This window comes from Pseudonocardia sp. MH-G8 (assembly GCF_002262885.1).
Taxonomy (GTDB): domain Bacteria; phylum Actinomycetota; class Actinomycetes; order Mycobacteriales; family Pseudonocardiaceae; genus Pseudonocardia.
On the sequence record NZ_NKYF01000006.1, the window covers coordinates 1 to 385,365 of the forward strand.

General features: G+C 73.5%; 371 protein-coding genes, 1 tRNA gene, 6 pseudogenes and 2 riboswitches. Of the genes and pseudogenes, 157 read left to right on the forward strand and 221 right to left on the reverse strand.

Features of this window, described 5'->3' with window-relative positions:
- Positions 1-484 precede the first annotated feature (484 nt).
- The 3 genes from CFP66_RS47910 to CFP66_RS16120 all read left to right on the forward strand — a co-directional run bounded on the left by CFP66_RS47910 (position 485) and on the right by CFP66_RS16120 (position 2,258).
- Positions 485-898, forward strand: coding sequence for an STAS domain-containing protein (locus tag CFP66_RS47910; RefSeq protein WP_094924848.1), 414 nt, complete (start codon positions 485-487; stop codon positions 896-898).
- Positions 899-988: 90 nt separating this feature from the next.
- Entirely contained in the window at positions 989-2,011 is a 1,023-nt protein-coding gene (locus CFP66_RS16115) for a TIGR03617 family F420-dependent LLM class oxidoreductase (protein WP_094924850.1), read from the forward strand.
- Positions 2,012-2,078: 67 nt separating this feature from the next.
- Positions 2,079-2,258 carry a hypothetical protein gene (locus CFP66_RS16120; RefSeq protein ID WP_094924852.1) on the forward strand — a complete coding sequence of 60 codons (180 nt, stop codon included), beginning with the start codon at positions 2,079-2,081 and terminating at the stop codon, positions 2,256-2,258.
- Between the two features lie 19 nt (positions 2,259-2,277).
- Here CFP66_RS16120 and CFP66_RS16125 read toward each other — a convergent pair whose 3' ends face one another.
- Entirely contained in the window at positions 2,278-3,129 is an 852-nt protein-coding gene (locus CFP66_RS16125) for an NAD(P)-dependent oxidoreductase (protein WP_094924854.1), read from the reverse strand.
- A gap of 208 nt (positions 3,130-3,337) precedes the next feature.
- Between CFP66_RS16125 and CFP66_RS16130 the strand changes: the two genes are divergently transcribed.
- The gene (locus CFP66_RS16130) at positions 3,338-3,613 is read left to right on the forward strand and encodes a hypothetical protein (protein ID WP_094924856.1); all 276 of its coding nucleotides are present in this window, start codon (positions 3,338-3,340) and stop codon (positions 3,611-3,613) included.
- Between the two features lie 49 nt (positions 3,614-3,662).
- On the opposite strand, the gene CFP66_RS16135 is transcribed toward CFP66_RS16130, so the two are convergent.
- On the reverse strand, positions 3,663-5,033 hold the full coding sequence (locus CFP66_RS16135) for an FAD-dependent oxidoreductase (protein WP_094924858.1): 1,371 nt from the start codon (positions 5,031-5,033) through the stop codon (positions 3,663-3,665).
- 291 nt (positions 5,034-5,324) lie between these two features.
- On the reverse strand, positions 5,325-6,290 hold the full coding sequence (locus tag CFP66_RS16140) for a GlxA family transcriptional regulator (RefSeq protein ID WP_094924860.1): 966 nt from the start codon (positions 6,288-6,290) through the stop codon (positions 5,325-5,327).
- Positions 6,291-6,375: 85 nt separating this feature from the next.
- On the opposite strand from CFP66_RS16140, the gene CFP66_RS16145 reads away from it, so the two are divergent.
- Entirely contained in the window at positions 6,376-6,555 is a 180-nt protein-coding gene (locus CFP66_RS16145) for a hypothetical protein (RefSeq protein ID WP_094924862.1), read from the forward strand.
- A gap of 9 nt (positions 6,556-6,564) precedes the next feature.
- On the opposite strand, the gene CFP66_RS16150 is transcribed toward CFP66_RS16145, so the two are convergent.
- From CFP66_RS16150 to pcaB, 3 genes are read right to left on the reverse strand one after another with little or no spacing between them, the layout of a single operon-like run.
- Positions 6,565-7,611, reverse strand: coding sequence for a winged helix DNA-binding domain-containing protein (locus CFP66_RS16150; RefSeq protein WP_233159472.1), 1,047 nt, complete (start codon positions 7,609-7,611; stop codon positions 6,565-6,567).
- A gap of 56 nt (positions 7,612-7,667) precedes the next feature.
- Entirely contained in the window at positions 7,668-8,438 is a 771-nt protein-coding gene (locus CFP66_RS16155) for an IclR family transcriptional regulator C-terminal domain-containing protein (RefSeq protein ID WP_094924864.1), read from the reverse strand.
- A gap of 27 nt (positions 8,439-8,465) precedes the next feature.
- Positions 8,466-9,599, reverse strand: a complete 1,134-nt coding sequence (gene pcaB, locus CFP66_RS16160; protein WP_094924866.1) for a 3-carboxy-cis,cis-muconate cycloisomerase — start codon at positions 9,597-9,599, stop codon at positions 8,466-8,468.
- 117 nt (positions 9,600-9,716) lie between these two features.
- Here pcaB and CFP66_RS16165 point away from each other — a divergent pair, with 117 nt between their 5' ends.
- Both CFP66_RS16165 and CFP66_RS16170 read left to right on the forward strand, forming a co-directional pair.
- Positions 9,717-10,463: a CoA transferase subunit A gene (locus CFP66_RS16165; protein WP_094924868.1), complete on the forward strand. Its 747-nt coding sequence runs from the start codon at positions 9,717-9,719 to the stop codon at positions 10,461-10,463.
- The gene (locus tag CFP66_RS16170) at positions 10,460-11,116 is read left to right on the forward strand and encodes a CoA transferase subunit B (protein ID WP_094924870.1); all 657 of its coding nucleotides are present in this window, start codon (positions 10,460-10,462) and stop codon (positions 11,114-11,116) included. Before CFP66_RS16165 ends, CFP66_RS16170 begins: the two co-directional genes overlap by 4 nt.
- 1,732 nt (positions 11,117-12,848) lie before the next feature.
- Here CFP66_RS16170 and CFP66_RS16175 read toward each other — a convergent pair.
- Positions 12,849-14,036, reverse strand: a complete 1,188-nt coding sequence (locus tag CFP66_RS16175; protein ID WP_198961489.1) for a cytochrome P450 — start codon at positions 14,034-14,036, stop codon at positions 12,849-12,851.
- Between the two features lie 267 nt (positions 14,037-14,303).
- Between CFP66_RS16175 and CFP66_RS16180 the strand changes: the two genes are divergently transcribed.
- Positions 14,304-14,507 carry a hypothetical protein gene (locus CFP66_RS16180; RefSeq protein WP_094924885.1) on the forward strand — a complete coding sequence of 68 codons (204 nt, stop codon included), beginning with the start codon at positions 14,304-14,306 and terminating at the stop codon, positions 14,505-14,507.
- A gap of 52 nt (positions 14,508-14,559) precedes the next feature.
- On the opposite strand, the gene CFP66_RS16185 is transcribed toward CFP66_RS16180, so the two are convergent.
- Positions 14,560-15,396 (reverse strand): helix-turn-helix transcriptional regulator, encoded by an 837-nt coding sequence (locus CFP66_RS16185; RefSeq protein WP_094925493.1) that lies wholly within the window; start codon positions 15,394-15,396, stop codon positions 14,560-14,562.
- 131 nt (positions 15,397-15,527) lie between these two features.
- Here CFP66_RS16185 and CFP66_RS16190 point away from each other — a divergent pair, with 131 nt between their 5' ends.
- From CFP66_RS16190 to CFP66_RS16205, 5 genes and pseudogenes are all read left to right on the forward strand, one after another.
- The gene (locus CFP66_RS16190) at positions 15,528-15,971 is read left to right on the forward strand and encodes a nuclear transport factor 2 family protein (RefSeq protein ID WP_094924887.1); all 444 of its coding nucleotides are present in this window, start codon (positions 15,528-15,530) and stop codon (positions 15,969-15,971) included.
- Entirely contained in the window at positions 15,968-16,861 is an 894-nt protein-coding gene (locus tag CFP66_RS16195) for an NAD(P)H-binding protein (RefSeq protein ID WP_094924889.1), read from the forward strand. Before CFP66_RS16190 ends, CFP66_RS16195 begins: the two co-directional genes overlap by 4 nt.
- Before the next feature lie 118 nt (positions 16,862-16,979).
- Positions 16,980-17,390, forward strand: a pseudogene (locus CFP66_RS49940) (SMP-30/gluconolactonase/LRE family protein); the annotation flags it as partial.
- 73 nt (positions 17,391-17,463) lie between these two features.
- A complete protein-coding gene (locus tag CFP66_RS49945; RefSeq protein ID WP_255413869.1) occupies positions 17,464-17,904 on the forward strand; it encodes an SMP-30/gluconolactonase/LRE family protein in 441 nt (146 codons plus the stop codon).
- A 48-nt stretch (positions 17,905-17,952) separates the two neighbouring features.
- Positions 17,953-18,942: an LLM class flavin-dependent oxidoreductase gene (locus tag CFP66_RS16205; RefSeq protein ID WP_094924891.1), complete on the forward strand. Its 990-nt coding sequence runs from the start codon at positions 17,953-17,955 to the stop codon at positions 18,940-18,942.
- A 9-nt stretch (positions 18,943-18,951) separates the two neighbouring features.
- On the opposite strand, the gene CFP66_RS16210 is transcribed toward CFP66_RS16205, so the two are convergent.
- On the reverse strand, positions 18,952-19,875 hold the full coding sequence (locus CFP66_RS16210; protein ID WP_094924893.1) for a hypothetical protein: 924 nt from the start codon (positions 19,873-19,875) through the stop codon (positions 18,952-18,954).
- A gap of 126 nt (positions 19,876-20,001) precedes the next feature.
- Between CFP66_RS16210 and CFP66_RS16215 the strand changes: the two genes are divergently transcribed.
- Complete coding sequence (locus CFP66_RS16215) at positions 20,002-20,667, forward strand: 4'-phosphopantetheinyl transferase superfamily protein (protein ID WP_233159474.1); 666 nt, start codon at positions 20,002-20,004, stop codon at positions 20,665-20,667.
- On the opposite strand, the gene CFP66_RS16220 is transcribed toward CFP66_RS16215, so the two are convergent.
- Positions 20,655-21,323 carry a pyridoxamine 5'-phosphate oxidase family protein gene (locus CFP66_RS16220; RefSeq protein WP_233159476.1) on the reverse strand — a complete coding sequence of 223 codons (669 nt, stop codon included), beginning with the start codon at positions 21,321-21,323 and terminating at the stop codon, positions 20,655-20,657. The two genes, CFP66_RS16215 and CFP66_RS16220, sit on opposite strands and share 13 nt — an antisense overlap.
- A 32-nt stretch (positions 21,324-21,355) precedes the next feature.
- Here CFP66_RS16220 and CFP66_RS16225 point away from each other — a divergent pair, with 32 nt between their 5' ends.
- Entirely contained in the window at positions 21,356-22,699 is a 1,344-nt protein-coding gene (locus CFP66_RS16225; RefSeq protein WP_255413870.1) for a DNA polymerase IV, read from the forward strand.
- Positions 22,700-22,740: 41 nt separating this feature from the next.
- On the opposite strand, the gene nhaA is transcribed toward CFP66_RS16225, so the two are convergent.
- On the reverse strand, positions 22,741-24,081 hold the full coding sequence (nhaA, locus tag CFP66_RS16230; protein WP_094924897.1) for a Na+/H+ antiporter NhaA: 1,341 nt from the start codon (positions 24,079-24,081) through the stop codon (positions 22,741-22,743).
- A gap of 67 nt (positions 24,082-24,148) precedes the next feature.
- Here nhaA and CFP66_RS16235 point away from each other — a divergent pair, with 67 nt between their 5' ends.
- Together CFP66_RS16235 and CFP66_RS16240 are read left to right on the forward strand one after the other, a co-directional pair.
- The gene (locus CFP66_RS16235) at positions 24,149-24,691 is read left to right on the forward strand and encodes a thioredoxin domain-containing protein (protein ID WP_094924899.1); all 543 of its coding nucleotides are present in this window, start codon (positions 24,149-24,151) and stop codon (positions 24,689-24,691) included.
- A 78-nt stretch (positions 24,692-24,769) separates the two neighbouring features.
- Positions 24,770-25,477 carry a DUF998 domain-containing protein gene (locus tag CFP66_RS16240; protein ID WP_233159478.1) on the forward strand — a complete coding sequence of 236 codons (708 nt, stop codon included), beginning with the start codon at positions 24,770-24,772 and terminating at the stop codon, positions 25,475-25,477.
- A 25-nt stretch (positions 25,478-25,502) separates the two neighbouring features.
- On the opposite strand, the gene cobT is transcribed toward CFP66_RS16240, so the two are convergent.
- Genes cobT through cobN form a run of 3 tightly spaced genes read right to left on the reverse strand, consistent with a single transcriptional unit; the run spans position 25,503 to position 31,694 of the window.
- Complete coding sequence (cobT, locus tag CFP66_RS16245; RefSeq protein ID WP_233159479.1) at positions 25,503-27,260, reverse strand: nicotinate-nucleotide--dimethylbenzimidazole phosphoribosyltransferase; 1,758 nt, start codon at positions 27,258-27,260, stop codon at positions 25,503-25,505.
- 7 nt (positions 27,261-27,267) lie between these two features.
- Complete coding sequence (cobI, locus tag CFP66_RS16250; protein WP_094924903.1) at positions 27,268-28,005, reverse strand: precorrin-2 C(20)-methyltransferase; 738 nt, start codon at positions 28,003-28,005, stop codon at positions 27,268-27,270.
- Positions 28,002-31,694 carry a cobaltochelatase subunit CobN gene (cobN, locus tag CFP66_RS16255; protein ID WP_094924905.1) on the reverse strand — a complete coding sequence of 1,231 codons (3,693 nt, stop codon included), beginning with the start codon at positions 31,692-31,694 and terminating at the stop codon, positions 28,002-28,004. The genes cobI and cobN overlap by 4 nt, the downstream gene beginning before the upstream one ends.
- 32 nt (positions 31,695-31,726) lie before the next feature.
- Positions 31,727-31,856: riboswitch (cobalamin riboswitch) on the reverse strand.
- 94 nt (positions 31,857-31,950) lie between these two features.
- Between cobN and CFP66_RS16260 the strand changes: the two genes are divergently transcribed.
- Positions 31,951-33,531, forward strand: a complete 1,581-nt coding sequence (locus tag CFP66_RS16260) for an alkaline phosphatase (RefSeq protein ID WP_094924907.1) — start codon at positions 31,951-31,953, stop codon at positions 33,529-33,531.
- A gap of 84 nt (positions 33,532-33,615) precedes the next feature.
- On the opposite strand, the gene CFP66_RS16265 is transcribed toward CFP66_RS16260, so the two are convergent.
- On the reverse strand, positions 33,616-34,182 hold the full coding sequence (locus CFP66_RS16265; protein WP_094924909.1) for a cyclodeaminase/cyclohydrolase family protein: 567 nt from the start codon (positions 34,180-34,182) through the stop codon (positions 33,616-33,618).
- 4 nt (positions 34,183-34,186) lie between these two features.
- Positions 34,187-35,056, reverse strand: coding sequence for a helix-turn-helix domain-containing protein (locus CFP66_RS16270; RefSeq protein WP_094925505.1), 870 nt, complete (start codon positions 35,054-35,056; stop codon positions 34,187-34,189).
- Between the two features lie 86 nt (positions 35,057-35,142).
- On the opposite strand from CFP66_RS16270, the gene CFP66_RS16275 reads away from it, so the two are divergent.
- Positions 35,143-35,895: an SDR family NAD(P)-dependent oxidoreductase gene (locus tag CFP66_RS16275; protein ID WP_094924911.1), complete on the forward strand. Its 753-nt coding sequence runs from the start codon at positions 35,143-35,145 to the stop codon at positions 35,893-35,895.
- A gap of 1 nt (position 35,896) precedes the next feature.
- Here the strand turns inward: CFP66_RS16275 and cobA are convergent, their stop codons facing one another.
- From cobA to CFP66_RS16330, 11 genes and pseudogenes are all read right to left on the reverse strand, one after another.
- Complete coding sequence (cobA, locus tag CFP66_RS16280) at positions 35,897-37,120, reverse strand: uroporphyrinogen-III C-methyltransferase (RefSeq protein ID WP_369805094.1); 1,224 nt, start codon at positions 37,118-37,120, stop codon at positions 35,897-35,899.
- Positions 37,120-38,019, reverse strand: coding sequence for a sirohydrochlorin chelatase (locus CFP66_RS16285; protein ID WP_094924913.1), 900 nt, complete (start codon positions 38,017-38,019; stop codon positions 37,120-37,122). The genes cobA and CFP66_RS16285 overlap by 1 nt, the downstream gene beginning before the upstream one ends.
- The gene (locus CFP66_RS16290; RefSeq protein WP_094924915.1) at positions 38,016-38,612 is read right to left on the reverse strand and encodes a precorrin-8X methylmutase; all 597 of its coding nucleotides are present in this window, start codon (positions 38,610-38,612) and stop codon (positions 38,016-38,018) included. The genes CFP66_RS16285 and CFP66_RS16290 overlap by 4 nt, the downstream gene beginning before the upstream one ends.
- Positions 38,613-38,670: 58 nt before the next feature.
- A riboswitch (cobalamin riboswitch) is annotated at positions 38,671-38,740 on the reverse strand.
- Between the two features lie 65 nt (positions 38,741-38,805).
- Positions 38,806-39,996, reverse strand: a pseudogene (locus tag CFP66_RS16295) (RNA polymerase sigma factor); the annotation flags it as partial.
- 6 nt (positions 39,997-40,002) lie between these two features.
- Entirely contained in the window at positions 40,003-40,356 is a 354-nt protein-coding gene (locus CFP66_RS16300; protein WP_094925509.1) for a YciI family protein, read from the reverse strand.
- Positions 40,357-40,376: 20 nt separating this feature from the next.
- Positions 40,377-40,961 carry a dihydrofolate reductase family protein gene (locus CFP66_RS16305; RefSeq protein WP_094924918.1) on the reverse strand — a complete coding sequence of 195 codons (585 nt, stop codon included), beginning with the start codon at positions 40,959-40,961 and terminating at the stop codon, positions 40,377-40,379.
- A 35-nt stretch (positions 40,962-40,996) separates the two neighbouring features.
- Positions 40,997-41,413 (reverse strand): DUF6069 family protein, encoded by a 417-nt coding sequence (locus CFP66_RS16310; protein WP_094925511.1) that lies wholly within the window; start codon positions 41,411-41,413, stop codon positions 40,997-40,999.
- A gap of 119 nt (positions 41,414-41,532) precedes the next feature.
- The gene (gene cobJ / locus CFP66_RS16315) at positions 41,533-43,254 is read right to left on the reverse strand and encodes a precorrin-3B C(17)-methyltransferase (RefSeq protein ID WP_094925513.1); all 1,722 of its coding nucleotides are present in this window, start codon (positions 43,252-43,254) and stop codon (positions 41,533-41,535) included.
- Entirely contained in the window at positions 43,251-44,444 is a 1,194-nt protein-coding gene (gene cbiE / locus CFP66_RS16320) for a precorrin-6y C5,15-methyltransferase (decarboxylating) subunit CbiE (RefSeq protein ID WP_198961490.1), read from the reverse strand. The genes cobJ and cbiE overlap by 4 nt, the downstream gene beginning before the upstream one ends.
- Positions 44,445-44,506: 62 nt before the next feature.
- Positions 44,507-45,331 (reverse strand): precorrin-4 C(11)-methyltransferase, encoded by an 825-nt coding sequence (cobM, locus tag CFP66_RS16325; RefSeq protein ID WP_094924923.1) that lies wholly within the window; start codon positions 45,329-45,331, stop codon positions 44,507-44,509.
- 88 nt (positions 45,332-45,419) lie between these two features.
- Positions 45,420-45,956 (reverse strand): TetR/AcrR family transcriptional regulator, encoded by a 537-nt coding sequence (locus CFP66_RS16330; protein WP_094924925.1) that lies wholly within the window; start codon positions 45,954-45,956, stop codon positions 45,420-45,422.
- Between the two features lie 118 nt (positions 45,957-46,074).
- Here CFP66_RS16330 and CFP66_RS49195 point away from each other — a divergent pair, with 118 nt between their 5' ends.
- Positions 46,075-47,406: an FAD-dependent monooxygenase gene (locus CFP66_RS49195; protein ID WP_094924927.1), complete on the forward strand. Its 1,332-nt coding sequence runs from the start codon at positions 46,075-46,077 to the stop codon at positions 47,404-47,406.
- A gap of 202 nt (positions 47,407-47,608) precedes the next feature.
- Here the strand turns inward: CFP66_RS49195 and CFP66_RS49200 are convergent.
- The 6 genes and pseudogenes from CFP66_RS49200 to CFP66_RS16365 form a co-directional block, all read right to left on the reverse strand.
- Positions 47,609-48,313: pseudogene (locus CFP66_RS49200) on the reverse strand (patatin-like phospholipase family protein); the annotation flags it as partial.
- Between the two features lie 69 nt (positions 48,314-48,382).
- The gene (locus tag CFP66_RS16345; protein WP_198961491.1) at positions 48,383-49,738 is read right to left on the reverse strand and encodes a cobyrinate a,c-diamide synthase; all 1,356 of its coding nucleotides are present in this window, start codon (positions 49,736-49,738) and stop codon (positions 48,383-48,385) included.
- Between the two features lie 126 nt (positions 49,739-49,864).
- Positions 49,865-50,833 (reverse strand): aldo/keto reductase, encoded by a 969-nt coding sequence (locus CFP66_RS16350; protein WP_094924931.1) that lies wholly within the window; start codon positions 50,831-50,833, stop codon positions 49,865-49,867.
- A gap of 32 nt (positions 50,834-50,865) precedes the next feature.
- Positions 50,866-51,480: a cob(I)yrinic acid a,c-diamide adenosyltransferase gene (gene cobO / locus CFP66_RS16355; protein WP_094924933.1), complete on the reverse strand. Its 615-nt coding sequence runs from the start codon at positions 51,478-51,480 to the stop codon at positions 50,866-50,868.
- 11 nt (positions 51,481-51,491) lie between these two features.
- Entirely contained in the window at positions 51,492-53,531 is a 2,040-nt protein-coding gene (locus CFP66_RS16360; RefSeq protein ID WP_094924935.1) for a putative cobaltochelatase, read from the reverse strand.
- A complete protein-coding gene (locus CFP66_RS16365; RefSeq protein ID WP_094924937.1) occupies positions 53,528-55,045 on the reverse strand; it encodes a cobyric acid synthase in 1,518 nt (505 codons plus the stop codon). The genes CFP66_RS16360 and CFP66_RS16365 overlap by 4 nt, the downstream gene beginning before the upstream one ends.
- 20 nt (positions 55,046-55,065) lie before the next feature.
- Here CFP66_RS16365 and CFP66_RS16370 point away from each other — a divergent pair, with 20 nt between their 5' ends.
- Positions 55,066-55,878 (forward strand): SURF1 family protein, encoded by an 813-nt coding sequence (locus CFP66_RS16370; protein WP_094924939.1) that lies wholly within the window; start codon positions 55,066-55,068, stop codon positions 55,876-55,878.
- Between the two features lie 262 nt (positions 55,879-56,140).
- Here the strand turns inward: CFP66_RS16370 and CFP66_RS16375 are convergent, their stop codons facing one another.
- From CFP66_RS16375 to CFP66_RS16385, 3 genes are read right to left on the reverse strand one after another with little or no spacing between them, the layout of a single operon-like run.
- Complete coding sequence (locus CFP66_RS16375; RefSeq protein WP_094924941.1) at positions 56,141-57,112, reverse strand: cobalamin biosynthesis protein; 972 nt, start codon at positions 57,110-57,112, stop codon at positions 56,141-56,143.
- A gap of 37 nt (positions 57,113-57,149) precedes the next feature.
- A complete protein-coding gene (locus CFP66_RS16380; RefSeq protein WP_233159480.1) occupies positions 57,150-57,851 on the reverse strand; it encodes a response regulator transcription factor in 702 nt (233 codons plus the stop codon).
- The gene (locus tag CFP66_RS16385; protein WP_143517275.1) at positions 57,848-59,035 is read right to left on the reverse strand and encodes a sensor histidine kinase; all 1,188 of its coding nucleotides are present in this window, start codon (positions 59,033-59,035) and stop codon (positions 57,848-57,850) included. Before CFP66_RS16385 ends, CFP66_RS16380 begins: the two co-directional genes overlap by 4 nt.
- 250 nt (positions 59,036-59,285) lie before the next feature.
- Here CFP66_RS16385 and CFP66_RS16390 point away from each other — a divergent pair, with 250 nt between their 5' ends.
- The 4 genes from CFP66_RS16390 (at position 59,286) to CFP66_RS16405 (ending at position 61,610) form a co-directional block, all read left to right on the forward strand.
- A complete protein-coding gene (locus CFP66_RS16390; protein WP_094924947.1) occupies positions 59,286-59,675 on the forward strand; it encodes a DUF6223 family protein in 390 nt (129 codons plus the stop codon).
- 51 nt (positions 59,676-59,726) lie between these two features.
- On the forward strand, positions 59,727-60,500 hold the full coding sequence (locus CFP66_RS50160) for a metalloregulator ArsR/SmtB family transcription factor (protein ID WP_094924949.1): 774 nt from the start codon (positions 59,727-59,729) through the stop codon (positions 60,498-60,500).
- The gene (locus CFP66_RS16400) at positions 60,497-60,880 is read left to right on the forward strand and encodes a VOC family protein (RefSeq protein WP_094924951.1); all 384 of its coding nucleotides are present in this window, start codon (positions 60,497-60,499) and stop codon (positions 60,878-60,880) included. The genes CFP66_RS50160 and CFP66_RS16400 overlap by 4 nt, the downstream gene beginning before the upstream one ends.
- 73 nt (positions 60,881-60,953) lie before the next feature.
- Entirely contained in the window at positions 60,954-61,610 is a 657-nt protein-coding gene (locus CFP66_RS16405; protein ID WP_094924953.1) for a flavin reductase family protein, read from the forward strand.
- 3 nt (positions 61,611-61,613) lie between these two features.
- On the opposite strand, the gene CFP66_RS16410 is transcribed toward CFP66_RS16405, so the two are convergent.
- The 3 genes from CFP66_RS16410 to CFP66_RS16420 form a co-directional block, all read right to left on the reverse strand.
- Positions 61,614-62,333 carry an SDR family oxidoreductase gene (locus CFP66_RS16410; RefSeq protein WP_094924955.1) on the reverse strand — a complete coding sequence of 240 codons (720 nt, stop codon included), beginning with the start codon at positions 62,331-62,333 and terminating at the stop codon, positions 61,614-61,616.
- 21 nt (positions 62,334-62,354) lie between these two features.
- A complete protein-coding gene (locus tag CFP66_RS16415; protein ID WP_094924957.1) occupies positions 62,355-62,582 on the reverse strand; it encodes a hypothetical protein in 228 nt (75 codons plus the stop codon).
- Positions 62,583-62,737: 155 nt separating this feature from the next.
- Positions 62,738-64,477: an AMP-binding protein gene (locus CFP66_RS16420; RefSeq protein WP_094924959.1), complete on the reverse strand. Its 1,740-nt coding sequence runs from the start codon at positions 64,475-64,477 to the stop codon at positions 62,738-62,740.
- Positions 64,478-64,633: 156 nt separating this feature from the next.
- Here CFP66_RS16420 and CFP66_RS16425 point away from each other — a divergent pair, with 156 nt between their 5' ends.
- Positions 64,634-65,092: a hypothetical protein gene (locus tag CFP66_RS16425; protein WP_094924961.1), complete on the forward strand. Its 459-nt coding sequence runs from the start codon at positions 64,634-64,636 to the stop codon at positions 65,090-65,092.
- Between the two features lie 205 nt (positions 65,093-65,297).
- Positions 65,298-65,711: an SsgA family sporulation/cell division regulator gene (locus CFP66_RS16430; RefSeq protein WP_094924964.1), complete on the forward strand. Its 414-nt coding sequence runs from the start codon at positions 65,298-65,300 to the stop codon at positions 65,709-65,711.
- Between the two features lie 6 nt (positions 65,712-65,717).
- Here CFP66_RS16430 and CFP66_RS16435 read toward each other — a convergent pair whose 3' ends face one another.
- Positions 65,718-66,512, reverse strand: coding sequence for a DUF5709 domain-containing protein (locus tag CFP66_RS16435; protein WP_094924967.1), 795 nt, complete (start codon positions 66,510-66,512; stop codon positions 65,718-65,720).
- 172 nt (positions 66,513-66,684) lie between these two features.
- Between CFP66_RS16435 and CFP66_RS16440 the strand changes: the two genes are divergently transcribed.
- Positions 66,685-67,323, forward strand: coding sequence for a TetR/AcrR family transcriptional regulator (locus CFP66_RS16440; protein ID WP_158228116.1), 639 nt, complete (start codon positions 66,685-66,687; stop codon positions 67,321-67,323).
- Positions 67,324-67,380: 57 nt separating this feature from the next.
- On the opposite strand, the gene CFP66_RS16445 is transcribed toward CFP66_RS16440, so the two are convergent.
- Complete coding sequence (locus CFP66_RS16445) at positions 67,381-68,079, reverse strand: DUF1990 family protein (protein ID WP_094924972.1); 699 nt, start codon at positions 68,077-68,079, stop codon at positions 67,381-67,383.
- A 59-nt stretch (positions 68,080-68,138) separates the two neighbouring features.
- Here CFP66_RS16445 and CFP66_RS16450 point away from each other — a divergent pair, with 59 nt between their 5' ends.
- Positions 68,139-68,366 (forward strand): hypothetical protein, encoded by a 228-nt coding sequence (locus CFP66_RS16450; protein WP_094924974.1) that lies wholly within the window; start codon positions 68,139-68,141, stop codon positions 68,364-68,366.
- Positions 68,363-69,073 (forward strand): DUF1990 family protein, encoded by a 711-nt coding sequence (locus CFP66_RS16455; protein WP_094924976.1) that lies wholly within the window; start codon positions 68,363-68,365, stop codon positions 69,071-69,073. Before CFP66_RS16450 ends, CFP66_RS16455 begins: the two co-directional genes overlap by 4 nt.
- 4 nt (positions 69,074-69,077) lie before the next feature.
- On the opposite strand, the gene CFP66_RS16460 is transcribed toward CFP66_RS16455, so the two are convergent.
- Entirely contained in the window at positions 69,078-69,698 is a 621-nt protein-coding gene (locus tag CFP66_RS16460; protein WP_094924978.1) for a flavodoxin family protein, read from the reverse strand.
- An 89-nt stretch (positions 69,699-69,787) separates the two neighbouring features.
- Between CFP66_RS16460 and CFP66_RS16465 the strand changes: the two genes are divergently transcribed.
- Positions 69,788-70,375 (forward strand): Rieske (2Fe-2S) protein, encoded by a 588-nt coding sequence (locus tag CFP66_RS16465; protein WP_198961492.1) that lies wholly within the window; start codon positions 69,788-69,790, stop codon positions 70,373-70,375.
- 10 nt (positions 70,376-70,385) lie between these two features.
- Here CFP66_RS16465 and CFP66_RS16470 read toward each other — a convergent pair whose 3' ends face one another.
- A complete protein-coding gene (locus CFP66_RS16470) occupies positions 70,386-70,943 on the reverse strand; it encodes a bifunctional 2-polyprenyl-6-hydroxyphenol methylase/3-demethylubiquinol 3-O-methyltransferase UbiG (RefSeq protein WP_094924981.1) in 558 nt (185 codons plus the stop codon).
- 61 nt (positions 70,944-71,004) lie between these two features.
- Here CFP66_RS16470 and CFP66_RS16475 point away from each other — a divergent pair, with 61 nt between their 5' ends.
- The gene (locus tag CFP66_RS16475; protein ID WP_094924984.1) at positions 71,005-71,796 is read left to right on the forward strand and encodes a helix-turn-helix transcriptional regulator; all 792 of its coding nucleotides are present in this window, start codon (positions 71,005-71,007) and stop codon (positions 71,794-71,796) included.
- A 7-nt stretch (positions 71,797-71,803) separates the two neighbouring features.
- Here the strand turns inward: CFP66_RS16475 and CFP66_RS16480 are convergent, their stop codons facing one another.
- Positions 71,804-72,106, reverse strand: coding sequence for a hypothetical protein (locus CFP66_RS16480; protein ID WP_094924987.1), 303 nt, complete (start codon positions 72,104-72,106; stop codon positions 71,804-71,806).
- A 101-nt stretch (positions 72,107-72,207) separates the two neighbouring features.
- On the opposite strand from CFP66_RS16480, the gene CFP66_RS16485 reads away from it, so the two are divergent.
- A complete protein-coding gene (locus CFP66_RS16485; RefSeq protein ID WP_094925517.1) occupies positions 72,208-72,486 on the forward strand; it encodes a DUF6158 family protein in 279 nt (92 codons plus the stop codon).
- Positions 72,487-72,506: 20 nt separating this feature from the next.
- On the opposite strand, the gene CFP66_RS16490 is transcribed toward CFP66_RS16485, so the two are convergent.
- The 5 genes from CFP66_RS16490 to CFP66_RS16510 all read right to left on the reverse strand — a co-directional run bounded on the left by CFP66_RS16490 (position 72,507) and on the right by CFP66_RS16510 (position 77,507).
- A complete protein-coding gene (locus CFP66_RS16490; protein WP_094924990.1) occupies positions 72,507-73,355 on the reverse strand; it encodes a glycerophosphodiester phosphodiesterase family protein in 849 nt (282 codons plus the stop codon).
- Positions 73,339-74,688, reverse strand: a complete 1,350-nt coding sequence (locus CFP66_RS16495) for an ABC transporter substrate-binding protein (RefSeq protein WP_094924993.1) — start codon at positions 74,686-74,688, stop codon at positions 73,339-73,341. Before CFP66_RS16495 ends, CFP66_RS16490 begins: the two co-directional genes overlap by 17 nt.
- Before the next feature lie 18 nt (positions 74,689-74,706).
- Positions 74,707-75,561 carry a carbohydrate ABC transporter permease gene (locus CFP66_RS16500; RefSeq protein ID WP_198961494.1) on the reverse strand — a complete coding sequence of 285 codons (855 nt, stop codon included), beginning with the start codon at positions 75,559-75,561 and terminating at the stop codon, positions 74,707-74,709.
- The gene (locus tag CFP66_RS16505) at positions 75,558-76,526 is read right to left on the reverse strand and encodes a carbohydrate ABC transporter permease (RefSeq protein ID WP_094924996.1); all 969 of its coding nucleotides are present in this window, start codon (positions 76,524-76,526) and stop codon (positions 75,558-75,560) included. The genes CFP66_RS16500 and CFP66_RS16505 overlap by 4 nt, the downstream gene beginning before the upstream one ends.
- A 195-nt stretch (positions 76,527-76,721) precedes the next feature.
- Complete coding sequence (locus CFP66_RS16510; RefSeq protein ID WP_198961495.1) at positions 76,722-77,507, reverse strand: IclR family transcriptional regulator; 786 nt, start codon at positions 77,505-77,507, stop codon at positions 76,722-76,724.
- Positions 77,508-77,612: 105 nt separating this feature from the next.
- Between CFP66_RS16510 and CFP66_RS16515 the strand changes: the two genes are divergently transcribed.
- From CFP66_RS16515 to CFP66_RS16555, 9 genes are read left to right on the forward strand one after another with little or no spacing between them, the layout of a single operon-like run.
- Positions 77,613-78,470 (forward strand): CoA ester lyase, encoded by an 858-nt coding sequence (locus CFP66_RS16515; RefSeq protein ID WP_094925000.1) that lies wholly within the window; start codon positions 77,613-77,615, stop codon positions 78,468-78,470.
- Entirely contained in the window at positions 78,467-79,618 is a 1,152-nt protein-coding gene (locus CFP66_RS16520) for a CaiB/BaiF CoA-transferase family protein (protein WP_094925003.1), read from the forward strand. Before CFP66_RS16515 ends, CFP66_RS16520 begins: the two co-directional genes overlap by 4 nt.
- Positions 79,615-80,103 (forward strand): MaoC family dehydratase, encoded by a 489-nt coding sequence (locus CFP66_RS16525; RefSeq protein WP_094925006.1) that lies wholly within the window; start codon positions 79,615-79,617, stop codon positions 80,101-80,103. Before CFP66_RS16520 ends, CFP66_RS16525 begins: the two co-directional genes overlap by 4 nt.
- On the forward strand, positions 80,100-81,254 hold the full coding sequence (locus tag CFP66_RS16530; protein WP_094925008.1) for an acyl-CoA dehydrogenase family protein: 1,155 nt from the start codon (positions 80,100-80,102) through the stop codon (positions 81,252-81,254). The genes CFP66_RS16525 and CFP66_RS16530 overlap by 4 nt, the downstream gene beginning before the upstream one ends.
- A 20-nt stretch (positions 81,255-81,274) precedes the next feature.
- The gene (locus tag CFP66_RS16535) at positions 81,275-82,297 is read left to right on the forward strand and encodes an LLM class flavin-dependent oxidoreductase (protein ID WP_158228117.1); all 1,023 of its coding nucleotides are present in this window, start codon (positions 81,275-81,277) and stop codon (positions 82,295-82,297) included.
- A complete protein-coding gene (locus CFP66_RS16540; protein WP_094925012.1) occupies positions 82,294-83,313 on the forward strand; it encodes a TRAP transporter substrate-binding protein in 1,020 nt (339 codons plus the stop codon). Before CFP66_RS16535 ends, CFP66_RS16540 begins: the two co-directional genes overlap by 4 nt.
- A gap of 8 nt (positions 83,314-83,321) precedes the next feature.
- Positions 83,322-83,861 (forward strand): TRAP transporter small permease, encoded by a 540-nt coding sequence (locus tag CFP66_RS16545; RefSeq protein WP_094925014.1) that lies wholly within the window; start codon positions 83,322-83,324, stop codon positions 83,859-83,861.
- Positions 83,861-85,168 (forward strand): TRAP transporter large permease, encoded by a 1,308-nt coding sequence (locus CFP66_RS16550; protein WP_094925016.1) that lies wholly within the window; start codon positions 83,861-83,863, stop codon positions 85,166-85,168. The genes CFP66_RS16545 and CFP66_RS16550 overlap by 1 nt, the downstream gene beginning before the upstream one ends.
- The gene (locus CFP66_RS16555; RefSeq protein WP_094925018.1) at positions 85,165-86,352 is read left to right on the forward strand and encodes an MmgE/PrpD family protein; all 1,188 of its coding nucleotides are present in this window, start codon (positions 85,165-85,167) and stop codon (positions 86,350-86,352) included. The genes CFP66_RS16550 and CFP66_RS16555 overlap by 4 nt, the downstream gene beginning before the upstream one ends.
- An 18-nt stretch (positions 86,353-86,370) precedes the next feature.
- Here the strand turns inward: CFP66_RS16555 and CFP66_RS16560 are convergent, their stop codons facing one another.
- Positions 86,371-86,880, reverse strand: a complete 510-nt coding sequence (locus CFP66_RS16560) for a DUF664 domain-containing protein (protein WP_094925020.1) — start codon at positions 86,878-86,880, stop codon at positions 86,371-86,373.
- A 120-nt stretch (positions 86,881-87,000) separates the two neighbouring features.
- Between CFP66_RS16560 and CFP66_RS16565 the strand changes: the two genes are divergently transcribed.
- Positions 87,001-87,807, forward strand: coding sequence for an SAM-dependent methyltransferase (locus CFP66_RS16565; protein ID WP_233159481.1), 807 nt, complete (start codon positions 87,001-87,003; stop codon positions 87,805-87,807).
- Positions 87,808-87,895: 88 nt separating this feature from the next.
- On the opposite strand, the gene CFP66_RS16570 is transcribed toward CFP66_RS16565, so the two are convergent.
- From CFP66_RS16570 to CFP66_RS16580, 3 genes are all read right to left on the reverse strand, one after another.
- Positions 87,896-89,902 (reverse strand): HNH endonuclease signature motif containing protein, encoded by a 2,007-nt coding sequence (locus CFP66_RS16570; protein ID WP_094925022.1) that lies wholly within the window; start codon positions 89,900-89,902, stop codon positions 87,896-87,898.
- 121 nt (positions 89,903-90,023) lie between these two features.
- Complete coding sequence (locus CFP66_RS16575) at positions 90,024-90,305, reverse strand: hypothetical protein (protein WP_094925024.1); 282 nt, start codon at positions 90,303-90,305, stop codon at positions 90,024-90,026.
- A 45-nt stretch (positions 90,306-90,350) separates the two neighbouring features.
- Positions 90,351-90,590: a DUF397 domain-containing protein gene (locus CFP66_RS16580; RefSeq protein ID WP_094925026.1), complete on the reverse strand. Its 240-nt coding sequence runs from the start codon at positions 90,588-90,590 to the stop codon at positions 90,351-90,353.
- A 105-nt stretch (positions 90,591-90,695) separates the two neighbouring features.
- Here CFP66_RS16580 and CFP66_RS16585 point away from each other — a divergent pair, with 105 nt between their 5' ends.
- On the forward strand, positions 90,696-90,965 hold the full coding sequence (locus tag CFP66_RS16585; RefSeq protein WP_094925028.1) for a hypothetical protein: 270 nt from the start codon (positions 90,696-90,698) through the stop codon (positions 90,963-90,965).
- Positions 90,966-91,214: 249 nt separating this feature from the next.
- Positions 91,215-93,125, forward strand: coding sequence for a primary-amine oxidase (locus CFP66_RS16590; RefSeq protein WP_233159482.1), 1,911 nt, complete (start codon positions 91,215-91,217; stop codon positions 93,123-93,125).
- Between the two features lie 46 nt (positions 93,126-93,171).
- Here CFP66_RS16590 and CFP66_RS16595 read toward each other — a convergent pair whose 3' ends face one another.
- The 15 genes and pseudogenes from CFP66_RS16595 to CFP66_RS16660 all read right to left on the reverse strand — a co-directional run bounded on the left by CFP66_RS16595 (position 93,172) and on the right by CFP66_RS16660 (position 112,966).
- A complete protein-coding gene (locus CFP66_RS16595; protein ID WP_233159483.1) occupies positions 93,172-93,738 on the reverse strand; it encodes an SDR family oxidoreductase in 567 nt (188 codons plus the stop codon).
- A gap of 61 nt (positions 93,739-93,799) precedes the next feature.
- Positions 93,800-93,961, reverse strand: a pseudogene (locus CFP66_RS49215) (SDR family NAD(P)-dependent oxidoreductase); the annotation flags it as partial.
- A 99-nt stretch (positions 93,962-94,060) separates the two neighbouring features.
- On the reverse strand, positions 94,061-95,509 hold the full coding sequence (locus CFP66_RS16600) for a DHA2 family efflux MFS transporter permease subunit (RefSeq protein ID WP_094925032.1): 1,449 nt from the start codon (positions 95,507-95,509) through the stop codon (positions 94,061-94,063).
- The gene (locus tag CFP66_RS16605) at positions 95,506-103,170 is read right to left on the reverse strand and encodes a non-ribosomal peptide synthetase (RefSeq protein ID WP_233159484.1); all 7,665 of its coding nucleotides are present in this window, start codon (positions 103,168-103,170) and stop codon (positions 95,506-95,508) included. Before CFP66_RS16605 ends, CFP66_RS16600 begins: the two co-directional genes overlap by 4 nt.
- A gap of 34 nt (positions 103,171-103,204) precedes the next feature.
- Positions 103,205-104,218 carry an ABC transporter substrate-binding protein gene (locus CFP66_RS16610; RefSeq protein WP_233159485.1) on the reverse strand — a complete coding sequence of 338 codons (1,014 nt, stop codon included), beginning with the start codon at positions 104,216-104,218 and terminating at the stop codon, positions 103,205-103,207.
- Between the two features lie 32 nt (positions 104,219-104,250).
- Positions 104,251-105,198, reverse strand: coding sequence for a methionyl-tRNA formyltransferase (locus tag CFP66_RS16615; RefSeq protein ID WP_094925036.1), 948 nt, complete (start codon positions 105,196-105,198; stop codon positions 104,251-104,253).
- A 19-nt stretch (positions 105,199-105,217) separates the two neighbouring features.
- Positions 105,218-106,096, reverse strand: a complete 879-nt coding sequence (locus tag CFP66_RS16620) for a siderophore-interacting protein (RefSeq protein WP_094925038.1) — start codon at positions 106,094-106,096, stop codon at positions 105,218-105,220.
- Positions 106,097-106,106: 10 nt separating this feature from the next.
- Complete coding sequence (locus CFP66_RS16625) at positions 106,107-106,316, reverse strand: MbtH family protein (RefSeq protein WP_094925040.1); 210 nt, start codon at positions 106,314-106,316, stop codon at positions 106,107-106,109.
- A complete protein-coding gene (locus CFP66_RS16630; RefSeq protein ID WP_094925042.1) occupies positions 106,313-106,576 on the reverse strand; it encodes a phosphopantetheine-binding protein in 264 nt (87 codons plus the stop codon). The genes CFP66_RS16625 and CFP66_RS16630 overlap by 4 nt, the downstream gene beginning before the upstream one ends.
- Positions 106,573-107,247, reverse strand: a complete 675-nt coding sequence (locus CFP66_RS16635; RefSeq protein WP_094925525.1) for an isochorismatase family protein — start codon at positions 107,245-107,247, stop codon at positions 106,573-106,575. The genes CFP66_RS16630 and CFP66_RS16635 overlap by 4 nt, the downstream gene beginning before the upstream one ends.
- Before the next feature lie 5 nt (positions 107,248-107,252).
- On the reverse strand, positions 107,253-108,893 hold the full coding sequence (locus tag CFP66_RS16640) for a (2,3-dihydroxybenzoyl)adenylate synthase (RefSeq protein WP_094925044.1): 1,641 nt from the start codon (positions 108,891-108,893) through the stop codon (positions 107,253-107,255).
- Entirely contained in the window at positions 108,890-110,071 is a 1,182-nt protein-coding gene (locus CFP66_RS16645; protein WP_094925046.1) for an isochorismate synthase, read from the reverse strand. The genes CFP66_RS16640 and CFP66_RS16645 overlap by 4 nt, the downstream gene beginning before the upstream one ends.
- Before the next feature lie 29 nt (positions 110,072-110,100).
- Positions 110,101-110,844: an SDR family oxidoreductase gene (locus CFP66_RS16650; RefSeq protein ID WP_233159486.1), complete on the reverse strand. Its 744-nt coding sequence runs from the start codon at positions 110,842-110,844 to the stop codon at positions 110,101-110,103.
- Between the two features lie 143 nt (positions 110,845-110,987).
- Complete coding sequence (locus tag CFP66_RS16655; protein ID WP_198961496.1) at positions 110,988-111,710, reverse strand: hypothetical protein; 723 nt, start codon at positions 111,708-111,710, stop codon at positions 110,988-110,990.
- Between the two features lie 20 nt (positions 111,711-111,730).
- Positions 111,731-112,966: a Glu/Leu/Phe/Val dehydrogenase dimerization domain-containing protein gene (locus CFP66_RS16660; RefSeq protein WP_094925527.1), complete on the reverse strand. Its 1,236-nt coding sequence runs from the start codon at positions 112,964-112,966 to the stop codon at positions 111,731-111,733.
- 297 nt (positions 112,967-113,263) lie between these two features.
- Between CFP66_RS16660 and CFP66_RS16665 the strand changes: the two genes are divergently transcribed.
- Both CFP66_RS16665 and CFP66_RS16670 read left to right on the forward strand, forming a co-directional pair.
- A complete protein-coding gene (locus CFP66_RS16665) occupies positions 113,264-114,196 on the forward strand; it encodes a LysR family transcriptional regulator (protein WP_094925050.1) in 933 nt (310 codons plus the stop codon).
- A 37-nt stretch (positions 114,197-114,233) separates the two neighbouring features.
- Entirely contained in the window at positions 114,234-115,052 is an 819-nt protein-coding gene (locus CFP66_RS16670) for an MOSC N-terminal beta barrel domain-containing protein (protein ID WP_094925052.1), read from the forward strand.
- Between the two features lie 6 nt (positions 115,053-115,058).
- Here CFP66_RS16670 and hisD read toward each other — a convergent pair whose 3' ends face one another.
- Positions 115,059-116,414, reverse strand: a complete 1,356-nt coding sequence (gene hisD / locus CFP66_RS16675) for a histidinol dehydrogenase (protein WP_094925529.1) — start codon at positions 116,412-116,414, stop codon at positions 115,059-115,061.
- A gap of 84 nt (positions 116,415-116,498) precedes the next feature.
- Positions 116,499-117,449, reverse strand: coding sequence for a LysR family transcriptional regulator (locus tag CFP66_RS16680; RefSeq protein ID WP_094925054.1), 951 nt, complete (start codon positions 117,447-117,449; stop codon positions 116,499-116,501).
- 192 nt (positions 117,450-117,641) lie between these two features.
- Here CFP66_RS16680 and CFP66_RS16685 point away from each other — a divergent pair, with 192 nt between their 5' ends.
- From CFP66_RS16685 to CFP66_RS16695, 3 genes are read left to right on the forward strand one after another with little or no spacing between them, the layout of a single operon-like run.
- Positions 117,642-119,006, forward strand: a complete 1,365-nt coding sequence (locus tag CFP66_RS16685; protein WP_158228118.1) for an MFS transporter — start codon at positions 117,642-117,644, stop codon at positions 119,004-119,006.
- Positions 119,003-120,646 carry a N,N-dimethylformamidase beta subunit family domain-containing protein gene (locus CFP66_RS16690; RefSeq protein ID WP_094925058.1) on the forward strand — a complete coding sequence of 548 codons (1,644 nt, stop codon included), beginning with the start codon at positions 119,003-119,005 and terminating at the stop codon, positions 120,644-120,646. The genes CFP66_RS16685 and CFP66_RS16690 overlap by 4 nt, the downstream gene beginning before the upstream one ends.
- 35 nt (positions 120,647-120,681) lie before the next feature.
- Positions 120,682-120,987 (forward strand): YciI family protein, encoded by a 306-nt coding sequence (locus tag CFP66_RS16695; RefSeq protein WP_094925060.1) that lies wholly within the window; start codon positions 120,682-120,684, stop codon positions 120,985-120,987.
- 17 nt (positions 120,988-121,004) lie between these two features.
- Here CFP66_RS16695 and CFP66_RS16700 read toward each other — a convergent pair whose 3' ends face one another.
- Entirely contained in the window at positions 121,005-121,775 is a 771-nt protein-coding gene (locus CFP66_RS16700) for an SDR family NAD(P)-dependent oxidoreductase (RefSeq protein ID WP_094925531.1), read from the reverse strand.
- Between the two features lie 67 nt (positions 121,776-121,842).
- Here CFP66_RS16700 and CFP66_RS16705 point away from each other — a divergent pair, with 67 nt between their 5' ends.
- A complete protein-coding gene (locus CFP66_RS16705) occupies positions 121,843-123,168 on the forward strand; it encodes an alpha-hydroxy acid oxidase (RefSeq protein ID WP_094925062.1) in 1,326 nt (441 codons plus the stop codon).
- A 48-nt stretch (positions 123,169-123,216) separates the two neighbouring features.
- Here the strand turns inward: CFP66_RS16705 and CFP66_RS16710 are convergent, their stop codons facing one another.
- Together CFP66_RS16710 and CFP66_RS16715 are read right to left on the reverse strand one after the other, a co-directional pair.
- On the reverse strand, positions 123,217-124,182 hold the full coding sequence (locus CFP66_RS16710) for a CehA/McbA family metallohydrolase (RefSeq protein WP_198961497.1): 966 nt from the start codon (positions 124,180-124,182) through the stop codon (positions 123,217-123,219).
- A 66-nt stretch (positions 124,183-124,248) separates the two neighbouring features.
- Complete coding sequence (locus tag CFP66_RS16715; RefSeq protein ID WP_094925067.1) at positions 124,249-125,706, reverse strand: YdiU family protein; 1,458 nt, start codon at positions 125,704-125,706, stop codon at positions 124,249-124,251.
- Between the two features lie 368 nt (positions 125,707-126,074).
- Between CFP66_RS16715 and CFP66_RS16720 the strand changes: the two are divergent.
- Positions 126,075-126,377 (forward strand): annotated as a pseudogene (locus CFP66_RS16720) (MerR family transcriptional regulator); the annotation flags it as partial.
- Positions 126,378-126,379: 2 nt separating this feature from the next.
- On the opposite strand, the gene CFP66_RS16725 reads toward CFP66_RS16720, so the two are convergent.
- Positions 126,380-126,835 carry a carboxymuconolactone decarboxylase family protein gene (locus tag CFP66_RS16725; protein WP_094925533.1) on the reverse strand — a complete coding sequence of 152 codons (456 nt, stop codon included), beginning with the start codon at positions 126,833-126,835 and terminating at the stop codon, positions 126,380-126,382.
- Between the two features lie 78 nt (positions 126,836-126,913).
- Between CFP66_RS16725 and CFP66_RS16730 the strand changes: the two genes are divergently transcribed.
- From CFP66_RS16730 to pip, 3 genes are all read left to right on the forward strand, one after another.
- Positions 126,914-127,780 (forward strand): sigma-70 family RNA polymerase sigma factor, encoded by an 867-nt coding sequence (locus CFP66_RS16730; protein ID WP_094925069.1) that lies wholly within the window; start codon positions 126,914-126,916, stop codon positions 127,778-127,780.
- Positions 127,781-127,857: 77 nt separating this feature from the next.
- Positions 127,858-128,607 carry a MerR family transcriptional regulator gene (locus CFP66_RS16735; RefSeq protein WP_094925071.1) on the forward strand — a complete coding sequence of 250 codons (750 nt, stop codon included), beginning with the start codon at positions 127,858-127,860 and terminating at the stop codon, positions 128,605-128,607.
- Positions 128,608-128,681: 74 nt separating this feature from the next.
- Positions 128,682-129,659 carry a prolyl aminopeptidase gene (pip, locus tag CFP66_RS16740; protein ID WP_233159487.1) on the forward strand — a complete coding sequence of 326 codons (978 nt, stop codon included), beginning with the start codon at positions 128,682-128,684 and terminating at the stop codon, positions 129,657-129,659.
- 127 nt (positions 129,660-129,786) lie between these two features.
- On the opposite strand, the gene CFP66_RS16745 is transcribed toward pip, so the two are convergent.
- Positions 129,787-130,374: a TetR family transcriptional regulator gene (locus CFP66_RS16745; protein WP_094925073.1), complete on the reverse strand. Its 588-nt coding sequence runs from the start codon at positions 130,372-130,374 to the stop codon at positions 129,787-129,789.
- A gap of 77 nt (positions 130,375-130,451) precedes the next feature.
- Here CFP66_RS16745 and CFP66_RS16750 point away from each other — a divergent pair, with 77 nt between their 5' ends.
- The 4 genes from CFP66_RS16750 to CFP66_RS16765 all read left to right on the forward strand — a co-directional run bounded on the left by CFP66_RS16750 (position 130,452) and on the right by CFP66_RS16765 (position 134,514).
- Entirely contained in the window at positions 130,452-131,963 is a 1,512-nt protein-coding gene (locus CFP66_RS16750) for an FAD-dependent monooxygenase (protein ID WP_094925075.1), read from the forward strand.
- 66 nt (positions 131,964-132,029) lie between these two features.
- The gene (locus CFP66_RS16755) at positions 132,030-132,926 is read left to right on the forward strand and encodes an aminoglycoside phosphotransferase family protein (RefSeq protein WP_094925077.1); all 897 of its coding nucleotides are present in this window, start codon (positions 132,030-132,032) and stop codon (positions 132,924-132,926) included.
- A 48-nt stretch (positions 132,927-132,974) separates the two neighbouring features.
- The gene (locus CFP66_RS16760; RefSeq protein ID WP_233159488.1) at positions 132,975-133,553 is read left to right on the forward strand and encodes a TetR/AcrR family transcriptional regulator; all 579 of its coding nucleotides are present in this window, start codon (positions 132,975-132,977) and stop codon (positions 133,551-133,553) included.
- 97 nt (positions 133,554-133,650) lie between these two features.
- The gene (locus tag CFP66_RS16765) at positions 133,651-134,514 is read left to right on the forward strand and encodes an MBL fold metallo-hydrolase (protein ID WP_158228119.1); all 864 of its coding nucleotides are present in this window, start codon (positions 133,651-133,653) and stop codon (positions 134,512-134,514) included.
- 90 nt (positions 134,515-134,604) lie between these two features.
- Here the strand turns inward: CFP66_RS16765 and CFP66_RS16770 are convergent, their stop codons facing one another.
- Positions 134,605-135,006 carry a DUF5997 family protein gene (locus CFP66_RS16770; RefSeq protein WP_094925081.1) on the reverse strand — a complete coding sequence of 134 codons (402 nt, stop codon included), beginning with the start codon at positions 135,004-135,006 and terminating at the stop codon, positions 134,605-134,607.
- A gap of 43 nt (positions 135,007-135,049) precedes the next feature.
- Between CFP66_RS16770 and CFP66_RS16775 the strand changes: the two genes are divergently transcribed.
- The gene (locus tag CFP66_RS16775; protein WP_094925083.1) at positions 135,050-135,757 is read left to right on the forward strand and encodes a LysR family substrate-binding domain-containing protein; all 708 of its coding nucleotides are present in this window, start codon (positions 135,050-135,052) and stop codon (positions 135,755-135,757) included.
- Positions 135,758-135,812: 55 nt separating this feature from the next.
- Here CFP66_RS16775 and CFP66_RS16780 read toward each other — a convergent pair.
- Positions 135,813-135,887, reverse strand: a tRNA-Val gene (locus CFP66_RS16780).
- Between the two features lie 32 nt (positions 135,888-135,919).
- Positions 135,920-136,387 carry a peroxiredoxin gene (locus CFP66_RS16785; RefSeq protein WP_094925085.1) on the reverse strand — a complete coding sequence of 156 codons (468 nt, stop codon included), beginning with the start codon at positions 136,385-136,387 and terminating at the stop codon, positions 135,920-135,922.
- A gap of 67 nt (positions 136,388-136,454) precedes the next feature.
- Here CFP66_RS16785 and CFP66_RS16790 point away from each other — a divergent pair, with 67 nt between their 5' ends.
- The gene (locus tag CFP66_RS16790) at positions 136,455-137,984 is read left to right on the forward strand and encodes a phospholipase D family protein (protein WP_094925087.1); all 1,530 of its coding nucleotides are present in this window, start codon (positions 136,455-136,457) and stop codon (positions 137,982-137,984) included.
- A gap of 105 nt (positions 137,985-138,089) precedes the next feature.
- Here the strand turns inward: CFP66_RS16790 and CFP66_RS16795 are convergent, their stop codons facing one another.
- Positions 138,090-138,524, reverse strand: coding sequence for a DUF3052 domain-containing protein (locus CFP66_RS16795; protein WP_094925089.1), 435 nt, complete (start codon positions 138,522-138,524; stop codon positions 138,090-138,092).
- 177 nt (positions 138,525-138,701) lie between these two features.
- Between CFP66_RS16795 and aceE the strand changes: the two genes are divergently transcribed.
- The 7 genes from aceE to CFP66_RS16830 all read left to right on the forward strand — a co-directional run bounded on the left by aceE (position 138,702) and on the right by CFP66_RS16830 (position 146,914).
- Complete coding sequence (aceE, locus tag CFP66_RS16800; protein WP_369805075.1) at positions 138,702-141,530, forward strand: pyruvate dehydrogenase (acetyl-transferring), homodimeric type; 2,829 nt, start codon at positions 138,702-138,704, stop codon at positions 141,528-141,530.
- Between the two features lie 218 nt (positions 141,531-141,748).
- Positions 141,749-141,955 carry a cold-shock protein gene (locus CFP66_RS16805; protein WP_075941971.1) on the forward strand — a complete coding sequence of 69 codons (207 nt, stop codon included), beginning with the start codon at positions 141,749-141,751 and terminating at the stop codon, positions 141,953-141,955.
- Between the two features lie 122 nt (positions 141,956-142,077).
- Complete coding sequence (locus CFP66_RS16810; RefSeq protein ID WP_094925093.1) at positions 142,078-143,211, forward strand: CdaR family transcriptional regulator; 1,134 nt, start codon at positions 142,078-142,080, stop codon at positions 143,209-143,211.
- A 154-nt stretch (positions 143,212-143,365) separates the two neighbouring features.
- The gene (locus CFP66_RS16815; protein WP_094925095.1) at positions 143,366-144,295 is read left to right on the forward strand and encodes an ACP S-malonyltransferase; all 930 of its coding nucleotides are present in this window, start codon (positions 143,366-143,368) and stop codon (positions 144,293-144,295) included.
- Positions 144,292-145,278 (forward strand): beta-ketoacyl-ACP synthase III, encoded by a 987-nt coding sequence (locus CFP66_RS16820; protein ID WP_094925097.1) that lies wholly within the window; start codon positions 144,292-144,294, stop codon positions 145,276-145,278. The genes CFP66_RS16815 and CFP66_RS16820 overlap by 4 nt, the downstream gene beginning before the upstream one ends.
- 57 nt (positions 145,279-145,335) lie before the next feature.
- Positions 145,336-145,578 carry an acyl carrier protein gene (locus tag CFP66_RS16825; protein ID WP_094925099.1) on the forward strand — a complete coding sequence of 81 codons (243 nt, stop codon included), beginning with the start codon at positions 145,336-145,338 and terminating at the stop codon, positions 145,576-145,578.
- A 70-nt stretch (positions 145,579-145,648) separates the two neighbouring features.
- Positions 145,649-146,914: a beta-ketoacyl synthase gene (locus CFP66_RS16830; RefSeq protein ID WP_094925101.1), complete on the forward strand. Its 1,266-nt coding sequence runs from the start codon at positions 145,649-145,651 to the stop codon at positions 146,912-146,914.
- Positions 146,915-146,920: 6 nt separating this feature from the next.
- On the opposite strand, the gene CFP66_RS16835 is transcribed toward CFP66_RS16830, so the two are convergent.
- From CFP66_RS16835 to CFP66_RS16855, 5 genes are all read right to left on the reverse strand, one after another.
- Positions 146,921-147,463: a hypothetical protein gene (locus tag CFP66_RS16835; RefSeq protein ID WP_094925102.1), complete on the reverse strand. Its 543-nt coding sequence runs from the start codon at positions 147,461-147,463 to the stop codon at positions 146,921-146,923.
- Positions 147,464-147,476: 13 nt separating this feature from the next.
- The gene (locus tag CFP66_RS16840) at positions 147,477-148,940 is read right to left on the reverse strand and encodes a peptide MFS transporter (RefSeq protein ID WP_094925104.1); all 1,464 of its coding nucleotides are present in this window, start codon (positions 148,938-148,940) and stop codon (positions 147,477-147,479) included.
- A 68-nt stretch (positions 148,941-149,008) separates the two neighbouring features.
- Positions 149,009-149,497: a DUF3145 domain-containing protein gene (locus tag CFP66_RS16845; RefSeq protein ID WP_198961499.1), complete on the reverse strand. Its 489-nt coding sequence runs from the start codon at positions 149,495-149,497 to the stop codon at positions 149,009-149,011.
- Between the two features lie 158 nt (positions 149,498-149,655).
- The gene (locus tag CFP66_RS16850; protein WP_094925106.1) at positions 149,656-150,567 is read right to left on the reverse strand and encodes a hypothetical protein; all 912 of its coding nucleotides are present in this window, start codon (positions 150,565-150,567) and stop codon (positions 149,656-149,658) included.
- A gap of 66 nt (positions 150,568-150,633) precedes the next feature.
- Positions 150,634-151,680 carry an MBL fold metallo-hydrolase gene (locus CFP66_RS16855; protein WP_094925108.1) on the reverse strand — a complete coding sequence of 349 codons (1,047 nt, stop codon included), beginning with the start codon at positions 151,678-151,680 and terminating at the stop codon, positions 150,634-150,636.
- Positions 151,681-151,867: 187 nt separating this feature from the next.
- On the opposite strand from CFP66_RS16855, the gene CFP66_RS16860 reads away from it, so the two are divergent.
- Complete coding sequence (locus tag CFP66_RS16860; RefSeq protein WP_094925110.1) at positions 151,868-153,370, forward strand: sodium:alanine symporter family protein; 1,503 nt, start codon at positions 151,868-151,870, stop codon at positions 153,368-153,370.
- 84 nt (positions 153,371-153,454) lie between these two features.
- Here the strand turns inward: CFP66_RS16860 and CFP66_RS16865 are convergent, their stop codons facing one another.
- The 3 genes from CFP66_RS16865 to CFP66_RS16875 all read right to left on the reverse strand — a co-directional run bounded on the left by CFP66_RS16865 (position 153,455) and on the right by CFP66_RS16875 (position 157,619).
- Entirely contained in the window at positions 153,455-156,295 is a 2,841-nt protein-coding gene (locus tag CFP66_RS16865) for a vitamin B12-dependent ribonucleotide reductase (RefSeq protein ID WP_094925112.1), read from the reverse strand.
- A 242-nt stretch (positions 156,296-156,537) separates the two neighbouring features.
- Positions 156,538-157,002, reverse strand: coding sequence for a transcriptional regulator NrdR (gene nrdR, locus CFP66_RS16870; RefSeq protein ID WP_094925541.1), 465 nt, complete (start codon positions 157,000-157,002; stop codon positions 156,538-156,540).
- A 158-nt stretch (positions 157,003-157,160) separates the two neighbouring features.
- Entirely contained in the window at positions 157,161-157,619 is a 459-nt protein-coding gene (locus CFP66_RS16875) for a hypothetical protein (RefSeq protein WP_094925115.1), read from the reverse strand.
- Between the two features lie 242 nt (positions 157,620-157,861).
- Here CFP66_RS16875 and lexA point away from each other — a divergent pair, with 242 nt between their 5' ends.
- Entirely contained in the window at positions 157,862-158,644 is a 783-nt protein-coding gene (lexA, locus tag CFP66_RS16880; RefSeq protein ID WP_094925118.1) for a transcriptional repressor LexA, read from the forward strand.
- A gap of 88 nt (positions 158,645-158,732) precedes the next feature.
- Here lexA and CFP66_RS16885 read toward each other — a convergent pair whose 3' ends face one another.
- The 3 genes from CFP66_RS16885 to CFP66_RS16895 all read right to left on the reverse strand — a co-directional run bounded on the left by CFP66_RS16885 (position 158,733) and on the right by CFP66_RS16895 (position 162,194).
- Positions 158,733-159,737, reverse strand: a complete 1,005-nt coding sequence (locus CFP66_RS16885; protein ID WP_094925121.1) for a hypothetical protein — start codon at positions 159,735-159,737, stop codon at positions 158,733-158,735.
- Positions 159,738-159,748: 11 nt separating this feature from the next.
- Positions 159,749-161,218 carry a GTPase HflX gene (hflX, locus tag CFP66_RS16890; RefSeq protein WP_094925124.1) on the reverse strand — a complete coding sequence of 490 codons (1,470 nt, stop codon included), beginning with the start codon at positions 161,216-161,218 and terminating at the stop codon, positions 159,749-159,751.
- 460 nt (positions 161,219-161,678) lie between these two features.
- Positions 161,679-162,194: a transcriptional regulator gene (locus tag CFP66_RS16895; protein WP_094925126.1), complete on the reverse strand. Its 516-nt coding sequence runs from the start codon at positions 162,192-162,194 to the stop codon at positions 161,679-161,681.
- A gap of 51 nt (positions 162,195-162,245) precedes the next feature.
- Between CFP66_RS16895 and CFP66_RS16900 the strand changes: the two genes are divergently transcribed.
- Positions 162,246-163,475 carry an MFS transporter gene (locus tag CFP66_RS16900; RefSeq protein ID WP_094925128.1) on the forward strand — a complete coding sequence of 410 codons (1,230 nt, stop codon included), beginning with the start codon at positions 162,246-162,248 and terminating at the stop codon, positions 163,473-163,475.
- A gap of 6 nt (positions 163,476-163,481) precedes the next feature.
- Here the strand turns inward: CFP66_RS16900 and dapF are convergent, their stop codons facing one another.
- Together dapF and miaA are read right to left on the reverse strand one after the other, a co-directional pair.
- A complete protein-coding gene (gene dapF / locus CFP66_RS16905; protein WP_094925130.1) occupies positions 163,482-164,321 on the reverse strand; it encodes a diaminopimelate epimerase in 840 nt (279 codons plus the stop codon).
- Position 164,322: 1 nt separating this feature from the next.
- Positions 164,323-165,225, reverse strand: a complete 903-nt coding sequence (gene miaA, locus CFP66_RS16910; RefSeq protein ID WP_233159489.1) for a tRNA (adenosine(37)-N6)-dimethylallyltransferase MiaA — start codon at positions 165,223-165,225, stop codon at positions 164,323-164,325.
- A gap of 1,139 nt (positions 165,226-166,364) precedes the next feature.
- On the opposite strand from miaA, the gene CFP66_RS16915 reads away from it, so the two are divergent.
- A complete protein-coding gene (locus CFP66_RS16915) occupies positions 166,365-167,609 on the forward strand; it encodes a DUF349 domain-containing protein (RefSeq protein WP_369805095.1) in 1,245 nt (414 codons plus the stop codon).
- A gap of 287 nt (positions 167,610-167,896) precedes the next feature.
- Entirely contained in the window at positions 167,897-168,784 is an 888-nt protein-coding gene (locus CFP66_RS16920; RefSeq protein WP_143517276.1) for a DUF559 domain-containing protein, read from the forward strand.
- 163 nt (positions 168,785-168,947) lie between these two features.
- Here the strand turns inward: CFP66_RS16920 and CFP66_RS16925 are convergent, their stop codons facing one another.
- Positions 168,948-169,427, reverse strand: coding sequence for a hypothetical protein (locus tag CFP66_RS16925; RefSeq protein WP_094925136.1), 480 nt, complete (start codon positions 169,425-169,427; stop codon positions 168,948-168,950).
- Positions 169,424-170,887: a tRNA (N6-isopentenyl adenosine(37)-C2)-methylthiotransferase MiaB gene (gene miaB / locus CFP66_RS16930; protein WP_094925138.1), complete on the reverse strand. Its 1,464-nt coding sequence runs from the start codon at positions 170,885-170,887 to the stop codon at positions 169,424-169,426. The genes CFP66_RS16925 and miaB overlap by 4 nt, the downstream gene beginning before the upstream one ends.
- Before the next feature lie 137 nt (positions 170,888-171,024).
- On the opposite strand from miaB, the gene CFP66_RS16935 reads away from it, so the two are divergent.
- Positions 171,025-172,008 (forward strand): TAXI family TRAP transporter solute-binding subunit, encoded by a 984-nt coding sequence (locus tag CFP66_RS16935; protein WP_094925140.1) that lies wholly within the window; start codon positions 171,025-171,027, stop codon positions 172,006-172,008.
- Between the two features lie 6 nt (positions 172,009-172,014).
- On the opposite strand, the gene CFP66_RS16940 is transcribed toward CFP66_RS16935, so the two are convergent.
- On the reverse strand, positions 172,015-172,698 hold the full coding sequence (locus CFP66_RS16940) for a TetR/AcrR family transcriptional regulator (protein ID WP_143517277.1): 684 nt from the start codon (positions 172,696-172,698) through the stop codon (positions 172,015-172,017).
- A 102-nt stretch (positions 172,699-172,800) separates the two neighbouring features.
- Here CFP66_RS16940 and CFP66_RS16945 point away from each other — a divergent pair, with 102 nt between their 5' ends.
- Entirely contained in the window at positions 172,801-173,700 is a 900-nt protein-coding gene (locus CFP66_RS16945; RefSeq protein WP_143517278.1) for a hypothetical protein, read from the forward strand.
- A gap of 7 nt (positions 173,701-173,707) precedes the next feature.
- Positions 173,708-174,151, forward strand: coding sequence for an ABA4-like family protein (locus CFP66_RS16950; protein ID WP_094925144.1), 444 nt, complete (start codon positions 173,708-173,710; stop codon positions 174,149-174,151).
- A 10-nt stretch (positions 174,152-174,161) separates the two neighbouring features.
- On the opposite strand, the gene CFP66_RS16955 is transcribed toward CFP66_RS16950, so the two are convergent.
- Positions 174,162-175,604, reverse strand: coding sequence for a HAMP domain-containing sensor histidine kinase (locus CFP66_RS16955; RefSeq protein WP_094925146.1), 1,443 nt, complete (start codon positions 175,602-175,604; stop codon positions 174,162-174,164).
- Between the two features lie 5 nt (positions 175,605-175,609).
- On the reverse strand, positions 175,610-176,281 hold the full coding sequence (locus CFP66_RS16960; RefSeq protein ID WP_094925148.1) for a response regulator transcription factor: 672 nt from the start codon (positions 176,279-176,281) through the stop codon (positions 175,610-175,612).
- Between the two features lie 126 nt (positions 176,282-176,407).
- Between CFP66_RS16960 and CFP66_RS16965 the strand changes: the two genes are divergently transcribed.
- The 4 genes from CFP66_RS16965 (at position 176,408) to CFP66_RS16980 (ending at position 179,673) form a co-directional block, all read left to right on the forward strand.
- On the forward strand, positions 176,408-177,136 hold the full coding sequence (locus tag CFP66_RS16965) for an amino acid ABC transporter ATP-binding protein (RefSeq protein ID WP_094925548.1): 729 nt from the start codon (positions 176,408-176,410) through the stop codon (positions 177,134-177,136).
- Between the two features lie 39 nt (positions 177,137-177,175).
- Positions 177,176-178,078: a glutamate ABC transporter substrate-binding protein gene (locus tag CFP66_RS16970; protein ID WP_094925150.1), complete on the forward strand. Its 903-nt coding sequence runs from the start codon at positions 177,176-177,178 to the stop codon at positions 178,076-178,078.
- 75 nt (positions 178,079-178,153) lie between these two features.
- Positions 178,154-178,804 (forward strand): amino acid ABC transporter permease, encoded by a 651-nt coding sequence (locus CFP66_RS16975; protein WP_198961500.1) that lies wholly within the window; start codon positions 178,154-178,156, stop codon positions 178,802-178,804.
- Positions 178,801-179,673 carry an amino acid ABC transporter permease gene (locus CFP66_RS16980; RefSeq protein ID WP_094925154.1) on the forward strand — a complete coding sequence of 291 codons (873 nt, stop codon included), beginning with the start codon at positions 178,801-178,803 and terminating at the stop codon, positions 179,671-179,673. Before CFP66_RS16975 ends, CFP66_RS16980 begins: the two co-directional genes overlap by 4 nt.
- A 161-nt stretch (positions 179,674-179,834) precedes the next feature.
- On the opposite strand, the gene CFP66_RS16985 is transcribed toward CFP66_RS16980, so the two are convergent.
- The 7 genes from CFP66_RS16985 to CFP66_RS47920 are packed head-to-tail and all read right to left on the reverse strand — an operon-like array spanning position 179,835 to position 184,731.
- Positions 179,835-181,793 carry a S9 family peptidase gene (locus tag CFP66_RS16985; RefSeq protein ID WP_094925156.1) on the reverse strand — a complete coding sequence of 653 codons (1,959 nt, stop codon included), beginning with the start codon at positions 181,791-181,793 and terminating at the stop codon, positions 179,835-179,837.
- A 9-nt stretch (positions 181,794-181,802) separates the two neighbouring features.
- Positions 181,803-182,153 (reverse strand): hypothetical protein, encoded by a 351-nt coding sequence (locus CFP66_RS16990; RefSeq protein ID WP_094925158.1) that lies wholly within the window; start codon positions 182,151-182,153, stop codon positions 181,803-181,805.
- Positions 182,150-182,662, reverse strand: a complete 513-nt coding sequence (locus CFP66_RS16995) for a hypothetical protein (RefSeq protein WP_143517279.1) — start codon at positions 182,660-182,662, stop codon at positions 182,150-182,152. Before CFP66_RS16995 ends, CFP66_RS16990 begins: the two co-directional genes overlap by 4 nt.
- 54 nt (positions 182,663-182,716) lie before the next feature.
- Positions 182,717-182,893, reverse strand: coding sequence for a hypothetical protein (locus CFP66_RS47915; RefSeq protein WP_158228120.1), 177 nt, complete (start codon positions 182,891-182,893; stop codon positions 182,717-182,719).
- The gene (locus CFP66_RS17000; RefSeq protein ID WP_094925162.1) at positions 182,886-183,470 is read right to left on the reverse strand and encodes a hypothetical protein; all 585 of its coding nucleotides are present in this window, start codon (positions 183,468-183,470) and stop codon (positions 182,886-182,888) included. Before CFP66_RS17000 ends, CFP66_RS47915 begins: the two co-directional genes overlap by 8 nt.
- Positions 183,467-183,991: a hypothetical protein gene (locus CFP66_RS17005; protein ID WP_143517280.1), complete on the reverse strand. Its 525-nt coding sequence runs from the start codon at positions 183,989-183,991 to the stop codon at positions 183,467-183,469. The genes CFP66_RS17000 and CFP66_RS17005 overlap by 4 nt, the downstream gene beginning before the upstream one ends.
- Positions 183,979-184,731 carry a hypothetical protein gene (locus tag CFP66_RS47920; RefSeq protein WP_094925166.1) on the reverse strand — a complete coding sequence of 251 codons (753 nt, stop codon included), beginning with the start codon at positions 184,729-184,731 and terminating at the stop codon, positions 183,979-183,981. Before CFP66_RS47920 ends, CFP66_RS17005 begins: the two co-directional genes overlap by 13 nt.
- 165 nt (positions 184,732-184,896) lie before the next feature.
- Between CFP66_RS47920 and CFP66_RS17015 the strand changes: the two genes are divergently transcribed.
- A complete protein-coding gene (locus CFP66_RS17015; protein ID WP_094925168.1) occupies positions 184,897-185,172 on the forward strand; it encodes a hypothetical protein in 276 nt (91 codons plus the stop codon).
- Between the two features lie 74 nt (positions 185,173-185,246).
- Here the strand turns inward: CFP66_RS17015 and CFP66_RS17020 are convergent, their stop codons facing one another.
- The 6 genes from CFP66_RS17020 to CFP66_RS17045 all read right to left on the reverse strand — a co-directional run bounded on the left by CFP66_RS17020 (position 185,247) and on the right by CFP66_RS17045 (position 192,376).
- The gene (locus CFP66_RS17020) at positions 185,247-186,005 is read right to left on the reverse strand and encodes a succinate dehydrogenase/fumarate reductase iron-sulfur subunit (RefSeq protein ID WP_094925170.1); all 759 of its coding nucleotides are present in this window, start codon (positions 186,003-186,005) and stop codon (positions 185,247-185,249) included.
- Positions 186,002-187,918: a fumarate reductase/succinate dehydrogenase flavoprotein subunit gene (locus CFP66_RS17025; RefSeq protein ID WP_094925550.1), complete on the reverse strand. Its 1,917-nt coding sequence runs from the start codon at positions 187,916-187,918 to the stop codon at positions 186,002-186,004. Before CFP66_RS17025 ends, CFP66_RS17020 begins: the two co-directional genes overlap by 4 nt.
- Before the next feature lie 5 nt (positions 187,919-187,923).
- Entirely contained in the window at positions 187,924-188,724 is an 801-nt protein-coding gene (locus tag CFP66_RS17030) for a hypothetical protein (protein WP_094925172.1), read from the reverse strand.
- 239 nt (positions 188,725-188,963) lie between these two features.
- Complete coding sequence (locus CFP66_RS17035; protein WP_094925174.1) at positions 188,964-189,719, reverse strand: succinate dehydrogenase/fumarate reductase iron-sulfur subunit; 756 nt, start codon at positions 189,717-189,719, stop codon at positions 188,964-188,966.
- Between the two features lie 13 nt (positions 189,720-189,732).
- Positions 189,733-191,670: a fumarate reductase/succinate dehydrogenase flavoprotein subunit gene (locus CFP66_RS17040; RefSeq protein ID WP_094925176.1), complete on the reverse strand. Its 1,938-nt coding sequence runs from the start codon at positions 191,668-191,670 to the stop codon at positions 189,733-189,735.
- A 1-nt stretch (position 191,671) separates the two neighbouring features.
- The gene (locus CFP66_RS17045) at positions 191,672-192,376 is read right to left on the reverse strand and encodes a succinate dehydrogenase cytochrome b subunit (protein WP_094925178.1); all 705 of its coding nucleotides are present in this window, start codon (positions 192,374-192,376) and stop codon (positions 191,672-191,674) included.
- A gap of 78 nt (positions 192,377-192,454) precedes the next feature.
- Here CFP66_RS17045 and CFP66_RS17050 point away from each other — a divergent pair, with 78 nt between their 5' ends.
- The 3 genes from CFP66_RS17050 (at position 192,455) to CFP66_RS17060 (ending at position 195,085) form a co-directional block, all read left to right on the forward strand.
- Complete coding sequence (locus CFP66_RS17050) at positions 192,455-193,399, forward strand: LysR family transcriptional regulator (RefSeq protein WP_094925552.1); 945 nt, start codon at positions 192,455-192,457, stop codon at positions 193,397-193,399.
- A 68-nt stretch (positions 193,400-193,467) separates the two neighbouring features.
- A complete protein-coding gene (locus CFP66_RS17055; RefSeq protein ID WP_094925180.1) occupies positions 193,468-194,277 on the forward strand; it encodes an NAD(P)H-binding protein in 810 nt (269 codons plus the stop codon).
- 67 nt (positions 194,278-194,344) lie between these two features.
- Complete coding sequence (locus tag CFP66_RS17060) at positions 194,345-195,085, forward strand: DsbA family protein (RefSeq protein ID WP_198961501.1); 741 nt, start codon at positions 194,345-194,347, stop codon at positions 195,083-195,085.
- Positions 195,086-195,112: 27 nt separating this feature from the next.
- On the opposite strand, the gene CFP66_RS50305 is transcribed toward CFP66_RS17060, so the two are convergent.
- The 3 genes from CFP66_RS50305 to CFP66_RS17075 form a co-directional block, all read right to left on the reverse strand.
- Complete coding sequence (locus CFP66_RS50305; RefSeq protein ID WP_094925182.1) at positions 195,113-196,378, reverse strand: RecX family transcriptional regulator; 1,266 nt, start codon at positions 196,376-196,378, stop codon at positions 195,113-195,115.
- Between the two features lie 2 nt (positions 196,379-196,380).
- Positions 196,381-197,421 carry a recombinase RecA gene (gene recA, locus CFP66_RS17070; protein ID WP_094925184.1) on the reverse strand — a complete coding sequence of 347 codons (1,041 nt, stop codon included), beginning with the start codon at positions 197,419-197,421 and terminating at the stop codon, positions 196,381-196,383.
- A 228-nt stretch (positions 197,422-197,649) separates the two neighbouring features.
- Complete coding sequence (locus CFP66_RS17075) at positions 197,650-197,838, reverse strand: DUF3046 domain-containing protein (RefSeq protein WP_369805096.1); 189 nt, start codon at positions 197,836-197,838, stop codon at positions 197,650-197,652.
- 35 nt (positions 197,839-197,873) lie between these two features.
- Here CFP66_RS17075 and CFP66_RS17080 point away from each other — a divergent pair, with 35 nt between their 5' ends.
- Together CFP66_RS17080 and CFP66_RS49950 are read left to right on the forward strand one after the other, a co-directional pair.
- A complete protein-coding gene (locus CFP66_RS17080; protein WP_094925188.1) occupies positions 197,874-199,166 on the forward strand; it encodes a CoA transferase in 1,293 nt (430 codons plus the stop codon).
- Between the two features lie 112 nt (positions 199,167-199,278).
- Positions 199,279-199,413, forward strand: coding sequence for a hypothetical protein (locus CFP66_RS49950; protein ID WP_255413873.1), 135 nt, complete (start codon positions 199,279-199,281; stop codon positions 199,411-199,413).
- Positions 199,414-199,436: 23 nt separating this feature from the next.
- On the opposite strand, the gene CFP66_RS17085 is transcribed toward CFP66_RS49950, so the two are convergent.
- From CFP66_RS17085 to CFP66_RS17095, 3 genes are all read right to left on the reverse strand, one after another.
- Positions 199,437-200,672 (reverse strand): MFS transporter, encoded by a 1,236-nt coding sequence (locus CFP66_RS17085; RefSeq protein ID WP_198961502.1) that lies wholly within the window; start codon positions 200,670-200,672, stop codon positions 199,437-199,439.
- A 2,268-nt stretch (positions 200,673-202,940) separates the two neighbouring features.
- Positions 202,941-203,747: an SDR family NAD(P)-dependent oxidoreductase gene (locus CFP66_RS17090; RefSeq protein WP_094925556.1), complete on the reverse strand. Its 807-nt coding sequence runs from the start codon at positions 203,745-203,747 to the stop codon at positions 202,941-202,943.
- 75 nt (positions 203,748-203,822) lie between these two features.
- Entirely contained in the window at positions 203,823-204,326 is a 504-nt protein-coding gene (locus CFP66_RS17095) for a hemerythrin domain-containing protein (RefSeq protein ID WP_094925192.1), read from the reverse strand.
- A gap of 41 nt (positions 204,327-204,367) precedes the next feature.
- Here CFP66_RS17095 and CFP66_RS17100 point away from each other — a divergent pair, with 41 nt between their 5' ends.
- A complete protein-coding gene (locus CFP66_RS17100) occupies positions 204,368-205,114 on the forward strand; it encodes an arginase family protein (protein ID WP_094925194.1) in 747 nt (248 codons plus the stop codon).
- On the opposite strand, the gene CFP66_RS17105 is transcribed toward CFP66_RS17100, so the two are convergent.
- A complete protein-coding gene (locus tag CFP66_RS17105; RefSeq protein ID WP_094925196.1) occupies positions 205,100-205,675 on the reverse strand; it encodes a TetR/AcrR family transcriptional regulator in 576 nt (191 codons plus the stop codon). The two genes, CFP66_RS17100 and CFP66_RS17105, sit on opposite strands and share 15 nt — an antisense overlap.
- A gap of 40 nt (positions 205,676-205,715) precedes the next feature.
- Between CFP66_RS17105 and CFP66_RS17110 the strand changes: the two genes are divergently transcribed.
- Genes CFP66_RS17110 through CFP66_RS17120 form a run of 3 tightly spaced genes read left to right on the forward strand, consistent with a single transcriptional unit; the run spans position 205,716 to position 212,405 of the window.
- Complete coding sequence (locus CFP66_RS17110; protein WP_094925198.1) at positions 205,716-206,672, forward strand: DMT family transporter; 957 nt, start codon at positions 205,716-205,718, stop codon at positions 206,670-206,672.
- The gene (locus CFP66_RS17115) at positions 206,660-211,390 is read left to right on the forward strand and encodes an ATP-dependent helicase (RefSeq protein ID WP_094925200.1); all 4,731 of its coding nucleotides are present in this window, start codon (positions 206,660-206,662) and stop codon (positions 211,388-211,390) included. Before CFP66_RS17110 ends, CFP66_RS17115 begins: the two co-directional genes overlap by 13 nt.
- A gap of 31 nt (positions 211,391-211,421) precedes the next feature.
- Positions 211,422-212,405 (forward strand): alpha/beta hydrolase, encoded by a 984-nt coding sequence (locus tag CFP66_RS17120; protein WP_233159491.1) that lies wholly within the window; start codon positions 211,422-211,424, stop codon positions 212,403-212,405.
- A gap of 16 nt (positions 212,406-212,421) precedes the next feature.
- On the opposite strand, the gene CFP66_RS17125 is transcribed toward CFP66_RS17120, so the two are convergent.
- The 3 genes from CFP66_RS17125 to CFP66_RS17135 all read right to left on the reverse strand — a co-directional run bounded on the left by CFP66_RS17125 (position 212,422) and on the right by CFP66_RS17135 (position 214,588).
- A complete protein-coding gene (locus CFP66_RS17125) occupies positions 212,422-213,201 on the reverse strand; it encodes an alpha/beta fold hydrolase (RefSeq protein ID WP_094925202.1) in 780 nt (259 codons plus the stop codon).
- A 13-nt stretch (positions 213,202-213,214) separates the two neighbouring features.
- On the reverse strand, positions 213,215-214,129 hold the full coding sequence (gene yidC, locus CFP66_RS17130) for a membrane protein insertase YidC (RefSeq protein WP_094925204.1): 915 nt from the start codon (positions 214,127-214,129) through the stop codon (positions 213,215-213,217).
- A gap of 108 nt (positions 214,130-214,237) precedes the next feature.
- Positions 214,238-214,588, reverse strand: a complete 351-nt coding sequence (locus CFP66_RS17135) for a DUF6412 domain-containing protein (RefSeq protein WP_094925206.1) — start codon at positions 214,586-214,588, stop codon at positions 214,238-214,240.
- A 60-nt stretch (positions 214,589-214,648) separates the two neighbouring features.
- Between CFP66_RS17135 and CFP66_RS17140 the strand changes: the two genes are divergently transcribed.
- Positions 214,649-215,395: a GNAT family N-acetyltransferase gene (locus tag CFP66_RS17140; protein ID WP_198961503.1), complete on the forward strand. Its 747-nt coding sequence runs from the start codon at positions 214,649-214,651 to the stop codon at positions 215,393-215,395.
- A gap of 416 nt (positions 215,396-215,811) precedes the next feature.
- Here CFP66_RS17140 and CFP66_RS17145 read toward each other — a convergent pair whose 3' ends face one another.
- The 3 genes from CFP66_RS17145 to CFP66_RS17155 are packed head-to-tail and all read right to left on the reverse strand — an operon-like array spanning position 215,812 to position 219,217.
- Complete coding sequence (locus tag CFP66_RS17145; protein ID WP_094925208.1) at positions 215,812-216,864, reverse strand: NADP-dependent oxidoreductase; 1,053 nt, start codon at positions 216,862-216,864, stop codon at positions 215,812-215,814.
- Positions 216,861-218,345, reverse strand: a complete 1,485-nt coding sequence (locus CFP66_RS17150) for an MFS transporter (RefSeq protein WP_233159492.1) — start codon at positions 218,343-218,345, stop codon at positions 216,861-216,863. Before CFP66_RS17150 ends, CFP66_RS17145 begins: the two co-directional genes overlap by 4 nt.
- Positions 218,342-219,217 carry a polysaccharide deacetylase family protein gene (locus CFP66_RS17155; RefSeq protein WP_233159493.1) on the reverse strand — a complete coding sequence of 292 codons (876 nt, stop codon included), beginning with the start codon at positions 219,215-219,217 and terminating at the stop codon, positions 218,342-218,344. Before CFP66_RS17155 ends, CFP66_RS17150 begins: the two co-directional genes overlap by 4 nt.
- Before the next feature lie 111 nt (positions 219,218-219,328).
- On the opposite strand from CFP66_RS17155, the gene CFP66_RS17160 reads away from it, so the two are divergent.
- The gene (locus CFP66_RS17160; RefSeq protein WP_094925212.1) at positions 219,329-220,225 is read left to right on the forward strand and encodes a LysR family transcriptional regulator; all 897 of its coding nucleotides are present in this window, start codon (positions 219,329-219,331) and stop codon (positions 220,223-220,225) included.
- Positions 220,226-220,261: 36 nt separating this feature from the next.
- On the forward strand, positions 220,262-220,684 hold the full coding sequence (locus CFP66_RS50310) for a LysR family transcriptional regulator (RefSeq protein ID WP_369805080.1): 423 nt from the start codon (positions 220,262-220,264) through the stop codon (positions 220,682-220,684).
- A 690-nt stretch (positions 220,685-221,374) separates the two neighbouring features.
- Here CFP66_RS50310 and CFP66_RS17175 read toward each other — a convergent pair.
- The 4 genes from CFP66_RS17175 to CFP66_RS17190 are packed head-to-tail and all read right to left on the reverse strand — an operon-like array spanning position 221,375 to position 224,953.
- A complete protein-coding gene (locus CFP66_RS17175) occupies positions 221,375-222,004 on the reverse strand; it encodes a response regulator transcription factor (protein WP_094925216.1) in 630 nt (209 codons plus the stop codon).
- Positions 222,004-223,311, reverse strand: coding sequence for a sensor histidine kinase (locus CFP66_RS17180; RefSeq protein WP_094925218.1), 1,308 nt, complete (start codon positions 223,309-223,311; stop codon positions 222,004-222,006). The genes CFP66_RS17175 and CFP66_RS17180 overlap by 1 nt, the downstream gene beginning before the upstream one ends.
- The gene (locus CFP66_RS17185; protein WP_233159494.1) at positions 223,302-224,048 is read right to left on the reverse strand and encodes an ABC transporter permease; all 747 of its coding nucleotides are present in this window, start codon (positions 224,046-224,048) and stop codon (positions 223,302-223,304) included. Before CFP66_RS17185 ends, CFP66_RS17180 begins: the two co-directional genes overlap by 10 nt.
- Positions 224,045-224,953 carry an ABC transporter ATP-binding protein gene (locus CFP66_RS17190; RefSeq protein ID WP_094925220.1) on the reverse strand — a complete coding sequence of 303 codons (909 nt, stop codon included), beginning with the start codon at positions 224,951-224,953 and terminating at the stop codon, positions 224,045-224,047. Before CFP66_RS17190 ends, CFP66_RS17185 begins: the two co-directional genes overlap by 4 nt.
- A gap of 94 nt (positions 224,954-225,047) precedes the next feature.
- Between CFP66_RS17190 and CFP66_RS17195 the strand changes: the two genes are divergently transcribed.
- Together CFP66_RS17195 and CFP66_RS17200 are read left to right on the forward strand one after the other, a co-directional pair.
- A complete protein-coding gene (locus CFP66_RS17195) occupies positions 225,048-225,863 on the forward strand; it encodes an Fpg/Nei family DNA glycosylase (RefSeq protein ID WP_198961504.1) in 816 nt (271 codons plus the stop codon).
- Positions 225,860-227,149, forward strand: a complete 1,290-nt coding sequence (locus CFP66_RS17200; protein WP_094925224.1) for an aromatic acid/H+ symport family MFS transporter — start codon at positions 225,860-225,862, stop codon at positions 227,147-227,149. The genes CFP66_RS17195 and CFP66_RS17200 overlap by 4 nt, the downstream gene beginning before the upstream one ends.
- Positions 227,150-227,159: 10 nt before the next feature.
- On the opposite strand, the gene CFP66_RS17205 is transcribed toward CFP66_RS17200, so the two are convergent.
- Positions 227,160-227,882 carry a TetR/AcrR family transcriptional regulator gene (locus CFP66_RS17205; RefSeq protein WP_233159514.1) on the reverse strand — a complete coding sequence of 241 codons (723 nt, stop codon included), beginning with the start codon at positions 227,880-227,882 and terminating at the stop codon, positions 227,160-227,162.
- A 47-nt stretch (positions 227,883-227,929) separates the two neighbouring features.
- On the opposite strand from CFP66_RS17205, the gene CFP66_RS17210 reads away from it, so the two are divergent.
- A complete protein-coding gene (locus CFP66_RS17210; RefSeq protein WP_094925228.1) occupies positions 227,930-229,156 on the forward strand; it encodes an FAD-dependent monooxygenase in 1,227 nt (408 codons plus the stop codon).
- Positions 229,157-229,366: 210 nt separating this feature from the next.
- On the opposite strand, the gene CFP66_RS17215 is transcribed toward CFP66_RS17210, so the two are convergent.
- The 4 genes from CFP66_RS17215 to rimO all read right to left on the reverse strand — a co-directional run bounded on the left by CFP66_RS17215 (position 229,367) and on the right by rimO (position 233,110).
- Complete coding sequence (locus CFP66_RS17215; protein ID WP_094925230.1) at positions 229,367-230,173, reverse strand: PspA/IM30 family protein; 807 nt, start codon at positions 230,171-230,173, stop codon at positions 229,367-229,369.
- Between the two features lie 294 nt (positions 230,174-230,467).
- Positions 230,468-230,890, reverse strand: coding sequence for a helix-turn-helix domain-containing protein (locus CFP66_RS17220; protein ID WP_094925232.1), 423 nt, complete (start codon positions 230,888-230,890; stop codon positions 230,468-230,470).
- A 142-nt stretch (positions 230,891-231,032) separates the two neighbouring features.
- Positions 231,033-231,644 carry a CDP-diacylglycerol--glycerol-3-phosphate 3-phosphatidyltransferase gene (gene pgsA, locus CFP66_RS17225; protein ID WP_369805083.1) on the reverse strand — a complete coding sequence of 204 codons (612 nt, stop codon included), beginning with the start codon at positions 231,642-231,644 and terminating at the stop codon, positions 231,033-231,035.
- On the reverse strand, positions 231,641-233,110 hold the full coding sequence (gene rimO / locus CFP66_RS17230) for a 30S ribosomal protein S12 methylthiotransferase RimO (RefSeq protein WP_369805085.1): 1,470 nt from the start codon (positions 233,108-233,110) through the stop codon (positions 231,641-231,643). The genes pgsA and rimO overlap by 4 nt, the downstream gene beginning before the upstream one ends.
- A 43-nt stretch (positions 233,111-233,153) precedes the next feature.
- Here rimO and CFP66_RS17235 point away from each other — a divergent pair, with 43 nt between their 5' ends.
- On the forward strand, positions 233,154-233,651 hold the full coding sequence (locus tag CFP66_RS17235) for an amino-acid N-acetyltransferase (protein ID WP_094925236.1): 498 nt from the start codon (positions 233,154-233,156) through the stop codon (positions 233,649-233,651).
- 96 nt (positions 233,652-233,747) lie between these two features.
- The gene (locus CFP66_RS17240) at positions 233,748-234,620 is read left to right on the forward strand and encodes an AraC family transcriptional regulator (protein WP_094925238.1); all 873 of its coding nucleotides are present in this window, start codon (positions 233,748-233,750) and stop codon (positions 234,618-234,620) included.
- Between the two features lie 39 nt (positions 234,621-234,659).
- On the opposite strand, the gene CFP66_RS17245 is transcribed toward CFP66_RS17240, so the two are convergent.
- Positions 234,660-235,544 (reverse strand): SDR family NAD(P)-dependent oxidoreductase, encoded by an 885-nt coding sequence (locus CFP66_RS17245; RefSeq protein WP_094925240.1) that lies wholly within the window; start codon positions 235,542-235,544, stop codon positions 234,660-234,662.
- A gap of 85 nt (positions 235,545-235,629) precedes the next feature.
- Between CFP66_RS17245 and CFP66_RS17250 the strand changes: the two genes are divergently transcribed.
- Positions 235,630-236,259: a TetR family transcriptional regulator gene (locus tag CFP66_RS17250; RefSeq protein ID WP_233159495.1), complete on the forward strand. Its 630-nt coding sequence runs from the start codon at positions 235,630-235,632 to the stop codon at positions 236,257-236,259.
- A gap of 765 nt (positions 236,260-237,024) precedes the next feature.
- On the opposite strand, the gene CFP66_RS17255 is transcribed toward CFP66_RS17250, so the two are convergent.
- The 3 genes from CFP66_RS17255 to CFP66_RS17265 all read right to left on the reverse strand — a co-directional run bounded on the left by CFP66_RS17255 (position 237,025) and on the right by CFP66_RS17265 (position 240,686).
- Positions 237,025-237,486 (reverse strand): GNAT family N-acetyltransferase, encoded by a 462-nt coding sequence (locus CFP66_RS17255; protein ID WP_198961505.1) that lies wholly within the window; start codon positions 237,484-237,486, stop codon positions 237,025-237,027.
- Positions 237,487-237,524: 38 nt separating this feature from the next.
- Positions 237,525-240,050 (reverse strand): DNA translocase FtsK, encoded by a 2,526-nt coding sequence (locus CFP66_RS17260; RefSeq protein ID WP_094925244.1) that lies wholly within the window; start codon positions 240,048-240,050, stop codon positions 237,525-237,527.
- A gap of 195 nt (positions 240,051-240,245) precedes the next feature.
- A complete protein-coding gene (locus CFP66_RS17265; RefSeq protein ID WP_158228121.1) occupies positions 240,246-240,686 on the reverse strand; it encodes an Lrp/AsnC family transcriptional regulator in 441 nt (146 codons plus the stop codon).
- Positions 240,687-240,768: 82 nt separating this feature from the next.
- Between CFP66_RS17265 and lat the strand changes: the two genes are divergently transcribed.
- The gene (gene lat / locus CFP66_RS17270) at positions 240,769-242,082 is read left to right on the forward strand and encodes an L-lysine 6-transaminase (protein WP_094925250.1); all 1,314 of its coding nucleotides are present in this window, start codon (positions 240,769-240,771) and stop codon (positions 242,080-242,082) included.
- Positions 242,083-242,104: 22 nt separating this feature from the next.
- On the opposite strand, the gene CFP66_RS17275 is transcribed toward lat, so the two are convergent.
- The 6 genes from CFP66_RS17275 to CFP66_RS17300 form a co-directional block, all read right to left on the reverse strand.
- Entirely contained in the window at positions 242,105-242,887 is a 783-nt protein-coding gene (locus CFP66_RS17275; protein WP_094925252.1) for a phytanoyl-CoA dioxygenase family protein, read from the reverse strand.
- A gap of 131 nt (positions 242,888-243,018) precedes the next feature.
- Positions 243,019-244,692, reverse strand: a complete 1,674-nt coding sequence (locus CFP66_RS17280) for a ribonuclease J (protein ID WP_094925254.1) — start codon at positions 244,690-244,692, stop codon at positions 243,019-243,021.
- Positions 244,693-244,859: 167 nt separating this feature from the next.
- Entirely contained in the window at positions 244,860-245,858 is a 999-nt protein-coding gene (gene dapA / locus CFP66_RS17285) for a 4-hydroxy-tetrahydrodipicolinate synthase (RefSeq protein WP_094925255.1), read from the reverse strand.
- A 56-nt stretch (positions 245,859-245,914) separates the two neighbouring features.
- A complete protein-coding gene (locus tag CFP66_RS17290; protein ID WP_094925256.1) occupies positions 245,915-246,538 on the reverse strand; it encodes a TIGR03085 family metal-binding protein in 624 nt (207 codons plus the stop codon).
- Positions 246,539-246,548: 10 nt separating this feature from the next.
- Entirely contained in the window at positions 246,549-247,760 is a 1,212-nt protein-coding gene (locus tag CFP66_RS17295; RefSeq protein WP_233159496.1) for an aminotransferase class V-fold PLP-dependent enzyme, read from the reverse strand.
- Positions 247,741-249,003: an amidohydrolase family protein gene (locus tag CFP66_RS17300; protein WP_094925258.1), complete on the reverse strand. Its 1,263-nt coding sequence runs from the start codon at positions 249,001-249,003 to the stop codon at positions 247,741-247,743. Before CFP66_RS17300 ends, CFP66_RS17295 begins: the two co-directional genes overlap by 20 nt.
- Positions 249,004-249,134: 131 nt before the next feature.
- On the opposite strand from CFP66_RS17300, the gene CFP66_RS17305 reads away from it, so the two are divergent.
- The 4 genes from CFP66_RS17305 (at position 249,135) to CFP66_RS17320 (ending at position 252,776) form a co-directional block, all read left to right on the forward strand.
- The gene (locus CFP66_RS17305) at positions 249,135-249,374 is read left to right on the forward strand and encodes a DUF3311 domain-containing protein (protein ID WP_094925260.1); all 240 of its coding nucleotides are present in this window, start codon (positions 249,135-249,137) and stop codon (positions 249,372-249,374) included.
- Positions 249,374-250,870 (forward strand): sodium:solute symporter, encoded by a 1,497-nt coding sequence (locus CFP66_RS17310; protein ID WP_094925262.1) that lies wholly within the window; start codon positions 249,374-249,376, stop codon positions 250,868-250,870. Before CFP66_RS17305 ends, CFP66_RS17310 begins: the two co-directional genes overlap by 1 nt.
- Positions 250,871-250,977: 107 nt before the next feature.
- Complete coding sequence (locus CFP66_RS17315; RefSeq protein WP_094925574.1) at positions 250,978-251,946, forward strand: ATP-binding cassette domain-containing protein; 969 nt, start codon at positions 250,978-250,980, stop codon at positions 251,944-251,946.
- On the forward strand, positions 251,943-252,776 hold the full coding sequence (locus CFP66_RS17320) for an ABC transporter permease (RefSeq protein WP_094925264.1): 834 nt from the start codon (positions 251,943-251,945) through the stop codon (positions 252,774-252,776). The genes CFP66_RS17315 and CFP66_RS17320 overlap by 4 nt, the downstream gene beginning before the upstream one ends.
- Before the next feature lies 1 nt (position 252,777).
- On the opposite strand, the gene CFP66_RS17325 is transcribed toward CFP66_RS17320, so the two are convergent.
- On the reverse strand, positions 252,778-255,927 hold the full coding sequence (locus tag CFP66_RS17325) for a BTAD domain-containing putative transcriptional regulator (RefSeq protein WP_094925266.1): 3,150 nt from the start codon (positions 255,925-255,927) through the stop codon (positions 252,778-252,780).
- A gap of 344 nt (positions 255,928-256,271) precedes the next feature.
- Here CFP66_RS17325 and CFP66_RS47245 point away from each other — a divergent pair, with 344 nt between their 5' ends.
- Positions 256,272-256,454 carry a hypothetical protein gene (locus CFP66_RS47245; protein ID WP_143517282.1) on the forward strand — a complete coding sequence of 61 codons (183 nt, stop codon included), beginning with the start codon at positions 256,272-256,274 and terminating at the stop codon, positions 256,452-256,454.
- 180 nt (positions 256,455-256,634) lie between these two features.
- Here CFP66_RS47245 and CFP66_RS17330 read toward each other — a convergent pair whose 3' ends face one another.
- A complete protein-coding gene (locus CFP66_RS17330) occupies positions 256,635-256,835 on the reverse strand; it encodes a DUF397 domain-containing protein (protein ID WP_369805086.1) in 201 nt (66 codons plus the stop codon).
- A gap of 21 nt (positions 256,836-256,856) precedes the next feature.
- Positions 256,857-257,519: a DUF5753 domain-containing protein gene (locus CFP66_RS17335; RefSeq protein ID WP_233159515.1), complete on the reverse strand. Its 663-nt coding sequence runs from the start codon at positions 257,517-257,519 to the stop codon at positions 256,857-256,859.
- Positions 257,520-257,595: 76 nt separating this feature from the next.
- Between CFP66_RS17335 and CFP66_RS17340 the strand changes: the two genes are divergently transcribed.
- Genes CFP66_RS17340 through CFP66_RS17350 form a run of 3 tightly spaced genes read left to right on the forward strand, consistent with a single transcriptional unit; the run spans position 257,596 to position 258,333 of the window.
- Positions 257,596-257,865 carry a hypothetical protein gene (locus CFP66_RS17340; RefSeq protein ID WP_094925272.1) on the forward strand — a complete coding sequence of 90 codons (270 nt, stop codon included), beginning with the start codon at positions 257,596-257,598 and terminating at the stop codon, positions 257,863-257,865.
- On the forward strand, positions 257,862-258,086 hold the full coding sequence (locus tag CFP66_RS17345; protein WP_094925274.1) for a hypothetical protein: 225 nt from the start codon (positions 257,862-257,864) through the stop codon (positions 258,084-258,086). Before CFP66_RS17340 ends, CFP66_RS17345 begins: the two co-directional genes overlap by 4 nt.
- A gap of 1 nt (position 258,087) precedes the next feature.
- Positions 258,088-258,333 carry a hypothetical protein gene (locus CFP66_RS17350; RefSeq protein WP_094925276.1) on the forward strand — a complete coding sequence of 82 codons (246 nt, stop codon included), beginning with the start codon at positions 258,088-258,090 and terminating at the stop codon, positions 258,331-258,333.
- A 167-nt stretch (positions 258,334-258,500) separates the two neighbouring features.
- On the opposite strand, the gene CFP66_RS17355 is transcribed toward CFP66_RS17350, so the two are convergent.
- From CFP66_RS17355 to CFP66_RS17405, 13 genes are all read right to left on the reverse strand, one after another.
- A complete protein-coding gene (locus CFP66_RS17355; protein ID WP_094925278.1) occupies positions 258,501-258,887 on the reverse strand; it encodes a hypothetical protein in 387 nt (128 codons plus the stop codon).
- A 730-nt stretch (positions 258,888-259,617) separates the two neighbouring features.
- A complete protein-coding gene (locus tag CFP66_RS17360) occupies positions 259,618-260,469 on the reverse strand; it encodes a phage major capsid protein (RefSeq protein WP_094925280.1) in 852 nt (283 codons plus the stop codon).
- 145 nt (positions 260,470-260,614) lie between these two features.
- Positions 260,615-261,130, reverse strand: coding sequence for a hypothetical protein (locus CFP66_RS17365; protein WP_094925282.1), 516 nt, complete (start codon positions 261,128-261,130; stop codon positions 260,615-260,617).
- The gene (locus tag CFP66_RS17370; RefSeq protein WP_094925284.1) at positions 261,127-261,411 is read right to left on the reverse strand and encodes a hypothetical protein; all 285 of its coding nucleotides are present in this window, start codon (positions 261,409-261,411) and stop codon (positions 261,127-261,129) included. The genes CFP66_RS17365 and CFP66_RS17370 overlap by 4 nt, the downstream gene beginning before the upstream one ends.
- Complete coding sequence (locus CFP66_RS17375; RefSeq protein WP_158228122.1) at positions 261,408-261,911, reverse strand: sigma factor-like helix-turn-helix DNA-binding protein; 504 nt, start codon at positions 261,909-261,911, stop codon at positions 261,408-261,410. The genes CFP66_RS17370 and CFP66_RS17375 overlap by 4 nt, the downstream gene beginning before the upstream one ends.
- Before the next feature lie 83 nt (positions 261,912-261,994).
- Positions 261,995-262,291: a hypothetical protein gene (locus CFP66_RS17380; RefSeq protein WP_094925288.1), complete on the reverse strand. Its 297-nt coding sequence runs from the start codon at positions 262,289-262,291 to the stop codon at positions 261,995-261,997.
- Between the two features lie 196 nt (positions 262,292-262,487).
- Positions 262,488-264,611 carry an AAA family ATPase gene (locus CFP66_RS17385; protein WP_158228123.1) on the reverse strand — a complete coding sequence of 708 codons (2,124 nt, stop codon included), beginning with the start codon at positions 264,609-264,611 and terminating at the stop codon, positions 262,488-262,490.
- Positions 264,608-264,895, reverse strand: coding sequence for a hypothetical protein (locus tag CFP66_RS47925; protein WP_158228124.1), 288 nt, complete (start codon positions 264,893-264,895; stop codon positions 264,608-264,610). Before CFP66_RS47925 ends, CFP66_RS17385 begins: the two co-directional genes overlap by 4 nt.
- On the reverse strand, positions 264,892-265,266 hold the full coding sequence (locus tag CFP66_RS17390) for an NUMOD4 domain-containing protein (RefSeq protein ID WP_198961507.1): 375 nt from the start codon (positions 265,264-265,266) through the stop codon (positions 264,892-264,894). Before CFP66_RS17390 ends, CFP66_RS47925 begins: the two co-directional genes overlap by 4 nt.
- A gap of 115 nt (positions 265,267-265,381) precedes the next feature.
- Positions 265,382-265,534 carry a hypothetical protein gene (locus tag CFP66_RS47930; RefSeq protein WP_158228125.1) on the reverse strand — a complete coding sequence of 51 codons (153 nt, stop codon included), beginning with the start codon at positions 265,532-265,534 and terminating at the stop codon, positions 265,382-265,384.
- Positions 265,531-265,728 (reverse strand): MerR family DNA-binding transcriptional regulator, encoded by a 198-nt coding sequence (locus CFP66_RS17395; protein ID WP_094925296.1) that lies wholly within the window; start codon positions 265,726-265,728, stop codon positions 265,531-265,533. Before CFP66_RS17395 ends, CFP66_RS47930 begins: the two co-directional genes overlap by 4 nt.
- 320 nt (positions 265,729-266,048) lie before the next feature.
- Positions 266,049-267,521 carry a recombinase family protein gene (locus CFP66_RS17400; protein ID WP_158228126.1) on the reverse strand — a complete coding sequence of 491 codons (1,473 nt, stop codon included), beginning with the start codon at positions 267,519-267,521 and terminating at the stop codon, positions 266,049-266,051.
- Positions 267,518-267,718, reverse strand: a complete 201-nt coding sequence (locus CFP66_RS17405) for a helix-turn-helix transcriptional regulator (RefSeq protein ID WP_094925300.1) — start codon at positions 267,716-267,718, stop codon at positions 267,518-267,520. The genes CFP66_RS17400 and CFP66_RS17405 overlap by 4 nt, the downstream gene beginning before the upstream one ends.
- Positions 267,719-267,844: 126 nt before the next feature.
- Between CFP66_RS17405 and CFP66_RS17410 the strand changes: the two genes are divergently transcribed.
- On the forward strand, positions 267,845-268,060 hold the full coding sequence (locus tag CFP66_RS17410; RefSeq protein WP_094925302.1) for a hypothetical protein: 216 nt from the start codon (positions 267,845-267,847) through the stop codon (positions 268,058-268,060).
- On the opposite strand, the gene thyX is transcribed toward CFP66_RS17410, so the two are convergent.
- Positions 268,047-268,799, reverse strand: a complete 753-nt coding sequence (gene thyX, locus CFP66_RS17415; protein WP_094925304.1) for an FAD-dependent thymidylate synthase — start codon at positions 268,797-268,799, stop codon at positions 268,047-268,049. The two genes, CFP66_RS17410 and thyX, sit on opposite strands and share 14 nt — an antisense overlap.
- A 99-nt stretch (positions 268,800-268,898) precedes the next feature.
- On the opposite strand from thyX, the gene CFP66_RS17420 reads away from it, so the two are divergent.
- The 3 genes from CFP66_RS17420 (at position 268,899) to CFP66_RS17430 (ending at position 271,513) form a co-directional block, all read left to right on the forward strand.
- Positions 268,899-269,432 (forward strand): toxin-antitoxin system HicB family antitoxin, encoded by a 534-nt coding sequence (locus tag CFP66_RS17420; protein WP_094925306.1) that lies wholly within the window; start codon positions 268,899-268,901, stop codon positions 269,430-269,432.
- 5 nt (positions 269,433-269,437) lie between these two features.
- Positions 269,438-270,409: a DUF4097 family beta strand repeat-containing protein gene (locus CFP66_RS17425; protein ID WP_143517283.1), complete on the forward strand. Its 972-nt coding sequence runs from the start codon at positions 269,438-269,440 to the stop codon at positions 270,407-270,409.
- Positions 270,410-270,637: 228 nt separating this feature from the next.
- Positions 270,638-271,513 carry an oxidoreductase gene (locus CFP66_RS17430; RefSeq protein ID WP_094925576.1) on the forward strand — a complete coding sequence of 292 codons (876 nt, stop codon included), beginning with the start codon at positions 270,638-270,640 and terminating at the stop codon, positions 271,511-271,513.
- A gap of 6 nt (positions 271,514-271,519) precedes the next feature.
- On the opposite strand, the gene CFP66_RS17435 is transcribed toward CFP66_RS17430, so the two are convergent.
- Both CFP66_RS17435 and CFP66_RS17440 read right to left on the reverse strand, forming a co-directional pair.
- Positions 271,520-272,752, reverse strand: coding sequence for a winged helix-turn-helix domain-containing protein (locus tag CFP66_RS17435; RefSeq protein ID WP_094925311.1), 1,233 nt, complete (start codon positions 272,750-272,752; stop codon positions 271,520-271,522).
- On the reverse strand, positions 272,749-273,714 hold the full coding sequence (locus CFP66_RS17440; RefSeq protein WP_233159497.1) for an EamA family transporter: 966 nt from the start codon (positions 273,712-273,714) through the stop codon (positions 272,749-272,751). The genes CFP66_RS17435 and CFP66_RS17440 overlap by 4 nt, the downstream gene beginning before the upstream one ends.
- A 74-nt stretch (positions 273,715-273,788) precedes the next feature.
- On the opposite strand from CFP66_RS17440, the gene CFP66_RS17445 reads away from it, so the two are divergent.
- Complete coding sequence (locus tag CFP66_RS17445) at positions 273,789-274,349, forward strand: GNAT family N-acetyltransferase (protein WP_094925578.1); 561 nt, start codon at positions 273,789-273,791, stop codon at positions 274,347-274,349.
- Between the two features lie 317 nt (positions 274,350-274,666).
- Here the strand turns inward: CFP66_RS17445 and dapB are convergent, their stop codons facing one another.
- The 9 genes from dapB to truB form a co-directional block, all read right to left on the reverse strand.
- Positions 274,667-275,413 carry a 4-hydroxy-tetrahydrodipicolinate reductase gene (gene dapB / locus CFP66_RS17450; RefSeq protein WP_255413871.1) on the reverse strand — a complete coding sequence of 249 codons (747 nt, stop codon included), beginning with the start codon at positions 275,411-275,413 and terminating at the stop codon, positions 274,667-274,669.
- A gap of 27 nt (positions 275,414-275,440) precedes the next feature.
- The gene (locus tag CFP66_RS17455) at positions 275,441-275,920 is read right to left on the reverse strand and encodes a DUF456 domain-containing protein (RefSeq protein ID WP_233159498.1); all 480 of its coding nucleotides are present in this window, start codon (positions 275,918-275,920) and stop codon (positions 275,441-275,443) included.
- Between the two features lie 728 nt (positions 275,921-276,648).
- On the reverse strand, positions 276,649-277,686 hold the full coding sequence (locus tag CFP66_RS17460; RefSeq protein ID WP_094925316.1) for an ABC transporter substrate-binding protein: 1,038 nt from the start codon (positions 277,684-277,686) through the stop codon (positions 276,649-276,651).
- Positions 277,687-277,743: 57 nt separating this feature from the next.
- Positions 277,744-279,078 (reverse strand): pitrilysin family protein, encoded by a 1,335-nt coding sequence (locus CFP66_RS17465; protein ID WP_094925318.1) that lies wholly within the window; start codon positions 279,076-279,078, stop codon positions 277,744-277,746.
- Positions 279,075-281,330: a polyribonucleotide nucleotidyltransferase gene (locus tag CFP66_RS17470; protein ID WP_094925320.1), complete on the reverse strand. Its 2,256-nt coding sequence runs from the start codon at positions 281,328-281,330 to the stop codon at positions 279,075-279,077. Before CFP66_RS17470 ends, CFP66_RS17465 begins: the two co-directional genes overlap by 4 nt.
- 196 nt (positions 281,331-281,526) lie before the next feature.
- Positions 281,527-281,796: a 30S ribosomal protein S15 gene (gene rpsO / locus CFP66_RS17475; protein ID WP_094925322.1), complete on the reverse strand. Its 270-nt coding sequence runs from the start codon at positions 281,794-281,796 to the stop codon at positions 281,527-281,529.
- 130 nt (positions 281,797-281,926) lie between these two features.
- The gene (locus CFP66_RS17480) at positions 281,927-282,436 is read right to left on the reverse strand and encodes a helix-turn-helix transcriptional regulator (protein WP_094925324.1); all 510 of its coding nucleotides are present in this window, start codon (positions 282,434-282,436) and stop codon (positions 281,927-281,929) included.
- A 1,794-nt stretch (positions 282,437-284,230) separates the two neighbouring features.
- A complete protein-coding gene (locus tag CFP66_RS17485; RefSeq protein ID WP_198961509.1) occupies positions 284,231-285,157 on the reverse strand; it encodes a bifunctional riboflavin kinase/FAD synthetase in 927 nt (308 codons plus the stop codon).
- 177 nt (positions 285,158-285,334) lie between these two features.
- Positions 285,335-286,210: a tRNA pseudouridine(55) synthase TruB gene (truB, locus tag CFP66_RS17490; protein WP_233159499.1), complete on the reverse strand. Its 876-nt coding sequence runs from the start codon at positions 286,208-286,210 to the stop codon at positions 285,335-285,337.
- Positions 286,211-286,292: 82 nt separating this feature from the next.
- Between truB and CFP66_RS17495 the strand changes: the two genes are divergently transcribed.
- Entirely contained in the window at positions 286,293-287,933 is a 1,641-nt protein-coding gene (locus CFP66_RS17495) for an ABC transporter ATP-binding protein (RefSeq protein ID WP_094925328.1), read from the forward strand.
- Positions 287,930-289,669 (forward strand): ABC transporter ATP-binding protein, encoded by a 1,740-nt coding sequence (locus CFP66_RS17500; RefSeq protein WP_233159500.1) that lies wholly within the window; start codon positions 287,930-287,932, stop codon positions 289,667-289,669. Before CFP66_RS17495 ends, CFP66_RS17500 begins: the two co-directional genes overlap by 4 nt.
- Positions 289,670-289,779: 110 nt before the next feature.
- Here CFP66_RS17500 and CFP66_RS17505 read toward each other — a convergent pair whose 3' ends face one another.
- Positions 289,780-290,472 carry a DUF5995 family protein gene (locus CFP66_RS17505; RefSeq protein ID WP_094925330.1) on the reverse strand — a complete coding sequence of 231 codons (693 nt, stop codon included), beginning with the start codon at positions 290,470-290,472 and terminating at the stop codon, positions 289,780-289,782.
- Positions 290,473-290,675: 203 nt separating this feature from the next.
- Between CFP66_RS17505 and CFP66_RS17510 the strand changes: the two genes are divergently transcribed.
- Positions 290,676-291,302 carry a sigma-70 family RNA polymerase sigma factor gene (locus CFP66_RS17510; RefSeq protein WP_094925332.1) on the forward strand — a complete coding sequence of 209 codons (627 nt, stop codon included), beginning with the start codon at positions 290,676-290,678 and terminating at the stop codon, positions 291,300-291,302.
- Between the two features lie 14 nt (positions 291,303-291,316).
- Here CFP66_RS17510 and CFP66_RS17515 read toward each other — a convergent pair whose 3' ends face one another.
- Positions 291,317-294,295: a LuxR family transcriptional regulator gene (locus CFP66_RS17515; RefSeq protein WP_158228127.1), complete on the reverse strand. Its 2,979-nt coding sequence runs from the start codon at positions 294,293-294,295 to the stop codon at positions 291,317-291,319.
- 144 nt (positions 294,296-294,439) lie between these two features.
- Between CFP66_RS17515 and CFP66_RS47935 the strand changes: the two genes are divergently transcribed.
- The 3 genes from CFP66_RS47935 to CFP66_RS17530 all read left to right on the forward strand — a co-directional run bounded on the left by CFP66_RS47935 (position 294,440) and on the right by CFP66_RS17530 (position 298,722).
- Positions 294,440-295,240 (forward strand): DUF5995 family protein, encoded by an 801-nt coding sequence (locus CFP66_RS47935; RefSeq protein ID WP_158228128.1) that lies wholly within the window; start codon positions 294,440-294,442, stop codon positions 295,238-295,240.
- Between the two features lie 43 nt (positions 295,241-295,283).
- Positions 295,284-296,960 carry an ABC-F family ATP-binding cassette domain-containing protein gene (locus CFP66_RS17525; RefSeq protein ID WP_094925338.1) on the forward strand — a complete coding sequence of 559 codons (1,677 nt, stop codon included), beginning with the start codon at positions 295,284-295,286 and terminating at the stop codon, positions 296,958-296,960.
- 112 nt (positions 296,961-297,072) lie between these two features.
- A complete protein-coding gene (locus CFP66_RS17530) occupies positions 297,073-298,722 on the forward strand; it encodes a PstS family phosphate ABC transporter substrate-binding protein (RefSeq protein ID WP_143517284.1) in 1,650 nt (549 codons plus the stop codon).
- Positions 298,723-298,738: 16 nt separating this feature from the next.
- On the opposite strand, the gene CFP66_RS47940 is transcribed toward CFP66_RS17530, so the two are convergent.
- From CFP66_RS47940 to rimP, 10 genes are all read right to left on the reverse strand, one after another.
- Positions 298,739-298,891: a hypothetical protein gene (locus tag CFP66_RS47940; protein ID WP_158228129.1), complete on the reverse strand. Its 153-nt coding sequence runs from the start codon at positions 298,889-298,891 to the stop codon at positions 298,739-298,741.
- An 80-nt stretch (positions 298,892-298,971) separates the two neighbouring features.
- Complete coding sequence (locus CFP66_RS17540; RefSeq protein WP_094925588.1) at positions 298,972-300,315, reverse strand: MATE family efflux transporter; 1,344 nt, start codon at positions 300,313-300,315, stop codon at positions 298,972-298,974.
- Positions 300,312-300,944, reverse strand: coding sequence for a class I SAM-dependent methyltransferase (locus CFP66_RS17545; RefSeq protein WP_094925344.1), 633 nt, complete (start codon positions 300,942-300,944; stop codon positions 300,312-300,314). The genes CFP66_RS17540 and CFP66_RS17545 overlap by 4 nt, the downstream gene beginning before the upstream one ends.
- 98 nt (positions 300,945-301,042) lie before the next feature.
- Positions 301,043-302,026, reverse strand: coding sequence for a bifunctional oligoribonuclease/PAP phosphatase NrnA (locus tag CFP66_RS17550; protein WP_094925590.1), 984 nt, complete (start codon positions 302,024-302,026; stop codon positions 301,043-301,045).
- Between the two features lie 17 nt (positions 302,027-302,043).
- Positions 302,044-302,499: a 30S ribosome-binding factor RbfA gene (gene rbfA / locus CFP66_RS17555; RefSeq protein WP_094925346.1), complete on the reverse strand. Its 456-nt coding sequence runs from the start codon at positions 302,497-302,499 to the stop codon at positions 302,044-302,046.
- Positions 302,500-302,512: 13 nt separating this feature from the next.
- Positions 302,513-302,809 (reverse strand): DUF503 domain-containing protein, encoded by a 297-nt coding sequence (locus CFP66_RS17560; RefSeq protein WP_094925348.1) that lies wholly within the window; start codon positions 302,807-302,809, stop codon positions 302,513-302,515.
- A gap of 52 nt (positions 302,810-302,861) precedes the next feature.
- The gene (infB, locus tag CFP66_RS17565; protein ID WP_094925350.1) at positions 302,862-305,882 is read right to left on the reverse strand and encodes a translation initiation factor IF-2; all 3,021 of its coding nucleotides are present in this window, start codon (positions 305,880-305,882) and stop codon (positions 302,862-302,864) included.
- A gap of 92 nt (positions 305,883-305,974) precedes the next feature.
- Positions 305,975-306,244: a YlxR family protein gene (locus CFP66_RS17570; RefSeq protein WP_233159502.1), complete on the reverse strand. Its 270-nt coding sequence runs from the start codon at positions 306,242-306,244 to the stop codon at positions 305,975-305,977.
- A 161-nt stretch (positions 306,245-306,405) separates the two neighbouring features.
- Positions 306,406-307,425 carry a transcription termination factor NusA gene (gene nusA / locus CFP66_RS17575; RefSeq protein WP_094925354.1) on the reverse strand — a complete coding sequence of 340 codons (1,020 nt, stop codon included), beginning with the start codon at positions 307,423-307,425 and terminating at the stop codon, positions 306,406-306,408.
- Complete coding sequence (gene rimP, locus CFP66_RS17580) at positions 307,422-307,946, reverse strand: ribosome maturation factor RimP (protein WP_094925356.1); 525 nt, start codon at positions 307,944-307,946, stop codon at positions 307,422-307,424. Before rimP ends, nusA begins: the two co-directional genes overlap by 4 nt.
- Before the next feature lie 266 nt (positions 307,947-308,212).
- On the opposite strand from rimP, the gene CFP66_RS17585 reads away from it, so the two are divergent.
- Both CFP66_RS17585 and CFP66_RS17590 read left to right on the forward strand, forming a co-directional pair.
- The gene (locus CFP66_RS17585; protein WP_143517285.1) at positions 308,213-308,713 is read left to right on the forward strand and encodes a hypothetical protein; all 501 of its coding nucleotides are present in this window, start codon (positions 308,213-308,215) and stop codon (positions 308,711-308,713) included.
- Positions 308,710-309,186 (forward strand): ferritin-like domain-containing protein, encoded by a 477-nt coding sequence (locus CFP66_RS17590; RefSeq protein ID WP_233159504.1) that lies wholly within the window; start codon positions 308,710-308,712, stop codon positions 309,184-309,186. Before CFP66_RS17585 ends, CFP66_RS17590 begins: the two co-directional genes overlap by 4 nt.
- 672 nt (positions 309,187-309,858) lie before the next feature.
- On the opposite strand, the gene CFP66_RS17595 is transcribed toward CFP66_RS17590, so the two are convergent.
- Positions 309,859-310,878 carry an aminotransferase class V-fold PLP-dependent enzyme gene (locus CFP66_RS17595; RefSeq protein ID WP_094925360.1) on the reverse strand — a complete coding sequence of 340 codons (1,020 nt, stop codon included), beginning with the start codon at positions 310,876-310,878 and terminating at the stop codon, positions 309,859-309,861.
- A gap of 19 nt (positions 310,879-310,897) precedes the next feature.
- Here CFP66_RS17595 and CFP66_RS17600 point away from each other — a divergent pair, with 19 nt between their 5' ends.
- Positions 310,898-311,308, forward strand: coding sequence for a secondary thiamine-phosphate synthase enzyme YjbQ (locus CFP66_RS17600; protein WP_094925362.1), 411 nt, complete (start codon positions 310,898-310,900; stop codon positions 311,306-311,308).
- 25 nt (positions 311,309-311,333) lie between these two features.
- Here CFP66_RS17600 and CFP66_RS17605 read toward each other — a convergent pair whose 3' ends face one another.
- The 5 genes from CFP66_RS17605 to CFP66_RS50320 form a co-directional block, all read right to left on the reverse strand.
- Positions 311,334-312,167 (reverse strand): protein kinase, encoded by an 834-nt coding sequence (locus CFP66_RS17605; RefSeq protein WP_198961511.1) that lies wholly within the window; start codon positions 312,165-312,167, stop codon positions 311,334-311,336.
- Positions 312,168-312,208: 41 nt separating this feature from the next.
- Complete coding sequence (locus tag CFP66_RS17610; RefSeq protein WP_094925364.1) at positions 312,209-314,593, reverse strand: FHA domain-containing protein; 2,385 nt, start codon at positions 314,591-314,593, stop codon at positions 312,209-312,211.
- 259 nt (positions 314,594-314,852) lie between these two features.
- Entirely contained in the window at positions 314,853-316,601 is a 1,749-nt protein-coding gene (locus CFP66_RS17615; RefSeq protein WP_094925597.1) for a proline--tRNA ligase, read from the reverse strand.
- A 131-nt stretch (positions 316,602-316,732) separates the two neighbouring features.
- The gene (locus CFP66_RS50315; RefSeq protein WP_094925366.1) at positions 316,733-317,173 is read right to left on the reverse strand and encodes a dCMP deaminase; all 441 of its coding nucleotides are present in this window, start codon (positions 317,171-317,173) and stop codon (positions 316,733-316,735) included.
- The gene (locus CFP66_RS50320) at positions 317,170-317,850 is read right to left on the reverse strand and encodes a dihydrofolate reductase family protein (RefSeq protein ID WP_094925368.1); all 681 of its coding nucleotides are present in this window, start codon (positions 317,848-317,850) and stop codon (positions 317,170-317,172) included. Before CFP66_RS50320 ends, CFP66_RS50315 begins: the two co-directional genes overlap by 4 nt.
- A 741-nt stretch (positions 317,851-318,591) precedes the next feature.
- On the opposite strand from CFP66_RS50320, the gene CFP66_RS17630 reads away from it, so the two are divergent.
- From CFP66_RS17630 to CFP66_RS17690, 12 genes are all read left to right on the forward strand, one after another.
- On the forward strand, positions 318,592-318,939 hold the full coding sequence (locus CFP66_RS17630) for a VOC family protein (RefSeq protein ID WP_094925600.1): 348 nt from the start codon (positions 318,592-318,594) through the stop codon (positions 318,937-318,939).
- 42 nt (positions 318,940-318,981) lie between these two features.
- The gene (locus CFP66_RS17635; protein ID WP_094925370.1) at positions 318,982-320,430 is read left to right on the forward strand and encodes a recombinase family protein; all 1,449 of its coding nucleotides are present in this window, start codon (positions 318,982-318,984) and stop codon (positions 320,428-320,430) included.
- A 235-nt stretch (positions 320,431-320,665) separates the two neighbouring features.
- Positions 320,666-320,896 carry a hypothetical protein gene (locus CFP66_RS17640; protein ID WP_094925372.1) on the forward strand — a complete coding sequence of 77 codons (231 nt, stop codon included), beginning with the start codon at positions 320,666-320,668 and terminating at the stop codon, positions 320,894-320,896.
- Positions 320,893-321,135, forward strand: coding sequence for a hypothetical protein (locus tag CFP66_RS17645; protein WP_094925374.1), 243 nt, complete (start codon positions 320,893-320,895; stop codon positions 321,133-321,135). Before CFP66_RS17640 ends, CFP66_RS17645 begins: the two co-directional genes overlap by 4 nt.
- Positions 321,136-321,204: 69 nt before the next feature.
- Entirely contained in the window at positions 321,205-321,639 is a 435-nt protein-coding gene (locus CFP66_RS47250) for a hypothetical protein (RefSeq protein ID WP_143517286.1), read from the forward strand.
- A gap of 193 nt (positions 321,640-321,832) precedes the next feature.
- Positions 321,833-323,341 carry a hypothetical protein gene (locus CFP66_RS17655; protein WP_094925378.1) on the forward strand — a complete coding sequence of 503 codons (1,509 nt, stop codon included), beginning with the start codon at positions 321,833-321,835 and terminating at the stop codon, positions 323,339-323,341.
- A gap of 201 nt (positions 323,342-323,542) precedes the next feature.
- A complete protein-coding gene (locus tag CFP66_RS17660; protein ID WP_094925380.1) occupies positions 323,543-323,764 on the forward strand; it encodes a hypothetical protein in 222 nt (73 codons plus the stop codon).
- Positions 323,765-324,551: 787 nt separating this feature from the next.
- Positions 324,552-324,740 carry a hypothetical protein gene (locus tag CFP66_RS17670; protein ID WP_094925384.1) on the forward strand — a complete coding sequence of 63 codons (189 nt, stop codon included), beginning with the start codon at positions 324,552-324,554 and terminating at the stop codon, positions 324,738-324,740.
- A complete protein-coding gene (locus CFP66_RS47255; protein WP_143517287.1) occupies positions 324,737-325,090 on the forward strand; it encodes an HNH endonuclease in 354 nt (117 codons plus the stop codon). Before CFP66_RS17670 ends, CFP66_RS47255 begins: the two co-directional genes overlap by 4 nt.
- Positions 325,087-325,341: a hypothetical protein gene (locus CFP66_RS17680; protein ID WP_094925388.1), complete on the forward strand. Its 255-nt coding sequence runs from the start codon at positions 325,087-325,089 to the stop codon at positions 325,339-325,341. Before CFP66_RS47255 ends, CFP66_RS17680 begins: the two co-directional genes overlap by 4 nt.
- A gap of 129 nt (positions 325,342-325,470) precedes the next feature.
- The gene (locus CFP66_RS17685; protein ID WP_143517288.1) at positions 325,471-327,102 is read left to right on the forward strand and encodes a phage major capsid protein; all 1,632 of its coding nucleotides are present in this window, start codon (positions 325,471-325,473) and stop codon (positions 327,100-327,102) included.
- A 109-nt stretch (positions 327,103-327,211) separates the two neighbouring features.
- Complete coding sequence (locus CFP66_RS17690; protein ID WP_143517289.1) at positions 327,212-327,604, forward strand: hypothetical protein; 393 nt, start codon at positions 327,212-327,214, stop codon at positions 327,602-327,604.
- A 457-nt stretch (positions 327,605-328,061) separates the two neighbouring features.
- Here the strand turns inward: CFP66_RS17690 and CFP66_RS17695 are convergent, their stop codons facing one another.
- Positions 328,062-328,295, reverse strand: coding sequence for a hypothetical protein (locus tag CFP66_RS17695; RefSeq protein ID WP_094925394.1), 234 nt, complete (start codon positions 328,293-328,295; stop codon positions 328,062-328,064).
- A gap of 184 nt (positions 328,296-328,479) precedes the next feature.
- On the opposite strand from CFP66_RS17695, the gene CFP66_RS49230 reads away from it, so the two are divergent.
- Positions 328,480-328,674, forward strand: a complete 195-nt coding sequence (locus tag CFP66_RS49230; protein ID WP_233159505.1) for a helix-turn-helix domain-containing protein — start codon at positions 328,480-328,482, stop codon at positions 328,672-328,674.
- A 281-nt stretch (positions 328,675-328,955) separates the two neighbouring features.
- Here CFP66_RS49230 and CFP66_RS17705 read toward each other — a convergent pair whose 3' ends face one another.
- Together CFP66_RS17705 and CFP66_RS17710 are read right to left on the reverse strand one after the other, a co-directional pair.
- Complete coding sequence (locus CFP66_RS17705; protein ID WP_094925399.1) at positions 328,956-330,098, reverse strand: homoserine O-acetyltransferase; 1,143 nt, start codon at positions 330,096-330,098, stop codon at positions 328,956-328,958.
- Between the two features lie 8 nt (positions 330,099-330,106).
- On the reverse strand, positions 330,107-331,402 hold the full coding sequence (locus CFP66_RS17710; RefSeq protein WP_094925402.1) for a bifunctional o-acetylhomoserine/o-acetylserine sulfhydrylase: 1,296 nt from the start codon (positions 331,400-331,402) through the stop codon (positions 330,107-330,109).
- Positions 331,403-331,578: 176 nt separating this feature from the next.
- On the opposite strand from CFP66_RS17710, the gene yaaA reads away from it, so the two are divergent.
- The 4 genes from yaaA to CFP66_RS17730 all read left to right on the forward strand — a co-directional run bounded on the left by yaaA (position 331,579) and on the right by CFP66_RS17730 (position 336,625).
- The gene (gene yaaA / locus CFP66_RS17715; protein ID WP_094925603.1) at positions 331,579-332,325 is read left to right on the forward strand and encodes a peroxide stress protein YaaA; all 747 of its coding nucleotides are present in this window, start codon (positions 331,579-331,581) and stop codon (positions 332,323-332,325) included.
- Between the two features lie 231 nt (positions 332,326-332,556).
- Entirely contained in the window at positions 332,557-333,510 is a 954-nt protein-coding gene (locus CFP66_RS17720; protein ID WP_094925405.1) for a serine protein kinase RIO, read from the forward strand.
- Between the two features lie 390 nt (positions 333,511-333,900).
- A complete protein-coding gene (locus CFP66_RS17725; RefSeq protein WP_094925407.1) occupies positions 333,901-335,196 on the forward strand; it encodes a DEAD/DEAH box helicase in 1,296 nt (431 codons plus the stop codon).
- An 85-nt stretch (positions 335,197-335,281) separates the two neighbouring features.
- Complete coding sequence (locus tag CFP66_RS17730; RefSeq protein WP_094925410.1) at positions 335,282-336,625, forward strand: hypothetical protein; 1,344 nt, start codon at positions 335,282-335,284, stop codon at positions 336,623-336,625.
- A gap of 43 nt (positions 336,626-336,668) precedes the next feature.
- Here CFP66_RS17730 and CFP66_RS17735 read toward each other — a convergent pair whose 3' ends face one another.
- Positions 336,669-337,115 carry a lipopolysaccharide assembly protein LapA domain-containing protein gene (locus CFP66_RS17735; RefSeq protein ID WP_233159506.1) on the reverse strand — a complete coding sequence of 149 codons (447 nt, stop codon included), beginning with the start codon at positions 337,113-337,115 and terminating at the stop codon, positions 336,669-336,671.
- A 90-nt stretch (positions 337,116-337,205) separates the two neighbouring features.
- Positions 337,206-337,664, reverse strand: a complete 459-nt coding sequence (locus CFP66_RS17740; RefSeq protein ID WP_094925413.1) for a GNAT family N-acetyltransferase — start codon at positions 337,662-337,664, stop codon at positions 337,206-337,208.
- 174 nt (positions 337,665-337,838) lie between these two features.
- Here CFP66_RS17740 and CFP66_RS17745 point away from each other — a divergent pair, with 174 nt between their 5' ends.
- The 3 genes from CFP66_RS17745 (at position 337,839) to CFP66_RS17755 (ending at position 341,004) form a co-directional block, all read left to right on the forward strand.
- Positions 337,839-338,567: a M15 family metallopeptidase gene (locus tag CFP66_RS17745; protein ID WP_233159517.1), complete on the forward strand. Its 729-nt coding sequence runs from the start codon at positions 337,839-337,841 to the stop codon at positions 338,565-338,567.
- Positions 338,568-338,597: 30 nt separating this feature from the next.
- Positions 338,598-339,971, forward strand: coding sequence for a mycothione reductase (locus CFP66_RS17750; RefSeq protein WP_094925415.1), 1,374 nt, complete (start codon positions 338,598-338,600; stop codon positions 339,969-339,971).
- 85 nt (positions 339,972-340,056) lie between these two features.
- The gene (locus tag CFP66_RS17755; RefSeq protein WP_094925610.1) at positions 340,057-341,004 is read left to right on the forward strand and encodes an acyl-CoA desaturase; all 948 of its coding nucleotides are present in this window, start codon (positions 340,057-340,059) and stop codon (positions 341,002-341,004) included.
- 351 nt (positions 341,005-341,355) lie between these two features.
- Here the strand turns inward: CFP66_RS17755 and CFP66_RS17760 are convergent, their stop codons facing one another.
- A complete protein-coding gene (locus CFP66_RS17760; RefSeq protein ID WP_094925417.1) occupies positions 341,356-342,237 on the reverse strand; it encodes a type IV toxin-antitoxin system AbiEi family antitoxin domain-containing protein in 882 nt (293 codons plus the stop codon).
- Between the two features lie 394 nt (positions 342,238-342,631).
- Positions 342,632-343,444 (reverse strand): lysophospholipid acyltransferase family protein, encoded by an 813-nt coding sequence (locus CFP66_RS17765; protein ID WP_094925419.1) that lies wholly within the window; start codon positions 343,442-343,444, stop codon positions 342,632-342,634.
- A gap of 161 nt (positions 343,445-343,605) precedes the next feature.
- Between CFP66_RS17765 and CFP66_RS17770 the strand changes: the two genes are divergently transcribed.
- The 8 genes from CFP66_RS17770 to CFP66_RS17805 are packed head-to-tail and all read left to right on the forward strand — an operon-like array spanning position 343,606 to position 350,659.
- Positions 343,606-344,316 (forward strand): alpha/beta hydrolase, encoded by a 711-nt coding sequence (locus CFP66_RS17770; RefSeq protein WP_094925421.1) that lies wholly within the window; start codon positions 343,606-343,608, stop codon positions 344,314-344,316.
- Positions 344,313-345,578: an NAD(P)/FAD-dependent oxidoreductase gene (locus CFP66_RS17775; protein WP_094925423.1), complete on the forward strand. Its 1,266-nt coding sequence runs from the start codon at positions 344,313-344,315 to the stop codon at positions 345,576-345,578. Before CFP66_RS17770 ends, CFP66_RS17775 begins: the two co-directional genes overlap by 4 nt.
- Positions 345,572-346,312 carry a DUF1365 domain-containing protein gene (locus CFP66_RS17780; RefSeq protein WP_094925425.1) on the forward strand — a complete coding sequence of 247 codons (741 nt, stop codon included), beginning with the start codon at positions 345,572-345,574 and terminating at the stop codon, positions 346,310-346,312. Before CFP66_RS17775 ends, CFP66_RS17780 begins: the two co-directional genes overlap by 7 nt.
- A gap of 8 nt (positions 346,313-346,320) precedes the next feature.
- Complete coding sequence (locus CFP66_RS17785) at positions 346,321-347,571, forward strand: cyclopropane-fatty-acyl-phospholipid synthase family protein (RefSeq protein ID WP_094925612.1); 1,251 nt, start codon at positions 346,321-346,323, stop codon at positions 347,569-347,571.
- Positions 347,572-347,573: 2 nt separating this feature from the next.
- The gene (locus CFP66_RS17790) at positions 347,574-348,938 is read left to right on the forward strand and encodes a cyclopropane-fatty-acyl-phospholipid synthase family protein (RefSeq protein ID WP_233159507.1); all 1,365 of its coding nucleotides are present in this window, start codon (positions 347,574-347,576) and stop codon (positions 348,936-348,938) included.
- A 4-nt stretch (positions 348,939-348,942) separates the two neighbouring features.
- Positions 348,943-349,749 (forward strand): DUF1295 domain-containing protein, encoded by an 807-nt coding sequence (locus tag CFP66_RS17795; protein ID WP_094925427.1) that lies wholly within the window; start codon positions 348,943-348,945, stop codon positions 349,747-349,749.
- Positions 349,746-350,210, forward strand: coding sequence for a peroxiredoxin (locus CFP66_RS17800; RefSeq protein ID WP_094925429.1), 465 nt, complete (start codon positions 349,746-349,748; stop codon positions 350,208-350,210). Before CFP66_RS17795 ends, CFP66_RS17800 begins: the two co-directional genes overlap by 4 nt.
- Positions 350,207-350,659, forward strand: a complete 453-nt coding sequence (locus CFP66_RS17805; protein ID WP_233159508.1) for an SRPBCC family protein — start codon at positions 350,207-350,209, stop codon at positions 350,657-350,659. The genes CFP66_RS17800 and CFP66_RS17805 overlap by 4 nt, the downstream gene beginning before the upstream one ends.
- A gap of 12 nt (positions 350,660-350,671) precedes the next feature.
- Here the strand turns inward: CFP66_RS17805 and CFP66_RS17810 are convergent, their stop codons facing one another.
- The 5 genes from CFP66_RS17810 to CFP66_RS17830 are packed head-to-tail and all read right to left on the reverse strand — an operon-like array spanning position 350,672 to position 358,345.
- A complete protein-coding gene (locus CFP66_RS17810; RefSeq protein WP_094925431.1) occupies positions 350,672-351,490 on the reverse strand; it encodes a carbohydrate ABC transporter permease in 819 nt (272 codons plus the stop codon).
- 1 nt (position 351,491) lies between these two features.
- Positions 351,492-352,427: a carbohydrate ABC transporter permease gene (locus CFP66_RS17815; protein ID WP_094925433.1), complete on the reverse strand. Its 936-nt coding sequence runs from the start codon at positions 352,425-352,427 to the stop codon at positions 351,492-351,494.
- Positions 352,424-353,725 carry an ABC transporter substrate-binding protein gene (locus tag CFP66_RS17820; protein ID WP_094925435.1) on the reverse strand — a complete coding sequence of 434 codons (1,302 nt, stop codon included), beginning with the start codon at positions 353,723-353,725 and terminating at the stop codon, positions 352,424-352,426. Before CFP66_RS17820 ends, CFP66_RS17815 begins: the two co-directional genes overlap by 4 nt.
- Positions 353,726-353,762: 37 nt before the next feature.
- Positions 353,763-355,025: a cellulase-like family protein gene (locus tag CFP66_RS17825; RefSeq protein WP_094925437.1), complete on the reverse strand. Its 1,263-nt coding sequence runs from the start codon at positions 355,023-355,025 to the stop codon at positions 353,763-353,765.
- The gene (locus CFP66_RS17830) at positions 355,022-358,345 is read right to left on the reverse strand and encodes a DUF5107 domain-containing protein (protein ID WP_094925439.1); all 3,324 of its coding nucleotides are present in this window, start codon (positions 358,343-358,345) and stop codon (positions 355,022-355,024) included. Before CFP66_RS17830 ends, CFP66_RS17825 begins: the two co-directional genes overlap by 4 nt.
- An 87-nt stretch (positions 358,346-358,432) precedes the next feature.
- Between CFP66_RS17830 and CFP66_RS17835 the strand changes: the two genes are divergently transcribed.
- Positions 358,433-359,314, forward strand: a complete 882-nt coding sequence (locus CFP66_RS17835; protein ID WP_094925441.1) for an AraC family transcriptional regulator — start codon at positions 358,433-358,435, stop codon at positions 359,312-359,314.
- A gap of 319 nt (positions 359,315-359,633) precedes the next feature.
- Here CFP66_RS17835 and CFP66_RS17840 read toward each other — a convergent pair whose 3' ends face one another.
- The 6 genes from CFP66_RS17840 to CFP66_RS17865 form a co-directional block, all read right to left on the reverse strand.
- Positions 359,634-360,230, reverse strand: coding sequence for a pyridoxamine 5'-phosphate oxidase family protein (locus CFP66_RS17840; RefSeq protein ID WP_094925443.1), 597 nt, complete (start codon positions 360,228-360,230; stop codon positions 359,634-359,636).
- 19 nt (positions 360,231-360,249) lie between these two features.
- Positions 360,250-361,107: a type I methionyl aminopeptidase gene (gene map / locus CFP66_RS17845; RefSeq protein ID WP_094925445.1), complete on the reverse strand. Its 858-nt coding sequence runs from the start codon at positions 361,105-361,107 to the stop codon at positions 360,250-360,252.
- A gap of 99 nt (positions 361,108-361,206) precedes the next feature.
- Positions 361,207-362,283, reverse strand: a complete 1,077-nt coding sequence (locus CFP66_RS17850; RefSeq protein WP_094925447.1) for a YncE family protein — start codon at positions 362,281-362,283, stop codon at positions 361,207-361,209.
- A gap of 236 nt (positions 362,284-362,519) precedes the next feature.
- Complete coding sequence (locus tag CFP66_RS17855; RefSeq protein ID WP_094925449.1) at positions 362,520-362,900, reverse strand: DUF3054 domain-containing protein; 381 nt, start codon at positions 362,898-362,900, stop codon at positions 362,520-362,522.
- A 66-nt stretch (positions 362,901-362,966) separates the two neighbouring features.
- Positions 362,967-364,784 carry a penicillin-binding transpeptidase domain-containing protein gene (locus CFP66_RS17860; RefSeq protein ID WP_233159509.1) on the reverse strand — a complete coding sequence of 606 codons (1,818 nt, stop codon included), beginning with the start codon at positions 364,782-364,784 and terminating at the stop codon, positions 362,967-362,969.
- A gap of 64 nt (positions 364,785-364,848) precedes the next feature.
- A complete protein-coding gene (locus tag CFP66_RS17865) occupies positions 364,849-365,475 on the reverse strand; it encodes a class I SAM-dependent methyltransferase (RefSeq protein ID WP_094925620.1) in 627 nt (208 codons plus the stop codon).
- Positions 365,476-365,648: 173 nt separating this feature from the next.
- Here CFP66_RS17865 and rfbC point away from each other — a divergent pair, with 173 nt between their 5' ends.
- Positions 365,649-366,197 (forward strand): dTDP-4-dehydrorhamnose 3,5-epimerase, encoded by a 549-nt coding sequence (gene rfbC / locus CFP66_RS17870; RefSeq protein WP_094925451.1) that lies wholly within the window; start codon positions 365,649-365,651, stop codon positions 366,195-366,197.
- Positions 366,197-367,480, forward strand: a complete 1,284-nt coding sequence (locus tag CFP66_RS17875; RefSeq protein ID WP_094925453.1) for an NAD(P)H-dependent oxidoreductase — start codon at positions 366,197-366,199, stop codon at positions 367,478-367,480. Before rfbC ends, CFP66_RS17875 begins: the two co-directional genes overlap by 1 nt.
- Positions 367,481-367,535: 55 nt before the next feature.
- Here CFP66_RS17875 and CFP66_RS17880 read toward each other — a convergent pair whose 3' ends face one another.
- Positions 367,536-367,970, reverse strand: a complete 435-nt coding sequence (locus CFP66_RS17880) for a DoxX family protein (RefSeq protein WP_094925455.1) — start codon at positions 367,968-367,970, stop codon at positions 367,536-367,538.
- Between the two features lie 84 nt (positions 367,971-368,054).
- Positions 368,055-368,834: a TetR/AcrR family transcriptional regulator gene (locus CFP66_RS17885; RefSeq protein WP_094925621.1), complete on the reverse strand. Its 780-nt coding sequence runs from the start codon at positions 368,832-368,834 to the stop codon at positions 368,055-368,057.
- Between the two features lie 70 nt (positions 368,835-368,904).
- On the opposite strand from CFP66_RS17885, the gene CFP66_RS17890 reads away from it, so the two are divergent.
- Together CFP66_RS17890 and CFP66_RS17895 are read left to right on the forward strand one after the other, a co-directional pair.
- A complete protein-coding gene (locus tag CFP66_RS17890; protein WP_198961512.1) occupies positions 368,905-369,891 on the forward strand; it encodes an ATP-binding cassette domain-containing protein in 987 nt (328 codons plus the stop codon).
- Positions 369,888-370,706 (forward strand): ABC transporter permease, encoded by an 819-nt coding sequence (locus tag CFP66_RS17895; RefSeq protein WP_094925457.1) that lies wholly within the window; start codon positions 369,888-369,890, stop codon positions 370,704-370,706. The genes CFP66_RS17890 and CFP66_RS17895 overlap by 4 nt, the downstream gene beginning before the upstream one ends.
- Here CFP66_RS17895 and CFP66_RS17900 read toward each other — a convergent pair.
- Positions 370,685-371,719, reverse strand: a complete 1,035-nt coding sequence (locus tag CFP66_RS17900) for a helix-turn-helix domain-containing protein (RefSeq protein WP_198961513.1) — start codon at positions 371,717-371,719, stop codon at positions 370,685-370,687. The two genes, CFP66_RS17895 and CFP66_RS17900, sit on opposite strands and share 22 nt — an antisense overlap.
- 96 nt (positions 371,720-371,815) lie before the next feature.
- On the opposite strand from CFP66_RS17900, the gene CFP66_RS17905 reads away from it, so the two are divergent.
- Complete coding sequence (locus CFP66_RS17905; protein ID WP_198961514.1) at positions 371,816-372,238, forward strand: nuclear transport factor 2 family protein; 423 nt, start codon at positions 371,816-371,818, stop codon at positions 372,236-372,238.
- A gap of 21 nt (positions 372,239-372,259) precedes the next feature.
- On the opposite strand, the gene CFP66_RS17910 is transcribed toward CFP66_RS17905, so the two are convergent.
- The 12 genes from CFP66_RS17910 to CFP66_RS17965 all read right to left on the reverse strand — a co-directional run bounded on the left by CFP66_RS17910 (position 372,260) and on the right by CFP66_RS17965 (position 384,879).
- Positions 372,260-373,054, reverse strand: coding sequence for an SAM-dependent methyltransferase (locus tag CFP66_RS17910; protein WP_094925461.1), 795 nt, complete (start codon positions 373,052-373,054; stop codon positions 372,260-372,262).
- A 36-nt stretch (positions 373,055-373,090) separates the two neighbouring features.
- Entirely contained in the window at positions 373,091-373,924 is an 834-nt protein-coding gene (locus CFP66_RS17915; RefSeq protein ID WP_094925463.1) for a GNAT family N-acetyltransferase, read from the reverse strand.
- 62 nt (positions 373,925-373,986) lie between these two features.
- Complete coding sequence (ispG, locus tag CFP66_RS17920; RefSeq protein WP_198961515.1) at positions 373,987-375,129, reverse strand: flavodoxin-dependent (E)-4-hydroxy-3-methylbut-2-enyl-diphosphate synthase; 1,143 nt, start codon at positions 375,127-375,129, stop codon at positions 373,987-373,989.
- A 203-nt stretch (positions 375,130-375,332) separates the two neighbouring features.
- Positions 375,333-376,217 (reverse strand): DUF559 domain-containing protein, encoded by an 885-nt coding sequence (locus CFP66_RS17925; RefSeq protein ID WP_143517290.1) that lies wholly within the window; start codon positions 376,215-376,217, stop codon positions 375,333-375,335.
- Positions 376,218-376,277: 60 nt separating this feature from the next.
- The gene (locus CFP66_RS17930) at positions 376,278-377,105 is read right to left on the reverse strand and encodes an alpha/beta fold hydrolase (RefSeq protein ID WP_094925467.1); all 828 of its coding nucleotides are present in this window, start codon (positions 377,103-377,105) and stop codon (positions 376,278-376,280) included.
- On the reverse strand, positions 377,102-377,740 hold the full coding sequence (locus tag CFP66_RS17935) for an isochorismatase family protein (RefSeq protein ID WP_094925469.1): 639 nt from the start codon (positions 377,738-377,740) through the stop codon (positions 377,102-377,104). The genes CFP66_RS17930 and CFP66_RS17935 overlap by 4 nt, the downstream gene beginning before the upstream one ends.
- Entirely contained in the window at positions 377,737-378,249 is a 513-nt protein-coding gene (locus CFP66_RS17940; RefSeq protein WP_094925472.1) for a (2Fe-2S)-binding protein, read from the reverse strand. Before CFP66_RS17940 ends, CFP66_RS17935 begins: the two co-directional genes overlap by 4 nt.
- Positions 378,242-380,605: a xanthine dehydrogenase family protein molybdopterin-binding subunit gene (locus CFP66_RS17945; protein WP_094925475.1), complete on the reverse strand. Its 2,364-nt coding sequence runs from the start codon at positions 380,603-380,605 to the stop codon at positions 378,242-378,244. The genes CFP66_RS17940 and CFP66_RS17945 overlap by 8 nt, the downstream gene beginning before the upstream one ends.
- On the reverse strand, positions 380,602-381,468 hold the full coding sequence (locus tag CFP66_RS17950) for a xanthine dehydrogenase family protein subunit M (RefSeq protein WP_094925478.1): 867 nt from the start codon (positions 381,466-381,468) through the stop codon (positions 380,602-380,604). Before CFP66_RS17950 ends, CFP66_RS17945 begins: the two co-directional genes overlap by 4 nt.
- A 4-nt stretch (positions 381,469-381,472) precedes the next feature.
- Complete coding sequence (locus tag CFP66_RS17955; RefSeq protein ID WP_094925481.1) at positions 381,473-382,885, reverse strand: MFS transporter; 1,413 nt, start codon at positions 382,883-382,885, stop codon at positions 381,473-381,475.
- Positions 382,886-382,910: 25 nt separating this feature from the next.
- Positions 382,911-384,179, reverse strand: coding sequence for an FAD-dependent monooxygenase (locus CFP66_RS17960; protein WP_094925484.1), 1,269 nt, complete (start codon positions 384,177-384,179; stop codon positions 382,911-382,913).
- 196 nt (positions 384,180-384,375) lie between these two features.
- Positions 384,376-384,879 carry a MarR family winged helix-turn-helix transcriptional regulator gene (locus tag CFP66_RS17965; protein ID WP_094925487.1) on the reverse strand — a complete coding sequence of 168 codons (504 nt, stop codon included), beginning with the start codon at positions 384,877-384,879 and terminating at the stop codon, positions 384,376-384,378.
- A 136-nt stretch (positions 384,880-385,015) separates the two neighbouring features.
- On the opposite strand from CFP66_RS17965, the pseudogene CFP66_RS17970 reads away from it, so the two are divergent.
- Positions 385,016-385,365: pseudogene (locus CFP66_RS17970) on the forward strand (leucyl aminopeptidase); the annotation flags it as partial.

The following is a 385,365-nucleotide window of genomic DNA, read 5'->3' on the forward strand; positions in this document are numbered from 1 at the left end:
CGACCAGCGCGGCGAGCTCGTCGTAGGACGGACGCTCACCCTCGACCGGCACACCAAGATCATCTCACATGTCGATCAAGCGGCCCCGCCGACCTGACTAGTTACCCCGAATTCATCCCGCCGAAATGGATCGACCCCGAACAGAAACCCCGCCGGAATCCATAGCACACGCTCCTCGACGTGGACGGATGAAGCGGGATCGCCACTCACGCTCGGCATGGTGGCGCGTCGACCCGTCCCACCGCACCCGGGTCACCGCGGCGACGGTCACGACCGCAGTGGTCACGGCGGCGCCATGGGACGAGTGCGCGCGCCGACGGCATCGCCCTGCACCGCCCGCCGGGCGAGAACGGCGATGACCGCTGCTCAGGCGCCCGTCACGACCGGGTGCATCAGGGATAGTGATCACGGTCAGGGGATTGACCTGTGGTGTGTGCCGGGTCACTCTGGGTCCCCCACGGTGTCGAGGAGAGGGACGGTCCAGGTGTTCCGAGCCGAGGTCAACTGCCATCCGGGCGACGGGTACGTCGCCGTCCGGGTGGCCGGCGACGTCGACACGGGCACCCGCGCCGAGCTGGCCGCCGCCCTCGACCGCGCTGTGGGCGCCGACGCGCTGACCATGGTGGTCGACCTCAGCGGCGTGCGGTTCTTCGCCGCGGCCGGCGTGCATTGCGTGGAGCTCGCCGTCGGCGCGGTCGAGGCGCGCGGTGGCGCGGCCCACCTCGTGTGCCCCCGCCCCGGAGCGGCCTGGCGGGTGGTCTCGCTGCTCGGGCTGCACCAGCAGTGGCAGGTGCACCAGGACGTGGCCGGCGCCGTCTCCGGCGTCGTTGCCGGGCACCTCGCCCACCAGCTCATCCCCCGGCAGCGGCCCGCACTGCAGCAGCCGCGCACCGGCTGAAGCCACCGGGCCTGCCCTCCGGCCGTACCGTTCCCGCGGGCAGCCGCGGTCGCGGCGAGCCGAAGAGGCGGCGATGGCGACGGAGGGCCGATGAAGGTCGATGCGATGCTGCGGGGCACCGGGCTTGCCGAGCTGGCCGCCGAAGCGCGCGAGCGGGAAGCCGCGGGTCTCGACGGGCTGTGGAGCTACGAAGGCCCCCACGACCCGTTCCTGCCGCTGATGCCGGTGGCCGAGCACACCTCCCGGGTGGCGCTGGGCACCGCGATCGCCGTCGCCTTCGCGCGCAACCCGATGAGCACCGCCTACGTCGCGCACGACCTGCAGGTGCACTCGGGAGGGCGCTTCCTGCTCGGGCTGGGCAGCCAGGTCAAACCGCATGTCGAGCGCCGCTTCGCGATGCCGTGGAGCCACCCGGCACGGCGGATGCGCGAGTACGTGCAGGCGCTGCGCGCGATCTGGTCGGCCTGGAACGACGGCGAGCGGCTCGCGTTCCGTGGCGAGTTCTACTCCCACACCCTGATGACCCCGTTCTTCACGCCCGCACCCAGCCCGTACGGGCCGCCCGCCGTGTACCTCGCAGCCGTCGGCGACCAGATGACGCGCGTGGCGGGTGAGGTGTGCGACGGGCTGCTGCCGCACGCCTTCACCACCGATCGCTACCTGCGCGAGCACACGCTGCCGGTGCTGGAGGAGGGGCTCGCCGCAGGCGGGCGCTCCCGTGCCGACTTCTCGATCGCCCTCTCCGGTTTCGTCGTCTCCGGCACGAGCGAGGAGGAGATGGCCGTCGCGGCGCGCGGCGTGCGCGAGCAGATCGCCTTCTACGGCAGCACCCCGGCCTACCGCCCCGTGCTGGAGCTGCACGGGTGGGGTGAGCTGGGCGTCGAGCTCAACCGGCTCTCCCGCGGCACCGACCCCGAGCGGTGGCGGCGGATGGGCGAGCTGGTCGACGACGAGGTGCTGGGCACCTTCGCCGTGGTGGCGGAGCCGGACCGGCTCGGCAATGCCCTGCTCGCCCGGTTCGACGGGATCGCCGACCGCTTCACCCCCTACGCCCCCTACCCCCACGACGACACGCTGTTCGGCCCGGCGACGGAGGTGCTGCGGCGGGGGTGACACGCCGCCGGTTGGGATCACTCCACAGGGGGAACAGAGCCCTGTCCGGACCTGCGGAAGGATCCCCATGCTCGCCGTCGTCGCTGCCGTCCTGTTCGGCCTCGCCCTCCTCTTCGAGCTCGCCGGGATCTCCGTCCAGGTGATCACGAGTTCGCTGCTCGTCACCGCAGGCCTGCTGTGCCTCGCGCTGTACTTCGCCGGCGTCGGCTCGCGGCAGGTGACCTACCGGCGCCGCACCCGCCGCTGACCCGAATCCGCTGTGGGCCCTACCCCCGCCAGCTGAACCGCGGCTCGTAACCCAGCACGCGGCGGGCCTTGTCGATCGACAGCATCGTCTCGTGCTCGCCGAGCTCCCGGGTGACCGGCACGCCGGGGTAGACCTCGGCGGCGAGGTCGGCGCTGCGACGCGACATGACGCTGTCGGCGTTCGCGATCACGAACACGTCGACGCCCGTGGCCTCGTGCTCCAAAGCCCGGCGGACGGCCTGGGCGCCGTCTCGGCCGTCGATGTAGGCCCACAGGTTCCAGCGCCGCAGCTGCGGGTCGGCGTCGAACGCCGGGAAGCGCGCGTAGTCCTCGGGGTCCATGACGTTGGAGAACCGCAGCCCGATCATCTTCAGCTCCGGCACCCACCGGCAGAAGTGCCGCGCCATCTCCTCCTCGAGGCTCTTCACCAGCGAGTACGTGCTCTCCGGGCGGACCGGGTACCCCTCGTCCACCGGGATGTAGGGCGGGGCGGTGTCGAACGGGAGCCCCAGCACGGTCTCGCTGGAGGCCCAGACGATGTTGCGGATGCCGGCGGTGCGCGCGGCCGCGAACACGTTGTAGGTGGCCGTGATGTTGTTCGAGAACGTGGCCGCGTTGGTGGTGAGACCCGGCGCGGGGATGGCCGCGAGGTGCACGACCGCATCCAGGCCGTCGTGCCGGTCGTCGACCGCGGTGAGGGCTTCGACGACCTGCCCGTGGTCGGTGAGGTCGACGCGCACCGACACCGCCGCCGCGGAACCCGGGTCCGGGACGCGATCGAGCGCGACCACCCGGTAGCCGTGTTCCTGCAGGTGGTGCACCACGTGGCGCCCGAGCTTCCCGCTGCTGCCGGTCACGGCGACTGTCGTCATCTCACGTGCATATCACCCGACAGGGGCGGGTCGGCGCACCCGCTGGATGTGATGCGCGTTATTCTCGTGTCATGCGTAACGCCCTCGCCCTCGCCCTCGCCGCGGCCGTAGTGCCGCGCGTCGGCTGAACCAGGCCGCCGGCGCGCCGCGCCCCCACGCACCCGAGGCCTGGCTCGGCCCCCACCCTCCGTGGAACTGGAGCCGAACAATGTCTGTTCTCGATCACTCCCCCCGCACCACGTGGTCCCCACGCCTGCAACGCCGCCGCGAGATCGTCACCACCGGCGGGATGCAGGGTGTGCTCGACATCGCCACCGCACTGCGCGCCGAGGGCTTTCCCGTGCGGGAGTTCGCCGTCGAGGTCCGCGACGGGGTCCCCTACAGCTCGGTGACGTGCACGGTCTCGCTCACCGCCGCCGAGTGCGCCTGCTTCGCCGACCGCCTCGGCGCCGTGCCGGCGGTCATCTCCGTCGAACCCTGCTGATACCGGCGGCACCCTCGCGCGGGGGTCGCGGTCCAGGTCGCGGTCCAGGTCACGGGGTGGTGGTGGCTCCGTGCGCCGCGTCCAACATCTCGGCCAGCTCCGCCACCTTCACCCGCTCCGCGCCGCGCGTCCCGCCACGCCGGACCTCCTCGGCGTCCAGGCGCAACCACGCCGACCAGTCCACCGGCCGCTGCCCGTGGGCGGTCAGCGTGGCGCGCAGCGCGGCGGGCTCCGGGTGCGCCGGCGCGGGGAGGCCGGGCAGGTCCTCCAGCAGCGCGGCCACGGTCTCCACGGCGTCGGCCTTGTTCGTGCCGATCACACCGGTGGGCCCGCGCTTGATCCAGCCCGTGACGTACGCGCCGGGCACCGGCTCGCCGTCGCACACCACGCGGCCGCCGTCGTTCGGCACGGTGCCGGTGGCCTCGTCGAAGGGCAGCCCGGGGATCGGCTCGGCGTCGTAGCCGATGGCCCGCACGACGAGGCCGACGTCGATCCTCTCCTGCTCGCCGGTGCCGACCACCCGGCCGTCGACGATCTCGTTCCGCTCGACGACCACGCCGCTCACCCGGCCGTCGGCGCCGACGATCCGCACCGGGGAGCGCAGGAACCGCAGGTGGATCCGCCGCGGCTTGCCCGCGGGGGCGGCGACCTGCCACTCGGCGAGCATGTCGAGCATCTGCCGGTGCCGCCGGTCCTCCGGCTCCTCGACGCCCGCCGCGAGCAGCCCGTCGTCGTGCACGAACACGTCGGCGTTGGCCAGCTCCCCGATCTGGCGCAGCTCGGCCGGGGTGAACCGGATGTGCTGCGGGCCGCGGCGGATCAGCACGTGCACGTCGCGCACGGCGCTCCCGCGCAGGACGTCGAGCACGGGGTCGGGAACGTCCGTGGCCGCCATCTCGTCGGGGGTCTTGGCCAGCACGCGCGCGACGTCCAGCGCCACGTTGCCGGCCCCGACCACCGCGACGCCCGGGTGGTCCAGCACCGGCCGCAGCTGCGTGTGGTCGGGGTGCCCGCAGTACCAGCTGACGAACGCGCCGGAGCCCAGCGACCCGGCCAGCTCCTCGCCGGGGACGCCCAGCGCGCGGTCCACCGAGCTGCCGGTGGCGTGCACGATCGCGTGGAAGTGCTCGCGCAGCACGTCGAGCGGCACGCCGCCCTCCCCCACCCGCACGCCGCCCAGGAACTCGACAGCGGGGAACTCGGCCTCCGCCGGCTCGAACGGCTGCTGCAGGACGCGGATGACCGACTTCATCTTCACGTGGTCGGGGGCCACGCCGTAGCGCACGAGGCCGTACGGGGCGGGCAGCCGGTCGAGCACCTCGACGCTCATCGGCTCCCCCGCGGCCAGCAGCGCGGCGGCGGCGTACAGCCCGGACGGGCCCGCTCCGATCACCGCGACCCGGGCCTGTCGCTGCTGCATGTGCTCATCTCCTGTGGTGGTGGAGTTCAGTCCGGGAAGGGACCGAGCGGCGCGCGCCGCCCGACGGAGGAGGTCACCCCCTCTGGCCGGCCGGTGGACCGGGGCGTCGGTGGCGCGGCGCGGGGAACGGTGGCGCCTGCGTGACGCGTCAGGGGGCGGCGGGCGCGACGATCTGCGGGCGCGGCGCCTCCGGCACCGTCGGTGCCCGCACCCTCGGTCACCCCACCGACCCTAGACCTCCGCACCGCCCCGGGCCCCGGATCGGCGCGGTCCCGGATCGGAAGCATCGGATCAGCTGCCGGCGAGGGCCGTGCGAGTGGCGAAGGTGCGCCGGAAGTCGGCCGGAGCCACCCCGACGACCTTGCGGAAGTGGTGGCGCAGCAGCGCGCCGCTGCCGAAACCGCAGCGCTGAGCCACCTCGTCGATGCCGAGGTCGGTGTCCTCCAGCAGCCGCTGGGCCCGCAACACCCGCTGCAGGGTGAGCCAGCGGTGCGGGGTGGTGCCGGTCTCGGCGACGAACCGGCGGGCGAAGCTGCGGTCGGACATCCGCGCGCGCCGCGCCAGGTCGGAGACCGTGTGCTCGATCTGGAGGTTCTCCACGACCCACTCCAGCACCGGCGCGAGCCCGTCGGCGCGGCACTGTGGCACCGGCTGCTCCACGAACTGCCGCTGCCCGCCGTCACGCTGCGGGGGCACGACCATCCGGCGCGCGATCACGTTGACCGCCGCGCTGCCCAGCTCGCGCCGCACGACGTGCAGGCACGCGTCGATGCCCGCGGCCGTACCGGCGCTGGTGACGAGGTCGCCGTCGTCGACGAACAGCACGTCCGGATCGATGCGGGCGCGCGGGTACCGCTGCCTCAGGTCGTCGACGTTCATCCAGTGCGCGGTGCACCGCCGGTCGTCGAGCAGCCCCGCCTCGCCGAGCACGAACGCTCCCGAGCAGACGGCGAGCATCGTGCTGCCCGACGCGGCGGCGTCGCGCACGGCGTCGAGCACCTCGTCGGGGAACTCCCGCATCCGGGTGGCCGAGACCGCGACGAGGTCGGCTCCACGCAGGCCCTCGAGCCCGTAGGCGGGCACGACCTCACACCCGACGGTGCTGGACAACGGCTCCCCTGCCACCGGCCCGCACACCCGCAGCTCGAACGGGGGCAGGCCCTCCGCGGTGCGGTCGATCCCGAAGACCTCGGCGACCGTGCCGAACTCGAACGGCGAGACCTGCGGGAGGACGAGCACGGCGATCGTCGAGAGCATGGGAACCAGTCTATGGCAGGATTTTGACTAGAGGGGTCAGTTCCGCCACTAGTGGCAGCATATTTGCGGGCGGAGACTTAGCGCCATGACCACAGCGATCATCCTCCTGCTCGTCTTCACCGCCCTCCTCACCCTGTCGATCGTGCGCCCGGCCCGCCTCCCGGTCCTCGGCCTCCCGACCGTGGAGAAGGACCGTGACCGCGCACGACAACTCGCCGAACTGCGCGCGTTGCCAGGATCCCGCGCGCAGCTCCCGCCGATCTGATCCCGACGTTCAGGCGTGGAATGCCGCCAGCTGCTCCGCCTCCTCGGCCAGTTCCCGGCCGACGGAGGCGGGCAGCCGGTGGAACGGCTCGCAGCGCACCGCGCCGTCGGCGTAGCGCCAGGTGCCGGCCACCTGCCCGTGGACGAGGAACGTGGGCACCGACTGCGGGATGCTCCGTCCGAAGATGCGCGGCCGGTACTCCTCCGGGAGGATCTGCGCGCGCCGCACGTGCACCAGCAGGTTGGCGTCCCACTGCCCGAGGAACCGCACGGGAGCCGGCGTGTCGGCGGCAGGCAACGGCGCGTCCGGCACGTCGAGCAGCTCCCCGCCCGTCTCGCTGCGAAAGCGGCGCAGCTCCAGGCGGGCGAGCACGGCGCGCGCGGCCCTGATGCTCCAGCCGCAGAACGAGGCGACGTCGGCGGCCGAGGCTGGGCCGAACGCCCGCAGGTAGCGGGCGGCGAGCAGCTGCGCGGCCTCCTCGGGGTCGGCGGTCGTGCGCGGCACCGTGTGCTCGGCGAGCCCGTAGACGTGGGCGCGCGGGGTGCTCCAGGTGCCCGCGGGTGGCACGCGCACCAGATCGAGCCACAGCTGTACGCCGGACCAGAGCTCGCGCGGGTAGCCGTCGGCGACGAGCCGCTTCTGGATCTCGGCCTGCTTCAACGGGCCCGCGGCGAGGTGGCCGCGCACCGCCGACGCCACGACCTGCATGTCGAACTCACCGGCCCGCGGGCCCGTGCGCCGCCACCACTCCCGGCGCGCCTCGCGCACCGCCTCCGTGAGCGGCCAGTAGTCGGGCGCCGCGACCATGTGGATCGTGCAGCGCATCATCCAGGCCTGCACGATCCGGCCGTCGAGCAGCGCCTCGGTGAGCATCTCGCGCCGGAACCCGGCAAGGCGTGACCACAGCCCGACGTAGCCCGACGGGGCGTACTGCGTCTGCAGCCCCGCGGCCTGCGCGACGACCTGCTCCGGACCGGCCGTGGAGCGCTCCAGGAGCAGCTGCCTCGCCAGCACCGCACGGTTCAGCTCCCGGGTGGACAGCACGCGCTCGGCCATGGCTGCAGTCTGCCGCTCGCCCCCGACAGTCCCGTCGCCCGACCGGGCGGGACGGGTCAGGTACCGGCGGCGAGGTCCGTGCCGATAGCCGCGGCGCAGGCCTGCAGGGCGGGCAACACATCGCGCACGACGTCGCGCGACCCCGCCCTCGTGCTGACGTTCGCGGCGGCCACCACCTCGCCCGTCCGCCCGCGGACGGGCACGGAGATCGACCGGAGCCCGAGCTCCAGCTCCTGGTCGACGACGCAGTAGCCGGCTTCGCGGACGGCATCCAGCTCGCGCCCGAGAGCCTCGGGATCGGTGATCGTGAGCTCGGTCAGCTGCGGAGCCGCCAGCGCGGCGAGCCGCCACTCCCGCTCGTCCGCGGGCAGGGCCGCCAGCAGCACGCGCCCCATCGACGTGGCGAAGGCGGGCAACCGCGTGCCGATCGTGATCGCGACGGTCATGATCCGCGACGTCGGCACGCGGGCGACGTAGACGATGTCGGCACCGTCGAGCACCGACACCGACGCGGACTCCTGCACCTCGCGCACCAGCGCCTCGAGGTGGGGTGAGGCGATCTCCGGCAGCGAGAGGCTGGACAGGTAGGCGTACCCGAGCTCGAGCACGCGCGGCGTCAGCGCGAACAGCTTCCCGTCGGTGCGGACGTAGCCGAGCTCGGCGAGGGTCAGCAGGAAGCGGCGCGCGGCCGCACGGGTGAGCCCGGTGCGGCGGGCGACATCGCTGAGGCTCTGCTCCGCGTGCTCGGCGTCGAAGGCCCTGATCACGGCGAGACCGCGGTCCAGCGAGCGGACGTGCTCGCTGCGGGGGGCCGGCCCGTCACCCACGTGACACCGGGTCGCTCGCCGCGCTCATCATCGGCCGGCCCGCTCGGCGAGCAGCCGGTCCACCAGCTCACCCGCGTGGCCGGGCCCCCCGTCGCCTGCCGCGGTCAACGCGAGGTTCGCCGCCATCCGCTCGGGGTGGACCTGCAGCCCTTCCAGCGACGTCCGCAGCCGTGCGGCGGCGCCACCGGCAGCACGCAGCAGCTCGTCGAGGGTCTGCCACTCGGCGTGCCACGGACCGGCGGCGCGCTGGTGCTCGTGGTCGGCCGCGGCGAGTAGCACGGCCGCGAGGCCCGGGGCACGGCGGGCGGCCGCGCGTACGGTGATCGCGGCGATCGGGTTGCGCTTGTGCGGCATCGACGAGGAGTCGCCGGGCGCCGCCTCCGACACCTCGCCGAGCTCGGTGCCCGCGAGCAGGACCACGTCCGTGGCCGGCTTGGCACAGGCCCCGGCGGCGACCGCGAGGGCGCCGGCGAGCTCGCCGATCCGCGTCCGCTCGGTGTGCCACGGCGCCGCGTCCGCGAGCCGCAGCGCGCGGGCGAGCGACGCGGCCACGGCCGGTCCGTGCGGGTGCAGGGCCGCGAGCGTGCCGGCCGCACCGCCCAGCTGCACGGGCAGCGCGCCGATCACCTCGGTCAGCCGGACCCGGGCCCGGTCGATGCCGGCCCACCAGCCCGCCGCGACCAGCCCGAACGTCGTCGGCAGTGCCTGCTGCCCCAGCGTGCGCGCGATCATCGGCGTGTCCCGGTGCGCGCGCGCCAGCTCGGCCGCGGCGTCGGCGGCGCCACGCAGGTCGTCGAGCACGACCTCGCCCGCCCAACCGACGAGCAGCACGGCGGCCGTGTCCATCACGTCCTGGCTGGTGGCCCCGGGATGGACCGAGGCACCCGCTTCCCCCGCCGCCGCCCGCAGCATCCGCACGAGCGGGATCACCGGGTTGCCGCCCTCGACCGCCGCCCGGCCCAGCGCGGCGGGGTCGACCTGCAGCCCGGCGGCGGCGGCCTCGATCCGCTCGGCGTCGGCGGCGGGCACGACACCGTGCTCGGCCGCCGCCCGCGCCAGCGCCACCTCGACCGCGACGAGCGCCGCCACCCACGACGCGTCGTCCAGCCGCGCAGCCACCCGGTCGGCCCCGAAGATCGGGTCGAACAGCGCACTGACCATGGGGCGAAACCGTACGTCCCGGCCTATCGCGCGCGGGCTCGGGCCCGCGATCCGCTCTGTGTTCGCACAGCGAACGCTTGTGCGTCAGCCGAACCCTCTCGTACAGTGACGCGCGTGATGGACAAGGTGGTGGTCTCGGCGGCAGCGGCGGTCGCCGATGTGCCGGACGGCGCGTCGCTGGCCGTCGGCGGGTTCGGGATGTCCGGGGTACCGGCGGCCCTGATCGCGGCACTGCTGGAGCAGGGCGCAACCGCGCTGGAGACGATCAGCAACAACCTCGGTGTCGACGGGTTCGGGCTCGGCACGCTGCTCGCCGCAGGCCGGATCCGGCGCACGATCGGCTCCTACGTGGGCAACAACAAGGAGTTCGCGCGGCAGTACCTGGCCGGGGAGATCGAGCTCGAGCTCACCCCGCAGGGCACCCTCGCCGAGCGGTTGCGCGCGGGCGGGGCCGGGATCCCCGCGTTCTTCACACCCGCAGGGGTCGGCACGCAGGTCGCCGACGGCGGGCTGCCATGGCGCTACGACGCCGACGGCGGGGTGGCCGTCCACTCGCCCCGCAAGGAGGTGCGCGAGTTCGGCGGCCGCGGCTACGTACTGGAGGAAGCGATCGTGCCCGACTACGCCTTCGTGCACGCCTGGAAGGGCGACCGGCACGGCAACCTCGTCTTCCGCCGCAGCGCGCGCAACTTCAACCCGGTGTGCGCGGCGGCCGCCCGGATCACGATCGCGCAGGTCGAGCACCTCGTGGAGCCCGGCGAGCTCGACCCGGACGCGGTGCACACGCCGGGCATCCACGTCCAGCAGGTGGTGCACGTGCCCGACGCCGAGAAGCCCGTCGAGTTCCTGACGGTGCGCGCATGAGCGAGCCCGCGAACGAGTCATCGGCGCCGCGCCGCACGCGCGAGCAGCTCGCCGCGCGGGTGGCCGAGGAGCTGCCCGACGGCGCATACGTCAACCTCGGGATCGGCATGCCGACCCTCGTGCCCGGGTTCGTGCCGCCCGGCCGCACGCTCGTGCTGCACTCGGAGAACGGCGTCCTCGGCGTGGGCCCCTACCCCACCGACGACGAGGTCGACCCGGACCTGATCAACGCCGGCAAGGAGACGGTGACCGTGCTGCCGGGCGCGTCCTACTTCGACTCGGCGGCGAGCTTCGGCATGATCCGCGGCGGGCACGTGGACGTCGCCGTGCTGGGTGCGATGCAGGTCAGCGCCCGCGGGGACCTCGCGAACTGGGCCGTGCCCGGAAAGATGATCAAGGGCATGGGCGGTGCGATGGACCTCGTCCACGGCGCGGCCCGCGTGATCGTGATGATGGAGCACACCGCGCGCGACGGCTCCCCCAAGATCGTGGCGGAGTGCACGCTGCCGCTCACCGGCCTGGCCTGCGTGGACCGGATCGTCACCGATCTCGCCGTGATCGACGTGACCCTCGCGGGCCTCGTGCTGGTCGAAACGGCGCCCGGGGTCGACGCCGACGACGTCCGCGCGGCCACCGGTGCACCGCTGCGCTAGCGCGCTGACCACGTACGTCCCCGCCGGCTCCGATCCGCGGCGGCGCGGCGAGCCGCACGCCAGGGCCCTCGCGACCGCACTCACGTACGTCTCGCAGGCGGGCTGGCCACCATGATCGCCAGGAGTGGTGTGGGGGCGACAGATCTGAGCCTGTTGCCGAATCGGTCACGGCCCGCACCGCGGGCGCTGCCGGTCGGGACGCGGTCCGCGGTGATCGATCTGATCAGCACCTACGAGCGGTCACTGCGACAGCGACGCATTTCTCGAGCGATCACCGCCGGGTGATCGATCCCAGCAGTACCTACGAGCGGTCACTGCGACAGCGGCGCACTTCTCGAGCGATCACCGCCGGGTGATCGATCCCAGCAGTACCTACGAGCGGTCACTGCGACAGCGGCGCACTTCTCGAGCGATCACCGCCGGGTGATCGATCCGATCAGTACCTGCGAGCGGTCGCTGCGACAGTGGCGTACTTCTCAGAGCGATCACGGCCTGGTGATCGGTCCGAGCAGTGCGTGGGTGCTGCCGCGGCGACGTCAGGTGCTTCTCGCAGCGATCACCATCGGGCATCCGAGGCCCGGGTCGGCCACACGCTCGATCTGTCGACCTCCCACCATTTCCGCTGATCACGGCCACCTCACGTTCCGGAACGCGACCGTTGCATGATCAATGAGACGTGAGCGGGGTCTGCTGGAGATCCAACCCCGCTGACGTCTCGCTCGTGGCGCATCCTGCGGACGCGGACGGCCGAGGTTCCGTGCCCGTTGCATGACCAGGTAGACGTGAGCGGGGTTGGGGGAAGATCCAACCCCGCTCATGTCTACGTCGTCGTGGAATCTCCTGTGGGCGGGCCGTTCCCGGCTCGCGACCACTGCCTCACACCCCGGTCCTGGTCTTCGGCGTAGTCGGCAGGGTTCCCCTGCTTCTGCCTGTCGGTGGGGTGGCCGGGTTGGCAGAACTGCCGAATATCGGGGCTGGGTGGGCGGCCGTCCCCGGCGCGGGCCCAGGCCAGTCCGCGACGAGCCCGCCCCTGCTGCGTGCTCGCGCGCCTTGCGGTGGTCCCGATCCACCGCTTCACGATGATCATCGGTCCGGTTCGAGGCGCGTCCACCTCTCATGATCGGCGGGATCGGGGCATCAGCCGCAAGGGTGCGGCTCATGTCCCTGCTTCGCTGATCAAGGCCGTTTCCGGAGGGGTTCGGGAACGGCACCACAGCCAGTCGATTGGCACTCGGCCGCGACGGGCACGTCGTGGAGAGGCCGGGGCCCGCGCCGGGGACGGCCGCCCGGCCGACCACGATATTCGCGGCTCGTACCCAACCCAGCCACCCTCGGCACCGAGGACGGGCTCGGCACCGGGCCCATTGCGAGCGAGGCCCCGGGCGGGGGTGAGGCAGGAAGTCCCGAGCCGGGAACGGCGCGCCCACCGCAACCCGGCCTACGAGGCAGGGCCCCCGGAGCAGCGATGGCGGACCCGGGGCGAGGAGTGCGCGCGCACCGGTCACACCCCCGAATCCGCGCCGCGCCACCCGTCGACGGGTGGCGTCGAAGGAGAAGGGGCGTCGGGGCGCGGCGACCGGTCGCGAAGGGCTCGCGCGCCCCGCCTGCGGCCACGCCCCGTGCACCCCGTCGACGACTCACGTTGGCGGAGGGCGGGAGGTGTGAGCGGGTGGTCGCGCGGACCGGCCGCGGCACGACCCCGTGAACGTCCGTGGCCACCGCGCTCGCGGCTTCAGGCGGGCGGGCCCAGGTCGACCGGCAGCTCGGTCAGGCCGCGGATCAGGGTGCTGCGGCGGTGCACCAGCTCCTCGGCGTCCACGGCCAACGCCAGCTCGGGGCGGCGCGTCAGCAGCGCCCCGATCGCCACCTGGCCCTCGATGCGGGCGAGCTGGGCGCCGAGGCAGTGGTGCAGGCCGTGTCCGAACGCGACGTGCCCGCCCGCGTCCCGATCGACCCGCAGCTCCTCGGCGTCGGCGAAGCGCGCCCCGTCGCGGTTGGCCGCGGCGAGCGACAGGGTGACGATCGAGCCCGCCGGGATCGTCACGCCCGAGTACTCGACGTCCTCGGCCGCGAAGCGCACCGGAGCGCTGTGCACCGGGGAGTCCCAGCGCAGGAACTCCTCGACCGCGGCGGGCAGCAGATCGGGCCGCTCCCGCAGCAGCGCTCGCTGCGCGGGGTGGGTGAGCAGCGCGAGCACGCCGTTGCCGATGAGGTTGACGGTGGTCTCGTGGCCCGCGATGAGCAGCATCATCGCCATCGCGACGAGCTCCTCCTCGGAGAGCCGGTCACCCTCGTCGGCCTCCTCGATGAGCGCGCTGATCAGTGCGCCGTCGGATGCCGCCCGCTTGGCGTCGATGAGCCGGCCCAGGTAAGCGTGCAGCGCGCCCATCGCCGCCGCGCTCTCCTCCTGCCTCGAGTCGTCGACCATCGTGCGCGACCACCCCGCGAACTCGTCGCGGTCCTGCGCCGGCACGCCGAGCAGCTCGCAGATCACGAACACCGGCAGCAGGAACGCGTAGTCGGCCATGAGGTCGACGCGCCCGCGGGCGGGCAACGCGTCCAGCAGTCCGCGCGCGATCTCCTCCACGCGCGGTCGCAGGCCCTCCATCCGGCGCAGCGTGAACGCGCGGGACACGAGCTTGCGCAGCCGCGTGTGCTCCGGCGGATCCATCAAGATCATCATCGGGATCGGCGTGCCCGGCGCGTCCGCCCGTTGCTCGGGCGGCAGGGTGTGGCGCCAGTCCTTGGACAGGTGGGGGTCGGCGAGCGCCGCGCGGACGTCGGCGTGGCGGCTCAGCAGCCACACCGTGCCGTCCGGTCGCTGCACCCGGCGCACCGGTTCGTCGGCGCGCAGCGCGGCGTAGGCCGGGTAGGGATCGCGCCAGAACGCGCCGTCGAAGAGCTCGAGGGTGGCGGTCACGACAGGTCCTCCCACGGTCGATGTAAGCACCAGCTTACAGGCGTTGAGGCCTGATCACCCGCGTGCGGAAAACCCGTGGCGGACCGGGACACCCACGCCTATCGTTGCTCCCATGCGCCTGTAAGAGACGGCCGCCACGCGCGGCACCGCGGCCCGGGGCCCTTGCCCCCGCCGCCCCGTCCCAGTCACCCCGGCCGGCCCTGGAGCTGATCCAGGAGTCGTCTCGGCTCTGCTGTGCCGGCCCGTCACCCCTGCAGGAGGCACTCCATGCGTGATCCGTTGCTCTCGTCCCTGCTCGCCGCCGACGGCGAGCCCACTCCCGCCGACGCCACTGCGGCGCCGGCCAACCGGGCGGCCCGGCGCGGCCGCGCGGGCCGGAAGAACCCGAGTGGAGCCGTCCACGCCGGTTCCTCGGGGAACGCCCGCGCCGCCCAGGGCCGCCGGATCAACCCGGTGCGTCGCACCGGTTGATCCACCGGTACCGCCGGTCCCGCGTCCACGGGGCCGGCGGTACCGCGCACCGTCAGGACGCCGTGCCGGGGGTGCCCAGCCGGGCCAGTGCGGTGGCGCTCGGGCTGCCCGGGTCGGCGGTGTAGATCACCAGCCGCAGGTCGGTGCCGGGTAGCAGGAGGGTCTGGCAGTCCAGCTCGAGCTCGCCGAGCTCGGGGTGGTGCAGGTGTTTGCGCAGCGTCGGTCGGGGTTGCACGTCGTGGCTGCGCCACGCGGCGGCGAACTCCGGACTGTGCGCGGCGTACTCGTTGACCAGCTCACCGACCACGCGGTCCGCCGGGTGGCGGGCGCTGGTCGCACGGAGATCGGCGGCCGTCTGCCGGGCGAACGCCGCTTCCACGCCCGCCGGTGCCGAGCAGAGGGTGCTGCCCAGGCGGATGGACAGCCGCACGGTGTTGCGCTCCTCCACGGGCAGCTGCGCGAAATCGGTGATCAACGCGACCGCCGCGCTGTTCCAGGCCACGATGTCTTCCCACTCGTCGACGAGGTAGGCGGGTATCGGCCCGAGCCGGTCCAGCACCCGCCGGGCGTCCTCGGGCACGGGCGTGCGATCGGCCTCCGCGCTGGGCGCGGCCTGCCCCGCCAGCCTCGACAGGTACTCGCGCTCCGCAGTGGTGAGCCGCAGGGCCGTGCCCAACGCGGCCAGTACCTGCGGCGACGGGCGCGGCGCTCGGGCCTGCTCCAGGCGCTCGTAGTAGCTGTTCGACACGGCGGCCAGCGCAGCCACCTCCTCCCGGCGCAGTCCGGGGGTGCGACGGGCACTCCGGCCGGTCGGGTGGCCCGACACCTGGTCCGGGCGCAGTGCCTCGCGCCGACGGCGCAGGAAGTCCGCCAGTTCCGCTCTGCTCACCACGCCAGCGTGGCACGCCGGCGTCGATCCATCCACGGACCGGCGGTCCGGGGCTCATCCGTCCGTTCCACGACGACGGGCCCGCACCCAGCCTGGTGGTCACACACCCCACGAGATGCTGGAGGACCACGGTGCCACGCACCCCCGAGGAAACGTTCCGTCAGCTGCTGGACCTGCTACTGGCCAAGGACATGGATGCCATCGCCGACCTGTGGGCGGAGCACGGCAGCGCCGAGTTCCCGTTCGCCGAGGGCGCGTCGCCGGGGCGGCTGGACGGGCGCGAGGCCGTCCGCGCCTACCTGGCGGGCTACCCGGAACTGATGGACGTGCGGTCGATTCCGACGATCACCGTGCACCACACGCAGCAGCCGGACACCGTCGTGGTGGAGTTCAGCGCGCACGGGAGCACGGTGCGCACCGGCGAGCCCTACCGGCTGGACTACGTCACGGTGATCACCACCCAGGAAGGCCTGATCACCCGGTACCGGGACTACTGGAACCCGCTCGCCGCCGCCTCGGCGGCCGGCACGCTGCCCGAGCTGCTCGGCGCGCTGCGCGCGGAGGCGACCCGATGACCGGCGTGCTCGTCACCGGCGGCACCGGCAAGACCGGGAGGACGCTGACCGAGTTGTTGCGCGGCAGTGGTGTGCCGGTCCGGGTCGCCACCCGCACGCCGTCGGTGGATGATCCCGACGCGGTCCGGTTCGACTGGGACGACCCGGCGAGCCATGCCGGCGCGCTGCGCGGGGTGGACCGGGTCTACCTGGTGCCTCCCCCGCTCACCACGGATCCCCTGCCGCAGGTCGGGCCGTTCCTGGCCGCGGCGGAACGCGCAGGCGTCCGCCGGGTGGTGCTGCTCGGCTCCGCCATCGTCCTGCCGAACGCCCCCGGCGCGCTGGAGCTCGCCGCCCAGGTGCGGGCCCGGCCCGGGTGGGCGGTGCTGCGCGCGTCCGGGTTCATGCAGAACTTCCTGGCCCCGCACCCGATGGGCGAGCGGATCCGCCGGCACGGCGAGATCCGCACGGCCGCCGGCGACGGCCGCGTGGGCTGGATCGACGCGCGGGACATCGCGGCCGCCGCCGCCGCGCTGCTGACCGACCCCGACCTCCCTTCCGACGACGCTCCCGGCGCCGGCAGTGACCACCTGCTCACCGGCCCGAAGGCGCTGAGCTACCGGGACGCGGCGACGATCATCAGCGCGCAGACCGGCCGCCCGGTCCGCGTCCAGCTCGTCGGGGTCGACGAGGCGGTCCGCGGCCTCCGGGCCTCGGGAATGCCGGCCCAGCTCGCCGACGCCCTCGCCGCCGTCGACGCCCGCCTCGGCGCCGGGAAGGAGGACCACGTCAGCACCGCGGTGCTGGAGCTGACCGGCCGTCCACCGCGCACCTTCGCCGAGTTCGTCCGGGACCACGCGACCGAGTGGGTGGATCCCGGAGCGCCCGAGGGGCGTCCGCGGCACTCTTGACACCACTCGGTCTCCGCGTTGAGTATGCGATCAGTCACAGTTTCCACGGGATGGTGCGACAGCGCGGGTCCGTCCCGCGCCCCGGTGACCGACGACGACGTGCGGGGACGGGGTCACGATGGCGGCAGGACGACCGACGACCGGGGGCCTGACGGACAGGCAGCCGGCCGTCGTGCTGGACGGGTTCTCCTTCCTGGAGTGCCCGCGGTGGCGCGACGGCCGACTGTGGGTCTCGGACTTCTACACCGACCAGGTCGTGGCCACCGACGGTCGGGGCGTCACCGAGGTCGTGGCCGAGGTGCCCGGCCAGCCGTCCGGGCTCGGTTTCCTGCCCGACGGGCGGGCGCTCATCGTGTCGATGCGCGATCACCGCATCCTGGTGCGCAGCGGGTCGGGGCAGCTGAGCGAGCACGCCGACCTGACGGGCGCGGTCACCGGGATGCTCAACGACATGGTCGTGGACGAGCAGGGCCGCGCCTACGTCGGCAACTTCGGCTTCGACCTCATGGCCGGCGCCGCACTGCGCTACACCACGCTGACCCGTGTCGACCCCGACGGCACGGTCACCACCGTCGCCGACGACCTCGGGTTCCCCCAACGGCATGGTGATCCTCCCCGGGGGTGTGCTGGTCGTCGCCGAGACGTTCGCCGGGCGGCTGACCGCCTTCGACATCGACGAGGACGGCGGGCTCGCCCACCGGCGCGTGTGGGCGCAGTTCGGCGAGACCCCGCAGACCGAGGACGTCGACGAGGCCGTGCGGCTGCTCCAGGTCGCTCCCGACGGCATCTGCGCGGACGCCGAGGGCGCGATCTGGGTGGCCGATGCCCTCCACCCGCGCGTGATCCGGGTGCGGGAGGGCGGCGAGATCATCGACGAGATCCCCACCGGAACGGGGGTCTTCGCCTGCATGCTCGGCGGCGCCGACGGCCGCACCCTGTTCCTGTGCGCGGCGCCCTCGTTCCCGGAGCACGAACGCCGGCCGGTCCGCGAGGCCCAGCTGCTGGCGGTCCGCGTCGACGTCCCGCACGCCGGCCTGCCCTGACCGTCCCGGCCGACCCGTCCGACCCCGACGCGCGAACTGGAGGGCCCCGTGGAGGTGTCCTGCGCTTTCCCGACCGCCCTGTCCTCGCCGGACGACATCGCGCTCGCCGAGAGCCTCGGCTACGCCCGCGCGTGGGTCTACGACACACCGCAGCAGAGTCCGGACCTGTGGATGACGCTCGCGCTCGCCGCCGAGCGGACCGAGCGGATCGGGCTCGGCCCGGGCGTCCTGGTCCCGAGCCTGCGCCACCCGATGGTGAACGCCGCCGCCACCGCCACTCTCGCCGCGCTCGCCCCGGGCCGGGTCGCGGTCGCCTTCGGCACCGGCTTCACCGGGCGCCGGGCCATGGGCTACCGCGCGATCACGTGGGCCTTCATGGCGTCCTACATCCGGGCGTACCGGGGCCTGCTGCGCGGCGAGGTCGTCGAGTGGGACGGCGCGCAGATGCGGATGCTGCATCCCGACGGGCACGCGCCCGCCCGCCCGGTCGACGTCCCCGTCCTCATCGGCGCGCTCGGGCCCAAGGGCCACGAGGTGGCCCGCGAGCTCGGCGACGGGCTCTACGTGACGCTGCAGCTCCCGGAGTTCATCAGCGAGTACTCGTGGGTGCCCTACCTGGCCTGGGGCACGGTGCTCGAGGACGGGGAGGCACCGGACTCCGATCACGCCCGCGTCGCGGGCGGCCCGGGCTGGGCGCTGGCCTACCACGGCGCCTACGAGTTCGGCGGCCCCGACGCCGTGCGCAGGCTCCCGGGGGGCGCGGAGTGGATGGCGGTCGTGGAGGAGGCACCTGCGCCACAGCGGCACCTCGCGATCCACACCGGCCACTGCGTGCACCTCAACGACGCGGACCGGGCGGCGTGGCACGCGGGCGGCCACGCGATGCTCCCGGACGTGACGATCAGCGGTACCCGCGCTCAGGTCCGGCGCCGCCTGGACGACCTCGCCTCCCACGGCGTCACCGAGATCGTGTTCCAGCCGTGCGGCCCCGACACCCGTGGCGAGCTCGAGAGGTTCCTCGACGCGGCGAACTCCTGACGCGGGACGCTACGACTCGAGGTAGGACTTCAGCTCGGACCGGTCGGACTCCTCCTCGCCGGTGATCACGTAGAACACCATGCCCGCGTCCGAGACGTCACCGTTGCCCACCACGTCCAGCCGCGAGTACAGCCACTTCCAGTTCTCGTCGCCGCTGTCGTCGAGGAAGTCCCAGAAGTCCATCTCGACGGGCCCGAGCCCGGAGTTCTGGTCCGGGATCTCCACGCGCTCGCAGCCGAGGTCGATCAGGTCCTCGTAGTCGTGGCCGCCGTGCTCCTGCGCCCCGTGGGTCTGGTTGAAGGAGTCGTCGCCGTGGGTGATGCACTCGACGTGCGTCCTGGCCTCCGGGTCCGCGGCGTCCAGCGCCATCCAGACCGTCTCGATTGGGCCGGCGAGCACGATCGACAGCTGGTCGTCCTCGGTGGAGGCGTTGATCTCCTCCACCAGGTTCTGGGTGCCCGCCTCCAACCGCTGCGGGTCGGTGTCGTCGAAGAACCGGGACATGTCGAAGCCGAAGCGCTCGCCGCCCTCCTGCACGCTCTCGGTCATGTTCTCGACGTGGTCCTGCGACGAGTCCCAGATGTGGTTGTTGTAGTCGTAGTGCACGAGGTTGGGCTGCAGGTCGCGGTGCGCGAGCATGGCCAGCGCCATCGGTGCGGACGCCCAGTCGTCGTTGTCGTGCTGGTTGCCGTCCGCCGACATGGCGATGCGCCCGACCTCGGGATCGAGCCCGCCGCTCCCGTCGTCCGGGGTGCCCGTGGCGGCCGGCGGCGCGCCGCCGGCACAGCCCTCGGACCCGTCGAGCTGCGGGCCCGTCTCGTTCCAGGGGCACTCGCTCGTTGCCGCAGGCGGCTGCGCGCCGCATCCCGCGAGCAGCACGGTCGAGGCGAACACGGCGGCCAGCAGGCGGGACCGGTGACGGCCGGCGGTCATCGTGCCTCCCGGGCCACGGTCGAGGTCCTGATGGGGTGGTGGTGACGCTACCAATGCCACCGACCGGGTGGCGGGGCGCACGTGGGGTAGCGGTGCATGCGGGCCGGACGTGTGACGATCAGAGGCGTGACCGTCGTATGGTGGGCCGCCCCGGTGGTGCCGGAGAGCGCGCCCGCTCTCGTCCCGTTGCTCGACGCCCACGAGCGCGAGCGGCTCGCCCGCTTCCGCCGCCCCGCCGACGCGGCCCGCTACCTGGCCGCGCACGCCCTCGTCCGGCTCACGCTCGCCGAGGTCGTCGGGCGGGCACCGGCGGCGCTCGTCTTCGACCGCACCTGCCGCTGCGGCGCGCAGCACGGCAAACCCGTGCTGCCCGGTGGCCCGGGCTTCTCGCTGACCCACGCCGGCGACCTCGTCGGCGTCGCCGTGCACCCGGCCGGGCCGGTCGGCCTGGACGTCGAGCAGGTCCGCGAGCTCACCGACCTCGAGGCGATGACCGCGCACGTCTGCTCACCGCACGAGACCGCGCCCGACGCGCAGGCCTTCTTCACGCTCTGGACGCGCAAGGAGGCCCTGCTCAAGGCGGCCGGCACCGGGCTCGCGGCGCCGATGTCGGCGATCACGCTCGGCCCGTCGGGCGTCCTGGACTGGGTCGGTGAGGACGCCCCCACCGACCCTGCCTGGCTGCGCGACCTGCACCCGGCGCCCGGCTACCGGGCCGCCGTCGCCGGGTTCGGCGCCGAGCCCGTGGTCACCGAGCGGGCCGGGGACGACCTGCTGGCTCAGGCGCGGTAGAGCTGCTCGGCGTAGGACGACGCGCTGTAGTAGCGCTCGAGCTCCTCGAGCGGGGTGTCCTTGCGCACGAGGGCCTTGGAGATGCGCGCCGTGGACGGGATGGCCTCGTGGTCCCAGGTCTCGGGCTGCCACAGCTTCGAGCGCATGAACGACTTCGCGCAGTGGTAGAAGACCTCCTCGATCGCCACCTCGAGCGCGAGGATCGGCCGGTGGCCCTTGACGAGCATCTCGTCGAAGTACGGGGCGTCGCGCAGCACCCGCGCCCGCCCGTTGACGCGCAGGGTGTCGCTGCGCCCCGGCACGATGAACAGCAGGCCGACGTTCGGGTTGGCCAGGACGTTGCGGTAACCGTCCACCCGCTTGTTGCCGGGCCGCTCCGGGATCGCCAGCGTGTGGTCGTCGATCACGTGGGCGAGCCGGCCCGCGGGGTCGCCCTTGGGCGAGACGTCGCCCCGGCCCTCGGCGTCGCTCGTGCCGACCAAGCACAGCGGGGAGTGGGCGAGCCACACCCGGTCGATCGGGTCGAGCGACGGGCGGACCTTCTCCGCGACGGCCGGCGTGGGCCGCCCGACGACGGCCTCCAGCTCGGCGATGCTGGTGATCTCGGCACTGGAGATCTCGGTACTGGTCCCGGTACTTGCCTCGGTGTACGTCACGTTCCCAGGACGGTACGGCGCAGGATGTCGGGGTGTCCAGGGAGAATGTCGGCGTGGGCGCGCGCTGGGTCCTGCACCTGGACATGGATGCGTTCTTCGCGGCGTCCGAGCAGCTCACCCGTCCCACCCTGCGGGAGCGTCCCGTGCTGGTGGGCGGGCTGGGGCCGCGGGCCGTCGTCGCAGGCGCGAGCTACCAGGCGCGCGTGTTCGGGGCGCGCTCGGCGATGCCGATGGGCCAGGCGCGCCGGCTGTGCCCGCACGCCGTGGTGCTGCCCGCACGGTTCGCGCTCTACCAGGCGTTGAGCGCGCGGGTGATGGCCGTGCTCGCGGACGCCTCGCCGATCCTCGAACCGGTGTCGATCGACGAGGCCTTCCTCGAGCCGCCCGCCCTCGCCGGAGCGCCCGCGGCCGAGGTGGAGCGGTTCGCGGCGCGGCTGCGCGCCGACGTGCGGACCGCCACCGGCCTCCCGGCGTCGGTGGGCGCCGGGTCGGGCAAGCAGCTGGCGAAGATCGCCTCGGAGCTGGCGAAACCGGACGGGTCGCGGGTCGTCGCCCGCGCGCAGGAGCAGGAGGTGCTGGGGCCGCTGCCGGTGCGGGCGCTGTGGGGGGTCGGCCCGGTGGCCGAGGCCGGGTTGCACAAGCTCGGCGTCCGCACGATCGGCGAGCTCGCCGCCATGGACCTGCGCGAGGTGCACGGCCTGCTCGGCGCCGCGATCGGCACCGAGTTGCACCGCCTGGCCCGCGGGATCGACGAGCGGCCGGTGGCTCCCCGGGGTGCGGCCAAGCAGGTCAGCGCGGAAACCACGTTCGACACCGACCTCACCGCGATGACCGCCGTCCACGAAGCCGTCGCGCGGATGGCCGAGGCCGCCCACCGCAGGCTCGTCGCATCCGGGCGGGCCGCGCGCACCGTCACGGTGAAGGTGCGCAGCGCCGACTTCACGACGTCGAGCCGCTCCGAGACGGCCGCTTCCGCGAGCACCGACCTCGGTGCGCTCACCTCCGTCGCCCAGCGGCTGGCCCGCGCCGCCGTTCCCGACGGTGGTGTGCGGCTGATCGGGGTGTCGCTGGCCGGGCTCACCGAGGACCCGCCGCCCGCCCTGTTCGAGGCGCTCACACCGGCACCGGACGTGCCCGTCGCGGTCGAGGAGCCGCCGGTCCCCGTGATCGAGACCGGCGCCGACGTGGGCGGCCCGTGGCGCCCCGGCGACGACGTCACCCACGCCGAGTTCGGGCACGGCTGGGTGCAGGGAGCCGGGCACGGCCGCGTCACGGTGCGATTCGAGACGCGCAGCACGGGCCCAGGCCGCGCACGCACGCTGACAGCGGGAGACAAGTCCCTGACCAGAGCCGACCCGCTGTCCAGCCTCAACTGACCGCACTCCACTGACGCACCTCGGGAGGGTCAGGGTCTGTCTCAGGCCGGTGGGCGCCAGGGGCGCGGGGGCAGGACCGGTAGGCCTGTCGGGGCGCACTGGCCTCCGCGCTCGCCCGCCACCCGGAAGATCAGCCAGCCGATCAGGCCCGCGAGCAGGGAGCCGGCCAGGATGCCGATCTTCGCGTCGGTCACGAGCGCCTCGTCGTCCAGCGCCAGCTCCGTGACGAACAGCGCCACGGTGAACCCGATGCCCGCGAGCCCGGCCCCGCCGATCAGCTGGCCCCACCGCAGCGTGTCGGGGACGCGGCCGATGCCGGTGCGCAACGCCACCCACGTGCCTGCCGAGACGCCGATCAGCTTGCCGACCGTCAGCCCGATGACGATGCCCCACGTGATCGGCGAGCGGACGGCCGCGGCGAGGGTCTCACCTGTGAGCACCACACCCGCGTTGGCCAGCACGAACAGCGGCACGATCACGTAGCTGCTCCACGGCTGGATCCGCAGCTGCAACCGCTCGTTGGGCGAGACGGCCTCCGTCACCGCGGCCTGCGCGGCGAGCGCGCGCTCCGGGCTCGGGTCGACCAGGAAGCTGCCTCCCAGGACGTGCGCCCTGGCCATGTCCCGGGGCCGCGGCGCGTAGGCGTTGACCAGCAGCCCCAGCACGACGCCGACGACGCTCGGGTGCACGCCGGAGTCGAGCACCGCGAGCCACATCACGAGGCCGATCACCACGTAGATCGGCGTGCGCCAGAACCGTGCGAAGCGCATCGCGAGCAGCGCCGCGAAGAGCACGACCGACAGCACGAGCGAGGTGACGTCCACGTCCTCGGTGTAGAAGATCGCGATGGCGGCGACGGCACCGATGTCGTCGACGATCGCGAGCGCCAGCAGGAACACGCGCAGCTGGTCCGGGCAGCGCGGGCCGACGAGCGCGAGCACGCCGATCACCACCGCCGTGTCGGTGGAGATCGCGATGCCCCACGCCCCCGCTCCCGGACCGCCCGCGTTGAGCATGAGGAACAGCAGCGCGGGGACGACGAGCCCCCCGATCGCCGCGACCGTCGGGGCCGCGAGCGCCCGGAGACCACGCAGCTCGCCGAGCACCATCTCCCGCGAGATCTCGAGCCCGACGCTGAAGAAGAACAGCACCATCAGCCCGTCGTTGACCCAGTGCCGCAGGTCGAGGGCGAGCACCGTGTCACCGAAGGTGAGGGCCACCTCGGTGTGCCAGAACTCCTCGTAGCCCAGGCCCAGGTTCGCCCAGGCGAGCGCCAGCACGGCGGCGGTGAGCAACAGCGCGGCCGAACCGGACTCGGTGCGCAGGAAGCTGCGCGCGGCGCGGCTCAGGTCGCCGCGCTCGGCTAGGGTCGTCACCGTCACGGCGTGATCCTGCCACTTGGACAATCCGCCCGGATCTACGTGTCGTCTACATGACAGGGGGCCACGGATGCCGCTCGAGCCTCGCATCGGTAGTTACGACCACCTGCAGGGCATGCTCGGCGCCGAGCTCACGCTCGTGAAGTACGGCGACTTCGAGTGCCCGTACTGCCGCCTCGCCGCGCCCGTGATCGACGAGGTCGTCGCGCGGCTGGGCAACCGGCTCGTCTTCGCGTTCCGGCACTTCCCACTGGCCGAGCTGCACCCGTTCGCGCTGTCGGCCGCCGTCGCCGCCGAGGGGGCGGCGCTGAAGGGCCAGTTCTGGCCGATGCACGCCAAGCTCTACGCGGGCGACGAGCCACAGCTGCGGCAGGAGGACCTCCGGCGCTACGCGGAGGAGCTCGGCATCCCCCCGGAGAAGGTGCTCTGGCCGGCCACCCGGTTCGTCGAGGACCGGGTCGAGGCCGACTTCAACTCCGGCGTGCGCAGTGGGGTGCGGGGCACGCCGTCGCTGTTCGTCAACGGGCAGCTCCACCGCGGCGCGATCACCGTCGAGAACCTCGTCGACGCGCTGGAGAGCACCGCCCCCGCCGTGGTCGGCCCCACTTCCTGACGCCGCCGGGAACACTTCCCCCGGCGCGCCGCGTTCGCGTGATCACAGGGCGCGTGGCGGGGGGCCAGGATGAGCGGTGTGCAGCGGCCGGGTCGGTTGGGTGTGGCGACGTTGCTGCTGGCAGTGCTCGCACTCATGTCCGCCGCCCGCTCGAGCGTCATCATGGTCTACCTCGGCGTCACCTTCCGCACCGAGGTGGACCCGATCTCGGTACCGCTGAGCTACTACGTGTTCGTCGACGGCGGCCAGGAGCTGTTCAACTCGGCCGCGGTGGCCCTCGCCATCGGGGCGCTCGCGCTCCTGGTCGGGCTGGCGCGGGCGGGCGTCCGGATGGCGGGGAGTCCCACCGTCCTGCTCGCGGTGTGGGCGCTGTGCCTGGTGCTCGCCGCCATGTTCCCCGCCGACGACTCCCCGCAGATCCTGACCGTCGCGGGCTGGGTGCACCAGTTCGCGGGCGCCGGGATCCTCGCGCTGCTGTCGCTGGCCGGCCTGGCCGCCGCACCCCGACTGGCCGAGAGCCTGGCCTGGCGGCCCGTCGTGCCGACCGTCCGGGTGCTCTCGGCGGGCGCCGCCGCGCTCGCCGTCGCCTACGTCGTGAGCCGGCTCGACGACATCGTGCCCGGGATCTTCGGAGCCGTGGACGTCGGCGGGATCCTGCAACGCATGGTCCTGGCGTTCGACGTCGCGGTGGTGGCGGCGCTGGCGGTCCAGCTCGTACGGGTGTCGTGGGTGGCGGTCCGCTCCGGCGCCGCGGCGGCGCCCCCTGCGGTCCTCCCCCGCCACTGAGTCGCCCACCCCGCGAGTCGGGGTGTCAGTGCGTGGGTGTCGCGGTGGTCTTGTCGGTGACGCCCGCCGCGTCGAACGTGGCGACGTCCTGGAGGGCCTGGGCCGCGCTCTGCAGCACCGGGAGGGCCAGGAGGGCGCCGGTGCCCTCGCCGAGGCGCATGCCGAGGTCCAGCAACGGGTCGAGGCCGAGGTGGGCGAGGGCGCGGGCGTGCCCCGGCTCGGCGGAGCGGTGGCCGGCGACCCACGACGCCACCGCGGCCGGGGCGAGCGCGGCGGCGACGAGCGCGGCGGCACCGGCGCTGACCCCGTCGAGCAGCACCGGGACGCCCAGCGCGGCCCCGCCGAGCGCGAACCCGGCGAGCGCCGCGTGCTCCAGCCCGCCGAACGCGGCGAGCACGCCGAGGGGGTCGGCGGGGTCCGGGCGGTGCCGAGCGAGGGCGGCCGCCACGACGGCCGTCTTGCGGGCGAGCGTGGCGTCGTCGACACCGGTGCCGCGGCCCGTCACCTCCCCCGCGCCCGCGCCGGTGAAGGTCGCGATCAGCGCCGCGGCGGCGGTGGTGTTGGCGATACCCATGTCGCCCGTGACGAGGCAGCGGTTGCCCGCGGCCACCAGGTCGCGCGCGGTCTCGATCCCCACCTCGACCGCGGCCCGGACCTGCTCGCGGGTGAGCGCCGGACCGGCGGTGAGGTCGGCGGTGCCACAGGCGACCCGCCGGGACAGCAGGCCCGGCGCGGGTTCGAGCGGCGCGGCCACCCCGACGTCGACCACGCACACCTCGACCCCGAGCCGGCGCGCGAACGCGTTCACCACCGCTCCCCCACCGAGGAAGTTGGCCACCATCTGCGCGGTGACCTCCTGCGGCCACGGCGTCACGCCCTGCGCGTGCACGCCGTGGTCGCCGGCGAACACGGCCACCGCGGCGGGTTCGGGCACCGGCGGCGGGCAGGTCCCGGCGATCCCGGCGAGCGTGACGGCGACGTCCTCGACGCGGCCCAGCGCCCCGTGCGGCTTCGTCATGCGGTCCAGCCGCTCGGCGGCGGCGGCGCGCGCCGCGCCGTCCGGGGGCGTGATCGCGGCAACGGTGTCGGCGAGCAGGTCCATCGGTTCCTCCCCGGGCAGCCCGCGGCGGCCGTACGCGTCGTGGTGCACGGCCCATCGCAGCGGCCGCCTGCGCGCCCACCCGGCCGTCACCAGCTCCGGCTCGTCCGGGAACGCGTCGACGTGCCCCACGCACAGGTAGGCCACCAGCTCCAGGTGCTGCGGCAGGCCCAGCGACCCGGCCAGCGCCCGCTCGTCGCCGAAGCTGACCCAGCCGACACCGAGCCCCTCCGCGCGGGCGGCGAGCCAGAGGTTCTGCACCGCACCGACCACCGAATACGGCGCGGTGCGCGGCTGGGTGTGACGGCCGAGGACGTGACGGCCACCGCGGGTCGGGTCGCAGGTGACCGCGATGTTCAGCGGCGCGTCGAGGATCGCCTCGACCTTGACGTCGCGGAACGCGGCCGCCCGGGCCGCCGGCAGCGACGCGGCGTAGGCGGCACGGGCCGCCGTGACGTGGGCGTGCACGCGCTCCCGGACGGCGCGGTCGCGCAGGACGAGGAAGTCCCAGGGCTGGGAGAACCCGACCGAGGGCGCCGCGTGGGCAGCCTCCAGGACCCGGCCGAGCACGGCATCGTCGACGGGATCCGGTCGGAACCCGGAGCGCACGTCCCGCCGGGAGTGCAGGACCTCGTAGAACGGCCGAGAGTGGTCACGAGTGCTATGGCCCTCGTTACCACTCACGGCCTCTTCACCGCAGGCCATGGCCACGGCCGGAGCGCTTCGGCGGGACGATCAAGGTGGCCAGGTAGGGGCCGCGCGCGTCCGGGTCGAGCTCCGCCGCGGGCCGGATGTCCTCCTCCGGCAGGCCGAGGCCCGCGCCGTACACGGCCTCGTCGAGGCGGCCGCTCTCGCGCAGCGCGGCGAGGGTCTCGGGCAGCATCCGGCCGAACTTGTAGGCGGCCACGGCGTCACCGCGTTCCAGTGCCTCGCGGAACCGCTCGGGCCCGGCCGTCATCGGGAACAGCGCGAGCGGCTCGCGGCCCTCCACCAGCGGTGTGCCGGAGCGGGCGGCGAGGTCCTGCATCGCCGTGATCCCCGGGACGAGCTGCACGTCCAGCTCGCCGAGCACCTCCCGCACGGACGCGGCGAGGTAGCTGAACGTGGAGTAGACGCACGGGTCGCCGATCGTCGCGAAGACCGCGGTGCCGCCGGGGTGCGCGGCGAACCAGTCGGCGACCTGCGCCGCGGCCTCGTCCCACGCGCGCTCGCGGCGTTCGGTGTGCTCGCGGTCGTGCAGCGCGAAGACCACGCGCTCCACCCGCCACGCCTCGGCGTAGTAGAGGACGGTCTGCTCGGCGCGACCGGTCTCGCCCGAGTCGGCGACCGGGACGAAGACGACGTCGGCCTTCGCGAGCAGGTTCGCGGCCTTCACGGTGACGAGTTCGGGGTCGCCGGGCCCGACGCCGACCCCGATCAGGACGCTCACTCCTGACCCTCCAGGTCGCCCTCGAGGTCGAGGTAGGTCTGGCGCAGGCGATCGAGCACGGCGTCGTCGGGCTTGGCCCACATGCCGCGGTCGGCGGCCTCCAGCAGCCGCTCGGTGATCCCGCGCAGCGCCCAGGGGTTCGACTTCTCCATGAACGCGCGGTTGGTCTCGTCGAACACGTAGCTCTCGGCGAGCTGCCCGTACATCCAGTCGTCGACGACGCCCGCGGTGGCGTCGTAGCCGAACAGGTAGTCGACGGTGGCAGCCAGCTCGAACGCGCCCTTGTAGCCGTGGCGCTGCATCGCGGTGATCCACTTCGGGTTCACGACACGGGCGCGGAACACCCGTTTGGTCTCCTCGGCCAGCGTGCGGGTCTTCACCGCCTGCGGCACCGCCGAGTCGCCGACGTACGCGGCGGGCGAGCGGCCGGTCAGCGCGCGGACCATCGCGACCATGCCGCCGTGGTACTGGAAGTAGTCGTCGGAGTCGACGATGTCGTGCTCGCGGGTGTCCTGGTTCTTCGCCGCGACCGCGATGCGCCGGAACGACTGCTCCATGTCCGCACGCGCCTCGCGCCCGTCCAGCCCACGCCCGTAGGCGTAGCCGCCCCACACGGCGTAGACCTCGGCGAGGTCGGCGTCGCTGCGCCAGTTGCGGGCGTCGATCAGCGGGAGCAGGCCGGCCCCGTACGCACCGGGCTTGGACCCGAAGATCCTCGAGGTGGCACGGCGGCGGTCGCCGTGCCCGGCCGTGTCCTGCTCGACGTGGGCGCGCAGGTAGTTCTGCTCGGCAGGCTCGTCCAGCTCGGCGACGGCCCGGATCGCGTCGTCGAGCAGCGTGATCACGTGCGGGAACGCGTCCCGGAAGAACCCGGAGATGCGCACGGTGACGTCGATGCGGGGGCGGCCCAGCTCGTCGAGCGGCACGACCTCGACTCCGGTGACGCGGCGCGACGCGTCGTCCCAGACCGGGCGGCAACCGATGAGCGCGAGGATCTCCGCGAGGTCGTCGCCCTGGGTGCGCATCGCGCTGGTGCCCCACACGGTGAGCCCGACGCTCGACGGGTAGGCACCGGTGTCGGCGAGGTGGCGGGCGACGAGCGAGTCGGCCAGCGCCGACCCGACGTCCCACGCGCTGCGCGAGGGGATCGCCTTCGGGTCGACCGAGTAGAAGTTACGACCGGTCGGCAGCACGTTGACCAGACCGCGCGTCGGCGAGCCGGACGGCCCGGCGGGCACGTAGCCGCCGTCGAGGGCGTGCAGGACGGCGGTGACCTCGTCGGTGGTGCGCTCCAGCCGCGGCACGACCTCGGTGCAGCCGAACTCCAGCACGGCGACGACGGAGGGGATCTCCTCCCCCAACAAGCCGGCGCAGACCGCAGCGGCCCCCGTCCAGCCACGCGACTGCAGGTCGATGACGAGCGCCCGAGCGACGCCCTCGAGCACATCGACGAGATCGGCATTGGTGACGGCAGGCCCCGGAGCGACGGCGAGCAACCGCTCCCGAGGTGCAGGAAAGCCACTTTCCTGCCCTGCAGGTTCATGAATGTGGCTTTCCTGCACCTTGTTGCCGGGGTTCGCCAGTAGCGTCTGCTCGTCCAGGCCTGCCCATGCCGCCAACGCGGCGCGTAGGCCTGGGAACGCTGCTTTCCCGCCCCACACCTGGCTCGCGCGCAGGATCGACAGCACCAGGTTCACCTGGGCCTCGCCGTCGGGCGGGCCGCCCAGGATGTGCAGGCCGTCGCGGATCTGGACGTCCTTGACCTCGCAGAGGTAGCCGTCGATGTGCAGGACGAAGTCGTCGAAGGAGTCCTCCCCCGGCGCCGCGTCGACGTGCAGGTCGTGGTGCAGCTGCGCCGCCGTCACGACCTCCCAGATCTGCGTGCGCAGGGCCGGCAGCTTGGCCGGGTCCATCGCCTGCACGGTGGCGTACTCGTCGAGCAGCTGCTCGAGCTTGGCCATCTCGCCGTAGGTGTCGGCGCGGGCCATCGGCGGGACGAGGTGGTCGACCACCACGGCGTGGCCGCGGCGCTTGGCCTGGGTGCCCTCGCCCGGGTCGTTGACGATGAACGGGTAGATCAGCGGCAGCTCGCCGAGCACGGCGTCGGGTGCGTCCTCGGCGGCCAGCCCCAGGCCCTTGCCGGGCAGCCACTCGAGGGTGCCGTGCTTGCCGAGGTGGATCACCGCGTCGGCACCGAACGACTCCTCGAGCCAGCGGTAGGCGGCGAGGTAGTGGTGCGACGGCGGCAGGTCCGGGTCGTGGTAGATCGCCACCGGGTTCTCGCCGAACCCGCGCGGCGGCTGGATCATCAGGACGACGTTGCCGAACGTCAGCGACGCCAGGACGATCTCGTCCCCGTCCACGTAGAGCGATCCCGGCGCCTCGCCCCAGTGCTCGCGCATCCCGTCGGTGAGCGAGGACGGCAGGGCGTCGAACCAGCGCCGGTAGTCGGCGAGCCCGACGCGGGCGGGCGCGGCGGCCAGCTGTTCCTCGGTGAGCCACTCGACGTCGTGCCCACCTGCCGCGATGAGGGAGTGGATGAGCTGGTCGGAGTCCTCCGGGAACTCGCCGACCGCGTAACCGGCCTCCCGCAGCGCCCGCAGCAGCACGACGGCGGATGCGGGCGTGTCCAGCCCGACCGCGTTGCCGACCCGGGAGTGCTTGGTCGGGTAGCTCGACAGCACCACGGCCAGCTTCCGGTCGGCCACGGGGGTGGCCCGCAGCCGGGCGTGGCGCACCGCGAGCCCGGCAAGCCGGGCGGCGCGCTCCGGGTCGGCGCGGTACACCGGGATGTCGTCGCCGGGCTCGGTCTCCTTGAACGAGAACGGCACCGTGATCAGGCGGCCGTCGAACTCCGGGATCGCCACCTGCATCGCGGCGTCCATCGGGGAGAGCGCCGCGTCGGACGCGGCCCAGGTGGCGCGCGAGGTCGTCAGGCACAGCCCCTGCAGCACCGGGACGTCGAGGGTGGCGAGCGCACCCGCGTCCCACGAGTCCTCCTCGCCGCCCGCGCTCGCGCCCGCGGCGACCGCACCGCCCGCGGCGAGCACCGTGGCCACCAGCGCGTCCGCCCGGCCGAGCAGCGCCATCAGCTCCGGTTGCGCCCCGCGCAGGGAGCCGCAGAACACCGGCAGCGCGTTCGCCCCGCGCGCCTCGACCGCATCGCACAGGACGTCGACGAACGCGGTGTTGCCCGACAGCGCGTGCGCCCGGTAGAAGACGATGGCGACGGTCGGCCGCGCCGGGTCCTGCTCCCGTGAGCCGTGCACGCCGAACTCGGGCGTCGCGGCCGGGGGCTCGAAGCCCTCACCGGTGAGCAGCACGGTGTCGGAGAGGAAGCGGTGCAGCTCGCGCAGGTTGTCGGTGCCACCCGCGGCGAGGTAGGCCAGCGCCTCGGACGCCACCCCGGCGGGCACGGTGGACGCGGCCATCAGCTCGGCGTCCGGCGCGGCCTCGCCACCCAGCAGCACGACCGGCAGCCCGGACGCCACCAGCGCGTCGACCCCCTCGGGCCACGCCCGGCGCCCGCCGAGCAGCCGCAGCACCACGACGGCGACGCCGTCGAGGAGCGCGGGCAGGCCGTCCGGTTCGACCCGCGCGGGGTTGGCGGTGCGGTAGAGCTCCCCGGACCCGCGGGCGGCCAGCAGCTCGGTGTCGGCGGTGGAGAGCAGCAGCACGGGCTGCGTCATGGCGTTCCTCCCGAGGGTCCGCGCCCTCTGCTCGGTGGAGTAGTGACGGCAGCGAGTGTCTGGCTCCCGGGGTCGCCCCCGGTCACAGTGGCGGGACCGCGCCGGGCTCGCACCGGCTTCCTCCACCGCTCGTCACCGAGAACTGCAACACACCCGGCCGCACCGGTCAACGCGGCGTGAGGATGCCCTCGCCGTCGCCGTCCCGACGGTTCCCGTCGACCGCCAGTTCACGATCACCCGTCAGGGTGTCCCGATCATGGGCACTCTCAGCAGGCGGCACTTCCTGGGTACGACGGGCGCGGCCACCCTCGCGCTCTGGGCGGCGGGCGCGAGCGCGTCCCCCGCGTGGGCGCAGCCGCGGTTCCCCGGCGACCCGTTCCGACTCGGCGTGGCCTCCGGCGACCCGCACCCGGACGGTGTGGTGCTGTGGACGCGCCTGGCGCCCGACCCGCTCGCCGTCGACGGTCGCGGCGGCATGCCCTACCGCAAGGTGAACGTGCGCTGGCAGGTCGCCGAGGACGAAGGCTTCGGCCGCGTCGTGCGGCAGGGGCACACGTTCGCGACGCCGGAGCTGGGCCACTCCGTGCACGCCGAGGTGTCGGGCCTGCAGCCGGGCCGCGAATACTTCTACCGCTTCCGCACCGCGAACGACTTCAGCCCGGTGGGCAGGGCCCGTACCGCGCCGGCGCCTGGCGCCCGCGTGGACGAGCTCGCGTTCGCATTCGCCTCCTGCCAAGCCTGGTACCTCGGCTTCTACACCGCGTACCGGCACATGGCCGCCGAGGACCTCGACTTCGTGGTGCACCTGGGCGACTACCTGTACGAGCACGGCGTCGGCGAGAACGCCGGCGTGCGCGGCATGCAGCTCGACGCGCAGTACCAGCGCGAGACCGTGACGCTGCCGGAGTACCGCAACCGGTACGCGCTCACCAAGCTCGACGCCGACCTGCAGGCCGCGCACGCCGCCTGCTCCTGGATCGTCACGATGGACGACCACGAGGTCGAGAACGACTGGGCCGGCGAGCTCGCCTGGCCCGACACCGACGGCTTCCCCGACGACGACCCGGCCTTCTTCCGGACGCGCAAGGCCGACGCGTTCCAGGCCTACTACGAGCACCTGCCGCTACGGCTGCCACAGCGTCCCGACGGTGCGCGCATCGGGCTGTACCGCCGCATCGGCTTCGGCGGGCTGCTGGACCTGCACATGCTCGACACCCGCTCGTCCCGCTCCCCCCTCCAGCAGGACGGCAACACCGATGTGCGCCACGACCCGTCGCGCACCCTGCTCGGCGACGCCCAGGAGCGCCGGCTGCTCGACGGGGCGGGCGGCTCCGCCGCGGTCTGGAACGCCCTGGGCAACCAGACCCTCGTCGCGCAGGCCGACCACGACCCCGACCCCGAGGTCACCGACTGGAGCCGGGGCCTGTGGGACGCCTACACCGCCCAGCGCGACCGGCTGCTCGGCGGCCTGCAGTCCCGCGGCGCGAGCAACCCCGTCGTGCTCACCGGCGACATCCACCGCAGCGTGGTGTGCGACCTGAAGCTCGACTTCGACGACGAGCGCTCGCCGGTCGTCGCCACCGAGTTCGCCGGTACCTCCATCACCTCGGGGGAGGACGGCGAGCCGAACGACCAGCTCGGGCGGGACTGGCTCACCGCGAACCCGCACATGAAGTTCCACAACTCCCAACGCGGCTACGTGAGCTGCCGGGTCACGCCGGGGACGTGGCGCAGCGACTACCGCGTCACGCCCTACGTGACGCGGCCGGACGCACCCGTCGAGACGGTGGGCAGCTTCGTGGTGGAGGCGGGCAGGCCGGGCGCCGTGCCGGCCTGATCGACCGGGGTGGGGGCACCACACACAACGAACGGCACTTTCGTCGGTTAGGTAGCGACGAAAGTGCCGTTCGTTGCAGCGGCGTTACTCCCGGTCCACCTGCCCCGCGAGCACCCGGGCGGCCTCCGCGAGCTCCCGGGCGCGGTCGCGCTCGGCGGCCCCCTGCTCGCCCCTGGCGTTGGACGCGAGCAGCTCCGCCGCCGTCGCTGCCGCGCCCGCCGCGAGGTGGACGGCCGCCGCGGCGTCGCTGCGCAGGTTCGGGTTGCCGTTCAGGACCAGGTCGGCGGCGAGACCGGCGACCTCGGCAGCGACATCGGCGATCACGGCGGGCACCGCGATCGTGTCGGCGCGGGCGCGCGAGACCGCCTCCGCCCGGCCGGGCTCGTCGCGCGGCCGCCGGGTGGCGTCCAGGAACGCCCCGTAGGCGGCGGCGTCGGCGTCGGCGAGCGGGGCCGCCGCGGCGCGCAGCTCGTCCGCCCGCGCGGCCACGGCGCCGTCACCGAACCGGGCGGCCATGGCGGTGAGCCCGGCGGCCATGGCCGTGGCGAGCGCGGCGACCCCGCCCCCGCCGGGCGCCGGTGTGCGGGCGGCGACGGAGTCGAGCAGCTCGCGGACGGTCAGGTCGAGCAGGGACGGATCCGGGTCGGCCACGGGGTCACTCTCGCACGCCCGACCCTCGCACGCCCGGCGCCGGCGGCTCGGCGAGGAGGGACCCGAGCAGGGCCAGCGCCTGCGCCGAGCGACTCCCCGGTTCGGCCCGGTAGACCATCAGCCGGTGGCCCGGTGAACCGTCGACGGTCAGCGGCTGCACATCCAGCTCCAACTCCCCGACCACCGGGTGGCGGACGGTCTTGGCCTGGCCGTGCTTGCGCCGCACGTCGTGGCGCGACCACAGCCGCGCGAACTCCGGGCTCTTCACGCTCAGCTCCCCGACCAGCGTGGTCAGCCGGAGGTCGTCGAGATCGCCGTCGGCGCGCAGCCGCACGTCCGCCACCACGCTCGCCGCCGCGCGCTCCCAGTCCGGGTAGAACTCCCGGGCCGCCGGGTGCAGGAACACCGCCCGGACCAGGTTGTGCTCGCCCGCGTCGTGCATCCAGGAGTAGAGGCCGCGGGCGAGCGTGTTCGTGGCCAGCACGTCGGTCCAGCGGTTCATGATCAACGCGGGGGTGTCGTGCCAGCTGTCGATCAGGGCGACCAGCCCCGCCCCCACGCGGTCCTCGGCGCGCCGACGGCGGCGCGCCGGCGCCGGCCGCACGAGGCCGTGCAGGTAGGCCCGCGCGTCGGCGTCGAGGCACAGGGCCTCGGCCAGCGCGTCGACCGTCTGCGGGGACGGGTTGCGCTCCCGGCCCTGCTCCAAGCGGATGTAGTAGCCGGTGCTCACGCCCGCGAGCGCCGCCACGTCCTCGCGCCGCAGGCCCGGCGTCCGGCGGTCGAACGGCGCCGGCATCCCGTGATCGCCCGGCTGCACCCGTTCGCGGCGGGCGCGCAGGAACTCCCCCAGCCGGTTGCCGGTCGCCGTGCGCATGCCCTGAGGGTAGGTGCCGGGGCGCCGGTCCGGGTGCACGTCGCACGGATACCCGCAAGCCCGCGGACGTCCATAACGTCGCCGCCATGACGCACCCCCAGGACATCTCCGATCGCATCGTCATGGTCACGGGGGCGGGACGCGGCATCGGCCGCGCGCTCGCCGTCGGGCTGGCCGAGCTCGGTGCCCGGGTCGTGGTCCTCACCCGGGCCGCGGCGACCGCCGAGCAGGTGGCCGACGAGATCACCCGTCGCTGCGGCGACGACCGCGCGCTGCCCGTGGTGGCCGACGTGACCGACGAGGAGCAGGTCGCCGCCGCCGTCGACCGCGTCGACCGGCACTGGGGCCGGCTGGACGCCCTGATCAACAACGCCGGCGCCATGGCCACCGGCCGGCCCGTCCTCGACATGGCGGCCGACGAGTTCCGCTCGATGCTCGAGACGAACCTCGTCAGCGCGTTCCTCGTCACCCGGCACGCGGCACCGCTGATCATCCGCAGCGGCGGCGGCCGGATCGTCTACATGTCCAGCAAGGGCGCCGTGGAATCGCGCGCGGGCGCCTCGGCGTACGGCGCGAGCAAGGCGGGGATGAACATCCTCAGCAACGTCGTGCACCAGGAGCTCGCCGACCAGGGCATCCGCACGGTCGCCATCGCGCCCGGTCTGACCGACACCCCCGGCATGCGGGAGGTGGCGGGCGAGGACCACGTCGCGCAGGTCGCCACCACCTACCCCGGAGGGCGGGTCGGTCAGCCCGAGGACGTGGTCGGCCTGTGCGCCTACCTGTGCAGCGACGCGGGCCGGCACCTCTCGGGCACGTTCGTGATGCTGCGCCCGTGACTCACCGGTCCGCCGTCACTCCCTCGCCCAGCCCGGCTACCGGCCCCACCACGATCACGGCGGGCGGGTTGATCCCCTGGGCGCGCACCTCGTCGGCGACCGTCGCCAGGGTGGCGCGCAGCGACCGCTGGATGCGCATCGTGCCGTCCTGCACCACGGCGACGGGGGTGTCGGCGGGGCGGCCGCCCTCGATCAGCGCCGCGGCGAACGCGCCGATCCGCTCGACGGCCATGAGCAGCACCAGCGTGCCGCGCAGCCGTCCGAGGGCGGGCCAGTCGACGAGGCTGCGCGGGTCGTCCGGCGCGACGTGCCCGGACACCACGACGATCTCGTGGGCCACCCCGCGGTGGCTCACCGGCACGTCGGCGACGGCCGGGGCGGCGAACGCGCTGGTCACGCCGGGCACGACGGTGACCGGTACCCCGGCCTCGGCGCACGCGAGTGCCTCCTCGAAACCACGGCCGAAGACGTAGGGGTCGCCGCCCTTGAGCCGCACCACGAACTTCCCGGCTCTGGCGTGCTCGACCAGCAGCTCGTTGATCCGCGCCTGGTTCATCGCGCGGCCGTAGGGGATCTTGGACGCGTCGACCACCTCGACGTGCGGGGCGAGGGAGTCGAGCAGGTCGCGGGGGCCGAGCCGGTCGGTGACCACCACGTCGGCCCGGGACAGCAGCCGCCTCCCGCGCACGGTGATGAGCTCGGGGTCGCCGGGCCCGCCGCCGACGAGCGCGACGCCCGGGTGCGCCGGCTCCGCGGAGTCGTCGACGACGCCGGCGTGCAGGGCCTCCACCAGCGCCGTCCGGACGGCGGCCGAGCGGCGCGGGTTGCGTCCGGCGAGCACGCCGACGGTCAGCCCGTCGTGCCGCCCGACGGCGGGGGTGACGGCGCTGCCGGCCGGGGCGTCGTCGGCGCGAACGCAGAACACCCGCCGCTCCTGCGCCTCGGCGCCGACAGCGGCGTTCACGTCCGGGGCGTCGGTGCAGGCGATCGCGTACCAGGCGCCGTCGAGGTCGCCGGGGCGGTAGCCGCGCGCGGACCAGCGCACCTCGCCCGCGGTGGCCATGCCCTCGACGGCCGGGGTGACCTGCGGCGCGACCACGGTGACATCGGCGCCCGCCGCGAGCAGGCCGCCGAGGCGGCGCTGGGCGACCACGCCGCCGCCGACCACGACGACGCGACGGCCGGCGAGGTCGAGCCCGACCAGGTAGGGATCCATGTGCAGCATCATCCCGCTGCCATGTGTCCGTGGCCGTGGCCGTGGGACGGGTCGTCCGGGTGGTGGTGCGGGGTCTGCGCGGCGCCGAGCTTGTCCTCGAAACCGGGCAGCAGCACCCGGTAGGCGCAGGTGTCGCAGTTCATCCGGATGTCGCCCTGCAGCGCCTCCTGGTACCGCTCGAGCACCAGTTGGGCGAGCTCGGGGCAGTCGCCGATGTGCTGGGCGACGTGCACGTCGACGTCCGGGTGCGCCGCGGCGAAGGCGCGGGCCTGGTCGCCGACCCGGCGCGGCAGGACGCCGTCGAACAGGAAGTAGGGCGCCACGACGACGCGGCGCGCGCCCAGCGCCCGGCAGCGGGCGAGCCCGCCCGCGACGTCCGGCCCGGTCAGGGAGACGAACGCGGGCTCGACGAACGCGTAGTCGCGGCCCTCCTGCAGCAGCCGCGCGACCTTGCAGATCTCGGCGTTGGCATCCGGGTCGGTGGAGCCGCGGCCCACGAGCAGCACGGCGCAGTTGTTGTCTGCCGTGTCCTGCGCGGGCGCGACCTCGGCGACGCGGGCCTCGACGGCCTGCTGCAGCAGCGGGTGCGGGCCCAGCGGGCGGCCGAAGACGTAGCCGGTGCCCGGGTCGCGCACGACCTCCCGCTGCAGGGCCGCGGGGATGTCGCCCTTCGCGTGCCCGGCCGCGACGAGCACCATCGGCACGGCGGCCATCGTGGTGTGGCCGCGCCCGGACAGGTCCGTCCAGGCCTCGTGGACCGTCGGCGCGGACAGCTCGATGAACCCGCCTGCCGCGTCGATCCGGTCGGCCTCGAGCAACCCGCGCATGCGGTCGGTGAAGCCGACGAACTCCGCGACACCCGCGGCGTCGACCGTGCCGTGGCCGACGAGCAGCAACGGCGCGCTCACGCGGCCTCCTCGCTGTAGAGCAGGGCGTTCACGGCGGCGGCAGCGACGGCCGCCCCGCCGCGTTCGCTGCGGTTGGACACGGCGGGGAGCCCGGACGCGCGCAGCGCCGCCTTCGCCGCCACGGCCCCGACGAACCCGACTGGCAGCCCCACGACGAGCGGCGTGCGCAGCAGGCCCGCCTCGGCGCAGCGGACGAGCTCGGCGAGCGCGGTCGGCGCGTTCCCGATGGCCCACACGGCGCCGTCGGGGTGCTGCGCGACGGCGGCGCGGATCCCGGCCGCCGAGCGGGTGAGCCCCTGCTGCGGCGCGGAGGCCAGGTCGAGCGCGATCGTCGCCGGGTGGGCGGTGATGCCGGCGGCGACCATGCGCACGTCGGTGACCAGCGGTGCACCCGCGAGGAGCGCGTCGCGGCCGGCGCGCAGGGCATCCTCGGCGGCGACGAGGTCACCGACCCACGTCGGGTCGGCGGTGGTGTGCACGACCCGCTCCACGACGGCGCGGGTGAGCGGTGGCAGGTCGGAGGTGTCGAGCCTGCTGCGCAGGATCGCGTACGACTCCTGCTCGATCGGGTGCACGGCTGCGCGCGCGTTCACGGTGCTCCTCCCCGGGTGTCCACGCCCGGACGGGGTCGGTGGTGGGTGCGCCGCGCGAGGTCTGGCTCACCGGCGCCGCAGCGCCGGATCACAGTGGCGGGTCCGCCCCGGTTTCGCACCGGGTTCCCACGCAGCCGGGCGAGCCTATCCCGCCGCGATGCTCCGCTCCCCGGTCGCGTGCGCGACGTCGCACCAGGCGGGCCCGTCGCGTCCGGAGGAAGGCGCGTTCGGTGTCGTTGCCGGCCAGGGAGATCGCCTCCTCGTAGGCGGCGACGGCGTCGGCCGTGCGGCCGAGGCGGGCGAGCAGGTCCGCGCGGGTGGCGGGCAGCAGGTGGTAGCCGGGGAGCTCGAGCTCGTCGATGATGGCCAGTGCCGGCGCCGGCCCGTGCACCTCGGCGACGGCGACCGCGCGGTTGAGCGCCACGATCGGGGTCGGGGTGTGCTGCAGCAGCTGGTCGTAGAGCGCCAGCACCTGCGTCCAGTCGGTCGCGGGCCCGTCGGTGTGCACGGCGTTGATCGCGGCCTGCAGCTGGTAGGGGCCCGGCCGGTTGCGGCGCAGGCACCGGCGCACCAGCTCGTGCCCCTCGGCGATCAGCTCCCGGTTCCACAGCGACCGGTCCTGCTCCGGGAGCACCACCAGCTCACCGGAGGGCCCCACCCGCGCGGGCCGCCGGGCCTCGACGAGCAGGAGCAGCGCCAGCAACCCGGTCACCTCCGGTTCGTCGGGCATCAGCTCGGCGAGCGCCCGCGCCAGGCGGACGGCCTCCAGACACAGGTCGGTGCGCAGCAGCTCCCCCGACGTGGACGCGTAGCCCTCGTTGAAGATCAGGTAGAGCACGGTGAGCACCGATGCCAGCCGGTCGGGGAGGTCGGCGTCGTCGGGCACCCGGTAGGGGATGCCGGCGTCCCGGATCTTCTTCTTCGCCCGGACGATCCGCTGCGAGACGGTCGCCTCCGGCACCAGGTGGGCCCGGGCGATCTCCGCCACCTCCAACCCGCCGAGCAGGCGCAGCGTGAGCGCGGCCTGCGCGGCGGGCGACAGCGCCGGGTGGCAGCAGGTGAAGATCATCCGAAGCTGGTCGTCGCGCACCGGTCCCACCTCCTGCGGCTCGTCGGGGCCGTGCAACAGCAGCGCCTGCGCGTGGCGGGCCTCCCGGGTGGACTCCCGGGTGGACTCCCGGCGCAGCCGGTCGATCGCCCGGTTGCGGGCGGTGGTCACGATCCAGCCGCCCGGGTTGGGCGGCAGCGCCCGGTCCCACTTCTGGACCGCGACCGCGAACGCGTCCTGGACGGCCTCCTCGGCGAGCCCGATGTCACCGAGCAGTCGCGTCAGCGTGGCCACGCACCGGCCGTACTCCGCCCGGTAGACGCCGTCCAGGTCCATCCGCGCTCACGTCCACTGCGCGTCTTCGAACGGGCGAACCTCGATCGGGGACCCGCAGGCCAGCACGCACTTCCCGGCCCAGGCCAGCGCCTGGTCGAGGTCGTCGCACTCGATCACCCAGAACCCGCCGAGCTGCTCCTTGGTCTCGGCGAACGGGCCGTCGGTCATCGTGGTCGTGCCGCCCGCGGGCCGCACGACGGTGGTGGCGTGCGAGGGCAGCAACCCGCCGACGAACACCCACGGGACGGCGGCCTGCATCTCGGCGGTGACCCGAGCCGTGCGGGCCATCTGCTCCCGGCGTTCCTCGTCGGTCTCCGGCGCGCTCTCGTCGTACTGGACGGCGAGCAGGTACCTCGTCATGGCGAGCTCCTCCGACATGATCAGCCGTGCAGGGTGGGCCGGTACACGAGCTCCTGGATGTCGCCGTCGAGCGTGCGGTGCTCGAGCAGCTCGAGGTCGAAGTCTCCCGCGCCCCCGAAGACCGGGTCCGCCCCGGTCCGGCCGGTGATCACGGGGAAGAGGGTCACCTGCACGCGGTCGACCAGGCCGGCGGCCATCAGCGCCCAGTTGAGCGACAGGCTGCCGTGGGAGCGCAACGGCGCCTCCGACTCCTCCTTGAGCCGGGCGACGACGTCGACGGCGTCACCGCGCTCGACGGTCACGTCCGGCCAGTCCTGGGGGCCGTCCAGGGTGGACGACACCACCGTGGCGGGCATGCTCCGCATCCGGGTGACCCACGGGTCGCGCACGTCGTCCCCCTCGGTGCTCTCGGCCAGCATCTGCACGAACTGGCGGAACGTGGTGGCCCCGAGGACCATCCGCTGCTCCGTCCCGAACGAGGCGAGGCGGTGGTCGAGCAGCTCGGGGCCCTGCTTGCCCCAGTAGCCGCCCCAGTCGCCGTCGCCCCCGTAGGAGCCGTAGCCGTCGAGGCTGCTGAAGACGTCGAAGGTGTACGTGGCGGTCATGATGTCTCTCCTCGCGTGCGGTCGGCGGTGGTCGGTCAGGACAGTCGGCGGGCGACGGCGGGGATCACGATGGCCGCCGCCACGACGTGGGTCACCATCAGGAACACCTTCGTGGCGACGGTGGCGTCCGCGAGCAGGTCCGGCACGAAGGACAGCACGGTCAGCGCGACGGTGGTGCGGACCCACGCGACGCGCGGGCTGCGGGCGAACCGGCGCAGCAGCGCGGCGATCCCCAGGCCGAGGACGGAGAAGATCACCGTCAGGACGGCGAACCCGGACGGCGGGATCGACGCGCCCGAGACGGCCGTGCTGATGCCGGCCGCCTGGCCTGCGACGGCCACGAGCGCGGTGGCGGCCGCCGCGGCGACCGTGGCGGCCGAGCCGGCCAGCAGCAGCGAACCGACGGCCGGGGCGGTGCGGGCGGGGGCGGCGAGCGGGGCGGTGCAGGTCACGGTGACCTCCGGTGGGTGCGGAGACCGGCGCGGATGCCGGTCCCTCACCATGGCCACGAACGCGGCCACCGGGATTCGACACCGCGATGCGAATCCCCCGAGATTCTTTTCGGGGCCGCTCAGCTCCAGCGGTAGCCGCGCGGTGTGACCATCCTCCCGCCCACCATCCGCGTGGCCGACGACCCGACGACCACGGTCGTCAGCATGTCGACCTCCGCCGGATCGAACTCCGACAGCGGCGCGGTCCAGACCCGCTGGCCGGTGCGGCTCGCCTGCCGCACGGCCCCGACCGGCGTGGACGGCGGGCGGTGCGCGCGGAACGCCTCCAGGGCGGCGCCGAGCTGCCAGTGCCGGTCCCTGCTGCGCGGGTTGTAGAAGCAGGTGACGAGATCGGCTTCCGCGGCCGCGGCGACGCGCCGCTCGATCACCGGCCACGGGGTGTGCAGGTCCGACAGCGAGATCAGCACGTGGTCGTGCCCGAGCGGGGCGCCGAGCAGCGCGGCGGCGGCGAGCGCGGCCGTGACGCCGGGGACGCCGACGACCTCGATGTCCGCCCCGGCCTGCTGCAGCGCGGGGCTCGCCATCGCGTAGACGCCGGCGTCGCCGGAGCCGATCAGCGCGACGGCGCGGCCCTTCGCGGCAAGCGCGACGGCGTCGGCGGCGCGCTGCTCCTCGTCGCCGAGGCCGCTCGCGTGCACCTCGGTGCCGGGTCGGAGCAGGTGGCGGACCTGCTCGACGTACTGGTCGAGCCCGACGACGACCGACGCGCGGCGCAGCTCGGCCTCGGCGCGCGGCGCCCGCAGGTCGGCGGCACCCGGCCCGAGCCCGACGATCGCCAGCCGGCCGCGGGGGCGGATGCGCGCGGCCGCGACCGTGACGTTCTCGCCCTTGGTCTTCTCGACCACCAGCTCGACGGGCGCACCCGCGCCCAGCTCGGCGGCGGCGTGCAGGGCGGCGGCCTCGGCCACGCTCGCCGTGCCGACCTCGGCGCGCACCACCTCGCTCGGGTTCGGCACCTCGATGCCGGAGAGCGCCTGCGCCGGGTAGGTCCGCAGCTCGGCGGGGGCGATGGCGGCGAGGATCCCGGCCTCGTCGGCCTTGAGGTCGACGCTCGCGTAGGCGCGGACGGCGCGCAGGTCGTACCCGTGCTCGGTCTCGATCCGCCGCAGCGTCGCGGCGACGGCCTCCGCGGGAACGCCCCGCGCCGACCCGATCCCGACGACGAGCGTGCGCGGCACGACCCGGGTGACGCCTCCGCCGGCGGTCCGGAGGCGGTCGGTGACGACGATCCGCTGGTGCTCCCGGATGTCAGCAAAGCCACTTTGCTGACGCTGGGCTTCGGCAGAGTGGGTTTGCTGACGCGGGGGCAGGGGTGGCAGCGGCGCGCCCGCCTCGTTCTCGATCGCCGCCGTGCCGTCCAGCAGGGCCCGGCCGGCCGCGGCCGCGTCGCCGTCGACCACCGCGTCCAGGGCGGCGGCCAGCTCGTCCATGCCGGTGCTGCCGGCTGCGTCGGAAGCCGTCGTGACCACCGGCTGCGCGCCGAGCAGCGCGCCGACGCGATCGGCCAGGGTGTTCGCACCGCCCTCGTGCCCGCCGGTGAGCGCCACGGCGAATCGGCGGGCCTCGTCGACGCAGACGACGCCGGGGTCGGTGCGCTTGTCGCCCAGCAGCGGCGCGACCAGCCGCACGGTGGCGCCGGTGGCCAGGAAGAACACCGCGCCGTCGAGGCGCGGCCACAGCGCGGACAGCGCGTCGAGCGGGTGCACGTCCGCCCCGAGCGCGGGCGCCACCTCGGCGGCGGCACGGTGCCCGGCGTCGGTGACGGCGAACAGGGCGATCATGGACGGGTCCCCCACAGGATCGTGATCGGGTTGGTGGCGGCGAGCCGGACGCTCCCGTCGGGCAGGTCGGCGAACCGGGACGCCGCGAGCTGCACCCCGTCCACGGCCAGGCCGGCGTCCCGCAGCGCGGCGCGGGTGGGGGCGATCCGGTCCAGAGCCGCGAGCGCCACGACGACGCGGTCGGCGCCGCTTGCGGCCGCGACCACCTCCGGGCCGCCGCCCCCGACGAACACCGCCTCCGGGCGCGGCAGGCCGGCGAGCGCGGCCGGTGCCTCGCCCTCGACGACCCGGACGTCGACGCCGTGCGCGGCGGCGTTGGCCGCGATCCGCGCGGCGTCGTCGGCCCGCCGCTCGACGGCGAGCGCGGCGGCCCCCAGCCGGGCGCACTCGACCGCGACCGACCCGGAGCCCGCACCCACGTCCCACACGAGCGATCCCGGCCGCGGCGCGAGCCGGGCCAGCACCAGCGCGCGGACCTCCGCTTTCGTGACCATGCCGGCACGGTGCCCGAACGCGTCGTCGGGCAGCGCCCACCCGGCGCCGGGTGGGACGGGCTCGCCGCCCGCGTGCCAGCCGCGGCCGGGCACGGCGTCGGGGTCACGCAGGCTCAGCACGACGGTGAGCGGGTGCCAGTCGCGCGCGGCCGCCTCGGCGGCGGGCAGCGTCGTGAGCCGCTCGTCCGGACCACCCAGGTCCTCGGCGACGACGAGCGTGCGCGGCCAGCCCGCCAGCGCGGCGCCGATCTCCGCGGGCCCCGCTCCCGGCGCGGTGAGCACCGCGACGGCCGGCCGCGCGCGGCAGACGTTGACGGCGGGGCCGAGCGCGCGCCCGTGCGCGCTGACGACGGCGACGTCGTCCCAGGAGCGCCCCAGCCGGGCGAACAGGAGCTGCACGCTGGAGCGCGCCGGCAGCACGACGGGCTCGTGCCCGCGCTCGCGCAGCAGCCGCACGATGCCGAAGAAGCCGGGGTCGCCGCTGGCCAGGACGACACCGCGGCGCCCGACCAACCGTTCCAGGGCGGGCTCGACCGGCCCCAGCTCCACGCACGCGGCCGAGGGCGGCACGGGAACGGAGCGGAGGTGTCGCGCGCCCCCGAGCACGACCTCGGCGGCCGCGAGGGCGAGGTCGGCACCCGGCGGGAGGTCGCCGCCATCGATCCCGATCACCGTGAGGTTCGCCCCGTCCGGCAACGAACGGCACTCTCGTCGACTAGGTACCGACGAGAGTGCCGTTCGTTGCTCGGGGGTGCGGGTCACGGGGCCGGGCGGGACGCCGCGCGGGCCGCGCGCAGGGCCTGGCGGGCCGCCTTGTCCGGCTTGCGGAACGTGTGGAAGTGCCCGGGGTGGTAGAGGTGGCTGCGGGTGCCGCTCGCGCCCAGGGCGGGGCCGACGAGGAAGAGCGTGTGCCGCCACAGCTTGTGCCGCTTGCAGACCGCCTCGACCTCGTCGAGCCGGCAGCGCAGCGTCAGCTCGTCGGGCCAGCTCGTGCGGTAGGCCACGACCACGGGAATGTCCTCGGCGTAGCCGCCCGCGCGCAGCTCGGCGACCATCTGCGCCGAACGCGCCGCGGACAGGAAGATCGCCATCGTGGTGCCGTGCCGGGCGAACTCGCGCAGCTTCTCCCCCGGCGGCATCGGGGTCTTGCCGCCCTCCAGGCGGGTGAGCACCACCGACTGCGCGACCTCGGGGATGGTCAGCTCGCGGCCCGCGACGGCCGCCGCCGCACCGAACGCCGACACCCCGGGCACGATCTCCACGTCGAGCCCGATCTCCTCGGCCGCGTCGTACTGCTCCTGGACCGCGCCCCACAGCGACGGGTCGCCGGAGTGCACGCGCGCGATCCGCAGGCCCTCGTCGGCGGCGCGCCGGTAGAGGGCGAGGACGTCCTCGTGCGCGATCTGGGAGGAGTCGACCAGTTCGGCGCCGGGCCTCGCGTGCTCCGTGACGCACTCCGGCGCCACCAGGCTCGCCGCCCAGACCACCACGTCGGCCTCGGCGATCCGCCGTGCGCCGCGCAGCGTGATGAGGTCGGCCGCACCCGGCCCTGCCCCGATGAACGACACCTTCCCGCGCTCCACGCCGGTCAGTCTGTGCCGCGCACGGCTGCCGCGTCCATCCAGCCGAGCGGACTGCGACGTTGCGCACGTCGCGGGCACGGCCGGGCCGTCACGGGCGCTGCAGTGCCCGCAACGCGGCGGCGAGCGCCGCGTCGCCGTAGTTCGCCAGGGGCTCGTCGCCCATCAGGACCACGCAGTCCTGCAGTCCGCCGAACGCGATGATCGCGCGGACGCGGTCGGCGGGGCGGTCGCTGCCGACCAGTGCCCGGTCGACCTCCAGGCGCCGGTAGAGCAGCGCGGTGAGCACGTCCAGCCGCGCGAGCGCCGCGGGGTCGCGCAGCATGCCCTGCAGCAAGGACCGGTTCCGGTGGCACAGCGCGAGGTAGCGCTCGAGCACGTCGCGCGCGTCACCCGTGCCGGCGTCCGCGACGTCGGCGAGGAAGGCGTCGAGATCCTCGATCATGGGTTGGGCGAGGTCGGCCAGCAGGTCGTCCTTGGACGGGAAGTGGTAGTACAGCGCCGCCTTGGTGATGTCGAGCCGCTCGGCGATCTGGCGCAAGCTCGTCTGCTCGAACCCGTTCGCGGCGAACAGCTCCCTCGCGACGGCGCGGATCTCCTCCCGCGTGTCGGTGCTGCGGCGCGGCACGGCGCTCCCTCCTCCGGTTGCCCGGAGCCTAGCTGCCTGCCTGTCGCCCGGTTATCTACTTGCCAGCCGGTCAGCCAGCTGCTTACCGTACGGCAGGTAAACAACTGGGAGGGACACCATGACCCGCACGGCCCTGATCTCCGGTGCCAGCATCGCCGGACCCGCGCTCGCGTACTGGCTGCACCACCACGGCTTCCGGGCCGTGGTCGTGGAACGGGCATCGACCGTACGGGGTGGCGGCTACCCCATCGACGTGCGCGCGTCGGCGATCGAGGTCGTGGACCGCATGGGGCTGCTGCCCGCGCTGCGGGACGCGCACGTCGACACCCGGGGCACGTCGTTCGTGAACTCCCGGGGGAAGGTGATCGCCCGGATCACTCCCGAGGAGTTCACCGGCAGCCCCAGCGGCCGCGACGTCGAGCTCCCGCGCGGCGAGCTGGCCCGGCTGCTGTACGAGCACACGCGCGCCGACGTCGAGTACGTCTTCGACGACTCGATCACCGCACTCGACCAGCGGTCCGACGGGGTACGCGTCACCTTCCGCCATGGCCCCGCGCGAACGGTGGACCTCGTCGTCGGCGCCGACGGCCTGCACTCGACGGTGCGCAGGCTCGCCTTCGGCGCCGAGACCGACTTCCGCCGCGACCTCGGCTTCGCGTTCGCCGGGTTCGGCCTGGAGCGCACCGGGGACACCGCGCGGGTCGAGCGCGAGGCGATCGTGCACAACGCACCGGGGCGGATGGCCGGGTACTACGCCCTGCGCGGGCAGCCCGGACTCATCGGCCTGCTGGCCTTCGCGACCCCTCCGGCGTTCACCGTCGACCCCGGCGACGCCGACGGGCAGCGCGACGTCGTGGCTGCCGCGTTCGCGGACGCCGGCTGGGAGGTGCCCCGGCTGCTCGACGGCATGCGCACGGCCGAGGACTTCTTCTTCGACACGGTCAGCCAGATCCGGATGCCGCGCTGGAGCAGCGGGCCGGTCGCCCTCGTCGGCGACGCCGCGTACGCCCCGGCGCTGCTCTCGGGCCAGGGCACCAGCCTCGCCCTGATCGGGGCGTACGTGCTGGCCGCAGAGCTCGCCCGGGCGGGCGGCGACCCGGCCGTGGCGTTCGAGTCCTACGAGCAGGCGCTGCGCCCGTTCGTCGAGCGCAACCAGGACCTCGCCCGCTCCGGTGGCGCCACGCTGATCCCGGCCACGCGCACCGCGCTCTGGCTGCGCGACCGCGTCCTCGCCGCACTCCCCCACCTCGGACCGCTCAAGCGCGTGCTGTCGGGGCGGATCGACGCGGCGGCGCAGTCGTTCTCGCTCGACCCGGTCCCGGTCGGGCTCACGCCGCCTCGTCCAGCGCCGTCGCCGACGTCCGCAGGGCCGTGTCGAGCACCTGCGCGCGACGGCGCGGGTTCATCAGGTTCCCGCCCATCGCCCGGAGGTCCACGGGACCAGGGGTGAGCACGGTGACGCGGGCGCCCCCCGCGCGCACCGCGCGCACCTCGGCGTCGAGCCAGCGGGTGAGCAGCCGGCGCACCCGGCGCTCCACGACGGCGAGGGGGTCGACCGGCCGGTCGTAGGCGTGGCTGGCCATCGGGGCGAGGACGTACACCTCGTCCAGCACCGGGGCACCGGGTCGGGCCAGCAATGCCACCGAGGTGGCCGAGGCGACCGCGCCGTCGATGTAGCGGTGTCCCCCGATCACGTGCGGCGCGAACCAGCCGGGGATCGAGCAGGACGCCAGCACCGCATCGGCCACCGAGGCCGCGGGGGCACCCGGCCGCCCGAACACCACCCGGCGACCGGAGTCGTAGTCGACGGCCACGACCCACAGCGGCGGGCCCGCGACCCAGCCGTCGACGCTCGTGCCGCCGCGGGTCTGCAGGACGTCCACCATCTGCACGAGGGAGGACATCCGGGCCCGTCCGCGCGGCAGCAGACCCGAGGCGGCCACCACCGGGTTCATCCGCCTCGGCGCCACGGCGGCGGCCGCCAGCAGCCGGGGCGAGCCGAGCAGCGGCAGCGGCACCGGCGGCCACCCGTCGCCGGACTCCCATTCGATGTCGCGCAGCTGCGGCAGGTCGTCGGGCCTGCGGTCCTGGACGTCGGCGGGGTCGTCGCCGCGCTGGTGGGCCAGCAGCTCGGGGACGTCCATGCCGCACCGCAGCGCCGCCCCGAGTACCGCGCCCGCGCTGGTGCCGAGCACGAGGTCGAGCTCGCCCGGAGGACGGCCGAGGCGTTCGGCGAGGACGGCGAGGGCGCCGGCCGTCCAGGCGGACCCGAGCAGTCCACCGGCGCCGAGCACGAGGCCCACGCGAGGCGTACGGCGCCGGCGGGAGCGGGACCGAGGTGTGAGCACGTCCGGCACGACGACCTCCCCGGTGAGCGTCGGTTACCGAACGGTAGCAAGCAGGAGCGGTCGCGCGGGATCCTCTGATCAGGGACGCGCCGCGCCCGTCGCGGCGGCGACGAACCGCCCGACCGCCTCCGGGCGCCCCGCAGGGTGCGTGTGCAGGAACGACGCGTGCACGCCACCGGCGACGAAGCCCTCCGGGTCCGACCCCCGCCAACCCCACGCGGCGGCGGCGCCGGCACGGGGAGTGACCGACCAGCGGTGGAACTCGTGCCCGGCCACCCGCGTGCCCTGCGGGAACAGAGGGGAGTCACCGAGAGCGACGGCGTCGCGGTAGCCCAGCGTGAGGTGTTCGGCGCGGGTGGCCGTCGCCGGCAGCACCGCGGCCATCGGCGCGCCGTCGAGCGTGTCGCACAGGTACAGCAACCCGCCGCACTCGGCGTGCACCGGCGCGCCCGATGCCGCCAGCGCGCGCACCGCTGCGAGTAGCGGCGTGTTCGCCGCGAGCCCCACGACGTGCTCCTCGGGGAAGCCGCCGGGGAGCACCAGTGCCGCCGTGCCGGGCGGGAGGCCCTCGTCGCGCAGCGGGTCGACGGTCACCGGCCGCGCCCCCGCGGCGGCCAGCAGCTCGACGTGCTCGGCGTAGCCGAACGTGAACGCCGGCCCGCCCAGCACCCCGACCACCGGCGGCTCCCCCGTCCCGCCGGGCCGGACCCGGTCCACGGCGTCCGCGGGCGACCACGCGGCGCCGGCCGGCAGCGGTGCCGCCAGACCGACCACCGCGTCCAGGTCGACGTGCGCGGCCACCAGCTCGGCCATCGCGTCGACGGCGCCGGTCGCCGCGGCGCCGTGCTCCGCCGCCGTGATGAGCCCGAGGTGCCGGGACGGGACCGCCAGCGCGTCGCGGCGGGGAAGGGCCCCGAGCACCGGCAGCCCGGCCTCGTCGGCCGCGGCGCGCAGCACCTCCTCGTGCCGCGGGCTGCCGACCCGGTTGAGCACGACGCCGGCGATCCGCAGGCCCGGGTCGAACGAGCGGAACCCGTGCAGCAGCGCGGCCAGGCTGCGCGACATCCCCCGGCAGTCGACGACCAGCACGACCGGTGCCCCGAGCAGGGACGCGACCTGCGCGGTGGACCCGGCGCCATCGGGCAACCGGCCGTCGAACAGGCCCATCACGCCCTCGACGACCGCCACCTGCGCACCCGCGGACCCGTACCGGGCCAGCGGAGCGATCCGGTCGACACCGACGAGCACCGGGTCGAGGTTGCGTCCCGGGCGGCCCGCGGCGAGCGCGTGGTAGCCGGGGTCGATGTAGTCCGGCCCCACCTTGAACGGCGCCACCGCCGTGCCCCGCCGGCGCAATGCGGCCATCAGCCCGGTGGCGACGGTGGTCTTGCCGCTGCCCGAGGCGGGCGCGGCCACCACCAGCGCGCGGGTCACAGGGCGAGGCTACCCAGCCGCGTCAGCCCGTCGCCGCCGCGCACCAAGATCCGAAGTATCGGTTGCTCATTGTCGTGACGGCAGCAATGGACAACCGATACTGCGGATCTTGCCGATGTCCTCGGCCTAGTGGCCGAGCACCGGGTGCGCCACGTACGCCGCCTCGAGCGCGGCGATCTCCTCGTCGGACAGCTCGACGTCCACGGCGGCCACCGCGTCCTCCACGTGCCCCGGCTTCGTGGCCCCGATGATCGGCGCGCTGACGGCCTCCTTGTGCAGCATCCAGGCCAGCGCCACCTGGGCGAGCGGCAGACCGCGGGCCTTCGCGACGTCGGCGACCGCGCGCACGACGGCGTCGTCGGACTCGGTGTACATGCGGTCGGCGATCGGGTCGCTCGAGGAGCGGGTGGTGGTGCGCTCCTCCGGCAGCCGCGCCAGGCGGCCGCGGGCGAGCGGGCTCCACGGGATCACCCCGATGCCCTGGTCGAGGCACAGCGGGTGCATCTCCCGCTCCTCCTCGCGGTAGAGCAGGTTGTAGTGGTCCTGCATGGCGACGAACCGCGTCCAGCCGCCGAGGTCGGCCGTGTGCTGCGCCTTCGCGAACTGCCAGGCGTACATGCTCGACGCGCCGATGTAGCGGGCCTTGCCGGCGCGCACGACGTCGTGCAACGCCTCCATCGTCTCCTCGATCGGCGTGTACGGGTCGTAGCGGTGGATCTGGTAGAGGTCCACGTGATCGGTGCCGAGGCGCTGCAGCGACTTGTCGATGCTCGCCATGACGTGCTTGCGGGACAGGCCGCGGTCGTTCGGACCGTCGCCCATCGCGTTGAAGACCTTCGTGGCGAGCACGTAGTCGTCGCGGTCGGCGAAGAACTCGCGCAGGAGGGTGCCGGTGACCTCCTCGCTCGCGCCGAGCGAGTACATGTCCGCGGTGTCGAAGAAGATGATCCCGGCGTCGACGGCGCTGCGCACCAGCGGCCGGGACGCGTCGAGGTCGAGCACCCAATCCCGCCAGCTCGACGAGCCGTAGCTCATCATCCCCAGGCAGATGCGGGAGACCTGCAGTCCGGTGGAACCCAGTCGCGTGTACTCCATGGGGCCTGTCTACTCCCCCGGCCGCTGCGCGGTCACCACTCGATCCCGCGCTGCCCCTTCTGCCCGGCGTCCATCGGGTGCTTGAGCTTCGTCGTCTCCATCACCAGGTCCGCGGCCTCGATCAGCTCGGGTGCGGCGTCGCGGCCGGTGATGATCACGTGCTGCCGGCCCGGGCGCGCGGCGAGCGCCTCCACGACCTCGTGCACGTCCACCCAGCCCCACTTCATCGGGTAGGTGAACTCGTCGAGCACGTAGACGTCGTGCGCCTGCGCCTCGAAGCGGCGGCGGATCTCCGCCCAGCCCTCGGCGGCGGCCGCGGCGTGGTCCTCCTCGGTGCCGTGCTTGCGGGTCCAGGACCAGCCCTCGCCCATCTTGTGCCACTCGACGGGCCCGCCCTCGCCGGTCTCGGAGTGGACGCGGCCGAGCGCGCGGAACGCGGCCTCCTCGCCGACCTTCCACTTCGCCGACTTCACGAACTGGAACACCCCGATCGACCAGCCCTGGTTCCAGCCGCGCAGCGCGAGCCCGAACGCGGCGGTCGACTTGCCCTTCATCTCTCCGGTGTGCACGACCACCAGCGGCCGGTTGCGGCGCTGGCGGGTGGTGAGCCCGTCGTCGGGCACCGTGGTGACCTGACCCTGCGGCATGTCCGTCCCTCCTACGCGGCGCGCACGGCGCGCACGACGCCCGCGACCTGGTCGGCCGACAGTTCGGCGAGCCCGAGCACCGGGCCGCCCGCCGCGGCGGCGACCCGGCCGGCGAGACCCAGGCGCACCGGCCCGCTCTCGCAGTCGACCACGATCGTGGCCACCCCGTCGGCCGCCAGCATCCCGGCGGCCCGGCAGGCGTCGTGCACGGCGTCGCCACCCGGGCGGGCCGCGACGGTGGCGCGCCCGTCGGTGAGCAGCACGAGCAGCGCGCGGCGGCGCGGGTCGCGCAGCCGCTCGACGCGCAGCACCGAGCGCGCCCGCAGCAGCCCCTCGGCCAGCGGTGTGCGCCCGCCCGTGCGCAGCTGGGCGAGCCGCGCCTGCGCCGTGGGCACGCTGGACGTCGGCGGCAGCACCAGCTCCGCACCGCCGGCCCGGAAGGAGACGAGCCCGACCTTGTCGCGGCGCTGGTAGGCGTCGCGCAGCAGCGACAGCACCGCGCCGCTCACGGCGGCCATCCGCTGCCGGGCGGCCATCGAGCCCGAGGCGTCCACGGCGAACAGGACGAGGTTGGCCTCGCGGCCCTCGCGCTCGGCGCTGCGCAGATCGGCCGGGTGCAGCCGCAGCCCGGCGCCCGTGCGCCCGCGGGCGCGCTGGTGCGGCGCCGCGGCGGCCACCGTGGCCGCCAGGTGCAGGTCCGCGGCCCGTCGGGGGGTGCGCCCGGACGCCCGCACCACGCGTCCGGCGCCGGTGCGCGCCCGGGACCGCCGGCCCGGCGCCCCCTCGCCCACCCCGGGCACCTCGAGCCGCCGCGCCCGGAACGGCGCCGTCGCGGGCGGCGCGGCCTGCGTGCGCCCGTCCCCGCCCGGGCGGGCGGAGGGCTCCCCGCCGGCTGCGGTGTCCGTCGCGGGGTCCGGGGCGCCACCGTCGGGGCCGCCGCCGTCCGGCCCGTCACCGGGTCCGCCACCGTCGGGGCCGCCGCCCTCGGGGCCGCCGCCGGGCCCGTCGTCGTCCGGCCCCTCCGGGGGCTCCTGCTCCCCCGCCTCGCGCAGGGCGTCGTCGAGGGCCTGGTCGTCCATGCCGGGCTCGTCGAACGGGTCGCGGCGGCGGCGGTGCGGCAGCGCCAGCCGGGCGGCCACGCGCACGTCCTCCTCCGCGACGGCCTCGGCTCCCCGCCAGGCGGCGTGGGCCACGGCGGCGCGGGCGATCACGAGGTCGGCGCGCATCCCGTCGACGTCGAAGGCGGCGCACACCGCGGCGATCCGGCGCAGCTCGGTGTCCGGGAGCACCACGGCGGCCAGGCGGGCCTGGGCGGCGGCGATCCGCTCGGCCGTCTCGGCCTCGGCGGCGCGCCACCGGTCGACGAACCCGTCGGGATCGGCCTCGAACGCCAGCCGGCGCCGCACGACCTCCACGCGCGTCTCCACCTCGCGCGCCGCCCGCACCTCGACGGCGAGGCCGAAGCGGTCGAGCAGCTGCGGGCGCAGCTCGCCCTCCTCCGGGTTCATCGTGCCGACCAGCAGGAACCGGGCGGCGTGCGACACCGAGACCCCGTCGCGCTCCACATGCGCGCGACCCATCGCGGCGGCGTCGAGCAGCAGGTCGACGAGGTGGTCGTGCAGGAGGTTGACCTCGTCGACGTAGAGCACGCCGCGGTGCGCGTCGGCGAGCAGGCCCGGCTGGTAGGCGCGCACGCCCTCGGACAGCGCCCGCTCCAGGTCCAGCGAGCCGACGAGCCGGTCCTCGGTGGCGCCGACCGGCAGTTCGACCAGCCGCGCCGGGCGGGTCTCGGCCGCTGCGCCGGCGGCGTGCGGCCCGTCGGGGCAGGCGGCGTCGGGTGCGTCGGGCGCGCAGCCGAAGCGGCAGCCGGGCACCACGTCCAGGGTCGGGAGCAGGGCGGCGAGCGCGCGCACGGCCGTCGACTTCGCGGTGCCCTTCTCCCCGCGCACCAGCACGCCGCCGACGCCGGGGTGCACGGCGTTGAGCAGCAGCGCCAGGCGCAGGTCGTCGTGGCCGACGAGCGCGGAGAACGGGAACGGCGAAGCGGTCACCGGGGGGAGCCTGCCAGAGAGGAGGTCACCGTCGGGAGGTCCGGGGGCGGACCGTGATTGATGACATGTTCAAGTGAGCGTATGTCGATGTGCCGTTCGACGAGGTCGCCGAGCACGTCGAGCTGGGCGGTGCGCTCGGCCGCGAAGCAGGTGTCGGGCGCCGGCACGAAGCCCGTGCGGCCGGCATGCGTGGCGACGCGGCGCAGCAGGGCGCGGCGGAACCCGTCGTTCTCCAGCAGCCCGTGCCAGTGCGTGCCGAGGACGGCGCCGGAATCGGACCCCTCGCCGTCGAGCAGCTGCGGGTCACCGGTGTGCACGACCCGGCCGTGGTGGATCTCGTAGCCGCGCACGGGCTCGCCCCAGGCCGTGCCCGTGGGGTTGCCGAGGTGCTTGTCGACGTCGAACGCGACCTCCAGGTCGAGCAGGCCCAGGCCCTCGGCGTCGCCGCCCTCGACGCGGTGCGGATCGAGGATCCGCCGTCCGAGCATCTGGTAGCCACCGCAGATCCCCAGCACCGGACGGCCGGCGCGGGCGTGCGCGAGCACCGCGTCGGCGAGCCCGGTACGGCGCAGCCAGGCGAGGTCGCTCACGGTGGACTTGGAACCGGGCAGCACCACGAGGTCGGAATCGGCCAGCCGGGACGGCTCGGTCACGTACCGGACGGCCACACCCGGCTCGACCGCGAGCGCCTCGGCGTCGGTGGCGTTGGAGATCCGCGGCAGCCGCACCACCGCCACCCGCAGCCACTGCCCGCCGTGCGGGGGTGCGGGACGGCCGAGCACCCCGTCGGCCACGGCCGAGAGCGAGTCCTCCGCGTCCAACCACAGCCGCTCCTCCCAGGGCAGCACGCCCAGGGTGGGGCGGCCGGTGAGCGCGGCGAGCTGGTCGAGGCCCGGGGCGAGCAGGGCGGGGTCGCCGCGGAACTTGTTGACCACGAACCCGGCGATCCGCGCCTGGTCGGCCGGGTCCAGCACGGCGAGGGTGCCGAAGAGGTGGGCGAGCACACCTCCGCGGTCGATGTCGCCGACCACCAGCACCGGCAGGTCGGCGGCCTGCGCGAGCCCCATGTTGGCGATGTCGGAGGCCCGCAGGTTGATCTCGGCCGGCGAGCCCGCGCCCTCGCAGACCACGACGTCGTAGCGGGCCCGCAGCTCCGCGAGGCTGCCCGTCACGACGTCGAGCAACGCCTTCTTGCGCTCCTGGTAGGACCGGGCGCTCACGGTGCCGTCCACCCGCCCGCGCACCACGACCTGGGAGCTGCGATCGCTCCCCGGTTTGAGCAGCACGGGGTTGAACGCGACGCTCGGTTCCAGCCCGCACGCCAGCGCCTGCACCGCCTGCGCGCGCCCGATCTCGCCGCCGTCGGGGGTCACCACCGAGTTGTTGGACATGTTCTGCGCCTTGAACGGCGCCACCGCGACACCGCGGCGCGCGAGCAGCCGGCAGATCCCCGTGACCACGGCGCTCTTGCCCGCGTCCGACGTCGTACCCGCCACCAGCACCGCGCCCCGCACGCCGCCAGTATCGTCGACCCGTGCGGTTCCTCCTGCGTCCCGGCTGGCTCGCCCTCATCGCGGTGATCGTCGGGTTCGCGGTCGCCGCCTTCACCCTGCTCGCGCCGTGGCAGTTCGGCCGCGAGGCCGAGCGCGAGGCCCAGCAGCGCGCCATCGACGCCGCCAGCACCACCGCCCCCGTCCCGCTCGACACCCTGGTACCCGCCGGCGACACGGTGTCAGCGGACGACGAGTGGCGCCAGGTGGTCGTCACCGGCAGCTACCTCCCCGACGCCGAGGCGCTCGTGCGGCTGCGCGTGGTGGACGGGCAGCCCGCCGTGGAGGTGCTCACCCCGTTCCGCACCGACGACGGGCGGCTGCTCGTCGTGAACCGGGGCTCGGTCACCGCCGAGAGCGGCGCCGTCGTGCCCGACTACGCGGCCCCGCCCGCCGGCACCGTCACCCTCACCGCCCGGTTGCGGTTCGACCAGACCGACCCGCAGGGGCGCGACCCGATCGAGACCGGCGGCCACCGGCAGATCTACGCCGCCGACTCCCGCGCGCTCGCCGCCGCCACCGGCCTCGACCCCGAGCCCGGCTTCCTGCAGCTCGCCCCCGACCAGCCCGGCGTGCTCGACCCCCTCGTGGTCGCCCCCACCACGGGCGGCAGCGCCCCGTTCACGAACCTCTCCTACGCCCTGCAGTGGCTGACCTTCGGCCTCATCGCCCTGTTCGCGCTCGTCTACTTCGTGCGGCTGGAGCTGCTGCAGCGCCGCGGCGGCGACCGGAAGTCCGAGCGCACCGCCCTGCGCCGCGCCCTCGCAGGCGACGACGAGCCCCCGGCCGAGCGCTGAGCCCGGGCGAGATCCCGCCGGAGGCCCGATCCTCGCGAGCCGCCGCTCGGCCCCGACGGCTGTGATCCATCTGAGCCGCACCACAACGCTGCCCAGCGGCAGCCCAGTACGTGTCGGACCGATCACCAGGCCGTGATCGGTCCGAGAGGCACCGCAGCGCTTCCCCGGAGTACTCCCTGCACTTCTCGGATCGATCACGGCAGTCGCGGGACGCGCTCGCGCGGTCCCGGACGCGGCGGGACCGGGCGACAAGCCGGGACCGTCAGGTACGGCTCGGAACGATCTCGGCTCGACCGCCGACGATCACGGCCAACCCGGCGGCGAACACGGCCGCGGCCGCGCCGACCAGGCGGGACAAGCGGGCGGCCCGGGCGAGGTCGGCCGGGGTGGGCGGGGCTCCGGAACCGAGGGACGGGCGCTCCTCGGCGCCGTGCGCGTAGACGGTCCGCCCCCCGAGCCGCACGCCGAGCGCACCGGCCGCGGCCGCCTCGACCGGCCCCGCGTTCGGGCTGGGGTGCGCGGCGGCGTCCCGTCGCCACGCCGCCAGCGCCGCACGGGGTGAGCCGCCGACCGCCGGGGCGAGGCCGGCGAACAGCAACGCCGACACGCGCGCGGGCACCAGGTTCGCCACGTCGTCGAGCCGGGCAGCCGCCCATCCGAAGCGCCGGTACCGCGGCGAGCGGTAGCCGACCATCGCGTCGAGGGTGTTCAGCGCCCGGTAGCCCAGCAGCCCGGGAACGCCCGCCACGGCGCCCCACAGCAGCGGCGCCACCACGGCGTCGGAGGTGTTCTCCGCCATCGACTCGGTGCCCGCGCGCGCCATGCCCGCGGCGTCGAGCGCGGCGGGGTCGCGCCCGCACAGCGACGGCATCCGGGCCCGGGCGCGGGTGAGGTCGGCCGCGGTGAGCTCGTGCGCGAGGCCCGCCCCGTGCCGGGCGAGGGAGGTACCGCCCAGGACGGCCCAGGTCGCCGCGCCCGTGAGCACCACGCGGGCGAGCGGGTGCTCCGCCGTGGCCCGCTCGCCCAGCGCACCCAGCCCGGCCGTCGCGCCGACGAGCACCGCCGCGTGGACCGTCCCCGGGAGACGCCGATCCGCGTAGCAGCGCCGCTCGAGCGCGACGGCGAGCCGGCCGAAACCCGCGACCGGGTGCCCGCGCCGCGGATCGCCGAACAGCGCGTCGGCCACCGCCCCGAGCACCAGACCCGCCGGTCGCACCCACACCCGCCTCCGCACGACCGGACCGTACGCGGCGAGCGGGTCGCCACGGACGTCACCCGCCGGGCGCGGGATCGGTGCGTTCGGGCGGTTCGACGAGGTGGTGCTGGTAGGCCAGTACGACCAGCTGCGCGCGGTCGCGCGCGCCGAGCTTGGCCATCGCCCGGCTGACGTGGGTCTTCGCGGTGGCGCGGCTGATGGTGAGGGTCGTGGCGATCTCGGAGTTGCTCAGCCCGTGGGCGACCAGACCCACGATCTGCCTCTCGCGCGCGGTGAGCAGGTCCATGGCCTGCGGATCCACCCGCAGGGTCGTGCTGCGCCCGGTGAGCCGGGCGATCAGCCGCCGGGTCAGCCCCGGCGACAGGAGCGCCTCGCCACCCGCGACGAGCCGGATGCCGTGCAGCAGCTGACCGGGTTCGGTGTTCTTGATCAGGAAGCCCGCGGCGCCGGCGCCCAGCGCCTCGACGACGTACTCGTCGTGGTCGAACGTGGTGAGGATGAGCACGTGGACGCCCGCGAGGTCGGGGTCGGCGCCGATCTCGCGGGTCGCGCGCAGCCCGTCGACGACCGGCATCCTGATGTCCATCAGCACCACGTCGGGGCGGGTCTCACGGACCAGGTCCACCGCGGCGGCCCCGTCGCCGGCTTCACCGACCACGACCATGCCGGGCTCGCTGTCGATGAGCACCCGGAAACCGCCGCGCACGAGTGCCTCGTCGTCGGCGATGAGCACCCGGATGGGTTCGTGCGACATCATCGCCGGTCCGGGAGGGGCAGCTCGGCGCACACCTCGAAGCCGCCCTCGGGGTGCGGGGCCGCGACCAGCCGGCCCGACAGCGCGCGGGCGCGTTCGCGCATGCCCTCGATGCCGTGCCCGCGCGAGGTGTCCGCGCCGGTGGTGGGCCCGTCGTCGCGGACCCGGATGAGCAGCCGGGAGGGCTCGCGCTCCACCGTCAGCCGCACGGTGCGCGCCCCGGCGTGGCGCAGGACGTTGGTCAGCGCCTCCTGGATGATCCGGTAGGCGGCCAGATCCGCCGGGGCCGGCAGCGGACCTGCGTCGTCGTCGACGTCCAGCTCCACCCGCAGGCCGCCCGCCTCGGCCATGTCGAGCAGGTCGGTGAGCCGCTCCAACCCGCCCAGTGGTGACCGCGGTTGCTCGGGACCCTCCCCGGGCGAGGTGTCGGCGCGCAGGATCCCGAGGATGCTCTTGACGTCGGTGAGGCCCTCGTCGCAGATCTTCTTGATGGCGGCCAGCGCCTCGCGGGCCTGCCCGGGGCGTTGGTCGACGACGTGCAGACCCACCCCTGCCTGCACGCTGATGGTGGCCATGGCGTGCCCGAACACGTCGTGCAACTCGCGGGCGATGCGCAGCCGCTCCTCGACCGCGATCCGGTGCGCCCGCTCCTCGCGGCTCCGGGTCTCACGGGCGAACTGGGCGCGGGTGGCGGCCAGGACCATCCGGTAGTAGCCCACCGCCGTGCCGGCGCTGCTCGCGGTGGCCACCGACAGCACGGCGTCGGGGACCACGCCGACCGTCGCGACGTCGCCGAGCACCACCCGGATCGCGAGGATCTGGACCAGCGCCGTGAGCACGGCACCGGCGAGGCCCCACCTCCAGCCGCGGTGGGCCGCGAGGGTGTAACAGCCGATCAGGGGCGCCAGCACGACCAACCGGCCGGGGTAGGCGCCGAGGAACCAGCCGATGCTGACGGCGTTCAGCACCACCAGCGCCGCGACCGGGTAGCGACGCCGCACCGCGATCGCGGCGGCGACCGTGGCGGCCAGGGCGCCCGCTCCGGCGTCCGCCGGGCGCGGGCTCGCCGCCGCCACCGGCCCGATCTCGAGCACCGCGGCGACGAGGAGCCCCACAGCCACGCAGACGCCGAGAGCCACGTCGGCCACGAGCGGCGGCACATGGCGGCGGCCCACCGCCACAGGCATGGTGCTGACCATCCCCACCCTCGATCCAGGCTCGACGGGGCGCACACCGCCCTCGGCTCATCGTGCCCGGTCCGACGACCGCCGGGCATCCGCCGTGTGCGGTGCACCGGCACTACCGCAACGGGTGGACGCGGCTACTGCCGGCGGCTGACCGTACGCCGGGCGCAGCAGTCGGAGAACACCTCCCTCGCCCGACGCGAAGACCCCGGCCGGGCAGCCACCATCGGCCGGTCGACCGAAAGGACCTCCCATGTCCGTCCGCCTCCTGCTCGCCGCACCCGATACCGCGTACGTCCTCCTCGCCGCCGGCGGCCTCGGCGCCGGGCGCACGGTGCCCACCGTGGCCGCCGTCCTGGGACTGATCAGCGTGGTCGTCGGCGGGCTCGCCCTGTCCCGCCGCGCGCGACGTTCGCCCACGAATCGGACCCGGGCCGTCGTGGCCACGGCGCTGGGGTTGATCAGCGTGGTCGTCGGCGGGCTGCACGCGGCGAACTCCGCCGGTGGTCTCGGCACCGGCAACGGGCTGGCCGGGGCCGTCGTGGCCATGGCGCTGGGGCTGGTCGGCCTCGTCCTCGGCGGGCTGGCGCTGCGCCGCCGCACCGAGGCGGCGCCCGGGCACGAAAGCCGGCGGGCGCCGTGATTCCATCAAAGCGACTTGATGCATCAGGCTGGATTGATGTATCTTCCCGGGATGCCGGACCTGGCACGGCGCACGACGGGTCCGCCGGTCTTCCTCCGACTGGCGGCGCATCCGCTGCGCTGGCAGCTCCTGACCGCGCTCGCCACCGGTGACCACCGCGTCCGCGAACTCGGCGCCCAGGTCGGCCACCCGCAGAGCCTGGTCTCCTACCACCTGCGCCTCCTGCGCGACGCGGGGCTGGTCACCGCCACCCGGAGCAGCTTCGACGGTCGGGACAGCTACTACCACCTGGACCTGGACCGCTGCGCGCACGCGCTCGCCGACAGCGGCTCCGCCCTGCACCCGGCGCTGCGCCGGGACCCCGTGCCACCCCCGGGCCCGCTCGCCGTGCTGTTCGTGTGCACCGGCAACAGCAGCCGGTCACCGATCGCCGAGTCCCTGTTGCGCCACCACACCGCCGGCGCCGTCACCGTGACGAGCGCCGGCAGCCGACCCAAGCCGCGCCTGCACCCCCACACCATCCGGGTGCTGCGCGGGTCGTTCGGCATCGACGCCGCCGGCCGCCGCCCCCGACACCTGGACACGCTCGCCGGGCAGCGGTTCGACCACGTCATCACGCTGTGCGATCGCGCCCGCGAAACCTGCCCGGAGTTCCCCGACCGTCCCCGACGGACCCACTGGAGCGTCCGCGACCCCGCAACGCCCGAGGGCGGCACCGACGCCACGTACTCCGCCTTCGAGCGCGCCGCAGCAGACATCGACACGCGTGTCCGGCACCTGCTGCCGGTCCTCGCCGCCACCTACCGCCAGGAGGGTCTGCCGTGAACGCAACCGACCAGTACGTCGGCGTCCGCTACATCGTCGAGGACGTCCAGGCCGCCGTCGACTTCTACACCGGCCACCTCGGCTTCGAGCTCCGCATGAACGCCGCACCGGCGTTCGCGGACGTGGTCCGCGGCCGGCTGCGGCTGCTGCTGTCCGGACCCGCCAGCTCCGGCGCACGCGCCACCCCCGCCGACGCCGCGACGCCGGGCCGCAACCGCATCCACCTGATCGTCGACGACCTCGATGCCGCCGTCACCCGGTACCGCGACGCCGGCCTGCCGTTCCGCAGCGACATCGTCAGCGGCCCCGGCGGACGCCAGATCCTGCTCGCCGACCCCGACGGCAACCTCGTCGAGCTGTTCGCGCCCGCCGCGGACTGAGCAGGCGGTCCGGACGGCACCCGGACCGCCACTCGCGGGAGCGTGTGCGCGGTGGGCAGGTCATCATCGCGGCATGCGCACCGAACTGGATCCCGCCGAGCTGGGGCCGCGCCCGTTCTACAAGCTGCTCACCGCGGTCGTCGTCCCCCGCCCGATCGCGTGGGTCTCCACCCGCTCCGCCGACGGCACCGACAACCTGGCGCCGCACTCGTTCTTCACGGTCTCGTGCGTGGATCCGCCGATGGTGCAGTTCACCAGCGTCGGGAAGAAGGACTCGCTGCGCAACGTCCTCGAGACCGGCGAGTTCGTGGTCTGCCTCGCCACCGAACCGCTGTTCGAGCACGTCAACGCCACGGGCACCAACTTCCCGGCGGGGGTGAGCGAGTTCGGCGAGGTCGGCCTGACGCCCGAGCCCAGCACCCACGTGGCGCCGCCGCGGGTCGCCGAATCGCCGGTGGCCCTCGAGTGCCGGCTGCACCGGTCCCTCGAGCTCGGCGACTCGACGGTGGTGATCGGTCGGGTCCTGCACGCCGCGGTCGCGCCGGACGTGTTCGACGGCGACCCGCACGACGGCGGGCTGCCCGCGATCGGCAGGCTCCGGCCGCTGGCCCGCCTCGGACGCGACGAGTGGTCCACGATCGGCGACGTCCTCGACATCACCCGCATCCCGCACCGCGAGTGGCCCGGCCACTTCACGGGCCACCGCCCCGCCGACGGGGGTGAGGGCTGACGGTCAGCCCGGCACCGGCGGGGTCGGTACCCGGCCCGAGGCGATCTCCTCCACCTGGCCGATCACGGCGGCCCGCCACTCCGGCGGGAAGACCGCGAAGGTGCCGGCGTCGACGGCATCCAGCGCCTCTGCGGCCACGGACGCGGGAGCGACCCCGTCGGTCGACATCCCGCTGGCCACCAGCGCGGGGCAGACCATGCTGATCGTCACCGGCGTGCCCGCCAGCGCCATGGCGGCGTGCGCCACCACAGCCACCACCGCGTGCTTGGACGGACCGTATGCGCCGCCGCCCGGGAAGACCGTGAGCCCGGCCAGCGAGGCCGTCACCAGGATGTGCGCCGGCCGGTCGGCAGCGAGGAGCCGGGGCACGAAGGCACGCAGGCCGTTCACCACGCCGCCGACGTTGACGTCGAACACCCGCTTCCAGTCTTCGGGGCCGACCTCCCACGGCGCGCCGAGATCGGCGCCGAGCACGCCGGCGTTGAGACAGACCAGCGACGCTGCGCCGGCCCGTGCGGCGAGTGCCTCCACGGCGTCGGGATCGGCGACGTCGGTGACCACGGCCGTGCCCCCGGTGCGCGCCGCGACCCGCGCGAGCGCCTCGGCGTCGACGTCGGCGAGGAACGTGCGGTACCCACGTCCCCGCAGTTCCACCGCAAGCGATGCCCCGATGCCACCGGCGGCGCCGGTGACGACGGCGAGGGACGGGTCGGTCGTGGTCATGGCGGAACGGTAACGGCCGCTCTAGTCGCCCCCGACCGCCCGGCCCAGCCGCAATCCGTGCAGGTGCTGGGCGTCGGTGGCGATGTGGTGCAGCGAGCAGGGCCAGCGTTCACCGGAACCGCTGGAGTTGCGGCAGGCCGTGCAACGGCCGAGCCGGTCGGGCACGTGCGCGGCGAGCAGCCGGCGCCAGACCTCGGGCATCCCGGCCATGACGTCGGCGAGCCCGCCCGGCGTCTCTGGAAGCGTCACGCCCGTTCCAACCCGAACCGGTCAGAGGAGCTATTCCACCTGGAGGGTCCTGTCGGCGAACGGCGATCGAGACGCGATCGGTCGCCCGTGATGTGCGCCATACCGGCACGCACGACCGATCGTCGGCCGAAGATCACCGCTGGGCGCAACGGGTGTCAGAGGGTGAACTCACCGGACGGGGTCGCGGCGGCGTCGGCGTGCAACTCGGCCTCGCGGCCGCGCAGCTCGACCCGGCGGATCTTGCCCGAGATCGTCTTGGGCAGGGGCGCGAACTCCAGGCGGCGGATCCGTTTGTAGGGCGCCAGGTTGTCGCGCGCGAACTGCAGGATCGCCCGCGCGGTCTCCTCCGTGGGCTCGTGCCCCGCCGCGAGCGTCACGTAGGCCTTCGGGACGGCGAGGCGCACCGGGTCCGGCGACGGCACGACGGCGGCCTCGGCCACCGCGGGGTGCTCGATCAGGACGCTCTCGAGCTCGAAGGGGCTGATGCGGTAGTCGGAGGCCTTGAACACGTCGTCGGACCGCCCGACGTAGGTGATGTACCCGTCGGCGTCGCGCGAGCCCACGTCGCCCGTGTGGTAGTAGCCACCTGCCATGGCCTCGGCGTTGCGCTCCGCGTCGCCGGAGTAGCCGACCATCAGCCCCAGCGGGCGCTGCGCGAGATCGATGCAGATCTCGCCCTCGTCGGCGAGGGCTCCGGAGGCGGGGTCGACCAGGGCGATCGGATAGCCCGGGATCGGCCGGCCCATCGAACCCGGCTTCACCGTCTGCCCGGGCGGGTTGCCGATCTGGACCGTGGTCTCGGTCTGCCCGAACCCGTCGCGGATGCGGATTCCCCACGCCTTCTCGACCTGCTCGATGACCTCCGGGTTGAGCGGCTCCCCCGCCCCGACGACCTTGGCCGGCGGGTTCGGCAGGCTCGACAGGTCGGCCTGGATCAGCATCCGCCACACGGTCGGCGGCGCGCAGAAGCTCGTGACCCCGCAGCGGTCCAGCACCCCGAGCACGCTCTCGGCGTCGAACTTGGCGTAGTTCATGACCAACACGCAGGACTCGGCGATCCACGGCGCGAAGACGTTGCTCCACGCGTGCTTGGCCCAGCCCGGCGAGGAGATGTTGAGGTGGATGTCACCGGGTCGCAGCCCGATCCAGTAGACGGTCGAGAGGTGCCCGACGGGGTAGGACGCGTGCGTGTGTTCCACGAGCTTCGGCTTCGCGGTGGTGCCGGAGGTGAAGTACAGCAGCAGCGTGTCCGAGCCACGGGTGACGCCGTCGGGTGCGAAGGCGGGGGACGCGGCGGCCGCGGCGGCGTAGTCGAGCCACCCTTCGGGGGCACCGCGCACGGCGATCCGCGTGTAGTTGCCCGCGACGTCGTCGAACTTGCCGGCATCGGCGCCGCCCACCACCACGTGCCCGGCCCCGCCGCGGTCGAGGCGGTCACGCAGGTCCGACGCCGTCAGCAGCGTGGTGGCCGGGATGACGACCGCGCCGAGCTTCATCGCGGCGAGCAGGGTCTCCCACAGCTCGACCTGATTGCCGAGCATGAGGATGATGCGGTCGCCGCGGCGCACCCCGTGCGAGCGCAGCCAGTTCGCCACCCGGTTCGACCGGTCCGCGAGCTCGGCGAAGGTCCAGTACGCCTCGGAGCCGTCCTGCTCCACGATCCACAGCGCCCGTGCCGCGCCGCGCTCGGGATCGGCGGCGACGGTGTCGAAGTGGTCCAGCGCGAAGTTGAACTCGTCGATCTCGGGCCAGCGGAAGTCGCGGTAGGCGGTGTCGTAGTCCTCCCGGTGCGCCGCGAGGAACTCGCGGGCGGCGTAGAAGTTCGCCAGCGACGATGAAGACGACGATGAAGACGACGACGATGACGCTGCTGACGACCCTGCGGACCCGTTCATGACCTCACCTCGGAAGTTGCCACGCTGCCGTCCCGCACCCTAGTGATTCACGGCGCTCGCGGTGCACCTCCGATCGGACAGGTCGCCCGCGGCGATCCCCCGGACGCGCCGGGCGGCGCGCCCGGGGTTGGGCCCGCGCCGCCCTACCGTGGCGCGGTGATCACGCCCGTCCGGTGCCGCGCCGCCGTCGTTCTCCTGCTCGGCGGGCTCCTGCTGGTGGGCTGCGCCACCGGGCCCGCCCCGACGTCCGGCACCCGGACCGGTGCGGAACCGGCACCGCAGGCCGTCGCGCCCGGCACGGCACCGTCCGCAGGACAGGAGAGCCCTCCGGCCGACCCCGTCACGCTGCCCTGGCCCGCATCCGGCACGGCAGAAGCGGCGGCACTGCAGGCCGAGGTCGACCGCGGGTCGCAGCCGTGGCTGCTCGATCCGTCCGAGGTGGCGATCGCCTACGCCGCGGCGGCGCACGACTGGCCCGACGCGGAGGCCTACCCCGGCCCGGACGGCACCAGCGTGGACGTCCGCAACGCGGCGGGTGACCGACTCAGCCTCAGCCTCGCCCAGCCCGCGCGCCACGGTGGCGACGGCATCTGGGTGGTCACGGCCGAGCACTGAGTCACGCCCTCCCCCAGCCCGTCCGACCTGCACGGACCGGTCCGTCCGGTCGGCCCAGCGCCTTGTCACCGACCGTGCGGGAGCAGGCACTCCCTCACTTGTTCGGGTGAAGAACGCCGGGAAGTGCAGCGTTTCAGCGGGTGGCGGCGATGCACCCAGTAACGCCGCCCGCACGAGAGGGCGGCCCGGGCGCCCAGGGGGCGAGATGACCAGCGACACCGTTCAGCAAGACATGTTCACCGTGCTGCACGGCCAGCCGGCACCGGTCGTGACCCGGTGGAGCTACAGCGCGGCGGACCCGTTCGCCGTCTCGCTGTCGGTTCGCACCAGGCACGACCGGTGGGTGGAGTGGCTCGTCGGGCGCGAGCTCGTGGTCGAGGGGCTGTCCGGCCCGGTGGGCGAGGGCGATGTGCGCATGCGCCCGTGCTCGGTCCAGGGCTACGACATCGTCGAGATCGAGATCTGCTCGCACGACGGCCGCGCCGTGCTCGAGGTCGACCGCGACCTCCTGCGCCACTTCGTCGACACCACGCTCGACGTCGTCGCTCTCGGTGACGAGACGGGCCGCATCGACCTCGACGAGGAGATCGCCCGCATCACCAGCAGCTGCGCCGAGTAACGCCTCCTACCGGCGCCAGGCCTCGGGGCCTGCGTCGTCGCGGCCCGATGCGCCTGCGGCCGCACCCCGGGCGTCCGGCGACTCGTCGATCGACTCGGCGGAGTCCGCGAACCCACGGCGCGCGGGATCCGCGTCGAACGGATCGCGCGGGAACGAGGGGTCCGGACCGCGACCGGTGAGGTCGCCGCCCGCCGGATCGCCACCGTCCGGCGCCGCCGGACCGCGGGTGTCCTCGCTCCCCTCGGCCACCGGCGCACCCGTCATCCCGGGGTCGAACGCCTGCCCCTCGGCCCGCACGTCGCGGGCGGCCTCCGACCGTGCCCGGTCCGCGCGGGGATCACCACCGACGACCGCGTCCAGCTCGGGGTCGTCCAGAGCCGGCGACCCGGCGACCGAGGGCTCCGTCTCCACCGGCGCACCCGGATCGTCGACCACGTGCACGGCCGCCTCTTCAGCGCCGGCACCACCTCCGTCGACCCCCACGTCCACGCCGTCCATCGCATCCGGGGTCTCCAGCGCGGCGCCTTCGCCCTCGACGGCGATCCGGCCGCTGCGGTCCTCGTCCAGGGCCTGGTCCCCCCGCTCCCGGCGCAACCGCTCGTCGAGCGAGTCGCCCTCCCGCATGCCGCGCGCGGTCACCCCGTCCTCCTCCGCGGCGTAGGGCCGGTCGGGGGGCGAGTACCCGGCGTCGAGGCCGTCCCGGTCCCCGGGCGGCGCCGCGAGGTGCTCGTCGCTCTCCAGCTGCACGGATGCCCCGAGGTCGGGCGCCTCGGGCTGCTCCTCGTAATCGCGCTGCGCCATGCGGCGTGCACCTCCACATCCGACTGCGATCAGCCGTTCGCCGATCACACGTTCGATCTGCGATCGGGCATCGGTTACCCGGGGCCTCGGCGTGCCACACCCGGCCGCGACACGTCCGGGTGGTCCGGTGTGTTCTGATCGGCGTCCGTCGGCGAGCCGTGCAGGAGGGCCCATGAGCGAGCCCGCGAGCGAATCAATGTCACAGCCCCTTCGCGAAGCGTCGACCGAGCGCAGCGAGGGAGCGCGATGCGAGCCGAAGCGGGCGACGCGTCCGCGGGACGCGGCGGCCACCCGTCGCGCGTTGCTCGACGCGGGCCGCGCGCTCTTCGCCACGGCCGGTTACGACGCCACCACGGTGCGCGCCATCGCGCAGCGCGCCGGGGTCAACCAGGCACTGCTGTTCCGCTACTTCGGCAGCAAGGAGGGGTTGTTCGGCGAGGCGGTGCTCGGCGACGCGGTGCAGCTGCTCGCCGGCGGATCGCGCGAGGACCTGCTGGAACGGACGCTGTCGGCGATCCTCGCCGAGGACGATCGGGGCGGCGAGGTCCTGATGGCGGTCCTGCGGGCCACGGGCAGCGCGCAGGTCGCCGCGGAGGTGCGGGAACGGCTCGGCGCCGCCTACACCGACGCGTTCGCGGCGCAGACCGCCACCGACGATCCGACCGATGCGGCGGTGCGCGCCGAGCTGCTGGTGGCCTGGTTGCTCGGTATCGCCGTGCTGTACCGGGGGCTGCAGGCCCGGCCGGCACCGGACGCCGCCACCGTGGCCGCGCACGTCCAGCGCGCGGCGAGGGCGTTGCTCTCCGGCTGAGCGATGCCCGCCGACACGCCTGACGCGAGTCAGCGCATAGCTGTCAGGGCATAGCTGTCAGGGCATCGATGTCAGCGCGGGGAGCGGGATTCGGCGCGTCTCCACCCGGACGCCGCCGCGGGCGCGCCCGCCGACGTCGCGGGCCAGACGCAGGCAGGTCTCCACCCAGAGGTTCAGCTGGATCTCCTTCGCCAGCCGCAGGCGGGTGTAGAGCAGGTTGGACAGCCGGTCCCCGGAACGCGCCCAGGACTCGATCTCGAACACCAGCTCGCCGTCCTCGGCGCGGCAGCGGAACTCGATCTGCCCGGCCTCCAGGTGCCCGCGCAGCGTCGCGAGCCGGAACGACGCCGGGCCGGTGTCGATCACCCGCACCGGCCCGTCCCACGGTCCCGGCATCCGGATCAGGAACTCGTCGCCGACGCGCAGCTCGCCGTCGAGGCCGCGGACCTTCTCGAACACGGCCACCTCCGACGGGGCGCCGCAGTTGGGATCGCCCGAGAAGCGGCCGATGACCTGCGCGGGCGACAGCGTCGCGCCGACCACCCGCACGGCGTAGCGGCGCCGCAGCAGCGGGCCGACACCGTCCTCGACGCGTTGGACGTCACCGTCGAGGACGGCCTGCGGTACGGGGCCGGGCCGGTCGGCGGGCGCGCCGTCCGCCTCGCTCCGGTGGATCGCGGTGACGCGCCACAGGTAGCGCCAGCTCACCCGGGCCAGGCCCAGCGGCCACCGCAGGACGATTCCGACCCGGTGCACGGGGCTGCCCGGACGAGGACGACGGCGTATCGGCACGAGTGCCGGGGTACCCGTCTTGCATGATCTCCAACGGAGCGCTGCTCCGGCGCGCCGCGCACGTCTTCCGCGCCGCGTCGCTCGCGTCCATCGGGCTCTGCATCAGCCTGTGGGTGCGCGCCAAGACCGTCGACCAGAGCGAACGGGGCAACGCGGAGCGGCGCGCCCTGTTCGTGGGGCTGTGGCCGCCGATGCTGTGGCTGATGGGCGACACCGTCGACCACCGCGCCGACCACACCCACGACAGGTGAGGCCGGCCCCGCTCGCCGATGCCGTCGCCGCGCTGCGCGACCGACCCGTGAACTACGACGAGGACCAGGCGCCGCCTGCCGTCCTCACCGGCTGGCACCGCGACCACTGCGCACTCGAGCTGGGCCACGAGGCACCCGGAGAACCCGAGCCGGACGGACTCGTCGCCACCGCCGAGGCGCTGGTCAACAGCTACGAGTTCAGCGACCCCGCCATCCTGCGGGCGGCCTTCCACGCCCCCGGCGACCTCGTGGGCCGCGACATGCTGCTCGAGGGCCGGTTCCTGGTGCTGCGCTTCCTGCTCGGGGTGCGCATCACCGCGGCGCACGACGACCGCCGCGAGGGCCCGAACGGCCCGGAGCAGGTGATCGGCTGGTCGTACCAGACGCTGCAGGGCCACCTCGAGCAGGGCCGGCTGACCTACGAGGTGGCGAAGGAGTTGCAGACGGGCCGGGTGGAGTTCCGGATCGACGCCTACTCCCGCCGCGCTCCGATCGCGAACCCGCTGCTGCGGCTGGGATTCACCGTGTTCGGGCGGCACACCCAGCTGCGGTTCTACCGTCGCGCGCTGGCCCGCTTGCGGCGGCTGCTGCAGGATCCCCCGCGCCCGCCACAGCCGGGGCCGGACGGGCTCGTCCGCGCCCCGAGCGGGGTGGAGGCGGGCCGCTTCGAGGCGTTCACACTGAGGTTCGCCCACCCCGGACGCTGACCCGTCAGGCGGGCGGCGGGTAGCCCTGCTGGGCCAGCAACCTCGCCAGGTGGGCGGCGTTCGTCGCGAGCTTCTGCATCGTCGAGGCGACGGCCGAGGGCGTCTCGTCGAGGTCCTTGTAGTCGGTGGTGGTCATCGCCTCGCCGTTCCAGTAGACGCCGCCGTTCGCCGGGATCGTGAAGCCGGTGTCGTTGAGGCCCTGCATCAGCCCGGCGGTGATGCCGTGGGCCCCGTCCTCGTTGCCCACCACGACCGTGACGGCCACCTTCCCGAAGGTCTCCGGCCTCCCCTCGTCATCGGTCTCGGAGAGCTCGGCGTCCAGCCGCTCCATCACGCGCTGGGCCACGCTGCTGCGCTGGCCCAGCCACGTCGGCGTCGCGATCACGAGGATGTCGGCGGCGAGCATCTCCTGCCGGATGCCCGGCCACGCGTCGCCCGCACCCATGTCCATCTCGACGCCGGGCATCACGTCCAGGTCCACGACGCGGATGCTCCGGCCGGTCACCCCGTGCTTGCCGAGCGCCTCGAGGACCTGGTCGGTCATGATCTCGGTGCTCGACTCGCCGGGCGAGGGGGTCAGCGTGCAGTTGAGGGCCAGCGCGGTCAGCGGTGCGGCGGTGGTCATGGTCGGCCGGTTACCCGCGGGTTTGTCGAGTACGCGTGCGGACACCCCGCGCACATGTGGCCCTTCGACGACATCGACCGGCTGGAACGGTGTTCGGCGCTCGATCGGGCGGCGGCACCCGTGCGCCGCGTCCTGAACGGATCGCTGGGCGAGCGGCGGCAGCTGAAGGACGCCCTGCACGGCGTCTGGCTCGGGCACCCGTTGCACCCGGTGCCGGTGCAGGTGACGCTGGGGTCGCTGCTGTCGGCGTCCCTCGTCGACCTGGTCGGAGGACGGCGCAGCGTGTCGAGCGGGCTGATCGGTACCGGCCTGCTGCTCACCCCGCCGACCGTGGCGGCTGGCGCCCGCTCGGCCGGCTGGCCGACCTGCCCGACGGCGACCCCGTTCGGCGCGACGCGGGCGGGGTGCCGGTGTTCGTTCTGCGCCGGGGCGAGCGGGTCACCGTGCTCGCCGACAGCGGCCCGCACCTGTCCGCCCCGCTCTCGGAGGGCGAGCTGACCGGCGACGACGGGGACGCGCGCATCGTCTGCCCGTGGCACGGCAGCGAGTTCTCGCTCACCGACGGCTGCGTGGGGCACGGTCCCGCCACGGCCGCCGTGCCGCTGTTCGCCGCGCGGGTGGTCGACGGCGGGGTGCGGGCCCGGATCGTGCAGAGCGCCGGGGCGCCCACGCTCTGAACCGGGGCGGTCAGCGCGTTGCGCGGAACCGGATGGCCCGGGGGACCGTGTCGACGGCGGCGTCGGCGAAGCCGGCCGAACGCAGGCGCCCGGACAGACTCCCCGGGTCGACGACCACCATCGTGTCGGCCACGTGCAGCAGGCGGAAGAACAAGCCCGCACGGCTGTCGGAGCCCGCGAAGACCCCGCCGGGGCGCAGGACGCGGGCCGCCTGCGCGAACAGGCGGTCCTGCTGCAGCGCCGACGGCACGTGGTGCAACATCGTGAAGCAGACGACCGCGTCGAACGACCCGTCGGGGAACGGGAGGTCGGCCCCGTCGCCGGTGCGCACGTCGGCCCGGTCCCCGAGACGCTCGCGCAGCGCCGCGGCCAGCACCGGGTCCACCTCCACCGCGGTCACGCGCCCACCCTGCTCGAGCAGCCATCCGGTGGCGACGCCGTAGCCGGGGCCGATCTCGAGCACGTCGGCGTGCAGCGGTACCCCGCGGCACGCCCACGGCAGGATCTGGGAGCGCATGCGGGCAGCCCAGGAGTCGGACCGGCAGATGCGGCGGTGCAGCAGGTTCATCGGCACTCCGCGACGCTAAGGGGGAACCGCGGCCGTCCGGAACCGAGTACGCTGCCGTCCCGTGTCGCGTTCCGGCCATCCGCCCGGGTTGGTCGATCCGCCGCTGGGGGCTGTGCTCGTCGCCCGGTTCACCCTCGCCCGGGGCCGCCGCTTCCCCGAGCACGTCCACCCCACCCATCAGCTCGCATGGCCCGAACGCGGGGTGCTGTCGATCTCCGTGGGCGATACCACGTGGGTGCTCCCGCCGACGCGCGCGCTGTGGATCCCGGCCGGCGTCCCGCACATCACGGGTGCCTCCGTCGCCGCTGCGATGCACGGCCTGTACCTGCGCCCCGACCGCGTTCCGGCGCCGTGGAGCGGCCCGACGGTGCTCGCCGTCGGACCGCTGCTCGCCGCCCTGATCCCGCACCTGGGCCGTACCGATCTGGGCGACGCCGAACGCACCCGCGCCGAAGCGGTGCTGCTCGACCAGCTCACCCCCGCCCCGGTGGCGTCCGTGGAGCTCACCCTGCCCACCGACGAACGCGCCGCCCGCGTGGCCGACGCCCTGCTCGCCGACCCCGCCGACACCCGCGGCGCCGCCGCGCTGGCACGGCTCGCCGGCACCAGCCCGCGGACGTTGCACCGGCTCTTCCAGGACTCCACGGGCTGCGGGCCGGCCGAATGGCGCATGCGGGCCCGGATCCGCGCCTCGCTGGCACTGCTCGCCGCCGGCACCCCGGTGGCAGTGGTGGCCGGACGCGTCGGCTACCGCACCCCCAGCGCGTTCGTCGCCGCGTTCCGCAAGGTGCTGGGCACGACCCCGGCCCAGGTCTTCGGCGCCCACGGGCCGCGGGCGGGCGACACGGTCTGATGCAGCGCTAACGCTCGATCGGCACCCGGATCGAACGGCCGTCGGGCGCGAGCCGGCCGCTGCAGCGCGCATCCTCGATCATGGACGTCCAGCGCTGCGGCCAGTCCGGGGCGGTCGGGCTCATGACCGCCAGCGAGCGGAGCACGGCCACGTCCAGGAGGACGGCGTCCGCGTCCGCCGGCTCGCCGGTACCGGTCGTCTCCAGGGCGGTACGGACGCCGGCGGCGTCGAGGTCGGTGCGCAGGCGCACCCCGGCGAGGTCGTCGGGGTCCTGCACGACGGCGCCCTGCGCCGTCAGTCGCACGATCACCCGATCGATCCTGCCTGATCGGGGCGGCGACGACGCGCGCGGGCGGTGGGCCGCGCACCGCCACCGGCATGATCGCCGCCCGGTCGGGGCACTCCTGCCCCATGACGGACCGATCGCACGGCATCGCCCCGGACGAGCTCGCCGACGACGACCTGCGCCGCGAGGTGGCCCACCTGCACGAGACCCGCCACGACACGCTCCTCGGGGGCAGCGAGTCGGCGCTGACTGCGCACACGGAGCGGATGCTGGCGCTCGAGCGGGAGTTCCTGCGCCGCTTCCCGGAGGACAGCGCGCCGGACCCGCAGCGCACCCGGGCCGGCAGCCGCGAGGAGGCCGGCCAGCCGGTACCCGGCCGCGACCTGGGCGGCTCGCCCTACTGAGCCCGGCCTCGGTTCGCCGGCTACGACGCCAGGGCCTCCGCCGCGGCGGGGCTCCAGCGCCGCCCGTGCCAGGTGCGGAACGGGCCCGGGCGGTTCGTGATGACGCCGTCGACCCCCGCGCCGCCCGCGGCTCCCCACTCGTCGGGCTCGTCGAGCGTCCACGGGAACACGCTGTAGCCGGCCCCGCGCAGCCGGGCCGCGAGGCCGGGCACCTGGTTGGGCAGATTCCCGATCGGGTTGCAGCCGGCCACCCCGAGGGCGCGCAGCCGCTCCAGCAACAGGTCGGGGTCTTCGCGGCGGAGCACGAGCAGAGCCCGGGGCAGGTCGGGGGCGGCGTCGCGGGCCGCGGCCACCGTCTCCGGCTCGAACCCCTGCAGGATCGTGCGCCCGGCCAGGCCGTGGCGCCGGATCGCGCCGACCGGCCCGGCGAGCTGCGCGGCCGTCCAGCTGCCCTTCAGCTCGATGAGCCAGCCGACGTCCGGGTGCGCCGTGCCCCACTCGGCGACGGCGCCGAACATCGGCACCCGAGCGGCGGCGAACTCGGGTCCGAACCAGCTGCCGGCGTCGGCCGCACCGAGCTCGGCCGACGTGAGCGCCGACACCGGTGCGTCGATCCCGGTGGTGCGCAACGCGGAGGCGTCGTGGATGACCGCGGCCTCGCCGTCGGCGGTGCACCGCAGATCGATCTCGATGAGGTCGCTGCCCGCGGCGACCGCCGCCGCGAACGCCTCGAGCGTGTTCTCCGGGGCGGTCGTCGAGTCGCCGCGGTGCGCGATGGTGCGGATCCGGCCGGGCTGCGGGCGGAGAGCTTCGGGGAGCAGGTCGCTCGGCTGCGTACTCCCACTGCGCGGGCTAGAGATAGCGGGCAACGTTCTGCTCGTACGAGGTGGTGATCTCCGCCGCGGCCGCGGAGAGGGCGGTGGCCGGGTTCTCGTTCTGGAGCATGATCCTTTCCAGGGCCGTCGTGAGGTACTGGTCGCCCGAGGGGACGAAGGCGCGCGCCCAATCCTGCACGCGCGTGGTCGCGAGCTGATCGACGGCCGTCCGGAACTGCGGTTGCGCGGCGTAGACCGCGGTCATCTCCGGGCTGTCGGCCGCCGAGGTGCGGACCGGCATGTAGCCGGTGCCCGCCGAGAAGTTCGCCGTCTGCTCGGGCTCGGTGAGGAACTTGAGGAACATCCCCGCGGCGAGCTGCTGCTCGGGCGTGCGGTCCGACGCGATCGCGATCCCGGTGCCCCCGGTCGGGCAGCCGGCGCCCGCCGGGCCCTCCGGCAGGAATCCGGTGCCGACCTCGAACTGCGACTGCTCGAGGATCGCGGTCAGGGAGCCGGTGGAGGCCATCGTGCACGCGGTCACGCCCGCCGAGAAGTCGGCGACGTAGCCGTCCGTGCCGCCGGTGGACACGGCCGCGAGCTTCTGGTCGTTGACCATGGCGCGCAGGTACTCCGCCGCGTCCAAGGTCTCCGGCCGGTCGAGCGTGACCGTCCACTCGTCGGAGTAGGCGCCGCCACGGCCCCACATGATGTTGCAGAACCACCAGGCGTTCCACGAGGTGCCGCCGCCCAGACCCAGGGGCGGGCGGCCGACCACCCCCGCGAGGGCGGGCGCCCACTGCTCGAACTCGTCCCAGTTCTGCGGGGCGCGGTCGGGCAGTCCGGCGCGCTGCCAGACGTCGCGGTTGTAGTAGAAGAGCGGCGTGGAGCGCGCGTATGGCAGCGCCCAGTGCTGCCCGTTGAACGCGTAGTCGTCGTAGAGCGTGCGGTTGTAGTCGGCGGTGTCGATCTGCAGGTGCTGCGCCAGCCCCTCGAGCGGGAGGATCTGGCCGTTGATCATGTAGCGGAACCACCAGACGTCGCTGGCGCCCACCAGGTCCGGGACGTTGTCCGTGCCGCCGGCCGCCTGGAAGCGCTGGGCGACCTCGTCGTAGTTCGCGCCTGCGGTGACGAGGCTGACGGTGATGTCCGGGTTCTGCTCCTGGAAGCGGCGGATGTACTCCTGCTCCAGCGGCATGGACGTGCCCGGGTGGTTGCTCCACCAGGTGATCTGCGAGGCCGGCTGCACACCGGACCAGTCGACGTCGCTCTGCGCGGCGCCGCCGTCGCCGCTCAGGCTCGGCCCCCCGCAGGCGGCCAGCGCGGCCGAGCCACCCAGCAGGGCCCCCAGCCGCAACAGTCCGCGCCGGGAGAGATCGGGAGTACTCATCGAAGGCCTTTCGAGGATTCAGCCGGTGACGGCGCCGGCGACCAGCCCGGCGACGATCCGGCGCTGGAGGAGGAAGAAGACGGCGAGGACGGGCACGGTGACGAGCACGGTGCCGGCCATGAGCACGCCCCAGTCGGTGAGGCCGTCGCTGTTCATCAGCAGCGTGAGCCCGACGGGGAGCGTCATCATCTCCGGCCGGTCGATCACCAGCAGCGGCCAGAGGTAGTCGTTCCACTCGGTGACGATCGAGACGAGCCCGACGGCGGCGATGGTGGGCCCGGACAGCGGCACCACGAACCGCCACAGCCGGCGCCAGTGCCCGGCCCCGTCCAACTCGGCGGCCTCGAGGATCGAGCGCGGCAGGGTGAGGAAGTGCTGTCGGAACAGGAAGGTGCCGAACGCACTGGCCAGCCCGGGGAGGATGAGGCCCTGGTAGGTGTTGAGCCAGCCGAGGTCGGCGATCATCACGTAGTTCGGGATGAGCACGATCTGCTGCGGCACCAGCAGCGCGCACACGACGAGCCAGAAGAAGAACCGCCGGAACGGGATGTCGAGGAACACGAGCGCGTAGGCCGTCATCATCCCGAGCAGCAGTTTCAGCCCCGCGCCCAGCACCGTGGTGATCGCGCTGTTGACGAAGAACCGGCCGAACGGCACGGTCTGCGTGGCCGTGCCGTAGTTCGTGGGCGCGAACGAGTCGGGCAGCCACTGGATCGGCAGGCGGTAGATCTCGTCGAGTCCCTTGAAGCTGGCCAGCACCATCCAGACCAGCGGAAGCACCATCACCGCCACCGCGAGCGCCAGCGAGAGGTAGGCGCCGACGGCGGGCCGGGGTGCGCGGGGTGGAGCAGGCGCGGGCGCGGGCGCGATCACGAGTAGTGCACCTTCTTCTCCACGAACCGCAACTGGACCACGGTGATGACGAAGAGCACCACGAAAAGGATCGTCGCGATCGCCGACGAGTATCCGGCACGACCGTTCGCGAATCCCTCGAGGTAGATCTGGTACATCATCGTGGTCGTTCCCTCGAGGGGCCCGCCGTTCGTCATCGCCCGGATGATGTCGAACGACTGCAAGGACGTCAGCAGTGTGGTGATGCTGAGAAAGAACGTGGTGGGGCCGAGCAGCGGGAGCACCACGGAGAAGAAGGTCCGGGTGCCGGAAGCGCCGTCGAGGGTGGCCGCTTCGAGTAGATCCCGGGGCACCGCCTGCAATCCGGCGAGGTAGATGATCGCGACATATCCCACGTTCTTCCAGAGGTACACGATGATGACCATCGCGAGCGCCCATTCCGGGTCCGTGTACCAGTCCGGCGACGCGATCCCGACCACCCTCAGCAGAGCCGACAGCACACCGAAGTTCGGGTCGAACACGAACAACCACAGCAGCCCGATGGCGACGCCGGACAGGACGTACGGGGCCACGACGACCGTGCGGGCCGCGCCGCCCAGGCGCAGCTTGCGGTTGAGCAGCAGGGCCAGCAGCAGCCCGATCACCATGCCGCCACCCACGGTGGCCAGCGTGAAGATCGCGGTGATCACGAGCGTGCGAGGGGTGCCCGGATCGGAGAACCAGGCGGCGTAGTTGTCGAGGCCGATCGGGATCGCCGTGGCCGAGCCGAGGTTCCACTGCAGCGTGGAGTAGAAGAAGGACTGCATCAACGGGCGGTAGGTGAACACCACCAGCAATGCGATGTTGGGCCCGGCGAGAACGGCGAAGAGCAGCCAGTTCCGCAGGCGGCTGCGAGTGCGGTGGCGACGTCCGGGGCGGGACTGCGGCGGCCTGCGCGAGCCGGCGGCCCGGATCCGCGCAGCCGGCGACGTGGTGGCAGTGGCCATGTGACGGGGAGGTCCTTCGTTGTCGGTGCAGCGCTCACCCTAAGCCGACGACACCACCCGATCGAGAGCCGCACAACAGATGTCCGATGTCTCCGAAATGATGTCAGGTGACGTTCACCGCCCGTTTCCCTGATTCCTGGGCAGTTCATCCGGATGCCATTCGGAAGGACCCTGGAGACCTGGGTCACCCAGGGTCTACAGCGCTGCGCTCACCCGCGCCGCCGCGGCCACCGCCGCGGCCCCCAGGTCCACGGCCCGCTCGGCGTCGAACCGTTGCTGCGGCGCGGATACGGCCAGCGCGCCGACCGGTCGGCCCGCCGCGTCGACGACTGCCGCCGCGACGGCACCGACACCGGAACGCCAGCTCTGGTCGGCGATCGCGTAGCCCCGCTCGCGCACCGCGCGCAGCTCGTCGGCCAGGGCGTCGTGATCGGTGATCGTCTGGTCCGAGAAGCGCTCCAGGCCGTCGCCGACCAGAGCACGCGCTTCGGCCTCGGGCAGTCGGGACAGCACCGCCCGCCCGCTGCAACTGGCGTGCAGCGGCACCCGCGTCCCCAGCCGCACCCACGTGCGCACCGGCTCGGGGCTGTCCAGCCGGTCGATCACGACGAGCGCCGGGTCGGCATCAGAGGCCGGGGAGTGCCCCGCGCCGAACCCGATGAGGTGGATCGTCTCCCGGGTCCGGTCGCGCAGGTCCTGCATGACGGCGTGCGCGGCCTCGCGCAGCCCGTGCTCGGCCGAGCCGCGCAACCCGACGGCGAGGGCGCGCCCGGTGAGCGTCCAGCGCTGCGGACCCCCGGGCGGGGAGCTGATCCAGCCGGCCTCGCGCAGGCTCACCAGGCACCGCTGCACCGAGCTCTTCGGCACGCCGGTGGCCCGCGCGATCGCCGAGACCCCCACGGGCTGCAGTTCCGACACCGCCTCGAGCACGCACAGGGCGGTCCGGACGACACGCATGCCCGGTTCGGCGGCAGGACTCATCAGAGGTCTCCTCTTGACAGTCGCGGACGGTTCCCCGATGGTGGCACGGTCCCGGACCGCAGCGCGGAACATGTGCCGGGAGACAGCACGAATGGAGGAGCGGGGATGCTCGTCGGCCGGACACTCCTGTTCGTGCCCGGTGACCGGCCCGAGCGGATCGGCAAGGCGATCGCCACCGACGCCGACGCGGTGGCCGTCGACCTCGAGGACGCCGTCGCCCCGGAGGCCAAGTCCCGGGCGCGCGAGGCCGTCCCCGCGGCGGTCGCCGCCGCCGACCCGCAGGACGGACTCCTCCTGCGCGTCAACGCTCTCGACACCCCCTACTTCGCCGACGACCTGGCCACCGTCGCCGTGCTGCTCCCCCGCCTCGCCGGGGTGCTGCTGCCGAAGGTGGAGGACGCCCGCGCCGTCGAGCGCCTGGACGAGCTGCTCACCGGACTGGAGGCGGCCGCGGGCAGGCCCGTCGGCATCACGGCCGTGCTGCCGATCGTCGAGACCGCCCGCGGTGTGCTGGCCGCGCCCGCCGTCGCCGCGGCGGGTCCGCGGGTCGCAACGCTGCTGTTCGGCACCCTCGACCTGGCCTCGGACCTCGGTGTCACCCCCACCGTCGAGGGCCGGGAGCTGCTGCACGCGCGTTCGCAGGTGGTGCTCGCGACGGCCGCGGCCGGACTGCCCGGCCCGCTCGACGGCCCGCACGCCGCCCTCGACGACACCGACGGTCTGGTCCGCGCGAGCGTGCTGGCCCGCGAGCTCGGCTTCACCGGGAAGGTCGTGCTGCACCCGCGCCAGCTCGCGCCGGTGCAGGAGGCGTTCGCCCCGACGGCGGCGGAGCTCGCCCGCGCCCGCGAGATCGTCGCAGCGGCGCGGGAGGCCGGGTCCGGTGCGTTCCGGCTGCCCGACGGCACGTTCGTGGACGCCCCGGTGCTGCGCCGGGCCACCTCGCTGCTGGGAGTGCCGGCATGACGGGGCTCCCGCTGGACGGCGTCACGGTCGTCGGCCTGGAGCAGGCCGTGGCGGCCCCGTTCGCCACCCGCCAGCTCGCCGACCTCGGCGCCCGCGTCATCAAGATCGAGCGCCCCGACGGCGGCGACTTCGCCCGCGGCTACGACACGGTGGTGGAAGGCCAGTCCAGCGCGTTCGTCTGGCTCAACCGCGGCAAGGAGTCGGTGCAGCTCGACCTCTCCGACCCGGACGAGTTCGAGACGCTGCACCGCCTGCTCGCCCGCGCCGACGTGCTGGTGGCCAACCTGTCCCCCGCCACCCTCGAGCGCCGCGGCCTCACCGCCGCCGCGCTCGCGCCGCGCCACCCGCACCTGATCACGTGCGCGATCAGCGGCTACCCGCCGGGCGGCCCGTCCGCGCAGAAGAAGGCCTACGACGCGCTGGTGCAGGCCGAGGCCGGGCTGATGTCGCTCACCGGCAGCGCCGGCGCACCCTCGAAGGTCGGCATCTCGATCGCCGACATCGCCGCGGGCTGCTACGCCTACAGCGGGGTGCTCGCGGCGCTGCGCCACCGCGACCGCACCGGCGAGGCGCTGCCGGTGGACGTGTCGCTGTTCGGTGCGCTCACCGAGTGGATGGGCTACCCGCTCTACTACACCCGCCACTCCGGGGCGGCGCCCGTGCCGATGGGCACCGCGCACCCCACGATCGCCCCGTACGGGGCAGTGACGGCGGCGGACGGGCGGTCGATCATGATCGCCGTGCAGAACGAGCGCGAGTGGGCGCGCCTGGCCGCCGATGTGCTCGACGAGCCCGCGCTCGCCGGGGACCCGCGGTTCGCGTCCAACTCCCTGCGGGTGGCGAACCGCGCCGCGCTGGACGCCGCGCTCGCCACCGCGTGCGCCCGGCACGCGACCGACGTCCTGACCGCGCGCCTGGACGCGGCCGGCATCGCCTGGAGCCGGCTGACCGAGCTGGCCGACCTGGCCGAGCACCCGGAGCTCGCCTCCGACCGGCGCTGGCTGGACACCCCGACACCGGCGGGCCCGGTGCGCACCCTGCGCCCGCCCGGTACACCCGGCGACCGGGTGGCCACCGCAGGCGCCGTGCCCGCGCTCGGCGCCCACACCGCGGCCGTGCTGGCCGAGCTGGAGAAGGAGACCCCATGACCGTGCACACCGGCTGGCAGGGCCGCTTCTACGAGGACTTCGTGGTCGGCGACGTCTACGAGCACCCGCTCGGTCGCACCGTGACGACCACCGACAACATCTGGTTCACGCTGCTCACGCAGAACACCGCGCCCCTGCACTTCGACCACGAGTACGCCAAGCGCACCGAGTTCGGCAAGCCGCTGGTGAACTCCGCGTTCACGTTGTCGCTGGTCACCGGCCAGACCGTCACCGACGTCTCGCAGAACGTGTTCGCGAACCTTTCCTGGGACGGGATCACGCTGCCCAACCCCGTGTTCGAGGGCGACACCATCCACTCCCGCTCGAGCGTCGAGGCCGTGCGCGAGTCGAAGTCGCGGCCGACACTGGGCCTCGTCACCGTGCGGACCACGGGGTTCAAGCAGACCGGCGAGACCGTCGTCGAGTTCACCCGCACGCTGCTGGTCTACAAGCGCGGGCACGGCCCGCGGGCGGAGGGCGCATGACGGAGCAGGCCGAGCTGCGCAAGGACCTGCGCGGGCTCATCGACCGCATCTGCGCCGACTACCCCGACGCCTACTGGCGCGAGGTGGACGAGGCACGCCGCTACCCGGAGGAGTTCGTCGACGCGCTGACCGGCACCGGGTGCCTCGGCGCGCTCGTGCCCGAGGAGTACGGCGGGCTGGGCCTCGGGCTCGGTGACGCCTCGGTGCTGCTGGAGGGCATCAACGCCAACGGCGGCAACGCCGGGCCCGTGCACGCGCAGCTGTACACGATGGGCTCGGTGCTGCGGCACGGCAGCGACGAGCAGAAGCGCCGCTACCTGCCGAAGATCGCCTCGGGTGAGCTGCGGCTGCAGGCGTTCGGTGTCACCGAGCCGACCGCGGGCACCGACACCACGAGCATCCGCACCACCGCGCGCCGCACGGACGACGGCTATGTCGTCAACGGGCAGAAGGTGTTCATCTCCCGCGTGCAGCACTCCGACCTGATGCTGCTGCTGGCCCGCACCACGCCGCGCGAGGAGGTGGCGCGCAAGTCCGAGGGGCTCTCGCTGTTCCTGCTGGACCTGCGCGAGGTCAAGGGCGTCGAGCTGCGGCCGCTGCGCACGATGGTCAACCACGAGACCAACGAGGTCTTCCTCAACGACGTGCACATCCCGGCCGACGCGCTCATCGGCGAGGAGGGCAAGGGCTTCCGCTACGTGCTCGACGGCATGAACGCCGAGCGCATCCTCATCGCCGCGGAGTGCATCGGTGACGGGCGCTGGTTCGTCGAGCGCGCCAGCCGCTACGCGAGCGAGCGGGAGGTGTTCGGCCGGCCGATCGGGCGCAACCAGGGCGTGCAGTTCCCGATCGCGCGCGCCCACGTGCACGTGGAGTCGGCCGACCTGATGCGGTGGAAGGCCGCCGACCTGTTCGACGCCGGGCAGCCCTGCGGCGCTGAGGCCAACATGGCCAAGCTGCTCGCCGCGGACGCCTCCTGGGAGGCCGCCGACGTGGCGCTGCAGACCCACGGCGGCTACGGCTTCACCGCCGAGTACGACATCGAGCGCAAGTTCCGGGAGACGCGCCTCTACCAGGTGGCGCCGATCTCGACCAACCTCATCCTGTCCTATGTGGGCGAGCACGTGCTGGGAATGCCCCGCTCGTTCTGAGAAACCCCGGAGGTCCAACGGTGGACGGTCCCGCGTACGGCCTGGTGCTGTGCAGCCAGTTCCTGCCCGGTGACGACGCGACGGCGCGGTTCGCCGAGCAGGTGGAGCAGGTGCACCACGCCCGGGACCACGGCTTCGCCTCGGTCTGGGCGACCCAGCACTACCTCGCGGAGGAGGTGCAGTACCTGCACCCGCTCGCGGTGCTGGGCAGGCTGGTGCCCGAGACCGGCGACATGCGCATCGGCACGGCGATCACGCTGATGGCGCTCGCCCACCCGGTCGACCTCGCCGAGCAGCTCGCCACGCTCGACATCCTCTCCGGCGGACGACTCGTCGTCGGCGCCGGACTGGGCTACCGCGACGCCGAGTTCGACGCGTTCGGTGTGCCGCGCGACCGCCGCCTGCGCCGATTCCGCGAGAACCTCGACCTCGTCCGGAAGCTCTGGACCGAAGAACAGGTGACCTTCGCGGGCGACGCGGGACGCATCGACGGGCTGCGGCCGCAACTGCGTCCGGTCCAGCGCCCGCACCCGCCGATCTGGCTGGCCGGGCACACCGACTCCGCGCTGACCCGTACGGCCGCCACCGGGCTGCCGTGGATCGCCGCCGCCGCGCACGTCGACGCCGACTACCTGCGGGCCCAGGCCGCGTTCTTCCGCGCCCGGTGTGCCGAGCACGGACGCGACGCGGAGATCAACGTGCTGCAGGAGGTCTACGTCGGTGCGAGCGACGAGCAGGCCGTCGAGGACGTGCGGGACGCGCTCGCCATGAAGTACGCCACCTACCGGTCGTGGGGCCAGGACCGGATCCTGCCCGACTCCCAGAGCTTCGACCGGGAGTTCGACGAGCTGCGCCGCGGCCGGTTCATCCTCGGCGGGCCGCAGACCTGCCGCGACCGGCTCGCCGAACTGATCACGACGACCGGGGCCGCGCACGTCCTGCTGCGTCCGCAGTGGCCGGGCCTGCCGCACGAACGCGTGATGGGGAGCCTGCAGCGCCTCACCGACGAGGTGCTGCCCGCGCTGGCAGGGGTGACGGCATGACCCTGCGCAGGCGTTCCTTCCTCGCGGCAGCCGGCCTCGGTCTCGCGGGGCTCACCGGCTGCGCCCGGGCCGAGGCCACGGGCGTCGAGACCGTCACCACCGCCACCTACATCCCCGAGTCCTACGACGACCTCTACCCGGGCATCCAGACGTTCATGGACACCGTCGGGGCGGCGAGCGGCGGCCGCCTCAACTGCGACATGTTCGACTCGGGCACGCTGCTCGGGGCCGAGCAGCTGCTGCCGGGCCTCCTGCTCGGCGTCGCCGACGTGATGTTCCAGACCAGCTCGTACGTCTCGTCCAGCTACCCGATCCTCGGGGCGATGGAGCTGCCCTTCGGCGCGGAGGACTTCGCGAAGCAGCGCCGGGCACTCGACCCCGCCGGACCGCTGTTCACCCTGGTGAACGAGCAGCTGGCGCCGCAGGGCGTGCGGCTGCTCGGCGGGATGCCCTGCACCTTCGAGTACCTGTGGACGATCGATCGACCGATCCTCGAGCCCGCCGATGCGCGCGGCATGCGCATCCGGGTGGCGGGCGAGATCGAGGGCGAGACCGTCAAGGCACTCGGCGGCGCGCCGGTGTTCATGGGCTCCTCCGAGGTGTTCGAGGCCCTGGAGCGGGGCACGATCGACGGCCTGATGAGCTACGTCGGCACGGTCGTGTCCCGCGACCTGCAGGAGATCATCCGGTACGCGACGCGTGCGCACTTCGGCGCCTACACCGTCGACGCCTACTGCCGCACGGACTGGTACGAGCAGCAGCCGCCCGAGCTGCGCGCGGCGCTGGACGAGGCGGGCCGCGCGCTCTACCGGGACGGCACCGAGGTGATGGCCCGCGTGCACGAGAACGACTACCTGCCCGCGGTCGTCGAGGGCGGGGTCGAGCTCGTGGAGCCCAACGGCCCCGAGCTCGAGGCGTTCCGCGCGGCCGTCGCCCCCGTGTACGGCCGGTGGGAACACCTGATCGGCGATCCCGCCGTGTCCGACCGCGCCGTCGCGCTGATCAACGAGGCCTAGGAGGAACCGTGTCCGGAATCCGCCGGGCCGTGCTGGCCTGCACCCGCGCGATGGCGATCGTGGCGATGGCCGTCATCGGCCTGCAGATGCTGACCATCACCTATGACGTGCTGATGCGGTTCGCGTTCGCCGCCCCCACCGACTGGGCCTACCCCCTGAACTCGACCGGCGTCCTCGTCGCGACGGTGCTCACCGTCCCGCACCTGTACGCCACCGGTCACCACATCTCCATGGACCTGCTGCACCGCGCGCTGCCCGCGCGGGCCCGCCGGGTGGCCGACGTCGTCACCACGGTCGCGACGGCGTTCCTCGGGGTGGTGCTCGCCGCGACGGCGTTCCACTCGATGACCGTGGCCTACGCCGGCGGGCTCACCGGCGCCGGCACGTTCAACATCCCGCTCTGGGTGCCCGACGCAGTCCTGACCCTCTCGGGAGTGTTCCTCGTGCTGGTGGCACTGCTCTTCCCCGCCACTCCGCCGGACGCGGACTCGCCTGCGGCCGTCCCCGGTGACGTGGACGCCCGCGCCGACGCCCAGGGGGTGGCCTGATGATCGCCGATGGTGTGATCGTCACGCTCGCAGTGGCGCTGCTGCTTGTGCTCATCGCCCTGCGGACGCCGATCTTCGTGGCGCTGGGTGTCGCCGGCGTCGCCGGGTTGCTCGGCATGGGCGGCTTCGCCGCCGTTGACCTGGTCCCGCTGGCGCTGGTCTCCCAACTGCAGGAGTACGCGCTCGTCGCGGCACCCCTCTACATCCTGCTCGGCGAGGCGCTGGCCGTGAGCGGCCTGGGCCGCGACCTGTTCGGCGCCGCGCACCGCTGGTTCAACCGGGTGCCCGGTGGCCTGGGCGCCTCGGCCGTCGGGTCGTCCACGCTGTTCGGGGCCATGTCCGGGGTGAGCATCTCCTCGGTGGCGGTGATCGGCCGGATGGCCGTGCCCGAGATGCTGGAGCGCGGCTACAAGCCGGCGTTCGCGAGCGGCACCGTTGCCGCGTCCGGGGCACTGGCCATGCTGATCCCGCCGAGCCTGATGTTCATCCTCTACTCGTCGGTGACCGGCGAGAGCGTGGCCGACCTGTTCGCCGGCGGGCTGCTCCCCGGGCTGCTGCTCGCCGCCATGATGATCACCTACGTCGTGGTGCGCGCGAAGCTGGCGCCCGACAACGCCCCGGTCGACCCCGACCGCTTCACGTGGCGGGAGCGGCTCGTCGCGCTCGGGCGGATCTCCCCCGCGCTGCTGCTGATCCTGCTCGTGCTGGGCTCGATCTACACCGGCATCGCGACGCCCACCGAGGCGGCGGCGGTCGGCGCGCTCGCGGCGTTCGTCGTCACCGGGGCGATCTACCGCAAGCTCGGCGGGGCGAACCTCAAGCGGATCTTCGTCTCGACCGCGCAGGTCACCGGGGCCATCCTCGCGATCGTCGGCGCGGCGTTCGTGTTCACGCAGATGCTGGTACTGGCCCGCGTGCCCGACGCGTTCACCGCGTTCATCGTCGGGCTCGACGTCCCGCCCACCGTCATCATGATCGGGATCATGCTGGTCCTGGTGCTGCTCGGGTGCCTGGTCGACGCCGCGTCATTGCTGCTGGTCGTGACGCCGATCCTGGTGCCCGCGATCAGCGAGCTGGGCTACGACCCCCTGTGGTTCGGCGTGCTCTTGGTCGTGAACCTGGAGATCGCGGTGATCACGCCGCCGGTCGGGCTGAACCTCTACACGATGAAGTCGGTGGTCCCCGAACTGGATCTCGCCGACATCTTCCGGGGCATCGCGCCCTACGTCGCCATCGAAGGGCTCCTGCTGGTCATCATGATCGCCTTCCCGCAACTCGCCACGTTCCTGCCGGGGCTGCTGTCATGAGCATCGCCGACCTCGCCGACTGGGCGTGCGACGTGCGCCCCACCGACGCCGACGAGGAGCTGGCCCGCCGCTCGCTCGTCGACACGGTGGCCGTCACCCTCGCCGCAGCCGACGACCCGGTGGCCGGCTTCACCGCCGGCTCGGACGCGGCGCTGCGCTGGGCCGCAGTGGGGCACGTCCTGGACTTCGACGACGTGCACCTGCCCTCCACCTCGCACGTGAGCGTCGTGTGCACCGCCGCCACCCTCGCCTGCGGCGGGGGCGCCCGCGAGTACCTGGCCGGCGCGGGCGTGATGGCCCGCCTCGGAGCGGCGCTGGGCTGGGAGCACTACCGATCGGGCTGGCACGCCACGTGCACCGCGGGCGCGCCGGCCGCCGCCGTGGCCGCCGGGCTCTCCCTCGGCCTGGACGCCGGTCGGCTCGCGCAGGCGATGGCGCTGGCCGTGCCGGCCGCCGGCGGGGTCCAACGCGCCTTCGGCACGGCCGCGAAGTCCCTGCAGGTCGGCTTCGCCGCGTCCGCGGGCGTGCGGGCCGCGCACCTGGCCGCGGCGGGAGCCTCCGCCGACCCGGCGGCTCTGGACCACTGGTTCCGCCTGGTCGGCGGCACCGGCGAGGTGCAGCTGGACGGGCCGCTCGTGCCCGAGGGCCTCGCGGTCAAGCTCCACCCCTGTTGCTACGCGCTGCAGCGCCCGATCTCCGCGGCCCGCGCGCTGCCGCCCGTTCCGGTCGAGGTGGTCACGCGCCTGCGGGTCCGCACACCGTCCGCCGCGCTGCAGCCGTTGATCCACGACCGGCCACGGACCGGGTTGGAGGGCAAGTTCTCCCTGCAATACGCCGTGGTGGCAGCCCTGCTCGACGGATTCCCCGGCGCCGCGAGCTTCACCGACGCCGCGGTCACCCGGCCGGAGGCGCAGCGGCTCGTCGAGCGCGTGGAGGTCGACGCGCCTGCGGGTGGTACCGGGATCCTCGACGGTGACGTGCTGATCGTGCGCGAGCACGCCGACGGCACGCGCGACGAGGCCCGGCTCGACGTGCCCGACGGCCACCCGCTGCGCCCCCCGACCGGCGATGACCTCGCCCGGAAGGTCACCGACTGCGTCGGCGCCGACCGCGCGGCCCAGGTCCTCGAACTGGACTGGCCGGACGCGGGGACCCTGCTGCACCGCGCCCTGCCCGCGGGCTGAGCGCACGGGCCGGCGGGGTCAGCGGCGCTGCACGATCCCGCGGATGAACGCCGCCTGGCCCGCGTGCTGGGCGCAGTCGTCGACCACGCTCACCAGCCGCACACCGAGGGTGACGGGCGGGTCCCAGGCCTCGTCGATCACGCGGTCGAGGTCGCCCTCGGTGAGGCGGCCGACGTAGTCGAGGCTCGCCGCAGCCACCGCGTCGTAGTAGGCGGTGAGCAGGTCCGGTGACCCGACCCGCACCGCAGCCACGTCCTCGGACGACTGCCCGTAGCCGATCGCACCGACCGGGAAGGGCAGGGCGAAGCGCTCCGCGAAACCCTGCGCGGTCCACACCTGCTCGGTGCCGGCGACCCCGGCCACGTGGTCGTCCTGCACGCGGGTGAGGTGCCAGACGAGCCAGCCGATGGAGTTGGCCTGCGGGTCCACCCGGAACGCGAGCTGTTCCGCGGACAGCCCCTCGACGGCGGCGTGCACCTCCTCCCCGATGCGGGAGTACGAGTCGGTCAGCACGGCGGCGACGTCCACGCTCCGACCCTACGTGCGGTAAGCGCTCACCGCGCACTTCCGAGGCCGCGTCGATCACGCTAGTGTCGGCGCTCGCATCAGGACGAGGAGCGGCCGGCAGGGCTGCTGGAGGAGGGCTGGGTGGACGACCAGATGCCCATGCCCGCCGACGTCGATCTCTCCCGCGCCTCCATCGCCCGCGTGTACGACTACCTGCTGGGCGGCAAGGAACACCTCGACGTCGACCGGCGCGCCGCGGACGCCCTGCTCAACGTCGTTCCCGAGGCTGCCGAGATCGCGAAGGACAACCGCAGCTTCCTGCGCCGTGGCGTGGAGTACCTGGTGGGCGAGGCCGGCATCCGCCAGATCGTCGACGTCGGCTCCGGGCTGCCGAGCGCCGGCAACGTGCACGAGGTGGCGCACGCCGTCGATCCGGCCGTGCGCATCGCCTACGTCGACAACGATCCCGTCGTGCTCGCTCACGCGCGGGCGCTGCTCGCCACCGACGAGCGCACCACGGTGGTCACGGCCGACCTGCGCACGCCCGACTCGATCTTCGACCAGCTCGGCACCCACGACCTGCTCGACCTCGACGAGCCGGTGGCAGTGCTGCTGAGCGGCGTGCTGCACCACCTGTCCGACGACGACGATCCCAGCGCGGTCGTCGCGACGGTGCGCGACCGGCTCTCCCCCGGCAGCTACCTGCTCCTCTCGCACTTCCTCTTCGACGACGAGTCGCGCGCCTTCGCACTCGAGCGCGCTTTCCTGCACGGGGGCCTGGGCTCGGGCCGCTTCCGCTCCTGGGACCAGCTGCGCAGCTACTTCGACGGGTTGCAGCTGGTGGAGCCCGGCCTGGTGTACGCCAACGACTGGCGGCCCGACGAGCACACACCCGTCGACGGGCCGGTGCACACGCTGCACGCCGCCGGGATCGGTCGCAAGGCGTAGACGCGCGCGCCGCACGACCGACGGGACGAGGCTCCGAGGACGCCTCGGCTCGTTCGGCGGCGGCCCGGCCGGTCGCCTCGGAACGGTCTCAGAACGGCGGCCGCTCGTCGTCCGGCCGAGGACCGTGCGCCGGCGCCGGAGGAGGTCGCCCGGGTGGCCCCGCACGTGGACGGCGCAGGATCCGCCGTCCGTCACGGCGCAACCGCTGATCGATCTCTCTGGCCGTTTCCTGCGGTGGATGCGGCGCCGGATCCGGATCAGGAAGATCCGGACGGACCGGTTCTCCGCGCGTGAGGTAGACCCGCCCGAGTGGGCTGACCCACCGGAACCGGCCCGGACCGGGCTGGGTGAGCGCCCAACCGCGCTCCTTGTCGGGATGATGCCGCTTGCACTGAGGCCCGATGTTGCTCTCCACGGTCCGGCCGCCGAGACCGTGATCGCGGGTGTGGTCCAGATCCGAGCGGCGCGCCGAGCGAGTGCAGCCAGGCCCGCAGCAGGTGCGATCCCGGATACGGACGTGCTCGGCCAGCGGGCCACGCGCGAACCGCGCATACGGGTGCGCGTCGAGAAGCCCGCGCAGCCGATCACGGTCGGCCCAGCGGGCGGCGATCTCGGCCACCACGGCCTGCCACTCGCCCAGAACAGGACCAGAGGCGTAGGCCTCCAGCTCGGCGACTGCCACGTGCAGCTCGACCACGCCTCCCCGCACCCGCTCCGCCCCGGCCCGGCGCCCTCGGACGTGGTCACGGCCCCGACGCCGTAGCGGGCCGGCGAGCAGGAGGTGCCCGGTGGCGTCGACGACGGCGAACCGCCACACCGCCCCACGCCGCTGCGCGGCAACCGCATCCCGGGCAAGATCGGCGCAGACCGGCCCGAGACCGGGGATCTCCCCGGGACGCTCGTCGAGGCCGGCGAGCGTGGCCAGGCCGAGGCGGATCTCGATGCCCTCCCGCACGCCGATCGGGCCTCCTGTGCGACAGCTGCCGGGCTGACCGGTCGGCGGTGCGGGGCGTCCAGGCTCGGAGTGATCCGGGGGCCGGTCGTCACCCCCTCCACCCGCCTCGGTGCGGATCACGACGTCGTCCCCGGTCGCGCCGATGGTTGCGACAGCAGCCTTGCCCGCCGGGTCGTCGTCGGGATCGCCGCCGTCGGGATCGTCATCGGGACCGCCGTCGTCAGGCCCGCCCGGGTCGTCGTCGCCCGGGTCGTCGGTGTCGTCGTCGGTGTCGTCGTCGGGGTTGTCCTCGGGCCGGGGGCCGGCACGTAGCAGGTCGATGATCTGAGCCTCGGTGAGGCCGTCGAACAGACCGTTGAGCATCCCCAGGTAGAGATCCGCGCTGATCTGCGAACGCCGCCCGGGATGCCCGGCACGTATGGCCGCATCGCTCAACCGGTCCAGACGCGCTGCCGCAGCCGCGGCCTCGTCCGCGGGCAGCCCGTGCCCCACCACGGTGGCGGTGCCGGTGGCCGGGTCCAGGAACAACGCCACACCGCGTTGTTGCACCGCGCGGCGATACCGGCGGCGCCGGAACTGCGGATCGATCGCGTACAACGCCCGGTAGATCCGGTCCGCCAACTGCTTGGCGGTCAGCCCCGGCGCCAACGGCAGGAAACGTTCACACAACCGGCGGCTCTGCTCGACGGTGACATCCCCGGTGTCCGGGTCGAGGTAGTCGACGAACACCCCGGCCTTTCCGCGGTCGATCCGACCCTGGTGGAACGCCGTGAACACCATCGGCAGGCGTTCGGTCAACGCGGTGGCGAACCCGAGCTCCCGCTCGGCGGCGGTGGGCGTCCAGGTCAGGGCCGCGGCGATCTCGTGGCCCGCCCACTCGTGGTGCTCCACCGACCGTGCCACCGCCTCGGCCCGGGCCGAGACGGGAAGCCCGCCGATCGGGACGGTGTGGGAGAGCTGGTTGAGCCCGGCCAGCAGTTCGGCATCCTCGTGGGACCGCTGCCGCAGGTGGGCCTGCAGCAGCTCGGGCACCCGCGAGTTGGGCACGGAGCCCCACGGGAGCGCGTGCAGCAGCGCGGACAACTGGGGGCCGGGCGGGGTGGTGACCGCCCGGTCCACGAGATCCAGCACTGCCGACATGATTCGAACATAGATTCGACCCCCGACATTTCGTGGCCGATCCCGAAAGGCTTCCAGGGTTCACCCGAAGCGCCCATCCATCGGTGACGAAAGGTGAGATCCTGCGGCGGACGTGCGCGTCCTAGTCCCACTCCCGGCTCAGCCGCCGCAGCATGTCCTGCGACCCCACGGGTGTCTCGGCCTGCGCCGTGACCTGTTCCATCACGGCGAGGTAGCGCTCCACGTCCACACGCTCGTCCAGATAGACAGCACTGGTCAGCTGCTCGGTGTGGTCGATGTCGGGCAGATCGGGCAGCAGTCCGGGGATGAGCTGCCCGTGGAAGGTGCGCAGGTACTCGGCCGCCTGTCCAGGCGCAGGTACATCTCGAACCGGGGTGGCAGCGGGTCGCTGTACTGCTGCCACCGACCCGGGTAGTGCGTATGCCGCGGCGGCCGGACGGGCGGCGACTCAGCCCGCCAGGTCGTCGAACTCCCCGTCCTTGGCACCGCGGAGGAAGGCCGCGATCTCGGCCCGCGTGTACACCAGTGCCGGGCCGTGCGGGTCGCGCGAGTTGCGCACCGCGACCGCGCCGCTCGCCAGGGCCGCCACCTCGATGCAGTCACCACTCGGGTTGCTCGCCCGGCTCTTGCGCCACGTGACGGCGCCGAGCTCGTCCGCGGCGATGCCGTTGTCCTCGTTGTGCTGCATGTGTTCTCCCCGATGCCAGCGCCAGGTGTACGCCTCAGATGTACGCGACGAATGTACTTGCAGACGCGCTTGCATCCGCAAGCCGGAGTGGGGACACTGACTCCCATGAGCGGGGGCGATCGGTCAGGTCCAGGCACCGTCGACACGATCACCGTCACCTGCTGCGTGGACAGCCACGCGCACGAGGTGCCCGACACCGAGCTCGCCGAGGCTGCCCGTCGCCTCGATGGCTGCTTCCAGGCGCTGTGCGGCCACCGCATCACCGCCGCCTCGATGGTGGAGCCGGACGGCCAGCCGTGCCTGCTGTGCGCCGCGATCCGCGAACGCACCAGCGCGCCCCGCCGCGGCGCTCGCCTGCAGCGCATCCTGGGCTGACCACCTCCCCGGCACCCCCGCACCGGCTACTACGAGCAGCACCCGCCCGGGCAGGGCGGGTGCTGCCGCCGGCCGGAGCGGACCCCGGCCGATGCGTCCGCAGCCGGGGGGATCACCGCGGACGCCTGGATGACTCGCATCCGCCCGAGGTTCGTTACCGGTTCGGCCCGATCGGCGGGTGGTGTCGCCGGCCGGTGCGGGAGACAGTGGAGAACGAATTGGGGCCGCACCCGGCGAAGGAGCCTTCTCGTGACCGCTACCGAGCAGCGTCCGTCCACCACCGTCGTCCATCCCCTGGATCCGTTGTCGGCCGCCGAGGTCGGCGCCGCGGCCGCGTTGCTGCGCGAGGCCGGTCACGCCGGCCCGACGTGCCGGTTCGTCTCGCTCGTGCTGCACGAGCCGGCAAAGGCCGCGGTCCTGGCGTTCGACGCCGACGCCACCCCCGTGGCCCGCGAGGTCGCCGCGGTCGTGCTCGATCGGGCCGACGGGCGCACCTACGAGGCCGGCGTGTCGCTGACCGATTCGGCCGTGACGCGCTGGGAGCACGTGCCCGGTGTGCAGCCGCAGGTGCTGCTCGAGGAGTTCTTCGCCTGCGAGGAGATCGTGAAGGCCGACCCGGGCGTGCAGGAGGCGCTGCGGGAGCGCGGGATCACCGAGTTCGGCGGCGTGATGGTGGACCCGTGGTCGGCGGGCCACTACGGCGACGAGACCGAGGGCAGGCTGGTCCGCGCGCTGGTCTGGGTCAAGATCGGCGGCCCCGACGACAACGGCTACGCGCATCCCGTCGAGAACCTCGTCGTCTACGTCGACACCCTCGCCGGGCGGGTCGCGACGATCGAGGACCACGGCGTCGTGCCCGTCCCGCAGCAGCCGGGCAACTACACGGCCGCGGACGTGGAGCCGCGCACGGACCTGAAGCCCATCTCGATCACCCAGCCCGAGGGCACCTCCTTCGAGGTGGACGGGCACGAGGTGCGCTGGCAGAAGTGGCGGTTCCGGGTGGGGTTCACCCCGCGCGAGGGCCTGGTGCTGCACACCGTCCGGTACGCCGACGCGGGCCGTGAGCGCTCGGTCCTGCACCGCGCGTCGCTCTCGGAGATGGTGGTGCCCTACGGGGACCCGGCGCCCACCCACCGGCGCAAGAACGCGTTCGACGCGGGCGAGTACAACATCGGCACCCTGGCCAACCCCCTCGAGCTGGGCTGCGACTGCCTCGGCGAGATCCGCTACTTCGACGCCGTCCTCGCCGACGGCGACGGCAACCCGCTGACCATCCCGAACGCCGTGTGCCTGCACGAGGAGGACCACGGCCTGCTGTGGAAGCACACCGACTTCCGCACCGAGAAGGTCGAGGTCCGCCGCTCCCGTCGCCTGGTCATCTCGTTCGTCGCCACCGTGGGCAACTACGAGTACGGCTTCTTCTGGTACCTCTACCAGGACGGCACGATCGAGTTCGACGTCAAGCTGACCGGGATCATGTCCACCGGCGCCGTGCCGCCCGGCACCACCCCGACCCACGGCCAGCTGCTCAACACCGACGGCCTCTACGCGCCGATCCACCAGCACGTGTTCAACATGCGCCTGGACTTCGACGTGGACGGCACCGCCAACTCGGTCTACGAGATCGACACCGAGACCGATCCGCCCGGCCCCGACAACCCGCTCGGCAACGCGTTCCGCACCACCGCCACCCGCTTGGAGACCGAGCTCGCGGCCCGGCGGCGGGTGAGCCTGGACCGGGCTCGCTACTGGGTCGTGCGCAGCACCCACGCCCGCAACGCCGTCGGCGAGCCCACCGCGTACGCCCTCAAGCCCCACGGCACGACCGTGCCGTTCGCCCGGCCCGAGGCGAGCGTCATGCGGCGGGCCGGGTTCATGGCCCACCACCTCTGGGTCACGCCGCACGCCGAGAGCGAACGGCACGCCGCGGGCGACTACCCCAACCAGCACGCCGGCGGTGACGGCCTCCCTGCCTGGACGGCGGCCGACCGCGACGTGACCGACACCGACGTGGTGGTCTGGTACACGTTCGGCTCGCACCACGTGGCGCGGTTGGAGGACTGGCCGGTGATGCCGGTGCAGCACGTCGGCTTCCTGCTGCAGCCCGCGGGCTTCTTCGACCGCAACCCGGCGCTCGACGTGCCGCCACCGCACCACTAGCCGGCCGTCGTGCCCCGGTGTCGCCGGCGCTGCGGGCGCGCAGGTGTCAGGAGAACTGGATCCCGCCGTCGATCATGACCGACTGGCCGGTCATGTAGTCCGAGTCTGGGGAGGCGAGGTAGGACACGAAGCCGGCCACGTCCTCCGGCACCGACACCCGGCCGAGGTGGATCAGCTCCGAGTACTTCGCGATGGCCGCCCCCTTGCGCAGGCCCTCGTGGTCGGCGAGCTTCTCGTCGATGTGGTCCCACATCGCGGTGCCGACGATGCCCGGGCAGTAGGCGTTCACGGTGATGCCGTGCTGGGCCCACTCCATCGCGGCGGCCTGCGTGAGCCCGCGCACCGCCCACTTCGAGGCGGAGTAGTGCCCGAGCAGCGGGAAGGGCCGGTACGCCACGATCGACGCGGCACCGATGATCTTGCCGCCGCCGCCCTGCGCGATCATCTGCTTCGCCGCGGCCGTGTAGCAGAGGTACACCCCGCGCAGGTTGATCGACATCAGGTGGTCGAACTCCTCGGGCGTCACCTCCAGCAGCGGCTTCACCTGCGCGATCCCGGCGTTGGCCACCATCACGTCGAGCTGGTCGAGCTCGCCGACCGCCTGCTGCACCATGGGCCTGCACGGCGTCCGGCTGGGACACGTCGGCCACCACCGCGGCCGAACGCCGCCCCAGCGCCGCGATCTCGTCGGCGACGCCCTCGAGCTGGTCGCCGTTGGCCTCGATGTCGTTGACTGCCACGTCGAGACCGTCGGCGGCCAGGCGCAGGGCGATGCCCTTGCCGATGCCCCGCGCAGCCCCCGTGACCAGTGCGACCCGCTTCTCCGATGCAACCACTGCTACCTCCGTTGGTGGTGGGCTCCGGAGGTGAAGCTAGGGATGCGGGCCGGCTGTGCGCAGGCCTGCGGGGTCTCAATATGAGACCCCGGACCTCACTCAGCGCCCTTGCTGCGCCGCCCTGCGCTCCCGCAGGCTGCGACGGGGCAGCCTGCTGACGCCCAGCAGGGCCACCACGCAGAACCCGAGCACCCACCAGAACGCGTCGGCAAACGCCCACGTGACCCCGGCGGCGCCGAGCGGCTCCCGGGCCGCGAGCCGGGTCTGCAGGATCACCGCGAGCAGCGCGGTACCGACCGAGCCGCCGATCGTGCTGAGCAGGTTCAACGCGCTGGACGCCCGCGGGATCACGGTCCGCTCCAGCGTGCTGTAGACCAGCGCCATCACCGGCGCGCTGATCATCGAGCTGCCCAGCCCCCGCACCACGAGCGACCCGGCGATCAGCGCGGCGGGCGGCGCGCTCGCGAGCTGGGTGAACACCACCGTGCCCAGCGCCACCAGCGCCACCCCGGTGAACACCAGGGTGCGGGCGGCGACCCGGTCGACGATGCGGCTGACCAGCACCGAGCCGGCCACGGCGCCGATGCCCTGCGGGACGAGCAGCAGGCCCGCCTCCCACGGGGTCATGCCACGCCCGCTCTGCAGGTACAGCGGCAGCAGGAACATCGCGCCGTACACCGACGCACCGAGGATCAGCAACGCCAGCGCGGCGGCACCGAACGGGGGCCGCGACAGCAGCCGCAGGTCGAGCAGCGGGACGCGGCGCCCGTCGTCGCGCCGATGGCGCAGCGCGTGCACGACGAACCCGGCGAGGATGCCGGCGCCGAGCGCCAGCGCGCCCCAGCTCACCGCGGCCGGCACCGCCTGGCCGTGGGCGAAGCCGGTGAGCCCGAAGACGAGCACCGCGATGCCCGGGGACAGCAGCGCAGCACCCCGCAGGTCCAGCGGCGCCCCGGCCGCCGCCGGCGCGTCCCGCGGGACGTGGCGCAGCGCGAGCACCACCGCGACCAGCCCGATCGGCAGGTTCACGGAGAACAGCCACGACCAGTGCGCCACACCGAGGATCGCGCCGCCGATGATCGGCCCGAACACCGGCGACAGCAGCGGGACGACCCCGACGATGCTGATGATCCGCCCGATGCGGCCCGGCCCGGCCGCCCGGGCCAGCAGGGTCTGCCCGGTCGGCGGCAGCAGCCCGCCGCCGAGGCCCTGCAGCACCCGGAAGGCGATGAGGCTCGCCGGTGACCAGGCCAGCGCGCACAGCGCGGACCCGGCCAGGAACACCAGCACCGCGCCGATCCAGGTGCGGCGCCCGCCGAACCGGTCCACCAACCAGCCCGACGCCGGTACCGCCGTGACGACGGCGAGCAGGTAGGCGGTGGTGACCCACTGGACGTCGGCGATCGAGGCGCCGAGCTCCTCGGTCAGGGTGTCGATGCCGACGGTGACGATGGTGGCGTCCATCGTCGCCATGAACGTGCCCAGCACCAGGACGAACGCGGTGCGCACCAGCGGGGCGTCGATCCGCTGCGCCTCCGGCCCGGTCATGCGCTCGCGGCCAGCGCGACGAGCGCGGCACGCAGGTGCTCGACGAGTGCGGCGGGCTCCTCGCCGGGGAACACTCCCGGCGCCCAGAAGATCCGGACGACGAGTTCGGTGCCCGCCCGGCCGTCGACGGCGATCGCGTTGACCATCACCTCCCGCGGCTGCGGGAGGTCCGCGTCGCCGCCGGAGCCGATCGGGTCGGTGCCGGGGACGGGCCGCCAGAGGACCTGCTCGCTCGTCGCGGTCGGCAACCGGCCGAGGTAGTTCACCGAGATCCGGGGCCGGTCCCCCTCGACGAGGTCGCCGAGGATGCCGTGCCCGAGCCCGTCTCCGGCCGCCGCGAGCTGCTCCGCGACCGCGGCGAGCGTCGGCGCCGCGTCCCCGGGCTCGACCCGCACCGGGTGCCACGCCGCGAGCCAGCCGACGGTCGCGGACAGGTCGGCGGGTCCGGTGGCGTCGGGCAGGGCGGCCGGACGGCCGTGGCCCTCCCGCGCGAGCGTGACCGCCGCGTCGCCGCGCCACGCGCGCACCGCCAGCGCCACCGCGGTCAGCAGGACCGCGTCGGGGGCGGTGCCGCGCGCCGCCGGCAGCGTCGTGAGCACCGCGCGCGCCGTGTCCGGGTCGAGGCGCAGCTCGCGGTGCACGGCCGCGGCCATGGTGTCGCGGGCCGGGTCGAGCGGGCGCACCCCGAGCGGCGCGACGTCCGCGGTGGCCCGCCGCCAGTGCGGCAGCTCCGCGCGCCGGGCCGGCACGGCCGCCCGCAGCGCGCGGGACCACCCGGGGTAGGAGGTCCCCGAGGCCGGCAGCGTCGTCTCGCCGCTCTCGTAGAGGTGCGCGACGTCGTCGACGAGGATCCGCCACGACGCACCGTCCACGGCCACGTGGTGCGCGACCAGCAGCAACCGTCCCGGTTCCGCATCCCCGGCGTCGAGCCAGACCGCGCGCAGCAGCGGGCCGCGGCGCAGGTCCATCGCCGCGCGGGCCTCCTCGAGCCGGGCCGCGGCGGTGCGGTCGAGGGCCTCCACCTCGTCCGGCGCGACGGCCACGCGCGTGAGTACCTCGGCCCCGGTGACGGCGTGCGGGATGCGCAGCACGGGCTCGGCGCCATCGGGCTCGACCAGGTGCGCGCGCAGGACGTCGTGGCGCGCCAGCACGGCGTCGAACACGGCCTCCCACCGCGCGAGGTCGCCCCCGGCCGGGACCACGAGCTGCATCCACAGGCAGAACGCGTCCGGCGAGGCGCCGGCGGCGGCACACAGCCCGAGGAACTCCCGCATGGCCGGGGTCAGCGGGGCGTCACCGGCCTCGGGCAGATCCGCCGGTCCTTCCCCGGCACTCACCGCACGCGCGGCGATGCCGGCCACGGTGACGCCCTCGAACACGTCGCGCGCGGTGAGCAGCAGCCCGCGCCGCCGCGCCCGCGACACCACCTGCAGCGACACGATGCTGTCGCCGCCTGCGTCGAGGAACGCGTCGTCGAGCTGGACCCTCGTCTGCCCGAGGACGTCGCGGAACACCTCCAGCAGCACGGCCTCGGCCAGTGTGGCCGGCTCCCGCGCCTCGGTGGCGACGACGGCCGGCGCCGGCAGCGCGGCCCGGTCCAGCTTGCCGCTCGGACCCAGCGGCAGCTCGTCCAGCTCGACCAGCGCGGAGGGCACCATGTGGTCCGGGAGCTGGGTGGCGGCCTCGGCCAGCAGGGTGGCGACGTCCAGCGGCGCGTCGCCCGCGGGCAGGACGTAGCCGACGATGCGCCGCTCCCCCGGCCGGTCCTCGCGCACGACCACCGCGCACCCGCGCACCGCCGGGTGCCGTCCCAGCACGGTCTCGATCTCGGCGAGCTCGATGCGGAACCCGCGGATCTTCACCTGGTCGTCGCCGCGGCCGAGGAACACGATCTGGCCGTCGGGACGCCACCGCACGAGATCGCCCGTGCGGTACATGCGCGAGCCCGGCGCGCCGAACGGGTCGGCGACGAACGCCGCCGCCGTCAGGTCAGGGCGGTTGACGTAGCCGCGCGCGAGTCCGGGCCCGGCGAGGTACAGCTCGCCGACCGCACCGACCTCGACCGGGAGCAGGCCGTCGTCCAGCACGTAGGCGCGCACGTTCGGGTCGGGGCGTCCGATCGGCACGGGACCGCCGTCGAGGGTCTCGTCCGGGTCGTGCTCGTCGGGATCGTGGACCCACATCGTCGCGTTGATCGTGGCCTCGGTGGGGCCGTACGCGTTCAGGAACCGCCGCCTGCGGCCCCACCGGCGCACGATCGCCGGGTCGAGCCGCTCGGCGCCGACCATCATCAATATGTCCCCGTCGATCTCCAGGTCGTCGGGCAGTGCCGCCACGAACGACGGGAGCAGGTTGATCGCGGTGACGCGGTGCTCGCGGATGTAGTCGACGAGCTCGTCGCCGGGCACCCGCACCTCGTCGGGCGCGATCACCGAGGTGCCGCCGGAGAGCAGGGCCACCATCGTCTGCCAGAACGCCACGTCGAAGCTCGTGGAGGCGAACTGCAGGTACCGGTCTCCCGGCGTGATGCCGACGACCTCCTCCTGCAGCGCCACCAGGTCCGGCAGGCCGCGGTGGGTGACCGCGACGCCCTTGGGGCGCCCCGTGGTGCCCGAGGTGTAGATGACGTACGCGAGCGCGTCGGGGGTGAACCGGGCGCGCGGCCGGGCGGGATCGGTGCCGGGCCGGCCCGCGACCGTCGCCGGGTCGTCGAGACGCAGCACCGGCATCCCGTCCGGCAGCTCCACCTCGAGACGAGCCTGCACGTCCGCCGTGGTCAGGGCGGCGGCCGGGGAGATGTCGGAGATCATGTAGGCCAGCCGGTCGCGCGGGTAGGCGGGGTCCATCGGCACGTACACCGCGCCCGCCTTCAGCACGCCCAGCAGCGCCACGACCATCTCGATGTCGCGACCGAGCAGCACCGCCACCGGGTCCTGCGGGGCCACCCCCTGCGCGACCAGGGCGTGCGCCAGTTGGTTGGCCTGCCGCTCCAGCTCGGCGTAGGTGAGGCTGCGGCCGCGGCAGACCACCGCCTCGGCACCGGGGCGCCGCCGCACCCAGGCCGCGAACTCGGCCAGGAGCGGGCGCCGCGTCCGGCGGGGTGCGATGTCGCCCATGGCGAGCACGGCGGCCCGCTCGTCCGCGTCGAGCAGCGGTAGCCGCGCGACCGGCCGGTCCGGGTCGGCGACGAGCTCGTGCAGCAGCGCGACGAGCCGGCGTCCGTGCGCGCGCACGGTCTCCTCGGTGAAGGCGTGCGGCTGGTGGGCCAGCCCGACGGTGATCGCGTCGCCGGGGAGCACCACGACCGTCAGCGGGTAGTGCGTGGCGTCGGCGATCTCCACCCCGGCGAGGTCGAGGCCCGGCGCGACGGGGACCCGCCGCCGGTCCGACAGCGGGAAGTTCTCCACCACGAGCATCGTGTCGAACAGGTCCCCGACGCCCGCTGCACGCTGCACGTCGGGCAGCCCGACGCTGTGGTGCTCGGCCATCGCGACGGCCTGGGCCTGCACGGCGTCGAGCACCTGCGCCGCGGTGTCCGACGGGCGCGACGCGACCCGCACGACGACCGTGTTGAGCAGCAGCCCGATCATGTCCTCGACGCCCTCGACCTCGGGCGGGCGACCGGAGACGGGGCAGCCGAACAGGACGTCGCGGCGACCGGTGAGCCGGCCGAGCAGCAGCCCCCACGCGGTCTGCATCACGGTGGACAGGGTGAGCCCGCGCTCGCGCGCGAACGTGCGCAGCCGCTCCGAGAACTCGGACCCGAGGTCGAGCGTCACCCGCTCCGGACGCTCGACGCGGGCCGCGGTCGTGGCCGGCGCGAGCCGCGTGCCCCCGTCGACACCGGCCAGCAGCTCCCGCCAGGCCTGCAGGGACTTCTCGGGATCACGGCCGGCGACGAAGCGGTGGTAGGCGGCCAGGCCCGGCGCGGCGGGCACCACCGGGCCGCCGCCCAGCTCGGCGTAGAGGCCGCTGAGGGCCCGCCCCACCAGCGGCATCGACCAGCCGTCGAGCAGCGCGTGGTGCATGGTGAGGCACAACCGGTGCTCGCCGGGACCCGTGGCCACCAGCAGGAACCGCACCAGAGGCGGCGTCGCGGGGTCGAACCCGCGCTGCACCTGGTCGCGCCGCAGGCGATGCAGCTGCGCCTCGCGGGCCGCGGGCGCGAGCCCGCTGAGATCGGCGTACTCCCACAGCAGCTCGGTGTCGGCGGGGACCACCGTCACGACGTCGCCGGGGTCGGTGACCACGAGGAACGACCGGAGCGCAGGCCTGCGGCGCAGCAGCTCCCCGGCCGCGGCGCGCATCCGGTCCGGGTCCAGCTCGCCGTCGAACCGCAGGACCGCCTGCGCCACGTAGACGTCGGTGTCGTCCGCGCCACGCACCAGGGTGTGGAACGCCAGCCCCACCTGCAGCGGGGTGGCCGGCAGCAGCTCCTCGACGCGGTGGGTGCGCTCGATCTCGTCCAGTGTGGCCCGGTCGATGTGCACCAGCGGCCCGTCCGGCGCGGCCCGCTCGGCGTCATCGGTGACCCGGCCCGCGCCCGCGGCCAGCGCCGCGATGCTCTGTCGGCCCAGGAGGTCCTTGGGGCGCAGGTCCAGCCCGCGGGCCCGGGCCCGGCTGCTGACGGCGATGGCGGTGATGCTGTCGCCGCCCAGCGCGAAGAAGTCGGCGTCGACCCCGACGTGCGGCAGACCCAGGACGTCGGCGATCACCGCGCAGAGCGCCTGCTCCTGCGCGGTCTCCGCGGCCCGGCCGGTGTCGGTGACGGCCGGCGCGGGCAGGGCCGCGCGGTCGAGCTTGCCGTTGACCGTCACCGGGAGCTCGTCGAGCACGACGACGGCCGCCGGCACCAGGTGCTCGGGCAACCGCACCGCGAGCGCGTCGCGCAGCTGCTCGGGGGTCGTGCTCGCGCCGAGCGCGGGGACGACGTACCCGACGATCTGCGCCCGCCCGGACTCCGTGCGCACCAGCGCCGCCGCGGCGTCCACCCCGGGCAGCGCGGCCAGCCCGGCCTCCACCTCGCCCAGCTCCACGCGGTGCCCGCGGATCTTGACCTGCCCGTCGTCGCGACCGAGGTACTCCAGGCCACCGTCGGACCGCCGCCGCACGACGTCGCCGGTGCGGTACATCCGCTCCCCCGGCCGCCCGTACGGGTTCGCGACGAACCGCTCGGCGGTGACGCCCGGCCGGTCCAGGTACCCGCGGGCCAGGTGCGGCCCGGCCAGGTACAGCGCACCGCGTTCGCCGTCGGGCACCGGGGCGAGCGCGCCGTCGAGCACGTAGGCGCCGGTGCCGGGCACCGCCGTGCCGATCGTCGGGGCGTCCCCCTCGATCCTCGCGACGGTGGCGTCGACGCATGCCTCGGTCGGGCCGTACAGGTTCAACGCCGTGACCCCGGCCGCGGCGACGGTGTGCCACAGCCCCTCGCCGACGGCTTCCCCGCCGAGGAGCAGCACGCCCGGGGCCGGTGACCCGGTGAGCAGGCCGGCCGCGAGCAGCGGCCCCGCCATCGACGGCGTGGTGTCGACGACGTCGATGCCGTCGCGGCGCACCGCCGCCACGAGCGCGTCGGCGTCGCGGGCGGTGTCGGTGTCGTAGAGGTGCAGCTCGTGTCCGCACAGCAGCCAGCAGAGCTGGTCGAGCGAGGCGTCGAAGGCGAACGAGTAGGTGTGCGCCGCCCGCAACCGCCGCCCGTGTGCGCGCTCCCGGGCCGCAGCGACGATCGTCGCCCGCTGGCGGTGCACCAGCTCGGCCAGACCACCCGACCGGGCCAGCACGCCCTTCGGGCGGCCCGTCGAGCCGGACGTGTAGATGACGTAGGCGAGGTGCTCCGGGTGCCGCGGCGCGGCGAGCTCGGAGTCGGCGAGCGGGCCGTCGGGCAGGGTGGCCAACTCCGCGAGCACCGCGGGGTCGGTCAGGTCCAGCCGGTCCACGGCGCCCAGGTCCGGTGCCGGCCCGGCCGTCACCACGAGCCCCGGGCGGGCGTCGGCGAGCAGCTCGCGGCGCCGTGGCGCCGGGTGTTCCGGATCGAGCGCCAGGTAGGCGGCGCCGGCGTCGAGGACGGCGAGCAGCGCCACGACGAGATCGGCGCCGCGGGGCAGCGCGAGCGCGACCACGTCGTCGGGCCCCACCCCGCGGGCGCGCAGCGCGCGGGCCAGCCGGTGCACGCGCCCGGCCAGCTCGGCCGTGGTGAGCCGCTGCGCACCCGAGACGAGCGCGGTCTCGCCGGCCCGGGTCGCGGCGAGCGCGTCGAGCACCGCCGGCACCGGCTCGGGTGCGCCGTCCACGGCGGGCGTCTGCGCGGCGGTGAGCAGGGCCGTGCGGGCGTCGCCGACCAGGTCGACCTGACCGACGGCCGGCGCCTCGGGACGGGCCAGCTCGCGCACCATGGTCTGCATCGCGGCCGGCTTGCGGTCCACCGCGGCCTGGTCACCGGCGCGCGCGTCCACCTCGAACCCGAGCAGCAGCCCGCCGTCGCGGGTGGGGGTGGCGGTCAGGCCCCAGTCCTCGGGAGGGCCGCCCGCGACGTTGCGCATCTGCCCGGTGGCGCCCGCGAAGTCCATCACGAGGTCGTAGGCCTTGAAGTTGACGCCGCTGCCGTGCAGCAGCGCGCTCGCCCCCGGGACGCCGAGGTCCCGGGGGATGTTCCCGCCGCGGTAGCGCTGGTGGGCGCGCATCTCGGCCATCGCCGCGGCGACCCGCCGGGTGAGCTCGGGCAACCGGTCGCCGCTGCGCACGGCCACGCGCAGCGGCAGCACGTTCACGGCCATGGCGGGCGTGCGCAGCCCCGTCGACCCGAGCCGGCACATCAGCGGCAGCCCGAACACGACGTCGGTGCGCCCCTGCATCCGGTGCAGGAACGCCGCGTAGCAGGCGATCACGGCCTCGCCCCAGGTGGCGCCCACCTCCTTGGCCACCGCGCGCAGCGCCTCGATCTCGTCGGGCGACACGGTCCGGCTCGCCGAGAGCGTGTGCTGCGCCGGACCCGCAAGGGCCGCACGCTCGTCGAACTCCGGCATCGGGGTCAGCCGGTCGACCCAGTAGGCGCGGTCGGCCGCGCTGTCCGCGCTCGCGAGGTAGGCCGCGTCGGCCGCCGCGAACTCGGCGAACGGCCGGAACGGCGCCGGCGGCACCGGCTCGCCCGTGGCCAGCGCGGTGTGCACCGCGGCGATGCGCCGGCACAGCATCGACTGGGTGTAGCCGTCGATCACCAGGTGGTGGTAGAGCAGCACGCACCACACGTCCCGGTCGGTGATCCGCAGAACGGCCTGCACGGCCAGGTCGCGCCCGGTCATGCCGGACAGCTGCGCGGCCGCCCGGAAGCGCTCGGCCGCGACGAACGCGTTGCCGGCCGCGACGGGGTCGGGCTCGCCGCGCAGGTCGAGGATCCGCGGCGCCGCCGCCGGTGCGTCGTCGATCAGCTGGCGCGGGCCGTCCGGGGTGTCGAACACGCGGACCCGCAGCGCCTCCGCGTCGTCGGTGGTGATCCGGACCGCCTCGGCGAGCAGGCCGGCATCGACCGGGTCCGGGCCGGAGACCTCGAGGACGTCCCCGACGAGGTAGTAGGGCGAGTCCGGGTCGAGCCGCTGCGCGTTCCAGATGCCCAGCTGCGCGGTGGTCAGGTCGAACGTCGCGGGAGCCTGGACGCCGGTGGTCACACGCATTCCTCGTCTGTCGGAGATCAGGGTTCGGTCACGCCGGCGGCGACAGCAGCGGTGCGAGCGCCTCGTCCGCCGCGTCCAGCGCCGTGAGCGCGGCCTTGTAGGTGGCCGCCTCGGTGTAGCGGATCGGGATCGTGCGGCCGGCCTGCACGGCGGGCAGCAGCTGCCACAGCGGCGAGTCGAGGACCTGCTGCACGCCCTCGCGGACCGACCCGTCGGGCTCGGCGCTGTAGGTGATCACCTCGGCCCCACCGAGGCTCGCCTGCAGCTCCTCGAGCGAGGTGTACTCGCTGACCGCCCGCGAGCCCGGGCCCGGCTCGCGCACCTCGCCGTAGTAGGAGACGCCGAGGTCGTTGAGGACGTTCGTGCCCCACGAGCCGTCGAACTCCCGATGGAAGGTGCCGCGCGCCACCTCGCCGTACGCGCCGACGTGGCCGAACCGCAGCGACCCGACGGCGGGCGCGTACTCCTCCTCCAGCCCCGCGGCCTTCGCCTCGTACTCGCCGCGCAGGGCGTCGAAGGCGGGCAGCACGCCCGCCGCGTCCGCCTGCCGCTGCGACACCTCCCGCCACTTCGACGGGATCGTCGGACCGATCGCCACGACCGGCGCCACCGACTCCAGGAGCTCCACGTCGACGTCGGTGAGGATCGGGGCGGGCACCCCGATCACGATGAGGTCGGGATCGACCCTGGCGATCGCCTCGTAGTCGGTCTCCGCGGCCAGTTCGCCCGCGACCTTCTCCAGCCCGTCGTAGGCGGCCTTGTCCTCGGGGCTCATCAGTGGGACGCCCCGCTCCCACGTCGAGATGCCGACGAGCGGGGCTCCGGTCTCGATCAGCGCGGGCACGGCGTAGCCGGTGGCCACGATGCGCTGCGGCGCCACGGGGATGCTGACCTCGCCGTTGTCGGCGGCGAAGATCCGTGTCGGCGGCTGGGCCCCCGTCTCCGGCGTGCTGGCCTGCTCCGGCGAACCGCAACCCGCCACGACGAGGGCGAGCACCGCCGCGCAGGTGGCGACGAGGCGCGACGACGCGTGCGGTCTCACGGGATTCCTTCGGGCTGTGCGGGTCGCGTAGCTCACGGGCGGGAGGTCAGGTAGCCGCCCATGTGCGGGAAGAAGTCGGCGGCGTCGAACTCGCGGCCGTCCTCGCTGCGCACCCGCTCCAGCACTACGCCGCGGTTGCGGCCGCGCCGCGCGTCGGCACCCGCGACGATCACGACACCCCGGCCGCGCCGGATGACGATCCGCCCCGGTGTCCCGCCGATCACGTCGTCGGTCACCGAGGCCGACAGCACCCGCAGCCGCTCGCCCCGGTAGTAGCAGTAGGAATTCGGGTACGGGTCGGTCTGGGCGCGGACCAGGTTGAAGACGTCGCGCGCCGGCCACGACCAGTCGATGCGGTTCTCCTCGTCGGTGCGGCGGTGGAAGTAGGACGCCGCCTTCCGGTCCTGCGGGACGGGGACGGCCCGGCCCGACGCCACCAGTTCCAGCGCGTCCACCGTGATCGGGCCGAACATGGCCAGCGTGCGGTCGAACAGGTCGACCACGGTGTCGTCGTCGGTGACCGGCGTCGAACGCTGCAGGAGGATGCCGCCCGCGTCGAACTCCTCGTTCATCACGTGCGCGGTGACGCCGACCTCGGGCTCGTCGTTGATCAGCGCCCAGTTCAGCGGGGCGAACCCGGCGTAGGCGGGCAGCAGCGCGTCGTGCACGTTGACCGTGCCCAGCCGCGGGATCGAGAACACCGCGGGCGAGAGCCACGTGCGCCAGTTCGAGACCACCATGACGTCGGCCTCCGAGGCCAGGACGGCGTCGCGGACCTCCACGTCGTCGGCGCGCTCCCGCACCAGCAGCGGGATGCCGTGGTCGGCGGCCAGCTCCGCCACCGACTCGTTGAAGATCTTCTCGTACGCGTTGTCGCTGTCGGGGTGCGTGACGATCAGGGGAACCTCGTGGCCGGCGTCGAGCAGTGCCTCGATCGTCCGCCGTCCCCAGGTCATGTATCCGAACGCGACAACCCGCATCCCGCTCTCCTTCTATGTCTCAGTGGTCGTGGTCGTGGTCGTGGTCGGGGTTGCCGGGGTCGTTGTGGTCCTCGTCGAAGTTGGCGACGCCACGCCTCCAGTAGCCGGTGATGTCGCAGTCCTCCCGCGGGATGCGCAGCTCGTCGCGCACCCAGCGGCGCAGCGGCTTGAGCACGCCCGCCTCGCCGGCGAGCCACACGAAGACGCGCTCGCCGCGCGGCACCTGCACGGTGCGGACGGCGCGCTCCAGCACGTCGCTGGTGCCCGGCGCCGCGGGGCCGCGGTGCAGCCACCGGACGACGACCCCCTCCGGCGCGTCCAGCTCGATCTCCTCGGACGCGTCGGCGACCTCGATGAAGGCCCACCCCGCCGCGGTGCGCGGCAGCTCCTCCAACCGGCGGGCGATGGCCGGCAGGGCCGTGATGTCGCCGCCGAGCAGGTAGCTGTCGTAGCGGTCGGGCACCACGACGCCCCCGGGCGGCCCGGCCACGTGCACGCGGACGCCGGGGGCGACGCTCGTGGCCCAGTCCGCCGCGAGGCCGCCCGCGTGCAGCGCGATGTCGATGTCGATCTCCCGGGCGGCCGCGTCGTAGCGGCGCACGGTGTACTCGCGCGTCACCGGCAGCGGGCGCGGCCAGGCCAGCATGAGCCCGTCCGGCTCGGGGAGCCGCAGCTCGCCGCGCTCGTCGGGGAAGATCAGCTTGACGTGCTCGCACGGTGCGTGGCTCTCGAAGCCCTCCGCACCGTCGCCGCCGAGGGTGAGGCGCAGCAGCGCCGACCCGACCATCCGGGTGCCGAGCACCTCGCACTCCCGCAGGCGGATCGGGTAGGGCACCCGCGCGCTGCTCGCGCCTGCCCTGACCTCGCCGATCCGTTCCAGGTGCCGTTCGCGCGTCATCGCTGCACCATCATCTCTGCGCCATCGCCGTGCGCAGGCTGCGCGGGCGCAGGTCGCTCCAGTGCCGTTCGACGTGCTCCAGGCACGCCGCGCGGGTGTCCGGCCCGAAGACCGGGCGCCAGCCCGCGGGAACGGGTGCGAAGTCGGGCCACAGGCTGTGCTGGTCCTCGCCGTTGACGAGCACGCGGAACGTGCCGTCCGGGTCGTCGAACGGGTTCATCCGGGTTCTCCCACCAGTTGTTCCCAATGCCGCAGGTCGGGCTGCTCGGCCAGGTCGGCGAACTCCAGGCGGGTCGCGCCGGCCTGGCGCCAGTGCTCGACCAGCGACATCAGGCGGATCGAGTCGACGCCGCGGTCGAGCAGGTCCTCGTCGGGGTCGATCTCGGCGGGGTCGCAGCCGAGGAGGTCGGCCACGTCGGCGCGGATGCGTTCGGGGGCGAGCGCCGCCTTGCCCCCAGCGGCGGTGTCCTCGGCGTTCATCCGGCCGCTCCCGCCGGCACCCGCGCACCCAGCGCCTCGAGCACCGCGGCGGTGGTCGTGACCACGCCGCAGCGCTGCGCCACGTACTCCAGCGCCTGCTCGTGGTGGCGGCGGGAGAAGTCCGCCACGCCGTCGGCGACGAGGAACGGGCGGACGTCGCGCATGAACGCCTCGACGGCCGTGGCCTGGCACCCGATGTGCGCGTACACGCCGGTGATCACCAGCTCGTCGCGGCCGCGGGCGGCGAGCTGCTCGGCGAAGGTGCTGCGCTGGAACGCGCTGTAGCGCCACTTGGTCAGCCGCACGTCCGACGGGGCGGGTGCGAGCTCGTCCACGATCTCGGCGGCGGCCGGGTCGGCGTCGATCACCGAGCCGATGCCGTCACCCCAGAACTCGGTGAGCAGCCCCCTGTCGCGGGGGTCCTGCCGCCCGGGCTGCGCGGTGTAGAACACCGGCACCCCGCGCTCCCGGCAGGCCGCGACGAGCGCGGCGACGTTGCGCACCAGGCCCGCCAGCGGCTGCGCGTCGGGCGCGTAGGCGGCCAGGAAGTAGCGCTGCATGTCGTGGACGAGCAGCGCGGCGCGTGAGGGATCGGGACGCCACCCGACGCGCCCGGACGGCACGTCCGCGGCGTCGGGCAACGGGTAGGGCTCGATGCGGGGCAGGGACATGCTGCTCACCTCTCCTTCGACGACGCTGCGGGCACCAGCGACCGGGTGATCGCGGCACGCAGCTCGCGCTTGCTGGTCTTGCCGACGGGGGTGGCCGGGAACGCGTCGACCACCAGCACCCGGTCGGGCACCGTGAACGCGGCCACCCCGCGTTCGCGCACGAATCGGCGCAGCTCGGCGGGCGTCGGCTGCGCGCCCGCGACGGGCACGACGTAGGCGCAGCTGCGCTCGCCCAGGTACTCGTCGGGCACCCCGACCACGGCCGCGTCGAGGACGTCCGGGTGGGCCATGAGGTGGTTCTCGACCTCCTCGGCCGCCACCTTCTCCCCGCCCCGGTTGATCTGGTCCTTCACGCGCCCGACCACCTCGACGTGCCCGGACTCCAGACGGCGCACGAGGTCGCCCGTGCGGTAGAAGCCGTCCGGGGTGAACGCGGTCCGGTTGTGCGCGGCGGCCCGGTGGTAGCCGCGGATCGTGTACGGCCCGCGCGTGAGCAGGGCACCGGTCTCCCCCGGCGCCACGTCCGCGTCCGTGGCCGGATCGACCACGCGGAGCTCGTCGTCGAGTGAGATCGGCCGGCCCTGGGTGCCGAGGACGAGGTCGGCGGGGTCGTCGAGGCGCGTGTAGTTGACCAGTCCCTCGGCCATGCCGAACACCTGCTGCAGCGCGCAGTGCAGCGCCGGCCCGATGCGCGCGGCCAGCTCGGCGCCGCACTTGGCGCCCCCGACCTGCAGCACCTCCAAGCTGCCCAGGTCCAGCTCCGTTCGCGCGGCCGCCTGCACCCAGGCCGCGGCGATCGGCGGCACCACGCCGGCGATCGTCACGCGCTCGGCCTCGATGAGCCGGAACGCCGTGTCGGCATCCGGGCGCGGGGCCAGCACGCAGGTGCCTCCCGCGTGCAGCGTGCCGAGCACCCCGGGCGAGCTCAGCGGGTAGTTGTGCGCCACGGGCAGGGCAGCCAGGTAGACGCTGTCCGGGGTCAGCCGGCAGATCCGGGCGCTCTCCCGCACGCTGTAGAGGTAGTCGTCGTGGGTGCGCGGGATGAGCTTCGGCAGGCCCGTGCTCCCGCCCGAGAGCTGCAGGAACGCCACTCCCGACGGATCGGGGTCGGGTAGCTGCCTCGGCTCGCGGGCCAGCTCTTCCAGGTCGATCGTCCCGGCAGCCGGCGCCCCGAGCACGATGATGTGGCGCACCGACGCCACCCGGTCCGCGACGCGGCGCGCCATCGCGGCGTGGTCGTACCGGTCGTGCGCGTCGACGGTGACGATCGCGACGGCCTCGGCCTGCTCCGCGAAGTGCACGAGCTCGGTGTCGCGGTGCGCGGGCAGCGCGAACACCGGCCACGCCCCCACCCGGAACAGGGCGAACACCACCGGCAGGAACTCCGCCACGTTGGGCAGCTGCACGACGACCCGGTCGCCGGCCCGCACGCCCAGCTCGACCAGGCCGGAGGCCAGGCGGTGCGCGCGCTCGTCCAGCTCGGCGTAGCTCCAGCGGGCACCCTCGCCGACGACGGCCGTACGGTCGGCGTGCGCCTCCGCCAGCGCCGTGAGCAGGGCGCCGAACGTCTGCCCGCGCCAGTGCCCGGCTGCGCGGTAGCGGGCCGCGAACGCGGGTGGCCACGGCGTGTGGTCGGGGCCGCTCACACGTCCTCCAGCCCGATCGCGCGCAGCAGGGTGCGGAACTTGGCGCCGGTCTCGGCCAGCTCGGCATCCGGGTCGGAGCCCGCCACGACGCCCGCGCCCGCGAACAGCCGCACCGTGTCGCCGCTGACCTCGGCGCTGCGCAGCGTCACCGCCCACTCGCCGTCGCCGCCGGCGTCGCACCAGCCCACGAGGCCGCTGTAGTACCCGCGGTCGACGCCCTCGATCTCGCCGATCGCGCCGCGTGCCGCCGCCGCCGGCGTGCCGCACACCGCGGGCGTCGGGTGCAGGGCCTCGGCCAGCGCGAGCGAGGACACCGACGGGTCGTCGAGGCGCCCGCTGATCGGGCTCGACAGGTGCCACATCGTGGCCGTGCCCAGCACGTCGGGGTACGCGGGTACCTGCAGGTCGGTGCAGAACCGGCCGAGCACCTCGGCGACCTGCGCGGTCACCATCGCGTGCTCGCGACGGTCCTTGTCCGATGTGCGCAGCCCCGCGATCCGACGGGCGTCCTCGGCGGCGTCGCCGGCCCGCGGGCGGGAGCCGGCGAGCGGGTTGGCGCGCACGACGTCACCGGTGCGGGAGACGAGCAGCTCCGGGCTCGCGCCCACGAGCGTGCGCGGGGCCGCGTCACCGGGGGCCGTGACGTCGACGGCGAACGCGTGCGCGGCGGGGTCGGCCGCGACCAGCCGCGACAGCAGGGCCGGCACCGCGACGACCCGGTCCGCCGTCAGCTCCAGGCTGCGCGCGAGCACCACCTTCTCCAGCGAGCCGTCGCCGATCAGGGCCAGCGCGCGCCGCACCCCGTCGACGTAGTCCTGCGGCTCCGGGCGCCGCCGCACCGACCAGCGGCCCGGCAGCGGCGGCGGGGCGGGCGCCGCGCTGCGGGCGCCGGCCCGGCGGACCAGCGCGGGCACCACGAGGCACGCCTGCGCGGCCGCCGCGAAGCCGAGCGCGCCGACCACCACCGGCTCGTCCACCCCCGACGCCGCGGCGTCGGCGAGGGCGGTCGCGGCGGCGTCGGCCCGCGACCCGCGGCCGGTGTCGACCAGCGCGTGCACGCCGTCGGCGAGCAGGCTGCCGCTCGTCGAGGAGTAGAAGAACGAGCCCGGCAGGTAGGCCGCCAGCAGGTCGGCCGCGCGGTGCTCGGGGCGCGGCCGGTCCAGGGCCGGTATGGACACGTGGGTGTTCCTTTCGCCGGTGGGGGGAGTCAGGCGCCGAGTGCGGCGCCGCCGTCGACGGTCAGCGACTGCAGGGTGATGTGGCGGGCCGCGGGCCCGGACAGGAAGAGCACGGACGCGGCGACGTCGGCGGGTGCCGCGATCCGGCCCAGCGGGATGCCCACCCGGAACTGCTCCGCGACGCCCTCGACGACGGCCTCGGTGCCGGCCCCTGCGGGCAGCGAGGCCTGCAACATCGGAGTGTCGGTGGAACCCGGGCACACGACGTTGCAGCGCACGTGCGGCGCGAGCTCCAACCCGAGGCAACGCGTGAGCGCCACCGCCGCCGCTTTCGACGCCGCGTACGCCGCCATCCCGGTGCGCGGGACGGCGGCGGCGTTCGACGCGACCGTGACGATGCTGCCCGTGACGTTGCTGCCCGTGCCCCGCCGGTGCATGCGCCGCCCGACCGCCCGCCCGGTGTTCCAGACGCCCGTCGCGTTGACCGCGAGGCAGGTGTGCCAGTCGGCGTCGTCGAGGTCGAGCACGGGCCCGCCGCGCAGGACACCGGCCACGTTGACGAGCGCCCCGATCGGGCCGGCCTCGTGTTCGACGTGGGCGACGGCCGCCTCGACGGCCTCGGCGTCGGCGACGTCGGCGGTGACCGCCAGGGCACCCAGCTCCGCCGCGACCTCGTGCACGGCCTCGTCCCGGTCGAGCAGGGCGACGGGAGCGCCGGTGGCGGCGAACGCGCGCGCCACCGCCGCCCCGATCCCGCGCGCCGCGCCCGTCACCAGAGCGAGGGCAGGTTCGGGTGGGGCGAACGGCGGCACGAACTACTCCAGTGGTCGGTCAGGCAAGGCTCTCCTAACCAAACACGGCCCGGGGTCCCGCGCAAGAGGCCGGCCACGCTCCGGAAGTAAGGCTAACCACACCGTCAACCGCTTGCGGGGTTCCCGCTGAGGTCGTCGCCGCCGCGCCGGGCGGCGTCCACGGCGCGAAGTTGCTGGTCGCCCGGCTGCAGCCCGAACATCGCCGCCACCCGCCCCACGAGCTCGTCCTCGCCCATCCCCACCTCGACGTGGACGACCTGCAGCCCCAGACGCCGGGTCCGTTCGGCGAGCCGGTCGGTGAACATCCGGTCGCGCTCGAGCAGGTTGTGCAGGGCGCGCTCCGGGTCGGCGGTGCGGCCGGGGATGTCCCAGGTGCTGCCGCGGCTCTCCAGCGCGGCGCGGCGGAACCGAGGCGTCGGGAGGAGCCACACCGCCTGCGCCGGTTCGGCCAGCAGCGGAGCCACCAGCGACGGCAGGAGCCGGAAACCCTCCGCGACGACCGGCCCGTCCGGCGCGAGCCCCAGGAGGTCCTCGACCACCAGGTCGAAGCCCTCGCCGCGGAACCAGTGGAAGGTGTCGAGCATGACCTCGGGCGAACGGCGGGCCCAGCGTTCGTCCATGTCCATCGCCATGAAGTCGGCCAGGTGGGGCGCGCTCTGCGCGTCGAGCCGCGCGGCGTGCGCGGACATCACGTCGTCCGTGGCGTAGACGCGCAGGTCGAAGGCCGCGGCGAGGCGGCGCGCGACGGTGGACTTGCCTGCGCCGCTGCCGCCGCCGATCCAGAACGTGCGGTGCAGTGCCGCGGCGGTCCGGTCGTCCGATCCCACCGCGGCACCGTACGCGACGGTCAGGGGATGATCAGGTCCTCGACAGCCGCTTCCCCGACCTGCGCGGTGTGCCGGTCGACGCCGAGGCCCCACGCGGTCTGCCGCGGCGGCACCCAGGCGGTGCTCCACCGGTCCAGCAGCATCGCGACCTTGGTGCGCATCTCGGTGCGCAGGCGGCGGAACGAGTCCTCCGGGTCGGTGCCGACCTGCCCGAGCAGCAGCCACCACGCCCAGGCGGCGGCGCCCGCGTTGGCCACGAAGTCCGGGATCACGGGGATGCCCCGGGCGCTGAGCATGTCCTCGGCTTCCGGGGTGGTCGCGTTGTTGGCCGCCTCGACGACGACCCGCGCGGCCACGTCGTAGGAGTTGTCGGGCGTGATGGCGTAGGAGATGGCGGCGGGCACCAGGACGTCGACCTGCATGGCGATCACGGCCGCGCGCGGGAGCTGCTGGACGTCGGCCGGCAGGCGCGAGCGGTCGACCTCGCCGTAGGAGTCGCGCAGGTCGAGCAAGGCCGGGATGTCCAGCCCCTCCGGGCGGTACAGGGTTCCCGCCGCATCCGCGACGGCGACGACCCGCATGCCGGCCTCGTGCAGGTACCAGGCGGCGCCGCCGCCCATCGTCCCGATGCCCTGGACGGCCACGGTGGTGTCGGGCAGCGGCCAGCCCCAGGAACCCGCGGCCGCGAGGCACGCCTGCGCCACGCCGTACCCGCCGATCACGTCGCCGAGCAGGCCTCCCGGCACCGGCGTGTCCAGGCCGGCGCGCACGCGGCGCAGGGTCTGCTCCGGATCGGCGGAGCGGCGGATCGCGGCGTGGTAGGACTGCCCGAGCCCGATTCGGGCGAAGACCTCGTCGATCAGGTGCTGCGGCACGCCGAGGTCTTCCGCGGTCACCCAGTGGTCGTCCAGCCAGGGGCGCATGGCCTGGCAGAACCGCTCGAGGACCCCGACGGCGCGCGGGTCCTTCGGGTCGAAGTCGATGCCGCCCTTCGCCCCGCCGACGGGCAGGTCGAAGACCGCGGTCTTGGCCGCCATCCCGCGGGCGAGGTCCTCGACCTCCGACATGGTGGCGCCGGCCCGCATCCGGGTGCCACCGGTGGCCAACCCGGAGATCAGCGAGTGCACGACGAGGTAGCCGTGGGTGCCGGTGACGGGATCGGTCCACGTCAGCCGCAGCAGGGGCTCGGTGTCCCGCGGGCCCGCACCGCCCGCCGGGGGCACCGCGTGCAGCGTCTGCTCGCCGGCCGGCCCCATGGGGTCCTGCATCGTCGTCACTCGACTCTCCTCCACTCCTGTACTCGACCTGCGACCACCGCTTCGGCGCAGCACCCGGAGCCGCTGCACCGGTGTGCGGTGCAGCGGCTGTTGCCGTGCGGAGGATCCGGGGCTGTCGGCAAACTCGCCCGGATGACCCCAGAGTGCGCCGACCCGGAGGTCGGCGTCCAGTTAAGGATCATGCACAGTGGGGTTCACGGTTCCTACACAGCGCGAGCGACCCGTTCCGGCACGCATACGCGCGATGACGGTGCCGCACTGCTTACTCTGAGCCGTGTGGAGCTCTCGCTGCAGCGGTTGCGGATGCTTCGGGAACTGCATCGGCGAGGCACCGTCACGGCCGCCGCCTCGGCGATGCACTACACCGCCTCGGCGGTGTCCCAGCAGCTCGCCCAGCTCGAGCGGGACGTGGGCGCGAAGCTGTTCGAGCGGCTCGGCCGCCGCGTCCAGCTCACCGACCTCGGCATGGTGCTGGCCGAGCACGCCGAGGAGATCCTCTCCTCCGTCGAGCGCGCCACCCTCGCGTTGGAGGAGGCGCAGCAGTCGGTCTCCGTGCGGCTCACCGCGGGCGTGTGGGCGTCGGTCGCCTCGGGCCTGCTGCCCTCCGCGCTCACCGCGCTCGCCGCCGAGCACCCCGGCATCCAGGTCCGCACCCGGGAGCTCGCGCCCGAGGACACCGCGGGCGCGGTGCGGGAGGGCGCGCTCGACTTCTCCTTCGTCATCGACTACTCGAGCTACACGATGCCCTGGGACTCGGCGCTGTCCCGGGCGGAGATCGCGGTCGAACGCCTGCACGCGGCCGTCCCCACCGGAGCCCTCCCCTCGGCGACCGTGGCCCTGCCGGAGCTGGCCGAGCACCCCTGGATCCTCGCCGGCCCGCGGTCGCACTTCGGTCGCGCGGTGCGGATAGCGTGCCAGCGCAGCGGCTTCGAGCCGACCATCAACCACGAGGTCGGGGAGCAGACCACGGCGCTCGCGATGGTCGCCGCAGGCCTCGGCGTCACCCTCGTCTCCGACCTCGGGCTCTCCCTGTGCCCACCCGGTGTGGACGTCGTGGCGCTGACCGAGCCCGTCATGCGCACGGTGTCGATCGCCTACCGTACGAAGGACGCCCGCAGGACGTCGCTGCAACTGGTCATCGAGGCGGTGCGGGCCGCGGCGGCCGCGAAGGGCCTCGGCGCGCAGACGTCCACCCCCACGGTCATGTGACCTGGCCCCACCGACCCTCCACGGAGACGAACCACAGATGCAGATCACGACGGTGTGGCGCTACCCGGTCAAGTCGATGCTCGGGGAGCGCCTCGACGACGTGCGCCTGACCGAGGCCGGACTCGCCCACGACCGCGCACTCGCGCTGGTCGACCGCACGACGGGCCTGGTCGCCACCGCCAAGCACCCGCGCCTGTGGCGGACCCTGCTCGCGCATTCGGCCGCCGTCGACGGCGAGCGGGTGCTGATCACCTCACCCGCGGGGTGGACGCGCGAGGCGACCGCGCCCGGCGTGGACGAGTTGCTGTCCGACGGTCTCGGCCGTGCGGTCCGGGTCGCCTCGGAGCGCCCCGACGGCGCCACCGTCGAGCGCCCCGCGCCGGAGGACGTGCTGGACCAGGGCGTGGACGCGGTCGTCGCCGCGGCCACCCTCCAGATCGGGCAGGGCACGCCCGGAACGACGTTCGTCGACTACGCACCGGTGCACCTGATCACCAGTGCCACGCTGGCCGCGATCGGCGCCGAGCAGGTCCGCTACCGCCCCAACCTGGTCGTCGAGACGCCGCCGGGCACGCCGGGGTTCGTCGAGAACAGCTGGGTCGGCCGCGAGTTCGTCGTCGGGGAGGCGGTGCTGCGGATCGCGCTGCCGACCCCGCGGTGCGCGGTGCCGACCCTCGAGCACGGGCCCCTCCCCCGCGCCCCGCACGCCGTGCGGACGCTGATGGCGGACAACCGGGTGGACGTCCCCGGGTTCGGGGTGCTGCCGTGCGCCGGGTGCTACGCCGAGGTCGTCCGGCCCGGGGTCGTGCGGGTCGGGGACGAGGTGGTCCCGGCCGCGGGCGACGGCCGGGACTGAGCCGGGTCAGCGGCGGTCGACCGCCGGCGTGCCGTCGAAGACACCGGAGTGCCGTCCGACGTGGTCGATCCGGACGGTGGCGGTGGCCTCGTGGGCCGCCAACCCCTCGAACGCCGAGATCCGCTCCACGGCCGGGGCCAGCGAGGCCGTGCCCTCCTCGGCCGCGCGCTGGTAGGTCAGCGGCTTGAGGAAGCGCGAGACCGACAGCCCGGCGTTGTAGCGCGACGTCTTGCCCGTCGGCAGGACGTGGTTGGTGCCGGCGATGCCCTTGTCCGAGTAGGCGACGGTGCTCCACCGGCCCAGGAACACCGAACCGTAGTTCGTCAGGTTCTCGAGGTAGTAGTCGTCATCGGCCGTCTGGATCTCGAGGTGCTCCGGCCCCCAGACGTCGCTGACCGCCACGGCCTGTGCCGCGTCGCGCGCCACCACGATCGACCCGAAGTCGCGCCACGCCGCCCCCGCGATCTCGCGGGTCGCGAGGGTCTCGAGCCTGCGGTCGATGGCGGTGCCGACCTGCGCGCCGAACACCTCGGAGGTGGTCACCAGCGCGGAGGGCGAGTTCGGGCCGTGCTCGGCCTGGCCCAGCAGGTCGGCGGCGACCCAGTCGGGATCGGCGGTCTCGTCGGCGATCACCGCGACCTCCGACGGTCCGGCGAGCAGATCGATCCCCACCTGGCCGAACAGCTGGCGCTTGGCCTCGGTGACGTAGGCGTTCCCGGCGCCGACGAGCATGTCGACCGGGGCGTCGTCGAGCAGGCCGAAGGCCATCGCGGCCAGCGCCTGCACCCCGCCGATGGTGAAGACGCGGTCCGCGCCGGAGAGGTGGGCGCCGTAGAGCACCGCGGGGTGGGCGCCGTGCTCGCCCGACGGCGGGGTGCAGGCCAGCACGGTCGGGACGCCGGCGGCCTTGGCCACGCCCACGGTCATGAACGCGCTCGCGAGCAGCGGGAACCGCCCGGCGGGCAGGTACGCGCCGACCCGGCCGACGGGGACGTAGCGCTGCCCGCAGACGACCGAGGGTGCGAGCTCGATCTCGAAGTCGACCAGGTGCTCGCGCTGGGCGAGGGCGAAGCGGTTGGTCCGCTCGTGGCCCAGTTCGAGCGCGGCCCGCACGTCGGCCGGCAGGGCAGCACCGGAGCGGCGCAGCGCGGTCTGATCGAGTTCCAGCGCACCGGACCAGCCGTCCAGCTCCTGGGAGAACCGGCGGACGGCGTCCAGGCCTCCCCGCTCGATCTCGGAGAGCATCTGCGAGACCCGCTCGACGACCTTCGGATCGCGTTGGGCCGGGGGGCCGTCGACGGCGGGCCTCTTGAGCCACGTCAGGGGCCCCAGCGCGGCGGCCTCGGCGGAAGTGATCTGCATGGCGCCGGACGGTAGGCAGATCCCGGCCACAGGACCAGAGGGGTGACTCCTGGGGAATTCATCGGGTAGCCCTGGAGGTCGCGGTCAGTGCAGCTCGTCGTCGGCCGTTCGGCCTCGGGGCCGCGGCCGCGGCGCGGATGCCCGGACCTCGCTGATGGCGTCGTCGGCGAGCCGGGCGAACTCGCGCGTGGCCCGCGACAGGGGGCGGTCCCGTCGACGGGCGAAGGCGATGGTGTCGAACAGCGGCTCGGCGAACGGGGTGACGTGCAGCCCGTCCGGGAACACCGCGCTCCGCGCGAGGGCGGACCCGACGATCGTGTCCCCGATACCGGCGGCCACGAGCTTCAACGCGGCTTCGACGTGCTCGATCTCGATCATCGGCTCGAGGCGCACCCCCGCGAGCTGGGCGCGGTCGGCCAGCTGCCGGCGGGTCGGGTCCCGCCAGCCGAAATGCGCGTCGTAGAGGACCAGCCGGGCCTGCGCGAACCGCTCGATCGTCATGGGCGAGGTCGTCATCGCGGGGTCGGCGCTGACGTAGAGCACCTCGTCCTGCATGAGCGGGCTGATGACCAGGTCCTCGTCGTCGACCGGCAGCACGATCAGCCCGGCCTCGATCTCGCCCGCGGCGATGGCCGCCGCGGTCTCGGCCGAGTTCTGACCGACGAGCCGCACCCGCACCGCGGGGTAGCGGCGGTGGAACGTCTGCACGAGGTTGCCGAGCAGGTAGTAGTCGGCGTTGCGCAGGATCCCGAAGGTCGCGGTGCCCCCTCCGAGCGAGCCCAGCGAGGTGACCGCGCGCGAGCCCTCGTCGGCCGCGGAGATGCTCTCCCGCGCGTAGGGCAGCAGCTCCTGCCCCGCGGCGGTCAGGGAGAGCCGCCGGGGGCCGCGGACGAACAGGACGGCGTCGAGCTCCTCCTCGAGGCGCCGGATCAGCTCCGACACCGACGCCTGGGCGATGTCGAGCTGCCTCGCCGCCGCGGTGAAGGAGCCGGACCGCTGCGCGGCGACGAAGGCCCGCAGCTGGTTGAGCGTCATGCGGCCGCCTCTCGCATCCCACAGGGTTGGGTCAGGGCAACCCTATGGGAACTGTAGCCCTACCCGACTACCCCTATGGCTCGCCGGGCTCTAGCGTCCCCGCCGACGCGACACACAGGCAACGGAGGTCGTCGCAGGCGCATCTCCACCTCGTCGATCCCGCCGGGGTCGATCCGACGGAGGAAACAGGGCATGGCGTCCACGATGACGAGCAACTCGCGCAAGGCCACCGTCGCCGGCGCGATCGGCAACTTCATCGAGTGGTTCGACTACAGCATCTACGGGTTCATGGCGGTCACGATCGCGGCGGCCTTCTTCCCGGGCGAGGACCCGACGGCCGCGCTGCTGGCGACGTTCGGGGTCTTCGCGTTGCCGGTGATCACCCGCCCGCTGGGTGGTGTGGTCTTCGCCCGGTTCGGTGACCGGATCGGGCGCAAGCGCACGCTCGCGCTCGTGTTGATCCTGATGTCGCTGTCGACCGGGTCGATCGGCCTGATCCCGAGCTACGCCGCCATCGGCGTCGCCGCCCCGCTCCTGCTCGTCGTGGCGCGGATCGTGCAGGGGTTCTCAGCAGGCGGTGAGTACGCCGGGGGTGCGGCCCTGATCGCCGAGAGCGTCCCGGCGAAGCGGCGGGGCCTGATGGTGAGCCTCATGCCCTCGAGCACCGGCTTCGGGCTGCTCGCCGGCTCGATCTTCGCGGTCGTCCTCGCCGGCGCGCTCACGCCCGATCAGATGCAGTCCTGGGGCTGGCGCGTCGGGTTCCTGATCGCGATCCCGCTCGGCGTCGTCGGCCTCTACATCCGGCTGAGGCTGGAGGAGACCGCGTCGTTCACGGAGCTGGCCGAGGCCGACGAAGTCGCGACCTCGCCCGTCCGCGAGACGCTGCGGACCCACCTGGCCGACGTGCTCAAGGTCGCCGGCATCGCACTGGGGCAGACGGTCTGCTACTACGTCGTGCTGGTCTACACACCGACGTTCCTGCGCACCGAGCTCGGCTACAGCCAGAGCAGCTCGCTGGTGTCGACGTCGCTCGCGATCGCGGTGTACGCGCTGACGATCCCGGTGGCGGGCCGGCTGTCGGACCGCATCGGCCGCAAGCCCCTGCTGTTCGTGGGGTCGATCGCCATGCTGGTGCTGATCTTCCCGACCTTCCTGCTCATGCAGGGCGGCGCCCACCCGGTTCTCGTCGCGGTCCTGCAGGTTCTCGCGGGCGGCCTCGCCCTGGGGTGCTACACCGGCCCGCTGGTGTGCACCTGGGTGGAGCTGTTCCCGACCCGCGTCCGCTACACCGGCGTGTCGCTGGGCTTCAACCTCTCGGTCATCGCGTCGGTGTCCTCGCCGTTCATCCTGACCTGGCTGATCTCGGTCACCGGGAGCGGCCTCATGCCCGCCCTGTACGTCGCGATCGCCGTCGCGGTCTCGCTCCTGACCTTGTTCGTCCTGCCGGAGACTGCGCCGGCCCTGGGTGCCCACGACCACGTCGCTCCCGCCGCCCGGCACCGCCGGCCCGGAGCGGGCACCGACTCCGTCCCGTCCCACACCGAGGATGCGCGATGACCGATTCCGCTGACGGATCACGGCCGGGCGGGGACCTCGTACCGGAGACGATCTCGGGGTTGCCTCCAGGAGCCCGTCGCGTGTGGGTCGAGGTTCCCCGCCCGGGCGGCGACCCGGCCGCGTGGTGCTACTCCGACCGGCGCGCCTACCGGCCCGGGGACACGGTCGAGTTGTGCCTCTCGGCGACGACCTCCGAGCTGGACCTGCGGATCTACCGCGACGGCGCCCGCGAGGAGACCGTGCACCACGCCCGGCTCACCGCGGTCGCGTTCCAGCCGGTGGCCGAGGACTCCTACCGCACGGGCTGCGGCTGGTCGGTCAGCGCCACCGTCCCCCTTCCCGACGACCTGCCACCCGGGCCCTACGTCGTCGAGATGCGCGACCACCACGCCCCCGGCAACGCGCATCCCCTCGGGCACCACTTCTTCGTCGTCCGCTCCCCCGCTCCCCGACCCGGCGCGATCGCCCAGGTGCTGGCGACCTGCACGTGGTCGGCCTACGACGACTGGGGCGGGGCGAACCACTACTTCGGCCTGCACCCGGGCACCGCGCGCGGCCGCTCACCCGTCCTGTCGACGCAGCGCCCGTGGGCCCGCGGGCAGATCTGGCTGCCGGCGGGCGCCCCGCGGATGGTCACCGAGCACCGGCCCCGCGGGCCGCAGCCGCCGCGCTACGAGTTCGCCGAGTGGGCCTACCTCCACGGCTACGCGAAGTACTACGCCGCCGCGGGCTGGGCCAGCTACGAGCGCCACTTCTTCCGCTGGGCCGAGGCCCAGGGGTACGAGGTCGACCTGCTCGTCCAGGAGGACCTGCACGACCCGGACGAACCGCTCGCGCCCTACCGCTGCGTCGTCTTCGCCGGCCACGACGAGTACTGGACCGCCGAGATGCGGACCCGGGTGGACGAGTACGTCACCGCGGGCGGGCACGTGGCCCGCTTCGCCGGCAACTTCATGTGGCAGATCCGCCTCGAGGACCAGCTGCGCAGGCAGGTCGCCTACAAGTACGACGCCGCCACCCGCGACCCGGTGGCGGCCACGGGAGCACGGCACCTGCTGACCGGCGCGTGGGAGGACCCCGCGGTGGGCAACCCCGGCGCCACCACCTTCGGCGTCAACGCGCTGCGCGGCATGTACGCCGGGTTCGGCGCGTTCGCACCGCGCTCCTCACGGGGATACACGGTGTTCCGTCCCGAGCACTGGGCGTTCGCCGGAACCGGTCTCGGGTACGCCGACACCTTCGGCGACGAGGCCGCGGTGTTCTCCTACGAGGTCGACGGCCTCGACTACGACTTCCGGGACGGGCTGCCCCACCCCAGGGGCACCGACGGCGCGCCGGAGAACCTCGAGATCCTGGCGATGAACTGGTCCACGGCCGCCGAGGCCGGGCGGGAGGTGGACGAGGCCCACTTCATGCTCGGCGACGGGGACGCGCGCTTCCGGGCCGGCATCGCGGGCGAGCCGTACTCCGGGGAGAACCGCGGCCGCTTCCGCCGTGGCGCCGGCATGATCGTCTCCTTCCCCCGGGGCCCGGGCGAGGTCTTCACGGCCGGCACCTGCGAGTGGGTCAACGGGCTGCGTCTCCAGGACCCGTACGTCACGGGCGTCACGCAAAACGTGCTGCAGCGGTTCCTGCGGTGATCGGGCCGGACGGCCCGCCGTGGCAGGATCGGCTTATGGCCTCGACCTTCGCCGTCCTCTACACCTACACCGACGACACCGCCCTGCGCGACGACACGCGCCCCGTGCACCGGGAGTACCTGCGCAGCCTCGCCGACCAGGGGGCGCTGCTCGTGGCCGGCGCCTGGGCACCGGCCGAGGCGCCCGGCGGCCTGCTGGTCTTCCGCGCCGAGGACAAGGCGGCGGTGCAGGTGTTCGTGGACGACGACCCGTTCACCACGGCGGGCGTGGTCGCCCGCGCCGAGATCCGCGAGTGGGCGCCGCCGCTCGGCCCGCTGGCGGACGCGCTGAACGGAGGCTGACCGGCACCGGACGGCCATCAGGTGGGCGGGGTGAACCGGCCGTCCACGGCCGTCCAGCCGCCGTCGACCATCACCGTGGAGCCGGTCACGTAGCTCGCGGCCTCGGAGGCGAGGAACACCACGGCTCCGGCGACCTCGCGGGGCTGGGCCCACCGCCCTAGGGCGCCCTTGGTGGCGTAGGCGCGGTACCACTGCGGGTCGGCCTTGATCTGCGCGGTGAGCGGGGTCTCGACCACGCCGGGGGCGACGGCGTTGACCCGCACGCCGGCCTCGCCGAACTCCGCCGCCGCCGTCTTGACCAGCTGGATCGCCCCGGCCTTGGTGGCGGCGTACACGGACTGCCCGGGCTCGACCACCTGGCCGCGCACGGAGGAGAAGACGATGATGCTCCCGCTCCCCCGCGTCACCATGGCCCGTCCGAAGGCCTGCAGCACGGTGAAGGTGGCCTTGAGGTTGAGCCCGACGACGCGGTCGAACTCCTCGGGCGCGTAGTCGAGGATCCGCTTGCGGACGTTCGTGGCCGCCGTGAGCACGAGGACGTCGATCGCGCCGAGCTCGCGCGCCACCCTCTCGACGGCGCCTGCGTCGGTCACGTCGAGCGTGACGGCCTCGCCGTCGACGGCGGCGGCGGTCTCCCCGGCGGCCACGGCGTCCCGGTCCGCGCAGACGACCTCGGCGCCGTGCGCGGCGAGGGCGAGCGCGACCTCGCGTCCGATCCCACCGGCTCCGATCAGCAGGGCGCGCTTGCCGTCGAGCCGGAACAGCGTGCTGTAAGGGTTGTCTGGCATGCCATCCAGAAGACGGTCACGGCCGGCGGGGCGCAAGTGCTCGCGGCCGTTCCCGAGGAGGATCTCGATGACGACGACCGACGACCCGGCCGCGGGGGACACCAGCCCGCCCGAGGTTCCCGCCCCCGCCCCGCAGCCGGCCCGACCCGGCCACACCGTCCCGCCGCGTCAGAAGGTCGCCCGGCGTGTCCCGAAGTGGTCCGAGGTCCGTCCGCTGCTCCGGTTCGAGCCGTTCCGCCCGAGCGCCCGGCAGCGCAGGTTGGCCCGGGCCGTCACCGTCGAGGATCTCCGCGCCGCCGCACGGCACCGCGTGCCGCGCTCGGTGTTCGAGTTCGTCGACGGCGGCGCCGAGGACGAGCTCACCCTCCGCCGCACGCGCGAGGCCTTCGACCGGGTCGAGTTCCGGCCGCGCGTCCTCGGCGGAGCGGCCACGGTCGACCCGTCGACCACGCTCTTCGGGCACCCGTCGACGCTCCCGGTCGTCCTCGCCCCCACCGGCTTCGCTCGCCTGTCCCACCACGAGGGCGAGCGGGCGGCGGCCCGCGCCGCGGCCACCGCGGGCGTCCCCTTCGCGCTGACGACGATGGGCACCGTCTCGATCGAGGACGTCGCCGCCGTCGGCGGGCCGGACGCGCAGCGGTGGTTCCAGCTCTACGTCATGCGCGACCGCGGCCTGACCGTCGAGCTGATCCACCGGGCGAAGGCGGCCGGCTACTCCGTCCTCGCCATCACCGTCGACACCCCGGTCACCGGGCAGCGGCGCAGGGACGTGCGCAACGGGTTCTCGGTGCCGCCGAAGCTCACGCCGCGCACCGTCCTCGACATCGCCCGGCGCCCCGCGTGGTGGCTCAACCTCCTCACCACCGAGCAGTTGGTCTTCGCCACCATCCCGGCCGGCGAGCCGGCGGCCCACGCCGCGTTCATCGACGGCGTCTTCGACCCCGCCGTGTCGTTCGACGACCTCGCCATGGTGCGCGAGGCGTGGGACGGGCCCCTGGTGCTCAAGGGGATCCAGACCGTCGAGGACGCGCGCAGGGCCGCCGACCACGGCGCCGACGGCGTCGTCATCTCCTCCCACGGCGGGCGCCAGCTGGACCGCTCACCGGTGCCGCTGGAGGTGCTGCCCGAGATCGTCGCGGAGCTGGGCGACCGCCTCGACGTCCTCCTCGACTCCGGGGTCCGCACCGGGGCGGACGTCGCCGCCGCCGTGGCGCTCGGGGCGAAGGCATGCCTCGTCGGCCGCCCCTACCTCTACGGCTTGATGGCGGGCGGCGAGGCCGGCGTCGACAAGGTCATCGAGATCCTCGGGAGCGAGCTGAGGCGCACGATGCACCTGCTGGGCGTCTCGCAGATCGACCAGCTGGACCCGTCGCTGGTCCGGCTACGCCCCTGACGACCGAGCAGGCACCGCTTGTGCCGATCACAGCCGCGTGATCTCCGGTCACTCGAGGACTACCGAGTTCGTCAGGGCGGCCATGTTGCCGTCGGCGTGGCGCACCTCGACGCGGACGAATGCGGACTCCTGCGCGCTCGTGCCCCACTCGACCGCGCCGGTCCCGGCGGCGGGCAACGAGGTCCGGTGCACCGATCCCCTGTCGGTGTGGATGCTGACCGTGCCGGACGGCACTCCACGCACTTCGAGCCGCAGCACCGCCTGCAGGTCGAGGGTCTGCAGCCGTTCTCCGATCCCGGCGGCGCGCTCGCCCGCCGAGACCGTGAGCGACAGGTCGACGGCGGCGGACCCCGCGACCCAGCTCCGGCCGGCCCGGATGGCATCCAGCACCGCCACCACGCTCAGCTCCTCCGCCAGCACGACGGTGTGCGGGGTACCGATCTGTCCCTCCAGGTGGGCGTCGCTGTTCCCCATCGCCGGGATCCACCGCCCGCGGTGGACGCCCACGGTCAGATTGCGACCCCACTCGGCCAGCGCCGCCTCGTTGTCGGCCTGCCACACCTGGTCCGAGGTCCACAGCCCGTTCCAGACCTCGATGACGTCGAACCCCTCGTAGGGGTACATGAAGGTGCCCGAGACGTACGGCGCGTGCGGGTGCGCCGCCACGCAGAGCCCGCCGACCCGGTGCACCCGGTCCAGGTGGCGGTCGATGACGCCGTCGCGGAGGCGGTACCGCCAGTCGATCTCCTGGCCCGGCTCGATGCCGAGGGCCAGCCAGTGCCCCGTTCCCGTGGTGACCTCCTGGCCCAGGACCACCACGAGCTCCCCACCGGTGCGCGGGCCCCACAGGCCGTGCCCCGCGGACGTGTTGTGCTCCGTGGTCGCGATGAAGTCCAGGCCCGCGCCACGGGCTTCGGCCACGATCTGCTCGGGCGTCAGGTCGGCGCCGTGCGAGTACGCAGAATGCACGTGGCAGTCGCCGCGGTACCACTTCCGCCCGGATGCCCCAGCCACCTGCGCAACCTACTGGCGATCAGTGCAACGACCGCCCCCCGTCGACGCCGAGGGTCGAGCCGGCACTCAGGTGCCGCAGTAGGTGACGTGGGGGCCGCGGCCCGCCGGTGCCGGCTCCGCGTAGCGCTCGAGCCCCGGACGTTCGACGAACGGGTCGGTGACGACCTCGACGAGGCGGTGGAACGGCGCCATGTCACCCGCGGTGGCCGCGGCCAGCGCCTCCTCGACCAGGTGGTTGCGCGCGATGTAGACGGGGTTGACCCGGTCCATCGCCGCCGCCACGGCGCCGCGGTCCCGGGGCAGCTGCTCCTCCCACCGCGCGGCCCACCCGTCGAACGCCTCCGGCTCGGAGAACAGGGACCGCGCCTGCCCTCCCCGCAGGTGCGACGACAGCGAGCGGAAGAACGTCGTGTGGTCCACGCGCTGGCTGTGCAGCAGCGCCAGCAGCTCCTGGACCAGGGCGGGAGCCTGCTCCTCCAGACCGAGCTTGGCCGCCATCCCCCTCGCCCAGTGGTCCTCGTAGCGCGCGACGAAGGAGGTGACCACCTCGGTGGCGGCCTCGACCGCCACATCCACGTCGTCGTCGATCAGCGGCACCAGCGTCTCGCCCAGCCGCGCCAGGTTCCACTGCGCGATGCCCGGCTGGTTGCCGTAGGCGTACCGGCCGGCGTGGTCGATCGAGCTGAAGACCGTGTCGGGGTCGAAGGTGTCCATGAACGCGCACGGGCCGTAGTCGATGGTCTCCCCGGAGATCGTCACGTTGTCGGTGTTCATGACGCCGTGCACGAACCCGACGAGCATCCATCGGGCCACGAGGGAAGCCTGCGCGTCGACGACGCGCCGGTAGAGCTCCAGGGCGGGGTTCTCCGCCTCGGCGGCCTCGGGGTGGTGGCGCGCGATCGCGTGGTCGGTGAGCGCCCGGAGGACCTCCGGTTCGCCGGACGCGGCCGCGTACTGGAACGTGCCCACCCGCAGATGGCTGGCTGCGACCCGCGCGAGCACCGCCCCCGGCAGCACCGTCTCCCGCACGACCTTGTCGCCGGTGGCGACCACGGCGAGCGCCCGGCTGGTGGGGATGCCCAGCGCGTGCATCGCCTCCCCCATCACGTACTCGCGCAGCATCGGCCCGACGGCTGCCTTCCCGTCGCCGCTGCGGGCGAAGGGGGTGCGCCCGGAGCCCTTCAGGTGCAGGTCCCGGCGGCGCCCGCGCACGTCGACGAGCTCACCGAGCAGCAGCGCCCGCCCGTCCCCCAGCCGCGGCACGTAGCCGCCGAACTGGTGGCCGGCGTAGACCTGCGCGACCGGGCGCGCGCCGTCCGGGACCGCCGTGCCGACGAGCAGGCCGACACCGGCCGGCCCCCGCAGCGCCTCCGCGTCGACCCCCAGCTCTGCGGCCAGCTCCTCGTTGAGGGCCAGCAGGGCGGGTGCAGGGGCCGGCGCGGCCGTCCACGGCACCGACAGCTGCGGCAACGCGTCCGCGTAGGAGTGGCCGAGATCCAGCAGCGGTGGGGCGCTGACGCTCATACCCCGAGGCTACGTGCCCGATTCGACCCGCCGGGCGGCGTCACGCGCTCCCGGGTCGGCCCGTCCGCAACAACACCGTGGCGGCGACGATCAGCACACCATCGCGGTAGACCCACAGGTCAGGGGCAGGACAGGGCACGAGCGTCTCCCGAGCTTGCCTCGAAGACGCGCCGACCCTGCCACCAGACGCGTGCCTGTCCCGCTTTCTGCCGCCGACGCAACCGCGTTCCCGCGCCCGATCGAACCGGTCCGGACCGGTTTCCGAGGCGGATCGGGCGAGAACGCTTGACCATGCCGCGACGGCACGCCGTCGACTGTCCCCAGTCGGTGCGATCGCCGGCGGACCGCTGTCGGAACGAGGTGAGGTCGTGGCCTGGAGCACCCGCGAGATCGCCGAGCTCGCCGGCACCACGCTGCGCACGGTGCGGCACTACCACGACGTCGGGCTGCTCCCCGAGCCCGAACGCCGCCCCAACGGCTACAAGCAGTACCGCGTCGCCCACCTCGTCCGCATCCTGCGGATCACCCGGCTGACCGGGCTCGGGTTCTCCCTCTCCCGGATCGCCGCGATGGGCGGCGCCGACGACCACCCCGAGGACGCCCTGCGCGCCCTCGACGCCGAACTCGCCGCGACCATCGCGCGGCTGCAGCGGGTACGCCTCGAACTCGCTGCCTACCAGGCGGAGCCCGCAGGCTGCCGGACGGCGGCGTTGAGCCGGTTCCAGGCGTTGATCGCCGAGATCGACACCAGCAGCGACGAGAGTTCCGCCTCGTCGTAGTGACGGGCGGCGTCGTCCCACACGACGTCGGGGACGGCGTCGGGCCGGTCCGCGAGCCGGGTCACGCTCTCGGCGAGCGCGAGTGCCGCCCGCTCGGCGTCGCTGAAGTAGGGCGACTCGCGCCACGCGCCGACGCCCCAGATCCGCTCGTCCTTCTCACCGGCGTCCTTGAGCTCGCGCGCATGCATGTCCACGCACACGCTGCAGCCGTTGATCTGGCTCGCCCGCAGGTGCACCAGGTGGTGCGTCGTCTCGGGAACGGTGCCCGACTGCGCGGACCTGCTCAACGCGAGCAGCGCCTTCATCGCGTCCGGCAGCACCTTCATGGGGTGGGTCATCCGAGCCTGCATCATGTTCCTCCTGCGGTCACATCCGCCCGTCCGGGCCGGTCATGGAGGGAGACCCGCGGGACCGTGAGGATGTGACAGGTGCAGGACAACGAATTCTGGGCGGCGCAGTTCGAGCAGCACCGGCCCCGCCTGCGGGCTGTGGCCTACCGGATGCTCGGCTCGCACGCCGAGGCCGACGACGCCGTGCAGGAAGCGTGGTTGCGGCTCTCCCGCGCATCCGGGGACGACGTCGAGAACGTCGGCGGCTGGCTCACGACGATCGTGTCGCGCCAGTGCCTCAACATGCTCCGCTCGCGGGCCACCCGGCGCGAGGACCCGCTCGACGTGCGGTTGCCCGACCCGGTCGTGGAGTCCGGAGACGGGGTCGACCCGGCCGAGCAGGGTGTCCTCGCCGACTCCGTCGGCCTCGCGCTGCTGGTCGTGCTGGACGCACTCGATCCCGCGGAGCGGCTCGCATTCGTGCTGCACGACATGTTCGCGGTGCCGTTCGAGGAGATCGCCCCGATGGTGGACCGGAGCCCGGCCGCCGCGAGGCAGCTGGCCAGCCGGGCCCGGCGACGCGTCCGGGGCAGCACACCCGCCGGGCGGCCCGATCGCACCCGCCAACGCCAGATCGTCGACGCCTGGCTCGCGGCGGCCCGCGGCGGCGACCTCCAGGGGCTGGTCGCGCTCCTGCACCCGGACGCCGTGCTGCGCGTCGACACCGGCGGCGCCGGCTCGACGCTCCTGCGGGGCGCGGCCGCGGTGGCCGGGCAGGCCGCGAGGTTCCGGGCGGGCGGGCTCCGGTCGCGGTTCGCGGTGGTCAACGGCGGCCCCGGCCTCATCTCCGTGGTCGAGGGCCGCATCACGGGGGTCCTGGCCTTCACCGTCGACGAGGGTCGGATCGTCGAGATCGACATCCTGGCGGACCCACGCCGACTGGCGGCACTCGACGTCGTGCCCTGACCGGCCGAAGGCCGCAGGTCGCGCGCTACCCTTGCCGGCGAATCGTGCGGTGCCCCGGTCCCCGAGGAGTGGCAGCAGTGGCGTGGAGCACCCGTGAGATCGCCGAGCTCGCCGGCACCACCGTGCGCGCGGTGCGCCACTACCACGAGGTCGGGCTGCTCCCCGAGCCCGAACGCCGGAGCAACGGCTACAAGCAGTACGGCGTGGCCCACCTCGTCCGTGTCCTGCGGATCACGCGGCTGACCGGCCTCGGGTTCTCCCTGTCCCAGATCGCCGCGATGGGCGACGCCGACGACCACCCCGCGGACGAGCTGCGCAGCCTCGACGCCGAGCTCGCCGCCACGATCGAACGGCTGCAGGACGTACGCGTCGAGCTCGGCCGGATCCTGAGCCAGGCGGCACCGACCGACCTGCCGCCCGACTTCGCCCCGGCCGCGGCGGGAGCAGGGCTCTCCGACGCCGACCGCTCCCTCGTCGTCGTCATGACCCGCGTACTGGGCCCCCAGGGCCTGCAGACCTACGCGGACATGCTGCAGAACCTGCGCACCGACCCCTCCTCGGCCGAGTTCGACGACCTGCCCGCCGACGCCGACGAACGGACCCGCGCCGCGCTGGCCGAACGCTTCGCCCCCTACGTCCGCGACCTGCTCGTCGACAACCCCGGGCTCGCCGACGTCAACGCCGATGCTCCCGGCGGGAGCCGCTTCGCCGAGCAGACGGCCGGCCGGGCGATGCTGGACCTCTACAACCCCGCCCAGCTCGACGTCATCCGCCGCACCTACGCGCTGCTCCGCTCGATGCCACCGCCCGAGCCGCCGACGTCCTGATCACCGCACGTAGGGCGAGCAGCACCGTGTCGTGATCCCAACTGACGATCATCGCCGACGTTACATTCGCGGACGTGACGAGCGGCGAGAAGACCGACCCGCTGTACCCGACCATCGAGCCCTACGAGCACGGCCTGCTCGACGTCGGCGACGGCTCTCGGGTCTACTGGGAGGCGTGCGGTGACCCCCACGGCAAACCCGCCCTGTTCGTGCACGGCGGACCGGGCTGGGGCAGCCTGCCCGTGCGGCGCCGGTGCTTCGACCCCGACCGGTACCGGGCCGTGCTGTTCGACCAGCGCGGCTGCGGCCGCAGCACCCCGCACGCGAGCAGCCCGGCGGCCGACATGCGGCACAACACGACCGCTCACCTGATCGCCGACATGGAGCGACTGCGCGAACACCTCGGGATCGAGCGCTGGCTGCTGCACGGCGGCTCCTGGGGCTCCACCCTGATGCTCGCCTACGCCCAGCGGCACCCCGCGCGCGTCTCGGAGATCGTCATCGTCGGCGTCACGACGAGCCGACGGGCGGAGATCGACTGGCTCTACCGCGACACGGGCCGGCTCCTGCCCGAGCAGTGGGAGGCCTTTCGCGACGCCGTTCCCGAGGCCGAGCGCGACGGTGACCTCGTCCCCGCCTACGCACGCCTGATGGAGGATCCCGATCCGGCCGTGCGGGAGCGCGCCGCGGACGCCTGGTGCGCGTGGGAGGACGCGCTGCAGGCCCACGAGCCCAACGGGGCGCCGGGAGCTTTCGCGAGCCGTAGCCCGGCCGACCGGCTGGCCGTCGTCCGCCTCTGCGCGCACTACTTCGCCCACGGTGCATGGCTCCCCGACGGCGAACTGCTGCGCGGCGCACCGCGCCTGGCCGGCATCCCCGGCGTGTTGATCCACGGCCGACTCGACCTGAGCTGCCCGCTGGACACCGCCTGGATGCTCGCCCGAGCCTGGCCGGACGCCGAACTGGTCATCGTCGACGACGCGGGGCACGGTGGCAGCGACGCCATGTCGCAGCGGATCCGCGAAGCGCTCGACCGGTTCGCCGTGACCTAGACCGGCCACGCGCCGATCCCGGACGAGCGAGACGTGAGCGGGGTTCGATCACGGGTCAACCCCGCTCACGTCTCGCTCGTCCCGCACCCGCCGCAAATCGGCCAACTCACTCGCCGAACGGATCTGCTCAGTCCTCTGCCGGAACCGTCGTCAGTGGCTCGACGAGCGCCGTCACGGTGCGTCGCAGCACGGGGCCGGGGTCGGGCCGGGGCTCCATGGCCATCCAGGCCTCGAGCCCGACGCGGTAGCCGGTGACCGCGGCAGCGGCGAGGATCCGGGCTCGCTCTCCTTCTGGCGGGATCCGCAGCCGGCGGGCGATCAGGTCACGCAGCGCGTCCTCGAAGTCGGCGAGCATGCCCAGGTAGAGCGCACGCAATGCGGGAACGGCGAGTACGACGCCGGCGAACCGCGCGAATGCTGCGGGGTCGGCCACCACGGCGTCGACGGCCCGCGTCAGCAGCGCGGCAAGGGGTTCTGCTGGCGGCGCCTGCCGGAAGGCCTCCTCGACGGTTCCGATGTCGACGCGCATCCGCGCGAGCAGCACGTCCTCCTTGGAGCTGAAGTAGCGGAAGAACGTGCGGCGAGCGATGCCCGCCTGGGCGCAGAGTTCGTCGATGGTCGTCTCGTGGATCCCCCGCTCCCGGTAGAGCTGCAGCGCCGCGTCCTCGACGGCCTGCCGGGTCGACTCCTTCTTCCGTTCCCGCAACCCGGCCATGACCCCTCCATTCCATATTGGCACTTTAGTGCCAACTGCGCTTAGAGTGCCAGCATAGCCGAGTGGAGGAGATCGACATGGACACCATCGACGTCCTCGTCGTCGGCGCCGGCCCCGTCGGGCTGGCCCTGGCAGGCGAGCTGCGGCGGTTCGGCGTCGAGTGCGAGGTGCTCGAGGCCAGGCCGGAGCGGGAGCCGGGCTCGCGGGCGCTGACGCTGCACTCCAGGACGCTGGAGCTGCTCAACCTGCGTGGCATGAGCGGGGACCTCGTCGCGCGAGGGCGGATGGTCGGCGAGATCGCCCTGGTCACCGGGTCGGGTCGGGCCATGCACCTACGCCTGGACGAGCTCGACTCACCGTTCCCGTTCGTGCTGGTCCTGCCGCAGGCCGAGACCGAGGAGATCCTCGAACGCCGGCTGCGCGAGCTGGGCGGGGCGCCGAGACGCGGCGAGCGGCTGACCGCGGTGGAGCCCGGGCCGGACCACGTGGTGGCCACCACCGTCGGACGCCGGGTACGGGCGCGCTGGCTTGTCGCCGCTGACGGGGCCCACAGCACGGTGCGCGACCTCCTGCGGGCTCCGGTGCGGGGCGCCCGCGAAGCCTGGACCTACTACGGCGCTGACGTCTCCCTCGACGGGGTGGCCCCCGATCTCCAGCTCATCTGGTCGGCGCACGGCTTCGGCGTGCTCGTCCCCTTCCGCGACGGGACGTTCCGGGTGGCGGTGACCGCGCCGGCGACCTCGGGGCAGGCGTCCGAACCCACCCTCGCCGACATCCAGCGCCAGGTCGACCGCGTCTTTCCCCGCCGACTGCTCCTGCGCGACCCGACCTGGCTGACCGTGCTGCGCAGCGGGCACCGCCAGTTGCTGGACTACCGCCACGGCCGTGTGCTGTTCGCGGGCGACGCCGCGCACACCCACAACCCGGCCGGCGGACAGGGGATGAACATCGGCCTGCACGACGCGTTCAACCTCGGCTGGAAGCTCGCCGCGGTCGTCACCGGCGACGCCCATGAGCGACTGCTGGACACCTACCACCGCGAACGCCACCCGGCCGCGGCCCGGGTCCTCGCCCAGACCCAGCGGTCGATGCAGCTCGCGCACCTGCGTTCCCCGCTGTCTCGAGTGCTGCGCGACCAGATGATCCATCACCTCCCTGCGGCGCTGCGTCGCCGGCTGCTGGAGCAGGTCGCGGGACTCGACGTCGACTACGCCCCGCCGGGCTCTCGATCACGGCGCCGCGGCGCGACCCTTCCGGCCGGAGCGCGGGTCCCCGACATCCCCCTCCTGACCGGGGACGGCCTCCCGACATCCCTGCACTCGATCCTCGGCGCCGGCGGGGACACGGAGCTCCGCATCACCGGCGCCGACCTGACGGTCCGCTGCGGCGACCGCGCGCGGACGTTCCTCGACCACCGCCGGGCGGCTCGGCAACGGCTCGGCCTGTCCGACGGGATGCCGCTGTGGATCCGCCCCGACGGGCACGTCCGCGGGCCGGCGCGGCCGTCACGGCCTGAACCTCGGGTCAGCCCACTCCCTGGACGGGCGGTGGGTGAGCAACGCCCACACGCCGGGGGAAACCGTGTGTGAGGTCGACGCCGTCTACAGCTCTCCGCGAGAGCCGCTCCGCCTGCCACCTCAGTACCGTGGCTCCGCGTGACCGATACCGAGATCGAGATCACCGCAGACCTGGTCCGCGACCTGCTGCAGGAGCAACACCCGGACCTCGCAGGGCTGGCCGTCCGTGAGGTGGCGGGCGGCTGGGGCAACCAGATGTGGCGACTCGGTGACGAGTTGGCCGTGCGCATGCAGCGCATGGACCCCACCCCGGAGCTCCAGCTCAAGGAGCGGCGGTGGCTACCCGTGCTGGCCCCGCGCCTGCCGCTCCCGGTGCCGACCCCGGTGCGGTTCGGCGCACCGTCCGACCGCTTCCCCAAGCACTGGACCGTGATGACGTGGGTGCCCGGCCGGCCGCTGGACCACGGCTCGATCAGCCGCGGCGCCCACGCGGCCGACACCCTGGCGGGCTTCCTCCGGGCGCTCCACGTGGAGGCGCCCGCCGACGCGCCGATCGCCACGGACCGCGGCGCGCATCCCCGGGACTGCACGAACGGCTTCGAGCACTTCTTCCGCGCTGTCGCCCCCGACGACATCGCTGCCGATGTCCGGTCCGTCTGGGACGACGCCGTTGCCGCCGGCGTGTGGGAGGGCCCGCCGGTGTGGGTGCACGGCGACCTTCATCCCGCGAACGTCGTCGTCTCGGACGGAACGCTCGCGGGCATCGTCGACTTCGGCGACATGTTCGCCGGCGACCCGGCGTGGGACCTCGCCGCCGCATGGGTGCTGCTACCTGCGGGCACGGCCTCCCGGTTCTTCGACGCGTACGCGTATGCGGACGAGGCGGCGATCCGGCGCGCCCGCGGGCTGGCGGCCCTCAAGAGCCTCTTCCTGATGCTCATGGGCCAGAACGGGGATCGAGGCCTTCCCGGCGGCAAGCCGAACTGGGGACCGGTGGGCCGGGCGGCACTCGACCGCGTCCTGAAGGGCGTGTGACGAGACCCAACTCTTGACCTACAGGTCAAGAATGGGCATGCTCGTCCCGTGGGCCGCCCCAAGGAGTTCGACCCGGACCGCGCCGTCGCGGAGGCGATGGACGTCTTCTGGGCGCAGGGGTACGGCGCCACCTCGCCACAGCAGTTGGCCGACAAGCTGCACATCGGCAAGGGCAGTCTCTACAACGCCTTCGGGGGCAAACGCCAGCTGTTCGACCTCGCCCTGCGCCACTACCTCGATCTTCGCGTCGAGGGCCTCACGTACTGGCTGGAAGGAACCGGGCCGGCCAAGGACCGACTCCGCGAGGCCCTGCTGTTCTTCGTGAAGGGCGACCTCGACAACCCCGATCGCCGCGGATGCCTGGCGACCAACAGTGCCGTCGAGTTCGGCCGCCTGGACGAGGCCGTGGCCACACAGGTCCGCGCCTTGTTTGATCGAGCGGAGAGCGTCTTCGAATCGCTCGTCGCCCGAGGTCAGCGCGAGGGCGACATCCGCAGCGACGTCGACGCGAAGGCGCTGGCGAGCATGCTGCTCAACGCCACCACCGGGCTCCACGTCCTGTCGCGCCTCGAACCCGGACCCGACCGCCTGACCCGCGTCGTCGACGCGACGCTCGCACTGCTCTGACACGGCAGTTCACCGCACGCCTTTCCGCCTGCCCATGTTTTGTACCTGTAGGTCAAGAACCCTTTTCGCTCACATCACCACCACGAGGAGAAGCGCCGTGAGCACCACCCTGACCCTGAGCACCTTCGACGCACCGGCCCGGCCGCTGAACATCCCGCTGCCCATCGACCCGCCCGAGGGCGGCTGGACCTGGCCGCCGACGTCGGTGACGCTGATCGCGGGCGAGAACGACGCCGTCCTGATCGACACGCTGCCCACCGTCGAGGACTCCGCCGACCTGGCCGACTGGATCGAGGCGAGCGGCAAGCGGCTCACGCACATCTTCATCACGCACGGCCACATCGGCCACTACCTCGGCACCGCTCCACTCAAGGCGAGGTTCCCCGGCGTCACGGTCGTCTCGACCGCTGCCACCGCCGGCTTCATCGCCGAGGAGCAGAGGACCAAGCGCGACACCACGGCCTACTCCGCGATCTTCGCCGACGACGTCGTCGAGGAGGTCGTCCTCCCCGAGGCGCTGCCCGCCGACGGCCGCTTCGACCTCGAGGGCCACGAGATCATCGGCATCCCGGCCGGCCAGTCCGACCTGAGCGAGTCCTCCTACGCCTGGGTGCCCGCACTGTCCGCCGTCGTCGTCGGCGACATCGCCTACAACGACGTGCACGCCGCCCTGATCGAGACCACCACACCCGAGTCCCGCAAGAGCTGGATCGCCACCCTGAAGGAGGTCCAGAGCCGAAACCCCCAGGTCGTCGTCGCGTCCCACCGCAAGGCCGACGCCGTCAACGACGCGAGCCCGCTTGCCAAGACCATCGAGTACGTCGAGCTCGGCGACAAGCTGCTGAGCGCCGACCCGCGCCCGAGCCTGGCGGAGTTCGTCGCCCGGATGGTCGAGGCCAACCCGACCTACGCCAATGTCACGACGCCGATCTACGGCGGCGCCGTCCAAGGCCTCCGGTGACACCACGGCCGGGTCGCATCGATCAAGGGCGCCCCGTGCCATCCGACCAGGGCGTCGCGACTGCACGGACCGTCGCCGAAAGGGCCCTGCTCATCTCCCGGCCGGATCGTCGGGACGATTCTCGGACCGCTCGGCCCGCAGCCGGGCCTCCGCGCGCTGCGCCTCGGCCCGGATGTTGCGCTCGCGGCGCAGCCACTCCGGCTGCTCCTCCTTCAACGCCGCGATCTGAGCGGTGGTCAGCGGCTCGGTGATCTCGGCACGGGCCAGCCCGGAGATCGACACTCCCAGTCGGTCCGCGACGACCTGGCGGGGATGCGGGCCGTTGCGGCGCAGCTCGCGCAACCACTCGGGCGGATCGGCCTGCAGGGCGTCGAGCTCGTCGCGCGAGACCACCCCGGCCCGGAACTCGTCGGGCGTCGCGTCGGGGTGCACGCCGAGCTTCTTCGCCGCCGTCGCGGGCTTCATCGTCTGGATCGACCTCTGCCGCGTCATACGCCCAGGATATCGGGGCCGGAGCAACCGATAGCCTGGGCCGGTGACCGAGCCGGGCGACACCACAGCCTTCAGGCTCGGCTACGTTCCAGGCGTCACGCCGGGCAAGTGGGCGCGCATCTGGGCCGAGCGCCGTCCCCACGTCGCCCTGGAGCTCGTCATGGCGACCACGGACGAGGCGCTGGAGCTGATCCGGACCGGCGCCGTGGACGCGGCCGTGCTCCGGCTGCCGATCGACCGGACCGGGCTCCACACGATCCCGCTCTACACCGAGACCACCGTGGCCGTCGTCCCGAAGGAACACGTGGTCGCCGCGACCGAGGAGGCCACGGTCGCGGACCTGGCCGACGAGATCGTCTTCCGCCCGCTGGACGACACACTCGTCTGGCCCGGTGACCGGCCGGGACGGTCCGCGGCGATCACCCCCGCGACGACGGCTGCGGCGATCGAGCTCGTCGCCGCGGGCGTCGGGCTGCTGGTCGTCCCCCAGTCGCTGGCCCGCCTCCACCACCGTCGGGACCTCGTCCACCGACCGCTGACCGACGCGCCCGGGTCGGGCGTCGCTCTCGCCTGGCCGAAGGCGGAGAACACCGACCTGATGGAAGAGTTCATCGGGATCGTCCGCGGCCGCACGGTCAACAGCTCACGCACCCCCCGCCGGGACGCAACCCCAGCACCGGGCAGACCCGCCCCCACGAAGAAGGGCGCCGCGCGGCGCCCTTCCGGCCGGCGCGGTACCCACCGACGGTGAGCTCACCCACCGACCCGGCCACGCAGCCGTCGGCGGTGGAATGTCCTGGTCGGACTGGTGGGCGCGGCAGGGTTCGAACCTGCGACCGCTCGGGTGTAAACCGAGTGCTCTCCCGCTGAGCTACGCGCCCCGCGCGGCCGGACGGCGGCCGGCCGCGGCACCTTACCCGGCCAGCGCGGCCACCGCCTTCTTCCACTGCTCCTGGTCGCGCGCCTCACCGGGCTGGTTGACCTCGGCGAACCGGACGACGCCCGTCTTGTCGATCAGGAACGTGCCGCGCAGGGCCATGCCGCGGTCCTGCTGGAACACGCCGTAGGACGCCGCGACGGCGCCGTGCGGCCAGAAGTCCGACAGCAGCGGGAACCGGTAGCCCTCGGCGTCGGCCCAGGCCTTGAGGGCGAACGGGTGGTCGACGGAGATCGCGAGGATCTGCACGTCGTCGTTCTGGAAGCTCGCGAGGTCGTCGCGCACGGCGGAGAGCTCGCCCCGGCAGGTGCCGGAGAACGCGAACGGGTAGAAGACCAGCAGGACGTTGCGGTCGCCGCGGAACGACGACAGCGTGATCTCCTGGTTGTCCTGGTCCTTCACCGTGAAGTCCGGGGCGTCGGTGCCGACCTCGGGTGCAGCCATGGGTGATCGCCTCTCCTCGTGCGGTGCCGTCGCGGGAAGCCTAGTCAACCGGCAGGAGGTGGTGGGGATGCGGACCGAGGACTGGTTCCTCGCGGGTAGCGAGCGCGGGAACCGCGCCTGCCGGCTGCCCGGACGCTGCGACGGGAACCGCGTCGTCGCCCACGTGCACGGGGCGGCGTACTTCGCCCGACTCGTCGAGGAGGTGCGGCAGCTGGAGCGCGGCGACCACCTCTTCTTCACCGATTGGCGCGGCGACGCCGACGAGCGCCTCTGCGCGGACGGCCCCACGGTCGGTGAGCTGTTCTGCGCCGCCGCACGCCGCGGTGTGCTGGTGAAGGGGCTGATGTGGCGCTCGCACCGCGACGAGCTGTCCTACAGCGAGGAGCAGAACCGCCAGCTCGGGGACGAGGTGAGCGCGGCGGGTGGCGAGGTGCTGCTCGACCAGCGGGTGCGCCGCGCCGGGTCGCACCACCAGAAGCTGGTCGTGCTGCGCCGCCCGGGCGCTCCCGAGCGCGACGTCGCGTTCGCGGGCGGTATCGACCTGTGCCACTCCCGCCGCGACGACGCCGCGCACGCGGGCGATCCGCAGGCGGTGCCGATGGCGCGCGCGTACGGTGACCGGCCGCCCTGGCACGACGTGCAGCTCGAGGTGCGCGGGCCGGCGGTCGGGTTGCTCGACGAGGTGTTCCGGGAGCGCTGGGAAGACCCCCATTCGCTCGACACCCACAACCCGATCGCGTACCTGCGGGACCGGCTGTTCCGGGCCGACCTCGTCGCCGACCCGCTACCCGGACGCCCGCCGGACCCGCCGGCCGCGGGATCTGCGGCCGTGCAGGTCCTGCGCACCTATCCGGCCATCCGGCCGGGCTACCCCTTCGCCCCGCGCGGCGAGCGGTCGGTGGCCCGCGGGTACGCGAAGGTCCTGCGCCGGGCGCAGCGGCTGGTCTACCTCGAGGACCAGTACATGTGGTCGCCCCACATCGCCGAGCTGCTCGCCGACGCCCTGCGCCGCAGCCCCGGGCTGCACCTGGTCGTGGTCGTGCCCCGCCACCCGGACGTCGACGGCGGGTTCGCGCTCCCGCCCAACCAGGTCGGGCGCCTGCAGGCCATCGAGGTGTGCCACCGGGCCGCCCCGGACCGGGTCGACGTGTACGACCTGGAGAACCACCAGGGCACGCCGGTGTACGTGCATACCAAGGTCGCCGTCGTCGACGACACGTGGGCGTGCGCGGGCAGCGCGAACCTCAACCGGCGCTCCTGGACGCACGACAGCGAGCTGTCGGTCGCCGTCCTCGACGCCGGGTTCGCCCGCGGCCTGCGCCTGGAGCTGCTGCGCGAGCACCTCGACCGGGAACCGGGCGACGACGCCGACCTCGTCGACCCCGCAGGCGCGGTGCACGCCGTCGAGGCCGCGGCCACGGCGTTGGACGCCTGGCACGACTCCGGACGGACGGGGCCGCGCCCCGCGGGCCGCTTGCGCCGCCACCGCCCCGAAAGGATGAGCAGGCTCACCCGGTCGTGGGCGGTGCCGGCGTACCGGGCGCTCTACGACCCGGACGGACGCCCGTGGCGGGACCGGCTCCGGCACCGCTGGTGACGACCGCCCGAGCCGTAGAGCGCACCGACCTCCAACGCTTCGACGTTCAGCGCTTTGACGTTCAGCGCTTTGTCGTTCGAGCCTCGTCGTTCGGCGCCTCGACCTTCAGCGCTTCGACTTGGCGGACTTCGGCGACACCAGCCGCGCCCCGACCCAGCTCTCGCTGACCGTGACGTTCGACGTCTGCGAGAGCCCTGCCGTCGGCGCTGCCTCGGCGATCTCGCTCGGCTCGACGTGCCCGGGACGACCGGTCTTGGGTGTCAGGACCCAGATCACGCCGTTGTCGGCGAGCGGCCCGATCGCGTTGATCAGGGCGTCGACCAGGTCGCCGTCCCCGTCCCGCCACCACATCAGGACGAGATCCACCACCTCGACGGCGTCCTCGTCGAGAAGCTCGTCCCCGGCTCTCTCCTCGACGGCATCACGCACCGCCTCGTCGACATCGGTGTCCCAACCGAGTTCCTGGACGACCATTCCCGGCTCGACGCCGAGCTTGCCCGCGATGTCGGACGAACGTCCGGCATCATCCGCGGCGACCACGCGTGTACCCCTTTGCCTCGTATCCTGGTGCGACCGGGCCTGCCTGGTGCAGGTCCGGCCCGTCGGTTGCGGAATCCGAACACGACGACTGTCCGGCGCGCAACCACTCGTTACGAGATCGAGCGCCGAGGGGCACGATAGGGGACGACAGCAGCGTCCACCGACTCAGCACGAGCCATGCAGGGAGATCCCTTGACCGGCCAGAACAACGACGGCAGTACCCGGACTTCTGGGTCTGGGCCGCGCCGCGTGCACGTCATCCGCGACGGGCTCGCCGCGCACCTGCCGGACATCGACCCCGAGGAGACGGCCGAGTGGCTCGACTCCTTCGACGGCATGCTCGACGCCGCAGGTCAGCAGCGTGCTCGGTACCTGATGCTGCGGATGCTGCAGCGCGCCCGGGAGCGGCACGTCGGCGTCCCGTCGCTGACGAGCACCGACTACGTCAACACCATCCCCACCGACCGCGAGCCGTGGTTCCCCGGTGACGAGGAGGCCGAGCGGGCCTACCGCCGCTGGATCCGGTGGAACGCTGCCATGACCGTGCACCGCGCGCAGCGCCCGGGCATCGGGGTGGGCGGGCACATCTCGTCCTACGCGTCCTCGGCCACGCTCTACGAGGTGGGGTTCAACCACTTCTTCCGTGGCAAGGACCACCCGGGCGGGGGTGACCAGGTCTACATCCAGGGCCACGCGTCCCCGGGCATCTACGCCCGCGCCTACCTCGAGGGGCGGCTGACGGAGGACCGGCTCGACGGGTTCCGCCAGGAGCTCTCGCACGGCGGGCCGGGCCACGGCCTGCCGTCCTACCCGCACCCGCGGTTGATGCCGGACTTCTGGGAGTTCCCCACGGTCTCGATGGGCCTCGGCCCGATGAACGCGATCATGCAGGCCCGGTTCAACCGGTACCTGGGCGCCCGCGGCCTCTCCGACACCTCCCAGCAGCAGGTGTGGGCGTTCCTCGGCGACGGCGAGATGGACGAGCCGGAGTCCCGCGGGTTGATCCACGTGGCGGCCACCGAGGGTCTGGACAACCTGACGTTCGTCGTCAACTGCAACCTGCAGCGCCTCGACGGCCCGGTCCGCGGCAACGGTAAGATCATCCAGGAGCTGGAGTCGTTCTTCCGCGGTGCCGGCTGGAACGTGATCAAGGTGATCTGGGGCCGGGAGTGGGACGCCCTGCTGCACGGCGACCGCGACGGCGCCCTGATCAACCTCATGAACGACACGCCGGACGGCGACTACCAGACCTACAAGGCCAACGACGGCGGCTACGTCCGCGACCACTTCTTCGGTCGCGACCCGCGCACGAAGGCCCTGGTGGAGCCGATGTCCGACGCCGACATCTGGAACCTCAAGCGCGGTGGGCACGACTACCGCAAGGTCTACGCCGCCTACGCCGCCGCGCTGGAGCACGAGGGCCAGCCCACGGTCATCCTGGCCAAGACGATCAAGGGTTACGGGCTGGGCTCGCACTTCGCCGGGCGCAACGCCACGCACCAGATGAAGAAGCTGTCGCTGGACGACCTCAAGGAGTTCCGCGACTCGCAGCGCATCCCGATCGCGGACAAGGCGCTGGAGGAGGACCCGTACCTGCCGCCGTACTACCACCCGGGCCAGGACGCGCCGGAGATCCGGTACATGCAGGAGCGGCGGCGCACGCTCGGCGGGCACCTGCCCTCGCGGCGGGTCACGGCGAAACCGCTGGTGCTGCCCGGCGACAAGGTCTACGACGTCGTGCGCAAGGGCTCGGGCAAGCAGGAGGTCGCCACCACGATGGCGTTCGTCCGGGTGCTGCGCGAGCTCATCAAGGACCCGGAGATCGGCGACCGGTTCGTGCCGATCATCCCGGACGAGGCGCGCACGTTCGGGATGGACTCGATGTTCCCGACGCAGAAGATCTACAACCCGAACGGGCAGCAGTACACGTCCGTGGACGCCTCCCTGATGCTCGCCTACCGCGAGAGCGAGCAGGGCCAGCTGCTGCACGAGGGGATCAACGAGGCGGGCTCGGTCGGCTCGTTCACCGCGGCGGGCACGTCGTACGCCACGCACGGGCAGCCGATGATCCCGGTCTACGTCTTCTACTCGATGTTCGGGTTCCAGCGCACCGGCGATTCGATCTGGGCCGCCGCCGACCAGATGGCCCGCGGGTTCCTCATCGGCGCCACGGCCGGGCGCACCACGCTCACCGGTGAGGGCCTGCAGCACAACGACGGGCACTCGCTGCTGCTGGCGGCGAGCAACCCGGCCGTCGTCTCCTACGACCCCGCGTTCTCGTTCGAGGTGGCGCACATCGTCAAGGACGGGCTCCGCCGGATGTACGGGGCACGCGCGGACGGGGAGGGTTCGGACACCCTCGAGGGCGAGAACGTCATCTACTACCTGACGGTCTACAACGACCCCTACGTCCAGCCGGCCGAGCCGGAGGACCTCGACGTCGACGGCCTGCTGCGCGGCATCTACCGGTACGCGGCCAGCCCGCGGTCCGAGGGCCCGCAGGTGCGGCTGCTCGCGTCCGGTGTCGCGCTGCCGTGGGCCCTGCAGGCCCGCGACATGCTGGCCGAGCAGTGGGGCGTGGGCGCCGAGGTGTGGTCGGTGACGTCGTGGGGCGAGCTGCGCCGCGACGGTGTCGAGTGCGAGCAGCACAACCTGGTGCACCCGGATGCCGAACCACGCGTCCCCCACATCAGCCGGGCGCTGGCCGGGGACGTCCCCGTCGTCGCGACGTCGGACTGGATGCGCGCCCTTCCCGACCTGGTCCGCCAGTGGGTGCCCGCGCCGTTCACCAGCCTCGGCACGGACGGCTTCGGGCTGTCCGACACGCGGCCCGCGGTGCGCAGGCACTTCAACGTCGACGCCGAGTCCATCACGGTGGCGGCGCTGGCGACGCTGGCCGGGCGCGGGGAGTTCGACCGCAGCGCGGTGGCCGAGGCCGCCGCGAAGTACCGGATCGACGACCCGCGGGCGGCCGGTCCGCAGACCAGCGACAGCGGGGTGGCCTGACCCGACACCGGTGGAGGGGGCCGCGTGGTGGTGCGAACGCGGCCCCCTCCACCTGAGAGCCGGGAAATCGCCGCCGTCTTTGAAAAATCACTGGTCATTGACTCTCGGCAGCGGGGCCCGAACACGATACGCTCCGGCGCGACGCCGGCGCGGGTGATCGCGAACGGGGTCCCGACCGGGGCGGACGTGCCCCGGCACCAGGTACGAGGAGAGCAAGAATGGCAGAGGGCACCGTCAAGTGGTTCAACAGCGAGAAGGGCTACGGCTTCCTCGCTCCTGACGGTGGTGGCGCGGACGTGTTCGTGCACTACTCGGCGATCCAGACCAACGGGTACAAGAGCCTCGACGAGGGCCAGCGGGTGTCGTTCGACATCGAGCAGGGCCAGAAGGGCCCGCAGGCCACCAAGGTCACCCCGCTCGGCTGATCGCCGACACACCAGCAGGTTCTGACGTCGGAGGTCCTGGCGCCGTTGCGCCGGTCTCCGCGGCCACCCTCCGCAGGCTGGAACTGGCTGCGGGCGATCTGGCTGCCGCGTGCCTCGCGGCGATGGAGCAAGGGCTGCCGTGGTTCGCCCGGCTGCCGGCGCACATGCGTGCGGGCGTCCAGCTCGTCACGCAGACCGGGGTCGCCAACTTCGTCGCCTGGCTGGGTCATCGCGGTGAGCGGGTCCGGCTCACGGCCGAGGCGTTCCGGATCGCGCCCCGCGACCTGGCGCGCCGGCTCACCCTGTCCCAGACCGTCGACCTCGTCCGCATCGCGACGCAGGTCTTCGAGCAGCAGCTGCCACCGCTGGCAGCGGACGCGGCGGAGCACCGCGCCCTCGTGGAGGGCGTGCTGCGGTTCGGTCGCGAGATCGCCTTCTCCGCGGCCACGGTGTACGCGGGCGAGGCGGAGACGCGCGGGGCGTGGGACGCGCGCGTCGAGGCCCTGGTGGTCGACGCCGTCGTGCGCGGTCCCGGTGCGGAGCCGGGCAGCACCGCCCGCAGCAGGGCCGACGGCCTGGTCTCACGCGCGTCCGCGCTGGGCTGGGACCCCACGGAGCCGCTGCGCGTGGTGGTCGGCACCCCGGCTCCCGAGGCCCGCGAGGAGCTGCTGTCCGAACTGCGCCGCGAGGCGGACCGCTCGGGCCAGTCCGTGCTCATCGGCGTGCAGGGCAACCGGCTCGTCGTCCTGCTCTCGGAGCCGCCGGGGCTGGACACGGGCGGCGACATCGGCACGGTCGTCGAGGCCTTCGGACCCGGTCCCGTCGTCGTCGGCCCCCGCGCCGAGGACCTCACCACCGCGCACGTGAGCGCTCGGGACGCGCTCGCCGGCCTGCGCGCGGCACCCGCCCGTCCGGGCGCCCCGCGCCCCGTCGCCGCCGACGACCTGCTACCCGAGCGCGCGCTCGCCGGTGACCCGGTGGCGCACCGCAAGCTCGTCACCACCTGCGTCGACCCACTCACCGTCGCGGGCGGCGAGCTGCTGACCACGCTCGCCGCGTTCCTCGACGGCGGCGGTGCGCTCGAGGCGTGCGCCCGAGCGCTGTTCGTCCACCCCAACACGGTGCGCTACCGGCTGCGCCGCGTGAGCGACCTCACCGGGCTGCAACCGACCGATCCCCGCGATGCCCTGGTGCTGCGCATCGCCGTGCTGGTCGCCAGACTGGGCCCCGGCCGCGACCCGGCGGATGCGGGGTGAGCTGCGGAGACCAGACAACGAAGGGCGGTGGCACGGTGGGAAGCGTGACGGGACGGCACCAGTGCTTTGGAGGAAACCTCCAAAGTCGGCTCGCCGAGTTGGTGGGCGCCGACGCTGCCGCGCCGGCGCCGTACCGGGTTTGCTCGCAACCGTGATGGCCCTCCTCGCACCCGGCCAGGGCTCCCAGACCCCCGGGATGCTCGCCCCGTGGCTCGCGGACCCCGCGGCCATGCAGACCCTCGCCCGCTGGTCCGACGCCACCGGGCTCGACCTGCAACGCCTCGGCACCACCGCCGACGCGGACGAGATCAAGGACACCGCCGTCACGCAGCCGCTGGTGGTCGCCACCGCGCTGCTGGCCGCGACCCGGCTCGCCGAACGCATCGCGTTCCCCGCCGCCGCGCCCGTCGCCGGGCACTCGGTCGGGGAGCTCGCCGCCGCGGCGGTCGCGGAGGTCCTCTCCCCCGATGCCGCCGTGTCACTCGCCGCGGTGCGCGGCCGTGAGATGGCTGCCGCGTGCGCCCTCGAACCCACCGGCATGAGCGCGGTCCTCGGTGGGAAACCCGACGAGGTGCTGGCGAAGCTCGCCGAGCTGGGTCTGGACGCGGCGAACCGCAACGGAGCGGGACAGGTCGTCGCGGCCGGTCCCGTCGCGACGCTCGAGGCCCTGGCCGCCGACCCGCCCGAGCGCGCTCGCGTGATCCCGCTGCCGGTCGCCGGCGCGTTCCACACCCGCTTCATGGCGCCCGCGGAGGACGCGATGCGCCGCCACGCCGGCTCCGTCACGCCCGCCGACCCGGTCCGGCCGCTGCTGTCCAACGCCGACGGCGAGGTCGTCGCGGACGGGGCCGAGGCGCTGCGGCGGCTCGTCGCGCAGGTCACCCTGCCGGTGCGGTGGGACTCCTGCATGGCCCGGCTGCGCGAGCTGGGCGTCACCGCCGTGATCGAGCTGCCGCCGGCCGGCACGCTGGTCGGGCTCGTCAAGCGCGACCTCAAGGGCACGGCCACGCTCGCCCTCAAGACCCCCGACGACCTGGACCGGGCCGTCGAACTCATCACCGAGCACGCGGGAGCCGACACGTGACACCACTCCGCACCGCGCGGGCCGCCGCCGGCGCCCGGATCCTCGGCCTGGGCAGCACGCAACCCGAGAACGTCGTCACCAACGACGACCTCGCCCAGCGCATGGACACCAACGACCAGTGGATCCGCGAGCGGGTCGGCATCCAGAGCCGGCGCATCGCCGAGGAGGGCACGCTGCTGGTCGACATGGCGGTCGAGGCCGGTGCTCGCGCGGTCAAGGACTCCGGGCTCGCACCCACCGAGATCGACACCGTGATCGTGGCGACCTGCACGATGCCCAACGGGATCCCGAACGCCGCCGCGCAGACCGCGGAGCGCATCGGCATCCCCGCGCCCGGCGCGTTCGACCTCAACGCCGCCTGCGCCGGCTTCTGCTACGGGATGGGCACCGGGGCCGACCTCGTGCGCGCAGGATCGGCGCGGAACGTGCTGGTCATCGGGGCCGAGAAGCTGTCGGACTGGATCGACTGGACCGACCGTTCCACCGCCATCATCTTCGCCGACGGCGCGGGCGCCGCGGTCCTCGGACCGGCCACCGACGCCGCCTCCGTCGGTGTCGGGCCGCTGGCCTGGGGCAGCGCGGGCGACCTGGCCCAGACCATCCGCGTCAACGCCGACACCAACGCCCTGTTCCAGGAGGGCCAGGCGGTCTTCCGCTGGGCCACCACGAAGATCGCCCCCGTCGCCCTGAAGGCGATCGAGCTGGCCGGCGTCACGCCGGCCGACATCGACGTCTTCGTGCCCCACCAGGCCAACCTGCGCATCGTCGAGGCGGTGGCGAAGCGGCTGCGCGCGGCGGGGGCGCGTGACGACATGGTCGTGGCCGACGACATCGTCCACTCCGGCAACACCTCGTCGGCGTCGATCCCGCTCGCGCTCGACCACATGCGCGCCGCCGGGCGGGTGCGCTCCGGTGACACCGTGCTGCTCGTCGGTTTCGGCGCCGGCCTGTCCTACGCCGGTCAGGTCGTCATCTGTCCCTAGGATCGCTGCCGGATCCTGCTCACTCCTCGCAAGTCCCCCACCAGAAGGAGAACCACCATGGCCGACAACACCGAGATCCTCAGCGGGCTCGCCGAGATCGTCGAGGAGGTCGCCGGCATCGACACCGCCGAGGTGTCGGCCGAGAAGTCGTTCGTCGACGACCTGGACATCGACTCGCTGTCGATGGTCGAGATCGCCGTGCAGGCCGAGGACAAGTTCGGCGTGAAGATCCCGGACGACCAGCTGGCCGAGCTGAAGACGGTCGGCGACGCCGTCGACTACATCCAGAAGAACCAGTGAGCGAGCTTGCGAGCGAACCAATGTCACAGCGCCTGCGCGAAGCGCTGACCGAGCGCAGCGAGGTCATGCGATGAGCCCTCAGGTCGGCGGCACCCAGGTCGAGGTCGTCGTCACCGGGCTCGGCGCGACGACCCCGCTCGGTGGGGACGTCGCATCGACCTGGGACGCCATGCTGGCCGGGCGCTCCGGCATCCGGCGGATCGACGACGACGAGCACGAGTGGGTGACGCGTCACCAGCTCCCGGTCAAGATCGCCGCACCGCTCGCGGTGGCGCCCACGGAGGTGCTCCCGCGGGTGAAGGCCCGGCGCCTGGACCGCTGCGAGCAGGTCGCCCTGGTCGCAGCCAAGGAGGCGTGGGAGCACGCGGGCCTGGGTGAACCGGGCGAGCAGGTGGACCCCGAGCGGCTCGGCGTGGTCATCGGCACCGGGATCGGCGGCGCCGTCACCCTGCTCGACCAGGACGACCTGCTCGAGCGCGACGGCCTGCGCAAGGTCTCGCCGCTCACCGTGCCGATGCTGATGCCGAACGGGCCCGCGGCCTGGGTCGGCATCGAGTACGGCGCCCGCGCCGGCGTGCACGCACCGGTCTCGGCCTGCGCGTCCGGCGCCGAGTCGCTGGCCTGGGCCCTCACGCTGCTGCGCAGCGGTGAGGTCGACGTCGTGCTCGCCGGCGGCGCGGAGGCCTGCATCACGGGCATCACCGTGGCCGGCTTCGTGCAGGCCAGGACGCTCTCTCAGCGCAACGACGACCCGGAGCGCGCATCGCGCCCGTGGGACACCGGGCGCGACGGGTTCGTGCTCGGCGAGGGCGCAGGCGTGCTGGTCCTGGAACGGGCCGAGCACGCCGCGGCCCGCGGCGCCACCGTGTACGGCCGCCTCGCCGGCGCCGGCCTCACCGCCGACGCCTACCACATCACGGGGCCCGAGCCCGAGGGCATCGGGCAGTCGCGGGCCATCGCCAAGGCGGTGCGCGACGCGGGCCTGGACGCCTCGGACGTGGGGCACGTCAACTGCCACGCCACCTCCACGGTGGCCGGCGACGTCGGCGAGACCCGCGCCGTGCGCAAGGCGCTGGGCGACCACCCGGTTCTCACCGCGCCCAAGTCGGCGCTGGGCCACCTCGTGGGCGCGGCAGGGGCCGTCGAGAGCATCATCACCCTCCTCTCGATCAAGGAGGGGGTCATCCCCGCCACGCTCAACCTCCAGGAGCTCGACCCCGGCGTCGAGCTCGACGTGGTGGCGGGCGAGCCGCGCAAGGTCGACCTCACGGCCGCCGTCTGCGACTCGTTCGGCTTCGGCGGCCACAACGCCGCCGTCGCGTTCACGAAGGTCTGAGCGGGGTCAGCACGCCTCCGGCGCGGAGCTGCCGCCCCCGGTCACGTCGATCAGGGGCGGCGCTCCGCGCATGGGCAGGGTCGACCGCCAGCAGATGCGCTCGACCTGCAGGTCCGCCGGCGCGTCCTGCACATCCTGCATGCTGACGAAACGCACCCGTACCAGCAGGCCGGCGTCGGGTTCGGTGTCGATCCGGTCCACCCGGATCGTGCCGTCCCGGGTCGTCGCGTAGGCGTCCTGCCAGTCGTCCTCGGGCAGCGCATCCGCCCGGGCCGGCACCACGGTGGCACGCCACCCGGCGTAGTCCCGCTCGTTGATCGCGTCGTAGTGGCGTTGCAGCTGCACCCGCACCTCGTCGGCCGCCGGATGCCGCGCAGCGTCGGCGGAGAGTTGCACCTCCCCCGACCCGACCCCCTCGGCCGGCACCGACGGCGGAGCCGCGAGCGGCGCGGGGCCGGCGCTCGCCCGGGTGGCGAGTGCGGTCGCACCGCCCGCCACGAGCAGCACACCGAGCAGCAGTGCGACGGCAGGCGTCGCCCAGCGGGTCACAGCGGGGTCCTCCCTAGTGCACGCCTTCCATGTGGCGCACCATCCATGGGCTGAGCGCGAGCACGACCAGCCCGATCACGATCACGACCACCCCGTTGAGGCCGAAGTAGGCGAACTCGGAGTCCGGCGAGTAGAACTTCGCCAGCACGCCCGACATCGACGTCCCGAGGCCCACGGAGAAGAAGTACAGGGCCATCATCTGCGCGCGGAAGGACTCCGGGCCGAGCTTCGTGGTGACCGACAGCCCGATCGGCGAGATCATCAGCTCGGAGACCGCGAACAGCGCGAGGATGAACAGCACGGCCACGGCGGGCGTGCTCGGCCCGGTGCCGCCCGCGAAGATCAGGAAGAGCAGGAACGCCACGCCCATCCCGATCACGCCGAACGCGAACTTGCGCGGGGTCGAGGGCGCGCGGCGCCCGAGCCGCGTCCACAGCGCCGCGAACACCGGCGACAGGAGGATGATCCAGATCGGCTCCAGCGAGCCGATCCAGGACGCGGGAGCGGTCCACCCGAAGATCGTCCAGTCCATCCGCTCGTCCGAGTACACCGCGAGCACCGTGAAGATCTGCTGGAACAGCGACCAGAACGCCGCGTTGGCGATGAACAGCGGGATGTAGGCGCGCAGCTTGGTGCGCTCGCTCGAGGTCACCTTCGGGCTCGCGAACATCGTGGCGAAGTACGCGATCGACCCGACGACCAGGACGCCGGTGACCACGCGGGGCAGCGTCGCCAGCGTCACCAGCCCGGTGAGCGCGACGACCGCGATCACCACGACGATCGCCACGCCGATCCCGACGGCCTTGGGCAGCGCGGAGCGCGGCAACGGGTTGGGCGCCCGCCGGCCGGCGTCGCCGAGGTTGCGCCGGAACAGCCCGTACTGGAGCAGCCCCAACGCCATGCCGACGGCCGCGGCTCCGAACCCGACGTGGAACCCCACGGACGTCTGCAGCAACCCGGTGATGAGCGGCCCGATGAACGCCCCGAGGTTGATGCCCAGGTAGAACAGGGTGAAGCCGCCGTCGGCGCGCGGGTCGTCCTTCTCGTAGAGGATGCCCAGCAGCGACGAGGCGTTGGCCTTCAGCGCTCCGCTGCCCAGCGCGACCAGCACGAGGCCGACCGCGACGCCGGACATCCCCGGCAGCACGGCGAGCGCGATGTGGCCGAGCATCACCACGACGCCGCCGTAGAAGACCATCCGCTCCATGCCGAGCACGCGGTCGGCGAGCCAGCCACCCAGCACCGTGCTCAGGTAGACCACGCCGCCGTAGGCACCGACGATGCCCGTGGCGGTGGCCTGCGGCAGGCCGAGCCCGCCCTCCTCGAGGCTGTAGTACAGGTAGTACCCCAGGATGAGGATCATCCCGTAGAACGAGAACCGTTCCCACAGCTCCACACCGAACAGGTTCGTCAGCCCGATCGGGTGACCGAAGACCGTTCGGCGTGATGCGCCGGCCGTCCCGACTGTGTCCGCCACCGTTGCCGTCCTCCCGTTGCCGCGCAGAGGATCTGCCCTGCGATCCCGGCGATGCTAACGGCCGCGGTTCACCCCACCTGGTGCAGCAGCGTCATGGGGGCGCCGTCGCCCGCCAGCCGGAACGGCTCGAGCGCGTCGTCCCACGGCCCGCCGAGCACCTCGTGCACCCGCCCGGCGATCCGGTTCGCCGGCACCTCGGCGAGCATGCTGCGCAGCCGGTCCTCCCCCACCACGATGTCGCCGTTCGCGCTCGTGCGCCCGCTCCAGAGCCCGAGCGTGGGCACGTGGCAGAACCGCTCGCCATCGACCCCGGGGCTGGGCTCCTCGGCCACCTCGAAGCGCAGCATCGGCCAAGCCCGCAGGGCACCGGCGAGCGCCCCACCGCTGCCCGCGGGACCACTCCAGCTGCACTCGGCCCGCATCTGGCCGGGTGCAGCGGGCTGTGGAGCCCACTGCAGCGAGACCTTCGACCCGAGCACGCCGGAAATCGCCCACTCGACGTGCGGACAGACCGCAGTCGGCGACGAGTGGACGAAGACCACGCCGCGTGCGTTCACTGCAGACCTCCAACGTCGACGAGGAACGTCTTCCCCTACGCCCTCGCGACCCGTCGGGTCCGCCGATCTAGGTTGTGGTGATCAGTCTGCCCGGTGTGGCGCGACTCGCGCCAGCCGGGCGGACGCCCGGGCGTGTCGCACGCCCGGGCGCTCACCGGTCAGGGCAGCGGCAACCGCCCCCCGTCCAGGTACGAGTTGTCCTCCAGCACCGCACGGCGCGACACGCGCAGCGGCGCCTCCTCGGCGTTGCGGCGGAACCGGTTGCCGGTGATCCGCACCTCGGCAGGCATCCGAGGCTCGTCCTGGCGCAGCGTGTAGCGACCGCCGCCGAGCACGTTGCCCCGGATCACCACGGCACCCTCGCCGGCCTCGGCCGGCTCCTCGGGCGCCAGCAGCACCGCGCTGTCGCGTCCGGGGCCCTTGCCCACCTCCACGGTGTTGTCCTCCACGAGCACGTCGCCGCCCGTCCCACGGACCACGAGCGCGGAGGCGTCACCCCCGGGTGCAGTGGCGCAGTCGTGGACGCTGCTGTTGCGCAGCCGCGCGGAGTCGCCGAGCCGGGCCCCGTCGCGCGTCACGTCCGTGATCTCCACGCGTTCGCCGCTCCAGTGGCCACCGCCGATCGCGGCCTCGGGAAAGTCCCCGGTGAGCGTGACGTCCTCGATCCGCACCGACCCCTCGCCCTCGGTGCGGATGCCGTAGGGCGTGCTGCCGTCGCCGACGATCCGGCTGCGTCGTACCACGACGTCCGGCGCCTCCACGACGATCCCGCCGTGCACCTCCCAGCCGTCCAGCACGACGCCTGCCACGGTGATCCTGCGCGGCGCGCTCGGGCACAGCGCGAGGCCGGCCGGGACGCCGACGCTGCCCCGCTCGGGGACCCGGTACGGACCCGCGGCGGCGCACTCCACCGCCGCCATCGCGGGCGCCAGCGCCACCGTGGAGGCGGGGACTCCTGGGAACGTCGTGCCGTCGGTCGCGACGAGGACGCCCGCCACGGCGAGGCCGCAGGTGGCCAGCGCCAGACCGCCGCGTGCGAACGCACGCGCCGGTCCCCGAGGCCTCGCCATGGCGCAGAGAGTACGGCCGGATGGCGGAGCTGTCGCTGCTGGGGTTCTACGAAGAGTGAATCGTTATCACGATGTGTAGTGGACGACACCGGACTGCTCGAGGGTCGTCACGAGGCTCCGCTCGGCCAGCACCTCCAGGTGCGCCGCGGTCTCCAGCGTGGCGAGCATCGTGTTGAACAGGTCGAGCTCGGCCAGCGGCGTGTCCCGGCGCGTCCAGGGCAGCACCTGCGCCACCTCGTAGGCGGTGGACCGGCCGGCCTGCACGGCGGCGAGGGTGGCGTCGAGCCGCTTCGCGTGGTGGGCGATCAGCTCGTCCACCCGCTGGTGCACGCTCATCCCGGTGGCCCCGTGCGCGGGCAGCAGCACCGCGTCCGGCCGGCTGCGCACCAGCTCGAGCGAGGTGAGGAAATCAGCCAGCGGGCTCGGCGGCGCCACGGGCTCCAGCCCGAGCGAGGGCGTGATCCGGGGCAGCACGTGGTCGCCGGCGAACAGCAGCTCGCCGGCCGTGTCGGCGAACACGACATGTCCCCGCGTGTGCCCGGGCGTCGCGACGGCCTCCAGCACCCGGCGGGCCGGCGCGTCGGCGTCGACCACGATCTCGGCGCCGTCCTCGATCCACTCGTCGGGCAACGCCCAGTCGACCGGGTCGAAGGGACGCTCGCCGAGCGCCTCCAGCTGCCGGATCACCTCGTGTGCGCCCGCGCGACGCAGCCGGTCACGGTGCGCCGGGCCGGTCGGTGGCCGGTTCAGCGCCTCGAGGGAGGGCTGCTCGCCCCGCCCGACGGCCAGCGGCGTGCCGAACTCGCGGCGCAGCGCCACCGCCTGCGTGTAGTGGTCCCGGTGCGCGTGGGTGACCAGGAAGCGCCGGACGTCGCCGAAGCCCGCCCCGAGCTGCCCCAGCGCGGTGGCCAGGACCTCGCGAGCCTCCGACAGAGCCCAGCCCGCGTCGATCAGCGTGATGCCGTCGCCGTCGGTGAGCGCGTAGACGTTCACCGCGCGCAGCCCGTCGTTCGGCAGCGGCAACGGGATGCGGTGCACCCCGGGCGCGCAGCGGTACACACCGGGTGCCGTCCAGTCGCCCGCCGGGTCGTCCTCGAAGATCACGCCTGGCATCCCTCCTGCGCCCGGTGCGCCCCGGTGCGCCGGAGGGACACGTTACGTCGCGCGACCGGGCGCACAGGAAGGTGTGGCGAGCTGCACAGGGCCGATCCGTGGCGCATCGGCACACCGGGATACTGCGGAGCGTCCGTCGCGTCACCCATTCGCGACACCCATTCGGACCCGGAGGCGACACCTCACCATGACCGAAGCGATCCAGGCGGCCCTGGATGCCGCGTCCTCCTTCATCTGGGGGCCGTTCTTCCTCATCCCGCTCCTGCTCGTCGTGGGCGTCTACCTCACGGTGCGGCTACGCGGCCTGCAGTTCCGCGTGCTGTTCCACGCGCTGTGGCTGGCGCTCGTCCGGCGCAACGAGAAGGACGGCGAAGGGGACATCTCCCACTACCAGGCGCTGAGCACGGCGCTGGCCGCCACGGTCGGCGTCGGCAACATCGCCGGTGCCGCGCTGGCGATCGGCGTCGGCGGCCCGGGCGCGCTGTTCTGGATGTGGGTGACCGGCCTGCTGGGCATGGCCACCAAGTACAGCGAGGCGCTGCTCGGTGTGAAGTACCGCCGCCCCGACTCCAAGGGCGAGATGAGCGGCGGCCCGATGTTCTACCTCCGCCACGGCCTGGCCGAGAAGTTCGGACCCGGCACCGGGGGCGCGCGTGTCGGTATCGTGCTGGGCGTCCTGTTCGCCCTCTTCGGCGCCCTGGCCTCCTTCGGCATCGGCAACATGACCCAGGCCAACGCGGTGGCCGGTCAGCTCGACTCCACGTTCGGCATCCCCACATGGGCCTCGGGCATCGGGATGGTGGTCCTGGTCGGCGCCGTCATCCTCGGCGGGATCAAGAGCATCGGGCGGTTCGCCGCGGGCGCCGTCCCACTGATGATCATCGTCTACGTGCTCGCTTCGCTCCTGGTCCTGGCGGTGAACGTCGCAGAGATCCCCGCCGCCGTGGCCCTGGTCGTCAGCGACGCCTTCACCGGCACTTCGGTGGTCGGGGGGTTCGCCGGCGCCACCTTCATCCTCGCGATGCAGCAGGGCATGGCGCGCGGCATCTTCTCCAACGAGTCCGGCCTGGGGACCGGGGGCATCGCGGCGGCCGCCGCCAGGACCGCCCAGCCGGTGCGCCAGGCGATGGTCTCCATGACCCAGACCTTCATCGACACCCTCATCGTGGTCACCATGACCGGGCTGGTCATCGTCGTCACCGGCGCCTGGAGCACCCAGGCGGAGGCCGGCGACGGCGCGCTGATGACCAACTGGGCGATGAGCGAGGCCTTCGGCGACATCTCTCCGGCCCTGGCGCCGATCGGCGGCTACGTGGTCGCGATCAGCCTGATGTTCTTCGCCTTCACCACGCTCGTCGGCTGGTCCTACTACGGCGAGCGGTGCCTGGACTTCCTGGTCGGCCGCGCCGCTGTGCTGCCCTTCCGGCTGCTGTTCGTCGCGGTCGTCTACGTCGGCGCCACCTCTGAGCTGGACCTGGCCTGGACGTTCTCCGACGTGGCCAACGGCCTGATGGCGGTGCCCAACCTGATCGGCCTGCTGGTGCTCTCCGGCGTGGTCATCGCCGAGACCAAGAAGTACTTCGCCGAGCCGAACTGGAAGGACCCCGACCTGATCGACGCGGGCGAGGCGATGACGACCGAGATGCCGATCGTGCCGCGGCGTCCTGGCCCGAGACACGGCCGGCCCTAGCGCCGCGGTCGCGAGTCCCGCGCCATACCCCGGACGCCAGGGGGCCGACCGCGAGTCGGCCCCCTGGCGTTCAGGTCGGCGGCGTCAGCTGCAGCCGCTGGTGGAGCCGCAGCCCTCGCACAGGTAGCAGGAGCCCGCGGGGCGCATCTTGGTGCCGCAGGTCATGCACAGCGGCGCGTCGGCGGCCTTGCCCAGTCGCAGCTCCAGCAGCTCGGTGGAGCTGCCGACCTCGACCGGAGCAGCCGCGGCACCGACCGGCTCCTCCTTCTCCGCGGCGGGCGCGGCGTCGACCGAGGAGCGCAGGGCCTCCATGTCCACGTCGCTGGTGCCGTAGTCGGTGCTCGCCACCTGCGCCGTGCGCTCCTCCGCCGAGAAGATGCCCAGCTGGGTGCGCTTCTCGTAGGGCAGGTGGTCGAGCGCGAGCCTGCGGAACAGGTAGTCGAGCACGCTCGTGGCGATCCGGACGTCCGGGTCGTCGGTCATGCCCGCCGGCTCGAACCGCAGGTTCGAGAACTTCGAGACGTAGAACTCCAGCGGGATGCCGTACTGCAGGCCCACCGAGATCGACATGGAGAACGCGTCCATCACGCCGGCCAGCGTGGAGCCCTGCTTGCCGAGCTTGACGAAGATCTCGCCGAGACCGTTGTCGGGGTACGAACCCGCCGTGAGGTAACCCTCGGCACCGCCGACGGTGAACGAGACCGTCTCGCTCGGGCGCTTCTTCGGCAGGCGCTTGCGCACCGGCCGGGCCTCCACGGGGGCCGCCGCCTCGACGGTGGCCGTGTCCGCCTTCCTGGCCTCCTTGCCCACCGACAGCGGCTGCCCGACCTTGCAGTTGTCGCGGTAGATCGCGAGCGCCTTGAGCCCGAGCCGCCAGCCCTCGAGGTAGATCCGCTCGACGTCCTCGACGGCGGCCGCCTCCGGCATGTTCACCGTCTTGGAGATCGCGCCGGACAGGAACGGCTGCACCGCCGCCATCATCCGCACGTGCCCCATGGGTGCGATGGACCGCTCACCCATGGCGCAGTCGAACACCTCGTAGTGCTCCGGGTGCAGACCAGGGGCGTCGATGACGTGGCCGTGCTCGGCGATGTACTCGACGATCGCCTCGACCTGCTCGGCCTGGTACCCCAGCTTCACGAGCGCGCGCGGCACCGTCTGGTTGACGATCTGCATCGATCCGCCACCGACGAGCTTCTTGAACTTCACCAACGCCAGGTCGGGCTCGATGCCGGTGGTGTCGCAGTCCATCATCAGGCCGATCGTGCCCGTGGGGGCGAGCACCGAGGCTTGGGCGTTGCGCCAGCCGTTGCGGTCACCGATCGCGAGGCACTCCTTCCACGCGAGCGTGGCCAGCTTGTGCACCGGGCCGCTCGCCGGGAAGGTGCGCACGTCGTCGTTGGCCGCGGCGTGCTTGCGCATCACGCGCTGGTGCGCGTCGGCGTTGCGGGCGTAGCCCTCGTACGGGCCGACGACGCCGGCCAGCTCGGCCGAGCGCTTGTAGGCGGCACCGGTCATCAGCGACGTGATCGCCCCGGCCAGCGCCTGGCCGCCCTCGGAGTCGTAGGCGTGCCCGGTGGCCATCAGCAGCGCGCCGAGGTTGGCGTAACCGATGCCCAGCTGGCGGAACTTGCGCGTGGTGTCGGCGATCGGGTCCGTCGGGAAGTCGGCGAAGCAGATCGAGATGTCCATCGCGGTGATGACCAGCTCGACGGCCTTGCGGAACCGCGCGCCGTCGAACATGCCGTCGTCGCCGAGGAACTTCAGCAGGTTCAGCGAGGCGAGGTTGCAGCTGGAGTTGTCCAGGTGCATGTACTCCGAGCAAGGGTTGGACGCGGAGATCCGGCCCGACTCGGGACAGGTGTGCCAGTCGTTGATGACGCCGTCGTACTGGATGCCGGGGTCGGCGCACTCCCACGCCGCCTGCGCGATGGTGCGGAACAGCTTCCGCGCGCCGACGCGCTCGATGACCTCACCGGTCATCCGGCCGCGCAGCCCGAAGTCGGTGTCGTCCTCCACGGCGCGCATGAACTCGTCGGTGACGCGCACCGAGTTGTTGGCGTTCTGGTACTGCACCGAGGTGATGTCCGAGCCACCGAGGTCCATGTCGAAGCCCGCGTCGCGCAGCACGCGGATCTTCGCCTCCTCCTTGGACTTGGTGGCGACGAACTCCTCGATGTCGGGGTGGTCGACGTCGAGCACCACCATCTTGGCCGCCCGACGGGTGGCACCGCCGGACTTGATGGTGCCCGCGCTCGCGTCGGCGCCGCGCATGAACGACACCGGCCCGGAGGCGGTGCCGCCCGAGGACAGCAGCTCCTTCGAGGAGCGGATGCGGGAGAGGTTGAGGCCGGCACCGGAGCCGCCCTTGAAGATCAGCCCCTCTTCGCGGTACCAGTTGAGGATCGACTCCATCGTGTCGTCGACCGACAGGATGAAACACGCGCTGACCTGCTGCGGGCTCGACGTGCCGACGTTGAACCACACCGGCGAGTTGAAGCTGAACACCTGGTGCAGCAGCATCCAGGTGAGCTCGTGGGCGAAGACCTCGGCGTCCTGCTCGGTGGCGAAGTAGCCGTTCTCGACCCCTGCGCGGTGGTAGACGCCCACCACGCGGTCGATCAGCTGGCGCAGGCTGGACTCGCGCTGCGGCGACGCGGCGGCGCCCCGGAAGTACTTGCTGGTGACGATGTTCGTGGCGTTGATCGACCAGAAGTCCGGGAACTCGACGCCACGCTGCTCGAAGTTGACCGTGCCGTCGCGCCAGTTCGTCATGACGACGTCGCGGCGCTCCCAGGTGACCTCGTCGTAAGGGTGCACACCGGCGGTGGTGTACAGCCGCTCCACGGTGAGCCCGGCCTGCTTCCCCGCCTTGCCGGTGCTCCTCTTCCCTCGTCCGGTCGCGGTTCCGACGGTCTCGGTCATGCTCTCCCTCTCCTTGCGCGCGTCCCGGCGGGCTGGGGTCCGCCGGGGTCGCGGTGCTGCGGTGCGGCTGGTGCTGGCGGCTGTGGCGGATGTGCTCGTGCTCGTGCGGTGACCGTGCCGTCGCGGGCGGTGGACCGCCGGAACGGGGGCACGGCTCGACGCCGTGGGACGTCGATGGGTGACGCATGACGGGGATGTGGCGAGGGCCGGCACGTGCCGGACCGGTCGAGCGGGCGGACCGCTCAGCCCGGTGGGTCGGCCCCTGGTGGTCTGCGCAGGTCGGCGATCTCCTTCTCGAAGTCCTCGATGGAGGAGAACGAGCGGTAGACGCTGGCGAAGCGCAGGTAGGCCACCTCGTCGAGATCGCGGAGCGGGCCGAGGATGGCCAGGCCGACCTCGTGGCTGGGGATCTCGGCGGTGCCGCCTGCGCGGACGGCCTCCTCCACCCGGTGGGCGAGCTGCTGGAGCGCGTCCTCGTCGACCGGCCGCCCCTGGCAGGCCCTGCGCACGCCGCTGACGACCTTCTCGCGGCTGAACGGCTCGGTGACACCACTGCGCTTCACCACGGCGAGCACGGGCTCCTCGACCGTCGTGAACCGCCGGCCACATGCCGCACAGGACCTCCTGCGGCGCGTGGCCTGGCCGTCGTCGACCTCCCGGGAGTCGATCACCCGGCAGTCCGAGTGGCGGCAGAACGGGCAGCGCATCGGCACCATCCCCCTCCTGCTGAACCCCACCTCTAGACGAACAACAGGAGTGTAACCACAAGATGTGGGGCTAGGGAAAGCAGGACACCCCAATCGGTGCGGTATGTCGTCCGAACGGGACGAACACCACGAGAGCGCCCGGCCACGGGCGCGCAGTGTCAGTCGGAGGTCACTCTCAGCACCTGCCCGGGGCCCGGCGACACCGGAGTGAGGGAGCCCTCGGTGACGATCCGCTCGATCGGGGCGACCCGCTCGGAGACCTCGGCGGCCCGCGACGCGGCCGCGGCGTCGGCCAGCAGACCGAGGCCCACCACCACGAGCGCGGCCCCCACCGTGACGGCCAGCCCGGCCAGTGCCCGACGGACCCGCAGGAGCGCCCCACCCGTGGGCAGGACGGCGAGCGGGCGCCGGACGAGCACCCGCATCCCCGGCTCCGGACGCCGCGCCGGCCGGGACCGGCGCACCCGCGGCCGTTCGGCTTCCGCGGGCCGCACCGCGACGGGCACCACGCCCGGCCGGACGGGGCGGGGCCCGCGCGCGCGCCGACGCGGTGCGTGCCGCCGCTCCCCTGCCCGCCGGTATCGGACCGGCCGCCCGCTCACCTCGTGCTCGTGCATGTCGCCGCCTCCGCTTCTCCCGCTTGGCGCGAGCCAGAACAAGTGTTCGAACGTCTGTGCGGATGTCTACCACCACGGTCCGACAGAATCGAGAAACGCGGGCGTGTCGTTCGAACATGTGTTTGGCGACGAGCACGATCGGGGCTACCGTCGTCCGCAACGAGGCGTGGGTGCCCTCATCCCGGCATCCCGCCCACCGCAGCGGGCGGCCGGCGCCGCCCACGACGAGGAGGCGCGAGCAGATGGCACGGGACGAGCCCGGCACCGGAACCGACCACGAGGCCGGAGCCGACACCCCGGACGCTACGCGCGGGAGTTCCGTCACGACGGCGCGGGTGAGCACGTTCCCCGACCCGCCCACCGCGCCCGCCGGGCTCACCCCCCGGCAGCGCAAGGTCCTCGAGGTGATCCGCGACTGGGTCGAGCGGTTCGGCTACCCGCCGAGCGTGCGGGAGATCGGCGACGCCGTCGGTCTGACGTCCACCTCCTCGGTGCACCACCAGCTGCGCACCCTGGAGCGGAAGGGCTACCTGCGCCGCGACCCCAACCGCACCCGCGCCGTCGACGTCCGCGGGCCGGAGGAGGTCACCGACGCGCCCGCGGCGGCCGTCGCCGGCACCGAGGACACCGCGGGCGACGAACTGCGACCCGCCCCCGCCTTCGTCCCACTGCTGGGCAACATCGCCGCCGGTGGCCCGATCCTGGCCGAGCAGGCCGTCGAGAGCGTGTTCCCGCTCCCCCGCGAGATCGTCGGCGAGGGCACCCTGTTCCTGCTGAACGTCCGCGGTGACTCGATGGTCGAGGCGGCCATCACCGACGGCGACTGGGTCGTCGTGCGCCAGCAGCCGGTGGCCGAGAACGGCGAGATCGTCGCCGCGATGATCGACGGCGAGGCCACGGTCAAGACCCTCAAGCGCCGCGACGGGCGGATCTGGCTCATGCCGGCCAACCCCGCCTACGACCCGATCGCCGGCGACGACGCCACGATCCTCGGCCGCGTGGTGGCGGTGATGCGGCGGCTCTGAGGCCGGCGATGATCGCCGCATCGGTGCAGTGCCGGCCACATCCGGCCGTTTCCGCACCCATCTGGTGATGTTCACCCCGATGCGCGGGTCAGCGTCGGCGGCCTCGCAGTGTGGCCGCCGCGCTCAGCAGGAGCAGCGCCCCCACCACCGCCACGCCACCGAGCGCCGCGGGCAACCAGCTCGGCGGGCCGGGGTCGGGGGCCTGCACGGTGCCGGACGGGGCGGGGCCCGAGGTGTCGACGGGCCGCGCTCCCACAGGGGTCGGCGCCCCGGCCAGCGCGGTGGCCTCGGGGACGGTACGGATCTCGCCGAGCACGCCGCCACGGGTCTCGGAGCCCGAGAGCAGGGTGCCGTCGGCGTCGAACGCGATCGCTTCGCCCTGCGGCTCGTCCGGCAGGGGCACGCGCACGGGTGTCTCGTTGAGGGCGCCGACGAGGTCGCCGTCCTGCACCGGGAAGAGCCAGGCGTCGGTGTAGGTGCGCAGCGCGACCACCGTGCCGTCGGCGCTCATGGCCGCGCCGGTGACCACGCGGGACCCGATGCCGCCCACCGGACCGCCGAGGGTGTCCGACGCCGGCAGCGCCAGCTCCCCGACGCGCAGCAGCGGGGTGGGTCCGACGCCCTCCGGCGGGTCGGCGGTGCGGTAGAGGCCTGCGGGCCGCCCGACCTCCTTCGTCACGACGAACGGCCGGCCGCTCGCGTCCACCAGCAGCGCCTCCGCGTCGTGCGGGCCGTCGGGATAGGTCAGCCGGTGCAGGCGGGCGTCGCCGCGCTCGGGCAGCACGACCACGGCCACGGTGTCGCGCCCGCGTTCGTTGTCGCCGGTGTCGCCCACCCAGAGGGCGCCGTCCGGGCCGACGGCGAGGTCCTCGGCGTCGTACGGGTCGATGTCGGAGGTGCGGCTGTCGAGGACGGCGCAGGAGGACCGGTCGAGCCGGTGGATCTGCACCCGGCGGCCGCCGTCGCCCATCGCCCACAGCTCGTCGTCGTGCACGACCATGCCGGACAGCTCGTCGAGCCGGGCGTCGTCCACCGCGCACTCCGGCGAGGGCGCGGGCACTCCGGCGAGTGCGGCGCCGAACGCCAGGACCACCAGCGATCGGATCAGTGCGCGGCGCCGTTCTCCTCGGGAGCACCCACCATCGCGTACGGGAGCACCGCGGTGGCGAGCTCGGCGCCGACGCGGGCGCGCATCCGGGTGCCCTCGGGTGTGTGGTCCTCGCTGAGCACCTCACCCTCGCCGTGCACGCGCGCGACGAGCGAGCCCTGCACATAGGGCAGCAGCAGGTCGACCTCGACCTCGGGAGTGGGCAGCAGCGTGGCGATCCGCTCGCGCAGCAGCCGGACACCGTGGCCGGCCCGGGCCGACACGAACACGGCCTCCGGCAGCAGGTGGCGTAGGCGGGCCAGCTGCAGGTCGCCCGCGGCGTCGGTCTTGTTGACCACGAGCAGCTCCTGCGGCATCCGCCCGTCGTGCTGATCGCCGATCTCGACGAGGACCTGCCGGACGGCCTTGATCTGGTCCTCCGGGAACGGGTCGGAGGCGTCGACGACGTGCACCAGCAGGTCGGCGTCGGCCGTCTCCTCCAGCGTGGAGCGGAAGGCCTCGACGAGCTGGTGGGGCAGGTGCCGCACGAACCCGACTGTGTCGGTGAGCGTGTAGGTGCGCCCGTCGGAGGTGGACGTGCGGCGCGTGGTGGGGTCGAGGGTGGCGAACAACGCGTCCTCGACGAGCACGCCCGCACCGGTGAGCGCGTTGAGCAGGCTCGACTTGCCGGCGTTGGTGTAGCCGACGATCGCGACCGACGGGACGTCGTTGCGCCGCCGCTCGCTGCGCTGGGTGGCGCGCACCTGCTTCATGCCGGAGATCTCGCGGCGCAGCTTGGCCATGCGGTTGCGGATGCGACGCCGGTCGAGCTCGATCTTGGTCTCACCGGGGCCACGGCCGCCGATCCCGACGCCGCCCGCGGCGCGGCCACCGACCTGGCGCGACAACGCCTCGCCCCACCCGCGCAGGCGCGGGAGCAGGTAGGACAGCTGGGCCAGCTCGACCTGCGCCTTGCCGTCCTTGGAGCGGGCGTGCTGGGCGAAGATGTCGAGGATCAGCGCGGTGCGGTCGATCACCTTGACCTTGAGCTTCTCCTCCAGCTGGCGCAGCTGGCCGGGCGAGAGCTCGCCATCGGCGATCACGGTGTCGGCGCCGGTGGCGAGCACGGCGGAGCGCAGCTCGTCGACCTTGCCCGCTCCGATGAAGGTGGCGGGGTCGGGACGGGGCCGACGCTGGACCAGGCCGTCGAGCACCTGCGAGCCCGCGGTCTCGGCGAGCCGGGCCAGCTCCGCGAGCGAGGCAGCGGCCTGCTCGGAACTGCCCTCGGTCCACACCCCGACGAGCACGACGCGCTCCAGGCGCAGCTGCCGGTACTCGACCTCGGTGACGTCGGTGAGCTCGGTGGAGAGCCCGGCGACGCGGCGCAGCGAGCTGCGCTCCTCGAGCTCGTAGTCACCCTGGGTGGCACGGAGCAGGTCGTCGGCTGCCGTCGAATCGGTGGGGGTGGACAGGGCGGGTTCAGTCATCGTGGAAGTCATGCTCCCACGTCAACGCTCCGGGCGTCGTGTCTGATTCCGCGCGTCGCCGACCGGTGCCCGGACGGGCACGGCCGGATGACCGGCACCGGCGCCGGCCACCACCTCCGCGGGGCCGGCGCCGGAACCCGGGTGTCACGTCACCTCGTCGTCGTTACCTCGTCGTCGCACCCCCGTGGTGGTCCACGGTGTTGCGGCGCCGCCCGCCGGGGCCGGTCAGGCCCAGCAGGCCCCATGGCGAGGCCGAGAGCGGACGCGGCCGCGGCCCGCTTGATCCTGGTGTTCATCTCTTCCTCCTGTACGGGGTCGGATGTCCAGCGGGTACCTGCCTGGCCTGCCCCTATGCGACCGCGCGTGACGCCAACCGGTCGGGTCGCGGCGCACCGCCCACTGCTTCACACGGTCAGCGCGCACACCCGTGTGTGGCCCCGCAGGGGGGTCCGGCGGGGAGTCACGCCCCCTCGGATCGCCCCGGGTACACCGACAGGTAGACGGCCACCTCCACGCCGCCGGGGACGTCCGGTCGTGCGGCGTACGTGTCGAGCACCGCGCCGAGCTCGGCCCGCAGCGCCGACGCGTCGGCGGGCGAGAGCCGGACGGCGAGCCTGCTCTGCTCGAGCGCGGCGACGCCGACCTCGGTGACCTCGTCCAGGTAGGCCTCGAGCATCGCCTCGGCGAGCGACGGGTCACCGCCTCCTTCCAGCGACCAGGACAGCCGCGTACCCCGGTAGGGGATCTCCCGGGAGCCGCGCGGCCCCCGCCGGGCCGGGAGCGCCTCCAGGAAGCCGTGGCGGACGAGGCGCCGGACGTGGTGCAGCGTGGTGGCCGGGTCGCGGTGCAGCCGCGCGGCGATCTGGGCGTTGGTCAGCGGCTCCTGCAGCGTCAGCCGGATGATCCGCAGCCGGACGGCCGAGGCCAGGGTGGCGGCCTCCGCCTCGGTGGCGGGCCTGCGACGCTCGACGCTCATCCGGGCAGCCTAGTGATTGACGCTTTCCAATCAGTGGGCCAGGCTCGACGCATGAGCCTGTGGCGCCACCGCGACTTCATGCTGCTGTGGTCGGGTGAGACGTTCAGCCAGGTCGGCACGATGGTCGGTCACCTCGCACTGCCCCTGCTCGCCGCCACCGCGCTCGGCGCGTCGCCCTGGGAGATGGGGCTGCTCGTCGCGGCCGAACGCGCCGGGTTCCTGCTGGTGGGCCTGCCGGCCGGGGTGGTCGTGGACCGGCTGCCGCGGCGGCCGGTGATGATCGCGGCCGACCTGGTGCGGTTCGTGCTGTTCGCGAGCATCCCGGTGACCTGGTGGCTCGGGCACCTGACCTTCGGGCAGCTGATCACCGTCGCGCTGCTCGGCGGGCTCGCCACCGTGTTCTTCGACGTCGGCTACCAGTCGGTGCTGCCCGCTGTCGTCGGCCGCGGCGGGCTCGTCGAGGGCAATACGAAGCTGGAATCGACGCGGGCCGCGGCCGAGGCAGCCGGGCCGGCGCTGGGCGGCGGGCTCGTGCAGCTCGTCGGCGCCGCGAGCGCGGTGCTGCTGGACGCGGCGAGCTACCTCGTCTCGGCTGCCTTCCTGCACCGGATGCGCACCGCAGAGGTCGTGGCGCCGCGCGACCCGGCACGCACCCTGCGCGCCGACATGGGCGAGGGCCTGCGCTACGTGCTCGGCCACCCGCTGCTGCGCCCGATCGCGCTGTGCACGGGGACGGCGAACCTGTTCGGGGGCGTCCTCGCCGCCGTCTCCGTGCTGTTCCTCGCGGGCGAGCTCGGGCTGGCGGCGGGGACGGTCGGGCTGGTGCTGGCCGCCGGCAGCGTCGGCGGGGTGCTCGGTGCGCTCACGGCCGGTCGCTGGGTCGGCCGGTTCGGGCAGGGACGGACGCTCGTGGCGGCGCTGCTCGTGACGGGGCCGATCGCCCTGGTGATCCCGCTGACGACGCCCGGCGCGGGCCTGGTCTGGTTCGCGGTGGGCACGTTCGCCGTGGCCTACGGCGGCGTCGTCTACAACGTGGCGCAGGTCAGCTTCCGCCAGACGGTCTGCCCGGACCGGCTGCTGGGCCGGATGAACGCGAGCATCCGCTTCCTGGTGTGGGGGACGATCCCGTTCGGCGGCCTGCTCGGCGGAGCGCTCGGTGAGCTGCTGGGCCTGCGCGCCACGCTGCTCGTGGCGGGCGTCGGCACGGTGCTCGCCCCGCTGTGGCTGCTGGCCTCACCACTGCGCCGCCTGCGCGACCTCCCGACGGGCGTGCCGGGCTGAACGCACTCAGGCGGCGCCGGCCCACCACTCGGGAGTGAGCGCGCCGTGCGCCACGAGGACGGCCGGACCGTGCAGGACCGTGGTGGTGTCGGTGACGGTGACCCGCAGCCGCCCGCCGGGCGTGCGCACCGCGACCTCGCCGGTGTGGCGGCCTGCGTGGCGCAGCGCGGCGACCACGGCCGCCACGGTGCCCGTACCGCACGAGCGGGTCTCTCCCACGCCGCGCTCGTGCACCCGCATGCTGACCCCACCGGCGTCGAGCGGGGTCAGGAACTCGACGTTCACGCCGTGCGGGAACACGGCCGGGTCGTGGCCGGGTGGGCGGGTGAGGTCGAGGTCGTCGATCGCGAGGTCGGTGACGCACGCCAGGTGCGGGTTGCCGACGTCGACGGCGACGCCCGCGAACGCGTGCCCGTCCACGCTCGCCGTGCTCAGCGCCCCGACGGCGGCCGCGCCCATGTCGACGGAGACCTCGTCGCCTGCGACGCGCACCGTGCGCACGCCACCACGGGTGCCCAGCCGGAAGCCGTCCCCGGGCAGCCAGCCGGCGTGCTCGAGGTAGCGGGCATAGACGCGCACACCGTTGCCGCACATCTCCGCGACGCTGCCGTCGGCGTTGCGGTAGTCCATGAACCACTCGACCCCGGGTACCGGCTCCGGCCCGTCGCGGAGCGCCTCCCAGCGGACGACGCGCAGCACGCCGTCGGCGCCGATCCCGCGCCTGCGGTCGCAGAGCGCGGCGACCCGCCCGGGCGTCAGGTCGAGCACGCCGTCGGGGTCGGGGAGCAGGACGAAGTCGTTCTCCGTGCCGTGCCCCTTGCTGAAGTGGACCTCGCCGGAACGCACCTCACGAGCCTACGTGGCGCAGCGCGTCGGCGATCAGCTCACCGCAGCCGGCATCCAGCCACCGGATCCGGGGGTCCCGCCGGAACCACGACCGCTGGCGGCGGACGAACCGGCGCGTGGCCCGGACCGTCTCGGCGGCCGCGGCACCCAGGTCGCCGTCCCCGTCCAGGGCGGCGAGCACCTGCTGGTAGCCGAGCGCACGGGAGGCGGTGCGCCCCTCGGCCAGCCCCCGGGCCTGCAGGACGCGGGTCTCGTCGACGAGGCCGGCGGCGAACATCCGGGCCACCCGCCGCGCCACCCGCTCGTCGAGCTCTCCCGTGGGCCGGTCGACACCGAGCAGCACCGCGTCGTAGCGGGGCGCGCCGCCGGTGGGCAGCCGTGCCGGGAAGGGCCGGCCGGTCAGGGCGATCACCTCCAGCGCGCGCACGATCCGGCGCCCGTTGCTGGGCAGCACCGCCTCCGCCGCGGCCGGGTCGACCGCGGCGAGCCGCGCGTGCAGGGCCGCGGGGCCGTGCTCGGCCAGCTCCGCCTCGAGCTCGGCGCGCAGGGCCGGGTCGGTGCCCGGGAACTCCAGCTCGTCCAGGACGGCCTGCACGTACAGCCCCGAGCCACCCACCAGCACCGGCGTCCGGCCCGCGGTGAGCAACCGCTCCACCACCGCCCGCGCGTCGCGCTGGTAGGCGGCCACCGAGGCTGCCTCGGTGACGTCGAGGACGTCCAGCAGGTGGTGCGGCACGCCCGCCCGCTCGGCGGGGCCGAGCTTCGCGGTGCCGATGTCCATGCCGCGGTAGAGCTGCATCGCGTCGGCGTTGACGACCTCGCCGTGCAACGCCGCGGCCAGCGCGATCCCCAGGTCGGACTTGCCGGTGGCGGTGGGTCCGACGACGGCGACGAGGCGGGTCACGGCTGCGGCGCCCGGTCGGCCGCGGTGAGATCTGCGACCCGCGACACCGGCTCGGGAACGAGCAACGGCACCTCGGGGAGCACGGCGACCGTCGAGAGCACGCAGCGCAGCGTAGAGGGCACGGCGCGGGTGGGGATCACGGCGCGGGAGGCGCATTCGGCGGGCCGTCCGACGTGCGGCTCGCCGCCGCGGACCGCCCGTCCGCGGCCCGGCGCCCGTCCGGGCTGTTCCGGTCCGACCGCCGAGCTGTTTGAATCGCGGGACGGCCGCCGGTTCCGGGTGAACCGGCGACGGCCGACGTGCACGGCCCCGCCCCCGGGCGGGGCGCCCGCCGCCGCCGGCGGGCCGGAGCGAGGAGGACGACCGTGTCGGAGCATCAGGGGAGCGCAAGGCCGGAGCCGGTCGGGGACCGGGCGACGGACCAGCAGCGGCACACCACGGCGCAGGCGCACGGCGCAGGCGCGGGATCCGAACCGGGTGCCGGTGTGGAGGTCGACGCCACCGCTCCCGCCTTCGGCGGGGACAGCCCGGTGCACCCGGCCACGCAGACGGCGGCCGACGCCCCGTCCGGCGCCACCCCCGCCGACGGCACGAGCCAGGACCCGGGCCCGACGCCGGACGACCCGCCGCAGCAGACCGGACCGGCCACCGACCCCGCCGCAACGGAGGCTGCCCTGCCGGCCGATCCGCCGGCCGCTGCCGGCACCACGGACGGCCCCTCCTCCAGCCAGGCTGCTCCCGGGCCGTCCGGCGCCGACGGGGCGGGCCCGGCCGCCGCCGTGCAGTCGGCGTCCGAGCCGTCCGCCACGGAAGCCGCCCTGCCCGCCGAGGGCGCGGCAGCCACACCTGGACAGACCGCCGCGCCCACCGACGGCCCTGTCACCGCGCCCACCGACGGCCCTGCCGTCGACCCCGCAGACCGCGCCGCCGTCCCGGCCGACGGCCCCGGCGGTGCCCCCGCACCCGCTGGGCACGCGGCACCCGCGGGCCCGCCCGCCGCGCCCGTCCCCGGGCCGCCGCGACCGGGTCGTCCGCCGGTCCCCGGCCCGCCGCCCGGACCGCGACCGGGTCCCCCGCGCCCCGCGCCGCCGCCCGCGGCCGCCCGGCCCGAGTCGACGCCCGCCCCGGCCCCCGAGCCGGTGACCCACACCTCCCCCGTCCCGGAGGCGAGCGCCGACCCCGGCCGGTGGGGCCGCGTGGACGCCGAGGGCACCATCTACGTGCGCACCGCCGACGGTGAGCGGGTCGTGGGCTCCTGGCAGGCGGGCGCGCCGGAGGAAGGGCTCGCGCACTTCGCCCGCCGGTTCGACGACATGCTCACCGAGGTGGAGCTGCTGATCACCCGGCTCGCCACCGGCGGCGCCGACCCGAAGCACACCCTGAGCGGCGCGAAGGCGCTGCGTGACGGGCTCGACGAGGCCACCGTCGTCGGTGACCTGGTCGGCATCCGCAGCCGCCTGGACGAGCTGGTCACCGCGGCCGACGACGCCATCGGGGTGGCGCGGTCGGCTCGCGAGGCCCAGCGCACCGAGGCCATCGCCCGCAAGGAGGAGCTCGCAGCCGAGGCGGAGACCCTCGCCGCCGAGGCCACGCAGTGGAAGCAGGCGGGCGACCGGTTCAAGTCGATCCTCGACGAGTGGCGCACCATCCGCGGCATCGACCGCAAGACCGACGAGCAGCTGTGGAAGCGGTTCTCCAAGGCTCGGGAGTCGTTCAACCGCAGGCGCGGTTCCCACTTCGCCGACCTGGACCGTCAGCGGTCCACCGCGAAGGCCCGCAAGGAGGAGCTGGTCCTCGAGGCCGAGAAGATCAGCGACTCCGAGGACTGGGGTCCCACCGCCGCGCGCTTCCGCGACCTCATGACCGAGTGGAAGGCGGCCGGCCGGGCCCAGAAGGACTCCGACGACGCCCTCTGGCAGCGCTTCCGCACCGCCCAGGACACCTTCTTCGCCCGCCGGTCCGACACCTTCGCGGAGCGCGACGCCGAGTTCGCGGCGAACGCCGAGGCCAAGAAGGCCCTGCTCGTCGAGGCCGAGAAGATCGACCCCACCGACCCGACCGCCGCACGGGCCGCCCTGCGCGCGGTCCAGGAGCGGTGGGAGGAGATCGGGAAGGTCCCGCGCGACGAGATCCGTCCGCTCGAGGGCAGGTTGCGCGCGGTGGAGGAGAAGGTGCGCGAAGCCGCCGACCGGCAGTGGCGGCGCAGCGACCCGGAGGCCGAGGCGCGCGTGGAGCAGTTCCGCGAGCGCGTGGCCCAGTTCGAGGCACAGGCCGAGAAGGCCCGTGCCGCCGGCGACGCCCGCCGGGCGGAACAGGCCCAGAACCAGGCCGACCAGTGGCGCGAGTGGCTCTCCACCGCGGAGCAGGCGGTGCAGCACCGCTGAGCACCTCCGGGGGGGTGGGTGAACCACTGCATGATCACCGGACGGGTGCACCGGCGGCGGTCCGTCGCCGCTGGTGCACCCATCCGGCGATCACCCGCTCGGGAGGGGCGGTCACAGGGCCCGCAGACGCCGCAGGTGCCCGGTCGCGGCGTCGCCCGCAGGCCGTGATCGTCGGACAGGTGCAGAACCGGCGTCATATCGCCGTCCGTGCACCGACCCGGCGATCATCGTGCTGAGTTCTGTCGAACGGCCCCAGCGGGTCGGGCGCGAGCGCCATGCTGCCGACCATGGCCACGAACCCCAGCCTCCTCGCTCTGCTCCGGCGCCAGGACGGGTTGATCACGTGCCGCCAGGCCGAGGAGCACGGCCTCCCGGCGCGAACCTTGCGGCAGCGGGCCGAGGACGACGGCTGGGGCCAGGTGGCGCCGCGGGTGTACCTCGCGGGCGGCCACCGCTTCACCCACCGGGCCCGCATCCGGGCGGCGGGACTGTCTGCGGGCGAGGACGCCACGGTGTGCGGGCCGGCGGCGGCGTGGTGGCACGCCATGCTCGAGTGCGCGCCGCAGGAGATCGGCGTGACGGTGCCGCGGCACCGGGGGAAGCGCAGCCGGCCCGGGATCCGGATGCGGCGGCGTGACCTGCACTCGGCCGACCGCGTCCGCGTCCAGGAGCTCGCCGTGACCGGTCGGGCGCTGACAGCCCTCGAGACGGCGATCGCGGTGCCGGACGGTTCGGGCTTCCTCGACCGCGCGCTCCAGAAGCACGTGCCGTTCGCTCAGGTGTACAGCGCCTACTGCCGGAACCTGGGCTCGCGAGGTGGCGCAGAGATCGCCGCGCTGCTCACGGCGGCCGCCGACCGCGCCGCCTCCGCGGCCGAGCGCATCCTGCTGCGGCTCCTGCGTGACGCCGGCATCGGCGGGTGGCAGGTCGGCCTGCCGTTCCAGGGTTGGTTGATCGACCTCGCCTTCCCCGACGCCCGCATCGCGATCGAGATCGACAGCTGGGCCTGGCACACGGACGTCGAGCGGTTCCGCACCGACCGGCGCAAGGGCAACGCCCTCGTCCGCGACGGTTGGGTCGTCCTGCGCTTCACCTGGCACGACCTCACGAACCGCCCCGGCTACGTGGTCGCCGAGATCCGCGCGGCCCTCCTGGCCTCCGCCGCGAAGGCGTGATCACCAGATCGGCGCACAACCGGCGGCATGACGCCGCTCGTGCACCTGGCCGGCGATCATCGTGCCGGGGACCTCCGAACCCGACCCGCGGCCCCGGGCCACTCGCAACCATCAGGGCAGGAGACCGCGCAGCCGGCGACCTCCGGGCCGCCCGCGCCAGGACTCAGCGGCGGGTCGCGATCCGCACCCAGGACACCGCCAGCACCAGCACCGCGAGCACCGACAGCACCAGCCCGATGCCCGGCCCCGTGGCACCGAACGGCACCGCGATCTGCCGCGACCAGATGGCCCAGACCCCGGTGACCACGGAGATGCCGCAGCCGACGGCCGAGAGCCACGCGAGGCCCCACCAGCGCGTGGCCAGGGCGAGCGCGGAGCACACCAGCCCGAAGCCGAGCGAGGTGGCCGAGAACAGCGGCGGGAGGATCCCGAGCGAGGCGAGGCCGGCCAGCACCTCCCAGCCGTGTACCGAGCCGGTCCAGGGCAGCATCGTGCCGCCGATGAGCACCAGCATCGCCACCGACACGACCAGCCCGGTGGGTCCCGGGTCGATCGCGCGCGTGCCGCGCCGCTCGGCGTCGCGAAGCTCGGCGTCGAGAGCGGCGAGTTCCTCGGGCACCTTGTCCTCGTCCTCCTCGGTCACGCGTTGGTCCCGCAGGCCGCCGCGGGCTGGGCCGGCGGCGCACCGAAGCTCGGCAGGCCGAGGCCGGTGGGCGCGCCGCCGGGCCGCACGCCGGACTCGTGGACGTCGCCCGCCCGGGTGCGGCGGTGGGTCTGCACCGGCCCGTCGGACACGAGGTGGTGCGGGGCGCCGTAGCCGATCGTGACCTCGACCAGGTCCCCGGGCCGCACCGCGAGCTCGCCGGGCGCGAAGTGCACCAGCCGGCCGTCGCGGGCACGACCGCTCATCCGGCGGGTGGCGCCGTCCTTGCGGCCCTCGCCGGTGGAGACGAGCACCTCGACCGTGCGTCCCTCCAGGGCCCGGTTCTGCTGCCAGGAGATCTCCTCCTGCAGCGTGACGAGCCGCTCGTACCGCTCCTGCACGACGGCCTTGGGCAGCTGGTCGGGCAGCCCCGCGGCGGGGGTGCCGGGGCGCGGCGAGTACTGGAACGTGAACGCCTGCGAGAAGCGCGCCTGCGCCACGACGTCCAGCGTGGCCTGGAAGTCCTGCTCCGTCTCGCCGGGGAAGCCGACGATGATGTCGGTGGAGATCGCGGCCTCGGGCAGCGACGCGCGCACCTCGTCGAGGATGGCCAGGTACCGCGACGAGCGGTAGGAGCGGCGCATCCGGCGCAGCACGTCGTCGGAGCCCGACTGCAGCGGCATGTGCAGCTGCGGGCACACGTTCGGCGTCTCGGCCATCGCGGCGATGACGTCGGAGGTGAAGTCACGGGGGTGCGGGGAGGTGAACCGCACGCGCTCCAGCCCGTCGACGTCGCCGCAGGCCCGCAGCAGCTTCGCGAACGCGCCGCGGTCGCCGAACTCAGCGCCGTAGGAGTTGACGTTCTGCCCGAGCAGCGTGACCTCGAGGACGCCCTCGGCGGCCAGCGCCTGCACCTCGGCGAGCACGTCGCCGGGGCGGCGGTCCTTCTCCTTGCCGCGCAGCGACGGGACGATGCAGAAGGTGCAGGTGTTGTTGCACCCGACGGAGATCGACACCCAGCCCGCGTAGGCCGACTCGCGCCGCGCCGGAAGCGTGGACGGGAACACCTCGAGCGACTCGGCGATCTCCACCTGCGCGGCCTCGTTGTGCCGGGCGCGCTCGAGGAGCGTGGGCAGCGCGTGCACGTTGTGGGTGCCGAACACGACGTCGACCCACGGGGCCTTGCGCACGATCGTGTCGCGGTCCTTCTGCGCGAGGCAGCCGCCCACCGCGATCTGCATGCCGGGGCGGGCGTCCTTCACCGGACGCAGGTGCCCGAGGTTGCCGTAGAGCCGGTTGTCGGCGTTCTCCCGCACGGCGCAGGTGTTGAACACGACCACGTCGGCCTCGTCGGACGTCGACCGCTCGTAGCCCGCCGCCTCGAGCAGTCCGGCCATCCGCTCGGAGTCGTGCACGTTCATCTGACACCCGTAGGTGCGGACGGTGTAGCTGCGGGTCACGACCCCTCCTCGCTGCGCTCGTCACGGCCGTGCCCCCGGGCTGCGCCGATGGTGACCTCGCACGCTCGGTCACGACAACGAGGGTAGGCCGTGCCCGCCGTGTCGACCGCATCGGCCGGGCACGGCAGGATGCCCGCATGCAGGCCCGGAGCGACGTGGTGGACCGCCGCCGCGTCCTGCGCGGGCTGCTGGCGGGCGTCGCCGCGCTCGGCGCCCTCCCCGCGCTCTCCGGCTGCTCCTCGCCGTTCGCGGGCGTACGTCTCACCCTCGCGACCGGTGGCACCCAGGGCGTCTACTACAACCTGGGCAACGCATTGGCCGATGTGTGGCAGGCGCGCCTGGAGCTCGACGAGCGCCCCACCGTGCTGTCCACCGCGGGCTCGGTGGACAACCTGGACAGGCTCGCGAACGGCATCGCGGACCTCGTGTTCAGCCAGGTGGACACGGCCGCCGACCAACTGGTGCGCACGCCCCCGAGCGACCCGCGCGCACCCCGGGCCCTCGCCCGGATCTACGACGATGTCGTGCACGTCGTCGTGCCGGCCGACTTCCCCGCCGCCACGCTGGCGGACCTGCGCGGCGCGCGCGTGTCGGTCGGCGCACCCGACTCCGGCGTGCGGGTGATCGCCGAGCGGCTGCTGACCGCGGCGGGGCTGTCCGTCGCGACCGACTTCCAGGCGCTCCAGCTGGGCATCAACGACTCGGTCGAGGCGATGGCCCGCCACGAGATCGACGCGTTCTTCTGGTCCGGCGGACTGCCGACCCGGGGCGTCACGGAGCTGGCGGCGCTGCGCCCGATCCGGCTGCTGAACCTGGAGGACCTGATCACACCCGTGCGGGCCGCGTTCCCGGCCTACGCGGCGGGCACGGTGCCCGCGCAGAGCTACGGCATCCCGGAGCCGGTCAGCACGCTGCTCGTGCGCAACTTCCTGATCGTCGGTGCCGGCATGCCCGACGCGCAGGCGAGCGCGCTCGTGGAGGGCCTCTTCGCCGCCCAGGAGCAGCTGGCGGCCGTGAGCCCGGCGGCGCTCACGATCGACCTGCGGGCCGCGATCGGGACGCAGCCCGTGCCGCTGCACCCCGGCGCCGAGCGGTTCTTCCGGGACGAGAAGGACCCCTGAGGCAGCTCAGCCGGCGGTCCCCCGGGCGGCGGCCAGCTGGTCGGTCGCACGGTGCATCATCCCCTGGAACAGGTCCTCGGCGAGGGAGTCCATCGGCGTGAGGTGGCCGACGAGCTCGAGCATCACGAAGCCGTGCATCTGGGCGCGCAGCTCGTAGAACAGCGCGAGCGCGCCGACGGGCAGCGGCACGCGGCCCGGGTCGACCGCGGCGAGCCGCTCCGCCCCCGGCTGCACGGGCACGCGGGCGAGCTCCTCGGCGCTCCACCCGTCGAAGACGACCTCGAGGAACGGCGCGGCCAAGCCGGCGGACGCCCCGACCACCTCCTCGCTCGACGGCGGCTCGTAGCCGGGCACCGGTGTGCCGTAGAGCAGCAGGAACGCGGCGCGGTTCGCCAGCGCCCAGCGCCGGTAGGCGTTGGAGGCCGCGAACAGCCGCTCCACGTGCGCCCGGCCGCGACTGGCCTCGGCGGCCTCCTGGACCGCGGAGGCCAGCGCACGGTGCCCGTCGACGACGAGCGCGGTGAGCAGGGCGTCGCGGCTGTCGAAGTAGTGGTAGAGCGACTGCACGGTCATGCCGACGGCCCGCGCGACGCCGCGCAGCGACAGGCCCCCTGGCCCGCCCTCGGCGAGCTGTTCGAGCGCGGCGACCTTGATCTCGTGCACGGTCTCGGCCCGCCGACGGTCTCGCACCGATCCTTCAACTGGCAACGACAGTTCTCCTTGACACTGTTAGACACACGCCCACATACTGGCGCCGCTCGCACAGACTAACACTGTCAGGCAGGAGCGGTCATGCGCACGGTTCTCGCGGACGCCCGTCGCGGGCATCCCGGCCTCTACTGGCTGGCGGTCGTGATGGCCGCCCTCACCCTCGTGACGGCGGTCCTCGCCGTCATCGACCAGCGCACCCTGCTGGGCGCACCACTGTGGTTCAAGCCGGTGAAGTTCTCCCTCTCGATCATGCTGTACTCCGCCACGCTGGCGTGGATGCTCTCGCGGCTGCCGGGATCGGCGATGCACCGCACCGCGTGGGCCATCGTGGCGGCTCTCGGCCTGGAGCAGCTGATCATCGTGGGACAGGCGGCTCGCGGGGTGCGCAGCCACTTCAACGACGACACGCTGTTCGACGCCCTCCTCTTCGCGGTCATGGGCGCGACGATCACCGGGCTCTGGCTGGCGACCGTGGCCGTCGCGCTGCGGTTCCTGCGCGAACGACCGGCCGACCGCGTGACGAGCTCTGCGGTGCGGCTGGGGCTGCTGGTCGGGCTGGCCGGGATGGCCGTCGGGTTCCTGCTCGCACCCAACGGCGCGCATGCGGTGGGAGTGGCGGACGGAGGGCCGGGCCTGCCGTTCGTCGGCTGGAGCACCACCGGCGGCGACCTGCGGATCAGCCACTTCGTCGGCATGCACGCGCTGCAACTGCTCCCGCTGCTGGCCGCCGGGCTCGCGGCCGTGGCCGGCAGGCTCGACGAGACCGCGCGCGTCCACACCGTGCAGGTCGCCGCCGCCGGCTACGGCGCGCTCGTCGTGCTGCTCACCTGGCAGGCCCTGCGCGGCCAGCCCCTGCTCGCCCCCGACGCCCTCACCCTCGCCGCGCTCGCGGTCGTCCTCGCGGGCACCGGCGGTGCGCTCGCCGCCGTGCTGCGCGGCGCCGCCCGCCGCCACCCGTCAACCGCCACCGCGACCCCCTGAGGCCCCCATGGACCCGCAGCTGCTGTTCACGCTCACGTTCCCGCTCGCCGCGCCGTTCTGGGCGTTGATGATCCTCGCGCCCGGCTGGTCGGTCACCCGCCGGATCATCGGCTCGCCGCTGATCGTCGTGCCGCCGATGCTCGTCTACGCCGCCCTCGTCCTCCCGGACCTCGCCGGGTTCCTCGCCGCGGTCTCCTCGCCCCAGCTCGTGGGGGTGGCGGCACTCCTCGGCGTACCCGCGGGGGCTGCGGCGGGCTGGGCGCACTTCATCGCGTTCGACCTCTTCGTCGGGCGCTGGATCCACCTCGACGCCCGGGAGCGCGGCATCCACCCGCTGGTCACCGCCCCGGTGCTCGTGCTGACGATCCTGCTCGCGCCGCTCGGCCTGCTCGCGTACCTGGCGCTGCGCGCGCTGCTGCCCTCCCGGCGCGAGGTGGCGCAACCGGCCTGACCGGGGCCGTTCACCACCCCACAGCCGGTCCACGGCCCTGCGGGGGATCCGGCTGGGGCGCGTCGCCGGGGTCCTCGCCGGCCCGGGGCAGCCGCGCCACCACCCGCAGCCCGCCACCCGGGGGGAGGTCGAGCACCAGCTCACCGCCCGCCACCGCGAGGGTGCGGGCCGCGATCGCGAGGCCGAGCCCGGTGCCCTCGATGTTGCTCTGCCCCGACCTGCGCCAGAACCGGTCGGTGGCGCGCTCCAGCTCCTCCGGTGGCATCCCGGGGCCGGTGTCGCGCACCGCGATCTCCACCAGGCCGTCCGCTGTCGCCGTGTGCACGGATATCGCGCTGCCCGCCGGCGCGTACTTGACGGCGTTGTCGAGCACCGCGTCGAGCACGGTCTCGATGGCGTTCTCCGGCGCCCGCACCCGCAGCCCGCTCACCCCGCCGTGCACCAACCGCAGCTCCTCGTGCTCGGCGAGCGGGCGCCACGCCTCGAGCCGGTCCTCCACCGCCGGATCGACCTCGACGACGACCGGTGGCGCCGTGCGCTCGGCCCGGGCCAGCGCCAGCAGGCCGTCGAGCAGGGTCGTCAACCGCTGCGCCTCCTCGAGCGCGGCGACGTGCTCCTCGGCCGCGGCGGCCTCCACGTGCCCGTCGAGGTTGGACAGGCGCAGGTGCAGCGCGGTGAGCGGGTTGCGCAGCTGGTGGCTCGCGTCGGCCACGAACGCGCGCTGCGCGGCGTAGGCCTGCGCCACGGTTGCGGTCATCCGGTCGAACGAGACCGACAGCTGCCGCAGCTCCGGCGGCCCCGACCCGTCCGCCACCGGCTCGGGGTCGGCGCCGGCCAGCACGGCGGCGGCGACCCGGCCCGTGCCCTCGTCGAGCCGGTGCACCGGCCGCAGGATCCACCGCACGATCGGCAGCGCCACGACGACGCCCAGCGCCAGCGCCACCAGCCCGGCCGCCGCGACCAGCGCCCACACCCGCAGTTCCTCGGCGCGCAGGCCGTCGGTCGACGAGACGGTCACCGCGACCCCGCGCACCTCGGTGTCCACGAGCACCGGCTCGGCCAGCACCAGCGGGCGCTCGTCCCACGGCAGCAACAACGGGTAGACCTCGGAGCGCCGGTTCGCCAGCGCGAGCTCCACGCGCTCCCGCGCGTCCGCGTCGAGGACGGGCGGGGGCTGGCGGGAGGTGGCCACCAGATCGCCGTCCTCGTCGAGCACGAGGACCGCCACCCCGTAGACCTCGTCGTAGCGCATGAGCTCGTCCTCGAGCCCCGTGGTGTCCGCCTGGGTGATCGGGCGCTCCGCGACCGAGGCGTAGAAGATCGTGTCGGTCAACCGGTCCGCGAACATCGTCAGCTGCCGCGCCTGCGCGTAGGACAACGCCAGCGGCACCCCGAGCCCGGCGGCGAGCAGCCCCACCAGGAACAGCACGATGACCAGCAGCCGGGCGCGCATCCCGCCTACTGTTCCGGAGATCCGAGTCGATAACCCACGCCGCGAACGGTCTGCACGAGGTCGGCCCGCCCGAGCTTGGTGCGCAAGGTGGCCACGTGCACGTCGAGCGTGCGGTTGGCGCCCGCCCACGTACGCCCCCACACCTCGGCGACGATGCGGCTGCGCGTGCACACCGCACCGCCCGACGTCGCCAGCAGCGCGAGCACCTGGAACTCCTTGCGCGTGAGGTTCACCTGCTTGCCCGCGACGGTGACGGCGTGCTTGTGCAGGTCGACGACCACGTCGTCGAACTCGACGACCTCCTCGGGGCCGGACGGCGCCGACTGCCGACGCCGCCGGTACACCGTGTGGATGCGCGCGACGAGCTCGTTGATGTCGTAGGGCTTCACGAGGTAGTCGTCGGCGCCGGAGTGCAGGCCGAGGATCCGGTCGTCCACCTCGCCGCGCGCCGACACCACGATCACCGGCACATCGCTGACCTCGCGGATCTCCCGGCAGACGTCCACGCCGTCGACGTCGGGCAGCCCCAGGTCGAGCAGCACGACGTCCACACCGGAGAGGTGCTCGACCGCCTCGCGGCCGGTGGCCAGGCGCGTGGTGGCGATGCCGTGGCGGTGCAGGGCGGGGCGCAGCGCGGCCGCGACGCGGTCGTCGTCCTCGACCAGCAGGATGTGCACGTCCCCACCTTCCCCAAGAGCGTTATAGGAGCGAAACCCTATGGGTAGCTCAAGGTGCTGGACTGGACGGACCAGTCCGCCCTAGCGTCCCGCCATGCCCGGAGGCCGTATATGACCGACATCCCCATGATCCGGATGGCGTCCGTCGACAAGCACTTCGGCGAGCTGCACGTCCTGCGCGACATCGACCTGGAGGTCGCGAGAGGCCAGGTCGTCGTGGTGCTCGGCCCGTCGGGGTCGGGAAAGTCCACGCTCTGCCGCACGATCAACCGTCTCGAACCGATCGACAGCGGCACCATCGAGGTCGACGGCCAGGCGCTGCCCGCGGAGGGCAAGGGCCTCGCCGCGCTGCGCGCCGACGTCGGCATGGTGTTCCAGAGCTTCAACCTGTTCGCGCACAAGACGATCCTCGAGAACGTCACGCTGGGCCCCATCAAGGTGCGCAAGTCGGGCAAGGACGAGGCCGAGAAGAACGGCATGGCGTTGCTCGAGCGGGTCGGCATCGCGAACCAGAAGGACAAGCACCCCGCACAGCTCTCGGGCGGTCAGCAGCAGCGCGCGGCGATCGCGCGGGCGCTGGCGATGAAACCCAAGGTGATGCTGTTCGACGAGCCCACCTCGGCCCTGGACCCGGAGATGGTCCAGGAGGTCCTCGACGTGATGACCACGCTCGCCAAGGAGGGGATGACGATGCTCGTCGTCACCCACGAGATGGGGTTCGCCCGGCGCGCCGCCCACCGGGTCGTCTTCATGTCCGACGGCGAGATCGTCGAGGACGCCACCCCCGACACGTTCTTCTCGAACCCCGCGTCCGACCGCGCCAAGGACTTCCTCGGCAAGATCCTCACCCACTGACTGCACGACCTGCTTCCCGACGGAAGGACCAGCACGATCATGCGCCTCTCCCACATCACCCGGGTCGCCGCTGTCACGGCGGCCCTCGTGCTCACCGCGACCGCCTGCGGGGGCGGCGACGCCCCCTCGCTCAGCGGTGACGCACCGCCGGCGCCCCCGGTCGCCGAGGACGCCGCCTTCGAGCCCGGCACCACGATGGCCGCGCTGGCCGAGGCGGGCACGATCCGCGTCGGCACCAAGTACGACCAGCCGCTGTTCGGCGCCACCGGGCTCTCCGACCAGCCCGAGGGCTTCGACGTCGAGATCGCGAAGATCATCGCCGGCAAGCTGGGCATCCAGCCGGACGGCGTCACCTTCTCCGAGGCCCCGTCGGCCATCCGTGAGGAGGTCCTCGAACAGGACCGCGTCGACATGGTCGTCGCCACCTACACGATCAACGACCGCCGCAAGGAACGCGTCAGCTTCGCCGGCCCGTACTACGTCGCCGGCCAGGACCTGATGGTCCTCAGCGACAACACCACTATCACCGGCCCGGACAGCCTGCGCGGCGCCAACGCCCGCGTGTGCTCGGTGTCCGGGTCCACGCCGTCCGAGACCATCAAGCAGTACATCGACGAGGCGAACCTCGTTCTGTTCGACGTGTACTCGAAGTGCGCCGACGCCCTGCGCACGAACCAGGTCGACGCCGTGACCACGGACAACGTCATCCTGCTCGGCCTCATCGACCAGAGCGCCGGCCAGTTCAAGCTCGTCGACCAGAAGTTCACCGAGGAGCCCTACGGCATCGGCATCAAGAAGGGCGACGTCGCCTTCTGCGAGTTCATCAACCAGACGCTCAAGGAAGCCGAGGCCGACGGGTCCTACCAGGCTGCCTGGGAGTCCACCGCCGGGAAGGTCGCACCGGAGGCGCCGACCCTGCCGCCGGCCGGTACCTGCAGCTGACGCTCGTCCCATGGCACCGCCGGTGCCGGCCGATCGGCCGGCACCGGCGGCGCGCTCGCCTGGAAGGGGTCTCCCGTGGGAGTGATAGTCGAACAGTTCCCGCTCTACATGCAGGGCCTATGGGGGACGATCCAGATCTGCGTGTTCGCCGCGATCGGGTCGCTCGTGGTCGGCACGATCCTGGCAGGCTTCCGCGTGTCGCCCGTCCCGCCGCTGCGCGCAGTCGGTGCGGCATGGGTGACCGTCTTCCGCAACACGCCGCTCGCCGTGGTGCTGTTCGCCTTCGCGTTCGGCCTGCCGGAGATCGGGATCAACGGCCAGTACTTCTGGTTCGGCGTCGCCGGCCTGACCGTCTACACATCGGCGTTCGTCTGCGAGGCTGTGCGCAGCGGCATCAACTCGGTGTCCGCCGGGCAGGCCGAGGCGGCCCGCGCGGTCGGGCTGACGTTCTCCCAGTCGCTGTCGTTCATCGTCCTGCCGCAGGCGCTGCGCACGGTGGTGCCCCCGCTGGGCAGCGTCATCATCGCGATGATCAAGAACTCGGCGATCGTCGGCGCGTTCGGCGTCGGCGGCGACCTCTTCTCGGTGGGAACGCAGCTGACCTCAGCACAGGGCTACGCCGCGGTGGGCGCACTGACCGGCGTGCTGCTCGGCTACCTGATCCTCACCATCCCCGCCGGGCTCCTGCTCGGCGTGCTCGAGCGGAAGGTGGCCGTCGCGCGATGACCGCATCTGTCCTCTACGACGCACCGGGTCCGGTGACCCGGCGCCGCACCATGATCTCGAGCGTCGTGGCCGGCGTGATCATCGCCGCTGTGCTCGTCGTGGTGGCGTTCCGGCTGGGGGCGAGCGGGCAGTTCGACGGCGAGCGTTGGTCGCCGCTGTTCAACCCCACCGACCGCGCCTTCCCCGCGGTGTGGACCCTGCTCGGCAACGCGCTGGTCGCCACCCTGACCGCGGCAGTCCTGACCCTGGCTTTCGCGCTGGTCATCGGCACCACTCTCGCCGTCACCCGGATCACTGCGGCGCCCTGGTACCGGTGGCTGGTCGTCGGTGTGGTCGAACTGCTCCGGGGGGTGCCCGTCGTCATCGCGATCTTCTTCGCCGCTCGGGTGCTGCCCGAGGTGGGGCTCGACCTGCCGCTGCTGTGGTACCTCGTCATCGGCCTGACCGCCTACAACTGCGTGATCATCGCGGAGATCATCCGCGCTGGGATCCAGTCGCTCCCGCGCGGCCAGTCCGAAGCCGGCTACTCGCTCGGGCTCACGCGCGGCCAGGTGTTGTCCTCGATCCTGCTGCCACAGGCCTTCCGGATCATGCTCCCGGCACTCATCAGCCAGCTCGTCGTGATCGTCAAGGACACTTCGCTCGGCTTCATCATCACCTACATGGAGTTCGTCCGGACGGCGAACCTGATCGTCCAGGAGCTGCGCAACCCGATCCAGATCTACTTCCTGGTCGCCGTGATCTTCATCCTGCTCAACTACGGGCTGGGCAAGCTCGCCGAGTACGTGGAGCGGCGGCTCTCCAGGTCCCGCACGACCGCCGTGGCCGCCCCGGCAGGACTGGACACCGCAGGCGGTGGCGGCGGCTGATCCCGGTCGGGGTGCCGCCGCCGATGTCGGCACCCCGGCCCGGCTCACGACCCGGGTTCTCCACCACGGCCGGATCGACAACCGCCGATCATCGCCCATTGCCGGCCCGCGGTGCTGCCGCGCAGCGCACGAAGTCCAGCTGTTGAACTAGACGATCACGCTCACGATGCGCGGAGGTTCTCGATCGCCACCGGCTCGATGCCCTCCTCCGCCGGCAGGTCGAAGCCGAGCACCTGGGCGTAGAAGCTCAGCTCCGCGTCCAGGGCCCGGCGGATGTTCTCCGCCCGCCGGAAGCCGTGCTGCTCGCCGTCGAACAGCAGGTAGGCCACCGGCGTGCCCTTCGCCCGCAGCGCGTCGACGATCATCTCGCTCTGGTTCGGCGGGACCACCTCGTCCTCGGCGCCCTGCAGCACGATCAGCGGGCGGGTGAAGCGGTCCACGTGGTGGATCGGGGAGCGCTGCTCGTAGACGTCGCGGGCCTCCGGGTAGGGGCCCACCAGCCGGTCGAGGTAGCGGCTCTCGAACTTGTGGGTGTCGGCGGCGAGCGCCGCCAGGTCGGCCACGCCGAAGTGGTCGGCGCCGGCGGCGAACGGGGTGTCCTCGCGGGCCAGCGCGGCGAGCACCGTGAAGCCGCCGGCCGAGCCGCCGCGGATGCACAGCCGCTCGCCGTCGACGCGGCCCTGCTCGGCGAGGTGACGGGCGGCGGCGAGGCAGTCGGCCACGTCGATCACGCCCCACTCCCCCAGCAGCTCCTGGCGGTAGGCGCGCCCGTACCCGGTGGAGCCGCCGTAGTCGACGTCGACGACCGCGACGCCGCGACTCGTCCAGTACTGCACGCTCGTGCTCAGCACCGGCGTGGCGGATCCGGTCGGGCCGCCGTGGATCTGCACCAGCAGCGGCGGGCGCTCGTCCTCCGGGCCGGTCGAGTCGTTCGACGCCGGCGGGTAGAACTGCGCGTGCGCCTTGCGCGGCGCGCCGGAGCCGTCCACCGAGTCGAACGTGAGGTGCTCGGGCTGCGAGATCCCGGCCGGGTCCAGCCCGAGATCCCGGGGGGCGCGCAGCGTCTCGACCACCGAGGTGGCGACGTCGACGCGGTGCACGCCGGGCTCCTCGGTCGGGCTGCCCGCGATCACCACCACCGATCCGGGGTCGGCCCCGCGCACCGCGGCGATCGCGGAGAACGGCACGTCCAGGTCGACCAGGGCGCCGTCGGTCTCCCGCACCGCGAGCCCGTCGCGGCCGTCGCGCCACCGCGCGTACACGACCCTCCCGTCGCCGAGCTGCACGTAGCGCGCGGACCCGAACACCCAGGCCGGCACGCCGAGCTCGGCGTCCAGGCGTACGACCGGGGCGATGTCGGCGCCGGGCGTCCAGCGGTAGAGGTTCCACCAGTCCGAACGGTCGGACAGGAACAGCAGCGACCCGTCCGGCTCGAAGCGCGGCTCCAGGACCGACTCCCCCGGCCCGCCCGCCACCACGGTCTCCTCCCCGGTGCGGAGGTCGCGGACCACGAGCTGCGTGTCGTCCCACGGCATCGACGGGTGGTCCCACCGCAGCCAGGCCAGGGTGGCGCCGTCCGGGCTCAGGCGCGGCGCGGCCACGAAGTCCGGGCCGGTGACCAGCACCTCCGGTTCGGACGGGGTGTGCGCGGCGAGCCGGACGACCTCGTTGCGGACGTCGGCGGCGGTGGGCCCGGTGTGCCGCTCGCGCACGCAGACGATCGTGGCGCCGTCCGGGGCCACCTCGCCGTCGGCGAAGCGGTCGGCGCGCGGCGTGGCCGGCTCGGGGGTGAGCGGCTCCGGCTCTCCGCCGGGCGCGATGCGGTACAGCCGCTGGTCGGCCCAGTTCGCGAACCAGACCACGCCGTCGCGCACCCACCAGGCGGCGCCGCCGTACTCGTGCACGGCGGTGCGCGCGTTCATCCCCTCGGGCAGCAGGTCGGCGGTCGTGCCGTCAGGGGCACGGCGCACCAGCTGCGTGCGACCGCCCTCCGCGGGCCGCCCCTCGGACCACACGATGTCGGCGCCGTCGACGTGCACCTCTCCCAGCCGCACCGCGGCGGCCACGACCAGCTCGGAGGTGATGGGAGTGGACCATGAACCGTAGGGCGCGATCGTCACGTCTGCACGTTAGTCCGGGTGGTGATCGCGGCTCCACGGCGTTCGGCGACGGACCCGCAGTGCCGACCCGAGCAGGGCGATCGCGGCGCCCAGCTCGCGGGGCCGCACCACCGGCAGCACGCCGATCGCCCCGGAGAGGCCCGGCCACCAGCGCACCGAACCGTCCCGACCGACGGTCCCGAGCGCGGGGGTCGCGCACGCGCGCACGGCTGCCGACGGCGCCGGGCGCAGCCCGGCGAGCTGCGGATCCCGGCAGGAACGGACCGTGACCGGCACCCGCACCATGTCCGGCAGCTCCCGGGCGACGCGCGAGCAGACGGGGCACGCCACGTCGTACACGACCACGACGGCAGTGATCACAGGTTCATGATGGCAGCGGCCAGCGCACCTGCGCAGGCCCACGCCAGCAGCGGCCGGGCCACCCGCTCCGCGCGCTGCCACCGCAGCGTCCACGACCCGTCGTCGCTCCAGGCGTTGGACAGCAGCGGCATCGCGAGCCGGCCCGCGGCGAAGCCCGCCGCCGCGGCGAACGCGGCCGGGAACGGCACCGCGAGCACCACGGCCACCAGCACCAGGTGCGGCAGCGCCGACGGCGAGTAGGTGCGCATCCCCGTGCCCATCTCGAACCCGAACTGCAGGGCACCGTAGCGCCGCAGCAGCTGGACGTCCTCCGGCACGAGCCGGGCGTTCTGCGGGACGGGAAACCGCACAAGCCCGCACTCGCGCAGCACCACCGCCACCGCGACCGCGCCGAGCAGCAGCAGGCGCACCGGCGCCGGCACGAGCGCCTGCGGGAGCGCCCCGAGGACGCCGGCCGTGAACGCCACCACCGACGCACCCAGCAGCAGGCCGGTGCCGAAGTACCGCACCACGGGCTCGTCGCGCCAGACCGACGCGCTCAGCAGGAACGCCGAGTTGTGGCTTCAAGTGCTGCCGGAGTTGGCGAAGCCCGCGGCCGCCCCGGCCACCGCGACGAGCAGCGCCACGCGCACCGGACCGGCAGGCACCACGGCCGCTCCCGACGCGGCAGCGAGCAGCGCGACCACCGCGGCGACGGGGTGCAGCAGCAACGCCGTCCCGCCGGGCACGCGCTCAGCCATCCGCCGATCCCGTCGGGCGTTCCCCGTCGAGCAGCGGCACCGTCGCCGATCCCTGTTCCGGCAGCGCGCACGCGGCGATCGTCACGCCGGTGTAGTAGTCGCCGTCCTCGAACGTGACGTCGGTGACCGCGTCCGAGCAGCGGTAGCCCTTCCAGCGCCAGGCGTTGCGGCCCTCGCAGTTGGTGGCGAGGCGGGTGGACTCCACCTCCTCCGTGCCGCGCTCGTACCAGCCCTCGCGGTGGAAGCCGTCCTCGCAGGGGAACGCGCCGCGCCGCCAGCCGCCGTAGCAGACCGCGGGCCCGTCGTTCGGCCAGTTGTTGGCCTCCACGTCGTAGTTCGCCGGCGCGCAGCTGCGGTACTCGGACGTGGCTCGATCCCGTCCGGGCCGGGCGTTCGCCTCGTGCCGGTCGAGCAGCCAGTCGAACGGCACGAGTGCTGCCGCGGTCGCGCTCACCACCAGCCCGCGCAGCACCGTGCGCCGCGACGGCCGGATCGCCCGGATCCGCGCGACCACCGGGCTGGGGCGCGGCGCTGCCGGAGGCGCGGACGCCGTCGGGATGTCGTGCAGGTCGATCACGCCGCGCTCACCTCCCGGCCGAGCGCGGTCGCGGCGAGCAGGCCGGGGAGGTCCGTGTCGGCGTAGACGAAGTGCCGCTGCACGACGACCCCGCCGGCGTCGACGCCGAGCAGCGTGGGCGCGTAGCCCTCGAAGAGCTCCGCCCTCGCGGCCGGGTCCGCCAGCACCTCTGCCCGCGTGCCGGGGGGCGCGGTGAACCGGTCCGGCGCGTCGACCAGCGCGACGACCCGCAGGCCCGGGTCGTGCGCGGCGGCCACGAGGGCATCCCACACGAGGTGGCAGAGCGCGCAGTCGCCGTCGAGCACGGCGAGCACGGTGCCCCGCTGCCCCGGGCCGGGCGCGACGATCGCGGGCGCCGGACGGCCGACGGTGGCGTCGTAGCCGACGATCCCCTCCGCGCGACCGGCCTCGAGGGCGCGCACCCGCGCGTACACGGCGACGAGCGCGGCCAGCGCGAACAGCGCGACGAGCAGCGCCAGCAGGGCCACGGCGAGCGGCACGGACACTGTCAGACCCCCCATCGGGCGACGACGGCCGACAGCGCGGCCACCGCGGCGGGCTCCGCCACCGCCGGCTGCCGGGACTCGGGCCCGTGCAGGACGACGTCCACGACGGCGGTCTCGCTCGCCAGCAGGTAGCGCCACTCGTGCGCCGTGCCGGCGACCGTAGCGGCGACCTGCGGTGCGAGCACGCGATCGACGCGCCACAACTCGCCGCCGGGAATCGGCGCCCCCGCCCAGGCCGGCAGGCCCGGCAGGGCGTCGCTCGCGCCGCGCACCAGCACGGTGGACCGCGGGCTGCGCCCGATGAGCGTCACGCCTGCCTGTCGAACGAGCAGGTCCGACGCGGGTGTCAGCGCGGCGCCGACCGGGGCATCGGCGAATCGGACGGCGGCGAGCAGCCCCGCCAGCCCCGCCGGGTCCGGGGCCGGTCCACCGAACCAGGTGGTGGCCTCGTGGTGCGGCCCGACGACGACGAGGGCGGCGTCGGAACGGTCGGCGGCCTCGAACACCACCGCGTCGGCGCCCCGCATCGGCAGGCGGCGTTCCCGGGCACCGGGCATCAGGTGCCGCGGGATCGCCCGGTGCTCCCCGCGCGGTGCCACGAAGAACTGCCGGGCCATGCCCGGCCCGGTGAAGCGCGTGCTCGCGTACCAGCGCAGCTCGCCGAGCTCCGCGGGGAGGGTGAGCTCCACCGCCGCTCCCGACGGCGCGGTCCGCCGAATGATCGCCGGGCCCGCCGTCACCGCCGCAGCCGTCATCTCGTCCCCCTCCGGACCGGGGACACCGGCAGCGTCCCCGGGAGGACAACGAGCCGTGGATCGTAACGTGATGCGACCGTTCGAGTGCTCCGCGTGATCATCCGGAGGGGCGGTCGACGGCGTAGCGTGACCGGGGACCGGTGCCCCGCCGAGAGGAGTCGCACGATGACGGACCCCGCCCCGCCCCCTCCGGAGCCGATCGACGCCGAGATCGTGCCGGACCCGCCGCCCCCCGCCACACCCGCGCCCGACTACGACGAGCACGGCGTGCCGAGCCTGGACTACGTGCGCGACAAGATCGAGGGCCGCTACGCCACCTCGATCGGGGCCGCCGAGCTGGCCGAAGGCACGGCCGCGGGCCGCGATGTGGAGCAGCAGGAGGCCGACCGCGCGGCGGCGGCCAAGGCGAAGCTGGACGAGATCCGCCGCTCGCTCGGCTGACCCCCCGGCACCGTTGCAGCAGAGCCACTCTCACGCCTCGTGGTTGCGTGAGAGTGGCTCTGCTGCAATGCCGGCTACGCCTCGGAGCGCTTGAAGATCTTGCTGCCGAGCCAGACCAGCGGGTCGTACTTGCGGTCGACCACGCGCTCCTTGAGCGGGATCAGCGCGTTGTCAGTGATCTTGATGTGCTCGGGGCAGACCTCGGTGCAGCACTTGGTGATGTTGCAGTAGCCCAGGCCGTGCTCGTCCTGGGCGTCGTCGGCACGCCGGTCGGCCGCGTCGAGGGGGTGCATGTCGAGCTCCGCCACGCGCATCAGGTAGCGCGGCCCGGCGAAGTTCTCCTTGTTCTCCTCGTGGTCGCGCACCACGTGGCAGGTGTTCTGGCACAGGTAGCACTCGATGCACTTGCGGAACTCCTGGCTCCGCTCGACGTCGACCTGCTGCATCCGGTACTCCCCCGGCGCCAGGTCGGGCGGCGGGGCGAAGCTCGGGATCTCGCGGGCCTTCGTGTAGTTGAACGACACGTCGGTGACGAGGTCGCGGATCACCGGGAACGTGCGCAGCGGCGTGACCGTGATGACCTCCTCCTCGGTGAAGGTGGACATCCGGGTCATGCACGCCAGCCGCGGCCTGCCGTTGATCTCCACGCTGCACGAGCCGCACTTGCCGGCCTTGCAGTTCCAGCGCACGGCGAGGTCCTGGGCCTGCGTCTGCTGCAGCCGGTGGATGATGTCGAGGACGACCTCGCCCTCGTTGACCTCCACCGGGTAGTCGACGAGCTCGCCCTTCTCGTCGTCGCCCCGCCACACGCGGAAGTGCGCGTCGTAACTCATGCCGTCTCCCCTGCCGCGCCGGCGCGGTGCCCGCCCAGCTCCTCGCCGGTGTAGTACTTCTTCAGCTCGTCCATCTCGAACAGGTCCAGCAGCTCGGGCCGCATCGGCACCTGCTCCTGCCGCACCAGCCTCACGTCGTCCTCACCCTCGGCCGACAGCACCAGCAGTAGGTGCCGCCAGTCGGCGTCCATCACCGGGTAGTCGTCGCGGGTGTGCCCGCCGCGGCTCTCCTGCCGCTCCTGCGCCGCCTTCGCGACGCACAGCGAGACCAGCAGCATGTTGCGCAGGTCCAGCGCGAGGTGCCAGCCGGGGTTGAACGCGCGGCCACCCTCGACCGCGACCGTCTTCGCCCGGGCCGCGATGTCCTGCACCGCCTTGAGCGCCTGCTCCATCTCGTCGGCCTTGCGGATGATGCCGACCAGGTCGTTCATCGTCTTCTGGAGCTCCAGCTGCACGACGAACGGGTTCTCGCCGCCCTCGGCGGCGTTCGCGAACGGCAGCAGCGCGCGTTCCTGCGCCGCCGTGACGTCGTCGATGCGCACCGCGGGCCGCACGCCCGCGAGCCCGTCGACGTACGCGGCAGCACCCGCACCGGCCCGGCGGCCGAACACCAGCAGGTCCGACAGCGAGTTGCCGCCGAGCCGGTTGGAGCCGTGCATGCCGCCGGCGACCTCACCCGCGGCGAACAGCCCGGGCACCTTCGACATCGCCGAGTCCGGCTCGACCTCCACCCCGCCCATCACGTAGTGGCAGGTGGGGCCGACCTCCATCGGCTCCTTCGTGATGTCGACGTCGGCCAGCTCCTTGAACTGGTGGTACATCGACGGCAGGCGCTTCTGGATCTCCTCGGGCGAGAGCCGGGAGGCGATGTCGAGGAAAACGCCGCCGTGCGGGCTGCCCCGGCCGGCCTTGACCTCCGAGTTGATCGCGCGCGCGACCTCGTCACGGGGCAGCAGCTCCGGGGGACGCCGGTTGTTGTCGGCGTCGGTGTACCAGCGGTCGCCCTCCTCCTCGGTGGTGGCGTACTGGTCCTTGAACACGTCCGGGACGTACTCGAACATGAACCGCTTGCCCTCGGAGTTGCGCAGCACGCCGCCGTCGCCGCGCACCGACTCCGTGACCAGGATCCCCTTCACCGACGGCGGCCAGACCATGCCCGTCGGGTGGAACTGCAGGAACTCCATGTTGATCAACGTGGCGCCCGCGCGCAGTGCGAGCGCGTGGCCGTCGCCGGTGTACTCCCAGGAGTTGGACGTGACCTGGTAGCTCTTCCCGACCCCGCCCGTGGCCAGCACGATCGCAGGCGCGTCGAAGCGGATCAGGCCACCGGTGGCGCGGTAGTAGCCGAAGCAGCCGGCGATCTTCCCATCGTCCTTGAAGATCTCGGTGATCGTGGTCTCGTGGAAGACCCGGATGTTGGACTCGTAGTCGCCGGTCTCCCGGTAGTCCTCCTGCTGCAGCGACACCACCTTCTGCTGCAGCGTGCGGATCATCTCCAGCCCGGTGCGGTCACCGACGTGCGCCAGGCGCGGGTAGGTGTGCCCGCCGAAGTTCCGCTGGCTGATCTTGCCGTCCTTGGTGCGGTCGAACAGCGCACCGTAGGTCTCCAGCTCCCAGACGCGGTCCGGTGCCTCCTTGGCGTGGAGCTCGGCCATCCGCCAGTTGTTGAGGAACTTCCCGCCGCGCATGGTGTCGCGGTAGTGGACCATCCAGTTGTCGTTGGGGTTGACGTTCCCCATCGACGCGGCGCAGCCGCCCTCGGCCATCACCGTGTGCGCCTTGCCGAACAGCGACTTGGAGATGATGGCGGTGCGCTTGCCCTGCGCCCTGGCCTCGATGGCGGCGCGCAGCCCGGCGCCGCCGGCACCGATCACGACGACGTCGTACTCGTGCCGCTCGATCTCTTCCGACATGTCGATCACCCCACGATCCGCAGGTCGGAGATCCACCCGGCCGAGACGGCCATGATGTAGAAGTCCGTGATGGCCAGCGTCGCCAGTGTCGTCCAGGCGAGCTGCATGTGCTTGGTGTTGAGCTTCGAGACCTGGAGCCACAGCTTGTAGCGCACCGGGTGCTTCGAGAAGTGGTTGAGCCGGCCGCCGATGATGCTGCGGCAGGAGTGGCAGGAGATCGTGTACGCCCACAGCAGGATCACGTTGATCAGCAGGATCAGGTTGCCCAGACCGAGGCCGAACCCACCTTCCGCGGTGCGGAACGCGTAGATCGCGTCGTAGGTGTTGATCAGCGAGATGATCGCGGCGGCGTAGAAGAAGTAGCGGTGCAGGTTCTGCCCGAGCAGCGGGAACCGCGTCTCACCGGTGTAGCGCTTGTGCGGCTCGGCCACCGCGCAGGCCGGCGGGGACAGCCAGAACGCCCGGTAGTAGGCCTTGCGGTAGTAGTAGCAGGTGAGCCGGAACAGCAGCAGGAACGGCAGCGTCAGCGCCGCGTAGGGCAGCCACCACACGTCGGGCAGGAAGCGACCGAAGTGGGCGGCCTCCTCGATGCAGCCGGTCGACACGCACGGTGAGTAGAACGGTGTCAGGTAGTTGTACTGCTCGACGTAGTACCAGTCCTGCATGAAGGCCCGCACGGTCGCGTAGGCGACCCAGAGCGTGAGGCCGGTGAAGTTGGCCAGAGGTGGCAGCCACCACCGGTCCGTGCGGAGCGTCCGTTCCGAGATCTGCGCCCGGCCTGCGGACGCGTCTGTGGTGGATGACACGTCAGGGGTCCCTCGTCTTCTGCGGTGCCGACGCCGACCGCTCCCAGGCCGCGGCGTCGGGACGTCTGGATCTCGCGGGAGCCTACGACGCCCGTGGCCGCGCGGCCTCGGCGACCGTCACACTCTGTTCCCCATCGTGACGCGATTCACGCAGCCCCTTCCGTCGCCGGACATGGCAACGCCCACGCTCCTGTCCTGCGGAGCGTGGTCGCTGCCGGTCCGGCTCCTCGCCGGGGACGTCAGGCCGAGCGGCGGCTCCCCGTCGTGGCGCTGAGGTAGTCGCGGTTGAGCTGCGAGATCACGTCGAGCGGGATCTCCTTCGGGCACGCCACCGCGCACTCGCCGGTGTTGGTGCAGCCGCCGAAGCCCTCGGCGTCGTGCGTCTCGACCATGCGCACCACGCGGTCGGAGCGCTCCGGCTGCCCCTGCGGCAGCTCGCCGAGGTGGGTGATCTTGGCGCCGACGAACAGCGACGCGCTGCCGTTCGGGCAGGCCGCCACACAGGCGCCGCAGCCGATGCAGGCAGCGGCGGTGAAGGCGCGGTCGGCGTTCGACTTCGGCACCGGGGCCGCGTGGGCCTCGGGAGCCGCGCCGGTGGGTGCGGAGATGTAGCCACCCGACGCGACGATCCGGTCGAAGGAGGTCCGGTCCACGACCAGGTCCTTGACCACGGGGAACGCCGCGGCGCGGAACGGCTCCACCGTGATGGTCTCGCCGTCGCGGAAGTGCCGCAGGTGCAGCTGGCAGGTCGTGGTGGCCTTCTGCGGGCCGTGCGGCTCGCCGTTGATGACCATGCTGCAGGCCCCGCAGATGCCCTCGCGGCAGTCGTGGTCGAACGCCACCGGCTCGTCGCCGTCGAGGATGAGCTTCTCGTTGAGCACGTCCATGAGCTCGAGGAACGACATGTCCTCGTCGGCGTCGTCGACGCGGTAGGCGACCAGGCGGCCCTTGTCCTCCGGGTTGTCCTGCCGCCAGATCCTGAGGTTCAGCTTCACTTGTGGCTCCAGGTCACTTGTATGAACGCTGGCTGGGGGTGACGTAGTCGAAGGTCAGGTCCTCCTTGTGCAGGACCGGGGCCGCGCCGGTGTACTCCCAGGCCGCGGCGTAGGAGAAGCGCTCGTCGTCGCGCGCCGCCTCGCCGTCGTCGGTCTGGCTCTCGGCGCGGAAGTGCCCGCCGCAGCTCTCCTCGCGGTGCAGGGCGTCGAGGCACATGAGCTCGCCGAGCTCGAGGAAGTCGGCCACGCGCCCGGCCTTCTCCAGCGACTGGTTCAGCGTGGCCGCCGATCCCGGCACCTTGACCGACTGCCAGAACTCGCGCCGCAGCTCCGGGATCCGGTCCAGCGCCTTGCGCAGGCCCTCCTCGGTGCGCTCCATCCCGCAGTGGTCCCACATGATGTGGCCCAGCTCCCGGTGGAAGGAGTCGACGGTGCGGTCGCCGTCGATCGTGAGCAGGGTCGTGACGCGGTCGGCCACCGCCTGCTCGGCCTCCCGCACCTCGGGCGCGTCGGCCGCGACGGGCTCGACGCCGCGGGCGAGGTAGTCGCCGATCGTGTTGGGCAGCACGAAGTAGCCGTCGGCCAGGCCCTGCATGAGCGCCGACGCGCCGAGGCGGTTGGCGCCGTGGTCGGAGAAGTTCGCCTCGCCGACCACGAACAGGCCCGGGATGCTGCTCTGCAGGTCGTAGTCGACCCACAGCCCGCCCATCGTGTAGTGCACGGCCGGGAAGATCCGCATCGGCACGGCGTAGGGGTCCTCACCGGTGATGCGCTGGTACATCTGGAACAGGTTCCCGTACTTCGCGGCCACCGCCGAGCGGCCCAGGCGCCCGATCGCGTCGGCGAAGTCGAGGTAGACGCCCAAGCCGGTCGGGCCGACGCCGCGGCCGGCGTCGCAGACGTTCTTGGCGGCCCGGCTCGCGATGTCGCGGGGCACCAGGTTGCCGAACGCCGGGTACTGGCGCTCCAGGAAGTAGTCGCGCTCGGCCTCCGGGATGTCGCCGGGTGCCCGGGTGTCGCCCGCCTTCTGCGGCACCCAGACGCGGCCGTCGTTGCGCAGCGACTCGCTCATCAGCGTGAGCTTGGACTGGTGGTCGCCGCTCACCGGGATGCACGTCGGGTGGATCTGGGTGTAGCAGGGGTTGGCGAACAGCGCGCCCTTGCGGTGCGCGCGCCAGCTCGCGGTGACGTTGCAGCCCTTGGCGTTCGTCGAGAGGTAGAAGACGTTGCCGTAACCGCCGGAGGCGAGCACCACGGCGTCGGCCAGGTGGGTGCGGGTCTCCCCCGTCACCAGGTCGCGCGCGACGATGCCGCGGGCGCGCCCGTCCACCACGATCAGTTCGAGCATCTCGTGGCGCGGGTACATGGTCACGCCGCCGGCGTCGATCTGGCGCTCGAGCGCCTGGTAGGCGCCCAGCAGCAGCTGCTGGCCGGTCTGGCCCCGCGCGTAGAAGGTGCGCGAGACCTGCGCGCCGCCGAAGGAGCGGGTGTCGAGCAGCCCGCCGTACTCGCGGGCGAACGGCACGCCCTGCGCCACGCACTGGTCGATGATCTGCACGCTGATCTCGGCCAGGCGGTGCACGTTCGACTCGCGGGAGCGGAAGTCGCCGCCCTTGACCGTGTCGTAGAACAGCCGGTGGATGCTGTCGCCGTCGCCGCGGTAGTTCTTGGCGGCGTTGATCCCGCCCTGCGCGGCGATCGAGTGCGCGCGCCGCGGGCTGTCCTGGTAGCAGAACGAGCTGACCTGGTAGCCCAGCTCCGCCAGCGTGGCCGCCGCGGACCCACCGGCCAGGCCGGTGCCGACGACGATGACCTTCATCTTGCGCTTGTTGGCCGGGTTCACCAGCTTGACGCCGAACCGGCGCCGCTCCCAGCGGGTCTCGATCGGGCCGTCCGGGGCGGCGGTGTCCACCACCGGGTCACCGATCGTGAAGTCTGCGTAGGTGCTCATGTCACGCCACCAATCCGGTGAGCACGGCGAACGGGACGGAGAGGAAGCCGACCACCAGCACGACCGCGACGCCGAGCGCGACGCCCTTGAGCGCGCGCTCGGTGGCGGCGTTGGAGCGGCCGAAGGACTGCAGCGCGCTCCACATGCCGTGCCGGATGTGGAAACCGACGGCGACCACGGCGAGCGTGTAGGCGAGCGTGACGAACCAGCGCTCCGGCGCGAAGTCGGCCACGACGTTCGCGTGCACCTCGCCGTGCACGCCGTGCGGGTTCAGGTGGCCGGTCGTGAGGTCGAGCAGGTGGTAGACCACGAACAGCGCGATGATCACGCCGCCCCAGCGCATGGTGCGCGCGGCGTAGCTGCCCTGCACCGGCTGGCGGTGGGCGTAGCGCACGGGGCGGGCGCGGCGCGCGCGGCGGGCCAGGATCGTCGCCGAGACGATGTGCGCCACCACCGAGACGAGCAGCACGACCCGGACGATCCAGAGCACGGTGCCGTGCGGCAGCGCGGGCTCGCCGACCTCCCGCAGCCAGTGCGCGTAGGTGTCGATCGCCGCCATGCCGAAGAAGATCTTGAGGTTCCCGACCATGTGCGCCACGAGGTAGAGCAGCATCACCGCGCCCGTGACCGCCATGACGTACTTGAGCTGCACCGACGTCCGCCGCACCGGTGTGCGCGCCGCCGGGCGCTGTCGCAGGGTCACCATGCGGACCAGCCTCGTTAGCGGGCCCACCTAGCGTCCAATGCATCGAAGACGCAGTAGCGATGTACGTACGCTATGGACGTGACGTTCACGCAGCTCGCGTACTTCCTGGCCGTGGCCGACGTGCGCAGCTTCACTCGGGCGGCCGAGTCCCTGGGCGTGGCGCAGCCCACGCTGTCACGACAGCTCAAGGCGCTGGAGACCGAGCTGGGCGCCGCCCTCGTCGACCGCGGCGGCCGCGCGGGCCCGATCCTCACGCCGGCGGGTGCGGCGCTCCTGCCGCTCGCCCGCCGGATTCTCTCCGACGCCGACAGCGCACGCACGGCCGTCGCCGAGATCGTCGGACTGCGCAGCGGCCGGATCCGGGTGGGCGCCACCCCGTCGCTGTGCATCGGCGTGCTGGCCGACGTGCTGCGGGTGTTCCACGAGCAGTACCCCGACATCCGCCTGGAGCTCGCCGAGGACGGCTCCCAGCCGCTGGTGCGCGCCCTGGCCCGCGGTGAGCTCGACGTGGCACTGGTGATCGTGCCCCCGTCGGGCGCCGACGCCGCCCTGCACACCACGCCCGTGCTGCGCGAGCGCCTGTCGGTGGCCTCTCCGGCGTCGGAGCGGGCACCGTCCTCCCGGGGATCGATGAGCGTGCGCGAGCTGGCGCGCCGGGCACTGGTCATGCCGCGGAAGGGCTACGACGTGCGCGAGAAGGCATTGCAGGCGTTCGCCGACTCCGGGGTGACGCCACACTTCGCCGTGGAGGGCGGCGAGATGGACGCCGTGCTGCGGATGGTCGAAGCCGGCACCGGCGTCGCGGTGGTGCCGGACCTCGTGTTCGCCGGGCGTCCCCGGCTGCGGCGCACGGTGCTGACTCCCCCGGTGTTCCGCACCGTCGCACTGGCGCGGCGCGCCGACCTCGTCCCGACGCACGCGATGCAGGCGTTCCGCAGGACGCTGCTGTCGTTCCTCGCCGTGCTCTCGGCGGGCGACGGCTTCGCGGGTGACGTCCAGGTGCTGCGGCCCGCCGAGGAGTGACCGGGACGCACGACTCCGTACGGCGTACTGTCAGAGTTCTGCGTACACCGTACGGACAAGGGGGAAGCGTGACGATCCTGGTGACGGGCGCGACGGGGAACATCGGCCGGATGGTCGTCGACCACCTGCTGGCTCGCGGGGCGGGCGCCGTCCGGGCGCTCACCACGAATCCCGCCAAGGCCGCGCTGCCCGAGGGCGTGGAGGTCGCCGTGGGCTACCTGCGCAAGCCCACGACCCTGCCCGCGGCCTTCGACGGGGTCGAGGCGATGTACCTCGCGCCGACCCCGGACACCGTCGAGGAGGTCCTCGGCCTGGCCCGCGAGGCCGGGGTGCAGCGGATCGTCGACCTCTCCGGCGAGCACGAGAGCTGGTGGGGCGGGGTCGCCAAGTCGGTGGAGGCCAGCGGCATGGCGTGGACGCACCTGTCCCCCGGGGACTTCATGGAGAACACGCTGAGCTGGGCGCCGCAGATCATCGAGGCCGACGCGGTGCGGGAGCCGTACCCGCAGGGCCGCAGCACCCCGATCGCGATGGACGACATCGCGCGGGTCGCCGCCACCGTGCTGACGACCGTCGGGCACGACGGCCAGGCGCTGCCGCTGACCGGCCCCGAGATCCTCTCGCGGGTCGATCTCGCCGACCGGATCGGCGCGGCCCGCGGCAAGCCGGTGCGGTTCGAGACGGTCACCCGGGACGAGGCGGTGGCGGCGCTGGAGCCGACCATGGGCGACGAAGCCGCGTGGTACGTCGACACGATCTTGGCGGGATCGGTGGAGTGGCCCGCCGAGGTGCAGCCCACCGTGGAGCGGGTCACCGGCGCGCCCGCCACCACGTTCGCGCAGTGGGCCCAGGCCAACGCCGCGAGGTTCCTCCCCTGACCTCGGGCCGGTGGGGCGCTCGGACAGCGACGTGCCGGGTGCCGACCGCAGGACTACGGTCGGCACCGTGGCCGATACCGACATCCACTTCTACTTCGACCCCGTCTGTCCCTTCGCCTGGATGACGAGCAAATGGGTGCGGACGGTGCAGGCCCGCCGCGACTACCGCGTGGACTGGCGGTTCATCTCGCTGCGCCTGCTGAACTCCCACATCGACTACGACGCGCACTTCCCGCCCGAGTACGAGGCCGGCCACACCGCGGGCCTGCGGTTGCTGCGGATGGCGGCCCGCACCCGCGAGGAGCACGGCAGGGAGGCCATCGAGGGGCTCTACGCCGCGCTCGGGGCGCGCATCTTCGACAGCGAGCGCGACCGCGACCGCGACCGCGACGAGACGGGCGTCCGCGAGCAGCGCGGCACGCGGGGGTTCGTCGAACCCGTACTCACCGGGCTGGGGTTGCCGCTCGCACTCGCCGACGCGCTGGACGACCCGGCGTGGGACGCGGTCGTCCAGGCCGAGACCGACGAGGCCCTCGCCCTGACCGGCAAGGACGTCGGCACGCCGATCCTGCACTTCGAACCGCCCGAGGGTGTCGCCTTCTTCGGTCCGGTGATCAGCCGCCTGCCCGACGACGAGCAGGCGCTCGAGCTGTGGGACCACGTGATCGCGCTCGCCCGCTTCCCCGGCTTCTCGGAGATGAAGCGCAGCCTGCGCGAGCAGGTGCAGCTGCGCGCCTTCGGCGTCGGTGAGGACCAGGTCGGGACGCAGGAGGACTGGCACGGCGGGAGCAGGCGACAGAAGCGGTAGCACCCCCGCGGTCGGCCCCGTACCGCATCAGTCCTCGGGTGGTTCGACGTCGCCGAGCTCGTCGGATTCGGCGCCGCGCTCCGCGAGCGCCTCCTTCACCACCCGGTAGGCGGTGCCCGCCCCGTAGCCCTTGCGGGCGAGCATGCCGACCAGCCGTCGGCTGGCCACGGCGCGCTGCTCGGTGGTGCCGACCGCGAGCGAGCGCAGCTTCCGATCGACGAGTTCGCGGGCGCGCTGCGCCTCGGAATCCTCGTCGACCTCGGCGAGCGCCTCGCCCGCGTCCTCCTCGCTCACGCCCTTGCGCCGCAGCTCCATCGCGATGGCCCGCCGGGCCAACCCACGGTGGTTGTGCCGGGAACGCACCCACTGCCCCGCGAACGCGGCGTCGTCGATCAGGCCGACCTCGTCGAAGCGGTCGAGCACCGAGTGTGCGGCGTCGTCCGGCACGCCCTTGCGGTGCAGCGCCTGCGCGAGCTCCTGGCGCGTGCGGGCACGGTCGGTGAGCAACCGGAGGCAGATCTCCCGGGCAGTGGCAACCGGATCGGCATCCGGATCGAGCTCCGCCCGGCCTCCCGGCCAACGGCTCGCGCCGCCCCGCCCGCCGGACCGGCCGCCGCCCCGGCTCCCGTCGCGGCGATCCCCTGCGTCGGGGCCCGGCACCGCCTCGCGCTGGTCGGCAACGTGCGGATCAGAAGCAGTGTGCGGATCAGCGGCGCTGCGCGGATCAGCAGCGCTGCGGGGCTCGGCTGCGCGCTGGGAATCGGCTGCCGCGGCGCGGCGCTGCGCTCGCCGCGAGCCGCGCGTGCCGGCTCCCCCGCCCGTCCGGCGCGGGCCGCCGCGTTCACCACGTGCGGCACCGCCGCGGCGGAGGGCACCGGGACCGAGCTCGGCCACGCCGACGTCCGCTCGATCGGCCCCGAGCCCGCCGGTATCGAAGAGCGCCACCGGCTCGTGGACGGGCGTCGGTGGGGCAGCGTCGAAGGAGGCCACCGGCGCGGCGGCCTGCTCGACCGCGCCGATGCGCCCCAGATCGGCCGCGACGCCCGGATCTGGCGCCTCCGCCCCCTCGCGGGAACCAGCCGGAGCCGCAGCCCCGGACCCGTCCGACGACGCCGGTTCGGCAGCCGAGCCGGTGGTCGAGCCGGTGGTCGAGCCCGAGCCGGGCGCGCTCAGCGCATCGAACCGTGCGACCGGCGCGCCCGCGGGCTCCGCTACCCCGCCGGCGATCCCGTCGAGGCGGGCAACGCTCGCCTCGACCTGATCAGCCGGGTGCTCGCGCCGGCCCTCGGCCATGCTCAGAAGTCGACGGGAGCGGGCAGCGACTCGGCCCCGGTGTCGACCTGAGCGCCGATCCCGAGCTTCTCCTTGATCCGCTTCTCGATCTCGTTGGCGACGTCGGGGTTCTCGCGCATGAACTTGCGGGCGTTCTCCTTGCCCTGCCCGAGCTGGTCGCCCTCGTAGGTGTACCAGGCGCCGGACTTGCGCACGATGCCCTGCTCGACGCCCACGTCGACCAACGAACCTTCGCGGCTGATGCCGACGCCGTAGAGGATGTCGAACTCGGCCTGCTTGAACGGCGGCGCCACCTTGTTCTTGACGACCTTGACGCGGGTGCGGTTGCCGACCATGTCGGAGCCGTCCTTGAGCGTCTCGATGCGCCGGATGTCGAGACGCACCGAGGCGTAGAACTTGAGCGCCTTGCCACCCGTGGTGGTCTCCGGGGACCCGAACATCACCCCGATCTTCTCGCGCAGCTGGTTGATGAAGATCATCGTGGTGCCGGAGGTGCTCAGCGCGCCGGTGATCTTGCGCAGGGCCTGGCTCATCAGCCGGGCCTGCAGGCCCACGTGGCTGTCGCCCATCTCGCCCTCGATCTCCGCGCGGGGGACGAGCGCCGCGACCGAGTCGATGACGATGATGTCCAGCGCGCCGGAGCGGATGAGCATGTCGGCGATCTCGAGAGCCTGCTCCCCGGTGTCGGGCTGGGAGACCAGCAGCTCGTCGGTGTCGACGCCGAGCGCCTTGGCGTACTCGGGGTCGAGCGCGTGCTCGGCGTCGATGAACGCGGCGACGCCACCCGCCGCCTGGGCACTGGCCACCGCGTGCAGCGCGACGGTGGTCTTACCGCTTGACTCCGGGCCGTAGATCTCCACGACCCGACCACGGGGCAGGCCACCGACGCCGAGGGCGACGTCGAGCGCGATGGACCCGGTGGGGATGATCCCGATGGGTGGACGAGTGTCGTCGCCGAGGCGCATCACCGACCCCTTGCCGTGGTTCTTCTCGATCTGGGCGAGCGCGAGCTGCAGCGCCTTCTCGCGGTCGGGTGTGCTCATCGCCGGGTCTCCACCTCAGTGCTCGGACGGTTGTCGTTCTGGCGCCGACGGTAGGGGGCGCCACCGACGGTCTGCGTGAGCGGTGGCGATCTGTGGACAGCCGCACCGCGACGTGGAGAAAGCGTAGCGAACACGTGTTCGATCGACCACGGCGACACGCCAGACGGCTACGATGCGCGGCCTGCGTGCGCCGAGCGGCACGCTCCGCCCAGCCCGGGTGTTCGCTCCTCAGCGGCGCGCAGCCGGAACGTCGTAGGCGTTACAGACCGCCTTCCACACCTCACGCGGTTCGATCGCGGCCTCGAGGGCGTCCTCCACGGTGCGGTCGCCGAGCTCGGCGAACACGTGGTCGCGGGACACGGCAGCGGCGCGGGCGGCACCGAACTCGCCCTCCATCAGCTCCCGGAAGTAGGTCATTCGCACCCGTCCCACGGTAGTGGCAGGCTGCAGGCGTGCCCGACCTGCTGCCCGCCGTGTGGGTCGCGCTCGGCGGTGCGGCCGAGGAGCTCGACCGGATCCGTGTCACCGGCCCCCCGGCCGTCCTGCCCTCCCGGTTCCCCGTCACCGCCGTCGGTGCCGCGGCGGTGGGCGCGAGCCTGCTGGCCGCCACCGCGGGTACCGGTGTGCCGGTCGGCGTCGACACCGCCGGGCTCGCCGTGGCGCTGCGCAGCGAGCGGTACGTGCGCCTGGACGGGCGGTCGGTCGGGAGCCCGTTCGACCCGCTGTCCGCCTTCCACCCCACCGCGGACGGCTGGCTGCGGCTGCACGCCAACTACCCGTGGCACCGGGCGGCCGCCCTGCGCGTGCTCGGCTGCGCCGAGGCCGATGCCCCGGCGGCGATCGCGCGGCGCGGCGCCGTCGAGCTGGAGACCGCGCTGCACGCCGCGGGCGGGATCGGCGCCGCGGTGCGCACCGAGCAGGAGTGGCGGGCGGCCTCCGGGACGCCGCCACCGCTCGTGGAGCGGCGCGTGCTCGGCCCCGCCGCGCCGCGCGCGCCGCGACGTCCACGCGTGCTCGACCTCACGCGGGTGATCGCCGGGCCCGTCGCCACGCGGACGCTGGCGGCCCACGGCGCCGACGTCCTGCGCCTCGACCCGCCGGACCGCCCCGAGATCCCCCTGCAGGCCTACGACACGCTGCCGGGCAAGCGCAGCGCCCTGCTCGACCTCGCGGCGCACGGCCCGCTGCTCGAGGAGCTCCTCGCCGGCGCCGACGTCGTCGTCACCGGCTACCGCCCGGGCGCGCTCGACCGGTTCGGGCTGGCCCCCGGGGCGCTGGCCCGCCGCCACCCCGGGCTGGTGATCGTCACGCTGTCGGCGTGGGGGCAGGAGGGCCCGTGGGCACGGCGCCGGGGCTTCGACAGCATCGTGCAGGCGGCGTGCGGGATCGCCCACGCCGAGGCGGCCGGCGGCGTGCCCGGCGCCCTGCCCGCGCAGCTGCTCGACCACGCCACCGGCTACGTGGCCGCCGCCGGCGCCCTTTTCGCGCTGTACGCGCAACGGCGCACGGGCGGGAGCCACCACGTCCGGCTCGCGCTGGCCGGTACGGCCGCCTGGCTGCAGTCGCTACCCCGCACCGATCCCGCCGACCTGCCCGCCGACCCGGCGCCGCACCTCGTCGAGCTCGAGTCGCCGGCCGGGCGCCTGACCCTTGCCGCCCCGCCGGGCACGGTCGACGGAGAACCTCTGAGTTGGCCCGCACCGGCCCCTTCCTTCGGCACGGCACAGCCCCGCTGGGACCCGTGATCACCGGACGGGCGCATCCCCGGCGACATGTCGCCGTGGCTGCACCGAACCGACGATCACGACCATCCGTCGACGAGTCCCCGATCGCGCCCGGGACGGTAGCGTCGTGTCCGTGATGTCCGTTCTCGCGCTCGCGCAGGACCCCACGGGGCTGTCGTCGCCGGTGGGGCGGCTGGTCGTGCTGTTCGGGCTGCTGGCGTCGCTGGCGGTGCTGTTGCGCTGGTGGTGGTACAACCGCAGGCGCTGAGGCGCCGGACGGCCCCGCCTCGCTCAGGTGGCCGGGCGGGGAGCGCGGCGCAGGGCGGTGGTTCCCGCGGCCGCCAGGTACGGCAGGACGACCACCGCGGCCACCACGCCGAGCACCGCGTACGAGGCGCCGGCGACCACGATCCCGGCGGCGACTCCCCCGACGGCGCCGCTGACGTTCATCGCGACGTCGGCCAGGCCCTGCGCGCCGGTGCGCACGTGCGCCGGCACCGACTCCGAGACCAGCGCCGAGCCCGCGACGAGGCCCGCGGACCAGCCGAGGCCCAGCAGCACGAGGCCGGTGGTGAGCAGGCCGGTGTCGGTCGGGCCCGCCACCGCGCACACCACGCCGGCGGCGAGCAGCAACGCCCCGGCCAGCGCGAGCACGCGGGACCGCCCGGCGCGGTCGGCGAGCCAGCCGAACAGCGGGCTGAGCGCGTACATGCCCGCGACGTGCAGGCTGATCACCAGGCCGACCACGGCGAGGGTGGCGCCGCCGTGGTCCATGTGCACCGGCGTCATCGACATGAGTCCGACCATGAGCAGGTGGCTCACCACGATCCCGCCCAGCCCCAGCAGCGCGGCGGGCGAGCTCCGCAGGGCGGCGCGGACCTCCGCTCCCCCGGCAGCCGCCGTCGTGACGCCCGCAGCGTGCCGGGCGAGCAGCAGCGGATCCGGGCGCAGGCCGATCCAGGTGCCGGCCGCCGCCACGGCGAACGCCACCGCGCACAGCAGGTACGGGCCGGTGGTGGGCTCCAGGCCGAGCCCTCCGGCCACCCCTTGGACCGGACCCGCGAGGTTCGGGCCCGCCACCGCACCGACCGTGGTGGCCCAGACGACCATCGCGAGCGAGCGCGCCCGCCGCTCGGGGGCCGCGAGGTCGGTGGCCGCGAAGCGCGCGGCCAGGCCCGCCGCCGTTGCCGCACCGACCAGCACCAGCGCGACGAGCAGGGCGGGCGCCGACCCGACGGAGACGGCCACCACCGCGGCCGCGCCGCCCACCGCTGCGGTGCCGTACCCGAGGCTCAGGGCGGGGCGGCGCCCCTTCCTGGCCGCGACACGCGCCACGACGAACGACGCCGCGGCCGCGCCGAGCACCGAGCCGGTCTGCGCCAGCCCGCCCACGACCTCCGACCCGGACAGCCGCGACGCCACCAGCGAGCTGACCGCGATCGCCGCGGACACACCGACCCCGCCGAGCACTTGGGTGGCGGCGAGCACGATCAGGATGCGGCGCTGTACGGCGGTCTCGACGGGCACGGCCACCGATCCTGGTGCCCCGGCGCCCCCCGCACCACCCGGTTCCCGGCAGCGGGTAGCACGTGCAGGGCGCCGGATGATCGTTGTGAGCCGTACACCGGTGCCCTCGCGACCGCGCTCCTGTACTTCTCGCACGCCGGCCCGCCGCCCTGATCGCCGGGAGTTTCGTCCGAGCCGCAGATCGAGCCTGTTGGCCGAATCGGTCACGGCCCGCACCGCGGACGCTGCGTCGATCACGACACATGGTGGCCGGTCGATCGCCGCTCACGACCGTCCGCCCAGGGTCGACGCTGCTGGTCGGGACGCGGCGCGCGGTGGTCGGTCCGATCAGTACCTGAGGGCGGGCGCTGCGACAGTGGCGTACTCGTCGGAGCGATCACGGCCAGGTGATCGCTCCGATCAGTACCTGGGTGCTGTCGCGACGACGACGGCGGCGTACTCGTCGGGGTGATCAGGGCCGGGTGATCGGTCCGAGCAGTACCTGGGTGCGGGTGCGGCGACAGTGGCGTACTTGTCGGAGCGATCAGCGCCGGGTGATCGGTCCGAGCAGTGCGCGGGTGCTGCCGCGGCGACGGCGGCGTACATGTCGGGCCGAGCAGCCAGGGCCAGGTGATCGGCCCGAGCAGTGCGCGGGTGCTGTCGCGACGACGTCAGGTGCTTCTCGCAGCGATCACCATCCGGCATCCACGGGCCCAGCTCGGCAACGCTCGATCTGTCGACCTCGCACCATTTTCGCTGATCACGGCCACCTCGCGTCCCGGGACGCGCCCCGTGCATGATCAATGAGACGTGAGAGGGGTCTGCTGGAGATCAAACCCCGCTGAGGTCTCGCTCGTGGCGGACGTGGCCGTCCAGGTTCCGCGTCCCGCGCCCGTTGCACGACCACGTAGACGTGAGAGGGGTTGGGGGAAGATCCAACCCCTCTCACGTCTACATCGTCGTGGAATCTCCTGCGGGCGCGCCGTTCCCGGCTCGCGACCACTGCCTCACACCCCGGCCCTGGTCTTCGGCGTAGTCGGCCGGGTTCCCCCTGCTCCTCCCGTCGGCGGGGTGGCCGGGTTGGCAGAACTGCCGAATATCGGGGCCGGGTGGGCGGCCGTCCCCGGCGCGGGCCCAGGCCTGTCCGGGACGAGCCCGCCCCTGCTGGGTGCTCGCGCACCTTGCGGTGGTCCCGATCCACCCCCTCACGATGATCATCGGGCCGGTTCGCGACGCGTCCACCTCTCATGATCGGCGGGATCGAGACATGGGCTGCAGGGGGAGCTTGTCGCCGGATGGGTCAGGCCCGCAGCGCGGGCGCTGCGTCGATCACGAGCAGATGGCGGTCGGTCGATCTTCGGCCACGACCATCCGCCCATGATCGACACTGCCGCTCGGGACGCGGTCCGCGGTGATCGATCTGATCAGCACCTGGAAGCGGGTGTGACGACGGTCGCGTACGTGTCGAGGTGATCAGGGCCTGGTGATCGGTGCGAGCAGTGCGTGGGTGCTGTCGCGGCGACGTCAGGTACTTCTCGGGGTGATCAGGACCGGGTGATCGGTCCGAGCAGTGCGTGGGTGCTGTCGCGGCGACGTCAGGTACTTCTCGGGGTGATCAGGACCGGGTGATCGGTCCGAGCAGTGCGTGGGTGCTGTCGCGGCGACGTCAGGTACTTCTCGCAGCGATCGCCATCGCGCGGCCGCGGGCCCCATTCGGCAACACGCTCCCGGTGCGGCTCATGTCCCCGATCCGCTGATCAAGGCCGTTGTCGGAGGGGTTCGGGAACGGCACCACCGCCATTCGAGTGGGCACCCGGCCGCGACGGGCTCGTCCACAACTGGCCTGGGCCAGGTCGGGAACGGCCGCCCGAACGACCACGATATTCGTGGCTCGTGCCCAACCCGGCCACCTTCGGCGCGGTCGGCGCCGGCCCCACTGCGAGTGAGACCCCGGTGCGGGGTGGGCAGGAGGTCTCGAGCCGGGGACGGCGCGCCCACCGCAACCAGGCCTACGAGGCAGGGCCGCGGGGAAGAGCGACGGCAGCCTCACCCCGTCCGTGTTCCGCCACGCCCCCGGATTTGCGCCGCCCACCCCGTCGACGGGGGCGTGGGACGGGAGGAGAAGGCGTGGGCGCGCCCACGCAATCCGTCCCGAGCGGCAGCACCCTCCGGGAGAGGAGCCGGCCGCGGCGCCCGGTCGAGGTGTGCTCACGCACCCGTTCCGGCTGCGCACCCCGTCGACACGCCGCTCGCGCGGAGAAGTGAGGGACGTGGGCGGTGGCTACCGCGTCAGACGGCCTTGAGGAACCCCCCGTCCACGACGACGTCGGCGCCCGTCGTGCTCGCCGAGCGTGCGGAGGCGAGCAGCACGATCACGTCGGCGACCTCCTGCGGGTCGACGAGGCGCCCGGTGCGCAGCGCCATCATCTCGGGAGCGATCTGGTCCATGACCGCGTCGCGGTCCGCGCCGACCGCGGCCGCGAGGATGTCGGCCGCGCCGCCCTCCTCAGTCCACCACGCGGTGCGGACGGGACCCGGGGACACCGTGTTCACCCGCACCCCCTGGGGCGCGAACTCCTCCGACAGGGCCTTCGTCAGGTTGTTCAGGGCCGCCTTCGCGGACGCGTAGTCGACGTTCATCGGGCCGGGCTGGCGGGCGTTCACCGTCGAGACGTTCACGATCGCGCCGCCGCCGCGTTCCAGCATCGCCGGGATCGCCGCCCGCACCGCCCGGACGACGGCGAACAGGTTGAACTCGAACATCTCCCGCCAGTCCGCGTCGGTGAGCGGGAGGAAGGAGAAGCGGGGCAGGGACACGCCGGGCGGCGGCCCGCCGGCGTTGTTGACCAGGATGTCCAGCCCGCCGAAGACGTCCACGGCGTGCGTGACGACCGCGGCGGGTGCGTCGGGGTCGGTCAGGTCGACGGGCAGGTGCACGAGGCCGGGCCCGGCGAGCGCGTCGAGCTCGGCGCTGCTCTTGCGCGACGCCACGACCACGCGGGCGCCTTCCGCACGCAGGGTGCGCGCCGTCGCGAGGCCGATGCCCTTGCTACCGCCGGTGACGACGGCGACCTTGTCAGCGAGATTCAGTTCCACACCGAAGAGCCTCGCGGCCGGCGCGCCCCCGGTCCGGCGGAGATCGGACACCGCATGTCGGCGTCCGATTCCCGCTCAGCCGCCGTGTTCGGACACGTACTCGTCCGGGTCCTTGTCTGCGCCGGAGAGTCCCCGGGCACCGCGGTGCTCGTCCTCGAAGCCGGCGAACCGGGCACCGAGCTCCTGCCGCAGCTCCAGCGACGCGGCCCGCAGGAAGTCGGGGAGGTCGTCGTGCTCCTCCTCGTCCAGGTGCTCGTCGTTCGCCTCGCGCGCGTCCTGGATCCCCGCCCACCACTCGTCGCTGCCGACCTCGGCGGCCGCCGCGCGCCGGATGCCCTGGCGGATCTCGTCGTGGTCGCCGATGGCGTCGCGCGTCTCGTCCTCGCTGCCCTCCACCTGCTGCAGCAGCGCGGGGTAGAAGTGCTCCTCCTCCGCGGACGCGTGCGTCTCCAGGCGCGCGGCGAGGCCGAGCCACACCTCGTTGGCGGCCTGCGGGTCGGCACGCAGTTCGGCGAGCCGGGCGAAGCGGCTGCGGAACCACTCGTGGTCGTCGAGGATCAACCGGATCACGTCGGGCATTCCCGGTGGTAGCCCGGGCGGCGGGGCAGCAAACTGTGCACGTGACCGTGATCGCCGTCCCGTTCCACCTCGACGAGCCCCTCCCCGAGCTGGACCTCCCCCTGCCCGCGGAACGCACGATCGCGCCGGCGCTGCCGCCGGGCACGCCGTGGGAGCGGATGGCGGTCCTCTACGAGCAGGTCGCCGCCGCGGTCGCGGCGGAGGTCGGAGCGGGCCGCGTGCCGGTCGTGGCCTCCGGCGACTGCACGACCGCGCTCGGCGTGGTCGCCGGCCTGCAGCGGGCCGGGCGCGATCCCCGGATCGTGTGGTTCGACGCCCACGGTGACGTGCAGGCGCCGGACACGTCCGCCTCGGGGTACCTGGGCGGGTTCCCGGTGCGCCAGCTGGTGGGCGGCTCCGACCGCACGCTCCCCGGGCGGCTGGGGCTGCGGCCGGTCGCGGAGCACGACGTGGTGCTGGTCGACGCCCGGGACCTGGACCCGCCCGAGGTGGCGTTCCTGGCGGGCTCGCAGATCCGGCACGTGCCGGTCGCCGAGTTGGCGTCGGCGCTGCCGGACGGGCCGGTCTACCTGCACGTCGACGTCGACGTCATCGACCCGGCAGACCTCCCGGGGCTGCTGTTCCCGGCCCCGGGTGGCCCGCCGCTGTCCGCGGTGGCGGACGCCGTCCGGACCGTCGTCGCCGCCGGTGGCGTGGCCGCGGTCGGGCTCGCGTGCACCTATCGCGCCGGCGACGGTGCCGGCCGACGGCTGGCCGGGCTCGTCCAGGAGCTGTCAGCCCTCCAGTAGCCGGGCGGCGGCGGCGCGGGCGTGCTCGATCGCGTCGGCCTGCCCGCCCGCGGTGACCGCGACGTTGGCGCCCTCGTACAGCACGTGCAGCTGCCCACCGAGGCGTTCCGCATCCGGGAGGCCCAACGCCTGCACCTGCGCGGTGAACAGCGCCCGCATCGCCGCCTTCTCGGCGCGGACGACGGTGACGCCCGGGTGGTCGGTCCCCCCGATCTCGGCGTGGGCGTTGACGAACGCGCACCCGCGGTCCTGATCGGCGAGCCGCTCCTCGAGCGCGTCGAACACCGCCAGCACCCGGCCCCGCCCGGGCGGCGTGCGCTCGAGGTACTCGCCCACGAACACCTGCCAGCGCCGCGCCCTGCGGCGCAGGTAGAGCGCGACCAGCGCGTCCTTGCTGCCGAACCGGTCGTAGAGGGTCTTCTTGGTGGTGCCCGCGGAGTCGGCGATCAGGTCGACCCCCACCGCGCGGATCCCGCGCCGGTAGAACAGCTCCGCCGCGGCGGTGACGAGCCGCTCGCCCGCGGGCGTCAGCGGCTGCTCGACGTCGAAGTCGGTGTCCATACACGGCAAGTATACCGACCGGTATGGTTACCTGCAAGGCATGGATGGACGACGGGTGGACGCGGCCGCCGGTGCGGCGCTGGTGGTGATGTGGAGCTCCGGCTTCGTGGGAGCCGAGCTGGGAACGCGGTTCGCGCCGGCCGACACCCTCCTCGCCTGGCGCTACCTGGTGGCGGCCGGAGTCCTGACGGCGCTGGCCGCCGTGCTGGGCACGCGCCTCGGACCGCGCGCGCTGCTGCGCCAGGGTGTGCTCGGGTTGCTGTGGCAGTGCCTCTACCTCGGCGGGGTCGTCACCGGTGTCGCGCTCGGGGTGCCACCCGGTACCACCGCGCTGATCGCCGCGCTCCAGCCGCTGCTCGTCGCCGCGGCCGCCGGGCCGCTGCTCGGGGAGCGCACCGGACCCGGCCGGCGCACGGGCCTCGGGCTGGGCCTCGCCGGCGTCGTCCTCGTCGTCGGCGCCGACCTCGGCCTCGCGGGCGCGCCGTGGTGGGCCTACCTGCTCCCGGTCGGCGGCATGGCGGCGCTGTCGGCGGGCACGTTGCTGGAGCGGCGGCTGCGCCCCGCCGAGACCCCCCTGCAGTCCCTGACCGCGCAGACCGTGCTCGGGGCCGGATTCTTCGTCGCCGTGGCCGCCGCGGGGGGCCGGCTGCAACCGCCGGCCGACCCGGCCTTCTGGTGGGCGGTGGCCTGGGTGGTCGTCCTGTCCACCTTCGGTGGCTACGGCGCCTACCTGGTCGTGCTGCGCCGCAGCGGGGCCGTGCGCGTCAGCACGCTGCTCTACCTCACCCCGCCGACGACGATGGTGTGGGCACTGCTCATGTTCGGCGAGGTGCCCGGCCCGCTCGCGGTTCCCGGCATCGTGCTCTGCGCGGCGGGCGTGGCCCTCGCGCTGCGCACGTCGCGAACCCCGACCCACCCGACGAGCGGCACCCTCGTCGGTGCGGGGACCGCGTTCCGCCGGAACTGTCGGGGGCCGGGCGCATCATGGAGGGCGTGACGGCGCTCGACGGGTTCTCCCCGCCCACCCGCGATTGGTTCCGCGGGGCCTTCGCCGCGCCCACGGCCGCCCAGGAGGGGGCCTGGTCGGCGGCGCAGGCGGGCAAGCACGCGCTCGTCGTCGCGCCCACCGGCTCGGGCAAGACGCTGGCCGCGTTCCTGTGGGCGCTCGACCGCCTCGCCGCCACACCGCCGCCGGAGCCGGCGCAGCGCTGCCGCGTGCTGTACGTGTCCCCGCTCAAGGCGCTCGCCGTCGACGTGCAGCGCAACCTGCGCTCCCCGCTCACCGGCATCCGGCAGGCCGCGCAGCGCCTCGGGCTGCCGGTTCCCGACATCACGGTCGGCATGCGCACCGGCGACACCCCGGCCGACGAGCGCCGGCAGTTCGCGCGCACCCCGCCCGACGTGCTCGTCACCACGCCGGAGTCGCTGTTCCTGCTGCTCACCTCCGCCGCGCGGGAGTCGCTGCGCGGCGTGCAGACGGTGATCGTCGACGAGGTGCACGCCGTGGCCGGCACCAAGCGCGGCGCGCACCTCGCGCTGTCGCTGGAGCGTCTCGACGAGCTGTTGCCGCAGCCCGCCCAGCGCATCGGGCTGTCGGCCACCGTGCGCCCGGTCGACGAGGTGGCCACGTTCCTCGCAGGCGCGCGCCCGGTGGAGGTGGTGCAGCCGCCGATCCCGAAGACGATCGAGGTCACCGTCGAGGTCCCGGTGCCCGACCTCGCCGCCCTCGACGAGCAGCCCTCGGTGGGCAGCAGCGACGAGGAGGTCATCGGTTCGGCGGCCGGCACCGCGCAGCGGCCCTCGATCTGGCCCGCCGTGGAGCGACGCCTGCTCCGGCTGGTGCGGGAGCACCGCTCCACGATCGTCTTCTCCAACTCCCGGCGCCTGGCCGAGCGGCTCACCGCTCGGCTCAACGAGCTGGCCGCCGAGGAGGCCGACGGGGAGGTGCAGGACCTCGACACCTTCCCCGCCGAGGCCGTCGGGCAGTCCGGCGTCGGCGGCGGCGCGGCGCCCACCGTGGCGAAGGCGCACCACGGCTCGATGTCGCGCGAGCAGCGCACGCTCGTGGAGGAGGAGCTCAAGAGCGGCCTGCTGCCGTGCGTGGTGGCCACCTCGAGCCTGGAGCTGGGCATCGACATGGGGGCGGTCGACCTCGTCGTGCAGGTCGAGGCCCCGCCGAGCGTGGCGTCGGGGCTGCAGCGCGTGGGGCGCGCCGGCCACCAGGTGGGGGCGGTCTCGCGTGGCGTGGTGTTCCCGAAGTACCGGGGCGACCTCGTCTCCTGCGCCGTGGTCGCCGAGCGGATGACGAGCGGGGCCATCGAGTCCATGCGCTACCCGCGCAACCCGCTCGACGTGCTCGCCCAGCACGTCGTGGCGATGGTGGCCCTGGAGGCGTGGCAGCTCGACGACCTCGCCCGCGTCGTCCGGCGGGCGGCGCCGTTCGCGGCGTTGCCGGAGTCGGCGCTGCACGCCGTGCTCGACATGCTGGCCGGGCGCTACCCGTCCGAGGAGTTCGGCGAGCTGCGCGCCCGCATCACCTGGGACCGGGTCACCGACACGCTGCAGGGCCGCCCGGGCGCGCAGCGGCTCGCCGTCACGTCCGGGGGCACCATCCCCGACCGCGGGCTGTTCACGGTCATGACGCCTGGCGGGGCCGACGGGCGCGGCTCCCGGGTGGGCGAGCTCGACGAGGAGATGGTCTACGAGTCCCGCGTCGGCGACACGTTCCTGCTCGGCACCTCCAGCTGGACCGTGCAGGACATCACCCATGACCGCGTGATCGTCACCCCGGCCCCGGGGCAGCCGGCGCGGATGCCGTTCTGGAAGGGCGAGCAGGTCGGTCGCCCGCTGGAGCTGGGGCGGGCGGTCGGTGCGTTCGTGCGCGAGATGGCGGGCCTGTCCGCCGAGGACGCCCGCGAGCGCGCCACGGCGGCCGGGCTCGACGAGTGGGCCGCCGACAACCTCATCGCCTACCTGCACGAGCAGCGCGAGACCACCCGTCACGTGCCCAGCGACCGCACCCTGCTCGTGGAGCGGTTCCGCGACGAGCTGGGTGACTGGCGGCTGGTGGTGCACTCCCCGTTCGGGGCCAAGGTCAACGGCCCGTGGGCGCTCGCGATCGCCGCCCGGATGCGGGAGCGGCGCGGGGTCGAGGTGCACGCGTCGGGCGCCGACGACGGCATCGTCCTGCGGATCCCCGACGCCGTCGACGAGTCCGGCGCCGAGGTCGTGCCCACCGCCGAGGACGTGCTGCTCGACCCGGCCGAGGTGGAGCAGATCGTGGTGGCCGAGCTGGGCGGGTCCTCGCTGTACGCGTCCCGGTTCCGGGAGTGCGCGGCCCGGTCCCTGCTGCTCCCCCGCCGCGACCCGCGGCGGCGCACGCCGCTGTGGCAGCAGCGGCAGCGGGCCTCGCAGCTGCTCGCGGTGGCCGGGCGCTACGAGCAGTTCCCGGTCACCCTCGAGGCCATGCGCGAGTGCGTGCAGGACGTCTACGACCTGCCCGGCCTGCGCGAGCTGATGGCCGACGTGCAGGCGCGCAAGGTGCGGGTGGTCGAGGTGGCCACGCCGGCCCCGTCACCGTTCGCGCGCAGCCTGCTGTTCGGCTACGTCGGGATGTTCCTCTACGAGTCCGACGCGCCGCTGGCCGAGCGGCGCGCAGCGGCCCTGTCGCTCGATTCCACGCTGCTGGCGGAGCTGCTCGGCTCGGAGGCCATCCGCGAGCTGCTCGACCCGGACGTCGTTGCCGAGGTCGAGGCGCAGCTGCAGCGGCTCGCCCCCGACCGGCACGCGCGCGACGCCGAGGGCGCGGCCGACCTGCTGCGCTTCCTCGGCGACCTCACCACCGCCGAGGCGGCGGCCCGCGGCGTGCAGGAGGAATGGCTGCACGGGCTGGAGTCCACGCGCCGGGCCATCCGCGTCCGCATGGGCGGCGAGGAGCGCTGGCTGGCCGTCGAGGACGCCGGACGGGTGCGCGACGCGCTCGGCGCGGCCCTGCCCGTCGGGGTGCCCGAGACGTTCACCGAGCCCGTGGCCGACCCGTTGGGCGATCTCGTCCTGCGCTACGCCCGCAGCCACGCCCCGTTCGCCGCGTCAGAGTGCGCGGCGCGCTTCGGGCTCGGGGTGGCGGTGGTGGGCGGCGTGCTCGACCGGCTGGTCGGCACCGGTCGCCTGGTGCGCGGCGAGCTGCGTCCGCTCGCCTTGGCGCCGGCCGGCGCCGGCCACGGCGCCGATCCGCTCGAGTACTGCGACGGCGAGGTGCTGCGGCGGTTGCGGCGCGGCTCGCTCGCGCGGTTGCGCGCCGAGGTCGAGCCGGTGGAGCAGCAGGCGCTCGGGCGGTTCCTGCCCGCCTGGCAGGGCGTGCAGGCCGCGCCCGGAGGGGAACGACGCGGGCGGATGCGGCGCGCGCCGGGCGCGGAGGACGTGCTCGGCGTGGTGGAGCAGCTCGCCGGGGCGCCGCTGCCGGCGAGCGCGCTGGAGTCGCTGGTCCTGCCCGCCCGGCTGCCCGGCTACACCCCGGCGCTGCTCGACGAGCTCACCGCGGCGGGCGAGGTCACCTGGACCGGCTGCGGGCCCCTCGCCGGCACCGACGGCTGGCTCGCGGTCGCCCCGTCCGACGTCGCCGACCTGTTGCTGCCCGAGCCCGAGCCCGACATCGCCGGCACGCCGTTGCACCGGGCCGTCCTCACCGCGCTGGGCCTGCCCGAGCTCGACGCCCCACCGGTCGGCGGCGGCGCGCTCTTCTTCCGCGAGCTGGCCGACCGCGCCACGCGCACCCTGCTCGACGCCGGGGAGCAGGCCCCGGCCGACGACGTGGTCGTCGCCGCGGTCTGGGACCTGGTGTGGGCGGGTCTGCTCACCAACGACACCCTCGCACCGCTGCGGGGGCGCCTGGGCGGGGGGCGAGCACCGGGCAGCCGGGGCGCCCCGGCCCACCGCAGCCGCCGCTCACCTGCGCGGGGCCGGTACGCGCAGCTGCGCGCCGGGCGCCCGGCGATGCCGAGCCGCAGCGGACCGCCCTCGGTCGGCGGGCGGTGGGCACTCGCTGCGCCGCGCGAGCCCGACCCCACCCGCAGGGCCCACGCACGCGCGGAGGCGTTCCTGGAACGTCACGGCGTGCTCACCCGCGGCGCGCTGGGCACCGAACGGGTCAGCGGGGGCTTCGCCGGGGTCTACCGGGTGCTGCGGGCCATGGAGGATTCCGGGCGCGCCCGCCGCGGTTACGTGGTGGAGGGCCTCGGGGCAGCGCAGTTCGCGGTGCCCGGGGCGATCGACCGGCTCCGCGCGATGTCGCGGCCGGACGGCGGCCCGCCGGGGAGGTCGGAGGCCGACGCGCGCGGCTCGGGCGGCCCGTCCAGCGTGGTGCTGGCCGCCGCCGATCCGGCGCAGGCCTACGGGGCCGCGCTGGCCTGGCCCGCCACGGTCGGCGACAGCAAGCACCGGCCCGGGCGAAAGGCGGGCGCGCTGGTCGTGCTCGTGGAGGGTGCACCCGTGCTCTACGTCGAGAGGGGCGGCCGGTCGCTGCTGTCGTTCAGCGGGGAGCGCGAGGAGCTCGTGGCGGCCGCCCACGCCCTGGCCGGTGCCGTGCACGAGGGCTGGCTGGGGAGCCTGGCCGTCGAGCGCGCCGACGGCGTCGGGTCGCTGGGCTCCGACCTGGCCGAGGTGCTCACCGAGGCCGGTTTCCGGGTCACACCGAAGGGCCTGCGCCTGCGGGCCTGACAACGGCGCCCCGATGTCGGGAGGAGCGGGCATGATCGAGGTCATCGACCCCCAGGGAGGACCCGTGGCCTACGCCTTCGACCCCGAGCTCGCGCCGGCCGTCGCCGAGCTGCCCGACTTCGAGATGAACGACGTCGGCGTGGCGCGCGAGCGCATGCAGCAGATGATGGAGGAGATGCTGGCCGCTCGGGGCGCCCCGGACGAGTCGGGGGTGCGGTTCCGCGAGGAGCTGGTGCCCGGCCCGGACGGCGCCCCGGACGTCCGCTTGCGGATCTACACGCCGGAGCGCCCGGTGGCGCCTGCCGCCGTCTACGACGTGCACGGCGGCGGCTTCGTCCTGGGTGACCTCGAGGGCGGGCACGCGAGCAACCTGCAGCTCGCGCGCGAGCTGGGCGCCGTCGTGGTGACGGTCGACTACCGGCTGGCCCCGGAGCACCCGTTCCCGGCGCCGCTGGAGGACTGCTACGCCGGGCTGGTCTGGACGGCGAAGAACGCCGACGCGCTCGGGGTCGACGCCGATCGCATCGCCCTGCACGGCATCAGCGCGGGAGGCGGGCTGTGCGCGGCGCTGTCGCTGCTCGCGCGCGACCGCGGCGGCCCGCACATCGCGTTCCAGTACCTGGGCGTGCCGGAGGTCGACGACCGGTTGGAGACGCCGAGCATGCGCGCCTTCACCGACACCCCGCTCTGGAACCGGCCCCGCGCGGAGTTCAGCTGGGACTCCTACCTGGGCGCCGGGAAGCGCGGCACGGCCGAGGTCTCGCACTACGCCGCGCCCGCCCGCGCCACCGACCTCGCCGGGCTCCCACCCGCCTACGTGTCGGTGATGGAGTTCGACCCGCTGCGCGACGAGGGGATCGCCTACGCGCAGGCCCTCCTGCACGCCGGCGTGCCGGTGGAGCTGCACCTGTTCCCCGGCACGTTCCACGGCTCGGCGCTGGTGGAGAGCGCCGCCGTGAGCCGCCGGGAGTCCGAGGAGGCGCTCGTCGCGCTGCGCCGCGGCCTGGGCCTCTAGCCGCGCCCCGAGCGGCTCACGCCGCTGCCAGGAACGCCTCCACCAGTGGGGTCGCTTCGGCGCGGAACTCCTCGAAGTAGGCGTGCCGGGCGCCCGGGATCACGTGGAGCCGGGCCCCGGGGATGCGCTCGGCCAGCAGGGGCGCGTTGGCGGCCGGGTTGAGCCGGTCGTCGCCGCCGTGCAGCACGAGCGTGGGAGCCGCGATCCCGGGGAGCGCGTCCCACGCGTCGTGCTGCGCGCTGGCGCGCAGGTGCCCGCGCCGGGAGTGCGGGGGCATGTCCCGGTCCCCCAGGGTCCAGTAGGGGCCGGGCTCGCGACGCAGCCAGTCGGGCGTGTACATCAGCTCGAGCAGCGCCTGCCGGTTGGCCGCCGGGTCGGGCTGCGCGAGCGAACGGCGCACCTCGTCGCTGCGCTCCACCGCGTGCACCCCGCCCGGGGACGTGCAGCCCAGGACCAGGTGGCGCACGCGGCTCGGGTGTCGCGCGGCCAGCCACTGGGCCACCCGCCCGCCCATCGACGTGCCGTAGACATCGGTCCGTTCGATCCCGAGCGCGTCGAGCACCGCCACCGCGTCCTCGGCGAAGCCCGGCGTGCTGTGGGGCGCGTCGGGCTTGTCGCTGGCGCCGGTGCCGCGGTAGTCCATCGTCACGGTCGTGTGCGCGGCCGCGAGCTCGTCGCGGACGCCGTTCCACCAGGAGTGGGAGCTCGCCTGCCCGGAGAGCAACAGCAGGGGCGGCCCGGACCCGCGGACCTGGTAGGCGATGCGGATGCCGTCGGGCGCTGTCGTGGCGTGCACGGGTCCGATCTTCCTACCGCCGGGACCGCCGCCTGCGCCGGCCCGAGGAGTTGCGCCGGGGCCTGGCCGACGCGGAACCGCCCCCCGACGGGGCGGCGGTGGACGTCGCGGCGGCGGTCTCGAGCGGGCGCGGCGGCTCCGCGACCGGCCGGAACACGATCCACTGCTGCACCAGCGTCCAGACGTTGTTGGCGAGCCAGTAGAGCAGGATCGCGACCGGGAGCGGGAAGAACGCGCCACCGACCAGCGCACCGAGCGGGAAGACCCACGGCGACCAACGCAGGATCGCGCCGAGCGGGCTGTCGGCGGGCTGGTGGCGCAGCGAGTGCCGCGCGCAGATGTGCGTGGCCACGGCGGCCAGCAGCATCAGCGGCACGGCCACCGCGGCGACCTCCCAGCGGTCCACGTGACCGCCGAAGGAGTCGAGCAGCTGCTGCGGCATGCTCAGGTACGACGAGAGCGGCGCCCCGAACAGCCGCGCCGACAGGAACGAGCGCACCTCGTCGGGGCCGAAGGCGTAGTTGGCGAGCCCCGCGTTCTGCGCGAACGTCAGGCCCTCGCGGTTGAAGTGGGTCAGCACGTGCAGCAGGCCGACGAACACCGGCACCTGCAGCAGCGCGGGCAGGATCGTGCCGGCCGCGCTCACGCCGTGCGCCTGCTGGAGCGCACGGGTCTCCTGGAGCAACCGGGCGGGGTCGTCGGCGTGCCGGGTGCGCAGCTGCGCCAGCTGCGGGGCGAGCGCCCGCATCGCCCGGCCCGACCGCACCTGGGCCAGGAACGGGCGGATCAGCAGCGCGCGAAGCGTCAGCACGAGGAACACGACCGCCAGGGCCCATGCGGCGCCGCTGGCGGGACCGAGCAGGAAGCCGAACAGCTGGTGCCAGCACCACATGACACCGGACACGGCGAAGTAGACGGGATCTAGCACGGCGCCACCGCCGTGGCGCAGGGGTCGACGAGGACGGAACGGGGCATGACGGCACTCCACGGGCAGCCGGGACGGAAGGGACTCGTCGTCCGGCGGCGTGAAGTGCGTCTACGCCGCCGGGGCGAGCTCCGACGGCGCGCGGGAACGGGTGTGGCCCGGGGCGTCCGGGTCGCGGTGGCGGGGTACCGGCCGCCGCGCGAGCGCGCGGTGGTGATCGCGTGCGGCGACCACCGGGCCGAGGCCGGTGACGGTGGGCAGCACGACCGCGACCCCGCGGGCCACCGCGCACGCGGCCAGCAGGGTGCCCAGCACGCCGACGACGAGCGAGGAATCTCCTGCGGGAACGGTGGCGGCCGCGAGGACGGCCGAGGAGAGGACCGCGAGGGCCAGCGCGACGCCGGGAAGGCGCGCGTACGCGAGGGAGCTCAGCTGCTCCGTCCGCGCCGTGGTCCACCGCACGGGACCAACGTACCGGCTAACCGGTGGCGCGCGGGGCGGCGTCGCGGCAAGGTGCGGGTGGTGCTGACCGTCGCGCCCGACCAGCTTCCCGCCCTGCGCCCCTGGTTCGCGCCCGAACGCCCGGGGCCGATGATCTTCGAGCACGTGGCGCGCACGGGACACGGGCACGTCCGCGTGGACCGCTGGCCCGACCCGCAGGTCGTGGTCGCCGCGCTGCCCGGCAACGTCGCCCTGCGTGGGGCACCCGATCGCCTGCCGCCCGACGCCCTCGACGGTGAAACCGGGTTCGTCGAGGCACCGACGCACTGGCTGCCCGCCCTGCGCGACGTCGACCCCGCCACCGGCGTCTGGGACCGCCTGGTCGCCGTGCTCCCCGCAGGCGCGGCGGTGCCCGCACCCGACGTCGCGCTGCTCACCCCCGCCGACGCGCCCGCGTTCGCCGCGCTCGGCGCGGACAGCGCGTGGATCGCCGAGACCTGGGGCGGCGTGGCGGGGCTGCTCGCGGCCGGGGTCGCGCGCGGCGTGCTCGTCGAGGGCCGGGTGGCCGCGCTCGCCGTGCCGTTCTACGTCGGCGGAGCCCACGAGGACATCGGTGTGGTCACCGAGCCCGCGTACCGCAGGCGAGGGCTCTCCACCGCGTGTGCGGGCGCGCTGGTGGCCGACATCCGCGCCCGCGGCCGCGTGCCCACCTGGACGACGTCACCGGACAACACCGGCAGCCGTGCGGTGGCGGCGCGGCTGGGATTCGTCCACGAGCGCGACGACGTCCTGTACGCGTTGCGCACGCCGGTCCCGAGCCGGTCCTAGGAGGGTCCTGAACAACTCCGGCCGTAGCGAGCGGCGTCCAGGTGGTGTCATCGCAAGCAGGAGCTTTGGTCCGGCCCAGGGCACTCCGCTCCGGCCGGCCTCGAATGAGTTCAGGCCGGCGCGGCACGCCATTGGGCGGGCGACGCCTGGTCGGATGGCGGCGTGCCGGCGCGACCATCGAGGAGCGCAGGATCTTCGCGCCGGCAGACCGATACGCCATCCGTTATCGTGCAGCTGAAAAGTGCTCCTCCGGCTCCGGGCTATGTGACTTCAGCAATCGCATCATCCCAGGCCAGGAGCACTTTTCCTTGTCACGACACAGTCATTCCAAGATCACCGTGAATGACGGAGGCCAGATAGCCGTCGATGCCGATCATGCTCTCCCCTCCCCCTCCCTCACCCCCACACTTGGCCGCTCACTTGGCGCCGCCGCTGTCCAGGCGGACGAGCATCTTGCCAGTGTTCGCGCCGCTGAGGACGCCCAGGAACGCGGCCGGGGCATGGTCGAGGCCGTGCACCACGGTCTGCTCGGTGTGCAGGGTGCCATCGGCCAGCCAGGCGGCGCCCTGCTTGATCCAGTCGGGGAAGAGGCGGAAGTACGAGTTCACCAGCAGGCCGCGCAGGCTGAGCTCCTTGGTGTACGCCTGGAAAAGGTTGGTCGGGCCCGGCACCGGGGCGGTGGCGTTGTACGCGCTGATCGCGCCGATCAAGGCGAAGCGGGCGCCGGGGCGGGCGGCGTCGATGGCCGCCTCCAGGTGGTCGCCGCCGACGTGGTCGAGGTAGATGTCGATGCCTTCGGGAGCCGCCTTCGCCAGCTGCTCGGCGATGGGGGCGGCCTTGTAGTCCAGGGCCGCATCGAAGCCGAAGTCGTCGAGCAGCTTGGCCGTCTTGGCCGGGCCGCCCGCCGAACCGATCACCCGCGCGGCGCCGAGGCGGCGGGCCAACTGCCCGGCCACGCTGCCGACGGCGCCTGCCGCGGCGGAGACGAACACCACGTCGCCCTCCTGCACCGGCGCGACCTCGGTGAGGGCGGCGTACGCCGTCAGACCGGTGGTTCCCAGCGCGCCCAGGTACGCCTCGGCAGGGGCGAGCGCCGTGTCGACCACGGAGACCACGGCGGCGTCCAGCACTGCATACTCCCGCCACCCGGCGAAGTGCGACACCGTGGCGCCGGCCGGGACCGCCGGCGCCCGGGAGGCGACGACCTCGCCCACCGCGCTGCCCTCGAGCGCGACGCCGAGCTGGAACGGCGGGATGTAGGAGGGGACGTCGGTCATCCGGCCGCGCATGTACGGGTCGACCGACATCCAGTCGTTGCGGACCAGGATCTCGCCGTCGGCCAGGTCCGCCGGTATGTCGGCGTGGACCAGGTCGAAGTTCTCGGCGCCGGGGGCGCCGGTGGGACGCGAGGCCAGGCGGATCTCGCGGCTGCGGGGGATGGGGGCGGGGGTGCGCGTGGGGGTGGTCATGAGTGGCTCCTTGAGGTAGTTCCGGGAGTTCCCCGCAGCAGCACGAGGGCGAGGACAAGGGCCGCCGCCACGAAACCGGCGGCGGTCAGGAAGGCCGCGTGATAGCCCTCGAGCAGCGCCGACCTGGCGGCCTCGCCGCCGGATCCGAAGCTGTCCGCGCTGCCCGCTTCGAGGCCGCTCGTACGGGCGGTGACGACCGCGCTCATCACGGCGAGGCCGATGGCGCCGCCGATCTGCTGCGTGGTGTTGAACAGGCCGGAGGCGATGCCGGACTCCTCGGGGGCGACGGCGGCCATGCCGAGCCCCATCATGGCGGGCGCGGCCAGGCCGAAACCGATGCCCATCAGCAGGGACGCGGGCAGGAAGTCCACCGCGAACGTGCCGTCCGCTCGGCTGAACGACAGCAGCACGAAGGCCGCCGTGATCAGGACGAGTCCCAGGTACAGTAGCGGCCGCTGCCCGAACTTCATGATCAGGCGGGCCGAGAGGCCGAGCGAGATCACCGCGATGACAGCGGCGACCGGCATGAAGCCGAGCCCTGCCGCGAGCGCGCTGTAGCCAAGCACCTGCTGTAGATACAGCGTCCCGAAGAACAGCAGCCCGAACATGCCTGCGATCACCATGAACTGCACGACGTTCGCCGCGGTCAGCCGCCGCGAGCGGAACAGCCGCAGCGGCAGCAGCGGCCGCTCGGCGCGGGCCTGCCGTACGACGAATCCGGCGAGCAGCGCGAGGGCGAGCACGCCGAGCAGCAGGGTCCGGGCGGAGGTCCAGCCGGCCTGCTCGGCGTCGACGATGGTGTAGACGAGCAGCATCATGCCGGCCGTGGCCAGGGCGGCACCGAGGAAGTCGGTGCCCTTGCCCAGGCCCTGCGACTCGTCCTTACGGATCGTACGAAGGCCGACGGCGATGACCGCCGCGCCGATCGGTGCGTTGATGAAGAAGATCCAGTGCCAGCTGAGCAGGTCGGTCAGGACGCCGCCGAGCAGTGGGCCGACCGTGCCGCCGCCCGCGGAGGCGAAGCTGTAGGCGCCGATGGCCTGGGCTTGCCGGCGCGCGTCGGTGAACTGGGTCGCAACGATGCCGAGAATGCAGGCCGAGGCGATCGCGCCGCCGACGCCTTGCAGGAACCGGAAGCCGATCAGCGTGGCCTCGCCGGTCGCGAATCCGCAGAGCACCGAGGCCGCGCTGAAGAGTGCGACGCCGACGAGGAAGACCCGCTTGCGCCCGATCAGGTCACCGAGTCGGCCAGCGAGCATCAGCAGCCCGCCGAACGGGACGACGTAGGCGTTGACCACCCAGACCAGGTTCTCCGCGGAGAAGCCGAGGCCGCGCTGCACGGTCGGGAGGGCGACATTGACGATGTTCTGGTCGATGACGAGCATCACTTGCCCGATGCAGAGCACGGTGATCGTCAGCCAGGGCGATGTGGCTCGCGGCCGCTCGGTCACGGCCTTCGCGGTGACCGCCTGCCCGGTCACGGTCTGCCCGTGAAGGTACGGACGTAGTGCTCGGCGATCTCGTCGCTGGTGGCCGTCCACACGCCCGGGTGGTTCACGACGTATTCCAGCGCCTGGTCGAGGTACCTGGTCCGGAACGCCTGACCGATGACGAACGGATGCAGCGCCAGCGCCATCACCCGGCCGCCGGCGGCCGAATCGTCGTGCAGCTGGTCGACCTGGTCCTTGACCAGCTGCACGAAATCGGGCCCGGTCATGCCGTGCATGGTGAAGAGTCCGAGGTCGTTGAGCTCGACCGAGTACGGCACGCTCAGCATTCCAGGGATGTTCAGCGGGTACGGCTGATCGTCATTGGTCCAGTCGAGCACGTAACCGAGGCCGAGCTCGGCAAGCAGCGCCGGCGTCCGGAAGGTCTCGGTGAGCGCCGGGCCGAGCCAGCCGCGCGGCCGTTGCCCGGTGGCCTTCTCGATCGTCTCGACGACGTCGGTGAGATAGCCGCGCTCGTCCTCCTCCGTCATCCCGGCCTGCAGGGTGGAGTTGTCACGGCCGTGCGCGAGCCACGCCCAGTTACGGGCCAGGCCGGCCTCGACGATCTGCGGATAGTGCTCGCAGACGGCGGAGTTGAGCAGCGCGCTGGCGCGTACGCCGTGCCGGTCGAGGGCCTGCATGACGCGCCAGATGCCCACCCGGACGCCGTATTCGCGCCAGCCGTGGTTCAGCGGGTCCGGGACGAGCGCGGCGGTTGCCTCGTTCAGACTGGTCGAGGGGGTGCCGAGCTGGAAGTGCTCGATGTTCAGCCCGACGTAGAACGCCACTCGGGCACCGCCGGGCCAGCTGAAGGGCTCCCGCTCGGTGATCGGACCGTAGTCGTAGAGCTCGTTGTCCATAGGCATGGCTTACAAGCTGTCTGCTGACGCCTGCCGGAACGAGAGCGACCTGCTCTACGATCGGTGAGCGAAGCTCACCAGTCGGTTTCACGGGGGCGGGGCCGGGGGTGATCAGCGATGCTGGAGCGGCATGAGATCGAGGCCTTTCTGGCCGTAGCCGAGGAGCTGCACTTCCGCCGCGCCACCGAGCGGCTCGGGCTCGCCCAGGGCCGGGTGAGCCAGATCGTCGGCCGGCTCGAACGCCGCCTGGGCGTCGCGCTCTTCGCCCGTACGAGCCGCAAGGTAACCCTGACCCCGGCGGGGCAACGCCTGTACGACGGCCTGGCCCCGGCCCACCAGGAGATCCAGGAGGCTGTCGCGCAGGCACTGGCGACCGGCAAGGGCATCACCGGCACGCTGCGCGTGGGCTTCTCCTCGGCGTGGGCGGGCGACATGGTGCTGCGGACCGCCGAGGCCTTTCGCCGCACCCACCTCGGCTGCCTGGTCGAGATCCAGGAGATCCCGCTTTACGACACCTTCGGCCCGCTGCGCGCCGGCGTGGTGGATCTGCAGCTCACCGAGTTCCCGGTGGAGGAGCCCGACCTGGTGGCCGGCTCGGTGATCTTCTCGGACACCCGGGCGATGATGGTGCCCGCAGACCACCCGTTCGCCCGGCAGGAGTCGGTCTCCGTGGAGGACCTGGCCCGCGCCCCGCTGATCGGCGTCACGGGCGACAGCCCGCCGTACTGGCGCGAGTACATCTGGCCCAGCAAGACGCCGCAGGGCAAGCCGATCCCCCGGGGCCCCACCTTCGTGTACTGGCTGGAAGTCCCCCCGCTCGTCGCCTCCGGCCGCGGCATCTCCGTCGCGTCGCTGCTCGCCGCCCACTACCACGGCCGCCCCGGCCTCACCTACGTCCCGTTCTGCGACGCTCCGCCCATCGACTACGGCCTGATCTGGCGCCGCGACGGCTTCACGTCCCGGGTGCAGGCGTTCACGGACACGCTGTGCCGCATACACGCGGGGCGGCCGTAGGGCCTCCTTTCGGATCTTGTCGGCTGGCACGGGGAGGTGTCATCCGGCACGCCGGTCACCCCTGGGGCCAGCCAAGTGCTGTGCCCGGCGAAGAAGAACGTCGCCGGAACGATCGACCTCAGCCTCCGGCTGCAAGAACGCCTCAGCCCGTCGGCCGACGACAAGCCGGAGACATACAGCGAAGGCGCCCCCTTCCGCCTCACGACCGCGTCCAGCAGATCCGCAACAACCCCCGCCGCGGTGACGGCGGCGTCTTCAACGGCGCAGCGGCACGAGATCGAGGTGTTCCTGACGCTTGCCGAGGAATTGCACTTCGGTCGCACCGGCGAGCGGCTGGGGATTTCCCAGGGGCGGGTGAGTCAGACCGTGCAGCGGTTGGAGCGCCGCTTCGGCCTGCTGCTGTTCCAGCGCACCAGCCGCCGGGTGGCGATCACACCGGCCGGCGCGCGCTTCCGTTGACGAACTGGTGCCTGCCCACTGGAAGCCGCCGACGCCGTGCTCGCGGCCTCCCAGCTGTTCGAGGCCGACCATCCGGACCGCCAGGTTCGTATTCGCGAGACTTTCAACGCGACAGGAGTCGTGTCTGGACCGGATATCGACACGGGTCTGCCCATCGAGGAGCAGGTGCGGCTCCTCGTGCACCGCGTGCGCAACATCGAGAACCAGGCATCGAGCGACCGCGTCCGGTTCGTGAAGGGCCCGACGAGGTCACCGCGCAGGTCGACGGCCACGCGATCGAGCTGCGCGCTGCCGACGAGGGAATCCGTGACTTGGCCCGTTCGATCGCGGTGAGCACGGTGAAGTTGCAACTCTGGGCCCTGCTCCTGGTCGGTGGGGGCAGTTCTGATGGCCGTGCCGACGCTGGTCAGCCTGCTGGCCGCCGTCAGCTGACCGGTCGGGCTCCGCAGGCGTCCCGGTGGGAGCGGGCGTACGGCAAGGTGACCGGCGCTGCGGCGCGAAGGCGGGCTATCCGGGCAATCGCCCTTGTGCCCGCTCGGCAAGCATGAGGTCCTGGCCAGATGTAGAACAAATGGGTGATACCTAGGCGGACGGTCGAGCCGATACCGCTGTTGTATCGGCTCGACCGTCCAACGCGGCGAGGGCGCCGCCTGGGCGTCGCGCAGTAGGCCCGAGTTGTTCAGGGCACTCCTAGGTCGTCAAGAGGCCGCGCTGGTAGCCGGCCGCCACCGCGGAGGCCCGGTCACGCACCTCGAGCTTGGCGTAGACGTGCAGCAGGTGGGTCTTGACCGTGGCCTCGCTGATGAACAGCCGCTTGGCGGTCTCGCGGTTGGTCCACCCGGCCGCGACGAGCCTCAGCACCTCCAGCTCGCGCGCGCTCAGCGCGTCCTGCACGGGCGCGCGGACCTGCCCCATCAGCCGGCCCGCCACCGCGGGCGACAGCACCGCCTCGCCCTCGTGCGCGGCCCGCACCGCGCGCAGCAGCTCGTCGCGCGCCGTGTCCTTGAGCAGGTAGCCCGTGGCACCCGCCTCGATCGCCGGCAGCACGTCACGATCGGTGTCGTAGGTGGTGAGCACGAGCACCCGGACCTCGGGCGCGATGCGCCGCAGCTCCCGGATCGCCTCGACGCCGCCCATCACGGGCATCCGCAGGTCCATCAGCACCACGTCGACGCGGGCGTCCCGCACCCGCGCCAGCGCCTCCGCGCCGTGGCCCGCCTCGCCGACCACCTGCATGTCGGCCTCGCCGTCGAGGACACCGCGCAGCCCGTCGCGCACGACGGGGTGGTCATCCACGATCAGCACCCGGATCCGGTCCATCACCTGACCTCCGCCGGGATCGCCGGCACGCTCGCACTCAGCGCCGCACCCTCGCCCGGCGCGCTCTCCACGGTCACCGTGCCCGACACGCGCCGCACCCGTTGCTCCATCGCCACCAGCCCGAACCCGGAGCCGTCCGCCCGCGGCGTCTCGCGGGGGACGGCGAAACCGCACCCGTCGTCGCGCACGTCGAGCACCACGACGTCGTCCATGTAGGACAGGGTGAGCCCGACGCGCCCGGCGCCGGCATGCTTGCCGACGTTGGCCAGCGCCTCCTGGGCCACCCGGAACAGCGCGACCTCCAGCTCCGGCAGCAGCGGGCGGGGGTCGCCGGTGGTGTCGACGGTCAGTTCGACGCCCGCGGTCTCGGCCCACGCCTTCGCCATCTCCGCGATGGCGTCCGGCAGCTGCGCGGTGGCGAGCTGCCCCGGCGCCAGGGCGTCGACCGAGCGGCGGGCCTCGGTGAGGCTCTCCCGGGCCAGCGCACGAGCGGTGTCGAGGTGGCGGCGCCGCACGGTCGCTTCGTCGTCGGCGGCGCCGGCGGCCTCGAGCTGGGTGACGATGCCGGTGAGGCCCTGCGCGATCGTGTCGTGGATCTCGCGCGCGAGCCGCGCCCGCTCGTCGAGGATGCCTGCTTCGCGCGCCTGGGCGAGCAGCTGCGCGTGCAGGCGGGCGTTCTCGTCGAGGGTCTCCGACAGCCGCTGGTTGGCCTCGTTGAGCTCCTCGATCACCTGGCGGCGGCGCGCGCTCTGCTCCGAGGTGAACACACCGAAGTAGGTGGCCCCGCCGCCGAAGAGCGCGTTGGCGACGACGAGCACGCCCAGGGCGATGCCCAGGCCGGGCGTGAAATCCGCGAACCGGCCGCCGACCTGAGCGTACGCCACGAGGGTGGCGCCGAGTGCGACGCCGACGAAGCGCCACCGGCCGTGCAGGTAGGCGAAGGAGTGCAGGTACACGGCGATCACCTGGAACGCGAATATCGGCGACGCGTAGACCAGCGGGGCCATCAGCACGAGCAGGCCGCCCACGTAGACGGCGCCGGCCGCGGGCCGCTCCGGGCGCACCCACCCCGTCGTCACGAACACCGCGCACCACGCGGCGGTCACGGGCACCAGCACGCCGACGACCACCCACGCCCACGTCGCCCCGTCGGCGAGGAACGGCGGGCTCAGCGCGAGGCCGATGACCAGGCCGACGTAGGGCGAGTACCGGTCCACGGCGGTGTCGACGCGGCGCTCGACCGCGTCGAGCCGCCGCTCGCGGTCCCCCGGCCGAGCGGTCGCGGCACCGCAGGCACCTACTCCCACCGGAACAACCTAGCCGCCACACCGGTCGTCACCACGGCGATCGCCGCCAGCACGGCCAGCTGCAACGGGACGGGCCCCTCCCCCGTCCACGAGTCGGCGAACGCCTCGATGCCCGGCGGCACGAACTCGCCGATCCGCACGACCACCTCGGGCAGCAGGAACTTCGGCAGGTAGACCCCGCCGAAGAACAGCAGCGCCATGAACCCGATCGTGCCGATCCCGTTGGCGAGCTTCGCGCGGGGCACCAGCGCCGCGATCAGCAGGCCGATCGCGAACACGGCCGAGGTGCCGACCACGAACGTCACCGCGAAGCCGAGCGGGTGGCGCGGGAACGGCACGCCCAGCCCGAGCACGGCCACCGCGACCATCAGCCCAGTGGCGACGGCCACCGTCCCCAGGTTCACCAGCAGCTGCACGAGCAGCACCGCCCACGGCCGCAGCGGTGTGGCCGACATCCGGCGCAGCACGCCCTTCTCGCGGTAGGTCACGAGCCCGATCGGCAGCGACTGCAGGCCCAGCACCGCGATGCTGACGGCCAGCAGCGGCGGGGCGAAGTAGTCGACGAACCGCAGGCCGCCGAACGTCGCGGACGGCTCGCGCAGCGCCGGGACGGAGCCGAGCGCGACGAGGATCGCGGTGGGCATGAACACCCCGATCAGCACGCCCGTCGGGTCGCGCAGGAACAGCGTGGTCTCGGTCCGCGCGAGTGCGGTGAGGGCGCGCACGGCGGGCCTCACGCTGCGACCGCGTGACCGGTCAGGGCGACGAACGCGTCCTCGAGCCCGGGCCGGTCCATCCGCAGGTCGACCACGACGACCTGGTGGCGCGCGAGCACGGAGGTGACGGCGTGGAGCAACTCGCCGCTGCCGGTCACCTCCACGGTCTGGCCCGTGCGGCGTAGCGCGTCCACCTCGGGGAGCGCCGTGAGCAGCTCGTCCTCGAACGGCACGGACGCCCGGAACCGCAGTCGCTGCCCGCCGCCCATCCCCTGCACCAGCCCGGTGGGGGTGTCGAGCGCGACCACCCGCCCGGCGTCGATGACGGCGATCCGGTCGCAGAGCCGTTCGGCCTCCTCCATGAAGTGGGTCACCAGCACGACGGTCACGCCACTGTCGCGGATCTGCTCGATCGCCGTCCAGGTGTCGCGGCGCCCCTGCGGGTCCAGCCCCGTGGTCAGCTCGTCCAGGATCGCGATCCGCGGGTTCCCGATGAGCGACAGCACGATCGACAGCCGCTGCTTCTGCCCGCCCGACAGCGCCCGGAACGGCGTCCGCCACGCCGGACGCAGGCCCCACCGGTCCACGAGCTCGTCGCCGTCGGCGGGCGCCGGGTAGAACGACGCGAACAGCCGCACGGCCTCCCCGACCCGCAGCTTGTCCGGCAGCTCACCGGCCTGCAGCTGGATGCCCAGCACCTCGCGCAGCCGGTCGCGGTCGCGTCGCGGGTCCAGCCCGAGCACCGAGAGGGAGCCGCCGTCCGGGGAGCGCAACCCCTCGATGCACTCCACGGTGGTCGTCTTCCCTGCGCCGTTCGGGCCGAGGATCCCGAAGATCTCCCCCTCCTCGACCACGAACGAGACGTCCTGGACCGCGACCTGCGTGCCGTAGCGCTTGTGCAGGCGGTCCACCTCGATGACGGGCATGGCACCGATCGTGCTGCCGCGCCGGGCCGCGCGGATCGACCGTCGCGTCGGAGCGCGATCCACCGATCGGTGGATCGCGCGATACGGTCGAGCGGTGCCCGAGGGCGACACCGTCCACCTGACCGCACGCCGGCTACGCGCCGCGCTCGCCGGGCAGGTGCTCGTGCGCGGCGAGCTGCGGCACCCGCGCCTCGTCGAGCACGATCTCGCGGGCCGCACCGTGCTCGACGTCGCGTCGGTCGGCAAGCACCTGTTCACCCGCTTCGACGACGGGCAGAGCCTGCACAGCCACCTGCGCATGGACGGCTCGTGGCACCTCTACCGGCCCGGCATGGCCTGGCAGCGCCCGGCCCACCAGGCCCGCGCAGTGCTGGAGACGGCCACGCGCACCGCCGTCGGGTTCGCGCTGCACGACCTGGAACTGCTGCCCACGCCCGAGGAGGACCGGCTCGTCGGGCACCTGGGCCCCGACCTGCTCGACCCCGCGTGGGACGACACGCACGCCGCGGAGGCGCTGCGTCGCTTCACCGCACGCGGAGCGTCCGAGCTGGGGCTGGTGCTGCTGGAGCAGCGGGTGATGGCGGGCGTGGGCAACCTCTACAGGGCCGAGGTGTGCTTCCTGCTCGGGCTCTCCCCGTGGACGCTCGTGCGCGACGTCCCCGACCCCGACGCCGCGATCACGCTGTCGCGCGAGCTGCTCCTGCGCAACGCCGACCGCCCGCAGCAGTCCACCACCGGCGAGCTGGCCCGCGGCCGTCAGCACTGGGTGTTCGAGCGCGGCGGGCAGCGCTGCCGCCGCTGCGGCACCCGGATCCGCACGGCGGAGCAGGGCGACGGCATCTACGCCCGCATCGCCTACTGGTGCCCCACCTGCCAGCCGGGTCCCGCTCCGGCGAGGATGGGGCGGTGAGCACCGACACCCCGGGTCGCACGTCGTCACGGTTCCTCGTCGTCGCACTCTGCTGCGTCACGATCGTGATCGACGGCTACGACCTCATCGTCTACGGCACGGTCGTGCCCACGCTGGTCGACGGCTCGGCCGAGTGGACGCTGACCACACCCGAGGCCGGGCGCATCGGCTCGTACGCGCTGGTCGGCATGCTGATCGGCGCGATGGTGGTCGGCACCATCACCGACATCGTCGGCAGGCGACGCATCATGCTGGGCTGCATCGCGTGGTTCTCCGTGGCGATGGCGCTCGCCGCCGCCTCACCGACGGTGGAGCTGTTCGCCGCGGCCCGGTTCGTGGCGGGGCTCGGGCTCGGCGGTGTGGTCCCGACGGCGATCGCGCTCACCATCGAGTACGCCCACCCGCGCCACCGCAGCACCACGAACGCGGTGATGTTCTCCGGCTACTCGATCGGCGGGATCGCCGCGGCGCTCGTCGCGATCATGGTCATCCCGGACCTCGGGTGGCGCGCGATGTTCTGGATCGGTGCCGCACTCGGCGCGCTGCTGTTGCCGGTGGCCTGGCGCCTGCTGCCGGAGTCGGCGGGCTACCTGCTCGCGCGCGGCCGGGAGGCCGAGGCCCGCGCACTGGCAGAGCGGTTCGGCCTGACGCTCGAGCAACCGGCGGTGCCTGCCGGGTCTACCGGCGCTGCCACCACGGTGAAGCGTCTCGTCGCGCCGTCGCTGGTCCTGGGCACGCTGATGTTCTGGCTCGGCACCGGCGTCGGCCTGCTGCTCGTGTACGGGCTGAACACCTGGCTCGCGCAGATCATGCGCGAGGCCGGCTACCCGCTGGGGTCGGCGCTGGCGTTCCTGCTCGTGCTGAACCTGGGCGCGATCCTGGGCACCCCGCTGCTCGGCGCGCTCGCCGACCGCGTCGGCTCCAAGCCGGTGACCGTGGGGATGTTCCTCGTCGCGGCGCTGTGCATCTTCCTGCTCAGCGTGCCGCTGCCGGCGCCGCTGCTGTTCGTGCTGGTCGGGATCGCAGGGGCGTGCACGATCGGCACGACGATCCTCGTCAACGCCTACACCGCGGCCTTCTACCCGGTGGACATGCGGGCCACCGGGCTCGGTTGGGCGCTGGGCGTCGGCAGGCTCGGCGCCATCCTCGGCCCCCTGTACGGCGGCGCCGTGCTCGCGTCCGGCTGGGGCATCGAGGTGAACTTCTACGCGTTCGCCGTGCCCGCGCTGCTCGGGGCGCTCGCGATGCTGTTCGTCCCGGCGAGGGGCACGCGCGCCGCGGCGTAGCTCGCCGGCGTCAGCCCCCGGAGCGGGTGCTGATCAACAGGTCGGCGCCGTCGAGGATGAGGCGCAGACCGACGTCGAGGGCCTGGTCCTGGGTGCCGTGCGCGGCGACCGACCCGAGGGCGGCCGTCAGCGCGGGGAAACGATCCTCACGGCCGCGGACGAGTGCACCGAGCGCTGCGTCCATGGCCGCCTCCGGGGGGCCGGCCGTCGCGGCGGCCTGCTGCGCGATGGAGCGGACGTGCCCGACGAGGGTCACGGCCACGTCGAGCACCTCGCCGCCGTCCAGCCGCGTGCCGCTGAGGGCGGCGACGGCCTGCTCCATCCAGCCCAGCTCGTGCGGCCCCAGCGCGCGGGCGCCCACGGTGGTCCCGAGCGTCCACGGGTGCTGCCGGAACCGGTCGAACAGCTGCCGGGCCCATCCCTCGAGCCGGGGTCGCCAGCCGCCGACTGCGTCGAGGCGCGGCGGCTCGCCGATGGCCGTGTCGGTCATGAGCGCGACGAGCTCGACCTTGCCGGGCACGTACCGGTAGAGCGCCATCTTGGTGACGCCGAGCGCGCTCGCGACGTGCTGCATGGTCACCGCGGCGAGGCCCTGGGCATCGGCGATGGCGATCGCGGCCTGCGCGATCGCGTCGAGCGTCAGGGTCGGCCGGGGACCGCGGGTGGGCGCGGGGCGCTCGCCCCACAGCAGTGCGGTGGCCCGGTCGTGGTCCGGGGAGCTCACTGCGTCCATCATATACTGTGTCCTTCAGACACAGTTTCGATCCGAGGACGGCCCTGATGAACCCCCTCCCGCTGCACGGTCTGCGCGTCCTCGTCTCCGGCGCCGGCGTCGCCGGCCCCTCCCTGGCCTTCTGGCTCGCGCGGTACGGCGCCACGACCACCGTGGTCGAGAACGCCCCCGCGCTGCGCACCAGCGGATTCGCCGTCGACTTCCGCGGCCCGACCCACCTCGGCGTCCTCGCGGCGATGGGTGTCCTCGACGAGCTGCGCTCCCTCCAGACGCACGGCGGCGCCTCGAGCTGCGTCGACGAGCACGGGCGGGAGATCTTCGGGCTACCGGCCGAGTTCGCCGGTGGCGACGTCGAGGTGCGGCGCCGGGACCTGTCCCGGGTGCTCCACGACCGCAGCGCCGATCGTGCGGAGTACCTGTTCGGCAACGCCGTCGCCGCTCTGACGCAGACCGCCGACGGCGTGTACGTCGAGCTCGCGCGGGGTGCCACCCGCACCGTCGACCTCGTCATCGGTGCCGACGGGCTGCACTCGGGCGTGCGGCGACTCGCCTTCGGCGACGAGTCGCGCTACGCGCGGCACCTGGGCTACCACCTCGCAGGCTGGGACCTGCCGGCCGCCGCCGTGGGCGGCCCACGCCTGCCCACCACACCGCAGCAGTACAACGTGCCCGGACGGATGGCGAGCGTCTCCCGCGACGACCGGGACCCCGACCGCGCCGGTGCGTTCCTCGTCTTCGCCTCACCCCGCCTCGAGTACGACCCCACCGACATCGACCACCAGAAGGAGCTCGTCGCAGGCGCGTTCACCGGCGGGCGCTGGCTCGTGCCACAACTGCTCGACACGCTGCCGGCGGCACCGGAGCTGTACTTCGACTCGATCAGCCGGGTGAGCGTTCCGCAGTGGTCCACCGGGCGCGTCGCGCTGCTCGGGGACGCGGCCGGGGGCGTCACGCTCGGCGGCATGGGTGTGGGTGCCGCCGTCGTCGGCTCCTACGTGCTGGCCGGGGAGCTCGCCGTCGCGCAGGGCGACCACCGCACGGCGTTCGCCGCCTACGAGCGGCGCCTGCGCGCCTACACCGGGCGCTGGCAGCGCGGTGCCGCCCCCGGCGAGTTCCTCGCGCCGTCCACGGCCGCGCGGTTGTGGCTGCGCAACGCCCTGCTGCGGACCAGGGTGGTGCAGCGGCTGCTCGTGGCGGGCACGAAGTCGATCGCCACGGAGCTCGACCTCCCGGCCTACCCGGTGCCCGCGGACGGGCACGGCCTCGCCGCGTAACCGCCCCGAGCGCGACACGTCCACACGCAGACCCCGACTCGCGGGAGGGGGTGCACCCACCCCCTCCGCGAGTCGGGGTCTGAATGCACGCGAGTCGGGGTCTGGATGCACGTGTGTCGCGCTTGGGGGGTCGCGGGCGCCCCTCCTGCCGCAGACGCCGACGCCGCCCGGCCCCGAGGTGGGGCGGGCGGCGTCGGGACACGCGGTGGCTCAGGCGGTGCCGGGCTGCTGCTGCTTGTTCAGCTGGGTGGGCGCGGCGGCGGGGTCGCCGGAGGTGACCTCCCCGGCCACGGAGCCGCCATGCAGCGAGGCGCGGATCTGCTCGAGGCGGCTCGCCCCGGCCATGTCGGCCGTGGACTGCTGGACCTCGAGCATGCGGCCCTGCACCGAGTTCTGCGCCAGCTCGGCCGACCCGATGGCGTTGGCGTAGCGGCGCTCGATCTTGTCGCGGACCTCCTCCAGCGACGGGGTGTTGCCCGGCGCGGCGAGCTCCGTCATCTGCCGGAGCGAGGCGGAGGCCTGCTCCTGCATCTTCGCCTGCTCCAGCTGGCTGAGCAGCTTGGTGCGCTCCGCGATCTTCTGCTGCAGCATCATCGAGTTGCGCTCGACGGCCTGCTTGGCCTGCGCAGCCGCCTGGATCGACTGGTCGTGCAGCGTCTTGAGGTCCTCGACGGACTGCTCGGATGTGACCAGCTGGCTGGCGAACGCCTGCGCGGCCTGCTCACGCTGCTGCGCCGTGGCCTCGTCGCCCGCGGCGCGTGCCTGGTCGGCGAGCACGAGCGCCTGCCGTGCGGAGGCCTGCAGCTTCTCGATCTCACCGAGCTGGCGATTGAGCTTCATCTCGAGCTGGCGCTGGTTGCCGATCACCGCGGCGGCCTGCTGGGACAGCGACTGGTGCTGACGCTGGGCGTCCTCGATAGCCTGCTGGATCTGCACCTTCGGGTCGGCGTACTCGTCGACCTTGGACGAGAACAGCGCCATCAGGTACTTCCAGGCCTTCGTGAAACCGTTGGCCATCTGCTCCGCCCTCCGAGTGCGACGCGCTCGCCGCTGCCTATCCGTCCGTTCCGGCTGCCCGGCCTGCTTGCCGGACCGCACTGTGCCCCATCGTGGCACCGACGAGGCCCGGCTTCCACCGATCCGCGACGATATCGGGGATCATCCGGAGGTCACCGTGGGGGCAACCCGGACCTCAGGCTACCGGCCCGACCCCGAGTGCGCGCCGCCCATCACCGCACGTTGGAGCCCTACTGCTGTTCTCGGGCTCGAAAACCAGCAGTAGGGCTCCAACGTGCGGCAACGGGATGGGCGCTACGCGGCGCGGACGGATGCCAGGGCCACCGGCTGCGGGCTCCTGGGCTGCGGCGACACCGGGCGCGGCGCGACCGGTGCGACCGGGGACATCGCCGGGATCGGCTCGTCCGAGCCGGACGCCAGGCGCAGGTCCATCTGCCGCAGGCCCACCGGACGGCGCAGGCGCGCGGCCTCGGCCGTGACCGCCTCGGCCGCGATCGCCTCCGCAGCCTCGGCGAGCAGGTCGCTCAGCGCGATCTCGAGCGCCTCGCAGATGGCGGCGAGCAGCTCGCTGGAGGGCTCCTTGCGGCCGCGCTCCACCTCGGAGAGGTACCCCAGGCTCACCCGGGCACGGCGCGACACGTCCCGCAGGGTGCGTCGGCGCGCCGTGCGCACCCGTCGCAGGCTGCCGCCGATCGCCTCCCGCATCAGCACCGCCATGCGACCCTCCTCGCTCGTCCGCCGGCACGCCCGAACACCGCGGCCGATGAGATCACGGTACCGACTCGCGGGCCGCCACGTCGCCGCGCAACGCGACCCGTCCCGTACGCCCACGGCGAACACGGAGACGGAAGGGCTCCCGTCAGCCCGTGTCGGGCACGGTGGCCGCGGCCGCGGCCCGCAGCCGTACGGCCCTCAGCACGTAGTCGAGCCCGGTGAGGACGGTCAGGGCGATGGCGAGCCCCAGCACCGTCCAGCGCGCGACCTGGACCGGCCCCGCGATGCTGAGCAGCTCCGGCAGCGGCAGCAGGAACAGCCCGATGGCCACCGCCTGGCACAGGGTCTTCACCTTGCCGCCCCGGCTCGCCGGGATGATCCCGTGCCGCAGCACCCAGAACCGCAGCACGGTGATGCCCAGCTCCCGGCCCATGATCACGATCGTGACCCACCACGGGATCTCGGCCAGCACCGAGAGCCCGATGAGCGCCGCCCCGGTGAGCGCCTTGTCCGCGATCGGGTCGGCGATCGTGCCGAACGCCGTGACGAGACCGCGGCTGCGGGCCAGCTCCCCGTCGAACCGGTCGGTGATCGCCGCCAGCACGAACACGCCGGTGGCCGCGAGGCGCCAGCCGGTGTCACCGCCGTCCTCGACGAACAGCACGACGAGGAACACCGGCACCAGCAGCAGCCGGACACCGGTGAGGACGTTCGCGATGTTCAGCAGCGGTGGCGGGTTCGCCGGGGCTGAGCTCACCCCGCCCCCCGGCCTGATCCGGACGCGGCGAGCACGCTGGAGGGCAGCGTCTCCCGGGGCGAGACGAGGAGGTCGGTGCCCTCGGTGCCGACGACGACGGCCCGCACCATCTCCCCGGGTTCGAGCCCGGAGCCGCGCTCGATCACACACTCGCCGTCGACCTCGGGCGCCTGGTGGTCGGCGCGCCCGGTGCACTCGAAGTCCTCGTCCTCCGCGGCCTCGACGAGCACCGTGACCTCCGTGCCGACCCGGTCCTCGGCCCGCTGCGCCATCAGCTCGTCGACGAGCGAGGTGATCCGTCCGACGCGGGCGGCGACCTCCTCGGGCGGGAGCTTGCCCTCGTAACCCGCGGCCTCGGTGCCGTCCTCGTCGGAGTAGCCGAAGACCCCGACGGCGTCGAGCCGCGCGCCGGTCAGAAACGCCTCGAGCTCGGCGACGTCGTCCTCCGTCTCGCCGGGGAAGCCGACGATGACGTTGCTGCGGATCCCGGCCTCGGGGTTGAGCGCGCGGATGCGCTCGCACAGCGCGAGGAAGTCCTCCCGCGAGCCGAACCGGCGCATCCGGCGCAGTACCGCGGGGCTCGCGTGCTGGAACGACAGGTCGAAGTACGGGGCGAGGCCCGGCGTGGTGGCAATGACCTCCAGCAGGTCGGGCCGCAGCTCGGCGGGCTGCAGGTAGGACACCCGCACCCGGTCGATGCCCGGTACGTGCGTCAGCCGGGGCAGCAGCCGTGCCAGCGCGCTGGTGCCGCCGGGCAGGTCCTTGCCGTAGGAAGTGGAGTTCTCGCTGACGAGCACGAGCTCGCGCACCCCGTGCATGCCCAGCCACGCCGCCTCGGCGACGACGTCGTCCGGTGGCCGCGACACGAACGCCCCGCGGAACGACGGGATCGCGCAGAACGCGCACCGCCGGTCGCAGCCGGAAGCGAGCTTCAGCGGGGCGACGGGCGCGTCGGACAGCCGCGTGCGGGCGAGGTTCGGCACCCAGGCGTGACCGGGGACCGCGACGTCGCTCGCGGCCGCCGGCCGCTCCACGGGCGAGATCGGCAGCAGCGTGCGCCGGTCGACCGGGACGTGGGCGGCGGGCGCGTGCCCGCCGAGGACGTCGCCGAGCCGCTCGGCCAGCTCCGGGTAGTCGTCGAAGCCGAGCACGGCGTCGGCCTCGGGCAGGTTCTGGGCCAACTCGGCGCCGTAGCGCTCGGCGAGGCAGCCGACCGCCACGACCTTCGCGCCACGGGGCGCCGCCGCGTCGGACGCCGCCAGCAGGGTGTCGATGGAGTCCTTCTTGGCCTGCTCGACGAAGCCGCAGGTGTTGACGACGATCACGTCGGCACTGCCGGAGTCGGCGTCGACCAGCTCCCACCCGCTGCCGGTCAACCGACCGGCCAGCTCCTCCGAGTCGACCTCGTTGCGGGCACAGCCCAGGGTGAGCAGGGCGGCACGTCGCGGAGCGTCGGGTTCGGGCACGCGCACCAGGGTATCCGCCGGGGTTGATCTAATCTGACGGGTCGTGGAAGAGGTGGCGGTTCGGCGGGCGCGCACCGCAGATGTCGGGACGATCAAGCAGCTCGTGGACGCCTACGCGGGCCGGGTTCTCCTGGCCAAGGAGATGATCACGCTCTACGAGTCCGTGCCGGAGTTCCTCGTGGCCGAGCTCGACGGCGAGGTCGTCGGGTGCGGGGCGCTGCACGTGCTCTGGGAGGACCTCGGCGAGATCCGCACGGTCGCGGTGCACCCGCGCGTCGTCGGGCACGGGGTCGGGCACGCCCTCGTCGATGCGCTCGTCGGCGGGGCGCGCGAGCTGGGGCTGCAGCGGCTGTTCGTGCTGACGTTCGAGAAGCAGTTCTTCGGCAGGCACGGCTTCGTGGAGATCGACGGCACGCCCGTGGAACCCGACGTCTTCGCCGCGATGCTGCGCTCCTACGACACCGGCGTGGCGGAGTTCCTGGACCTGGCGCACGTGAAGCCCAACACGCTGGGCAACGTGCGAATGCTGCTGCACCTCTGAGGCGCGCCGATTGCAGCAGAGCCACTTTCATGCCACCTCGTCGCGTGAAAGTGGCTTTGCTGCAACTCGTCGGGGTCCGCGCGTAGCCTCCGGGACATGGCCGTCCAGGTCGCCGAGCCCGCGATCCGCGCCTGTTGGCGCACGCCCGCGGCGCCGCTGCTGCCGTACGTGAGCGCGTACACCGGCTACCGGCAGGAGGCCGCGCCGCCGTCGGTCCACCACGGGGTGGCCTCTCCGCACCTGACGTTCCTGCTCTGCCTCGACGGCCGCGTGGACGTCCTCGCCAACGCCGACCCGGGCAAGGCGCCGGGCAGCTTCACGGCCGCGGTCGGCGGCCTGCACGACGGGCCGGCGCGCATCGCCCAGGGCGAGCCGCAGACCGGCGTGCAGCTGCGGCTCACCTGGCGCGGCGCCCGCGCACTGCTGGGCCTGCCGGCCGGGGCGCTGGCCGGCGACACCGTCGGCCTCGACGCGCTGCTGGGCCGCCCGGCGGCCACGCTCCTGGACCGGCTGGCAGGCGCCGACGGGTGGCCGGAGCGGTTCGCCCTGCTCGACGCCGAGCTCACGGCGTTGCTGGCGCACGGGCGCGGTGAGCGCGGCGTGCGGCCGGAGGTGGGGTACGCGTGGGACCGGCTCACCGACACCGGCGGCACCCTGCGCGTCGAGGAGCTCGCCCGCGAGGTGGGCTGGAGCAGGCGGCACCTCACGGAGAAGTTCCGGGCCGAGACCGGGCTCGGGCTCAAGGCCGCGGCGCGGGTGATCCGCTTCGAGGGCGCCTGCGACCGGCTGCTCGCGCCGGACCGCCCGTCGCTGGCCCGGGTCGCGGCGGAGGCGGGCTACGCCGACCAGGCCCACCTGTCCCGCGACTTCCGCGACCTGGCAGGCGAGCCGGCGACCACGTGGCTCTCCCCCCGCCTGACGAACGACACTCCCGTCGGTCAGGAGGGTCTTGAACAACTCCGGCCGTAGCGGGCGTCGCGCAGTAGGCCCGAGTTGTTCAGGGCGCTCCTAAGGGCGGGGTGCAGCCGCCGGTAGCCCGCTCAGCCGTGCGCACAGCGCCCAGATCACCTCCCGGTTGCGCGCGTCGACGGCGCAGCGCGGCCACGCGGTGGGCCGGCCGTTCGTGTCGACGTACGTGCGGTGCACGCCCGACAGCGCGGGGTCGGACGCGAGCCGGACGCTCGACCGGGAGGCCTTCTCGACCGCCCGGCCGCCGTAGACGATCGGCAGGACGAGCCGCAGCAGGGGCACGAGCGGCCGGGCCGGGACGGGGAACGTGGCGGCCGACAGGTTGCGGTTCATGTCGGTGTACGCGTGGCCCGGGTACGCCACGTTGATCGTCACCTCGTCGCCGGGGACGCGCGTCGCGAACTCGTAGCTCATCGCCATCAGCGCGCGCTTGGTCTGGTTGATGAACCAGGGGTAGCGACGCTCCCCCTGGAGGTTGTCGAGATCGATCCGGCCCCTGGGCACAGCGCCGGTGACGTTCACGACCCGGGCCTGCCCCGCGGCGCGCAGCGTCGGGAGCAGCAGGTGGGTGAGCAGGAACGGCGCGAGGACGTTCGCCGCGAACATCGCCTCGACTCCGTCCGCGGTGAGCTCGCGGCGGTCCCGCACGATCGCGGCGTTGTTGACCAGCACGTCCAGCCGGCCGTACCGGGCACCCACCTCGTCGGCCAGGCGGCGCAGGTCGGCCTGCCGCGTGACGTCGGCGGTGAGCGCGTCGACGGCGTCGTTGCCGGTGTCGCGGCGCAGCTCCTCAGCCGCCGCCGCCCCGCGCTGCGCGTCGCGCCCCACGAGCGCGACGCGCGCACCCAGGCGCGCGAGCCCGCGCGCGGTCTCCTTGCCGATCCCGCCGGTGCTCCCGGTGATCACAACCGTCCGGTCCAGCATGTTCCCTCCCTCTCTCGAAGCAGGAGTCATACTACGACACCAAGTGACAACTTAGACAGCAGATGTAGCGAAGTAGCCTCAGGTGATGGCCGAGACGTTGCGGGACCGGACCCGGCGCGCCGTGCGCGCCGAGATCGCCGACGCGGCCGTCGCACTGTTCGCCGAGCGCGGGTTCGACGAGACCACGGTCGAGGACATCGCCCGAGCGGTCGGCATGACCAAGCGCAGCTTCTTCCGCTACTTCCCGACGAAGGAGGACGCGGTCTTCGCGGGCACCGAGGTGCTCGTCGAGCGGGTCGTCGACGATCTGCGGGCCCGGCCGGCGGACGAGCCCCCCTGGGAGTGCCTGCACCAGGTGCTGCGCCGCTGGCAGGAGGAGATCCACAGATCGGCCACGGCCCTGGCCCACGAGCGGCTCATCGAGTCGACCCCCGTCCTGCGTGCCCGCCTGCACCAGAAGCGCGAGCTCTGGCGGCACGCGGCCCGCGACGTGCTCGTCGAGCGGTCGGCGGGCGCACTCGACGACTTCGCCGCCGACCTGCTGGCGAACGCGGCCGTCGCCGTGCTCGAGAGTGTCGCGGCCGAATGGGTGCGCACGGACGGCCGCGCCGACCGCGGCGAGCTGCTCGACAAGGGCTTCGCCACGTTGCGCCCGCGCTTCCCCAACGCGACGAACGGCACTTTCGTAGGCTGGCACCACAGCAGTGGATCGTGATAACGCGAGTCGTGATCGCCGGTCTGGCGTGCGCACTGTCGGGGAGAGCGTGGTGCCGATTCAGGCCGGCGGATGCGGAGGTGATCGCTGCGGGAAGCACCTGACCGTCGTCGCGGCAGCGTCCGCGCGCGGCTCGAACCGATCATCAGGCCGTGATCAGCCCGACGAGTACGCCACTGTCGCAGTGCCCGCGCCCAGGTACTGACCAGATCGATCACCGCGGACCGTGCCCCGACCAGCAGCGTCGATCATGGGCGGACGGTCGTGTGCCGGCGATCCGGTGGTCACCCCTTGGGCCGCCCGGGTGAGTGGGGTGGCGGGGAGAGGGCTTCGGGAAGGACCGGCCGTGCCGCAGGATCGATCGGTGCCTGCGGTCGCAGAGACGCGCCGATGCGGTTCTGGCACCGCAGCCGCAGACCATGTCGACCCGACCGCCCGAACTACCGGCGCCAGGCGGGGCGACCGGTGCGGGCGCCGTGATCGCCAGTTGCCCGCCCGCGGGGCCGACCTGCGGAGGGTGATCACCCTCCCATGCCTCGGAGCTGCGGTGATCATCGGTTGGGCGCACGAACGGCCGGATGTGGCCGCCCGTGCACCCAACCGATGACCATGCTTCTGGCCGGCGCTTCCGGCCCCGCCACGGCACCCATCGCGCAGATCACGAAGCACGGCTGTAGGACCAGGTGTCGACGAGGGTGCCGTTCGTTGCGAAGCGACCTGCACGCCGTGCCTCCGGCGCCGGACCGCGGACCTGAACCCGGTGCGTCAGGCCGGGTCGAGCAACCGCCGGAAGCAGACCCGGTCCTGTCCGGGGCCGTCGTAGTCGCCGTGCACCGGGACGCCGTCGACCTCCCGGTCACCCGGTACGAACTCGAAACCCAGCGCGCGGTGGAACGCGATGGATCCCGTGTTCGCCGGTGACGTGATCGCCCGCACCGTCCGCCTGCCGGCCTCTGCCGCCTGCGCGAAGAACCTGCCGTAGAGGTCACGCGCCGTGCCGGTGCCTCGAAGCCGCGGGTCGACCCCCACGAAGTGGATGTACGCCTCGTCCGCGACGTCGGCGGAGTGGAACCCCACGAGGAAGGCGCGGATCCCGGAGGCGTCCTCGACGACCGAGCTGGTGCGCGCGAAGTGCTGCAGGAACAGCCTCGGCAGGAGCAGCGACAGCTCTCGCGCCTGTTCGGGCGTGCGCGAGTCGCCCCACCAGAGCTGTACGCACTCGACCATCGCGCGATGGTCCTCGACCCTGGCCGGGCGCGTGGATGTCACTCGTCCTCGTCCTCGCCGTCGGGCTCCGGGCCGCCACCACCGCGGATCAGCCAGAGCACGCTCTCCAGCTCGTCGGGCTTGATCAGCACCTCGCGCGCCTTGGAACCCTCGGACGGGCCGACGATCCCTCGGCTCTCCATCAGGTCCATCAGGCGCCCGGCCTTCGCGAACCCGACGCGCAGCTTGCGCTGCAGCATCGACGTCGACCCGAACTGCGAGGTGACGATCAGCTCGGCGGCCTGCAGCAGCACGTCGAGGTCGTCGCCGATGTCGGGGTCTATCTCCTTGGCCTCGCCCTGCTTCTGGACGGTGACACCCTCGGTGTAGGTGGGCTCGGCCTGTTCCTTGGTGAACGCGACGACGCTCGAGATCTCCTCGTCGCTGACGTAGGCGCCCTGCATGCGGACGGACTTGCCCGCGCCCATCGGCAGGTACAGCCCGTCGCCCATGCCGATCAGCTTCTCGGCGCCGGGCTGGTCGAGGATGACGCGGGAGTCGGTGAGCGAGGACGTGGCGAACGCCAGCCGCGAGGGCACGTTCGTCTTGATCAGCCCGGTGACGACGTCGACGGACGGGCGCTGCGTGGCGAGCACCAGGTGGATACCGGCCGCGCGGGCCTTCTGGGTGATCCGCACGACCGCGTCCTCGACGTCGCGCGGCGCGGTCATCATGAGGTCGGCGAGCTCGTCGACGATGCAGAGGATGTACGGGTAGGGCCGGTACTCGCGCTCGCTGCCCAGCGGGGCGGTGATCTCCCCGGAGCGCACCTTGCGGTTGAAGTCGTCGACGTGGCGCACCCGGCTGGCCTGCATGTCCTGGTAGCGCTGCTCCATCTCCTCGACGAGCCACGCGAGCGCCGACGCCGCCTTCTTCGGCTGCGTGATGATCGGCGTGATCAGGTGCGGGATGCCCTCGTACGGGGTGAGCTCGACCATCTTCGGGTCGATGAGGATCATCCGGACCTCGTCGGGCGTGGCCCGCGACAGCAGCGACACCAGCATCGAGTTGACGAAGCTCGACTTGCCGGAACCGGTGGAGCCGGCCACCAGCAGGTGCGGCATCTTCGCGAGGTTCGCCACGAGGAAGTGGCCCTCGATGTCCTTGCCGAGGCCGATGACCAGCGGGTGCTGCTCGGAGCGGGCATTGCCGGAACGCAGCACGTCACCGAGCCGCACCATCTCACGGTCGGTGTTGGGCACCTCGATCCCGACGGCCGACTTGCCCGGGATCGGCGCCAGGATCCGCACGTTGTCGGTGGCCACGGCGTAGGAGATGTTCTTGGTGAGCTGGGTGATCTTCTCGACCTTGACGGCCGGGCCCAGCTCGATCTCGTACCGGGTGACGGTGGGGCCGCGGGTGAAGCCGGTGACCTGCGCGTCGATGTTGAACTGCTCGAGCACCCCGCTGATCGACTCGATCATCGCGTCGTTGGCCCGGCTGCGGGTCTTCGGCGGCGGGCCGGTGGGCAGCAGGTCGCTGGGGGGCAGCTTGTAGGGCTCCTGGCCCTCCACGGTGGGCTGCACGGTCAGGCGCAGCTGCTCCCCCACGGCGCCGTCCGGCTCGGCCTCGGCGGGCGGTGTGGCCTGCACGGCCGCGGGCTTGCGCTTCGGACGCGCGGGCGCCTCGGCGGCCGGCGGTTCCGCGGCGGCGGGCGGGTCGAGCGAGTCGGCGGTCTCGCCGGGCTCGTCGCGGTAGACGTCGGCCACCCGGGAGGCCTGGCGCCGCCGCGACGGGCGCCGCAACGCCACCGGCGCGGCGTCGGTGACGGCGTCGCCCTGCGCGGCGCTCTCGGTCTCCGGCTCCTCGACGGTCTGCCCGAGCAGCCGCCGCACCCGGTTCGGCACGGCCCGCACGGGCGTGCCGGTGAGCACCAGGAACGCGTACCCGGACAGCAGCACGAGGACGGGGACGGCCACCCAGGACGTCAGGCCGGTGGCCAGCGGGGTGGCCGCGACGTAGCCGACCGCTCCCCCACCCCGTGACCAGAGCGCGGGCTCGTCGGGAAGGCCGGCCACGATGTGCACGAGGCCGAGCACCCCGAGGGCCAGCAGCAGGGAGCCGACGGCCACGCGGGGCCGCGAGTCCGGGTGTGGCGGCGTGCCCATCAGCAGCACGCCGACGGCCACGAGCAGCACGGGCAGCACCACCGCGCCGAGCCCGACGACGGCGGCCACCGCCCCGGAGATCCACCCGCCGACCGGCCCGCCTGCGCCCCACCAGATGCCCGCCGCGGCGACGACGCCGAGCACGAGGAGCGCGAAACCGAGCCCGTCACGGCGGTGCTCGGGGTCGAGCTCGCGGGTGCGCCCGACGGCCCGGCCCAGCGACCTCCCGAACCGGGCGATCCCCCGGCCGACACCGTCGATACCGCGGTCGATCATGTCGGGCTGGCGCTTCGCCGGAGCGCGGCGCGTGGAGCCGGAGCGGCGCGGCGTCGACCGGGATGCGGGCTTGCGCGCGCCGCCCCGGGACGACCGTGTCGCGGTGCCCCTGCCGTCGCCGGCGGTCGTCCGTCCTGCCATGCGTTCCACGGTATCGGGGAGTGACCCCCGGTCCGGTGACCGACACCCGCCCCTGCGCCCGCGACACGCGCACACGCAAACCCCGACTCGCGGGGTGGGGACCTCCCCCATCCCCGCGAGTCGGGGCATCACTGCCGGCGAGTCGGGGTCTGGGAGTAGGCGTGTCGCGGTCTCCGGCAGGCGGCCACGTGTGGCCTACCGGTACCTGGTCAGGACCACCCACGTCGTCGTCCGCACGGTCTCCCGCCAGCCCTGGACCCCGTCGAGCACGGCGTCCAGCTCGCCCGCGCTCGACGCCGTGACCAGCACCATCAGGTCGTACTCCCCCGTCACCGTCTCGATGCCGGTGACGCCGGGCAGGGTGGAGAGCCGCCGGACGTACCCGGCCACGTCGGGGGTGCGGATCACGATGCCGACGCGGGCGCGGTGCGCGGCCTCGTAGCCCGGCAGCACGACCTCCGCGTGGTAGCCGCCGATCACACCCTCGCGCTCCAGGCGCTGGACGCGCGCGAGCACCGCCGTGCGCGAGAGCCCGACGGCGCGCCCGAGCTCGGCCATCGAGGCACGCCCGTCGGCCGCGAGGAGCGCGAGCACCCTGCGGTCGAGGTCGTCGAGCTGACGATCCGTCGGTGACACAGCCCACATCGTGGCACTTCGTGGTCGGATCCCGACGCTCGGAGTCGTGTGTCGCGACGATCACCGCTCCGACACTGGAGGCATGACCGTCACCCCGGACCGCGTCCACGAGACGCTGCGGCGCCACATGCTCGTCGACGGCTTCGACCTGGTGCTCGACACCCGCGCCAGCCAGGGGTCGTGCCTCGTCGACGCCCGCGACGGCACGCGCTGGCTCGACATGTTCAGCTTCTTCGCCTCCGCGCCGCTCGGGATGAACCACCCGGCGCTCGCCGGCGACCCGGCGTTCCTGGCGGAGCTCACCGAGGCGGCGGTCAACAAACCGTCGAACTCCGACATCTACACGGTGCAGATGGCGGCGTTCGTGGAGACGTTCGAGCGCGTGCTGGGCGATCCCGCCCTGCCGCACCTGTTCCTCGTGGAGGGGGGCGCGCTCGCCGTCGAGAACGCGCTGAAGACCGCGTTCGACTGGAAGCGCAAGCACAACGCCATGCGTGGGCGGGGTGGGCTGGGGGACGACGACACCGACCGGGGCACGAAGGTCCTGCACCTGCGCAAGGCGTTCCACGGCCGCAGCGGTTACACGCTCTCGCTGACCAACACCGACCCGGTGAAGACGGCCCTGTTCCCGACGTTCGGCTGGCCCCGCATCGACGTGCCTGCGCTGCGCTTCCCGGTGGACCAGGCCGAGGTCGAGGCGGCGGAGGCACGCGCGCTGGAGCAGGCCAGGGCGGCGTTCGCGGCCCATCCGCACGACATCGCCTGTTTCATCGCCGAGCCGATCCAGGGCGAGGGCGGCGACAACCACATGCGGGCCGAGTTCCTGCAGGCGATGCACCGGCTGTGCCACGAGCACGACGCCCTGTTCGTGCTCGACGAGGTGCAGACCGGCGGCGGCATGACGGGTACGGCCTGGGCGTACCAGCAGCTGGGTCTCACGCCCGACGTCGTCGCGTTCGGCAAGAAGCTGCAGGTCTGCGGGATCATGGCCGGCGGTCGCGTGGACGAGGTCCCGGACAACGTGTTCGCGGTGTCCTCGCGGATCAACTCGACCTGGGGCGGCGGGCTCGCCGACATGGTCCGCTCGCGCCGCTACCTCGAGGTGATCGAGGCCGATGGCCTGGTCGAGCGGGCCGCGGTGCTGGGCAAGCGGCTGCTGGACGGGCTCGCGGCGGTGCCCGGGATCGACAACGTGCGCGGCCGCGGCCTGTTCGTCGCGGTCGACCTCCCCACTCCGGAGGCGCGCGCCGCCGCCGTCGCCCGGCTGCACCGCGACGAGAAGGTGCTGATCCTCGGCGGCGGCGAGCGCTCGATCCGCTTCCGCCCCGCCCTCACCGTCAGCGAGGAGGAGCTCGACCTCGCGGTCGCGGCGCTGGCCCGGGCGGTGCGGTCGTGACGCACCCGCGACCGTGACGCGGCTACCGCTCGCGGCCGAGACCGAGCAGCACGGCCCGTTCGACGGCGGAGAGGTCGCCGTCAGCGTCATCGAGGCGCAGGTCGTCGACCGGTTCCAACGGCGGCTGGGCCATGAAGCGGGGACGCGTGCCGTGGTGCGGCTGCGCGGAGTGCACGACGAACGGGTGCACCAGGTAGACGTCGCCCGCGGCGCCCACGGCGTCGGCGACCGGCCGGTGCTCCGTCGCCGGGACGGCCTCGCCCGCGAACGCGAAGAACTCCGCGCCGTCGTCGCCGTGGGGTGCGAGCAGCGCCGCGACGTCGAGGTGCGAGCCCACGCGGATCCGGGTCGGGGCGTCGTCCGGGCCGACGTCGGAGTAGAGGAACAGCATCAGCAGCGCCCGCCCGTGCGACCGGATGTTCAGCCGCGGCTCACCACCGGGGCCGGCGTAGCTGCTCTCGACGTGCCATCCCGCATCGCCGGGATCGTCCGGGTGCGGGAACCGGATCGGGAACGTGCCCATCCCGATCCGCGGCCGCCACCGCCCGGGCCCGACGAGCGCGTCGAAGGCGGCGTGCAACGCGGGGGTGTTCGCCGATGCGGTGAACGGTTCGTCGGCCATCCCCTCGATCCGCACGACCGGTGCGGTCCAGGTCGACGGCTCGTCCGGCCGCGCGTCGAGGCGCCGCCACAGCAGGTCCCGGCAGGTGGAGGCCAGGGAAGGGCTGAAAGCGCCGGGCAGGTGCACGAACCCGTCCCGGACGAAGCTCTCGATCCGGTCGGCAGACAACGTGGTCTCGCTCATCGGGACGCATCATGCGCGCCGCGCGAGAGGCGGTCGACCCGTTTTCCGCCCCCACCACCCGCACCTCGGAGCCTTACCGCTGCTCAGGCGCCCTCAGAACAGCAGTAGGGCTCCAAGGTGGGTTCTCGTTCTCAGACCGCGATGACCGTGGGGACGATCATGGGGCGTCTGCGGTAGGTCTCTCCCACCCATTTGCCCACCACCCGGCGCACCGACTGGGCGATGCGGTGGGTGTCGGTGATGCCTTCGGCCTCGGTGCGGGAGAGCTCGTCCTCGATCATCGGCAGCACGGCGTCGAGCGCCTTCGGATCATCGGAGAAGCCGCGCCCCGACAACGTGGGACGCGAGACCGCGCGGCCCGTGTTGCCGTCGATGGCCACCGTGATCGAGATGAAGCCGCCCTCGCCGAGGACCAGCCGATCCCCGAGGGTGCTCTCGCCGATGTCGCCGACGGCGAGCCCGTCGACGTACACGCGGCCGACCTCCACGCGCCCGGTGATGACGGCCCGGCCGTCGATGAGGTCGACGACCACGCCGTCCTCGGCGAGCACCACCGCCTCCTCGGGCACCCCCGTCTGCACGGCGAGGCGGCCGTTGGCGCGCAGGTGCCGCCACTCGCCGTGCACCGGCATGACGTTGCTCGGCCGCACGGCGTTGTAGAGGAACAGCAGCTCGCCGCCCGGCGAGTGGCCGGACACGTGCACCTTGGCCGTGCCCTGGTGCACGACGGCCGCCCCGAGCCGGGTGAGGCCGTTGATCACGGTGAACACCGCGGTCTCGTTGCCCGGGATCAGCGAGCTCGCCAGGATGATCGTGTCCTCCGGCTGGATGCGCACCGAGCGGTGGTCGCCGCGGGCCATCCGGGCGAGCGCCGAGAGCGGCTCCCCCTGGGAACCGGTGGAGACGAGCACCAGCTGCTCGTCGGGCAGCTCCATCGCGTCGTCCAGCTCGACGAGCAGCCCCTCGGGCACGTTCAGGAAGCCCAGCTCGGCGGCCAGGCCCATGTTGCGCACCATCGAGCGCCCGACCAGGCACACCTTGCGACCGTGCGCCGCCGCGGCGTCGAGCACCTGCTGCACGCGGTGCACGTGGCTCGCGAAGCAGGCGACGATGATCCGGGCGTCGGCGCGGTGGAACACGCCGTCCAGGACCGGGCCGATCTCCCGCTCCGAGATCACGAAGCCGGGGACGTCGGCGTTCGTGGAGTCGACGAGGAACAGGTCCACGCCCTCGTCGCCGAGGCGGGAGAACCCGGCGAGGTCGGTGAGCCGCCCGTCCAGCGGCAGCTGGTCGAGCTTGATGTCACCGGTGTGCAGCACCATCCCGGCAGGAGTGCGGATGGCGACGGCCAGCGCGTCGGGGATCGAGTGGTTCACCGCGAAGTACTCGCAGTCGAACGACCCGTGGTGCAGCCGCTCCCCCTCCTTCACCTCCAGCAGGTGCGGGGTGAGCCGGTGCTCCTTGCACTTGGCCGCGACGAGCGCGAGCGTGAAGCGCGAGCCGACGATCGTGAGGTCCGGCCGCAGCCGCAGCAGGAACGGCACGGCACCGATGTGGTCCTCGTGCCCGTGGGTGAGCACGAGCGCGTCGATGTCGTCGAGGCGGTCCTCGATGGCCCGGAAGTCGGGGAGGATCAGGTCGACGCCGGGCGAGTCCTCGGCGGGGAAGAGCACCCCGCAGTCCACGACGAGCAGCCGCCCGTCGTATTCGAAGACGGTCATGTTGCGGCCGATCTCGCCGATGCCGCCGAGCGCGACGACCCGCAGGGCGCCGTCCGGCAGTGCCGGTGGCGGGCCCGAGGGCAACTCGGCCCGGTTGACCTCCTCGGGCGGGGCGGGGGCCGGACGGCGGTCGCGCCGGGGCGGCCGCGAACGACGGTCGGACCGGGGACGGTCGGACCGTGCGGGTGGATGGCTCAAGCTCTTCTTCCTCGCAGTACAGGTCGCTCGGCACGCTCGGCGCCGCGCAGGGATCAGTGTTGGTAGGCCACCTCGGCGCCGAGGTCGGCGGCGGCCCGGGCGCCGAGGGCGCCGTGGCCGAGGTCGGTGCGCCGGTCGGTGGCGAGCGCGATGCCGGCGGCCTGCAGGTCACCCGAGATCGCGGCCACCTGCTCCTCGGTGGCGGGCGGCAGCGGCAGCCGGGGGTCGCCGACGTCGAGACCACGCAGGCGCAGCGCCGTCTTCGCGAACACGGCGCCGCCGACCCGACCCATCGCGCGGATCAGCGGCAACGTGGCGTAGTGCAGGTTGCGAGCCCGGTCGACCTCGCCGGCCTCGTAGGCGTCGAGCATCTCGCGCAGCCGGTTGGCCGCCACGTGCCCGATCACGCTGACGAACCCGACCGCCCCGACCGACAGCCACGGCAGGTTCACCGGGTCGTCGCCGGAGTAGTAGGCGAGCGTGGTGGTGGCGAGCACCTCGGTGCCGACGCGCAGGTCGTTGCGCGCGTCCTTCACCGCCACGATCCGCGGGTGTTCGGCGAGGCGCTGCAGCGTCTCCACCTCGATCGGGATGACGCTGCGGGGCGGGATGTCGTAGAGCATCACCGGTAGCTCGGTGGCGTCGGCGATGGCGCTGAAGTGCAGCACGAGGCCCGACTGCGGCGGCCGCGAGTAGTACGGCGTGACCAGCAGCAGTCCGTGCGCACCGGCCTTCTCGGCCTGGCGCGCCAGCTCGATGCTGTGGGCGGTGTCGTAGGTGCCCGCCCCGGCCACCACCGTGGCACGGTCACCGACCGCGTTGACCACGGCACGGACCAGCTCGGACTTCTCCTTGTCCGTGGTGGTGGGCCCCTCCCCGGTGGTGCCGTTGACCACCAGCCCGTCGTTGCCCAGATCGACGAGATGGGCGGCCAGCTCCTCGGCCTTCGCGAGGTCGAGGCGGCCATCCATGTCGAAGGGCGTGACCATCGCGGTCAGCATCCGGCCGAACGGGCGGCCGGGCGGCCGCAGTCCAGGGGCGATGGGGCTCATGGGGAGACGGTACCCCCGCGACCGGAGCGCGAAGCGCCAGGACGCGGGTGCTGCGGTCAGACTCCTCGCGGTGTACGGCGCAGGGCCTCTACGTCGCCGTGCTCGCCCTGCAGATCGACCCGCACGGCCTCGCGCCCGAACGCGAACAGCACGAGCTCGCCGGGCTCCCCGACCACCGTGGCGACGCCCGGGCCGGTCCGCACCACGTACCGCTCTCCCGAGGGGCGGGCCAGCACGACGCCGACCGGGCTGCGCCGCAGCAGGGCGCCCAGGCGACGCACACCGGCCCAGAGCGCCGCGTCGCGGGCGTAGTCGGGCTCGCGCGGCTCCCAGCCCGGCACGCCGCGCCGCACGTCCTCGTGGTGGACGAAGAACTCCATCCCGTTCGCGGCGGCGTCGACGCGCTCGATCCGCAACGGCGACCAGTCCTGCGGACCGCCGCGGAACAGCCGGACGGCCTCCTCCCACGGCATGTCGCGGTAGCCGTCCATCGCCCGCTCGGTGACGCCTGCCAGCGCCGGCACCACCGCACCCGCCGCCGCCCACGTCTTGCGCTCGCGGATCAGCAGGTGGGCGAGCAGGTCACGGGTGGTCCAGCCGGCGCAGAGGGTGGGCCGGTCCGGGCCCGCGCGCTCCAGCTCGTCGGCGAGCGCCGCGCGCTCCCTGGTAGCGAGGCTCATGCCTGCGACCCTACGGGCCGACCCCGCAGGTGCCGCGGTAGGCGCGGAGCGCGTCCACCAATCGGTGCACGTCGGACTCGTCGTTGTAGTAATGCAGCGACAGCCGCACAGCCTGCCCCCGCGGGCTCGCGACGATCCGCCGGGCGGCGAGGAAGCCGGCGAGCGCCTCGGGGTCGGCGTCGCGCACCGCCACCATCGGGCCGCGCAACGCCGGATCGGCCGGCGACGTGATGCGCTCGCCCATCGCGCGCAGCTCCGCGTCCAGCACCGCGCCGAGCCCGGCGACGTGCCGCTGCACGGCGTACGGGTCCAGCGCGGCGAGCAGGCCGAGCCCGGCGACCGCCCCGTACGCGGACGGCACGGAGGGGGTGCCGCTCTCGAACCGGCGCGCCGTGGCGGGGTAGTCGATGGCGCGGGGGTCGAACGCGAACGGGTCGACCCGCCCGAACCAGCCGGTCTGCGCGGGCGGTTCGGCGTCGCGCAGACCACCGCGCACGTAGAGGAACGCGATGCCGGAGATGCCGAGCAGGTACTTGAGCGCCCCGCAGACGAGGTAGTCGCAGTCCAGGTCGCGGACGTCGACGGGCTCGACGCCGGCGCCCTGGTAGGCGTCCACCACCGTTCGCGCGCCGCGCTCGCGCGCGAACGCCACGACGTCGCGGGCCGGCAGCCGCGCACCGCCCGCGTAGGAGACCAGCGGCACCGAGACGAGCGCCGTCCGCTCGTCGACCAGCCGCGCGTAGTCCTCGGCCACGACGATGCCGTCCCGGGCGGGTACGTGCACGACCTCGGCACCCCGGGCGCGCTGGGCGAGCCAGACGTGCGCCACCGAGGGGAACTCGAGGTCCGTGGTGACGATCCGCGGCCGCTCCCCGAACAGTTGTGTGGAGGCCACCTGGTAGGCGCCGTGGGACGCGGAGGACACGATCGCCACCTCGTCCGGCTCGGCCCCGATCAGCGCGGCGAACGCGGCGCGCGCCTGCTCCACCCGCCCCATCCACGTGCCCCACGGGGCACCGTGTTCGAGGATCGACGACTGGAACTCGGCGAGCGCGCCCGCCAGGGCGTCGGAGAGCGCGCCGTGGCTGCAGCTGGCCAGGTGCACGGTCTCGCGCAGCGCGGGGAAGCGCTGCCGGAACTGCGCGGGCGTGGGTCCGGCGGTCAGGGTGTCCTCCTGTGCGGTGTTGATGTCACGTGTCGGCTCACGGTCTGCGGTCCGCACCGGCGCGGAGCGTCTGCTGGATGCGTCGCGCCTGCGCGGCGCGGTCGCCGAGGCCGGGGATCGGGCGCAGCGCGTGTCGTCGGCCGCGGGCCATCACGAACACCGGACGGGCCAGGGCGCGGTGGTCGAGCGTCGGGTCGCCGTCGACGGCCAGCAGGTCGGCGTCCAGACCGGGCGCGAGCCGGCCGGTCCGGTCGGAGACGCGGCAGACCTGCGCAGCGAGGCTCGTCGCGGCGGCGAGGATCTCGCGGGGCGCCATCCCCGCGTCGGCGAGCACCGCGAGGCCGTCGGCGTAGCGCTCGAAGGCGACGAGCCCGATGCCGGCGTCGGTGCCCGCGACGATCCTGATGCCCGCGCGGTGCATCGCCCTGAGGTTGTCCACCACGTGGTCGCGCTCGTCCCAGGGGCAGAAGTAGTCCTGCGGCAGGCAGGCGGAGTTCATCGTCGGGCTGACGCTGATCCCCCCGGCCACGATCGCCCGGGCGATCCGCTCGTCGAAGCGCGTGCCGTCACGGGTGACCCAGCCGCAGTGCTCGATGGTGTCCACACCCGCCGCGACGGCGCGCTCGATGCCCTCGACCCCGAGGGCGTGCGTGGTCACCCGCAGGCCGAGCTCGTGCGCCGTCTCCACGACGGCCGCGAGCTCCTCCACCGAGTAGCGGGCCTCCCAGGGATGGGTGCCGGCCGTCATGAACCCGCCCGTCGTCATGACCTTGACCAGGTCGGCGCCCTCGCTCGCCCGCAGGCGGACCATCGCGCGGACCTCGTCCACACCGGTCGCCTCCCCGCCCATGGCGTGGGCGTGCCCGCCGTGGACGGTGATCGGGGCGTTCGCGACGAGCATCCGCGGGCCCTCGACCTCGCCGCGCGCGATGCGGTCGCGGACCGTCGTGGCGAGCGTTCCCGGCGCCCCGAGGTCGCACGCCGTGGTGACGCCCGCGTCGAGGAGCTTGCCCGCGTTGGCCTCCATCAGCAGCGCGGTCTGCGCGGCGGTGAGCGCGGACGCGGTCGTGGTGCCCTCGGCTGCCGGGTCGAGCGCGAGGTGGACGTGGCAGTCGATCATCCCCGGCAACAGGGTGGCGGCGCCGAGGTCCACCACGTCGTCCGCAGCGGCGCCCGCGGCGACGTCGCGCCACGGCCCCACTGCGACGATCGTGGAGCCCTCGACGAGAACGGCGCCGTCCTCGATCGGCTCCGCTGCGCTGTGCGGTACCACCGTGGCGGCGCGGATCGCGACGAGCACTGCAGGCCTCCCTTCAGCTGTAGTGAAACTAGGGCCGCGCGTGCGTCGTTGTCCAGCCGTTGACGTGCAGAACCCTTCCGGTGACACTGTCCGCGTTTCAGTACCAGTGAAATCGGACGAGGAGCGATCGCATGCCGGAGGACGATCCGACCACACCGGTGCCCCGCCGACCGCGACGGCACTGGTGGCTGCTCGTGCTCCCGTTCGTCTGGTGCATCGGCGCGATCCCGGTCGTCAACCGGGACGTCTACCTCTTCGGGTCGGTCCCGTTGCTCCTGGTCTGGATGGTGGCGGGAGTGCTCGTCGGCAGCGCCGCCATCGGGATCGTCTTCGCCGTCGACAGCCGCAACGGCGACCTCGAGAGGACCTGATGGCACTCGCGATCGGTCTCGTCGTCGCCGTGGGCGCCGTCCTCGGCGGCACCCTGCTGGCCCTGCGTGGCACCAGGATGGACGTGCAGGAGTGGTCGGTCGGCGGCCGCCGGTTCGGCACGTGGCTGTTCTGGTTCCTGCTCGTCGGCGAGACCTTCACGACGTTCGCGCTGCTCGGCGCGTCCCAGGGGGTGTTCAGCACCGGCGCGGCCGGGTTCTACGTGCTGGGCACCGTCGTGCTCACCGCGTCGGTCGGCTACTTCCTCGTGCCCCGCATCTGGCAGGCCGGCAAGCAGCGGGGCTTCGTCACCATGGGCGACTTCTTCTCGGCCCGGTTCGACGCCCCGTGGTTCGGGGCCCTGCTGACGGTGTTCGGCATCATCGCGCTGCTGCTCTACAGCCGCGTGCAGCTCACGGGCCTGGCGCTCATCCTCGCCACGCTGTTCGGCCTCGACGTGCCCGCGATCGCCTACGTGGCCGCGGGCGGGATCATCGTGGCGCTGTTCGTCCTCGTCGGCGGGATGCGCAGCGCCGCGTTCGTCGCCGTCGTCAAGGACGTCCTGCTCATCGTCGTGCTGCTCGTCGTCGCGGCGGGAGCGGCACGTGCGGTCGGGGTGGCCGGCATCGCGGACGTGTTCGACGGCGTGCGCACCGCGCACCCCGACGCCGCGACCCTGCCGGGCATCGGCGGCGGCACCGCCACCAACGAGTGGTGGTGGATGAGCTTCCTGCTGCTCACCCCGCTCGGCGCCTTCGCGCTCCCGCACGCCTTCCAGGTGTGCTTCAGCGCGAAGGACGTCCGCACCATCCGCAAGAACCAGATCATCCAGCCCCTGTACTCGCTGTTCTACGTCCTGATCATCATCATCGCGATGGCGGCCCTGCTCGCGATGCCCGACCTGCCGGCATCGGATGCCAACGGCTCGCTCCTCGTCTTCGTCCGCGAGAACTACCCGGACTGGATCATCGGGCTCCTCGCGGGGACGGGGGTGCTCGTGGCACTCGTCCCCACGGCGGTGCTGATGCTCACCGCGAGCAGCATGTTCACCTCCAACGTGCTCGGCCTCGCGAGGCCGGCGCTGAAATCCTCGCTCACGGCGACGCGGGTCGGGGTCCTCGCGTTCACGCTGCTCGCGGTGCTCTTCACGGCCCTGCGCAGCGACACGCTGCTGACGATCATGACCGGCGTCTACAGCGCCGTCGGGCAGCTGGCGCCCGCGCTCTTCCTGTCCGTGCTGTGGCGCCGGGTCACCGCGGTCGGGCTCACCGTCGGCGCGGTGGCGGGTGGGCTGATCGTCGCCCTGCCACAGCTCGGTGCCGTCGCGCAGGCTGTGGTCCCGGCAGGCACCGTGGTCGGCCTCCCCGCGCTCGTCGTCAACCTCGTCCTGGCGGTCGCGGTCAGCCTCGTGACGAGGCCGCCGTCGGCCGACGCGGTGGCGGTCGGCCTCGCACCGGCCCTCGCACCGGGTGGGCGGACGGTGCCGACGCCACGATGACGGCCGTGCGCCTTGCCCGGATCCGCGAGCTGGGCGCCTGCACCTGCAGGAGGCGGTGAAGGCGCGGCGAGGGCCCGGTGAAACCGCGCCGGCCCATCCTCTGCCCCGTGACGACATCCCCGACTCCCCCCGCCGTCCGCACCGAGGGGCTGGTGAAGGCGTTCGGCGCCCACCGCGCCGTCGACGGCATCGACCTCGAGGTGGCGCCCGGAGAGATCTTCGGCGTCCTCGGCCCGAACGGCGCGGGCAAGACGACCGTGCTGCGCATGCTGGCCACCCTGCTGGCGATCGATGACGGGCACGCCGAGGTCTTCGGCGTCGACGTGCGCCGCCGCCCCCACCAGATCCGCCAGCTCATCGGCCTCACCGGGCAGTACGCCTCGGTGGACGAGAACCTCACCGCCGCCGAGAACCTGTGGTTGTTCGGCCGGCTCCAGGGCCTGTCCTCCGCGACGGCGCGGCGCACCGCCGGCCGGCTGCTCGGGCAGTTCGGGCTCGAGGAGGCCGCGAACCGCCCGATCTCGCAGTTCTCCGGCGGTATGCGCCGCCGCCTGGACCTGGCCGCCAGCCTCATCACCCGACCGCCGCTGATCTTCCTCGACGAACCGACCACCGGACTGGACCCGCGCACCCGCGGCCAGATGTGGGGCACGATCCGCGCGCTCGTCGACGACGGCGCCACGGTGCTGCTCACCACCCAGTACCTCGACGAGGCCGACCAGCTCGCCGACCGGATCGCCGTGATCGACCGGGGCCGCAAGGTCGCCGAGGGCACCCCCGACCAGCTCAAGTCCTCGGTCGGCAGCTCCTCGCTGCACCTGCTTCTCACCGACCCCGCGCACACCGCTGCCGCCGCGGACACCGTGCAGGGCCTGCTGGGCACCGAACCGGTGCTCACCCCCGAACGCGGTGGGATCACCGTCGCGCTCGACCGCGCCGACGACGCCGCCGACGTCCTCGTCGCCCTGCGCTCGTCGCAGATCTCCATCGCCTCGGTCAGCGTGCAGAAGCCCAGCCTCGACGAGGTGTTCCTCGCGCTGACCGGCCACGACACCACCCTGGAGCAGTCCGCATGACCACCCTCCTCGCCGAACCGACCCACGCCACGGGTTCCGACCGGGTGGCCATGACGCGCCCCCGCATCACGCTGGGCGAGACCGTGCGCCAGACCATGGCCCTGGCCTGGCGCGCCACGATGAAGATGCGCCGCAACGGCGAGCAGTTCTTCGACGTGACGCTGCAGCCGATCCTGTTCACCGCGATGTTCGCCTTCATCTTCGGCGGCGCGATCGCCGGGGACGTCGCGAGCTACCTGCCCCTGATGATCCCCGGGATCCTCGCGCAGACCACGTTGACCGCCTGCATGGCCACCGGCGTGCAACTGCGCGAGGACATGGACAAGGGCGTGTTCGACCGGTTCAAGTCGCTGCCGATCGCCCGCATCGCCCCGCTCGCCGGCCCGATGGTCGCCGACCTGCTGCGCTACGCGATCGCCGCCACGCTCACGTTCACGATGGGCCTGCTCCTGGGCTACCGGCCCGGCGGCGGGGTGCTCGGGGTCGTCGCGGGCGGCCTGGTCGCGGTCGTCGCCGGATGGTCGCTCGCGTGGGTCTTCACGTGGGTCGGGACGATCGCCCGCAGCGCCCAGAGCGTCCAGGGCATCTCTATGATGATCATGTTCCCGCTGACGTTCCTGTCCAACGCGTTCGTCCCCGTGGAGACCCTGCCGGGCTGGCTGGCCGGGTTCGTGCAGGTCAACCCGGTGTCCCACGTGGTCTCCGCGATCCGTGCCCTCGCCAACACCGGCGCCGTGACGGCCGAGGTCGGCTGGGCGCTGCTCGTCTGCGCCGTCGTGGTCGCGATCTTCGCGCCGTTGTCGGTCGCCACGTTCCGCCGGCGGATGTGACTCACCGGAGCGTGCACACGACGGCGCGGGCCTCCTCCAGCAGGCCGGGCCCGCGGCGTTCGCCGTACTCCTCGAGGATCTTCTCGAGCAGGCCCGGCGCGGCGCGCTCGGCGGCGTCGACGGCGTGCGTCCAGTCCATCGTGGGCGCCGAGCGGCTGTAGGCGAGCCGCTCGGCCAGCGCGAGGAGGCGCACCGCCACCGGCACCTGCGTGGTGCCCTCCCCGTTCCGGCACAGCGACCACATGCCGAGGCCGTGGAGCGCCAGCCCCAGGACCGGGTGGTCGTGGAACTGGCCCGGCGCGAAGAGGGCGCACGCCTTGCCACGCACCACCGCGGCCAGCTCGGCGCCGTCGCCACAGCCGTGCAGGGCGTGCGCGGTGAGCGCGGTGGCCTCGATGGACACCGTCCACGGCTCGTGCCCGTTCAGGGACGGGAATCCGGGGAAGCGCAGCTCCCGCGCGGTGGTGACGGCCGCCCGGTAGAACGCCAGCCCGTCGGACGTCCGCCCGCGGGCCAGCGCCAGCTCCGCGCGACCGACCAGCCGGACCACCCGACTACCGAGGCCCAGCCCGCGCTCACCCACACCGTCCACCGCCGCGAAGATCCGCTCGGCTTCCTCGAGCCGGCCCTCGACGAGCGCGTGCACCGCGGTGACCGACAGGAGCTGGGCGCGGTCGTCGTCGACGCCCAGCCGCTCGAGCACCGGGATGGCACGCCGGGCGTGCCCCGCCGCCTCGCCGTGCTGCCCGCTGCCGGCGTGCAGCTGCGCCAGCTGGGTGTGCAGCATCGCCCGGGACCACGGACCGTCCTCCTCCGGCGCCATGGCCAGGGCCCGTGCGGTGAGCGCGATCGCCGCCTCGATGTCCCCGGCGTTCTCCCGGCTGTGGCTGCGCCACATCAGGGCCTTCACCGCCGTGCGGTGATCGGCACCGTCGGACAGCTCCTCGAGCCGGGTGTCGATCCCCTCGGGGTCCTCCGGGTCGAGGGCGAGCGTGACCGCGACGCTCGCGGCGACCTCGGACGGGCCGGGGCCGGGGCCGAGCCGGCGCAGCTGCGCCCACAGCTCGCCCACGTCGAACCCGAGCTCGTCGACGATCACGGTGTTGTTCAACGCGCCCGCCAACGCCATCCGGGTCTGGCCGGCCAGCTCCGGCGGCGGTGTCCAGCCGCGCAGGGCGACCTGGACCGCGTGGATCAGCCCGACCACCCGCGCGTGGTCACCGCTGATGGACCAGAAGCCGGTCAACGCCGCGTACAGCACCACCACGTCGGCGGGGTCCGGCGCCGCGAGGGCCTGGCGGAGCGCGTCCGCGAGGTTGGTCTCCTCCTCGAGCAGGAGGTGCATGCACCGCACCTGGTCCGGGCCGTGCAGGCCCGAGCGCGCGGCGTCCGCGTACGCGGTGGCCCACCGCCGGTGCGCGGCCAGGGCCTCGGCCTCCTCCCCGGACTCGACGAGCTGCCTGCGGCCGAACTCGCGCACCGTCTCCAGCATCCGGAACCGCACGCTCGCCCCGGCCTCGCGCACGGCGAGCAACGACTGGTCCACCAGCGCGTGCACGGCATCGACCGCCTCCGGCCCGAGCACCGCCTCCGCGGCGGCGAGCGTGAACCCGTCGTGGAAGACCGAGAGCCGCCGCCAGGCCCGACGTTCGCGGTCGGTGACCAGGTTGTGCGACCAGTCGATGACGGCCAGCAGCGTCTGGTGCCGGTCCGGCGCCCCGCGCACACCGCCGCGCAGCAGGCTGAACCGGTCCTCCAGGCGGCGCGCGACGTCCGCCACCGACATCACCCGCACCTTCACCGCGGCCAGCTCGATCGCCAGGGGCAGCCCGTCCAGCCGCGCGACGATGTCGGCGACGGCCCGGTCGTCGAGGGCGACGCCGGGCCGGGCGGCCACCGCGCGCGTGCGGAACAGCTCGGCGGCGTCCGGCGCACCGAGCGGCGCGAGCGGGTACACGCGCTCGGCGGCGATGGCGAGCGGGGCCCGGCTCGTGGCCAGGACGTGCAGGTCGCGCGTGGTGGCCACGAGGAACGCCACCAGATCCGCCACGGCCTCCACGACGTGCTCGCAGTTGTCGAGGATCAGCAGCGCGGGCGCCTGCCCGAGGTGCTGGGCGATGCGGGCGCGGACGTCGGCGCGCTGCGCGGGGGTGAGGGCGCGACGGCTGGTGACCGAGTCGCGGACCCCGAGCACCGACCCGACCTCGCTGACGACGTCGTCGCCGGTGGTGACACCCACGAGCTCGACGAACTGCACCACCGGCTGCCCGGCCTCCCGGCCCAGGACGTGCGCGAGCCGGGTCTTGCCGAGCCCGCCCGCGCCGACGATCGAGGTGACCCGCCCGGTGTGCAGCAGCGCGCGCAGCGCGGCGAGGTCGGCGTCGCGCCCGAGCAGCGAGGTGGTGTCGAAGAGCAGGCCGTCGCGCACCGGGCGGTCGAGGGCGAGCAGCTCGTGGTGGACGCGGCGCAGCGGCTCACCCGGCTCGACGCCGAGCCGTTCCACCAGGTCGCGCCGGTAGGACTCGTACCGGGACAGCGCGGCGCCGGGGCCACGGACCGCCGCCTCGCTGCGCAGGAGCGCGACCAGCAGCTCCTCGTCACCGGGGCGCCCGGCTGCGGCGGTCTCCAACCACGGCAGCGCCGCCGCGTGCTCGCCGCACCGGTGCAGCGCCACGCCGAGCAGCATCCCGGCGTCGGCCGCGTGGTCCGAGGCGGCGGCCAGCACCTCGTCGAGAGGGCCGCCGACGGGACCGGAGAGCGCCACCCCTTCCGCCAGTTGCCGCGCCGCGTGCGCGTGCTCCCGCGCCGCCTCGGCGTCACCGTCGGTGAGCGCGGCCCGGGCACGCGCCACCAGCCCGCCCAACCGCAACACGTCGACCTCGTCGTCGGGCAGGCCGAGCCGGTAGCCGCGCGCCGTGCGCAGGACCACCTCCGGCGCGCACGCCGCGCGCGTGCGCGACACGACCACCTGCAACGCCTTCGCCGGGTTCGCCGGCAGGTCCTCCCCCCACAGCTCGCCCACGAGCCGCTCGTCACCGGCACCCTCGCGCCCGCGGCGCACCAGCACGGCCAGCAACGTCTGCGCCCGCTCCCCCGCGACGGGTGCGCCGCGCCAGCGCACGCCGTCGAGGAAGGTCAATGCGGGAGGCACGCGGCCAGCCTAAGCCGCCCGGGTTCCCCGCCGACCCCACTCTCGCCGCGGAACCCAGCCCGTTGCCGAACCGGTCAGGCCCGGAACCGCGGGCGCTGCCGGACCGCCACGCGGCCGGGGGTGATCGATCTGGGGACGGGCGCCGCGTCCGTGGCGTACTTGTCGGAGTGATCACAGCTTGGTGATCGACCCGAGCAGTACGTGGCAGCTGTCGCAGCAACAGTGAGGCACTCCTCGCAATGATCACGGCCCGGTGATCGACCCGAGCAGTACGTCAATGCTGCCGCGGCGACGTCAGGTGCTTCTCACAACGATCACGGCCCGATGATCGACCCGAGCAGTACGTGGCTGCTGCCGCGGCGACGTCAGGCACTTCTCACAACGATCACGACCTGATGATCGACCCGAGCAGTACGTCAATGCCGCCGCGGCGACATCAGGTGCTTCTCGCGGCGATCACCATCCGGCATCCGCGGGCCCGAGTCGTCACCGCGCTCGATCTGGCCGTTCCTGCACCGGACTGGTGACCACGCCCTCACCCGACCCGGCGCCAAAGGCATGATCAGCGTTTCGGCGCAGGAACGGCGACATGCTGCCGCGGGTGCGCCCATCTGGTGATCACTGCGAGCCGCAGACAGCATGATCGGCGAATCGGTGCATCAACGGCCACATGTCGCCGCCCCTGCACCGAACCGGCGATCACCGTGTCAGGAGTGGTCGAACTCCCCCGCCCGCACACCGGCCAGGAACTCGGCCCAGCGGGCGGCCGGGTAGCGGTGCGGCACCCGCGTGCGGTCCTTCGTGTCGCGCACGGCGACGGCGTCGGGCAGGAGCGCCACCTCGACGCAGCCGTTCCCGTTGCCGCCGCTGAAACTGCTCGTGAACCAGCGGAGCTCCTCGTCGCCCACGGCCATCTCCTCCAGACGGGCTCACGACCCGGCCAGCCGGCGGACGAGAGCCACGGACTCAGCCGGGTCGAGCGCGTCGGACAGCACGCGCTCGAACGTCAGCCTAGCCCGCGCGACGTCGCCGTCCTTGTCGAGACTGAGCGCGCCGAGGGTGTGCTCGACGTAGGCCATGTCCGGTTCACCGAGGTCCCCGTAGTTCAGGATCGTGAAACCGGACGGCAGCGCAGCGTGGGCACCCACCGCGGCAGGTAGCACGTGCAGCGTCACCGTCTCCAGCGCGGCGAGCTCGCCGATCTGCGAGAGCTGGGCCCGCAGCACGCGCGGCCCGCCGACCGGGCGCAGCAGCGCCGATTCGTCGACCACCACCATCAGCTCCAGCGGATCCTCGACCGAGGTCAGGCGCCGCTGGCGGTACAGCCGCGCCGCCACCTCGTTGTCCAGGTCCTCGGCGCTGCGACGCACCGGTACCGCGCGCATCATCGCGCGGGCGTAGTCCGCCGTCTGCAGGAGCCCGGGGACGTAGGTGATGGTGAAGTCCTGGACGCGCGCCGCCTCCGTCTCGAAGGCGATGTAGCTGGTGTTGCCCAACCCGTACGCCCGCCACCACCCCCGCTGCGCGGCCTCCCGGGCCAGGTCCACCAGCTCGGTCCACCGGTCGCCGCCGACGTCGTAGACGTCCAGCATGCTCTTCACCCAGTGAACAAGATCCTAGACCACTAGGGAACGGGTCCCCTCCGCTCAAGAAGGCGGCCCCGAACCGGTGATCGAAGCACCGGCCGGGGCCTACGACCAGGAAGAGGCCCTGATCGCGATGCAGATCATCTCTCACGACCCGCGCCGCCGTCACCCCGCGGCACTCGGGCTCGCTCTCCTCGCCCTCGGCGTCGCGCTCGTCATCGGCGGCGCCGTGCTGGCCGTACTTGGTGGGGAGGCGTGGTTCGCCTTCGTGCTCGCGTTCGCGTTCGCGCCGCTGGTGATGGCCTACCGGCGCACCGCGGGCACCGCCTACGTCGGGCGCCACCGCCGATGAGCGCGCACGCCGCCCGCTGGCGGACCCATCGGCTCCTCACCACTCGCGGGCGCCTGACGGCCTTCGCGTGCCCGTTGTGTGCCGCGCTGGTCGTCGACGCCGAGCAGCACCGCACGGGGCACCTCGCCGCGTTCGCTGCCGATGACCGGCTCGTCGAGATGTTCACGGCCTGGCGCGATGAGGCGCGGGCCGACACCACCACACAGGAGGAGATGATCTGACATGGGCCTGTTCAGCAGCCCGAAGAGCGCGGCCACCAAGAGCGCCCGCAACGCCGCGAAGGGTTCGGACCGCGACGGCGAGGACACCAAGTTCGTCGTGAAGTTCCGCGCCCGGGTGCCGCTCGTCGACGCCGGGCAGACGTACTCGGTGCGGGTGACCGGCAAGGCGACGAAGAACGCGATCCGGCGCGAGCTGACCTCCGACGGCTACGAGGTGGTGCAGGTGCGCCGGTCGTGGTGGCAGTGACCGCCTGACCGCCGAGAGGACTGCGCCCCCGTTCCGGGCTTCCGGAGCGGGGGCGCTGCGCTGTCCTGCTGCCGCGGCTCCCGGTACGGCCCGCACCGGCGCTCCTGTGGCCGCTACGGGGACTTGGGCGACGCTACCGGCCGCCGCGGGCTCGTCGGCGCTCCGGCTCAGCCCGTGCGGGGCCGCCACCGGTCCGGGACGTGCGCGGGCTCGCCGGTGCCGTAGACGCCGCGCGCGCCACCGCGCCGCTGCGGACGCGCTCCGACGTCCTCGAGGTCGGGCAATCGCAAGCTCGCGACGAGTCGGGCGAAAACGATCTGCTGCTGCCTCGCTTCCACGAGCAGCGGGCTCGCGATCGGGTCGCCCTTGCGGTCCACCGCCGTGAGCGGGGCGTCTCGGCCCTCGACGGCGAGGCGCTCCAGCCGGTCCGCGGTCCGGCACGCCTCGTGCAAGAGCACGAGCTCGTGGTGGCCGAGCCCGTACTTGCCCAGGGTCTCGACCCACAGCCGGCGTCCGGTCTCGCGCAGATCCTCGGGGGGTTCGTTGTCACTCATCGTGATGGCCTCTCTCTGCTCGCGCTCGCGTGCGCGTTGGGGCGTTTCAGCTCTCGGCGCCCTGACCTGCTATGACTCGGCGGTGATCATGGCCAGAGGGTCGGGTGCCCGCCCGGCCTTGCGTTCGCACGCGTCGCGGCCTCGCTCACGTACGGTGACGGAGGCTCGTCCGCGCGGCGTGCTCGCGCTGCTGCTGCCGCTCGCGCTGCCTCGGCCCGCGCGTGCGCTCGTGCGAGCCGTCGCTCAACAGCCGTCTGCGCGCCGCGTGCGTGCGCTCGTGCGCTCTCCCGCGCCCGCTCGTCCCGCGCCGCGCGTGCCGCGGTCAGCTCCGCGCGTCGTGACTGCGAGACCATCGCCGCGTCCCTCCTTCACGCTCGCCGTGCGCTGCTCGTGCTGCCCGCGTCGTGCTGCACCTCGTCGCGCTCGTCGCGTGCTCGCCGTCGTCGTGGCTCACGAGGTAGTGCGCAGTACGCACGTCGTCGTGCCGGGACTCGGCATCGGTGTGGACGACGCGGGTGGGTGGGAGCCGGGTGGGAGCCGATCCACTCCCGCCCGGCTCCCGGCTCAGGTGGTGCGTGTGGAGGCAGAACGGCGCAGGGCCTCACGCGGCGAAACCTCCTCCGTGGCAGGAGGAGCACCACGGCCGCGTCGCGTCCTTCGCTCTGACACCGGCCTTCATCGGTACCGGGGTCGGTGACGTTCACGCCGCGCTGCCTCCACGTCTTGGGTGTCAGGCAGCCGCGAGGCGGACCGCGACGACAGCCGCGGGGTGCGGCCACGCGAACGCCACGCGCATGATCGCGCGGACCGCGATCTTGTCGCTGGAGAAGAACGCGTGATCGCTGCGGGTCACCTGCACGTCCGTCCGGCGGATCACGAGCGAGTAGACCCGCGGGATCCCCCAGATCGTGCCTGCGGTGACCGCCGGGGAGGTGATGAGCGGGACGCCCAGCACGGTGCGTGCACCGGCGTTGGCCGGGTCGCTGCCCAAGAGCGGGCGGTTGCTGCCGTCCTCGTCCTTCAGCACGGCGAGGCTGAGCGCGTCGTCCGGGTTCGCGACGAAGCTGGAGATCGTCGCGCCCTCCTGCTCGGCCGCGTTCACGGCGGCGGCGAACGGGTCGAGGTTCACCCACGCCACGACGCCGGCACCCAGCTGGATCGTGGTGATGCCGGTCAGCCCCTCAAGTCCGGGCGGCGCCGGTGCCGCGAGGTCGCCGAACGCGGCCACGTCGATCTTCCTGGCGATGTCGCGGGCGAGGGACTGGCCCATGATGCGCAGCGCGTCCGGGGAGGAGTCGTTGGCGAGCTCGGACGACACGACGGTGAGTCCGGCGATCTTGCGCGGCACGGTGACCAACTCGGCGAGCACCGGGTCGTCCTGCGGGATCTCAGCGCCCTCGGCGACCCACGACGCCTGGCTGTCCTCGGTGACCTGCGGGGTGTGGTACTCGGATGCGCTGGTCGTGACGAGCGTGCTGGCGCGGATGATCGCGGACTGCTCGTCGACCGGCTGAGTGATCAACTTCCCGTACTCAGCGGGCAGCAGGCCGCCGACGTCCTCGGTGGTGGTCAGCATGGTCATGATGCGGTGCTCCTACGGACATGCGCAGACTGCGCGTGATGTGTCCGCGGTGCACCGGGCGACCGCGCGGGATGGCTCACCTGGAGCCGCGCTACGGGTGCCGGTGCGGCGCCGGGCCGATGGTCGACACCCGTAGCGAGTGATCCTACCGCCCGGGCTGGAGCAGGTCAGCCCAGGATGCCTCGCGCGGCTCGGTGTCGGCGTCGCCCGTGCCGCGTAGCCGCTCGGTCGGCCGAGCGGGCAGCTTCGCCGAGCCGCGCCAGTGCGGCCGTGAGCTGAGCGCATCGCGGGCCGCTGCCGTGACCTTCTCCGGGTCGATCCGGCCCGTCTCCGTGTCTCTGAGGGCCTCGAGCGAGGTCACCGCGAGCAGGTCGGCACCGGAGCGCATCCCCGCGCCCTCGGCGAGCCGCACGACCTCGTTCGTCCGGTGCCCGCTCAGCTCCTCGCGCAGCGCGTCCCGCTCGGCCTCGGCGTCGCGGAGGCGCTCCCGGTACGTGGCGGCGTCCTTGCGCGCCTTCGACAGCCGCGGGTCGTCGTCGTCCTCGGACACCGCGTCGTCGTGCTCGCCGTCGTCGTCAGGGGTACGGAGATTCTCCGCACCCTCGGCGAGCAGCGACTCGGCCTCGTCGTCGGTGATGTCGGCGTCCTGCGCGTGCGTCACTGGTCGTCCTCCTCGTGCTCGTGGGTGGTGGTCGTGCCCGGGTCGTCGACGTGGCGGCGGCCGGTGGGGGTGACGCGCGCCGAGCCGGTGATGTGCGGCACGCGCACCGACGTCGTGCCGAGCGGCTCGTCGTCGGCGTTCACGTCGAACCGGGTCACGACGATGTCGTCCGCGCGGTGCTGGGCGTGCTCGCCCGGGCGCTCGGCACGCAGCGTCTCGGCGAGCGCAGCGGCGCGCGGGTCGTCGGGGTCGGGCGGGACGCGTTCGATGTGGACGTTCATGCGGTCGATCCCTTCTCGTCGTCGAAGAGGCCGTCATCGGCCTCCATTGCGGCCATAGCCGCGGCATGCTCGGTTGCGCGGCGTAGCTCCTCGAGCAGCGCCATGTCCGGCACCGCCTTCTCGCGCTCCGGCTCGATCGTGATCGCGGACTTGCGCGGCGCGTCGTAACCGAGCATCGCGGCCCTGCGGCCGAGGATCTGCACGACGGTGCGCGCCGTGGCCACCGTGTCGACGAGTCCGCGGTCGTGCTCGGCGGTGAGCCGGGACAGCCACTCGTCGAGCACCGCGCGGTCGCGGGCCCGCTCGGCCGACTCGTCGGACGGCCTGAACTCCAGCGCGGCGGCGGCCTGGGCCACCCAGTTCCACGCGGTGCCCGTCGAGATGCCGAGCTGCGCGGCGATCGAGCGGTAGCTCTCGCCCTTCGTGTGCAGGACGAACGCGCGCGCCTGCTTGCTCGCGAGCTCGTCACCCGCGATTTGTTCAGCCCGTTCAGCGCTCATGCCGTTCATTCTCCCTGGTGTAGCGCGTTATCCCGAAGGCCGTTCAGCGCTTGCGGCTGAACGCCGAACGATCGGCGATGCGGTCACGGCTCGTCCACCCACACGTGGGCGTCCCGGTGCCTGCCCGGCCGCGGGTGGCCGGGCCCGACCAGTGCCAGCCGGTCCAGGTCCAGCAGTGCCAGCCACGCTTTCCACACGGTGGTGTCGCTGAGCCCGGTCTCGGCGATCACGACGGGCGTGATCTCGTCGAGGTCGGTCAGGCCGTAGGCCCGCACGGCTCGCGCCAGCGCGGGCACCGCACTCGCCCCGGGGCCGCGGTACTCGGCCACGTCGTGCGGGAGGGGGTCGTGGTCCTCGGCGACTGGGGGGCTCTCGATCATGTTCGTGTTCCTTTCTTGATCTTGTCGGAGTGGTGCCAGGCGCTCCAGTCGGGTCACGCGCGGGGGGGGCTTGGCCTGACTGACCCGACTGGACTGACTGGAGCCGTGACCGTCCAGTCAGGTCACAGTTAGTCCAGTCAGTTCAGTAAGGTCACTCTCCCCATGGTTTGACCCGACTGGAGCTGACCTGCGGGTCCTAGGGGGCTGACCCGACTGTGGAGACGTCCGTTGACCCGACTGTGGAGGCACCGGGCAGGGACCATCGCGACTCCCGGGGGAACCCGCCGGAGGTCTTCTCGATCCGGAGCGTCCGTGCCGCTCGCTTGAGTGCCGACTCGCTGTGTCCGGCCACCCGGCCCGCACCGATGACGGTCTTCCGCGGAGCGCCTCCGCCCGCCTGCGTCAGGTAGTCGTCGAGCCAGTCCTTCGCCTCGTCCACCGCCGACCGGTCGTCGGGATCCTCGCTGGCCGACGTGATCATGTCCCGGATCGAGCGGGACGACTCCGCGCCCCAGGCGAGGGCACCGGCCATGATCGGCTTTCCGGACTCGGGATCCTCGCCGACCGTGCGCGACTCGATCGTGAAGTTGAGCGTCGGTACGTCCGAGTCGTCGGTCAGGTTCGACTTGGCCAGCCCCACCGACCGCTGCCGACGCTGCTCGTCGTCCGGGTCGCGCAGGACGAAGAGCACCGAGCGGGCGACGGCCACGAACGCCTTCGAGGCCATGATCGCGTTCAACGGGTCGGCCCCGCCGGCCTTGTTCAAGTGGATCAATCCCACCGTGGCGCAGCGGGCCCGGTCGGCGAGCGCGACGAGCGGTTCGAGCGCCTGGCGCACCTCGCCGTCCTTGTGCGTGTCGAGTCGGCCCTCCAGGCGCGACATGAGCGGGTCGAGCAGCAGCAGCGGTACCTCAGCCTCGCGCAGCACAGTCTCCGTCGCCGCGAGGTCGTGCGGCAGTTGCAGCACGGTCTCCGCGCCGAACGAAGTCATGACCTCGATGTGGAACACCCGGTCGAGGTCGGCCCCGGCGGCGGCCAGCCGGGGCACGATCGTCATCTCCCACGAGTCCTCCGTCGCCGCCACGGCCACGTTGCGCGGCGTGCCGTGCAGATCCCCGGCGAGCGTCCCGCGCGTTACCTGGGCGAGCACGGTGTACATCAGCGTGGACTTGCCATCGCCCTCGCGCCCCGCGACGAGCGTGAGGCTTCCGGACGGGATGCGGCGGTCCCACAGCCAGTCCGTGGCGCGCATGACGAACTCGGACGCGCGCTTGAGCCGAACGACCCGCCCGCCGGTGCCTCCGTTCGTGCCGTGTGCGGACGCCTGCGCGCCGAACTGCGCTTCCCAGCGCGCCCAGTAGTCCGGCCCCGCCTCGCGGCCCGGGTCCGGGGTGAGCTCCTGTGGCCCCGGGTCCTCCCGCCATCGCTCCTTGCTCGGCCCGTCGGCGAGCGATCGGTCGATGTCTCGCCGGTTCGCCGAGTACAGCCGCGACGCACCCCACACGCTCAGGTGCGCGGCGGTCAGATCGGCCACCGCCCGCTCACGGTCCACGAGTTCGGCATCGACGAGGCGGCCCAGGACCATGCCCGCGCCGAGCAGCTTGTCCCGGTACCCACCGGTGTCCACGTCGTGCGATCGCACCCGCTCGAGCGCCTCGGCGTAGCGAGCGCGCAGCCACTCCCGGTCGTGGAACGTGATGCGCCCGTCGGCCGGTCGGTCGGAGCGCTCGGCCCGGTCGGCGAACAGGGCGAGGACGCTCGCCGGAGTGCGTGCCAGCGCCTCGCGCCGGGGGAGCTCGCCCTCGACGCGGTAGGAGCCGGACTCGCCCTCGATGTAGGAGCCGGGCGCGTAGAACAACCCGCTGCCGTTGCGGGCGTCCACACCGCGGCCCAGCGTGGCGCCGGCCTCCTGCGGCAACTGCTCGCCGTCCGGGTCCGCGGCCCAGATGTGATGCACGCTGCCGGACGGCGTGCGGTGCACGAGCGCGCCGGTCGGGTGGCCTTGCTCGGCCCACCACGCGGGCCGGTTGGCGTCCAGGTCGACCCCCTCGGTGCCGTTGGCCGCGCACCCGTGGGCGAACGAGCACGGCCCGTACGTGGCCCACCAGTCCCGGATCTGCGCCGGATCGTTCGACCACGCGCTCGATCGACGCCAGTTCAGGAAGAACCGAGCGACCTTCTTCCCGTCCTCCGTGTTGCGAGTGAGCCGCACCGGCGTGAGCGCGTACCCGTGCTCGGCGAGGCGGACGGCCTCCGAGAGCGCGAACCGCTCCTGCTCGGTGGACTCGGTGCCCTGCTCGATGTCCAGTGCCGCGCTCATCGCGCCTCCCTCCACGCCTGCTCGATGTGGGTCGTGATCGCCGGACAGTCGTCGGAGTGCTCGACGCGGACGTGCAGCACGCGCCCCGTGCGGGCCGCCGCACGGCGCTCGGCGCGGGGCGGCGGCCGGAACACCGCGCCACACGGGCACTCGCCCTGGGTGACGACCAGGCGCCGACGAGCGATGCCCTCCCGCACTGCCGCGGGTGCGCCGTCGGGGATCTCCGCGGCCACGAGCGCGGCCCACTCGCCGTCGACGGTGGTCTCGATCAGGTCGGCGCTCATCGGGCCACCTCCGGCCACACCGAGCGGACGAGCGCGGCCACGTGGACAGTCCTGCCGCGCCCATCGCGGTAGGGGCGGACCCGCCCGTCGACGGCGACCAGGTCGCGGCCACGCAGGCGCATCGGGCGTCCGTTGCGGTCGACGACCTCCCGATCGAGACTCCGGACGCGGGAACGGTCGGAGACCTCGTAGAGCCCCTCGTAGGAGGGCACCGCGGCCCAGCGCTCGACGGGCTGGACCTGACGGACGGCGACGGTATTGTTATCGATGACGTTGTGGTTGGCGTCGTGGTTGCTGGGGTCGGGGCGGTTGCCGGCGTGCTGGTCACGCGCGGGCAGGCCGCCCTTTCCCGTTCCCGGGGGAGCGAGCACGGCGATTCCTCGTCTTCTGGATCATGGCCGGTGTCCTCTCGTCGTCCGGCGCCCGATCTGCGGGCCCGGGGTGATGCGTCCGCCGGTGGTCGGCACCGGCGGGGTCGTGCGAGTGCTACGCGGCGCGCTTGAGGCGCCGGCCACGCAGCACGGGCCGCAGCAGACCGCTGAGCGTGTCGCGCTGCCTCGCGCTCAGCGGCGGTGCGGTGCGGACGCGTTCGGCCACCGCGTCACGGCGTGCTTGCACGGCGCGCTCGGCGGGGGTCACGGCTGCCCCGCCCGCTGCGGCTGCAGGAGTGCGAGCACGTCGCTGAGGCGGTAGCGGCGCACGCCACTGGGCAGGCGCTCCGCGTGCAGCACACCGCGGTCGGCGTAGCGGCGGATCGTGGAGGTGTCGACCGCGCAGAGGCGGGCGGCCTCGGTCACGCCGATGAGACGGTCAGGGGTGTCCAGACTGGACATGGCACAGCTCCGGGTGATCAGGAGGTGTGCACGTGCGCTCCGGTGCGTCCGGGTCGTGCGATGACCTGCCCGGCGGTTACGTCTCGCCGCGGGCCGCGCGGTTGCCGCTCGCCCGCTCCCCGACCCGCCGGTCAGGAGCAAGCCCCCACGCCTCGCACTCGGCGAGGGACACCCGGGGGGAGTGCGCCTATGCGCCGCGCTTGCCGGGTACTACGCGGGCCGCTGTCGAGATCGACTCTAGCGGACGCGTGGGGTACCGCGCAACACCGGCACCCCCTCTGACCTGGGAAGATGTCCTGTACACCGGACACCGCGGGGCGTCAGACCTTCCACGTGGTGTCGACGGTGGCGGGGTCGGCCACCCACTCGCCCGACTCCGCGTCGCGCACCACCCCTGCGCGCGGCCCCTTGCCGGGCGGCAGCGCTGTCACGCTCACCAGGGTGTCGACGATCGTCCGCTGCTGGTCCAGATCCAGCGCCTCCCACGTCGCGGCGACGTCGTCGGCACCGACCACACCGGCCAGTACGCTCGCCTTGCCTGCCTCGGCGAGATCGGCCTCCACCTCGGCGAGCTTGCGACGGGCGGCGGCGACCTGCGCGCGCAGTGTCGGCAACGGCAGCTCGGTGTCCTCGCCGAGTGCGGCCAGGCGCGTGCGCAGTGCCCGCGCCCGGGTCCGCAGCGGTTCCACCGCCTGCGCGGACTCGTCCTCGTCGGGCGCCAGCAGATCGAGCGCGTCGGCGCGCGACAGCCGGGCGAGCACCAGCGCGACCACGAACGCGGTCACCGGCTCGGCTCTGCGACTGACGTGCCCGCCGTCGGCGGCTTCCCCGCGGTGCAGTCGACCGCACTTGAGGATGGACGTGCCCCGGCTGTTCTTGCCGCCGTAGACGTGCTCGCCACAGGGGCAGCGGGCCAGCCCACCGAGCAACGTGCGGGTGCCCTTCGGCGTGGCCCGGGTCGCGTCGGTCAGCGTGTCCACCACGGCGCGGTAGACCTCCTCGGTGATGATCGCCTTCCACTCCCCGCGGCCGACAACCTCGCGCTCGTGCGGGAGCTTGCGCCGCTCGCCCTTCTGCGGGGCCGGTTCGTAGACGGCGAGCCCGGCGTTGCGCGGGTTGAGCAACACCCCGCGGACGACCGACGGGAGCCACCGCTCCCCGCCCTGCGGTGTGGGCAACTCGGCAACGTTCCACGCCTGCGCGATCGAGCGCAGCGATCCGCCGGACAGGACGAGTTGACAGGCGTCGGCGATCGCCGCGGACTCGACGGGGTGCGGGGTGAGCCGGTCGGCGCAGTAGCCGAACGGCCGGTGGCTGAACCGCACCGGGCGCCCGTTCGTCGCCGCCTGCTGCCGCGCGCTGCGCTGTCGATCCGCCTTGACGGCGATCTCCTCCTCGGCGATCTCGCCCTGCACGCTGATCACGATGCGCCCGGCCGCGGTGGTGGGGTCCAGGTCGCTGCCGCGCACCATGGAGATGATCACGCCACGCTCACGACACAGCTCGACCAGCTCGTATCGGTCACGGGCGTTGCGGACCAGTCGGGACATGTCCCAGGCGACAACCCGGCTGATCGTCCCGGCCCGCAGCGCGTCCAGTAGTGCCCGGAACCCCGGCCGCTCGACCTTCCCCGCGGCGCTCACCGAGTGGTCGACGTACTCCCGGGCGACGGTCCAGCCACGGCGGACGGCCAGCGCCGTGCACTCGTCACGCTGCCGCTCGATCGCGAGCCCCTCGCCGGTCTTGTCGAGCGAGATCCGTAGGTAGATCGCGGCGTGGACGGGAGGAGTCATGTGTGCCATAGTAGGCGGCACGGGACCCAGTGCACATCGATGACGACCTGTGAGTTCTCGATCCGGCTCAGCTTGCTCACCGAGAAGTCGAGCTTCGGGGCGGCCTGCTCGAGGGTGAGCCCCGCGTCCTCGCGCATCAGTCGCAACTGGCGGGCGAGCACCCGTCGGCGGATCATGGACCCCTCGTGCTGTGTCACGTGACCCCCCGTCCGGCCCCGGTCACGGATCGTGGCACACGGGAATCCGGGTGCGGGATTCCCGCACCGGCATTTCCCACATCGGCGAATCCGGATCCGGCGGACCCCAGGCGACCCTTCGCCCCCATGACGACACCTCGCCCCGAGCGCAACGGCCGCCTGCTGTTCGAGGCCGCCGAGATCATCACCGGGTGGCCGCTCGTGCGCGCCCGGCTGTCGGCCGCCCACGTGCCCGACGCCCGAGGCCGTTGCCGGGGGTGCACCAGCCAGACCCGGGACGCGCCGCGGTGGCCGTGCGCGCTCGCCGTGCTGGCCGGGGCACGGCTGCTCACCCCTCCGTGACGAAGGGGCTGGAGGCGATCTCGGTGCCGTCCTCGAGGGTGGCGATCTCGAAGTCGCGGAACACCGTGGGCACCTCGCGCTGCAGCTGGCGCAGGCACTCGATGGACAGGGCGCGGATCTCCACGTCGGCGTGCTCGGTGGCGCGCATCGCGATGAAGTGCCGCCAGGCCCGGTAGTTGCCGGTGACCACGATGCGGGTCTCGGTGGCGTTGGGCAGGATCGCGCGCGCCGCCTGCCGCGCCTGCTTGCGGCGCAGCGTGGCGTCGGGGACGTCGGCGAACCGCTTCTGCAGCCCCTCCAGCAGCTCCTCGTAGGCCTTCACCGACGCGGCGGCCGCCTCCGTGAACAGCGCGTGCAGCTCCTCGTCGGCGGCGATGACGTCGGGCTCGACCATCGCGGCGTCACGCTCGGGCACGTAGCGCTGGGAGAGCTGGCTGTAGGAGAAGTGGCGATGGCGGATGAGCTCGTGGGTGAGCGAGCGCGACACACCGGTGAGGTAGAAGCTCACCGTGCCGTGCTCCAGCACCGAGAGGTGCCCGACCTCCAGGATGTGACGCAGGTAGCCGGCGTTGGTGGCCGTGGCGGGGTTGGGCTTCGACCAGGACTGGTAGCAGGCGCGGCCCGCGAACTCCGCCAGCGCCGCACCGCCCTCGGCGTCGGTGCTCCACGGGACGTCCGCAGGCTGGACGAACTCCGTCTTGGCGACGAGCTGGACGCCCAACGGCACGGCCTGTGGCATGGCGGGAGCGTAACCGGGCACCCCGACAGGACCGTGTGACGCCGGATGGCGTCACACGGACTCCTTGACCGATGTCACGAGTGACGCCATAGTGGCGTCATGGACTTGAACCAGTACGTGCGGCAGCTGCGGGAGGACCTCTCGTCCGCCGCCGCCGCAGGTGACGAGCAGACGCAGCGCACCGCCGCGCTGCTCGGCGCCGCGATCGAGCCCGCGGCCCGCCTGGCGATCATGAATGCGCTCTCGGACCTGGCTGCAGAGGTCACGGCCACCCTCGGCGACCGCGTGGTCGAGGTCCGCCTCGACGGCCGCGACGTGCGGGTGGCCGTGAACCGCGACGAGAGCTCCGAGCCGGAGCCGGGCTCGGAGCCGCCCCCCGGTGGCTTCCCCGGTGGTTTCCCCGGCGGCTTCCCCGGCGCCGACTCCGGCGACATCAGCCGCATCACGTTGCGGCTCGTCGAGCAGATCAAGGGCCAGGCCGAGCAGGCCGCCGCGGCGCAGGGGGTGTCGCTGAACTCCTGGGTGGCCCAGGCGGTGCAAGGCGCGCTCGCCGATCGCCTCCGCGGCGGACGCCGCGACGACTGGACGGGTGACCGCGGGGGCAAGCGCCTGCGCGGATGGGTCGAGGGGTGAGCGGCATGAGCGACTTCGGGATCGACTTCAACAAGGACTCCGCCGACGACCCCGCGCCCGGGCCCGGGATGGTGCGCCGGCAGGAGTGGCGCTCCGACGGACCGGCCGAGCTCGAGCTCAGCGCGGACGTCGGCCGCATCCGGGTGCACCTGGAGGACCAGCCCGACGGGGCCGGCGAGGTGCGTGTGGAGGTGCGCCACGACCCGTCGGCGGGCAACAGCTGGAGCCAGGGCCTGTCGGGCATCATCTCCTGGCTGGGCGGTGCCACGGCCGGCAGCGGCACGCCCGGCGGGAGCGTCGAGGAGCTGGCCGCCGAGGCCGTGTCCGCGGCGGAGATCAGCTGGTCGGAGAGCGGGCGCCGGCTCGTGGTGCGCTCGTCGCAGGACCTGCCGCTGCGGGTGGTGCCACTCGCGATCACCGTCTGGGCCCCCACCCGTTCCCGTCTCGCGGCGCGGATCGGCGCGGGCGAGGTGCGGGCCACCGGCAAGGCCGGCTGGGCGGGTGTGCGCACCGGCTCGGGCGGCGCCACGCTCGACGCCGTGGACGGCGACGCGGACGTCACGACCGGCTCCGGCGCCATCGACCTCGGGCCGGTGAGCGGCCGAGCGCGGCTGCGCACGGGATCCGGCGACATCCGGGTGGCCGCCACGGGCGGCCCCACCGAGATCAAGACCGGCAGCGGCGACGTCACCCTCGGCGAGGTGAACGGCGACGTCGAGCTGCGCACCGGCTCGGGCGACGTCACCGTCTCCGACGCCCGCAGCGGCGCCCTGCAGATCACCACGGGCTCGGGCGGGCTGCGCGTCGGTGTGCACCGCGGTGTCGGGGCCGAGCTGGACCTGGTGTCGGGCTCCGGACGCGCCCGCAGCGAGCTCGACGTGGCCGGAACGGCCCCGGCTGCGCCTACGGCGCTGAAGGTGCGCGGGCGTACGGGCAGCGGCGACGTACTGGTCTCCCGGGCCGCTGTGCCGGCCTGACCGGCGGCCCGGGCACTCGCGCTCCCACCGCGGTTGCCGTGGGCGCGCGAGCGGCCGTGCCGGCGACATGCCTGCCTGATCGACGGTCCGGGGGGACGTGCGGGCCGAGTGGGGAGCGGCCCGGGCGGATCGCATCGGTGCAGGGCGAGGGCGGGCGGGGTGGACGAGATCCGCCCCGCCCGCTCGGATCTGCATGATCCACCCAAGGGCACGGCAGAGGGGCGCGACATGACCGGATGGACGGCGGCAGACGTTCCTGACCAGCGCGGGCGCACGGTGCTGATCACCGGCGCCAACAGCGGGCTCGGCGCGGAGGCGACACGCGTGCTCGCCGGGGCCGGGGCGAGGGTGGTGATGGGGTGCCGCGATGTCGACGCCGCGCGGGTCGTCGCGGAGCGGATCGACGGGCACACCGAGGTGCGCCGGCTCGACCTGGCCGACCTTGCATCGGTGCGGGCGTTCGCCGACGGTCTCGACGGCCACATCGACGTACTGATCAACAACGCCGGCGTCCTGGCGGTGCCGAAGGGCACCACGGTCGACGGGTTCGAGCGACACATCGGCACCAACCACCTCGGCCCGTTCGCCCTGACCGGCCTGCTGGTCAACCGGGTGCACGATCGCGTCGTCACCGTGTCGAGCGGCCTGCACGTGCTCGGCCGGATCCGTGACGACCTCAACTGGGATCGCCGCCGCTACCAGCGGTGGCTGGCCTACGGGCAGTCCAAGCTCGCCAACCTGCTGTTCGCCTACGAGCTCCAGCGCCGGCTGGCCGCGGCGGGGCGACATACCGTTTCGGTGGCGGCCCACCCCGGCGTCAGCGCCACCGAGGGTCAGCGACGGGACACCTCGTTGCAGGGCAGGATCGTGGCCGGCGGCCGCGCGCAGGGCCCCGAGATGGGTGTGCTGCCGCTGCTCTACGCGGCGGTGGCCCCCGGCGTGGGAGGCGGCGACTACGTCGGTCCCGACGGGCCACGGCACCGCAAGGGTTACCCCACGCTCGTCCGGTCGAGCCGCGCCTCGCGGGACACCACGCTCGCCGCCCGGCTGTGGGAGCGCTCCGAGCACCTCACCGGGGTGCGATACGCGATCGAGCCGCGCTGACGGTGCTCACCGCAGCGCCGCGGCGAGCGGGCCCGCGAGATCGCCGCGGTCGCCGGCCACCACCCCGTCGAGCTCGAGCCAGCCGGCCATCACCCGCAGCTCGGCCGCCAGCTCCGCGGTGACGCGCGGCAGGTCGGCCTGCGGCTCGGCGAAGGCTCCCCGCACGCGCAGGACGCCCGCCTTGCGGTCGGCCTTGAGATCGACGCGCGCCACCAGCTCGCCGTCGAGCAGGAACGGGAACACGTAATAGCCGTACTGCCGCTTCGGTTCCGGCACGTAGATCTCGATGCGGTAGCGGAACCCGAAGATCCGCTCGGTGCGCTCGCGTTCCCAGACCAACGGGTCGAACGGGCACAGCAGGGCCCGCCCGGTGATCCGCCGCGGCACCCTGGTGCCCGGTAGCCGGTACGCCGGGCGCTCCCACCCGCGCACCCGGACCTGCTCCAGCTCGCTCGAGGACAGCAGCTCCGCCACCGCGGCCTGGCTGCGCGCCGGGGCCAGACGGTAGTAGTCGCGCAGCTCGGGCTCGGTGGCCACGCCCAACGCGGACGCCGAGCGCAGGACGAGCGCCCGCGCCGCCTCCTGCGCGGAGGGCTGCGGCGCGGCGAGCACCGCGGGCGGGAGCACGCGCTCGGGCAGGTCGTAGAGCCGCTCGAAGTGGCGCCGGGTGCCCGTGGTGAGCGTGCCGACGCCGAAGAGGTACTCGCAGATGCGCTTGACCTCCGAGCGCTCCCACCAGGACGCTCCCGGGGGCCGCGGGCGGGTGGGGGCCGCCACCGCGGCCTCCAGGGTGCCTGCCCCGACGGGACCCAGCTCCTTGACGGCGGCCAGCACGTCGTCGACCAGGCCGGGATGATGCTCGACCAGCGGCTGGTAGCTGCGCCACCAGCGATCGCGGATGGCACCGGCGTGCATCAGCGGCCACTCCTCCACCGGCAGCAGGCTCGCCTCGTGGGCCCACGCCTCGACGAGCAGGCGGGGCCTGCGCGCGGAATGGGACCACGCGGCGTCGTCGACGAGGGCGGGGTCGTAGGGCCCGAGCCGGCTGAACAGCGGCATGTAGTGGGCGCGGACCGCGACGTTCACCGAATCGAGCTGCAGCAGCCGCACCCGCCCGAGCGCGCGCAACAGGTGGCGGCGCGTGACGGGACCGGAAGGCGGCGGGTCGGCGAAGCCCTGGGCGGCCAGCGCGGCCCGCCGGGCGGCGGCCGGACCGATCGTCTCGACAGTGGATGTCACGGCGGGGATGCTGCCAGGTGCCCCCGACGTTTCCGCCGACCCGCGCGGGGGCGCTCCGCCGCGACCACCAGCACGACCGCGAGCAGCACCACGGCGCCACCGGCGAACTGCAGCCCGGAGAACCGCTCCCCCGCCACGAAGATGCCCAGCAGCACCGCGATCACCGGGTTGACGTAGGCGTAGGTCGTCACCGTGGAGACCGGAAGCACCGCCAGCGCGTAGGCGTACGCGCTGAACGCGAGCAGCGACACCACCACCGCCATGTAGGCCCACGCCCACCACGCGCTCGGGGAGACTGCCGCGAGGTCGGGGCGGTCCCCCACCGCCACGCTGCCCGCCATCAACACCACGCCACCCACCAGCATCTGCACCGCGGCCAGCGCGAAGGGGTTGCTCGGGGCGGGCAGGCGGGTGGTCGCGAACGTCCCCGACGCCCAGCCGACCGCCGCCAGCACCACCAGCCACGGCCCCCACCACGCATTGCCGAGCACGCCTCCGGAGCCCCCGGACGAGCCGGCGAGCAGCAGCACCGCGAGACCCACCACCCCGACCCCGGTGCCGACGACCGTGGCCGGCCGCGGCCGGTCCCCCGTCAGCGCCCGCAACACGACGATCCACAGCGGCACCGAGGCGATCAGCAGCGCGGCCACTCCCGACGCGACCTGCTGCTGCGCCACCGTGACGAGCCCGTTGCCCCATGCCGGCAGCAGCAGCCCGGCCAGCGCTGTGGTCGCGAACTGCCGCCGATCCATCCGCAACGCCCGCCGGCCACCGAAGGCCAGCACCACGAGCGTGAGCAGCGAGCCCCCGACCAGGAAGCGGCCGCCGCCCGCGAAGAGCGGCGGCAGGTCGGTGATGATGAAGCGGTTGGCCAGGTACGTCGAACCCCACAGCACGTAGACCACCCCGAGCGCCACCCAGGCGAGGGCGGGCGCGCGGGCGGGAACGGCGGGGACGGGCACCCGCACCACGGTGCCACGGCGGATCGCAGGGGGCGACCGACGGGATGGGGACCGGGGTGGTCTTGGATGGCGGCATGGCCACCGCACTCGTCCGCCCCGCCGCCCCCGAGGACGTGGCAGAGATCGTCCGCATCCAGTCCGACACCTGGTCCACGGCCTACGAGGGCCTGGTGCCGGCCTCGGCGCTCGAACAGCTGCGCGCGCCCGAGACGCATGCGGCCTGGGAGGGCGCCGTCACCGCGGGCGACGGACACCACGTGCTGGTGGCCACCGAGGGCGAGTGGACCGTGGGCTTCTGCGCGGCCGCGCCGGCCGTCGCGCCCGAGGGTGCGGTCGCGCCGTCCGGACCGACCCTCGGCCCGGAGGCGTGGGCCGAGATCAACATCCTGCTCGTCGAGCCGCGCTGGGGCCGTCGCGGGCACGGCGGCCGCCTGCTCGCCACAGCCGCCGAGGCGTTGCGCGGCGACGGCGCCCGCTACGGCCTGGCCTGGATCCCGGAGTCCGACACCGCCTCCCGCGGGTTCTACGAGCGCGCCGGCTGGGCCACCGACGGCACGATCCGGGTGCTCGACACGGGCGAGGGCACCGTGCGCGAGGTCCGCGTCACCGGCTCCCTCGACCTCGAACTCACCTGACCCACCCGCCCACCCGCCCGAGCCGCACCGGCGAGCCGCGCCCACTGCACGCGAGTCGCGCCCCACCCCACGCGAGTCGCGTCCCAGCCCACGCGAGTCGCGCGCCGCCGCGCACGAGTCGCGCTCAGAACCCGAGGTAGCCCCGCACGAGAGGGCCGGGTGATCGTTCCGAGCCGCACCTCATCGTGGTCGGCACCGCCGTCATGCACGGCTCACAGCGATCACAGCGACCTGATCAGCCCGAGCCGCACACCAACGCCGCCGACACCACCGTCACGCGCGGCTCGCGGCGATCACCGGCCCGGGTCGGCCGCGCGCTACAGGCCCAGCAGCGGTTCGAGGCCGACCGTCAGGCCGGGACGGTCCCGCACGGCCCGGACGGCCATGACCACGCCGGGCATGAACGACGCCCGGTCGAACGAGTCGTGCCGGATCGTCAGCGTCTCCCCTGCGGTCCCGAGGACGACCTCCTGGTGCGCCACCAGCCCGGGCAACCGGACCGAGTGGACGCGGACGCCCTCGACCTGAGCGCCGCGGGCTCCCGGGAGCTCCGAGGTGGTGGCGTCGGGCAGCGGGCCGGCACCTGCTTCGTCGCGCGCGGCGGCGATCAGCCCGGCGGTGTGCACGGCCGTGCCCGAGGGCGCGTCCGCCTTGTTCGCGTGGTGCAGCTCGATCACCTCGACGGACTCGAAGAACCGCGCCGCGGTGCGGGCGAACTGCATCATGAGCACGGCGCCGACACCGAAGTTGGGGGCGACGAGCACGTGGCCCGGCCGCGCCTCGAGCCGCGCGCGCACGTCGTCGAGCCGGTCCTCGTCGAACCCGCTCGTGCCGACGACCACCGCGATGTCGTGGTCCAGGCAGAACTGCAGGTTGTCGAGCACGGCGCCGGGGTGGGTGAAGTCGACGGCCACCTGCGCGCCGGCATCGGGCAGGGCCGTCAGGGGGTCGCCGTCGTCGATGCGCGCGACGAGCGCGAGCCCCTCGGCCGCCTCGACGGCCGCGCAGACCTGCGTGCCCATCCTCCCGCGCGCGCCCAGCACGCCCACCCTGATCTCGCTCACGGCGGGCAGCGTAGTCAAACGGCGGAGTCAGGCGAACACGAGCGCCCCGATCCAGACCGCCGCGGCGATCAGACCGGTGGCCATCTCGATGACGATGCTCCAGCCCACGGCCGTGAGGGCCCGCTTCGTGGACGGCCAGGCGCTTTCCCGCCCGCCGAGCCGGGCCAGCTCGGCGAGGTACACCCCGAGCACGAAGCCGATGAACAGCCCGACCACCGGGATCACGAAGAAACCGACGATCCCCAGCACGCCGCCCAACGCGAGGGTGCGCCCCGGCACCCCGGAGTCGCGCAGCCGCCTGCCAGGCAGGAGGTACTTCGCCACCGACCCGAGCACGACGATCGCGACGACGATCCCGAGCACCGTCCACGCCGTGGCGTCGCCGCGCGGGACGGCCCAGACCGCGACCCCCGCCACCACGAGGATCAGCCCCGGCAGCACCGGCACCACGATCCCGACGATCCCGACGGCGACGAGCACCGCGGCCAGCACGACAGCGATCTCCACGCCGACGAGCATGTCACGCCCCCGGCCGCCGCTTCCGAGCACGCGTTCCCGCAGTCGGCCGCCCGCAGCGTCCCGAGCTCACCGAGGTGGCCTGCGCATCGGGAGCGATCGCCGCGCTCGAGGACGGGCCGCACACCGCCGGCCGCCCGACGAGAAGCCGGCCGACCCGCCACGGCTCGCCGACCAGGCTGCTGGTGGTGGCCGCGACCACGGAGCGGACCGGCTCGCGGCTCTGCCGACCGCCTGAGACCCGTCCGCACACGCTTCCCCCTGGCACACACGTCCGGGCGTGTGTGGAGACGTGCAGGTGTGCGACGGGCCGCAACGCTGCGGAGGCACGCGCGCGCGTCCCTCCCCCGGCCGCGGCGACGTAGATCATCGCGAGATCCAGCTGATCGCCCTTCGAAGGGCGATCGAGTCGATCTCGGATCGAGCACTGCGACATGATCGGTCCGAGATCGACCTCAGCGCCCCGTCGAGGGCGAACAGCTCGATCTCGCAACGATCAGCGCTCCGGTCCGGACGGACGGCGCGCTCGTTCATCCCCCGGCGGGGTGCGAGTCGCGCATCGGGCTCCTCGCGACCGTGCTCACGTACGTCTCGCACGCGGGCTGGCCGTCATGATCGCCAGGAGTGGTGTGAGGGCGTCAGATCTGTCGCCCTCACACCACTTTCGCTGATCAAGGCCGCCCGTTGCACGACCATCTGCCCGCGATCAGCGCGGCTGGTCAGACCGCGGGGACGGTCTCCGGGTTGCCGGCCACGGCCTTCTCCAGCAGCGGCACGAGGTTGTCGAGGACGTAGGGCAGGCTCAGCGGCGTGGTGAAGTAGATGGCGCCGGCCAGTACCGCGTCGGTGAACACGAGGTTCCCCTCGCGCACCGGCGTGAGCTGGCGGTAGACCGCCTGCTCCTCCAGCGCCGTGCGGGCCTCCGCGTCCTCGGTGGCCCAGATCAGCACGTCTGCGGCGTTGAGCGTGCCGAGCTGCTCGAGCGGGATCGACGCCTGGCCGAAGACGTCCGCGTCGGCCGGGACGAAGGGGTCCAGCGCGTCGGGGACCACGAACCCGAGGTCGGTGAGGAAGTTTGTGGACAGCCCCTCCGGGTAGGCGAGCGCCGCGCCGTTGTAGTACGGGGCCTGGAGGAAGATCGCGGGGGTGCCGGCGAACTGCGGGTGCTCCGCCGCGACCGCCGCGAACCGCGCATTGACCCCGTCCACGACCTCCTGCGCCTCACGTTCCCTGCCCAGCGCCCGCCCGATGTGCAGGGTCTGGCCGTCCCACGGGGAGAAGAAGGCCGTGGCCCCGGCCGGCTGCGCGATGGTGGGCGCGATCGCCGAGAGCCGCTCGTAGCTCGCCTGGTCCACACCGGCGTTGGTGGCCACGATGAGGTCGGGCTCCAACGCCGCGATCCGCTCGTACTGGAACCCGTCGTCGATGTTCAGCACCTCTGGCGCCGCGTCGCCCAGCTCGTCCTGCGCCCACGGCCAGGTGGCCGACGGGTGCTCGCCGTACCACTCGGTGACCCCGACCGGGGTCACGCCGAGCGACAGCAGGACGTCCTGTTCGGAGTACCCCGCCGAGACGATCCGCTGTGGCGCTGCGGGCACGACCGTGGCGCCGAACGCGTGCTCGACCGTGACGGGGAACGCGCCATCCCCGGCGGGCGCCGGGGGTGCGGGCTCCGAGGTGGGCGGTCCGGCACATCCGGCGAGCAGTGCCGCCACCACCAGTGCGACGGCGAACGCTCCCGACTTCCCTCTGCCCACGGCTGCTCCCCTTCGACGGTCCGAGGAGGTGAGCTTAGGCTGCCCTTTATCCGCGGGTCACGTCAGGGACCGCAGGCTGTCCGGCAACCGGGCCTCGTCGTCGTACGGGCCGACGACCGCCGCCGTGAGCGGAGCGGAGAGCAGCTCGCGGGCGAGCTCCGCGACCTGTTCGGGCGTGACCTCGGCGATGCGGTCCAGGCTCTCGGTGATCGTGCGCTGCCGGCCGTGGTCCAGCTCCGAGCGACCGATGCGGTTCATCCGCGACGGCGTGTCCTCCAGCCCGAGGACCAGGCCGCCTCGCAGGTTGCCCTGGGCACGGGTGACCTCGGCGGGGGTGAGACCGTCGGCCGCCACCTCCGCGAGCACGGCCCGCACGACCGTGGCGACCTCGTCGAGACGCTCCGGCGCGCAGCCGGCGTAGACCGAGAAGCTGCCCGCGTCGGCGTAGGTGGACAGGGCCGAGTACACCGAGTACGCGAGCCCGCGCTGCTCCCGGACCTGCTGGAACAGCCGTGAACTCGGCCCACCGCCGAGCGCGGTGTTGAGCACCAGGAGCACGCTGCGACGCGGGTCGTGCCGGGAGAGACCGGGGACGCCGAGCAGCAGATGGGCCTGCTCCGTGTCGTCGGGCCGCAGCATCATGCGAGGCCCGGACGCGAGCGTCGCCGGGGCCGGCCGGCGCGGGGGCACCGGCGCGACGTCGCCCGCACGGGCGGTGGCCGCCTCCAGCGCGGCGCCCACCAGCTCGACGACCTCGTGGTGCACCAGGTTGCCGGTCGCCGCCACCACCATCCGTGGCGTGGTGTACCGGCCGCGCCAGAACTCGTGCAGCGTGTGGCGGGTCATCGACCGGATCGACTCCTCGGAGCCGATCACGGGCAGACCCAGCGGGTGGTCACCGAACAGGGCCTCGTCGAACAGCTCGCCCAGCAGGTCCTCGGGGTCGTCGTCGCGCATGGCGATCTCCTCGAGCACCACCCCGCGCTCCACCTCGACGTCCGGCGGCGCCAGGGTGGCGTCGGTGACGACGTCGGCGAGCACGTCCACCGCGAGCGGCAGGTCGGTGTCGAGCACCTGCGCGTAGTAGCAGGTGTGCTCCTTCGCGGTGAACGCGTTCAGGTCCCCGCCGACGGCGTCGAACTCCTCGGCGATCGCCACGGCGCTACGCCGCTGCGTGCCCTTGAACAGCAGGTGTTCGAGGTAGTGGGCGGCGCCGGCCTGGGTCGGCGACTCGTCGCGCGAGCCGATGCCGATCCAGATCCCCAACGACACCGAGCGCACGCCCGGCACCGTCTCGGTGACGACGCGCAGGCCGCCGGGCAGTTCGGTCCTGGAGACGCCGCCGGGGGCGGAGGCCGAAGCCCCCGCCCCCGGCGTGAGAACACCTGTCAAGAGGGGGAGACCGCCTCGGCCTCGGCGTCGACCTCGGCGTCGGCAGGCGCGGCGGCGTCGGCAGTGCCGTTCTCCGACTCCTCGCCCACCGGGACCAGGCTGATCTTGCCGCGGTTGTCGATGTCGGTGACCTCGACGCGGAGCTTGTCGCCGACCTTGACGACGTCCTCCACCTTGGCGATGCGCTTGCCCTGTCCCAGCTTCGAGATGTGGACGAGACCGTCCTTGCCGGGCACCAGCGAGACGAAGGCGCCGAAGGCCGCGATCTTGACGACCGTGCCGAGGAACCGCTCGCCGATCTTCGGCAGCTGCGGGTTGGCGATCGCGTTGATCATGCCGATGGCCTCCTCCGCGGAGGGCCCGTCGGCGGCACCGACGTAGATCGTGCCGTCGTCCTCGATGGAGATGTCGGCGCCGGTCTTCTCGGTGATCGAGTTGATCATCTTGCCCTTCGGGCCGATGACCTCGCCGATCTTGTCGATCGGCACCTTGACCGCCGTGACGCGCGGCGCGAACTGGCTCATCTCGTCGGGCCGGTCGATCGCCTCGCCGATGACCTCGAGGATCGTCATGCGAGCGTCCTTGGCCTGCGACAGGGCCGCGGTGAGCACCTCGGACGGGATGCCGTCGAGCTTGGTGTCCAGCTGCAGCGCCGTGACGAACTCGGACGTGCCGGCGACCTTGAAGTCCATGTCGCCGAAGGCGTCCTCGGCACCGAGGATGTCGGTGAGCGCGACGTAGCGGGTCTGGCCCTCCACCTCGTCGCTCACGAGGCCCATCGCGATGCCCGCGACCGGCGCCTTCAGCGGCACACCGGCGTTGAACAGCGACATCGTGGACGCGCAGACCGAGCCCATCGACGTGGAGCCGTTGGAGCCCAGCGCCTCCGACACCTGCCGGATGGCGTAGGGGAACTCCTCGCGCGTGGGCAGCACGGGCAGCAGGGCCCGCTCGGCCAGCGCGCCGTGGCCGATCTCGCGGCGCTTCGGCGAACCCACCCGGCCGGTCTCACCGGTCGAGTACGGCGGGAAGTTGTAGTGGTGCAGGTAGCGCTTGTGCGTCTCCGGGCCGAGCGAATCGATCTGCTGCTCCATGCGCAGCATGTTCAGCGTGGTGACACCCATGATCTGGGTCTCGCCGCGCTCGAACAGCGCCGAGCCGTGCGCCCGCGGGACGACCTCGACCTCGGCCGACAGCGGCCGGATGTCGGTGATGCCACGGCCGTCGATGCGGACCTGGTCGCGCAGGATGCGCTGGCGCACGAGCTTCTTGTTCAGCGACCGGAACGCGGCGCCGAGCTCCTTCTCGCGGCCCTCGAACTTGCCCTCGAGGGAGGTGAGCACGGCGAGCTTGACCTCGTCGAGCTTCGCCTCGCGCTCCTGCTTCGGGCCGATCGTCAGGGCGGCGGCGAGGTCCTTGCTGCCCTCCGCCTCGACGGCCTCGAAGACCTCGGGCTGGTACGCGGGGAACGTCGGGTAGTCGCGCGTCGGCTTGGCGGCGACGTCGGCCAGCTGCTGCTGGGCCACGCACAGGCTGCGGATGAACGGCTTGGCCGCCTCCAGCCCGGCCGCCACGACCTGCTCGGTGGGCGCCTGCGCGCCACCGGCGACGAGCTCGACGGTCTCGGTGGTGGCCTCGGCCTCCACCATCATGATCGCGACGTCGTCGCCGACCACGCGACCGGCGACGACCATGTCGAACACGGCGCGCTGCAGGTCCTCGTGCTGCGGGAACGCGATCCACTGGCCGTCGATCAGCGCGACGCGGACGCCGCCGATCGGGCCGGAGAACGGCAGCCCCGACAGTTGGGTGGACATCGACGCGGCATTGATGGCCAGCGCGTCGTAGGGGTCCTGCGGGTCCAGGCTCATCACGGTGACGACGATCTGGATCTCGTTGCGCAGGCCGTCGACGAACGACGGGCGCAGCGGCCGGTCGATCAGGCGGCAGGTGAGCACCGCGTCGGTGCCCGGGCGGCCTTCCCGGCGGAAGAACGAGCCGGGGATCTTGCCGATGGCGTACATCCGCTCCTCGACGTCCACCGTGAGGGGGAAGAAGTCGAAGTGCTCCTTGGGGTGCTTCGACGCCGTGGTGGCGGAGAGCAGCATGGTCTCGTCGTCGAGGTACGCGACGACGGATCCGGCGGCCTGGCGCGCGAGGCGCCCGGTCTCGAACCGGATGGTGCGGGTGCCGAAGCTGCCGTTGTCGATCACGGCAGTGGTCTCGTGCACGTCGTCCATGGGGTCGGTCATGTGGTCCTTCTCTGTGCGTGTGACTCCACGCCGCAGCGGCGGATCCCGGCCGAGCCGGTCTTCGATCGAAGCCCTCGGGTTCTTGTCCACCCGGGAGCCACTACCGAGGACCGGCGGATCGTCTGCCGGCGGGGCATGGCGTCGTTCCAGTTGTGACGCCGGCCCGGATCCTCGTCGGATCCGGGCCGGCGGTGTGTCAGCGGCGGAGGCCGAGGCGCTCGATCAGGGACCGGTAGCGCGCGACGTCCACCGACGCGAGGTACTTGAGCAGCCGGCGGCGGCGGCCGACCAGCAGCAACAGTCCGCGCCGCGAGTGGTGGTCGTGCTTGTGCATCTTGAGGTGTTCGGTGAGGCCGATGATCCGCTTGGTCAGCAGCGCCACCTGCGCCTCGGGCGAACCCGTGTCGCCCTCGTGGACCCCGTACTCGTCCAGGACGCTCTTCTTGGTTGCGGCGTCGAGTGCCACGTGCTCCTCTTTCCTTCTGCTGTGCCGTGAAGCCCGCTCCCCGCGAAGGGGGCGGAAGACGGTGCACGGCCGCCACGGACTGCAGCCGGACCCAGTACGCCACGTTACCAGTGGGCCGTGTTCACGCTGCTCACGCCCCCGGCCGGCTCGCTGCCTGGCGCAGCACCTCGGCGAGCTCCGGGAACGAGGGTCCCAGCGCCGCCGCCGCCGCGGCCAGCCGGGCCGGGTCGCTGACGCCGCGCAGCGCCGCGGCCGCCGTGCCGTCCGACGCGGCGCGCCGAGCCCGCCGGGCCGCCGTGCGGGGCCCGTTCCACTGCCAGCGCGCCCGGGAGATCTCCCCGAGCAGGACCTCGACCGCCCGCGGGTCGGGCACGCTCGGCAGCCCGTGGCACCGGTGGTCCAGCATCAGCATGCGGGCCAGCACGGCCGGATCACCGATCTTCACCCGACGCGCGCTCACCAGCTGGCTGAGCATCGCCGGGCTGATCCCCAGGGTACGGGCCAGGCGCGCCTGGGAGATGCCCAGCGCGCCGGTGAGGCGGCGCACGCGGTCACCGAGGGGGGCGCCGTACAGCTCGCGCTGCCGCTCCCGGTTCTCGATCAGCCAGGCGCTCGTCGCCTCGCCGCCCGCATCCGCCATGAGGAGGATGCTCGCAAGGCACGACCCCTCCCCGTGGGCGAACGGCGAAACTGGTGCTTCCCGCCGGAAAGTCGTCGGGGTGTCGGCGGCACGGGAGGCCGACCTCGTGATCGGCACTTCGGCGCGTTCGCGGGTCGAATCGAGCCTGTTGCCGAATCGGTCACGGCCCGCACCGCGGACGCTGCGTCGATCACGGCCCACGGTGGCCGGTCGATCGCCGCTCACGACCGTCCGCCCAGGGTCGACGCTGCTGGTCGGGACGCGGCGCGCTGATCGATCCGATCAGTACCTGGCGGCGGGTGCTGCGACGGTGACGTACTTGTCGGAGCGATCACGGCCACGTGATCGCTCCGAGCAGTACCTGGGTGCTGTCGCGACGACGACGGCGTACGTGTCGGGCCGAGCAGGGCCAGGTGATCGATCCGATCAGTACCTGCGTGCGGGCGCGACGACAGTGGCGTACATGTCGGGCCGAGCAGGGCCAGGTGATCGGCCCGAGCAGTGCGCGGGTGCTGCCGCGGCGACGTCAGGTGCTTCTCGCAGCGATCACCATCCGGCATCCACGGGCCCAGCTCGGCAACGCTCGATCTGTCGACCTCGCACCATTTTCGCTGATCACGGCCACCTCGCGTCCCGGGACGCGCCCCGTGCATGATCAATGAGACGTGAGAGGGGTCTGCTGGAGATCAAACCCCGCTGAGGTCTCGCTCGTGGCGGACGTGGCCGTCCAGGTTCCGCGTCCCGCGCCCGTTGCACGACCACGTAGACGTGAGAGGGGTTGGGGGAAGATCCAACCCCGCTCACGTCTACATCGTCGTGGAATCTCCTGCGGGCGCGCCGTTCCCGGCTCGCGACCACTGCCTCACACCCCGGCCCTGGTCTTCGGCGTAGTCGGCCGGGTTCCCCCTGCTCCTCCCGTCGGCGGGGTGGCCGGGTTGGCAGCACTGCCGAATATCGGGGTTGGGTGGGCGGCCGTCCCCGGCGCGGGCCCAGGCCTGTCCGCGACGAGCCCGCCCCGCTGCGTGCTCGCGCACCTTGCGGTGGTCCCGATCCACCCCCTCCCGGTGACCATCGGGCCGGTTCGCGACGCGTCCACCTCTCATGATCGGCGGGATCGAGACATGGGCTGCAGGGGGAAGCCTGTTGCCGGATGGGTCAGGCCCGTACCGCGGGCGCTGCTCGATCACGAGCAGATGGCGGTCGGTCGATCTTCGGCCACGACCCTCCGCCCATGATCGACGCTGCCGGTCGGGACGTGGCCCGCGGTGATCGATCTGATCAGCACCTGGGAGCGGGTGTGACGACGGTCGCGTACGTGTCGAGGTGATCAGGGCCTGGTGATCGGTGCGAGCAGTGCGTGGGTGCTGTCGCGGCGACGTCAGGTACTTCTCGGGGTGATCAGCACCGGGTGATCGGTCCGAGCAGTGCGTGGGTGCTGTCGCGGCGACGTCAGGTACTTCTCGGGGTGATCAGGACCGGGTGATCGGTCCGAGCAGTGCGTGGGTGCTGTCGCGGCGACGTCAGGTACTTCTCGGGGTGATCAGGGCCGGGTGATCGGTCCGAGCAGTGCGTGGGTGCTGTCGCGGCGACGTCAGGTACTTCTCGGGGTGATCAGGGCCGGGTGATCGGTCCGAGCAGTGCGTGGGTGCTGTCGCGGCGACGTCAGGTACTTCTCGAAGCGATCACCACCGGGCATCCGACACCCGATCCGGCCACACGCTCGATCCGCCCGCTTTCGCGCCGAAGCATCGATCTTGACCGCTCGCCGGCGAGCGCGCGTGGTCGCCGGACCGGTCAGGGAGCGAGCAGCTCGCGGGTGCGGGCGACGTCCCGGTGCATCTGCGCAACGAGCGCGTCGACGTCGGCGAACCGCTCCTGGCCGCGCAGCCGGTGCTCGATGTCGAGGGCGACCTCGAAGCCATAGAAATCCTCGTCGACGTCGAGCACGTACGCCTCGACGGTGCGTTCCTTGCCCGAGAACGTCGGGTTGGTGCCCACGGAGATCGCCGCCGGCAGGCTGCGCTCCCCGATCACGAACCGCCCCGCGTAGACGCCGTCGGCGGGCAGCGCGGAGTAGGACACCGTTGCGAGGTTGGCGGTCGGGAACCCGAGGTCGCGGCCGCGGCGATCACCGTGCACCACCACACCCTCGACGCGGTGCGGCCGGCCGAGCGCCGCCGCCGCGGCAGCCATGTCGCCCGCGTCGATGCACGCGCGGATGTAGGTGGACGAGAACGTGATCCCGTCGTCGGTGATCAGCTCCAGGCCTTCGACTCCGAACCCGAACCGCTGCCCCAGCTCGGTGAGCAGCGCGACGTCCCCCGCCGCCTTGTGCCCGAACGTGAAGTTCCGCCCGACCACGACGTCGGCGGCGTGCAGCCGCTCCACCAGCACCTCGTGCGCGAACTCGGGGGGCGCGGTGCGCGCGAGCTCCAGCGTGAAGGGGAGCACGAGGAACGCGTCGACGCCGAACCCGGCTACCAGGTCCGCGCGGCGCGGCAGTGTGGTCAGCCGCGCCGGGTGGCTGCCGGGGCGCACGACCTCGGCAGGGTGCGGGTCGAACGTCACGAGCACGGTGGGGAGCCCGCGCGCCCGCCCCCGCTCCACCGCACGGCCGATCAGCTGCTGGTGCCCGCGGTGCACGCCGTCGAACACGCCGACGGTGACGACGCTGCGGCCCCAACCGGTGGGAACGGCCTCCAGCCCACGCCAGCGCTGCACGGTCGCGAGCCTACGGAACGCCGCTCGCACCACCGCGAGCGGTAGTGCCCACGCCCGGCACACCGAATCCGGTGCCCGCACACCGACTGCAGTCGGTGTGCGGACGCGGCGATCGGTGTGCGAGCCCCGGATCATGGGTCCCCATCCCCGCCGAGCCGCGATCTGCGGGCGGGGAGGTCACGTCGCCGCGGGGGCCAGGACCACCAGCGGACGGGCCCGGTCGTCGCGGTCGGCCACCAGGGCCAGGGCGCGGCCGTCGGGGGCGAAGACGCCGTACGTGCCGCTCGTCCCGGTGGCGGGCAGCGGGCGCCCGTGGGAGATGTCGGCGGCGAGCGCCGCGTCGAGGTCGCGGCGGGGGAAGGCCAGCGCAACCGCGTCGTCGAGCGGGACGACCGCGCTCGCGTCGGCCTCCAGCGTCTCGAGCGTGCTCGCGTGCTCGAGGGCGAACGGCCCGACGCGGGTGCGGCGCAGCGCCGTGAGGTGCCCGCCGACGCCCAGTGCGGCGCCCAGGTCACGCGCCAGCGCGCGGACGTAGGTGCCCGAGGTGCAGCTCACGGTCACGTCCAGGTCCGCGCCGCGGCGCTCCAGCAACGTGAACTCCGTGACGGTGACGGGCCGCGCGGCCAGCACGACCTCCTCCCCCGCCCGGGCCAGCGCGTAGGCGCGCTTCCCGTCGACCTTGATGGCGCTCACCGTGCTCGGGACCTGCTCGATCGGGCCAGTCAGGGCCGTCATGCCCGCGGCGATCGCGGCGTCGGTCACCCCGCTCGCGTCGGCCGTGGCCAGCACCTCGCCCTCGGCGTCGTCGGTGCGGGTGGACGCGCCGAGCCGGATCGTGGCGGTGTAGGCCTTGGTGTCCAGCGCCAGGTGCCCGAGCAGCTTGGTGCCGCGGCCGACCCCGCACACGAGCACGCCCGTGGCCATCGGGTCGAGCGTGCCGGCGTGCCCGATCTTGCGCGTGCGCAGGATCCGGCGCAGCCGTGCGACGACGTCGTGCGACGTCAGGCCGGAGGGCTTGTCCACGACGACGAGTCCGGGAGCGGGGATGTCCACCACCTGATTCTCGCAATGTGCGTACCGACCGTCGGAGGCGCCGGTTACCGTCACCGCGGACAGCGGTTCAGGGGGCCTGCAGATGTCGACCACAACGGTCACCGCGGGTGCCGTGCTGCGCCGCGGGGCGGGCGCGCGCCCCCGCGATCTCGTCGCCGCGTCGCTGCTGGTGGGGGTGCACCAACTGGCCGAGGCCGCGGTGCCCGTCACGGTCGGCTGGGTGATCGACCTCGCCGTGGTCACCGGCGACACCGGCGCGCTGCTGCGCTGGCTCGCGGTGGTCCTCGGGGTGTTCGTGGTGCTCTCCACCAGCGCGCTGGGCGGCTACTGGCTGGCCCGGCGCACCGAGCTGCTGGCCGCCCACCGGCTCCGCATGGACGTCACCGCGCGCGTGCTGCACCCGGCGGGCGGTGCACCCGGGCGCTCCGGCGAGCTCGTGAGCACCGCGGGCGCGGACGCCGACCGCGCGGCGCTCGTGTGCCAGGTGATCTGGGGCGGCTCCGCTGCCCTCGCCGCGCTCGCGGGCGGCGCCGTCGTGCTGCTCGGCTCGTCCGTGGTCCTCGGGCTCGTCGTGCTCGTCGGGGTGCCGCTGGTGTTGCTCGCGTCCCGGTTGCTGGCCCGGCCGCTGGTCGGGCGGGCAGAGGCGGAGCAGTCCGCGCTCGCCGCTGCCACCGGCGTGGCCACCGACGTCGTGAGCGGGTTGCGCGTGATCAAGGGCATCGGTGCCGAGCAGGCCGCCACCGGGTCCTACCGCAGCGCCAGCCGGTCCGCACTGGCGGCCCGCCTCTCCGCGGCGCGCCTCGAGGGCGGCTACCTCGGCGCCACCAACGTCATCACCGGGCTCTTCCTCGTGGTCGTGGCGTGGGTCGGGGGCCGGCTCGCCCTCGACGGCGCCATCAGCATCGGCGAGCTGGTCGCCGGCGTCGGGCTCGCGCAGTTCCTCATCGGGCCGCTCGAACGCCTCACCGAGATCGGCACCGTGCTGGCGGGCGCCCGGGGGTCGGCCCGCCGCGTGGCCATCGTGCTGGACGCTCCCCCCACGGTCCGCGAGGGTGCCGGTGCGCTGCCCGAGCACCCGGCGGGCGCGCTGCGCGTGCGCGTGCCCCGCGGACCCGCCGTCGACGTGGCGGCCGGCGAGCACCTCGGGATCGTCACGCTGCAGGCGGCCGACGCCGCGGCGCTGCTCGACGCGCTGGCCCGCGACAGCGACGCCGAGGTGGTCCTCGACGGCGAGGACCTGCGCGAGGTCACCCTCGACCACGCCCGCCGCGCGGTGCTGGTGGCACGGCACGAGGCCACGCTGTTCGAGGGCACGGTCGCCGACAACACCGGCCGCGACCCCGGCGCCCTCGCCGCCGCGGCCGCGGACGAGGTCGTCGACACGCTCCCGCACGGCCTCGACAGCGAGGTGGCCGAGCGGGGCCGCACGCTGTCCGGCGGGCAACGCCAGCGGATCGGGCTGGCCCGGGCGCTGGCCGCGCGCGCGTGCGTACTCGTGCTGCACGACCCCACCACCGCGGTCGACGCCGCCACCGAGCACCGGATCGCCGCGGGCGTCTCGGCGCTGCGGGCGGGGCGCACCACGGTGCTCGTGGCGTCGAGCCCGGCGCTGCTGGCCCGCTGCGACCGCGTGCTGCTGGTGGACGGGGGCGCGGTGGTCGCGTCCGGCACGCACGCCGAGCTGGTGTCCGACCCCCGCTACCAGCGGGCGGTGCTGGCGTGACGAAGCCCGGCGCGGCGCCGACGCTGCTCCCCATCGCCACGTCCGCCCGCACCCGCAGGGCGCTCGCCGGGCTCGTCCGGCCGCACCGCGCGCTGCTGGCCGGCACCGTCGTCACGCTCGTGGCGGCCTCGGTGGCGGTGCTGGTGGTACCCGCGCTGCTCGGCCGGATCGTCGACGCCGTGATCTCCCGCGGCGTCGCCGGACTCATCGACACGCTCGCGCTCGGCATCCTCGTCGCGCTCGTGGCGCGGGCCCTGCTGGCGGCACTCGGCTCGGTGCTCGTGGCTCACCTGGGCGAGCTGGTCCTCGCCGCCCTGCGCGAGAACGTCGTGCAACGCGCCCTCGACGTGCCGCTGGCCGACGTCGAGCGGGCCGGATCCGGCGACCTGCTGCAGCGGGTCGGCGGCGACATCGCCGTGATCTCCGAGGGCGTGCGGCGTGCGCTGCCCACCGTCGTGATCTCGCTGCTCGACGTCGCGCTCACGCTGGTCGGGCTCACCGTGCTCGACTGGCGCCTGGCGCTCGCCGGCCTGGCACCCCTGCCGATCTGGATCCTGGTGGGCCGCTGGTACCTGCGGACGTCGGGGCGCCTCTACGCGGCCGAGCGGGTGGCCGAGGGGGTGCGCACGCAGTCGCTGCTCGCCGGGGTCGGCGGGGCCGCCACCGTCCGCGCCTTCCGCAGGCGCGCCGCCCAGCTCGCCCGGATCGAGCGGCACTCCACCTCGGCGGTCCGGGCCTCGGTGCGCGCGTCCACCGCCGAGTCCCGGTTCGGGCTCGTGATGAACGGCGCCGAGCTGGTCGGTGTGCTCTCGATCCTCGTCACGGGCTTCCTGCTGGTGCGGGCCGACGCCGTGACGGTCGGCGCGGCCACCGCGGCCGCGCTGTACTTCCTGCGGCTGTTCGACCCGATCGGGATCATGCTCTACCTGCTCGACGAGGCACAGTCCGCGGGCGCAGCGTTGGCACGCCTGGTCGGGGTGACCGACATGCCCACCCCTCCCGGGCCACAGGCGCCGCGCATCCCGCGGGACGCCTCCGTGCACCTGCGCGGCATCCGGCACGCCTACGACGCCGGCCCCGAAGTGCTGCACGGCGTGGACCTCACGATCGCGCCGGGCGAGCGCGTGGCCGTGGTCGGGGCCAGCGGCGCGGGCAAGACCACGCTCGGCGGCATCCTCGCCGGCGTGCACACCCCCACCGCAGGCACCGTCGAGATCGGCGGCGTCCCGCTGGCGGAGATCGCGCAGCTACGCCGGCACGTCGCGCTCGTCACCCAGGAGGTGCACGTCTTCGCCGGCACCGTGGCCGACAACCTGCGGCTGGCCCGCCCGGACGCCACCGACGCCGAGCTCGCCGCGGCCCTGCGCACCGTCGCGGCGCCGCTGGCGCTCGCCGATGTGGTCGGCGACGGCGCCGACGAGCTCTCCGCCACCCGCGCCCAGCAGCTCGCGCTCGCCCGGCTGGTGCTCGCCGACCCCGCCGTCGCCGTGCTCGACGAGGCCACCGCGGAGGCCGGCAGCGCCGGTGCGCGCACCCTGGAGCACGCCGCCGCAGCCGCCCTCGCCGGGCGCACCGCGGTGGTGATCGCCCACCGGCTCACCCAGGCCGCCGACGCGGACCGGGTCGTGGTGCTGGACAAGGGACACATCGTCGAGTCCGGGCCGCACGAGGAACTGGTGGCCGCGGGCGGCAGCTATGCCGCGCTGTGGGCGGCCTGGGCGGCACCCCGCAGCTGAACGGTCCGGGGTACCGCAGGCGGCGACGGCGCACTCGCGGCCCCGGTGGTTGATCGTTGCGAGATCGCGCTGTCCGATGGATCTCGCAACGATCTCGCGGCCGGGAACATCTAGCCGGGCCCGAGGAGCGCGCTCGCGACCAGCGCGGCGTGCCCGTCCAGCGCCGCGCGTTCCTTCTCCGCCTCCGACGGGCGCCCCCGGACCGCCCACAGGTGCTCGGCGCGACGCCAGTGCTCACCCCGGCTCCCCAGCAGGATGAGGTCGCGGGCGTCGGCGCGGGTGAGGGGATCGGCGTCCGCCGCGACGGCCGTGACCGCATCGGCGATCAGGCCCACGACGTCCTGCACCACCGCCCGCTCGGCCCGCCCGGGCGCCCGGCCGAGCACCGTGCACGCGCTCACGACGGCCGGGGCGAGGTCGTAGCCGACGAGCGCGTGCGCACCCGCCAGCGTCGTGCGGACGGGATCGGCTCCCGCCTCCCACCGGTCGAGCACCACCTGCCACACGCGCGGCACCGACCCGGGGCGTGCGTGGGCACGCACGGCCCGCAGGTAGCGCCGCACGACCTCGGCGAGCAGCGCAGAGCGGAACTCGCGGGCCGCGTCCGGGGGTCCGTCGTCGGCGGCCTCGGCGATCGCCGTCAGTACCCGCCCGACCGGGCCCGCCCCGTGTCCCCTGGCCCGCTCGTCGGCGCCGGCCTGCAGCCGCACCACTGCCTCGGCCAGACCACCTGCGCGCGGGTAGGGCCGGTGGACGCCGTTCGGGCCCGTCCCGACCACCCCCGCGCCGATCGCTTCGACCACCGTTCCTCCTCGCCGAGGCACTGGATGGCCTCCGGTCCCCGGCGGTTGCCGGCCACGAGGAGAGGACGCGGACCCCGCCGCTGATACGCGCGGCCGCGATGTAAGGCGTCCGCGCGGCCGGATATAGGGCGTTGACCTGACGACACCCACCCCGCGCCCCCGCGAGGCTGGCCCGGCCCCGACCACCCCGTGAGGAGTCTGCGATGACCGCACCTGCCCGCACCGGCGCCGCGAACGGCGAGCTGCTGCGGTCGGCGGGTCGCGGCGACGAGCAGGCCTGGACCGAGATCGTGCTGCGCTACGAGGGCATGGTCGGCGCGATCGTGCGGTCCTACCGCATGCAGGACGCCGACGCCCGCGACGCCGAGCAGCGCACCTGGCTGCGCCTGGTCGAGCACCGGGGCGCGGTGCGCGACCCGGAACGGCTCGGCGGCTGGCTGGCCACCACGGCCTCCCGTGAGTGCCTGCGGATCCTGCGGGAGAACCGGGCCGTCGTCTCCGACGAGCTCGACGCGGTCCCCGACGCCGTCCCGGCGGTCGAGGACCAGGTCGTGGACGCCGACACGGTCTCCCGGCTGTGGACCATCGTGTCGGACCTGCCGCCCCGAGGCCGCACGATCATGAGCGAGCTGTTCGCCGAGAACCCGCGCCCCTACGCCGAGGTGGCCCGCGACACCGGTATCCCGATCGGGAGCCTCGGCCCCAGCCGCGCCCGCCTCATCGAGCGGGTGCGGCGCACGTTCGACATGGGCACGCCGGACACGGGAGCGCCCGACACCGCACGACCCGACACGAGCGCGCCCGATACCCGCACGCCCGCTCCGGCGTGACGCGGCTCCCCGGGTCAGCGCCCGTTCGGACGTGCGCGGAACAACACTGCGCTCGCCTGCACCCGGCTGTGCACGCCGATCTTCGCGTAGATGCGGGTGACGTGGACGCCCACGGTCTTCTCGCTGATGAACAGCCGCTGCGCGATCTCGCGGTTGGTGTGCCCGCCTGCCAGCTCGGTGAGGACCTCGAGCTCCCTGGCGGTGAGGGCGGCCAGCTCGTCGTCGGGGGCGGGGGCGGCCGGTGGCTGCGCGGGGTCGGGCAGCCGGACGACGTCGTCGAGCCGCACCCGGGCCCGCTCGGCGAGGTCCGCGATCTCCGCGAGGAACGGGGTGGCGGCCAGGTCCCGCGCCACCTCTCCGGCGTGGCGCAACGATTCAGCGGCCGCGGCCGACTGGGACCGGCTGCTGAGCAGCGCCTCGGCCCGTCGCAGGTGGGCGTAGGCGGCGGGGTAGGGCTGCCGGTGCGCCCGCCAGACCTCCGCGACGTGCTCCCACGCCTGCGGGTCGGAGCGCTGCGCGGCGCGCCCGTCCTCGGCCGCCGACATCGCCACGAACCCGAGCACGACCTCGCGCACCGCCGGCACCGAGGACGCCGCGCTGCGGGCCAGCTCGTCGGCGTGGCGGCGCAGCCGGGCGACGATGGCGTCGTCCGCGCGGCGCATCCCCAGCCGCGTGAGCTCGGCACGGGCACGGGCGCCGTGCCAGACGAGCGGCGCCACCAGCCACACGTCGTCCGAGCCCTGCTCCACGACGTCGAGCCCCACGGCCACGTGGTCGAGCGCCACGTCGGGACGCCCCTGCCACATCGCGAGCCCGGCCCGCAGGGTGAGCAGCGGGAGCCGGTAGCGCGGGCCCGCGGTGGCCGCCGACAGCGCCTCGACGGCCTCCAGGTCGTCCTCGGCGGCGTCGAAGCGGCCGCGCCCGGTGTGCAGCCGGGCCCGGGCCAGCCGCAGTTCCAGCGCCTCCGCCCCGCTGGGGGCGAGCTCCCACGCCTCGGCGATCGTGGCGTCCGCCTCGTCCCAGCGCCCGATCCGGAACATCCCGTTCGCGGCCACGGAGAGCAGACCGGCGCCCGCGCTGCGGGCGAGCCCGAGCTCCCGCGCCCGCTCGATCCCGGCCCGCGCGATCGCGATGCCCCGGTCCAGCTCGTTCAGCGGACCGGACAGCAGCTCGGCGAGGCTGCGGTGCGCCCGCATGATCCCGCTCGGCTCGCCGGCCCGCTCGGCCACCGCGATCGACTCGCGCAGCGCCGCCTCACCCGCCTGCGCATCCTCCCGGTAGGCGAGGCTGAAGCCGAGCGTGGCGAGGGCCCGCGCCTCCTCCGCGGCGAGGCCGGCCCGCCGGGCGGCCGTCAGCGCACGCCCGGCCGCCTCGTGGGCTCCGGCGAAGTCGCCCGCCGTCCACAGCGCCCACGCGTGCCCGCCGAACACCTCGGCCCGCTCGGGTTCGGCACCGGTGGCCGGCAGCGCCGCGGTGGCCCGGCCGAAGGCTTCGGCGGCCTCCCTGCCGCGGCCCGCCGCCACGAGGTAGCGACCGGTGCGGGCGTGCAGCAGCGCGGCGTCGAGGTCGTGGGCGAGGTCGGACGGATCGGACGGTTCCAGGAGGTCGAGCCGCTCGGCCAGCAACGCCACCGCCTGGTCGGCGTCCCCGGCAAGGTGCGCCGCCTCGGCCGCCCGCTCGAGGCAGGTGGCCCGCGGCACCGGCGCCCCGTCCAGCTCCCCGGCCAGCTGCGCGGCACGCAGCCAGTGCCGGTGCGCCTCCGCGTAGCCCCGCACCCGGTCGGCGGCCTCGGCGGCCGCCACGGCGGCGGCGCCCGCGCGCTCCCGGTCGCCCGCGCCGTACCAGTGGTGGGCGAGGCGGGCATCCACACCCGGCAGCTCGCGCGCCCACGCGCTCTCCAGCCCCGTGGCGTAGCGGTGGTGCAGGTCCATCCGCTCCCCGGGCAGCAGCTCCCCCACCACCACCTCGGTCATCAGGCCGTGGCGCAGGCGGTACCCGTCCACGGCACCGTCCACCTCCACGACGCCGGCGTCCACGGCCTCCCGCAGGGCGTCGAGCAGCCACGATCCGCCCCACGGCTCGCCACCGAGCACGGCGTCGAGCAGCCGGTGCGGCAACGGGCCCTCGCACATCCCGACCGCGCGCACCGCCCGTAGCGCCGGGGGCGAGAGCCGGGCGATGCGGTGGAGCACCAGCTCGCGCAGCGTCGTGGGCAGGGCGGTCGGGTCGCCGTCGAGGGCCGCGCGCAGGGTCTCCTCGGCGATGAACGCGTTGCCCGCCGAGCGCGTCCAGACCAGGTCGACCAGGTCGGGCCGGTCGGGGGCGCCTGCCTGCACCAGCGCCGCGACGTCGGGGCGGCGCAGCGGTGCCAGGTCGATGCCGCGCACCTGCCGGTGCCGGGAGAGCTCGCGGATCGTCGTGCGTGCCGCGGTGGCCTCCGCGCCGGGCTCGGTGCGGTGCGTGGCCACGAGCAGCAGCCGCTCGTCGGGCAGGTTCGCCACGAGGTAGGCCAGCAGGTCCAGCGTGGAGCGATCCGCCCACTGGACGTCCTCCACGACGAGCACCAGGACCGACTCGGTGGCCAGCCGCAGCACCACGCGGTGCAGCAGCTCCAGGGTCTGCACCCGCGCCACCGCGGCGGGCACCGGGGCGCGCAGGGCGAGCAGCTCGTCCAGCTGGTCGGACCAGGGTGCCAGCAGCCGGCGGGCCGGCTCGCCGACGGCGGAGCGCAGCATCGTGCGCAGGGCTGAGGCCACCGGCCAGAACGGAGGGCTCTCCGCGATGTCGGACGCGCCACCCAGCAGCACGGTGGCGCCGGCGTCGTGAGCGCGCCCGACGAGCTCCTGCACCAACCGCGTCTTGCCCACACCGGCGTCCCCGGTGAGGAAGATCGTGGCCATCCGCCGCTGCCGGACGGTCTCGAGCGCGGCGACCAGCGCGCCGAGCTCGTCCTCCCGGCCGACCAAGGGGCTCACCGGCCATCGCTCGGTCACGCCTGGTGACGTTAGTGTGCGGCTGTTGCGGTGACCAGGTCGGCACCCTCTACACGTATCAGGGCCGCCGTCGCGTGCTCCTCGCCGCGGACCGCCGGCGAGAGGGCGGCCGCGAGAGGAGCAGGTGTGGGGAGCAGTGGGATCGTGACCAGGGGGCGGGAGCCGGCCGTCGGGCTCAGGCCGGATGGTCGAGGAAGTACGCAGCGCCTCGCCGAGCTGGCCGGCGACCGGCCTGCCGGTTCGATCGCGGAGGTCGTCGAGCGGCTGGCGGCGATCCGCGACCACGCCGTGAGCACGTCGTTGCTGGGCGAGGGCGACGGGATCGCGTCGTTCTCGACGCTGTACCACATCATCACGCGCCGGATCGGGGAGATGGCCGAGGGGGGCGAGTTCCGTTCCACCGACTTCCTGGTGCGCCTGGACATCGAGTTCGCGGAGCGCTACTTCCAGGCGCTGCGCAGCTACGCCCGGGACCTCTCCTCGCCCCCGCGCGTCTGGCGCGTGCTGTTCGACAACCGCAGCGACCCGCATGTGGCCCCGGTGAACTTCGCCGTGGCCGGCGTCAACGCGCACATCAACTTCGACCTGTCGTGCGCGCTGATCGCCACCTGGCGCCACATCGCGCCGGACGGCGAGGGCGAGGACGGCGCCCAGTTCCACGACTACCGGCTCGTCAACGAGGTGTTCGAGGCCGAGATGGACCCGCTGCGCGAGGACCTCGACTCCCTGCTGTCGGCCGGCCCCGACGGCGCGATCTGGGATCGCGCGGCGAACTGGATGGCGGACCTGGTCATCCGGTTCACCCGCGACCTCGCCTGGAACGAGGCCGATCGGGTGTGGGGCCTGGGGGCCACCCCCGAGGTGTGCGCGGCATCGGAGGAGCGCCTCGACGTGATGGCCGCGTTCGTGGGCGAGCGCCTGCTGCGCAACCCGTTGCCGGTCTGATACCCGCTCGACCGCGGGCACCCCGAACCCCCACCATCACCGCGTGGGCCACATCGAGGCGATGGCGGTCGGGCACCGGCTGCCCGACGGCCGCACCCTGTTCTCCGACGTCTCCTTCCGCGTGGGTGACGGCGCCAAGATCGCCCTCGTCGGGCCCAACGGCGCCGGGAAGACCACCCTGCTGCGGATGGTCGCCGGCGAGCTGACACCGGTGGCCGGCAGCATCGCGCGCAGCGGCGGGCTCGGTGTCATGCGCCAGTTCATCGGCTCGATCGACGACGGTTCGACCGTGGCCGACCTGGCGCTCTCGCTGGCCCCGCCCACCGTGCGGGCCGCCGGGGAGCGGCTGCGCGCGGCCGAGCGCGCCCTCGACGAGACCGAACGCTCCCAGCTGCGCTACGCCGACGCGCTCGCCGGGTGGGGGGAGGCCGGCGGCTACGGCGCCGAGGTGGAGTTCGACACCGCCGCCGTCGCCGCGTTGGGCCTGCCGTGGGAGCAGGTGCGCGACCGCCCGGCGGCAACGCTGTCCGGTGGCCAGCAGAAACGGTTCGCCCTCGAGCTGCTCCTGCGCGGGCCCGACGAGGTGCTGCTGCTCGACGAGCCGGACAACTTCCTCGACGTCCCCGGCAAGCGCTGGCTGGAGGCGCGTCTGGACGAGTCGGTCAAGAGCGTGCTCTACGTCAGCCACGACCGCGAGCTGCTCGCGCGCACGGCCCAGCGGGTGGTGACGGTCGAGGCCGGCTCCGTCTGGGTGCACCCGGGCGGCTTCGCGTCCTGGCACGCCGCGCGCGTGGCCCGCCACGACCGGCTCGACGAGCAGCGCCGCCGCTGGGACGAGGAGCGTGAGAAGCTGGAGCGGCTCGTCGTCCACTACCGGACCAAGGCCTCCCACAACGACTCCATGGCGTCGCGGCTGCAGGCCGCACGCACCCGGCTGGCACGCTTCCTCGACGCGGGCCCGCCCCCGGAGAAGCCGCGCGAGCAGAACCTGCGGATGCAGCTGCGCGGGGCCCGGACGGGCAAGCGGGCCGTGGTCTGCGAGCAGCTGGAGCTCGACGGCCTGACCTACCCGTTCGACCTGGAGGTCTGGTTCGGTGACCGGGTGGCGGTGCTGGGCGCCAACGGCACCGGTAAGTCGCACCTCCTGCGGCTGTTGGCCCGCGGTGGCACCGACCCGGAGCCCGCCACGGTGCCGGCGAGCGGGCGCGCGCTCGCCCCCGTGGCCCACGGCGGCACCGCCCGGCTGGGCGCGCGCGTGCGCCCCGGACACTTCTCCCAGACCCACGACCGCCCCGAGCTGAGCGGCCGCACGCCGTTGGACGTCCTCGTCGAGGGCGACGCCGACCGGCCCGGGACCACGCGCGGCGACGCGATGAAGGCCCTCGCCCGCTACGAGCTCGCGGGCCAGGCGGAGCAGCCGTTCGCCACGCTGTCCGGCGGGCAGCAGGCGCGGCTGCTGGTCCTGTTGCTGGAGCTGTCCGGCGCCACGCTGCTGCTGCTCGACGAGCCCACCGACAACCTCGACCTCGCCTCCGCCGAAGCCCTCGAGCAGGCGCTCGAGGCGTTCGAGGGCACGGTGCTCGCGGTGACGCACGACCGCTGGTTCACCCGGACGTTCGACCGGTTCCTGCTGGTCGGCGGGGACGGCGAGGTCCGCGAGACCCCGGAGCCGGTGTGGGAGTCGCACGACCGCACGACGTCGGCGGTCCCGTCGCGGTAGCCGGCCGAACCGATCACGGTCGGGTGATCGACCGGATCTATGCTGCGGCACGACCGAGCCGGGCGACCAGACGGGGTGGGCTGCGGAGTTGGCGGCTGTGTGGGATGCGCTCGTGTCCGTTCTGCAGGCGTTCGGGCTGACCGGGCTCCTCGTCACCCTGGGGCTGGCCGTCCTCGCCCTGCTCACGCGGCTCTACGTGGGGCGCAGGCGGCTGGTGTGGGAGGAGGAGCTCAACACCAAGATCGGGATGGAGCCGTTCGGCCCGCACGACTCCTCGCCGGCGCTCGCGCAGTTCAACTCCGTCACGGTGCTGGTCGTCAAGTTCCGCAACGCCGGCTGGAGCACGATCCCCGAGACCGCCTACCGCACGTTGCCGCAGGTGTCGCTCGACGGCCGGTTCATCGTCGACTTCCGGGTCTCGCAGCCGTCGCTCATCGCGCTGGACAACGAGATCCAGTGGGGGATCGACTCCGGCGGCCGCGCCGACGAGGGCGCGGAGCGCACCGGCTGGGTCGTGTGCCCGAGCGGCCGCGACCAGGCGGAGGCACTCCGGCACGGCCTCGTCCGCACGGCATTGCGCCAGACCCTGCCGGACTCCCTCAACGACGCCGGAGCCGGCGGTCTCGACCCCGCCGCACGCGACCGGCGACGGGTCCTCATCCTCCCGCCGCTCACGATCCCGCCCGGCGGCCAGTTCCGGCTGGTCATCTGCTGCCGCGACGACGACCCGGGAAGCCGGAAGCGCGACTACACCGTCGACGGCGCCGTGGACAACGTGCTGCCCGCCGACCGGCGGATCGTGGAGCGGGGTCGCAAGCGCCGGATCGTCACGCTGACGCGGGCGCTGGTCGCCTCGGTCGTCGTGCTGGCGGTGGCGCTCGTGGTCGCGATCGCGGTGCCCCGCACCCCTCCCCCGTTCTGCGGATCCGGCCCTTTGACGGTCACCGGCTCCAGCGCGTTCGTCCCCGTCGTGGCGGAATCCGCCCGGCCCTACCTCGCCGCCTGCCCCGGCACCTCGGCCACCACCACCGTGTCGACGAGCCGTGAAGGCATCCGCTCCCTGCTCGCACCGGGCGCGGACAGGGACGCGACCCTCGCCCTGTCCGACGGTGTGGCGGACGACCCGAGCGGTCAGCTGCAACGCCAGGCGATCGCCGTTCTGATCTACGCGGTCGTCGTCAACGACGATGCCGGCGTCGACCGGCTCTCGACCGCGCAGATCCGGTCGATCATGTCGGGCGCGGTGACGTCCTGGGACCAGCTCGGCGGCGCGCCGGTGCCCGTCCGGATCGTCGGCCGCGGCCCGGACTCGGGCAGCCGGGAGGCCTTCGAGCGCTACGTCCTGCAAGGCGGTGCCGAACCGCGCGAATCGTCCAACGACTGCCTGGAGCGCGACCGGGTGCCGAGCGATCCGGTCGTCCGCTGCGAGCGGGCCACCACCGACGAGGTGCTGCGGCAGGTCGCCGCGGTGCCCGGGGCGATCGGCTACGCCGACGCCGAGGCCGCCGGCGCGTATCCCGGCCTGGTCGCGGCCTCGATCGACGGCGCCGAGGCCTCCCAGGGCAGTGCCCGCACCGGCTACCCGTTCTGGACGGTCGAGTACGCCTACACCTACGGGCGGCCGCGCCCCGGGGGCGTGCTGCAGCGGTTCCTCGAGCACCTGTCCGGCGACGCCACGGCCCGGCTGATCAGTGAGGCCGGTTACGAGCCGTGCGTGCTGTTCGACCGCAGCCTCGACCCGCTGTGCGTGGCCGATCGCTGAGCCAGGCGACCGCGGCCTACACCAGCTGCGTGAAGAACCGGATGATCGACTCGGCGCCGTTGCGGAGCAGCGTGCCGATGTCCTGCACGGTGCCGGCGGCGCTGTCCGGGCTCACGAAGACCCAGAAGACGAGCAGTGCGATCACGAGGAGTCCGACGATTCTCTTCACGTGCACCCGATCCGTGGCCCGCAGGGTTGACGATGGCAGTTCCTGTTTACCGCACGTGGCCGCGCGGCAGGTACCGACACTCAGGCGCGGACCGCGCCGGTGACGATCCACCGGTCGCTGCGGGCACGCAACCCCACGGCCACGAGCCGGAGCAGCATGAACGCCGTGAGACCCGACCAGATGCCCGCAAGGCCCCACCCGAATGCCAGCGACGCCCAGATCGGGGGCAGGAACCCGATCACGGCCGCCGCCAGCGTGGACGTCCGCAGGAACGCCGCGTCCCCCGCGCCGAGCAGCACCCCGTCCAGGGCGAACACCACCCCGGCAACCGGCTGCATCGCGGCGAAGAACCACCAGGCGATCGGCACGACCGCCAGCACCGCGGGGTCGGGTGTGAACACCGGCGGCAGCACGGGGATCAGCGCCGCGAACAGCACCCCGAACCCGATGCCGAGCACCAGCCCGTAGCGGGCCACCTGGCCGGCGAGCGCCCGCGCCCGCTGCGCACCCCGATCGGGCGAGCCGAGCGCGGCGCCGACCAGCGCCTGGGCCGCGATCGCCACCGCGTCGAGCACGAGCGCCTGGAAGAACCACAGCTGCAGCACGATCTGGTGCGCGGCGGCTGTTGCGGCCCCGAACCGCGTGGCGACCGCGGCCGCCGACAGGAAGCACGCCTGGAAGGCGAGGCTGCGGGCGAGCAGGTCGCGCCCGAGGGCGAGCTGCGCGCGCAGCACCACCGGTGCCGGGCGCAGCGACACCGCCTCCGCCCGCGCCGCCCGTACCAGCGCGACGAGGAACAGCGTGGCGGCCACCGACTGTCCGGCGACGTTCGCGAAGGCCGACCCGACCAGGCCGAGGCCGGGCCACTCCCCCAGTCCGTGCACCAGCACGGGGCAGCACACCGCCGACAGCACGTTGCCGGCGAGCACGATGCGCAGCGGCCGCGCGGTGTCCTGCACACCCCGCATCCAGCCGTTGCCGGCCAGCGTGACCAGCACCATCGGCGCCCCCCACAGGGCCACCCGCAGCCAGGACGTGGCGGCATCGGCGATCGCGCCGCCGTCACCGAGGACCTCCGCCACCGGCCGGGCCAGCAGCTGCCCCACCCCGAGCACGAGCAACCCGACGCCGAGAGCCAGCCAGGTGGCCTGCACGCCCTCGCCGACCGCGTCCCCGCTCCGGCCGGCGCCGTGCAACCGGGCCGCACGGGCCGTGGTGCCGTAGGACAGGAAGTTCAGCTGGCTGGTGACCTGGGCGAACACCACCGCGGCGACGGCCAGCCCTGCGAGTGACACCGCGCCGAGGCGCCCGACCACCGCGGTGTCGACGAGCAGGTAGAGCGGCTCGGCCGCCAGCACGGGCAGCGCGGGCGCGGCGAGCCGCAGCACCTCGCGCAGCGGCACCCGGTCGGACGCGGCCGTCATCCCCGTGGCGCGAGCGGCCGCCGGCACACGTAGACGAACGCGGGTGGCAGGTTGCGCCACACCGTGGCGGTGACCTGCACCTCCTCGAAGGTGGAGCGCAGGGTCCGGCGGAACCGGCGGGCGGCGGAGAGGGTCATCCCGTGCAGGTAGGCGAACGTGGTGAACGCGCCGGTGTCGCCGATGGCGTGGCTGATCTCGCTCAGCAGGCGCGTCTGCGTGGCGTCGTCGAACAGGGCCCAGGGCAGCCCGCAGATGATGGCGTCGGCCCGCGGGATGCCGCGCTCGGCCAGCAGGTCCCCGAGGTCGGCGGCGTTGCCCGGCACGACCTCGAGGTTCGGGCGGGTGCGGCGCAGGTAGCCGACCATGTCCGGGTCCAGCTCCACGGCGAGGTGCCGGGCGTCCGGGGGCAGCTTCTCGGCGATCACGGCACTCACCGCTCCCGTGCCGGGGCCCAGCTCCACCACCACCGGCTTCCCCGTGCGCGGCACCACCGACGCGAGTACCGCGCCCAGCCGGGGCGAGCTCGGCGCGACCGCACCCATCGTCGCCGGGCGCCGGACCGCCGCCGCGAGGAAGGCCCGGCGCGCGGACCGCCCGTCGGCTCCGGTGGCCGGGGTGTCGGACGTCATCGAATGCCCTCCGCTCGTCACGGCGCCACCGTATCGGGCGGGCCCGACCGGTCGGCCGGTCATGTTCTGCAGCCGCTGCACGTGCGTAGCCCTCGCCACTAGACGAGAGCCGCGCGGATCCCCGCGAGGACCTCCTGCTCGGTGCCCTCCCGCGTGAACCCGGCAGCGGCGCGGTGCCCACCGCCGCCGAGCGCGGTGGCCGCGGCGGCGACGTCGACCCTGCCCGTCGAACGCAGCGAGACCACGAACCGGGCCGGTGCGACCTGCTTGAGGACCGCCGCGACCTCGGCCTCCTGCGCGGTGCGCAGGACGTCGACGACGCTGTCGATCTCCTCGGGCCGGAAGCGCCGGACGTCCTCCAGCGGGATCGTGGTGTGCACCAGACCCGTGGGCTCGAGCACCGCCCGCCCGAGCGCGGCCGACAGCCCCGCGAACCAGGCGAACGGGTGCTCGTCCATCAGCGCCCGCGCCAGGACGGCCGGCTGCGCGCCGGCCTCCACCAGCTCGGCGGCCAGCCGGTGCGCGTCGGCGCCCGCGGTCCGGAAACCCCGCGTGTCGGTGACGAGCCCGGCGTAGAGGCAGCGGGCGACGTCGGCGTCGAGCCGCGCACCCATCTCGACGAGCACCCGGTGCGCGAGCACCACCGTGGCCTCCGCGGCCGGATCCAGCACCTGGATCTCACCGAAGCCGGGGTTGGTGCCGTGGTGGTCGAGCATGACGGTGCAGCCGGCGGTGTCCAGCAGCCGGGCCAGCGACCCGAGCCGGGCGGGCTCCGCCGCGTCACAGGAGACCAACACCTCCGGGGCGGCCGAGACCGCGTCCGGGGCGACCACGAGGCCCAGCACGTCGAGCGCGGCCAACGACTCCGGCACCCGGTCCGGGCTCGCGAAGGACACCTCGACTTCTGCGCCCCGGCGGCGCAGGGCGATGCCGAGCGCCAGCGCGCTGCCCAGCGCGTCGGCGTCCGGGTCGACGTGCGCGAGCAACGTGACCTGCGTGGCGCCGACGAGGACCTCGGCGGCGTCGGACACCCTGCGCGCCAGGGCGCGGTCGGCCTCGAGCACGGCCAAGGCGCGCTGCATCGCGGGGTCCGGCTCGCTCACGTCTCGTCGGCCTCGTCGCGCTCCCGCGGTGCGCGGTACGGATCCGGGTCTCCCGCCGGGTGGGCGCCGGCCGCCAGCCGGGCCACCTCGGCGTCCGACTCCCGGGTGCGCGCGAGGAGCTCCTCCATGCGGCGGGCCTCGTCGGGCACCACGTCGGGCACGAACGCCAGCGAGGGCGTGTGCCGGATCCCGGTGCCCGCTCCCACCAACGAACGCAGGACACCGGTGGCGCTGGCCAGGGCAGCCGCCGCACCGGCGCTGTCGGGGTCGGCGTCGACGGTCTCGCCGAGCACCGTGTAGTAGACGGTGGCCTCGCGCAGGTCCCCGGTGACCCGGGTGGCGGTGATGGTCACCATCTTCAGGCGCGGGTCCTTCACCTCGTGTTCCAAGGCAGCCGCCACGATCTGCGTGATCCGCTTGGACAGCCGCCGCGCGCGGGCCTGGTCCACCATCTCGCCTCTCCTCTTACTCGTCCTCGGGACCCAGCATGCGCTGCCGGGCCGAGAGGAGCTCGAGCTCGGGGCGGGCGGCGACGAGCCGCTCGCACCGCTCGAGCACCTCTGTGACGTGCCGGGACTCGGCCGCGACGCAGCTGACCCCGAGCAGCGCACGCCGGTGCAGGTCGAGGTGGCCCGCCTCGGCGACAGCCACCTCGAACTTGCGGCGCAGCTCGGCCAGCACGGGCCGGACGACCGACCGCTTCTGTTTGAGGGAGTGGACGTCCCCGAGGAGGACGTCCAGCTCCAGAGCTCCCACGAACATGGCTACCCGACGCGGCGGGGGCCGGCCGTTCCCGGCCGGCCCCCGCGTTGCGTCAGCTCCTCGGCTTCTCGCGCATCTCGAACGTCTCGATGACGTCGCCCTGCTTGATGTCGTTGAAGTTGCCGAGCGTGAGACCGCACTCGAAGCCCTCGCGGACCTCGACCACGTCGTCCTTCACCCGTCGCAGCGAGCTGATCGACAGGTTGTCCGCCACCACCACGCTGTCGCGCAGCAGGCGTGCCCGGGCGTTGCGCCGGATCACACCGCCCATCACGAGGCAACCGGCGATCGTGCCGAACCGCGACGACCGGAAGACCTCGCGGATCTCCGCGGTGCCGAGCCCGACCTCCTCGTACTCCGGCTTGAGCATGCCCTTGAGCGCCTGCTCGATCTCCTCGATGGCCTGGTAGATCACGGAGTAGTACCGGATCTCCACGCCCTCGCGGTTGGCGAGCTCCGTGGCCTTGCCCTCGGCCCGGACGTTGAAGCCCAGGACGATGACGTTGTCGGCGATGGCGAGGTTGATGTCGCCTTCGGTGATGCCACCGACTCCGCGGTGGATCACGCGGAGCTCGACGTCCTCACCCACGTCCAGCTGCATCAACGCGTCTTCGAGGGCCTCGACCGTACCCGAGTTGTCGCCCTTGATGATCAGGTTGAGCTGGTTGGTCTCCTTGAGCGCTGCGTCCAGGTCCTCGAGGCTGACCCGCTTGCGACGCGACGCCAGCTCGGCGTTGCGCTCGCGGGCCCGGCGCCGGTCGGCGATCTGGCGCGCCACCCGGTCCTCGTCGACGACGAGGAACGTGTCGCCCGCGCCGGGCACCGAGGTGAACCCGATGACCTGCACGGGACGCGAGGGGTAGGCCTCGATGATGTCGCCGCCGTGCTCGTCGAACATCCGCCGGACGCGCCCGGAGGCATCGCCCGCGACGATCGAGTCACCGATGCGCAGCGTGCCGCGCTGCACCAGCACCGTGGCCACCGGACCACGGCCACGGTCGAGGTGAGCCTCGATCGCGACGCCCTGGGCCTCCATGTCGGGGTTGGCCCGCAGGTCCAGCGAAGCGTCCGCGGTGAGCAGGATCGCCTCGAGCAGCTTGTCGATGTTGACGTTCTCGCGTGCCGAGATCTCGACGAACATCGTGTCGCCGCCGTACTCCTCGGCGACCAGGTTGTACTCGGTGAGCTGCTGGCGGATCTTGTCGGGGTTCGCCCCCTCCTTGTCGATCTTGTTGATCGCGACCACGACCGGCACGTCGGCTGCCTGGGCGTGGTTGACCGCCTCCACCGTCTGCGGCATGACGCCGTCGTCGGCGGCCACCACGATCACCGCGATGTCCGTGGACTTCGCGCCTCGGGCACGCATGGCGGTGAACGCCTCGTGGCCCGGGGTGTCGATGAAGGTGATCGGGCGCTCGTAGCCATCGAGCTCCGTGACGACCTGGTAGGCACCGATGTGCTGGGTGATGCCGCCTGCCTCACCCTCCATGACGTTCGCCTTGCGGATGGTGTCGAGCAGGCGCGTCTTGCCGTGGTCGACGTGACCCATGACCGTGACGACCGGCGGCCGGATGACCAGGTCCTCGTCGCCGCCCGCGTCCTCGCCGTAGGAGATGGAGAAGCTGTCGAGCAGCTCGCGGTCCTCCTCCTCGGGGCTGACGACCTGGACGACGTAGTTCATCTCGCTGCCGAGCAGCTCGAGGATCTCGTCGGACACCGACTGCGTGGACGTGACCATCTCGTTGAGGTGGAACAGCACCTGCACCAGCGAGGCCGGGTTGGCGCCGATCTTGTCAGCGAAGTCGGTGAGCGAGGCGCCGCGCGGGAGCTTGATCGTCTCGCCCTGGCCCTTCGGCAGGCGGACGCCGCCGACCGAGGGGGCCTGCATCGAGTCGAACTCCTGGCGCTTCTGCCGCTTCGACTTGCGACCCCTGCGCGCCGGTCCACCGGGACGGCCGAACGCACCCGCGGCACCGCCGCGACCACGACCGCCACCACCGGGACGGCCACCGCCACCACCGGGACGGAAACCACCGGCCGGCGGGCCACCGCCACCGGGACGGAAACCGCCGCCACCGCCGCCGGGACGACCACCGGGACCGCCCGGGCGACCGCCCGGACCACCGGGACCGCCGGGACGACCACCGGGACCGCCGCGACCCCCACCGGGGCCTCCGGGACGGCCACCGGCCGGGCGCGCCGGCATCATGCCGGGGTTCGGACGCGGAGGCATGTTGCCGGGCGACGGCGGACGCGGGCCACCACGACCGGCCTCACCGCCGGGACGGGGACCACCGGGACGGGGACCACCGGGGCGCGGACCGCCCTGGCCCTGGCCCTGGCCCTGCCCCTGGCCACCTTGACCACCCTGACCGGGTGCCTGCCCACCACCGGGCGGGGCGGGACGTGGCGCCGCCGGGCGCGGCGGGGCGCCCGAGCCGACACCGAACGGGTTGTTGCCCACCCGCGGGGTGCGGGGACCCGGACGCGGAGCGGACGGACGCGGCGGGACGACCCCGGCGTCGGCCGCTGCGGCCGCAGGCTGCTGCGGTTCCGGGGTGGGCGCGGGGCGCGGACCCGGACGCGGGCCGGGGCGCTGCTGCGCCGGGGCGGCCGGGCTCTGCGCCGCGGGCCGCTCGGGCTCGCCGGCCGGCGGTGCCTGACGCCGGGGCTCCGGCCGGGGCTCCGGCTGGGCGGGCTCCTGACGCGCAGGCGCCGGACCCGGACGCGGACCCGGGCGCGGGCCGCTGGGACGTGGACCGTCGGCCGGGGACGGGCGCTCCTGCTCCCGGGGCGGGCCCGGAACCGCACCACCGGACGGCGGGGACGGGCGGGACGGGACGGCGCCCGGGGTGGGTGCACCACCCGGACGCGGACGGCCCCCGCCGGACCGGCGGCCACCGGAGTCGCCGCCACCCGCGAGGGACTCGCGGAGCTTGCGGGCGACCGGGGCCTCGACGGTCGAGGACGGGGACTTCACGTACTCACCCAGATCCTGCAACTTGCTCAGGACCTGCTTACTGCTGACGCCGAGCTCTTTCGCGAGCTCGTGCACGCGGGCCTTGCCTGCCACTGCACTCCTTGTTTCCGGAGGCCGGGCGGCGGTCCCGCTCGACCTCGAACCTAGTGTCGAAGCACGTTCATGGTGCGATCTTCACGACTGGCTCATGACGGGTCGACCTTGCTTCCTGGTGTGCCGGACCCGGGTGTCTCCCGGGATCCGTCCGTGCTCATTGCCGTGATGTGGGCCCGTACCGGCGCGGTCTCCAGCGGACCCGGGACGCGCAGCGCCCGCGGGAACGCCGAGCGACGCTCGGCACGGTCCAGGCACTCCGGGGCGGGGTGCAGCCATGCACCGCGCCCGGGGAGCCGGCGCCGCAGGTCCGGGGTGAGCACCCCGTTCACCGCGACGACCCGCAACAGACCGTCGGCCACAGCCCGGCTCCGGCATCCGACGCACGTTCTGACTGGTCCCGCCACGGATCGTTGATCCGTTGCGGGAGTCGGTCGAGCGACGGCCGAACCCGAACGGTGGACCGGTCTGGAGTGTAGCGCAGCCCCCACGCCCACTTCCCCCTCGCGGTGCGCTCGCCTGCTCAGCCGACCGACTCCGTCTCGGATGCGTCGAGGGCCCCGCGGGGGTCGGCGTCGCTGCGGATGTCGATCCGCCACCCGGTGAGCCGGGCCGCCAACCGGGCGTTCTGGCCCTCTTTGCCGATCGCGAGCGAGAGCTGGAAATCCGGTACGACGACGCGCGCGGTCTTCGTGCGGGCGTCCAGCACCGTGACCGACACCACCTTCGACGGCGAGAGCGCGTTGCCGACGAACGTGGCCGGATCCTCGTCCCAGTCGATGATGTCGATCTTCTCCCCGGCCAGCTCGCTCATCACCCCGCGCACCCGCGCGCCCACCGGGCCGATGCACGCGCCCTTGGGGTTGACCCCGGACACCGTGGAGCGCACCGCGATCTTGGAGCGGTGACCGGCCTCCCGGGCGACGGCGATGATCTCCACCGAGCCGTCGACGATCTCGGGGACCTCGAGAGCGAACAGCTTGCGCACGAGGTTGGGGTGCGTGCGGCTCAACGTGATCTGCGTCCCGCGCATTCCCCGGGTGACACCCACGACGTAGCAGCGGATCCGCTCGCCGTGCTCGTAGCGCTCACCCGGCACCTGCTCGGCCTGCGGCAACACCCCCTCGGTCTCGCCGGAGAGCTGCACGAGCACGACGCCACGGGCGTTGGCGCGCGCGTCGCGCTGGATGACGCCGGCGACGATCTCGCCCTCCTTCGCCGCGAACTCGCCGTAGGTGCGCTCGTGCTCCGCGTCGCGCAGCCGCTGCACGATCACCTGCCGCGCCGTGGTGGCCGCGATGCGCCCGAAGCCCTCGGGGGTGTCGTCCCACTCGGTGTCGACGACGCCGTCGGGGCCCAGCTCCTGGGCCATGACCCGGACGGACCCGGTCTTGCGGTCGATGTCGATCCGCGCCTGCGGCTGGTGGCCGTCGGTGTGCTTGTACGCGGTGAGCAACGCCGTCTCGATGGCCTCGATCACCGTGTCGAACGGGATGTCCTTCTCGCGCTCGATCGTGCGCAGCGCCGCGATGTCGACGTTCACGCCGTCTCCTCCTCCGAAAGCTGCGCCACTTCGGCCGCCGGCGCCTGCCGGAACTCCACCTGCACCCCGGCGTGGGCCACGTCGGCGTAAGGCACCTCGCGCAACTGCCCGTCGACGAGCACCGTGACCGCCTCCTCGCCCGCACGGCCGACGCGGCCGGTGAACGTGGAACCGTCGTGCAGGCGGACCGCGACCTGGCGCAGGTACGCCCGTCGCCAGTGCCGCGCGCTCGTCAGCGGCCGATCGACACCGGGCGAGGTGACCTCGAGCGTGTAGGAGCCGCCGAGCAGGTGCTCGTGGCGGTCCAGCTCACCGGCGACGGCCCGCGAGACGGCGGCGATGTCGTCCAGCCCGACGCCGTCGTCGGAGTCGACCACCACCTTGACGGTGTGCCGGCGCCCTGCGGCCCGGACGTCCAGCTGGTCCAGCTCGAATCCGGCGTCCGCGACGATCGGTTCCAGCACGCCGTGCAGCTCGCCGGGCGGCGGCCCGGGATCCTGCGCGGGGTGGGGGGAGGGCATCGCGTGTACTCCTGCTCGTTCGGTGACCACCGTCCTGTCGATCGGACGTGCGCGGTGGGTCTGTCAGGGTATCGCGCCCCTTCCCGGACCCGGGCAGCCCGCTACCGCCCGTGCACCCCCCGGCACCCGGCGCCCCGCGCGGGCCGCCTGGCAGGATCTGCGCCTGGCGAACGCGGCCGCGACCGGGCACCGGAGGAGCAAGGCGGTGTCCGGCGGGCCCGCGGGCCCGCCGGAGCGAAGCGGAGGCAATCGGAGAAGTGAACGCGGTGGCAGCAACGCCCCCGGCGGCGACCGTGCCGGCCGGCCAGGACCCGCGGACCGTCTGGAGCCGGCGGCGCCTGCTCGCCGGGCTGCTGCTCGTCCCGCCCGCGCTGGCCGGTTGCTCCCTGATACCCGGATCCGGTTCCGACGAGCCCGATCCGCTGATCGCCCTCGCCGACGCCGCCCGTGCCGACGCCGCACTCGCCGCGGCGGCCGTGGCCGCCGATCCGGAGCTGGCCGAATCACTGCAGCCGCTCGTCGACGCGCGCACCGAGCACGCCACGGCGCTCGATGCCGAGGTCGCGCGCCTCGACCCGGGCCGCCCGACGCCCGGCCCCCCACCCCCACCGACCACGCCGCAACCCGGCCTCGCCGACGTCCGGCAGGCCGTCCTGGCCTCCGGGCAGGCGGCCACGGACGTGGCGCTAGGCCTGCCGGCGGCGAGGACCGGGCTCGTGGCATCGGTCGCCGCGTGCTGCGGCACCTACGCGGAGGTGCTGTCGTGAACAACCCGCAGATGATCACCGTGCCGACCGGGACCCGAATCGACGAGACCGCGATCGCCGCCCTGCAGAACGCACTCGCCGCCGAGCACGCGGCCGTCTGGAGCTACACGCTCGCCGTGGCGTTCCTCAGCGGCTCCGACGAGGAACGGGCCCGCGATGACGACGACGCGCACCGCGATCTGCGCAACCTGATCGAGCAGACGCTGTCGCAGCTGGGAGCCCCGCCGGTATCGGCCCAACCGGCGTACCGCACACCGCAGCCCGTCACCGACAGCGCATCCGCGGGGGCACTCGCCGTCGTCGCCGAGTCCGACGCCCTCGCGGCCTGGCGCTCCGTGATGGAACGCACCGACGACCGGGGCCTACGCCAGGCCGCGATGAACGCCCTCAACTCCGGCACCCTGCGGTGCGCCCGCTGGCGCGCGGTGGTGGGCACCCCACCCGCGATCCCGGTCTTCCCAGGCCGCCCCTGACCCGAGAGCCGCGCCCCCACCCCTCCCACCCCCTCCCGCGAGTCGCGACCCCCACCCCGCGAACCGCGCCCCTGTCCCCGCGAGTCGCGACCCTCACCCCCGCGAGTCGCGACGCCACCCCCGCGAACCGCGCCCCTCCCGCCCTCTCCCCGCGAGTCGCGGCCCTACCCCCGCGAGTCGCGGCCCTACCCCCGCGAATCGCGGCCCTACCCCCGCGAATCGCGGCCCTACCGCCGCCAGTTGTGGCCCTGCCGCCGCCAGTTGTGGCCGCGGTGCACGGGTGTCGCGCCGTCGGCGCAGCCAAGTCCGTGGTCGTTGCATCTCGGGGCGCGATTCCTCCGCACCTGGACCGCGACTCGCACACCCCCAGACCCCGACTCGCGGAGCGCGCTCAGCGCCCGACTCACTCGGTTCAGGGTCCAACTCGCCGGCGCACGACGCGCCCGCAGGCTCAGGGCCCAATTCGGGGCCCAGCGCACGATTCGCGGGGCCCAGCACGCAACTCGCGGGGCGCCGGCGCCCGACTCGCGGGTCGTCAGAGGGCCCGACTCGCGGGGCGAGGAGCCCGACTCGCGGGTCGCCAGAGCCCGACTCGCGCTGCGGGGGACCCGACTCGCGGGATGCCCGCGCACGACTCGCGCGGCGGAGGGCCCGAATCGCGGGGCGGGGGAGTCAGGTGAGGGCGTCCAGGGCTCGGGCCGCGTCGGCCTCGGTGTTGTAGAGGTGGAACGCGAGGCGGGACGCGCCGGCGCGGTTCGCGCTGACGATGCCTGCGGCTGCGAGCTGCTCACCCGCGTCCTCACGACGCACGGAGACGATCGCGGAGCCTGCCGGCTCCATCCCCAGCCCGGCGCGGACCGTGTCGGCGAGGCCGGTGCAGTGGGCGTGCACGGCGGCGCGGTCCAGGCCGGCCAGCCACGGCAGTGCCACCGCGGCGCCGGCGTGGCAGTACCAGGCCGGGGACGTGTCCAGGCCTCGCGCATCGGCGGCCAGGTCCATGGGCAGCCCGTAGATGGACGTCCACGGGTCGGCGCCCGCGTACCACCCGGCAGAGTGGGGCCGCGTCGGCAGGTCGGGCCGCACCGCCATCCACGCCACGCCCCGCGGGCTGAGCAGCCACTTGTAGCCCGCGGCGACCACGGCGTCGGCCCAGGCGAGGTCGGCGTCGTGCCAGCCGAGCGACTGGGTGGCGTCCAGGAGCACCCGCGTGCCGCCGCCGCGGGCGGACCGGAGGGCGTCCAGGTCGACCACGCGCCCGTCCGCGGACTGGACGACGCTCACAGCGACGAGGTCGAACTCCCCCGCCCGCTCACCCACCTCACCGAGGTCGACCTCGGTGACCGTGACGCCGCGGTCGGCCTGCGCAGCGAAGGGCCACGTGACGCTGGTGAACTCGCCCGCGGCGGCGAGCACGCGGGTGCCGTCGGGCACCACGGCCGCGACCAACCCCACGAGGGCGGACGCCGCAGGCCCGATCGTCACACGATCCGCGGTGACGCCGACGAGGTCGGCGAACCCCGCACGTGCCCGTGCCACCGGCTCGTCGAACTCGCCCGGCCGCCCGGCACCGGCGCGCCAGCCGGCGACGGCCGTGGCGACGGCCATACCGGCAGGGGCGGGCGGGATGCCGATGCCGGCCGTGTTGAGGTACCCGTCGGGGACGTCGAACTCCTGTCCGAATGCAGTGCGCACAGGAGGGGACACTACGACGGTGGACAGCCAGCTGATCGAGATCCGGACGGGCGGCCGCGAGGCCGTCGTCGACCTCACCGACGAGATCGCCGCGTTCCTGCGCTCGGCGGGCGCGGGCGACGGGCTGCTGAACGTGTGGGTGCCGCACGCCACGGCGGGCCTCGCGGTGATCGAGACCGGCGCCGGCAGCGACACCGACCTGCTCGCCGCGCTGCGCGACCTGCTCCCCGCCGACGACCGCTGGTCGCATCGGCACGGCAGCCCCGGCCACGGACGCGACCACGTCCTGCCGGCGATCGTCGCGCCCTCGATGTCGGTGCCGGTCCTGGACGGCAGCACGGCCCTGGGCACCTGGCAGTCGGTGTGCCTGGTCGACACGAACGGCGACAACCCCGTCCGCTCGGTGCGCCTGTCCTACCTCCCCGGCTGACGGATGTCCGGAGCGCGCTGGGCGCTCAGGGCAGGGAGCGCAGCGCCGCGAGGGCGTCGGCCACGTCGACGGCGCTCGCGAGCCGGACGCCGTCCTCGGCGATGCAGGCACGCACCAGCGCGCCCTCCGCAGGTTCCAGCCCGGGCCGCACCTGGGGCCGGGTCGAGAAGACCTGCCGGATCGCCTCCAGCGGCTGCGGGCCGAGCGGCCGGCCGTACAGGCTCGCACCGGTGAGGGCCCGGTGGATGGTGGCGCCCAGCGCCCAGACCTCCGAGCGGCGGGACGGGGCCGCGCCGGCGAGCAGCGCGGGGTCGGTGAACTCCAGCGCGTCCACGCGGCCCGTGCCGGTGACGGCCGCGCCGGGCGTCAGCACGCGCGCGAGCCCGGGATCCGACAGCCGCCCGCCGAGCATCCCGCCTGTCTCCTCGAGCAGCACGTTGCCGGGCCGGATCCCGCCGTGTGCGATCCCGGCCTCGTGCAGGTCGTGCGCGGCCCGCGCCGCGTGCTCCAGTGCCGTGAGCACCTCGATGCGCGCGAGGGGGCGGCCCGGATCGTTCAGCGACCCCAGCGGGAGGTGCTCCATCGCGTAGACGACGACGTCCTCCCAGACGGCGTCGAAGACGCGTACGACGTAGGGCGACCCCACCGCGCACACGGCGCGCAGCTCGCGGACCCCGCAGGTGAAGGCGTGCTCCCCCACGCGGTCGGCGAGCACCTTCAGCACGACGACCGGCTCGTCGAGCCCCAGGCGGGCGGGCGGGCGCGCGAGGTAGCACCGCCCGTGCCCGCCCTCGCCGAGCATGTGCAGGACCTCGTAGTCGGCGACCGCCGTGGGCAGAGGCGCGGTCGTCAGGTCCACCCGGTGTCCTTCCTCTCCGGTGACGGCACGACCGGCAGCACTCAGCGACCGCCCGCCGGCAGCTCGAACTGGAAGCTGCGGCCACCGATGCGCACGCGGGTGCCGGGCACGAGCCGGTGGGTCTCCCCTGCGGGCAGCTGCGTCCACACCTGCTCGCCCGGCGGGGACACGAACGTGCCGTTGCGCGAGCCGGCGTCGACGATCAGCGCGTCCCACCCGTCCACGACGATCTGGGCGTGCACGCGCGAGACCGCGCCCGAGGTGTCTTCGAGCGCGAGCGGGCGCAGGCTCCCGGAGGTGACGCGGACGTCGGCCTCGGGCATGCGGCCCATGAGGTACTCCGCGTCGACGGTGTAGGTGGCGCCGTCGTCGAACACGAGGAGGCCGAGCGGGGGCCGCTGACCGGGCGTGGGCGGGCCGGACTGCTCCTCCAGCCGCATCCCGCACAGCCCGCAGAACTCCGCGCGCGGGTCGTTCAGGTGGCCCTGGGGGCACAGGTACCCGCGGACCTGCTGCCCGTCCTGCCTGTCGTCGACGGCCAGTCCGCCGGTGGCCGGCCCGTCGTCGAGCGCGGGGCGGTCCGCCTCGCCGGGTGCGACACCGAGGATCCGCTCGGACCGCAGTGCCTCGGACCGCAGTGCCTCGGACCGCAGCGCCATGGTGTGCGGGGCGTCGGCGTCGGACAGGGTCGCGTGCGGATCCGCCGCGGGCGGGGCGTCCGCGGCACGCGGCACTCCCAGGCGCGGCGTGCCGTCCGCGGCGTCGTCCAGGTCCGTGGCGTCCGGAACCGGGCGCCGGTCCGCCTCGGACACCGGCTCGGCGCGGTCGTCCTCGCCCGATCCGGTGCCGAACCCACCCTGGTCGGCGTACTCGCCGCCGGGCCGGCTGAGCTCGCCCTGGTCGCTGTACTCGTCACCGGACCGGTCGAGCTCGCCCTCTCCCTCTCCCTCTTCGACCGCGGGGCCCTCGGAAGCCGGCGGATCCTCGTGGGCGGTGTCGTCCTCGGGCCGGCCGTGACGGCGCCGGCGCATCTCGGTGGGGCCGATGGCGCTCAGATCGGCCTCGGTGCCCGAGTCGTCGCGCGTGGCGAACCACCCCTCGATCCGGTCCGGCCTGCCCAGGTCGCGCCCGTCGCTCCACGGGCTGCGGTCCGTCTCACGCGGGAGCGCCTCGGCGGCTCCCCCGAGCAGGCCGTAGCCGACGCCGTTGGGGCGGTGGCCGTTGCGGCCGTTGCGGCCGTTGCGGGGATGGCCGTTGTGAGGACGGTCTCCCGGGGGACGGCCGTTGTGGGATCGGTCCGTGCCGGGGTCGTCGACGATCCCGGGCGAGGTGGTCTCCGGACCGCGCGGCTCCTCCCGATCGGGCGGGGGGACCCGTTCGTCGGGACGGTCCGAGGGCTGGGTCGTCGTCTCGGCCGGATCGTCCTGAGCCTGATCACCGACGCGCTGTTCTGCGGCGACGTCCCGGTCGCGGGCGTCCTGGTCGCGGGCGTCCTGGTCGCGGGCGTCCTGGTCGCGGGCGTCCTGGTCGCGGGCGTCCTGGTCGCGGGCGTCCTGGTCGCGGGCGTCCTGGTCGCGCTTGTCATGGTCGCGGTCGACGTCCAGGGAGGAACCGCGTCGCTGCGCCCAGCCGCGGTGCGCGACGCCGTTGGAGGGCACGGGCCGCAGGTGGGCGCGACCGCTGCCGTTCCCGTTGGGCCGTTCGGATCCAGCACCGTCGTAGCGACCGTAGCCGCCGTCGATCGTGTCGAAGGTGGTGCGGGTCGGCACCCCGTTGCCAGGGGTGTCGCCCGGGTAGAGACCCTCCGCGGGCGCGGTGGACGGCTCGGGGTCCCACCGCGGGCGTTCCGGGGGGCCCGCCTCGGGCCACCGCGTGTCGTCCGGCCGGTTGCGCGACACCTCGTCCGTGACGGCGGCGGAGCCGGGATCGCCGCCGGGGACGAGCACCACACCCGCGGCCGGGACCACGCCGTCCCGCAGATCGTGGACGCCGTCGACGACGCCCGGCGGGATCGGCCCGCCTTCGAGCGCGAGCACGACCGGGGAGTCGGGGCGCGGCAGCAGCCGGTCGGTCCAGGCCACGGACTGCGCACCCGACAGCGCCACCTGGCGATCGGGCACGACAAGCCCGACCGACCCGTAGAGGAACACCGCCCACTGCTCACCGCGGGCCCGGGAATCGCCGCCGGTGACCGCGACCGTGCCGAACCGCAGCCCGTCGCCCGGGGCGTCCGGCCCACCGAGCCACCCGGCGAGCCTGCGCGCAAGGTTGCGACCCGGCTCTGCGCCGGATGCGCTCGCGCACACCTCGAGCAGCTGGCGCAGGACGTGCCGGTCGGCGCACTCGGCCACGCAGATCACGCCGGGCCAACGCCCGACGACACCCGCGCCGGGCACGACGGCGGCCCGCAGCGCGTCGAAGTCCACTCGGATTCAACCTCCCCCGCGGCAGCCGCAGACGGACGGCGCGGCGGCCCGTCCGCCACCGGCCAGGTGACGATCACGGTCGTGCAGAACAGCAGCCGAACGACGCGAACGGTACGGGGCCCGTGATCCACGGTTCCCGCCGCACCAGCGTCGTTGCAGGTGGTGACGATGCGGGTCCGGTGCGTCACCGGATCCGGGGCACCGTCGCACCCGTCCAGTCGACCACGCCTACAGCGGCCACGACCAGACCGGTCGCCGCTCAGCGGGTGCCGGTCAGCTCCACGAGGTGAGCGACGACCTCGTCCACGCCGATCTCCTGCCGTTCACCGCTGCGTCGGTCCTTCACCTCGACAACGCCGTTCGCCAGCCCCCGCCCGACCACGACGATCGTGGGCACGCCGATCAGCTCGGCGTCGGCGAACTTGACGCCCGGCGAGGCCTTGCGGTCGTCGAGCAGCACCCGGACGCCGGCGGTGTCCAGCTCGGTGGCCACCCGCTCGGCGCCCGCCGCGATCTCGTCGCTCTTCCCGGCGACCACGACGTGGACGTCGGCGGGCCCGACCCCGCGCGGCCAGATCAGGCCGGAGGCGTCGTGGCTCTGCTCGGCGATCACACCGACCAGCCGGGAGACGCCGATGCCGTAGGAGCCCATCGTGATGCGCACCGGCTTGCTGTCGGCGCCGAGCGCGTCGAGCTGCGCGGCGTCGGCGTACTTGCGGCCGAGCTGGAAGACGTGCCCGATCTCGATCCCGCGGGCGGCCTCCAGCGGACCGGACCCGTCGGGCGCGGGGTCGCCCTCGCGCACCTCGGCGGCCTCGATCGTGCCGTCGGGGGTGAAGTCGCGGCCGCAGACGAGGTCGACGACGTGGTGGTCGGGCTTGTCGGCGCCGGTGACCCAGGCCGTGCCGGGGACGATGCGCGGGTCGACGAGGTATGCCACCCCGTTGGCGGCCAGGGCCGCCGGGCCGATGTAGCCCTTGACGAGGAACGGGTGGGCCGCGAAGTCGGCCTCGTCGAGCAGCGCGACCTCGGCGGGCTCCAGCGCCGCTTCCAGGCGCTTCATGTCGACCTCGCGGTCGCCGGGCACGCCGATCCCCAGCAGCGTCCACTCGCCGGTGCCCGGGAGCCGGGTCTTGACCAGCACGTTCTTGAGCGTGTCGGCCGCGGTGAACGTGCGACCGAGGTCGGCGGCGTTGACGAAATCGACCAGCGTGTCGATGGTGGGGGTGTCGGGCGTGTGGTGGGCCTGGGCGGCGGGCAGGCCCTCGACCGGCCGCGCGGGCGGCGCGGTCGTGGTGACGGCCTCGACGTTGGCCGCGTAGCCGCCGGCGCTGCGCACGTAGGTGTCCTCGCCGGTGGGCGCGACCGCGAGGAACTCCTCGGACGCCGAGCCGCCCATCGCGCCGGACGTGGCCTTCACGACGACGTACTCGAGGCCGAGCCGGTCGAAGATGCGCACGTAGGCGTCGCGGTGGCGCTGGTAGGACTCCGCCAGGCCCTCGTCGGTGAGATCGAAGGAGTAGGAGTCCTTCATGAGGAACTCGCGGCCACGCAGGATGCCCGCGCGCGGGCGCGCCTCGTCCCGGTACTTGTTCTGGATCTGGTACAGCGTCACCGGGTAGTCCTTGTAGGACGAGTACTCGCCCTTGACCACTTGCGTGAACAGCTCCTCGTGGGTGGGTCCGAGCAGGTAGTCGCCGCCCTTGCGGTCCTTGAGGCGGAACAGCAGGGGCCCGTACTCGGTCCAGCGACCGCTGGCCTCGTAGGGCTCACGGGGCAGCAGAGCGGGAAAGTGGATCTCCTGGCCGCCGATGGCGTCCATCTCCTCGCGCACCACCTGCTCGACGTTGCGCAGCACCCGCAGACCCAGCGGCAGCCAGGTGTAGATCCCCGGCGCGGCGCGGCGGACGTAGCCGGCGCGGACGAGCAGCTTGTGGCTCGGCACCTCCGCGTCGGCCGGGTCCTCGCGCAGGGTCCGCAGGAACAACGACGACATCCTGGTCAGCACCTGGAAGAGGGTAGCGACGCGCTCCGACACCGGTCGCGCCGGTCGCCGCAGCCGAGCGTTCAGACCGCACCTTGGAGCCGTGCTGCTGAAACCGAGGCCGAGAAAACAGCAGTACGGCTCCAATGTGCGGCTCAATGCAGCAGGTGCGCGTTCGGCGCGCGGGCGGCCTCGGCGAGCTCGGGCAGCTCCACCACCTCCACGCCGTGGGCGCGGAGCAGCTCGGCGCCTTCGCCGTCGACGAACAGGCTCGGCTCCCGCCAGGCGAACACCACCCGGTCGACATCCGCGGCGAGGATCAGGTCCGAGCAGCTCCGCGGGCGGGAGGCGCGTGCACTGCACGGTTCGAGCGAGCTGTAGACCGTCGTGGCCGGCGGCGCGCGCCAGCCTGCCCCCAGGTCGGCGAGGGCCGACTCCTCGGCGTGGTCGTGCGGGTCGCGCCGGCGCGACCATCCCTCGGCGAGCACCTCGCCCGCCGCGTCGACGACGAGGGCCCCCACCGAGAACGCGGTCTCCGACGGCGGGCAACGACCGGCCAGCTCGACGGCGCGGGCCAGCAGCGCGCGGTCGTTCACGCGCCCTCCAGGAGGTAGCGCAACAGCACCAGGTCGCCGATCGGGCGCGCCTCGGCCAGCCGCATGCGCCGCGCCGCGTCGTGCGGGAAGCGGCCCGGCCCCACGAACCGGGGCGCGTCGGCGTCCCCGACGAAGAACGGGGCGACGACCAGCTGCAGCTCGTCGACCACGCCGCTGGTGAGGAACAAGGTGTGCACGGCAGTGCCGCCCTCCACCATCAGCCGCGCGACGCCACGGGCGCGCAGGTCGGCGAGCAGCCGGCGCACGTCGAGTGGCGCGCCGGCGTCGGCCACCTCCGCGACCCCGCCCACCGCCCGGCGGGCCGCGTCCACCGCGGGCGTCGCGGCGTAGACGAGCTTGGGACCCGCGCCCAGCGTGAAGAACCGCGCGGACGGATCGAGGTGGCCGGAACCGGTGAGCGTGACCTTCAGCGGGTCCGGCCCCCGTCCCGCCGCCACCCGGGCGTCCCGGCGCTCGGCGGAGCGCACGAGCAGGCGCGGGTCGTCGCGGCGAAGGGTGGTGGCGCCGACGAGGATCGCGTCGACACCCGCCCGCACCTCGTCGACGCGGTCCAGGTCGGCGGCGTCGGAGAGCAGCAGCGGGGACGGCCCGGTGTCGTCGATGCGGCCGTCCACCGACATCGCGGCCGAGAGCAGCACGTAGGGGCGGTGGGGCACGGCTCGATCCTGCCCCACGCCGCGGCCGACAGCCCCACACCCGCCCGCTCCTGCTCGAGGGGAGTCGCCCGGAACGGCCGGGAGCCGCGATTGCCCGACGACCGACTGTCGCCCGGCCCCGGCCCCGGCCCCGGCCCCGGCCCCGGCCCCGGCCCCGAGATGATCGGTCCGAGGAGCACGCCAAAGCGGCCCCGCTCAGGTTGTGCGCGTCTCGGACTGATCTCTTCGACGGTGATCAACCCGAGCAGCGCGCCGCTGCTGCCCGCACCGCCCTGGTGCGCGGCTCGGACTGATCTCCCGAATTGATCAGTCCGAACAGCACGCCAGCGCGGCCCCGACCGCCAAGGGGTACGGCTCGGGCCGTTCGACAGGTGATCGACCCGAGGCGTACGACAGGCGTCCACACCACCGTAGGTCCAGCTCGGAACGGGCGTCCGGAGCACGTGATCGATCCGAACCGCACGGCACAGCTGTCCCGACCACCACCGTGTGCGGCTCGGGATCATCCTCCAGACGTGATCCGTCCGAGCAGCGCAACACCGCTGTCCCCACCACCACCACGCGCGGCTCGAAACGATCGGGGACGTGATCGATCCGAACCGCACGGCACAGCTGTGTCGACCGCCAAGGTGTGCGGCTCGTCCCGATCTTGCGGGTCGATCGAGGCATCAGGGCGGCGGTGCGGCGCCGGTCGGGCCGATGGCGCTCGGACTGTCGGACCCCGTCGCTAGCGTCCTCGGCATGGCACTCTCGATCGGCATGGTCACCGTCGACTCCGCGGATCCGTCCGCGCTGTCGCGCTTCTGGGCGTCCGCGCTCGACACGACGATCATCACCGACTACGACGGCGAGTTCATCATGCTGGCCCCACCGCCGCAGGGCGGGCCGCTGCTGGCCTTCCAGCGCGTTCCGGAGGAGCGGTCGGGCAAGAACCGGCTGCACCTCGACCTCGGCGCGCCCACGGGTGGGCGGCAGGCCGAGGTCGAGCGCCTGGTGCAGCTCGGGGCCACCGCGCTCGGGGAGCGGGGCGATCCGGCGGTCTTCGCCTGGACCACCCTCACCGACCCCGATGCCACACACCACATGTGACACTATTGGCTCCGCCAGCACCGACCCGAGGAGCCCAGGGCCATGACCAGGACGCGCGCCGCGATCTACTGCCGGATCAGCCGAGACAAGACCGGCGCCGGACTCGGTGTCGAGCGCCAGGAAGCCGAGTGCCGCGAGCTGGCCGAACGTCTCGGCTGGACCGTGGTCGCCGTCTACCCCGACAACGATCTCTCCGCCTACAGCGGCAAGCCGCGTCCCCAGTACCGCGCCATGCTCGACGCCATCCGCCGTGGCGAGGTTGACGCCGTACTCGCGTGGCACGGTGACCGGCTGCACCGCTCGCCCGTCGAGCTGGAGCAGTACATCGACATCTGCAACCACGGCCGCGACGTGCCGACGCACTGTGTCAAGGCCGGTGAGCTGGACCTGTCGACCGCGTCCGGGCGGATGACCGCGCGCATCGTGGGGGCCGTGGCGCGGCACGAGAGCGAGCACAAGAGCGAGCGGATCACGAGCGAGAAAGCGCAAGCCCTCGGCCGTGGTGAGTGGATCGGTTCCGGGCGCCCGTTCGGCTACGTGTTCGTGCCCATGGTGGACGAGCAGGGCCGCCCGGTGATGAACAAGGCGGGCAAGCCGAAGATGACTCTCGGTCTGGACCCTGCCGAGGCTGCCGCGATCCGCGACGGCGTCGCCCGGGTGATCGCAGGGGAGTCTGTCTACTCGATCACGAAGTCGTGGCAGGCCACGATCAAGCCTGCCCGTGGTGAGAGGTGGGCCGCACAGAACGTGCACCGCATCTTGACCCGTCCCCGCAACGCCCGCCTGATCGAGCACAAGGGCGTAGTGCTCGACAACGTCCGGGGCACCTGGCCAGAGATCACCCTCGAAGACGACTTCCGCGCCGTGTGCGCGATCTTGAAGGACCCGAAGCGCACCACCTACAGCGGCAAGCGGTCGCTGAAGTGGGTCGGGAGCGGGCTCTACGTCTGTGGTCGCTGCGGCGCGGACCTGAGGTCGGCGACCACGAACAACGGCACCCGGTCCTACCGGTGCCGTAGCGGCTCGCATGTGTCCATCCCGGGTGAACCGCTGGACGAGTACGTGATCAAGACCGTCTGTGAGGTACTGGACCGCGAGGGGGCCGCACTGCTCCCGACTCGCAAGAACGACGACGGCGCCCGGCTACACGAAGAGGCCAACACGTTGCGCGCCCGGCTGGAAGGGTTGGCGGACATGCTCGGTGACGGCGAGTTGGACCGTGCCGCGTACAACCGGCAGAAGGCGCGCGTGACGGCCAAGCTGGACGCCGTCACGGCCAAGATGGCGGAGCGGAGCGGTAGCGCGTTCGACGGCATCGCCACGGCGCCCACGCCGTCCGTGGCGTTCCGGGCCGCCCCGGTGGCGAGGCAGCGCGCGGTGGTCGACGCGCTGTGCCGCGTGACGATCGCGCCTGCCGGTCGGGGCAGGCTGCCTAAGGGCGTGGAGTTCGACTACTCGCGCGTGACGATCGAGCCCAAGACGACCACGTAGGCCACGCTCGGCACGAGGGCATCGCGCACACGCGCGGTGCCCTTTGTGCTTTCTTGTGCATGGTGAGCATAACGAGCGCGTGAAGCACGGTGAGCAATTCTTCCGGCGATTAGGTCCACTCCACACGTCTCAGGTATCGTCGATCCCGTGACGATCACGAAGTCGAGGACGGGCGCGGTGTACCTACCCCGGTGAGATACACCGGGTAGGGCACCGAAAGGACCTACCCCCGCCAATGGCTGACAAGCGCGATCGCGCCGTTGTGCTCGCATCATCCGCACTCGGCGCTGCCATCCAGCGCAAGAATCCCGACCCGGCCGAAATTGAACGGCTCCGCGATGAGCTGCAAGCCGCACAGCTTGCTGCGGCCGTCAAGAAGGCCGTCGCGAAGTTCGGCCCGTTGGCCCCCGAACAGCGCGACCAGATCGCGGCATTGCTGCGCAGCGAAAAGGAACTGACCCCATGAGCACCACCGTCGACATGGACGTACTCGAAGCCTTTGGCACGGGCGATGCGGAGGAGATCGTGCGTCTCTTGCGCGTCTTCGCCATCGCCGCCGGATTCGACTACGACCAGGGAATGCGGGAGGTGAACGACCCGGATGAGGACTACGACATGCCGATGCTGGTCGCTGACATCCTCGCCCGGGTCGCCCTGCAGATCGAGGCCGTCAAGGCCCATATCAGGATTTGTCGGCACGCCTGACACGTCGGGGTTTCTCCGGCCCCATTCAAACCCGGTTGGAAGGAACCGAACACGACGAAAGGCCCACCCATGCCCGAAACGAACGGCGGGCGCCGTCCGGAGAACACGGCGCCCGTCCCGATCAACCCTTCCAACCCTGAACCCCGCTACCGAGAGGAGAGCGACGCTCAGCCGCATCGTACCGCGCTGCACCGACGCGCCCAGGCTGCTTACCGGCTGCCGCCGCTCCGTATCGGGAATGGACTTGCGTCCCGTGACCCGTGGATCCGCGACGAGCACGAGCGCACGGTGCGGATCGGCTCGACGTCGGGACTGGCGTGCACCGTGGAGACCTCCCGTTACGACCGCGAGATCGTCATGGTGGTCAAGTCCCTGCCGTCCCGGCATCGCCGTTTCGACGTGCAGGCCAAGGTCTGGCGTGTCGACGTGGCGCTGATCGGCCCGCTGATCGCGGAGCTGAATGCGCGCGGCATCCGGGTGATCGATGAGCGCGGCGCCGCATGAGCGCCGTCGACCTGGACGACGCCGCGTGCAGGCGCGGGCAGCAGCACGCGGAACGGATGCTGGAGAAGTACGGCGCGCCCGCGCTGCCCCCGCTGTCGGCTCATCGGGGCCGAGTGAACGGCACTTGTGCTCACTGCATGCGCCGCTCGTGCGTCGGCGGCTGTCCGGCCGTGCCGCGCACCGGAGCCACGTCGTGACCGCCCCGATCCACGAACGGTGCCGCCCCGGCGATGACGTCGACCCGCTGGACCCGGACAACAAGTCGACCTGTCCCTACTGCGGAGACTTGCACGCGTGGCCCGTCGAGACTGCGGCGCCGGACCAGCACAGCGTGCCGGGTGTCGGCAGTCCTGAGCCGGCGGCCGTCCCGACGCCCAGGCTTCCGATCCTGCCTGCCGACTTCTGGCAGGCCCGCCCGATCCTCAAGCACATCAGGGATGCTGCGCACTCCCGGCTGGCGCCCGCCGACCTCGTGATGCACTCCGTTCTGGCGAAGCTCGCTGCGATGCGTTCGCATGAACTGACGTTCGACTCCGGGCGCGGACAGTCCAGCCTGAACTACTTCGTTGCGGGCGTCGGGCCGACCGGCATCGGCAAGTCCCTCAGTCAGGACGCGATCGGCGATGAACTGATCAAGGCACCCGCCTACCTCACTCTGCCGCAGGAAGGCACCGACGCTGAGGCATTCGCCGACGGCGTTCCCCTCGGGTCAGGGGAAGGCATCGCGGAGATCTTCATGGGCACGAAAGAGAAGGAGACGGGCAACACGAGGAAGGACGGAACGCCCGTCACCCGCCAGGTTCGCGAAATGGTTCGGCACAACGCGCTGATCATGGTGGACGAAGGCGAGACCTACAGCCGCATCGGTGAACGGAAGGGCAGCATGATCGGCCCGGCTCTCCGTTCCGCATGGGTCGGTCGGAGTATCGGTCAGTCGAACGGCGGCGCCGAGACGACGCGCATCATCAAGGCCGGTACCTACTCCCTTGGCATGGTGGTGGGATTCCAGCCCGTGACCGCGCTGCCTCTGCTCGCCGACACGGCGACCGGCACCGCACAGCGGTTCGCATGGGTGTCCGCGATTGACCCGACGATGCCGGACGAACAGGTGACACACCCCGGTCTGCTGTCACTCGCGCTTACCGACGAACAGTTCGAGCACACCGCCCGTACCGGTTCGATGCCGTTCCCCACGGAGATCATCGATCAGCTCCGACGCGATCATGTGGCGAAAGTCCGGGGTGAGGTGGCGGTGCCTGAGCGGGACAGTCAGGCCCCGCTCATGCGTTGCAAGATGGCCGCCCTACTCGCCTTGCTCGACGGCCGGTTCGAGGTGTCCGAAGAGGACTGGAAGTTGGCCACGGTGATGTGGGACATCAGCTCCGCAGTCCGTGACGCAGTGATCGAGCAAGGTGACCAGGAGAAGGCGCGGCAGGCTGAGGTCATCGCCCAGGCCCGCGTGCAGCTCCGCGAACGTGAGGCCGCCGCCGTCAACGGCGTCGAATCAAAGTTGGACCGGCTGGCAACCACACTGGCGGCCCGGGTCGTGGACGCTGGCGGACTGCGCCGCAAGGAAGCGCGGACCGGGATGCGCCGCGATGATCGCCACCTTTACGAACAGGTCGTCGAGCGCGCCGATCAGCTGGGCCTCATCCGCCTCAGCGACAGCGGCGCACTGCTGCCGCCGTTGCCCGCGGTATGAGTCCGGGGTGTACGGGTGTACGTCCCGTACACCCTCATAACCGCAGGTCGGAGGGGTGGACCCCCCGTACACCCCCCGTACACCCCATCCACTTGCAGGGTGTACGGGGTGGACAGGGTGTACACCCCCATAACCGCAGGTCAGAGCGGGTGTACGCCGCGTACACCCGTACATCCTGCTAGCTCACGAAGGGACATTCACATGACCACACCCACCGACCCGCGCACCGGGCCCGTTGCCGCTCGCATCCCGGGCGGATGCACCTGTCCGGGCGCGCATCAGGAGGTAGCCCCCGACGCGGCCGATCCGGCGGTCTGGCATCTCACCGTGGCGCACCATCCCGAGTGCGCCGTGCTCGCGGCCATGCCCGAACGCCGCGTCGATGCCGACGGACCCGCCACCTTCCACGTCGCCCGGGGCTGAACGCGCGGGGCCGATCACGTCGGGGCCGACATCACGGGGCGGACATCAGGGGCGCGCGCACATCGGGCCCCCCTCGCGGCGGGCTGAGTGGGGCCCGTGCGCCGTGCTCGCGGTCGACCCCACCCGCCGCCTACCCGCCCACCCGGCAGACATCGGGGGCACACAGGGCCGCACCGCGGGCGACATCCGGCGGGCATCCCGGACGGGCGCCGCACTCGGGATGCCGTGGCCGGTGACGGAACCGAGCACGAGCAACGTGCACGCGAGCGTGAGCACGAGCACGGACAGCGCACGCGCGAGCATGGACATGCTCGGTGAGCACGGAGCGTGACCCCGACGGAGGTGACGGAGGGTGACAGGTGCGGGATTCACGGGCCGGGCACGGTGAGCACGGAGGGTGACCGGATGCCGGGTGGCCCCGGGTCGGGGTGCCGGGTGGGTAGGCCCTGCGCGCGTGGCACACCACAGATGATCACCCGAAACGATCAACGAATGATCTTAAGGTGACCTACGTGATCACTAGTTGTGCCTCTGACCAGCGGATATAGGATAGGGCACGAGGCGCCCGGGGGCACGTAGGCATCGCGAGGGGGTCGAGGCCGGCGACCTCCCAGCCCTCATCCAGATTTTCTCTCCACAAGATCAGAAATAGTTGTGGATCATGATCCGATTGCTACGGAAGGTGACAATTGCGGACAGCGTAAGATCACCGATCACTCACTCTCCGTGCACGCCGTGCATCGCGTGCACGCTGGGTGATGGCTCCCCAACCTGAGACACTGCGACTGTGACCAGGAAGAAGAGCGACGACGCGCCCGCCAACGGCACGGCGTTCGCGCGCGGCGGGGTCACCGGCACGTGGACGCGCGTCGACACCAGCGAGCCCATCGACCCGAACGACCCGCCGACCGGTACCTACGACGTGATCAGACCGGACGGCAAGCGCGTGTCCTGGATCGTGGGGCTGGACCCGTGAGACGGACGTTCGTCTCCGCGCGCGTGTGCGAGAACCCCCGGTGCGGGGCGTTCTTCAGCGCGAAGATCAGTACACAGATCTACTGCAACCCGCGGTGCCGACCGAACGGCGGACCTGGACATCACGCGCTCAGCTCAACTCAGCGCGGACTCGATTACGCGTACCGCAAGGCCCGGCTGAAGGTCCTTGAGCGCGACCGCTACACGTGTCGGCTCATGCTCGACGTCTGCACCATCACGGCCGACACCGTCGACCACGTCATTCCGCGCATCATGGGCGGTACGAACGATCCCGCGAACCTACAGGCCGCGTGCGGCCCGTGTAACCGACTGAAAGGCGCCCGACTGTGACCGATGAGGAATTGCTGGCCGCTGTCGACGCCGTGCTCGATCACGGGACCGTGCTGCCCGGTGAAGCCCTCGCCGACATGACCGAGGCGCAGAAGTGGACCTACAGCCGCGCGATCGACCGCCGACACTTTGCCGTGACGCTGGAGATGCAGCGCATGCGGGAGCGCCACCCGGGCCTGCCGTTGCCGGACGGCGTGCCGCACTTCATGTTCGTTTCCGACGTGCCCGACGATCCGTCGAGCATCGCCTAGAATCCCGGATAGTCCACACCGGACAGCACGGACCCGGCTGCCAGATGGCCGCCGCTGACCAGCGGGTCAGCTCCGAGCGACAGGTGTCCCCCATCCCTGCCGTTTTTTGGAGTTGCCCCGATGGCTTCCATGACCGACAAGATTTATTCGAGGGTGGCCGCGCAGATCGCGGCGAACGCCACCGATGCCGCGCGCCGCGAGGGTGGGTCGGCGCTGGAGCGCGTGACCGCCGTCCGCGATGCGACCGGCAGCAACCCGATCAACGATGAGGCCGTGGCGCTGGTCGCCGGTGGCGGCCTTCAGGACCGCGCCGACGTCATCCTGGATGAGGTCGCGCGGATCGACCGGCACGAGCGGCCCACCCGTGCGCAGCGCGAGCGCCGTGACGTCCTGCTCGCTGAGGCCGCCGAGCTGGAGCGCGCGCGTGTGAACGCTGAGCGCGCCGCGCTGCGTCAGTACCTCACCGGTGGTGGCGCGGTCGTTGAGCGCGGCACCCCCGTGAACGAGACGGACGGCTACGACCGCGACCCGTTCGGCGCGGACGGTGGCCGCCGGTCCGGTCCGGAGCTGATGCGTCACGTCGGCGACCCGTGGGCCGAGCGCATCGCCACGTTCGGCCGGTCCCCCGCCGAAGTGGCCGCGCAGGCACGATCCATCGCGTTGGCCGCCGTCGAGCGCGTGCCCGACGTCCCCGACGCCGCCCGCGACCGGTTCACCCGCTACATGGACACGGAGCGCGGCGAACCGATGGGGAAGGTGGCCCGCTGGATTCGCGCCACGTCCGACCCGGATTACCGGGCCGCCTGGTGCAAGCTCGCCGTGGACCCGGGAAATGGTCACCGCATGTGGACCGATGCGGAGCTGAAGGCGGCACAGTTCGTCGATTCGGAAGCGCGCGCAATGAACCTCACCGACTCGTCCGGTGGGTATCTCGTTCCCTTCCAGCTGGACCCGACTGTGCTTCTCACGAATGACGGCACCACGGGCGTGATTCGCCAGATCGCCCGGACCGTGGTCGCCACCGGTGATGTGTGGAATGGCGTTTCCAGTGCAGGGGTCACGGCTAATTGGTATGCGGAGGCCGCCGAGGTTTCCGACGATTCCCCGACTCTGGCACAGCCGTCCATTCAGGTGCACCGGTCCAGCGCGTTTGTGCCCGTGTCGTTCGAGGCATTCGACGACGCCGCCAGCATCGCTCAGGAAGTGTCGACGCTGCTTACCGATGCGCTGTTCCGGCTGGACGAGCAGGCATTCACCACCGGTTCCGGGTCGGGTCAGCCGTTCGGCATCGTGACCGCGCTGACCGGCACCACGTCGGAAGTGAATCAGGCCGGGACCACGCTGGACGCCGCCGACTGGTTCGCCCTGCAGAACGCGTTGCCGCCCCGGTTCCAGCAGAACGCATCGTGGATCACGCACCTGGTTTCCATGAACACGGCGCGCGCGACTCCGATTGCCAGCGGGCTGGACTCGCCGGTTCTGCAGGAGGGCAATCCGCCGACGATCCTGGGCAAGCCGGTCTACGAAGCCAACTACATGGATTCGACGGTGACTGCCACCGAGTCGGACCACCTTGCGGTGTACGGCTCGTTCGAGAATTTCATTGTGGCCGATCGTATTGGGATGACTATCGAGCTTGTGCCGCACCTTTTCGGGGCCGCCGGCCGTCCGTCCGGGCAGCGCGGTTGGTTCGCGTGGCGGAGGTGCGGTGCAGATGTCGTCGTGCCGAATGCGTTCCGGATGCTGGACAAGAGCGACTAGTCCGAGGACGTCTGACGACATGGCACGCATTCGTGTCCGCGCGAACGTGAGGGGCGACCAGCGTTTGCGCCGGTTGGCTCAGGCTCTCCGCGATGCCGGAGAAGAAGACATGCGCAAGGAGCTGAACGCCGCCGTTCGTCGCGGCGCTAAGCCGATGGCGCAGGCCGTCAAGGCGGGTGCGTTGGCGCTCCCGGCCGAAACCGGGCAGTCCACCGGTTTACGCGCCAGCATGGCGGCCGCTACGCGGTTCTCCAATACGGCGCGGGGCGCGTTCGTCATGGTGGATTCGTCGCGCATGCCGGGCGATCAGGCCACGCTGCCGGTGCACACCGATAGCGGCGCGTGGCGGCATCCCGTGTTCGGTTCGGATACGTGGGTGTCGCAGACGTCGCGGGCGGACTGGTTCGCCACCGCGGCACTGAGTCAGTCCCACGTTGTCGAACGCGAAGTCGGTGAGGTCCTGGACAAGATCGCGGACCGGATCGGCGGCGCGGTCGGATAGGTGATCGTGGCCGCCCCCGGGCCCGCCGTGCGCGGAGATTGCGAGCGGAAAGAGCGTGGAGCGCGGGTCGGGGGCCGCGCTGCGCTCACCCGAGGGCGGCACCGGTCACAACGCCGTGCTGCCGGACCCGCATCCCGTCCTGGCCGCAGAGCACCCGGACGGCGTAGCCCTCTTGTTCGTCGTGGTGATCGCTTGCATCGTCCGGCTGTCCCGCGTCCACAGGTCTGGCCACAACAGAACGGGCCCCCGGGGCTGCACTCCCGGGGGCCCGTTCGGTCGTGTCGGTGGTACTACCGGGCGAGGCGGTGAACGGCCTCGTGCTGGTCGGCCGCCGACGCCACGTAGAGGCACGCGCACAATGGGCACACCCGCACGCGCAGCGCCCGGCCGAACGGCCATGTGACGATGCGCCGCACTCGATGACGGCCGTGCACGGGATGCGCGTCCCCGGCGCGGTTCACCGCTCGCCCATCCGCCTGCGCACGGCCAACGCCATCAGGGCGAGCCGATGCAGCGTGCATGGGTGCACGCGCGCGGGGTAGCCGGTGCCCGGCCGGGTGCAGCCGACACACCGTCCGGTGTCGTCGGCGGCGTGGTCGACGAGCAGTCGCGCGACCGTCTCCGGCATCAACGCCAACTGCTCGGCGAGCCGTTCGTACTGCGACTGCTCGGTGCTGGATATCGTCGCCATGGGCCCACTTCCTTGGGGTGGGTCTAGGCCCTCGGCTGGCGGTACCGCGCCGGTCGGGGGCCGCCTGCTGTCTGGCAAGCCCCTGCACCGTAGTCCAACTGACTCAATCGGAACACTCGACCATCACGGTAAAGGTGACACCGCTGCCCCATCTGACGCGCGCGGATCATGCGAGGGTGCGGGAGTGCGGGAGGAGTACGTCACGACGGCGGAGGCCGCGAAGGAGCTGGGCATCAGCCGCCAGTCCCTCGCGCGCTACGTCGCGCGCGGCTGGCTTGTGCCGACCCGCACCCTGCCCAGTGGCCACTACAGGTGGCGAATGTCGGACCTGGAGCGGCAGCTCCGGGAGCTACGGCAACGCACCGACGACGACGAGTGATCCAAAAGCGGCGCGTCCGCAGCTAACCATCTGGCGGGGGGCGCGGCGGTAACCCGACCGCCTGGCCCATCGATGGGCGGGCATGGGACGGGCCGGTGAGTGGCTGCGCGAGTGGTGGCAGGTGGCGGTCATCGTGCTCCTGGCCTTCACAGTGGCCGTGGGCGCCGCGCTGCTGACGTTGGTCTGCTAAACCCGCTGGTCAGGAACATGTCACAACTCATGCGTTGCAGAGGGCAACGAGTTCTGCATCGGGGAGACGGAGGCGGCCACGGCCGAGTTGATCACGACTCCAGCAGCTCCGTGAGCAGCGCTCCCACCTCGGCGGCCTCGATGAGGAAGCCGTCGTGCCCGTACGGCGAGTCCACCAGGCGCAGCGGGCCCGCGTTCGGGATGCCCGCCGCGAGCTCGGCCTGCTGCGCAGGTGGGTAGAGCCGGTCGGAGGTCACGCCGGCCACGAGCGTCCTTGCCGTCACGCGCGCGAGCCCCGCTGCCACACCGCCGCGATCGCGGCCCACGTCGTGGGCGTTCATCAGCTCGGTGAGCCGCACGTAGGACGCGGCGTCGAAGCGGCGCACCAGCTTGTTCGCGTGGTGGTCGAGGTAGCTCTCCACGGCGTAGCGCCCGCCGTGCCACGGGTCCTCGTCGTCCTGCGGGCGGCGGCCGAAGCGCTCGCCGAGTTCCCCGGCGCTGCGGTAGCTCAGGTGCGCGATGCGCCGCGCCACGCCGAGGCCGCCGTGCGGGCCCTGGCCGGGCGGGGCGTCGTGGTAGTCGCCTCCGCGCCAGCCGGGATCGGCGCGGATCGCGGCGATCTGGGGCGTGGCCCAGCCGATCTGGTCGGCGCTGGTCGCAGCCGGGGAGGCCAGCAGGCACAGCCGCGTCACGCGGTCGGGCTCCATCGCGGCCCATTCCAGCGCCCGCATGCCGCCCATCGAGCCGCCGATCACGCAGGCCCAGCTCTGCACGCCCAGCGCGTCGGCCAGCACGCGTTCCGCCACCACCGAGTCGCGGGCGGTCACCAGGGGGAAGCGGCTCCCCCACGGCCTGCCGTCCGGTGCGGGCGAGGCCGGTCCGGTGCTGCCCTGGCAGCCGCCGACGATGTTCGGAGCCACCACGAACCACCGTGCGGGGTCGAGCGCGCGCCCCGGACCGATGAGCGCGTCCCACCAGCCCGCGGTCGCGTGCCCCGGGCCCGGCGGGCCGGCCACGTGGCTGTCGCCGGTGAGGGCGTGCAGCACGAGCACGGCGTTGGACGCGTCCGCGTTCAACGCCCCCCACGTCTCGTAGGCGAGGCGGACGTCGGGCAGCGTGCCCCCGGCCTCCAGCTGCAGGGGTTCCGGGAGCCGGACCCACTGCCTGCGGCCGGGGTCGTCCCCCTCCCGCCAGGCGCCGCTGGCGGGAGGAAGATCGGTGTCGACGGCGGTCACGAGCGGTGTCAGGCTCCCTTGGCTGCCCGGAAGCCCGCCTCGAGGTCGGCCTTGAGGTCCTCGAGGCCCTCGAGGCCCACCGACAGCCGCACCAGGCCGGGCGTCACACCGGTGGCGAGCTGCTCCTCGCCGGAGAGCTGGCTGTGCGTCGTGCTCGCGGGGTGGATCACCAGGCTGCGCACGTCGCCGATGTTGGCCAGGTGGCTGTGCAGCTCGAGCGCGTCCACGAACTTGCGCCCGGCGTCCACACCGCCGCGGATGTCGAACGACACGATCGCGCCGGCGCCGCGCGGCAGGTACTTCTGCCCGGCCTCGTACCACGGGCTCGACGGCAGGCCCGCGTAGTGGACCTTCTCGACCTCGTCGCGCTGCTCGAGCCACTCGGCGAGCGCCTGCGCGTTCTGCACGTGCCGCTCCATGCGCAGCGACAGCGTCTCGACGCCCTGGATGAGCAGGAAGCTGTTCTGCGGCGCGATGGCCGGGCCGAGGTCGCGCAGCAGCTGCACCCGCAGCTTGATGATGTAGGACTGCGGCCCGAGGGCGTCCCAGTAGTTGAGGCCGTGGTAGCTCGGGTCGGGCGTGGTCAGGCCCGGGTAGCGGTCGGCGTGGTCGCCCCAGGCGAAGTTGCCGGAGTCGACCACCACGCCGCCGATGGCGGTGCCGTGGCCGCCCAGGAACTTCGTGGCCGAGTGCACGACGATGTCGGCGCCGTGCTCGAGCGGGCGCAGCAGGTACGGCGTGGGCACCGTGTTGTCGACGAGCAGCGGCACGCCCGCGGCGTGCGCGGCGTCGGCCACGGCACGCACGTCGAGCACGTTGCCGCGCGGGTTGCCCAGCGTCTCGGCGTAGAAGGCCTTCGTGTTCGGGCGCACCGCGGCGCGCCACGCGTCGATGTCGTCGGGGTCGTCGACGAACGAGACCTCGATGCCCATCTTCGGGAACGTGTAGTGGAACAGGTTGTAGGTGCCGCCGTAGAGCGCGGAGCTCGACACGATGTGGTCGCCGGCCTCGGCGATGTTGAGCAGCGCGAGGGTCTGTGCCGCCTGGCCGGACGCGAACGCGACGGCCGCGATCCCGCCTTCGAGTGCGGCCACGCGCTGCTCCAGCACGTCCTGCGTGGGGTTCATGATCCGCGTGTAGATGTTGCCCAGCTCGGTGAGCCCGAACAGCGCGGCGGCGTGCTCGGTGTCGCGGAAGGTGTAGGACGTGGTCTGGTAGATCGGCGTGGCGCGGGCGCCGGTGGTCGGGTCGGCGGTGGCGCCGGCGTGGACCTGCTTGGTCTCGAAGGACCAGTTCTCGGACACAGCTGTCTCCCGGGGAGAGGACGGAGTGGGCTCGGCGGTCAGCGGCCGGGACGACACATCGCGCTCGTGGTCCGCATGTAGTCGACATGCCGACGCATCACGAGGCGGATCACGCCCAGGACCGTAATGCGCACGTCATCCCGGCACAACCGCACCCCCGGGCTACCCTGCCCGGCGTGCTGGTGCTGCTGCCCCCGTCGGAGACCAAGCGCGACGGCGGTGACGGGCCGCCGTTGCGGCTGGACGCGCTGTCGCACCCCGCGCTGGACGCGGTGCGCAAGGCGCTCGTCGAGGAGCTGGTGAGCCTGGCCGCCGACCCGCAGGCGTGCCGCGCGGCGCTCGGGCTCTCCCCCGCGCAGGACGCCGAGGTCGCCCGCAACGCGGCGCTGTGGACCGCGCCCACCATGCCCGCCCTGCACCGCTACACGGGTGTTCTCTACGACGCGCTCGACCCCGGGTCGCTGCGTGGTGCCGCGGCCGCCCGGGCCGGGGCGCGGCTGGCCGTCGGCTCGGCGCTGTTCGGGCTGCTGCGCGCCGGCGACCCGGTGCCCGCGTACCGCCTGTCGGCAGGTTCCGCGCTGCCCGCCGGCGGCACCCTCGCCGCGCGGTGGAAGCCGGTGCTCGAGCCCGAGCTGGCGGCGGTCGCCGCGGCGGAGCTGGTGGTGGACCTGCGCTCGGGCTCCTACGCCGCGCTGGGCCGGGTGCCCGGCGCGGTCACGGTCACGGTCCTCGCCGAGAAGCCGGACGGCACCCGCAGCGTCGTCAGCCACTTCAACAAGGCCCACAAGGGCCGGCTGGCACGGGTGCTGGCCGGCACGAGAGCCGAGCCGACGGACGCGGCAGGGGTAGCGACGATCGCCCGCAGGGCGGGCATGCACGTGGAACGCGCAGGGAACGCGCTGTCGGTCATCGTCCCCGCCTGACCACCTTGATCCCGCACCTCGATCCCGCACCTCGGCGTTGGGGGGTGCGAAATTCGGTTGCGGGTCTCGTGGGTGGGCGGGCATCGTCGCCCGCGTTCGGTGCCGGGGGTCCGGCGTGATCGGAGGAGGTGGCCTGTGTCGATGCCTGTCCTGGACGACGCCTGCCCTCGTCCGATTCCCGCCCCGCGCTGACCACGATCCGCGGGGCGCACACTCCTCTGGAGCCCCGCGTTGCGCGACTACGAGTCGTACTTCGAGACGTTCGAGAACGAACGCCCCCGCAAGCCCCGTCGACGTCGCTTCGACGACGACGCGCCCGCCCGCCGCCGACCGGCGCCGGACCTGTCCGCGCTCGACGAGCGGGACGGCGTCGAGCCCGACGGCCCGCCGACCGGCGACCGCTGGTCCACCTGGGACGGCGCCGAGCACGGTCCGCGGCCCCGCCCGGACTGGGTGGTCACCGAGCACGCCGCGGTCGACACCGAGCTCGGCGTGATCAAGACCGGCAAGGAGGCGGACGTCCACCTCGTCGAGCGGGGCGTGCCCGGCACCGGCCGGCGTGCGCTCATGGCCGCCAAGCGCTACCGCACGGCCGAGCACCGCATGTTCCACCGCGACGCCGGCTACCTCGAAGGTCGCCGGGTCCGTCGGTCCCGGGAGATGCGGGCCATGGCCGGGCGCACCGCGTTCGGCCGTGACCTGCTCGCCGGTCAGTGGGCGAGCGCCGAGTTCGCCGCGCTCTCCCGGCTGTGGACCGACGGGATCGCGGTGCCCTACCCCGTCCAGTGCAGCGGCACCGAGCTCCTGCTGGAGTTCCTCGGCACCGACGACGGCACCGCGGCACCGCGGCTGGCCCAGCTGCGCCCCGACGGGGACGAGCTGGGTGATCTGTGGCACCAATTGGAGGACGCGCTGCTCGGGCTGGCCCGGCACGGCCTGACCCACGGCGACCTGTCCGCCTACAACCTGCTCGTGCACGACGGGCGGTTGGTGCTCATCGATCTCCCGCAGGTCGTGGATGTGATCGGCAACCCGCAAGGGCCCGAGTTCCTGGCCCGCGACGTCCGCCGCGTCGGCGACTGGTTCCTCGCACGCGGCCTGGACACCGGGCTCCCCGAGGCGCTGCTGGCCGAACTGCGGGCGGAGGCGGGAATGCCACCGGCTCCCGGGGCGTCACAGGGATAGCCGTCCGGTCCGTCCGGCGTCCGGCCGGTTGCTCCCCGTAGACTCGATCTCGAGCGCCCGGCCGGACCCAGCCGTGGAGTGGGCGCACCCGCAGTACTCATCAGGGCGCAGCGCCTGCGCCCGGGGCTCGTCCTTCAGAGATCCCAGCCGCCGATCCGGCGCTGCTTCTCCGTGCGACGTGCCACGTCCCGGAGGTCGTTCTTGTCATCCCCGTCACCCCGCCGTGCCCAGCAGTCTTCGCGCTCGGGCTTCTCGGCGGACCCGCGTTCCCGTCGCTCCGACGGCGGGCGCTCCCGCTCCCCCCGTGGCCGTTCGCGCGGCCCGCAGAACCATTCCGCCGCCGCGCCTGCCGCACCGCCCGAGGTGCTCTGGACCGTTCCCGAGACGGGGATGCCCTCCTTCGCCGAGCTCGGCCTGCCCGAACCCGTCACGCGGGCCCTGACGGAGCGCGGCTTCACCGAGCCGTTCCCGATCCAGGCCGCCACGCTGCCCGACACGATCGCCGGGCGTGACCTGCTCGGGCGCGGCCAGACCGGATCGGGCAAGACGCTCGCGTTCGGTCTCGCGATGCTGGCCCGCCTCGCCGGCAGCCGCGCGCGGGCCCGCCAGCCGCGCGGGCTCGTCCTCGTCCCCACCCGCGAGCTCGCCCAGCAGGTGGACGACGCGCTGGCGCCGTTCGCGAAGGCGCTCGGCCTCACCACCGCCGTCGTCGTGGGCGGGCTGTCGTTCAACCGGCAGGTCTCCGACCTGGCGCGGGGCGTCGATCTGCTCGTCGCCACGCCCGGCCGGCTCACCGACCACACGAACCAGCGCACGTGCGACCTCTCGCAGGTCACGGTCACCGCGCTCGACGAGGCCGACCGCATGTCCGACATGGGGTTCCTGCCCCAGGTCCGGGCGATCCTGAACCTCACCCCGCCCGACGGGCAGCGGCTGCTGTTCTCCGCCACCCTCGACGGCGAGGTGGGCGCGCTGGTCCGCCAGTACCTCACCGACCCCGTCACCCGGTCCGTCGCCTCGGCAACGGCCCAGGTCTCGACGATGGACCACCACGTCCTGCTCGCCGACCCGGCGGACAAGCCGCGCATCGTCACCGAGGTCGCCGCGCGCGAGGGCCGCACGATCCTGTTCTCCCGCACCAAGCACGGCGTGGACAAGCTCGTGAAGATCCTGCGCCGCGAGGGCGTCGCGGCCGGCGCACTGCACGGCGGCAAGGCCCAGAACGCGCGCAACCGGGCGATCGCGGCGTTCAAGGACGGGAGCACCCCGGTGCTCGTGGCCACCGACGTGGCCGCACGCGGCATCCACATCGACGACGTCAGCCTCGTCGTGCACGTCGACCCGCCGGCCGACCCCAAGGACTACCTGCATCGCGCGGGCCGCACGGCCCGAGCGGGCGACTCGGGCACGGTCGTCACGCTGGTGACGCCTGCGGAGCGGCGCGACGTCGAGCGGCTCATGCGGCTCGCGGGCGTGCGGGCACCGCAGACCGCGGTGGGGCCCGGCGCCCCGGAGCTGGCGCGGATCACCGGTGCGCGCCAACCGTCGGGGGTGCCGGTCGTCGAGCCGCCCAAGCCCGAGCCCACGCCGCGGGGTGCCGGTCGGCGCTCCCACGGTTCCGGCGGCAGGGGTCGCCGACCGGGCGCCCGCTCGGGCGGAGGGCGTCGCAGCAGCACCGCTGCCTGACCGGCGCGCGGGAACCCTCTCAGCCGCTCCACAGGAGTGCCCTGACAGTGTTCGGGGACCACTCGTTCCGACATCGAAGGTTCCCGTGCGCGCTCCCCGTCCCCTCGCCGCTGCACTCGCCGTGCTGGCTGCGGCGTTGGTCGCCTGCTCCACCGATCCGACCGCGTCGCCCGCCCCCGCTCCGGCCGATCAGCTGCCGCCCATCGAGCTGGGGGGCGACTGGCAGTGGACCCCGCAGGCCGCGCCGCTCGAGCTCGGCGTCACCCACACCCAGTACAGCCTCGACGACCACAGCCCGGCGGAGGCGCGGCAGCGCGGGATCGACATCCTCGCGAACGACGCCGCGATCTGGCAGAACCACCACCTGATGGGCTTCGGCTCCGGCAACCCGGAGCCCTCGCCCGGTGAGTACGACTGGGCCACGCTCGACGCGCGGATGCAGCTCACGGAGCAGACCGGCCAGCGCAGCGTCCTCACCCTCTGCTGCGCTCCGGACTGGATGAAGGGCGGCGAGGAGGGCGAGACGGACTGGGACGACCTGGAGGGAAACCCGGATCCGGAGCACTTCGGCGACTACGCCGCGCTGGCCGCCGAGGCGGTGCAGCGCTACCCGCAGGTCGAGCGGGTGATGGTGTGGAACGAGCTCAAGGGCTTCTGGGCCGACGACAAGAACCGCTGGGACTACGAGGGCTACACCGACCTCTACAACCAGGTCTACCGGGCGGTGAAGGACGTCCGGCCCGACGTCCTGGTCGGCGGGCCCTACGTCGTCATGATCAGCCTCGATCCCGGCTCCCAGGACGCGTCGTCGTTCGCCGGGCCGTGGGGCGTGGCGGACCAGCGCACCCTCGACGTGGTCGACTACTGGCTGCAGAACAACGTGGGCGCCGACTTCCTCGTCGTCGACGCCGCGACGGACACCCGCACCGAGACCGTCCCCGCCCCGAGGGACGGCAACCAGAAGTTCGCCGACGTGGCGCGCTGGCTGCAGGAGCGCAGCGACCTGCCGATCTGGTGGGCCGAGTTCTACCCGGAGGTCCCCGACGGGGAGAGCGACGAGGCCACGAGCCCGGCCAACGCCGCCGTCATGCTCGGCGCCGTCGCCGCCATGGCCGAATCGGGCACCGCGGGCGCGCTCCTGTGGGGGCCGCAGGGGCACGACCTCGGCTCCGCGGCGTTGTGGACCGACGCCACCGAGGACAACGGTGGGCAGCCGACGCCGCTGACGGCGGCGTGGCAGTTCCTGGTGCCGCACCTCGCCGCCGGGGACGTCGAGATCGGGCGTTCCCCGTCCCGGCCGGACCTGCTGGCCTTCCGCGCGGAGGACGGCGTGGTCGTGGCGAACGTGAGCGCGGCGCCGGGCGAGCCGGCCCCGGGCGCCGAGCCGATGCAGCCGTGGCAGATCTCGGTGACCGGCCGCGACTCCTGACCCGGCTGTGAGTGGATACGAGTGCGGGAGCACTCGCATCCACTCACGGCCTGCGAGGGCTCCGGCGGGCGGCGCGGCGCAGCTGCAGGATCCGCAGGCCGCCCGGGATCGCGACGAGCAACAGCCCGGCGATGGCCGCGAGCAGCAGTGCCACCCCCGCGGGCAGGGTGCCGGACACGGTGAAGAAGTTGATCCGGATCGGCGTGCTGTTCTGCAGGATGAAGACCAGCAGGAGCAGCAGCACCAACGCGGAGAGGATCAGGCCCGTCCACAGCACCCCGGTGCGGGAGTGCCCGACCTCGGTCCGGGGCTGCTCCTCCCAGCCGGTGGGCGTCGGAACCGTGCGCCCCTCGGGCACGACCGGGCTCGCCGGCCGCATGGTGGGGCGGGTGGCCGGGTCGGCACGGGGGTCCTGCGGACCGGCGCTGCCGTGCGCCGGCGACCAGCCGCCCCCGGGTCGCGGGGTGGCCTGCGTCGGGTCGTCACTCATGCGCCCATCTCACTCCGCTCGGGACCGTCCTGCCGGGCCCGGAGTATCCCCCAGCCCACGACCTCACGCGCGCTGTCTCCGAGCGCCTGCTCACCCCCGGCGCATCGGCAGGTGGACGACTCCGTCCCAGTCGTAGGTCTCACCCGCGGCGACGAAGCCGAACCCCTGGTAGAACCCGGCGAGGTGCTCCTGCGCGTCGAGCACGCAGGGCCGGCCACCGACCTCGGCCAGCGCCGCCTCCATCAGCTGCCGCCCGAGCCTCCGGCCCCGGACCGACCGCGCCGTGCAGAGGCGCCCGATGTGGAACTCGCCCCCGGGTTCCCGCAGCAGCCGCAGCGTGCCGAGCACCGGCTCCGGGTGTCCGTTGCCGCCGAGCCAGTAGTGCCGGGCGCCGTCCTCGAGATCGCGACCGTCGAGCTCGGCGTACGGGCAGGCCTGCTCCACCACGAACACGTCGACACGCAGCCGGAGCAGCTCGTAGAGCGTGCCCGGGTCCAGGTTGGCCGCCCAGGACCGGTGCACCGTCGCGGTGAACGCCTCGCTGCTCATCGCCGTCCTCGCTGACGCTCGGCCGGCTCTTCGCGGGCGCTGCGCCCATCATTCACTCGCTCACGCTCGCTCATTCGCCCCTGCCTACCAGATCGGGTGACGGCACGCTCCACGCGCACGTGCGAGGCTCGGCCCGTGCTCCCGCGCCCCGCGCTCCAGGCCCTGACGGCTGCCGTGACCGTCGCCGCCGTGCTGTCGCCCGGGGCCGTGTCGGCGCGAGCGGAGCGCCCGCCGCTGCCGCTGCGCCCCGACGGGTACGGGGTCGCCCAGCCCACGCCCCCGGACCTGGTCGACCGCAGGTTGCCGACCCGCGACCTGCTCCCGCCGCCGGTCGACGGGGAGTTCAGCGCCACCGTCGCGCCCGTCCCCGAGGACGTGCTCGCGCGCTCGACCTGGAGCCCGGACTGCCCCGTGGCCCCGGCCGACCTGCGCTACCTCACCGTGGCCTTCCGCGGGTTCGACGGCGCGGCGCACACCGGAGAGCTGATCGTGGCCGCCCGCGTGGCCGACGACGTCGCGGCCGCGTTCGGGGAGCTGTTCGCCGCCGACTTCCCGATCGAGGAGATGCGGGTGGTCGAGAAGGCGGAGCTGACCGCTCCCCCGACCGGCGACGACAACAACACCACCGCCTTCGTGTGCCGGCCCGCCACCGGCCTCACCCGCTGGTCCGCGCACGCCCTCGGCCTCGCCGTGGACGTCAACCCGTTCCAGAACCCCTACCGCAAGGGCGACCTGGTCCTGCCCGAACTGGCCTCGGCCTACCTGGACCGCGGCCGCGACCTGCCCGGCATGATCCTCGACGGCGGGCCGGTCGTCACCGCGTTCGAGCGCATCGGCTGGACGTGGGGCGGGCGCTGGCGCTCGCCGGTGGACCTGCACCACTTCTCCGAGACCGGCACCTAGGCCCGCGGTGTCGTTACGTAGCGTGGAGGGGTGCGCCACCACGATCTCGTCGTCATCGGCACCGGCTCCGGCAACTCGATCGTCGACGAGCGCTTCGCGCACCTCGACGTCGCGCTGGTCGAGCACGGCGTCTTCGGTGGCACCTGCCTGAACGTCGGCTGCATCCCCACGAAGATGTACGTCTACGCCGCCGACGTCGCCGAGGTCGTCCGGACGGCGAGCCGCTACGGCGTGGACGCGAGCGTGGACAAGGTGCGCTGGACCGACATCCGCGACCGCGTCTTCGGCCGGATCGACCCGATCTCGGCGGGCGGGCGCGAGTACCGGGTGGACCGCAGCCCGAACGTCACCGTCTACGAGGGGCACGCGCGCTTCACCGGGCACAAGGAGCTCGCGGTGGCCCGCACCGACGGCTCCGGCACGGACGCGTTCACCGCCGAGCAGGTCGTGCTCGCCGCGGGCAGCAGGCCGGTCGTCCCGCAGGTGGTCACCGGCTCAGGAGTGCCCTACGAGACCTCCGACACGGTCATGCGCCTCGACGCGCTCCCCGAGCACGTCGTGGTGCTGGGCAGCGGCTACATCGGCGCGGAGTTCGCGCACGTCTTCGCCTCGCTCGGGTCGCGGGTGTCGATCGTCGGGCGCAGCAGCCTGCTCCGCGGCCAGGACGAGACCGTGTGCGAACGCTTCACCGACGTCGCGTCCCGGCGCTGGGACGTCCACCTCGGTCGGGAGGTCGAGCGCGTCACCGGGGGTGCCGGCGACGTCACGCTGCACCTGGAGGGCGGCGCCACCGTGCACGGCGACCTGCTGCTCGTCGCCACCGGCCGCGTGCCCAACGGCGACCGGCTGGACCTGGACCGCACCGGCGTGGCCACCCACCCCGACGGTCGGGTGATCGTCGACGACCAGCAGCGCACGGGCGTCGACGGGATCTTCGCGCTCGGCGACGTCAGCTCCGCGTACCAGCTCAAGCACGTGGCCAACCACGAGGCGAAGGTCGTGGCGCACAACCTGCTGCACCCGGACCAGCCCCGGAGCAGCGACCACCGCGCCGTCCCGGCCGCGGTCTTCACCGACCCCCAGATCGCCGCTGTCGGGCTCACCGAGGCCGAGTGCCGGGCCGGGCACCTCGACTACACCGCGGCGGTGCAGGAGTACGGCGACGTCGCCTACGGCTGGGCGATGGAGGACACCACGGGCATCTGCAAGGTGATCGCCGAGCGCGGCACCGGGCGGATCCTCGGTGCCCACGTCATGGGGCCGCAGGCCTCGACCGTGATCCAGCCGCTGATCCAGGCGATGTCGTTCGGGCTCGCCGCCCGGGAGATGGCCACCGGCCAGTACTGGATCCACCCCGCGCTCCCGGAAGTGGTGGAGAACGCACTCCTCGGTCTCGACCTGTAGATCCCGCCCGGAGCGGGTAAGGTGACCCTTCCTTCGATCACTCGTTGGGGACCACTCGTCAGGATCACTCGTTGAGGTGCGTGCCGTGACCGTTGCCGACTCTCCCACTCGACCGGCGGGAGGCGCCCGCCCGATCATCGCCGGGCGTCGCGGCCTGGCGCCCCAGATCAGCGTCTACGTCTTCGTGGTCCTCCCGCTGCTGGCGCTGATCGCCACGATCCCCATCGCCTGGGGCTGGGGGCTGACCTGGATCGACGTGGCGATCGCCGCGGTGTTCTACGTCGCGAGCGGGCTCGGCATCACGGTCGGGTACCACCGCTACTTCACGCACGGTTCGTTCAAGGCCAAGCGACCGCTCCGGATCGCCCTGGCCGTGGCCGGCAGCCTCGCGATGCAGGGCCCGGTCATCACCTGGGTGGCCGACCACCGTCGCCACCACGCCTTCTCCGACAAGGAAGGCGACCCGCACTCGCCGTGGCTGTTCGGAACGGGGCCGGTGGCACTCGCCAAGGGCTTCTGGCACGCCCACACGGGCTGGCTGTTCGACCGGGACGTGACCAACCGCGAGCGCTTCACCCCGGACCTGCTCGCCGACCGCGACATCTCCCGCGTCGACCGGCTGTTCCTGCTCTGGTCGGTGCTCACGCTGGTGGTGCCCGCGGTGCTGGGCGGGCTGCTGTCCTGGTCGTGGTGGGGCGCGCTCACCGCGTTGTTCTGGGCGGGGCTGGTGCGCGTCGGGCTGCTGCACCACGTCACCTGGTCGATCAACTCGATCTGCCACATGATCGGCGACCAGCCCTTCGCCGCCCGCGACCACTCCCGCAACGTGTGGCCGCTGGCCGTGCTCAGCTTCGGCGAGTCGTGGCACAACCTGCACCACGCCGACCCCACCTGCGCCCGCCACGGCGTGCAGCGCGGGCAGGTCGACATCTCCGCCCGCGTCATCTGGGCCTTCGAGAAGCTGGGCTGGGCCCACTCCGTGCGCTGGCCCACCCAGCGGCGCCTGGCGAAGCTGGCCCGCGAGGCGGGCTGACCGGGCAGCGGCTCCGGGCGCCGGGCCGGGCCATGATCGCCGCGTGCGGTCCTGGAGCCGCACCGGTGCGGTTCTGCGACCACGAATGTCGATCATCCCGTCGCCCGGATCCCAAGATCGCCGTTTGCGGTTTCAGGGCCGCACCGGTGCGGTTCTGCCACCGCACCTGCTGATCACGCTGCCGGCGATCACCAGCCGCGGTTGCGGGCAGGAGGTCGGTCGGTCGGCGAGCCCTCGCGCCGCGATCGGAGCAGCGTGTCCGACCGGTCGGATGAGACCGCACCCTCCTGTCCTCGCCGGGGCCGGCGGCGGGTTCCCTCCAGCCCGGTTCAGAGACGACGGGCGGTCGGGTCAGGCCGGTCGCCTGCGTGCGTGTTCGAGGGTCTCTGCGATCTCCGCGACGCAGGTGTCGGGCTCGCCGTCGAGCGCGTGCCAGGGGTAGCGCAGCAGGTCCCAGCTCGCGCGGGTGAGGGCGTTGCCCTTGCGGCGGTCGGAGCGGAAGCGTTCGACGTCCATGTGCCAGGCCCAGCCGTCGACCTCGATCGCCACCCGCTCGGCGGGGAAGGCCAGGTCGATGCGGTACGGGCCGAACGGGTGGCCGAGCACCCAGCCGCCGATGCCGGCCCCGCGCAGCAGCCGGACGAGCAGGCGCTCGGCCTCCGAGTCGGCCCGGTCGGCCGCGGCCACCAGCATCCGGTGCATGGCAGCCGAGCCCTGCCGCCCGATGGCCCGGCAGTAGCTGCGGTACACCGCGGGGAACCGGACGTGCCGTTGCAGCGCGCGGTCCAGGAACACCGAGCCGCGCGGGACGGCGATCGCCGTCGACAGCGCCGTGAGCGGCGGGGAGGACACGGTGACGCCGCGGTACTCGACCAGGTCGGCGGCAGGGATGTCGCAACGGCGCAGCCGCACACCCGGTCGCGGCTGCCGGTGCATCGCCCGTGGCAGCGTCAGCTCGACCGTCGCGGGAACGCGGTCGAGCATGCCGTGCCAGAACGCCGCCGCCGTACCGGTGACCGCCGCGCCGGCCGCTCCCGCCCACAGCGACGCCGCCCGCACCCGCGCCTCGTCCGTGAGCCGGTGCCCGCCGACCAGGTACACGCACGGGTGCAGCTCGCGCCACGCCCCGGCCCGCACGCGCCGCCGCACCGTGTCGGCGGACAGGCCGCAGGCGAGCACCTGCGCCAGCGTGACGACACCGGCCTGCCGGACGAGGACGCGTTCGAGGTTCACGAACCGTGAGCCTCCCCGTCGCCGCTCCCGCGCGGGCCCGTTCCGCAGAAGTCGCGACCGTGATCCACGTATGCGGTTCCCGGACCGCACCGATGCGGTCCTGGGACCGCACCCGGTGATCACCCCCTCCCGCGCGTACCGGTACCAAGAGGCGGGCGCTGCGACAGTGGCGTGCTTGTCGGCGTGATCACAGCTTGGTGATCGGTCCGAGCAGTACGTGGGTGCTGTCGCGGCGACGTCAGGTACTGCTCGCAGCGATAGGCGTCTGGCATCCGCGGACCCGCCACGGCAACGCCCTCCCCGTGGGGCTGCACCACCGCACTCGACGCACACAACCCACGTTCGCACCCGACCGATCGCGAGCCGGCCGGCCAGCCGGCGAACACGCGCCGCCTCAGCTCGCCGGACGCTCGTCCTGGGCGCCGGCAGCCGGGCGGGTCGGGTCGTACGGGTCCGCGGGCGGGTTCTCGCCGCGGATGCCGGCCACGAGCCGCGTGACGTCGGTCATGATCGCGGCTGTGGCGCCGTCGAGGGCGGTGCGGGTGCGGCGGCCGTCGCTCCAGGCCGAGAGGTCGACGGGCGGGCCTGCGACCACCGTGACCCGCCGGCGCGGGAACAGCCGCGGGCGGCCGCTGGAGGGCGGGAGGACCTCCTGCGTGCCCCAGTTCGCCACGGGGATCACCGGAGCGCCGGTCATCAGGGCGATCCGCCCGATCCCGTTCTTGGCCTTCATCGGCCAGCCGTCGGGGTCGGAGGTGTAGGTGCCCTCGGGGTAGAAGGCGACGATCTCGCCGCGCTGGATCGCCGCGACCGCGTCCTTGTAGGCGTCGGCCGCGCGGGAGGACGAGCGGTGGACGGGGATGTGCTTGCCGCCGCCGAGCACCGAGCGGACCACCGGCATGTTCCACAGCTCCGACTTCGCGAGGAACCGGGGCATCCGGCCGTGCGAGATCGTGAACGCCACGTCGAAGATCGGGTCGGCGAACGACACGTGGTTGATGGCGAGCAGGGCGCCGCCGGTGCGCGGCAGGTGCTCGCCCCCGCGCCACGCGACCCGGGTGCCGAACATCGCGAACGGCCAGATCAGCGCGATCGCGACGCCGTACCAGAACCCCGAGTCGCGCCAGCGCCGGGTGACCGTCAACCGCAGCTTCTGCCACTCCGAGAGCGGTCGGGCCGCGGCCGGCGTCGGGCTCCCCTGCGTCACTGCGTTCTCCTCGCGCTCGTGTCGAACCCTCCGATCATCCCACCCCCGCCTGGACCGCCGGTGCGGTGTGGCCCGCTGTGACGTCGGTCCCAGGTCGTGAACCGCCCGGTACGGGGAGCCGAACGACCCGATGACACCCCGTCCCCACGTGAGGTCCGCCGTTGCCCCCGTCCCTGCCCCGTCTCGACCCGATCCCGCCCCGTGCCACCGACCCGCCCCCCGGCGTGGCGCTCGTGCTGCACGGCGGGCGCTCGCGCAGCACCGAGAGCGGTGAACGCAGCCGGTTGACGCGGCTGCGGATGCTGCCGTTCGCGCGCGGGCTCAGCAGCGCCGGGGCCGCGACCTACCTGCTGCGCTACCGCTACCGCGGCTGGAACGCCCCGCGCAAGGACCCGGTGCAGGACGCGCGGTGGGCGCTGGCCGAGATCGCCGCGCGGCACCCCGGCGTCCCCGTCGTGCTGGTCGGGCACTCGATGGGTGCCCGGGCCGCGCTCGCGGCCGCGGGCGGGCCCGGCGTGACCGCGGTCTGCGCGCTCGCGCCGTGGCTCGACGTCTCGGACCCGGTCGACCAGCTCGCCGGGCGGACCGTGCTCATCGCGCACGGTGACCGGGAGCGCTACACCGACCCGCGGGAGTCCTACGCGTACGCGGTGCGGGCGAAGCGGGTGACCGACCGCGTCGCCCGCTTCGACGTGCACGGCACGGGCCACTCGATGCTCGCCCGCGCCCGCGACTGGCACGCCCTGGTGCGCCGCTTCGTCCTCGGTGAGCTCGGGATCGAACCCGCGGACCCGCTGATCACGAACGCACTGCGACGACCGAGCCCCGAGGGCCTGTCCGTGGCCCTCCCCCGGAACGGAGCCGACCGATGACGAGCCGCCCCACCGCTGCCGTGATCGGCGCCGGCGTCGCCGGCCTGACCGCCGCGCACCTGCTGCAGCGCCGCTACGACGTCACCCTCTTCGAGGCCGACCACAGGCTCGGCGGGCACGCGCACACGCACGAGGTGGTGAGCTCCGACGGCGGTACCGCGCGCGTCGACAGCGGCTTCATCGTGCACAACGAGCGCACCTACCCGACCCTGCTGCGCCTGTTCGCCGACCTCGGCGTGGCCACGCAGGAGTCGGACATGTCGATGAGCGTGCGCTGCGAGGGCTGCGGGCTGGAGTACGCCGGGGCCCGCGGGCTCGGCGGGCTGTTCCCGCAGGCGTCGAACCTGGCCCGGCCCGCCTACCTGCGGATGCTCGCGGAGGTGCTGCGCTTCCACCGGCACGCCCGGCGGGTGCTGGCCGACGAGCGCGCGGGCGACGTCACGCTCGGCGCGTTCCTCGCGATCGGCGGCTACTCGCGCTATTTCGTGGAGCACTTCATGCTGCCCGTGGTCAGCGCGGTCTGGTCGGCGGGCGAGACGGTGTCGCTGGACTACCCGGCGCGCTACCTGTTCACGTTCCTGCACCACCACGGCCTGCTGGCGCTCGGCGGGTCGCCGCAGTGGCGCACGGTCGTCGCCGGCTCGCAGCGCTACGTGGAGCGCGTCGTGAAGGAACTGACCGCGGTGCACGTGGCCACGCCGGTGCGCGCGGTGCGGCGCACGGCCGAGGGCGTGGAGGTCCGCGACGAGGCCGGCGGGACGCACCGCGTCGACCGGGCCGTCGTGGCCACCCACCCGGACCAGGCCCTCACACTGCTCGCGGAGCCGACGGCGGCGCAGCGGGAGGTGCTGGGCGCGTTCACCTACTCCCGCAACACCACGTGGCTGCACTCCGACACCGGCGTGCTGCCGCGGCTGCCGGCCGCGCGCGCCTCGTGGAACTACCTCAAGCCAGCCTGCTCCTCGACCGACGCCCCGGTGCTGGTCAGCTACGACATGAACCGGCTGCAGCGGCTCGCGGAGCCCGACGACTACGTGGTGACGCTCGGCGGGCAGCGGCGGATCGCCCCGGAGCGGGTGATCGCGCGGATGGTCTACGAGCACCCGGTCTACACGCCGGAGTCGGTGGCCGCGCAGCGGCGGCTGCCCGCCCTGAACGACGGCGTCCTCGCCTTCGCCGGGGCCTACCACGGCTGGGGCTTCCACGAGGACGGCGCCGCCGCGGGCGTCCGCGCCGCGGAGTCGCTCGGAGCGGGATGGTGACCCCCACCCGCAGCGCCGTCCTCTACGACGTCGAGGTCCGCCACGTGCGCCGGCAGCGGATGTCCCGGGCGTTCTCCCACCGCGCGTACTACTGGCTCGTCGACCTCGACGCCCTACCGCGGCCCCCTCGCTGGCTGCGCCCGTTCGCGGGGTTCGAGTCGCGCGACCACCTCGGCGACCCGGGCCGCTCGATCCGGGAGAACCTGGACTCCTGGCTCGCGGGCCAGGGTGTGGACCTGCGCGGCGGCCGGGTGCTGATGCTCGCGAACGCCCGCGTGCTCGGCCACGTCTTCAACCCGATCACCGTGTACTGGTGCCACGACGCGGCGGGCGTGCTCGCGTGCGTGGTGGCCGAGGTGCACAACACCTACGGCGGGCGGCACTGCTACCTGCTGCACCCCGACGACGCGGGGCGCGCCCGCGCCGCGAAGGACTTCTACGTCTCCCCGTTCCTCACGGTGGAGGGCGAGTACGCGATGCGACTGCCGGTACCCGGCGAGCGGCTGGCGCTGGCCGTGACGCTGCAGCAGCAGGGCGCCGCCGCCTTCACCGCCACCGTGACGGGGGCGCGCCGCCGGGCCACCCCCGCGGCGCTCGCGCGCCTCCTGCTGCGCCACCCGCTCGTCACCCACCGCACCACGGTCGGGATCCGCCGCCACGGCATCGCGCTGTGGCTGCGCGGGCTCCCCGTGGTCCCCCGGCCCGTGCACATCCCGCAGGAGGGCGTCCAGTGACCACCTCGATGAGCAGACCCGTCACGTCCGTGCGCCCGGTCCCCCGGCCCGCCGAGGGCGTCTGGCCCGGCCTCGCCACGCCACCGCACGCGCCGCTGAAGGCACGCATCGCCGAGGCGCTGTTCCGCCGCGCCGTGCGCACGCTGCCGGTGCGCGTGGTCTTCCCCGGCGGGGAGCGGATCGGGGCGGGCGACGCGGCCTCCCCGGTCATGCGGATCGTGGCGCCCGAGGCGTTCTTCCACCGCCTCGGTGCCGGTTCGAAGATCGGGTTCGGGGAGGCCTACATGGTCGGCGACTGGACCTCCAGCCGTCCGGCCGACCTGCTCACGCCGTTCGCGGCGCAGCTGTCGACGCTGATCCCGCCCGCCCTGCAACGCGCGTTCCGCCGGGTCGCGGAGGCCCGCAAGCCGGCCGCCGAGGCGAACACCCTCGACGGGTCGCGGGAGAACATCCACCGCCACTACGACCTGTCCAACGCGCTGTTCTCCACGTTCCTCGACGAGACGATGTCCTACTCCGCGGCCTGGTTCGCCCAGGGCAGCGACGACCTCGCCGAGGCCCAGCTGCGCAAGATCGACGGCGTGCTCGACATGGCAGGCGTCCGCGCGGGGCAGCACGTTCTGGAGATCGGCACCGGCTGGGGCTCGCTCGCCGTCCGGGCCGCTCAGCGCGGTGCGCGCGTCACCACGCTCACGATCTCCGCGGAGCAGGCGCGGCTGGCCGAGGAGAGGATCGCCGAGGCGGGCGTGGCCGACCGCGTGCAGGTGCTGCTGCGCGACTACCGCGAGGCGCAGGGCAGCTACGACGCCGTGGTGAGCGTCGAGATGGTCGAGGCCGTCGGGGTGCGCTACTGGCCCACCTACTTCGCGGCGCTGGACCGGCTGCTGCGTCCGGGGGGCCGCGTCGGGCTGCAGGCGATCACGATGCCGCACGACCGGATGCTCGTTTCGCAGGACGACTACACCTGGATCTCCAAGTACGTCTTCCCCGGCGGGGTGATCCCGTCGGTCGAGGCGATCGAGGAGAACCTGCGCGAGCACACCGGGTTGCGCGTCGTCGAGCGTCGCAGCCTCGGCCCCGACTACGCCCGCACCCTCGCGCAGTGGCGCCACACGTTCCTCGACCGCTGGGACGACGTCGCAGCGCTCGGGTTCGACGAGACCTTCCGCCGGATGTGGGAGTTCTACCTCGCCTACTGCGAGGCCGGGTTCCGCGTCGGCTACCTCGATGTCCTCCAGTTCTCGTTCCAGCGCCGGTAGGAGTGCCCGTGCCCGTCGCCCCGCAGCTCGCCGCCCTCGTCGAGCGGATGCTCGGCGCCCCGTTGCCCATCCGGATCCGCGCCTGGGACGGCTCGGAGGCCGGCGCCACCGACGGCCCGGTCGCCGTGCTGCGCCACCGCCGCGCGCTGCGACGACTGCTGTGGAACCCCGGCGAGCTCGGGCTCGCGCGCGCGTTCGTGGCCGGCGAGCTGGACGTCGAGGGCGACCTCGCCGACGGCCTGTCCCGGTTCTGGCGGCTCGCGCGCGAGCACGGCGTCGCCCGTGCACGCCCCACCCGCTCCGACGCGCTCGCGGCGGCGCGGCTCGCGGCCCTCCTCGGCGTGCTCGGGCCGCGCCCGCGACCGCCTGCATCCGAGGCCCGGCTGGGCGGCGGGCTGCACACGCGCCGCCGCGACCGCGCCGCCATCGCCCACCACTACGACCTGTCCAACGCGTTCTACGCGTTCCTGCTCGACCCGCGGATGACCTATTCGTGCGGCTACTGGACGCAGCAGGCGTCGCCGTCCTACACCCTCGCCGACGCGCAGCGCGACAAGCTGGACCTGATCTGCCGCAAGCTCGGCCTGCGCCCCGGGATGCGGCTGCTCGACGTGGGCTGCGGCTGGGCATCCCTGCTGGTGCACGCCGCGCAGCACTACGGCGTGACGGCGGTGGGCGTCACGCTCTCGGCGCAGCAGCGGGAGTTCGGCCTGGCGCGGGTGCGCGAGCTCGGTCTGGACGACCGGGTGGAGATCCGGCTGCAGGACTACCGCGCGATCGAGGACCCGCCGTTCGACGCCGTCGCGTCGATCGAGATGGGCGAGCACGTCGGCGAGACCAACTACCCGGTCTACGCGAGCCAGCTGCACCGGCTGCTGGTGCCGCAGGGTCGGCTGCTGCTGCAGCAGATGTCGCGTGGCGTGGCGGGCACCAACTCCGCGCCGGGCGGGGGCGCGTTCATGGAGCGCTACGTGGCCCCGGACATGTTCATGCGCCCGCTCGGCGCCACGCTCGACCTGCTGGAGGCGGCCGGTCTGGAGGTGGTCGACGTGCACGCGCTGCGCGAGCACTACGTCCACACGGTGCGCCCGTGGCTGGAGACCCTGCAGGACCGCCGCGACGAGGCCGTGGCGCTGATCGGCGAGGAGCAGTACCGCGTCTGGCGGCTCTACCTCGCCGGTGCGGCGCTCGCGTTCGAGGAGAACCGGATGGGCGTGCACCAGGTACTCCTGGTCCGCCCCGACGTCGAGGGCCGCTCCGGCCTGCCGCGCGCTCGACGCGACGTGCTGGGCAGCGACCCCGCCGCGGACCGGACCGCGGCGGGCAACGGTTCCCTGCGCGACGTCGTGCCAGCCCCGCGAGGATGACCGCGTGCTGACGAACCTCGCCGTGACGGCCGCCGTCGTCGTGCTGCTGTTCGCGGCGGCACTGCTGCTCGCCCTGGCGCGGGGCCGCCACGACGGCGTCGACGTCGTGTGGGGCGCCGGGTTCGCGGTGATCGCGGTCGTCACGCTCGCGCTCTCCGCAGGCGACGGCGACGCCTGGCGGCGCTGGCTCATCACCGTGCTGACCTGCGCGTGGGGCCTGCGGCTGGCCTGGCACATCGGACGCCGCAACCACGGCCGCGACGAGGACCCCCGCTACCGCGACATCCTCGCCCGCGCGCCCGGCAGGCCCGTCCCGCACCTGGTCCGGAAGGTCTACCTCCCGCAGGCCGTGGTCATGTGGGTCGTCTCGTTGCCCGTGCAGCTGGGCCAGTACGGCACGGCGGGCGGCACGCTCGCGATCGCCCTGGCGGTGCTCGGCGTGGCGCTGTGGCTCGTCGGGTTCGTGTTCGAGACCGTCGGCGACGCGCAGCTCGCGGCGTTCACCGCCGACCCGGCGAACCGCGGGCGGGTCATGGACCGCGGCCTGTGGCGCTACACCCGCCATCCCAACTACTTCGGGGACGCCGCCGTATGGTGGGGGCTCACGGTCCTCGCCCTGCACCACCGCGCCGGCCTGGCCGGGCTGATCGGCGCGGCGCTCATGACGTGGCTGCTCGTGCGGGGCACCGGCGCGAAGCTGCTGGAGTCGAGCATCACCGAGCGCAGGCCAGGCTATGCCGACTACGTCCGCCGCACGAGCGGGTTCTTCCCGCTCCCCCCGAAACGCCCCACCCCAGGAGGATCCGCATGATCGTCGGCGACCACGTCGAGGACTTCGAGCTGCAGGACGAGACGGGCACGCCGCGCCGGCTGAGCAGCCTGCTCGCACACGGCCCCGTCGTGCTCTTCTTCTACCCGATCGCCTCCAGCGGCGGCTGCACGCAGGAGGCCTGCCACTTCCGCGACCTGGCCGCCGAGTTCGCTGCCGCGGGCGCCCGGCCGGTGGGGATCAGCAGCGACGACGTCAGCAAGCAGCACGCCTTCGCCACCGCCCACACGCTCGGCTACCCGCTGCTGTCCGACGACGGCAACCGCGTGGCGAAGCACCTCGGGGCCTACCGCTGGTTCCTGCCCGGCGGCCTGCACACCCGTCGCATGACCTTCGTGATCAGCCCGGACCGGCGGATCCGCCACGTGGTGGCCAGCGAGCGGTCGATGACGGCGCACGCCGACGCGGCCCTCGAGGCGCTGCGGCAGGAGGCGGCGGCGTGACCGGGGACGCCACCATCGCCGGACGCACCGTCTCGGCCGGCACGGTCGTCGCCGCCCCGCCGGAGGAGGTGTTCGCGCTGCTGGCGAACCCGCACCGCCACCACGAGTTCGACGGCTCCGGCACGGTGCGCGGCGCGGTGTCCGGTCCGGAGCGGCTCGCGCTCGGCGACCGCTTCGGCATGGACATGAAGATCAAGGTTCCCTACCGGATCACGAACCGGGTGGTGGAGTTCGAGCCCGACCGCCGCATCGGCTGGTGCCACCCCGCGAAGGCGATCTGGCGCTACGAGCTCGAGCCGGCGCCCGGCGGCACCCGGATCACCGAGACCTTCGACTACAGCGGCTCGCCGGTGGCGAAGGGCATGGAGCTGCTCGGCTTCCCGAAGGGCAACGCGAAGTCGATCAGGGAAACCCTGAGAAGGTTGGAGGAGATCTTCGGACCTTCCTGAAGCACCTTGGTCTTATTTGTTCGAACCCACCAGTAGCCCGGACACGAACTGCTTCTGGAACGCGAAGAACACGATCGCCGTCGGCACCGAGGCCACCAGTGACCCGGCGGCGATCACGTTCCACGAGTTCGAGTAGCCGCCCTGCAGGTTCAGCAGCGCTGCCGTGATCGGGAACTTGGTGTCGGTCTGCAGCACCGTCATCGCCCAGATCAGATCGTTGTAGATCCAGGTCGTGGCCAGCGCGGCGAGGGCGGCCAGCGCCGGCCTGCACAACGGCAGCACGATGCTCCAGAAGGTGCGCCCGGCGCCGGAGCCGTCCAGCAGGGCGGCCTCGAACACCTCGGTGGGCAGGGAGCGCATGAACCCGTGCAGGACGAACGTGTAGAACCCCAGACCGAACCCGACCTGCACCACGACCAGCGCGAACAGCGTGTCGTAGATCCCCAGGCTCTGCGTGATCCGCGAGACCGGGATCAGCAGGATCTGGGGCGGCAGCAGGTTGCCGGCGAGCATCACGAGCAGGATCGTGCGCCGCGCCGGGATGCGGTAGCGCGAGAGCGCGTACGCCCCCACCGCGGCCAGCGCGAGCGACAGCAGCACCGCGGACACGGTGACGACGCCGCTGTTCAGCAGCGCGGTGGCCACGGCGCCCCCGGCGAGGGCGGTGGCGAACCCCTCGAACGAGATGCCGGTCGGCAGGGCCCCGAGGCCGCGGGTGGCGATGTCGTCGAACTCGCGCAGGGACACGAACACGACGAAGACGATCGGCGCCAGCCACAGCAACGTGAACGGGACCATCACGACGTGGAACCACGGCGAGCGAGTGCGCATCTCAGACCTCCTCGGTCCGGGCCTGGCGCACCAGGTAGGTGATGATGAACGCGATCGCCAGCAGGAAGATCACCACGGCGAGCGCCGAGCCGTAACCCAGGTTCACCAGCGTGAACCCCTGCTGGAACATGTACGTGGAGAGCAGCTGGGTGGTGTTGTAGGGCCCGCCGCGGGTCATCGCCCACACGATGTCGAACGTGCGGAGCGAGTCGATCACCGTGACCGCGAAGACCACCGTGTTGACGCCCCGCAGCTGCGGCATGACCACCTGCCAGAAGCGCTGCCAGGCGTTGGCCCCGTCGACGGCCGCGGCCTCCTCCAGCGTCGGGTCGCACCCCTTCAGCCCCGCCAGGTAGAGCACCATGATGTAGCCCACCTGCCGCCACACCGCCGCGATCAGCACGGCGTAGAGCGCGGTGTCGGGGTTGGCGAGCCACTGCTGCTGCAGCGCGCCGAGCCCGATCACGCCCAGGCCCGAGTCGATCGGGCCACCGGGCTGGTACATCACCCGCCAGAACAGGCCGGTGACCGCGAGCGAGATGACCATCGGCAGGTAGATGGCGCTGCGGTAGATCCCGACGCCCCGGCCGGGCCGGTTGAGCGCCACCGCGAGGGCGAGCCCGCCCGCCACGGACAGCCCGCCGAACCCGATCGCCCAGATGATGTTGTTGCGCAGGGCCGTGGCGAAGATCGGGTCGGCGAGCAGGCGCTCGTAGTTCTCGAGCCCCACGGGCTCGGCCGCCCCCACGCCGCTCCACGAGGTGAACGACAGCGAGAAGCTGTTCATCGCGGGCCAGAACACCCAGAACAGCTCGACGGCCAGCGGGAGCAGCAGGAACAGCCACACCAGCGGCGGCACCCGGCGCGTGACCCGGCCCCGCCGCCCGGCCGTGCCGCCCGGCGGGGCGCCCGTCGGGGCCTGCTGCACCGCGGTCATGAGGCGAAGACCTGCGCGGCGGCCGTCTGCCAGGCCTGCAGCTGGCCGGGGATGTCGGACGGGTCGGCGAGGAAGCGGGTGAGCGCCGCGTCCGCGGTGGTCTGCAGGGCGTCGCTGGAGTCGCGGTTGAAGAACTGGGTGAGCTCCTGCGTGCTGTTGAGCAGCTCGATGCCCTTCTGCACGAGCGGCGTGAACCCCGAGGTGTCGACGTCCGGCGAGGTGGGCAGGGTCCCCGAACCCGCCTCGGCGAGCTTCGAGATGTACTCCTGCTGCACCGGCGGCGAGGCCAGGTAGCTCAGCAGCGCCTTCGCCCCGTCGGGGTTGTCCGTGGCGGCCGCGGCGAAGTACCCGTCGGTGGGCGCCTCCTCCGCGCTCGGCACGCTCGGGTCGATCGTGGGCACCGAGAAGAAGTCGAGGTCGTCGCGGACGTCGGCGGGGAAGTACTGCATGGCGAAGGCACCGACCAGGTACATCGCCGCCTCGTCGTTGACCATCGGTGTGACGGCCTGCTGGTTGTCCCACGAGCTCTGGTTGGGGTGGAAGTAGGGGATCAGCCGCGCGTACTGCTCCATCACGGCCGCCACCTCGGGGTCGGTGAAGGAGCGTTCCCCGGCCAGCAGCGCGCGGTGGTACTCGGCGCCGTTGACGCGCAGGTTCAGGTAGTCGAACCAGCCCGACGCCATCCAGGGGGTGGTGCTGATCCCGTTGGTCAGGGGATGGACGCCGCGCGCCTTGAGGTCGTCGCACAGCGCGATGAAGCCGTCCCAGGTCGTGGGCGGCTCGATCCCCCAGTTCTCGAACGCGGAGCGCTTGTAGAAGATCGACCACCAGTAGTAGCTGGTCGGCACGAAGATCGCCTGGCCGTCCGCCGACGTCGAGAGCGACCGCAGCGCGTCGGAGTAGCCCGCGCAGGCGCCGTCGCCCGTCCACAGGTCCGAGACGTCCAGCAGCAGGCCCTCGGCGGCGTAGGAGTTGGCGACGGAGCCCGCGTACCAGGTGAGGACGTCCGGCGGCGTCGCCGAGGAGAGGTAGGTGGACAGCTGGGCCCGGAACTGCTCGGTGGCCACCGAGTTCAGCGTGACGGGCGCACCGGCCCCGCCATAGGCGGCGACGAGCTTCTCGAGAGCCGCCTTGGGCCCGGCGTCCTGGATGGCGGACTGCATCGTGATCGTCGCGGACGCCTCGCCGACGCCTCCTCCCCCGCTGCCCGAGCCGACGCAGGACGTCAGCAGCGGCACGCTGGTGAGGCTCGCTGCTCCGAGCAGGAACCGGCGACGGGACAGCGGTGACGGGTTCATGACAACCTCCAGCGCGCCCTCGTTGGCGCGGTCGGGTTCATTGGGTGAAGCTCGTGTTGCACTCCTGCTGGAGAGCGAGGTCGGCCCACATCGGGTGCTGGGGGGCGGCGTTGGAGCAGACGACCGTGCCCCACGCGCCGACCTCACGGGCGTAGCGCACGGCGTCCCGGCAGATCTGCGCGCCGACCGGGCCCTCCTCGAAGTCGCCGCGCAGCGGGGTGTAGCCGACCCAGCCCTCGCCGAGGACCAGCGGGACGCCGTGCGCGGCCGCCCAGTCCGCGGCGACGTCGAGCCAGAGCCGCAGCTTCTCGTCCATCGCCACGCGGTGCTCGCCGTAGTGGTCGTAGAGCCAGCGGTCGAACGCGTCCGCGTCGGTCCAGTCGTGCACGTAGACCTCGGCGGGCTGGATGATCATGGCGTCGAGGCGCCAGCGGTGCTCGTCCGGCACGGTCCACTCGGCCACCGGCGGCGCGCCGGGGCGCAGCAGCTGCGCGTTCGCAGCCTCCTGCGGGAAGCCCTCGACCGGGCGGCGCAGCCCGAACTCCTCGATCAGCGCGCCGAGCACCCCGTAGACGTAGGGGTGCACGACGAGCACGTCGATGTTCTCCGGGATCCCCCGCATGCTCGCGTGCGGCACCCCGCCGTAGTTCACGGTGCAGGGCCGCTCCGGGTGGCGCGCCTTGAACGCGTCGACCGCCTTCTCCAGCGACGGACGCAGCTCCACCACGGCGTGCGCGCGCTCCATGCCCTCGGTGAGGTGCCCGACCTGCACCTCGTTGTGGATCTCGGTGAACGCGACGCGGTCGTCCAGGCCCTCGGCGATCAGCAGGTCCATGAGATCGGCAAGGGCGGCGGCCAACCGCTCGGGCCGCTCGGCCGGGGGCACCGCGCGCAGCGCGTCCCACCAGGCGGGCTCGGCGCCGAACGCCGAGCTCTGCTGGTACTCCCAGGAGGAGACGATCACGTAGCAGTCGTGCCGGCGCGCGGCGCGGAACAGCTCCAGCAGGTGCTCGCGCGCGTCGATCGTCGTGGGCGCGCCGACGTCGTACCAGCGCAGGCCCTGCCCGTACCCGCCGCCCAGGGCCCCGAGGCGCAGCTGCGACGTGTCGAGCCCGGAACCGAACAGCAGGAACGGCATCGCGCAGATCCGCACCGTGTTGTAGCCGCGCTCGACGGCCTGTGCGAACGCCGCGTCGAGGTCCTCGAACGGCTCCCCCGGCCCGGTGCGGACGTACCAGGAGAAGTCCCAGAGCGAGATCGTCAGGCGTTCGGGCAGGTGAGCGGGCAGGGTCGTCGTCATCTGGCTTCCTCCAGGGCTGCGTGCAGGGAGCCGGCCAGCTCCAGGGCGTCGATGTGGTGCGTGTCCTGTGCGAGCAGCGCGCCGAGCCGCTCGCGCGCTAGTTCGGGGGCGCCGTCGAGGACGTCGAGCTGCGCGCGCAGGAACGCCACCCGCCGGTCCCGGGCCACCGCCGGGTCCTCGGCGAACAGCAGCATCGAGGGCAGCGACGTGGCGAAGTAGTCCACGGTCGCGGGCGCGGCCTCCAAGGCATCGACGAAGGCCCGCAGGGACGCCGTGCGCTCACGGGCCTCGGCATCGCGTCCCAGCCGGCGCAGTGCGAGCACCGAGGAGCAGGTGGCCTCGGAGTGCGGGTCGGCGGACATCGCGCGGAAGTCCCCGTCCCGTACCGCCGCCTCCCACGCGGCGCGCGCCGCGTCCGCGTCACCCGCCGCCGCCAGCGCGTCGCCGCGCCGCAGCTGCAACGCCGCCGTGCTGGCCAACGGATGCCGGGCCTCGCCGAGGGAAGCGGGCGGATCGAGGGCCGCGTCGAGGAACGCGACGGCCGCGGCGCCGCTCGAACGCGCCGCCTGCAACCGGCACAGCCGGTCCCAGGCCGCCAGCACCTCGCCCTCCCCGCCCTCCCACGGCTGGAACGTCCGGCCGCGCAGCAGCGCGCGGGCATCGTCGAACCGGTCGGCGGTGAGCAGCAGGTGCGCGAGCTCGACCGTCGCGTCGTCCCGGGTCTCGACGACCTCCCGCACCGCGAGCAGCCGCTCGAGCCGCCGGGCGGGCGATACGCCGCGCCGGGCGTCGAGCTGGTCGCTCTCGAACACCAGCCGCGCATCCGTGCCGCCTGCCGCGGCGAGCGCGCGGTCGTAGGCGCCACGCGCCTGCTCGGCGTCGCCGAGGTGGTTCCAGGCGGCCAGGCCCAGGTTGCGCCACACGACCGGGTCGGACGGGTCCAGCGCCGCGCTCTCGCGCCAGACCGCGATCGCGTCGTCCGCGCGGCCCACCGCGTAGCGCCAGTGCCCGAGCAGGGCGAGGGCGCGCGCGTCGCCCGGGTCAGCCGCCGCGGCCCGCTCCAGCACGTCGACGTCGTCCAGGCGGGAGGGGAAGCACCAGGTCGCGGCCATCGTCCTCGCTCGGGTCCGCGCCGCGTCCGGCCGTTCCAGCAGGTCGGCGCGGTGGTACTCGATCAGTGGGGCGGCGGCGGTCTGGCCGAGCGCGCGGTCGGCTTCGCGCTCCTGCGCGACCTCCAGGACCCGCAGTGCCTCCTCCGGCTCGCCCACGCCCGCGTACTCCAGCGCGAGGTCCAGGCAGGTCTGCGCGTCGGTGGTGAGCGGAAGGCCGGCCAGGTCGCGGCTCCACCAGTCCAGCGGGTCGAGCGCGAGGGTCTCGCGGAGCAGCGCCGCCGCCTCCTGCTCCCGGCCGGCCCGGCGCAGCAGCAGCGCCGTCAGCGCGCGGGCCTGCAGGTGCTCGGGCTCGACCCGTCGCACGTCCACGAGCCGCTCCAGGGCCGCGGCGTCCCGGCCGGCTGCCGCGTCGAGGCGTGCCATCCGGTACCCGGCGGGCGCCCGCCAGGCCCGCGTCCAGGACGCGGTCGCGTAGCGCGCGTACGCCTGCGTAGCCCGACCCTGCCGCTCGAGCGCCAACCCCAGCAGGTAGAGCGCGGTGGTGTCGGCCGGGTTGGCGTTGAGCGCGGTGATCCGCTCGACCGCGGCGCCCAGCAGGGCTTCGGCCTCGGCGTACTCGCCCCGCCGGTAGGCCCGGGACGCCAGTCCGATTCCGCTGGCCACGTGCCCGGGGTCGCGGCGCAGCGCCTCGCGCCAGTACGGCTCGGGCGAGCGCGTCGCGTGCCGGTACTGCTCCAGGTGCGCGCCGATGACGGCGAGCTCCTCCACCGACGCGACGTCGGCGGGCGCCGCGGGCTCCGTCGCCGCCGCGACGTCCGCCCCGGAGTCGGGTACCTGCGAGCTCCAGCTCACGAGCTCGACGCCGGCGTGCAGCACCCGCAGCACCAGCTGATCGGGGATCTCCAGCGCGATCCGGGACCGGTGCGGCGCGCCCGGCGCGAGGTCGGCCTCCACCTCGGCCAGCACCGTGCCCGCCCCGTCCTCCAGCCGCACCCGGCACCCGGGCCACTCCGCCGTCACGGCGACGCCGACGTGCACGCCACCGGGCTCGACGTCCACGTGCACCGCCGCGTCAACGGTGGCGGCGTGCGCCGGTCCGATCTCCTGGATCGGGTACCAGACCTGGGAGAACACCTTCGTCTCGCCCGGGGCGAGGAAGGAGAAGTCGGGCTGGTTGTCGGTGAACACACCCGCCATCAGCTCGACGTACGCGGCGCCGGCGTCGCCCAGGTTGCGGTCCCACGCGTGCCCGAAGGCGGAGTTGCCCCAGGTCCACTGCTTCTTGCCGATGGCGATGTGCGGGTCGGCCACGTGCACGAACCCGGCCCCGGCGGCGTGGTCGTAGCCGCCGAAGAACCCCTCCCGGCTGCCCACGCACATGTAGGAGGTCGGGACGGGGATGTTGCGGTACCAGTCGAGGCGGTCACCGCCGGTGTCGCGGCGGGAGGGGTAGTCGATCCCGTAGTAGGGGCGGTCGGCCGCCGGGAACGCGGTGATCGCGCGCTTCGCGTGGTCGGCGACCACGCGCACGTCCCGCGGGAAGAACGACTGGTACTGCTCGTGCACCCGGGCGGCCACGTTCGCCCACCACAGGAACGTCTGCGTCTGCTCGCTGCGGTTGTACAGCCGTGCCCGCACCTCGACCACGGCGCGGTCCGGGTGCAGCCGGATCCCGTGCATCCCCTTCATCCGGGCGAACGGGTCGTGGTCGGAGCACCAGACCGTCACCGCGCCGTCGGGCTCGTGCTCGATCTCGACGTCGGTGGGCAGGAACGTGGCCGGCCGGTGGTGCTGCGGCCAGTTGAACTCCACACCGCCCGCGATCCACGGCCCGGCCAGCCCCACGAGGGCGGGCTTGATCACGCTGTTGCGGTAGAAGAAGTCGTAGCCGGCGCTGCGGTCGTACCCGACGTGGATGCGGCCGCCCAGCTCGGGCAGCACCATGACGCGCAGCCAGCGGTTCTCCAGGTGCACCGCGTCCCAGGTCACCGGCCGGCCGGTCGCGCTGATCCGGTCGTGGAACGGCAGTGGGTAGACCCGGCCCGAGGACCCCTGGTAGACGCGCCGGTCCAGGTAGGCGGGGTACCGGTCGGGCGCCTCGGGGAGGTAGGTCTCGAGCACCACCGGCTCCCGCCATCCCGCCACACCGGCACCGGCCAGGTCGGCCGGCCGGTCCGGGAGCTGCAGTCGGGACTCACCTTCGAGCACGCCGCGACGCTACGAGGACGCGGGCGGCGGCATGGGCGATTCGACCGAGATACCTGGACGATCCGATGATCCCGCTACGGTGGTCCGGTGCTCCTGACCGACGGCTTCCCCGGCCAGCGGTTGCGGGTGCTCCCCCGCCCGCTCGTCGCCTCCGCCCTGCGCAGGGCGCCCACCTCCGCGCTGCTCGTCACCGACGCCGGATACTTCCCGCGCGCCGCGAACCACGGCCGACATCGCACGGGAGGCGCGCCGGAGGCCATCGTGATCGTGTGCGTCGACGGGATCGGGCACTGCCAGGTCGAGGGCCGCAGCACCGTCGTCGCGCCCGGGCACGCGCTCGTGCTGCCACCCGACTGCGCCCACACCTACCGCGCCGACCCGCAGCGACCATGGACGATCTGGTGGCTGCACGCGGCCGGCACCCAGGTGCCGGAGCTCCTCGGCCTCGTCGCGCCCGACGGCCGGGAGGCGCTGGTCGAGCTGCACGACAGCTACCGGGCCGTCGCCGCGATCGACGACGCCATCGGCTTCCTCGAGCGCGACGAGACCTTCCCCAACCTGATCTCCGCGGCCGGTGCCGGCTGGGCGCTGCTGGCCCAGCTCGCGGCCGACGTCGTGGCGGGCGGTGCGCAGCGCAGCGAACCGGTCCGCCAGGCGCAGGCCTACCTGCGCCGCAACTTCGCGAAGCCGCTCAGCGTGGCCGAGCTCGCCCGCACGGCCGGACTCTCCCCCTCGCACTTCTCGGCGCTCTTCCGCGCCGCGACCGGGGGCGGGGTGGTCGAGTACACGAAGCGGCTGCGGATGGCCCGCGCCCGCGAGCTGCTCATCACCTCGTCACGCGACATCGGCGACATCGCGGCGGCAGTCGGCTATTCCGACGCCTTCTACTTCTCCCGGCAGTTCCGCACGGTGCACGGATGCAGCCCGAGCGACTACCGCACGGGGCACCGCGAGGGTCAGGGCGGGTAGCGCGCTCTTGTCGGGGTCGTGCAGCAGCCGGTCCGCGCCACGCACCTCCTGCCACGCGCCGTCGACGGGATGCCCTCGACCCGGCGCCCCACCACCGCTGCTCCCCGTGGCCCCGCCTCGCAGCCCGGGTTGCGGTGGGCGCGCCCACAGGAGATTCCATCACCACGTAGACGTGAGCAGGGTTGGATCTTCCCCACCACTCTTGGCGATCATGACGGCGAGCCCCCGCGCGAGAAGTGCGTAAGCGCGGTCGCGAGGGATCTCACGTACGGCTCACACCGCACGCCGCCGTGTGATCGACGCCCGGGAACGCAGGTGATCAGCGCACGGGCGGCGGCTGGGGCTGGGCCGTCCGGGTCATGAGTCCCGGCAACCCGTCGAGGCTCACCGCGTTGCGCTCGGCGTGGTAGCGCGCGATGCGCTCGTCGTCGCGACTGCCCCAGACCGCGTCCAGCGTCTCGCGCTCCGCCACGAGGTCCATCTGCGGCACCGAGTAGCCGCACGAGTCCGACACCCGGGTGACGTCCACGCGCACCACGCCCCGCAGGTAGGGCCGTCTGCTCTCGGCCGCCTCCCCGAACGGCGCGAGCTCGGCCTCGTAGTCCGGGTCGCCCACGAGCACGGGCCGACCGGTGCCGTGCAGGCGAACGATGGTGGGGCGGCCCTCGAACGCGCAGAACATCACGCAGATGCGGCCGTTCTCCCGCAGGTGCGCGACGGTCTCCACGCCACTGCCGGTCATGTCCAGGTAGGCGAAGGTGTGCGCGTCGACCACCCGGAACGTGCCCATCGTGCCCTTGGGCGAGAGGTTCACCAGCCCGTCCGCGGCCAGCGGGGCGGTGGCCACGAACAGCACGGGCTGCTTCTCGATCCACGCCGCCATCGCCGCGTCGATCCCGTCGTAGACCTTGCCCATGAGGCGAACGGTAGGCCGGTCAGGGCAGAGTGAGGATCTCCACCCCGTCGGCCGTGACGAGGACCGTGTGCTCGAACTGCGCGGTGCGCGCGCGGTCCTTCGTGACGACGGTCCAGCCGTCGTCCCAGATGTCGTAGTCGATCGTGCCCAGCGTGATCATGGGCTCGATGGTGAAGGTCATCCCCGGCTCGAGGACGGTGTGCACGCTCGGCTCGTCGTAGTGCAGCACCACCAGGCCGCTGTGGAACGCGCGGCCGATGCCGTGGCCGGTGAAGTCGCGCACCACGCCGTAGCCGAACCGCTTGGCGTAGGACTCGATCACGCGGCCGACGACGTTCAGCTCCCGCCCCGGACGCACCGCCTTGATCGCCCGCACCGTGGCCTCGCGCGTGCGCTCGACCAGCAGCCGGTCCTCCTCCGAGACGTCACCGGCGAGGAACGTGGCGTTGGTGTCACCGTGGACACCACCGATGTAGGCGGTGACGTCGATGTTGACGATGTCGCCGTCCTGGATCACGGTGGTGTCCGGGATGCCGTGGCAGATCACCTCGTTGAGGCTCGTGCAGCACGACTTCGGGAAGCCCTTGTAGCCCAGCGTGGACGGGTAGGCGTCGTGGTCGACGAGGAACTCGTGCACCACGCGGTCGACCTCATCGGTGGTGGCACCGGGAACGACCGCCGCCCCGCCGGCCTCGAGCGCCTGCGCCGCGATCTTGCTGGCCACCCGCATGCCCTCGATGACCTCGGGCGTCTGCACCCACGGATCGCCGCTGCGCTCGGGCCGGGACTTGCCGACGTACTCCGGGCGCGTGATGTGCGCGGGCACGGGCCGGGTCGGCGAGACGGTGCCGGGGGTGAGCAGCGTGCGGACGGGCATGGCTTCCAGTCTAGGCCGGTTCGGATCCTCACCACGCGTGGTTGCCCGCACACCGGCGCCCTTCCCCCCGTCACCGCTCCCGACGAGAAACCCGGAGGCTCAGCGGGGAAGCGGAAGGACGGTGACGACGCCGGCCTCCCCTTCAGGACCGTCGCCCGACACGTACATCGTGTCCGGGCTCGTCACGATCCGACGCGAGCCGTTCTCGAGCTCGATCGTCCGGATCACCTGGTTGCTGGTGCTGTCGATCACCGACACCGACGGCTGGGTCAGCCCGTCGGCGACGTACACCCGATCGCCCCTGGCCGTTGCCTTGCCCGGGTCGTCGGCGACCGGGATGGTCGCGACCACCGTGGCCGATCCCGGGTCGATGACCGAGACGTCGTCGGAGAAGCCGTTCGGCACGAACAGCTCCCCGCCGGAACCGATCACCACGTCCTTCGGGTCGCGACCGACTTCGACCGTGTCGAGCACCGTGCCGGCGGCCGGGTCGACCACCGAGACCTCGTCGCTGTTGATGTCGGCTGTGTAGATCCGGTCGCCGTCCGGGCTCATGGCGAGGTCGACCGGGCCGGCGCCGCTCTTGAGCGGGATCGGCGGGAGTGCCTCGATGCTGTCCGCGTCGAGGACCCAGATCTGATCGGTGCCGGTGTTGGCCAGGTAGATGCGGCTCCCGTCGGGGGCGACGACGATGCCGTTCGGGAGGGCCCGCTCGATCGGGTCGGAACCGATCGGCACCGCTTCGATCATGCTGTTGTCGCTGGTGTCGAGCACGGCCAGCTGGTTGGAGTTGGGCAGGGTCACGTAGGCGCGGTCCCCGCGCGGGCTCAGCGCGATGCCGTTCGGGGCGGTCCGCGTGTTCGGGTCGGTCCGCGTGTTGATCGTGGCGATCACGGCGTTCTGGTCGGTGTCGACGACCGACACCGTGTCGTCGGCGTAGTTGGCGACGTACAACCGGGGGGCCGAGGGATGCAGGGCCATGCCGGCCGGGTTCGCGCCAACCGGAATGGTGATCTCTTCGGCCGGGGCGGTCACCTCGCCGGCCAGCGCCACCGGGGCTTCGCCCACCGGCACCCCAGCGGACGGGGGCCCGCCCAGCAGCCCCACTCCCAGCGCCGCTACCAGCGCCAGCGTCCATTTCACCGGGCGTTCGCCCGTCCGTCGTCCCCCGCGCATGGTGATCGATCCCCCCGTTGGCCGTGTGTCGGCCGCGTGTGCCAGTTGCGTGCAAATGGCTCATCGCTGACGTACCGCCTGCGGTTACTCCCGGCCCCACAGCGGCCGCCTCGTCGCGGCCCGCCGGCGGCATCGCTACGAGGAGTGTGTCGCGGGGCCGACAGCCGGTTGAGCCACACGTGGTGCTCGCCGCGCACTCGCCGCGGTCGCGGTGCGAGCGCCGGACCCGGGGCGTGTCAGCGCAGGGCGCGTTGGCGGGCGCGGAGCGCCACCAGGGCGGAGAGGCCGCGCCACCCGAGCATCAACACGGCGAGGGAGACGGCCGTGACCACCGCGAAGCTCAGCGGGAGGCGTTCGGTGAAGGCCGCGCGCAGCGCCAGGCCGAGCACGACGGTGCCTGCCCAGACCACCAGCGCACCTCGGATGCCGACGGGGTTGGCCCGCACGATCGGCGTGGCCCACACCGCCACCAGCCCGACGAGGAACGGCGCGGCCGTGGCGAGCAGGCCCAGCAGGTCGTCGGGCTGCGCGTGATTCATCCGCCCGACGGCGGCGAAGACGACGACGGCCACCACGTCTGCCGTGATCGCGAGCGCGGGGATCCGCCGAGGCGACATGGGCTCCAGGGTAAGCGCCAGGGCAAGCCCTCCCCCAGGGAGCAGGCCGGATTCCTCCGTTCGCGGTCAGCCGAACGCACCGAGGAAGCGCTCGGCGACGCCCACGGCGGGCGCCGACGACGCCCCGTCCACCACCAGCACCGCGAACGCGACGTCGCCCCGGTAGCCCATGAACCAGCCGTGGGCACTGCCGTCGTTGGTGAACTCCGCCGTGCCCGTCTTCCCGTACACCTCGCCGAGCCCGGCAAGGGCCGATGCCGTGCCCTCCGTGACCACGGCACGCATCATCGGCCGGAGCTGTTCCAGGACGGCCGCGTCCGGCGCGGGGGCCGGGACCCGGACCTCGGTGGGACGGTCGCGGATCAGCTGCGGCACGACCGGCGCGCCGCGCGCGACGGTGGCGGCCGCGAGCGCGACGCCGAACGGGCTCGCCAGCACCTCCCCCTGGCCGAAGCCGTTCTCGGCGCGCAGGACCTGCTCGGTGGCCGTGGGCACGGCGCCGGTGATGGTGGTGATGCCCGGGATCGCGTAGTCGGCGCCGATCCCGAACCGCAGGGCGGTCGCGGGCAGGGCGCCGGGCTCGAGGTCGACGGCGAGCTGCGCGAACGTGGTGTTGCAGGAGCGGGCGAACGCGGTGCGCAGCGGGACGGTGCCCAGCCCGAACCCACCGGCGTTGGGCACCTCGCGCCCGCCGATGACGGTGGCGGGCGGGCAGGGCAGCGGCGTGCCGATGGTGACGTCGTCCTCGGTCATCGCCGCGGCGGCGGTGACCACCTTGAACGTGGAGCCGGGCGGGTAGCGGCCGGTGAGCGCGAGCGGCCCGGAGGCGTCGGCGGCGGGGTTCTGGGCCACCGCGAGCAGCTCGCCGGTGGACGCCGACACCGCCACCAGCATCGCCTGCTGCGCCACCGGTTCCACGGCGTCCTCGGCCGCGGCCTGGATGCTGCGGTCCATGCCGATCGTCACCGTGGTGCCCGAGCGCGGCTCCTGCTCGACCAGGGTGCGCACGGTGCTGCCGCTGCCGTCGACGACGAGTATCGACCACCCCGGGACCCCCTCGAGCTGCGCCGCCACCTCCGCACGGACGCCGGTGAGCACCTGCCGTCCGAAGTCGGCGTCGGGGGCGAGCAGCCGCTCGGAGGTGGTGAACCGGACGCCGGGCAGGTGGTGGATGGCGTCCTTGACGCTCGCGTAGTCGGTCTCGCGCAGCACCGCCACGGTGTACGCCCGACCGTCGGGTGTGCGCGCGGCACCCTCGGCGATGGACGCCTGGGTGATCTGCGCGTCGAACGGGGACAGCGCCTGCGCGAGCGCACCGGTGACGGCCGGCAGGTCGCCCGCCGCGAGCCGGTCCAGCAGCACGGCCACGACGGTGGTGGCCGAAAGCAGCGGTGCGCCGTCCCGCCCGACGACGGGGGCGGGCGAGGGCGTCACGGTGCGCAGCGCGAGCTGCTGCCCGGCGGCCAGCTCCGGGTGCACGACGGTGGGCGCCCAGTGGACCTGCCAGCCCTGCTCGGTGTCGGGCGCCGGGCGCAGCTCCATCTCGGTGAGGTAGCGCCAGGTGCGCTCGGGCCCGAGGTGCCACGTGACGTCGATCGATGCCGAGGCGACGTCGGCGGCCGTGCGCACCTGGCCGAGCGTGGCGACGACCTTCTCCGGAGCGAGTTCCTCGCGGGTGGCGCCGAGCAGCTCGCCCGCGCTCTCCGCGTCGTCGGTGAGCGCCGCCGCGCCCCGGTCGTCCCCCGCCGACCAGGCGGCCAGGAATGCCGTAGCGGTGTCCTGGGCGCTGGTGTCCTGGAAGAGCCCGCAACCGGTGGTGGCGAGCAGCACGGCGGTGACGACGGCGATCGCGGTGAACGGCCGAGGAGATCGGGAGGGCGGCACGGCGCCGAAGTATGCCGAGCACCCCCGACGAAGCCGGGCTTCGCCCGATCGTGCGCGTGTGCGATCACGGGGCGCAGCGGGCCTCGAACACGGTGCACCGGCGGGTGAGGGTGCGGCGCACCTCGGGGTGGCGAGCGCGCAGGGCGCCGTCGATGCGCTGCAGCCGCTCCTCGGGCAGCACGAGCCCGCGCGCCGTCCGGGCCGGCCGCTCCCCGCCGTGCCAGCTCAGCACGAGCCGGCCGCCCGGACGCAGCACGCGGCCCAGCTCGGCCACGCCGGCGTCGAGGTCGGGCCAGATGGCGACGTTGTTGACCGCCACGACGAGGTCGACGGCGGCGTCGGGCAGGTGGGTGGCACCGGCGTCGCCCGCCCGCACGTCGAGGCGGCCCGCGGCGATCGCGCCGGCGTGCGCGCGGATCGCGAGACGGCGCATCTCCTGCGAGGGGTCGACGCCCGTCACGTGCCGGGCCGTCCGGGCGAGCAGCCCCAGCAGGACGCCGGGGCCGTGGCCCACCTCGAGCACGTCCACACCGGGCAGCGGCCCGAGCAACCGGGCCACCTCGTGCTGCTGCGCCCGGTTGAGCAGGCGCATGAGCTGCCCGCCGACCGTGCCGAGCGCGCCTGCCGGGAGCGCGGCGAAGGAGTTGGGGACGGTGCCCGTCGTCCAGGCGGGCGGTGTCGATGCGGCCATGCCGACCACGGTGGATGCTCGGGCACCGTTGTCAACCGGTGAGGCGCCCGCCTGGTGAACCGGGCGCCACGGGTAACGCGAGGGACCGGGGTGACGGATGAAGAGGCATCCCGCGCCCGGTCTAGGCTCCGGGCGGACCTCAAGGACGACGTGAAGAGGACGAGCCTCCCGACATGCAGATCCACACCACCCCGCTCCCCGGCTCGGCCCTGGTCGACCTGAAGCTCCTGGAGGACGACCGCGGCTTCTTCGCGCGGGCCTTCTGCCGGCAGGAGTTCATCGACGCGGGCCTCGAGCCGCTGGTCGAGCAGGCCAACATCTCGTTCAACCACAAGGCCGGCACGCTGCGCGGATTCCACTACCAGCTGGAGCCGAACGCGGAGACCAAGTTCATCCGCTGCTACCGGGGCGCGATCTGGGACGTGATCGTCGACCTGCGCCCGGAGTCGCCGACCCACCTGAAGTGGTTCGGCGCCGAGCTCACCGAGGACAACCGCACGGCGATGTACGTGCCACGCAACTTCGCGCACGCCTACATCACGCTCACCGACAAGGCCGAGGTCATGTACCAGGTGAGCACGGCCTACACGCCGGGTGCGGAGCGTGGCCTGCGGTGGGACGACCCCGCCCTCGGCGTCGAGTGGCCGATCCAGCCGGCGGTCGTCTCGGAGAAGGACGCGGCGTGGCCGCTGCTCTCCGAGGTCTCGGTGGAGGCCCGCTGATGATCATCCTGGACAACGCCCTCAAGCGTCGCGAGGCCGAGGACCGCCCCATCCGCGTCGGCATGATCGGCGCCGGCTTCATGGGCCGCGGGCTGGCCAACCAGATCGTCAACTCGGTGCCGGGCATGCGCCTGGTCGCCGTCGCCAACCGCACGTTGGCCAACGCCGAGCGCGCCTACGCCGAGGCCGGCGTGGAGCCGGTGCGGGTGGAGGGTGCCACCCAGCTCGACGCGGCCATCGAGAAGGGCACCCCCGCCGTTCTCGAGGACGCGTTCGAGCTGATCAAGGCCGTGCACCTGGACTGCATCGTCGACGTCACCGGCGCGGTGGAGTTCGGCGCGCGCGTCACGGTGGCCGCCATCGAGCGCGGCCTGCCCGTGGTCACGATGAACGCCGAGCTGGACGGCACCGTCGGCCCGCTGCTCGCGCACCGGGCCCGCGAGGCGGGCGTCGTGCTCACCGGCGCCGACGGCGACCAGCCCGGCGTGCAGGGCAACCTGCTGCGCTTCGTGCAGGGCCTGGGCGTCACCCCGCTCGTCGCGGGCAACATCAAGGGCCTTCAGGACGAGTACCGCACGCCCACCACGCAGAAGGCGTTCGCCGAGCGCTGGGGCCAGGACCCGTACATGGTCACGAGCTTCGCCGACGGCACCAAGATCTCCTTCGAGCAGGCGATCGTGGCCAACGCGTTCGGGCTCACCGTGCCCAAGCGCGGCATGAACGGCTGGGACCACGAGGGCCACGTCGACGAGCTCACCGACAGGTTCGACGTCGACGAGCTGCGCGAGCTCGGCGGCATCGTCGACTACGTGGTGAAGGCCAAGCCCGGCCCCGGCGTGTACGTGCTCGGCACCCACGACGACCCGAAGCAGCGCCACTACCTGGAGCTCTACAAGCTGGGCAAGGGCCCGCTGTACAGCTTCTACACGCCCTACCACCTGTGCCACTTCGAGGTGCCCAACTCGGTGGTGCGGGCCGTCGACTTCGCCGACGCGGCGCTCGCACCGCCCGCGGGTCCGCACGTGGACGTGGTGGCCACGGCGAAGCAGGACCTCGCGGCCGGGCAGGCCATCGACGGGCTGGGCGGCTACGACACCTACGGCGTGGCCGAGGCCACCGCGGCCACCCGCGCCGAGGGCCTGCTGCCGATGGGCGTGGCCGAGGGCTGCGTGCTCACGCGCAACGTCGCGAAGGACGAGGTGCTGACCTACGCCGACGTCACCCTGCCGCCCGGGCGGCTGGTCGACCAGCTGCGCGAGGAGCAGAACAAGCTCTTCGCCTGACGCCCGTGAGAACGGGAGGGCCGGTCCGCACCGCGCGGACCGGCCCTCCGTCGTCTCAGACCGTGGCCGCGGTGCGCCGGGTCGCGAGGACGTGGTCGACGCTGAAGCGGCCGGCGCCGACGGCGGCCAGCACCAGTGCCGTCGCGCCGATCACGCCGACGAGCTCCCACCCGCCGTCGGAGGCGAAGACGCCGTTGGTGATGTGGACGAGCAGCGCGGCGCCGAGCATGTCGACCACGACGAGGATGCCCACCAGCGCCGTTGCCGCACCGGCCAGGACCAGGACACCGCCGACGAGCTCGACCAGACCGGCGAACGCCGCCGAGACCGGCGCGAGCGGGACACCCATACCGGCGAAGCCTTCGGCGGTGGCCCCGAGCCCGTTCGTGAACACCTTCTGCCAGCCGTGCGCGATGAGCACCACGCCGAGCACGAGCCGGGCCACGAGCAGCGCGGCGTCCCGGGCGGACGGCGGCAGCGTGCGGATCATGGGGAATGACTCCTCGTGTAGGTGAGCGTTGAACTGTTGCGCGTTCACATTACGAGGAGCGCTGTGACGATGATGTGTGGCGTCTCAGCTCCGCCCAGCGGCCTGCCTGGCCTCGATGAGCGCTTCGAGGCCGTCGAGCACCCGGGCGAGCCCGAACTCGAAGTTGTCGAAGCTCGAGTTGAACGCGCCCGCTTCACCCACCTTCGTCAGCATCGGCAGCTCCCCCGCCACGACGGCCGGGCCGACGTACTCACCCTGGATGTCCCACCACTCCTCGTCGCTGATGCCCGTGCGGTCGGCCGCCTGCATCGCCTCGATCGCGGTCTTGGCCAGCCCGGAGACGAACGCACTGAGCGTGACGACGGCGCCGAGCATCTCGTCCTCGGTGAGTCCGAGGTCGTCGACGGCGCGCAGGGCGATGTCGGTGGAGCGCATCGAGTTCGGCCCCAGCATCGGGCGCCCGTGCGCGATCTGCAGCATCCACGGGTGCCGCAGGTACAGGGCCCACTCCTGGCGCCCGAATGCCTCCAGCCGTGCCCGCCAGCCCCCCCCGAGGGTCTCGGCGGTGGCGATGTCCTCGGCGTAGACCTCGTCGACCATGAGGTCCACGAGCTCGGCCTTGCCGGGCACGTAGCGGTACAGCGACATCGCCCCGACGCCGAGCGCCCCGGCGATGCGCCGCATGGACAACGCGACCAGGCCCTCGGTGTCGGCGAGTTCGATCGCCGCCCGCACGATCGAGCCGACCGCGAGGCCGGGCTTCGGGCCGCGGGTCGGCTCGGGCGCCCCGCCCCACATCAACTGCAGGCTGCGTCGGACGGCCGCGCCGCCGTCGGGGCGAGCCGACCCCTCATCGTGTGACATTGCCGCAGATCCTAAAATTGAGTACGCTGTACGAAGCAATCTGTACAGTGTACCCAGTGAGAGGGGTGTCGTGGCACGCGGGTCCGATGCAGTGATCGCCGAGGGCCTCGGCAAGCGGTTCGGCGACAAACGGGCACTGGAGGGGTTCGACCTGGCGGTTCCGCCGGGCACGGTGTGCGGGCTGCTCGGCCCCAACGGCGCGGGGAAGACCACGGCCGTGCGGGTGCTCACCACGCTCCTGCGTCCCGATGCGGGGCGCGCGGAGGTGGCGGGGTTCGACGTGGCGCGCCGGCCCGACCAGGTGCGGCGCGCCATCGGCTTCACCGGGCAGCAGCCCATGGTCGACGAGATCCTCACCGGTCGCGAGAACCTCGTCCACTGGGGCCGGCTGTTCCACCTGCCTCCCCGGGATGCGGCGCGACGGGCCGACGAGCTGCTCGAGCAGTTCGGGCTCAACGAGGCGGCCCACCGGCGGGCCAAGCACTACTCGGGGGGCATGCGGCGCCGGCTCGACATCGCCAGCAGCCTGGTGCTCGCTCCGCGCGTCTACTTCCTCGACGAGCCCACCACCGGCCTCGACCCGCGCAACCGCGGCGAGGTCTGGAACGCGCTGCGCGGGCTCGTGGCCGGCGGCACCACGGTGCTGATGACCACGCAGTACCTGGACGAGGCCGACCAGCTCGCCGACCGCATCGTCGTGATCGACAATGGGCACACCGTCGCGGAGGGCACGCCCACCCGGCTGAAGAACGCGATCGGAGGCGACCGCATCGACGTCACGATGCGCTCCGAGGCCGACCTCCCCGCGGCCGCCGCGCTGCTGGCCAGGGGCGCGGGCAGCGAGCCCGAGATCGACGCGCCGGTCCGCCGCGTCAGCGCCGCCGTGCACGACCGCGTCGCCGCGCTCACCGCGGTCGTGCGGGCGCTGGCGGACGCGGGCCTCGAGGTCGAGGACATCGGGGTGCGCCGGCCCACCCTCGACGAGGTGTTCCTGCACCTGACGGGGCACCCGGCGGAGGAACCCGCGCCCGCCGACCAGATCGAGGTGCCCGTATGAGCACCCTGGCCGCCCCCGCGAGCGATGCCCTGCGCTGGACGCTGATCGACTCCTGGACGATCGCACGCGCCGAGCTGCTGCACTGGGTGCGCAACCCCAGCCTGATCGCGTCCAGCGTGGCGTTCCCGGTGATGTTCGTGCTGCTGTTCGGGTTCGTCTTCGGCAGCGCCATCGCGGTGCCCGGCGGCGGCGACTACCGCGAGTTCCTCATGCCGGGCATGTTCGCGCAGGCGATGGTCAACGGCGCGGCGGCCACCGTGGCGGTGGTCGCGGCGAACCGGGCGCTCGGCGTCACCGACCGCTACCGCTCGATGCCGGTGGCCCGCAGTGCTCCGCTGATCGGACGCAGCCTCGCCGACATGGTCGGCTCGGTGCTCGACCTGGTCGTCCTGGTCGCGTGCGGGCTGCTGGTGGGCTGGACCACGCGCACCGGTCTCCTGCCCACGCTGGCGGCCGTCGGGCTGCTGCTCCTCCTGCGGTTCGCGATGATCTGGGTCGGGATCTTCCTGGGACTCCTCGTCAGCCAGGAGGCCGCCGGGCTGGCGTGGGCGCCGCTGTTCCCCCTCACGATGATCGCCAACACCTTCGTCTCGCCGGACCAGATGCCGCCCGTGCTGGGAACCCTCGCCGACTGGAACCCGATCTCGGCCACGGTGACCGCCACCCGGCAGCTGTTCGGCAACCCCGGCGTGGAGCTCACCGCCGCCACGTGGCCCGCGCAGCACGCGATGCTCCTGGCCGTGCTGTGGCCGGTGGTCATCGTCGCGGTGTTCCTGCCGCTGGCGGTGCGCCGCTACCGGCGCACGTCCCGCTGACCTTCGTCGGCGGAACGCACGGCGCGACAGCGCACCGCCTCCGCGACCGCGCGGTCCAGGCCGTCCGCCCCGAGGTCGTCCGGTTCCGGGAACGTCCTGCTCAGTCCCAGCGGCAGCAGGCCGGGAACGGGTGCGCCGTACCGCTCGGCGATGTGGCCGACCGCGCCCTGCACGTCTGCCGGATCGACCCGACGAGCGACGACAGCGCGCACGTACTCCTCGAACCCGTCGGCCCGGCCCTCGACGAGCCCGCGCACGGATCCGACGAGGTGGATCAGGCCCTCCAGCCGGGGAAGGTGCACGACCAGGAGCGCGTGCCCGCGGCCGCCGCCGCAGATCTCGATCACGCCGGGGTCCCCGTCGTGCCGCACGGTCCGGCGGTACCCGCCGGCGGTGCCCGAGGAGACGCCCGGGATCGCGGTTGCGGCCAGGTGCTGCAGCCGCCGGTCGAGGTCGACGGCCGGGGAGAGGGGCAGTCGGAGCGCCAGCCCGCCGTCGGCCACCAGCCGGTCGGCGCGCCGTCGGCGCCCGCGCAGCTCGCGCGGTGGCGCGTGGAACGTCCCGGCCATCTCCCGGTTGAACTGCCGCACGCTGCCGAACCCCGCGGCGAAGGCCACATCCGTGATCGACAGGTCGGTGTCGTCGAGCAGCCTGCGCGCGAAGTGCGCGCGCCGCGATCGGGCCAGCTGGTCGGGTGTGGCGCCGACCTGGTCGCGGAAGACCCGGCGCAGGTGCCGGGCGGACATGCCCAGGCGCGCGGCGAGTGCCGCCTCCCCGCCTTCGTCGAGCCCGCCGCTCGCGATCAGGTCGACGGCGCGGCAGACGAGCGGGGAGGCCGCCCCCGGTGCCTGCTGCTCCCCGCGGTAGGGCCGGCAGCGGTGGCAGGCGCGGAAGCCCGCGACCTCGGCGCCCGCCGCGGTGGGGAACGCGCGCACGTTCTCGGGCCGCGGCCGCGCCGCACAGGACGGCACGCAGTAGATGCCGGTCGTGACGACCGCGCCGACCCCGTCCACCGGCCCAGTGTGCCGCGGCCCCGGAGCGTCGACGAGACACATCCGGACGTCCGGATCCGGCGTGATCCCGGCCTCCCGACCTGTCACGGTCGGCGCGTGAACCAGGAATCGAGCGGGAGCAAGGCTGCGGTGCTGAGGGCGTGGGAGGCGTTCGGGAGCCGGCGGGCCGAGCGCGTGGCGGCGGTCCTCACGCCCGATGCCGAATGGCTCGCGCCGCCGGGGAACGCCACGGCCCGCGCGATCGGCGGGGAGCACCACCTCGTCGGCCGGGACCGGATCGTCCGCTTCCTGACCGAGGAGTTCCCCGCCGTGTTCGTGTCCGACGTGACGGTCGAGTTCCGAACGGTCGTGGCCGACGGTGACATCGTGGTCGTCGAGGAGCGGATGCGGGCCACGCTCGCGTCCGGGCGGCCCTACGACAACGACTACTGCTTCGTCTTCGAGGTGCGCGACGGCCTGGTCCACCGCGTACGCGAATACATGGACACGCAGCGCGGTGCGGTGATGTTCGGCCGGTGACGGGATGCCCCGGCCACCACCTCAGGACTTGCGGCCCACTGCACCGAACAGGTCCACCGCGACGGGCGTGCCGATCCCACCCTCCTCCGGTCGCCACAGCCCACACGGGCCGAAGCCGGGCTCGAGCAGCTCGAGTCCGTCGAAGAGCTGCGCCAGCTGATCCCGGGTGCGCAGCACGTAGGGCAGCGAGCCCGCCTGGTTCCACATGCTGACGGCCGCGTCGAACCGCCCGCCGTCGGTCGTGCTGTCGGCGAGCACCAGATGACTGCCCGGTGCCAGGGCCGCCACGAGCTCGGCCACTATGCGCCGCGCGTCGGCGTGGTCCGGGATGTGCCCGAGGATGTTGGTGAGCACCAGCGCCACCGGCTGCTCGAACGCGAGCGTCCGCCCGGCGGCCTCGAGCAGCGCGCCGGTGTTGTACAGGTCGCCGTCGACGTATGCGGTGGTGCCGTCGGCCGCGCCGTGCAGCAGCGCTCGGGCGTGCGCGAGCACCACGGGGTCGTTGTCGACGTAGACGACGCGGGCGCCGGGCGCCACCTGCTGGGCCACGTCGTGGGTGTTCACGGCGGCGGGCAGGCCGGTGCCGATGTCGAGGAACTGCCGCACACCGGCCGTCGCCAGGTGCCGCACCGTCCGGACGAGGAACGCCCGCGAGGAACGCGCGACGTCGTCGATCGGCGGGTAGAGCAGGCGGAAGAGGTCACCGACCTGCCGGTCGACCACGTAGTGGTCCTTGCCGCCGAGGAAGTAGTTCCACAGCCGGGGCGAGTGGGCGGTCGGGGTGTCGATCGCGGGGATCTCCGGGCGCACACGCACTCACTGACCTTAACGGGTGCCGCCCGAACGGGTGTCTCAAAACAAGACAGTGGCGAAGCTGCCGATCTGGCGGAAACCGATCCGCGTGTAGGCGGCGCGCGCCACCGTGTTGAAGCCGTTGACGTACAGGCTCGACACCCGGCCCATGGCCGCGAGCCGCTCGGCGACCGCGGCGGTGCCGACCGTGCCGAGCCCGTGCCCGCGCCGCTCCGGGTGCACCCACACCCCCTGGATCTGCCCGACCTGCCCGGACAGGGCGCCGATCTCGGCCTTGAAGACCACTTCGTCGTTCTCGAACCTGGCGAACGCGCGGCCCGCGGCCACCAGCTCGGCCACCCGGGCGCGGTATCCGACCCCACCGTCGCCCAGCCGGGGGTCGACCCCGACCTCCTCGGTGAACATCGCGATGGCGGCGGGCAGGTAGCGATCCAGCTCGGCCGGACGCACCGGCCGGACGTAGGGGTCCGGGTCGACCGCGGGCGGACCGGCGAGCACCATCAACGGCTGGTCGGCGCGTACCTCGCGGGCAGGCGCCCAGTGCGACTCCAGGTCCTCCCACAGCGGCAGCACGAGCTCCGCACGCCCGACGAGCGAGGAGCAGGTGCGCCCGTGGCGGCGCGCGCGGTCGGCGAAGCTGCGCAGTGCGGCGCGGTCGCCGCGCAACGGGACGAGGTTGGCGCCGGAGAAGCAGAGCGCGTCGAGCCGGGGGCCGACGGTCCACAGCTCACCGCCCAGCCGCCACGGATCCAGACCCGCAACCTCGACACGAGCCGCGACCATGCAGGCGGCCACCGGATCTTCTTCCAGGGCCGCACGCACCCCTGCGCGGTCCCGGTCGTCGAGGAGCCGCGCTCCGGCGAGACGAAGCACCCCCCAACGATGCCAGACACTCGTGGCGGCGCCCACGACGGGATCCGGGTGGTCGGCGCGCGTCAGCCCACCGTCACCTGGGGCTCCCCCTCGCCCTCCACCGATTCGGCGATCTTCATCGCCTCCTCGATCAGTGTCTCGACGATCGCGTGCTCCGGGACGGTCTTGATCACCTGGCCCTTGACGAAGATCTGGCCCTTCCCGTTGCCCGACGCCACTCCGAGGTCGGCCTCCCGGGCCTCCCCCGGCCCGTTCACGACGCAGCCCATGACCGCGACGCGCAGCGGCACCTCCATGCCGGTGAGACCCGCCGTGACCTCGTCGGCGAGCTTGTAGACGTCCACCTGCGCGCGCCCGCACGACGGGCAGGAAACGATCTCCAGCTTGCGCGGACGGAGGTTGAGCGACTGCAGGATCTGGGTGCCGACCTTGATCTCCTCGACCGGCGGCGCCGACAGCGACACGCGGATCGTGTCGCCGATGCCCTGGCGCAGCAGCGCCCCGAACGCGACGGCCGACTTGATCGTGCCCTGGAACGCGGGCCCCGCCTCGGTGACGCCCAGGTGCAGCGGGTAGTCACACTGCTCGGCGAGCAGCTCGTACGCCCTGACCATCACGACAGGGTCGTTGTGCTTGACCGAGATCTTGATGTCGTGGAAGTCGTGCTCGGCGAACAGGCTCGCCTCCCACATCGCCGACTCGGCCAGCGCCTCGGGCGTGGCCTTGCCGTACTTCTCCATCAGGCGCTTGTCCAGCGAGCCCGCGTTGACGCCGATCCGGATCGGGGTGCCGTGGTCCCTCGCGGCGGCCGCGATCTCCTTGACCTGGTCGTCGAACTTGCGGATGTTGCCCGGGTTCACCCGGACGGCGGCGCAACCCGCCTCGATCGCGGCGAACACGTACTTGGGCTGGAAGTGGATGTCGGCGATCACCGGGATCTGCGACTTGCGCGCGATCGCGGGAAGCGCGTCGGCGTCGTCCTGGCTCGGGCACGCGACCCGGACGATGTCGCAGCCCGACGCCGTGAGCTCGGCGATCTGCTGGAGGGTGGCGTTGACGTCGGAGGTCAGGGTGGTGGTCATCGACTGCACCGAGATGGGGTGGTCGCTACCGACCCCGACCGCCCCGACCTGCAACTGCCGGGTCTTCCGGCGGGAGGCCAGTGTCGGCGCGGGCGGTGCGGGCATGCCCAGGGAGACGCTCACGAACTCCAGTATCCCCGCCCTGGCCGTGGCCCGCCGCAGACGGTGGCCGGAGCCACCTCCTCACCGCCACACCTCACCGCCACACTCCGCACCTTGGAGCCGTACTGCTGTTTCTCGGCGCTCCTGAGGCCTGACCCGCACGGTGATCATCGGGTCGGTGCGTTCCCCGACCCAGGACGTCGGGAAACGCGCCCATCACGTGATCAAGCGGTCGCGGCGGCCAGCAGGGCGGAACGGATCTCGGCGATGACGTCGGCCGGTCGGGTGGTGAGGTCGTGCCAGGTGAAGCGCAGGAGTTGCCATCCCGCGCTGACGAGTGCGTTCCCCTTCCGGCGGTCTGCCCGGAACCGGTCCACGTCCATGTGCCAGGCCCAGCCGTCGACCTCGATGGCGAGTGCGGCGTCGGGGAACGCGATGTCGATGACCCAGCGCTCGAACGGCCGGCCGCGGACCCACCCGGTCAGCCCCGCATCGCGCAGGAGTGAGATCAGGAGCCGTTCGGCGGCGGAATCCGCTCGGTCGGCTGCCGCGGTCAGGAGTGCGGCGATGCGGCCGGCACCGCGAGCGCCCATGTTGCGGCAGTACGCCCGGTACAGGTCCTCGAAGCGGACGTGCTTCTGGAGAGCGCGGTCGAGGAACGCCGAGCCGTCGGGCAGCGCTGTCGCGGTCTCCAAAGCCGTGAGTGGGAGGGCGGTGCACCAGATGCCGTCGCGGAGGACCGTGTCGGGGACTGCCAGATCGCGGCGGCGGACCCGGACGCCGGGGTAGCCGCGCAGCCCGAGCCGGCGCGGCACCGTCACCTCGATCCGGGCGGGAACCACCGCCGACATCCCGAGCCACCAGGCCGCTGCCGGCCCGGATACCGCTCCCCGGTCGCCGGCCCACAACCCGGCAGCGCGGACCCGGCCACGGTCGGTTCGCCGGTGCCCACCGGCGAGGAAGACCCGCGGAGCAACCCGGCGCCACCCGTCGTCCTGGACACGTCGCTGCAGCGCCCGCTCCGTCAGACCACACCGGGCGGCCTGGGCAGCGGTGACCAGCCCGTCCTGGCGGGCGAGCAGCGCGAGGAGGGCGCGGTTGGCGACCATGGCAGGCAGGATCGCGCGCACGGGTACGTCACCGTGGCCGTTTCGGCGGATCGATCGACGTCACCAGTGGCCGAGGATCTCCCGCAGCAGGCGGCGCGCCGTCTCCTGCTCGTCCCAGAACACCATGTGGCCTGCGCCCGGGACCTCGACCAGCTCGGCCCCCGGGTTCGCGGCCGCGGCCTCGGCCACACCGGCCGCCGTGACGACCGGGCTCTCCCCGCCGTACAGGAGCACCGTACGAGCCGGTACCTGCGGCCACGTGGTGAAGAAGTCCTCGCTCTCGAACCCGGCGTGGGTGGCCGCGACCGCCTCGGCGTCGCAGCTCGACAGCCACCGGGCGCGCAGCTCCTGCTCGCGGCGCGGCCAGCGCGGCCACGACCGGGCCACCTCGTCGGCGTCGGTGCCGCGCTGCGCCTGCTCCAGCTGGCCGAGGAACGCTTCCAGCGTGGTCGGGTACGGGCCGCGGCCGGGGCCGCTCATCGGCGGGTCGACGAGCACCGTGCCCCGAAGCGGGACGCCCCGGGCCGCGACGACCGCCGCGATCCGCGCGCCCATCGAGTGGCCGAGCAGCAGGGGTCGGTCGAGGCCGAGCCCGTCGATCACGGCGACGGTGTCGTCGGCGTAGTCCTCGAGCGTGTAGGACTTCCCGGAGTCCGAGAGCCCCCGGCCCCGCACGTCCACGACGATCGGGCGCACGAGGTCGGTCAGCTCGCGGGCGAGGAAGTCCATCGTGATCGCCGGGCTGGTGATCCCCGGGAGCACGACGAGCGGCACGCCGTCGCCGCCGTAGTCGAGGACGTGCAGCGCCACGTCGCCGGAGCGGACCCAGCGGCCGGTGGCGGGCACGTCGGCCAGGTCGGCCAGCGCGGACTGCAGCACGGCCCTCATCGGGTCACCTCCGCCGGAACCCGCAGGTAGTCGATCGCGTCGGACAGTTCGATCACGTCCCCGTACTTGGCTTGGATGTCGAACAGGTTCGCCTCGTGCGGGCCCGCTGCCCGGTCGCCGACGCACTCGCGCGGCACGAGCACCGAGAACCCGCTCTGCACCGCGTCGACCGCCGTGGCGCGCACGCACCCGCTGGTGGTGGCGCCGCAGACGAGCACGGTGTCCACCCGCAGGCCCGCGAGCAGCGCGGCGAGCGTGGTGCCGAAGAACGCCGAGGCGCCCTTCTTGGTGATCAGGTGGTCGCGCGGGTCGAGCGGCAGCCGGTCGTCCACGGCGACGGCGCGGCTGCCCTCGCGCAGCGCGCGCATGCCGGGCGCCTTGGTCAGCCACGTGACGGCGTCCCCGTCGGCCTCCGCCGGGGTGTAGGCGATCGTCGTGAACACCACGGGCACGCCCGCCGGTCGTCCGGCCTCGATCAGCGTGGCGGTGGCCGCGACGACGGCCGACAGGTCGGCACCCGTCGGGGCCGCGGGGTCGGTGAAGCCGTGCGTCAGGTCGACCACGACGATGGCCGGCCGCTCCCCGCGCCGCACCGGCGCACCGAAGCCCGCTCGCTCGTAGACCGCGTCCGTCATGCGCTCCTCCTGTCCAGCTGCTCCTGCAGTGCCGCCCGGCGCCGGGACGCGCAGTCGTCCACGGCCTCGACGATCGTCTGGTAGCCCGTGCACCGGCACAGGTTCGACGCCACCACCTCGCGGATCTCCTCCTTCGTCGGGTCGGGCCGCTCGGCGAGGTATCCCTCGGCGAGCATGAGGAAGCCCGGCGTGCAGAACCCGCACTGCAGCCCGTGGTGCGCCGAGAACGCCTGCTGCAGGTCCGACAGCGTGCCGTCCGGCTCCGCGAGCGACTCGACGGTGCGGATGTCGGCGTCCTCGGCCTGCGCGGCGAACATCAGGCACGCCCGCACCGGCGACCCGTCCACCAGCACCGTGCACGCGCCGCAGATGCCGTGCTCGCACCCCACGTGCGTGCCGGTGAGGCCCAGGTCGTGGCGCAGCACGTCCACGAGCGTGCGCCGCGGCTCGATCGCGAGGTCGTGCCGCTCGCCGTTGACGGTCAGCTCGATCAGCTGGATCTCAGACAAGGGTTCCCTCCAGCGCCCGGTGCACGGCCTCGCGTGCGATCGGGGTGTCGTCCAGCTCCACGCCGGTGGCGCGCAGCGCGTCGTTCACGGCGTTGAGCACGGCGGCGGGGGCGCCGATCGTGCCGCCCTCCCCCGCGCCCTTGGCGCCGTTGGCGGTGAACGCGCACGGCGTCTCGAGGTGGTGGATCGCGACGTCGGGGATCTCCGCGGCCGTCGGCACCTTGTACTCCATGAAGCTCGGGGCCTGCGGCTGCCCGGCGTCGTCGTAGGTGACCTGCTCGAACAGCGCGCCGGCGATGCCCTGCGCGATCCCGCCCCGGCACTGCCCCTCGACGATCTGCGGGTGGATCGCCACCCCGCAGTCCTCCACGCACACGTACCGCAGGATCTCGATGCCGCCGGTGCCCGGGTCCAGCTCGACGACGACGCCGTGGGTGGCGTTGGAGAACGTGCCGTCGCCCGGCACGTCGAAGCTCGCCGTCGCGGTGAGACCCGGCCCGACGCCCTTGGGCAGCAGGTGCGACCGCAGGTAGGCGACGTCCGCGAGCTCGGCGAACGACAGGCGGCGCTCCGGGTCGTTCCGCAGGCGCACGCCGCCCGCGCCGTCCAGCTCGCACCCGTCGACGTCGGCGTCGAGGAGGTGCGCCGCGATCTCCCGCAGCTGCTCGCCGAGCTGCACCGACGCCGCCGCCACGGCGCTGCCGCCGATCGTGATCGAGCGGCTGGCGAACGAGCCCCACCCGTAGGTGATCCGGTCGGTGTCGCCCTGCACGATCTTGACCTGGGCGATGTCGAGCCCGAGCCGGTCGGCCACGATCTGGGCCATCGTCGTCTCGTGGCTCTGGCCGTGGCTCATCGTGCCGGTGGTGACGCTGACCGTGCCGGAGGTGTCCATCCGGATCTCGGAGATGTCGAACCCGGGCACCACCTGCATCTTCCGCTGCGCGAAGGCGCCGGAGCCGTAGCCGGTGCGCTCGGAGAAGCACGCGTAGCCGATGCCGATCACCCGGCCTTCCGCGGCGCGCACGTCGTACCAGCCCTCGTCGCGCACCACCTGCTCGCAGAGGTCGAGCGACTCGCGGTAGGAGCCCGGGTCGTACGTGATGCCGTTGACGCCGGTGTAGGGGAACACCGTGATCACGTTGCGCCTGCGCAGCTCGACGGCGTCCATGCCCAGCTCGCGGGCGGCCCGCTCCATGAGCCGCTCCACCACCATCACGTACTGCGGGCGGCTCACCCCGCGGTACGGCGCGGTCGGCGCCTTGTTCGTGGTGAGGGCGCGGCCGCGCACCCGGTAGGCCGGGACCTTGTAGACCGAGGGCATCTCCGCCGAGGCCATCAGCGGCTCGATGCCCGCGGTGAACGGGTAGCAGGAGTAGGCGCCCATGTCGCAGACGACGTCGGCGTCCAGGGCCAGGATGCGGCCCTCGGCGTCGAACGCGGCGCGCACGTCGTAGCGCTGCTCGCGGGCCAGGAAGGCGGCCGTCAGCGCGTCGCGGCGGTCCTCGATCCACTTCACCGGGCGGCGCAGGCGCAGCGCGGCGGCCGCGGCGGCGATCTCCTCGCGGCCGACCACGCACTTCTGCCCGAACCCGCCGCCCATGTCCGGCACGGTGACGCGCACCTGCTTCTCGTGCAGGCCGACGCAGCGTGCGAGCACGGTGCGCACCTGGTGGGGCACCTGTGTGGCCGTCTGTACCTGCAGCTGCTCGTCGCGGTCGTCCCAGTCCGCCACGACGCCGCGGGTCTCCAGCGGCAGCGCGTTCTGCCGGCCGGTCTTGGTCCGCACCCGCACGACACAGTGTGCGTCGGCGAACACGTCGTCGATGCCCTCGGTGGCGAACAGCGAGACGTCCACGAGCGTGTTGCGGGGCGCCTCGGCGTGCACCAGCGGGGCGTCCTCGGCGAGCGCGGCGGTGTCGGAGACGATCGGATCGAGCTCCTCGTACTCGACGACCGCGGCCTCGAGCCCGTCCTCGGCGGCGTACGGGTCGCGCGCCACGACGATCGCGACCGGCTCCCCGACGTAGCGCACGGTGTCGCGGGCGAGCACCGGCATCGCGGTGGGCACGAACTCGTGCGGCGGGCGGTCGAGCAGCGCGGTGATGTCGCGCAGGTCCAGGTCCGCCGCCGAGAACGCGGCGACGACACCGGGCACCTCGCGCACGTCGTCCAGGTCGACCGCGACGATCCGCCCGTGCGCCACCGGGCTGCGCACGAACTGCGCGTGCAGCATGCCGGGCAGCACCACGTCGTCGACGAACCGGCCGCGCCCGGCCAGCAGGCGCGGGTCCTCCCGCCGGGGCACCGACGCCCCGACCCAGGCGCCGTCGCGGCGCAACCGAGGCTCGTTCATCCCACTCCCTCCGGGCCAGAGGCCTCGGTACAGGCCCGCGCGACGAGAGTCCGGACGAGTCCGCGCCGGTAATGCGCGCTCAGCCCCGGCTCGTCCCGGGCCTCGATCGCCTCCGCCGCGGCTGCCGCCGCCCGTGAGTAGGAGACGAGTGCTCTCGAATCGTTCAAGCACTCGTATCCACTCAAGGCCTCGGCCAGCACGGCCTCGGCCGCGGGGACGCGCAGCGGCACGGGGGCGACGCCGCCCAGCACGACGCGCGCGGCGTCCAGGTCGACGGCCGCGGCCACGATCGCGAAGTCACCGCGCCGCTCGGCGTACTCGGTGAGCGCCGCGCGGGGCGCCGGCCGCGGGAAGAGCACCTCGACGATCAGCTCGTCCGCCTGGAGCGCGGTGGTGAACACTCCCTGGAAGAACTCCTCGGCCGGGATGCTGCGCCGCCCGCGGGGCCCCTCGACCACCACCAGCGCGTCGAGCAGCACCGCGAGCAGGCACCACTCGGCGGTGGCGTCGGCGTGCGCGATGCTGCCGCCGATGGTCCCGCGGGTGCGGATCGGCAGGTGCCCGACCCATGCCATCGCGTCGGACAGGACCCGGAAGCCCGGTCCGAGGTCGGCGGTCTCGACGGCGTGGTGGGTGACGAGCGCGCCGACGCGCAGCGCGTCCCCGTCGCGGGTGATCGCGTCGAGCCCCGGGATCCGGGCGATGTCGATCAGGTGCTCGGGCCGGGCGAGCCGGAAGTTCATCATCGCGACCAGGCTCTGGCCGCCCGCGATGACCTTCGCGTCGTCCCCCAGCTCGTCGAGGAGCCCCACCGCGCCCGGGATCGTCCGGGCGCGGTGGTAGGTGAATGCGGCGGGCTTCATCGGCTCAGCCTCGGACAGCCGAGTCGTCCGGCGCCACCGCAGCGGCGTTCCCGTCGCCCTCGGTCACGATGTGGTCGAGCTCGCGGCCACGCGTCTCCGGCGCGGCGACGGCCATGAAGATCACCGCGGCGAGCACGACGACGCCCATCAGCCCGAAGGTCAGCGGCAGGCCGAGCACCGGCCACAGCAGGCTGCCGAAGATCAGCGGGACGAAGCCGGTGACCGCCCGGCTCGACGACGACGCCCAGCCGAAGCCGCTGGCCCGCAGCTCCGTGGGGTAGAGCTCCGAGACGTAGGCGTACATCACCGGGATCACCACCAGGGAGAAGAACCCGAAGACGGCGATCATCACGATGGCCGCGGTCGGCGAGCCGAGCACGAGCGAGAACACCAGCAACGACGCGGCGGAGAGGATCGCGGCGACGCCGATGACCCACTTGCGGCCGATCACCTCGACCAGCAGCACCGCCGTGATCACGCCGAGGATGCCGACCGCGTTCATCACGGTGGTGCTGCCGAAGGCGGCGACCTCACCCATGCCCTGCGCCCGCAGGATCGACGGCATCCAGGCCAGCGCCGCGTAGTACACGACCATCACGGAGATGAACAGCGACCAGGCCACCCCGGTGATCTTCGGGTTGAACGCCCACACCATCCGCAGCTGCTCCACACCTGCGGCGAGCCCCCGCTTGCGCGACGCGGCCGGAGCCGCGACCACGGCGGGGATCTCGTACGGCTCGGGCGCGGCTCCGGTGCGCATCACCATGTCGTCGATGACGGCACGCGCCTCGGGCTCCCGGCCGGTGCGTGCCAGGTAGAGCGGCGACTCCGGCACGCCGCGGCGCACCCAGAACAGCAGCAGCGCGGGCAGCACCATCAACGCCAGCATCCAGCGCCAGTTGCCGGTGACCGGCACGAGCATGGTGGCGGTCAGGCCCGCGAGGGTGGTGCCGATCGGCCACCACCCGTCCATCGCGGCGAGCACCCGCCCGCGTTGCTTGCGCGGGGAGAACTCGCTGACGATCGCGTAGTCCACCGGGATGCAGCCACCGAGACCGACACCTGCGAGGAAGCGCAGCACCAGGAAGATCTCCCAGCTCGGCGACAGCGCGCCCAGCACGGAGAACAACGCGAAGATCATCAGCGTCATGCTGAAGGCCTTCTTGCGGCCCACGCGGTCGGCGATGGTGCCCCACGCAACGGCACCGACGGCCATGCCGACGAGGTTCGCGGTGGCCACGAGGCCGCGCTCGCCGGTGGCGAGTTCGAACTCGGTGCCGAGCAGCGGCGTCAGGAACCCGTTGAGGGCGACGTCCCAGGCGTCGAACATATAGCCGAGCCCGCCGATGATGAAGATCTTGCCTTGGACGCCCCACTTCCAGGGGAGGTCCTGGACGATCTGGTCGCCGGTACGCATGTGCGGCTCCGTTCTTCGGTGAAGTTCAGCGCACGAACGGGTAGGAGAAGGACTCGAGGTCGGCGTCGTCACGCGGCGTGCCGCGCCACAGCCAGTCGTAGGACACGTCGGACTCGCCGCCGAACTCTCGCAGCAGCCGGTCGCGTTCCTGCTGCTCGGGGCCGTCGGGCAGGTGGTAGAAGCGCATGTTCGACAGGGACGCGTCCTGGACCATGCCGGCGTGGGTGGCGCGGCGCGCCACGTACCGGGTGAGCGCACCCGCGATGCCGTCGCGGGTCACCGAACCCAGTTCCTCGGCGAGGACGGCCGCGTCCTCCATCGCCTGGGACGCGCCCTGAGCCTGGTAGGGCAGCATCGCGTGGCAGGCGTCGCCGAGCAGCGCGACGTGGCCGTCCACCCACACCGGGTCGCGGTGGCGTCGGTACATCGCCCACTTCGAGGCGTCCCCCTCGGCCTTGGACAACATGGCGGCCACGCGGTCGTCCCAGCCGCGGAACGCGTCGACCATCTCGTCGGCGCTGGCCGGTCCGGTCCACGTCTGCTCGACGTCGAGGGTGTTCGGGACGATCGCGACGACGTTGAGGTACTCCCCGCCGCGGATGAGGTAGTGCACGAGGTGCCGGTCCGGGCCGTACCAGATCGTGGAGTGGAACCGGTCGAGCAGGAAGCGGGTCGCGGGGTCGGCCGCGATCTTGTCGCCGGGGATGAGGGCCCGGTAGGCCATCTCCCCGGAGAAGACGAGCGTGTCGGGCAGGCCCATCGCGTCGCGGACCGCGGACCGGACGCCGTCGGCGCCGACCAGCACGTCGCCGGCGAAGCGCCGGCCGTCGGTCGTGATCGCGACCGGGCAGGCGGGATCGGCGACGTCGATGTCGATGACCTGCGCCCCGGTGTGCACCTCCACCACAGGGCCGGGGCCCTCGGGGTCCAGGCAGGCGTCGAGCAGCACCTTGTGCAGGTCGGCGCGGTGGTAGTGCCAGTACGGGGCGCCGAACTCCCGCTTGACGCGGTCGCCGAGCGGCAGGGTGGCGATGATGCTGCCGTCCTGCCACCGGCGGCGCACCTGGTCCTGCGGCTCGGTGTGGATGGCCTCGAGCCGGCGGCGCAGGCCGAGGCCGAGCAGGACGCGGCTGGCGTTGGGCGCGGTCTGGATCCCCGCGCCCACCTCCCCGAGTTCGGGAGCCTGCTCCAGCACGGTGGTCCGCAGACCGCGGTTGCGCAGCGCGAGCGCGGTGGTGAGGCCACCGAGACCGCCGCCTGCGATGGTGACCGCGTAGGACTGGCTGGCCGGCACTGTTCCTCCCGGGACGTCGTCGAGCGTGATGAGCCGTCCACAGTGGACGAACGGCGTGGCGGGGTCCGCCGCGATCCTCCGCTCGGTGCGGACATCCGGCGGCGCCCGGCGGAGATAATCCGAACACTGACGATCCCGGAGCGCAAGGGGTTCCGCAAGCTGTAACGCGTCAGAAACCCGGCGACCGGCAACCCGGTCAGTCGTCGACGAGGCTCTCCCAGTGCTCCGTGAGCACCGTCAACCTGCGCAGCAGCGCCTCCTGCTCCGCGCCCTCGTAGCCCTGCATGAGCAGCCGGTCGAGCTCGCGCGCACGCCGGTCCGTCTCGCGCAGCGTCGCCTCCCCCTCGGGAGTCAGGCGCAACAGCCGCTTGCGACCGTCCTCCGCGGGCCGCTCCCGGACGATCAGCCCGCGCTCCTCCAACCGGCGCACGATGCTCCCCATGGTCGAGCGGTCGAGCGCGACCGACGAGGCCAGCGAGCCCTGCTCGGCGCCGGGGAACGCGTCGACGGCGGTGAGCACCGCGAACTGCGGGCCGGTGAGCACCGGGTCGACAAGGCGCACCCATGCCGCGGTGTAGGCCTGGTGGAGCCTGCGCGCGACGTAACCCGGCGCGGCGAGCAGCGCGGACGGCGCGGGCAGACCCTTCGAGGGATCGATCCCCGCACGTCCCGCCGGTCCCCCGCTCGCCACAACACCCATCACATCACGCCGCGGCGTCACCAGGGGCGCCCGGTACGTCACGCGCCGGAAACACGCCCCCTCTTGACCCGAGACCCTCGACGAGGGATCGTCAGTGTTCGGACTATCTCCCCCGGACTCCCTGGAGGGACCCTCAGTGGACCAGAACCTGTTCAACGAGATCTGCCTGCAGCAGCTCACGCTCTCCGGTGTGCACGAGGGCGAGACCGTGGCCGTGCTCACCCGCGGCGGCGACCGCGCCGAGTACGCCGACGCCTTCCTCTGGGCCGTGCAGAAACTCGGCGCCCAGGGCTTCCACCTGCGCCTGCCCGCACCCGCCTCCGCGTCCGGCGCCTGGGCCGTCGGCGACTCCGGGCTGGCCCACAACCGGCTGGCGGTCGAGGCGCTCAAGTCCGTGGACATGGTCGTGGACTGCACGTTCCTGCTGTTCAGCCCCGAGCAGTTCGAGATCCAGGCCGCCGGCACCCGCATCCTCACCGCGGTCGA

Bases quoted from the DNA above. Each gene is read 5' to 3' on its own strand.
- CFP66_RS16935 (WP_094925140.1), top strand. From the start codon at position 171,025: ATGCAGGCCCGGAGCGACGTGGTGGACCGCCGCCGCGTCCTGCGCGGG.
- nrdR (WP_094925541.1), bottom strand. From the start codon at position 157,002: ATGCGCTGCCCGTTCTGCCGCCACTCGGACTGCCGGGTGATCGACTCC.
- CFP66_RS16390 (WP_094924947.1), top strand. From the start codon at position 59,286: ATGTCCGTCCGCCTCCTGCTCGCCGCACCCGATACCGCGTACGTCCTC.
- CFP66_RS16140 (WP_094924860.1), bottom strand. From the start codon at position 6,290: ATGCTCTCGACGATCGCCGTGCTCGTCCTCCCGCAGGTCTCGCCGTTC.
- CFP66_RS16745 (WP_094925073.1), bottom strand. From the start codon at position 130,374: ATGGCCGGGTTGCGGGAACGGAAGAAGGAGTCGACCCGGCAGGCCGTC.
- CFP66_RS17840 (WP_094925443.1), bottom strand. From the start codon at position 360,230: ATGGGCAAGGTCTACGACGGGATCGACGCGGCGATGGCGGCGTGGATC.
- CFP66_RS16850 (WP_094925106.1), bottom strand. From the start codon at position 150,567: ATGGCGAGGCCTCGGGGACCGGCGCGTGCGTTCGCACGCGGCGGTCTG.
- rimP (WP_094925356.1), bottom strand. From the start codon at position 307,946: ATGCCCTCCCCCCACCCCGCGCAGGATCCCGGGCCGCCGCCCGGCGAG.
- hisD (WP_094925529.1), bottom strand. From the start codon at position 116,414: ATGCAGATCACTTCCGCCGAGGCCGCCGCGCTGGGGCCCCTGACGTGG.
- CFP66_RS17495 (WP_094925328.1), top strand. From the start codon at position 286,293: ATGTCGACCACAACGGTCACCGCGGGTGCCGTGCTGCGCCGCGGGGCG.
- CFP66_RS17740 (WP_094925413.1), bottom strand. From the start codon at position 337,664: ATGAGCAGCGAGGCGTTCACCGCGACGGTGCACCGGTCCTGGGCGGCC.
- lat (WP_094925250.1), top strand. From the start codon at position 240,769: ATGACCGTCACCCCGGACCGCGTCCACGAGACGCTGCGGCGCCACATG.
- cobO (WP_094924933.1), bottom strand. From the start codon at position 51,480: ATGCCGCAGGGTCAGGTCACCACGGTGCCCGACGACGGGCTCACCACC.
- CFP66_RS16970 (WP_094925150.1), top strand. From the start codon at position 177,176: ATGCGCCTCTCCCACATCACCCGGGTCGCCGCTGTCACGGCGGCCCTC.
- CFP66_RS16945 (WP_143517278.1), top strand. From the start codon at position 172,801: ATGCGCACGGTTCTCGCGGACGCCCGTCGCGGGCATCCCGGCCTCTAC.
- CFP66_RS17250 (WP_233159495.1), top strand. From the start codon at position 235,630: ATGGCCGAGACGTTGCGGGACCGGACCCGGCGCGCCGTGCGCGCCGAG.
- CFP66_RS17950 (WP_094925478.1), bottom strand. From the start codon at position 381,468: ATGAAGCCCGCCGCATTCACCTACCACCGCGCCCGGACGATCCCGGGC.
- CFP66_RS17255 (WP_198961505.1), bottom strand. From the start codon at position 237,486: ATGGTCGAGTGCGTACAGCTCTGGTGGGGCGACTCGCGCACGCCCGAA.
- CFP66_RS16530 (WP_094925008.1), top strand. From the start codon at position 80,100: ATGACGGAGCAGGCCGAGCTGCGCAAGGACCTGCGCGGGCTCATCGAC.
- CFP66_RS16860 (WP_094925110.1), top strand. From the start codon at position 151,868: ATGACCGAAGCGATCCAGGCGGCCCTGGATGCCGCGTCCTCCTTCATC.
- CFP66_RS17690 (WP_143517289.1), top strand. From the start codon at position 327,212: ATGCGCAAGGAGCTGAACGCCGCCGTTCGTCGCGGCGCTAAGCCGATG.
- CFP66_RS16300 (WP_094925509.1), bottom strand. From the start codon at position 40,356: ATGACGAGGTACCTGCTCGCCGTCCAGTACGACGAGAGCGCGCCGGAG.
- CFP66_RS17410 (WP_094925302.1), top strand. From the start codon at position 267,845: ATGACGACACCTCGCCCCGAGCGCAACGGCCGCCTGCTGTTCGAGGCC.
- CFP66_RS16405 (WP_094924953.1), top strand. From the start codon at position 60,954: ATGCGCACCGAACTGGATCCCGCCGAGCTGGGGCCGCGCCCGTTCTAC.
- CFP66_RS17345 (WP_094925274.1), top strand. From the start codon at position 257,862: ATGAGCGCGCACGCCGCCCGCTGGCGGACCCATCGGCTCCTCACCACT.
- CFP66_RS16435 (WP_094924967.1), bottom strand. From the start codon at position 66,512: ATGGCGCAGCGCGATTACGAGGAGCAGCCCGAGGCGCCCGACCTCGGG.
- CFP66_RS16810 (WP_094925093.1), top strand. From the start codon at position 142,078: ATGGAGCAAGGGCTGCCGTGGTTCGCCCGGCTGCCGGCGCACATGCGT.
- CFP66_RS17885 (WP_094925621.1), bottom strand. From the start codon at position 368,834: ATGTCACACGATGAGGGGTCGGCTCGCCCCGACGGCGGCGCGGCCGTC.
- CFP66_RS17275 (WP_094925252.1), bottom strand. From the start codon at position 242,887: ATGAGCGAGACCACGTTGTCTGCCGACCGGATCGAGAGCTTCGTCCGG.
- CFP66_RS17630 (WP_094925600.1), top strand. From the start codon at position 318,592: ATGGCACTCTCGATCGGCATGGTCACCGTCGACTCCGCGGATCCGTCC.
- CFP66_RS16600 (WP_094925032.1), bottom strand. From the start codon at position 95,509: ATGACCGGGCCGGAGGCGCAGCGGATCGACGCCCCGCTGGTGCGCACC.
- CFP66_RS16235 (WP_094924899.1), top strand. From the start codon at position 24,149: ATGCCGCTCGAGCCTCGCATCGGTAGTTACGACCACCTGCAGGGCATG.
- CFP66_RS16430 (WP_094924964.1), top strand. From the start codon at position 65,298: ATGACCAGCGACACCGTTCAGCAAGACATGTTCACCGTGCTGCACGGC.
- CFP66_RS16135 (WP_094924858.1), bottom strand. From the start codon at position 5,033: ATGCAGCAGCGACAGGCCCGGGTCGCGGTGATCGGAGCGGGCCCGTCC.
- CFP66_RS16130 (WP_094924856.1), top strand. From the start codon at position 3,338: ATGTCTGTTCTCGATCACTCCCCCCGCACCACGTGGTCCCCACGCCTG.
- CFP66_RS17220 (WP_094925232.1), bottom strand. From the start codon at position 230,890: ATGGCGGTGCTGATGCGGGAGGCGATCGGCGGCAGCCTGCGACGGGTG.
- CFP66_RS16525 (WP_094925006.1), top strand. From the start codon at position 79,615: ATGACCGTGCACACCGGCTGGCAGGGCCGCTTCTACGAGGACTTCGTG.
- CFP66_RS17310 (WP_094925262.1), top strand. From the start codon at position 249,374: ATGGCACTCGCGATCGGTCTCGTCGTCGCCGTGGGCGCCGTCCTCGGC.
- CFP66_RS17725 (WP_094925407.1), top strand. From the start codon at position 333,901: ATGCCCTCCTTCGCCGAGCTCGGCCTGCCCGAACCCGTCACGCGGGCC.
- CFP66_RS17350 (WP_094925276.1), top strand. From the start codon at position 258,088: ATGGGCCTGTTCAGCAGCCCGAAGAGCGCGGCCACCAAGAGCGCCCGC.
- CFP66_RS47915 (WP_158228120.1), bottom strand. From the start codon at position 182,893: ATGGCTGAGCGCGTGCCCGGCGGGACGGCGTTGCTGCTGCACCCCGTC.
- CFP66_RS16485 (WP_094925517.1), top strand. From the start codon at position 72,208: ATGACGGACCGATCGCACGGCATCGCCCCGGACGAGCTCGCCGACGAC.
- CFP66_RS16715 (WP_094925067.1), bottom strand. From the start codon at position 125,706: ATGAGCGTCAGCGCCCCACCGCTGCTGGATCTCGGCCACTCCTACGCG.
- CFP66_RS47920 (WP_094925166.1), bottom strand. From the start codon at position 184,731: ATGACGGCTGCGGCGGTGACGGCGGGCCCGGCGATCATTCGGCGGACC.
- CFP66_RS16460 (WP_094924978.1), bottom strand. From the start codon at position 69,698: ATGACCACCGCCGCACCGCTGACCGCGCTGGCCCTCAACTGCACGCTG.
- CFP66_RS16555 (WP_094925018.1), top strand. From the start codon at position 85,165: ATGAGCATCGCCGACCTCGCCGACTGGGCGTGCGACGTGCGCCCCACC.
- CFP66_RS16980 (WP_094925154.1), top strand. From the start codon at position 178,801: ATGACCGCATCTGTCCTCTACGACGCACCGGGTCCGGTGACCCGGCGC.
- CFP66_RS16305 (WP_094924918.1), bottom strand. From the start codon at position 40,961: ATGACCGCCACGTACACCTTCGACGTCTTCAGCAGCCTCGACGGCTAC.
- CFP66_RS16660 (WP_094925527.1), bottom strand. From the start codon at position 112,966: ATGGGGCCGGCCGGCGAGCAGACGCTGCACGCGGTGCCCCCGGCGGGC.
- CFP66_RS17095 (WP_094925192.1), bottom strand. From the start codon at position 204,326: ATGCCCGACGTGATCCGGTTGATCCTCGACGACCACGAGTGGTTCCGC.
- CFP66_RS16510 (WP_198961495.1), bottom strand. From the start codon at position 77,507: ATGAGTCCTGCCGCCGAACCGGGCATGCGTGTCGTCCGGACCGCCCTG.
- CFP66_RS17400 (WP_158228126.1), bottom strand. From the start codon at position 267,521: ATGACTCCTCCCGTCCACGCCGCGATCTACCTACGGATCTCGCTCGAC.
- CFP66_RS16540 (WP_094925012.1), top strand. From the start codon at position 82,294: ATGACCCTGCGCAGGCGTTCCTTCCTCGCGGCAGCCGGCCTCGGTCTC.
- CFP66_RS16585 (WP_094925028.1), top strand. From the start codon at position 90,696: ATGAGCGGGGGCGATCGGTCAGGTCCAGGCACCGTCGACACGATCACC.
- CFP66_RS17540 (WP_094925588.1), bottom strand. From the start codon at position 300,315: ATGACGGCCGCGTCCGACCGGGTGCCGCTGCGCGAGGTGCTGCGGCTC.
- CFP66_RS17045 (WP_094925178.1), bottom strand. From the start codon at position 192,376: ATGGTGACCCTGCGACAGCGCCCGGCGGCGCGCACACCGGTGCGGCGG.
- CFP66_RS16505 (WP_094924996.1), bottom strand. From the start codon at position 76,526: ATGGCCACTGCCACCACGTCGCCGGCTGCGCGGATCCGGGCCGCCGGC.
- CFP66_RS16180 (WP_094924885.1), top strand. From the start codon at position 14,304: ATGCGTGATCCGTTGCTCTCGTCCCTGCTCGCCGCCGACGGCGAGCCC.
- CFP66_RS17965 (WP_094925487.1), bottom strand. From the start codon at position 384,879: ATGGGTGTTGTGGCGAGCGGGGGACCGGCGGGACGTGCGGGGATCGAT.
- CFP66_RS17825 (WP_094925437.1), bottom strand. From the start codon at position 355,025: ATGACGACGACCCTGCCCGCTCACCTGCCCGAACGCCTGACGATCTCG.
- CFP66_RS17875 (WP_094925453.1), top strand. From the start codon at position 366,197: ATGATCATCCTGGACAACGCCCTCAAGCGTCGCGAGGCCGAGGACCGC.
- CFP66_RS49195 (WP_094924927.1), top strand. From the start codon at position 46,075: ATGACCCGCACGGCCCTGATCTCCGGTGCCAGCATCGCCGGACCCGCG.
- CFP66_RS17880 (WP_094925455.1), bottom strand. From the start codon at position 367,970: ATGATCCGCACGCTGCCGCCGTCCGCCCGGGACGCCGCGCTGCTCGTG.
- CFP66_RS17855 (WP_094925449.1), bottom strand. From the start codon at position 362,900: ATGTCGCCTCGGCGGATCCCCGCGCTCGCGATCACGGCAGACGTGGTG.
- recA (WP_094925184.1), bottom strand. From the start codon at position 197,421: ATGAGCACACCCGACCGCGAGAAGGCGCTGCAGCTCGCGCTCGCCCAG.
- CFP66_RS16635 (WP_094925525.1), bottom strand. From the start codon at position 107,247: ATGTCCCTGCCCCGCATCGAGCCCTACCCGTTGCCCGACGCCGCGGAC.
- CFP66_RS16260 (WP_094924907.1), top strand. From the start codon at position 31,951: ATGGGCACTCTCAGCAGGCGGCACTTCCTGGGTACGACGGGCGCGGCC.
- CFP66_RS17430 (WP_094925576.1), top strand. From the start codon at position 270,638: ATGACCGGATGGACGGCGGCAGACGTTCCTGACCAGCGCGGGCGCACG.
- CFP66_RS16620 (WP_094925038.1), bottom strand. From the start codon at position 106,096: ATGACGCGCGAACGGCACCTGGAACGGATCGGCGAGGTCAGGGCAGGC.
- CFP66_RS16120 (WP_094924852.1), top strand. From the start codon at position 2,079: ATGCTCGCCGTCGTCGCTGCCGTCCTGTTCGGCCTCGCCCTCCTCTTC.
- CFP66_RS17005 (WP_143517280.1), bottom strand. From the start codon at position 183,991: ATGGGGGGTCTGACAGTGTCCGTGCCGCTCGCCGTGGCCCTGCTGGCG.
- CFP66_RS16145 (WP_094924862.1), top strand. From the start codon at position 6,376: ATGACCACAGCGATCATCCTCCTGCTCGTCTTCACCGCCCTCCTCACC.
- CFP66_RS17040 (WP_094925176.1), bottom strand. From the start codon at position 191,670: ATGAGCACCTACGCAGACTTCACGATCGGTGACCCGGTGGTGGACACC.
- CFP66_RS17775 (WP_094925423.1), top strand. From the start codon at position 344,313: ATGACGAGCCGCCCCACCGCTGCCGTGATCGGCGCCGGCGTCGCCGGC.
- CFP66_RS17290 (WP_094925256.1), bottom strand. From the start codon at position 246,538: ATGAGCCTCGCTACCAGGGAGCGCGCGGCGCTCGCCGACGAGCTGGAG.
- CFP66_RS16115 (WP_094924850.1), top strand. From the start codon at position 989: ATGAAGGTCGATGCGATGCTGCGGGGCACCGGGCTTGCCGAGCTGGCC.
- CFP66_RS16695 (WP_094925060.1), top strand. From the start codon at position 120,682: ATGGCCTCGACCTTCGCCGTCCTCTACACCTACACCGACGACACCGCC.
- CFP66_RS16770 (WP_094925081.1), bottom strand. From the start codon at position 135,006: ATGACGCGGCAGAGGTCGATCCAGACGATGAAGCCCGCGACGGCGGCG.
- CFP66_RS16270 (WP_094925505.1), bottom strand. From the start codon at position 35,056: ATGCGCACGGCGACCGGCAACCGGCTGGGGGAGTTCCTGCGCGCCCGC.
- CFP66_RS16875 (WP_094925115.1), bottom strand. From the start codon at position 157,619: ATGCACGAGCACGAGGTGAGCGGGCGGCCGGTCCGATACCGGCGGGCA.
- CFP66_RS17850 (WP_094925447.1), bottom strand. From the start codon at position 362,283: ATGCGCGGGGGACGACGGACGGGCGAACGCCCGGTGAAATGGACGCTG.
- CFP66_RS17420 (WP_094925306.1), top strand. From the start codon at position 268,899: ATGGACTTGAACCAGTACGTGCGGCAGCTGCGGGAGGACCTCTCGTCC.
- CFP66_RS17930 (WP_094925467.1), bottom strand. From the start codon at position 377,105: ATGAGGGCCGTGCTGCAGTCCGCGCTGGCCGACCTGGCCGACGTGCCC.
- CFP66_RS16790 (WP_094925087.1), top strand. From the start codon at position 136,455: ATGCGGACCGAGGACTGGTTCCTCGCGGGTAGCGAGCGCGGGAACCGC.
- CFP66_RS17355 (WP_094925278.1), bottom strand. From the start codon at position 258,887: ATGAGTGACAACGAACCCCCCGAGGATCTGCGCGAGACCGGACGCCGG.
- CFP66_RS16125 (WP_094924854.1), bottom strand. From the start codon at position 3,129: ATGACGACAGTCGCCGTGACCGGCAGCAGCGGGAAGCTCGGGCGCCAC.
- CFP66_RS16705 (WP_094925062.1), top strand. From the start codon at position 121,843: ATGACGACGACCGACGACCCGGCCGCGGGGGACACCAGCCCGCCCGAG.
- cobN (WP_094924905.1), bottom strand. From the start codon at position 31,694: ATGACGCAGCCCGTGCTGCTGCTCTCCACCGCCGACACCGAGCTGCTG.
- CFP66_RS16725 (WP_094925533.1), bottom strand. From the start codon at position 126,835: ATGCAGGCTCGGATGACCCACCCCATGAAGGTGCTGCCGGACGCGATG.
- CFP66_RS17215 (WP_094925230.1), bottom strand. From the start codon at position 230,173: ATGGCCAACGGTTTCACGAAGGCCTGGAAGTACCTGATGGCGCTGTTC.
- CFP66_RS17560 (WP_094925348.1), bottom strand. From the start codon at position 302,809: ATGTTCGTGGGAGCTCTGGAGCTGGACGTCCTCCTCGGGGACGTCCAC.
- CFP66_RS17545 (WP_094925344.1), bottom strand. From the start codon at position 300,944: ATGACGTCCGACACCCCGGCCACCGGAGCCGACGGGCGGTCCGCGCGC.
- CFP66_RS17955 (WP_094925481.1), bottom strand. From the start codon at position 382,885: ATGCGTACCGGCGACCAGATCGTCCAGGACCTCCCCTGGAAGTGGGGC.
- CFP66_RS17735 (WP_233159506.1), bottom strand. From the start codon at position 337,115: ATGAGTGACGACCCGACGCAGGCCACCCCGCGACCCGGGGGCGGCTGG.
- CFP66_RS16165 (WP_094924868.1), top strand. From the start codon at position 9,717: ATGGACAAGGTGGTGGTCTCGGCGGCAGCGGCGGTCGCCGATGTGCCG.
- CFP66_RS16570 (WP_094925022.1), bottom strand. From the start codon at position 89,902: ATGTCGGCAGTGCTGGATCTCGTGGACCGGGCGGTCACCACCCCGCCC.
- CFP66_RS17360 (WP_094925280.1), bottom strand. From the start codon at position 260,469: ATGACCATGCTGACCACCACCGAGGACGTCGGCGGCCTGCTGCCCGCT.
- CFP66_RS17370 (WP_094925284.1), bottom strand. From the start codon at position 261,411: ATGAACGTCCACATCGAACGCGTCCCGCCCGACCCCGACGACCCGCGC.
- CFP66_RS16495 (WP_094924993.1), bottom strand. From the start codon at position 74,688: ATGAGTACTCCCGATCTCTCCCGGCGCGGACTGTTGCGGCTGGGGGCC.
- CFP66_RS17945 (WP_094925475.1), bottom strand. From the start codon at position 380,605: ATGAACGAGCCTCGGTTGCGCCGCGACGGCGCCTGGGTCGGGGCGTCG.
- CFP66_RS17820 (WP_094925435.1), bottom strand. From the start codon at position 353,725: ATGAACCCGTCACCGCTGTCCCGTCGCCGGTTCCTGCTCGGAGCAGCG.
- dapA (WP_094925255.1), bottom strand. From the start codon at position 245,858: ATGAGCCCCATCGCCCCTGGACTGCGGCCGCCCGGCCGCCCGTTCGGC.
- CFP66_RS17815 (WP_094925433.1), bottom strand. From the start codon at position 352,427: ATGACCGCGGTGCAGCAGGCCCCGACGGGCGCCCCGCCGGGCGGCACG.
- CFP66_RS17470 (WP_094925320.1), bottom strand. From the start codon at position 281,330: ATGACCGACCCCATGGACGACGTGCACGAGACCACTGCCGTGATCGAC.
- CFP66_RS17190 (WP_094925220.1), bottom strand. From the start codon at position 224,953: ATGCCCGTCATCGAGGTGGACCGCCTGCACAAGCGCTACGGCACGCAG.
- CFP66_RS17895 (WP_094925457.1), top strand. From the start codon at position 369,888: ATGAGCACCCTGGCCGCCCCCGCGAGCGATGCCCTGCGCTGGACGCTG.
- CFP66_RS50160 (WP_094924949.1), top strand. From the start codon at position 59,727: ATGCCGGACCTGGCACGGCGCACGACGGGTCCGCCGGTCTTCCTCCGA.
- CFP66_RS16385 (WP_143517275.1), bottom strand. From the start codon at position 59,035: ATGCCTGTGGCGGTGGGCCGCCGCCATGTGCCGCCGCTCGTGGCCGAC.
- CFP66_RS17380 (WP_094925288.1), bottom strand. From the start codon at position 262,291: ATGATCGAGAGCCCCCCAGTCGCCGAGGACCACGACCCCCTCCCGCAC.
- CFP66_RS16825 (WP_094925099.1), top strand. From the start codon at position 145,336: ATGGCCGACAACACCGAGATCCTCAGCGGGCTCGCCGAGATCGTCGAG.
- CFP66_RS16420 (WP_094924959.1), bottom strand. From the start codon at position 64,477: ATGAACGGGTCCGCAGGGTCGTCAGCAGCGTCATCGTCGTCGTCTTCA.
- CFP66_RS16350 (WP_094924931.1), bottom strand. From the start codon at position 50,833: ATGGAGTACACGCGACTGGGTTCCACCGGACTGCAGGTCTCCCGCATC.
- CFP66_RS17425 (WP_143517283.1), top strand. From the start codon at position 269,438: ATGAGCGACTTCGGGATCGACTTCAACAAGGACTCCGCCGACGACCCC.
- CFP66_RS16630 (WP_094925042.1), bottom strand. From the start codon at position 106,576: ATGAACGCCGAGGACACCGCCGCTGGGGGCAAGGCGGCGCTCGCCCCC.
- CFP66_RS16700 (WP_094925531.1), bottom strand. From the start codon at position 121,775: ATGCCAGACAACCCTTACAGCACGCTGTTCCGGCTCGACGGCAAGCGC.
- CFP66_RS17395 (WP_094925296.1), bottom strand. From the start codon at position 265,728: ATGTCCAGTCTGGACACCCCTGACCGTCTCATCGGCGTGACCGAGGCC.
- CFP66_RS17110 (WP_094925198.1), top strand. From the start codon at position 205,716: ATGGATGGACGACGGGTGGACGCGGCCGCCGGTGCGGCGCTGGTGGTG.
- CFP66_RS16450 (WP_094924974.1), top strand. From the start codon at position 68,139: ATGATCTCCAACGGAGCGCTGCTCCGGCGCGCCGCGCACGTCTTCCGC.
- CFP66_RS17695 (WP_094925394.1), bottom strand. From the start codon at position 328,295: ATGGCGACGATATCCAGCACCGAGCAGTCGCAGTACGAACGGCTCGCC.
- CFP66_RS16615 (WP_094925036.1), bottom strand. From the start codon at position 105,198: ATGCGGGTTGTCGCGTTCGGATACATGACCTGGGGACGGCGGACGATC.
- CFP66_RS16170 (WP_094924870.1), top strand. From the start codon at position 10,460: ATGAGCGAGCCCGCGAACGAGTCATCGGCGCCGCGCCGCACGCGCGAG.
- CFP66_RS16685 (WP_158228118.1), top strand. From the start codon at position 117,642: ATGGCGTCCACGATGACGAGCAACTCGCGCAAGGCCACCGTCGCCGGC.
- CFP66_RS16195 (WP_094924889.1), top strand. From the start codon at position 15,968: ATGACCGGCGTGCTCGTCACCGGCGGCACCGGCAAGACCGGGAGGACG.
- CFP66_RS17260 (WP_094925244.1), bottom strand. From the start codon at position 240,050: ATGGCAGGACGGACGACCGCCGGCGACGGCAGGGGCACCGCGACACGG.
- CFP66_RS17305 (WP_094925260.1), top strand. From the start codon at position 249,135: ATGCCGGAGGACGATCCGACCACACCGGTGCCCCGCCGACCGCGACGG.
- CFP66_RS17645 (WP_094925374.1), top strand. From the start codon at position 320,893: ATGAGCACCACCGTCGACATGGACGTACTCGAAGCCTTTGGCACGGGC.
- CFP66_RS17685 (WP_143517288.1), top strand. From the start codon at position 325,471: ATGACCGACAAGATTTATTCGAGGGTGGCCGCGCAGATCGCGGCGAAC.
- CFP66_RS16895 (WP_094925126.1), bottom strand. From the start codon at position 162,194: ATGAGCGTCGAGCGTCGCAGGCCCGCCACCGAGGCGGAGGCCGCCACC.
- CFP66_RS16900 (WP_094925128.1), top strand. From the start codon at position 162,246: ATGAGCCTGTGGCGCCACCGCGACTTCATGCTGCTGTGGTCGGGTGAG.
- CFP66_RS17785 (WP_094925612.1), top strand. From the start codon at position 346,321: ATGAGCAGACCCGTCACGTCCGTGCGCCCGGTCCCCCGGCCCGCCGAG.
- CFP66_RS17245 (WP_094925240.1), bottom strand. From the start codon at position 235,544: ATGCTGGACCGGACGGTTGTGATCACCGGGAGCACCGGCGGGATCGGC.
- CFP66_RS16690 (WP_094925058.1), top strand. From the start codon at position 119,003: ATGACCGATTCCGCTGACGGATCACGGCCGGGCGGGGACCTCGTACCG.
- CFP66_RS16520 (WP_094925003.1), top strand. From the start codon at position 78,467: ATGACGGGGCTCCCGCTGGACGGCGTCACGGTCGTCGGCCTGGAGCAG.
- CFP66_RS17865 (WP_094925620.1), bottom strand. From the start codon at position 365,475: ATGGCCGCATCGACACCGCCCGCCTGGACGACGGGCACCGTCCCCAAC.
- CFP66_RS16210 (WP_094924893.1), bottom strand. From the start codon at position 19,875: ATGACCGCCGGCCGTCACCGGTCCCGCCTGCTGGCCGCCGTGTTCGCC.
- CFP66_RS47925 (WP_158228124.1), bottom strand. From the start codon at position 264,895: ATGAGCGCCGACCTGATCGAGACCACCGTCGACGGCGAGTGGGCCGCG.
- rbfA (WP_094925346.1), bottom strand. From the start codon at position 302,499: ATGGTGGACCAGGCCCGCGCGCGGCGGCTGTCCAAGCGGATCACGCAG.
- lexA (WP_094925118.1), top strand. From the start codon at position 157,862: ATGGCACGGGACGAGCCCGGCACCGGAACCGACCACGAGGCCGGAGCC.
- CFP66_RS16815 (WP_094925095.1), top strand. From the start codon at position 143,366: ATGGCCCTCCTCGCACCCGGCCAGGGCTCCCAGACCCCCGGGATGCTC.
- CFP66_RS16855 (WP_094925108.1), bottom strand. From the start codon at position 151,680: ATGCCAGGCGTGATCTTCGAGGACGACCCGGCGGGCGACTGGACGGCA.
- CFP66_RS17445 (WP_094925578.1), top strand. From the start codon at position 273,789: ATGGCCACCGCACTCGTCCGCCCCGCCGCCCCCGAGGACGTGGCAGAG.
- CFP66_RS50305 (WP_094925182.1), bottom strand. From the start codon at position 196,378: ATGGCCGAGGGCCGGCGCGAGCACCCGGCTGATCAGGTCGAGGCGAGC.
- CFP66_RS17375 (WP_158228122.1), bottom strand. From the start codon at position 261,911: ATGAGCGCTGAACGGGCTGAACAAATCGCGGGTGACGAGCTCGCGAGC.
- CFP66_RS17145 (WP_094925208.1), bottom strand. From the start codon at position 216,864: ATGACCACCCCCACGCGCACCCCCGCCCCCATCCCCCGCAGCCGCGAG.
- CFP66_RS16955 (WP_094925146.1), bottom strand. From the start codon at position 175,604: ATGCGCGCCCGGCTGCTGGTCATCGTGCTGTTCCTGGTGGGGCTGCTC.
- CFP66_RS47250 (WP_143517286.1), top strand. From the start codon at position 321,205: ATGCCCGAAACGAACGGCGGGCGCCGTCCGGAGAACACGGCGCCCGTC.
- CFP66_RS17020 (WP_094925170.1), bottom strand. From the start codon at position 186,005: ATGAGTTACGACGCGCACTTCCGCGTGTGGCGGGGCGACGACGAGAAG.
- hflX (WP_094925124.1), bottom strand. From the start codon at position 161,218: ATGACTGAACCCGCCCTGTCCACCCCCACCGATTCGACGGCAGCCGAC.
- CFP66_RS16380 (WP_233159480.1), bottom strand. From the start codon at position 57,851: ATGATGTCGCACGAACCCATCCGGGTGCTCATCGCCGACGACGAGGCA.
- CFP66_RS17025 (WP_094925550.1), bottom strand. From the start codon at position 187,918: ATGTCGGAAGAGATCGAGCGGCACGAGTACGACGTCGTCGTGATCGGT.
- CFP66_RS17780 (WP_094925425.1), top strand. From the start codon at position 345,572: ATGGTGACCCCCACCCGCAGCGCCGTCCTCTACGACGTCGAGGTCCGC.
- CFP66_RS17335 (WP_233159515.1), bottom strand. From the start codon at position 257,519: ATGCTGGACGTCTACGACGTCGGCGGCGACCGGTGGACCGAGCTGGTG.
- CFP66_RS16150 (WP_233159472.1), bottom strand. From the start codon at position 7,611: ATGGCCGAGCGCGTGCTGTCCACCCGGGAGCTGAACCGTGCGGTGCTG.
- CFP66_RS17640 (WP_094925372.1), top strand. From the start codon at position 320,666: ATGGCTGACAAGCGCGATCGCGCCGTTGTGCTCGCATCATCCGCACTC.
- CFP66_RS17160 (WP_094925212.1), top strand. From the start codon at position 219,329: ATGCTGGAGCGGCATGAGATCGAGGCCTTTCTGGCCGTAGCCGAGGAG.
- CFP66_RS16625 (WP_094925040.1), bottom strand. From the start codon at position 106,316: ATGAACCCGTTCGACGACCCGGACGGCACGTTCCGCGTGCTCGTCAAC.
- CFP66_RS17015 (WP_094925168.1), top strand. From the start codon at position 184,897: ATGACGGACCCCGCCCCGCCCCCTCCGGAGCCGATCGACGCCGAGATC.
- cobA (WP_369805094.1), bottom strand. From the start codon at position 37,120: ATGCTGCACATGGATCCCTACCTGGTCGGGCTCGACCTCGCCGGCCGT.
- CFP66_RS17320 (WP_094925264.1), top strand. From the start codon at position 251,943: ATGACCACCCTCCTCGCCGAACCGACCCACGCCACGGGTTCCGACCGG.
- CFP66_RS17155 (WP_233159493.1), bottom strand. From the start codon at position 219,217: ATGCCTATGGACAACGAGCTCTACGACTACGGTCCGATCACCGAGCGG.
- CFP66_RS17635 (WP_094925370.1), top strand. From the start codon at position 318,982: ATGACCAGGACGCGCGCCGCGATCTACTGCCGGATCAGCCGAGACAAG.
- CFP66_RS16595 (WP_233159483.1), bottom strand. From the start codon at position 93,738: ATGGTGCAGCAGGCGGTCGGCGAGCTCGACCAGCTCGACGTGATGGTG.
- CFP66_RS16830 (WP_094925101.1), top strand. From the start codon at position 145,649: ATGAGCCCTCAGGTCGGCGGCACCCAGGTCGAGGTCGTCGTCACCGGG.
- CFP66_RS16515 (WP_094925000.1), top strand. From the start codon at position 77,613: ATGCTCGTCGGCCGGACACTCCTGTTCGTGCCCGGTGACCGGCCCGAG.
- cobJ (WP_094925513.1), bottom strand. From the start codon at position 43,254: ATGATCGCCCTGTTCGCCGTCACCGACGCCGGGCACCGTGCCGCCGCC.
- map (WP_094925445.1), bottom strand. From the start codon at position 361,107: ATGCCCGTCCGCACGCTGCTCACCCCCGGCACCGTCTCGCCGACCCGG.
- CFP66_RS17800 (WP_094925429.1), top strand. From the start codon at position 349,746: ATGATCGTCGGCGACCACGTCGAGGACTTCGAGCTGCAGGACGAGACG.
- CFP66_RS16680 (WP_094925054.1), bottom strand. From the start codon at position 117,449: ATGACGCTCAACCAGCTGCGGGCCTTCGTCGCCGCGCAGCGGTCCGGC.
- CFP66_RS16410 (WP_094924955.1), bottom strand. From the start codon at position 62,333: ATGACCACGACCGACCCGTCCCTCGCCGTCGTCACCGGCGCCGCCGGT.
- CFP66_RS17210 (WP_094925228.1), top strand. From the start codon at position 227,930: ATGAACCCCCTCCCGCTGCACGGTCTGCGCGTCCTCGTCTCCGGCGCC.
- CFP66_RS16750 (WP_094925075.1), top strand. From the start codon at position 130,452: ATGGACACCATCGACGTCCTCGTCGTCGGCGCCGGCCCCGTCGGGCTG.
- CFP66_RS49945 (WP_255413869.1), top strand. From the start codon at position 17,464: ATGGTGATCCTCCCCGGGGGTGTGCTGGTCGTCGCCGAGACGTTCGCC.
- pcaB (WP_094924866.1), bottom strand. From the start codon at position 9,599: ATGGTCAGTGCGCTGTTCGACCCGATCTTCGGGGCCGACCGGGTGGCT.
- CFP66_RS17075 (WP_369805096.1), bottom strand. From the start codon at position 197,838: ATGACCTACTTCCGGGAGCTGATGGAGGGCGAGTTCGGTGCCGCCCGC.
- CFP66_RS17385 (WP_158228123.1), bottom strand. From the start codon at position 264,611: ATGAGCGCGGCACTGGACATCGAGCAGGGCACCGAGTCCACCGAGCAG.
- CFP66_RS16550 (WP_094925016.1), top strand. From the start codon at position 83,861: ATGATCGCCGATGGTGTGATCGTCACGCTCGCAGTGGCGCTGCTGCTT.
- CFP66_RS17105 (WP_094925196.1), bottom strand. From the start codon at position 205,675: ATGGACACCGACTTCGACGTCGAGCAGCCGCTGACGCCCGCGGGCGAG.
- CFP66_RS16865 (WP_094925112.1), bottom strand. From the start codon at position 156,295: ATGACCGAGACCGTCGGAACCGCGACCGGACGAGGGAAGAGGAGCACC.
- CFP66_RS17240 (WP_094925238.1), top strand. From the start codon at position 233,748: ATGGCCGTCCAGGTCGCCGAGCCCGCGATCCGCGCCTGTTGGCGCACG.
- CFP66_RS16920 (WP_143517276.1), top strand. From the start codon at position 167,897: ATGGCCACGAACCCCAGCCTCCTCGCTCTGCTCCGGCGCCAGGACGGG.
- CFP66_RS17115 (WP_094925200.1), top strand. From the start codon at position 206,660: ATGGAGGGCGTGACGGCGCTCGACGGGTTCTCCCCGCCCACCCGCGAT.
- CFP66_RS17175 (WP_094925216.1), bottom strand. From the start codon at position 222,004: ATGGACCGGATCCGGGTGCTGATCGTGGATGACCACCCCGTCGTGCGC.
- CFP66_RS16580 (WP_094925026.1), bottom strand. From the start codon at position 90,590: ATGCAGCACAACGAGGACAACGGCATCGCCGCGGACGAGCTCGGCGCC.
- CFP66_RS17480 (WP_094925324.1), bottom strand. From the start codon at position 282,436: ATGGCGGATGCGGGCGGCGAGGCGACGAGCGCCTGGCTGATCGAGAAC.
- CFP66_RS16785 (WP_094925085.1), bottom strand. From the start codon at position 136,387: ATGGCTGCACCCGAGGTCGGCACCGACGCCCCGGACTTCACGGTGAAG.
- CFP66_RS17925 (WP_143517290.1), bottom strand. From the start codon at position 376,217: ATGGTCGCCAACCGCGCCCTCCTCGCGCTGCTCGCCCGCCAGGACGGG.
- thyX (WP_094925304.1), bottom strand. From the start codon at position 268,799: ATGCCACAGGCCGTGCCGTTGGGCGTCCAGCTCGTCGCCAAGACGGAG.
- CFP66_RS16275 (WP_094924911.1), top strand. From the start codon at position 35,143: ATGACGCACCCCCAGGACATCTCCGATCGCATCGTCATGGTCACGGGG.
- CFP66_RS17510 (WP_094925332.1), top strand. From the start codon at position 290,676: ATGACCGCACCTGCCCGCACCGGCGCCGCGAACGGCGAGCTGCTGCGG.
- aceE (WP_369805075.1), top strand. From the start codon at position 138,702: ATGCAGGGAGATCCCTTGACCGGCCAGAACAACGACGGCAGTACCCGG.
- CFP66_RS16440 (WP_158228116.1), top strand. From the start codon at position 66,685: ATGAGCGAGCCCGCGAGCGAATCAATGTCACAGCCCCTTCGCGAAGCG.
- CFP66_RS16965 (WP_094925548.1), top strand. From the start codon at position 176,408: ATGATCCGGATGGCGTCCGTCGACAAGCACTTCGGCGAGCTGCACGTC.
- CFP66_RS17550 (WP_094925590.1), bottom strand. From the start codon at position 302,026: ATGCAGCGCGCCTTGGCCGTGCTCGAGGCCGACCGCGCCCTGGCGCGC.
- CFP66_RS16950 (WP_094925144.1), top strand. From the start codon at position 173,708: ATGGACCCGCAGCTGCTGTTCACGCTCACGTTCCCGCTCGCCGCGCCG.
- CFP66_RS17120 (WP_233159491.1), top strand. From the start codon at position 211,422: ATGATCGAGGTCATCGACCCCCAGGGAGGACCCGTGGCCTACGCCTTC.
- CFP66_RS17810 (WP_094925431.1), bottom strand. From the start codon at position 351,490: ATGCGCACTCGCTCGCCGTGGTTCCACGTCGTGATGGTCCCGTTCACG.
- rfbC (WP_094925451.1), top strand. From the start codon at position 365,649: ATGCAGATCCACACCACCCCGCTCCCCGGCTCGGCCCTGGTCGACCTG.
- CFP66_RS16470 (WP_094924981.1), bottom strand. From the start codon at position 70,943: ATGAACCTGCTGCACCGCCGCATCTGCCGGTCCGACTCCTGGGCTGCC.
- CFP66_RS17205 (WP_233159514.1), bottom strand. From the start codon at position 227,882: ATGGACGCAGTGAGCTCCCCGGACCACGACCGGGCCACCGCACTGCTG.
- CFP66_RS17660 (WP_094925380.1), top strand. From the start codon at position 323,543: ATGACCACACCCACCGACCCGCGCACCGGGCCCGTTGCCGCTCGCATC.
- CFP66_RS17935 (WP_094925469.1), bottom strand. From the start codon at position 377,740: ATGACGGACGCGGTCTACGAGCGAGCGGGCTTCGGTGCGCCGGTGCGG.
- CFP66_RS16670 (WP_094925052.1), top strand. From the start codon at position 114,234: ATGCAGATCACGACGGTGTGGCGCTACCCGGTCAAGTCGATGCTCGGG.
- CFP66_RS16805 (WP_075941971.1), top strand. From the start codon at position 141,749: ATGGCAGAGGGCACCGTCAAGTGGTTCAACAGCGAGAAGGGCTACGGC.